We start from the raw sequence: 380574 nt of genomic DNA on the forward strand, positions 1-380574 counted from the left end.
CGTCGCCGCGATCCGCGGTTTCATCGCCGGCTGGAATGACCGCTGCCACCCGTTCACCTGGACCAAGACCGCCGAGGAGATCCTGCCCCACGCCACCCGCCAACGAACTTCAGACGCGCGACACTAGCGTCGTGCGTCTGAGGTTCGTTGACGGGGTCCGGGCGATGCGCCCCAATGTGGCGTTGGGTGCACTGGACGCACCGAACGCCACATTGGGTGCGTTGGACGCACCCAACGCCACATTGGGGCGTTTGGGGCCGGGACGCTCCCCGCAGCCGGACTGTCTGCTGCGATGAGCCGGTTTTCCTTGTCCGGAAAAGGAAAACGGCGGGCCCCGCACCGAAGTGCGGGCCCGCCGTGGTTCCCGGGGCTAGCGGCTCAGAACAGGCCTTCGACGGCGCTGTCCGTCGACTGGTAGCCGTCGGCGATCTGCGGCAGGGCGGCGGCGATCTGCGCCAGAACCTGCTTCAGGTCCTCGAAGCTCTGGTCCCACGCGCGCTGGGCCTGGTCGTACTGCTCCTTGGCGGAACCGGTCCAGGTGGTGATCAGCGGCTTCAGGTCGTCCTTGAGGCGGTCGAACGCCTGCTGCAGCTCGCCCCCGGTCTGCGTGCAGTCGTCCGCAGCAGCGCGGATGGTGGCGTAATTGACGACAATGCCGGCATCGGACATGACGTACTCCTTCAGAAATCAAGAATTTCGGGTGAATGAAAGAAAGACGAGGGTGAAGCTCAGCCGAGCGCGTCGAACCCGCGGTTGACGGCGCCCAGGATCTCCTGCTGCTGCTGCTCGGACTTCTCGTACTTCGAACCGGCCTCGCGGAGGAGCTCCGCGATCTTCTGCAGCGCCTGGTTCATCTTGCGGGCGTCCTCGTCGAAGCGCTGCATGACGTGGTCGAACGCCTTCTGCGCGTCGCCCTGCCAGCCGGCGCGGGTGGCCTCGATGCGGTCGCGCAGCGTGGACAGGTTGCTGTCCATGCCCGCGCGGACCTCGGTGACCTTGCCCTCGGCGTCGGTGAACTGAGCAACTGTCCCTGTGAATCCAGACATGCTGGAAACCCCCTTCATAAGAGTGGTTGGCCGTGCCAGGTCGTTCGTTTGTACGGCCCTACGACGCAGACCCTGCCATGCCCGGTTCCCTCTTGTCGTGCTTCACCGGCAAGTAGTTGCTTGCGGGAACGCTCCCCCTGGGAACTGATCGCCGCCCGTTGCGGCGAATCACCCCGATCCAGCGACCAGTCACCCGAAAATACGTTCTCCACCAGCGGGGTTAGCACACGCACAGCGAACACGCGGTGAACTCACCGGCCGCGATTCATGATTCGCATTTGGGAAAAGTCTTCGTCATCGTCACTCGTTCGAGGAGTCCGAGCGGGAGATTGCGAACGCGAAGGAACCGAATCGGGAACCACGGGAGTCTCGGGGACCTCCGGAACCGCCAGCCCGCGGGCCCGGCGGAACCGTTCGGCGGCCGCCCGCAGGGTGCCGGGCGTCGGATCGCCGGACTTGGCGCCGCGACCCGTTCGCTTCAGCAATTCGACGTTTTCGCTGTGGTGGCGCTGATTGCGCGCCTTCGCGTTCCCGGAGACGCGCCGGGCGTGCGTCACGGCATCCTGGCCGATCCGCTTGAAGGACGCCGCGGCGCTCTCGAATTCTTCGGACGGCACCGCGTGCCCTCCTCTCAGTTGAGGATTTCCACCGTCCGCACGGCCTGCGTGCAGGCGGCGGCGACCCGGTCGCGCAGCTCGGGCTTCACGTACTGGCAGCCGACGTGGACCCGGATCCGGCCCTTCGCCACGACGTACCAGTCGACCTGGATGTCGGGGCGGTCCGGCTTGACCTGGTGGTAGAAGATCACCGTGCGACCCGCGTACGAGGCGCTCGGGTTGTACGCACTGTACTGGTCCGGGTCGTTGTCGGCGCTCTTCTTGAGCTCGTCCGAGAGCTTCTGCGGGTCCGCCGTCGCGTCGTAGTCCATGACGTACTCCTGCGCGACGAGCAGGTCGTTGCCGTCCGCCGACTCCTGCGGGTGGATGACGACCTGGCGGTCGGCGACCCGGTCGTCGGTCTGGACCCAGTCGGTGGGCGAGACGAACTTGAAGTCGTACTGCGAGAGCGTCCGGCCCGTCTCGGCCTGGGTGCTGTCGCGTGTGAAGAAGAGCACCCCGCCGACGACGAGCGCGGCCACGACGACCACCGCGACGGCTACGACCCCCCACAGTTTCTTGCGGTCCTTCGCGGGCGGCTCGGGCGCGGGCGGAGCCGCGGACGCGCCGCCGGGCCGGCCACCAGGGCCACTAGGGCCACCGGGGCCGCTCTGGGCGGGCTGGCCGGCCGCCGGCGTCCACGGGCGGGCCGCCGGCTGGCCGTGGGGCGGTGACGGTGGCGGCCCGGGACGGTTCGCGTTCGGCGGGGTGAACTGAGCCGGTGCGGACCGGGGTGGCGCCGGGCGCGGGGCGACGTCGCCGGGGCGGACGACCTCCGTGCGCTGCGCCGCCGGGTTCAGCGCGCCCCCCGGCACCGCGCCCATCCGGGCCATCGCCTCGCCGGGCAGCGCGCCGGTGCGGTCCGGGTCGACCAGCACCGCGCGCAGCGCGCCGCGCGCGACGACCGTCTCCGGCTGGTCGAGGCTCGTCGGGACGACGCCGGTGCGTTCGTGCACCAGCCGGGAGATCATCGGGATCCGGCTCGACCCGCCGACCAGGAAGATCGCGGTGAGCTGCTTCGGCCGCAGGCCGGCGTCGCCGATCGAGGCGACGGTCAGCTCCACCGCGCGCCCCAGCGGCGCCGCGATCAGCCGTTCGAGGTCCTCGCGGGTGACGTGCGCGTCGGCGAACGGCGGCGGCATCGGGACGTCGGTGTAGGCGTGCCGCGACAGGGTTTCCTTCGCCCCGCGCACGTCTTGGCGCAGGACACGGCGGCGTCGGCGGTCGACGAGCTCCCGGCCTTCGACGAGCTGGCGCCAGGCGTCCTGCTCCCCGCCGGCCACGAGCTCGCCGACGTGCTCCAGCAGCGCCTGGTCGATGTCCGCGCCGCCGAAGGCGGGATCTCCCCGGGTGGCGAGGACCTGGAAGCCGCCACGCTGCGGGCGGCCGGCCCGGTCCCGCGCGGTGTCCGGCGGAAGCCGGCGCACGACGCTGACGTCGACCGTGCCGCCGCCGAGGTCCAGCACCGCGAGCGCGTCGCCCGGGCGGCCGCTGAACTCGACGGTGCGGTCGTTGGTGACGTCCTGCGGTGCGAACGTCGCGGCGTGGTAGACCGCCGCCGCGACCGGCTCCGGCACCAGCGCGACCTCGCGCGCCAGCCCGCCGGCCGCCTGCCGCAGCAGCCGGGTGCGGATGGCGCCCCAGTCCGCCGGGTGGGTCAGCACGAGCAGGTCGACCTCGGCCTCGCCGGCCAGCCGGCGCGCCTCGGCGACCGCGCGGCCGAGCACGGCGTGCACGACGTCGGTGACCCGCAGGACACTGTCGCCGAGCAGCAGCTCGCCCTCGTCGATCCGCCGCTTGGGGTTGGGTTCGTAACGCGACGGGTCGACCGCCGCCTGCCGCTCGGCCTCCTGGCCGACGAACAGCGTGCCGTCGGCCGCCGCGTACACGGCCGAGGACATCAGCGGCTGGCCGTCGATCACCACGACCTGCGGATCGCGCCCGTTCACCGAGGCGACGACACAGGTACTCGATGTCCCGAAGTCCACCGCTACCCGCACTGTCACCCGAAGCTCCCGCAATATTCGCCGCGATCCCCCGCGCCACCGCGATCACGCCGGCGGGGCGCACCCTCGGGGAGGAAACCTACCCCGTCGTCGAAGGTGCGCTCCGCCGCACTGTTCCCGATCCGGCCAAAAGCAGGCCGCCACCCCCGGAGGACGCGACCATTCCACGAAACCCTTCGGCCGTGGCTGTGGCCGGATCGGGGACGAACGGCACAGTTCAGTCCGGCTGGATCCACGACACCTGGATCAACTGCTTGCCGTACTTGCGGGTCAGCATCAGGCCCCGGCCCGGCGGCATCGCACTCGGCTTGATGTTGCCGATCAGCGCACCCTCGTCGCGCGAACCGTTCATCACCATGCCCGGCGCCGCGATCTCCTTCAGCTTGCCGATGATCGGGTCGTACATCGCCTTGCTCGCACCACCGGTACGCCGCACGACCACCAGGTGCAGGCCGACGTCCTTGGCCTGCGGCAGGAAGTCCGAGATCTTCCGCAGCGGGTTGTTGGACGAGGTGGCCACCAGGTCGTAGTCGTCGACCAGGATGAACAGCTCCGGGCCCTTCCACCACGACCGCGTCTTCAGCTGCTCCTGCGTGACGTCCGGGCCGGGCAGGCGCCGCGTCATCGAGTTGAAGACGTCGTTGACCATGCTCTCCAGCTGCGCCGCCGACACCGCGTAGCCGAGCAGCGAATCGCCCTGGACGAACCCGAGCATCGAGCGCCGGTAGTCGACCAGCAGGATCAGCGCTTCCTTCGACGTGAACCGCTCGGAGATGCCCCGGGCGATCTGTCGCAGCAGGTTCGTCTTCCCCGACTCGCCGTCGGCGAACGCGTAGAAGTGCGGCTCGGCGTTGAAGTCCAGGTAGATCGGCTGCAGGTCCTCTTCGTTGACCCCGATCGGGATCAGCTTGGAGTCGCGGGCCTGGTCGAGCTTCAGCACCTCGTCGTAGGTGATCATCTCCGGCAGCAGGCGCACCTGCGGCGCCACCCGGCCCCGCCACGCCGCCTTGATCTTCGCCACCGCGTCGGCCACGCCGGACGCGATCGTCTCCGCGTCACTCGAGCCGTCGATCCGCGGCAGGCCGCCGAGCAGGTGCAGCTTCTCCCGCGTCAGGCCGCGGCCCGGCCGCCCGGCCGGGATGTTGACCGCGATCCGGCGGTCGATGTCCGACTCGGTCGGGTCACCGAGGCGCAGCTCGAACCGGGTGCCGATCATGTCCTTGATGGCCGGGCGGATGTCCGCCCACCGGTTGGCGGAGATGATGACGTGCACGCCGTAGGACAGGCCCTGGGTGGCGATCCGGGTGATCGTGGTTTCGAGCTCTTCGAAGTCGTCGCGCAGGGCCCGCCAGCCGTCGACGACCAGGAACGCGTCGCCGAACGGGTCCTGATCCGGCCGGATCTCGCCGCGGCGCTTCCGGTTGCGGAACTCGGTCATCGAGTCGATGCCCATCGCCCCGAACCGGCCTTCCCGCTCGACGAGCAGGGTGGTCAGCTCGGCCACGATCCGGCGGGCCTTGTCCGGCTCGCGCCGGGCCACGGCCACCCCGCCGACGTGCGGCAGGTCGGCCAGCCCGGCCAGGGTGCCACCACCGAGGTCGAGGCAGTAGAACTGCGCCTCTTCGGGGGTGTGCGTCAGCGCCATCGACATGATCAGCGTCCGGAGCATCGTCGACTTGCCCGACTGCGGGCCGCCGACGATCACGCCGTGGCCGGCCGCGCCGGCGAAGTCCGCCCAGAGCGGGTCACGGCGCTGCTCGTACGGCCGGTCGACGATGCCGAGCGGCACCTGCAGCCGGCCGTTGCCGAAGAAGCCGACCGGGGACAGGCCGCGGTCGTCGGTCGGGTTCAGGTTCGGCAGCAGCGTGTCGAGCGAGTTCGGGTCCTTCAACGGCGGCAGCCACACCTCGTGCGCCGGCGGGCCCTGCCCGATCAGCCGCGAGACGATGACGTCCAGCTCGCTGGGCTCGACCGCCTCTTCGGGCTGCTGCCGCTCTTCGACCTTCGGCGCCGCGTCGAACAGCTCCGGTTCCGGTTCCTTCGGCAGCTCGACGAAGTCCGGGACGAACAGCTGCGGGCGCTTGTCCGCGCGCACCACCGTCGCCGCCGGGCCCGCGGCCTGGATGCCGGCCGGCCGGTACGGGCCGGACACGTAGGACGCCTTGAACCGCACCAGCGTCGAGGTGTCGAACTTCAGGTACCCGCCACCGGGGACCGAGGGCAGCTCGAACGCGTCCGGGACGCCGATCGCGGCGCGGGACTCCGCCGCCGAGAAGGTCTTCAGGCCGATCCGGTAGGACAGGTGCGAGTCGAGACCGCGCAGCTTGCCCTCTTCCAGGCGCTGCGACGCGAGCAGCATGTGCATCTGCAGCGACCGGCCCAGCCGGCCGATCGCCACGAACAGGTCGATGAAGTCCGGCTTCGCCGCGAGCAGTTCGGAGAACTCGTCGCAGACGATGAACAGCGCGGGCAGCGGGTCGAGGTCGGCGCCGTTCTCACGGGCTTTCTCGTACTCCCAGACGTTCTTGAAGTTACCGCCGTTCTTCAGCGCTTCCTGCCGGCGGTTCATCTCGCCGGCCAGCGCGTCCTTCATGCGGTCGACCAGCGTGACCTCGTCCGCGAGGTTGGTGATGACCGCGGAGACGTGCGGCGCCTTGTCCAGACCCAGGAAGGTCGCGCCACCCTTGAAGTCGACGAGGACGAAGTTGAGCGTGCTCGACGAGTGCGTGGCCAGCATGCCCAGCACCAGCGTGCGGAGGAACTCCGACTTGCCGGAACCGGTCGCGCCGATGCACAGGCCGTGCGGGCCCATCCCCTCGGCGGCGGCTTCCTTGATGTCCAGCTCGACCGGCTGGCCGTACTCGCCGACGCCGAACGGGACGCGGTAGCGGTCGCGGATCGGCCGGGGCCGCCACGCCTGCTGGACGTCGAAGGTCATCGGGTCGCCCGGGATGCCGAGCAGCTCCAGCAGCGACGGGTTGGACAGCAGCGGCTCTTCGTCGCTGACGTCCTGCCCGGCCGCGCCGCCGACGCGGTACGGCGAGATGAGCCGCGCCAGCGACTCCGTCTCGACGACGCTCAGGGTGTCCGGGCGGCCGAACCACTCGACGCCGCCGGCACTGCGCGCACCGAGCCTGTCGGCCTCCACGACCAGCCGCAGCCCGCGGCGGGCGGCGAGGTTGCCGATGGAGTCGGACAGGTCGATCAGCGTGACGCCGACCAGGCCCTCTTCGAGGATGATCTGCTCTTCGCGGGTCACCTCGGCGTCGTCGACGATGATCACGACGTGCGGCTGGTCCGGCGCCGGGGTGGCGTTGCGGGAGAACCGCTGGCGGTCACGCAGTTCTTCGTCGAGCCAGTTTTCGATCTGGGCCAGCGAGCCGGCCATCATGCGGAGCTGGCCGATGCCGTCGGACATCGTCGGGTGCTGGGCGTGCGGCAGCCACTTCGCCCACTCCCACTCCTCCTTCGCGCGCCCCGCGGTGGCGACCGCGATCAGCACGTCGTCGGGGCTGTGGAAGGTGACCATCTGCGCGAGCATCGCGCGGGTCAGGCCGCGGGTCAGCGCCCGGTCGCCCTGCATGCTCACCGCGGCGAACCCGCGCAGCGTGATCTGGGTGGGCAGGTCCGGCACGATCGAGTGCGCGCGCACGAACCGGCGCAGCGCGAGGGTGGCGATCGGCTCCAGCTCGTCGACCGGCCCGGTCTGCGGCGGGACCAGCCGCGTCGCGAGGCGGTGCGAGCTGCGCCCGACGCGCAGGTGCAGGAAGTCCTGGTCGTTCTGCCGGCGCTCCCACATCCGGCGGCTGCCGGCCAGCGGCCACAGGGACTGGGGGTCCGGGTGCACCCACTCGAGCGCGGCCCGCTGATCGACCATCGCCTCGCGGGCGCGATCGCGCATCTGGCCCAGGTAACGGAGGTAGTCCTTGCGGTCCTCGTCCATCTCGGCGCGCTTGGCGCCACCGCCCTTGCCGCCACCGCCGGCCATCATCCCGAGCGTCCCGACGACCATCATGCCGCCCATGGCCATCATCATCGGGTTCCGGTTGCTGGCCTGGAACATGAAGACCATCATCCCGAGCGACGCCACGATCATCACGATCGGCAGCGCCTTCATGACGATGTTGCCGGGGATGACGCGGGGCACCTCGGGCGGCGGCTCGAGGTGCACCTCGCCACCCGGCGGGCGCGGTGCCGCCAGCCGCGGCGACTTCTTGAACTGCAGCGTGCTCATCGAAGGACCCCTCATTCAAACTCGACGATGGCGGCCACCGTTTAGTGCGCAGGGTGCGCGGAACAACCTAGCGAACGTCGCGGAGGAATTCCGGCGGATGCCGCAACCGCCTCTGTGACCCACGTCGGGCGTCCCTGCCCTCGTCCGGCGAGTGTACGGCCCACGACCGACAGTCATGATCGCTCGGCGAAATCCGCTTTCACACTCTTGGTTACAGCCGGTTCACCCTTGGCGACAAGCGTGCTGACCATGATCCGGCGATGATCACCGTGCGGAGGGCCTCTTCTCCCGCTTCTCCCGCGACGACGTCATCACCAAGAAGCGAACTCGTACCGACCTGCGGCGGGCAGTGATTTCGGACGTTCGATGATGTCGGCGCCCGGGTCCGGTATAAGTTCCCCCGGGAGCAGTATCAACCGAGCGGGGGCAGTGCAGTGGCTACGGGCACGACAGTTTTCAGCAGGGTGACGGTGGTGGCGCCCTCCACCCGGATCGACGTGGCGCTGCCCGCCGACGTCGCGGTGGCCGATCTCCTCCCGATGCTGCTCGACATGGCCAAGGAGTCGTCGCCCGACGGCGGCGCCCGCCACGGCGGCTGGGCGCTGGCCAAGCTCGGCGACGCCCCGCTCGACCCCAGCCGCACGCTCGCCTCGCTCGGCGTCGTCGACGGCGAGCTGTTGCAGCTGCGCAAGCGCAACGAGAACCCGCCGCCACCGCTGTACGACGACGTCGTCGACGCGATCGCCGAGTCCTCCCCGGACAGCTTCCGGCCGTGGACCAAGGAAACGGCCAACCGCTTCGGGCACGTCGCGGGCGGGCTGGCGCTGGTCGTCGCCGCCGTGGCGCTGTTCTTCAGCGGATCGTTCTACGGCGGCAGCGCGCTCGGCGCGGCCATCGCCGGCGGCATCGGCGCGATCGCGTGCGTCGCGGTCGGCGCGACGCTCGCCAAGGCGTACCAGGCCGAGTCGACCGGCGTGCTGGTCGCCGCGGCCGGCGGGCTGCCACTGGCCTTCGTCAGCGGCTTCTACATCGTGCCGGGGCTGTCGCTGCGCGCGAACCTGCTGCTCGGCGCGGTGCTCGTGATCATCGTCGCCTCGGTCTGCATCATGGTCATCGGCGCCGGCATCACGACGTTCATCGCCGCCGCCACCGCGGGCACCTTCGGGGCGCTGGCGTTCCTGTTCGGCACGCTCATCGCGCACCCGGCCGCCGGCATCGCGGCCGGCACCATCGCGGTCGCGCTCGCCTGCATCTCGATCCTGCCGCGCGCCACGATCTGGCTCGCGAAGCTGCCACTGCCGCACGTCCCGGGCAGCGCGGAGGAGCTCAAGGAAGACTCCGGTTTCCCCGACTACCGGGCGATCGAGCACCGCACGGCGATCGCGCACCACTACATGACCGGCCTGATGATCGGCTGCGGTGCCACGGTCGCGGTGGCCGCGGTCATCGCCTCGTCGGCGCCCGGCGTGTTCGGCATCATCCTCGGCGTCGTCGCGACGCTCGTGCTGCTGCTGCGCGCCCGCGCGTACGCGAACGGCAGCCAGGCCATCGCCCTGCTCACCACGGGCATGGTCTCGGCGACCGGCATCGCGATCGGCTGGCTGACGACGTCGAGCCCGCAGAACCGCCTGCTCATCGTCTTCGGCGTGCTGATCCTGCTGGCCGCGGGCGCGCTCGTGGTCGGCGTGATCTTCCCGAACCAGCGCTTCTCGCCGCCGCTGCGGCGCACGGTGGAGATCATCGAGGCGCTCTGCATCGCGTCGGTGCTCCCGCTCGCCCTGGGTGTGATGGACCTCTACACCACCCTGCGGCACCTGAACTTCAAGTGACCGGATCGGGTGAATCTCGGATGGCAGCAGGACGCCGCTTCGGCGCGACCCGGCGAACGACCACGGCGTTGCTGGCCGGCACCATCGGCGTGCTCGCGCCGCTCGGCGTCGCGTTGCCGGTGTGGGCGCAGACGGCCCCGGCGGACGGCTACTACGCGACCCCGCCGCCGGTGGACGACAGCAAGCTGATCCCGGACGAGCGCAAGCCGGACAAGGCCTACAAGCAGTCGAAGGGCTGCGTCCAGCGCGCCGTCCTCGGCCAGACCGTCGAGATCAAGAACCGGCCCTGGGGCCAGGAGTACCTGCAGATCGCCAAGGCGCAGGACATCGTCAAGGCCGCCACCGGCAGCGCCGGCGGCGGGATCAAGGTCGCGGTGGTCGACACCGGCGTGACCCCTCACCCGTGGCTCAAGGACCGGCTGGTGTCGGGCGGCGAATACGTCTCGACACCGAAGAGCGCCGCGCCGGGGCTGGAGGACTGCGACGGGCACGGCACCGAAGTCGCCGGGATCATCGCGGGCAAGCCGGACAACCCCGAGGTCGGGTTCGTCGGCGTCGCCCCGGACGCGACGATCGTGTCCTACCGCCAGCTGAGCGAGAACTACGAGCCCGACACGACTCCCCCGTCGTCGACCCCGCCGGCCAGCAGCAGCGGAACCCCGTCGTCGAGCACGAACCCGCCGTCCGGCTCCGAAAGCTCACTGCCTCCGAGCGGCAACGGAGGCGGCAGCGGAGGCGGTGACGGGACTTCGCCCGGGCAGACCAACAGCGGCCGCCAGCTGGAGAAGGCCGGCACCGCGGGCACGCTCAAGACGCTGGCCGAAATCATCCACGGCATCGCCCAGCGGGGCGAAGCCAGTGTCATCAACATGTCGGTCGACAACTGCCGCGCCGCGACGGGGTCGATCACCGAGGGCGAGCAGCAGGTTCAGGCAGCCGTGCACTACGCGGCGTCACAGAACATCGTCGTCATCGCCGCCGCGGGCAACGCGACGGACACCTGCCCGCAGAACGACCAGGCGGACGCGCGCAAGCCGAAGACGATCGTGACGCCGCCGTGGTTCGCCGACGACGTCCTGTCCGTGGGCGCGATCGACAGCACCGGCGGGGTGGCGCCGTTCAGCGTGCACGGCCCGTGGGTGGGCGTCGCGGCCCCCGGTACCCAGATCATCTCGCTCGATCCCGCCGTGGGGTCGCCGGGCTTGGCGAACCTGACGTTCGAAAGCGGCGACAAGGCGAGCGAGATCCAGGGCACGAGCTTCGCGGCGCCCTACGTCGCCGGCCTCGCGGCGCTGGTCCGGGCGAAGTACCCCGACCTCGACGCGAAGAAAGTCATCAACCGGATCAAGGAAACGGCCCAGCACCCGGCCGCTCCGGGTGGACGGGACAACTTCGTCGGTTACGGCGTCATCGACCCGGTGGCGGCGCTGACGCAGAGCCTGCCGTCGGAGGTCGGGGTCGTGGCCTCGGACCCCGGCCCGCAGATGGCCCAGCTCCCTCCGGCCAACGACCACAGCTCGACCCCGATGATCGTGGCCCTCGCCGGCACCGGTGGCGGTCTGGTGGCCCTGCTGATCACGCTCTTCGTGATGCGCACGATCCGCCGCAACCGCCCGGAGCCCACGGGCCCGGTCCGCTGACCGCGGGCGCTACTGCTTCGCGGGCGGCTTGGGCTTCGGCGCCGTCTCGTCCTCGCCGATCACCGGCGGGGCGACCAGGTCCGGCTCGCCGAGCAGTTCCGACGACTTGATCATCGGCCGGTTCTTCGACGGCCGGCGGGCCTGGCCGCCGCCTCCGCCGAAGCCGCCGATGCCCATCATCGGCATCATCGGCATGCCCGACGCGCTGTGGTCCGGGGTGCTTTCGACCACCGGTGCGACCGGCTGCTGGACGGCCGCGTCCGCCGGCTGACCGGAGCCGGTGTGCTTGCCCTCCTCCACCGCAGACGCCGTCATGACCTCGTCCGAACCCGAGTCCGCCGAAGTCGTCGAAGTCGTCGAAGAAACCGCCGTCGCACCGGATTCCGTGTCCTGCAACCGAAACCGGTCCTGCGGGTACCGGTGGTTGATCTCGACGCTGCGGGTGACGACGTCGGGGTCGTCGACCCCGTCGCACAGCCGGTCGAACGCCTCCAGGACATCGCGCGCGGTCTCGTACAGCGCCTTCGCCGACTCCTGCGTCTCCCGCAGCTGCGTCCGCGCCCGCCGGGTGCCGCCGCTGGGGAGCGTCATCGACTCCGACACCAGTTCCGCCGCGTCCACCAGCACTTCGACGAGGTCGACGACGACGTGGCGCAAGGTCGTCACCAGGTCGTCGAGGGCGCCGGCCAGGACGGTCAGCGCTTCCTGGAGGTCGCCGCCCGCGGCGCCGATCTCGCGGATGTACCCGACGAACGCGTCCGCGTCCCGGCCTTCCCAGCCGCCGTCCAGGCGGCCGAGCTGGTCGTCGAGCCGGGCGGACACCTCCGCCGCCGCGGCGGCCGCCTGGCGCAACCGGCCGGCTTCGGCGCCGAGGTCGCTCCAGCGGCCGATCAGCGGGCGGAAGTACGTCTCGACGGGGTCGATCAGCCCCAGCTGGCCCGAAAGGTCCGAGAGGTACGCCAGGTACGGCTCGGCCGCGGCGGCGATCTCGTCGCCTTCCGCGTTCGGCCCGAAGGTGACGGCGGGAACCGCCGCGGAGGCGACCGTCCGCTTGGCCAGGGGGTGCGGGATGGAAGCGGTGGACGCTTCCGGTTCGGCGAACGTCATTCGAGCCTCCCGGCGCGCTCGATCAGCTCCGCGGCCTGGGCGTCCTGGTCGCTGTGGCGCACCGTGACGTGCCGCAGCGCCTCCGCGGCCGACCGCAGCGCCTCGGCGCCGTCGGCCAGCTGCTGCCGCAACGCGCCGGCCGCGCGGCCGTACGACGCACCGAGGCCGATCTGCGCCCCCAGCGCGCCGTAGGACTCGTCGGAGACGCCTTCGCCGCCCACCTCGGCCGCCGCCGAATCCAGCTCGGCAGCGGCCTCCTCAGCCGTCTTGGCGTACCCGGCGACGACAACGCCGTCCATCCTCAAGCCGGCCACGGCACCTCCGCTCGCGAAAAGACCATCCGAGCCTGTGACGCGCCGAGCGGCCCGATGGTTCCGCTCAGCTGCCCGGCTGCGGGCCGGGCGTCGGGAACGAGCCGGCGTTCGGGTCGATCGGCACGGAGTCGAACTCCCGCAGGACGTCCTGGGTGTTCAGCGAAGCACCGGTCGGCAGCAGGCCGATGATCGACTCCGGCGCCGGTTGCCGGTTGTTCAGGCCGATCGCGTCCGCGGTCGTGGCGTCCGGGACGCTGTAGCGGATGCCGCGATCGGAGATCAGCTGGATCGAGCCCTTGCCGAAGCTCGCCTGGCCGGTGGCGGACTGGACGACCGCGGCGAACCCGGGCTGCAGGTAGAACCCGTTGACCGGCACGCGGTTCGGGCCCGGCGTGGTGACCTTGATCGTGCTGAACTTGTCGCCGTGGCTGTTCTGGCCCGGCAGCTGGGTGTCGATGTACACCGAGGTGTGGGCGTCGCGGTTGTTGCCGTCGCCGACCACCGACCAGCCGAGGCAGGCGACCGCCGAGTTCTTCGTCGCGTCGAGGATCGTCGGGACCGAGCGCGGGAAGTCGTCGACCTTGATGTAGTCCGGGTCGGTGGGCTGCAGGACGCGCACGCCGGAGAGCTTGTCGAGGCCGAGCGTCTGGAGCTTGCTCGCGCTGCCGTGCTTCGCGACGCGGATGACGTCGGCGACCGCGTTCGACACCTGCTGGATGCCGCCGGTGGTGATGGCCCAGTACTTCGGCTGGTCGCCGGTCGGCTGCGTGGAGAAGACGTCGCCCGCGGTCAGCCCGTCGAAGTCGGCCGGCGCCGCGCCGTCCGCGATGTTCGGCGGCGTCAGGCGCGCGACCTCGGGGATCGCGTTCAGCAGGCCCTGCGTGATCTTCCGCGGCTTCTGCTGCAGCCCGAGCGCCGTGCGGACGGCGTCGTTGGTGTTGTTGACGTCGATCTCGGCGCGCACCGTGTTGGCGTTGGGACGGTTCTGCGTGCTCGGCAGGCGGTAGATCAGGTACGTCTTGCCGTTGTCCGCCGCCGCCAGCAGCGCTTCCTTGTCCCCCAGTTCCGTGCCGAGGGCGCTCGGCGCGATTCCGCCGAAGACGTAGGTGTTGGTCTTGTTCACGCTGTCGGGCTGCGGCAGCGACGGATCGAGCTGAACCTGGTCGCAGACGGCCCAATTCGCGGAAATCCGCTGCGAATCCCCCGGAATCAACTGAGGGCCGTCCGGAATTCCGGTCAGCTTTCCGCGCGGGATGTTCTTCAGCTGTTCATCGGAAACGACCGTGGGATTCTTCACAGCGGCCGGGCTCGCCGCTGCCGCCGGCGCCGCCACGCTGTTGCCGCCGGCCGCACCGGACGACTGCTTCGACTGGGCGAGCAGCAACAACCGCGCGGACGCGAGGTTGAAGGTCGGGACGAGCGTCTTCGGGTTCCCCATCACGACGTAGACCGTGCCGGACTGCTCGCCGATCACGATGCCGCCGGCCTCGGGCACCGACGGCGCCGGGCTGAGCAGGCCCCAGACGACGAACACGATGGCGCCGAGAGCGCCGAGCACAACACCGACGATCGTGGCCCTCGTGTGGGTGCGCATCGGGTCGTGCAGCATCACGGCGTCGCGCCGGACCAGTGCCGACTGCATCCGGCGCAGGACGAACTTGTACGCCTGAACCTGAGACTTAGTCGTGGGTGTTGATGGCATTCTCGACCTACAGCTCTCCCCGTCGCGGTACGGTTCCGCAGGATAGCCGTACGGGGACCGTCTGGTGTGGGGTTTCTACCAACTCAAGCTAGTGTCGGACTCCCCGGGACCCGGCTTCCGGGTACGCAGCAAGCACGAGGGGAAGAGAAAGCGCGGATGTCCGTCACCAACCCTCCACGTCCGCCTGGCCCGCCCGGGCCCCCGCCGCCCGGCCGTCAGCCGGGCCCGCCGCCGCGGCCGGGCAGACCGACCGGCCCCAACGTCCTTCCCGGTGGCCCTGGCGGACCCGGTGGGGTGCCGAGTGGCCCCGGTGGCGGACCCGGCGGACCCCAGGGGCCTGGTGGCGGACCCGGCGGACCCCCTCGCGGCCCCGGCGGACCCGGTCCCGGCCCTGGTGGCCCCGGCGGACCGGGTCGTCCCGGTCCCGGTGGCCCGGGCGGACCTGGCGGACCGGGAGGTCCCGGTGGGCCTGGTGGCCCGGGCGGACCTGGTGGCCCGGGCGGTCCCAGCGGCCCCCAGGGGCCCGGGGCCGGTGACTCCGGCGGCCCGGCCACTTCCCCGGCCGGCGCGACCCGGATGGCCCCGCCCGCGCGGCGCCGGTCCTCGGGTGTGAACCTCGGCCCGCTCCCCGTGGCGAACCTCGTCGTGCTCGAGGTCGGTCTCGCGGTCGGGCTGGTGCTGCTCGCCATCGACATGTCGTTGAAGTACGTGGGGATCGGCATCCTCGCGGCCGCCCTGATCGTCGCGCTGCTGCGCTGGCGCGGCCGCTGGTTCACCCAGTGGGTCGGCCTGACGATGCGGTACTCCTTCCGGTCCCACGACCGCGTCGCCGAGCCGCTGCCGCCGAGCAGCGTCGAGGCGATGGCGGCCGAGGAGACCGCGGTGACCGGCGCGGACGACGCCCGCGTGAACCTGCTCCGCATCGCCGTCCCGGACCTCGTCGTCGCGCACGGCGTCGACCACGAGCGCCAGCAGGTCGGGCTCGCCTGGCACGACGGCTCCTGGACGGCCGTGCTGCTCGTCGAGCCCACCCCGGCGATGATCACCCAGGCCGGTGACGCGCCGAGCCTGCCGCTCGCGGCGCTCGCCCCGTGCCTGGAGGACCGCGGCGTCGTCCTCGACTCCATCCAGATGATCTGGCACTGCTACCCGGGCAGCGCGGCGCTGCCGTCGGACTCGCCCGCGCTGAGCTCCTACATGGAGGTGCTCGGCCCGCTGCCCGCGGCGGCGCGGCGGACGACGTGGGTCGCGATCCGGCTGGACCCGAAGCGCTGCCCGGCGGCGATCCGGGAGCGCGGCGGCGGCGTCGTCGGCGCCCACCGCGCGCTGATCGGCGCGCTTTCCCGCGTGCGCAACGCCTTGGAGTCCCAAGGCGTCCCGACCCGGCCGCTCGACCCGGACGAATTGCTGCGCGCGAGCATTTCCGCCGCGGAGCTGACGTCGGTCGCCGGCTCGCCGGACAAGGTGATGCTGCAGGAGCGGTGGTCCGGCGTGACCGCGGCCGGCATCGGCCACGCGAGCTACGCGATCACCGGCTGGCCGAAGGGCAAGATCACCGGCAGCCTGAACGCGCTGACGAGCGTCCGCGCGCTGTCCGCGACGGTCGCGATGTCCATCTCACCGGCGTCCGACGAGGGCAAGATCGGGCTGCGCGGCGTGGTCCGGCTCAGCGCGCGCAACCCGCGTGAGCTCGACGCCGCCGACCAGCGGCTGCACGGGCTGTCCGAGCGGCTGGGAGTGGTTCTGACGCCGCTGCGCGGGCTGCAGGTCTCCGCGCTCGCCGCGACGTTGCCTATCGGAGGTACGGCATGACTTCCCGTCTCCGCGACGCCGGGCAGAACACCGGTGTGGCGCCGGAGTTCACCGTGGACCCCGCGATGCTCGACGCGATCAGCCCGTCGGGTGACCGCGGTGGCATCGTGCTCGGCTCGGGCCTCAAGGGCGAGCCGCTGACGATCTCGGCGCTGCGCTCGACGCCGACCCGCATCGTGCTGGTGGGCGGGCTGTACCTGGCCCGCCAGGTCGCGATGCGCGCGATGGCCGTCGGCGCGTGGGTCGTGGTGGCCACGGGCCGCCCGACCGAGTGGCAGGTGCTGTCCCGCGCGGCCGGCAGCCGCGACGGCCGGCCGTCCCCGCTGGTCCAGATCCGCCGGCTGTCCCCGGTCGAGCTGCCCCGCCCGTCGGAGGACGCCCCGCTGCTGGTGGTCACCGACGGCGGCCCGACCCCGCAGGACCTGTTCCCGCCGAGGTCACCGTGGCAGACGACGATCTACGTCCTCCCGTACCTGCACCCCCAAGCGGGCGCGACGGCGAACGCGGCGGACCTGGTGCTGATGCAGCGCCTCCCGGCCGGCCAAGCCGAGCTGGCGGCCCGCATCTGGCGCCTGCCGCCGCAGATGATGCGCCAGCTGACGACGTTGAAGGACGACCAGGTGGTAGCCCTGGGCCGCAACCTCTGGCGCCCGCTGCGCCTGGTGACGACGGGCAAGGAGCAGCAGCTCCTGGGCCCCGTCCGCCGCGGCGACTGAGGTCCTCCCCGCTCGCAGGAAAGCCGTGAAGGCCTCCTTACCGGCCATAAGAGCCGGGAAGGAGGCCTTCACGGCTTTCAGGGCGAGGTGCGGACGTTGCGCGTCTGCTCGGCCCGTGCGGCGAGTTCGGTGTCCGGCGGGTAGTCGACCGCGGTCAGGGTCAGGCCGTGGGCCGGGGCCACCGCGCTGTCGCGGACGCCGCTCGCCAGGACCTCCGCGGGCCACGAACCGGCGCGGCGGCCGTCGCCCACCAGGAGCAGGGCTCCGACCAGGCTGCGGACCATCGAGTGGCAGAACGCGTCCGCGGAGACCTCGACCTCCAGCAGGTGCTCGTCCACCCGGCGCCAGACCAGGCGCTGCAGCTCGCGGATCGTCGTGCCCGTGTCGCGTTGCTTGCAGTACGCCGCGAAGTCCTGCAGGCCCAGCAACGCCGAAGCCGCGTCGTTCATCGCGTCCGTCGACAGTGGACGGTTCCAGGCCAGCGTGTCGTTGCGGCGCAACGGGTCCACGCCCCAGGGGGCGTCCGAGACGCGGTAGCGGTAGTGGCGGCGGACCGCCGAGAACCGGGCGTCGAAACCCGCAGGTGCCACGCGGGCGCCCAGGACGCGCACGTCGCCCGGCAGGAGGCGGTTCCAGCGCCCGGCCATCCGGGTCAGGTCCGGAATGCCTTCGGCGGAGATCGGGACCCGGCTCGAAGCCGAAGGGGCCAGCGGCACGACGTCGACGTGCACCACCTGGCCGGCCGCGTGCACCCCGGCGTCCGTGCGGCCCGCCACGACCACCGCCTTCGGCACCGAGGCGCCCGGCGGCTGACGCTGCAGGGCCTCCTCCAGCACCGCCTGGACCGTGCGGCGGCCCGGCTGGCGGGCCCAGCCCGAGAAGTCCGTGCCGTCGTAGGAGACGTCCAGGCGCAGACGAACGAGCCCGCCGTCCCCAGCGGGGATGGCGGGCTCGTTCGGAACGGCTTCCGTCGTCAGGACTCGTCGTCCTGCTGCGACGGCGGCAGCGAGAAGCCCGCGGCTTCCGCGGCCTCGGCGGTGGCGAACCACACCTCGGCCTTGGTCTGCTCGTAGTACGGGCTTTCCTCGGTGTGGTAGTACTTCGACTCGTCGTTGCCCTTGATCGGGAAGCCCTCGGGCTGCGTCCCGTCCTCGAGCGGCGCGTGGCTGCCCTCACCGTAGGGAGCCTCCGAAGCGGCTTCCTCGGCGGCCGGAGCGGCTTCGACAGCGGCGGCCGGCTTCTCGTCCTTGGCGAACTTGGTCTTGCGCGCGCGCTCGGCCTCGCTCGTCACGGTCTTCTCGTTCACCAGCTCGATGACGGCCATCTTGGCGTTGTCGCCCTTGCGGGCCATCGTCTTGGTGATGCGGGTGTAACCACCGGGACGCTCCGCGAAGTGCGGACCGATCTCGGCGAACAGCTTGTGGACAACGTCCTTGTCACGGACGACGCGCTGAACCTGACGGCGGTTGTGCAGGTCGCCCCGCTTCGCCTTCGAGATCAGCTTCTCGGCCAGCGGGCGGACCCGCTTCGCCTTCGCCTCGGTGGTGGTGATCTTGCCGTGCTCGAACAGCTGCGTGGCCAAGTTGGCCAGGATCAGCCGCTCGTGCGCGGCTGATCCGCCGAGCCGGGCTCCCTTGGTAGGGGTGGGCATTGGTTCTCCTACTAGTTCAGCTCGCAGCGTCCAGGCACAGAGCCCTAGAGCTGCTCGGTCTCTGCGTAGTCCTGGCCATCGTCGTGGCCGTCCGAAATCCCGTCGGCGATGCCACCGACACCCTCCGACCAGCCTTCACCGTCGTAGCTGGCGGCTGCCGCGGTCGGGTCGAACCCGGGCGGGCTGTCCTTCAGCGCGAGGCCGAGACCGACGAGCTTCAGCTTGACCTCGTCGATCGACTTGGCGCCGAAGTTGCGGATGTCGAGCAGGTCCGCCTCGCTGCGCGAGACCAGCTCGCCCACCGTGTGGATGCCCTCGCGCTTGAGGCAGTTGTACGACCGGACGGTGAGATCCAGGTCCTCGATCGGCATCGCGTAGGCGGCGATGGTGTCCGCTTCCTGCGGCGACGGGCCGATCTCGATGCCCTCGGCGTCGACGTTCAGCTCGCGGGCGAGACCGAACAGCTCCGTCAGCGTCTTACCGGCCGACGCGACCGCGTCGCGCGGCGTGATCGACGGCTTGCTCTCGACGTCCAGGATCAGCTTGTCGAAGTCGGTGCGCTGCTCGACACGGGTGGCCTCGACCTTGTAGGTCACCTTCAGCACCGGCGAGTAGATCGAGTCGACCGGGATCCGGCCGATCTCCGCGCCCGCCTGCTTGTTCTGCAGGGCCGGAACGTAACCGCGGCCGCGCTCGACGACGAGCTCGATCTCGAGCTTGCCCTTGCCGTTCAGCGACGCGATGTGCAGGTCCGGGTTGTGCACGGTGACACCGGCCGGCGGCACGATGTCGGCCGCGGTGACCTCACCGGGGCCCTGCTTGCGCAGGTACATGGTGACCGGCTCGTCCTCTTCCGAGGACACCACGAGCTCCTTGAGGTTCAGGATGATGTCGGTGACGTCTTCCTTCACCCCGGGAACGGTGGTGAACTCGTGCAGCACGCCGTCGATGCGGATGCTCGTCACGGCCGCGCCCGGGATGGACGACAGCAGCGTGCGCCGCAGCGAGTTGCCGAGGGTGTAACCGAAGCCGGGCTCCAGCGGTTCGATGGTGAACCGGGAACGGGTCTCGTTGACCGTCTCTTCGCCGAGAGCCGGCCGCTGGGAAATCAGCATTCTTCCTTGTTCCTTTCCAGACGACGCCCGCCATATGACGTCGAAGGGATGGCGAGGCGGCGGCGCACTCTGGGCGCCGCCGCCCGTAACCGGCCCGAGAGCCGGATTACTTCGAGTAAAGCTCGACGATCAGCTGTTCCTGAACCGGAACGTCGATCTGCGCACGCTCCGGCAGCTGGTGGACCAGCACGCGGAGGTTCGACGAAACGACCTGCAGCCACGCCGGGATCGGGCGGTCGCCGTAGGACTCCTTGGCCACGACCAGGGGCAGCATCGTGAACGACTTCGGCCGCACGTCGATGATGTCCCACTTCGAGACCTGGTAGGACGGGACGTTGACCTTGACGCCGTTGACCAGGAAGTGGCCGTGGCTCACCAGCTGCCGCGCCTGACGGCGGGTGCGGGCGATGCCGGCGCGGTAGATCACGTTGTCCAGGCGGGACTCGAGGATCTGCAGCAGGTTCTCACCGGTCTTACCCGGGCGCCGGACGGCTTCCTTGTAGTACCGGACGAACTGGCGCTCGAGAACGCCGTAGGTGTAGCGAGCCTTCTGCTTCTCCTGCGACTGCAGGAGGTACTCGGACTCCTTGATGCGCCCGCGGCCGTGCTGGCCCGGCGGGTAGGGGCGACGCTCGAAAGCCTGGTCGCCGCCGATGAGGTCAACCTTGAGGCGACGCGAAATACGCGTCGCGGGGCCGGTGTAACGAGCCATTTCTTCTTACTCCTCCCCGTTCCTCAGACCCGGCGCCGCTTGGGCGGGCGGCAGCCGTTGTGAGGCTGCGGGGTCACGTCCTGGATGGTGCCGACCTCGAGGCCGGCCGCCTGCAGCGAGCGGATCGCCGTCTCGCGGCCCGAACCCGGGCCCTTCACGAAGACGTCGACCTTCTTCATGCCGTGCTCGGCAGCCTTGCGGGCGGCGTTCTCGGCGGCCATCTGCGCGGCGAACGGGGTGGACTTACGCGAGCCCTTGAAGCCCACGTGTCCACTCGACGCCCACGCGATCACGGCACCGGTCGGGTCCGTGATCGAGACGATGGTGTTGTTGAAGGTGCTCTTGATGTGCGCGTGACCGTGCGCGACATTCTTCTTTTCCTTGCGGCGGACCTTCTTGGTCCCCGCCGCGGTACGAGACTTCGGTGGCATGTTCTGAGGGTTCTCCTGTTAGCGCGCGTTCTCTTGGTGAGCGGCGACCGCTTCGGCCTGTCCGCGCCGGATGATCGAACCGGCGTCGGTGTACAGGTTGCGGAGCGCCATCGGGCGGGCGTAGAGCGCCTTGGGCGAGACACAAGCCGAGCCGCGACGCTGAGCGCCGCCCATCTGCACGACCTTCTTGCCCTGGACGCTCACTTCTTGCCAGCCTTCTTCTTGCCGGCGACCGTCTTCTTCGGACCCTTGCGGGTACGGGCGTTGGTCTTCGTGCGCTGACCGCGGACGGGCAGTCCGCGACGCCAGCGAAGGCCCTCGTAGCACCCGATCTCGATCTTCCGACGGATGTCGGCGTTCACCTCGCGGCGAAGGTCACCCTCGACCTTGAAGTTCTCTTCGATGTACGTACGCAGCTTCGCGAGGTCGTCATCGCTGAGGTCCTTGACGCGGGTGTCCGCGTTGAGCTCGGCAGCCTTGATGAGCTGCTTCGAGCGGGTACGGCCGATGCCGTAGATGTAGGTAAGCGCGATCTCCAACCGCTTTTCGCGGGGGAGGTCTACGCCAGCGAGTCGTGCCATTGGCGTTGATGCTCCTTCTTAGAATTCATCCTCAGGTCTGCTCCCCGTCCGGTTCCGGGACCGACTCGCCTGTCGTGCCCTCGGCTTGCGCTTCGGGTGTCCCGGCCCCGGCCTGAAGTCCGGGGGTGAACCGGATCACTCGCGTGACCCGGCAGGTGCGGGGAGGTTGTGTAGCCGTCAATCCACTCTGGTCGAGTGCGGGCGATCAGCCCTGCCGCTGCTTGTGCCGCAGGTTTTCGCAGATCACCATGATCCGGCCGTGACGGCGGATCACCTTGCACTTGTCGCAGATCTTCTTGACGCTCGGCTGGACCTTCACGTCTTCTGCTCTCCTGTTAGCTGCTCTTCGTGATCACTTGTAGCGGTAGACGATGCGACCACGAGAGAGGTCGTAGGGCGAGAGCTCCACGACAACCCTGTCCTCGGGCAGGATGCGGATGTAGTGCTGCCGCATCTTGCCGCTGATGTGTGCCAGGACCTTGTGACCGTTCTCCAACTCGACGCGGAACATCGCGTTGGGGAGCGGCTCGACTACGCGGCCTTCGACCTCGATGGCCCCGTCTTTCTTCGCCATGTCCTCCGCATTTCCTTGTCGGCATTGCCTGTCGCTACACTGAGTGATCAGATGAGCACGAATGCCTGTCTGGTGTGCAACGTCGGCACACTCGTGCCCGAGTCCCAGTACCGTGAATTCACGAACGCGCAGGATCCGGGCGCGATAAGTGCGCCGACTTGGTAGTGTACGCAACCCGTGTCGCGACCCCCAAACCGGGGGTAACCATGCTAGAAGAAGGCGCAGGTCGCCGTGCGGATGATCAACACTGACGAGTGAACGCGCAGGTCAGGCGTCTTCCGGAGCGGTAAGCACCCACGGACCGTCGTCGGTGATCGCCACCGTGTGCTCCCAGTGGGCCGCGCGGGAGCCGTCGGCCGTGACGACCGTCCAGCCGTCGTCCAGCTCGCGGGTCTCGCCGCCACCGCCGGTGAGCATCGGCTCGATCGCCAGGGCCATGCCGGGCTTCAGCCGCGGGCCCTTGCCCGGCTTGCCGACGTTCGGCAGGAACGGGTCCATGTGCATCTGGCGGCCGATGCCGTGACCGCCGTACTCGACGATCATCCCGTAGTCGATGCCGTCGTCCTCGGCCGCGCGCTCGGCGGCCGACTGGACGGCGTAGGAGATGTCGGTGAGCCGGCCGCCGGCGGTGACCGCCTCGATCCCGGCCCACATCGCCGCTTCGGTCGCCGCGGACAGCGCCAGGTCGGCCTTCGCGACTTCCCCGATGGCCAGCGTGACGGCGGAGTCGCCGTGCCAGCCGTCGAGGATCGCGCCGCAGTCGACCGAGATCAGGTCACCGTCGGCGAGGACCTGGGTCTTCGCCGGGATGCCGTGGACGATCTGCTCGTTCACCGACGCGCAGATCGACGCCGGGAAGCCGTGGTAGCCCTTGAACGACGGCACCGCGCCGGCGTCCCGGATGGTCTGCTCGGCGAGCTCGTCGAGCTCGGCGGTGCTGACCCCCGGGACCGCGGCGGCGCGGACGGCCGCGAGCGTACGAGCGACGACGAGCCCCGCGGCGCGCATCGACTGCAGCTCGCCCGGGGTCTTGACCTCGATCATGCGCCCACGCCGGAGCACTTGCAGAACACGCAATCCTCCGAGATTCACGTGCGGTCGCGCAGCGCTTTCAGCACGCGGTCCGAGATCTCCTCGACACTGCCGACGCCGTCGACGGTCACCAGGATGCCGGCGTAGTACTCGAGCAGCGGCGCGGTGTCCGACACGTAGATCTGCTGACGGCGGCGGATGACGTCTTCGGTGTCGTCCGCGCGGCCCCGTGACATGAGGCGGCCGACGACGACGTCCTCCGGCACCTGCAGCTGGATCACCGCGGTGAGGGAAGCGTCCGCCTCGCCGAGGATCTCGCCGAGGACCTCGGCCTGCTTGGTGTTGCGGGGGAAGCCGTCGAGCAGGAAGCCGGCCTTCGCGTCCGGCTCCGCGAGCCGCTCGCGGACCATTTCGTTCGTCACCGAGTCGGGCACGAGCTCGCCCGAGTCCAGGTAGCGCTTGGCTTCCTGGCCGAGCGGGGTCTCCTGGCCGACGTGGGCGCGGAACAGGTCGCCGGTCGAGATGTGCGGGATCCGCAACTGCTCGGACAGCGCCACCGCCTGCGTACCTTTGCCCGCGCCGGGCGGACCCACGAGAACCAGCCGCGTCACTTCAAGAACCCTTCGTAGTTGCGCTGCATCAGCTGGCTTTCGATCTGCTTCACGGTGTCGAGCCCGACACCGACCATGATCAGCACAGCTGTGCCACCGAACGGGAAGTTCTGGTTGTTCCCGCTACCGGTCAACGACAGGAAGAAGTTCGGGAGGATCGCGATGATACCGAGGTACAGGGAGCCCGGCAGGGTGATCCGGCCGAGCACGTAGCTCAGGTACTCCGCGGTCGGCCGGCCCGGGCGGATGCCCGGGATGAACCCGCCGAACTTCTTCATCTCATCCGCACGCTCGTCCACGTTGAACGTGATCGTGATGTAGAAGTACGTGAAGAAGATGATCAGGGCGAAGTACAGCGCGATGTGCACCCAGCTGGACTGGTTCACGATGTAGTTCTTGATGAAGACCTGCCAGCCGGAGTTGGCGTTCTGGTCGCCGACGAGGCGGCTGATCAGGTCCGGCAGGTACAGCAGGGAAGACGCGAAGATGACCGGGATGACGCCGGCCTGGTTCACCTTGATCGGCAGGTAGGTCGACGTGCCGCCGTACATCCGGCGGCCGATCATGCGCTTGGCGTACTGCACCGGGATCCGGCGCTGCCCCTGCTCGACGAAGATGACGCTGGCGATGATCACCAGTCCGAAGACGCAGACGATCGTCAGGCCGAGACCACCCGCGTTGCTGAGGATGTTGCCGCCCTCGACCGGGATGCGCGCGGCGATGTTCAGGAAGATCAGGACGGACATGCCGTTGCCGACACCGCGTTCGGTGATCAGCTCACCCAGCCACATCATGACGGCGGTGCCCGCGGTCATGGTGATGACGATGATCGCCAGCGAGTAGACGCTGTTGTCCGGGATGATCGGCGAGTCGCAGTCCGGGAAGAGCTGCTTGCGGTCCGCGAGCGCGACCACACCCGTGGCCTGCAGGATCGCCAGCGCGACCGTCAGGTACCGGGTGTACTGGGTCAGCTTGCCCTGGCCGGACTGCCCTTCCTTCTTCAGCTCCTCGAACCGCGGGATGACCACGGTCAGCAGCTGGATGATGATGCTCGCCGTGATGTACGGCATGATGCCGGTCGAGAAGAGCGACAACTGCAGCAGCGCACCACCGCTGAACAGGTTCAGCAGCTGGTAGACGCCCTCCTGCTGCGCCTGGGAGCTGCACGCCTGAACGGCTCCGTACGAGATCCCGGGGGCCGGAATGGTCGCACCGATTCGGTAGACCGCGACGATGGCTAGCGTGAACAGGATCTTCTTGCGTAGATCCGGCGTCGCGAGAGCCGAGCGGAAGGCGCTGAGCACGCGGGGGACCTCCTCGGCGTCGTCGGCTGTCCTAACCGACGATCGGCTTGGCCGGCACGGGTGGCCGGCGGGAACACAGCACTACTGGCACGCAAGCCAGGAACGCTTCGGGGCACACTCGTCCCGAAGCGTGTCGCCGACTCTAACAGCTTCACAGGGCGTGTCCGCAGTGCGTGTGCGTTTTCCGTACCAAGGTTGCTCCGGCGGGTTGATCCACTTCGGCGTCTTGGCTGTATTCCTTGACACACCGGGCCGTGATCATGGTGGATCCGGGCCCTTCCGGCTCAGGAATTGGCCGTCGCGAGGACGCCGGCCAGGCCGACCAGGACCACTCCGGTACCGCGGTCCACGTTGCGCCGCGCGCGCGGCGACGGCTTGATCGACTTCACCGCGGCGCCGACGCCGACGTAGGCCGAACCGGCCAGGAACTCGGCCAGCAGGTACACCCCGCCCAGCAGCGCGATCTGCGCCGGAAAGGGCCCGTGAGCTGGATCGATGAACTGCGGGACGAAGGCGGTGAAGACGAGGATGGCCTTCGGGTTCGTGATCGCGACGCCGAACTCCTTGCGCGCGACCCGCCACGCGGACACCGGCGTTGTGGGCTGTTCGGCCGCTTCGGCGGCTTCGCCGGCGTCGTCACGGCGGCGGATCGTGGACCACAGCAGGCGCGATCCGAGCCACAGCAGGTAGGCGGCACCGGCCCACTTGATGATCGTGAGCGCGGTTTCGGACGCGGCGAGCAGCTGCCCGAGCCCGGCCGCCACGGCCGTGATCAACAGCGTGAACGCGACCAGCCGGCCGACCAGCCCGGCGAGCCCGCGGCGAACACCGTGCGTCATGCCGTGGTGCAGACCGAGCAGGTTGTTCGCCCCTGGCGTAAGCGCGACGAGCACCGACGCGCCGAAGAAGACCAGTACCCACACGACGACCACCTCCACGTCCACCGTAACGACGGCGGCGAGCGGTTAACCGCGCTCCGGATCCTCCGGCGGCAGCACGGTGATGGCGATGCCGGACGGCGGGGTGGGCGTGTCCGCGTAGGCGGCGCCGGGGTCCGCCCAGGCCGGGCTCGGCTCGGCGGGCGTCAGGTGGCCCAGTACCGCGGACGCGGCGGCGAGGACGACGCCGAGGATCAGCGACCACAGACCGAGGCCGAGGCTGACGTCCAGGCCTTGGTCACCGAGGCCGGAGGAGAACCCGAAGGCGCTCATCCCGATGGTGGCGGCGACGCCGGCGGCGAAGCTCGCCCCGATCACGGTGAGCCGGACACCGAGCCGGCCGGATCGTCTCGTGAAGCTGAAGACCGCCGCGGCCGCCAGCACCGCGACCGCGACCACGATCGGGATCCCGACGGGCGCGGCGGGCTGGTCGATCGAGTAGTTGCCCTCCGCGGAGACCTGGCTGCTCCACGCGGACTCGGTGAAGACCAGCTTGGGGGTGAAGAAGGTCTGCTGGGGCGTCACGTGCTGCTCGATCCGGAGCAGCGGCAGGAAGCACGCGCCGAGGACCAGCACCGTACCGAGCACCACGAGGATCGGCGCGAGCACCCGCGGCGGTCCGGTGGCCGGTTGCGGGGCCTCCGGAGCGGGTGTCTCGGCCGGTGCCGTCGGTGCGGCCGGCGGCGAGCCGGGCAGGACCGCGACCGGGACCGGTTCGGTGGGCGGGCTTTCGCTGTCGGACAGCGAAAGCGGCGGTTGCGGGGGCCGCGGCGGTTCGACCGGGAAGGAGCCGGCGGGTCCGGGCCGGGGCGCCTCCACGGGGAACGCCAAGGGCGACCCCTTCGCCGCCGGTCGCTCTGCCGGGGGCTTCACCGCCTCGGGGTCGGCCGGGCCGAACAAGTCCCCCGTCGCGGACCCCGACGTCTCCACCGGGAAGGCCAGCGGCGACGCGGGGCCGTCCGGCTCCGCAGGCCGTGGTGCCCCGGGATGCGCAGGTTCCGGCGTTCCGGACGGCTCCGCAGGCCGCGGCCCGTCGGACGGGTCTGGCGGGTTCGGGTCCTGCGGCGATCTGTCCACTCTGCGATCTTCCGCGCCGGATCCGGTATCGGCAAGAAACTCCGGTTCAGCGGCCCGGTCGCTCGGGTGGTGCTTCCGGCGGGAGGACCGTGATCGAGACCCCGTCGAGCGCCTGAACCTCCGGCATCGCGAACCCCGACGGCGGGGTGTCCGTGTCGGCGTAGGCCACCGCCGGGTCGGCCCAGTCCGCACCGCGGTGGCCGGCCGTCCGGTGGGTGACCACCGCCGCGGCCGCGGCCACCAGCGTGCCGCCGATGAGGAGCCACATGCCCGGCTCGGTGGTCAGGTCGATGCTGTCGTAGTCCGCACGCGCCCCCTGGCCGAGGCCGACCATCTCGATGGTGAGGACGACACCGGCGGCGAAGACCACGCCCACCTGGCCCAGCCACGCGCCCAGGCGCCGGCGGGCGAGGAGGAGGCCCGTCGCGGCGGCGAGCAGCACCACCATCACGATGATCGGGAAGCCGAAGGGCGCGCTGGGCCGGGCGAGGGACTCCTGGGCGGTGAACTCGATCCGGGTGCCCCACGCCGACGTCGTGATGACGGCCAGGGCGCCGGCCTGCAGCTGGGAAATCGGGTACACGGCGCGGAAGAGCGGCAAGAAAAGCCCGCCGGCCATGAGCACGGTGGCCAGCGCGTAGAGCCCCGGTGCGAGGAGAGCTCGCTTCCGCCGCGGCGTCGTGGCGGGCGGCGGGGGCTGCTGAGGGGTGTCCACTCGCTGATCTTCCAGGCGAAATGCCCGGTGGGCAAGGCTGCCGCACGAGGGCGCGGGAACGCCGAAGGCCCGCCTGGCTGGGCCAGGCGGGCCTTCGGTCAGTACTGCGAACGAGCTCAGTTGGTGGTGGCGGAGCCACCGGCCGCTTCGAGCTTCTCCTTGGCGGAGCCGGAGAAACCGTCGGCGGTCACGTCGAGCTTGACGCCGTCGACGTCACCGTTGCCGAGCACCTTGACGAGCTTGCCCTTGCGGACGAGACCCTTGGAGACGAGCTCCTCGGCGCCGACCTTGCCACCGTCCGGGAAGACGCGGGCGATGTCGCCCACGTTCACCGGCTGGTACTCGGTGCGGAAGCGGTTCTTGAAGCCGCGAAGCTTCGGGAGCCGCATGTGGATGGGCATCTGCCCACCCTCGAAGCCGGCGGGCACGTTCTTCCGGGCCTTGGTGCCCTTGGTACCGCGACCGGCGGTCTTGCCCTTCGAACCCTCACCACGACCGACGCGCATCTTCTCGCGCTTGGCGCCCGGAGCCGGACGCAGGTGGTGGATCTTGATGGCCGTCATGCCTGGACCTCCTCGACCTCCACCAGGTGGCGGACGGTGTGGATCAGGCCGCGCACCTGGGGGGTGTCATCACGCACGACGCTCTGGCGGATCTTGCGCAGCCCGAGGGTGCGCAGCGACTCGCGGTGAGCGTGCTTCGTGCCGATCTTGCTCTTGATCTGGGTGACTTTGAGCTGAGTCATGTCAGGACCCCTGACCCGCGCGCTGGCGCAGCATCCGGGCCGGAGCGACGTCCTCGAGCGGGAGACCGCGGCGGGCCGCGACCTCTTCGGGACGCTGCAGACCCTTTAGGGCCGCCACAGTCGCGTGCACGATGTTGATCGCGTTGTCGGAGCCGAGCGACTTCGACAGCACGTCGTGGACGCCCGCGCACTCCAGCACCGCGCGCACCGGGCCACCGGCGATGACGCCGGTACCGGCGGAAGCCGGACGGAGCAGCACGACACCGGCGGCTTCCTCACCCGTGATCGGGTGGGGGATGGTGCCACCGACGCGGGGGACGCGGAAGAAGTTCTTCTTCGCTTCCTCGACGCCCTTGGCGATCGCCGCGGGAACTTCCTTGGCCTTGCCGTAGCCGACGCCGACCTGACCGTCACCGTCACCGACGACGACGAGGGCGGTGAAGCTGAAGCGACGACCACCCTTGACGACCTTGGCGACGCGGTTGATCGTCACGACCTTCTCGAGGTGCGGGGTCTTGTCCTGGCCGGCCCCGCCACGGCCGCTGTCGCGCCGGTCCCGGCCGCCACCGCGACGGTCATTGCGGTCGTTGCCGCCCTGCCCGCCGGGTCCGCCCTGTCCGCCGCCGAATTGCCGTGTACGTCCCGGCATCAGGCTGTCCCTTCTTGCTTCTGCAACTGCATGGTCGTCAGAACTCCAACCCCGCCTCACGGGCGGCGTCGGCGAGCGCGGCGATGCGGCCGTGGTAGGCGTTGCCCCCACGGTCGAACACCACAGCCGAGATCCCGGCGTTCTTGGCACGGGCCGCGACGAGTTCCCCGACCTTGGCGGCCTTGGCCTTCTTGTCGCCGTCCAGCGCCCGCACGTCCGCCTCGAGGGTGGACGCCGACGCCAGCGTGTGGCCGGCGAGGTCGTCGATGACCTGCACGGCGATGTGCCGCGAAGACCGCTTGACGACCAGGCGCGGACGCTGTTCGGTGCCCGCGACCTTCTTGCGGAGCCGGAAGTGCCGACGGGTCTTCGCAACGCGTCGGCGGGTCGAGATGTCCTTGCCCACCGGCTTGCGCTTCGTAGTCGTGTCGCTCATGATCACTTACCCGTCTTTCCGACCTTGCGGCGGATCTTCTCACCCTCGTACCGCAGGCCCTTGCCCTTGTACGGGTCCGGGCGCCGCAGCTTGCGGATGACGGCCGAGATCTGGCCGACCTTCTGCTTGTCGATACCGGAGACCGAGAACCGGGTCGGGGTCTCCACCTTGAAGGTGATGCCTTCCGGGGCTTCGATCTTCACCGGGTGCGAGTAGCCCAGGGCGAACTCGAGGTCCGAGCCCTTGGCCTGCACGCGGTAACCGACACCGTGGATCTCGAGCTTCTTCTCGTAGCCGGCGGTGACGCCCACCACGAGGTTGTTCACGAGCGTGCGGGTGAGGCCGTGCATGGCCTTGCTGTAGCGCTCGTCGTCCGGGCGCTTGATCAGCAGGGTGCCTGCCTCGTCGCGCTCGACCGTGATCGGCTCGGCGATGGTGTGTTCCAGGGTCCCCTTGGGGCCCTTGACGCTGATGCGCTGACCGTCGATGGTCACCTCGACCCCGGAGGGGACGGCGACCGGCAGCTTTCCGATGCGTGACATGTCTGTGCCCCCTTCCTTACCAGACGTAGGCGAGGACTTCGCCGCCCACGCTGTTTCGCTTGGCCTGACGGTCCGTCTGCAGCCCCGAAGACGTCGAGAGGATCGCGACGCCGAGGCCACCCAGAACGGACGGCAGTTCGGTCGATTTTGCGTAGACCCGCAGGCCGGGCTTGGACACGCGCCGGAGGCCGGCGATGCTGCGCTCACGGTTGGGGCCGTACTTGAGCTCGACGATCAGGTTCTTGTGCTTCTCGCCCGGCTCGTCGCGGTAGCTCGCGATGTAACCCTCACGCTTGAGGATCTCCGCGATGTTCGCCTTGAGCTTCGAGTGGGGAAGCACGACCTCGTCGTGGTACGCCGAGTTCGCGTTACGCAGACGGGTCAAGAAGTCTGCGATCGGGTCGGTCATCGTCATGGTGACCTGTCAACCTTTCTCGCCTGGTTCCCCGCCACCCGGGAGTTCCGGGCAGCGGGGCCTGTGGCGAAGTGGGAGTTAAAGATAAAGAAACGCTTCTACCAGCTGGACTTGCGGACCCCGGGCAGCTCGCCCGCGTGCGCCATCTCGCGAAGGCAGATCCGGCAGAGCCCGAACTTGCGGAACACCGCGTGCGGGCGGCCGCACCGCTGGCAACGGGTGTAGCCGCGCACGGCGAACTTCGGCTTCTTCGAGGCCTTGTGGACCAGTGCTTTCTTGGCCATCGGCTCAGTTCTCCTTGAACGGGAAGCCGAGCTTGCGCAGCAGCGCCCGGCCCTCGTCGTCGTTCGTGGCGGTCGTGACGACGGTGACGTCCATGCCGCGCGGGCGGTCGATGGAGTCAGGGTCGATCTCGTGGAACATCGACTGCTCGTTGAGACCGAACGTGTAGTTACCGTGGCCGTCGAACTGCTTCGGCGAAAGCCCGCGGAAGTCGCGGATACGCGGCAGCGCGATGGTCAGCAACCGGTCGAGGAACTCCCACATCCGGTCGCCGCGCAGCGTGACGCGCGCACCGATCGGCTGACCCTCGCGCAGCTTGAACTGCGCGATGGACTTGCGAGCCTTCCGGACCTCGGGCTTCTGGCCGGTGATCAGGGCGAGGTCCTTGACCGCGCCATCGATCAGCTTGCTGTCGCGAGCGGCGTCACCGACGCCCATGTTCACGACGACCTTCACGACGCCCGGGATCTGGTGGACGTTGACGAAGGAGAACTCCGCCTGCAGCTGTCCCTTGATCTCTTCGCGGTAGCGCACCTTGAGGCGCGGCGCGACCTTCTCTGCGGTGGTCATCAGATGTCCTTACCGTTCCGGCGCGAGATCCGGACCTTCTTGCCGTCCTCGCCGATGCGGTAACCCACCCGGGTCGGCTTGCCGTCCGCGTCGACCACCATCACGTTCGAGATGTGGATGGGGGCTTCCTGGGTGACGATGCCACCGGACTGCGCGCCGCGCTGGGTCTGGCTGATCCGCGTGTGCTTCTTGATCCGGTTCACGCCCTCGACCAGCACGCGGTCGCGCTCGGGGTAAGCCTGGATAACCTTGCCCTTGGCGCCCTTGTCCTTGCCGGCGATGACGACGACCGTGTCGCCCTTCTTCACCTTCATTACAGCACCTCCGGCGCGAGCGAAATGATCTTCATGAACTTTCGGTCGCGCAGCTCGCGGCCCACCGGGCCGAAGATGCGGGTGCCGCGGGGCTCGTTGTCGTTCTTGATGAGCACGGCGGCGTTCTCGTCGAACCGGATGTAGGAACCGTCCGGACGACGACGCTCCTTGACCGTGCGGACGATGACCGCCTTGACGACGTCGCCCTTCTTCACCCCGGCAGCCGGGATGGCGTCCTTCACGGTGGCGACGATGATGTCGCCGATGCCGGCGTAGCGCCGCCCGGAGCCACCGAGAACCCGGATGCAGAGGATTTCCTTTGCACCCGTGTTGTCGGCTACCCGAAGCCGCGACTCCTGCTGGATCACGTCAACTCCTGTATGTCGCGCCGGTTCTCGCCAGCTCGTGAAAGGTCACAGTGAGCGAGCCTTGCGGAACTAAGGACTCTCGAGAGAGCCCTGCTTACTTGGCCTTCTCCACGATCTGCACCAGGCGCCACCGCTTCGTCGCCGACAGCGGGCGGGTCTCCATCAGGGTGACCCGGTCGCCCACGCCCGCCTCGTTGTTCTCGTCGTGCACCTTGACCTTGGTGGTGCTGCGAACGACCTTCGAGTAACGGGGGTGCTTCTTGCGGTCTTCGAGCTCGACCACGATCGTCTTGTTCATCTTGTCCGAAACCACGTAGCCCTCGCGGACCTTGCGGTCGTTCCGGGCCGGCGTCTCGGTGGTGGGCTCGCTCATGCGGCACCTTCACTCTCGGCGTCGGGGGCCACGGACAAGCCGAGTTCGCGCTCGCGCATGACCGTGTAGATCCGCGCGATGTCCGTGCGGACGGTGCGCAGACGGCGGTTGTTGTCGAGCTGCCCGGTCGCCATCTGGAAGCGGAGGTTGAAGAGCTCCTCCTTGTATTCCTTCAGACGCAGGACGAGCTCTTCCGCGGTGAGCTCACGCAGCTCCGATGCCAGAGCGGCACCTGCCTTCGCCATCAGAACTCACCACCTTCACGGGTCACGATGCGGCATTTCATGGGCAGCTTGTGGATCGCGCGACGGAGCGCCTCGCGGGCGGTCTCCTCGTTCGGGAAGCTGATCTCGAACATCACGCGACCCGGCTTCACGTTGGCGATCCACCACTCGGGCGAACCCTTACCGGAACCCATGCGGGTTTCGGCCGGCTTCTTCGTCAGCGGGCGGTCCGGGTAGATGGTCGTCCACACCTTGCCACCACGCTTGATGTGACGGGTCATGGCGATACGAGCGGACTCGATCTGCCGGTTCGTCACGTAGCTGTGCTCAAGCGCCTGGATGCCGTACTCGCCGAAGCTGACCTTCGTGCCACCCTTGGCGGCGCCGTGGCGCTTCGGGGAGTGCTGCTTCCGGTGCTTGACCCTGCGCGGGATGAGCACGTCTCAGCCCTCCGTCTTTTCTGCGGTCTCGGTGGCCGGGGCCGCCTCGGTCGTGGCGGCAGCGGCAGCGCGACCGGCTTCGGTCGAGGTGGCGGTCGTGCCCGACGCGCCGGAACGACGCGGGCGGGCCGGCCGGTCACTGCGCTCGCGACGCGGCGCGCGCTCGGCGGCGTCACGGGCTTCGCGGGCCTTCAGGCCACCGACGAGCTCACCCTTGTAGATCCACACCTTGACGCCGATGCGACCGAACGTCGTCTTGGCCTCGAAGAAGCCGTAGTCGATGTCGGCGCGCAGCGTGTGCAGCGGGACACGGCCGTCGCGGTAGTGCTCGGAGCGGGACATCTCGGCACCGCCGAGACGACCGCCGCACTGCACGCGAATGCCCTTGACCTGCGGCGAACGCATGGAGGTCTGGATCGCCTTCCGCATCGCGCGGCGGAACGCCACACGGTTGGAGAGCTGCTCCGCGACCGCCTGGGCGACCAGCTGGGCGTCGGCCTCGGGGTTCTTGACCTCGAGGATGTTCAGCTGGACCTGCTTCTTGGTCAGCTTCTCCAGCGCGCCGCGGATCCGGTCGGCCTCCGCGCCGCGGCGGCCGATGACGATGCCCGGCCGGGCGGTGTGGATGTCGACGCGGACGCGGTCACGGGTGCGCTCGATCTCGACCTTGGAGATGCCGGCGCGCTCCATGCCCGTCGCCAGCAGCTTCCGGATCTTGACGTCCTCGGCCACGTACTCGGCGTACTGCTTGTCGGCGTACCAGCGCGACTTCCAGTCCGTGGTGATACCCAGGCGGAAACCGTGCGGGTTGATTTTCTGGCCCACTACCGGCCACCTGCCTTCTTCTTGCTCTGAGCCTTCTGCGCGGCGGCCGGACGCGACTCCACCTCGACGGTGATGTGGCTGGTCCGCTTGCGGATCCGGTACGCGCGCCCCTGGGCCCGCGGACGGATGCGCTTGAGGGTCGGGCCCTCGTCGGCGTACGCGTTCTTGACCCAGAGCGTCTCCGGGTCCAGCTGAAGGTTGTTCTCGGCGTTGGCCACGGCGCTCGCGAGCACCTTCGCGACCGGCTCGCTCGCCGCCTGGGGGGCGAAGCGGAGCACGGCCAAGGCGTCGGCGGCGCTACGTCCCTTGATGAGCTCGATGACCCGGCGCACCTTGGTAGGCGAGTCCCGGACAAAGCGAGCCCGCGCGTATGCCACAGGCAGAGCCTCGGCTACGTCGTTCTGGGCGTTCATCGCTAGTTCCTTGATCTCTCGTGCCCGCTCAGCGGCGGCGCGACTTCCGGTCGTCCTTGATGTGACCCTTGAAGGTCCGAGTCGGGGCGAACTCCCCCAGCTTGTGACCCACCATTGCCTCGGTGACGAACACCGGGACGTGCTTGCGGCCGTCGTGCACCGCGATCGTGTGACCCAGGAAGTCCGGGATGATCGTGGACCGACGCGACCAGGTCTTGATGACGGTCTTCTTGCCCGACTCGTTGAGAACGTCCACCTTCTTGAGCAGGTGGTCGTCCACGAAGGGGCCCTTTTTGAGGCTACGTGGCATGTTCTTCTACCTCCCTGCTCAGCGCTTGTTCTTGCCGGTACGGCGACGGCGGACGATCATCGCGTCGGATGCCTTGCGGCGACGCGTGCGGCCCTCGGGCTTACCGTTCGGGTTGACGGGGTGACGACCACCGGACGTCTTGCCCTCGCCACCACCGTGCGGGTGGTCGACCGGGTTCATGACGACACCACGGACCGTGGGGCGCTTGCCGCGCCAGCGGTTACGGCCGGCCTTGCCCCAGTTGATGTTGGCGTGCTCGGAGTTGCCGACCTCGCCGATGGTGGCGCGGTTGCGCACGTCCACGTTGCGGATCTCACCCGAGGGGAGACGCAGCTGGGCGTACGGACCGTCCTTGGCGACGAGCTGCACCTTCGCGCCCGCGGACCGCGCCATCTTCGCGCCGCCACCGGGGCGGAGCTCGATCGCGTGGATCACGGTACCGACCGGGATGTTGCGCAGCGGCAGGTTGTTGCCCGGCTTGATGTCGGCGCGGGGGCCGTTCTCAACCGTGTCACCCTGGCGAAGCTTCTCCGGTGCGATGATGTAGCGCTTCTCACCGTCGGCGTAGTGCAGCAGCGCGATGCGAGCGGACCGGTTGGGGTCGTACTCGATGTGCGCGACCTTGGCGGGAACGCCGTCCTTGTCGTTCCGGCGGAAGTCGATCAGCCGGTACGCACGCTTGTGGCCACCACCCTTGTGCCGGGTGGTGATCTTGCCGGACGAGTTGCGACCGCCCGTGCCGCTCAGCGGACGCAGCAGCGACTTCTCGGGAGTCGAGCGGGTGATCTCGGCGAAGTCCGAGACGCTCGAACCGCGACGACCCGGGGTCGTCGGCTTGTACTTGCGGATGCCCATGTCAGCTCAGTCCTTTACGCGGTGGGTCCGCCGAAGATCTCGATCGCCTTGCTCTCAGGCGAAAGAGTCACGATGGCGCGCTTCGTGTCCTTGCGCTTGCCGAAGCCTGCGCGAGTCCGCTTCCGCTTGCCCTGGCGGTTGGCCGTGTTGACGCTGACCACCTTGACGCCGAACACCTTTTCGACCGCGATCTTGATCTGGGTCTTGTTGGCGTCCGGACGAACGATGAACGTGTACTTGTGGTCCTCGAGCAGTCCGTAGGACTTCTCGGAGATCACCGGCGCGAGCAAGATGTCGCGGGGATCGGCAATGGCGACCGAACTCACTGCTCGTCACTCCCTTCCGAAACCTCGCTCGACCGCACTGCGTCCGAGCCTCCAGCGCCGGCGGGCGCGCCAGCCTTCGCTTTGTGGCTCTTGCCCCGGGCGGGGCCGGCGACGAAGCCGTCGTAAGCGGCCTTGGTGAACACGACGTCGTCGTTGACCAGCACGTCGTAGGTGTTGAGCTGGTCGAACCAGATCAGGTGAACCTCGGGGAGGTTCCGCAGGGAAACCCAGCTGTACTCGTCGTCCCGGTGCAGCACCACGAGCACGCGCGTCGCCTGCGTCACCGCGGCGAGAACGGCCTTGGCGGCCTTCGTGGACGGCTTCTCACCCGTCACCAGTTCGGTGACGATGTGCAGCTGGCCGGCGCGAGCCCGGTCCGAGAGGGCGCCACGCAGAGCGGCGGCCTTCATCTTCTTCGGGGTGCGCTGGGAGTAGTCACGCGGCGTGGGGCCGTGGACGACGCCACCGCCGACGAACTGCGGCGCACGGGTCGAACCCTGGCGGGCACGGCCGGTGCCCTTCTGGCGGTACGGCTTCTTGCCGCCACCGCGAACCTCGCCACGGGTCTTCGTGTCGTGCGTGCCCTGGCGGCCGGCGGCCTGCTGGGCCACCACCACCTGGTGCATCAGCGCGACATTGGCCTGCACGTCGAAGATCTCCTCGGGGAGGTCCACGGTGCCGTCGGCTTTACCGGCCGGGGTCTTCAGCTCGACGCTTGTCATTCGGAGTTACCACCCTTCGCGGCGCTGCGCACGAACAGCAGGCCGCCCTTGGGACCGGGCACGGCGCCCTTGATCAGCAGCAGGCCATCCTCGGCACGCACCGCGTGCACGGTCAGGTTCTGCGTGGTGACGCGGTCGGAACCCATCCGGCCGGCCATGCGCACGCCCTTGAAGACGCGGCCCGGGGTGGCACAGCCACCGATCGAGCCCGGCCGGCGGTGCACGGCCTGCGCACCGTGGCTCGCGCCCTGGCCCTTGAAACCGTGGCGCTTCATGACGCCCGCGTAGCCCTTGCCCTTGCTGGTACCGGTGACGTCGACCTCGACGCCGGCGGCGAACACCTCGGCGGTGATCTCCTGGCCGACCTCATAGGTCTCGGCGTCGGTGGTGCGCAGCTCGGCAAGGAAGCGGCGCGGCGTCACGCCCGCCTTGTCGTAGTGGCCGGTGCGCGGCTTGTTCACCCTGCGCGGGTCGACCGCGCCGAACGCCAGCTGCACGGCCGTGTAGCCGTCCTTGTCCTGGGTCCGAACCTGGGTCACCACGTTCGGACCGGCCTTGACGACCGTGACCGGGACGACCCGGTTCAGTTCGTCGAAGACCTGGGTCATGCCGAGCTTGGTGCCCAGGATGCCCTTCATTTGCCTGTCAGACATGAGTCTCTTATCTCCGCCGCTCGCCCAACGCTTACTGGATGTTGACGTCGACGCTCGCCGGCAGATCGATGCGCATGAGCGCGTCGACCGTCTTCGGCGTCGGGTCGAGGATGTCGATCAGACGCTTGTGCGTGCGCATCTCGAAGTGCTCGCGCGAGTCCTTGTACTTGTGCGGCGAGCGGATGACGCAGTAAACGTTCTTCTCGGTGGGCAGCGGCACCGGCCCGACAACACGGGCGCCGGTGCGCGTGACCGTCTCCACGATCTTGCGCGCCGAGGTGTCGATCGCCTCGTGGTCGTAGGCCTTGAGCCGGATGCGGATCTTCTGTCCCGCCATGGTGGCTGCTCGTTCCTTGTCGTCTCGTGCCGCTATCTCACAAAACCCGCCCCGGATGTTGCCATCCGGTCCCGAGTTTCCGCAGTTCAACGGCCCTGTCCCCGGTCCACGCGGTCGGGCGTGTCGCGCCCGACGCACAGACGGATCCCGCGGGATCGTCGTCTTGCCTGGTCTTCCTCAACGTGAGGAGGCTATGAGCCGGCACGCTTTCGCAAGCGCTGTCGGCTCACCGCCTTTGCCCGCTCGCCTCACCCGAAGGAAAGTGCTCCGCGGACCGTGACCACTCGCACCGAGGCGGCCGGACCCCCGAAAGGGATCGGCCGCCCCAGGACGAGCAACCTGAATAGTGTCGCACACGTGATTTGACGCCCCGGACCCGGGGGTGTATCAGCCCCGGGCGGGGCGCCGAATCACTTGATGATCTTGGTGACCTGACCCGCACCGACGGTGCGGCCACCCTCGCGGATGGCGAAGCGCAGGTTCACGTCCATGGCGATCGGCTGGATCAGCGCCACCGAGATGTCGGTGTTGTCGCCCGGCATGACCATTTCGGTGCCCTCGGGGAGGGTCACGACGCCGGTCACGTCCGTGGTGCGGAAGTAGAACTGCGGACGGTAGTTGTTGAAGAAGGGGGTGTGACGGCCACCCTCGTCCTTCGACAGGATGTAGACCCGGCCCTCGAAGTCGGTGTGCGGGGTGGTGGTACCCGGCTTCACGACGACCTGGCCGCGCTCGACGTCCTCACGCTTGATACCGCGGACGAGGAGGCCGACGTTGTCGCCCGCCTGGCCCTGGTCCAGCAGCTTGCGGAACATCTCGACACCGGTGACAGTCGTCTTGGTCGACTTCTCCTTGATGCCGACGATCTCGACCTCTTCGTTCACGTTGACCACGCCACGCTCGACGCGGCCGGTGACGACGGTGCCGCGACCGGTGATCGTGAAGACGTCCTCGATCGGCATCAGGAACGGCTTGTCGAGCTCGCGCACCGGGTCCGGCACGTTGTCGTCGACAGCGTTCATCAGCTCGAGAACGGCTTCGCCCCACTTCTCGTCGCCCTCAAGGGCCTTGAGGCCCGAGACGCGCACGACCGGAGCGTCGTCGCCCGGGAACTCCTGCGAGGACAGCAGCTCACGGACCTCAAGCTCGACGAGCTCGAGGATCTCCTCGTCGTCGACCATGTCGGCCTTGTTCAGCGCGACCACGATGTAGGGCACGCCGACCTGACGGGCGAGCAGCACGTGCTCGCGGGTCTGCGGCATCGGGCCGTCGGTCGCCGCGACCACGAGGATCGCGCCGTCCATCTGAGCGGCACCGGTGATCATGTTCTTGATGTAGTCAGCGTGACCGGGGGCATCGACGTGCGCGTAGTGACGCTTCTCGGTCTGGTACTCGACGTGCGAGATGTTGATCGTGATACCACGCTGGCGCTCTTCGGGCGCGTTGTCGATCTGGTCGAACGCACGCGACTCGTTGAGGTTCGGGTACTTGTCGTGCAGAACCTTGGTGATCGCCGCGGTCAGCGTGGTCTTGCCGTGGTCGACGTGACCGATGGTCCCGATGTTGACGTGCGGCTTGCTCCGCTCGAACTTCGCCTTCGCCACTGGAATGTCCTCCTGGACTGATTTCGCTTTGTGCTCGGGGGCCGGCGTGGCTGCCAGCCCCCGAATGTTCCTTCGTGCTGCGGACGTTCAGGAGAGTCCCTTAGTGCCCGCGCGCGGTGGGGGAACTACTCCCCCGTCGCCTTCGCGATGATTTCCTTCGCGACGTTCGCGGGAACCTCGGCGTAGGAGTCGAACAACATGGAGTAGTTCGCCCGGCCCTGGGTGCGGGACCGAAGGTCGCCGACGTAGCCGAACATCTCCGACAGCGGGACCAGCGCCTTCACGACGCGGATGCCCGCCCGCTCCTCCATGGCCTGGATCTGACCACGGCGGGAGTTGAGGTCACCGATGACATCGCCCATGTAGTCCTCGGGCGTGGTCACCTCGACCGCCATCATCGGCTCCAGGATCACCGGGCCGGCCTTCTTCGCGGCTTCCTTCATCGCCATGGAACCGGCGATCTTGAACGCCATCTCCGAAGAGTCGACCTCGTGGTAAGCACCGTCCAGCAAGGTGAACTTCAACCCGACGAGCGGGTAGCCGGCCAGGACGCCGTACTGCATCGCGTCCTGCGCGCCCGCGTCGACCGACGGGATGTACTCCCGCGGCACGCGGCCACCGGACACCTTGTTGACGAACTCGTAGAGCGCGCCATCGGTGCGCTCGAGCGGCTCCAGCTTCACGATGACCTTCGCGAACTGGCCGGAACCACCGGTCTGCTTCTTGTGGACGAAGTCGAGCTTCTCGACCGTCTTCTTGATCGTCTCGCGGTAAGCGACCTGCGGCTTGCCGATGTTCGCCTCGACCTTGTAGTCGGACTTCATCCGGTTCACCAGCACCTCGAGGTGCAGCTCGCCCATACCCGCGATGATCGTCTGGCCGGTGTCCTCGTCCAGCTTGACCTGGAACGTCGGGTCCTCTTCGGCCAGCTTCTGGATCGCCAGGGACAGCTTCTCCTGGTCGGCCTTCGTCTTCGGTTCGATCGCGACCCGGATGACCGGCTCGGGGAACGTCATTGACTCGAGCACGATCGGGTTCTGCGGGTCCGCCAGGGTGTCACCCGTGGTGGTGTCCTTCAGCCCGATGACCGCGTAGATGTGGCCGACCTGGGCGTCATTGACCGGGTTCTCCTTGTTGGAGTGCATCTGGAAGATCTTCCCGATGCGCTCCTTCCGGTCCTTGGTCGCGTTGACGACCTGGGCGCCGGCGGCGACCTTGCCCGAGTACACCCGGATGTAGGTCAGCTTGCCGAAGAACGGGTGCGCGGCGATCTTGAACGCGAGCGCGGCGAACGGCTCGTCGACCGACGCCTTGCGGGACGCGACGGTCTCGCCGTCGGGCAGCAGGCCCTCGACGGCCGGGACGTCCAGCGGGGTCGGCAGGTAGTCGATGACCGCGTCGAGCATGGGCTGCACGCCCTTGTTCTTGAACGCGGAACCGGCCAGCACCGGGAAGACCTGGCTGGTGATGGTGAGCTTGCGGATGCCGGACTTGATCTCGGCCTCCGTCAGCTCCTCACCCTCGAGGAACTTCTCCATCAGCGTGTCGTCCGCCTCGGAGACGGTCTCGATCAGCTTCTCGCGGTACTCCGCGGCCAGCTCGGCCAGCTCGGCCGGGATCTCCTCGACGGAGTAGTCCTCGCCCTTCTGCACCTCGCCACGCCAGGTCAGCGCCTTCATGCGGACCAGGTCGACGACGCCTTCGAAGTCGTTCTCGGCACCGATCGGCAGCTGGATGACCAGCGGCCGGACGCCGAGACGATCGATGATCGTCTTGACCGTGTAGTAGAAGTCCGCGCCGAGCTTGTCCATCTTGTTGACGAAGCAGATGCGCGGGACGTCGTACTTGTCCGCCTGCCGCCAGACCTGCTCGGACTGCGGCTCGACGCCTTCCTTGCCGTCGAAGACGGCGACCGCGCCATCGAGCACCCGGAGGTTGCGCTCCACCTCGACGGTGAAGTCGACGTGGCCCGGGGTGTCGATGATGTTGATCTGGTGGTCGTCCCAGAAGGTGGTGGTGGCAGCCGAGGTGATGGTGATACCCCGCTTCTGCTCCTCCTCCATCCAGTCCATGGTGGCGGCGCCGTCGTGGACTTCACCGATCTTGTAGTTGACCCCGGTGTAGAACAGGATCCGCTCGGTGGTGGTCGTCTTGCCGGCGTCGATGTGGGCCATGATGCCGATGTTGCGGACCTTGTTCAGGTCGGTCAGCACGTCACGTGCCACGAGAGTGTTCCCCTGTTCTCAAGCTTGGGGCCCGGCATGGCTTGATCGACAGCCGGGCGATCATCACCAGCGGTAGTGCGCGAAGGCCCGGTTGGACTCGGCCATCTTGTGCGTGTCCTCGCGGCGCTTCACGCTGGCACCGAGGCCGTTGGAAGCGTCGAGGAGCTCGTTCTGCAGGCGCTCGATCATCGTCTTCTCGCGACGAGCCTGCGAGAAGGAGACCAGCCAGCGCAGCGCCAAGGTCGTGGAGCGACCCGGCTTGACCTCGATCGGCACCTGGTAGGTGGCGCCACCGACGCGGCGGCTCTTCACCTCGATGGTGGGCTTCACGTTGTCGAGAGCGCGCTTCAGCGTGACGACCGGGTCGGTGCCGGACTTCTCGCGAGCGCCTTCGAGCGCGCCGTACACGATGCGCTCGGCGAGGGAGCGCTTCCCGTCCTTCAGCACCTTGTTCACCAGCTGGGTGACCAGCGGGGAGGCGTAGACGGGGTCAGAGATCAGCGGCCGCTTGGGGGCCGGACCCTTGCGGGGCATTAGCTCTTCTCCTTCTTCGCGCCGTAGCGGCTGCGCGCCTGCTTGCGGTTCTTCACACCCTGGGTGTCGAGAGAACCACGGATGATCTTGTAGCGGACACCCGGAAGGTCCTTCACACGACCACCGCGCACGAGCACCATCGAGTGCTCCTGCAGGTTGTGGCCCTCACCGGGGATGTAGGCGGTGACCTCGATGCCGCTGGTCAGCTTCACACGCGCGACCTTGCGCAGCGCCGAGTTCGGCTTCTTGGGGGTCGTGGTGTACACGCGAGTGCACACGCCACGCCGCTGCGGGCTCCCCTTGAGGGCCGCGGTCTTCTGCTTGGCAGCCTTGTCCTGGCGGCCCTTGCGGACCAGCTGCTGGATCGTGGGCAATGGACCAGCTTCCTGTCGTGATCTTGCTTCTACGTGTCTTCACCGGCCCCCGCGGTCGGGCGTGTCGGCCCGCGTCACGGTCTCTCGACCGGTAACTTCCCGTAGGGATTTTCCGTCGCAACCCCGACCTGCCGAAGCCGGTGACCGGGTGCCTGAGCACCCCGCCCATGCCGCACGGCACGCGGAGCGGCCCGACGCCTGCCGGGCACGGTCTCCAAAGATACCCGCCCATCTACCGGACGGGCGAAGCGGGGGGTCTGAAGGTCGACGAACCCTCAGCCTACCTCTCAACACGGGCGGAGCGCCGGACATTCCGCAGGGTGGCGCGGCCGGGCCCGACGGGGCCGGGAACGCCGCCACGGCCCCGTTTCGCGCCCCGCCGCTCAGTCTTCTTCGGGCTTCGCGTGGTCCGGCTTGCCCGGGTTCGGGTCGCGCGAGAGATCGATCAGCGGGTGCACGCCTGCCCCCTCGGGCGCCGCGTGGCTGCCGCTCTGCTTCCGGTCTTCCTCTTCGGACCGTCCGGCCCCTTCGGTGCTGCTCATCACACACTCCTAGCGCTTGTCCCCTGCTTCCCCTTGCGGCCGAAACCTACCCATTTCCCGATCGGGTGACGCAGTGGGATCGGATCCGCCGTTCCCCGCGTCACACCGTCGCCGAGGGGCCACGATGGGTGGACCACGTACCGGGCGTTCGGGAGGAAGAAGGACATGTCGGCGGAGTTCGACCAGCTGGTCGCCGAGTTCCAGCGGTTCGAGGCGGGTATCCGGGACGCCGACGAGCGGTTCGCCGGGCTGGCCGGGATGCGGCAGGAGCTGACCGGGCTCCGGGCGACCGCGGCGTCGCCGGACGGCGGGGTCACGGTGGTCACCGGGCCGGGTGGCGCGGTCCTCGACGTCAAGTTCACCGACGCCGCGCTGGCGAAGGGCCCGCAGGCGCTGTCGACGGCGCTGTCGACGGCGCTGATGGCGACGCTGCGGGAAGCCGTCGGCGCGGCCGCTCGGCGCCAGGCCGTCATCGTCCAGGAGCACGTGGGCGACGACGGGCTGGTCGAGCAGGTCCTCGAAACGCAGGCCGAGGCGTTCGGAACCAGCGTGGAAGAACTGCGGTCGAAGCTGGCGGAAGAGACCGCGCCGCCGATCGCAGCTCCCGAAGACTTCTCCGAGGACCGGGTCCTGCGGAAGGCCGACGCCCCGGACCCGCCGGCGGCCCCGCCCGCGAGCGGCGGGTCCGCGGGCGACAGCTTCCTGCGCAACCTGTTCGACGAGGAGGACTGATGCCCGACGGTGCCGGTGGTTACCAGGTCCGGGTGGACGCGCTGCACAGCTACGCCGGTGTGCTCGGCGAGTACCGCGAGCAGGGCGCGAAGTTCACCGAGAAGGTCGGTCAGGCCGACGTCGGGGATAAGTCCTGGGGCGTGGTGGGCCTGTTCACCAAGCACGGGTACGACGAGACGCTGCGCGAGCTGCGGGACCTGCTGGGGTCGATGGCCGACGGCCTGACCTCGGCGCAGGAGAAGTTCACCGACGCGGCGCGCGTCTACCAGGGCACCGAGGACGACCACAAAGCCTTCTTCGGACAGGTGGAAGTCCTGCTCGACGGGCCGAAGAAGCCGTAGGGGGACGCGGACGATGGCGGAGTTCCAGGACGTCGCGAGCGGCGTCACGGTCAAGCCGGACGACCCGGCCACCGTGCTCGGGGTGAACACCGGCAACGCGGTCAAGGCGACGCCGTTCGTGGGCAGCGCGGTGACCGTCGGCCAAGACGCCGTCTCGGTGGTCAAGGCCGTCGCCGCGCCGCACCCCGACGGCGCGGACATCACGCTCGGGCTCACCTCGATCGCCACCGACACGGCGGGCTTCATCCAGTCGAGCTCCAGCACGATCACCGACATCGCCACCGACCCGCTCGGCTGGCTGGTCGGCCAGGGGCTGAACTTCCTGCTCAGCGCCGTCCAGCCGATCCAGGACGCGATCCACTTCGTCAGCGGTGACGGCCCGGCGCTCGGCGTCGCGGCGGAGAACTTCAGCGCGATCGCCACCGGTCTGGACCAGCTGGCGAAGAACTTCGCCGAGGTCGCCGACTCGTCGCTCGCGCAGTGGAAGGGCGACGCGGGTGACGCGGCCCGCCGGTCGCTCGGCGAGTTCGCGCACGGCATCGGCGGCGTCTCCGCGAAGTCCGGGGACCTGGCGCGGATGCTGCAGCTGAGCAGCATGCTGATGAGCTTCGTCGAGGACCTGATCAAGGCGATCCTGACCGAGCTGATCACCTGGCTGATCATGATCTGGGTGCCGGCGCTGGCCGCCGCGGTGCCGACCTGCGGGGCGTCGGTGGCCACCGCGGGCACGGCGTCCGAGGTCAAGCTCGGCGCCACCACGGCGAAGACGACGCAGAAGGTGTCGAAGGTCCGCGAGCTGCTGCAGAAGATCCTCGCCTGGCTGGAGAAGATGAAGGCCGAGCTGGCCGCGTCGAAGCTCGGCCAGGTGTTCGCCGGCTCGGACACCGGCAAGGCGCTCGCGAAGATCACCAAGGGCAACGAAGGCCAGACGCTGCTCGAGAAGGCCATGGGTGAGAGCGGGATGCTCGGCAAGCGCTGGGCGAAGGCCTGGGAGAACCCGGTCAAGGACGCGGCGGGCAACATCCGGTACACGCCGACGATCCTGAAGACCGGGGCCACCGAGGTCCTGAAGAAGGGCGGCGAGGCCGCGGTCAAGGGTGTGTTCGGGTTCGACCCGGCCAACCCCGGCGACAACCCGGCCAAGACGGTCAACGACCACCTCGGCAAGCTCAACAGCCACGTCAAGAACGCCAAGAAGGCGAGCGACTACGGCGAAACGGGCCGCGACCAGTCGGACGACGAAACCCGTGCGGACCTGGACTTCTGACGATGTATCTGGCCGATGGTGGCAACGCCGGAGCGGTGATCCTCGGGATCGCGCTCGTCGTGGTGGTGATCGCGGCCGTCGTCGGGTTCTGGTGGCGGTCGAGGACGAAGTCGTTGCAGAACCGGAAAGAGCACTGGTTCAAGGCCTTCGCGGCCGAGCGCGGGGGCACGTTCCACAGTGGTGTCCCGGGCGAGGAGAGCGCGGCGCCGACGTTCGGCGTCGTCCACCCGACCGGCCGGCCGCTGGCGGACCAGCCAAGGGAGACCTGGGTCGAGTTCCGCCACCGCGACCGGCAGACGATCGGGATCGACGACCAGGAGCCGTACCGGAACTTCGACGACCACACCTACCTGCGCGACACCCACGTCACCCAGGTGCGGGTGCCGGAGTGCCCGGAGGTGCGGATCGTGGCGGGCCAGGCGATGACCATGCCGACGCTGCCGCCGGACTCGCGCCTCGAGGGCGAGCTCGCCCGCTGGCTGGCCGCGCACCCGCGGTTCGCGCAGCGGGACGTCGTCGTCGAGCACGGGTCGGCGCGGACCTGGGGCCCGGGCTGCGCGACGCGACAGAACCTCGTGGCCGAGGCCGACTACCTGGCCGACCTGGCCGGGAACCTGCCCTCGGCGCTGTGGGAGCACTCGCCGCGGTGAGCCGTCAGCGGCGCCGGGACGTCAGGTGCGTGAGGCCGGCCGACAAGGCGAACACCACGCCCAGGCCGACGACGTAGGGCCCGGCGAGCAGGGCGAACCCGGCGCCGATGTTGGCGTCCGGCTCGTCGGAGGTGGCCCGGAAACCGATCGCGCCCACCGACAGCAGGACCGCGCCCGCCGTGATCAGCAGGACGGCCACGACCGTGAGGCGCTTCGTGACAGGCGTCATGCCTTCATGGTGCCCGGGGTCGGGCGCCGCCGCTGAATTCGGTGGACAGCTTCCCCAAGATGGGGACGTGGAGTGGAACATCACCGAAGTCCCCGTCAGTCACCCGGACGCCGTCGCGATCATGCGCGAGTACATGGCCGAAGTCGCTTCGCGGTACTACGGGCGCCCGGTCACCGACGCGGAGATGGCGATCGCGCTGGCCGACGAGCCGGGCACCGACCTGGTCGCCCCGACCGGGGCGTTCCTGCTGGGCCGGTGGGACGGCGTGCTCGCCGGCTGTGTCGGCACCCGCGTCCTCGAGCCGGGGGTCGGCGAGCTGACGAAGATGTACGTCAAGCCCGCTCACCGCGGCTCGGGAGCGGCCCCGCGGCTGGTCGCGGCGGCCGAGGACGCGGCCCGCCGGCTCGGCGCGCGGCACATGCGGCTCGACACCCGCCACGACCTTGTCGAGGCCCGGGCGCTCTACGCGCGGACCGGGTACGCCGAGGTCGAGCCGTTCAACGACGACCAGTACGCCGAGCACTGGTTCGCGAAAAGCCTGGCCTAGCAACGATCTTCCCGGCTTCGAGCAGCACGTCGCCGACGCCGCGGGGCCACGGCTCCCCCGGGTGGCGACGTCCGGGACGCGGGCTGAGCGGCTGGAGGCGGACCTCCTCGACGTCGACGGCGGCCTGCTGCTCATGGACTTCGCCGCCCGGCGGGATCCGGCTGCGGGGCGCGCGGATCGGCGACGAGCTGCGGCTGTGTGGCGGTCACCGCGGCGATCGCGATCACCGCGATGCCGCGCCTGCCGAGCAGCTGCCGATCCATGGGTCTCCCCGGGGAGAGTGGCGGCCCCGGCCGGAGCGGGGGCCGCCAGGTGGATCAGAAGGAGGGCAGGATCTTGCCCGGCACACCGTTGACCGACTGGAGCAGAACTTACTCGTTATGAATTCCCGGGAACTCGTGCCGGCAACTACTGGCTGCGCAGCTTCTCGGCCAGCTTGTCGATCTCGGCGTCCAAGTCCGACTCGCGCCGGGCCCGGGCGGACCGGTCGGCCTCCTCGATGCTGTCGATCCTCGTCCGAAGGTTGTACTCGGTGCGCTGCAACCAGACGTCGTTGTCGGCTGTGTCCTGCCGCTCCCGCAGCGTGACGTGCTTGTCGTGCAGCCGCCGGGCGACCTCGACCTGCCTCGAGACGAGCACGTCGTAGGCCGTCGACCCGCTCATCAGCTTCGTCAGCACCGGGAGGCAGTCGATCGCGATGAGGAGCAGCCGCACGAGCCACTGGGCCGCGAACACGAACCCGCTGCGGTCGGCCAGCCGCTCGAGCGCGGCGGACTCGTCGAGGATGCCGATCGTGCCCTGGTGTTCGCGCATCGCCGTGACCTTCGCGGTGATGGCCGCGCTGACCTGCTGGCCGGCGGTCTGCTGGGCACTTCCCAGTTTCTTGGTCAGCTCGTCGATCCGGCCGTTCGCGGCGGTCAGGTCGGCCTGGCGCTTGTCCAACTGGTTGTCGGTGCGGAAACGGTCCGCCACCGTCCGGTTCCGGTCGCATTCGGGGCCGTCACCCGCGACGCCCGTGAGCCCGTCACCCCGAGCGCCACTGCATTCCCCACGCGCCAGCTTCTCTAATGCGTCCCACTGCCCGTAAAGGCCGTCGTACTCCTTCTTCGCCGCGTCGCGGTTCTTGACGGCCTTGTCCAGCTCCTCCTTCGCCGCCTCAGGCGAGTCCTTGATCGTCAGCTGGTAGTTGGCGCAGTCGTCCGTCTTCAGCGCCGGCGCGCCTTCGGGGTTGCAACTCCGGTACTGGCTTTCGTAGGCGGACAGCTCGTTCTCCCGGCCGTCCAGGACCTCCTTGTGGATGGCGGGCGAGAAGATCCACAGCACCAACGGTTCCGCGATCACCGCGCCCATGAGCAGCGAGATCACGAGCCGGGGCACGAATACCTTGGCCTTGCCCCCGCCGAGCATCCCGTGCGTGCTGGCGATCAGCCAGCCGTCGAAGCTGATGATGACGTAGGCCCACAACGCCCCGGCCGGCACCAGGAAGATCCACGGCACCGTCGACAGGCTGGAGAGCGCCACCAGCAGCGAAACCCCGGCGAGCAGGCCGGTGTTGAAGACGATGGCACCGAGGCGCGTGTACCGCGGCCGCTCCTCCGGCACCCAGTCCAGGATCTCCTCGCGGATCCCCGCGAGGGCCCGAAGCCGCCGCCCGAGCCCGCGGTGCGGGTCCACCGGCCGGTACGTCCCGAGCGGGACGTCCGGCGGCAAGGCGCCCCGCGCGGGCGCCTCGGTCTCAACTGACATCCTCTTCCCTCACCCCGGTGTCGTCGTCTTCTTCGCCGTCTTCAGCGGCGGGTGCTGCCTCGGCGCGTTCGCCGGTAGCCAGCTCCTCCGGCTTGCGGCCCTGATCGAGCCGCTCGGGGGGCTTGGTCCCGGTGAGCTTGGTGATCAGCACGTTCGGGTCCAGGTTCGTCATGTCGAGGTAGCCGCGCTTGCCGAGCTCCCGGATGACCTCGAGGGTGATCTCCTCCTTGCGCCGGGTTTCGGCCCTGACCAGGCCGTGGTCCTCCCGCCGCCACTTGCGTTCTTCCCGGGACTGGTCTCGTTCCCACCGGCGCTGCTCGTTCCGCCGCTCGATCTCCCAGAGCCGCTCTTCGTGTTCCCGGTCGAACTTGGCCTGCCGGTCGGTGCGCTCGATCTCGGCGCGGTGACGGTTCTCGGTCAGCAGCCGTTCGGCCAGGTCGGCCGCGTCCAGCGAGCCGGTGACGTACGCGTTGGCCAGCGCGCTGTCCGGGTTGTCGCGGATGATCTCGGCCAGCGCCGTGATCTCCGCGCGGTCGTGCCCGCGCTGGTCCCGCTCAAACGCCTTCCGGTCGGCCAGCCGGTCGAGCTCGTATCCCTGCCGTTCGGCCCCGACGGTTCCTTCGTGGTGGACGCGTTCCCGATCCAGCCGCTGCTCGTGGACCAGCCGTTCGCTTCCGAGCAGCTGGTCGTGCCCGGTCTGGTCACGTTCGAGATGGTGGCCGTTGTGCTGGCGCTCGGTGGTCAGCGTGTGGTCCAAGCGCTGCTGCGTCGTGTCCAGCTCGTACTGGTATTCGATGCTCCGGCGGTTGCCCATGAGCTTCTGGTACTCGACCGGCGTCAGCACCTCGACGCTGCGCAACTCCACGGCGATCCCGGAGATCACCGGCGGCTTGAGCGTCGTGAAGGCCTTCACCTGGGCATTGACGTCCCGGCGGACCTCGTTGACCTGGTCGAGCCGGTACTCGAGACCGAGTTCGAAGATCCGGTGGTGGCTCTTGAGGTAGGCGCGTAGGAGCGTCTGCGCGTCACCTCGTCCTTCACGCACGACGCTGATGGGATTGGTCACGGTGCAGACGAACGTGACGCGCATGGTGAAGTCGTCGGCCTCGGCGCACGGGATGGCCAGCTCGACGAGCACCTCGGCGTCGCGAGTCAGGTCCACCAGGCTGACGTGCGTGGCGTTGACGACCTGTTCCTCATCCAGGCGCCGCTGGGCGCTATCGAGGATGTACTCGCCGTCCACGCGGTAGACGAACACGTGGTGCGCGTTCGGCCTGGGCAGCTCGCCGTGGTCGCGGAACTCCTTGCGCCAGAGCCACTTCCCCTTCACCCGCGCGGGGTCCAGGGAGCGCTGCTCGACGATCGGGTAGGGATGGGTCATGGCAGGGCGGTGGCCTCTCGGTGCAGGTGGGCGATCGCGGCGAGCAGGTGCTCGACCAGCGGTGAACTGTCTTTGTGAGTGCGGGCTTCGAGTGCTGCGAAGTCCGTGCGGAGCAAGTCGGCTTCACCGGCTGGCAAGGCGTCCGAAATGGCCGCGCCCAGCGCGGTCGCGACGGCGACCGGGTCCTCACAGAGGTGCTTGAGGTCGTTGAGGGACGCCCGCAACACGGTGAGCGCCCGTTTGCGGGTCGGCCGGTTGCACAGCGCGGCGGCCCACAGCCGGCCTTCGACGGGCGCGGCACGGTCCGGCGCGGCGCAGAGGTGCTCGATTGCGGCGTGCCGGCCGGCGATCCGGTCTCGCGCGGAGAGCACGCTGAGGATCGCCCGCGTGGTCGCACGGATGTACCCGGGCGTGGCGCCCGGCTTCGCCAGCCGTCGCAGCTTCCCGTCGAGCAACGTCAGCACGACCCCGGCGTCCTCGGTGCGCTTGATGAGGGTGACGAACAGGCCGGCGAGCGCAACGTGCGCATCCCCCGTGACGGTGTGGCTCTGCAGGATGAGCTGCCACAGGCGGTTGGCGGCCTCGTGCGGGTACCGGGCGCCGAGCTCCCCGCTCAGCGCGACCGCCCCGGTCCACCGTTCTGCCGGGCTGCCGCGGCCCGCCCAGTGTGCGGCCAGTTGGAGCGCCTCCGGGGCGAGCGCCTCGTCGTAGCTCAGCAACCACAGCACGTGCGTCGCCGTGGTCTGGCCGGGCCAGCCCCGGCGCCCGTCGGCCCAGGGCGCCAGGATGTCGTCGACCTCGTCGAAGGCGGACCTCGCCAGCTCGGCGAGGCCGGCGGCGACGCGCAGCCCTTCCTTCGGCATGACTTCGTCCAGCCACGCGGAGACGCCGTCCCAGAACGGCGCTTCCTCGCGAGCCCACAACTCCGCCAGGACGAACCCGCGGTACCTCGGCTCCTTGAACCGGGGGCAGTGCCGCGCGACGCCGTCCGTGCCGACCCGCTCGATCTTGATCAAGCTGTCGTGCGCGTAGAGCTTCAGGCGGTGCTGCCGGAGCAGCTCGGGTTGCGTGCGTTCGAGGGCGTCCGGCTCCCCACCGGCGACCGTCTCGGCGAGCTTGCCTTCGAGCTGGGCGAGCGCGGACTCGAACGTGCGCTGGCGAGCCCCGTCGAGGAAGGCCAGCGCGGTGACGGCCAGGTAGTCTCGCTCGTCCCGCTCTTCGTCGAACCAGATCCGGACCTGGTCCTGCAGCGACGCGTCCAGTTTCGGGAGCGCCTCGGCGACCGCCGTCCCGTCGGCGATGTCGGCCGCGACGCCGACGAGGTCGTGCAACTGCCCGCCGTCCGGCCAAGCCCGCAGGACCTGCTCGATCACGTCCTCGCGGTCCGCCCGGCCGGCGAGCCGGGCGCGCAGCACCGTCCGCAGGTCGGGCGGCTCCCAGCGCACCTGGGCCACGGAGTCGACTTCGCCCTGCTCGGTCGGCGTGGTCGTCGTGACTACCAGATAGGCCCCCTGGTCGCGAACGCGGTCGCGCACCGTGCGCCAGGTGAAGTCGACGTCGGCGGTTTTCCGCTCCGCGATCCGATCCGCGATGATGTAGCCGCTCCCGGCCGCGTATTCGCGCTCGGCCAAGCTCTTCAGCCGGTTCATCGGGGACAGCACGTACAGCGGGCCGCCGGTGACCTCGCGCAGAAGAGCGGTCGCCCCGGCCCGCTTCCCGGTTCCCCGGCTCCCGTGCAGGCCGACGACGTGGTCCTTGCCCAGCGCGGTGAGCGCGGTGTCGAAGCAGCCGGGAGGTACGTAGCCGCGCAGTTCGGCCACGACGTCGGCGTCGTCGAGCATGCCGGCGGCCGCCTTGACCCGTTCCGGCCGCCGCGGGCCGATGCCGAACTGGGCGCCGTCGGCGTAGATCGGCCCGTTGAACTGGTTCACCGCACGGGTGAGCTGTTCGGTGTAGTCGTCGCCGAGCGCCGGATCCGGCGCCTCGGCCGGCGTCTCCGCCGGTTCTTCCTCGCTCATCAGCCGCGCTTGATCCCGAAGACCGCGTCGCGCGCGTCGACACTCCCGTTGAGCACGGTGATCGCCTCGGCGCGGTACTGCTGACCGGCCGGGGCGACCACCGCGGCGGCCGGCTGCTCCGGCGGATCCGCGGCGAGGGTAGCGCCGTGCACGTCGTAGCCCGGCACCCGGAGCCACGCGACGTCGGTGTATTCCTTCTGGCGCACCACGACTTCCCGGAACTCGGCCGGTTTCAGAGAGGTGTGCCGCTGGGCCACGACGTCGGTGTAGATCTGCCGCGAGACGACCACGGCCAGGTCGGCTTCCGGGAACGCCTTCAGGGCGGCGCGAAGAGGCGCACTGTCGACAAGGCGGCTGACGCCGACGACGCCCTGCCCCGTCCAGCCGTTCGCGCCGGGCATCGCCACCCCGTGGTGGATCGCGATCCGGATCCGCATCCGGGCTTCGGGTGCCAGGTCGTGGTTGTGGTCGGCGAGTCCGGCGACCAGCTCGCGGACGTAGTCGTCCGTGACGTCCGGTTCGGCCACGGCACCGGGCAGGATCGCCAGTTCGCCGTCGCCGGCGCCCTGCCGGTGCCAGGCCGACCGATCCAGGCCACACCGGGTGGCGGCGGTGTTCGCCACGCTGAGCAAGCCGGACTGGATCGCGGCGTGTTGCTGGTCGTCCCGGCTGCCGTAACCCTGCACGTCCATGGAAACGAGAAGATGGCGAGTGAAATCGCTGGCACGAGCCAAGGTCATTGTCCTTTTCGGATCTGGTGGGAGTGAGCGCAGAGTCTGCCTCCACTCCGTGACCAAGACTCCGGAAAATTCCGTGATCTGCACCTGTTCGTTAGTCAGGATCAGCGAAGGTCGCTAGCCCGTTCAGGTCAAGAATGGTTACTGTCCGGTATCTGTACCCGATATAGTCCAGTTCCTTCAATTGGCGGACAGCCAATTGGGTCGAGTCACGGCCGGCTCCGATGAGCTTGCCGAATTCCGACTGGGAAAGCTCGATTCCCAGCCGGATCCCGCCCCCGCCCGGGGTGCCGTGGTGCGCGGCGAGCTCGACCAGCACCCGGGCGAGCCGCACCGCCGTGTCGTACCCGGCGAAGTCGAGGCGACGGCGGTTGGCCCAGTCGAGCCGATCGGCAATCATGTGGCACACCACCCGCCAGGCTTCTTCCCTGCGCCGCAGGAAGACCCGGAAGCTCTCGATCGGGATCCGGTGCACCGTCATCGCCCGGCACGTCGTCACCGTGGCCGACCGCGGCCCCTCTCGCAGCACACCCATCTCGCCGACCAGATCGCCACTGATCCTGATACCCAGCAGGCTCTCGGTGCCGTTCCGGGCGGCCACCGTCACCTTGACGCACGCCAAGCGGGGTTGTTTCCCGTGCCCGAGGAGGAAAACGTGCGTACTGGGCTCACCCTGGTGCAGCAAAACCGTGCCGGCCCGGCACGGTTTCGGCGCCCCCAGCCCCAGCAACTCATCGGTGAGCGCGCCCGGCAAGCGCGACAACACCGTGCCGACCGGCCATTCCGTTTCGTTTCCGCCCGGCCCGTCGGTACTCACGCCGCACCCTCCTCCACGAGTTCCGGAACGGCCGTCCGATCCGGTTCCGTGCCACGAGCCCCCTCGCGCACCCCCGACAAATACTCGCAGCGCGGGCCGTTGTCGATGCTCGAGAAAGCTCACTGCCCGCCGAAGCGGGCCGCACAGTGAGAACCTGACGGATTTCGTGGAAACTCGCGGAGAAACGCCGGTTTCAGTGGGGAATGGTCAGAATCGGTTGCCGCAGTCCGAGCAGAACATCGCGCCGGCCTTGTTGCTCTCGCTGCCGCAGCCGCCGCAGCGCACCTTCAGCGCCAGCGCGGTGCCGCACGACTGGCAGAACTTGCCGCCTTCGGCCTTGAGGCCGCAGCCCGGGCAGGACACCTTCGCGCGGGTGTCGACGTCGAGACCGGACGTCCAGTCCTTTTCGCGGGCCTTGTCCCAGATCTGGTCGCGCTGGGCGGAAGCCTGCGCGCGCGAGATCTCCTCGGCGACGCTCGGCGAGCAGCGCAGGCACTGGCCGATCTCCTCGTTCCAGCACTGGTCCTGGCACATCCAGTCGCTGCAGCCGCGGCACTGCCGGAAGCTCGGGGTGATCTCCTTGACGGCCGCGGCCAGCGCGCGGTCCTTGGCGGGCGAGTTCGTGGCGCGGTCGTAGCGCCACTGGTCGGCCGAGTTGCTCAGGTCCCGCAGTGTCCCGCCGAAGAACGAGCCGACAGTGCGAAGCACGCTTCGCCCGGTTTCCATGTTGTCGCGCTGGAACGCGGAACGGAAACCGTTCCCACAGCGTTCACAACGGAACTCGAACTGGTACCCCTGCGTGTTGGAGAGGTCCGAGAAGTTGTCCGTGAAGGGCACAGAGTCAGCCACAACCCATCTTCCCCAGCCGACCGCGGTCACGGTGACGGAAGATTTGCCGACAACGGCTCGGCTACCGGACGTCACGACCGCGTGCGCGAAAACCGTTACACCGCACGCAAATCGACCAAAAGCCGCCAAGTCTCCCCCTGAGCGGCGGCTGATCGCGAAGCGATTTCCTGCTAGACGTGCGGTATGCCGATTTCCACCCGGATGCGCACCCTCGCCGTCACCCTCGCCGCCCTGACCACCTTCGCCGTCCCCGGCCCGGCCGGGGCGACCACCACGTCGCACGAGTTCGTCGCCCTGTCCGATGTCGCGCCGTCGATCCTGCAGGACATCCGCTACGCCACCCCGCACAACTTCGTCGGCCGGCGCGTCGACGGGTACCTCGAGCCCACCTGCGTCCTGACCCGGCAGGCCGCCGAGGGCCTGCGCACCGCCCAGACGCAGCTGCGGAAGCTGGGCTACACGCTCAAGGTCTACGACTGCTACCGGCCGCAGCGCGCGGTCGACCACTTCGTGCGGTGGGCGAAGGACCTCGCCGACGAGAAGATGAAGGCCGAGTTCTACCCGAACGTCGCCAAGGACCGGCTCTTCGAGGACGGCTACATCGCCGAGAAGTCCGGGCACAGCCGCGGCAGCACCATGGACCTCACGCTCGTCAGGATCCCGCCGCGGCCCCAGCGGCCCTACTTCCCGGGCGAACCGCTGAGGCCGTGCTTCGCGCCGCAGGGCAGCCGCTTCCCCGACAACATGGTCGACATGGGCACGGGTTACGACTGCTTCGACCCGCTCGCCCACACCGACAACCCGGCGATCACGGGCATCGCGCGGCAGCACCGCGACCTGCTCCGGACCACCCTGATCGCGGCGGGCTTCCACAACCTGCCCGAGGAGTGGTGGCACTACACCCTGGACAACGAGCCGTTCCCGGACACGTACTTCGACTTCCCGGTGAGCCGCCACGGCCTTCCGTGAACGACGGTGCCCCGGTCCGGGGCACGCCGGGAACGGGAAGGGCCCCCGCCGGAAACCGGCGGGGGCCCTTCTCGTGGATCAGCTTCGTCAGCGGAAGTCGCGGCCGAAGTCGTAGTCGTCCAGCGGGACCGCGGCACCGGTACCCGTACCGAACACGTCCGGGGTGTAGTAGCCGTCGTCGTAGGACGGGATCGCGTACGCGGCGACCCGGGCCTCTTCCGTCGGCTGCACCTGGATGTTGCGGTACTTGTTGATGCCCGTACCGGCCGGGATCAGCTTACCGATGATCACGTTCTCCTTGAGGCCCACGAGCCGGTCCGAGCGGCCGTTGATGGCCGCGTCGGTCAGGACGCGCGTGGTCTCCTGGAACGACGCCGCCGACAGCCACGAGTCCGTGGTGAGCGACGCCTTCGTGATCCCCATCAGCACCGGACGGCCCGAAGCCGGCTCGCCGCCTTCGGAGACCGTCGAGCGGTTGCGTGCCTCGAACTTGGTCCGCTCGGGCAGCTCGCCCGGCAGGAAGTCCGTGCCACCCGAATCGATGACCGTCACCCGGCGCAGCATCTGCCGGACGATGACCTCGATGTGCTTGTCGTGGATCGACACACCCTGGGCCCGGTACACCTTCTGGACCTCGTCGGTGAGGTGCATCTGCGCCTCACGCGGGCCCATCACGCGCAGGACCTCGTGCGGGTCCGGGGTGCCCTCGAGCAGCTGCTGCCCGACGTTGACGTGGTCACCGTCGCCCAGCGGGCCGTTCGGGGTGTTGGCGAGCCGCTGACGCTTGGACAGCTTGTCGAAGACGATCTCTTCGCCGCCGTCGTCCGGGATCAGCGTGATCTTCCAGAACCGCTCGCTCTCCTCGATGCGCACACGGCCATCGACGTCGGCGATCGGCGCCTTGCCCTTCGGGACCCGGGCCTCGAACAGCTCCTGGACACGGGGCAGACCGGTCGTGATGTCGTCACCGGCGACACCACCCTGGTGGAACGTACGCATCGTCAGCTGCGTACCGGGCTCACCGATCGACTGGGCCGCGACGATACCCACGGCCTCGCCGACGTCGACGAGCAGACCGGTCGCCATCGAGCGGCCGTAGCAGGTCGCGCAGATGCCGACGGCCGACTCGCAGGTCAGCACCGAGCGGACCTTGACCTTCGAGATGCCGCTGGAGATCAGCTTGTCGATGGCCGGGTCGCCGATGTCGTCCGCGGCGTTCAGCACGACGTTGCCCTTGGCGTCCACCGCGTCCGTCGCGAGGTTCCGCGCGTACACGCTGGTTTCGACGTGCTGGTCACGCAGCACCTTGCCGTCGCCGATGTCCTCGCCGAGCGGCATCATGATGCCGCGGGTGGTGCCGCAGTCGGTCTCGCGGACGATGACGTCCTGCGAGACGTCCACCAGACGCCGGGTCAGGTAACCCGAGTCGGCGGTGCGCAGCGCCGTGTCCGCCAGGCCCTTGCGGGCACCGTGCGTCGCGATGAAGTACTCCGCCACCGACAGGCCTTCACGGAAGTTGGCCTTGATCGGACGCGGGATGTACTCACCCTTCGGGTTCGACACCAGGCCACGCATGCCGGCCAGCGACCGGACCTGCGTCATGTTGCCCGCCGCGCCCGACTTCACGATCATGGCGATCGGATTGTCGTCCGGCAGCGCCGTCTCCATGATCTTGTGGACCTCTTCGGTGGCCTGCGTCCACACCTTGACGAGCTCGTTGTTGCGCTCGGTGTGCGACAGCTGACCACGCTGGTAGCGCTTCTCCACCTGGGAGGCCTTGCCCTCGTACTCGTCGAGGATGGCCTTCTTGCCCACGGGCACCAGGACGTCGGAGATCGCCACGGTGACACCCGACCGGGTCGCCCAGTAGAAACCGGCGTCCTTCAGCCGGTCCAGGGTCTGCGCGACCTGGGTCATCGAGTACCGCTCGGCGAGGTCGTTCACGATCGCGGCCTGCCGCTTCTTCGGCATCGGCTCGTTGATGAACGGGTAGTCCGCCGGCAGCAGCTCGTTGAACAGCACGCGGCCCAGGGTCGTCTCGGCCAGCCAGGTCTTGCCCGGCTCCCAGCCCTTTTCCGCGAGCCGGGCCTCGTCGGCCTTCGCCGGCTGACGGTCCTTGACGCGGATCTTGATCGGGGCGTGCAGGCTCAGCGCCTTGCGGTCGTAGGCCATGATGGCCTCGGCCGGCGAGGAGTACGCGCCGCCCGCGCCGTCGGCCTTCTCGTTGAGCCGGGTCAGGTGGAACAGGCCCGTCACCATGTCCAGCCGCGGCATGGCGAGCGGACGGCCCGACGCCGGCGACAGGATGTTGTTCGCCGACAGCATCAGGATCCGGGCCTCGGCCTGCGCCTCGGCCGACAGCGGCAGGTGCACCGCCATCTGGTCACCGTCGAAGTCCGCGTTGAACGCTTCGCAGACCAGCGGGTGCAGCTGGATGGCCTTGCCCTCGACCAGCTGCGGCTCGAAGGCCTGGATGCCGAGGCGGTGCAGGGTCGGCGCGCGGTTCAGCATCACCGGGTGACCGGTGATGACCTCTTCGAGCACGTCCCACACCTGCGGCCGCGAGCGCTCCACCATCCGCTTGGCGGACTTGATGTTCTGCGCGTGGTTCAGGTCGACCAGCCGCTTCATGACGAACGGCTTGAACAGCTCGAGCGCCATGTCCTTCGGCAGACCGCACTGGTGCAGCTTCAGCTGCGGCCCGACGATGATGACCGAACGGCCCGAGTAGTCGACGCGCTTGCCGAGCAGGTTCTGGCGGAACCGGCCCTGCTTGCCCTTGAGCAGGTCGGACAGCGACTTCAGCGGCCGGTTGCCCGGGCCGGTGACCGGACGCCCGCGGCGGCCGTTGTCGAACAGCGCGTCGACGGCCTCCTGCAGCATCCGCTTCTCGTTGTTGACGATGATCTCGGGCGCGCCGAGGTCGATCAGCCGCTTGAGACGGTTGTTGCGGTTGATCACGCGGCGGTACAGGTCGTTCAGGTCCGACGTCGCGAACCGGCCACCGTCGAGCTGCACCATCGGGCGCAGGTCCGGCGGGATGACCGGGACGGCGTCGAGCACCATGCCGCGGGGGTCGTTGCCAGTGGCCTGGAAGGCCGCGACGACCTTGAGCCGCTTCAGCGCGCGGAGCTTCTTCTGCCCCTTGCCGTTGCGGATGGTGTCGCGCAGGTTGTCGGCTTCGGCCGCGACGTCGAACTCGGCGGCCAGCTTCTGGATGGCCTCCGCGCCCATGCCGCCGGTGAAGTACTCGCCGTAGCGGTCGACGAGCTCGCGGTAGAGCAGCTCGTCGGCGATCAGCTGGCGCACGTCGAGCTTCGTGAAGGTCGTCCAGACCTCTTCGAGGCGGTCCAGCTCGCGACCGGCGCGGTCACGCAGCTGGCGCATCTCGCGCTCGCCGCCCTCCTTGACCTTGCGGCGGACGTCGGACTTGGCGCCCTCCGCCTCCAGCTCGGCCAGGTCGGCTTCCAGCTTCTGCGCGCGGATCTCGATGTCCGCGTCACGCTTGGTCTCGAGGTTCTTGCGCTCGACGCCGATCTCGTTCTCGAGGGTCGGCAGGTCGTTGTGGCGCAGCTCCGTGTTCACGCCCGTGATGACGTAAGCAGCGAAGTAGATGATCTTTTCGAGGTCCTTCGGCGCCAGGTCCAGCAGGTAGCCCAGGCGGGACGGAACACCCTTGAAGTACCAGATGTGGGTCACCGGCGCGGCCAGCTCGATGTGGCCCATCCGCTCGCGGCGCACCTTGGCGCGGGTCACCTCGACGCCGCAGCGCTCACAGATGATGCCCTTGAAGCGGACGCGCTTGTACTTGCCGCAGTAGCACTCCCAGTCCCGGGTCGGACCGAAGATCTTCTCGCAGAAGAGGCCGTCCTTCTCGGGCTTGAGCGTGCGGTAGTTGATGGTCTCCGGCTTCTTCACCTCACCGAAGGACCACTGGCGGATGTCGTCAGCGGTGGCAAGGCCGATGCGGAGCTCATCGAAGAAATTGACGTCCAGCACGTCTTTGCATCCCCTTGGGGTATTTCGGGGGTCTGGGGGTCGCTCCCCAGATATCCCAGTCGACTAGAGGGGTTGGCGGGCGAGCTGGGACCCGCGGGAGGCAGGTCCCAGCTCAGCTCGCGATCAGTGCACGACGTCGTCCACCGAGGGCGACTCGTTGCGGGACAGGTTGATGCCGAGGTTCGCCGCCGCGCGCTCAAGGTCCTCGTCGTCGGAGTCGCGCATCTCGATGGCCGCACCGTCGCTGGAGAGCACCTCGACGTTCAGGCACAGCGACTGGAGCTCCTTGAGGAGCACCTTGAACGACTCCGGGATACCCGGCTCGGGGATGTTCTCCCCCTTGACGATGGCCTCGTACACCTTGACGCGGCCGACCACGTCGTCCGACTTGATCGTCAGCAGCTCCTGCAGCGTGTAGGCAGCGCCGTACGCCTGCATCGCCCAGCACTCCATCTCACCGAAGCGCTGGCCACCGAACTGCGCCTTACCACCCAGCGGCTGCTGCGTGATCATCGAGTACGGACCGGTGGAGCGGGCGTGGATCTTGTCGTCGACCAGGTGGTGCAGCTTCAGGATGTACATGTAGCCGACGGCGACCGGGTACGGGTACGGCTCGCCGGACCGGCCGTCGAGCAGCGTGGCCTTGCCGTTCTCCTTGACCATGCGCTCGCCGTCGCGGTTCGGCTTGGTCGCCCCGAGCAGCCCGGTGAGCTCCTCTTCCTTCGCGCCGTCGAACACCGGGGTCGCGGTGTTCGTGCCGGGCGCGACGTCGTAGAGCTCCTCGTTGAGGTTCTTCGCCCAGTCGGGGTTGCCCTTGATCTCCCAGCCCTGCGAGGCCAGCCAGCCCAGGTGCAACTCGAGGATCTGGCCGATGTTCATCCGTCGCGGCACACCGTGCGTGTTCAGGATGATGTCGACGGGCGTGCCGTCCTCCATGAACGGCATGTCCTCGGCCGGCAGGATCTTGCCGATGACGCCCTTGTTGCCGTGGCGCCCGGCGAGCTTGTCGCCCGGCTGGATCTTGCGCTTCTGGGCCACGTAGACGCGGACCAGCTCGTTGACGCCCGGGGGCAGCTCGTCGTCGTCCTCGCGCGAGAACACGCGGATGCCGATGACCTTGCCGGTCTCGCCGTGCGGCACCTTCAGCGAGGTGTCGCGGACTTCGCGGGCCTTCTCGCCGAAGATCGCGCGGAGCAGGCGCTCTTCCGGCGTCAGCTCGGTCTCGCCCTTCGGCGTGACCTTGCCGACGAGGATGTCGCCGTCGCGGACCTCGGCACCGATCCGGATGATGCCGCGCTCGTCGAGGTCGGCCAGGACCTCCTCCGAGACGTTCGGGATGTCCCGGGTGATCTCCTCGGCGCCCAGCTTGGTGTCGCGGGCGTCGATCTCGTGCTCCTCGATGTGGATCGACGTGAGCACGTCGTCCTGCACCAGGCGCTCCGAGAGGATGATCGCGTCCTCGTAGTTGTGGCCCTCCCACGGCATCACCGCGACGAGCAGGTTCTTGCCGAGCGCCATCTCACCGTTCTCGGTGGACGGGCCGTCGGCGATGACCTGACCCTGCTCGACCCGGTCGCCCTCGTTGACGATCGGGCGGTGGTTGAAGCAGGTGCCGTGGTTCGAGCGGCGGAACTTGTACAGTCCGTAGCTCTTCCGCGTGCCGTCGTCGTGCATGATCGTGATCAGGTCCGCCGAGAGCTCCTCGATGACACCCGACTGCTCGGCGACGAGCACGTCACCGGCGTCGACCGCGGCACGCAGCTCCACCCCGGTGCCGACGTACGGCGCCTGGTTGCGGAGCAGCGGCACGGCCTGGCGCTGCATGTTCGCACCCATCAGGGCGCGGTTCGCGTCGTCGTGCTCGAGGAACGGGATCATCGCCGTCGCGACCGAGACCATCTGCCGCGGCGAGACGTCCATGTAGTCGATGTCGAGCGGGTCGATCAGCTCGACCTCGCCGCCCTTGCGGCGCGCCATGACCCGGTCTTCGACGTAGGTGCCGTCGTCGGTGATCGGTGCGTTGGCCTGCGCCTTGACGTACCGGTCCTCCTCGTCCGCGGTCAGGTAGTCGACCTGGTCGGTGACCCGGCCCTCGACGACCTTGCGGTATGGCGTCTCGATGAAGCCGAACGGGTTGACCCGCGCGTAGGAGCAGAGCGAGCCGATCAGGCCGATGTTCGGGCCTTCCGGCGTCTCGATCGGGCACATCCGGCCGTAGTGCGACGGGTGGACGTCCCGGACCTCCATGCCGGCGCGCTCACGGGACAGACCACCCGGGCCGAGGGCCGACAGACGACGCTTGTGCGTCAGGCCCGACAGCGGGTTGTTCTGGTCCATGAACTGCGACAGCTGCGAGGTGCCGAAGAACTCCTTGATCGCCGCGCCGATCGGGCGGATGTTGATCAGGGTCTGCGGGGTGATCGCCTCGACGTCCTGCGTGGTCATGCGCTCACGCACGACTCGCTCGGTGCGCGACAGGCCGACCCGGATCTGGTTCTGGATCAGCTCGCCGACGGTGCGCAGGCGACGGTTGCCGAAGTGGTCGATGTCGTCGGTCTCGACCGGGATCTCGGTGCCGTTGTCGGCGTCCATCCGGTCCTCGCCGGCGTGCAGCCGGACCAGGTACTCGATGGTGGTGACGATGTCCTCTTCGGTCAGCGTCCCCGTGTCGTACGGCGTCGACAGGCCGAGCTTCTTGTTGACCTTGTACCGGCCGACCTTGGCCAGGTCGTAGCGCTTCGCCTTGAAGAACAGGTTCTCCAGCAGGGTCTGCGCGCTCTCCTTCGTGGGCGGCTCGCCCGGGCGCAGCTTGCGGTAGATGTCGAGCAGGGCCTCGTCGGTGCCGGCCGTGTGGTCCTTCTCGAGGGTCGCCAGCAGCGTCTCCGAGAAGGAGAAGCGCTCGCGGATCGCCTCGGTGGTCCAGCCGAGCGCCTTCAGCAGCACGGTGACCGGCTGGCGGCGCTTGCGGTCGATCCGGACGCCGACGGTGTCGCGCTTGTCGACGTCGAACTCGAGCCACGCGCCGCGGCTCGGGATCACGCGGACGCTGAAGACGTCCTTGTCGGTCGTCTTGTCGACGTCCTTCGAGTAGTAGACGCCCGGCGAGCGGACCAGCTGGGACACGACGACACGCTCGGTGCCGTTGATGATGAAGGTGCCCTTGTCGGTCATCACCGGGAAGTCGCCCAGGAAGACCGTCTGGCTCTTGATCTCGCCCGTGTTGTTGTTGACGAACTCCGCCGTGACGAACAGCGGGGCCGCGTACGTCATGTCCTTGTCCTTGCACTCCTCGATCGAGGCCTTGACCTCGTCGAAGCGCGGAGCGGAGAAGGACAGGGACATCGAGCCGGAGAAGTCCTCGATCGGGGAGATCTCGTTGAGGACCTCTTCGAGGCCGCCGACCGGGTTTTCTTCACCTTCTTCGACACGGCGTTCGAACCACGCTACGTCCCCGGTGAACCACTGGAACGACTGGATCTGGACGTCGAGCAGGTTGGGGGTGTTGAGCGGTTCGCGAATCTTTGCGAAGGAAACCCGCTTGGGCGCGCCGGGGATTCCCCAGGCGTGCGCTGACTCCGAGCGAGATTCAGCCGAGGTGGTCGCAGCAGTGGCCTGGTTCGCGGGAGAGACTGCCAAGATGCGTCCTTCCGGGGACATGAGCGGTGACGGCCGCCATAGCAACAGCTATGAGCGACTGTCAAGGGTGCCGTGTGCCCACTATCCTAACTACCGGCTCCGGGCAGCCTGAAAGAGGGCAGCGCAAAGAGGCAGTCTAGCCCGAACGTCACGGTCTGTCCAGGGGGCGCTCCGGATGGGGCCCAGCCTGCTTCGCGACGTCTTCAGGTATGCCTCCAGGCGACCCGGTCGTCCCTCCCGCAAGGGCTGCCGGTTTCGCCGTCGGGAGTAAGCGTGAACCCACCGGGCGCGAGAGTCAAGATGCCACACGGGGGTCCCGCCGGTTGGCGCAGCGTGGAAGTAGGTCTGCGGAGCGTGAGCGGCCGAGTATCCTCCCAGCTACCGGCCAGTAGCGCCACCACTGTCCGCTGGACCTGCGGGTTTGCCGGGTTCTCACGCCGTGCGGCCGGTGTTCCGGACCACTTCGGACGGCCTCGGGTTCCGCCATCGGTGGCGTGTCGCGGCGGTTTGCGTGAGCGGTTGACGCCCTGCGGGGGCGACGTCACACCCGCACCAGGAGTCCCGCGCGCCCCGGCCCGTCCGGGCTCTTCCCGGGGCTTCCCGGCGCCTCCGCGGGGCTCGGTGGTCCGGTCGGCCGCCGTCGTCGGTGGCGGGGGCGCCGAGGGCCGCCGAGACGGGTCCGGCGGGGCGAGCGGAGTGACTCGGTCGGGTCACAGCTCGCCCACCGGTCCTCCGGGGCCGTCGACCGGTCGTGCCGGGCGCTCGGACCCGGCCGGTCAGCCGGACCCGCGTCGGCTCTTCGGGGGCGCCGAGTGCCGTCAGCCGGGGCTAGCCGCTCAGGGCCGGCCGGTGAGGCCGACCCACTCCGGCAGCGGCTCGCACGCCTCGAGCCACTGGTCCGGGATCGGCGTCCCGTCCGCGGCCAGGACGCCGCCCACGATGGCCGACACCGTGTCGACGTCCTCGGCCACCTGGGCCGCCGTCCAGAGGGCGTCGGTGAAGTTGTCGCCGAAGCGGGCCGCGATCCACAGCGCCAGCGGGACCGTGTCGTGCGCGGCCGTCTCGCGGCCCGTGCCCAGCTTGGCGGCCGCCTCGCGGGCGTCGGAAAACTTCAGGGCCCACGTCAGCCCGTCGCGCACCCGGCCGGGCGGGACCAGCGGGATCACCTCGTCCAGCAGGTCCGCGCCGGCCAGTCCGGGCGACGCGGCCCGCAGCGCGGCCGCCGCCGCGACGGCCACCGCGCCCGCGACGCCTTCGAAGTGCGAGTGCGTGACCACCGCGGACAGCTCGGCCTGGCGCAGCGCCTGCGGCAGCTGGTCGCAGAACCACGCGCCCAGCGGGGCCACGCGCATCGCGCCGCCGTTGCCCCAGGAGCCGCGGCCGTCCCGCTCCGCGACCTCCGGCCACGGCTGCCCGGCCTTGATCCGGGTCAGGCGCCACTCCGCGCCGGGGCCGTAGCCGCGGCCGGGGTCGAAGTGCTCGGCGAACGAGGCGGCGAGGGCGTCCTGGTCGAGGTGGCCGTGCCGCGCCAGGACGGCGACGATCGAACACGCCATCTCGGTGTCGTCGGTCCAGGTCCACGGCGCGGCCGGCAGCCGCCGGCCGGCGACGTCCGGGTGGTCGCCGGGCAGGAGGATCTGCGCACCGAAGGCGTCACCGACCGCTAGGCCGACGAGGCTGGCGTGCGCCTGCTCGAATCCCATCGGCCCACCGTAGCGGCGGGACTACCGCCCGCTGCGCACCGCCGGCGCCCCGGGATCGACGAGCGGCAGCGCCCGTCGCCCGGCGGCCTACTTGGTCGGGGACGGCGAAGCGGGCGGCGAAGCCGGGGCCGACGACGACGGCGCCGCGGTCGCGGCCGGGACCTTGGGCGCGTTGTACGTGTCCATGTCCGTGATCTTCCACTTGTCGCCCTGGAGCTGGGCGTTCAGGTGGAGCTGGGCGGTGCCGGCGGTCGTCTTCTTGGTGTCGGTGCGGGTCGAGGTCTGGTCGACGAAGACCATCACCTTCGCCAGGTCGTCGTTGAGCATGATCACCGCGGCCCGGGTGACCTTGCACGTGACGATCATCTTCTGGGCCGGCGCGAGCCGCTTCACCTCGCCCATCAGCGAGTTGTACTTGTTGCGGACGTCGTCGTTGGCGAGCAGGTCGTTCGCCGCGTCCTCGGTCTTCTTGATGTTGTTGAAGTCGTAGGAGAACAGGGACTCGGCCGCCTTCGAGACGGCGTCCTTCACCTGCGCGGTCTTCGCGACGTCCAGCAGCGCGGTGTTGCTGGTCGCGTTCGAGACCTGGACCTCTTCCATCTTGAAGAAGAACGCCAGCCCGCCCAGGATCAGCGCGACGAGCACCAGCGCACCGGCCACGAGGTACGGCCGCTGCGCGCGGGACGTCGCGAGCCCCGCCGGCTGGTCGGCGGACTCCTCGGGGACCTCGTCGACCTCGGTCGGCTTCGCGATCCCGGTGTCGCGCTTCTTCCGCCGCGGCGCCGGCCGGACCGGCTCGGCCTCGACGTCCGTGTCCGCGGGAGCTGCCGGCTCACCCGTGAGCGCGTCGACCTTCGGGTCCTCGTCGGTGCCGATCGCGGCGAACACGGCGGTGTCCTCGGCGGGCGCCGGGTCGATCCGCTCGGCGGGCGCTTCAAACGGCTCCTCGGCGGCCGGCTTCGCCACGGGCCGGGGCACCGGCCGCGGTGCCGGGCGCGGCCGCGGCTTGCGCGTCTCGGCGGGCGGTGAAGCGGACTCGGGCACGGCGGGGAGCTGGCCGGTCCGCTCGGCGGGCGACTCGTCCGTCGAGGGCTTGCGCAGCCCGGCCACGCGGGGCCGGCGCACCGGCGGGGTGCCGCGGGGCGGCTGGCGGCGGGAGGGGGGCACTACAAGCTCCTTCTGGGTGACGCTCTACTGGCCGGCCGCGACGAGGGGGACGCTGTCGATGCCGGACAGCTTCCAGTCGTCGCCCACGCGGGTCATCGACACTTCGAGGCGCAGCGGCTTCGCGCTGCTCTTGTCCCCCTGCGTGACGGTCGTGGCGATCGCGGCGAGGAAGCTGGCCTTGCCTTCGTGGTCGTCGAGCTCCTCGACGGCGATGTCCTGGACGTCCGTGGTGACTTTGGTCTTGGCGTCCGAGAGGGCCTTGCGGAACGTCGGCGCCGACTGGTCGATCTGCTGCGACATCGTGGCGTCCGAGACGGACTTCTGCCGGGCGAAGAAGCCGTCCAGATCCTGGTAGTCGACCTCGGTGTAGGCCTTCAGCGCGTTGGTGCCCGCCTTGACGACGGCTTCGCGCGAGGCGGCCAGCCCGGCGTTGGAGTCGGACGCGGCCGCCCACCACTGGATCCCGAAGAGCGCGGCGGCGATCAGCGCGGCCAGGGCCAGCGCCGCGGCCCCGAGCACCAGGATCCGCGAGGAGGACTCGTTCGGCGACGACGCCGCCGAAGACGCCCCGGCTTCCTCTTCGGGCTCCGCCACCGCGACGGCGGCCCGCTCGTCCGAACTCATAACACTCCAGGGTAGGTAACGGTCATCAAGTCCGCGTCAGGCGAGCCCGAGCAGCGAACCCAGGCTGTTGAGGCTGACGCCGGGGCTGCCGATGATGCCGGGCACGCCCCGCGTGTTCCGCTCCTCGGCCAGCTCGTCGGCCGGCCGGTTCGCGTTCGCCGCGACGTCGCTGTTGCTCGGCGCGACCGGCACCCCGTTGTACGGCGCGTTCTGCGCGCCGCGCACGTTGATCGGGCTGCCCTTCGGTTCGGCACAGTACGCGTCTTCCTTCGCCGGCTTCGCCGAAAGGTCGGCCCCCGTGCGGTACTGCTGGTACGGGATGTAGCCCTTGGTGCAGGCCGGCGGGTTGAAGAGGTTGAGCACCAGCCCGAGGTGCGCGGTGCCGTCACCCGGCGCGACGCTGCTGGCCGCGCCGGCCAGCGCCGGGTACGTCACCAGGCCCTGCTCGATGCCGTCCAGCCGGGTCACGGTCAGGTTGGCCGTGGTGAGCAGGTTCGCCGTCAGCGCGCCCAGGCCCGGGCCGGACTCGGCCAGCACCTGGCTGATCTGCGACGCCACCTGCGGCGTGATGCCGATGAGCTTGCGCAGGTCGCCGTCGGAGTTCTTCAGGGTGCCGGTGAGCTCGTTGAGGCTCTTGCTGAACGACGCGAAGTTCGCCGCCTCGTCGTTCTGCGTGTCGAGCACCTGGCCACCGGCGTCGAGCAGCTGGATCGTCTGCGGCAGGTACTGCTGCGCCGTCGTGGTGAAGCTGCGCGCGGTGTCGAGCAGCTTCTGCAGGTCGCCGCCGGTGCCCTGGAACGCGTCGTAGGACTCGTCGACGACCGTGCGCAGCGAGTCGACCGGGACCGACGCCGCGAGCGAGTCGAGGTCGCCGATCAGCCGGTCGGTGCTGACCGGAGTGGTCGTCTTGCCGGCCGGGATGACCGAGCCGGCCGCGAGGTACGGCCCCTTGTCGCCCTTAGGCCGCAGGTCGACGTACTGCTCACCGACGGCCGAGCGGTTGGCGACGACGGCGTCGAGGTCCGCGGGGACCTGCGGCGCCGACGGGTCGATGTCGAGATCCGCCTCCAGGCCGGTCTGGGTGAGCCGCAGCTCCCCCACTCGCCCGACGTTGAAGCCGCGGTAGGTGACCTCCGCGTTGGTGAAGATGCCGCCCGACTCGTTGAGCTCGAGCTTCACCGTGTAGCCGCTGTTGCCGAACACCGTGCCGAGCCCGGCGAACCGGATCAGCGCGTACACGATCGCGGCGATCGAGATGATCGCGAACGCGACCAGCTGGAACCTCGTCCTGCGCACCAGCATCAGCCGTTACCTCCCGACAGGAGACCGAAGAGCCCGGACAGGCCGGACGACTTCCCGGGTTGACCCGACTGACCGCTTTCGCCGGGGATCGGCAGCGGCGGCGGCTGGTTGGCGGGCGTGCCCTCGACGCCACCGGTCAGGCCCGGGAGCGGAAGCTGCCCGTTCAGGATGTTCTGCCGGCTGTTGCCCAGGTTGCTGACGATGTTCTGCAGGTTCAGGTCCACCTTGGCGTACAGGTTGAAGTAGTCGCCCTTGACGCCGTTGACGGCCTGGTCGCTGAACGGGAACGTCAGCAGGATCTGCAGCGCCTTCGGCAGGTCGTTGCCCGCCTCGCCGAGCTTCTGCAGCGTCGGCGTCAACGCCTTCAGGTCGGCGACGAGGTCCTTCTGCGACGCGTTCACCGTCTCGGTGGCCACGCCGGAGAGGTTGTTCAACGCGTTGAGCATCGTGACGAGCTGGCCGCGCTGCGACTCGAGCACGCCGAGGCCGGGCCCGAGGTTGTCGACCGCGCCGACCAGCTTGTCCTTCTGGTCGTTGAGCGTCGAGGAGAGCCGGTTCAGCCCGTCGAGGGCGCGGGTGATGTTCTTCGACTGGTTGTCCAGGTTGGTGACCAGCAGGTTCGCGTTGTCCAGCAGCGCCTTGATGTCCGGCTCGCGGCCCGACGTGGCGTTGTTGAGCTCCTTGGTGATGGTGTTGAGCTGGTCGACGCCACCGCCGTTGAGCAGCAGGGACAGCGCGCCGAGCAGCTCTTCGACCTCGACGCTGCGGTTCGTCCGGGCCAGCGGGATCGTCGCGTTGTCGGCGAGCTTGCCCTGGGCCTGGTCGTCACCCGGCGAGGCCAGCTCGACGTACTTCTCGCCGAGCAGGCTGGACTGCTTCACGTTGGCCAGCGCGTTGGCCGGCAGCTTGACGTCGCCGTTGACCTTGAGCGTCACCAGCGCGTGCCAGCCGTCCTTGGTGAGGCCGACGTTCTCGACCTGCCCGATCGGCACCTCGTTGACCTTCACGCCCGCCTTCGGCGTCAGGTCGAGGACGTCCCGGAACTCGACGTTCACCGTGTACGGGTGGTCGCCGAGGTCGGCGCCGCCGGGCAGCGGCAGGTCGTAGATGCCCTTGAAGGAGCAGCCGGTGAGCACCAGCGCGGACGCCGTCACCAGCGCTCCGACGGTCAGCAGCTTCTTCACTGGCCACCTCCGAAGAGCTGCCCGGCGATGGGCAGCGGCAAGGGCGGCAGCTGACCGGACTGCAGGGCCTGCAGGGTCTGCGCCAGGGACGGCAGCGGGATCACCTTGTCGACCACGCCGGCGATGTTCTCGCAGGCGTTGCCGAGCACGTCCGGGATGCTGTTGGTGCCGACCTGCTTGAGCAGCCGGCAGATCATCACCAGCGGCGGCTGGGTCAGCTCGTTGAGGTTCGGCCGGGCGTCGAGCGTGCCGGCCGCGCCGTTGTAGGTGTTGACCAGGTTGCTCAGGCCGACCGGCGCGACGTCGAGGATCTCGGCGAGTGAGCTGCGCTGGTCGACGAGCACGTTGGTGATGCCGGCCAGCTTGTCCACATTGGACTTGAGCCGGTCGTGGTTCTGGTCGATGAACGCCTGCACCGAGGTGAGCGTGGTGCCCAGCTGCTGCACGGTCGCGGCCAGGTTGTCCTTTTCGGACGCCAGGTAGCCGCTGACGTCGGCGAGCTGGCCCTCGAAGTTGCGGACCTGGCTGTCGGAGTCGGCCAGCGACTGCGAGAACTTGCCGAGGTTCTCGACCGTGGAGAACAGGTCGTCCTTGTTGCCGGCCAGCGTGCCGGCCGCCTGGCCGAGCTTGGTGATCGTGTCGTGCAGGGCCTGGCCGTTGCCGTCGACGTTGGCCGCCGCGGTGTTCAGCAGGTTCGACAGCGACCCCTGCTTGTTGACGCCGTTGGGGCCGAGGGTCTCGCTGACCTTGGCCAGGCTGGCGGCGAGCTGGTCGACCTCGAGGGGCACCTCGGTGCGGTCGAGGCCGATGACGGCGCCGTCGGAGATCCGCGGGCCGCCGGTGTAGGCCGGGGCCAGCTGGACGTAGCGGTCCGACACCAGCGACGGCGCCACGATCAGCGCCTTGGCGTCGGCCGGGACGGCGACCGAGCGGTCGTACTCGAAGTCGACCTTCACCTGGTTGCCCATGGGCTGGATCTTGGTGACCGTGCCCATGTCGACGCCGAGCATTCGCACGCTGTTGCCCTCGTACAGGCCGACGGTGCCGGCGAAGTACGCGGTCAGGTGGTTGCGGCCGGCGTCCTTGAGCGTCCACCAGATCCCGCCGGCGACGACGAGCGCGAGGACGATCGCGATGGTGAAGGCCCGGGTCAGGGACTGGCCGAAGCGGGTGTCACTCATTTCGTGTAGCACCCCTCTTCGTTGAGCGGACCGAACGACGGCAGCACCAGGCCGCAGATGTAGTTGTCGAACCAGCGGCCGTTGCCGATGGTGTTGGTGAAGACGCGGATGAACGGCGCGAACTTCGCGATGCCCTGGCCCAGCGCGTCCTGGTTGCGCTGCAGCATCGACGTCAGCTGGTCGAGCTGGGTGAGCACCGGGTCCAGCTGCTTGCCGTTGTCGTCGATCAGGCCCTGCAGCTGCGTCGCCAGCTCGCGGGAGCCGTTCAGCAGCGAGGTGATCGCGTCTTCGCGCTTGGCCAGCTCGCCGAGCAGCGCGTTGCCGTCGGTGAGCAGCTTCTGCACCTCGGCGTCGCGGTCGACCAGCGTCTGAGACACCTCGCGGGTGTTGGCCAGCAGGTTCGACAGCTGGCTGTCGCGCGAAGCGATCGTGTCGGACAGCTTCGACAGCCCCGACAGCGCGCCCTTCACGTCCTGCGGCGTGTTGGCGAAGGTCCCCGAGATGGTGTCGAAGCTCTGCGCCAGCTGCTTCGTGTCGATGTCGTCGACGGTCTGCGAGAGCCCGCGGAACGCGTCGAGGACGTCGTAGGGGGCCATCGTGCGGTCCCGCGGGATGGCCGCGCCCGGGTTCAGCGCGCCCTCACCCTGCGGGTCCAGCGACAGGTACTTCTGCCCGAGCAGCGTCTTGATCTTGATCGCGGCGCTCGTCCGGTCGCCCAGCCAGGCGTCCTTGACCTTGAACGAGACCTTCACCGACGCGCCGTCGAGCGCGATGTCGCTGACCTTGCCGACCTTGACGCCGGCGATCCGGACGTCGTTGTCGGTCTGCAGCCCGGAAGCCTCGCTGAACTCGGCGGTGTAGGTCGTGCCGCCGCCGATCACCGGCAGGTCCTCGGAGTTCAGCGCGGCGATGAACGCCAGCGCCAGGACGGCGATGCCGACCAGCGCGATCGGGACGGGGTTGCGCTTCTGGAAGGACTTCATCCCGTGCACCTCGCCCGGTTGAGCGGCACCAGCGGGATCGGGACGTTGTTGATCAGTGGCGGCAAGCTGACGCTCCCGGAGAACTCGCAGGCGTAGAAGTTGAACCAGGAGCCGTAGTCCGCGGTGCGGGTCAGCGTGCTGACCTTCTCCGGCAGGAACTGGATGAAGTGCTCCAGCTCCGGCTCGTTCTTGTTGAGCTTGCCGGTCAGCGTGCCCAGCGCGCTGATGTCGTTCTTCAGCGGTTCGCGGACCTCGCCGAGCAGGCCGGACGTCGTCTGCGCCAGGTTGCCGAGGCTCTCGATCGCGTCGCCGATCGGCTTGCGGTCCGCGGCCAGCCCGGACACCAGCTGCTGCAGCTTCACGATCAGGTCGTTGAGCTGCGGGGTGTGCGCGTTGACCGTGTCGAGCACCGAGTTGAGGTTGTCGATGACCTGGCCGATGACCTGGTCCTTGTCGGCGATCGTGGTGGCCAGCGACGCGGTGTGCGACAGCAGGCTCTCCACGGTGCCGCCCTCGCCCTGCAGGACCTGGATGACCTCGTAGGACAGCTTGTTGACGTCGTCCGGGTTGAGCGCGGTGAACAGCGGCTTGAAGCCGTTGAACAGCTCGGTCAGGTCCAGCGCCGGCTGGGTCCGCTCCAGCGGGATGGTGCCGCCGGGGCCGAGCGCCTTGCCGGAGGTGTCGGCCCCCTCGCCGAGCGAGACGTAGCGCTGGCCGACCAGGTTGCGGAACTTGATCTGCGCGGTCACCCCGGCCGGCAGCTGCCGGCCGGCGTCGACCTCGAACTCGACCTCGGCCTGGCGCTTGTCGACGATCTTGACGTCCTTGACCTGCCCGACCCGGACGCCGGCGATGCGGACGTCGTCGTTGGGCAGCAGGAGCGTCGCGTCGGTGAAGCGCGCCTTGTAGGCGTTGGTGCTGGTCGTGTTGATGTTGGCGATGCTGATCCCGAGGATCGTCGTGAACAGCACGGTGACGACCACGAAGACCCCGAGCTTGATCAGCGGTGCGAGCAGTCCCCTCACTTGACCGTCACCTCCGCGCCCCGGTACAGCGGGCCGACGAGCAGCGCGCTCCAGCTGGGGACGTCCGCGGCGTTCATGCCGAGCTGCGGGCCGAGGAGGTCGGCCAGGAAGCCCTGCTCCGCCGTCGAGTACGCCAGGTCGCCGCCGGAGCCGTTGCTGCCGGTGGCGTCGGCCTTGAAGTTGGCCGGGTTGAGCCCTTCACCGACGGTTTTCGGCGCGGTCTGGTGCTTCGTGCCGTCCTGGAAGGCGCCGTCCGGCGGCTCCGAGGGGAACGGGTTCGGCAGCTTGTCCGAGTCGTAGCAGCGTGGGCCGCGCTTGTCGTCGAACCGCGGCTCTTCCTTGCCCGCTTCGTACGGCGCGCGCGGCACGACGACCTCGATCGTCGCGTGCAGGCCGGGCTGGTCGGTGCCCTTGCCCAGCGCCTGGTCGATCAGCGGGACGTTCTTGGCCATCTGGGAGATCACGCAGGGGTACTCCGGCGCGTACTTCGCCAGCAGCTCGGCCGTCGGCCGGGCGGTCGAGGCGAGGGAGATGATGTTGTCCTTGTTGTTCTGCAGGAACGTCTGCAGGTCCACGGAAGCCTGGGTCAGGGTGCCGTAGAGGTTCGACAGGTTCTGCTGCTGGTCGACCACCGTGCGGGTGGTCGTGCTCAGGTTGTCGAGGCTCTGCACCAGGTCCGGCGCCGAGTCCTTGAGGTGGTCGGAGAACTCCGCGAGCGCCTTGAGGTTGTGCTGCAGCTCCGGCTCGTGCGGGTTCAGCTCGCCGATGTAGCTGCCCAGCTGCGTCAGCGTGTCGCCGAGCTGGTCGCCGCGGCCGGACAGCGCGGTCGAGATCGCGGTGAGCGTCGCCGACAGCTTCTGCGGCTGGACCGCCTGCAGCACCGGCATCAGGTGCGCGAACGCCTGCTCCAGCTCGATCGCGCTCGACGTCCGGTCCTGCGGGATCACGTCGCCGTTCGTCAGCGTCTTCGACGACGGCTTGGCCGGGATCTCCAGCGAGACGAAGCGCTCACCGAAGAGCGTCTTCGGCAGGAACCGCGCCGAGACGTTCTCCGGGATCAGCTTCGCCGACTCCGGGTTCAGCGCGAGCGTCAGCTCCGCGCCATTGCCGGTGGCCGAGATGTCCTTCACCGAGCCGACGATGAGCCCGCGGACCTTGACGTCGGACTGCTGGATCAGCTGGTTGCCGATCTTGTCGGCCTGCAGCTTCACCGTGACGAACGAGGTGAAGGCCTTGTCGTAGAGCGCGATGGAGAGCGCCACGCCGCCGACCATCACGGCGACCAGCAGCAGGCCCAGCAGCCTGCGTCGCAACGTGGTCATCCCGCGATCCTTACCGTGACGTCGGTTCCCCAGATGGCGAAGCCGATGAAGAAGTTCATGATCGAGACCGTGACGATCGAGAGCCGGACCGCCTTGCCCACCGCCACGCCGACACCGGCCGGGCCACCGGTGGCCCGGTACCCGAAGTAGCAGTGCGACAGGATGATCAGGACGCTGAAGAGCAGCACCTTGATGAACGAATAGAGCACGTCCTGCGGTGGCAGGAACAGGTCGAAGTAGTGGTCGTAGGTACCGGCCGACTGGTTGTAGATGTAGATCACGACCAGTCTCGACGCGAGGTACGAGCTCAGCAGGCCGATGATGTAGAGCGGGATGACCGCGACGAACCCGGCGATGATCCGGGTCGTCACCAGGTACGGCAGGCTCGGCACGCCCATCACCTCGAGCGCGTCGATCTCCTCGGAGATCCGCATCGCGCCGAGCTGCGCGGTGAACCCGGCGCCGACCGTCGCGCTCAAGGCGAGGCCGGCGACCAGCGGCGCGATCTCGCGGGTGTTGAAGAACGCCGTCAGGAAGCCGGTGAAGGCCGACGTCCCGATCGAGTTCAGCGCCGAGTAGCCCTGGAGGCCGACGAGGACACCGGTGAACAGCGTCAGGCCGACCATCACCCCGACCGTGCCGCCGATGACCGCCAGCGAGCCGGAACCGAAGCTCACCTCGGCCAGCAGCCGGAGGACTTCCTTGGTGTAGCGGCGCAGGGTCCGCGGCGTCCACAGCAACGCACGGCCGTAGAACGACATCTGGTCACCCAAGGTGTCCAGCGTCTGGAGGGGTCGGTTGGCGACGGTTTTCGCGCGTGCAAGGAACGTCATGGCGCTAGTCCAGCTTTCCGGGCACGATCTGCAGGTAGATCAGGGTGATCACGAAGTTCACGACGAACAGCATGAGGAACGTGATGACCACCGACTGGTTCACCGCGTCCCCGACGCCCTTGGGGCCGCCGGTGGGGTTGAGACCCCGGTAGGACGCGACGACGGCGGCGATGAACCCGAAGATCAGCGCCTTCAGTTCACCGACCCACAGGTCGGGCAGCTGGGCCAGGGCGGAGAAGCTCGCCAGGTACGCACCCGGCGTCCCGCCCTGCAGCACGACGTTGAAGAAGTAGCCGCCCAGCACGCCGATGACGCTGACCATGCCGTTGAGCAGCAGCGCGACGAGCATCATCGCGAGGGTGCGCGGGACGATCAGCCGCTGCACGGCGGAGACGCCCAGCACCTCCATCGCGGCGATCTCTTCGCGGATGGTCCGGGCGCCGATGTCGGCGCAGACGGCCGAGCCGCCCGCGCCCGCCACCAGCAGCGCGGTGACCAGCGGGCTGGCCTGCTGCACGGTGGCGAGCACGGAGCCCGCGCCGGTGTAGGACTGCGCGCCCAGCTGGCGGGCGAGCGAACCGAACTGCAGCGAGATGACCGCGCCGAAGGGGATGGCCACGAGAGCCGTCGGCAGGATCGTCACGCTCGCGATGAACCAGGCCTGCTGGATGAACTCCCGCAGCTGGAACGGGCGCTGGAAGATGCCACGAACGATGTCGAGGCCGAGGGCGAACAGGTTCCCGGTTTCGCGGAGGATGCCGACCCCGGGGATCTTCGCCTGTGAAGCGGGAGAGCTCACCTGCCACCTGGCCCGTTGTTCGGCGGCGGGGGCATCCGGTGCGAGCCACCGGGTCTCGGCTGCTGGCCGCCGGGAATCCGGGCGACCTGGTCGGCGGGCAGCTGGCCGTGGTGCTGGTTCGGGACGCCGTCACCCTGGCGCGCGCCGGCCGGGACCTGCTGCTGTTGCTGCTGCTGGGCCTGCGCCACCTGCCGCGGGCTGACGCGGTAGTGGCGCTGCTCCTCGGGGCTCAGCGAGGCGATGATGCTCTGCTGCGCGGCGTCCGGCAGCCGGTGCATGATCTCCATGACCCGGTCCTTGCGGCGGACCGCGCCCATCCGGGTCGGCACCCCCGGCGTCGTCTGCATCTGCGGCGGCACGCCGGTGACGTCCTCGACGCCGCCCGCGTGGTGCCCGGCGTCGAACATCGCCTGCTCGGCGGCCATCTGCGCGGAGTCCTTCTCCTCGGACATGCCGATCGGACCCTGCATCTTGCCGTTGAGGAACTGCTTGACGACCGGCTCTTCGCTGGTCAGCAGCACCTCGCGCGGGCCGAACATGACCAGTTCCTTGCGGAAGAGCATGCCCAGGTTGTCCGGCACGGTCCGGGCCAGGTTGATGTTGTGCGTGACGATCAGGAACGTCGCGTCGATCTGCGCGTTGACGTCGAGGAACAGCTGCGAGATGTAGGTGGTGCGGACCGGGTCGAGGCCGGAGTCCGGCTCGTCGACGAGAATGATCTCGGGGTCCAGCACGAGCGCGCGGGCCAGGCCGGCGCGCTTGCGCATGCCGCCCGAGATCTCGCCCGGCAGCTTCTTGTCGGCGCCGGCGAGACCGGTCATCTCGAGCTTCTCGCGGACGATCTGCCGGATCTCGGTCTCGGACTTCTTCGTGTGCTCCCGCAGCGGGAACGCGACGTTGTCGTAGAGGTTCATCGAGCCGAACAGCGCGCCGTCCTGGAAGAGGACGCCGAAGAGCTTCCGGATCTCGTAGAGCTTGTGCTCGGAGCAGGTGACGATGTCCACCCCGTTGATCACGCAGCGGCCGCGATCCGGCTTGAGCAGCCCGATCATCGACTTGAGGAACACCGACTTACCGGTTCCCGACGGGCCGAGCATCGCCGACACCTCGCCCGGAGGCAGCGTCAACGTGACGTCCCGCCAGATGGCCTGCTTACCGAAGGACTTCGTCAGACCTTCGATGACCACCTCGGCACCCATCGCACCTCCAGGAGCTGTTCCGCGTCATTGCGCCCGCTGCCACACCCATGCCACCCCACGTCGGCGGCGAGTGTGGGCCTCCGGGCCCCGAGAACCCGCGTCAACCAGGTGCAACGAGCTGAGTGCGAACAGGTTACTCACGAGTTTTCTTTTCTGGCCAGCCCCGACGGCATCGTCACCCCGCCGTGATCGGCAACTAGCGGCAACTTAGTCGACGGAATGCGTGGTCGCAGGGCAACCGAGCCCCGAACCCACGATTTAGGGACCCCGGGGCCGACCGGACACCACTCCTAGGGGATCGCACAGCGAAGGGGCGGGCACCCAGTGGGTGCCCGCCCCTTCACGAGGTGGTGCAAGGCGCTTGCGCGCCCGGGATCACTTGATGGAGATCTTGGCGCCCGCAGCCTCGAGCTTCTCCTTGGCGGCCTCGGCGGCCTCCTTGTCGACCTTCTCCAGGAGGGCCTTGGGAGCGGCCTCGACCAGCTCCTTGGCCTCCTTCAGGCCCAGACCCGAGACGACCTCGCGGACGACCTTGATGACCTGGATCTTCTTGTCGCCCGCGCCCTCGAGGACGACGTCGAACTCGTCCTGCTCCTCGACCGGGGCGGCAGCGGCGGCGACCGGCGCGGCGGCCGCGGCCGGGGCGGCGGCGGTGACGTCGAAGGTCTCCTCGAACTCCTTCACGAACTCGGACAGCTCGAGGAGGGTGAGCTCCTTGAAAGCGTCGATCAGCTCGGCGGTGCTCAGCTTCGCCATGATGGCTTCCTCTCAGAAAAACGAACTAAGAAAACGTTCGGGATGGGGGGTGGATCAGCTCTCGGCGGGTGCTTCGGCTGCTTCGGTACCGGTGGCGTTGCGCTGCTTCTCCTCCAGCGCGGCAGCCAGGCGGGCGACCTGGGACGCCGGCGCCTGGAACAGCGCGGCGGCCTGGGACAGCTTCGCCTTGAACGCGCCCGCCGCCTTGGCGAGCAGGACCTCACGGCTGTCGAGATCGGCGATCTTGTTGATCTCGTCCACGGACAGCGCTTTGCCGTCCATGTAGCCGCCCTTGATCACAAGCGCGTTGTTGTCCTTCGCGAAGTCGCGAAGCGCCTTGGCGGCGTCGACCGCTTCACCCTCGACGAAGGCGATGGCGGTCGCGCCGACGAACAGGTCTTCGAGCCCCGTGACGCCGGCGTCCTCAGCGGCCCGCTTGACGAGGGTGTTCTTCGCGACCCGGTACTTGGCACTGGTGCCGAGAGCGCGGCGCAGCTGAGACAGCTGGGACACGGAGAGGCCGGTGTACTGGGTAACGACGGTGGCCGAGCTGCTGCGGAAGCTCTCCGCGATCTCGGCGACGGCCGCCACCTTGTCGGGCTTCGCCATGGTCGCCTCCTCTCTTGGCTAGTGTTTCCACTGGCCCGAAGAGCCCCCGAAACGACAAAACGCCCTCGCGCAACAGGCGCGGGGCGTTGATGGGCACACGAGTGTGTCCGGCCTCGTTCCTCCTGCGCGGGCCGCCCGGCGATGCGGGGCCTTCGTTCCTCGTGTCCGTGGGGGCACTCGGATAACCAGCGGTCTTCGGTAGAACTATCGGGAACTATACCCTGCGGGTTTGACACCCTTTGTTCGCCCCTCCTCTGACCTGCGTTTAGGGCGGCTGGGGGTTCCTTCGCGTGCTCCGGAGGGCATCATGGTCACGTGGCGGAGCAGCGTGATGACGGAAAGCCGGGCGCGGAAGTCGAACCGGCGGGCTCGAACACGCCCGCTACTCCACCTTCCCCGCCGCCGGTCGATCCGGCGGAGCTGGAGCAGTTCCGCCAGTTCCAGCAGTTCCAGGACTACCTGAGGTTCACCCAGACCCAGCAGGGCAACCAGCCGGCACCGCCTCCCGACGCCGGAGTGGTCCAGGCGCCCCAGGGCTACCCGGCCACGCAGTACTCAGGCGGCGGTCAGCCCCCGCTCCCGCCGGGCCCGTCACACGAGCTCGTCCCGGCCGAACGGCGCCGACGTCCCGCGCCGAAGTGGCTGACGTGGCTGGGCAAGAAGATCATCGCGTGGGTACTGGCGTTCGTGGTGCTGGTGGTAGCGGGAACGTGGCTGTACAACCACTACTTCCCCAGCGACAAAGGCGAGGACACACAGACGTTCGTGCAGCACGGAGGGGGCAAGTACCACACCAACCAGAGCCTGCCCACCGACCCGTTCCAAGCGGTACGCGGGATCTACGACGCGATCGGCAAGCCGGATTCACCGGAAAGCAAGGTCGACCACGTCTGCCTCCTGATGAGCAACGAGGCCCAGCTGCAGTTCGGCCGCGACCTCGGTTACCCGGACTGCGCTTCGGCCGTACCGGCCTTGAGCAGCAAGGTCACGGACATGAACTCCTACATCTACGCCGTGCGGCCCATCTCCAGCATGCTGATCCAAAGCCCGATGACCATTCACTCGTGCTGGTACAGCGTCCAGGGCGGACCGCTTCTGGGAAGCTTCACGCTCACCAAGGTGGAGCTGGGGCAGTGGCTGATCACCGGTCATTCCAACGACCCGGCCACGTGCCCGGCTCCCCCGACAGGGAATCGCTAGCGCGGGTGCGGGGCCGACAGGAACGACACCAAGGCCTCTGAGAACGCCGGTGCCATGACCGCCGTCATGTGGTCGCCCGGGATTCGGACCAGGCGCGCTCCGGCGATCGCCGCCGCCAGACGTTCGGGTTCCGCGGCCAAGATGTCCTGGTCGCCCGCCAGTACCAGTGTCGGGACGCCGATGGCCGACAGGTCCACCACTCCCTCGCGCGACGCCAGTGCCACCGCCGCCAGGGCCTGGCGGTCGCCGCCCACTGCGTCGGCCAGTAGGCGGAAGGGGACTCCGGATGGTGGGACCGTTGCCGGGTCCTCCGCCAGCAGGGCCGAGGCGATGTCGGCCGGCTTGACGACGCGGAGGTCCACGCCGCCGAAGTCGACGATGCCTGAGCCCACTCCGCCCGTCGCGAGGCGGCGGATGCGCTTGTCCGCCGCCGTTGCCGCCAGGGCGATGATCGCGCCCATCGAGTAGCCGACCATCGAGACCTCGTCGAGGGCCAATTCGTCCAGCAGCGCGGAGACGTCGCGGGCCATGGTCTTCTCGGTGTAGCGGGACTCGTCGTGGGGCTTCTCGGAACGGCCGTGGCCGCGGGCGTCGAGGGAGATGACCGTGAGACCGGCCTTGCGCAGGGCGGCGACGACGCCGGTGGAGATCCAGTTCGCGTTCGTGTCGGCGGCGAAACCGTGCTGCAGCAGCACCGGGCGGGCGGTGCCGTCGCCCTCCCACACGGTGTAGTTCAGCTGGAGCCCGTCGAACGACGCGAAAGTCGGCATGACGTCCATGAGACACGAAGAAAGGGCGCCCCCGCAGCAAGCGGGAGCGCCCTTTCCGGTGATGTCCGACTCAGACGTTCGCGTCCTCGGAGAGGAGGTTGCGAGTCCGCAGCGGGTCGACCGGGATGCCCGGGCCCATCGTCGTGGCGAAGGTGACCTTCTTCAGGTAACGGCCCTTGGCCGACGACGGCTTGGCGCGGAGGATCTCGTCCAGTGCCGCCGCGTAGTTCTCGACCAGCTTCTCGGTGTCGAAGGAAGCCTTGCCGATCACCAGGTGCAGGTTGGCCTGCTTGTCGACGCGGAAGTTGATCTTTCCGCCCTTGATGTCCTGGACCGCCTTGGTGACCGCGGGGGTCACGGTGCCGGTCTTCGGGTTCGGCATCAGGCCACGCGGGCCGAGGATGCGGGCGATGCGGCCCACCTTGGCCATCTGGTCCGGCGTCGCGATCGCGGCGTCGAAGTCGAGCCAGCCACCTTGGATGCGCTCGATCAGCTCGTCGGTGCCGACCGCGTCGGCGCCGGCGGCTTCGGCCTCGGCGGCCTTGTCGCCGACCGCGAAGACGATGACGCGGGCGGTCTTACCGGTGCCGTGCGGCAGGTTCACGGTGCCGCGGACCATCTGGTCGGCCTTGCGCGGGTCCACACCGAGACGCATCGCGACCTCGACGGTCGCGTCCATCTTGGTCTTGGAGGTTTCCTTCGCCAGCTTCGCGGCGTCGAGAGGCGCGTACAGCCGCGCCTTGTCGATCAGCTCCGCAGCCTGGCGGTAAGCCTTGCTGTGCTTGGTCATGCTTCTGTCCTCTTACTATTAATTCGTATTATTAAGACAGCGTGGTCCGAGCCAGCACGGGCTCTCCCACTAGAGCTAGCGCGAAATCGCGCCGATTTCTGGACTGAGCGATTCGATCGGCCCCTCGGGCCGAGCGGATCGGGAGGGAAGAAGTCGGCTTAGGGCGATTTCGCCGCCTCGACGAAGTCGAGGCAATTAAACGACCGTGATGCCCATGGAGCGGGCGGTGCCGGCGATGATCTTCGCCGCCTGGTCGATGTCGTGCGCGTTGAGGTCGGACTCCTTGGTCTTGGCGATCTCGCGGACCTGGTCCCAGGTGACCTTGGCGACCTTGGTCTTGTGCGGCTCGCCGGAGCCCTTCTCGACACCAGCGGCCTTGAGCAGCAGGCGTGCGGCCGGCGGCGTCTTCAGCTTGAAGTCGAACGACCGGTCCTCGTACACGGAGATCTCGACCGGGACGACGTCCCCACGCTGCGACTCGGTCGCGGCGTTGTAGGCCTTGCAGAACTCCATGATGTTGACGCCGTGCTGGCCCAGAGCCGGGCCGACCGGCGGAGCGGGGTTGGCCGCGCCCGCCTTGATCTGCAGCTTGATGATCGCCGCAAGCTTCTTCTTCTTGGGTGGCATTTCTTTTCCTGTCCTGTACTACGTTCCCCGCGTACCTGCCGTGGACGTGGGGACTGCGACCGCGCGGCGGCCGTCAGATCTTGGAGACCTGCGTGAACGACAGCTCGACCGGGGTCTCCCGGCCGAAGATCGACACCAGGACCTTCAGCTTCTGCCCGTCGACGTTGACCTCGGAGATCGTCGCCGGCAGGGTCGCGAACGGGCCGTCCATGACCGTGACCGACTCGCCGATCTCGAAGTCGACCTCGACGGCCGGGCCGCCGAGCGGGGCCGAGGCCGAGCCGGACTCGCCCTTGCCGCCCTTCGCCGGGGCTTCGTTCTCGACCTTCGGGGCGAGGAACTTCAGCACCTCGTCCACGGTCAGCGGAGACGGCCGCGAGGTGGCGCCGACGAACCCGGTGACACCCGGCGTGTTGCGCACCGCGCTCCACGAGGCGTCGTTCAGGTCCATCCGGACCAGGATGTAGCCGGGCAGCACCTTGCGCTGCACCTGCTTGCGCTGGCCGTTCTTGATCTCGGTGACCTCTTCGGTCGGGACCTCGATCTGGAAGATGTAGTCCTCGACGTCCAGCGTCGTGGTGCGGGTCTCGAGGTTGGTCTTCACCTTGTTCTCGTACCCGGCGTAGGAGTGCACGACGTACCACTCGCCCGGCGCGGCCACCAGCTCGGCGCGCAGCGTGGCGACCGGGTCGTCGTCCGCCGCGGCGGGCTCGGCTTCGGCGTCATCGCTCTCGGCGGCGTCGTCCGCCACCTCGGCGGTTTCGGCGTCTGTGGAGTCGGCTTCCTCGGAGGCGGCTTCGTCAACCTCTTCGGCTTCGGGCACGTCGACGGGTTCCAGGTGCGCGGACTCCTCGTCACCGAGTGCCGCGTGCACCTGCTCGTCGGAAAGCTCGGTCAGCTCGTGACCGGCTGCTGTGCCGTTGTCGGAGGTCACGTTCCGTCCTCTCAGTTGATCATTGCCGGGGTCAGGCCGGGACCTGAAGCCCCATCGGCGCGCGCCGGGGCGCGTCAGCCGAATACGTGGCCGATGCCCCACTTGAACAGCAGGTCCAGGCCACTCACCAGGGCCACCATGAACACCACGAAGACCAGCACGACCGCGGTGTAGGTGACCATCTGCTTGCGGTTGGGCCAGATGACCTTGCGCAGTTCCGCCCACACCTCGCGGACGAAGCGCACCAGCCGCGCGAACACGGAGGCCTTTTTCGGCTTCTGGTCCCGCTTCGGGGTCGGAGCGCCCTTCGCGTCGGCGGACTTCTCCCCCGACTTCCCGGCCGGCCGCGCCTTGTCGTCCGCACGTGCCGCGGACTTGCCCGCCGGACGAGCGGTCGCGCGGCGTTCACGCCTGGCAGCGGCTGTGACCGGGCGGGACTGGCTCTCGGGCTTCGACCCGGTGCCGTCCTGCTCCTGCTCGCCGCCGCTGGCGTCGCTGTCGCTCACGACCACTCCTTCGCTCCACCAGTTCCGTTACGCAGGGGTGACAGGACTTGAACCTGCAACCTGCGGTTTTGGAGACCGCTGCTCTGCCAATTGAGCTACACCCCTGTGAGGTCCCGATCGCTCGGGGCCCCCGTGGACGCCTTCCAGCATCCCCACCATCCAGGCGGGGATGACCGTAGTGCTTTCCAAGTCCCGAAGTCTACGGCAACCCCCGGGAGAGCCCGCAACCGCGCCCCCCGAGCGACCGCCGAACCCCGGTCGGCCTGCGGAAAACCTCCCGCCGGCCACACGATCATGCCAGGATGTCCGCCATGACGAGCATCCCCTGCTCCCGGGCAACGCCGCCACGTCCGTCCGTCGTGGACCGGTGAGCGGGATGCGGCTCGGGCTGGCGCTCCCGCAGTACGGCAACCTGGCCGACCCGGCCGCCGTCGCCGGCTTCGCGACCGCCGCCGAGGACGTCGGCTTCCGGTCGCTGTGGGTCGGCGACCGGATCCTGGCGCCGCTCGAGCCGTCGGACCTCTACCCGGGCGGCGGGACGCCGGAGCACCCGTACCCGAAGGAGTTCGAGACCTTCGCCGACCCGTTCACGACGCTGGCCACCGCGGCCGCCGTGACGCGGACCGCGCGCCTCGGGATGAGCGCCCTGACCGGCCCGGTCTACTCCCCGGTGCTGCTCGCCCGGGCCCTTACCTCGCTCGATCTCGCCAGTTCGGGCCGGCTGGACGTCGGCCTCGGGCTCGGCTGGCTGCGCGAGGAGTACTTCGCCGCCGGCGTGCCGTGGGAGGGCCGCGGCAAGCGGCTCGACGACGTCCTCGACGCGCTCGAGGCCCTGTGGACCGGCGACCCGGCGGCCCACGAAGGGCCGCAGTGGCGGATCGCGCCCTCGACGGTGGGCCTGCGCCCGGCCCAGGACCCGCGGCCGCCGGTCCTGCTCGGCGGGTTCTCGCCGCCGGCGCTGGCCCGCGTCGGCCGCCGCGCGGACGGCTGGCTGGCCGGCTGGATGCCCCAGCAGTACCTGAAGGGCCTCTGGGCGGTCGCGGTCGAAGCGGCCGAGAAGGCCGGCCGCGACCCGGGCACGCTGCGCCGGGTGCTGCGGATCAACCCCCGGGCGGGCACCGCCGTCGAGACGGTCCAGGACGTCCTGCCCTGCCTGGACGTGGCCGACGACGAGGGCATCACCGAGGTCCTGGTCGACCTGCACTACGTCGCCAAGGACGTCGACCACGCCCTGGACCTCGCCGGAGAGCTGCTCACGGCGGTGGGCTGAGACGCCCCCGGGAGCCGCCGGAACGGCCCCGGGGAACGCGCTCAGGCCTCGCTGTCGGCGAGCGTGGCGAGCGCCTGCGCCTTGGCCGCGAACTTCCAGTTGGCGAGGTCGCGGATCGTCTTGATCTTCAGCTCGGCGAGCAGCTCGTCGTGCTTCGGCGTGAGCCCCTCGAGCGCGGACGGCGGGGCGTCCAGCAGCTCCTTGATCGACTTGTCCTCGTAAGCCTTGTCGACGAGCTTGTTCAGGTTCAGGGCCACAGCGCTTGCCTGCCTTTCTCGGTTCGACTTGTTCAGCGGGGCCCACCCTCGCTGTGATCCTCGTCGCACGCAAGTGTCGATCCCTCGTTCAGGTTCACCCATCCAAAGGCCAGTTAGTTCTAGTACAGTTAGAACTATGCTCGTACGGATCGATCCGAGTTCGACCGTCCCGCTCTTCGAACAGGTGGCGGGTTCCCTCCGCCGCGCCCTCGCCGCGGGCAACCCGGCGCAGGGCGACCAGCTGCCGCCGGCCCGCGAGCTGGCGACGTCGCTCGAGATCAACGTCCACACCGTGCTGCGGGCGTACGCGCTGCTACGCGACGAAGGCCTCATCGACCTGCGAAGACGGCGTGGTGCCGTCGTGCTCGGCGGCGCGCCGTCGCGGGCGCGGCTCACCGAACTGGTCGCGGACGTCGTCGACGAGGCGAAGCGTGCGGGCGTCGGCCTGGACGAGCTCACCGGGGTGATCAAGGAGAAGTACACATGACCAAGCTGATCCGGGTCCTGATCGCGACGGCCGTGCTGCCGGGCGCGGTACTGGCCGTCGTCGCCGTCCTCGCGAACGCGTGGCGGGACCGGCTGCCCGACCCCATCGCGACGCACTGGAACGACGGGCCGGACAACGCCAACTCCCTCGGGCTGTTCGTCACCGTGTGCCTGGCGCTCGGCGCGGTCGTGACCGTGCTCGTGGTCGTCATCGCCGTCGTCGGGCTGCGCAACGGCCGCCCGCTGCCGCGCCTGGCCGTCGGGATGGGCGCCGGGCTCGCCGTGATGCCGTCCGCCGTCCTCCTGTCGACGCTCGCGCTGAACCTCGACGCGCCGGACTGGCACGCGGCACGAGGGGGCGCCCTGGTCCTGCTCTTCCTGCTGGGCGTGGCCGGGCTCGGCGTCGTGGCCGGGTTCGTCGGCGGCCTGCCCACGCCGGCTCGCGAGCACCGGACCGGGGCGAACCGGCCGAGCGTCGGGCTCCGGCCGGGGCAGCGGGCGTTCTGGTCGGGCCGGGCGGCCAACCCGGCGATGCTCTGGGCACTGCTGGCGATCCCCGGCGATCGCGTTCCTGCCCGCCGGGCTCCCGTGGCCGACGGCCGTCTGGATCGGCTTCGTCGGCGCGGTGGTCGCGGCGTTGACGTACCGGCTGCGGGCGAAGGTGGACGGCACGGGCGTGACGATCCGCTTCGGCCTCCTCGGCTTCCCGTGGCGGCACCTCGAACTGAGCGACATCCGCGAGGCTGCCGTGCGCGAGCTGACGACGTTCGGCGACGGCGGGCTCGGCCTGCGCTTCAACGCGGTCACCGGCACGACGGCGTACAAGGTGCGCGGCGGCCCGGCGCTGGAGCTGACCTTGGAGAACGGCCGGACCGTGCTGGTGAGCGTCGACGATCCGGAGACCGGCGCCGGCCTGGTGAACGACCTGATCGCGCAGGGCGTCACCCGGATTGACTAGGTGCACCGGCGACGGCGGCCGGTAGAAACGGACTAGTGGCGAAAAAGAGCGGTGGGGGCGGCTGCCTCGTGGTCGTGCTCGTGGCCGGGTTGCTGATCTTCGGGTACTACAAGTGGCAGCACGGCTCGTCCGCGGCGCCCCCGGACGGCGCGGACACCGGCGGCGGCAGCGGCCGCTACGTGGCCCTGGGGGACTCGTACACGTCTTCGCCGCGCACCGGCGGGCAAGCGGGCCAGCCGGCGGGCTGCGAGCGCACGGACGACAACTACCCGCACCTCGTGACGGCCAAGGTGAAGCCGGCCGAGTTCGCCGACGTCAGCTGCGGCGGCGCGACGACCGCGAGCCTGAGCAGCACGCAGAAGACGTCGAACGGCTCGAACCCGCCCCAGCTGGACGCGGTCGACGGGAAGACCACGCTGGTGACGCTCGGCATCGGCGGCAACGACGTCGGCTTCCTGGGGATCGCGCCGTCCTGCGCGACGGCGCACCCGTCGGCGTCACCCTGCAAGGACAAGCTGACCGCGGGCGGGCACGACCAGATCGCCGAGCGGATCGCGAGCACCGCGCCCAAGGTGGGCGCGGTGCTCGACAAGATCCACGCCAAGGCGCCGCAGGCGAAGGTGATCGTGGTCGGCTACCCCACGGTCCTCCCGGACGGCGACGGCTGCTGGCCCGTGCTGCCGTTCGGCTCGGGCGACGTCGCGTACTTCCGCGACGGGCTCGCCAACCTGAACTCGATGCTCGAGGACCAGGCGAAGTCCCACCGCGCGGGCTTCGCCGACACCGCGACGCCCGGCAAGGGCCACGACGTGTGCGCCGACTCGGGCAAGCGCTGGGTGGAGGGCCTGCTGCCGGCCTCGCCCGCCGCGCCGATGCACCCCAACGCGCGCGGCGAGCAGGGCATGGCCGACGTCGTGGTGACCCTGCTGAAGCTGCCTTAGCGGTCAGACGCGGACGAGGACCTGGGGCTTGCCCAGCACGGTCTTGCCGTCGGACTTCACCACGAGGTCGATGCGGGCGATGCCGTCGTCCTGCAGGGCGCCGACCTTGCCGGTGATCTCGACGAGCGCGCCTTCCGGGGTGTTCGGGACGACCACCGGGCGCGTGAAGCGGGCGCTGAAGTCGACCAGGCGGCCCGGGTCGCCGAGCCAGTCCGTCACCACGCGGCCGGACACGGCCATCGTGAGCATGCCGTGCGCGATGACGTCGGGGAGGCCGACGTCCTTCGCGAACGCCTCGTTCCAGTGGATCGGGTTGAAGTCGAGCGCCGCGCCGGCGTAGCGGACCAGCTGGTCGCGGGTGATCCGGACCTCGAGGGCGGGCAGTTCGTCGCCGACGTTCACGCGGCCTCCCCCCGCACCACGAGCTGCGCGCGCGTGGTGGCGATGTGCGCGCCGGCGCTGTCGGTGATCTCGGCACGCAGGTTGATGAAGTCGTTGCCGGCCCGGGCCATGATCCGGTCGATGTGCGTCGTCAGCAGCAGCGTGTCGCCGGCGTGCGCCGGGCGGCTGTAGGAGAACTGCTGGTCGCCGTGCACCATCCGCGAGTAGTCGAGGCCGAGCTCGGGGTCGGTGACGATCGAGTTGATCGAGGCGAGGTTGATGATCGTGAGGAACGTCGGGGGCGCGATGACGTCCGGGTGACCGGCGGCTTTCGCTGCCTCCGGGTCCCGGTAGACCGGGTTCTGGTCGCCGATCGCGTCGGCGAACTCCCGGATCTTCTCCCGGCTCACTTCGTAGCTGGTCTGCGGCGGGTAAACCCGTCCGGTGAACGACTCGTCCAAGGGCACCGGTGGAGGCTACCAACAGCAAGAAGCCGCCCCGGTGATCCAGGGCGGCTTCTTGAAAGCTGGTGAGAACGCGCTACGTCAGCGGGTTTCCTTGTGCGTCCGGTGCGTACCGCAGTTCGGGCAGAACTTCTTCATCTCCAGGCGATCCGGGTTGTTGCGCCGGTTCTTCTTGGTGATGTAGTTGCGGTGCTTGCACTCTTCGCACGCCAGCGTGATCTTGGGTCGCACGTCGGTGGCAGCCACAGCGTTTCCTTCTCTCTCAGGTCCCGGGGCGAGCCCCAGTCGTTACCGCGTAGCGGTGGCCGGACTTGAACCGGCGACACAGCGATTATGAGCCGCTTGCTCTGCCAGCTGAGCTACACCGCCCTGCATGACCCAAGCCGCGACACGCAGGCGTGACGCGGCTGAGGTCGTGAGCCCCTTTACGGAATCGAACCGTAGACCTTCTCCTTACCATGGAGACGCTCTGCCGACTGAGCTAAAGGGGCCTGGCCTCTCGCGAGGACTTGGAAAGATTACCAAGTCCCGTCACCCGGCTGTGCAACCGGGGTCCCCTTCCCGCAAAACCTCAGGTCAGCAGGGTCAGGACGGTCTCGGAGTGGCGACCGGGAGACCGCGCCGTGCGGGCCTGCAGCCACGCCTCCAGGCGGTCCTCCGGCAGCGGCCGCGAGATGAGGTAGCCCTGGGCGACGTCGCAGCCCATCGCCTCCAGCTGATCGCGCGCGACGTCCTCTTCGACGCCTTCCGCGACCACCGTCAGGCCCAGCGAGTGGCCCAGCTCGACGATCGACCGCACCACGGCCAGGTCGCCGAGGTCGGTGCCCATGCCGAGGACGAAGCTCTTGTCGATCTTGACCTGGTCCACCGGCAGCTGCCGCAGGTAGGCCAGCGACGAGTAGCCGGTGCCGAAGTCGTCCACCGCGAGCGTGATGCCCAGCGAGTGCAGCTCGCGCAGGATCGGCAGCGCCTTCTGCGGGTCGGACATCACGCCGGACTCGGTCAGCTCGAACGTCAGCAGCTCGGGCGGGATGCCGACGCGGTCCAGCTCGCGGGCCACCTTGTTCGGGAAGTCCTCGTCGGCCAGGTTGCGCACCGACAGGTTGACCGCCACCGAGATCCGCAGGCCCTCGTCGAGCCACTTGCGGCAGCGCTTCAGCGCCTCGCCGAGCACGAACGACGTCAGCACGCCGATCAGGCCGGCCGCCTCGATGGCCGGGACGAACTCGTCCGGGCCGAGCCTGCCGAACTCCGGGTGCACCCAGCGCACCAGCGCCTCGACGCCGGCCACCTGCCGGTTCGGCAGGGTGATCTTCGGCTGGTAGTGGACGCTGACCTGGCCGTCTTCGAGGGACTGCCGGAACTGCGTGACCATCTGGAAGCGGCGCAGGAAGATCTGGCCCATGCTCGGCACGTAGCCGCGGACCTCCTCACCGCCCTTGGTAGCGCGAACAGCGACGTCGGCGCGCTGCAGCAGGCCTTCGATGTCGACGGCGTCGCCGGCTTCCTCCGCGGACGTCGTCGCGTAGCCGATCATCGCGTTGGCCTCGACCGAAAGCCGGTCCACCGGGTAAGGCGCGGACAGCTCTTCGCGCAGCCGCTCGGCCGCGTGGTGGGCGTCCTCCGGCGGGGTGCCGACGAGCAGCGCCGCGAACGACGCGCCTTCGAGCCGGGCCAGCGGGACGTCGGGGCCCAGCGCGTCGCGGATGCGGCGGCCGGCGGCGATGACCATCCGGTCGGCCCAGGCGTAGCCCAGCGCGTCGGAGACGGTGGAGAAGACGTCGAGGTCGATCCGCAGCACGACGGCGTTCGCGAAGTCCCGCAACGGTTCCTTCGCCACCTGCCGGAAGCCCGGCCGGTTGAGGTGCCCGGTGAGCGGGTCGTGGTAAGCGTCGTGGCGCAGGGTCGCGAGCAGCCGCCGGTTGTCCAGCGACGTCGCGAGGTGGCTGGCCATCGTGCCGAGCAGCTGGACGTCGTACTTGCCGAAGCCGCGCCAGCGGGACAGCCGGTCGTGCGCCTCGACGACGCCGAGCAGCTGGTTCGCGCTGCGCAGCGGGACGACGAGCGCCTCCTGCGCGCCGCGGTCGAGCAGCGCCGTGCGGACGTCGGGGTTGGCCTCGGTGATCCGGAAATGCCGGACGTGCGCGCCGGGCAGGCGCAGCAGCGGGTCGTCGGCGCCCGGGTCGGCGGCCGGCAGGTCGTCGCCCGCGACGACGACGCGCATGGTGTCCTTCGGCTCCAGCCGCAGCCGCAGCACGACGCGGCCGGCGGCGAGCTGGTCCTTGATGCGCTCGGCGATCGTCGCCCACTCGCGGACGTCGACGCCGCCGACGAGCTCGTCCGCGCGGCTGGCCGGGCGCGCCGCGGCCTGCTGGCCGGACCGGGCGACCATCAGGCTGACGTCCGAGAGCGCCTCCATGTCCCGCTGCTCGCGCAGCAGGTCGGAGTAGGCCCAGTAGAGCGCGGTGAGGCCGAGGAAGACGGCGAGCACCAGCGGCCACGCCTTGGGCGTGTTCGAGATGACGAGGTAACCGGAGAGGCCGACCGACGCGTTGACGAACCCGACGACCAGGATCCGCGCGGTGAGCCGGACGGCGGTGCTGACGCGCATCCGGCGGCGCAGCACGCGCACCGCGGCGAGCGCGAGCAGCGTGCTGACGAGCGGCGCGGTCAGCGTGCCGGCGAGCGCGGCGACCCACGGGATCTCGCTGCCCGCACCGGCGCCGACGGCCACCTTCACCAGACCGGCGACCGCGAAGGCGCCGGTGATCTCGAGCAGGAACGCGCCCGCGTTGTAGAGGACGCGGCCGGCGACCTTCCGCGCGAGCAGCGTGCCGATGCCCGCGACCAGGTGCGCGGCCAGCACGACCTCGAACGGCGCGATGAAGAAGCCGATGACGAGCGGGATCTCGGTGAAGGAGATGGTCCACGAGATGCCGCTGCGGACGTCGACGTTGATGCCGAGCTGCTCGGCGAGCAGGAACGCGACCGCGAGGACCGGGCCGATCCACAGCAGCTTGCTGTCCCAGTGGAACGGCAGCCACGAGCCGACCGCGAACGCGGCGACGAGTCCCAGGCTCAGTACCGCGAAGGTGTAGGCGCGGAACCGGCGTTCGTCGGTCCGGGCCTCGGCGGAGGCCACGGGGAGCGGCGCGGTCTCGGGACCGCCCGGCCCGGGCTGCGCCACGGCGTCCCCGTGCGCGTTGGTCTCCGGCATCCGTTCTTCCCTCCCGGATTGCCCACCGGCCCTGATCCGTGACGTCAGGTGTGGACAAGGGCCATACCGTACCCCGTAGGGCGTACTCATGTCCCTTTCGAGACAGTAGGAGATCACCCCAGGGTTAACAATGCCTCGATAGCGCTGACCTGCGTGGACCAAGGGGTGAAACATCAGGTAGCCCCTATCGCCGAGGCACCCTCTACGCATTCCCGGCCGGTTAGCGCTTCAATGTGCCCCATGCACAGCGATGTGATTGCCACCGAGCACGCGACGCGGCTCGCGGCGGTGGACCCCCTCCTCCCCGGCTCTTCCCCCTTCGAGAGCACCGAAAACGCGGTGGTGCTGGACGTCGACCTCGGCGACTCGGCCGCGACCGGGCGCGCGTCCCGCGTCCAGGTGGACCGCGACGCCCCCAACGCGCCGTGGCGCGCGCTCACCGAGCACCGCCTCGACCTCCAGCTGGCGGGCCCGCGGCCGGCCGCCGCGCTCGACGCCATCCTCACCCGATGGGATGAACATCTGCGCGCGGTCGCCGAACCGGGCGACACCGAGACCGCGGCGGTCCTCCCGCGCGCCAGCCGGGACGCCGCCGGCACGCGCGAAATGCTGCACCACGGCTTCGCGCCGCTGCGCGTGGTCGCGGTCCGCCCGGCCGACCGGATGATCCCCGAGGGCCCGCGCGGCACCCCGGGCGTCAAGATCCGCCGGGCCGAGCCCGGCGACCTCGACACCGCGGTGGCGCTGGGGATGGAGCTGCACTCCTTCGACGCCCAGTACGGCACGGTGAACCTGCGCTCGGGCGTCGAGGACATCCTGGCCAAGGACCTCGCCGAGCAGCTCAACCGGCCGGAACCGCCGTTGTGGATCGCCGAGCTGTACGGCCGCGCGCTCGGCATGGTGAACGTCCAGCACCCGGGCGAGACCGGCTGGATCAGCGACCGCGTCAAGGCCGAGCGCGTCGGTTACCTGTCGTCCTTGGCCGTCGCGGAGGCGGCGCGGTCGTCCGGTGTCGGCACCGCGCTGTCGGCCCACGCCCACCAGGTGCTCGACGGGGAGGGCACCGACGTCGTCCTGCTGCACCACGCCGCGGCGAACCCGCTTTCGACGCCGTTCTGGTACGCCCAGGGCTACCGGCCGCTGTGGACGTATTGGCAGCGTCGCCCAGCCGTTCGGTGAACTACTGGCGGATTACCGGTCGCACTCCGTCCTTATAGGCTGGCGCCAGGACTCGAGGGATGGGGAGCCGAAGTGAACGAGCGGGACGCCGCGCCCAGAGCACCCGAGGGCGTCGACACGGAGAAGCCGTCCGCGGCCCGGATCTACGACTGGTACCTCGGCGGTACCCAGAACTGGGCCGTGGACCGCGAGTTCGGGCGGCGCGTGGAACAGCAGTGGCCGCTCGTGCGCCCCGGCTCCAAGCAGAACCGCGAGTTCATGAACCGCGCCGTGCGCGCGGCGCTCAAGGCCGGGATCCGCCAGTTCATCGACCTCGGCTCCGGTGTCCCGACGGCCGGCAACGTCCACGAGGTCGTCGAGGCCGAGCTGCCGGACGAGCACGACGCGACGGTCGTCTACGTCGACTACGAGCCGGTCGCCGTCGCCCACGCGACGCTCATCCTCGAAGAGGAGGCGGCGACCGACTGGGCCGGCATCGTCCAGGCCGACATGCGCGACGCCAAGGCCGTGCTGCGCGCGGACGAGACGAAACGACTCATCGACTTCTCGAAGCCGGTCTGCGTGATGATGATGGCGGTGCTGCACTTCGTCGGCCCGGACGACGACCCGCACGGCCTGCTCAAGGCGTACCGCGACGCGCTCGCGCCGGGCAGCTGGCTGGCGATCTCGCAGATGAGCGAGGGTGACGGCGAAGGCGAGTCGCTGGCCGGGCTGCGGTGGTTCGTCGAGCAGTACCGGAAGACGAGCAACCCGGTGTGGCTGCGCACCCGCGAGGAGATCGAGCCGCTGTTCGGCGACTGGCCGATCCTGGAGCCGGGCATCGTGCACCTGCCGGACTGGCGGCCCGACCGGAAGCTGAACGTCCTGGAAGCCGAAGCCCGCCCGTACGCGTGGTGCGGTATCGCGGAGAAGCCTTTCGGATGAGCGAAGGAGCGCCGATCGCGCCGGCCGGGGTGGACACCGAGAAGCCGTCCGCCGCGCGCGTCTACGACTGGTACCTCGGCGGCAACCACCACTGGGCGGTCGACCGCGAGTTCGGCCGCCGCGTGGAGAAGGTGTGGCCGCTGATCCGGCCGATCTCGCGGCAGAACCGGGCGTTCATGAACCGCGTCGTCTCGGCCGCGATGGACGCCGGCGTCCGGCAGTTCGTCGACCTCGGCTCCGGCGTGCCGACCGCGGGCAACGTGCACGAGATCGTCCGGGAGCTGCTGCCCGACGGTGAACGCGCGTCGGTGGTCTACGTCGACTACGAACCGGTGGCGGCCGCGCATTCGCGGCTGATCCTGGAGAAGGAAGACGCGACGGACTGGGCGGGCCTGGTCGAGCGGGACATCCGGCGGCCCGCGGAGATCTTCGCGGACGACGTCGTGTCGGACCTGATCGACTGGTCGCGGCCGGTGTGCCTGCTGATGATCACGGTGATGCACTTCGTCGGCCCGTCCGACGACCCCGACGGCCTGATGGCGACGTACCGGGCGAAGCTGGCGCCGGGCAGCTGGCTGGCGCTGACGCACGGCACGTGCCGCGACGACGCCCCACCGGCCCGCGCGGCCGAGGTGAAACGATTCATCGACGCCTACCGCGCCACGACGAACCCCGCGTGGCTGCGCACGGCGGAAGAGCTGCTCCCCTGGTTCGGCGGCTGGCCGCTCTTGCCGCCGGGGATGACATCGTTGCCGGACTGGCGTCCCGACGAGCGTCCGACGGTGCTGGATCTGGAGACGCGGCCCTTCGCCTGGTGCGCCGTCGCCCGCCGCCCAAGCCTCTGACCTGCGCTTTCCGCACCGACCGATCGGGCGTGGCCCCAAACGCCCCAATGTGGCGTTGGGTGCATCTGACGCACCCAATGTGGCGTTCGGTGCGTCCAACGCACCCAACGCCACATTGGGGCGCTCTTGACCTTGCTGACCTGCGCTTTCCCTGATCGCTGTGGGCGAACGCACCATCGGAAACAAACACGCCTATCGGAGAGTTGAGCAAGGCAGACTCAACTACCCGAGGAGTGCACATGTCCGACACCCGCCTCCTGCCCGTGCTCCCGCTCGATGACGACGTCGTGCTGCCGGGCATGGTCGTCCCGCTCGACCTCACCGACACCGAGACGCGGGCCGCGGTGGAGTCCGCCCAGGCCGGCACGCCCAGCCAGGCGTCCTTCCCCGGCATCCGGTCGGCCGGCACCGCCAAGGCCGAGGTCCTGATCGTGCCGCGCGTCCACGGTGAGTACGCCGAGTACGGCACCGTCGCGACCGTCGAGCGCATCGGGCGCGTGCCCGGCGGCAAGGCCGCCGTCCTGCTGCGCGGCACCGCCCGCGCGCTCGTCGGCCGGATGGCCGACGGCCCCGGCGCCGCCCGCTGGGTGCACGCCGAGGACGCCCCCGAAACCACTGATGACCAGACCGCGAAGCTCGCGGCCGAGTACAAGGCCGTCGTCATCTCGATCCTCCAGCAGCGCGGCGGCTGGCAGCTGATGGACGCCGTCCAGCAGGTCGAGGACCCGTCCGCGGTCGCCGACCTGTCCGGCAACGCGCCGTACCTCGACACCGACCAGAAGGTCGAGCTGCTCACCACGCTCGACGTCACCGCGCGCCTGGAGAAGGCGCTCGAGTGGAGCAAGGAGCACCTGGCCGAGCTCGAGGTCACCGACACGATCCGCAAGGACGTCTCCGAAGGCATGGAGAAGCAGCAGAAGGAGTTCCTGCTGCGCCGCCAGCTCGAAGCGATCCGCAAGGAGCTGGGCGAGCTCGACGGCAGCACCGACGACACGGACTACCGCGCCCGCGTCGAAGGCGCGGAGCTGCCCGACGCCGTGAAGAAGGCCGCGCTGGCCGAGGTGGACAAGCTGGACCGGACGTCCGAGCAGTCCCCCGAGGGCGGCTGGATCCGCACCTGGCTGGACACCGTCCTGGAGCTGCCCTGGAACGAACGCACCGAGGACGTCTACGACATTGCGGCCGCACGAGCGGTGCTGGACGCCGACCACGCAGGTCTCGACGACGTCAAGGAACGCATCATCGAGTACTTGGCCGTCCGGAAGCGTCGCGCTGAGTCGGGTCTCGGCCCGGTCGGCGGACGTCGATCCGGCGCGGTGCTCGCCCTCGCGGGCCCTCCCGGGGTCGGCAAGACGTCGCTGGGTGAGTCCGTCGCGAAGGCCATGGGCCGCAAGTTCGTCCGGGTCGCCCTCGGCGGCATCCGCGACGAGGCGGAGATCCGCGGCCACCGCCGCACCTACGTCGGCGCGCTGCCCGGCCGGATCGTCCGCGCCATCAAGGAAGCCGGCTCGATGAACCCGGTCGTGCTGCTCGACGAGATCGACAAGATCGGCGCCGACTACCGCGGCGACCCGACCGCGGCGCTGCTCGAAGTGCTGGACCCGGAGCAGAACCACACGTTCCGCGACCACTACCTCGAGGTCGAGCTGGACCTGTCCGACGTCGTGTTCCTGGCGACGGCCAACGCCCTGGAAACCATCCCCGGCCCGCTGCTGGACCGGATGGAGCTGGTGACGCTGGACGGCTACACCGAGCACGAGAAGGTCACCATCGCCCGCGACCACCTGCTCCCCCGCGAGCTGGAGCGCGCCGGCCTGAGCGTTGCCGACGTCAGCCTGACGGACGCCGCGTTCAGCCGGATCGCCGCCGAGTACACCCGCGAGGCGGGCGTGCGCGCCGCGAACCGCACGATCGCGAAGGTGCTGCGCAAGATCGCGACCAAGGTGGCGCTGGACCAGGCCACCCTGCCGCTCACGATCGACGATTCCGACCTTCCGGACTACCTCGGCCGGCCGCGTCACCTGCCGGAGTCGTCGCTGCCCGCGTCGACCCAGCGGACCGCGACCCCCGGCGTGGCCACGGGCCTGGCGGTGACCGGTGCCGGCGGTGACGTCCTCTACATCGAGGCGTCGCTGGCGGACCAGGAGTCCGGCGCGTCCGGGCTGCAGCTGACCGGCCAGCTCGGCGACGTGATGAAGGAGTCCGTCCAGATCGCGCTGTCCTACCTGCGCTCGCACGGCGCGGAGCTGGAACTGCCGGTCGGTGACCTGAAGAACCGCGGCATCCACGTCCACGTGCCGGCCGGCGCGGTCCCGAAGGACGGGCCGTCGGCGGGCGTCACGATGACGACGGCGCTGGCGTCGCTGCTCTCGGGCCGCGTCGTGAAGGCGGACGTCGCGATGACCGGCGAGGTGTCCCTGACCGGCCGCGTCCTCCCGATCGGCGGCGTCAAGCAGAAGCTGCTGGCCGCCCACCGGGCCGGGATGAAGACGGTGATCATCCCGCAGCGCAACGAGCCGGACCTGGACGACGTCCCGGCCGAGGTGCTGTCCCAGCTGGACGTCCACGCGGTGGCGAACGTCCGCGAGGTCCTCGACCTCGCCCTGACCCCGGCTTCGACGCCGGTTGCCCAGGCGGCGTAACCCCGAACGCCGCCACCGAACGGCCGGTTTCCCTCTCCCCCAGGGAAACCGGCCGTTTCCTATGTCCGGACCGGAGCCGTCGACTCGCGTTCGACGAGGGAGACGTCGATCGTCACCGGGTGCTTCGGGCGTTCGCTCTTCTCGATCGAGTCCATCAGGATGGACACCGCCGTCGACGCCTTGCGCGCGATGTCCTGCGACACCGTCGTCAGCTTCGGCGTGACGTAGTTGCACAGGTCGAGGTCGTCGAAGCCGACCACCGAGATGTCCTCCGGGACGCGTGCGCCCGCCTCGGTCAGGCCGTGGACGATGCCGACCGCGAGGATGTCCGCCGTCGCGAACAACGCCGTCAGGCCCGGGTGGCGATCGGGTAGGGCGAGCCCGAGTTCGTGGCCTTCGGCGTACGTCGTGTTGACCGTCTCCACCAGGTCCGGCCGGGCGACGCCGGCGTCCGCGAACGCCTGGCAGAAGCCCTCGAAGCGTTCGTGGACCACGCCTACGCCGCTGAACGCCGGGCCGGCGAACAGGATGCGGCGGTGGCCGAGGTCCAGGAGGTGCCGGGCCGCGAGGCGGGCGCCCGCGAAGTCGTCCGAGCGCGTGCCCGTCGTCAGGCGGTTCGCCGAGTAGCTGTCGATCGCGACGACGTGGACCGCGCCGATCGTCTTCTTCGTCAGGTTGCCGACCTCCTCGTCGAGGAAACCCAGCAGGATCGCGCCGTCGAGGCTCCACGACCGCAGCGCCTCGGCGACCTCGTCCGGGTGGGCGACGCCGCGTAGCAGCAGGTGGTAGCCGTACTTGCGCAGCTCGCGCTCGATCAGGCCGACGATCGCCATGGTGTGCGGGCTGATCATCAGGCTGTCCTCGTCGGCGGCCGGCACCAGCAGGCCGACCAGCCGGGACGCCTTCGTCGCGAGGCTGCGGGCCGACGCGCTCGGGACGTAGCCGAGCTCGGCCGCGATGCGCTGGACCTTCTCGATGGTCCCGGGTGAGACGCGCGCGCGGTTGCCGTTCATCACGTTCGACACGGTCATCATGCTCACGCCCGCCTGCTCGGCGACCTCCCGCAGCGTGACGCGCACCCTCGGTCTCCTCTCGCTCACCCGGGCCCCAGGTTACGGGACCGGCCGTTGACAAGCGGCCGGGGACGACATTACCGTCTATCAAGGTATAGCGCTAAACCTAATCGCCGCGGACCTGGGTCCGCACCCTTCGCCGCGCTCCGGAAACCGTTGAGCCAGAACGGGAGTCCCGTGACCACAGACCTCTCGACCAGCCCGCTGACCACACCCGCCGAGCAGGCGGCGCCGTGGTGGCGCGGTGCGGTCATCTACCAGATCTACCCACGCAGTTTCGCCGACGGGAACGGCGACGGCACCGGTGACCTCGCCGGCGTCCGCGCCCGCCTGCCCCACCTCAAACGCCTCGGCGTGGACGCCATCTGGTTCACGCCCTGGTACTCCTCGCCGCTGGCCGACGGCGGGTACGACGTCGCCGACTACCGCGTCATCGACCCGGCGTTCGGCACCCTCGACGAGGCCGAACAGCTGATCGCCGAAGCCGCCGGGCTGGGCATCAAGACCATTGTGGACATCGTCCCCAACCACGTCTCGGACCAGCACGAGTGGTTCCGGGCCGCACTGGCCGCCGGGCCGGGATCGCCGGAACGCCAACGGTTCTGGTTCCGCCCGGGCCGCGGCGAGCACGGCGAGCGGCCGCCGACGGACTGGGAGTCCAGCTTCTCCGGCGGCACCTGGACGCGCACCACGAACCCGGACGGCACGCCCGGCGACTGGTACCTGCACCTGTTCGCGCCCGAGCAGCCGGACCTCAACTGGAACCACCCGGACGTCCGCGCCGAGCACGAGCGCGTGCTGCGCTTCTGGTTCGACCGGGGCGTCGCGGGCATCCGCATCGACTCCGCGACCATGCCGGTCAAGGACCCGGCGCTGCCCAACGAGGTGACGCCGGAGGCGCACCCGTTCGTCGACCGCGACGAGATCCACGACATCTACCGCGGCTGGCGGGCCGTCGCCGACTCCTACGCTGAGCCGCGGGTCCTGGTCGGCGAGGTCTGGCTGGCCGACCCGCACCGCTTCGCCCGCTACCTGCGGCCGGACGAGATGCACACGGCGTTCAACTTCGACTTCATGATGCGCCCGTGGGACGCCGGCGAGCTGCGCACCGCCATCGTGTCCACTTTGGACGCCCACGGCCCGGTCGGCGCGCCGCCGACGTGGGTGCTGTCCAACCACGACGTCACCCGCGCGGCCACTCGCTACGGCCGCGAGGACAGCTCGTTCGGCTTCGTGGGCCGGGCCTTCGGCATCCCCACCGACCTGGCGAAGGCTCAACGACGAGCCCGCGCGGCCGCGCTGCTGTCGGCGGCTTTGCCCGGCTCGCTCTACGTCTACCAGGGCGACGAGCTGGGCCTGCCCGAGGTCGAGGACCTGCCGCTGGACGTCCTGCAGGACCCGATGCACTTCCGCTCCGGCGGCACCGACCCCGGCCGTGACGGCTGCCGCGTCCCGCTGCCCTGGACGTCCGACGCGGGCAGCGCGTTCGGCTTCGGCGCCGGAACCCCCTGGCTGCCCCAGCCGGCGAACTGGGGTGACTACTCGGTCGAGCGGCAGGACGGCGATCCCCGGTCGATGCTGACGCTCTACCGCACCATGATCGCGCTGCGCCGGGCCGAACCGGCGTTGCGCGGGGAGGAGTTCGCCTGGGCGGGCGAAGACGGCGACGACATCCTCGCCTTCCGCCGTGGCGACGACCTGCTCTGCCTGGTCAACTTCGGCGAAACCCCGATCGACCTGCCCGCCCACCTCGAAGTCCTGCTCGCCAGCGAAGAGCTGGCCGACTCCCAGTTGCCCACCGACACAGCCGTCTGGCTGCGAGTCCAGTAACCCGCCAGGAGTGACGATGAAGTCCTCGAAGATCGCCGCGGTCTGCCTGTGCGCCGCCGCCGCGCTGACCGCCTGTTCCGGTGGCGACGACACCACCACCGCCGACGGCAAGACCGTCGTCAAGGTGTCCATCGAACCGGGCCTGGACCAGGGCGCGGTCGCCGCGTTCAATACCCGGGTCACGCAGTTCGAAACCGCGAACCCGAAGATCGACCTGGTCCCGCAGGAGTTCAAGTGGGACGCGACGACGTTCACCGCGCAGCTGGCGGGCGGCACGCTCCCCGACGTCCTGACCATGCCGTTCACCGACGGCCGCGGCCTGATCGAACGCCGGCAGCTCGCCGACATCAGCGGGCTGGTCGACCAGCTGCCGTACGCGAAGAAGTTCAACCCCGAAGTCGCGAAGGCCGGCTCGGCCGACGACGGCAAGATGTGGGCCGTCCCGATCGCCGCGCACGGCCAGGCGCTGCACTACAACCGGACGCTGTTCAAGCAGGCCGGCCTCGACCCGGACAAGCCACCGTCCACTTGGGACGAGATCCGCACGGACGCGAAGCAGATCGCCGAGAAGACCGGCCAGGCCGGGTACGCCCAGCTGACCACCGACAACACCGGCGGGTGGATCCTCGCCACGCTCGACTACGCCTTCGGCGGCCGCACCGAGCAGCTGGCCGGCGACAAGGCGACGGCGACGCTGAACACGCCGCAGATGGCCCGCGCGCTGCAGACCATCCACACCATGCGCTGGGACGACAACAGCATGGGCGCCAACTTCCTCTACGACTGGAACGGCATCAACCAGGACTTCGCCGCCGGCCGGATCGGGATGTACGTCTCCGGCGGCGGCAACTACGGCTCGCTGAAGGCGCAGAACGCGATCAAGGCGGACGACTACGGCGTCACGGCCCTGCCGCTGGACGGCCCGAACGCCGGTGTCCTCGGCGGCGGCACGCTCGCCGGCGTCAACGCCAAGGCGAACGACGCCGTGCAGGCCGCGGCGGTGAAGTGGATCGACTTCTACTACCTGAGCAAGCAGGCCGACCAGGCCGCGGCCGTCGCCGACGCGAAGGCGACCGCGGACTCCGGCGAGGCCGTCGGCTCGCCCGAGCTGCCGGTGTTCGACAAGGCGACCTTCGACCAGCGGATGGGCTGGATCGCGCAGTACGTCAACGTGCCGGTGAAGCAGATGACGCCGTACACGGACAAGATGTTCGGCCAGCCGCTGATCCCGGAGCCGACACGCTCCACGCAGCAGGTCTACGGCCTGCTCGACCCGGTGGCGCAGAAGGTCCTGACCGACCGCGGCGCGGACATCCCCGCCCTGCTGGCCGACGCGCAGACGCAGGCCCAGGCGTTGCTGGACAAGCCGTGACGCTCACGGCGGCCCGGCCGGCGGCGGTGACCCCGCCCCCGGCCCGGGCCCGCCGCCGGCGCACCCCGCTGACGTGGGTGCGCGGCGGCCTCGGCACGGTGCTGTTCCTGCTGCCGATGCTGGCCGTGTTCGGGCTGTTCTCGTGGCGGCCGATCGGCCAGGCCGTCGTGATGAGCTTCCAGCAGACGAACCTCGTCTCCGACCCGGTGTTCGTCGGGCTGGACAACTATCGCGCTGTCCTCGGTGATCCGCAGCTGTGGAACGCCGTCGGCAACACGCTGTGGTTCGCCGTGCTCGCGCTGCTGCTCGGCTACCCGATCCCGCTCGCCGCCGCGGTGCTGATGAGCGAGGTCCGCCGGGCGAAGGGCCTCTACAGCGCGCTGGCCTACCTGCCGGTGGTGATCCCGCCGGTGGTGGCCGTGCTGCTGTGGAAGTTCTTCTACGACGCGAGCCCGAACGGCGTGTTCAACACCGTGCTGGGCGCGGTCGGGATCAGCCCGGCGCCGTGGCTGCAGTCGGCGTCGACGGCGATGTTCTCGCTGGTCGCGGAGGCGACGTGGGCCGCGGCCGGCGCCACGATCATCATCTACCTCGCCGCCCTGACCAGCGTCCCGCCCGAGCAGTACGAGGCGGCCGAGATCGACGGCGCGTCGGTCCGGGGCAAGGTCTGGCACGTCACGCTGCCGCACCTGCGCGGCGTCCTGCTGATCACGTTCATCCTGCAGATCGTCGGCACGGCCCAAGTGTTCCTCGAGCCGTTCCTGTTCACCGGCGGCGGCCCGGCGCGGTCGACGACCACGATCCTGCTGCTCGTCTACGACTACGCCTTCGCCGACAGCCTCGGCGGCGACTACGGCGCCGCGACGGCGTTGAGCGTCCTGCTCGCCCTGGTGCTGGGCCTGTTCTCCGCCGTGTACTTCCGCCTCACCCGCGCCTGGAGCAAGTCATGACGCGCGCCCTGCTCTCGCCGTCGGACTGGCGGCGCCCCGTCGTCCGCCGCACCACCCGCACCCTGCACGCTTTGTTGCTCGCGGCCCTGTTCCTGGCCGGCCTGGGCCCGATGCTGTGGCTGGCGAAGGCGGCGGTCACGCCGACCCAGGACACGCTGCGCGACCCGCTGTCCCTGTGGCCGCACGGGATCGACTTGGCCAACCTCTCGACGGCGTGGACGCGCGTGCAGATCGACAAGTACTTCCTCAACACCGTGTGGGTCGCCGCCGGGTCGTGGCTGGTGCAGCTGATCGTCGCGACGACGGCCGGGTTCGCGCTGTCGGTGCTGCGCCCGCGCTACCGGAAGGTGCTCACCGGCGTCGTCCTGACGACGTTGTTCGTGCCGGCCGTCGTGCTGCTGGTGCCGCTGTACCTGTCGATGGTCGACTTCTCGCTGATCAACTCGTTCTGGGCGGTCTGGCTGCCTTCGGGCGCCAGCGCGTTCAACATCCTGCTGGTGCAACGGTTCTTCGACAACCTCCCGCGCGAGGTGTTCGAAGCCGCTCGCGTTGACGGCGCGGGCCCGCTGAGGTTGTTCTGGTCGGTCGTGCTGCCGATGTCACGCCCGATCCTCGGCGTCGTCTCGGTGTTCGCGATCGTGGCCGCCTGGAAGGACTTCCTCTGGCCGATGCTGGTGCTGCCCGACCCGGCGGTCCAGCCCCTCTCGGTCCGGCTGCCGGCGTTGCAGAAGTTCGTCGAGCTGGACGTCTTCCTCGCTGCTTTGGCTATCTCGACGGTCATCCCCGTCGTGCTGTTCCTCGTGTTCCAGCGGATGTTCCTGCGCGGCAACGCGCTGGGCGGAGCCGTCAAAGGCTGACTCTCTTTTTGTTGGGAGAAAACAGATGCGCAGATCCCCTGTTCTGGCCGTCGCGGTGCTCACTTTCACCGCGTTGGTGTCCACGGTCCCGGCACACGCCGCGACCACCCGTCTCGAAGCCGAATCCGCTGCCCTTTCGGGCGGCGCTGTGGTCGAAACCGACCATCCCGGCTACAGCGGTTCCGGTTTCGTCGGCGGTTTCACCGACGGCCATCGCGGCACCGCGCGGACGACGTTCGCCGTCTCCGCCGCGTCAGCCGGTTCGTACACCCTCGCGCTCGGCTACGCCAACGGCACCGGCTCTTCTCGAACCCTCACCCTGACCGTGGATTCCACGGCAGAGCAGATTTCCTTGCCCGCCACGGCTTCCTGGGACAGCTGGGGCTCGGCGAGCGTCGCCGTCACCCTCGGCGCGGGCGCGCACAGCGTGTCGTACACGTTCGGCTCGGGTGACAGCGGCAACGTCAACCTGGACCGCCTCGACGTCACGCCGTCCGCGACCGGGCAGGCAGGTCCGTTGTTCGAGGCCGAGAACGCGACGCTCTCGGGCGGCGCGGTCGTCGCGACCGACCACCCCGGCTACAGCGGGACCGGCTTCGTCGGCGGGTACACCGACGGCAACAAGGGCAACGCCCGGACGTCGTTCGCGGTCAAGGTGACCACCGCCGGACCGCAGTCGCTCGCCCTCCGGTACGCCAACGGCACCGGTACCGCCATGACGCTTTCGCTCTATGTCGACAGCGTCCGCCAGCGCCAGGTGTCGCTGCCCGCGTCGGCGAACTGGGACACCTGGACGTCGGCGACCGAGTCCGTCACGCTCACCGCGGGCGACCACACGGTCGCGTACGCGTTCGACAGCACCGATTCCGGCAACGTGAACCTGGACAGCCTGACCGTGACTGCTTCGGTCCCTGCTGGTCCTGGCGAGGCGGAGGCGGCGTTCCTGTCCGGCGGTGCGACCGTCGGCACGGCCACCACGGGCTTCACCGGGCCCGGTTACGTGACCGGCTTCGGGACCGCGGGCGCGCGTCTGGTGCGCACCTTCGCGATGGCGTCGGCGGGCACGGCGACCGCGACGATCCGGTTCGCCAACGCGGGCACCCTCGCGGTGGCGGCGAACGGCCGCGACGCCGGGGCCGCGTCCCTGCCCGCCGGCACCGGCTGGCGGACGGCGACGGTCTCGGTGCCGGTCCGCGCGGGCGTCAACACACTGCAGCTGGCCGGCACCGGCAGCGACGTCCTGGTCGACAGCGTGGTCGTCGCGAGCGAGACGGCGCTGGCCGCGCGGGGCGCGACGACGCCGTACACCGAGTACGAGGCCGAAGCCGGGTCGACGACCGGCACCGTGCTCGCCGCGGACCGGACGTTCCACACGGTCCAGGCCGAGTCGAGCGGCCGCCGCGCGGTGCGGCTCGGTGCGACCGGGCAGTCGGTGAGCGTCACGCTGACCAAGCCCGCGAACGCCGTCACGCTGCGGTTCTCGATCCCGGACACCGCGGACGGTGCCGGGCAGACCGCGCCGCTGGCGCTCTACGCGAACGGGACGAAGATCCGCGACCTGTCCCTGACGTCGAACTACAGCTGGGTCTACGGCGATTACCCGTACACGAACGTGCCGTCGCAGGGCAGCCCGCACCGGTACTACGACGAGACGCGCGCTTCGATCGGCGACTGGCCCGCGGGCACGGTCCTGAAGCTGCAGAAGGACGCGTCGAGCACGGCCGCGTACTACGACATCGACCTGCTGGACGCCGAGCAGGCGCCCGGTGCGGCGACCGCCCCGGCGGGCGCGTTGTCCATCACGTCCTACGGCGCGGTGCCGGACAACGGCTCGGACGCGACGTCGGCGATCAACGCCGCGATCGCCGCGGGCGCGGCCCAGAACAAGCCGGTGTGGATCCCGGCGGGGACGTTCCGGATCACGTCGAAGATCAACGTCGCGAACGTGCGCGTCTTCGGCGCGGGTCCGTGGTCCTCGGTGATCCAGGGGACCGGTCCGCGCGGTGGCTTCTTCGGCACGGGCAGCAACGTGACGCTGGCGGACTTCGCGATCTTCGGTGACGTCCGGATCCGCGACGACAACGGCTCGGACGGCGCGCTGGACGGCAACTTCGGCACCGGGTCGCTGATCCAGAATCTGTGGATCGAGCACACCAAGGTCGGGCTGTGGGCCGACTCGGGCACGAACGGCCTGTACGTGGTCGGCACGCGGATCCGCGACACGTTCGCGGACGGCGTCAACATCCACGCCAAGGACGCCGGCACGAGCAACGTGCGCGTGGACCAGTCGATGGTCCGCAACACCGGCGACGACGGACTGGCGATGTTCTCCGAAGGCAACACGGTCGCCGGGAGCGCGTACACGTTCAACACGGTCCAGTCGCCGGCGCTGGCCAACGGCATCGGCGTCTTCGGCGGGTCCGGCAACCGCGTCGAGGACAACCTGGTCGCGGACAACGTCACCGCGGGCTCGGGCATCACGGTCGGCACCCGCTTCAACCCGGTCCCGCTGTCGGGCACGACGTCGATCCGGCGCAACACGCTCCTGCGGACGGGCAGCTTCGAGTACAACTGGAACTCGGCGATCGGCGGCCTCTGGATCTACGCCGACTCGGCGCCCATCGCGGCCCCGATCGTCGTCGAGGACCTGACGCTGACCGACAGCAGTTACCAGGGCGTGCTGCTGAGCTTCCAGAAGTCGATCACGCAACTGAGCTTCGACCGCGTCACGATCGCCGGAGCGGGCACGTACGGCATCGAGACGAACGCGACGGGCAGCGCATCGATCGCCCACACCACGGTGACGGGCGCCACGTCGGGCGGCCTGCTCAACGACGGCGGCTACACGCTGGTGAGGGGAGCCGGGAACTCGGGCTTCTGACGGCCGGGCTTCCAACGCAAACGGCCCCGGTGACCTGCGAGGTCACCGGGGCCGTTGGGCGTGGCGGGTGAGGGATTCGAACCCCCGTAGGCGTAAGCCAACTGGTTTACAGCCAGTCCCCTTTGGCCACTCGGGTAACCCGCCCAAGCCGGTCGTACCGGCCGGGGAGAAGCTTACCCATGCACTCCCGGCGGGGGTCAACCGGGATACCCGGGACTAGGCTGGGTGCCCCTGACTAGCGAGTACGAGGTGTGAGGACACGTGGCGGATCCCTCTTTCGACGTCGTGAGCAAGGTCGACCACCAGGAGGTGGACAACGCGCTGAACCAGGCGAGCAAGGAGCTGGGCACGCGCTTCGACTTCCGCGGCACGGGCACGACGATCAACTGGTCCGGCGAGGAGGCGATCGCGATCGAGTCCGAGACCGAGGAGCGCGCCCTGGCCGCGGTCGAGGTCTTCAAGGAGAAGCTGATCAAGCGCAGCATCTCGTTGAAGGCGTTCGAAGCGGACGAGCCGGCCCTGTCGGGCAAGATCTACAAGCTCAGCGGCAAGATCATCCAGGGCATCGCCTCGGACAAGGCGAAGCAGATCGCCAAGTTCATCCGCGACGAGGGCCCGAAGGGCGTCCAGGCCCAGATCCAGGGCGACCAGCTGCGGGTGTCGGGCAAGAAGAAGGACCAGCTGCAGGACGTGATCGCGTTGCTCAAGGGCAAGGACTTCGAGATCGCGCTGCAGTTCACGAACTACCGGTGATGCACCCTCGTTGACCTGCGGGTATCCCCTGTCGGGTGCCCGTGGGTACAACGTCGGCGGGTGCCCTCAGCTCCGGTCCGCGTCGCGCCGGTAGCTGTAGTGGATGAGGCCCGCCCGGAGCTTGCCCACCTTGTCGTACAACGCGCGAGCCGGGGCGTCCTCCAGCGTGTTCCAGTACAGGCCCGGGAAGCCCTGCTCTTCCGCGTCCCGCGCCACCCAGTCGATCATCGCCGTCGCGATACCCCGCCGCCGGGCTTCCGGGTCGACGTACAAGTCCGTCAGGTAGCACTTCGCGGCGTACCAGATACTCGCGTGGAACAGATAGTGCGCGGCGCCGACCACCTCGCCGGCCAGCCTGGCGATGATGCCGCGGATCCGGTCGTCGTCGAGCAGGCGTCGCCAGGTTCGTTCGTAGGCTTGGTCGGCGCGTTCGACCTCGAAGTACGCATCCTTGCCGCGGGCCAGCACTTCCCAGCGGGCGCGGTCGGATTCGGCCAGGAAGCTGATCTCCACCAATGGTGCCTCCGCTCAGGACGGCGTGATCGTCCAGCTCGTCTCGTAGCCGTCCACCCTCAGGTACGCCGGACCTCGAACATCCCGGTCCACCTCGACGTCGCCGATCTCGTTCACCAGCAGGTCGCGGGTCTCGTCGGACTGCACCCACAACGCGATGTTGCCGCGGGTCTTCGCCGTGAGGTGGACGTGCGTGATGCCCGCCGGGACGCGCAAGACCGCGTCGCCCTTGCCGGTTGACGGCTTGGCGGCGCCGGCCTGCGGGAGGCTTCGGTAGTCGGCGATCGTCGCCGTCCAGGGCGCGTCCGCCAGGACCGTCACCTTCCTCGTCGGGCGGTCCGGTTCCGTGTTCAGCCAGGTTGTGCCCTTGTACGCGCCGATCGCGTTGACCAGGCCGAACTCGCCGCCATCGGTGCTGATGATCACGTTGCCCGCGCACTTCGGGCAGTCGAACGTGAAGAAGCCCAGCTGGTCCGCCGGCCACGTCACCGCGAACTGGCCTTCGCCCTTGCCCGTGTGCGTCTCCGGCGGCACGTCCCGCGGCGCGGCCGGCGCAGCCGTAGAAGGAGGCGAAGAAGCAGAAGAACCAGCCGCCACGATCACGCCGTACCCGGTACCCGACGCGCACCCCGACGCCAGCACCACGGCCGCGAGTGCGTACACCACTTTCTTCATCCGATCCCCCTCAGTGATCTTTCGGCCGTCTTTGCCCCGGCGTTACCGTCGCCTTGTGTGATCGATCACCCAATCGGGCACAGCAAACCCCTCTAACGCGCGAACGCCGCGCGACCGTCCACAGCAGACCGCCCGCAGCGTGTTGTAATCGCGCGGTCACCGCGTGGAGAGGGTCAGGATGCGCCGTTTGCTCGTCTTCGTGCTTCCGCTGATCCTCGTCACCGCGCTGCTGACGCCCGCGAGCGCCGCCGCACGGCAGCAGCTCGTTCCCGGCTACGGCTCCTACGCCCGGCTCGTGCGGCTCGACCACTCCCCCTTCGGGCGCGGGCGCATCATCGCCGCGCTCACCAGCGAAGACGCCGGGGGCAAGTTCACCCCCGTCATGGAGAGCACGGACGAAGGCGCGTCCTTCCACGAGATCGCCGAGATCCACGACCCCGACGGCCGCTACGGCATGTGCTGCGGCACCCTTTACGAACTCCCGCAACGCGTCGGCCGGCTCCGCGCGGGCACCCTGCTGTGGGCCGCGTCCTACCGGCAGGACGCCGGGGCGCAACGCCGCGTCGGGATCAAGATCTGGGCCAGCAAGGACGGCGGCCGCTCCTGGGGGTTCCTGGCCGAAGCCGCCCGCTCGCACAACATCGACGGCATCTGGGAGCCGGAGTTCACCGTCGACGCCGGGGGCACGCTCTGGCTGCACTTCGCCGACGAGACGCAGGCCCCGAAGTACGCGCAGGTGCTCAACCGCGTCGCCTCGACCGACGGCGTGAACTGGGGCACCAAGCAGCTCACCCTGGCCATCCCGCCGGATCGGGTCCGTCCGGGCATGCCGATCATCCGGCGGCTGCCCGACGGCCGGTACTACTTCGCCTACGAGATCTGCAACTTCCGCGACCGCTACTGCGACCCGTACTTCAAGATCTCGCCCGACGGCGCCAACTGGGGCAGCCCGACCGATCCCGGCACCCGCGTCAACACCGCGAACGGCAACTACTTCCAGCACGCGCAGACGATCACGTTGTTCCCCGGCGGGCCGAACGGCGTCCGGATCGTCATGGTCGGGCAGATCTACACCGACGCCAAGGGCAAACCGCAGCCCGGCAACGGCCAGGTTCTGCTCGCGAACGACAACTTCGGCAGCGGCAACTGGTACGAGCTGCCCGCGCCGGTGCACATCACCGGCATCTACAACAACTTCTGCCCCAACTACTCCTCGACGCTGCTGCCGGTCGACGACGGCAAGAACGTCCTGGAGATCGCCACCGAGTACAACCTCGGCTGCAAGGCCTACTTCGGCAAGGGGCCGGCCTTCTAGCGCTTCCCCATCACGGCTCCACCCGTTGCCCCCGTAGGGTGGGCCGCGGCGGTGGACCGAGCAGAGGGAGGCAGCGAATGAAGGGCATCGTGCTGGCCGGAGGCAGCGGGACACGCTTGCACCCGATCACCCAGGCGGTGTCGAAGCAGCTGCTCCCCGTCTACGACAAGCCGATGGTCTACTACCCGATCTCGGTGCTGATGCTGGCCGGGATCCGCGAGATCCTCATCATCTCCACCCCCGCTGACCTGCCGATGTTCCGCAAGCTGCTGGGCAACGGCGACCAGTTCGGCCTCGCGTTCACCTACGCCGAGCAGGCCAGTCCGAACGGGCTGGCCGAGGCGTTCGTGATCGGCGCGGACTTCATCGGCGACGACGACGTCGCGCTGGTGCTCGGCGACAACATCTTCTACGGCCAGGGCTTCTCCAGCCGGCTGCAGACCGCGGTCCGGGACCTCGACGGCTGCGTCCTGTTCGGCTACCCGGTCAAGGATCCCGAGCGCTACGGCGTCGGCGAGGTCGGCGCGGACGGCAAGCTGGTCTCCATCGAGGAAAAGCCGGCCAAGCCCCGCTCGAACAAGGCGATCACCGGGCTGTACTTCTACGACAACCAGGTCGTCGAGATCGCGCGGGCGCTCAAGCCGTCACCGCGCGGCGAGCTGGAGATCACCGACGTCAACCTCACCTACGTGCGCCAGGACCGCGCGACGCTCGTCGAGCTCAGCCGCGGGTTCGCCTGGCTCGACACCGGCACGCACGATTCGCTGCTCGAGGCCGGGCAGTTCGTGCAGGTGCTGGAGCACCGGACCGGCGTGCGCATCGCCTGTCTCGAGGAGATCGCGCTGCGGATGGGCTTCATCGACGCCGACGAGTGCTACGCGCTGGGCTCGAAGCTCGCGAAGTCCGGCTACGGCGACTACGTCAAGGCGGTCGCCGTAGCGGCGGGAGCTTCGGCCTAGAACAGCTGGTCGCGCAGCGTCGGTCCGGCGTACCCGGTCCGGAAGACGCCGCGTTCCTGCAGGTGGGGGACGACTTTCTCGACGAACTCGTCGAGCCCGCCCGGGGTCAGGTGCGGGGCGAGGACGAAGCCGTCGGCCGCGTCGGACTGCACGTATTCGTCGATCGCCCCGGCCACGGTCGCGGGCGAGCCGACGAACTGCTGGCGCGCGGTGGCCTCGATCACCAGCTCGCGGATCGACAGCTTCTTCTCCTCCGCGAGAGCCCGCCACTTCGCGGCCAGCGCGGCCGGGTCCTTCTCGTGGCGGACGCGGCCCCAGGTCAGCGGCGCGGCGTCCGGGTCCGGGTCGATGTCGGGCAGCGGCCCGTCGACGTCGTAAGCCGACAGGTCGCGGCTCCACACCTGCTCGAGGAACTGGATCGCGGTGGCCGGGCGGACCTGCTGGTACCGGATCTCCCGCGCGCGCTCCGCGGCCTCGGCGTCGGTGTCGCCGAGGACGAACGCCGCGGCCGGCATGATCAGCAGCTCACCGGGCTCTCGGCCGTAGGCACTCAACCGCCGCTTGACGTCGTGGAAGAACGCCTGGCCGTCTTCGAGCGTGCCGTGCCGGCTGAAGATGACGTCGGCGGCCTTCGCGGCGAACTCGCGCCCTTCGTCGGAGTCGCCGGCCTGGATGACGACCGGCTGCCCCTGGGGCGAGCGCGGCAGGGTGAACTCGCCGTGGATGTCGAACTGCGGTCCACTGTGGACGAACTTGCCGGGGTCGCGCGCGAAGACGCCGTTCTCCTTGTCCCCCACCAGGGTTCCGGGCTGCCAGCTGTCCCACAGCTCGCGCACGGTGGCCAGGAACTCCTCGGCGCGCGCGTACCGGTCCTCGCGCTTGAGGAAGCCGCCGCGCCGGAAGTTCTGACCGGTCCAGGCGTCCGGCGACGTCACGACGTTCCACGCCGCCCGTCCGCCGGAGAGGTGGTCGATGCTCGCGACCTGGCGCGCCACCTCGTAGGGCTCGTTGAACGTCGACGACAGCGTCCCGGCCAGGCCGAGGTGGGTGGTGACGGCCGACAGCGCGGCCAGTACGGCGGTCGTGTTGGGCCGGCCGACGACGTCGGTGTCGAGGATCTTGCCCGCGTGCTCGCGCAGCCGCAGGCCTTCGGCGAGGAACAGGAAGTCGAACTTGCCGCGCTCGGCCGTGCGGGCGAGGTGCTCGAACGACGCGAAATCGATCTGGCTGCCCGCCGCCGGGTCGCTCCACACCGTGGTGTTGTTGACGCCGGGGAAGTACGCGGCGAGCTTGATCTGCTTGGTCATCTCAGGCTCCCGGGGTGACGGCGTACTGGTTGACCGCGCGGCCGAGCCCGAGGTGCTCGCGCAACGTCGAGCCGCGGTAGCCGGGCCGGAACGCGCCGGCCGCGCGCAAGGCCGGGACGACCTCGCCGGTCAGCAGGTCGAGGTCGTCGGGCAACACGGCCGGCCGCAGGTGGAAGCCGGCGACGCCGGACTCGGCGGCCCAGCGCGGCAGCTCGGCGGCCAGCTGCGCGGGCGTGCCGACGAACGACAGGCCGACGGGCTCGAACGGCGTCAGCGCGTCCAGCTCCCGCCGCCGGTCGCGGGCGGTCTGCGCGGTCTCGGCGAGCACGATCGAGACGGTCGCGAGCACCTTCGCGCCGGGGAACCGCGCGACCGCGGCGCGCACGGCGTCGAGGTGATCCGCCCTGGTGATGACCAGGTCGGCGGCGACGGCGTGCGGCGAATCGCCGTAGACGGCGGTCACCGGGTGGCCTTGCGGCGGCCGCGGCGTGATCGACGGGCCCTTCACGCTGAAGAAGCCGCCCTCGAAGTCGACGTAGTGCAGCTTCTCCCGGTCGATGAACCGGCCGGTGGCCGCGTCGCGGATGATCGCGCCGTCCTCCCAGCTGTCCCAGAGCCGGGTGACGACGTCGACGACGTCGGCGTTCTCCGCCTCCGCGGCGGCCTCGGCGGGCGCCGGACGACGGCCGAAGTGCGCGGCCTCGGCGTCGGTGCGCGACGGCACGGCGAGCACGCCGGCGCGGCCGCGGCTGGCGTAGTCCAGCGTCGCGACCGACGTCGAGACGTGGAACGGCTCGGTGTGCGTGGTGGTGACCGTCGGCACCAGGCCGATCCTGCTGGTCACCGGCGCGATCGCGGACAGCGTGAGCAGCGCGTCGAGACGGCCGCGGACGACCTCCTCGCCGCCGGACTGCAGCGCCAGCGAGTCGTCGAGGGTGACGAAGTCGAGCGAAGCCGCTTCCGCGAGCTTCGCGTACTTCAGGTAGTGGCCCGAGGTGAACAGCGCGGCGGGCTCGGCCGCGGACACGCGCCACGCGGCCGGGTGGTACCCGGCCCCGTCGATGGCGACGCCCAGGTGCAGCTCTGCGGAGACCATGCCTGCGCAACTCCGCGCCCCCGATGTGGATTCCCCGTCCCAGCATGTGGAAGAAACGCATCTTTCCCTACGAAAGTGACGCCTGGGGTCAGAGGCCGCCGGGGGCGCGGCGGGCCATCTCCTCCAGCCGCGCGATGCGGTCGGCGATCGGCGGGTGCGTCGAGAACAGCTTGCTCATGCCTTCGCCCGGGCGGAACGGGTTCGCGATCATCAGGTGCGACTGCGACACCAGCTGCGGCTCCGCGACCAGCGGCCGCGCCCGCGTGCCCGCGTCGAGCTTGCGCAGCGCCGAGGCCAGGCCCAGCGGGTCGCCGGTCAGCTCGGCGCCGGACGCGTCGGCCTGGTACTCCCGCGACCGGCTCACGCCCATCCGGATGACGGCGGCCGCGATCGGCCCGATGAAGATCAGCAGCAGGCCGACCAGGGGGTTCCCGTCGCGGTTGTTGCCGCCGAAGAAGAACGCGATGTTCGCGAGGACGCTGATCAGGCTGGCCAGCGCCCCGGCGACGCACGAAATCAGGATGTCGCGGTTGTAGACGTGGGACAGCTCGTGGCCGAGCACGGCCCGCAGCTCGCGCTCGTCGAGGATGTCGAGGATGCCGGTGGTGCAGCAGACCGCCGCGTGACGCGGGCTGCGGCCGGTGGCGAACGCGTTCGGCGCGGCCGTCGGGCTGAGGTACAGCGCCGGCATCGGCTGCCGGGCGACCGTCGCGAGCTCGCGCACGATCCGGTACATCGCGGGCTGCTCGGCCTCGGACACCGGCTGCGCGTGCATCGCGCGCAACGCCAGCTTGTCCGAGTTGAAGTAGGCGAAGGCGTTCATCCCCAGGGCGATGACCAGGCCGATGACCAGGGCACCGCGGCCGAAGAGCCCGCTGATCGCGACGATGATCGCCGACAGCAGGCCGAGCAGCAACGCCGTCTTCAACCCGTTCTGGTGCCCGTGCACGCGCGCTCGCCTCCGTCCGCTCTTTCCCGCTCTTCAGGTGGGTTACCCACTGGAAACAACGCGATCGGGGGACCCGAAGTTCCTTCGCGTGATCATCGCGCGGGTTAGGCTCGGGAGGCGAATCGATCACGAGCGGAGGCGCCGATGCGAGGCCGCCGGATACGCCGGAGGACCCTGTTCGCCCTGGTCACAGCGGGCGCGGGGGCGGTGATCCTGCCCGGGGTCGCGCGCGCGGAGAACGTCCGGTCGATCGAGCTGGGCGGCGCCCCGACCGGGATCGCGGTGAATCCGGTCACCGGCCTCAGTTATGTCACGGATCCCCAGGCCGGGACCGTTTCCGTCGTGGATCCGCAGAGCGCGACGATCGGCGCCGTGGTCCGCGTCGGCGGCGCGCCCGGTGACATCGCGGTCGACTCGGTCGCCAACCGGATCTACGTCGCCAACCCGCCGGCCGGCACCATCGTGGTGCTGGACGGCCGCACCCACGACCTGGTGAGCGTCATCGGCGCGGGCGCCGGCGCGGCCACCCTGGCGGTCGACGAGCAGGCCAACCGCGTCTACGCGGCCAGCGGCGGCACCGGCATGCTCGCCGTGCTCGACGGCGTCAGCTGCTCACTGGCGGCCCTCGTGCCCGGTCCGAAGCCGAGCCTGGGCGGCATCGCCGTCGACCCCGGCCGCAAGCTCGCCTACTGCGCCAGCACCGACACCGACTCGGTGGAGGTGTTCGACATCGACGCCGGGAAGTTCGTCGCGAGCGTGCACGTCGGGGCGAAGCCGACGGCGGTCGCGGTGCACGCCGCGAGCGGCACGGTGTACGTCGCGAACTCCGGCATCCACCACATGTCCATTGTGGACTCATCAACGCGCACCGAGCGCAAGACCGTGTTGCTGCGCAGCGAATCCTCCGCGCTCGCCGTGCACCAGGGCACGAACACGGTCTACACCAACGGCGGCCAGAACGGGATCGGCCGGATCGACGGCGCCACGGGCACGCTGACCGGCGACCTGTCGCTGGGCGTCAACCCCGGCGACGTCGCCGTCGACCAGCGGACGCACACGGTGTTCGTCACCGATCCCTTGCACGGCAGGGTTTCCCTCATCGGGGATTTCTGAGCACACACCTGGGGTAACTCCAGGTATACGGTCGGGAACTATGAAACTCGGACTGCAGATCCCCGACTTCACCTGGCCGAACGGGGCGTCCGCGCTGGGCGCCGACCTGGCCGCCGTCGTCCGCACCGCCGACCAGGCGGGCTTCGACTCCATCGCCGTGATGGACCACTTCTTCCAGATCGGCGGGGTCGGCCCCGTCGAAAACGACATGCTCGAGGCGTACACCACCCTCGGCTTCATCGCGGCGCACACCGAGCGCGCCAAGCTGCTGACCGTCGTCACCGGTGTCCTCTACCGCCACCCGGGCCTGCTGGCCAAGGCGATCACGACGCTGGACGTGCTCTCCGGCGGCCGCGCGATCCTCGGCGTCGGCGCGGGCTGGAACGAGGAGGAGTCGAAGGGCCTCGGCTTCCCCTTCCCGCCCGTGAAGGAGCGCTTCGAGCTGCTGGAGGAGAACCTCCAGTACATCCTGCAGATGTGGGCCGAGGGCGACGCGCCGTTCAAGAGCGCGCACTTCGACGCGGCGCGGCTCCTGAACGTCCCGCAGGTGCTTTCGAGCCCGCGGCCGCCGATCATGATCGGGGGCGGCGGCGAGAAGAAGACGCTGCGTTTCGTCGCGAAGTACGCCGACCAGTGCAACCTCTTCAACAGCCCGGAGCTGGAGCACAAGCTCGACGTCCTCAAGCAGCACTGCGAGACCGAGGGCCGCGACTACGACTCGATCACCAAGACCGTTTACCACATCCTCGACATCGGCGAGGACGGCGAGAAGACCGAAGAGCTGCTGAAGGAGCTGGAGCGGCTGAACGGGCTCGGCATCGAGGTCGCCCTCGGCATGGTCCCGCACGTGCACAACCCGGCGGTGCTCGAGAAGTTCGGCACCGACGTCATCCCGGCCGCCGCGCGGATCGGCTGACCCCGGACAAAAGAACAATCAATTCCCCGCGGATCCCCTGATATCGTTTCTTCGATATTTCGGGATCTGCGGGGGCCACCATGACGGAATCACCGGCTCGGCTGAACTGATCGCCCCGGCCTGTCTCGGCGAGGCGCTTTCGCCGCACGTGTTCCTGCTCGAAAAGCAGGACATCCGGCTGGTGCTGACGGCCGATCTGTCCTGCACCCTGCGGGAACACCGCGGCGCGGTGGCCGCGGTGCCCGCTTTCACCGAAGCCGAGGTATCGGTGATCAGCGCGCTCCGGGCCGCATTTCCCGGGCAAGCGGTGATCGGTGTCGTCGACGATGTCTCCGGAAACCAGACGTACGCCGCGATGCACGCCGGGGCGCACGGCGTGCTCACCATCCAGCTGCCGCCGTCCCGCGCGGTGACCGTGATCCACCGGCAGGCCGCGCGCCTCGCCCTGGCCACCCCGGATCACCCCGGCGCCGCACCGGCGTTGAGCGTGAGCGACTTCGCGGTGCTCGAGATGGTGATCGAAGCCCGGTCGACGCGGGAGATGGCCCGGCGCTTCCACTGCTCCGAGCGGACGATGTACCGGCGGCTGAAGGACATCTACGGCCACATCGGCGTCGACGGCCGCCGCGGGCTCCTCGAACTGCTCGCCACGCGCCGGCGGGCGTTCAGCTGAACAGCAGGACGCGGTCCCACGACGACGGGCCCCGCCCGTCGTACCCCGCGAACGGCAGCAGCGCGCAGGCCACCCCGGCCGCGCCTTCGACGAGCCCGGCCACGTCGACGGGCGCGCCGGATTCGTGGTGCCGGAACAGGAACTCCGCCGTCTCGTCCGCACCCGCGGCCACGCGCCGGGCAACGCGGCCGGCCGCGGCCAGCAGCTCCGGATCGCCGGTGGCCGTGCCGACGCGGTGCAGGGCGCGCAGCAGACCGGCGTAACCGTGGCAGACGGTCGGGCCGTCGAGGTGCCACTCGGCCTCGGGACGCCGGGTGACCGCGCGCAGGGACTCGACCGCGAGCCGCTGCCAGGCCGGTTCGCCCAGCACGGTCCCGGCCCGGTGCAGGGCCACCGCGACGCCGGGAGCGCCGTAGCACCAGGCGCTCTTGGCCGGGACCGGGCGTTCCCCGGCCCAGGCCGGGAAGTACGGTCCGGCGGCGTCTTCGCCGGCGACGTCGCGCAGCCAGCCGGCGATGTGGTGCATCGCGTCCTGCTGGCCGGGCACCACCCGCTCGTGTTCCGCGGCGAGGGCGAGGAACGCGAGGATCCCGGCGACGCCGTGGGCCATCCCGGCGTCGGCGCCGGGCCGGGTTTCCGTGACCGCCGGCCGGACCAGCACGTCCAGGGTCGGTCCGACGTCGGCGCCCGCGTCGAGCAGGACGCGCCCGAGCCCGGTGAGACCGTTGACGACGTCGTAGCCGGAGCCGCCCGGATGGGCGAGCCGGTGCGCCTGCGCGGCCTCGGCGTACGCGGTCAGCCGTGCCCGCAGCCCCCGGTAGCGGCCGCTGCCCGCCGCGCACGTCTGCGCGGCGGCGAGCACCGCGGCCGGGCCCTCGTAGAGCCCGGCGGCCGGCGCGTCGTCCAGCGCGGCCACCGCGGCCACCGCGGCCGCGAGGTGCCGATGGGCCACCGGCAGCCACCGCTCGTCCGCCCGGCCCAGCTCGCCGAACAGCATCGCGACGCCGGGGTGACCGCGGAACAGCGAGGTCGGCCGCGCGGTGATCGGCACGACGGGCTCGAGCCGCCGCGCGGTCTCGGCCACGAGCGCCGCGAAGTCCGCGGTCACGAGTGCTTCCGGCGGCCGAGGTGGTCGAGAACCGCGGCACGCGCGTAGCCGTGCACCTTCCGCTCCCGCTCGACGGGCCCGCCGAACAGCCGGTTGCACGTCATGTGCAGCAGGCTCGCCAAGATCCCCTCGGCGTCGCTCAGCTCGCGGACGACGTCGCCGTAGCGGCGCACCGCCTCGTCACGCGGGCCGAGCGCGTCGACGACCGCGCGTCCCTCGGCCGTCGCGCGCAGGCCGGGCCAGTCGCCGGCCGGGTCCACGAGCGACCGCCACCGGACGCGGTTCCGGGCGTACTCGCGGCCCGGAGCGACGGCCGGCAGCCGGTCCGCCGCCTTGTCCCCGCCGAACGCGTGGGCCAGCGCCGCCAGCGACACCGCGGCCAGCTCGTCCAGCGAAAAGGCCATTCGCCGCTCGAGGTCGAGCAGCCGGAGCGCGAGCTCGCTGTCGGCGTGGAACACCGCCTCGGCCGCCGGCATCGCCGCCGGACCGCCGTAGCGCTCCAGCTCCGGCTCGTGGCTCGCCACCAGCCAATCGCCGATCAACCGCTGGTCCGACCACTCGCCGAGCCGCGCCGCGAGGCGGGGGAACACCGACGGCCACAACGTCGCCGGGTCGCCGTGGAACCGCAGCCGCAGGACCGGGTCCGGCTCCGCGTAGCGGACGAAGTACCAGGGCCCGCCGACATCGGCGGCCAGCGCCGGGAGCCGGTCGCGCACGACGTCCGGTCGCGGCGAGAAAACCTTGACGTACAGCCATTCCCCGCCCGCCTGGTACCGGCGGCGGGCCCGCAGCGGCCGGGGCGGCGGCGCGGGCCGCACCGGCGTCCGGCGGCTGAGCCCGACGACCACCTCGGCGGGCCGGCCGCCCAGCCAGCCGCCCGGGTCGACGGACTCGGTGGCGACCAGGCCGGCGTCCTTCCTCAGCTCGTCGCGCAGGATCGCCCGGTGCCACGGGTCGGCCAGGTCGAGCGTCAGCCGCTGGTCCCGGCTCCGCACCTCGACCCGCTCCTGCACCCGCCACGCCGCCCGCCAGCGCTCGACCGCGCCGGGCCAGGCGTCGTCCGGCACCTCGCGCAGGGCGTCCAGCCGCCACACCGCCGGGCTCAGCACCGTGCGCCGGTAGCGCACGCGCGGCAAGTACGGCCCGGCCAGCGCGCTCCCCCAGTCCCACGGTTCCCACAGCCGCGTCCCGGTCAGCCCGGCGTCGTGCAGGAACCGGACGACGTTCGGCGCCTGGTCCTCGAGCCGCAGCATGTTGTGCACCACCGGCAGCAGCTCGGTGCCGGTCGGGACGTGCACGACGGTCACCAGGCCGCCGGTCACGCCGACGGCGAGATCGGCCGGCTCGAGCGTCGCCCCGGGCAGGCCGACCGCGATCCGCCGGCCGGTGTGGGCGGGCGTGTTGACGACGTTCGCACCGCGCCCCTCGCGCGGCTGGTAGGCCAGGGTCACGGGCACGACCGGGGCCTGCTCGTCCCGCACCACGACGTCCAGGTCGGGGAGCATTCCGGCGAACCGGCTCGCGGTCGCGCCGGGCTGGTACGAGCCGTGGCTTGGTGCGGTGACCAGCCGGAACTCACCGGCGGCGAGGTCCTCGACCGAGGCCGCGCACACCTGGAAGCAGTACTCGCCGAAGCGCGTGACCTCGGCCGGGTCACCGTCGTCGGCCAGGGCGTCGACGGTCTCGTCGTCGAGCACGACCTCGCGCGCGCCGTCCCGGACCGCCTCGGCCACCAGCGCCGCCACCCGGCGGTCCCGGGCGGTCCGTTCCGGCGGCGGCTCCGGCGTCGCCGGCCGCGCGACGGGCCACCGGTAGCCCGCCGGGGCGCCGATCCCGGCGGTCTCGTCGAGGGCCTCCAGGAGCGGGACCAGCCGTCCGGCGCTGTACCGCTCGGTGAACCGGGCCTGCCACTCGCCGAGGACGACCCGGCGCGGCGACATCCGCCACATCGCGGTGACCGCGGCCGCGGCCTCGGCGCGGACGTCCTCGGGCAACCGGACGCGCAGCTCCTGCCGGGTGTCGACGTGCACGGGGTTGTCGTGCGGCCGCACGGCCCGCGCGAGGGCGACGACGCGACGCAGTTCGGCGGTCCCTTCGCCGATCGGCCGCGCGTCGTAGGCGTCACACGCTTCGGCCACGGCGACGAGGGCGTCGCGCAGCGGTACGACCGCACCCCGGCGCTCGGCCGCGGCCAGCACGTCGATGACGTGGGTGAGCGGGTCACCGCCGTCCAGCGGCGGCCGCAGCGACGTCAGCAGCACGCCCTGGCGCACCAGCTCGGCGATCAGCCCGATGGCTTGGGTGTCGGAGACCGGGAACCGGTCCCGCAGCGCGGCGACGACGTCCGCGACGGGACGGGCCGGGCGCGTCTCGGCGAGCACGGCCTCGACCGCCGGGGTGCACCGCACCGAAACGGCCGCGCGGCGCCCCGCCGAGGGCGTGTCGAGGTGCAGCCGGTCACCGCGGCGGACCACCGTCGAGTGCGCCTGGACGTCGAGGTGCGGCAGCAGGCCGGGCTCCGGTTCGGCCGCTTCGACGACCTCCCGCAGCCAGCCGAGGTCGACGCGGGTCCGCGTCCGCGCCGGTCCGTCGTCCTCCACCTTCGGCGCGACGTCGAACCGGCCGGCGGACACCCCGGCGAACAGTCCGAACGGCGTCGGCCGGGTCCGCGACCGGAGGTCGTACTTGAGCACGGCGAGCGCGGCCCGCCGCAGCTGAGCGGGCTTGCGCGCGTCGAGCCGGCCGGTCCGCGCGTCCGCCAGGACCGCGGCGAGGCTCGGGCTGGCGACCTCGATCGCCTCGGCCAGCTCGGCCCGGTCGGCCGCGGCGCACAGGACGTCCCGGCACGCCTCGGGATCCGGGCCGCCGGGGGCGGCCGGAAGCCGCGCGGCGCCCGAGCGCAGCGGGGTGCGTACGACGAAATCGTCGTGCACCCGGAAAATCTCGTCACCCATTTCCGGCCTCCGGGAAACCGGCGGCGGAAAACCGGAACCCGTCCGGTTTTCCGCCCGCCGCGGCGATCAGAAGGCCGAGCAGCAGTCGGTGCCGAGGATCCAGACCACGACGTCCGGGTTGAACTCGGCCTGGACGTCGAGGTCGAACTCGTCCGGCACGACCTGCATCTCACCATTTGCGTTCTGCATGATTCCGCTCCTGTCCGTGGGTACGGGGATTTCGACGTTCACCGGGGCCCTGGTGCTCACCCAGTAAATGGGCGAACCCGCGGCCGGGGCAATCGCCGGCGGACAGGTTGGCAGTGATGGCAGGGCTGGTCAGCCGTCCTTGGCGACGCGGCGGGTCAGGGCCGCGACGCCGACGCCGGCCACCGCCAGCACGACCCCGGCGATCACCCAGCCGACCAGGGCCAGCACCACGCCGGTGGCCGCGAACAGGGCGAACTCCACCAGGAAGCGGGCCGGTTCCGGGAGCCGCCGGGAGGCCTTCGGGGCGATGAACAGCCCCCAGATGGCGGCCGCCGCCACCGGCAGCAGGACGGCGTCGACGATCGCCAGTGCCACGCCGCCGCCGAGCTGGGTGCCGGCCAGGGCCAGGCCGCCCACGAGCGCCAGTTCCGTCAGGAACCGGACCGTCAGCACCACACCCGCGACCCCGCTCAGGCGGGGAGTCGGCTCCGAAGTCATCCGCCCAGCGTAGGGCCCAAGTCCACTGTGGACGTTACGGATCCGGACCGGCACCGTCCGTGATCTGCACCACAGGTCACCTGCTTGGCGTGGTGATGTTGCGGTTCCGAATCGGTCCACCGGCCCGGCACGCGTCGCTGTAACGACCTTCCACCGCCGCTCGACGTGTCTAACGCATATCGCGACCGCGAGTCCAAGGAGCCTGGTAGATGACCACATGTCGACTCTGCGGTTCGACAAACACGGCCAGCGTCGTGGACCTCGGCGCGACTCCCCCGTGTGAGCGATTTCTGACCGCCGAGCAGCTCGACGAGCCGGAAGCCACTTTCCCGCTGCACCTCATCGTGTGCACCGAGTGCTGGCTGGCGCAGATCCCGCCGTTGATCGACCCGGACGACACCTTCACGGAGTACGCGTACTTCTCCTCCTTCTCGACGTCGTGGGTGGAGCACGCGAAGCGCTTCGTCGACGGTTCGGTCGAGCGCCTCGGGCTGGACGAGAAGTCGTTCGTCGTGGAGGTCGCCAGCAACGACGGTTACCTGCTCAAGCACGTCGTCGGGCACGGGATCCGGTGTCTGGGAGTCGAACCTTCGGTGAACGTCGGGCAGGCCGCGCGCGACGCCGGCGTGCCCACCCTGACCGCGTTCCTCTCCGAGGAAACCGGCCGTCAGGTGCGCGAGGACCACGGGCCGGCCGACCTGGTCGCCGCCAACAACGTCTACGCGCACATCCCCGACGTCCTCGGCTTCACCAAGGGCCTGCGCGCCCTGGTCGCGGACGACGGCTGGGTCTCCATCGAGGTCCAGCACCTGCTCACGCTGATCGAGAAGAACCAGTACGACACGATCTACCACGAGCACTTCCAGTACTACACGGTCGAATCGGCCCGCCGCGCGCTGGCGACCGGCGGCCTGACCGTGGTCGACGTCGAACTGGTGCCGACGCACGGCGGCTCGATCCGGCTGTGGGCGCGTCCCACCGAGGCTTTCGGGGGGTCCCGGGTGGCGGAGCCCCCGGCCCGGGGCGGCGCCCCGGTTGTCGCAGCGGTCGCGGGCGAGCCCAGCGAGCGGATGACCGACGTGCTGGAGCAGGAGAAGGCCGCCGGGCTGCACGAGCTGTCCGGGTACACCGAGTTCGCCGAGCGCGTCACCCGCGTGCGGCTGGACCTGCTGAAGTTCCTCATCGAGGCGCGCAACGACGGGAAGACCGTCGTCGGCTACGGCGCCCCGGGCAAGGGCAACACCCTGCTCAACCACTGCGGCATCCGCACTGACCTGCTGCAGTACACGGTCGATCGCAACCCCTACAAGCACGGCCGGTTCACCCCGGGCACGCGCATCCCGGTGCTGCCCCCGGAGCGGATCGAAGCCGATCGGCCCGACTACGTGCTCGTCCTCCCGTGGAACCTCCGGGAGGAACTGACCGAACAGCTGTCGTTCGTGGGTGCCTGGGGCGGAAAACTCGTGTTCCCCATCCCCCGCCTGGAAATCGTCGAGGTGTCTTGAAGTGAAGGTCGTACTCTTCTGCGGTGGTTACGGGATGCGGATGCGCAACGGCGCGGCCGACGACGTCCCGAAGCCGATGGCGATGGTCGGTCCGAGACCGCTCATCTGGCACGTCATGCGGTATTACGCGCACTTCGGGCACACGGAGTTCATCCTGTGCCTCGGCTACGGCGCGGCGCACATCAAGAACTTCTTCCTGAACTACCAGGAAACCATTTCCAACGACTTCGTCCTGCGCAACGGCAAGCCGGAACTGCTCTCGACCGACATCGCCGACTGGACGATCACGTTCGTGCAGACCGGGATCGAGTCGCCGATCGGTGAGCGCCTGCGCCGCGTCCGCGACTACCTCGACGGCGAGGAGATGTTCCTCGCGAACTACGCCGACGTCCTGTCCGACGCGCCGCTGCCCGACATGATCGAGCGGTTCGAGAACACCGACGCCGGCGCGTCGATGATGGTCGTGCCGCCGCAGTCGTCGTTCCACTGCGTGGAGATGAACGAGGGCGGCATGGTCGGCTCGATCACCGCCGTCAGCGAGATGCCGCTGTGGGAGAACGGCGGGTACTTCGTGCTGCGCCAGGAGGTCTTCGACCACATCCCGGAGAACGGCGACCTGGTCGCCGACGGCTGCGGCGAGCTGGCCAAGCGCGGCCGTCTCCTGGCCTACCCGTACCGCGGGTTCTGGAAGCCGACCGACACGGTCAAGGAGCGCGCGGCGCTCGACGACGCCTACACGCACGGCAAGAAGCCCTGGGCGCTCTGGGAGCGGCCCGTCGCGAGCACCGCGTGATCGGGCTCCGGCCGGGACGGCTCGGCGGCGTCGTCGCCCTCGGCGCGCACTGCGACGACATCGCGATCGGCGCCGGCGGCACCCTGCTGACGATGTGCGCGTCGCGGCCGGGCCTGCGGGTCGACGCGCTGGTCCTCTCCGGCGGCGGCACGCCCCGCGAGGACGAGGAGCGTGCGGCGCTGGCGGCGTTCTGCCCCGGCGCGCAGGTCGACGTCACCGTGCTGAAGCTGCCCGACGGCCGGTTCCCGGCGCACTGGGAAGAGGCCAAGAACGCGCTGGAGGAGCTGCGGCGGCGGACCGACCCGGACGTCATCCTGGCGCCGCGCACCGACGACGCGCACCAGGACCACCGCGGGCTGGCGAAGCTGGTGCCGACGGCGTTCCGCGACCACCTGGCGCTGGGCTACGAGATCGTCAAGTGGGACGGCGACCTCGGCGCCCCGTCCGTCTACCAGCCGCTCGACGACGACGTCGCCGAGGAGAAGGTCCGGCTGCTGCAGACGCACTACGCGTCCCAGCGGCACCGCGGCTGGTACGACCGGGAGGCCTTCCTCGGCCTGGCCCGGATCCGGGGGATCGAAGCGGCCGCGAAGTACGCCGAAGCGTTTTTCGTCAAGAAACTCACTCTCGACCTGAAGGGCTGAATTCGATGCGGGTGTTGCTGACGGGGCACAAGGGCTACCTGGGCACGGTGATGGCCCCGGTGCTCGCCGCGGCCGGCCACGAGGTCGTCGGCCTCGACTCCGGGCTGTTCGAGCAGTGCCTGCTCGGGCCCGCGCCGGCCGACCCGGGCGGGTACGCCGTCGACCTGCGCGACGTCACGGCCAAGCACGTCTCCGACGTCGACGCGGTGATCCACCTGGCCGCGCTGTCGAACGACCCGCTGGGTTCGCTCGCGCCCGAGCTGACCTACGACATCAACCACCACGCGTCGGTGAAGCTCGCGAAGCTGGCGAAGGACGCCGGTGTCCAGCGCTACCTGTACGCGTCGACCTGCTCGGTGTACGGCGCGGGCGGCGAGAACCTCGTCAACGAGGACGCGCCGCTGAAGCCGGTGACGCCCTACGCCGAGTCGAAGGTGCGCGTCGAGGCCGACGTCCACGAGCTCGCCGACGACGGCTTCACCCCGGTCTACATGCGCAACGCGACGGCGTTCGGCTACTCGCCCCGGCTGCGCGGCGACATCGTGCTGAACAACCTCACCGCGCACGCCCACCTGTCCGGCGAGGTCCTGGTGCTCTCCGACGGCACGCCGTGGCGGCCGCTGGTGCACGCCCAGGACATCGCGCGCGCGTTCACCGCCGCGCTGACGGCGCCGAAGGAGGCCGTGCACAACAAGGCCTTCAACATCGGCACCGAGGACAACAACGTCACCGTCGCCGAGATCGCCCAGGAGGTCGTCGAGGCCGTGCCGGGCTCGACGCTGAACATCACGGGCGAGGCCGGCGCCGACCCGCGCTCCTACCGCGTCGACTTCTCGCGCTTCCGCGAGGCCATCCCGGGCTTCGCCTGCGAGTGGTCGGTCAAGGACGGCGCCGTCGAGCTGATCGAGGCGTACCGGAAGTTCGGGCTGACCCGGGAGTCGTTCGAGAAGCTGTTCACCAGGCTCGCCTGGCTGCGCAGCGAGGGCGAAGCCGGCCGCGTCGACGACACCCTGCGGCGGCACTAGTGGCGGGCACGCAGCTGCGGACCGGGGCGGAACTGCACGCCCTGGTCGAGCGGCTGTACCCGATCTGCCGCAGCATCACCGGCGACGGCGTGCGGCAGACCCTGGACATCATCGGCGAGCACATCGCGCTGGAGCGGCACGAGGTCCCGACCGGCACCCAGGTGCTGGACTGGACGATCCCGCAGGAGTGGAACATCCGCGACGCCTACGTGGCCGCTCCTTCGGGTGAGCGGGTAATCGACTTCCGGGAGTCGAACCTGCACGTCGTCGGCTACAGCGTCCCGGTGTCGGAGCGGCTGCCGCTGAGCGAGCTGCGGGAGCACCTGCACACGCTGCCGGACCGGCCGTCGTGGGTGCCCTACCGGACCAGCTACTACGCCCCGGCCTGGGGATTCTGCCTCGCGCAGGAGAAGCTCGACGCGCTGCCCGACGGCGAGTACGACGTCGTCATCGACTCGACCCTGGCGGACGGCTCGCTCACCTACGGCGAGCACGTCGTCCCGGGCCGCGTCACCGACGAGGTCATCGTGTCCTGCCACGTGTGCCACCCGTCGCTGGCCAACGACAACCTCGCGGGCATCGCCGTCGCGATCTCGCTGGCCCAGCAGCTGGCCGAGACTCAGCCGCACTACACGTACCGGTTCCTGTTCATGCCGGGCACGATCGGCTCGATCACCTGGCTGGCGCGCAATTCCGACCGGATCGAAAAGATCAAGCACGGGCTGGTCCTGGCGTGCGCCGGCGACCCGGGCCCGCTGACGTACAAGAAGTCCCGCCGCGACGACGCCGAGATCGACCGCGTCGTGCAGCACGTGCTCCGCTCGCGTGAGCACAAGGTCGTCGACTTCTCGCCGTACGGCTACGACGAGCGCCAGTTCTGCTCGCCGGGCTTCAACCTCGGCGTCGGCTCCCTGACGCGGACGCCGTACGCCGGCTACCCCGAGTACCACACCTCCGCCGACAACCCGGGTTTCGTCTCGCCCGCGGCCATGGAGGACACGCTCGGCGCGCTTCGCGACGCTTTCGGTGTCCTGGACCGCAACCGCCGGTACGTCAACCTCAGCCCGTACGGCGAACCACAGCTCGGCAAGCGCGGGCTGTACGACTCGCTCGGCGGCCGCAGTGACGCCAAGGAAGCCCAGATGGCCATGCTCTGGGTGCTCAACCTCTCCGACGGCGACCACAGTCTCCTGGACATCGCCGAGCGGGCCGGCCTGCCGTTCGACATCGTCGACGTCGCGGCGCGTGCCCTGCACGACGCAGGTCTGGTCAAGGAGTGAGCGACGTGGCCAACCACCGCCGGGCCTCCGGCTCGCTGCTCCGGAACGGCGCTGTGCGCGCCATGGCCGGACGGCTGAGCTGGGGCCTCGGCGACCAGGCGGTCTCGAGCCTGACGAACTTCGCGGTCGGCCTGTACGTGGCCCGCTCGCTCGGGACGTTCGCGTTCGGCATCTTCAGCCTCGCCTGGGTCACCTACGGCGTGGTGCTGAACGTCTCGCGCGGCCTGGCCACCGACCCGCTGATGGTGCGCTTCAGTGCCGTCTCGGAGGACCGCTGGCGCCACGGCGTGGCGAGCGCGTCCGGCACCGCCATCGGCGTCGGCTGCGTGACCGGCGTGATCAGCCTGGTCGCCGGACTCGCGGCCGGCGGCCCGCTCGGCAACGCGTTCGTCGCGCTCGCCGTCGTGCTGCCGGGCCTGCTGCTGCAGGACGCCTGGCGCTTCGCCTTCTTCGCCCGCGGTGCGGGCAAGAAGGCGTTCATCAACGACTGCGTGTGGGGCGTCGCGCTGATCCCGGCACTGGTCATCGCCGCCGAGGTCGGCACGGTCGTCGCGTTCGTACTGGCCTGGGGCATCTCCGGCGCGGTCGCGGCGGTCTTCGGCTGGTTCCAGACCGGCGTCCTCCCGCACCCGCGCGCGGTGCTCGGCTGGTTCAAGTCCCAGCGCGACCTGAGCGTCCGCTACCTGGTCGAGAACGTCAGCAACAGCGGCGCGTCGCAGCTGCGGGCGTACGGCCTCGGCGCGATCGCCGGCATCACCGCCGTCGGCGCGGTCCGCGGCGCCGAGCAGCTGCTCGGCCCGTTCCTGGCTCTGCTGATGGGGCTGTCCCTGGTCACCGTCGCCGAGGGCGCGCGGGTACTTCAGCGGGCGCCGCACCGGCTGAAGCACTTCTGCATGATCCTCGGCGGCGGCCAGGCCGCCGCCGCGCTGTGCTGGGGCCTGGCGCTGCTGCTCCTGCTGCCGGACGCGGCGGGCCGCTGGGTGATGGGCTCGGTGTGGGACTCGTCGTCCCCGCTGATCCTCCCGGTGACCCTCGCCGTGGTCGGCGCGAGCTTCTCGACCGGCGCCGCGGCCGGCCTGCGGGCCCTCGGCGCCGCCCCGCGGAGCCTGCGGTCGCAGCTGATCGCGTCCCTGTTCTACGTCACGTTCGGCATCACCGGAGCCTTCCTGGGTGGCGCGGCCGGGTCCGCGTGGGGCGTCGCGGCCGCGACGCTCACCGGGTCCGTCGTCTGGTGGCTGCAGCTGCGCCTCGGGCTGCGCGAGTACGTGCCGCCGGCCCCGGACGACGCCGGGGCCAACGAAGCCACCATCGTCTTCGCGCCGATCAGGGAGACGATCAACGAAACCACCGTGGTCTTCGCCCCGATCAAAGAGCCGATCAAGGAATGAGGACTCCATGACCACCGTCCCGCGGCTGAGCCTCGGCCTCCCGGTGTACAACGGCGAGGAGTACCTCGCCGAGTCACTGGACGCGCTGCTCGGCCAGACCTACGAGGACTACGAGCTGATCATCTCGGACAACGCGTCCACCGACGCGACCGACGAGATCTGCCGCCGCTACGCCGAGAAGGACTCGCGGATCCGCTACGTCCGCCAGCCGAAGAACATCGGCGCGACACCGAACCACAACTTCGTGTTCGACGTTTCCCGCACCGAGCTGTTCAAGTGGGTCTCCCACGACGATCTCTACGCGCGCGACCTCCTCAAGCGCTGTGTCGAAGCGCTCGACGAGCGCCCGGACGTCATCCTCGCCCACTGCGACCAGGCCATCATCGACGGCGACGGCCGCATCGTCCAGCCGCTCGAGTACACCCTGAACACCGGCTCCCGGCACGCCCCGGACCGCTTCCGCAGCATCCTGTTCGAGCCCGGCGGTGACGACTTCTACGGCGTCATCCGCGCCGACGTCCTCCGCCGCGTCAAACCGCTCGACAGCTACCACCACGCCGACCGCACGTACTCGGCCGAGATGGCGCTGCACGGGCCGTTCTACCAGGTGCCCGAGCTGCTCTACTTCCGCCGAGACCACCCAGGCCGCGCGGAGCGGGCCAACCCGACCATCCGGAGCCGGTGCGCCAACCTCGACCCGCGGCGCGCGGACCGGCTCCGGAATCCCACCGTCCGCCTGGTCGGCGAGTACATCGTCGGGTTCGCCGACCTGATCCGGCGCTCCCCGATCTCGGGCGCCGACAAGCGCGAGTGCTTCCGGCACCTCGGCAGCTGGCTGACCGACCGCGCGCGCTCCGGCCACGGCGAGCGCGTCGAGGACCGCGCGCCGACCGCCTCCGACGTCGCCACGGTCAACCAGATCGTGGCCGGCCGGGAAGGCAGGCTCGCGTGAAGCGTGCCCCTCGCGTCGGTGTGTTCGGCCTGCTCGGCTCAGGGAACCTCGGCAACGACGGTTCCCTCGAAGCCGTGCTCGGCTACCTGCGCGCCGAGTACCCGGACGCCGTGCTGGGCGCCCTCGTGGGCGGTCCGGAGATCGTCCGCGAGCGGTACGGGCTCGACACCACGCCCCTGCACTGGAACCAGTCCGAGTACGAGACGGCGTCCGGCCTCCGGTCGATCGTCCTGAAGGGCCTGGGCAAGCTCGTCGACATCGGCCGCACGGCCGCCTGGGTCCGCAAGCAGGACGTCGTCATCGTGCCGGGCATGGGTGTCCTCGAAGCGACGCTTCCGTTGCGTCCTTGGGGTTTTCCGTATTCGCTGTTCCTCCTCTCGGCCACGGGCCGGCTCTTCGGGACGAAGGTGGCGCTGGTCTCGGTCGGCGCCAACGAGATCAGCGCTCGGGCGACGCGGACGCTGGTCCGCTGGGTCGGCCGCCTGGCCACCTACCGCTCCTACCGCGACGACATCTCCCGCGACGCGATGCGCGCCATGGGCGTCGACACCAGCCGTGACCAGGTGTACCCCGACCTCGCGTTCTCCCTCCCCACCCCGGATGACGCCGGCGAGCCGGGCACCGTCGGCGTCGGCGTGATGGCCTACTACGGCGGCAACGACGACCGCGCCGACGCCGACCGGATCTACCGCCACTACGTCGACACGATGAACCGTTTCGTCGGCTGGCTCGTTGACCAGGACAGACCCGTCCGGCTGTTCATCGGCGATCAGATCGACCGGCAGGTCGTCGACGAGATCATCGAGAAGACCGCTTCCCCGCTGGTGACGGCGGCTTCGGCGGAGACCCTGGACGAGCTGATGCACGAGATGGCCGCGGTGGACCGCGTGGTGGCGACGCGCTACCACAACGTGCTCTGCGCCCTGAAGGTCGCGAAACCGACCGTGGCGATCGGGTACGCGCCGAAGAACGACGTCCTCATGGCGGAGATGGGGCTCGGCGGTTTCACCCAGCGGGCGAAGACCGTCGACTTCGACCGGCTCGTCGAGCAGTTCACCGAGCTGGAGAACCGTTCGGCCGAACTGCGCCAGACGCTGCTGGAACGGAACGAGATGAACGCGCAACGGCTCAAGGACCAGTTCGCCGCCCTTTCGGCGGCCCTCTTCGGGGGTGGGCGATGAAGGCCATTCCGGTACCCGAAATCGAGGGCGTGTACCTGTTCGAACCGGCACCCCACGTCGACGAGCGCGGCTTCTTCAGCCGCACCTTCGACCGCGAGGTCGTCGCGTCGGTCGGGATCGATCCGGACGGCTTCGCCCAAGACAGCCTTTCCCGGTCCCGCAAGGGAGTCGTGCGCGGGATGCACCTGCGCGGCGGGGCCGGCGAGTCGAAGCTCGTGCGCTGTTCACACGGCGCGATCTTCGACGTCGTCGTGGATCTCCGACCGGATTCCCCGACATTCCGAAACATCAAGACTTTCGAACTTTCCGGTGAGACGCAGGTTTCGGTGTACATCCCCGCGGGGTGCGCGCACGGATTCCAGTCACTCACCGATCCCTCGGACGTTTCGTACCGTATCGATCGGGCGCACAATCCGAACGAAGACATTACGATTTCGTACAAAGACCCTGAATTGGACATTTCCTGGCCACTGTCAGTCACACTGGCCAGTGACCGAGACGAACGTGCGCCGTCTCTCGGAGAGGCGTTGAAACCAACGAGGTGACCCCCATGGGAACGAACTTGCCCCGCTCCACGACGGCGAACGAGCGGCTGCACCGGGTCATTCCGGGTGGTGCGCACACTTACGCCAAGGGCTCGGACCAGTATCCCTTCGAGATGGCCCCGGTCATCTCCCACGGCCGCGGCGGCCACGTCTGGGACGTCGACGGCAACGAGTACATCGAGTACGGCTCCGGACTGAGAGCGGTCAGCCTGGGTCACGCCCACCCCCGCGTCCTCGACGCCGTCCGCGGCGAACTGGACAAGGGCAGCAACTTCATCCGCCCATCGATCATCGAGGCCGAGGCCGCCGAGCGGTTCCTCGAGAACGTGCCGACGGCCGACATGGTGAAGTTCACCAAGAACGGCTCCGACGCCACCACGGCGGCGGTCCGGCTGGCCCGCGCCGCGACCGGGCGCAAGCTCATCGCGAAGTGCGCAGACCACGCGTTCTTCTCGACCGACGACTGGTTCATCGGCACGACGCCGATGAACGCGGGCATCCCGGACGAGACGACCGAGCAGACGGTGTCCTTCCCGTACGGCGACCTGCAGGCCGCGGAGGAGCTGCTGCAGCGCCACGACGGCGAGATCGCGTGCCTGATCCTGGAGCCGGCCGCGGCGGCCGAACCGCCGCCGGGGTACCTGCAGGGCCTGCGGGAGCTCGCCACGCGCCACGGCGTGGTGCTGATCTTCGACGAGATGATCACCGGCTTCCGCTGGTCCGCCCACGGCGCGCAGGGCCTCTACGGCGTCACCCCGGACCTCTCGACGTTCGGCAAGGCCCTCGGCAACGGCTTCGCCGTCTCCGCTCTCGCCGGCAAGCGGGAGCTGATGGAGATCGGCGGGCTGCGCACCGACCGGGAGCGGGTGTTCCTGCTCTCGACCACCCACGGCGCCGAGACCCACTCCCTCGCCGCCGCGATGGCGGTGATGGACGTCTACCGCGACGAGGACGTCATCGGCCGCATGCACGCCCTCGGCGACCGGCTGGCCGCCGGCGTCCGCGACGTCGCGGCCGGGATCGGCGTCGAGGACCACGTGGTCGTCCGCGGCCGGGCCAGCAACATGGTCTTCGGCACGCTCGACGAAGAAGGCAAGCCGTCGCAGCCGTACCGGACGCTGTTCCTGCGCGAGCTGATCAGCGGCGGGGTGCTCGGCCCGTCCTTCGTGGTCAGTGCCGCGCTCACCGAGGCGGACATCGACAAGACGATCGACGTCGTCGCCCAGGCCTGCACGGTCTACCGCAAGGCCCTCGACGCCAACGACCCCACGCCGTGGATGGGCGGCCGCCCGGTGCAGCCGGTCTTCCGCAAGCACGCCTGACCCGACCCCCGCGCCGCCCGGCGCCCGGTTCCCGCCGGGCACCGGGCGGTCGCGGGTCCGGAGCGCACCGCCGGATCCCCGCTCCGGGGAGCCGGTTTCACTCGTTGGGTCCGATGAGGACACTTGAGGGTGACTGTTTTCCCGCCCGATCGTGCGTAGCGTCCTGCCATGGGCAGATCTCGTGCGTTTCTCGTCGGTGCTTGCTCGCTCTTGATCGCCGTGGCTTGCCCGGCGATCGCGAACGGCGCCGACGGGCCCGGGCCGGTGTGCGATCACCAGCCCGCGGCGTACGAGGAACCGCCGCCCGGGGCGGTCTCCGTCGAACCGGGCGTCGACGGAGACCTCTCGGCCAAGACTGCGGCGCACCCGCCCGGCACCACCTTCTGGCTCCGGACAGGCACCCACACCCTCGGCACCGACGAGTTCGGCCAGGTCGCGCCCAAGGACGGCGACGTCTACCTCGGCGCTCCCGGCGCGGTCGTCGACGGCCGCGGCGTCAACCGCGCGGCGTTCACCCAGCAGGCCCGCGACGTCGAGATCAAGGGCCTCACCATCCGCGGTTTCGCCGCGCTGCAGGACCAGGGCGTGGTCAACCACGACTCCGGCGACGGCTGGCTCATCGAGAACACCACCGTCGAAGACAACGCCGGCGCCGCCCTGATGGCCGGCGCGGGCCAGGTCGTGCGGCACAGCTGCCTGCGGAACAACGGCCAGTACGGGCTCAACGCGTACCAGGCCGGCGACCACATCACCGGCCTCGTGCTGGAGGGCAACGAGATCACCGGCAACAACACCGGCGACTGGGAGACCAAGGTCCCGGGCTGCGGCTGCAGCGGCGGGGCCAAGTTCTGGGCCGTCAACGGCGCCGACGTCCGCGGCAACTGGGTCCACGGCAACCACGGCGCCGGCCTGTGGGCCGACACGAACAACAACGACTTCCTCGTCGAGGACAACCTGTTCGAGGCCAACGACGCCGAGGCGCTGTTCTACGAGACGAGCTACAACCTCGTGCTGCGCGGCAACACCTTCCGCGGCAACAGCCTGGTCCAAGGCCGCGCGTTCGCGTCGCGCGGCGACAACTTCCCGGCCGCGACGGTGTACCTGTCGGAGTCGGGCGGCGAGCCCCGGGCGCCGGCGCGGACGTCGGCCATCGACATCAGCGGGAACACGTTCGTCGACAACTGGTCCGGGATCACGTTGTGGGAGAACGCCGACCGCTTCTGCACCAGCCCGGCCAACACGTCTTCGGGCTACTGCACAAAGGTGACTTCCCCGTCTTCGTGCTCTGCGGGCACCATCACGAAGGCGCCGGCCTACGACGACTGCCGCTGGAAGACCCAGCACGTCGAGATTCACGGGAACACCTTCCGGTTCGATCCTGGACGGGTGGGCTGCACGAGCTTCTGCGGGCGGATGGCGCTGCTGTCGAACTACGGGACGTTCCCGGACTGGTCGCCCTACAAGGGAACCGTGGTCCAGGAAGCGATCACGTTCCAGCAGGACAACCGGTGGCACGACAACTCCTATGCGGGGCCGTGGACCTTCGTCGTACATGACACCTCCAGGACGGTCGACCCCGCGGGCTGGCGGGCGGGCCCGTACTCGCAGGACGCGTGTTCTTCGTTCGACGGTGGGTCCGCCGGCTGCTGATCACGACTATGGCACCGAGTTCCGACACTTTTCTCCGACGGTCACGACTACGGTGACGATTTCCCTTGGCGCACAAGGGAAAAGTCGCAAGTGGCGGATTCCGGACACTGCGATTCACCCGTTCAAGCGATGGTGTTCGCACGAGTGTTCGGTACCTTCGGAGACATGGCCACCTCGAGCCCCTCTCCCGAACCTCTCCGCCGTGACGCGATCGACGTCGTCGTGTTCGACGCGATGGGCGTCCTCTACTCGTGCGCCGACGACGTCGGCGAGCTGCTCGTCCCTTTCCTGCGCGGCAAGGGATGCGTGCTCGATCGGCGTGACATCGACGACCTCCACCGCGCGTGCGTCCTCGGCAAGATGTCCTCCGCGGACTTCTGGGCGGCGGCCGGCATAACCGGCGCGCCGGACGACGAGTACTGCCGCGGCCACCGCCTCACCGAGGGCGTCGTCGCGCTGCTCGCCGAACTCGACACGACGGGCGTGCGGCTCGTCAGTCTCGGCGACGACGTCAGCGAGTGGTCCAAACTGCTGCGCGAGCGGTTCGGGCTCGCCGAGTACATCACCGGCTGGTTCGTCAGCGGAGACACCGGCGTGCGCAAGCCTGATCCCGAAGCGTTCACCGGCCTCTACCGGCTGCTCGACGTCATACCGGATCGCATCCTCCTGATCGACGACCAGGAGGAGAACGTCACCGCCGCGCGCGCCGCGGGGCTGCAGGCGTTGCACTACGGAACACCGCGGCTGTCCACGATGGACAGACTTCGAAGAGAGCTCAGACCGTGGTGAACCGCGAACTCGGCTCTCCTCGCAGCCGCCCTGAGGGCAGCCGCCGGTTGCAGAGCACCAGCAGGAGATCCTGCGCGGCGCCCGTGAGCGGCGAGCCGGTGCCGTACGACCAGTCGAGGTCGTCGGCGCGCAGGGAGACGCCCGCCAGATCGGCGCCGAAGTACCTCACCTGCTTCGGTTTGAGACCGTCGAGAATCACCTCGAGCCGTTCGCGGGGCACACTCCGGTCGACGCCCAAGGCGGTCGTGATGTCCAGGCCGTGGATCACGTCGTGGCTCAGGGCGCCTTCCGCTCCCCCGCCCGGCGGCCGCCAAGGGTGTTCGGCGTTGTCGCGCAGCGAGGCGACGAGCGCCTCGGGTGACAGCTCGGCCGCGTCGCGTCGCGCCATCCGGTCGGCCATGTGGTTGAAGCGCCCGGCGGACTTCAGCAGTTCGCGGACAAACCGGCCGGTCGAGATGCGGAACGGCATCGTCAGGTGGGCGACCACCTCCGGCACGCGCCAGCCCGCGCACAACGTCGGCGTCGCCCATTCGGCCGGCGACAGGCCATCGAGCACCGCCGCCAGCTCACGGCGTTCCGCGGCGATCAGGTCCTGGATCATCGGGGTCTCCTTCGCGAGTCGGTCACCCCACCGACGAACAAGCCCGGCCGAGACCGACAGGTTCGCCCGAAGAACCGCCACGCGACCGGATCGCCGGGCCGGAGCCGGCCTGGGCGACGCGAGTGTCACCCCGCCGGCGACCGCGGGGCCGTCAGAGGCGATCGGCGACGCGGTCCACCACCCACGCCATCGCGGGGACCACCGCCAGCGCGGCGCAGAACCCGCCGATCGCGTCCGTCGGGTAGTGCGCGCCCAGGGACACTTCGGCCCAGCCCATCGCGATCCCGGCGACCACGGCCAGCACCAGCATGAGCAGCACCCCCGCCGTGCGGCCCAGGTGCAGGCGGTCGGCCACCAGCAGGCCGATGACCAGCGCGAGGGCCGTGGCCATGGCCGTGTGACCGCTCGGGTAGGACAGGAACTCGCCGTGGATCGTGCGGCCGACGATCGACTTCAGCACCGTCGTCACCGCGACGGTGGTCAGGACCCCGACCACGGTCAGCACCGCTATCCGGACCCGATGGGCCAGGAAACCCAGCAACGCAACCAGGGCGACCAGGATCGTCGACCCGATAGGTTCGCCGCCGAAGTCGAAGACCAGCGCCACGTACCGCCAGGGTGGCCGGACGCCGTCGAGCGATGGCAGCACGGCCGCGTCGATCCCGGTCAGGCCGGAGTCGTGGAAGTGGAGGATGCCGAGCGCGACGAGCACCGCCGTCGCCAGCGCACCCGACATCGCCAGCGGGGCCCGCAAGGCGACCGGCAGGGCCTCGGGTGCTGTCCGGACGAGCTCCCTCACCCGTGTGCCTCGATCGCGGCCTGGTACCCGGAGATCAGCCGGTCGAGCCCGACCGCCGGGGTGAAGTCCTTCTCGTACCGGACGCGGGCCGCGTCCCCCATCTCCTGGTTCCGGTCGCCGGTCACCTCGCGCAGCCGGTCCGCGAGCGAGGTCGCGTCGTTCGGCTGGTGCAACAGGCCCGTCACGCCGTCCTCGACGAGCTCGGGGAACGCGCCGTGGGCCGCCGCGACCGTCGGCACGCCGGCCGCCATCGCCTCGACGACGACCAGACCGAACGCCTCCAGCCACGTCGACGGCGCCACCACGGCAACAGCGTCGGCGGTCAGGGCACGGCACTCCGCCTTGTTCTGCAGGCCGACGTACGAGACGGCCGGCCGGCTGGCCGCCCAGGTCGCGACCTCGTCCTGCATCGGGCCGGTGCCGGCGATGACCAGCGGCACGCCCAGGGCGCCGCCGAGCTGGTCCCACGCCCGCATAAGCAGGCCGACCCCCTTTTCCTCGGTGACGCGGCCGAGGAACAGCACGTGCTTTCCGTCGCCGGTGCGGCGGACACCGTGGTCGGCGACGAAGTTGTGTTTCACCGCCATCCGCTCGCCGGGCATCCCGGCCGACACCAGGAGGTCACGTTGAGCCGCCGAAATGCAGAAGAACCGGGAAACGCCCGTCCACCACCGGCGGCGGTTCGCGACCATGCTGGCCGCCATCGGCACCGTCGCGGCGCTCGAGCCGCGGTAGCAGCCGTGCTTCACCGCGGGCAGCGGTGAGCCGCCGACGCACTCGGTGCAGATGTGGCCGTCGCGATGCAGGGTGCCCGGTGGGCAGACCATCGTGTAGTTGTGCAGCGTCGCGACGGCGGGCACGCCCGCGTCCGCGCAGGCGGCGACCACCGACGGCGACAGCAGCGGGAACGTGTTGTGGATGTGCACGACATCCGGGCGCGACGCCCGCAGCCGGGCCGCGAGCTCCTTCCGGACCGCCGGGTTCCACGGGATCATCAGCGGAACGGTCGCCTTGCGGGGCAACGGCATCTGCGCGATGTCGTCGCTGCGACGCTCGAACAACGACACCTTGTGCCCGCCCTCGGCGAGCAGGGACACCTCGGCGTCGACGACGTTGTTCTCCCCGCTCGGCTGCTCGGACCGGTACCGGTTGTGGACCACGAGCACCTTCACGCGGCTGCACCTCGCACACTTGCCCCCTTCGCCGGGATGAATGCTTCTTCGTCGGACTGCGGCACCCCGCGGACCAGCAGCGACGCGGCCAGGGCCAGGTGGAGCAGGTACGGCGACGCGTCGCCGAGGCCGGCCTCGGTGTAGGAGGCCGAAATGCAGTAGGTGATCAGGAAGATCGCGCACGCGCGAGCCAGGGACGGCGGCCGCAGCACGGCCACGACGACCAACGTGAGGAGGAAGCCCGCGACCAGCGCGATCCCGACGAACCCCTGCTCGTGGTAGATCGCCAGCCAGCTGTTGTCGATGGGAAGACCGTCGTAGGACTTGTCCGTCAGGCCGACGCCGAAGATGTACTCCGACGTCGTCCGCGGGGCCTCCAGCAACGCGTCCCAGACCTTCGCGCGTCCGGTCAGGCTGGAGAAGTTGTCCGCGCTCTGCCCGCGGAGGAACCACGCCTGCAGCGCGCCGGCCAGCACGAGGCCGCCGACACCGCCGATACCGGCCGTCCACGCGAACACCTTGCGGGCGCGGGCGCTGGTCAGCGCCATCGACAGGAAGGCCACCAGGAGCCCGGCGAGCAGGCCGAGCGTCGCCGTGCGGGTGTGCGTGAGCAGCAACAGCCCGAGGGCCGGCACCACGATGATCAGTGCACTGCGCCAGGTCGTGCGGCGGCCGAACCAGAGCAGGAGCGTCAGGCCGGAGATGACTGCGGCGTACTGGCCGATCTGCGGCGGCGTGAGCGGCCAGATCGCGCCGGACAGCCGGCCGCCGTACTCCTCGGGCATCGCGTTGCCCGGCGAGACGACCAGGCCCACCGCGACCGACGCGAGCACGATCCCGTACGTCCGGATGTGGGACCGGACGAACCCGAACCCGCCATCCCACCAGCGGGTGAGCAGCCAGAGCGTGGAGAGGAAGACCGTGAGCCGGAAGCACCGGAAGAGCGCGCCCGCGCCTTCCTTGAGGTCGGCGCTGGCCAGGATGCTGGACAGCAGCAGCAACGTCAGCAGCAGCAGGTACGCGCTCGGCCGGATCCGCAGGTGCTTGTTCAGGGCCAGCGCGATCACGAAGGCCGTCATCAGCGAGCCCATCGTGACCAGCTGGCTGACCGACCGTGGCAGCGGGATGACCGTCTTCGCGCCGGTCGAGCCGAGCGTGTTGATGATCAGCAGCGCCCACGCCAGGGCCGCCCACTTCGGCGTCGACGACGCGGGCTCGGCTGTGGCTTCGCCGCGGATCCTCGTCGCCATTCCGGTTTGTGTCGCCATCTCAGCCCCCGCCCTGCGCGGTGAAGGTGCTTCCGGAGTCCTGCGAGTACGGCGAGCCCTGCCACTCGCCGATCTCGATGACGCGGTCGGTGGTGTACGGGATGAACGTCCACGGCCCGGCGTAGCTGTTGTCGTGCCAGCGGTTGTCCTGCTTGTACGTGATGGCTTCCTGGACGACGTCGCTCTTGTAGGGCGACCAGTCCGGGTAGGTGCCGAAGTTCGACAGCAGTGCCATCCGGCCGCACGAGGCCTGGCAGCCGACCACGGCCGGGTCCAGGACGAACTTGTTGTCGTGGATGTCGACGTGCTGGGTCTTCCAGCGGCAGTCGCTCAGCAGCGGCTCGGTGGTGATCGCCGGCGCCGCGCACGTCTTCACGTTCGGCACCAGGCGGGTGCAGTCGCCGGACGAGGTGTTGGCCGGGCTGTTGCAGTACCGGTCGGCGTTCTCCCACAACGTGATCCCGGACCAGTTGTTCTCCAGGAAGTTGCGGGAGATCTCGATCTTCGCGGTCCGCGCCTTGATCCGCGGCTCGCCACCGGACTCGGAGATGTAGATCGCCGGCGTCGGGAAGTTGTCGCCCTTGTCGGCGTACCTGCGGCCGTCGACCCAGTTGTTCTTCCGGATCGTGTTGTCGCGGATGATCGCGTTGTAGCTGATCTCGTAGATGATCGCGGCGCTGTCGTTGTTCTCGATGAGGTTGCCCTCGATGAGGAAGTCGTTGTTGTTGGTGTCGGCCCACAGCCCGGTGCCGTGGTTGTCGTGCACCCAGTTGCCGCGGACGTCGGCGCCGTTGACGTCCCAGAACTTGACGCCGCCGGTGCAGCCGCAGCCGTCGATCTTCGTTTCCCAGTCGCCCGTGTTGTTGCCGGCGATCTCGTTGCCTTCAACGACCAGCGCGGTGATCGGGGTGCTGCCGGAAAAGGCGTTGATCCCGTACTGGCCGTTGCGGCGCAGGCAGTTACCGCGCACCTGCTGGCGCGCGCCCGCCATCAGCCCGGCGCCGTCGTTGTCCTGGATCGTGGAGTGCTCGATCTGCCAGCCGTCGCCGGAGTCGTGGTTGACGACGCCTTCGTCGCGGGGCGCGGCGAAGCCCTGCACGGTCAGGTAGGTGAGCTTGACGTTGTTCCCGTGTCCGGTGAACGCGTACTGGTTGATCTTCCGGCCGTCGAGGACCGCGCCGGGCGCGCCGATGTAGACGTCGCCGTCCTTCGGCGAGACCTGGTCGTACTTGTCGTCGCCGAGGATGTGCTTGCCCGGCTTGAGCCAGAACGTCGTGCTGGGGCCGGCCGCGCGGGTTTTCACGGCGAGGTCGTTCGGGACCGCCGGGTCGACGATCACCGCACCGGCCGGCGCCGCCGTCGGGCCGGCCGGCTCCTTGTCGCAGACCGCCGCGACCGACCCGCTGGGAGCCGAGGTCGCCTGGGCCGGGCCGCCGGTGTCGGGGCTGCTGGAGCACGCCGCGAGCGTGAGCAGCACGCCGAGCAGCGGAGCGGCACGGCGGAGTCGGGAGCGGCGGGCTGTCACGGGCGGGTCCTAACTGAAGCGGAGCAGGGTGGTCGAGTGTCCGGGAGTGCCGGAGCCGATCAGGGTGGTCGAGGGTTCCTTGCGGCCGAAGCCCGCCGAGTACCAGCCGAGCGGCGGGTCGAGCTCACCCCGGTGGGCCGTCCACGTCAGCTCGGCCGGCAGTTCCAGCTCCGCGGTGTGGACGGGGGCCAACGTCCGGCCATCACCCTCCCAGCGCAGGTGGGCGACGTTCCCGTCCAGGGTGGCCGTGACGGCCGGGCCCAGGTGGAACACCAGCCGCGCGGCCGGGCCCGTGTCGCCGAGCACCTCGTCGACGATCTTCAGCACGGCGCCGTCGAGCTCGACCGTCCGGCGGTGCACCGCCGGTGCGTAGCCGTCGTGGGCCGCCGACCAGTGGGACGGGCCGTGGTCGGGGGTGTGCACGCCGAGCACCTTCGTCACCGCGTGCCGGGTCCAGAGGAACGGCCCGCCGGACACCGACTGGTCCTGACCGCCCAGTTCGAGGGTGTTGTGGCCGAGCGTGGAACGGAAGTACGACCGCCACTGCGGCTCGCCGTGGTAGCAGAAGGTGCCCGGGTCGGCGAGGATGTCGACGCCGTCGTGGCGGACCTCCACCGCCAGCGCGTCGGCGTGGGCGTGGGCGGCGATCGACAGGAAGCCGTGCGGCCCGCCGTCGCACCGCGCCCAAACCTTTCCCGAGCGCAGGATCGTCATGCCCGCGTCCCGCAGGTGGGCGGGACACCGGCCGGAGCGGACGCCCGTGGCTCGCGGTGTCCGGAGGGCGAGCGCGGTCAGCAGCGGCGTGCGGACGTCGTCACCCGGCACCGGCCACCAGTCGAGGCGGCCGAACAGGACCTCGCCGGTGGCCAGCAGCGACGCCCAGCGGTTGGTCTCGGAGCCGTCGACGATCAGGCCGAAGCCGTCGTCGGCGTCGCCCTGCCGCGGCGGCCGGAACCGATTGTCCACAATGGACGCCAAGGCGTCGGTCATCCGGAGCAGCACGTCCCAGGTGGAGTCCGGCACCGGAGTACCCGCGGCGTCGGCTTCGAGCGCCGCCGCGAGGCCCAGCTCCAGCACCAGGCCGTGGTACTCGGACGCGAGCTCGGCGTTGAGCCCGGAGTCGAAGGTGTTGCGGCCCAGCTGGACGTCCAGCGAGCGGGTCGCCTCGGCCCGCCAGCGCGGCGACTCCGGGAACCAGCCGAACGCGCACGCCGCGGCCAGCAGGCCGGCGTCCTCGGCGATGACGTGGTTGTTCGCCGACGAGCCGTGACTGCGCAGGGTCGCCAGCCAGTTCTGGTGGTGCCACAGCTGCAGGTGGAAGTCCGGGTTGTCCTCGAACAACGCCGTGACGCCCGCCCAGCCGTCGAGCAGGCGGCGGACCCAGACCCACGACAGCAGCCGGATGCCCAGCTCGATGCCGCTCACCCAGTGCGGCCCACGCAACGGCGGGTTCGCCGCCCACCAGGACCGCAGGTGCGCGGCGACGCGCTCGGCGTACGTCTCGGTGCCGGTCAGGGCGTACGCCACGGCCAGCACGGTGAGGTGCTGGTGGCGCGACGGCTCCCAGATCTGCTTGATGTCGCCGACCTCGTCCTCCGACCGGTACGACACGTCGAAGGCGTAGACGTCCAGCGGCGCGCGGCGGCCGGTCTTCGGGTCCAGGGCCCAGTCCGGCGACACCATGTCGTCGCGCAGGACACCGAAGTACTCGGCGCGGCCGGCCATCAGATGATCGGCCGTGGCCAGCAGCCGCGTGACGGCCTCGCCGGAGACCTTGCCGAGGACGCCGTCCGGCAGCTGGGCGGTGAACCGTGGGTGTGACGGCCACGCGGGCGGCTCGGGCAGCGCGGACCGCCACTGCCGCTGGACGACGGCGTGCCGAGCACGGCCGACGACCTCCGCCGGCCCCATCCGGGACAACCGGCGGAGGTACCAGCCGGGACCCATCATGCCGGGGCACCCGCCTTCCGCGGCAGCTCGATCCGGACCGGCGCCGAGTTCGCGACGCTGGTCTGGGCGGCGAGCGTGGCCAAGGTCGTCGCGGCCAGCGAAGCGACCGAGATCGGCATCGGGCCACCCGTGCGGACGGCTTCGAGGAAGGCGTCGACCTCGGCGGCCTGGCCCTTGTCGCGGCCCTTCGGGATCCGCGAGCTCGCCCACTTCTTGCGGGAGAACACCGACGCGCGGACGAAGTCGTCGAACTTCAGGACCTTGCCGTCGGCGGTGACGTCGAGCGTCTCCTTCGGGAAGCCCGACGAACCGCTCTCGGCGTAGGTGATGACCGCGGTGGAACCGTCTCCGTAGCCGAGGGTGATCTGCAGGTCCGTGCCGCCGGTCGCGTAGACCGAGACCGGATCCGCGTCGAGCAGCCAGCTCACGGTGTCGATGAAGTGCCCGCCTTCACCGGCGAACCGGGAGCCCTCGGTGGCGGTCTGGTTGTACCAGCTGCCGTGGTCGAGACGGCCGGCGTTGACCAGGTAGCGGACCGTCGCCGGGCCGACGCGCGGGCCGAACTGGCCGCGGGCTTCGTGCAGCAGCGGCGCGAACCGGCGGTTGAAGCCGACCTGCAACCGGTCGTTGCCGGACTCCTCGATCGCGTCGAGCACCTTCTGCAGCTCGGTTTCCGTCAGCGCCAGGGGCTTCTCGACGAACACCGTCTTGCCCGCGAGCAGCGCCTGGCGGGTCAGCTCGGCGTGCGAACTGTGGCGGGTGACGACGAAGACAGCGTCGATCGAGTCGTCACCGAGCACGTTGTCGATGTCGGTGGACGCCTCGGCGAAGCCGAACTTGCGCCGCGCGTTGGCGCCGGACAGCGCCGACGTCGTCGCGACGTGCTTGAGCTCGACGTCGTCACGCTCGACGAGGTGCGGCAGCAGCATCGACGACGCGTAGTTGCCGGCCCCGACGAAGCCGAGGCGCACCGGCTGCCCGGCGGGCTTCGGCGCGGCCTTGTGCTCGACCAGCCCGATCCGCGCGGACGTCACGACCGGCTCGGTCTTCGCGACCGCGTCCGGGTAGCGGAACAGCACCGCGACGGCCTTGAGCTCACCGTCGTTGAGGGACTTGTACGTCTCGACGGCCTCGGAGAAGTCCGAGACGTGCGTGATCAGCGGCTCGACGTCAAGGCGGTCACGGTGGATCAGGTCGATCACGCACTCGAGGTTGCGGCGCTCGGTCCAGCGGACCTGGCCGATCGGGTAGTCCCGGCCTTCGAGCTCGTACGACGGGTCGTAGCGGCCGGGGCCGTACGAGCGGGAGAACCGGACGTCCAGTTCCTTCTCGTAGTAGGCGTTCCACGGCAGGTCGAGCTTGCACTTGCCGATGTCGATCACGCGGCCGCGGTCGCGCGACAGCTTCGCGGCCAGCTCCACCGGGTCGTTCGTGTTGCCGCCCGCGGCGAGGTACGTCTGGTCGACGCCCGCACCGTGCGTCAGCTCGTCGACGGCGGTGTCCACCACGCCGGAGCCCGGGTGGCTGCACACCAGCGCGCCGAGGCTCTCGGCGAGCTTGCAGCGCTCCGGGTCGGGATCGACGCCGAAGACGCGCACACCGGACGACACCAGCAGCTGCACCACGAGCTGGCCGATCAGGCCGAGCCCGATGACCAGGGCGACGTCGCCGATCTGCGGCTCGCCGCGGCGCACACCCTGCATCGCGATCGAGCCGACGGTGCCGAACGCCGCGTGCCGCGGGTCGACCCCGGCCGGCACGCGCGAGTAGAGGTTCTTCGGCACCCAGTTCAGCTCGGCGTGCAGCGCGTGCTCGTTGCCCGCGCAGGCCACGAGGTCGCCGACCGCGACGTCCGTGATGCCGTCGCCGACCTGCTCGACGATGCCACACAACGAGTAACCGAGGGGCGTGTATGAGTCCAGTTTGGACGTCACCTTGCGGTAGGTCGCCGAGAGACCGTTGGTCGCCACGCTCTGGACGACCTTCGCGACCTGGTCCGGCCGGGCTCTCGCTTTGCCCACCAGGGACAGGCTCGCCTCGGACACCTTCATCATCTCGGTGCCGGTCGAGATCAGGGAGTACACCGTGCGGACGAGCACCCCGCCGGCCTTGCACGCGGGCTCGGGCACTTCCAGCAGTGCCAGTTCACCGCTCTTGTAGTTCTGGACGACCTGCTTCACTTCGCTCCCGCTCCCGACATCGCGTTCCGGTACCAGTACTCAAGGGTCAAGATGTGCCAAAGGTGCTTGCTGCGGTCCTGCTGGCCGGCGGCGTCCTCGGTGACCATCCGCTGCAGTGCTTCGCGCTGCAGGAAACCGGATTCGACGAGCACGCCCTCGTTGACGACCTCACGCACCAGCGGCGCGAGGTCGCGGCTCATCCAGGCCCGCAGCGGCGCGCTGAACAGGCCCTTCGGCCGGTGCACGATCTCGCTGGGCAGGATGTTGAGCGCCGCGTTCTTGAGGGCGACCTTGCCGGCGCGGCCGACGATCTTCTTGTTGCCGGGGGTCCGGAACGCCGCGCGGACGACCTCGACGTCGACGAACGGCGTCCGCACCTCGGTGGACGCCGCCATCGTCGAACGGTCGGTGTAAGTCAGGTTCAGGCCGGGCAGGAACATCCGCGAGTCGGCCAGGCACATCCGGTTGACGAAGTCGTCGAGCGACTGGTCGTTGTACGTGTCGGCGTGCTCGGTGAGGACGTCGTCGACGGTCGGCGCGAGGTCCGGGTTGAGCAACCCGAGCAGCTCGGCCTGGTCGTACATCGTGTAGCTGCGCCGGAACGCCGTCTCCTCGGGCAGGCCCGCGAACGACAGGAACCGCTTCGCGAACCGCACCGAGCGGTAGCCGCGCTTGGCCGAGGCCACCGGCAGCCGGTCCACCAGGGACTCCACCGGACGCCGGACCGCGCCCGGAACCTTGTGGTAGCGCAACGCGATCAGGTTCGCGAGGTGCTTGCGGTAGCCGGCGAACAGCTCGTCGGCGCCCATGCCGGACAGCATCACCTTGACGCCGGCGTCGCGCGCGGCCGAACAGATCAGGAACGAGTTGATCGCCGCCGGGTCGCCGATCGGCTCGTCGAGGTGGTAGGTCATCTTCGGCAGCAGGTCGAGCACCTGCGGCGCGATCTCGATCTCGTGCAAGTCGACGCCGAACTGCTTGGCCACGATCCGGGCGTACTTCAAGTCGTCCGGCATCGCCTCGAACTTGGCGTCCTCGGCGCGGAACCCGATGGTGTAGGCCGAGATCCCCGGCTGCGACCGCGCGGCCAGCGCCGTCAGGTAGCTGGAGTCCAGCCCACCCGAGAGGAACGTCGCGACCGGGACGTCCGAGAGCAGGTGCTTGACGGTCGACTCGGCGATCACCTCGTGCAGGTCGACCTCGTCCTCGAAGGCCGCGCCCTCTTCGGCGACCTCGCGCAGCGACCAGAAGCGGCCGCGGTCGACCCGGCCGTCCGGGCGGCAGCGCAGCCAGGTGCCCGGCTGCAGCTTCTCCGCGCCTTCGTAAGCGCAGCGGCTGTCCGGCACCCAGTAGTAGAGCAGCGACGCGACCAGCGCGGCGTTGTCGATCTGCAGCGACCCGCCCAGCTCGCCGGCCAGCGCCTTCAGCTCGGAGGCGAAGGCGACACCGCCGGCCCGGTGCACGAAGAACAGCGGCTTGATGCCCAGCTGGTCGCGGACCAGGAACAGCTCGCCGGTGCCCTCTTCGAACATCGCGAAGGCGAACATCCCGCGCAGCTTCGGCAGGCAGTCGGTGCCCCAGCGCCGCCACGCCTGCAGCAGCACCTCGGTGTCGGACGTGCCGCGGAAGCGCACGCCGGCGGCCGTCAGCTCGGCGCGCAGCTCGGGCGCGTTGTACAGCTCGCCGTTGTAGCTCAGCGCGAGGCCGTCGAGGACCATCGGCTGGGCGCCGGTCTCGGTCAGGTCGACGATCGAGAGCCGCCGGTGTCCCAAGTGGACTTCACCGGCGCCGGAGCCGCCGACGACGTGGTCGTAGCGGCCGGAGCCGTCCGGCCCGCGGTGGGCCAGCGTCTTCGTCAGCCGGTCGGTCAGCGGTCCGCCGTCCGGCCAGAGGTAGGTGCCTGCGATGCCGCACATCTCGAGTGGGTTCCCCTTCGTCGCGGCGCGCCGAGGTCAGGAGACCTCCGCGCTCTTTTCGGACTCGAGCTCGGCGTTCAGTTCGCCTTGGTGCGTCGGCTCGCCGTGGTCGCGCTTGAACGGCGTCGGCCGCTTCGGCTTGACCGGGGCGAACTTCTTCGTCGGCGCGTCCGCGTGCGGAACGCTGACCTTGCCGGGTTCAGGAAGCTTCGGGTCCGGCTTCGGTGCCTTGGGTGGCAGCGGCCTGGCGACCTGCGGAACCATCGGCCGGACCGGCGCGAACTTGCGCGTCGGCGGGTCCACCAGCGCGACGCGCTCGGCGACCCTGGCGGCCAGCTCGTCGATGCGGTCCTCGCGCTCGACGTCGGCGACCTTCGGTGCCGCGGGCGTCAGCCCGGCGCGGCCGCGCAACGCGGTGTGCAGGCCATCCCACAGCGTCCCGTCGGACTTGTCACGCGGGTCCGGGTCGACCAGCACCACGCCGAGAATCGGGATCTCCTGGTCGGCCAGCTGCCGCGCGACCGTGTGCAGCCACAGTGTGTTCGCGTGCCCGGCCTTGACGACCAGCACGGTCTCCGCGCCGAGGTGCTCCAAGTCGGTCCACGCGGTGCCCGGCGAGATGGTGCCGACGCCGACGCGGCGTTCGCCCGGCTCGGCGTCGGGATCGCCGACGCCCAGGACGACGACGTCGCTCTGGGTCTCGGCCGCCAGCTTCCGGACGTCCTCGCCCGGCAGGTCGTCGACGACGCTCGCGCGACCGCCCTCGCCGAGCTGCTCGGCGACGTCGAGGGCGAGCGCGGCCGTGATGCCCGGCGCGCCGAGCTCCAGCAGCGACACCTCGGTGATGTCCTTCTGGATCGCGCGGACCAGCGTCGTGGCGACACGCCGGCGTTCGGAGACGGCCCGGGAGCGGCGCCACAACCGGGACGGCCCGCGGCGCTTGGACGGCAGCTGCGCGATGACGGATGCGCCGAGTTGCGTCGAGATCTCGCGACGCAGCACCGGCCGGTCGCGCGAGACCGCGCCGACGGCGGCGAACGCGGTCCCGAGCGCCAGGCCCAGGGCGAACCCGATGCCGGCGTTGGTCGCCGTCGTCTTGAGGAACGCCTTGGGCAGCGCGCGGGGCGCGTCGACGATCTGGGTGCCGGCCGCGACCTGTGGGCTGCCGATGCCGGCCTGCTGGGCGCGGGAGTCGAAGTCCGAGACCTGCGACGCGAGCGCGGCGCGGCGGCCGTAGAGGCCTTCGAGGGTGCTGGCGTTGGCGTTGCGGCCTTTGCCGGTCTCGTCGGCGATCTGCGCGTCGACCTTGGTCAGTTCGTCCTGGGCGTTCTTGCGCTGGTCGAGGATGGCCTTCGACTGCGCCTCCGCGGCGGCCTGGCTGCGCTGGACGTGGTCGGCGATGAACGTGTCGGCCAATGCCTGAGCCTGCGCGACGGCCTCGCCGTCGCTCTTGGCCTTGACGGTGATCTGCATGACGTTGTTCGTCACGGGCAGGCCCGAGTAGTTCTTCATGAACTCTTCGGACGATTCGGTGCTGTTGAGCTTCTTCAGCGCGCCTTCGGCGATCTGGGTCGTCGACAGCACCGCGACGTCGGTGCGCATCAGCGTGCCGCTGTCGGTCGGCGAGTCGTCCTGGTGGACCACGATCACCTTGGCGACGGCGGTCGGCGGGGCCGGCAGCAGGATCGCGACCAGGGCCCCGGCGATCAGCCCGAGCAGCGCCGTGGCCAGCCAGAGCCGCTTGCGACGGCGGATGGTGACGAACAGCCGCTGCAGATCGACGAGCGGAGCAGCCGGAGTTTCGCTTGTAGTCGTCACGCCGAACCTGCCAAGGCTTTCTCGGGGGCTTCCGCCACGGGTTCGGCGACCGGCTCACGCGGCCGGACGGGATGGGTGAGAACCGCGCCGACGATCTCCCGCCCGGCTTCCGAGCAGGCCTCGGCGAGCGAGACGAGCTCCCACGCGGTGCGGCTGGCGGTGCTGAGCACGACCAGCACCCCGGAGCTCCCGCCGGCGTCCGGGACGGTCGGGCGGCCAGGGGTGACCTCTTGGATGCGCAGCGGCAGCGACATCCGGTCGGCCAGCGTGGCCAGCTGCGTCGCGGCCAGCCGGGCCGTCTCGTCGTCGTCGGCGATCAGCAGCAGGATGTCGGCGGGGCCGGTGGCCAGCCGGGCGAGCACCCGGCGGTACCGGATGTCGCGGTTGACGTCGTCGGCCGAGGTCGCCACCGGCGGCAGCACCCACGGCCGGTCGCCGCCGAGCAGGCGCCGCACCTTGCCGTACAGGCCGGTCGCCGGGAGGCGGTCGCCCTCCGGCGTCGGGACGTCGACGCCGGCGAGGATCGGCGAGCCGAGCGCGGACGCGATCTCCGGCTCGCCCCGCAGCCGCCGGTCGGCGCGTGCGGTGAAGAGGTGGCCGAAGACGCCGACGAGGAAGAAGAGCACCGCGCCACCGGCGGCCAGCTGCGTCATCGTCGGGGCGGCCGGGCCGGCCGGGCGCTCGGACGGGCCGAGCACCACGGTGTTGCCGACGCCGGTCGCGAGGTCGGCCTGGTTCAGGTCGTTGATCGCCTGCTCCAGCGATGTCCGCAGGCCTTCGAGCTGCGTGCGGACCTGGACGCTTTCCACGGTCAGGTCCCCGCCGACGGTCTTGGCGAGGTCGCTGATCTTCTGCGTGGTCAGCTGGACCTGCTGGCGCAGCGTCTCGCGCTGCTCCTGGGCCAGCTGCACCGAGGCGTCCGCCGAGTTGCTCGCCAGCTGCCCGGAGTACTTGACGAACTGCTGTGCGATCTGGTCGGCGAGCTGCTGGGCGTGCTCGGCGGTGTCCGCCGAGACGGTGATCGTGACGACGTTGCCGTTCGCCACCGACGCCGTGACCTGTTTCTTCAGGTCGGCGCCGGTCGGGTGCCACTGCAGCTGCGCGGCGGCGCGGTCGAGCACGACCGAGCTGGTCGCGACCTCGGCCTGGGTGAGCAGCTCGTCCGCTTGGCGCGGTCCTTGCAGCAGGACGCTGGACGAGGTCTGGTACCCGGGCGAGAAGAGGACGGAGGCGCCGGCTCCCACCGCCGCTCCGAGGACGGCGAGGGCGACCAGCAGCCGCCAGCGCCGGCGGAGAACCTGCCCGATCAGGCTCAGGCGCACCGTGTCGTCAGTCACCGGCGAGGTCTCCATTCCTGGGGCGAGTACGCCGAACGGCTTCAGTGGATCGGCCGGTTACCCGATCCGTCGTCCGGCCGGGACCATTGGTTACACGTCCGGTGACTTCTTGACCGAACGGCGATCAGGAACCGAGTGCGTGCTCGTACGCGGCGAGGAGGGCCTTCGCCGAGTTCTCCCAGGACAGCGGGCCCGCGACCCGGGCCTGGCCGAGCTTACCCATCCTGACCCGCTCCTCGGGGTCGTCGAGCAGCCGCGAAACCAGGACCGCGAACTCCGCTTCGTCGTTCGCCGGGGCGTACACCGCGGCGTCGCCGGCCGATACGCGCGCTTCGCGCAGTTCGAACGAAACGATCGGCTTGCTCATCGCCATGTACTCCATGACCTTGTTCATCGTGGAGACGTCGTTGAGCGGGTTGAGCGGGTCCGGCGACAGGCAGACGTCGGCGGTGGACAGGTACCGGACCAGGTCCTCGTCCGAGATCCGGCCGGTGAACTCGACCTGGTTGGCCAGCCCGAGCTTCGCCGAGAGCGCGACCATGTCGTCGAAGGCGTCACCGGAGCCGACGAACACCGCGTGCCAGTCGGTGCGGCCGACGTCGTCACGCAGTTTCGCGAGCGCGCGCAGGGCGTAGTCGACACCGTCCTGCGGGCCCATCACGCCGAGGTAGGCCAGCAGGTACGGCTTGCCCTGCTTGAGCTCGGGCTCGACGGGGACCTCGTGGAACCGCTCGACGACCGGCGCGCTGCGCACGACGTAGACGTCCTCGGGCCGCTTGCCGCCGCGGATCCGGGCGACCTGCTTGTAGCTCTCGTTCGTCGAGATGACGACGTCGGCGGCCCGGTAGGTGGCGCGTTCCAGCGCGCAGACCCCGCGGTAGAGGAGATCCTGCCCGCGGTCGAAGCGCGACAAGTACAGCTCTGGGCACAGGTCGTGCTGGTCGAAGATGAACCTCGCGCCCTGCCGTTTGAGCACCTTCGCGACCAGGTACAGCAGGTCCGGCGGGTTGCAGGCGTGCACGACGTCGACCGGCCCGACCTTGCGGGCCAGCCGCAGCGTGTGCCATAGCGCGCTGCCGTACTCCTGCAGGTACCCGGCCGGGCCGCCGGTCGCGGCCTTCAGCGGATAGCGGTGGATGTGGACGCCGTCGATGACGGCTTCGGCCTCGGTGTCGCGTTTGGTGCCCTGCGGGCAGATCACGTGCACCTCCCAGCCGGCGTCGCGCAGGGTCGTGGACTCCTGCCAGACGCGCCGGTCGAAGGGCACGGAAAGGTTTTCGACGAGGATGAGCGCTTTACCAGGCAAGGCCGGCGTATCCCTCTTCAAGGCGACGCTTCTCGGCGTCGGGCAGGCGGACGAGGTCGATCAGCACCCGGTCGCCGCCGTGCGGCAGGGCCGCCAGCACGTCCGGGTCCTTGCAGCCGACGATCACGACGTCGGCGTGGTCCATGACTTCTTCGACGGACCCGGCGAGCAGCGAGCCGAGGTGCGGCAGCCGGCCTTCGATGTACTCGCGGTTGGCACCCATCAGCCGCGAAAGGCTGACGTTCGCGTCGTAGATCTTCAGGTCGTAGCCCTTGCCGAGCAGCTTCTCGGCCAGCTCGACCAGCGGCGACTCGCGCAGGTCGTCGGTGCCCGGCTTGAACGACAGCCCGTACAGCCCGACCTTGCGCTTGCCGGTGCGCGCGACCAGGTCGAACGCCCGCTGAAGGTGCTCTTCGTTGGAGCTGAGCACGTGCGACAGGATCGGCACCTTGACGTCGGCGCGGTGCGCGGCGTAGACCAGTCCGCGCAGGTCCTTCGGCAGGCACGAGCCGCCGAACGCGAAACCGGGCTTCAGGTAGGCCGGGCTGATGTTGAGCTTGGTGTCGGCGAGGAAGACGTCGATCACCTGGTGCGAGTCGAGGCCGAGCGCGCGGCAGATCGAGCCGAGCTCGTTCGCGAACCCGATCTTGAGACCGTGGAAGGAGTTGTCGGCGTACTTCGTCATCTCCGCGACCGGGATCGGCACGCGGAAGACGGCGCCGGGCAGGCCTTCGTAGAGCGCCGCGACGGCGTCACCGCTGAGCGCGTCGAACTCGCCGATCACCGTCTTCGGCGGGTCGAAGAAGTCGCGGACGCTGCTGCCCTCGCGCAGGAACTCGGGGTTCACCGCGACACCGAAGTCGACGCCGGCCGTGCGGCCCGAGGCCTTCTCCAAGATCGGGACCAGCAGGTCCAGGCACGTGCCGGGCAGCATCGTGCTGCGGAAGACGACCGTGTGCCGCTCGGTCTTCTTCGCGAGCGCCTCGCCGATCTCCTCGGCGACGCGCTCGAGGTAGACCGTCGAGAGGCTGCCGTTCGGCGCCGACGGCGTACCCACGCAGACCAGCGAAATCTTGCTGTCCGCGACGGCTTCCGCGACGTCGGTCGTGGCTCTCAGCGCCCCGCTCGCGACGACTTCGGCGGTCAGCTCGCCGATCCGCTCCTCGACCACCGGGGCGTTGCCCGCGGTGATGAGGTCGATCTTGACCGGGTTGACGTCCACGCCGACCACCCGGTGCCCCTGCCCCGCCAAGCACGCGGCGGAGACACACCCGACATAACCAAGCCCGAAGACACTGATCTTCACGCCAAAACCTCCGCTTTTCCCACGCGACCCATGAGTTGGTCGGCGAGCCCCCCTGGATCGTTACCGCGAGGGCCGCGAACGGGGTAATGCGTGAGACGGCCGTGAGGCGCAACAGTTTTCCGGTAAGAATCGCGTCTCGATTCGCCCCGCAATTGCATCTTGCAGGTGGACGGGCAACGCGTTCGGCGCAGTTCTCGTCAGCGGCCCCCGGAAAGATCCCCGAGAAGCTGTTTCCGTTCCGGGGTGTACGTCCACCACGGCCGGGGCGGCGCGCCGTCGGCTTGGTCGACCGCCGACATGAAGGTGTCGAGCACGCAGGGGTCGTGCCGGCGGCCATCGGTGGCGCAGAGGCGTTCGTACAGTTCAACCGGGTCGCGCCCGGCGAGCTGGGCGGGTTCGGTGATGCCGAGCCGGGTCAGGTCACGGACCATCGCCGGGCCGATGTTGGCCAGCTTCAGCAGTTCGCTCATGGGCCCAGCACAGCAGCCGGGACCGACCCGTGTCTTGTACGGATCGGCCCCGGCCGCGTGCTGCGTGGTGCTGCGTCAGTTGTTGTTCACGAAAGTCGTGGCGAGGCTTTCGCCCTTGCTGATCGCATTGGCGTGGTTCTCGATCGGGGAGACGGTCGAGTTCTTGAAGCAGATGTACGTCACACCGGAGTCGGTGCCGCCGTTGGACGGGTCCGGGTTGATGCCGAGATCCTTCGCCGTCGCGTAGGAGGCTTCGCCGATGATCTGGGTCGGGCCGGTGTCGCCGATGACCGCGTACTCGATCTTGCCGTTGTAGATCACCGCGCAGGAGCCGCCGCCCTTCAGCTGCGACGAGGTGTACTTCCAGATGCTGCTCGAGCTCGGCACGACGATGTAGGGCAGCTTCGCGGCACTGAGCGGCTTGCCGTCGGACTGGTGGAACGCCGTGTCGTCCTGGTAGCAGCAGTCGGTGTCCTCGTTGCACTGCGTCGTGCGCTGGCCGTCGCAGTCGATGTCCATGTCGGCCTTCCAGAAGACCGCGCCGTTGGCGTCACAGACGGCGACCGTCTTGGCCGAGACGTCCTCGTCCGTCTTGTACTTGCCGTTGGAGATCTGGGTGCAGCTGTTCGTCTTGGCCAGCAGCTGCGCCGCGGTCGGACCGGCTTCGACGGAGGCCGGTGCCGCAGCGGAGGCGGTCTGCGCCGAGATCGCCTGGGCTGGAGCCGGGGCGGCCGACGCGAGAGCCGAGGGCATCACGGCCGCGGCCAGCGCCATGGTCGCGAGCAGGATCAGTTTCCGCATTCCTGGTGCTCCCTTTAGTTAGGAAACTTTCCTTACGGCGGCGAGGGACACAGGATGCACCCGGACGGTGACGGGTTCAAGACCCAGAGGTACGAGAATTTCCCAGCATCCGGCGAGACTTGACGAAAACGCTGCTCACCGGACGCGGCCGCGGAGAACCGGTTCGGGACGTGTTCCGACCACCGGGAAGGCGGGCTGACGGTTATACCGACTGACCGTGTGACCGACTGACAGAGCCACCGCAGCCGAGACATACAGTCCGACCGACAGCCAGACTGACGGTTATACCGGCAGACAAGCCCGCCACGGCCGAGGCGCCCAGTCAGACCGACAGACCGCCTGACGGCTATACCGGCAGACAAGCCCGCCACGGCCGAGCCACGCAGCCGGGCCGACAACCATCCGACGGTTATACCGCCTTACTGACTCGCCGTCAGACCGGCTGACCGCCAGACTCGTAGACGGGCACCAGCCTGACGGGCTGACGGGCTGACGGGCTGACGGGCTGACGGGCTGACCGGCAGACCGGCAGACCGGCAGACCGGCAGACCGGCAGACCGGCAGACCGGCAGACCGGCAGACCGGCAGACCGGCAGACCGGCAGACCGGCAGACCGGCAGACCGGCAGACCGGCAGACGGTCATACCGACTAACTGTCAGCCCGTCGAAACAGCCATCGCATCCACTGCCCCCGGCGGCGGCCGCCGGCCAACACGCCATCCAGCCACTCCTGGTCGAGGTCGTGCCGCAGCTCCGTCCGCGGCTGCAGCCACCCGTCGCGGCTGGCCTCGCCGCCGTCGCTCGCGTACACCCGTGTCGCGCCCGCCTGCCGCAGCCGGTCCAGCACCCGCCGGTCGTAAGCGCCGAACGGCAGTGAGTACCGCCGCACCGGCCGGCCGCACAGGTCGCCGAGCAGCTTCGGGGCATCCGTCAGCTCCCGGCGCGCGTGGCGATCGTCGAGGCGGCGCCAGTCGCGCGGCTCCCAGCCGTGCGAGCCGATCTCCATGCCGGCCCGGGCGAGGTCGCGCAGGGCGTCGCGGTCGAGGTAGCCGCGTTGCCCGAGACGGCCGGCCAGCGGGAAGAACTCCGCCGTCATCCCGCGCTCCACGAGCCGGGGCAGCGCGATCTCGACGTCGGACTCGTTGCCGTCGTCGAAGGTCAGATGGACGTCCGCGCGTTCCTCGATCGCGTCGAGGATGCGGTCGAACTGCTCGACCGTCACCCAGCGTTCGTTCTCCCCCGGCTCGAGCTGGCGAGCCGGCCGGCCGATCCCGTGCATGGCGAAGTTCACCGCCACCGTTTCCACCCCCTGCCACCGCGCGTAGTCGAGCTGTTACCCCGATTAATCGCGGAAGCAAACGGGTGAGTTACACCCTTTTTCCGGCAATCAGCCTTTCCTGATTTCCAGCGTGCAGCACTTCGGCCCACCGCCGGCTTTCCGCAGCTCAGAGATGTCGACGTAGACCGGCTCGTACCCGCGCTCGGCGAGCAGTTCACCCAGTCGAGTGGCCTCGACGGGGAGGACGACGTTCCGGCCGTCGGACACCCCGTTCAGCCCGAAGCACTCGGCGTCGGCGGCGGTCGCGAGCACGGCGTCCGGGAACAGCCGCTCGAGCACGCGGCGTGATCCCGCGGAGAACGCCGCCGGGTAGTAGACGATCTGCGCGCGCGTCGTGTCGGTCGCCTCGGCGAGCACGAACAACGCCGTGTCGAGGTGGTAGTAGCGCGGGTCGACCAGGTTCAGCGAGACGACCGGGACACCGAGGACCTCCTGCGCCTCGGCGTGCGCGGCCGGGTCGGTGCGGAAGCCGGTGCCGGCCAGCAGCAGGCCGCCGGTCCAGGCGAAGTCGCCCTCGGCCTCGTTGATCTTCTCCGGCATGGTGATGTCGCGGTAGCCGTGTTCGACGAACCAGCGGCGGAAGTGCTCGGCCTCGGCGGTGCGCTGCGGCGCGCGGAACCGCGAGCCGAGGACGCGACCGTCGACGACCGTGCCGGAGTTCGCGGCGAAGACCATGTCGGGCAGCCCCGGCTGCGGGTCGATCTCCTCGACGGTGTGGCCGAGGCGGCGGTAGGTGTCACGCAGCTCGGTCCACTGCGCGACGGCGACGTCGGCGCTGACCGGCTGGGTCGGATCCATCCAGGGGTTGATCACGTAGTCCACCGCGAAGAACCGCGGCGGGCACATCAGGTATCGGCGGGTGGTCGGTACGCGAGCGGCCAAGGGCTGTGATCCCTGCATGAAAGTAGGGTAAGCGAGGCCGAAACTCGCAATCAATCGCTGTTCGCTGCGCGTATCTGTGCTAAGTGTTGCGTGTGAACACCATCGACCAGCGAATCGTTTCGTGCCTCGTGGCGAACGCCCGATCGAGCTACGCGGAGATCGGCAAGGTCGTCGGGCTGTCCGCGCCGGCGGTCAAACGACGGGTCGACCGGCTGCTCGAAACCGGCATCCTGCGCGGCTTCACGGCGGTCGTCGACCCGGAGGCGCTGGGGTGGGGCACGGAGGCGTTCGTCGAGGTCACGTGCCAGGGCAACATCACCCCGGCCCGCATCCGCGCGCGGCTGGAACCGCTGCCCGAGGTGGTCGCGGCGTACACGGTCTCGGGCGCGGCGGACGCGATCGTCCACCTGCGGGCCGCCGACATCCACCACCTGGAGACGGCGCTGGAGCGGCTGCGCGGGCTGGAGATCGTGGACCGGACGGTGTCGACGGTCGTGCTGTCCCGGCTGCTCGAACGCCCGCCGACGCCGGAGGAGTGACGCGGCCGGTCGCCAGGCTTGACGGCGGCCCGGAATCGGCCGCCGGTCGTGCTTCGCGGCAGCGCGAAGATCACGGAAGTGAACGGCTCGCGAGCTTCCGCTGACCGAAATCCGCCGGTCGCCGAGCCCGGGATCCGCCGCTGGTCGCGCCTCCCGGCTGCTCGAGGGCCGGTCGCGTGAACGTGTGCGGGGCGGCGCCCCCCGTCTTCCAGCGTAGCGGCGGGTACCGACAGTTTCGGCAGCTCAAGCGCCCAGGGCTCGGAGCACCGCCGGGGCTTCGTCCGGGTGCAGGCGCAGCTCCGTGCGGCCCGCGTGGAACGTGATCGCCTGCTCGTCCACCGCCTGCATCGTCAGTTCTCCCGGCTCGAACGGCGTCGGTGGCCGTCCCGGGGCCAGCCACTGGACACGGCCGGGCCCGACGAGGAGCCTGCCCTGCTGTTCTCGGCCGTCCGTCAGGGATGGGTCGCGTAGTACGCACGGGATCTTCACCTGCTCGCCTCGGCTCAACGCCTTCTGGCGCGCCGAGCGGCGGCGGGCTCCGAAGAACTCGGCCGTGTCGAGCATCGTCAGGATGTGTCCCGCGATCACGATGAACCCCCGGACCAGGGCTCCGACCAGTTCACCCATCCCTCCAGTCATACCCGAGCAAGGCGACGACCGCCTCGTGCCACCCTTACTCCCATGACCGACAGCATCGTCAGCGAGCACGCGGGCGGCGTCGCCCTGCTGACCGTCGACGCGCCCGGCAGCCGCAACGCGCTGACCCTGGCACTGTCTTCGCAGCTCGCGGACGCCGTCGCGGCCGCGGAGCGCGACGAGTCGGTGCACGCCGTCGTGGTCACCGGGACCCCGCCGGCGTTCTGCGCCGGGGCCGACCTCTCCGCGCTGGGCGCGGCCGACGAGGCCGGCCTGCGCGCCATCTACGAGGGCTTCCTCTCCGTCGCGCGCTGCACGCTGCCGACGATCGCGGCGATCGGCGGCGCCGCCGTCGGCGCCGGCCTGAACCTCGCCCTCGCCGCGGACGTCCGGCTGGCCGGGCCGCGCGCGAAGTTCGTCGCGCGGTTCCTGGAGCTGGGCCTGCACCCCGGCGGCGGGATGACGTGGATGACGCAGCGGCTGGCCGGCCCGCAGCAGGCCGCCGCCATGACGTTGTTCGGGCAGTCCCTGGACGCCGAGGCGGCGGTGCGCGCCGGGCTGGCCCTGCGCGTGGTCGACGGCGGGCACGACGACCTGCTCGCCGCCGCGCGGGAGCTCGCGGCTCCGGCCGTCGCCGCGCCGCGCGAGGCCCTGCTGGCGACCAAGCGCAGCCTGCGGACGACCGCCTCGCTGGCCGCGCACGCCGACGCCGTGGACGTCGAGATCGAGCCGCAGCTGGCGTCGCTGGCGTCCCCGGAGTTCGCCGAGCGGCTGGCGGCGATGCGGGCCCGGATCCGGTCCGGCCCGTGAGTTCTCACCACGTGGACGTGACGCGGGAGATGCGCGTCACAACGCCTCGTGACAGTTAACCGTTACCATCGGTTACAGGTATTTGTCGGACCAGCACAGAAGAACCACTAGCGCAGCGAAGAGGTCGTCCGGGACTCGGGACACTGGGAACATCGTGGTCAAGGGCGAGCTAACCTCGTGATAGGGCCTGGTGTCCCGACTGTCATGACACCGGGCAGAGCGACCGAAGGCCGCAACGTCGGGAGAGAGGGAATCCCTGACCCATGAGCACGAGTGCGAACGGCAACGGCGCTGGTCAAGGCTCGCTCGCCGCGACCAGGCCCACCGAGATCAGCAAGCTGGACCGGGTGGTCATCCGGTTCGCGGGCGACTCGGGTGACGGGATGCAGCTGACCGGCGACCGCTTCACGTCCGAAGCGGCCGCGTTCGGCAACGACCTGTCGACGATGCCGAACTTCCCCGCCGAGATCCGCGCCCCGCAGGGCACGATCCCCGGTGTCTCCTCGTTCCAGGTGCACTTCGCCGACTACGACATCCTCACCCCCGGCGACCGGCCGGACGTGCTGGTGGCGATGAACCCCGCCGCGCTCAAGGCGAACCTCGCCGACGTGCCGCGCGGCGGCACGATCATCCTCAACACCGACGACTTCATCAAGCGGAACCTGACGAAGGTCGGCTACGCCACCGACCCGCTGGACGACGACACGCTCGAGCCCTACCAGGTGCACCGGGTCGCCATGTCGACGCTGACCCAGGGCGCGCTCGCCGACACCGGCCTCGGCAAGAAGGACGCCGAGCGCTGCAAGAACATGTTCGCCCTCGGCCTGCTGTCGTGGATGTACCACCGGCCGACCGAAGGCACCGAGCGGTTCCTGCGCGAGAAGTTCGCGAAGAAGCCGGACATCGCCGAGGCCAACATCCTGGCCTTCCGCGCGGGCTGGAACTACGGCGAGACGACCGAGTCGTTCGCGACGACTTTCCAGGTCGCTCCGGCGAAGCTGGCGCTGGGCACCTACCGGCAGATCACCGGCAACACGGCGCTGGCGTACGGGCTCGTGGCCGCCGGGCAGCAGTCCGGCCTGCCGATCCTGCTCGGCACCTACCCGATCACCCCGGCGTCGGACATCCTCCACGAGCTGTCCAAGCACAAGAACTTCGGCATCCTCACCTTCCAGGCCGAGGACGAGATCGCCGGCATCGGCGCCGCGCTCGGCGCGTCCTACGGCGGCGCGCTCGGCGTCACCTCGACGTCCGGCCCGGGTGTCGCGCTGAAGTCCGAGACCATCGGCCTCGGCGTGATGATGGAACTGCCGCTGGTCGTCATCGACGTCCAGCGCGGTGGCCCGTCGACCGGCCTGCCGACCAAGACCGAGCAGGCCGACCTGCTGCAGGCGATGTTCGGCCGCAACGGCGAGTCGCCGGTGCCGATCGTCGCGCCGCTGTCGCCGGCGGACTGCTTCGACGCGGCCGTCGAGGCCACCCGGATCGCGCTCAAGTACCGCACGCCGGTGCTGCTGCTCTCGGACGGCGCGATCGCGAACGGCTCCGAGCCGTGGCTGATCCCCGACGTCGCGACGCTGCCCGACCTGCGTGTCGAGTTCGCGAGCGAACCCAACTCGGACAACGACTCCGGCGAGTTCTGGCCGTACGTCCGCGACCCCGAGACGCTCGCCCGCGCGTGGGCGATCCCGGGCACGCCCGGCCTGCAGCACCGCATCGGCGGGCTGGAGAAGGCCGACCGGACCGGGCACATCTCCTACGACCCGGACAACCACGACAAGATGGTCCGGCTGCGGCAGGCGAAGATCGACGGCATCGACGTCCCCGACGTCGTGGTCGACGACCCGAGCGGCGGCAAGGCCCGGGTGCTCGCGCTCGGCTGGGGCTCCAGCTTCGGCCCGATCGGCGCCGCGTGCCGCCGGGTGCGCAAGCTCGGCATGCCGATCGCCCAGGCCCACCTGCGGCACCTGAACCCGCTGCCGGCCAACCTCGGCGACGTCCTGCGCGCCTACGACAAGGTCGTGGTGCCGGAGATGAACCTCGGTCAGCTTTCCTTGCTGCTGCGCGCGAAGTACCTGGTGGACGTCCATTCGCACACCAAGGTCGCCGGGATGGCGTTCAAGGCCGAAGAGCTGCAGAACCTGTTCTCGGAGATCATCACCGGCATTGCTACGGAGGCGGCGAAGTGACCACCGCCGACGTTCTCTTTACCGCGGAGGCGGCATGACTACTGTCGACATCGGACTGCCCACTCTCGGCGGTCTGGACCTTGTGCCCACCACCGACGAACCGCAGAAGGCCAAGGACTACAAGTCGGACCAGGAGGTCCGCTGGTGCCCCGGCTGCGGCGACTACGTCGTGCTCAACGCGGTCCAGTCCTTCCTGCCGACACTCGGCCTCAAGCGCGAGAACATCGTGTTCGTCTCGGGGATCGGCTGCTCGTCGCGGTTCCCGTACTACCTGAACACCTACGGCATGCACTCGATCCACGGCCGCGCGCCGGCGATCGCGACGGGGCTGGCCACCACGCGGCCGGACCTGTCGGTGTGGGTCGTCACCGGTGACGGCGACGCGCTGTCCATCGGCGGCAACCACCTGATCCACGCGCTGCGCCGCAACGTGAACATCAAGATCCTGCTGTTCAACAACCGGATCTACGGGCTGACCAAGGGCCAGTACTCCCCGACGTCGGGGCCGGGCATGGTCACCAAGTCGTCCCCGATGGGTTCGGTGGACACGCCGTTCAACCCGCTGTCGCTGGCGATCGGCGCCGAGGCGTCGTTCGTGGGCCGCGCGATGGACTCGGACCGCAAGGGCCTCACCGAGGTCCTGCAGGCCGCGGCGGAGCACCGCGGGTCGGCGCTGGTGGAGATCTACCAGAACTGCCCGATCTTCAACGACGGCGCGTTCGACGTCCTCAAGGACGCCGACGAGGCCGCCGCCCGGCTGATCCCGCTGCGCGCCGGCGAGCCGATCCGCTTCGGCCCGAACCAGGAGTTCGGCGTCAAGCGCAGCGACTGGGGCGGCTTGGACGTCGCGAAGGTCGCCGACATCGGCGAGGAAAACATCGTCGTGCACGACCCGGCGATCACCGACACGTCGTACGCGTTCGCGCTGTCCCGGCTCGGTGACCAGAACCTGAACCACGTCCCGACGGGCATCCTCCGCCAGGTCGAGCGCCCGACCTACGACGACGGCGCCCGCGCCCAGGTCGAGGAAGCTCGTGCGGTCCGCAAGCCGGACCTGCGGGGCCTGCTCCACGGCAAGGACACCTGGACGGTCGCGTAACCGCTGCGCCAAGCTCCGTGAAGGCCTCCTTACCGGCTCAAGATGCCGGGAAGGGGGCCTTCACGGCGTCAGGGGGGTTGCCGACGCTAGGACGTGTGTCCTAAGTTTCAGGTCATGCGACCTTTAGTGCGCCGGACGAAGACCGCGCGCCGCAGTGGCTGCCCTGTGCGCCGGTGTCCGATGTGGACGGCGCCGCGCTGGTCCTGTTCCAGGCGGGCTGAAACGCCGTGAAGGCCGCCTCACGGGTTCACGAGGCGGCCTTCACGGAACAGGAACTCAGGTGAGCGGGCGGAACCCGACGCGCTCGGCGTCCTCGGCGGTGCGGAACCAGACCTCGGCCACCATCCGCGGGAACTGCTCGGACTCGTCGGTGCAGTAGCGCAAAGCCGTGACGCTCGCCTTCACCTCGAAGCCGTCGCTGGGCCGGCCGCCGCCGGGCCGCGGCATCGCCGAACCGGGCCCGAACGGGCCGGGCGGGACCGAGTCCTCGGCCGACTCGCGGGCGGGCGGGGGCGGCGGCGCGTCCGGCGAAACGCCGACGGCCGTCTGGTTCGGCTGCACCGACGGCTCGAACAGCGAGCCGCTGTGCGCGCCGGTCAGCTCGGGTTCGCGGCGCTCGACCGTGCGCATCGACGGCTGGATCGGCTGCGGCGAGTCGAAACCGCCCCGCACCACGCCGCGCGGCTGGCGCTTCGGCAGCACCTGTGTCGCCTCGGCCGGCGTCTCCGGCGGCACGTCCAGGTCGCCACCGGCCGCTTCTTCACCGGCGAAGGCGTACTGCGGCGTCTCGTCGTCCTGGAGCTCGTCTTCGAAGTCGTCCTGGAGCTCTTCCTGAAGTTCTTCCTGGGGCTCTTCCTTGCGGACCGATCCCGGGTGCTCGCCGATGTAGCGGGTGCGCTCCATCGGCTCTTCGAACGCCGAGCGCTGCGACTGCGGTTCGCGGTCGAACCAGTCCGGGTCCGCCGCGTGCGCGGCGGCCGGCGGCTGGAACAGCGACCCACCGGTGTCCGGCTCGAGCTGGTGCTCCAGCTGCGAAAGCGCCGGCGCGGGCTCGTACTGCTCGTCGTCTTCCGGGCTGAGGTACTCCGACGCGGCCGCGCGGTACGGGTCGTCCTGCTCCGGCTCCGCGACCGGCGCCATCACCTGGGTCGCGGACGCCGGGTAGCCGTCGCCGGTCTCCGGCTCCGGCCGGTAGTCGTCCACCGGCGGGGTCCGCGGCGGCACCTGCGAATCCAGCTCCGCGAAGTCCGCGTCGATGTCGTCGTGGACGTCGTCGCGGTTCACCGGCGACGCGGCGACCAGCGTCCCCGGGTACGACGTCTCCTGCGGCTGGGCCTCTTCGTACGGACTCGCGTTGTACCGGCTCTCGTCGTAGGACGGCTCCGGTCGCGTGTAGACCTCAGTGCCCGGCGTGGCCAGCCCGGTGGCGTTCGCGGGCGTGCGCGCGGCGTCGGCGTGGGCCTGGGCCAGCGCGCTCTCCAGCTTGCGGACGCTCTTGCGAAGCGGTAGCACCAGCACCAGCCAGGTGAGCAGGGCCCCGACGAAGAAAGCCGCCAGGCTCCACAGCCAAACCTGTCCGAAAATGGACATCTATCCCTGCCCCTAGTTCAGTGCGTGCGCGCTACCAGGTAAGCGGCAACCGACTCGCACGCGTCACGAGCGGGTGACGCGGGCAGCGCGGTGAGCTCGGCACGCGCGCGCTGAGCGTAGTCGGAAAGGGTGACGCGTGCGCGTTCGAGTCCACTACTGACCCGCAGCAGCGCCAGCGCTTCCTCGACCAGGTCGTCGTCGGAGATCGGGCCGGACAGCAGCTCGACCAGCCGGGGATCGGTCCCGGAGTCGGCCAGCGCGTAGAGCATCGGCAACGTGCGGACGCCTTCGCGCAGGTCCGTGCCCTGCGCCTTGCCGAGCTCGTCGGACGGCGACGCGATGTCGATGATGTCGTCGGAGACCTGGAACGCCGTGCCGATGATGTCGCCGAACCGGCGCAGCGCCTCGATGTACTCGTCCGGGGCGCCGGACATCATCCCGCCGAAGCGGCCGGACGTCGCGATCAGCGAGCCGGTCTTCTGGGCGATCACGGTCAGGTAGTGCGCCACCGCGTCGTCACCCGGTCCGGGGCCGACGGTCTCGCGCATCTGGCCGGTGACCAGCTCGCCGAAGGTCTCGGCGATGATCCGCGCCGCGTCCGTGCCGAGGTCGGCGACCAGCCGCGAAGCGTGCGCGAAGAGGAAGTCGCCGGTGAGGATGGCGATCGTGTTGTCCCAGCGCGCGTTGACGCTCTCGGCGCCGCGGCGCATGTCCGCCTCGTCCATCACGTCGTCGTGGTAGAGCGTGGCCAGGTGCACCAGCTCGACCGCGGCGGCGGCGATCACGACGTGGTCGTCCTGCTTCGGCCCGAACTGCGCGGACAGCAGCGTGAACAGCGGACGGAAGCGTTTGCCCCCGGCCTCGACCAGGTGCAGCGCCGCGTCGTGGACGGCCTGGACGTCGCTGCTGACGACGTCGCGGAGCAGCTTCTCGACGTCGGCCAGCCCGGCGGCGATCGCGCGCAGCAGGGCTTCGTCGGCGATCTGCAGGCCGACCGACGCGCGCAGGTCCTCGAGGGCGCCACCCGGCGCAGCGGGGAGGGATCCCGCCCCGGGGGCTGGGGAAGGCACAGACACGTCGGCTCCGCTCTACTCGTGCACCGGTCGGGTTCTCCCTTGAGCGTAGTGGCTACCCCGCGCCACCGTTTACCCGCTGTCCAGCGGAAACGGTGACGAACATGACATCGTCAGCCGGTCGGGGCCGCGTCGCGCACCCGAGCGCGCAACCACCGGTGACCGGGGTCCTTCGCGAAGCGCGGGTGCCACGCCTGCGCCATCGGCCGGAGGGGCAGGTCCGCGGGTACCGGGAGCGGCTGCACGTCGGTCACGCGGGCCGCGAACGCGGCGAAGCCGCTGGTGGTCAGGCAGACCAGGTCCGAGGCCAGGACCAGGTTCAACGCGGCCGTCGGCGTCGGGACGACGGCCACGACGTCGCGGCTCAGCCCGTGCTCGGCGAGCACCGCGTCGAACGGCGCCTCGGTGCGGCCGCGGCGGGAGATCGCGAGGTGCGGCTGCGCGGCGAGCTGCTGCAGCGTCACTTCGCCCGTCACTTCGCCTGTCGTTTCGTCACTGTGGAGGGGGCTCAGCGGGCCGGCGATCGCGGCCGTCCCCTCGCGCCACAGCTGCTCGACGACGATCTCGGAGTCCGGCAGGTCGATCATCCCCAGATCCAGGTCGATCCGGCCGTCACGCAGCGGCTGGACGTCCTCCTCGCCCTCCGCGACGAACCGCAGCCGCACCCCGGGCGCGGTGGCGCGGGCCGCCACGATCAGGCCGGGGCCGAGCTGGCTGACCAGGGAGTCGTTGGCGCGCAGGACGAACGTCCGCTCCAGCGTCGCGAGGTCGAACTCGCCGGAGTTGCGGAGCATGCCGCGAGCGCGTTCGACCAGGCCCCGCACGTCGTCGCGCAAGGCGACGGCGGCCGGGGTCGGCACCAGCACGCGGCCGGCGCGGACCAGCACCTCGTCGTCGAGGGTCCGCCGCAGCCGCCCGAGCGCCCGGGACGTCGCCGGCACCGAGAGGTGCAGCCGCTCGGCGGCGCCAGTGACGCTGCCCTCGGTGAGCAGCGCGTCGAGCACCACCAGCAGGTTGAGGTCCAAATCGGCCATTTCGCCTCCACGTTTGCGTTCGACGCAAAGCTTAGTTGCCGATATTGCACTGGACGCAGTACTTAGCCCTGCTTAGCGTTGACCGGGTGGAACACACCCTCCCCCGCGTCCGTCAAGGCCTGCTCACGACGCTCATGGCGTTGTGCGTCGTCACGGTCGTCGGCATGGTCGCGGCGATCAACCTGGCCGTGCCGCTGCTGTCGGCGAGCCCGCTGCACCCGTCGCCGACGGCGCTGCTGTGGGTCGTCGACAGCTACGTCGTCGTCTTCGCCTGCCTGCTGATCCCGGCCGGCGCGGCCGCGGATCGCTTCGGCCGCAAGGGAATCCTGCTGGCCGGGCTCGGCGTCTTCACCGCCGGCGCGCTGCTGTCCGGGTGCGCGAACGACGTCACACCGGTGCTGGCGGGCCGAGTGCTCAGCGGCGTCGGCGCGGCCGCGGTGATGCCGGCGAGCCTGGCCATCCTGGTCGGCGCCGTCCCGGCGGAGCAGCGGACGAAGGCGGTCGCGACGTGGGCGTCGGCGACCGGGCTGGGTGGCGTACTGGGCAACATCGGCGGCGGCGCGCTGCTGCAGACGGGCTCGTGGCGGGCGTTGTTCTTCGGCGTCGCACCGCTGGCGCTGGCCGTCTTGGTCCTTTGTGGACTGTTCGTGCCCCGCACGCCGGCCCACCCGCGGCCGATCGCGGTACCGAGCGCGCTGCTGTTCACGGCCGGCGTGGTGGCGCTGCTGCTGGGCATCACGTCGGGGCCATCGACGGGCTGGGCGAGCACGCCGGTGCTGGGCGCGTTCGCCGCGGCCGCGGCACTGCTCGGCGCGTGGTGCGTGGTCGAGCTGCGGATCGCGCACCCGATGCTCGACCCGCGGCTGTTCGCGATCCCGGCGTTGCGCGCGCACTGCCTCGCGCTGGTCGCGACGTTCGTCGGGATGTTCGGGCTGTTCTACCTCAACGGCCAGTACCTGCAGCACAGCAAGGGTTTCCCGCCGTTCTTGGCGGGCTTGGCGTTGCTTCCGATGGCGGTAACGCTGTTCTTCGGCCCGCGCGTGACGGTGGCGCTGGCCGGCCGCGTCCGACCCCGCCTGCTCACGGCGTCCGGCTTGGTGATCGTCGCGCTCGGCCTGGCGGCACTGTCCACAGCGGACAGTGCGACGCCGTATCCGTGGTACGCCTCGGCCACGGTGGTCCTCGCGGCGGGCACGAGCCTGATCCTGCCGCTCTCGTCGGCCGGCATCATGGCGGCGCTGCCCCACGAACGCGCCGGCGTCGGCTCGGGTCTGCAGGGCATGACCCGCGAACTCGGCAGCGCGCTGGGCGTCGCCCTGGCGGGCACGGTGCTGAACACGCACGCCGACTTCACCAGCGGAATGCACGTGGCGCTGCTGGTGCTGGCCGGAGTGGTGGCGCTGACCGGGGCCGTCGTGGTGACGACGCGGGTCAGCGGCGCCGGATCTTGACGTCGTCCAGGCAGGTCGAGCTGACGATCAGGTCGCGGTACGGGTAGCCCGCGCGCTCGAACAGCTCCATGACCATCAGCTCGGCCTGGTCGTGGGCGTCGTCACCCGATGCGACGTCGACCTGGACGCGGAAGGTGAAGCCGCCGAGGTGGTGACTGTAGGTGAGCGAGCCTTCTTCACTGAAGACCGGCTCGGCGACGTCGTCCGAGGTCAGGCCGGCGAGCAGCTTTTCGCGCACGGCCTGCGCGGGCCGGTCGAACTTGCCCCGGACGAGGACGCGGTAGGTCGGCATGGGCGTCAATATACAGAGCTGTATCCGGATACCGAAGGGATTATCCACCGGGTGGTTCATGATCCACGAAGGGGTGATCAGCGGTTTCGAGCGCAACGGGCGCGCCGGACAGGCGGATATTCACGACGTGGAAGAACTGCCGAACCCGACAGCTCTCCCGGTCAGCAAGGAGGCAGCGACATGCGCAGCACAATCGCGAGGCGGGCGGGGCTCGCCGGAACGCTGTTGGTGGCCGGACTCGCCGTGGCCGTCCCGGCGCAGGCCGCGCCGCAGCCGGGCGTGGCCCAGATCGGCTCCGCCGAGTTCACGAAGGGTGACGCGACGATCAAGGTGCCGGTGCAGGGCCAGTGTTCGGTGAGCGGCCCGAAGACAGCGACGGCCCAGACGGTGTCGAAGAACGGAATCACGTTCGGCGGCGGCACATCGTCCTGCACGACCACGGTGACGGACCCGCAGACGTCGGCCACGACAACGACGTCCACGGCGACGGGCAAGAACTTCGAGCTGTCGGCACTGGTGAGCGCGGGCGGCCCGCGGATCAAGCTGTCGACGTTCAAGGTGACCTGCACGGCAACGCACACGCAGACGAACGCCGGCTGGACGTACGGCGGCATGTCGGGCATCACGAACCCGCCGAGCCCGGTCCCGGTCGGCTACGTGGTGCCGCTCAAGAAGTCGAACGGAACGGTGCTGGCGAACGCGGTGTTCAACATCCAGAACCTCCCGGGCGACGGCAGCATCGGCCTGACGATGCTGCGCATCAACTTCCTCCCGGCGTCGGGCATCACGGGCGAGGTGATCCTGGGCCACACGTCCTGCTCGCCGACGCCGTAGACCCCTCTGAACTGGGCTTTCTTGCCTGGCGATGCCGATGCGGAACCCTGGTAGGGTTCGAGCCGTCGGATACGCAGGGTGCTCGGGGTGAAGCACCGTGCAAGCTAGGGGAGAGCTGACGTGACTGACGTGGCTTCTGTGGTGATGGGCCGTGGGTGAGGTCTACGACCCGGGCCAGGACTGGCAGCTACCGGGGCCGAACGGGATCCCGCACGCGGGCTCGTACGGCTCCGGTCCCGGTTCCGGCGGGGGTGGGGCGGGGTTCCAATACGACGTCGAGACCCTTCGGGAACTCGCGCGCGAGTGGAACGACCTGGCGAACGAGTTCGCACGGGATTTGAACTACGCAGCCTTACTTCAACGTGCACAGGGCCCAGGTGTCGAATACGCGAGCGGCGGCAACGCAGAACAGGTCAGAGCGTCCGGCGAAGCCTTGCACTCGACCTTGACGGCACGTGAGCAGTACTGCCGCTCGATGGCAGCGAAGTTCCAGATGGCCTTAGGCAAGTATGCGACGACCGAAGACACCCATACGACTGATCTGAACCAGACCGGAGGCAGTCTCTGATGCGCCGCATCGTCCTCTCGTTGAGCGCATCGGCGTTGGTCCTCTGCTCCTGCACGAATACCACAAGCGGCTCCCCATCCCCATCGAATCCAACGGCGGATCAGTCGACGCCAGATTCGGCGACGAGCTTGCCTGGGCCTGGCGTCCCGAAAGTGGATGATCCGATCGATGTCACACACTTCAAGCAGGCGCCGTGTGACGCGTTGACCGTCGATCAGGTCACTGAGCTACTGGGGCCTGGCGTCACCCCCAAACCGGATCTAGACGCGCCAGCCGGCCCGAGCTGTAGCGTCAATCCACCCCGAGTTACGCAGGCTTCAGTTCTACTAATCTTCGGCAATGTCGACCAGCTTGGCCTGACCAGCGTCTATCGTGCTCAGTACAGATTCTTCATGCCACTGAATCCAGTGGACGGCTACCCGATAGCTGCATATGGGCTCGCCGATGATCGAACCAATCATGGCAAGTGTCAGATCGCAATCGGAACGAGCGACAGGCAGACTGTAGATATCGGCATCGCTCAATCCGAGGAAAATATCGGCAAGAAGGATCCGTGCGAAGCAGCACGTGGTGTTGCCTCGTATGTTATCGACAATCTTCGCGGGGTGAAGTGATGGTCGTCGAAGGGCCCTTGACCGCCGCGGAGATCTATGAACAGGTCATCGGTGGTGAGGGCGTTGGTTCGCTGGCCGATGCGCAAGATGGTGCTGGGCAGTTGACCACCAGGATGGTTGAGCGGGCTCAGCGGATCAGTGCTCTGCGGGCCAAGACCATGGCCGGGTGGCAAGGTGGCGCTGGGGACTCTGCCGCTGATGCCACGCTTCCCCTTGTTCAAGCCGCCACTGATGATGCTGTTCATCTCGAGACTGCTCAGACTGCCGTTGGTGCTCAGATGGATGCTTTCGGGACTGCCAAGCATTCCGTGAAACCCGTTGCGCCTCGGCCGCCTGAGATGACTTCTGGTGATCTCTACAATGTTCTCACTGGGGATGGACAGTCTTACAACACCAAGGTTTCCGGGTGGCAGGCTGATAGTCAGGGGAACATCGAGGCCTTTGGGGCCTATCACTCCGCCAGTACCTCCAATGGCGGGCAGATGCCCGCCCAGTACGCGCAGATCAATGACTCCGGCGCTCCGATTTCCTTGGCTACTCCGGGGCAGGACACTCAGGGCAAGACCACCACCGGGCGGACCACTACCGCCACCGATACTGGTGAGTGGGCTCGCAATCCTGGGCAGACCGAGGTTTTCGGGCAGGACCGGGACGTCCAAGCCGGGCGGAATCAGAACGTCTACGGCCAGGACGTCCAGTCTGGGCGTGATCAAGGGCAAGGGTCGTATCAGGTTCCGGGGCAGACTCCTGGGAGTGGTGCCTTCGATACCACTCATGCCAACAGCTACGTTCCGCCTGCTGCTGCTCAGGGTGGGGGGTATCAGTTCGGGCCTACCGGGCAGTCCCTCGGCAATCTCGGCGGTGGGTCGGGGAACCAGCCCTACGGCGGAGACGGCGGCTTCGGACCAGGCACCGGTGGGTTCGGGTCAGGGACCGGAAGCGGACCAGGCAACGTCGGCGGGTATCGCACCGGGACCGGCAGCGGGCCGGGCACCGGTGGCTACCGGACCGGCGGTCCGAATACCGGCAGCCCGAACACCGGCGGGATCACCCAACGCGGTCCCGGCTCCGGCGCCCGGATTCCCGAAGAGCGCCTGCCCGGCCAGGCCGTCGCCCGCGGTGCCGCCGGTGCTCGCGGTGCCAACGGCTTGCCCATGGGCTCCCCGGCCGGCGGGCGTGGGGCGAAAGACGAAGACAAGGAAAAGAAGTCCGCGCCCTACCTGAAGAACCCCGATCCCGACGAGACCTTCGGTGGGTTCACCGAGAAGCCCATGCCGCCCGTGATCGGGGAAAGCCGGCCCAAGTCGTAGGCACCTGGAGGAACGAAGCACCGTGGTGCTCAAGGCCGAACTGTCTCTCGAAAACCTGCTCACGGCCATGCGCACCGCAGGCTGCGGAGATCCGCATCCGGTTTTCGCCGGTGGGTTGCGCTACATTCCGCCGTCCATCAGGAAACACACCGATCGCCGAGCCTTCGAAGAGCTCAGCGAGTACGGCTTCACCCAGGGCGACGGCTTCACGCCCGAGTTCGACGATCTCCTGCACCTGCTCGACCGGCCCACGGTCGAGTTCTTCGCCTACGCGCGGGACCAGCGGGAACAGGTCGGGGTACTCGTCGCCGTGCAAGGGCGGACCGCCGTCACCGCGCTCTGCCAGGGCGAGCGGGTCTGGCTCAGGGGTGTCTCGCCCGATACCCACCCCGTTGACGCGCTCATCGCGAACCTGCCGCCTTGCGTCCCTGCGGACATCAAGCCGTTTTCCCTGTCGCAGCAAGACTTCCGTGACGAGCCCGGCAGCGAGGTCTTCGACGACGCCCCGGGCCGCAGCCGTGCCGCGCAGAAGCTCGATGAGCTCATGAAACAGAAGCACACCGGGATCGGGCAGTTCTACGCCGCCAAACGGGAAGAGGGGCTTCGCATCGAAGCCGACGGCTCTCTCGGCTACCTCGACGTCGATGCCGGGCGGGTCGGGATCGGGGTGGCCGATCAGTACATCAGCGTCATGCCCGGGGATCCCGTGGTGCTGGGGCGGAAGGTCGCGGCGCTTCTGGACAACTGAAAGGGCCGCCACCCTCAACGAGAGAGTGACGGCCCTGGCAGCAGAACAACTCAGGAAGCGAAGCCGCCCGCGCCCGCCCACGACAGGGCGAATGCCGGGACCAGGCCCAGGACCAGCGTCACGGCCGTGCCGAGGAAGATCGCCGTTCCGGTGCCGAAGCCCGGGATCGTCACCGTGGGGCCGTCCGCGGCCGGCTCGGAGAAGTACATCAGGACGATCACGCGCAGGTAGAAGAACGCCGCCACCGCGCTGAACACCAGGGCGATGACCACCAGCGGGGCCATTCCGTCGGACAGCGCCGCCGAGAACACGACGAACTTGCCGACGAAGCCCGACGTCAACGGGATGCCCGCCAAGGCCAGCAACAGGAACGTGAACACCGCGGCCACCAGTGGCGACCGTTTCGCCAGGCCCGCCCACGCCGAGAGGTGGGTCGCCTCGCCCGACGAGTCGCGGACCAGGCTGATCACGCCGAACGCCGCCAGCGTCGTGAAGCCGTACGACAGCAGGTAGAACAGCGTGCTCGACAGGCCGTTCTCGGTGATCGAGATCGCGCCGATGAGCAGGAAGCCCGCGTGCGCGATCGACGAGTACGCGATCATGCGCTTGACGTCGGTCTGGGTCAGGCCGAGCACCGCGCCGATCAGCATCGAGATGATCGCGACGCCCCAGAGCACGCCGCGCCACTCCCAGCTCGTGGAGCCGAACGCCACCGACAGCACGCGCAGGATCCCGCCGAACGCGGCGACCTTCGTGCACGCCGCCATGAACGCCGTCACCGGAGTCGGCGCGCCCTGGTAGACGTCCGGGGTCCAGGTGTGGAACGGGCCGACCGAGCCCTTGAACAGCAGGCCGACGACCAGCAGGCCGAGGCCGGCGAACAGCAGCGTGTCCGAGCGGTCCGAACCGGCCGCCGCGGCCGCGATGTCGCCCAGCTTCACGGAGTTCGCGTAGCCGTACAGCAGCGCGAGGCCGTAGAGGAAGAACGCCGAGGAGAACGCGCCGAGCAGGAAGTACTTGACCGCCGACTCCTGCGACAGCAACCGCCGACGCCGGGCCAGGCCGCACATCAGGTACAGCGGCAGGGACAGCACTTCCAGCGCGATGAACATCGTCAGCAAGTCGTTCGACGCGGTGAACGCCATCATGCCGCCGAGCGCGAACAGCGTCAGCGGGAAGACCTCGGTCTGCATGGTCGTCGCCGTCTGCGCGCGGTCCTGGATCGTGCCCGGGCGGATGCCGGCCTGTGCGACCAGCGCGCCGCCCGGCTCGACGACGCGGTCCGAGATCAGCAGCACCGCGCCGACCGCCAGGGCCAGCAGCGTGCCCCAGAGGAACAGCGCCGGCTTGTCGATCGAGATCGCGCCGCTGAACGTCTTCACGCCGCCCGCGGGCGCGTCGGTGAGCGCGTACTTGATCAGCCAGCCGCCGGCCGCGAGGATCGCCACCAGGCTCAGCCCGACCTGCGTGCCGAACCGCGAGCGCTTCGAGGCGAACGCTTCCACCAGCACGCTGAGGCAGGCCGCGCCGAAGATGATCAGCACCGGCAGCACGGCGTTGTAGTCGACCGACGGCGTCGCGATCGGTGGTTCCGGCGCCTGGGTCAGGAGGATGTCGAGCACGGGTTACTTGCCTCCCTGAACCGCGGACAGCGTCTGCTGCACCGTCGGGGTGACTGTGTCGAGCACCGGCTTCGGGTAGAAGCCGAGGACGATGATCAGCACGACCAGCGGCGCGAGGATCGCGATCTCCCGGCCGCTAAGGTCCTTGATCACCTTGGTCGCGCCCGGCTCGGTCACGGTCGCGGTGGCCACGGCGCCACCCGACTCGACGCCGGCCGGGGTGGCCCCGCCGCCCGTCGCGGGCGGCACCAGGGCGGCACCGCGAAGCGGACCCTGCATGACGCGCTGGTAGAGCCAGAGGACGTAGGCCGCGGCCAGGACCATGCCGACCGTCGCGAGGATCGTGTAGACCGGCTGGTCCACGAACGCCCCGATGAGCACCAGGAACTCGGAGACGAACGAGTTGGTGCCCGGCAGCGACAGCGTGGACAGCCCGGCGAGGAGGAACAGGCCCGCGAGCAGCGGGGTCACCTTCGCCATGCCGCCGTAGTCGGAGATCTTCGTCGAGCCGCCGCGCGCGACGACCAGGCCGATCACCACGATCAGCATGCCGGTCGCGAGGCTGTGGTTCAGCATGTACGTCGCCGAGCCGATCATCGCCTGCTCGTTGAACGCGAAGATGCCGAGCGAGATGAAGCCGAAGTGGGCGATCGAGACGTAGGCGATGAACCGCTTCATGTCCCGCTGCCCCGCGGCGAGGATCGAGCCGTACAGCACGCCGATCACCGACAGCACCAGCACCAGCGGCGCCAGGGTCCGGCTCGCGTCCGGGAACATCGGCAGGCAGTAGCGCAGGAAGCCGAACGTGCCGACCTTGTCCAGCACGCCGACCAGCAGGACGGCGACGCCGATCGGCGCCTCCCCCGCCGCGTCCGGCAGCCAGGTGTGGAACGGCACGAGCGGCGCCTTGATCGCGAACGCCAGGAAGAAGCCGAGGAACAACCAGATCTGCGTGCTCAGCGGGGCGTCCCGGACGACCGTGACGAGCGTGGCCCAGTCGAACGTGCCCTTGCCGAGCTTGTCCTCGGCGAGCGAGTACGCCCCGATCGCCGAGGCCAGCATGATCAGGCCGCCGAGGAACGAGTAGAGGAAGAACTTCACCGCCGCGTACTGCCGGTTCGCGCCGCCGTAACCGCCGATGAGGAAGTACATCGGGATCAGCATGATCTCGAACAGCACGTAGAACAGGAAGACGTCCGTCGCGGCGAAGACGCCGATGGTGAGCGCCTCCTGCAGCAGGATCAGCGACAGGAACCCGCCGGCGCTGCGGCCGGGCGGGAGCTTGTCCATCGTGCCGAGCCCGCCGACGACGATCGGCACCAGCAGCGCGATCACCGCGATCATGATCAGCGAGATGCCGTCGGTGCCGAACGCGATGTGCACCCCGAAGCTCGGGATCCAGTCGAAGCTCGACGTCATCTGCAGCCGCGCGCCGGACGGCGAGTAGCTGAGCCAGAACGGGATGATCAGCAGGAACTCGAGGATCGAGAAGGCGAGCGCGGCCAGCACCGCGGCGCGGTCGTTCCCCTTGAGGAACGCCAGCACCAGGGAGCCGAGCAGCGGCACCAGGATGAGGATCAGCAACCAGGTCATCAGGAGAACCTCACCAGCAGGAGAGCCGCCAGAAGCAGGAACGTGCCGCCGAGCATCGACAGCGCGTAGGACCGGACGAACCCGGTCTGCAGCCGCCTCAGCCGGCCGGAGCCGCCGCCGAGAGCGGCGGCGAGGCCGTTGACCGCGCCGTCGACGCCGCGGTTGTCGACGAAGACCAGCGCCCGCGAGAGCCAGGTGCCCGGACGGGCGACCAGCGTCTCGTTGAGGGTGTTGCCGTACAGGTCGTTGCGGGCGGCGCGGGTGACGAACGAGACGCGCTCCGGCCGCTCGACCGGGACGGGACGGCGGAAGATCAGGTACGCGATCAGCACGCCGAGCGCGGCGAACACGAGGGTCAGGATCGGCACGATCTCCGCCGGGATCGGCGTGTGCTCGGCCTCGTGGAACTCGCCGACGGTCGGGGCGAGCCAGTTCACGAACCGGTCGCCGATCGCGAAGAACGCACCGGCGCCGACCGAGCCGACCGCCAGGATCGCCATCGGGATCCACATGATCGGCTTGGACTCGTGCGGGTGGAACTCGTGGCCGTCGGCCGCCTTGAGGTCCTTCCAGCGTTCCTTGCCGAAGAACGTCATCATCATCAGGCGCGTCATGTAGAACGCGGTGAGCCCGGCGCCGAGGATCGTGGCGAGGCCGAACACCCAGCCGCGCCAGCCTTCCTGGCCGAACGCCGCCTCGATGATGGCGTCCTTGGTGTAGTAGCCGGTGAGGAACGGGAACCCGATCAGCGCGAGGTAGCCGAGGCCGAAGGTGACGAACGTGATCGGCATCTTCTTGCGGAGACCGCCGAACTTGCGCATGTCGACCTCGTCGTTCATGCCGTGCATGACCGAACCGGCCCCGAGGAACAGCCCGGCCTTGAAGAAGCCGTGCGCCACCAGGTGCATGATGCCCAGCGCGTAGATCCCCGGGCCGAGGCCGACCGCCAGCATCATGTAGCCGATCTGGCTGACCGTCGAGTACGCGAGGACCTTCTTGATGTCGTCGTACGCGCAGCCGATGATGCACCCGAGCAGCAGCGTGAACGCCCCGACGAGCGTGACGACCAGCCGGCCGTCCTCGGTGGCGTTGAAGATGTCGTGCGAGCGGGCCACCAGGTAGACGCCGGCGGTGACCATCGTCGCCGCGTGGATCAGGGCCGAGACCGGGGTCGGGCCCTCCATCGCGTCCGGGAGCCAGGCCTGCAGCGGGAACTGGCCGGACTTACCGCAGGCGCCCAGCAGGAGCAGGATCGCCATCGCGGTGATCGCGGCCGGCGGGAACTTGCCCGCGCCCACCGCGTCGAAGACCTGCGCGTAACCGGTGGACCCGGCGTACTTGAACATCAGGAAGATCGCCAGCGCGAGCCCGACGTCACCGACGCGGTTCATCAGGAACGCCTTCTTCGCCGCGGTCGCGGCGGACGGACGGCCCTGGTACCAGCCGATGAGCAGGTAGGACGCGAGACCCACGCCCTCCCAGCCCAGGTAGAGCGTCACGAAGCTGTTGCCCAGCACCAGGATCAGCATCGAAGCGACGAAGAGGTTCAGGTACGCGAAGAATCGGTACCGGGCCTCGTCGTCGACCATGTAGCCGATCGAGTAGAAGTGGATCAGCATGCCGACGCCGGTGATGAGCAGCACGAACGTCAGCGACAGGGCGTCGATCCGGAGCCCGAAGTCGATCTGCAGCGCGCCGGCCGGGATCCACGAGTAGAGCTTGGTGTCCGTCGTGGCCTTGCCGTCGGCCGAGAAGAACGTGATCAGGCCCCAGACGAAGGCGAGCGTGATGGTGGCCGTTCCGAGCAGATGCCCCCATGCCTTCGCGCGCTTGCCCGCCAGCAGCAGGACGAGCGCGCCGAAGGCAGGCAGGGCCACCAGCAGCCACGATGATGCGGTCACTCGGGCAACCTTTCAGTGGCGCGAAGCGCCTCCATTGAGGGTGGGTGGTGGGGATGAGGCGGCACTAGTACTTCAGCAGGTTGGTGTCGTCGACCGAGGCCGAGCGCCGGGTGCGGAAGATCGCCATGATGATCGCCAGCCCGACCACGACCTCGGCGGCGGCCACGACCATCACGAAGAAGGCCATGATCTGGCCGTCGAGGCTGCCGTTGATCCGGGCGAACGTCACGAGCGAGAGGTTCACCGCGTTCAGCATCAGCTCGATGCACATGAACACGACGATCGCGTTGCGGCGCACCAGCACGCCGACCGCGCCGATCGAGAACAGCAGCGCCGACAGCAGCAGGTAGTACGTGGGGGTCATTCCTTCTCCCCTTCCGAAGCACCTTCGGAGCCGACCAGCGCGTGCGCGTCCGGGTGCGGGCGGTCGTCCGCGACGAGCTTGCGTTCCTTCGCCAGCTCGATCGCCGAGGTGGCCTCGATGATCGAGGACAGCGACTCCGGCGCGACCGAGCCGTCCGGCAGCAGCGCCGGGGTGGACACCGAGTTGGCGGTGGCGAAGACACCCGGGCCGGGCAGCGGCGACGGCCGGTCGTGCTCGCCGCGGAAGCGGGCCACGACCAGTTCCTTCTGCGTCCGCTTGCCGCCCTTGGCGTGCCGGTCGGTGAAGGCCAGCACCATCGCGCCGACCGCGGCGGTGATGAGCAGCGCCGACGTCAGCTCGAACGGGAACAGGTAGTCGGTGAAGATCAGCCGGCCCAGCCCCTTGGGCCCGCCGCCGGCGGACGTCGCCGAGTCGAGCGGGACGGCCGGGGTGACGTTGTCCAGCGCCCGGTAGATGCCGGTGGCGAGCAGCGCGGCCAGGCCGATGCCCAGCACGGTCGCCGCGAGCCGCTGACCGCGCAGCACCTCGACGACCGAGTCGGAGCTCTCGCGGCCGACCAGCATCAGCACGAACAGGAACAGCATCATGATCGCGCCGGTGTAGACGATGATCTGCGTGAAGCCGAGGAACGGCGCCGACTGGATCATGTACAGCGCGCCCAGGCTCAGCATGGTCAGCACCAGCCACAGCGCCGAGTGCACGGCATTGCGGGAGAAGATCATGCCGAGCGCGCCGAGCAGGCAGACCGGGCCGAGGATCCAGAACGCGATGGCCTCACCGGTCGTCACGCCCGCGGCGGCGCCGGTGGGCGCCTGGGCCAGGAGTGCGGCGATCACTTGACGCCCTCCCCGCCGCGCGCCAGCTGTGTTGATGAGCTCTCAGCTGAAAAGCGTGCTTCGAGCTGTGGCCCGTTGACGTAGTAGTCCTGCTCGTTCTCGCCGAGCCGCATCGGGTGCGGCGGCTGCTCCATGCCGGACAGCAGCGGCGCGAGGAGGTCTTCCTTCGTGTAGATCAGCCGCTGGCGGTCGTCGTCGGCCAGCTCGTAGAAGTTGATCATCGTCAGCGACCGCGTCGGGCACGCCTCGATGCAGAGGCCGCAGCCGATGCAGCGCAGGTAGTTGATCTGGTAGTCGGCGCCGTACCGCTCGCCCGGGGAGTACCGGGCTTCCTCGGTGTTGTCACCGCCTTCGACGAAGATCGCGTCCGCCGGGCACGCCCAGGCGCACAGCTCGCAGCCGACGCACTTCTCGAGGCCGTCCGGGTGGCGGTTCAGCTGGTGCCGGCCGTGGTAGCGCGGGGCGGCCGGCGCGCCGGCCTCCGGGTACTCCTCGGTGGCGACCTTCTTGAACATCATCCCGAAGGTGACGCCGAAGCCCTTGACGGGATCAAGAAACCCCATCTTGCGCTCCTTCCTTTGCGGTACCGACGGCTGCCGGCTTGCGCCGGGCCGCCTTCGCCTCGGCCTTGGCCAAAGCCTTCTGACGCGGGGTGGTCTGCGGGACCTTGAGGTCGAGCGGCGGCACCGGGAACCCGCCACCGGTCACCGGCACGACTTCGCTCTCTTCTTCGCGGCCCGACGCGCGGACGTAGAAGAACAGGGCGACGACGATGAAGATCGCGACCGCGGCGATGATGATCGACGCGGGGTTCCAGCTGATGACCTTCGCGAAGGTCACCATGACGATCCACACCAGGTTCAGCGGGACCAGGACCTTCCAGCCCAGGCGCATGAACTGGTCGTAGCGCAGGCGGGGCAGCGTGCCGCGAAGCCAGATGAACCCGAAGAGCAGGACGAACATCTTCGCGAAGAACCACAGCACCGGCCACCAGCCGGTGTTGAGCACGTTGTTCCCGATCAGCGACAGCGGCCACGGGGCCATCCAGCCGCCGAGGAACAGCGTGGTGGCGAACGCCGAGACGATCACCATGTTGACGTACTCGGCGAGGAAGAACATCGCGAACTTCATCGAGCTGTACTCGGTGTGGAAGCCGCCGACCAGCTCCGACTCGGCCTCGGGGAGGTCGAACGGGGCGCGGTTGGTCTCGCCGACCATCGAGATCAGGTAGATCACGAAGCTCGGGACCAGGTAGAGGAACCACACCGGCTGCTGCTTGGCGACGATGTCGGCCAGGTCCAGCGAGCCGGCCTGCAGGATCACCGCGACGATCGACAGGCCCATCGCGATCTCGTACGAGATCACCTGGGCGGCCGAGCGCATGCCGCCGAGCAGCGGGTACGGCGAACCGGACGCCCAGCCCGCGAGCACGATGCCGTAGACGCCGATCGAGGAGCAGGCCAGCACGACCAGCAGGCTGACCGGCAGGTCGAGCAGCTGCAGGACGGTCCGCTCGCCGAAGATCGAGACCACCGGGCCGAACGGGATGGCCGCCAGCGCGATCAGCGGCGGCACCACGCAGATGACCGGGGCGAGGAAGTACACCTTGCGGTCGGCGGTGTCCGGGATGATCTGTTCCTTGAACGGCAGCTTGAGCGCGTCCGCCAGGGACTGCAGGTAGCCGTTCGGGCCGACGCGGTTGGGGCCCGGCCGGTTCTGCATCCGGCCGACGGCCTTGCGCTCCCAGACGATCAACAGGATCGTGAAGATCGGGCCGATCAGCAGGATGATCACGGACTTCAGCGCGATCATCCAGAACGGGTCGTCCGCCAGCAGCGCCGCGCGCGTCGCCGCGTCCGGCACACTGCCGACAGCAGCTTCGGTCAGCAACGGTGTCACAGTTCACCCCCAGCGAGGTTCACCACGGCGCCGTGACCGGCACCGAGCGTCTTGGCCACGGCGGAGCCGTCGGAGTTGCCCGGCAGCCACACCACGCCGTCGGGCAGGTCGGCGACCTCGATCGGCAGCGTGATCGCGCCGCGTTCGGTGCTCACCTTCACGGACGCGCCCAGCCCTTCGGCGGTCGTCGCGGACAACCGCGCGACCGGCTTGCGCTGGGTGCCCTTGAGGTGCGGCTCGCCGTCCTGCAGGGACCCGTTGTCGATCAGCTGGCGCCAGGTCGACAGGACCGCCTGGCCGGTACCCGGAGCAACCGTGGCTCCCCCGGTCTCGGCATCGACGTGACCCCAGCGCAGCGCGGAGGCGGGGCCGAGCTTCTGGTAGTCGCCGCGCGCGGCGGCCGGCGTCTGCGTGAACAGGTCCGTGTCCATCTCGACGGCGAGGGTGTCGAGCACCCGGCAGTCCGGCAGCGAGCCGGTGCCCTCGATGGTGATGTCGAACGGGCGGGTGCGGCCCTCCCAGTTGAGGTAGCTGCCCGCCTTCTCGTCCGACGCGGCCACCGGGAGCACGACGTCCGCGCGTTCGGTCACGGCGCTGGGCCGCAGCTCGAGGCTGACGACGAAACCGGCGTTGTCCAGCGCGCGCAGCGCGAGGTCCGGGTCCGGCAGGTCGTACGGGTCGACGCCGCCGACGACCAGGCCGCCGAGCTCACGACCCGCGGCGGCCTTCAGGATCTCCGTCGCGTCGCGGCCCGGAGCGGACGGAAGCGGGACGCCCCAAGCGTTTTCGACGGCGACGCGCGCGGCGTCCTCGCCGACGCGGCGACCGCCCGGCAGCAGGCCCGGCACGCAGCCGGTCTCCAGCGCGCCCCGGTCACCGGCGCGGCGCGGGATCCACGCGAGCCGGACGCCGGTGCGCTCGACCAGGTCGTGCAGCGCGGAGAACAGGCCGGGAACCGAAGCGGCGCGCTCGCCGACGAGGACGACGGCGTTCTCGCCGCTCAGGGCCTCGTCGAGGTCCGGCGCGTGCTTGGCGATGCCTTCGATGGCCGCGGGCTCCTGGCCCGGGACGCAGGCGAGCAGCTCACCGAACGTCTTGCGCACCGACGACGTCGTCCACTGTCCCAAGTGGACGACCCGGGTGCGGTTCTTGCGGGCCGCCTTGCGCAGCCGCAGGAACACGATCGGCGCCTCGTCCTCGGGCTCGAACGCCACGCACAGCACGGTGCGGGCCCGCTCGATCTCGCCGAAGGTGACGCCGTTCTCCGGCGTCACGCCCACGACGTGCGAGGTGAGGAACGCGAGCTCCTCGGCCGAGTGCGCGCGGGCGCGGAAGTCGACGTCGTTGGTCTGCAGGGCGACGCGGGCGAACTTCGAGTACGCGTAGGCGTCCTCGACGGTCAGCCGGCCACCGGGCAGGACACCGACGCCGCCGTTGCCGCGGGCCTCGGTGAGGCCGGCGGCGGCGATGCGCAGCGCGTCGGTCCAGGACGCCTCTTCCAGCTCACCGGTCTCGCGGTTGCGGACCAGCGGCCGCCGGATGCGGTCTTCGGCGCTGGTGTAGCGGAAGGCGAATCGGCCCTTGTCGCAGATCCACTCCTCGTTGACCTCGGGGTCGTCGCCGGCCAGCTTGCGCTGGACCTTGCCGCGGCGGAAGTCGGTCCGCTCGGCGCAGCCGGAGGAGCAGTGCTCGCAGACGCTCGGCGCGGACACCAGGTCGAACGGGCGGGAGCGGAACCGGTAGGCCGCGCTCGTCAAAGCACCGACCGGGCAGATCTGGATGACGTTGCCGGAGAAGTAGCTCTGGAACGGCTGGCCGCTGGTGGTGCGGGAGGCCAGGTCGAGCACGTCCGCCGTCTCCGCGGTACCGATCTGCTGGTGGACGCCGCGTTCGAGGAGCTCGATGAACGGGTCACCGGCGATCTCGCGGGAGAACCGGGTGCAGCGCTGGCAGAGCACGCAGCGTTCCCGGTCCAGGAGCACCTGCGAGGAGATCGGCAGCGGCTTTTGGAAGGTGCGCTTGGTGTCCACGAACCGGGACTCCGTGCGGCCGTGGGCCAGCGCCTGGTTCTGCAGCGGGCACTCGCCGCCCTTGTCGCAGATCGGGCAGTCCAGCGGGTGGTTGATGAGCAGCAGCTCCATCACACCCTGCTGGGCCTTGTCCGCGACCGGCGACGTCAGCTGCGTCTTGACGACCATGCCGTCGGCGACGGTCATCGTGCAGGACGCCTGCGGCTTCGGCATCGGCCGGCCGCCCATCTCGACCTCGACCAGGCACTGGCGGCAGGCGCCCGCCGGGTCGAGGAGCGGGTGGTCGCAGAACCGCGGGATGACCGTGCCGAGGCGTTCGGCCGTGCGGATCAGCAGCTCGCCCTTGGGGGCGATGACCTCTTCGCCGTCGATGACCAGCTTCACGTGGCCTTCGGGGACCGGCGTCGCAGCCGTGTCGGGCTTGTCGGGGGCGATCGTCATGATGCCTGCGCTCCCACCAGTTCGGGCTTGGTCTCTTCGTGCCGGCTCTTCTCGCACAGAGCCAGGAATTCGTCGCGGAAGTACTTGATGCCGCTGGTGATCGGCGACACCGCGCCGTCACCGAGGGCGCAGAACGACCGGCCGAGGATGTTGTCGCAGACGTCGAGGAGGGTGTCGATGTCCTCTTCGGTGCCGTGACCCTCGACCATCCGCTCGAGGATCTGCGCCAGCCAGTACGTGCCCTCGCGGCACGGCGTGCACTTGCCGCAGGACTCGTGCTCGTAGAACTGCGTCCACTTCATCACGGCCCAGGGCACCGACACCGTCTCGTTGAAGACCTGGACGGCCGTCGTGCCCAGCATCGACCCGGCTTCCGCCGCGCCCTCGAAGTCCAGCGGAACGTCGAGGTGCTCGGCGGTGAACATCGGGGTGGAGGAGCCGCCCGGGGTCCAGAACTTGAGCGGGACGCCGTCCTTCATGCCGCCCGCCAGCTCCAGCAGCTCGCGCAGCGTGGTGCCGAGCGGGCACTCGTACTGGCCGGGCTTCTCGACGTGGCCGGAGATCGAGTAGATCTTCGGGCCGGGCGACTTCTCGCGGCCCATCTCGCGGAACCAGCTCGACCCGCCGTTGACGATGAACGGCGCGCTCGCGATGGTCTCGACGTTGTTGACCGTGGTCGGCGCGGCGTAGAGACCCGCCGCGGCCGGGAACGGCGGCTTGAGCCGCGGCTGGCCACGACGGCCCTCCAGCGAGTCGAGCAGCGCCGTCTCCTCACCGCAGATGTACGCGCCGGCGCCGGCGTGCACGGTGATCTTGAGGTCGAAGCCGGAGCCGAGGATGTTCTCGCCCAGGTAGCCCGCGGCTTCGGCTTCGCGCACGGCCGCGTTGAGCCGGCGGATGCAGTGCAGCGCCTCGCCGCGGACGTAGATGAAGCAGTGGTTCGAGCGCATCGCGTACGAGGCGATGATGCAGCCCTCGATGAGCGAGTGCGGGTCCGCCATCATCAGCGGGATGTCCTTGCACGTCCCGGGCTCGCCCTCATCGGCGTTGATCACCAGGTAGTGCGGCTTGTCGAAGTTCGGCGGCATGAACGACCACTTGATGCCGGCCGGGAAGCCCGCGCCGCCGCGGCCGCGCAGGCCCGACTCCTTGACCAGCTGGACAAGCTGCTCCGGCGTGCCGGCGAGCGCCTTGCGGATGGCCGTGTAGCCCTCCAGCGCCTCGTACGTGCCGATCTGCCAGGAGTTCGGTGACAGCCAGCGCTTCGTGAGGACCGGCGTAATGGGATCGGCCATTACTTCTTCTCCCCATCCTTAGCGGGCACAGCAGGCAGCGGGACGTCTTGCGCGACCGGGGCGACCCAGCCGCGCTCCTGCGCGATCTGCGCGCCCCGCAGGGTTTCGACGGCCTGCGAAGGACCGTCGACGTCCGTGCGGTACTGGCGCTCGTCCTCCGGGAAGAACCCGGCGAGCTGCAGCTCGGCGGCCTTGAAGCTCGAGAGCGGGGCACCGCGCGTCGGGGCCGGCTTCTTGCCCGCCTGCAGCGCGTCGACCAGCGCGACGGCCTTGTCCTCGGTCTGGTTGTCGAAGTACTCGTAGTTGACCTGGATCACCGGCGCGAGGTCGCAGGCCGCGAGGCACTCGGCGTGCTCGAGGGTGATCGAGCCCGGCTCGTTCGGCGTGCCCGCGGTCTCGTTGTGCCCCAGCGGTTCCTGCTCGGAACCGAGGTGCGTCTGGAGCCGCTTGTAGATCGCGTCGCCGCCCATGGCCGCGCACAGCGTGTTCGTGCAGACGCTCACCAGGTGCTCGCCGCACGGACGGCGCTTGTACATCGTGTAGAACGTCGCGACCGCGCTGACCTCGGCGTCGGACAGGTCGAGCTGCCGCGCGCAGAACGCGATGCCCTCCTGGCTGACGTAGCCCTGCACCGACTGCACGAGGTGCAGCAGCGGCAGCAGCGCCGAGCGGGACATCGGGTAGCGCGCGATCAGCTCCTGCGCCCGGGAGTACACGCCTTCGTCGAAGATGTCTTCGAGCGGCGTCTCCGCCAGGATCCCCTCGGCGACCGCGGGATCCGGCGCGATGGCGATCACGTCGACGTCGCCACCGGCCGCGGCGTGCGTCCGGTCGGCCGCTTTCGGCCCTGGTTGGGGAACAGCGGTTTCATCAGACTGTGTACTCAACGGTCCACTCCCCCCATGACGGGGTCGATCGAGGCGACCGCGGCGATCACGTCCGCCACCAGCCCGCCTTCGGACATCGCGGGCATCGCCTGCAGGTTCACGAAGCTCGGTTCGCGCACGTGGACCCGCAGCGGCCGCGTGCCGCCGTCGGACACCAGGTGCGCGCTCAGCTCGCCGCGCGGCGACTCGACCGAGGTGTAGACCTGCCCGGCCGGCACCTTGAAGCCCTCGGTGACCAGCTTGAAGTGGTGGATCAGGGACTCCATCGACTGGCCCATGATCTTCTTGACGTGCTCGAGCGAGTTGCCCATGCCGTCGCTGCCGATGGACAGCTGCGCGGGCCAGGCGACCTTCTTGTCCTCGACCATGACCGGGCCCGGCTCGAGCTTCTCCAGGCACTGCTCGATGATCTTGAGGCTCTCGTGCATCTCGTGCACCCGGATCAGGTACCGCGACCAGCAGTCCGCGCCGTTGTCGACCGGCACGTCGAAGTCGAACTCCTCGTAGCAGGAGTACGGCTCGGTCTTGCGCAGGTCCCACGGCAGGCCGGCACTCCGCAGCACCGGACCGGTGACGCCGAGCGCGAGGCACGCGTCGACCGGCAGGTACCCGACACCCTTGAGCCGGTTGCGCCAGATCGGCTGACCGGTGAAGAGCTTGTCGTACAGCGGAAGGCGTTCCTTCATCGTCTTGACGAATTCGGTGACCTTCTCGCGGTAGTCCGCGGGCATGTCCTGCGCGAGGCCGCCGGGGCGGATGAACGCGTGGTTCATCCGCAGGCCGGTGAGGTGCTCCAGCAGGTGCAGCACGATCTCGCGCTCGCGGAAGCCCAGCGTCATCGCGGTGGTGGCGCCGAGCTCCATGCCGCCGGTGGCGATGTAGACCAGGTGCGAGCCGATGCGGTTGATCTCCAGCAGCATCACGCGCAGCAGCTGCGCGCGGCGCGGGGCCTCGATCTGCAGCAGCTTCTCGACGCCGAGGCAGTACGCCATCTCCGTCGAGAGCGGGGCCAGGTAGTCCATGCGCGTCACGAAGGTGACGCCCTGGGTCCAGGTCCGGTACTCGCAGTTCTTCTCGATGCCGGTGTGGAGGTAGCCGATGACCGACCGCAGCTGCGTGACGGTCTCGCCCTCCATCTCCAGCACGAGCCGGAGCACGCCGTGCGTCGACGGGTGCTGCGGGCCCATGTTGATGACCATGCGCTCGTCGTGCTGGGCGTCGGCGACGACGTCGTCCCAGTCACCGCCGGACACCGAGTAGACGCGGCCTTCCGTGGTGTCACGGGAATCGGCTTCCGGGACGTCGGTGGTTTCGTCGTTAATCGTCACGAGTACGACCTCCGCTGGTCCGGCGGCGGGATCTCCGCGCCCTTGTATTCGACCGGGATCCCGCCGAGCGGGTAGTCCTTGCGCTGGGGGTGGCCGTCCCAGTCGTCCGGCATGAGGATGCGGGTGAGCGCGGGGTGGCCGTCGTAGACGATGCCGAACATGTCCCAGGCCTCCCGCTCCTGCCAGTCGGCGGTCGGGTAGATCCCGACCAGCGACGGCACGTGCGCGTCGTCGACGTCGAGGGAGACCTCGAGGCGGATCCGGCGGCGGTAGGTCAGGGACGTGAAGTGGTACACCGAGTGCAGCCGCTGCGGGACGTCGACGCCGTAGTCCACGCCGGACACCGAGCTGAGCAGCTCGAAGCGCAGGCCGCCGTCGTCGCGCAGGACCTTCGCGATCGCGGGCAGCTGCTCGCGGGCGACGTAGAAGGTGATCTCGCCGCGGTCGACCGTCGTCTGCAGGATCGCTTCGGCCGGGACCTTGTTGTCCGACAGGGCCGCGTAGAACTCGTCGGCGAACTGGTCGAACCAGCCGCCGTACGGGCGCTCGGCCGGCGCCGGGTGGTAGGCGGGCAGCCGGACGCCGCCGTAGCCGGAGGTGTCACCGGTGCCGTGCACGCCGAACATGCCCTGGCGTTCGCGGCCGGTGACGACGGGTTCGGCGGGCCGGGTGCCGCGCGGCTCGAGGCCGTCTTCGGTGGGGCGATCGGCGCTGGACTGCTCGCCGCCGGGTTCTGGGGTCTCAGTCATCGCTCTACTTCTTCGCGTACTTGATCGAGGACGCGACGAGCTCGGTGCGGGCGCCGCTGGCGGCGCGGATCGCGGCGCGGCGGGCGTTGATCGGCTCGTCCTGGATCTTGGCGTGCAGCTTGAGGATCGCGTCCAGCAGCATCTCCGGCCGCGGCGGGCAGCCGGGCAGGTACATGTCGACCGGCACGATGTGGTCGACGCCCTGGACCACGGCGTAGTTGTTGAACATGCCGCCGGAGGAGGCGCAGACGCCCATGGCGAGGACCCACTTGGGCTCGGCCATCTGGTCGTAGATCTGGCGCAGGACCGGGGCCATCTTCTGGGTGACGCGGCCGGCGACGATCATCAGGTCGGCCTGGCGCGGCGTCGCGCTGAAGCGCTCCATGCCGAAGCGGGCGATGTCGTAGCGGGAACCGCCGACGGTCATCATCTCGATCGCGCAGCAGGCGAGCCCGAAGGTCGCGGGCCACATCGAGTTCTTCCGCGCCCAGTTGACGAGGCCTTCGAGGCTGGCCAGCAGGATGCCGTTGGGGAGTTTCTCTTCGAGGCCCATGGGTCTAGTTCCAATCCAGGCCGCCGCGCCGCCACACGTAGGCGTACGCGAAGCCGACCGTCGCGATGAACAGCAGGATCTCCACCAGGCCGAAGGTGCCCAGCGCGTCCGCCTGCACGGCGAACGGGTAGAGGAAGACCATCTCGATGTCGAACAGGATGAACAGCATCGCGGTGATGTAGTACGCCACCGGCATCCGGCCGCCGCCGACGAGCGGCTGCGGCGACGGTTCGATGCCGCACTCGTACGCCTCGAGCTTGGCCTTGTTGTAGCGGCTGGGGCCGACCAGCGGGCCCAGCAGCACCGACAACACGGCGAACGCCAGCGCCAGCACGAACAGAAGGACCAGGGGCAGGTAGGGCTTCAGGCTCGGGGCCTGCTGCGCCAGGTTCACTGCGTCCGTTTGGGTCAGCACGGGCAACATCAGCACGGGGTCTTCGCCATCCTTTCCGCGCCGCTGCGGTTTTGCTTGTGGTGGGAACCGCTCAGCCTCGTCGGCACCCTAAGGGACCTGGGTCACACCGCCGAGGGTCAGGGTCTCCTTACGGCCCGTGGCTGTCTTCGGGCCAGCTTGTGAAATAGTTCACAAGCCACTCGTCGTGGATGTGAAGCGATTCACAAAGCATGGGGGGAGTGTAGGACGCGACTCACATTCTTGTCCCTAGGCCCCCGTGTTATCAGGGTGCCCTAACTTCCGCCGCCATCGTTGTCACGGCCGGGCAACGACGCGCGTGCGACCTGCGCGAAGACGTTTCATGATCACGTCACGACCGGACAAACAGGGCGCTGACCTGTGATCTATCCCACTGGCCGCACGGCCAACTTGCTGGGCCGGTCGAGTGTCCGCGCGCGCCCGACACCGAGCTTTCCCTAGGAAAGATGCGTCCGAGGGGCCTCCGGACGCATCTTTCCTAGGGAAAGTGAGACTCAGCGCGGGGAGGGGGTGGCCTTCGCGAGGGCCGAGATGAGGCGGTCGACGCCATCGCCGCCCTTGGCGTCGTAGCAGCCCGACAGGCCCTTGTAGACCAGCGGGAGGATCTTGTTGATCCGCAGGCCGTACTTGGTCGCCGCGTGCATGATCTTCGGCTTGCCGATGATCTTCGCGAAGACGTTGCCCAGCTGGTAGTAGCCGCCCATCAGCTCGCGCACCGCGCGCGGGTACGCCTCCAGCGCCCGCTCGCGCGAAGGCCCTTCGCGCCGGGCCAGGGCCTGGACGACGACCTCCGCCGCGATCTGCGCGGACTCCATCGCGGCCGAGATGCCCTCGCCGTTGAACGGGCTGACCATGCCGCCCGCGTCGCCGAGCAGCAGCAGGCCGTCGCGGTAGTGCGGGGTGCGGTTGAAGCCCATCGGGAGGCCGGCGCCGCCGACCTTGCCGATCGCGTTCTCCTCGCGGTAGCCCCACTCCTCCGGCGTCCCGTCGAGCCACTGGCGCAGCAGCGCGCGGTAGTCGGTGTTCCGGAACGACGCCGACGTCGAGAGCATGCCGAGGCCGACGTTCACCGTGCCGTCGCCGAGCGGGAACGCCCAGCCGTACCCCGGCAGCAGCTTCGGGTCGCGCGGATCCGACTTGTCCCACAGCTCGAGGTGGCCCTCGATGAACGGGTCGTCGTGACGCGGGCTCTTGTAGTACTGGCGCACCGCGACGCCCATCGGGCGCTTCTCGTTCTTCTGGATGCCGACGCTCAGCGCGAGCCGCGCGGACACGCCGTCGCAGGCCAGGACCAGTGGCGCGCGGTAGTTCACCGGCGTCCGCTCCGGGCCGACCTTCGCCTCGACGCCGACCACGCGGCCGGTCGCGTCGGTGATGGCACTGGTGACGGTGGTGCGCTCGTACAGCCGCGCGCCCGCCTTCACCGCGAGCTTCGCGAGGAGGTCGTCGAAGTCGTGACGGGTGCGGGAGACGCCGTACGGCGGGTAGCTGGTGAGGTCCGGCCAGTCGAGCTCCAGCGTCAGGTCGCCGGTGAGGATCCGCAGGCCGCGGCTCTGCACCCAGCCGGCTTCCTCGCTGGTGTCGATGCCGAGGTCGATGAGCTGCTTGACGCCGCGCGGGGTGAGGCCGTCGCCGCAGACCTTCTCGCGCGGGAACTCGGTCTTCTCCAGCAGCAGCACGTCGACGCCCGACCGGGCGAGGTAGGTCGCGACGGTGGACCCGGCCGGTCCGGCGCCGACGACGATGACTTCGGCGTCCTGGTCAGGTGTACGACGGCTCATACCGCGAGTTTAGGCAGGCTTCCGGGCCCGGTGGATCGCGACGACGCCGAATGTGAGGTTCAACCACTCGACGTCGGCCCAGCCCGCGCTCTCGATGATCTCGCCGAGGGTGCGTTGATCCGGCCAGGCCAGCATCGATTCGGCCAGGTAGGAGTAGGCCTCCGGGTTGGACGACGTCCGCTTGCCGACCCACGTGAGCAGCTTCAGCATGAACCGCCGGTGGATGAACCTGATCGGGGGGAACGGCGGCGTCGAGACCTCGCAGATCACCAGCCGGCCGCCCGGCTTGACCACGCGGGCGATCTCGGTGAGCGCGGCCTTCGTATCGACGAAGTTGCGCAGCGCCAGCGAGATCGTCACCGCGTCGAAGCTCTCGTCGGCGAACGGGAGGTTCAGCGCGTCCGCCGCGACCATCGGTACCTTGCGGTGCAGCCCGGCCCGCAGCATGCCGAACGAGAAGTCCGCGGCCAGGCACCAGGCACCACCACGGGCGTACTCGACGGTGGACACCCCGGTGCCGGCGGCGAGGTCCAGGACCTTCTCGCCGCGGCGGGCGTCGAGCACGCGGGCGGTGGTGGTGCGCCAGCGCCGGTCGAAGCCGAAGGTCATGAACGAGTTCGCCCGGTCGTACCCGTCCGCGACACCGTCGAACATGGCGGCGACTTCGTGCGGGTTCTTGTCCAGGCTGGCGCGCGACATGTCTCGAATCTAGTCGCTGGTCTTGCGGAAGCTCACGAGCACCAGCCAGATGAGCCCGCCGAAGCGGCCGACCGGGATCAGCGGGTAGAGCACGGGCGTCAGCATCCCGAACGCCGAGAGTGCGGCGAGCACGGCGATCACGTAGCCGATGATCGCCAGCCAGCGCGGCGTCGTCCGGGCGACGACGGCGATGAGCAGCGCCAGCGGCACCGCGAAGCCGAACGCGCCCGCCGCGAACGCCAGCGACGTGAAGGCTCGGGCGACCTCGGGGTTCTGCGCGGCCGTCCAGGTCGCCAGGCTGCTCAGCACGAGACTCCCCGACGCGAGGAGGCCGCCGGCGAAGCCCAGGCTGGGCGGTCTCGCGGCCGCGGTCCAGGTGGCGAGGGACAACCCGGCGCCGAAAACGGCCAGCGCCAGCAGCTGGATCAGGCCGTGGTGGCCCGCGTTGTAGACGGTGACGTCGGCCGCGGACGAGTCCGGGCGGGTGCCGGTGGCGCCGAGGACGCCCCCGGCGACGGTGAACAAGCCGTAGACGATGATCGCGATTCGTTTCATGACGTAAACCATTACATTGGTGTAATGAATTGTCAACGACTATCGTTCTGGCCATGGAAGCGAAGAGACCCCGGCTGGGCAGCGCGTTTCTGCTCGCCCAAGTCGGCGCGCACGCCGCCCAGCAGTTCACCGAACGGATGACGGAGTTGGACCTGACGCCGGCGCAGGTCGGGCTGCTGCGGCTCGTGGCGTCCCGGCCCGGGCAGAGCCAGCAGTCGCTGGCCAAGCAGCTCGGCACGCCGGCGACCCGGCTGGTCCCGCTGGTCGACGGGCTGGAGAAGCGCGGCCTGATCGAGCGGCGCCGCAACGCCGAGGACCGGCGCCTCTACGCGGTCGAGCTGAGCGAGGACGGGCGGGCGCTGCTGGGCCGCGTCGGCCAGGCCGGCGCGGCGCACGAGCAGGCCGTCACCGCGGCGCTGACCGACGACGAGCGCGACGTCCTGCACGGCCTCCTGGTCAAGATCGCGGACCAGCAGGGCCTCACCCCGGGCGTCCACCCCGGCTACGCGCGTGGTCGCCTGTCCTGAAGGGCACCCTCAGGGACTGTAAGTCCCTGAGGGTGCCCTTCAGGACATTCGGGGTCAGCGTCAACGGAAGGTGGCCAGCATCCCGGCCACCGCGGCGGGCCAGGTGAACTCCTCGGCCCGCGCCCGGGCCGCCGCGCGGCGCAGGTCCTCCGGGCGGTCCAGGAGGTTCGTGACGGCCGAGGCGAACGCGGGCGCGTGGTCGTCGACCGCCGCGCCGCAGCCCGGCCGGACGATCTCCCGCAGCGCCGACGACGCCGAGACCACCACCGGCGTCCCGGACGCGAGGGCTTCCAGCGCGGCCAGGCCGAACGTCTCGTGCGGGCCCGGCGCGAGGGAGACGTCGGCGCTGGCCAGCAGGCGCGCGACGTCGCCGCGGCCGGACAGGAACCCCAGGAACGTCACCGGCAGGCCGCGCGCCCGGCGTTCCAGCGCCCGCCGTCGCGGGCCGTCACCGGCCACGACGAGCCGGACCCGCGCGCCCGCCTCCGTCAGCTCGGCGACGGTGTCCACGCTGCGCTCCACGTGTTTCTCCGGCGAGAGACGTCCACAGTGGACGATCAGGGCGTCCGCTCCCCCGGCCAGGCCGGCGCGCCAGGCGTCGTCGCGCATGGCGGGCCGGAACGTCGTCAGGTCGACGCCGAGCGGCACGCGGTGGACGTTCGGCGCGGCGATCCGGTCGAACTCCGCCCGCGCGAACGCCGTGGTGCAGACGACCGTGTCGTAGCTCGCGGCCATCCGGCGGTTGGCGACGTCGGCGACGCGGCGCGCCACCGGCTCGGGCAGCAGGAACTGCTCCAGCAGCCGGTCGAGGCGCTCGTGGGAGATCACCGTGCTGGGGACGCCGTGGCGCCGCGCCCAGCCGCCCATCCCCCGCAGCGTCAGCCGGTCCGACACCTCCAGCCGGTCCGGTTCGAGCTTCCGCAGCACGGCGCGGACGCGGTGCGGGTCGACGGCGCGGTAGCCGCCGGTGCCCGGGATCTTGGGCGCGGGCAAGGAAAACCGGCGGACGCCGGTGGGCAGCACCTCGTCGGCGTAGCGGGTGCCGGGCACCACCAGCGTCACGACGTGGCCGCTCGCGACGTAGCCGGCGCCGAGGTGGTGCAACGCCGTGCGCAGCCCGCCCGAGCGGGGCCCGTAGAAGTTCGCGAGCTGGACGATGTGCACGGCTCAAGCCGCGCGCGCGGCTCGGCCCTGCACCGCTTCGTAGTGCCCCACCAGCTCGTGGCAGACGGCCGGCCAGGTCCGCCCGAGCACGACCTTGCGCGCCTTCTCGCCGAGCCTCGCCCGCAGCGCGGCGTCCCGCAGGGCGTCGATCTTCTCGAGCAGCGCCGGGCCGAACAGCTCGCGGTCCGCGGGCAGCAGGTAACCGGTCCGGCCGGGCAGCACGAGGTCCTTCGGGCCGCCCGCGTCGGGCGCGAGCACCGGCAGGCCGGACGCCATCGCCTCCTGCACCGCCTGGCAGAACGTCTCGTGCGGTCCGGTGTGGACGAAGACGTCGAAGCTCGCGTACGCGGCCGACAGCTCGTCGCCGTACTTCGCGCCGAGGAAGGCCGCGTCCGGGAGCTGCTCCTTGAGGCTTTCGAGGTCGGGGCCGTCGCCGACGACGACCACGCGGATGCCGGGGATGCCGGCCAGCGCGGCCAGCCGGTCGACCTCCTTCTCGGGCGCCAGCCGGCCGACGAACCCGACGAGCAGCTCGCCGTTCGGCGCCAGCTCGGCCCGCAGCGCGGCGTCGGCGTGCGCCGGGGAGAACCGGTCGATGTCGACGCCCCGCGCCCAGCGGTGCACCCGCGGCACGCCGTGCCGCCGCAGCTGCTCGACGGAGTCGGTGGACGGCGCCAGCGTCCGGTCGGCCCGGGAGTGCAGCCGCCGCACCCAGCGCCAGGCGGCGCGCGCGGCGAGACCGAAGCCGTACGCGGCGGCGAAACCGGCGATGTCGGTCTGGTAGACGGCGATCGAGGGCACCCGCAGCCGTCGCGCGGCGGCGAGCCCGCGGGCGCCGACCACGAACGGCGACGCGAGGTGCACGACGTCCGGGCCGAACGCGGCCAGCGCCGTCAGCACGGTGCGCGTCGGCACGCCGATCGGCAGCGAGTGCACGCCGGGGAAGTCGAGCGCCGGGATCCGGATCACCGGGGCGCCGCGGTAGGAGTCCGGGCCGGGGCCGGGCGCGATGATCAGCACGTCGTGCCGGCGTTCGCGCAGGTGCTCGACCACCCGCAGGACGGAGTTGGTCACGCCGTTCACCTGGGGCAGGAAACTTTCGGTGACTATCGCGACTCGCACGTTCCCGACGATCGCACCCGATCCTGGCGACCGCGTGACACCGCGGCCAACGCTGCCGGAACAGATCGGCCACGACATGTCATCTCAAGGTCGTGTCCCGGAAACCAGCGGGGCCCAGACTAAGCAGGCATGACCCTCTTGTCCTCCAGGCCGCCGCGGCCCGTGGAGCCCGGCCTGCTGTCGAGGGCCCTCGAAGTGGCCGGCCGCCTGGCCAACGACGCGACCGACGTGATCACCGCGACCGCCGGCCGGGGTGCGCACCCGGCCACGCTCGACTCGCCGTTCGACTGGGTCACCGACACCGACCGGATCCTCGAACGGCACACGCGGCGCGTGCTGACCGCCGAGTTCCCGGGCATCCCGGTGGTGGGCCACGAGTTCGGCGCCGACCACGGCGCGGACGTCGCGGAGTACCGCTGGGTCGTCGACTCGGTGGACGGCACCGCGAACTACGTCGCCGGGGTGCCGTGGTGCGCCTACAGCCTGGCGCTGGTGGACGCGGCCGGCCCGGTGGTCGGGGTGGTGGCGGACCCGTACCGGGCCCAGATCTACGCCGCGGCGCGCGGCCGGGGAGCCCGCGCGAACGGCAAACCGGTCCGGCTCACGGACCGCTGCGTCACGGCGGGCGCGCTGGTGTTCACGGAGTTCGCCCGTCGCGGGCCGTGGCCGGGGATGGGCGAGTTCATCGAGCGCGCGGCGGCGGCCCACGCGGGCGTCCGGGTGCTGGGCTCAGCGGCGCTGTCGATCGCCCAGGTGGCGCTGGGCCACGCGGCGGCGGCGGTGCTGCACAGCTACCACGAGTGGGACGTCGCGGGCTCGGTGGCGATGGCCATCGAGGCGGGCGCGGTGGTGCTGGACCGGCACGGCGAAGACACGGCGTTGCCGACGGACGGCCTGCTGGTGGCGGCCCCGGGAGTGGCGGACGAGGTGCTGGGCTGGTGGCAGGAGACGGCCCACGCGGGCTGAAACGAGTTGCGCGCGCTGTGAAGATCGGGACATGCCCACCCTCCACACCGCGCGCCTGACGCTCGTGCCCCTGGCCGACGAGCACCTCGAGCTGGAGATCGAGCTGGACTCCGACCCGGAGGTGATGCGGTACCTGACGGGCCGGGCGGCGACCCGGGCCGAGGTCGAGGCCGCGCACCGGCGTCGGATGGCCGTCTCGCCCGGTTTCGGCTTCTGGATGGGCTTCGCCGGCGAGGACTTCGTCGGCTGGTGGATCCTGCGGCCACCACAGGGACCCGATCAGCCTTTGGTCGAGAGCGAGGGGCAGGCCGAGCTGGGCTACCGGCTGCTGCGCCGGCACTGGCGGCAGGGGTACGCCGGCGAGGGCTCGCGGGAGCTGCTCCGGTACGGCTTCGCGGTACTGGGACTGGGCCGGATCTTCGCCCAGACGATGGCGGTCAACACGCCATCACGGGCGACGATGGCGTCGGTGGGGTTGACGTTCGCCCGCGCGTTCACCTCGGCGGAGGACTTCGACGACGTGCTTCCGGGTACCGAACAGGGCGAGGTCGAGTACGAGATCACGCGGAGCCGGTGGCTGGAGAGGGTCCAGCCGGGCTGAGTTGTCCACATCGGCTGCGGTTGTCCACAGATTCACCGCGTCACCCCTTCGGGGGACCCGGTGCCGATAGACTGGAGCAGGGCACGCCCCCCTGGGTGTGGTGGGGGATGTTTGCTGGTCAGGCCGCGGCTTCGACCGGTGCTCGCTTGTTCTGGCGCCGGATCCACCACAGCAGCGGCCCCGCCACCAGCCACGTGAAGAACACGAAACTGCCCAGCGGCAGCAGCGTCAGCGTCGCCGAGCGGCCGGCTACCCGGGCCAGTTCCGGGTCCGTCGCGTCGTACTCGACGCGGACCAGCTGGCCCGCGGCCAGGCCGTCCGGGTAGAGGACTCCGTTGGCCGGGCTGTGGACGATGCCGTCCGGGGTCTCGAAGTGGATGATCGTGCGGTCGAACGCCACCGAGTCCACCGTGGCCGTCGCCGTGCCGAGCTGGCCGGAGATCGAGCGGTCGTTGCGGATCGCCGCGAACAGCAGGCAGATGCACATCACGGAGAGGAGCGAGGCGACGGCGAGGGTTATCCACCACCCGACGCGCCTCGCCCGCTCACCTCTCGTGCTCACGCCGCGAGCGTAGCGGTACTGCTCAGTGCTTGTGCTCCGCGGCGAGATTCCGGTGGTTGGCCTGAATCTGGTCGAACGACTTCGGCTTGACCGACGCCACCCGGGCCGTGAAAGCCGCGGGCGAAGCGCCGTTCGGGCCGACCGCCGGCTTGCCCGACGTGTACAGCCACGTCTGGAACAGGTCGTACAGCGGCTTGCCCGAGACCTTCTCGGCCAGCGCGATGAACTCCTGGATCCGGCCGTTCGACCCGCCCTTCTGGGCCTGCCACGCCTGCAGGATCTTGAAGAACGACTCGTCGCCGACGGCGGTGCGCAGCGCCTGCAGCGTCAGCGCGCCGCGGTCGTACACCGCGTTGTCGAACTGGTTGTCCGCGCCCGGGTCGGCCGGGATGAGCTTCCACAGGGCACCGTCGGCCGGGTTCGAGTCGTAGGTGTACTGCGCCAGCTCGGCGACCGTGCCCTCGCCCTCGTGCTCCGACCACAGCCACTCGGCGTAGGACGCGAAGCCCTCGTTCAGCCAGATGTCGCTCCAGCGGCCGAGCGAGACGTTGTCGCCGAACCACTGGTGGGCGTTCTCGTGCGCGATCAGCGTCGTGTTGGAGCCCGCGAGGAAGTTGCGCGTGCCGTAGGTCGGCCGGGTCTGGTTCTCCAGCGAGAAGCCGATGCCGCTGGTGACGACGCCGCCCTCGGCCTCGAACGGGTACGGCCCGAACTTCGTCGCCAGGAACGCGTCGATCTCCGGCGTCCGCTCGACACTGGCCTTCGCCGCGTACAGCGAGTCGCCGAGGTCGGAGCCGTACGCCGTGATGAACGGCTTGCCGTCCGGCGTCGTCGACTGGTTCAGCTCGTACTTGCCGACGATGAACGACGTCAGGTACGTGGCCTGCTGCTTCGTGCTGCGCCACTGCCAGCGGGTCCAGCCGGCGCGGCTCTTCGTCTTGCGGACGAGCGTGCCGTTGGTGACGGCAACGTTGTCATCCGGCGCTTCGATGGAGACGTCGTAGGTCGCCTTGTCGGTCGGGTGGTCGTTGGCCGGGAACCACCACGCGGAGCTCTGCGGCTCGTCGACGCCGAGCGCGCCGAAGGGGCCCTTCTTCCAGCCGTTGAGCCCGTCGACCTGCTCGGTGGACGGCGTGTCCGAGTAGGCCACGACGACCGTGGCGGTCTGGCCCTTGAGCAGCGGCTGCGCCGGCGTGACGACGAGCTCGCCGTTGCCGGTCTGGTTCGTGAACTGGGCGGCGCGGTTGTTCACCAGCACGCTCGACGCCTTCAGCGCGAAGTCGAGGTCGAACCGCGAAAGGTCCTGGGTCGCGGTGAGCAGCAGCGTCGTCGTGCCGGCCAGCACGTCGGTCGCGGGCTGGTAGGTCAGGCGGATGTCGTAGTGCAGCACGTCCGTCCCGCCGTTGCCGGCGTTCGGGTAGTACGAGTCACCGACGCCGGGCGCACCGGGCGTCGGGGCCGCACTGGCGGTACCGGCGAGCAGCACCGAGGCGACCCCGGCCGCGAGCACACCGAGGCCGGTGCGAGTTCTTGCACGCATTCGAATCCCTCCAACGGGTGAGGATCAGCGCGCTCGAACGTAGCCAGCCAGGAAGACACCAGGAACAGCCGAAGGGAGGATCTTGCCTGCTGGGATCACACCCGGAAAGCGGTTGACCGGTTGTTTCAGGCCGCCGAGACGGCCACGCTGACCGCGGCGCGCAACCTCGCGTGCAGGTCACGGTGCCGCGAACGGTCCACCCGCGCCTCGACACCCCCGGCCCGACGGGAGCACCGCGCGATCCGACCCTCCAGGCACGCGAGCCGACTTCCCAGGTACGCGATCCGACCCTCTGGGCACGCTGGCCGACCCCGCCACTTGGATCACTCATGACTCGCTGCGGCCCAAGAGGGTCGGCTCGCGTACTCGGAGAGTCGGCTCGCGTGCCTGGAGGGTCGGTTCATCCGGACGCCGCGACGGAACCTCCGGCGTGGGTCAGACGGCGGAGACGGCCGCGCTGACCGCGGCGCGCAACCGAGCGTGCAGGTCACGGTGGCGCGAACGGTCGACCCGGACCTCCACCACCCGCAGCCCCGGCGCGGGGCGGAGCGCGGCCTGGAACTCCGTCAGCGTCTCCGCCACCACGTGCGGCACCCGGTAGCCCGCGCACAGCGCGCCCAGGTCGGCGCCGTGCGGGGTGCCGAACACACGCTCGAAGCTCGCCGAGTGCTCCGGGGCGCCCTGCTCCAGCAGGGAAAATATTCCGCCGCCGTCGTCGTTGCAGACCACGATCGTCAGGTCCGGGCGCTGCTCCGCCGGGCCCGTCAGCAACCCCGACGCGTCGTGCAGGAACGTCAGGTCGCCCAGCAGGGCGTACGACGGGCCGCGGTGGACCGTCGCCGCGCCGATCGCCGTCGAGACCGTGCCGTCGATGCCCGCGACGCCGCGGTTGCGGTGGACCAGGACGTCCGGGCGCAGCCGGCCCGCCAGTGCCACGTCGCGGGTCGGGTTGGACGAGCCGACCACCAGCAGCGAGTCCGGCGGCAGCGCGTCCACCAGCTCCGACGCCAGGCGCAACCCCGAGGGCCACGGCTCCGACGCCAGCACCGCCGTGACCGCCGCCGCGGCCGCCTCGTCCGCGCGGCGCCAGCTCGCCAGCCACTCCGGGTCGGCGGGCTTGGTCGGCTCGTCGAACCACTGCCCGACCTGCCGGACGTTGTGCGCGGGCGCCGGCCAGTCCGAGTCCGGCCGGACCAGCAGCACCTCGACCGAGGCGTCGGAGAGGACGTTCTGGATCTGCCGGAACACCGTCGGCCGGCCGAGGCAGAGCACCTGCTCCGGCTTGTGCCGCTGGATGAAGTCCGTGACGCCCAGCAGCCACGCGCCGGACGAGATCGCCGTGCCGCCGGTCAGCCCGAGGCCCCCGGTCTCCGAGATCACCGGCCAGCCGTGCTGCTCGGCCCATTCGCTCGCCGCCTGGACGCCGGTGTCGCACGCGATGACCAGGCCGTGGCGCGCCGAAGGCACCACGAACGACGGCAGCGCGCCGAAGTCGGGCAGCTCGGTCCACCGGGAACCGTCGGGACGGCCGTCCAGGGACTCGTACCACTCGCCGTCGTCGTCCGGATCCGGCACGAGCGGCTCGCGGAACGGGATGTTCAGGTGCACCGGGCCGCAGCGCCACTCGCCGTACGCGGCGTTCCAGGCCCGGCAGATCTGGCTGCGCCAGTACGAGTTCTGCCCGGCGCGGCGCTCGGCGACGGCCAGCTCGTCGAAGTAGCGGGCGGCGTTGCCGAACAGCCGGTGCTGGTCGATGACCTGCGACGCCCCCGCGGCCCGCAGCTCGGGCGGCCGGTCGGCGGTCATCACGATCAGCGGGACGCCGGCGCGGTCGGCCTCCAGCACGGCGGGGTGGAAGTTCGCGGCCGCGGTCCCGGACGTGCAGAGCACGGCCACCGGACGGCCGGTGCGCGCGGCGATGCCGAGCGCGAGGAACCCGGCGCCGCGCTCGTCGATCCGGACGTGCAGCCGGAGCCTGCCCGCCGCCGCGGCGTCGTACAGCGCGATCGACAGCGGCGCGTTGCGGGAGCCCGGACAGAGCACGACGTGCGAGACGGTGTTGCGGACGAGTTCGTCGACGATGACCCTGGCTTGCGCGGTGGAAGGGTTCACCGGCAGGCTCCGAACTCCGCCGAGGCACTTTTCCCCGCCGAGGCGGCATCAAGCACAGCAAAGGTGTCCACAGGTCCTATTCTCCCAAACGTGGATGACGCCCGAGTTTCCGAGCTGTTCGATCCGGCCGCGTGGACCGAGGTCGAAGGTTTCGCCTTCACCGACATCACCTACCACCGCTCCGCTGAGAGCCGCGGCGGCAAACGCGTCGTGCGCGTCGCGTTCGACCGCCCGGAGGTCCGCAACGCCTTCCGCCCGCACACCGTCGACGAGCTCTACCGGGCTCTCGACCACGCCCGCCTCAGCTCCGACGTCGGCTGTGTCCTGCTCACCGGCAACGGCCCGTCGCCCAAGGACGGCGGGTGGGCGTTCTGCTCCGGTGGTGACCAGCGTATTCGCGGACGCTCCGGGTATCAGTACGCCAGCGGCGAGACCTCCGACACGGTCGACCCCGCCCGCGCCGGCCGGCTGCACATCCTCGAGGTCCAGCGCCTGATCCGGTTCCTGCCGAAACCGGTCATCGCGGTCGTCCCGGGCTGGGCCGCCGGCGGCGGGCACTCCCTGCACGTCGTGTGCGATCTCACCCTCGCCTCGGCCGAGCACGCGAAGTTCAAGCAGACCGACGCCGACGTCGGCTCGTTCGACGGCGGCTACGGCTCGGCCTACCTGGCCAAGATGGTCGGCCAGAAGTTCGCCCGCGAGATCTTCTTCCTCGGCCGCGAGTACTCCGCCGAGCAGATGCACCGGATGGGCGCGGTCAACGCCGTCGTCCCGCACGCCGACCTCGAAAAAGAGGCCCTGGACTGGGCGTGGACGATCACCGCCAAGTCCCCGACGGCCCAGCGGATGCTGAAGTACGCGTTCAACCTCACCGACGACGGCCTGGTCGGCCAGCAGCTGTTCGCCGGCGAGACCACCCGCCTGGCCTACATGCAGGACGAGGCCGTCGAAGGCCGCGACGCGTTCCTGCAGAAACGCGACCCCGACTTCAAGGACGTCCCCTACTACTACTGAGGCCGCACTTTCATAGGGAAAGTGCGAACTCCTCACACGGATTTGACATGGAAGGCGAGATGCGGACGGTCGAACTCGACGGCTCCCCTGAGGCGCTCGACGCGCTGAAGGGAGCCCTCGCGGACGCGCTGAGCGGCGGCCCGGCCGTGCTGCCCTTCACCGACCCCGCGCTGCGGGACGCGATGGCGCCCGGCGAGCCCGCCGAACCGGACACCGCCGTGGTCATCGCCACATCGGGCTCGACCGGCGCACCCAAAGGCGTCCTGCTCTCGGCGCGCACGCTGACCGCGTCGGCCGAGGCCACCCACACCCGCCTCGGGGGCCCAGGCCACTGGCTGCTGGCCACGCCGGCGCACTACATCGGCGGGCTGCAGGTGCTGGTCCGGTCGCTGCTGGCCGGGACGACTCCGGCGTTCCTGACCGGCCACGGCTTCCGGCCGGACGCCTTCGCCGCCGCCGCGGCGACCCTGAAGGGCAGCCCCCGCTACACGGCGCTGGTGCCGACGCAGCTGGTCCGGCTGCTCGACGACGGCGGTGCCGGGCTGGCCGCGGCGACGACGTTCGACGCGATCGTCCTCGGCGCGGCGGCGACGTCGGCCGCGCTGCGCGAGCGCGCCGCCGAAGCCGGGGTGCGGATCGTGCCCGCGTACGGGATGAGCGAGACGGCCGGCGGCTGCGTCTACGACGGCGTCCCGCTCGACGGTGTCCGCGTCGACGTCGCCGGGGACCGGATCCGGATCGCCGGCGATGTCCTCGCGCACGGTTACCGGCTCCGGCCGGACCTGACGGCGGAGTCCTTCGCCGGCGGCTGGTTCACGACGTCCGACCGTGGGGTGCGGCATGCCGACGGCCGGGTCGAGGTGCTCGGCCGGGCCGACGACATGATCAACACAGGTGGTGTGAAGGTGTCCGCGAACGCGATCGAACGGTGCCTGACCGCGCAACCGGGCGTGCGCGACGCGTGTGTCGTCGGCCTGCCGGACGCCGAGTGGGGCGAGGCCGTCGTGGCTCTCGTCGTCCCGGCCGGTGAACCACCCGACGCGAACACGCTGCGTGCCGCCGTGCGGGCCGAGCTGGGGGCGGCGGCCACGCCGAAACGGCTGGAGTACGCCGCTGAGCTGCCTCTTCGCGGCCCAGGCAAGATCGACCGAACGGCCGTCAAGGCGCGACTTCTGGCGGGTTTCGGCGGCTGATCGGCCGCACTTCGTTGACACGCACAGGGTGCACCCGCTTGGCTACTCACCATGACGCGCTGGATTCGCACGGCCCTGATCAGCACCGCCGTCGCACTGGGTGTCCTGATTCCGGTGGGCACAGCGCTGGCCGCCGAGGGCCCGACGGTGGACCCCAACAGCGGCTCCCTCGTCTGGCAGCTGCCGACCTCCGACTGACCTCCCGGGCTCCCGCTCGGGCGTGATCGTCATGGCGTTGAATGACGTCCATGGCGAGCTTGAGCGAGTGGATCGAGGGGGCCCGGCCGCGGACGTTGCCGAACGCGGTGGCTCCGGTGGTGGCGGGTGTCGGCGCGGCGATCGCGCTGGACGCGTTCTCCTGGTGGCGTTCGGTGCTGGCGCTGCTGGTCTCGCTCTCGCTGATCGTCGGCGTCAACTACGCGAACGACTACTCCGACGGCATCCGCGGCACCGACGAGAACCGCGTCGGGCCGCTGCGGCTGGTCGGCTCCGGCGTCGCCGCCCCGAAAGCCGTCCTCACCGCGGCGCTGATCGCGCTGGGTCTGGCCGGGGTGCTGGGTTTGCTGCTCGTCGCGCTCACCGGGTACTGGTGGCTGCTGGCCTTGGGCGGCCTCTGCATCCTCGGCGCCTGGTTCTACACCGGCGGCAAGAAGCCTTACGGCTACTACGGTTTCGGCGAGATCGCGGTGTTCGTCTTCTTCGGCCTGGCTGGCGTGCTGGGCACGGTCTACGTCCAGGCCGGCCGGATCAGCTGGGCCGCGCTGGCGTGCGCGGTCGCCGTCGGCTGCTTCTCCACGGCGGTCCTGACGGCCAACAACCTGCGTGACATCCCGACCGACGTCGAGTCCGGCAAGCTCACCTTGGCCACCCGCCTCGGCGACCGCGGCACCCGGCGGCTCTACCTGACGCTCATCGCGGTGCCGTACGTGCTCGCGCTCGTCCTGGCGTTCACCGGCCACCCGCTCGCCGGGATCCCCGTGCTCAGCGTGTCGCTACTGTTCCAGTCCGTCAGCGCGATCCGGCACAACGCGACCGGCCGCGACCTCATCCCGGCGCTGCGCGACACCGGCCTGGCGATGCTCGCCTGGGCTGTCCTGGCCGCGGTCGGCCTGAACCTCTAGTCCTCGATCTCCTCGACCGGGAACTTCCCGGTGGCCAGGAACTCCTCGAACAACGCCGTATGCGGCGCGAGGTCCAGACCCTGCTGGGTGACCCACTCGTCGTCGTAGTAGGTGTGCGCGTACCGCTCACCGCCGTCGCACAGGAGCGTGACGACGCTGCCCGCCTGGCCGTCCTCGACCATCCGGGCGATGAGCCGGAACGCGCCGTAGAGGTTGGTGCCGGTGGAGCCGCCCGCCCAGTGCCCGGTGCGCTCGCGCAGCAGCCGGACCGCCGCCAGCGAACCGGCGTCGGGGATCCGGAACATCTCGTCGATCACGCCCGGCACGAACGACGGCTCGCACCGCGGCCGGCCGATGCCCTCGATCCGCGACGGCATCCCGGTCGCGTAGTCCAGGGCGCCGGTCTGCCAGGCGCCGTAGAACGACGAGTTCTCCGGGTCGACGACGCAGACCTTCGTGGTGTGCCGCTTGTAGCGGACGTACCGGCCGAACGTCGCGCTGGTGCCGCCGGTGCCCGCGCCGACGACGATCCAGGACGGCACCGGGTGCCGCTCGGAGCGCATCTGCGCGAACACGGACTCGGCGATGTTGTTGTTGCCACGCCAATCCGTCGCGCGCTCGGCGTAGGTGAACTGGTCGAGGTAGTGGCCGCCGCACTCGGCCGCGAGCCGCTCGGCCTCCGGGTACATCGCCGGGGCCTGGTCGACGTAGTGGCACTCACCGCCGTAGAACTCGATGAGCGCGATCTTCTCCTTGCTCGTCCGCCGCGGCACCACGGTGATGAAGCGCAGGCCGAGCATGCGGGCGAAGTACGCCTCGGAGACCGCCGTCGAGCCGCTGGAGGCCTCGACGAGCACCGTGTCGGGCCCGATCTGGCCGTTGACGAGCCCGTAGAGGAACAGCGACCGGGCGAGCCGGTGCTTCAGCGAGCCGGTCGGGTGGACGGACTCGTCCTTGAGGTACAGGTCGATGCCCCACTCCGGCGGCAGCGGGAAGACGTGCAGGTGGGTGTCGGCGCTGCGGTTGGCGTCGGCCTCGATGATCCGGACCGCTTCGCGCACCCAGCTGCGGTTGTGCAGGCGGCTCATTCCGGCTGACCGGCGGCGTCGCCACGCAGCTGCGCGCGCAGCTGGGCCCGGGCGCGGGCGCTGTTCTCGTTGCGCTTCGCCAGGCCGGCCGTGACGCGGGCGTTGAGCGGGCGGAACAGCAGCAGCCCGAGCGGCAGGCCGACGACCAGGCCGATGAGCAGCGCGACCAGCAGGGGCACGCCCACCAGGCTCAGGGCCCAGCCGATCACCCCGACCAGCACGAACCGGGCCAGGAGGTACAGCGTCAGGTCACGGGGCAGGGTGCCGGCCTTCTCGTCGCTCACATCAACGCAGGTTACGCCCCGCCCGGCCGGTCCTTTTCCACGCCCGCGCCGGCCGCGTTGTTCGGCCGGCCCTCGAAGCGGGTCGAGAGCACGACGGTGGTGTTCGTCCGCCCGACGCCGGGGATGCGCCGGAGCCGGCCGAGGGTCCGCTCCAGCTCGTCGACGGTCGGCACGCGCACCTTGACGACGAAGGCTTCGTCACCCGCGACGGCGTAGCAGCTCTCGACCTCGTCGAGCTCGCCGAGCGCGTCGGCGACGTCTTCGTCCGTCGCCGTGTCCGTCGGATGGATCCCGACGAGGGCGGTGACGCCGAGCCCGACCGAGCTCGGATCGACGACCGCGTGGTAGCCGGTGATCACGCCGGCGGCCTCCAGCTTGCCCACGCGCTCGTGCACCGACGAGGCGGACAGCCCGACGGCCCGCCCCAGATCGGCATAGGTGGCCCGTCCGTTGATGCGCAACGCCGCGATGATCTTCCGGTCCAACTGATCCACGGCATCACTCTATGCGGTTGGACAATCCCCCATTGGCACCACGCCTAGCACCCACTGGACAGGGGAAGACTCGTCTCCGCACTTCAAGTGACCGGATCTGATAGTTGCGCACCGTAAGCAACCTGTCCGTTTTGACCTTTAAGGGCTCTTTACTCTTTGACAACCGTTCGAGTACCTGACGGGTGAAGTGCAACGATTGCCGTGTTGGCTACCCCGGCGCGACGGACCAAAATGGCCCGGATTGCCTCCGGTATAGCAGTGAGGGCGTTAAGGAGGCGGAAAATGACCGCGACGATGGGCGGGCGACTGCTCACCCCAGGCGAGGTGGCAGCACTGTTCCGGGTGGACCCGAAGACGGTCACCCGGTGGGCGACGGCAGGTCGCATCGGCTCGATCCGGACCCCCGGCGGGCACCGCCGGTTCCGCGAGTCCGAGGTGAACGAGCTCCTGGCCGAGCTGACCACGGACGCGAGCGAACCGGCTCGCAAGGCCTGAACCATCCAGCAGCCTGGGCCGTGTCGGGTACGGGGTACTCCCCCGCCCCCGCACACGGCCCGGTTTGTTTCCGGGTGCCACACCGCAACGCGGCGTGCCGCCCGCAGCCCGCGCGGACGGGTAACCTCGGGGGACTGGCAAGCCAAGCGGAAGGATCCGGCATGCTCGCTCTGCTCGCGGCCGTCGGCGCGCTGGTCGTCGCTCTGCTCCTGTGGCGGTCGTTCGCCGGCCAGCGGATCGGAGTGCCCTCGACCCCGCGGCGCGCCCCGATCGCTCCGGACGACGACCCCGACTTCCTGCGCCAGCTGGCCGAACAGCAGCGCAAACGCCGGGACGAAGACCTCTAGGCCGCCCTTGACGTTCGGCTGACCCGAGACCCGCAAGCCCGGGCCCGGCTCTCACGCGGATCCCGTGGGCTCCAGCCCGGACCCCGCTTGACTCAGCCCGTAACTCGCGTGATCCCAGCCGTAACTCGCGTGATCCCAGCCGTAACTCGCATGATCCGGGCCGGAACTCGCGAGTCAAGGCCTCAATCACGCGAGTCACGGCTCTGATCACGCGAGTTACGGGCCCGATCACGCGAGTCACGGCTCTGATCACGCCGGTTACGGCGCTGGTCACGTGAGTTGCGGCTAGCGGTACTGCTGGGAGAGCGGGGTCGCGAAGCCGTCGGCGACCGTCGCCGCCAGGTCCAGCAGGGCCAGGCGGGTGTCGCCGCCCAGGCGGTCCAGCTCGATCTCCGCGCCCTCTTCCAGGTGCGGGTCGAACGGGACCTGGCAGACGGCGCGGACCTTGGCGCCGAAGTGGGCCGACAGCTTGTCGAGGTCGACCGAGCCGCCCTTGGGGCGCACCGAGTTGATCACCGCGACCGAGCGTTTCACCAGCTCGCCGTAGCCGTGGGCCTCGAGCCAGTCCAACGTCGCCGAGGCGCTGCGCGCGCCGTCGACCGAGCCCGACGAGACCACGACCAGCGCGTCCGCGACGTCCAGGACGCCCTTCATCGCCGAGTGCATCAAGCCGGTGCCGCAGTCCGTGAGCACGATGTTGTAGAAGTGCTCCAGCAGGTTGACCGTGCGGCGGTAGTCGTCCTCGGAGAACGCCTCGGAGACGGCCGGGTCCTGCTCGCTGGCGAGGATCTCCAGCCGGCTGGCGCCCTGGGACGTGTAGGACCGGACGTCGCTGTAGCGCGTGATGCGAGCCGCGTCGCGCAGCAGGTGGCGGACCGTCGCCGTGGTCTCCAGCGGGATCTTCTGCGAGAGCGTGCCGCGGTCCGGGTTGGCGTCCACCGCGACCACGCGGTCGCCGCGCAGCGAAGCGAACGTCGCGCCCAGCGTCGTCGTGACCGTGGTCTTGCCGACGCCGCCCTTCAGCGACAGCATCGCGATCTTGTAGCACCCGCGCAGCGGCTGGTTGACCCGCGCGATGAGGTCACGGCGCTGGGTGTCGGCCGGGCTCTCCCCCGGGTTGACGAGCTTGCCCGTGCCGACGTAAACGGCCTTGCGCCAGCCCGACTGCGGCGGCCGCTTGACCTGCTTGACCAGGTGCGCGGTGGACAGGTCGTGGCCGTGGCCGCCCTGCGGCGGCGGCGCGGCGTGCCGGCCGCTCTGGGGCTGCGGCAGGCCGGACGGCTGCTGCTGGGGCTGCTGCTGCGGGTACTGGGCCTGCGCCTGGTACTGCTGCGCGGGGTCGCCGTACTGCGGCTGCAGCGGCGGGAGGTTCTGGTCGTAGCCGTACTGCGCCGGCGGGCTCTGGGGCACCTGGTGCGGACCCGAGACGGCCGGGTTCGGCACCTGGTGCGGGCCGGACGCGGCCGGGTTCGGCGGCGGCGCGACGGCCTGCGTCGGCTGCACGTCGAACGCGCCTGACGTCTCCGGATGCGGATGCGAGTCCGTCCGGTCGTCGGCGAACAGGCTCCCCGGCGCCTCCGGCTGCTGCGGGGCAGCGGCCGGTTCGGCGTGGCCAGGAGCCGATTCTTCGCTGGGTCCGGTCACCGGTGTAAACCTCCGCGCACTCCGCCCGACATCACTACCCCTGAAGCTCTCCCCGATGACGACGGTAGTCGGCGTACCCGCAGGTTGCTCAGCCCACCCCGGCGTAGGAGTGCAAGCCCGCGGTGACGAGGTTCACGAAGAACAGGTTGAAGATGATCGCGGCGAACCCGACGATGTTGATGGCCGCCGCCCGGGCGCCGCGCCAGCCGGCCGTCGCGCGTGAGTGCAGGTAGGCCGCGTAGACGACCCACGCGATGAACGCGACGGTCTCCTTGGGGTCCCAGCCCCAGAACCGGCCCCAGGCCGACTCGGCCCAGACCGCGCCGCAGAGCACGCCGAAGGTGAACACCGGGAAGGCGAAGATCGTCGTCCGGTAGGCGATCCGGTCGAGGACGTCGGCCGCGGGCAGCTTCGAGGCGAAGCGCGCGAACTTGGTGTTGTCCTTCTCGTACGCGGCGCGGAACAGGAACAGCACGCTCGACACGCCCGGGACCAGGAAGACGCCGGAGCCGATGATGGCCGCCGAGACGTGGATGACCAGCCAGTAGGACTGCAGCGCGGGCTGGACCGGCGCCGCGGTGGTGTAGAGCAGCGTGCCGTTGATGAACATCAGGATCACGACGGGCAGCAGCAGGAAGCCGGTGAGGTGGCGGACCGGGAACTTCCACATCACGATCAGCCAGGTGAGCACCGTGATGAAGGTGACCGCCATGCCGTACTCGTACATGTTGCCCCACGGCGCGCGGTGCACGGCGAGCCCGCGCAGCACGATCGCCGACAGCTGCAGCAGCGCGCCGAGCACCAGCAGCGCCGCGCCCATCCGGCCGATCCGCTCGGGCCGCCCGACCGCGCGCTGCTCGGCCGAGACCTGCTCGATCGGCGGTCCGCCGGCCCCGACGAGCTCACGCGCCCGCAGCTTGGCCCGCTCGGTGGCGAGCCGGCCCTTGGCGCCGAAGCCCTGCTCGATCAGGGTGAACATCAGCGCGACGACGTAGATCGCCGCGGCGGTGGTGTACAGCCAGTCGCTGTACTGCGACAGCGTCTCGTTGATCGGCATTGCTTCAGCCCTTCTGACCACTGATCAGGCGTTCGCTGATCCGGTGGAACTCTTCGCCGTACCCGGCCTGATCCGTGCGGGCCAGCCCGGCGACCTCGATCACCGTACTCGGCTCGTCCTCGGTCCCCGGCTTCACCCGGACCCACAGCCGACGCCGCTTGACCAGCAAGGACGCGCCGAGGCCGAGGAACATCGAGATGGCGAACCCGAGCACGAAACCCTGCGTCGGGTCGTGGGAGACCTGGAGCGAGACCCAGTGGCCGACGCCGTCGAAGCGGACCTTCGTGCCGTCGTCGAGCTTGATCTCCTGGCCGACCTTCATGTTCTCGCGGGCGACCTTCTTCAGCCGCCCGTCGTCGATCAGCGACTGGTCGACCTCGAACACCGACTGGCCGCGCCCGGCGTCCAGGCCGAGGTCGCCGCGCAGGATGTCGACGGCGACGGCGGGGTCGGTCAGCTGCGGCGCCGACGACGTCAGGACGTTGCCGTGCAGGAACGACGTCGGCGCGAACAGGCCGGTGATGGCCAGCTGGCGGGTCCGCCGCCGCACCTCGTCGGTGACGCCGGGCTGGTCGAACTTCGTCGCGCCCTCGGCGAGCATCGTGGTCGGGTCGACCGTGCGCCACTGCGTGTTCTGGGTGCGCTGGGTGCCGTCCGGGAAGGTCACCGTGAACTTCGGCGAGTAGCCCTGGCCGAGCAGGTAGACGCGGTCGCCGACGGTGCGCAGCGGCGAGTTGACCTCGAGGCCGTACGGGCGCCAGGTGTTCGTGTCGAGGTCGGAGCCGGACTGGTACTCGATGTTCGAGTGGTAGTACTCCGGCTCGCCGGCGTCGGTGTAGCGCGCGGTGAAGTCGTTGATCTTCACGCAGAACGGGTCGAGGTCGGTGCCGTCGACGCGCAGGCCCGCGTTGAAGGAGTCGTAGTTGTAGATGCCGGAGTTGCAGAAGGTGCTGCCGTCGGCCTGGACGATGACCTGGCCTTCGTAGCCGTACAGCTTGCCCAGCGCGAAGAACACGATCAGGCCCAGCATGCTGAAGTGGAAGATCAGGTTGCCGGTCTCGCGCAGGAAGCCGCGTTCGGCGGAGATCGTGCGGACGCCGCCGGCCTCTTCACGCTCGACGCGCCGCCAGCCGGACAGCTGCTTGTGGACGGCGGCGAGCTCGGCGGCGACGTCCTGCTTGCCGCGGCCGAGCCGGTAGTGCGGCATCCGGGCCAGGTTGCGCGGGGTCAGCACCGGCTTGGCGCGCATCGCCTTGACGTACTCGAAGCTGCGCGGCGTCAGGCAGCCGATCAGCGAGATCATCAGCAGCAGGTAGACCGCCGAGAACCAGATGCTGGAGTAGACGTCGTAGAACTCGAGCTTGTCGAGCAGCGTGCCCCACCAGCCGTGCGCGCTGATGTACGCGTCGACCTTGGGCGCGTTGAGCTTCCGCTGCGGCAGGAGCGCGCCGGGCAGCGCGGCCAGCGCCAGCAGGAACAGCAGGACGAGCGCGGTGCGCATCGACGTCAGGCCGCGCCAGGTGTTGCGCACGAAGGCGAAGGTGCGCTTGGCGGGCGTGGGTCCTCGTGGGGCCGCGGGAGGTGCCTCCACTGTGCTCATGCCGCCTCCGCGGGAAAGAGTGCGTCGGCGGGCGTCACAGCGGCAACCTCAAGTCGCCCGCGAGCTCGTTGCGGAGGAAGCCCATCAGATCTCCCCAGACGCCGGTGACCAGCAGGATCCCGACGATCATCAGCAGTGCGCCGCCGAAGACCTGGACCTGGCGGCCGTGGCGGCGCAGCCAGTCGGTGGCGCGCACGGCCCAGCGGGCGCCGAGCGCGATGAGCAGGAACGGCAGCCCGAGGCCGAGGCAGTAGACGGCGATCAGCAGGTAGCCGCGGGCCTCGGCGCCGCCGGTCGCGCTGGCCAGCGTCGTGACGGCGGACAGCGTCGGGCCGATGCACGGCGTCCAGCCGAGGCCGAAGACGGCGCCGAGCAGCGGGGCGCCCCAGATGCCACCGCCGGGCACGCGGTGCGAACGGAACTCGCGCTGCAGGCCCGGGATCCAGCCGAGGAACACCAGCGCCATCGCGATGGTGAGGACGCCGCCGATGCGCTGCAGCAGGTCCTGGTTGAGGGTGAGCGTGTCGGCCAGCCAGACCAGGGTGCCCAGGGTGGCGACGAACACGACGGTGAACCCGAGCACGAACAGCAGCGCGGCGCCCAGCACGGCCCAGCGGCCCTGCTTGCGCTCCTCGCCGGCCCGGACCGCGGGGGCGTCCGCGCCGACGAGCGCGGCGAGGTACGCGAGATACCCCGGCACCAGCGGCACCACGCACGGCGAGGCGAAGGAGATCGTTCCGGCCACCAGCGCGACGCCCGCGGCGAGCAGCAGCGGTCCGGAGATCGCCAGCTCGGTAACGGAGTTCACGGGATTGAGGGTAGGCAGTGAGGTCCCGGTGAGAACTCCGGGGCCGGTTCACAGGACCTACCTCACAGCAGTTCAGGACCTTGGTCCCGCTCGTGGCGCGTTGGTGCTTTCGCGTACTTGAACACCGCTCAAGCGCGACAGGCGTGGTGCACTGGTCTCCGATGGCCCTCAACCAGGCGGTGGTGCTGGACGCCGCGATCGAGCTGCTGGACGAGACCGGGCTGGACGAGCTGACCACGCGCAAGCTCGCCGACCGCCTCGGCGTGCGCGTCGGCGCGCTCTATTGGCACTACGCGAACAAGCAGGCGCTGCTGGACGCCGTCGCGGAGCACATGCTGGCGGTGGCGACGCGCGGGGTGCGCGCGTCCGGGACGTGGCGGGAGCGCGTGACGGCAATCGCGAACGCCCACCGCGAGACGATGCTCGCCCACCCGGACGGCGCCCGCGTCATCGCGACCATGAGTGCCCCGGGACCGGCGGCGACGGAGTTCCTGGGCCACCTGCTGACGACGCTCGCGGACGCGGGCATCCCGGAGCACGAGGCCTGCGCGGACCTGGTGACGGGTTTCGTGAACGGCTTCACGGTCGAAGAACAGGCCCGCCGCACGGCCGTGCCCCGCTCGCTGCGGGACGCGGCGTTCGCGACGGGCCTGTCCGTGGTCCTCGACGGCCTGGCCGCCCGGGTCGGCCGCGCTCAGAGGTAGAGCTGGCCGCCGTACTGGGCGCCCGACAGGTTGCCGTGCACCAGGCCGTTGCCGGTGTTCTGCCAGAGGCGGAGCGTGCGGCCGTTGCCGCTCGTCTGCTTGAGCAGCGTGAATTCCTGGATCGTGACCGGCGCCGCGGAAGCGGCCGGTGCCGCGGAGACGGGCGCCGACGCGGCCGTGGTCACGGCGAAGGCGATCAGTGCCGCGGCCGCCAACTTCTTCATCATGAGAAACCCCCCGGGTTCGGACAAAACGATCACGGGGAACGTACCGGGAACCGCGCGGTCGGTGGAGGGGTTTCAGCCTGGGCCGAATCAGGCCTGTTCCGCCGCCAGGCGCTGGGTGACCGGGAGCAGATCCTGGGCCAGTACCGGGCGCAGGAACACCGCCGCGACGCGGTGTTGGTTGTCCAGCACGATCGTCGACGGGATGATGTTGCGCGGGTAGCCGCTCAGCTTGAGCAGCACCCGGCCGTCCGGGTCGTAGATCGACGGGTACGTCAGCCCGCGGTCGCGGACGAAGTCCTGCGCGGCGTCGCGCGCCGGGTCGCGGACGTCGATGCCGACGACCTGCACCCCCGGCGCCTGCTTCGCGAGGCTCTCCATCTCGGGCGCCTCCGTGCGGCACGGCCCGCACCACTGGCCCCAGAGGTTGAGCACGACGACCTTGCCGGGGAAGTCGGCCAGCGACAGCTGCTTGCCCTCGTTCATCAGGTCGTCGCCGGAGAGGACCGGCGCGGTCTGGCGCTGGGCGACGTCGTAGGTGATGTCGACCTGGCCGCCCGGGGAGACGAACGTGAAGCTGCTCCCCTGGACGACCGCGTCCTTGCCCGCGCTGCACCCCGCGATCAGGCCCAGCGCGGCCAGCGTGACGAGGAGCCGTTTCATGCCCCGGTCACCTTCGGGTCGGTGGACCCCGCGGGCTCGCTGTAGACGATCTCGCGCAGCTCGTCGCCGTCGAAGACCAGGCTGGTCAGGGAGGCCAGCGAGCACTGGCGACGGCGTGGGTCGTGCCACAGCTTCTTGCCCTCGAGGAACCGCCGGAGCGTCCAGATCGGCAGCTGGTGCGACACGCACAGCGCCTCGTGACCCTCCGCCGCGTCGCGCGCGCGGTGGACGGCGCCGAGCATCCGGTGCGCGATCTCCAGGTACGGCTCGCCCCACGACGGCTTGAACGGGTTGGTCAGCTTCGACCAGTGCTTCGGCTCCCGCAGCGCGCCGTCGCCGACCGCGACGTGCAGGCCCTCGAACTGGTTGCCGGCCTCGATCAGCTCCGCGTCGGTCGCGATGTCGAGGCGGTGCGCCGCCGCGATCGGCGCCGCCGTCTCCTGCGCTCGCTGCAGCGGCGACGCGACGACGTGCACGAGGTCGTGCCCCGCGACGGCCTCGGCGACCGTCAGCGCCTGACGCTGGCCGCGCTCGGAGAGCCGGTAGCCGGGCAGCCGGCCGTAGAGGATCTTCTCGGGGTTGTGGACTTCGCCGTGGCGGAGCATGTGGACGACGGTGGTCACTGGACCGCTCCGGCCGCCGCCTGCGCCGCCGCGGGCAGCGCCGCTTCGATCACCGAGAACGCTTCGTCGTCCATGGCCGCATTGACGAACCAGGCCTCGTACGCGCTCGGGGGCGCGTACACGCCGCCGTCGAGCAGCGCGTGGAAGAACGGCGGGAAGCGCCAGGTCTCGGACGCCTGCGCGCCCGCGTAGTCGCGGACCGTCGGCTCGCCGAAGAACACGCTCACCAGGTTGCCCGCGTACTGGACGCTGTTCGCGACGCCGGCTTCGCTCAGCGCGAGGCGGAAGAGGTTGCCGAGGCGCTTCGCGTTGGCGTCGAGCGCCGCGTACACGGCCTGGTCGGCCGCGCGCAGCGTCGCGAGGCCGGTGGCCACCGCGACGGGGTTCCCGGACAGCGTCCCGGCCTGGTAGACCGGCCCGCCCGGGGCGAGCTTGGCCATGATGTCGGCGCGGCCGCCGAACGCCGCCGCCGGCAGGCCGCCGGACATCACCTTGCCGAACGTGTACAGGTCGCCGGCCACGCCTTCGAGGCCGAACCAGCCCGCGCGCGAGACGCGGAACCCGGTCATCACCTCGTCCATGACCAGCAGCGCGCCGTGCTCGTGGGCGATCTCCAGCAGGCCCGCGTTGAAGCCCTCGTCCGGCGCGACGGCACCCATGTTGCCCGCCGCGGCCTCGGTGATCACCGCGGCGATCGCGTCCGGATTGTCCACAAAGGACTGCCGGACGACGTCGAGGTCGTTGTAGGGCAGCACGATCGTGTCGGCGGCCTGGGCGCCGGTGACACCCGGCGACGTCGGCAGCCCGAGCGTCGCGACGCCGGAGCCCGCCTGGGCGAGCAGCGCGTCGACGTGGCCGTGGTAACAGCCGGCGAACTTGACGATCTTCGCGCGGCCGGTGAACCCGCGGGCCAGCCGGATCGCGCTCATCGTGGCCTCGGTGCCCGAGTTGACCAGCCGGACCCGCTCGACGGGCTCGACTCGGCCGATGATCTCCTCGGCCAGCTCGACCTCGCCGATGGTCGGCGTGCCGAACGACAGCCCGGACGTCGCCGCCTCGCGCGCCGCCTCGACGACCGCCGGGTGCGCGTGCCCCAGGATCATCGGCCCCCAGGACGACACCAAGTCGACATAGCGGTTCCCGTCGGCGTCCCACAGGTGCGGGCCCTCGCCGCGGACCATGAACCGCGGGGTGCCGCCGACCGAGTTGAACGCCCGGACCGGCGAGTTCACCCCGCCCGGGATGGCCGCCTTAGCGCGGTCGAACCATGCCTTGGACTGCTCGGTTCCAGTGCTCACCCGTCCAGTCTCGCAAACCCGGGCGGCGCACCGCCGACCCCGTCACCTGCAACTCGGGGTGCGCGCGAGCGTCACCGCCCTAAGATGGCCGCACGCCGCCCGGGAGGGGAACAACCGGTGACCGAACGTGTGCCCCAGCGCAACCCGTGGCTGGTGCTGGCCTGCTTCCTCGGCGTCGTCGCCGTGGTCGCGGCGGTCGGCGCCCTGGCCGCGACGTCGTCGAAGGAGATCTACGAGCGCTTCGACCTGCCGTCGTGGGCGCCGCCGGTGTCCCTCTTCGGTCCGGTGTGGACGGTGCTCTACGTCACGATCGCGCTGTCCGGCTGGTGCTACTGGCGCACCGACGGCGAGAACCGCGGGTTCGCCGCGTACGGCATCGGCCTGCTGGTCAACCTGCTCTGGCCGCCGCTGTTCTTCGAGGGCGGCGCCGCGGTGCTCGCCCTGCTCGACATCCTGGTGCTGGACGTCGTCGTGCTCGTGACGATCGTCCTGTTCGCCCGCCGGTCGAAGCTCGCGGCCGCGCTGCAGGTGCCCTACCTCGCCTGGATCCTGTTCGCGACCGCGCTTAACACCGCCATCATCGTCTTGAACTAGCGACCGGCCTGCTGGGTGATCGCCTGCGCGGCGACCGTGCCGTCGTCGCCGGCCTGGCCCTGGATCGTCACCGTCGAGCCCGGCTTGAGGTCCGCGAGCTTGCCCGGCTGGGTCACGCCGACCGTCGTCGAGTCCGATGTGGACACCTTGACGTCGGTGCCCTGCGCGGTCTTCACGTAGACGGTCGTGCCGTCGACGTGGTCGATCGTGCCCGTGGTGCCACGCCCGCCGGCGCCGCGGAAGCCGCCACCCTGCTGCTGCCCGGTGCCGGTGCCGCCGGTCTGGCCGGTGCCAGCTTGAGTGCCACCCGCCTGCGTGCCACCCAAGCCGCCGCCCTGGCGCCCGGCCGGCGCGCCCGACGAGCCCGACGACGAGCCGAACGCGGCGTGCGTCCAGGCACCGCCGGCGAACACGGCCGCGAGCACCACCAGCCCGGCCAGCACCATCGTGGCCCGGGAGAACGGCTTGGCCGCGCGGCGCATCTCGGCGTTCAGGTCGCCCTCGACCGCCGGGCTGGCGACGATCTGCTCCGCCGTCGGCTCGGCGGGCGCCGCCGGTTCGACGGCCGGGAGCACCGCCGTCGGCTCGTCCCCCGAACCGGGCGGCGGGGTCGTCGTGGAAGACATCGGTGACTCCTTATTCATGACGCAGCGCGTCGATCGGCCGCAGCTTGGCGGCCCGGTTCGCCGGGAAACTGCCGAAGAACAGCCCGATCAGGGCGGATACCGCGAAGGCGAGCAGGATCGACGAAGGCACCACGACCGGCTTGATCCCGGAGATGGTGAACCGGCTGCCGATCAGCCCGATCGCGACGCCGAGCAGCCCGCCGAACAGGCTGAGCATGGTCGCTTCGGCGAGGAACTGGCCGAGGATGGCCGCGCGCGGGGCGCCGATGGCCTTGCGGATGCCGATCTCGCGGATCCGCTCGGTGACCGTGACGAGCATGATGTTCGTGACGCCGATGCCGCCGACCAGCAGCGAGATCGCCGCGACGGCCGCCAGCAGCACGGTGAACGTCTCGGTCGCCGACGTCCGCGTCGCGAGCAGTTGCTCGGAGTTCTGGATCTGGTAGTCGGCGGTGCCGCCGAGCCGGATGCCGTGGCGCGCGTTGAGGATCGCGGTGATCTCGGCCTGCGCCAGCGTGACGGAGTCCGCGCTGGTGGCCTGGACGGCGATCTGGCTGAGGCTGCCGTAGCCGGCCAGCGAGTTCTGCACGGCCGAGATCGGCGCGATCGCGACGTCGTCGGCGTTCTGCAGCCCGGTGCTGCCCTTGGCCTGCAGCACCCCGACCACGGTGAACTGGATGCTGTTGAGCAGCACGTTCTGGCCGACCGCGTCGGTACCGCTGCCGAAGATCGACTCCGCCGTCGTCGGGCCGAGCACGACGACCTTGCGCGCGGCCGTGACGTCCTCGCTGGTGAACAGCGCGCCTTCGGCGATGTCGCGGTTGGTGGTGGTGAAGTACGCGGGCTCGGTGCCCGCGACGGTCGAGATGTCGTACGACGTCTGCCCGTAGGTCGCGGTGGCCGTTGTGTTCACGACCGGCGACGCGGCCTTGACGTCGGGCGCGCCGATCGGGTCGACCAGCGCGTGCGCGTCCTGCACGGTCAGCGGCCGGGCCGAGGCGCCCTGGCCGCCGCCGCGCGCCGGGGAGACGTTGACGACGTTGGTGCCGAGGCCCTGGATGCTCGCCGCGATGGCCGCCGAGGCGCCGTTGCCGACCGCGACGAGCAGGATCACCGCGGCGACGCCGATGGTGATGCCGAGCGTGGTGAGCGACGAGCGCAGCTTGTTCGCCGTGAGCCCGCGCACGGCGAAGCGCAGGACTTCGAAGAGGTTCACGAGACGGCCCCCACGACCCCGGACGCCCGAGTGACGTCGTCGGCCACGATCAGCCCGTCGTCGACCCGGACGACGCGGCGCGCGTGCGCGGCGACCTCGTCCTCGTGCGTGATCACGACGATGGTGCGGCCGAGCTGGTTGAGCCGGTCGAACACCCCGAGGACGTCCTCGGTGCTGCGGCGGTCCAGGTTGCCGGTCGGCTCGTCGGCGAGCAGCATCGCCGGCCCGGTGACCAGCGCCCGCGCCACGGCGACGCGCTGGATCTGGCCGCCGGACAGCTCGCTCGGCAGGTGCTTGGCCCGGTCGGACAGCCCGACCATGTCCAGCGCGGCGAGCGCGCGGCGTCGCCGTTCCGCCCGACGAAGTCCACTGTAGACAAGCGGGAGCTCCACATTGGACAACGCGGACGTCCGGGGCACGAGGTTGAACGACTGGAAGATGAAACCGATCTTCCGGTTGCGCAGCAAGGCCAATTGCCGCTCGTTGAGCTTGCCGACGCCGAAGCCGTCCAGCAGGTACTGGCCGGACGTCGGGACGTCGAGGCAGCCCAGCATGTTCAGCAGCGTCGACTTGCCCGAACCGGACGCGCCCATGATCGCGACGTACTCGCCGGGCCGCACGGTGAGCTCGACGCCGCGCAGGGCGTGCACCGCGGTGTCCCCCGCGCCGTAGGTCTTGCGCAGTCCGGAGACCGCGATCACCGGGTTCATCCGCGTCCGCCGAAGCCGCCGCCGGCGCCCGTACCCGTGCCGCGCTGGCCGCCGCCGGGGACGCCGCCGGTCCCGCCGCCCGGGAACCCACCGGTGCCACCCGTCCCGCCGGTGCCGGTCCGGCCGGTGCCACCGGTGCCGGTCGCGGCCGTCGCGGTGAGCACGACGTTCTCGCCCTCGGTCAGCCCGGACGTGATCTGCACGGTCGACTCGCCGCGGATGCCGATCTGCACCTGGCGGGGCACGTTCCGGCCGTTCTCCTGCACGGTGACGATGTTGGTGTTGCCGGCGGTCGTCACGGCCGCGGCCGGCACGCTCAGCGCGTTCTGCGCCTCGGCGACGGTGATCACGACGCTGGCCGACTGCCCGGGCCGCAGGCCGTCCGGCGGGCTGGTGAGCGCGAGCTGCGCGCCGTAGGAGACCACGCTGCCGCTGGTCGTCGGGGTCAGGTTGATGCTGGAGACGGTGGCCTGGATCGGCTTGTCCGGCAGCGCGTTGAGCGTCACCGTGGCCTTCTGGCCCGCCTTCACCTTGCTGACGTCGATCTCGGCGACCGAGGTGGTCACGACCAGGCCGCTCATGTTCGTGATGGTGATGAACCCGGTGCTGCTACTGCTGGAAGACGACGTCGCGGCGCTGGAGTTCGACGAGCCCTGCCCGCCCTGGCCGCTGCCGCTGGACGTCGACTGGGAGCTACTGCTCGCCGAGCCGCTGGAGGACTGCTGCCCGACCGTGCCGTTGACGGCGGTGACGGTGCCCGCGCCGGGCGCGTAGAGCGAGGTGTTGTCCAGCGCGGTCTGCGCGGTCTGGACGTCCAGCTCGGCCTGGTCCAGCTTCGCCTGCGCCGAGGTGACGCTGTTCGCGGCGGCCTGGGCGCTGTTCTGGCTGTTCTGACCGTTTTGGCCCGTCGCCGGGGTGTCCTCGGCGGTTTCGGCGCTGTCGAGACTGTCTTGCGCCACCGAGCGATTCGCCTTCGCGACCTGAAGCTGCTTCGCCGCCTGCGTGCTGTCGACGGTCGCGAGCTTCTGGCCGGCGCTCACGACGTCGCCGACCTTCACGTCGATCGACGTGACCTTGCCGGCCGTCGTGAAGTTCGCCGCGCCCGTGTAGCTGCTGGCGAGAGTCCCGGCGGCGGAAATCGTCTCGGAGACCGTCGCCCGGCGCACCTGCGTGCTGCGGGTCTGGGCCTGAGCCGTGTTCGAAGCCGGGGTAAAGGCTTGGTATATCCCGAATCCCGCCCCGGCCAGTAGCACGATCAGAGCACCGTTGATCACCCATGCCCTGGAGGCACGCACCCGCGTCATGCGGCAACCTTGCGGCCGCCGCTTAGCAATTGACTGTTCGTTCCCTGTGGAGGAGCTGTGTATCAGTCCTTCTGCTTTTGAGGGCGCGTACGCAGCGCGAGAGAGAGCTGACGGACCGCGTCCACCAGCAGGATCGCGGCCACGACGCCGAGCCCGATGGCCGCGGCGAGGTGGCCGCCGAAGTACCGGTGCGACTCGAGGACGGCGCCGTCATCGGTGCGCGTCACGACGGTGGCCATGCCGCTGTGCCAGAAGGCGTAGACGCCCCAGCCGGCCGCCACGGCGAGCACGACCTCCAAGACGGCGACCAGGATCCGCCACGGCTTGTGCAGCCGCGCGGCGGACCCGGATTCATCCGGCGGCCAGAGCTCGGCCCCGGTGGGCTGCGGAAGGTCGATCACAGAGAGGATTTTCTCACGTCTCGCGCGGCGTCGCCCGGACGAGGCGGTCCAGCGCGTCCTGCAGGGCCTCGACGTCCTTCGCCCACGCCAGCACCACCGTGCCGTCCGCCAGCTTCAGCGGCAGCGAATCGTACTTGCGCGGGACCGACCAGCCGCCGCCGAGCACGCGGGCGCCGACCGGCGTGCCGACGTCCGTCACCGACGCCAGCTCGGCCGCCTGGACCTTCTCGCGGCCCTGGCGCAACTGCTTCGTCGTGACTTCCAGCGAGAGGAACCGGCGCCGCGCGTACACCCACGGGATCGTGATGACGCACAGGCCGAACCCGACCAGCAGCCAGCCTACGAGGTGCACCGGGCCACCCGTCACCAGCTCCGCCAGCGCCCCGACCACGGCGAACACCGGGCCCCACACGATGGCGACCCAGCTCACGCCGGACTCGGCGTAGAGCCGGTCGCTCACGGGCGCTTGCCGGCCTTCGGGAAGTAGCCCGCCACCGACGGCAGGTACAGCAGCACCAGCGCGACGACGAACACCAGCACCGCGGCCAGCGTCAGGAAGTTGATGATCGGCGCGATCACCATGATCAGCACCAGCATCACGATCGGCAGGATGGTGAGCACCGTCCGGGCCGAGCGAGTGCCTTCGCGCGCCTTGTACGCGAACAGCAGGAACAGCAGCACGAACACGACCGAGCCGCCGAGCAGGTACCACAGCAGCGTCGTGACGCCGTCCGCGATCATCTGCGGCGAGTACTTCGAGTCCTTGGTGCCCTCGACGAACTGCGCGATGACCGCGGACTTGCTGCTGAGCAGCTGGACGTAGCTCAGGATCAGCAGCACGCCGCCGGCGAGCCACAGCCAGAACGACCACCACACCGGCCGCGGCGGGGCGGCCTTGGGCGCGGGCTGTCCGGGCAGCACCGGATCCGGCGCGCGGCCCAGTTTGCGGCGTTCGTCGTCGGTGAGACCGCTGAGGTCTTCGGTTTCCTTGTCGGCCACGCGAGGGACTCTAACCGGTCAGTCCAGCCACGCAGCGGCTTCGGCTGCCCAATACGTCAGGATCATGTCGGCGCCGGCCCGGCGGATCGACGTCAGCACCTCGAGGACGGTCCGCTCGCGCTCGAGCCAGCCGTTCGCCGCGGCGGCTTCGACCATCGCGTACTCGCCCGAGATGTTGTAGGCCGCCACCGGCACCGGGGAGATGTCCGCGGCCGCCTTGAGGACGTCCAAATAGGACAGTGCGGGCTTGACCATGATCATGTCCGCGCCCTCGGCGAGGTCCAGCTCGATCTCGCGCAGCGCCTCGCGGGCGTTGCCCGGGTCCTGCTGGTAGGTCTTGCGGTCGCCCTTGAGCTGCGAGTCGACGGCCTCGCGGAACGGGCCGTAGAACGCGCTGGCGTACTTCGCGGCGTACGCGAGGATCGCCTTGTCGCTGTGGCCGACCTCGTCGAGCGCGCGGCGGATGACGCCGATCTGGCCGTCCATCATCCCGGACGGCCCGAGCACGTGCGCCCCGGCTTCGGCCTGCGCGACGGCCATCTCGGCGTAGACGCGCAGCGTGGCGTCGTTGTCGACCCCGCCGTCGGCGTCGAGGACGCCGCAGTGGCCGTGGTCGGTGAACTCGTCGAGGCAGGTGTCGGCCATCAGCACGGTGGCGTCGCCGAGTTCGGCGCGCAGGTCGCGCAGGGCGACGTTGAGGATGCCGCGCTCGTCGACGGCGCCCGAGCCCTCGGCGTCACGGGTCTCGGGAATGCCGAACAGCATCAGCCCGCCGACCCCGGAGTTGACCGCGTCGACGGCGGCCTTCCGCAGGGTGTCCCGGGTGTGCTGCACGACGCCCGGCATGCTCGAAATCGGCCGCGGCTGGTCAAGCCCTTCGGCGACGAACATCGGGAGGATCAGCTGGCGTGGCCGCAGCGTCGTTTCACCGACCAGCCGGCGCATAGCGGGCGTGGTGCGGAGCCTGCGGGGACGATGCTCAGGGAACACCCCTCCAAGTTACTCCGCGCCCTATCGCCGGAGACCCGCAAGGGTGCTCAGCGGCCGCTTTCGTCGGTGACCGGCAGGCGACAGCCGCTCGCTCAGGGCAGCTCGGCCGGATCACGCCAGCGCACGGACCGAGGCGCTCGCCCGCCGTCGGCGAGGAACTCTCGGAGCGCCGTCCGGAACCGGTCCAGCGGGATGCCGCTTCCCGGCGGAAAGCCGACCTCCGACTCGACGGCGGGGGTCCCGGGGTCGCCGACGCTGTAACCGAACGAATCGTTTCCGGCGTAGAGCAGGTAGCCGGCAGCGCCGGCCACATGTGCGTCGAGCGTGGAGCCGTCCTCGGCCTCCAAAGTCGCGGTGTCCGTCTCCGGCCGGCTCAACAGGTCGACCAGGCGATCCACGTCTTCGACAGCCTCCAGCGAGAAGGCCTCGCCGCCTTCAGCGTGCCCGTGAATCGGCACCGAACCGGTGATGGTCACGCGGGCTCCCCTCCCTGGTATTCCCGGATCGTGCCGTCCGGTTGCACAACTCGCAAGACAGCTCCGGGTGGCAACAACGCGGGAAGAAACTTGTCGCAGGTGATCCGGCGATGCGAGTCGAACGGGCGGGTGCCGCACACACCCCGATCCATCACCACCGTCTCCTGGCTCAAGTGCTCTTCGCGCATCCGAACTGCGACTTTCACCTCGACGTGCGTCGCCAGTCTGGCCACCGGTCCGGGGAGATGGCTCCCGATGAACCTCCTGGCAGCTGAGAAGTGATCATCTCCCGGCCCACTGGCCATCCGGACGGTCCATCCGTCCGAGCGAACCCATTCGCCCCGAGCCGGCACTACCCCGTCGTCACGACGGCCGACTCGCCGACGCGCTTGCCGCACCCGCTCGCCGAGAGACAGGGAAGGGCCAGTGACAGCGGGACGAGTGGGCTGAGACGTGGCCGGTCCGAGCCTGTCGAGGTACTCCTGAAGCAAGCGCCGGCTCTCCGCGACCCCTTCGCCCACCACGCGCGCTAGGACCAGGGCCTGCGCCAAAAGGTCGGCTGCAGACCGCAGTCCCGGGTCGGCGGAGCCGCGCGAAACCTCCTCGATGCGGGTATGAGCGTCGCCGAGGTTCTGGCTCGCTTGCTCCAGGGCGTCGGACGGAAGCTGGGCAAGCACCGCGCTCAGCCGGCGCGCGAGGTCACCTACGGAAGCGCCCTGGTCGGCCACTTACCCAGTGGATCACCAAACCACCCGGCCGGAAAGCCGTGAAGGCCCCCTTCCCGGCGGTAAGAGCCGGTAAGGAGGCCTTCACGGACCAACGAACCTCAGGACCTGCGGGCCCGCTTCGCCTTGCGCGGCGGCGGCAGGGCGCCCTCCGCGCGAAGCCGCGCGGCGTGCTCGGCCAGTGCGTCCACCAAGTGCGGGACGTCGGCCTTCTCCGGCTGGACGTCGACCCGGAGGCCGAACTCCACTGCCGTCTCGGCCGTCTTCGGGCCGATGCACGCGACCAGCGTGCGGGTGTGCGGCTTGCCGGCGATGCCGACCAGGTTGCGCACGGTCGAGGACGAGGTGAAGCAGACCGCGTCGAAACCGCCGGTCTTGATCATCTCGCGGGTATCGGCTGGCGGCGGCGCGGCCCGGACGGTCCGGTAGGCCGTGACGTCGTCGATCTCCCAGCCGCGTTCGCGCAGGCCGGCCGACAGGGTCTCGGTGGCGATGTCCGCGCGGGGCAGCAGGACGCGGTCGACCGGGTCGAGGACGTCGTCGTACGGCGGGAACTCGGCCAGCAGACCTTCGCTGGACTGCTCACCCTCGGGCACCAGCTCGGGGATGATGCCGAACGAGCGCACCTTCTCCGCGGTGGCCGCTCCGACGCAGGCGATCTTCACGCCGGAGAACGCGCGGGCGTCCAGGCCGAACTCCTCGAACTTCTCCCACACCGCGCGGACCGCGTTGGTGGAGGTGAAGACGATCCACTGGTAACGGCCGTCGACCAGGCCCTTGACCGAGCGTTCCATCTGCGCCGGGCTGCGGGGCGGCTCGACCGAGATGGTGGGCACCTCGTGCGACGTCGCGCCGTGGCCGCGCAGGCGCTCGGCCATCTCGCCGGCCTGCTCCTTGGTGCGCGGCACCAGGACCTTCCAGCCGTACAGCGCGCGCGACTCCCACCACGACAGCTTCGAGCGCTGCCCGGCGGCCTGGCCGATCGTGACGATCAGCGGCCCGACGAGCTCGCCGGCGTCGTTGGCGACCTTCTCGAGCGTGGTGTCGAGGGTGCGCTGGGTGTTGATGGTGCCGTTCGCCGTCACCGCGACCGGCGTCGACGCGGGCAGGCCGTGCCCGGTCAGCGCCGAAGCGGCCTCGGCGAGGTGCGCCGACGACGCGTGCAGCACCAGCGGGCCCGGGGCCGCGGCCAGGGCCGCCCAGTCGACGTCGCCGCGGACGTCGACCTCGGTGTGCGTGCCGCCGAGCGCGACGCCGGCGTACGCCGGGACGGCCGCGCCCGGGGACACACCCGGGATGACGTCGAACACGGCGCTCGTGCGGGCGACCGCCTGCACCTCGGCCACGACGGCCGGGGTGGTCAGCGGGTCGCCGGCGATCAGGCGCAGCACCAGCCGGCCGGCCTTGGCCTCGTTGGTCAGGTCCTTGGCGACCTCGGTGGCCTCGCCGACGGCGGGGCGGACCTCGGCGCCTTCGGCGGTCATCGCCAGGACGGCCTGGGGCACGTCCGGGTCGGTCACCACGACCTCGGCCTTGGCCAGCAGTTCCTGGGCACGGACCGTGAGCAGGCCGGCGTCGCCGGGCCCGGAGCCCACGAACGCTACGCGCCCGGTGGTCTTTCGCGCGGGGGTCATCTGTGCGTTTCTCCTCTTGCGGCGGCCATGCGTGATCGCATGACCGCAGGTCTCCTACGTCTTGAGAAGCGCTCGTGAAAGCGCTACTGCGCGGGTCCGGAGAGGGCTCCGGCTCCGAGGTCCAGCAGCTCGGCGGCCAGGTCCTTGCCCAGCTGGGCGGCCTGGTGCTTGTCGGCCAGCGCGATGGCCCGGACCATGTCCACCACGCCTTCCTCGCCCTCGATCGCGGCAGTACCGCGCAGCGAGATCCGTTCCACGACCTTGCCGTCGGCGTCGAGATCTTCGACGATCTCGGCGAGCGCGCCCACGGGCGAGCTGCACCCCGCCTCGAGCGCGGCCAGCAAAGCACGCTCGGCCGTCACCGCGGCCCGCGTGCCCTCGTCGTCCAGCGTGGCCGCGAGCAGGTGCTCGAGGTCCACGTCGGCGGTCCGGCACTCCACCGCCAGCGCGCCCTGTGCGGGCGCGGGCAGCATCTGGATCGGGTCGAGGGTCTCGGTGATGACCTCGACCATGCCGACCCTGGCCAGTCCGGCACGCGCGAGCACCACGGCATCCAGCTCGCCGTCGGTGACCTTGCGCATGCGCGTGTCGATATTGCCGCGAATCGGCACGATTTCCAAACCGAGACCCAGCGCGCGCAGCTGCGCGGTGCGCCGCAGCGAGCCGGTGCCCACCGTCGCGCCCGGCGGCAGCTCACCGAGAGTCAGCCCGTCACGCGCGATCAGCGCGTCCCGCGGGTCCGCGCGCGGCGGCACGGCGGCGAGCGAGATGCCCGGCTCCGGCGCGGTCGGCAGATCCTTGTACGAGTGGACGATGACGTCGACCTCGTTGCGCAGCAACGCTTCCCGCAGCGCGGAAGTGAACACGCCGACACCGATCGTCGGGATCGGCGCCATCGACTTGTCCCCGGGCGTGGTCACCGTGACGATCTCGACCTCGGCGCCGGTGGCCCGCAGGGCGTCGGCGACGTGCCCGGTCTGGGCGAGCGCGAGCTTCGATCCACGCGTACCCATGCGAATGACTCTGGTCACTTACTACTTCTTCTCTGGTGGGGGCGTCGGGCTCGCCACCGCGGCGGGTGCCTGCGGGTCGAGGCAGAACAGTTCGCGCAACGCGTTCGCGTAGTCGGTGTCGGCCGTCTCGGCGGCCAGCTGCTTGACCCGCACCGTCGGCGCGTGCAGCAGCTTGTCGACCACCCGGCGGACCGTGCGGCCGACCTCTTCGCGGACGGCGCTGTCCAATTGGGGCAGCCGGTGGTCCAGCCGCAGCAGTTCGGCGTCGACGACCTCGGCCGCGCGCTTGCGCAACGCGGTCACCGTCGGGGTGACCTCGGCGCTGCGCTGGCCGGCGAGGTACTCGCGCACCTCGTCGAGCACGATGCCGGTGGCCTTCGCCGTCTGCCGGTCGGTGGTCGGGGTGCCGGCTTCGCGCATCCGGCGCTGCACGGTCGCCAGGTCGACGACGCGCACGCCGTCGAGCTCGCCGACCGCCGGGTCGACGTCGCGGGGCAGGCCGAGGTCGCAGACGACCAGGGCGCGGCCGCCGCGGGGCAGCACCTGCTCCGGGCCGAAGACGGCGTCCTGCGCGCCGGTGCAGCAGATCACGACGTCGGCGTCACGCACCGCGTCGGCGACCTGGGACAGCGCGATCGCCCGGGCGGGCACGCCCTGCTCGGAGACGTTCGCGGCGAGCCGGCGCGCGCGGGCGTCGGTGCGGTTGGCGACGGTGATCTCGCCGATGCCGGCCTTGCGCAGCTGCGACGCGCTCAGCGCGCCCATCGAGCCGGCGCCGACGATGACGGCGTGCTTGCCGGTGACGTCCCCGGCCGCGGCGAGCGCTTCGGAGACGACCGACGCGCCCAGCTGGTCGAGGCCGGTTTCGGTGTGCACGCGCTTGCCGACGCGCAGCGTGGTCTGGATCAGCTCGTGCAGTGTGCGGCCGACCGTGCCGGCCTCGCGCGCGGTGGCGTAGGACGAGCGGATCTGGCCGAGGATCTGCGTCTCGCCGACGACCATCGAGTCCAGGCCGGAGGTGACCGAGAACAGGTGCTCGACCGCGGCACCGGCGTAGTGCACGTACAGGCTGTCGTACAGCTCGGCGGGCGTCATCCCGGCCTGGCGGGCGAGGACTTCCGAGACGTCGTTCAGGCCGCCGTGGAAGGTCTCGACCACCGCGTAAACCTCGATGCGGTTGCACGTCGAGACGAGCATGACCTCGCTGATGTGCTCGGCCTGCTGCAGCTCGTCGAGCACCTTGCCGATCTCGGGCGCCGGTACCGCGACGCGTTCCAACGTGCTCAGCTCGGCGCTGCGATGGGACAAGCCCACTGCCAAGACGCTCATGCCGTCACCTCGCTGACGCTCGGTGAGCGCCTAAGCGGCTGCGCTGTGCTGAATGATTCACTCGCAGGCTCGCTCATGAGCGCACCACCACTTCCCGTCCGCCGTCCGGACCCGCACCGTTCCGTCCGCTGCCCTTGCCATTGTCGGACGGCAGACCCGCTGCGGGTAATCCGGAATTGCTCTGATTGCTCGCGGCATCATCCGCCCGGCGGGCTACGTGAAATGACAGTATCTGCAGCTCGACGGCCAAATCCACCTTGCGGACCTCGATGTGAGCAGGAACTTGCAGCACGACGGGAGCAAAGTTGAGGATGCACTGGACGCCGCCGGCGACCAGGCGGTCGCACACGGACTGCGCCGCGGTGGGCGGCGTGGCGATCACGCCGATGGAGATGCCGCGCTCGGCGCAGACCCGCGGGATGTCGTCCATGTGGGAGACCGGGAGGCCGCCGACCGGCACGCCGATCAGGTCCGGGTCCAGGTCGAACAGGGCCTCGACCGGGAACCCGCGCCCCGGGAAGCCGCCGTAGTTGGCCAGCGCGTGACCGAGGTTGCCGATCCCGACCACGGCCACTTTGTGCTGCCGGGTCAGGCCGAGGATCCGCTCGATCTGGCTGACCAGGACGCTGACCTCGTAGCCGACGCCGCGGGTGCCGTAGGAGCCAAGGTACGAGAGGTCTTTGCGCAGCTTCGCGGAGTTGACGCCGGCGGCCTGCGACAGCTCTTCGCTCGAAACGGTCGTCGCGCCCTGTTCCGACATCGCGGACAGCACGCGGAGGTAGACGGCCAACCGGGCGACGGCCGCTTCGGGGATCTGCTTCGCCCGGACGGCCTCGGGGGCATCCCCGTTGCCGTTGGCGCGGCCGTTCACGGCGGCGGCGGGCACGGCGGGCATCTCGGCCGTCGGCGCGTTGTCGGCGTCCGGCGTGTCCGGCCGGCGGGACCGCCGTGGCGGCCGGCCGGCGGAGTCCGCTCCGTCACGCCCCCCGCGCTGTGTCACCACGCCGTGTCTCCTGCCCGCTGCGCACCTGCCGGCCATCGCCGCGACCGTTCGGAACTGTGTCTTGACCCAGGGCCCGGCGTCCGGTTCGATGCCGGACCACCGGGAGGCGATGGTCCTACGGTAGTCCACTTGTGAACGCACGCACAAAGTCACTGGTCGGAGGCGGTTCGGCACCCCCCGAGTGTGCGCGCGGGCGGCCGCGGCGGGCTCGAGCGCGGGTCGATCGGGCCGGATCACCGGCCGCACAAGGGTTTCCGGATCGTCAGTGCGCGTCGAGGGTGACGGAGTGCCAGCCGGTCGCGCCGTCGGGCACCGGGTCGGCGGTGTTCTCCGTCTGGGTGTAGCCGTCCTGGTCGGTGGCCCGGACGAACGCCTGGTGCGTGCCGCCCGGCACGTCGAGCTCGAGCCACCAGAGGCGCCAGGTGTCCTTGCTCACCTCCGCCGAAAGGGTGGCTTCGCGCCACTCGCCCTGGTCGAGCCGGACCTCGACCTTCGCGATGCCGGTGTGCTGCGCCCACGCCGTGCCGGCCAGCCGGACCTTGCCCGCGGTGACCTTCGCGAACCCGGTCGGGGTGTCGATCCGGGACTCGGTCTTGATCGGCGCCTGCTCGGCCCAGCCGCGGTTGAGCCAGTACGACTGCCGCGCGTCCCACTTGGTGAATTCCAGGTCCTTGACCCACTTGGTCGCGGACACGTAGCCGTAGAGGCCGGGGATGACGATCCGCGCCGGGAAGCCGTGCTCGACCGGCAGCGGCTCGCCGTTCATCCCGATCGCGAGCATCGCGCCGCGCGCCGGGTCGAGCGCGACGTTCGCCGGGGTGCCGCAGGTCCAGCCGTCGACGCTGGTCGCGAACATCTGCTCGGCGCCGGTCTGCACGCCGGCTTCGTCGAGCAGGTCGACGAGGTCGACGCCGATGAACGACGCGTTCGAGATCAGGTTCCCGCCGACCTCGTTGGACACGCAGGTCAGCGTCACCCGGCGCTCGACGAGCGGCCGGTCGCGGATGTCCTTGTAGGTGAAGTTCACCTCCTGGTCGACCATCCCGTGGATCTTCAGGCCCCAGTCCTCGGTGCGGATCTGCGGCACGACCAGTGCGGTGTCGATCCGGTAGAAGTCCGCGTTGGGCGTGATGAACGGCGGTGAGCCGAGCTTGACGAAGTCGGCGTCGGCGGGCAGCGGCGGCGCGGTGCGCGCCGGCACGAGCGGCCCGACGGCGCCCCGCGAGTCCTCGGCGTTCGTGCTGGTCCCGGCCACTTCGCCGACCACGGCGGCGACGCCGGCCCCGGCCGCGACGCCGACGCCGGTGCGGATGAACTTCCGCCGGTCGAAGCCCCGGTCGTAGCGGGCGAGCTCGGGCGGCAGCGCGAGGCGGTGCAGCATCGTGAACACGGTCAGCCCGGCGACGAGCGCGGCGACCGGCGCGAGCAGCGAAACCTGCCCGAGGTCGGTGCGCACGAACACGGCGGCGATCCCGGCGGCGCCGAGCAGCCCGACGAGCACCTGCCCGGCCAGCGGCTTGCGGCGCGAAAGCTGCCCGGCGGCCACCGCGAACAGGACGAGCACGACGGCGAGGCCGAGCTTGAGGATCGGCTTGTCCCAGGTGCCCAGCGTCCGCTCGGCCCACTTCACGATGCCGGTCGGGCTGTGGTCGATGACGTAGTTCGCGACCGCGATGAACGGCGAAGCCGTGTAACCGACGAAGCCCGCGACCAGGTGCCCGACGCCGAGCGCGGCGGCCAGCGCGAGGAGCCCGATCAGGGTCGAGACGGGCAGCGAAAGACGTCGCGGCGCCTCGGCCGGGGCGGGTGCGTCCTGCAAGGTGCTCACCCCTCCATCTTCGGAGCGGTAGGCCGTTCGGGTGGGGCTGGAGTGCTTACGGACGTGTTACGGCTTCACCAAGCCGGGACGTTCAGGACGAAAGCGCCTTGCGCAGCCGGTCCTCTTCGACGCGCCAGTAGCCGTGCTCGGCGCCGTCGACCAGGATCACCGGGACGCGGTCGCCGTACTCCGCTCGCCACTCCGGGTCCGTGTCGACGTCCTCGGACTTCCACGCGACACCCAGCTCGCCGCAGATGCGGGCGACGTCGGCCTCCGCCACCTCGCAGAGGTGGCAGCCGACCCGGCCCATGACCGTCACTTCCTGTGCCATGCCGCCATTACTACCGCAGCCGCATCCGGCGCAGCTTCCCGGTGGCCGAGTGCGGCAGCGACTCGGCGAACTCCACCGCGTGCGGCACCTTGTACCCGGCCAGGTGGGCGGTGCACTGGTCGACGACCTGCTGCTCGGACAGCGAAGCGCCCGGGACCGGCACCACGAACGCCTTCACGGCCTCGCCGCTGCGCTCGTCGACGACCCCCACGACCGCGGCTTCGGCGACCTCCGGCAGCTGCGCGATGACCGACTCGACCTCGTTCGGGAAGACGTTGAAGCCGTTGACGATGATCAGGTCGTTGGCCCGGTCGACCAGGTGCAGGTCGCCGTCGACGTCGAGGTAGCCGACGTCGCCGGTGCGGAACCAGCCTTCGTCGTCCGGCCCGTGGGAGCCGTCGGGCCAGTAACCGGAGAACAGGTTCGCGCCGCGGATCGACACCAGCCCGGTCTCGCCCTCGGCCTCGAAGACGTCGTCGACGTCGTCCGGGTCCAGCGGCACGGCCTGGTCGGTGCCGTCGCTGTCGACGAGCCGCAGCTCGACGCCGGGCAGCGGGCTGCCGACCGAGCCGGGCTTCGGGTAGCCGGTGACCAGCGTCGACGTCACCACCGGCGCGCACTCGGTGAGGCCATAACCCTCGAAGACATCAAGACCGGTGGCCTCCCGGATCGCGCCGAGCACCTTCGGGTGCAGCGGCGCCGCGCCCGACGTCATCCGCCGGACCGTGGCCAGTCCCCGGCCGAGCTCCTCGGCGTCCAGCGCGGCGAACTCGGCGTACATCGTCGGGACGCCGGTGATCGTGGTGACGCCGTGTTCGGCGCAGTCCGCCAGCGTGCGCTGGGCTTCGAAGCGCTCCGACAGGACCGCGGTCGCGCCGACGGCGACGGCCTGCAGCAGGCCGGGCCCGAGGCCGTAGACGTGGAAGAGCGGGATGGTGATCAGCACGCGGTCGTCGTGCTCGAGCACGCCATCGACGCCGCTCAGCTGCGTCAGGTTCGCCAGCAGCGCGCGGTGCGAAAGCATCACGCCGCGCGGCGGCCCGGTGGTGCCGGAGGTGTACGAAATGACCGCGGTGTCCTCACCGGTTCCCCCGGCGTCCGCGAACCCGGCTGCTCCATCCGGGTCAGCTTCGGGAGTGAAACCGATCACCCCGGCCGGCAGCGCCGTATCCGTGTCGCGATGGATGACAACCTTGGCGCCACTGTGCTCGACCAGCTGCTCGAGCTCGGGTCCCGGCGACTGCGGCGACACCGGGACGGCGATCGCGCCGGCCCGCAGCGCGCCGAAGAACGCGACGGCGAAATCGACCGACGTCGGCAGCCGCAGCGCGACCCGGTCGCCGGGTGTGACACCCGCACCCATGAGTGTCTTGGCCTGGGCTTCGACCGCGGCCGTGAGCTGACGGTAGGTCAGCGTCCGCCCGCCACCGGTCTCCCGCACGGCCGGGTGCTCCGGCCACGTCGCGGCGGCCCGGCCGAGCAGCTCGCCGACCCCCGACAACGTCTCTGCACCGGCACTCACCCGTGGCCCGCCTTCCCGTCGTCCCGCGAAGCGTTGCAAGTCTGTCATCTCGCGCGACGTCATGGGGGAACACCGCGAGCGTCGCCCCTTCACAAGACCGGAACCACTACCTACTTCGCGGTAACTACACGTATGCTGCACTGCGTCGCGGGGGGTGCTGATGATCACCGCCGCGATCGGAGAGAGGGAGTCGCCGTGACGAACTTGCCTGCCCACGACGCCGTGGGGCACGCGAGCCGGCAGGCCCCTGCTCGCCCGCTCATCGGGGGTACCGTGACCCACTGGGTCCGAGCCGCCGCCGGAGGTGCCGCCCGATGACAGTGCCGACCGCCGTGAGCCGCGGGCCCGTTTTCATGGTCGCCGATCGCGTCTTCGGACGATCTTCGGCCGTGCCGCTGAGCCGCCAGGCGCCGGGAGCCTCCGCCTCCGACGAAGAGCGCGCCGAAGCCCTCAAGGCCGAGGCGTGGGACCTGGTGCGCGCCGCGCAGGACGGCGACTCGTCCGCGTTCGGCCGCCTCTACGACCGCTACGTCGACGTCGTCTACCGCTACGTGCTCTTCCGGCTGGGCGACCGCGACCTCGCCGAGGACGTCACCAGCGAGACGTTCCTGCGCGCGCTGCGCCGGATCACGTCGGTGAGCTACCAGGGACGTGACGTCGGGGCCTGGTTCGTCACCATCGCCCGCAACCTCGTGCTCGACCACGTGAAGTCGAGCCGGTACCGCCTCGAAGTCGTCACCGACGAGGTGACCGAACCCGGTTCGGCGCCGTTCAGCGTCGGGGCGACCGCGCAGGCCGGCCCCGAGCAGGAGGCCATCAGCCGCGCGACCCGCACCGAGTTGTTGCGCTGCGTCGCGGAACTGGGCGACGACCAGCGGGAATGCATCATCCTGCGGTTCCTGCAGGGACTCTCCGTGGCCGAGACGGCCCAGATCATGAACCGCAACGAGGGCGCCATCAAGGCGCTGCAGCACCGCGCGGTGCGCAGGCTGGCACAACTCCTGCCCACCGGATTGCGCTGAACCCGCGAACTTTTCGGTTCATCGACCGAATCCGGTAACCATCGCGCCTTCTGGATCGTTACTCCTGCCAGACCGGTGTCAGGACCGGCCACGGCCCGAGATGGAGCTGGCGCAGTGAGGTTTGCGCGTGAGCGAACCGACGCGGATCGGTTCGCGCGTGCTTTGGAGCCGTCCCCGGTACGCCGGGACGGCGAGTTCGCCGACGAGCTGGCCGTCGTCGGCGCCCTGCGCGAACTCGGCGCGGCCGGGGCGCCGGACCTGGAGACGCGGCAGCGGATCCGCGCGGAGATCGCGGGCCGCCTGGAGACGGCGGCGGCCACGCCGGTACGGCGGTGGCGGCCGCGGACCGCCGACCTGGTGGCCGCCGCGCTCTTCCTCGTCCTCGTGCTCTCCGGCCTGACGCTGGTGCTGTCCCGCGGCGCGTTGCCGGGTGACGCGCTGTACGCCGTGAAGCGCGCCGGCGAGACGACGTCGTTGAACCTCACCTTCGGTGACCAGCAGAAGGCCCAGAAGCACCTCGAGTTCGCCACCAACCGCGTCACCGAGCTGGGTGAGCTGGCCGCCGAAGACGCGAGCCCGGCCGACTACCAGACGGCGTACGACGACTTCGCCACCGACCTGCGCGCCGGCGTCACCCAGCTGACCGCCGTCGCGACCAGCGACGGCAGCGGCGCGCAGCAGCTCTCCGACGTCCGGCTGTGGGCCCGGAACCAGGCGGCCCGGCTCGCGGCGCAGCAGGCCGCGTTGCCGGCCGGCGCCGCCTCGGTGTTCGGCGACGCGCGGACCCTGCTCGGCAAGGTCCAGGAGCGCACGAGCGGCCTGGTGGCGCGGCTGAACTGCTACCAGATCACCAACGGCACCGCCGACGACCTGGGCCTGCTCCCGGCGACCGGCGAGTGCACGCAGCGCCCGGCGCCGTCCTCGGGCGGCGAGGTGTCCTCGGCACCGACGTCGTCGTCCTCGGCCGCCGAAAGCACCGCGCCGGCCCAGACCGGCACCCAGCTCCCGCCGGCGGACGCTACGGCGACGGCGGAGACGCCCGCGCCGACCGGCGGGATCACGCCGCCGCCGGTGTTCGGCCAGCCGTCGTCGACCTCCCGGCCGCCGGTGACCTCGACGTCGAAGCCGCCGCCGCTCGTTTCGATCCCGCCGCTGCTGCCGGGCTTGCCGCCGATCGTCATCGGCTGAGGTCCGGGCCACACCTGCGACACTGCCGTGGGCGGATCGCTACGCTGTGCGAAGGACCGGACGTCCGCAGGACGTGGTCAGACGTGGGCAGACGTGGAGGCGGTGTGCGTGTCAGCTTGGCGTGGCAGGGATAAGAGTCAGGAGCTCGAACGGCTCGCCGCGCTCGCGGGCGAAGCCTCGGCCGAAGCCGCCCACGCCCGCGTGGTTTCCGAAGCCGCCGAGCCCCCTTCCCCGCCCGCGCCGCCCGACCTCACCGCGGCCGCCTTCTTCGACGTCGACAACACGATGATGATGGGCGCGTCGATCTTCTACTTCGCCCGCGGGCTCGCGGCGCGCAAGTTCTTCACGTCCTCCGACCTCGCCGGCTTCGTCTGGGGCCAGATCAAGTTCCGCCTCGGCGGTCGCGAGAACAAGGAAGACATCAAGACCCACCGCGAGCGCGCACTGTCCTTTGTGGCCGGCCGCACGGTGGCCGAGCTGACGTCGATCAGCGAAGAGATCTACGACGAGCTGATGGCGGACAAGATCTGGTCCGGCACCCGCGCACTCGCCCAGATGCACCTCGACGCCGGCCAGCGCGTCTGGCTGGTCACGGCGACCCCGATCGAGCTGGCGGCGATCATCTCGCGCCGCCTGGGCCTGACGGGCGCGCTGGGCACGGTCGCGGAGACGCGCGAGGGCGTCTACACCGGTCGCCTGGTCGGCGACCTGCTGCACGGCCGCGCGAAGGCCCACGCGGTCCGCGCGCTGGCGTCGCGTGAGGGCTTGAACCTCAAGCGCTGCACGGCTTATTCCGACTCGGCCAACGACATCCCGATGCTGTCCGCGGTGGGCACGGCGGTCGCGGTCAACCCGGACGGCGGGCTGCGGGACGTCGCCCGCGCGCGTGGCTGGGAGATCCGCGACTTCCGCACCGGCCGTAAAGCGGCGAAGATCGGGGTACCTTCGGTACTGGGGGCCGGGGCGCTGGCGGGGGCGGTGGCCGCGGGGATGGCTTACCGCCGCCGCTGACGCGCCCGGCCCGAGACGTCACTTTCCCTGGGAAAGATGCGTAGCCTCACCCGGATTTTACGCCCGGCGGACGGCTGCGCTCAGCGGCGGAAGACCGACTTGCGCTGCGAAAGCCGCTGGTAGAGCGTCTGCTGGATCGACTCGCGCACCTGGTCCGTCAGCTGGAAGACCAGCATCGGGTCGTCGACGGCGTCCGGCCCGAAGGAGTCGGTCGGAATCGGCTCGCCGAACTCGATGCTCCACTTCGTCGGGAGCGGGATCGCGCCCAGCGGGCCGAGCAGCGGGAAGAACGGCGTCACCGGGAAGTACGGCAGGCCCAGCATCCGGGCCAGCACCTTGATGTCGCCCAGCTTCGGGTAGATCTCCTCGGCGCCGATCACCGACACCGGGATGATCGGGACGCCCGCGCGCAGCGCCGCCGACACGAAGCCGCCGCGGCCGAAGCGCTGCAGCTTGTAGCGCGACGAGAACGGCTTGCCGACGCCCTTGAAGCCCTCCGGCCACACGCCGACCAGCTCACCCTTGCGCAGCAGGCGTTCCGCGTCCGCGTTGCAGGCCAGCGTCTGGCCGGACTTGCGGGCGAACGAGCCCACCAGCGGCACCTGGAACACCAGGTCGGCGCCGAGGCCGCGCAGGTGCCGGCCGCCGGTCTCGTCGTGCACCGCGACCGCCGTCATCAGCGAGTCCAGCGGCAATGTGCCCGAGTGGTTGGACACCAGCAGCGCGCCGCCCTCGGCCGGGAGGTTCTCGACGCCGAACGTGTCGACGCGGAACCAGTTCCGGTACAGGGCGCGCAGCGGCGGGAGGAACACGGCGTCGGTCAGCTCGGCGTCGAAGCCGAACTCGTCGACGGTGTAGTCGCCGGTCAACCGGTCGCGGATGAAGCCGAGCGCGGAGCGCGCCGCGTCCGAGAGCACCTCGGGCGCCGGGGCCGGCGGCTCGGCGCCGGGGAACGCGACGACCGGGGCGTCTTCGCGCGCGGCATCGGCCTCCCGCAGGTCCTCCGCGGCCGCCGAGGCGGCGGGCTGGGCCGCCGGCTTCTCGCGGCCCGGTCCGTGCAGGGGGATGACCTGTGCCTCGGCAGCGCCCACCGTCTCCGCCTCGCCTTCCACGTCGTTCAAGCCGTGCGGCCTGCTGTCACCACCGGAGCTTCGCTCCGGGCCGGGGGCTCCGCCACCCGGGCCCCCGAAAGGCATACTCGACCTGCTCACCGGTTCGCCTGCCCGGTCGCCGCGGCGACCAGCACCTTGCCGGCCAGGCCCGCGAGCCGGCCGCCGTCGAGCACCGGGCGCAGGCCGCGGCCGACGATGTAGTCGTCGAACGCCTCCCGCGTGGTCCACCGCGGGGTGTAGCCGAACTCCTGCTTCAGCTTGGTGATGTCCACCACCCGGCCGAAGTTCAGCAGCCGCACCTGGTCGGCGGAGAAGTCGACGACGCGCGCGCCGCGCAGCACCTTGCCGACCGACGGAACCACGCTCCGCGGCAGCGGCAGCTCGACCCGGCCCGCTCGCCGGATCGCCTGTGAGAGCGTGAGTACCCCTTCGGAGCTCACGTTGAACACGCCGGGCTTGTCTTCGATCGTCGCCCGTTCCAAAACGGACAGCGCGTCCGAGGAGTGCAGCAATTGGATCCGCGCGTCGTAACCGAACACGGTCGGCACCACCGGCAGCGCGAAGTAGCGGGACAGGACCGTGTCGGTCGACGGCCCGATGATGTTGGCGAAGCGGCACAGCGTCACGGTGATGTCGGGACGGCGCCGCGTCAGGCCGCGCACGTACCCCTCCATCTCGACGGCGTCCTTCGCGTACCCGCTGGTCGACGTCGGGATGAGCTCGGAGTCCTCGGTGAACACCGCCTGCGAGCGCGCGCCCGCGCCGTAGACCGCCGCGGTCGACTTGACGACCAGCTTGCGCACCAACGGCGACCGCTGGCAGGCCGCGAGCAGCCGCATGGTGCCGATGACGTTGACTTCCTTGATGGCCGTGCGCCGGCCCGGGCCGGCGGGGTGCGCGGTGCACGACGCGTGCACCACGGTGTCCACTTCGGCCGTGCTGATCACCTTGGCGATCAACGGGTTCCGGATGTCCGCGCGCACGAACTCGGCGTTTCCCATGCGCTGCAGCACCGTCTTGTCCGGCGGTACCGTGTCGACGCCGATGACCCGCTCGAAGTCGGGGTTGTTGCCGAGCCGGGCGAGCAGTTTCCCACCCAGCTCCCCGGCGACCCCGGTGACGAGCACGACGTTCGACGGCATACGACTCCCTGCGGCGTAGGGCGTGTGGGGGGTGGACGATCACCCAAGGTGCGCGAACCTGCACTCACTGGAAGCATCGCGCGGACACCGTTGAGATGTTACCGCTCATCAGTGGTAGCTCCCGGGTGTCTTACATGCTATTAACCGCCAGGGGCCGAAAAGCGACGGACGCCTCACTCGAACAGGGGAGGCGGTCCACCACATGGACGTGGCCCGCCCAGAGACTGGACGGGCCACGGTCACGCTCGGCTGAGCCGGGTTGCTACTTACCGGCCTTCCGACGCTGCACTCGCGTGCGGCGAAGCAGCTTGCGGTGCTTCTTCTTCGACATGCGCTTACGGCGCTTCTTGATCACAGAGCCCATGGGCGCTCCTTAGTTCGTCGTCGGTCACGCTGCCCGGCGCAGCGTCCAACGGGTGGAGCGCACAGGCACGAGCGGTTTTCCAGGTTACCCGCCACGTTGCGCGGGCCGGTCGGCGGGCACGTCCAAGCCCCGCGCGCCGCTGGCGGCGGCGTGCCTGCCGACTGGTTCAACAGGCTTTTCCGGGGGGGTTCCGGGGGCGGAGCCCCCGGCCCGGAGCGAAGCTCCGGTTGTTTCAGCCCACGTCGTAATACGCACCCTGGAGGTACTCGTGCACTGCTTTCTCCGGCACCCGGAAGGACTTCCCGACCCTGACGGCGGGTAGCTCACCCGAGTGCACGAGACGGTAGACGGTCATCTTGGAGACCCGCATCAGCGTGGCCACTTCGGCGACCGTCAGAAACTGGACCTGCCCGACTGCGGGCAACTCTTCCTTCTTGTTCGGCGACATGTTTTACCGCGTCCTTCGACACGTGTCGCGCCACGAGGCTTCCCCACCTGTGGTATCGACACGCACGTGCTCTATCGAGAGTAGCGGGACTGGTGGGACTAATGCGACGCCTGTCACCGAGATGGGCTCCTACCAGCGCTAACGCACACCCACTCGCGCGTGCAAGACCTCCGCAATCGCCCATTACGGCGAATCCGGGCACCATCGAGGCCGAGAGAGGCCTCGTTCGAGCGATGAGAGCCCACTCACCGGCCACCGGCCACGGGCCCGGTCCCGGGCTCGAGCGGCAGCCGCAGCGCCCGCACGGTGAACGAGATCGCGTGGTACCAGCCGCAGACCAGGACCACCTCGAGCGTCGCGTCCTCCCCGACGGCCGTCACGAGGTCCGCCCAGGTCCCGTCGGCGAGGTCGGCCGTCGCGTGGAACTCGTCGACGGCGGTGAGCACGGCGCGGTCCGCCGCGTCCCAGCAGGCGTCGGCGGGACCACCGGTGGCCAGCGAGGCGAGCTGCCCGGCGTCGAGCCCGGCCTTCCCGGCGAAGGTGGCGACGTGCACGCCCCACTCGTAGTCGGCGCCGCACAGCGCGGTCGTCCGGTCGATGACCAGCTCGCGCTGCCGCAGGGTCAACGCGGAGCGGCGGGAGAGGTAGTAGCTCCCCCAGCCCGCGATCCCGCGGGCGAGGTCCGGCCGCCGGGCCCACACGCGGAACAGCCCGATCGGCGGCCCCAGCAGGTCGAGCGCGGCGGCGCTCTCGTCGTCGTACGGCGGCTCCAGCGGGGCGATGCGCGGGCGCTTCGATTTCAGAGGCATCGGGGCAAGCTAACATCGGCGCTTCGGAAAGGAAAGCAGATGACGCCACTCCCCGGCCGGCCCGTCCGCGGCTCGGCGACCGGGCGCCCGATCATGGCGCTGCTCGACCTGCTCGGCCGCCGCTGGGCGCTGCGGATCCTGTGGGAGCTGCGCGGGGACTCGACCCCGACGTTCCGGGAGCTGCAGCAGCGCTGCGACGGCGTCTCGTCGAGCGTCCTGGCCGACCGGCTCCGGGAACTGGGCGAAGCTGCCCTCGTCGAGCACGCCGGCGAGGGCTACGGCCTCACCGGCCAGGGCCGGTCCCTGTCCGGCACCCTCGCCCGGCTCGACGCCTGGGCGGCCGAGTGGCGGCCGCGGCTTTAGCCCTCCGGAGCCCGTGTTGGCCCTTCCGGTCGGTGTGTTGGCCGTTCCGGTCGATGTGTTGGCCGTTCCGGTCGGTGCGTTGACCGTTGGCCGATGGCTCGGCCGTTCCCGAACGGCCACCATGGTGACCGGAGTGGCCAACATGGCGACTTGCACGCCGTGACTGTCGACTGACGGCCGCGGGCTCAGCCCTCGTGGGCCTTGCCCAGCGCCTCCGAGCGGTCCCTGGCCGCCTCGATGGCGTCGAGCAGGGCCGCGCGGACGCCGTGCTTCTCCAGCTCGCGGATGGCGTTGATGGTCGTCCCGGCGGGCGACGTCACGGCCTCGCGCAGCAGCACCGGGTGCTCCTCCGACTCGGCGAGCATCTTCGCCGCGCCGACGGCCGACTGGATGATCAGCTGGCCGGCCAGCGCGCGCGGGAGGCCGAGCAGGATGCCGGCGTCGATCATGGCCTCGACCAGGTAGAAGAAGTACGCCGGACCGGAGCCCGACAGCGCCGTGACGGCGTCCTGCTGGCCCTCCGGCACCTCGACGACCTGGCCGACGTGCGAGAGCAGGTCGCGCACCACCGCGAGGTGCTCGGCCGTGGCCCAGCGACCGGCCGAAATCGCGCTCATGGCCTCACCGACCAGCATCGGGGTGTTCGGCATCACCCGCACCACGGGCACGCCCTCGGCCAGCCGGCGCTCGTACAGCGACGTCGGCAGCCCGGCGCAGAGCGACACCACGAGCGACGACGGGCCCAGCAGCGGCGCCAGCTCGGTCAGCACCGGGTCGATGTCCTGCGGCTTGACGGCCACGACGAGCACGTCGGCCTGCTTGGCGGCGTCCTCGACCTCGACGCCACGAACGCCGTAGCGGGCCGTCAGCTCCTCGACGCGCGCCGGGTACCGCTCGGTGAAGAGCAGGTCGCCCGGCGCGTGACCGCCGTTCAGCAGCCCCGAGAGCAACGCCTCGCCGATCTTTCCCGCACCCAGCACCGCGATGACCGTCATGCCGCCAAGCGTGCCAGATCCGCGCTCAGCCGCCCGGGGCCGGGGCGAGGCCCAGCTGCCGGGCCTGGCACACCAGCCGGCCCTGCGCGTCGATCACCGTGGCGTCCGAGTCGAACCAGGACTCTTGCACCGATCTCGACTCGACGATGACCCGCAGCCAGCCCGGGGCCGGACGGGTGCGCAGCAACGCCGTCAGCTGGACCGTCGGGGCCCAGCCGATGCGGCCCAGGTTCATCACCACCGGCGGGTTGACGTCCGATGCCAGCAACGTGAAGTACGGGTCGACCAGGCTGTGGCGCGGGCGGACCCACAGGCGCATCCGCGGCGGCTCACCCGTGCGGCCGGACAGGTAACCCGCGGTCGCCGGGTCGAGCCGCACGTCGCAGCCCTTGGCCAGGTTGAACGGGCCCTCGGGGCTCTCCGGCATGGTCAGCGCGCCCGGCGACGGCTCGGCGGGCATCGACGGCACGTCCGTCCACTCCGGGCGCCGCATCGGCAGCCGGCCGGTGGTCACCCGGGCCTCGACGCAGCTGCGGCCGCGTTGCTCCAGCCGGACCTCGACCACCGTCGCGCGGCGGCCGACCTTGCGGACGTCGGTGCGCAGCAGCACCGGACCGAGCGCGGGCGCGTGCAGGAACTCCGCGCTGACGACCAATGGCTCGGCGTGCGGCTCCCCGCGCTCGTTCAGCGCGGTGATCGCCGCCTTGGCCAGCAGGGCCAGCAGGAAACCCCCGTGCGGGTGGGACCCGATGGCCCATTCCGCGCGCAGCACCGCGGTGAAGGTGCCGTCGCCCATCGACCGCGTCGCCGTCGCCGTGTCGAAGGACACGGCGGTGCCGTCCGTTGCGCTCACGAACGCGCGGGCCCGTCCGTACCCACTGTCCCGGGCGGGGAAAAGGGGTCCTGACCGGGGATGGCGGAGATCAACGAGCGCAACGGGTTCACAGTCGGAACTTTACGTGTTCACGTGCTCGATTCGGCGGCGGGAGTAGTCGTGTTCTGTCGGAACGTGCTCAGTCACTGCCCCAGGTGGAAGCGTGCGAACAACAGCGCCTCGGCGAGGTCGCGGACGCGCTGGGCCTGGGTGAGGGCGTGCCGGGTGTTGATCTCCAGCACGATCTGCCCGGCGAAACCGTTGCTGACCAGCTTCTCCAGCAGCGACGCGCACGGCTGGCCGCCGCGGCCGGGCACCATGTGCTCGTCCTTCGGGATGCCGGTGCCGTCGGCCAGGTGGACGTGCGTGAGGCCCTCCCCCATCCGCTGCGCCAGCGCCAGCGCGTCCATCCGCGCCGCCGCCGTGTGCGACAGGTCGAGCGTGTAGTGCCGGAACCCGACGTCCGTGGGGTCGATCGACGGCCGGAACGCCGACACACGCGCGTTCTTCGACCCACCCGGCGGCCGGACCTTGAACATGTTCTCGACGGCGATCTCGACGCCGCTGGACTCCTCCAGCTCGTCGACGAGGTCACCGAACGCGTCGCCGTAGCGGCGCTGCCAGCGGAACGGCGGGTGCACGACGACGGTCCGCGCGCCGAGCTCCACCGCGGCGTCGACGGACATCCGCAGCCGCACCACCGGGTCCGGCGACCAGATCCGCTGGGTGATCAGCAATGACGGCGAGTGGATCGACAGCACGGGCATCCCGGTGCGGCGCGACCAGCGGCGCAACGCCGTGACGTCCTGGCTGACCGCGTCGGCCCAGACCATCACCTCGACGCCGTCGTAGCCGAGCTCGGCGGCCAGCTCGAACGCCGAGCCGGCCTTGAGCGGCCACACCGACGCCGAGCTGAGGCCGACGGGCACCGGCTTCTCGTCTGTCACGCCGGACATCCTGCCTCGTCACCGAGGGTGGGCCGCACCGCCGGGCCGGGAAGGGGACCTGGGTCTCATCCCCTACCCGGCGATCAGCGTCCGACCAGCAACAACGCCGCCGGTGAGACGGTCACCACCAAGCCGACCAACACGGCGAGCACGGTGGTCTGCAGGTCCTCGGCGCGGCGGATCTTCCGCACGATCCAGACCAGCGCGACGACCACCAGCAGCGCCGCGATCAGCGCGGCGGCCGGGATGTTCACCCACAGCCAGTTGAACCCCAGCCAGACGGCAGCACCGCCGACGACGCCGAGGGCGAGCTGGCCGGCGAGGCCCAGCCACTGCTTGCCCGGCGAGCCCGCGGGCACCGGCTCGGCGGCCGGTTCGGGGACGTCGTCGTCGTACTCGTCGTCTTCGTAGCCGTCGCCCTGCTCGTAGCCGTACTCGTCCTGCTCGAAGTCCGGGCCGGCGGCCGGGTAGCCGGGCTCGGCGAACTCGCGCTCGTAGGGCTCGAGGTCGTCCGGGATCGGCGTCCGCGCGGCGCGGTCACCGGGCGCGAACGGCATCGGCGGCGGGTAGGTACCCGTCGGCGGGCCCGCGTCGTAGGCGGCCTGGTAGCCGCTGCCTTCGGGGGCGAAGCCGTCGTCGGGCTCGAAGTCGTCGTCCGGGTAGCCGTCATCCGGAGCGCCGGTGGGGATCACCGGCATGACACCGATCTCGGTGTCCTCCATCTGCTCCTTCTGGCGGCGCTTGCGCCAGTTCGCGAGCCCCGCGGGCGTGGAGATGTCCGGGGTCTCGGGCTGCGGCTTGCCCTTCGCCTGCCGAGGCGGGGGCGGCGGCGGTTCTTCGTCGGGGACGGCGGAGAACTGCTCGGTGTAGGCCTCCTGCTTCGGCTGCGGACGCCGCGACGGGGGCCGGCGCGGCGGGCCGGGAGGCGTGGCGAACGTGCCGCTGGGCATCGGCCCGGGCGGGCCGACGGAGCTGTCGACATCGGCGTCCGGGGTGCCGTTGAGCCCGTCGAGCCGCGCCGACAGCGGGCTGCCGGGCGGCGGCGGGGTCGGCAGCTGCTGCGAGGGCTGTGGCGGCGGGGGCGGTCGGCGCCGGACCGGCGGCACGGCGGCCCGCGTCTCCTCGGCCGCCGGCGGGGGCGGCGTCGGGAGCTGCTGCGACGGCTGGGGCAGCTGCTGGGACGGCTGCTGCGGGGGCGGCGGCTGACGGCGCGGCGCCCGCGGCGGCACGGGCAGCTGGGCCGACTCCTGCGGCCGCGGCGGCTGGGCGGGCTCCGGCGGCGCCGGGCGGCCGAACTGCCCGGACTCCTGAGGCGGGGCCGGCCGGTTGAACTGGCCGGACTCCTGCGGGGCCGGGCGCCCGTACTGGCCGGACTCGGCGCCGCCGGGAGCGGGCCGGGCCGGGGGCTGCGGCGGCCGCGCGTCTTGGGGGACGGCGCGGGGCGCGGGCGGCGGCTCGGAACGCCGCCGGCCACCGGCCGGGCGGGCGGGCGGAGCGGGAGGCGGCGGAACCGTGCCCTCGGAGTGGACGCGGTCGATGATCGCCTGCGGGCCGGTGTCGCCGATCCCCGGCCGCCGGTGCGTGCCGGTCGGGCCGGGCGGTTCCGGGGTGGCCGGTTCGTCGTCGTCATCGACGGCGCGACGCCGGCGGCGGCGTCCGCCCTCGGCCTGCGCACCGTGCTGTGCGAGCAGCTCAGCCACGGTCTTCTGCGGCTGGTCGCCTCCGGTCTGGTCCGTCATACCTGGTAATCCCTCGCGCGCTCCGGGGAATCGGCACCTCGGGAAGGTCCCGACGGCACGCCGGCGGCGCAGCGCGCGCTGTACGTCGTCCTCTGCATGTCCGTCACCTCTCCATCGTGCCCGTGCTTCAAGCAAAACACCGTCGTGGGCGAAGTCCAGTCGTCTGCTTTCACCGGTCCTCCTGTGCGCCGAAGCGCGCCACGAGTGCGGCTCCAGTTTCATCCGCGCCGGTGGAATGGTCCAGCCGCCGCAGGATGACACCTTCTCGCAGAGCCCACGGGCAGATCTCGAGTTCCGGCAATCCGAGCGCCCGCATCGTGGCCTGCGCGACGAGCGCGCCCGCCACCAGCTGGTGCGATCGGCTCGAACTGACCCCCTCGAGCTGAGCCAGATCGGCCGAGGGCATCCGCGAGATGAAGGCCAGGAGCTGGCGCAATGCGGTGTCCGAGAGCGTACGTCGCACGCGCGGGCCCGCGGCCGAGGGGGCGGCGCCGGTCAGCCGGGCGAGTGACCGGAACGTCTTCGACGTCGCGACGACGCGATCCGGTTCACCCCATTTGGTGACCTTGCGCGTGAGTTCGGTGAGCTGGTCGTCGAGCCACGCCGACGTCGCGACGAGCTCCGAGCGCGTCGGCGGGTCGTGCCGGAAGCGGGTGCGCGTGGTGCGACCGGCGCCCAGCGGCAGGGACTCGGCCAGCACGGGCTCTTCGTCGCGGCCCATCGCGATCTCCAGCGAGCCGCCGCCGATGTCGAGCACCAGCAGCTGCCCGGCCGACCAGCCGTACCAGCGGCGGACGGCGAGGAAGGTCAGCCGGGCTTCGTCGGTGCCGGAGAGGACCTGCAGCTCGACGCCGGTTTCGTCGGCCACGCGGGCCAGCACCTTCGCCGAGTTCTTGGCTTCGCGGACCGCGGAGGTGGCGAACGCCATGACCTCTTCGCAGCCGAGCCGGACGGCCGCCGCCTTGGCGGATTCGACCGCGGTCACGAGCTCGTCCGCGCCGGTCTTGCTGAGGTCGCCGCTGCGGGTGATCTGCTCGGCCAGCCGGAGCACGGACTTCTCGGAATGCATCGGGGTCGGGTGGGCGCCACGGTGGGCGTCGACCACGAGCAGGTGGACGGTGTTGGAACCGACGTCGAGTACCCCTAGGCGCACGGGGGTCCAGCGTACCGGCCCGAGCGTCAGGTCTCGAACATGTAACCAACAACACTCGGTCCGGCCAAGGCCGCACTTTCATAGGGAAAGTGTTGTGGAGGGGCCGCCTCCGCAACACTTTCCCTATGAAAGTGGCGTTCGGGGGCTTACGTCTCGAACTTGTAGCCCAGGCCGCGCACCGTCACCAGGTGGCGCGGCGAGCCCGGGTCCGGCTCGATCTTCGACCGCAGGCGCTTCACGTGGACGTCGAGGGTCTTGGTGTCGCCGACGTAGTCCGCGCCCCACACCCGGTCGATGAGCTGGCCGCGCGTGAGCACCCGGCCGACGTTGCGCAGCAGGTACTCGAGCAGGTCGAACTCCTTGAGCGGGAGCGAGACCTCCTCGCCGTCCACGGTCACCACGTGCCGTTCGACGTCCATCCGCACCGGGCCCGCCGACAGCACCAGCGGGGCCAGCTCGCCCTCGGCGCCGGGCTCGCCGCCGCGGCGCAGCACCGCGCGGACCCGCGCGATCAGCTCACGCGCCGAGTACGGCTTGGTGACGTAGTCGTCCGCGCCCAGCTCCAGGCCGACAACCTTGTCGATCTCGCTGTCCCGCGCGGTCACCATGATCACCGGCACGGCGGAGCGCTGGCGCAGCTGCTTGCAGACGTCGGTGCCGCTCATGCCCGGCAGCATCAGGTCCAGCAGGACGATGTCGGCACCGTTGCGGTCGAACTCCTCCAGCGCGGCCTGGCCGGTGCCCGCCACCGCCGCGGTGAACCCTTCCTTCCGCAGCAGGAAGGCGAGCGGGTCGGCGAACGACTCCTCGTCTTCGACGATGAGAACCCTGGTCACAGGTTTCCTCCATGATCTGGGCTTTCCTGCCCGGTAACCACGAGCCTCTGGGCGCGCTCGGGGGTCTTCTCCTGCCGTGGTCCCGGCGGGGTCTGCTTGCCGGTCGCCGTCCGCGCGGGCTCGGGCGCGGGTTCGGGCCGGACGTGTGCGGGGATGCGGAGGGTGAACGTCGAGCCGGTGCCGGGCCGGCTCCACAGGCCGACCGAGCCGCCGTGGTTGGCCGCGACGTGCTTGACGATGGCCAGCCCGAGCCCGGTGCCGCCGGTGGCGCGCGAGCGGGCCTTGTCGGCGCGGTAGAAGCGCTCGAACACGCGGGTCTGCTCGTCCTCGGGGATGCCGATGCCGCGGTCGGTGACGGCGATCTCGACCATGCCATCGGCCAGCCGCCGCGAGATCGACACCGGGCTGCCGGCCGGCGAGTACGCGACGGCGTTCTCCAGCAGGTTCGACAGCGCGGTGACCAGCAGCGTGCGGTCGCCCTCGATGAGCAGGCCGCTGGCCGTGTCGGTGGTGATGGTGATCTCGGCCGACTCCGCCGAGAGCGTCGTGCGGCCGAGTGCTTCGCGCACGACCGCGTCGACCTCGACGACGTTGAGGTCCGGCAGCCGTTCGGCGCCCTGCAACCGCGACAGCGCGATCAGCTCGGTGACGAGCTGGCCGAGCCGGGTCGACTCGCGCAGGATCTTGCTGCCGAAGCGGCGGACCTCCTCGACGTCCTCGGCGGCGTCGAGGACGGCCTCGGTGAGCAGCGCGATCGCGCCGACCGGGGTCTTGAGCTCGTGGCTGACGTTGGCGACGAAGTCGCGCCGCACGGCCTCCAGCCGGATGGCCTCGGAGTGGTCGACCGCCTCCACGACGGTGAAGCCGTCGCCGAGGGGCCGGACCTGGCCGAGCACCGCCTCCGGCTGGCGGCCGCGCGCTTCCAGCGGCGAGAGGTCGATCTCCAGCGGCTCGTCGGTTTCGACGACCTGTTCGGCGGCCCTGCGGGCCCGCGGGTCGGCCTGGTTGACCCGGACCAGGCCGAGCTCGTAGGCGCGCGGGTTGTGCAGCACCATGTCGCCGAACTTGTTGAGCACGACGACGCCGTTGTGGGAGGACCGGACCAATCGCTCGAGCAGCTCCGCGACGGTCGGGCCCGGTGGGCGGGCCTCTTCGCGCCGGGTTCGCGCCCGCGCGACGAGGTAGCCGACCACCGCACCGGCCACCAGGGCGCCGATGGCCAGTGCGAGTGAAACAGGCGTGGTCACGGGCCGATCGTAAGCGCTGATGTGGCCCTTCGGCCTAGCGTTGTCCGCCTTGTCGTGAGCACCGCGACACCTGACGTCGACTTGTTCGCCGGGGTGTCAGCCCACGTTCACCCGGCCGATTCCCGACTGAGACATTCCGGGTGAATCAGTTGTCTCGTTCGAGTGTCTTCAGGTCGTCGTCGGTGAGCTCCAGCGCGGCCGCGGCGACGTTCTGCTCGAGGTGCGCGAGATCGCCGGTGCCCGGGATGGCGAGCACGTGCGGGCCCTGGTGCAACGTCCACGCGAGCCGGATCTGCGCCGGCGTGGCGTCGTGGCGCTTCGCGACCTCCGCGACCCGCGCGTCCTCCCCCGTACCGCTGGCGACGGCGAAGAACGGCACGAAGGCGACGCCGTGGTCGGCACACAGCCGGACGATCTCGTCGTCCTCGCGGCGCGCGGTGAGGCCGTACTGGTTCTGCACGCAGACGACCGGCGCGATCGCCAGCGCCTCCGTCAGGTGCTCCGGGCCGACATTGGAGATGCCCAGCTCGCGGATCAGCCCCTTCTCCCGGAGGTCGGCGAGCGCGCCGAAGCCGTCGGCGAGGGAGCCGGCGCCGCGGTCCAGACCTTCGCCGATCCGGTAGTTGGCGACGTCGAGGTGGTCCAGACCCAGTTCGCGCAGGTTCTGCTCGACCTGGGCGCGCAGCTGCTCGGGCCGGGCGGTGTAGAAGGTGCCTTCGAAGTCGCGGCCGGGACCGACCTTGGTGGTGAGCACCAGGTTGTCGTACGGCGCGAGGGCGCTGTTGATGAGCTCGTTCGCCGCGCGCGGGCCGGCGAAGTAGAAGGAAGCGGTGTCGATGTGGTTCACGCCGAGCTCGACGGCGCGGCGGAGCACGGCGATCGACGTCTCGCGGTCGCGGACGCCGCCGTCCGAAGTGGACATCAGGCGCATCGCGCCGAAGCCGAGCCGGTTGACTTCGAAGGAGCCGAGCTTCCAGGTGCCCGCCGCGGCGGCGGGGTGTGTCGTGGTCATGCCTCCAGCTTCGCCACGCGGGGAGATCCGGGCCGGGTTTGGCAGTTTGCTGCCAGGCAGCGGACACTCGATGGTGTGGAAAAGGTGACGGACGTCGTCGTGGTGCGCGGTGAGGCCGAGCTGTTCGAGCGGACGAAGCACTTGTTCGCGGCGGCGACGGAGGTTTCGTGCGCGGCCCGCGACCTGCACACGTGGTCGGTGGCGCACCCGACCGCGCCCGAGCGGGAGCAGGCGGTGCGCGCGACGGCCGTGCGCAAGGTCTACCAGCCCGGCGTGCTGCTCGACCCCGCGCTGGCCGGGCACCTGCGATTCATGGCCGACCACGGCGCCCGGATCCGGATCACCGAGCGCGAGATCAACGAGACGATCCTGCTGGACCGCCGGATCGCGATCGTGGCGGGCGACCGCGTCGGCGACGTCCGCAGCTACACCGTCGTCAGCAGCCCCGAGCTGATCCAGGGCATCCAGTCGCTGTACGAGGCGGTCTGGGCGAGCGCGACCGACCTGGAGTCCTACCAGGCCCGGTTCACCGAGCTCGGCGCGCGGGAGATCCTCGAGCAGCTCGCGGCCGGCTGCAAGGACGAGACGGCGGCCCGCACGCTCGGCGTCAGCTTGCGCACCTACCGGCGCCGGGTAGCCGAGCTGATGGAGATCCTCGGCGCGTCCTCGCGGTTCCAGGCCGGCGCCCGGGCCCGCGAAGCCGGCCTCCTGTGAGGCCTGCCGTCGCCGCGGCCTGAAAGCCGTGAAGGCCTCCTTACCGGCCATAAGAGCCGGTAAGGAGGCCTTCACGGCTTGTGGCCGAAGGTCAGCGGCCCTGGTTCGCGACCGCGGCCGCGGCTTCCTTGGCGGCGTCCGGGTCGAGGTACTCGCCACCCGGCTTCACCGGCTTCAGGTCGTCGGTGAGGTCGTAGCGCAGCGGGATGCCGGTCGGGATGTTCAGGCCCGCGATGTCCGCGTCCGAGATCCCGTCGAGGTGCTTGACGAGCGCGCGCAGCGAGTTGCCGTGCGCGGCGACCAGCACGGTCTTGCCCGCGCGCAGGTCCGGCACGATCGCCGACTCCCAATACGGCAGCAGCCGCGCGACGACGTCCTTCAGGCACTCGGTCAGCGGCGCGCTGTCGCCGAGGTCCGCGTACCGCGCGTCGCCCGCCTGGCTCCACTGGTCCTTCGGGTCGATCGCCGGCGGCGGGGTGTCGTACGAGCGGCGCCAGAGCATGAACTGCTCCTCGCCGAACTCGGCCAGCGTCTGCTTCTTGTCCTTGCCCTGCAGCGCGCCGTAGTGGCGCTCGTTGAGCCGCCAGTCGCGCTTCACCGGGATCCAGTGGCGGTCCGCGGCGTCGAGGGCGATGTTCGCGGTCGAGATCGCGCGTCGCAGCAGCGAGGTGTGCACCACGTCCGGCAGCAGCGCGGCTTCGGCCAGGAGCCGGCCGCCCTTGCGGGCTTCGCCCTCACCCTGCTCCGAAAGGGGTACGTCCACCCAGCCGGTGAACAGGTTTTCCGCGTTCCACGTGCTCTGCCCGTGACGGAGCAGCACCAACGTCCCAAGTTCGGCCATGGTGCCCAGCCTGCCAGAACGGACCACACCGCCTGCTGGTGACCTCCCAGGTCTGGGGTTTTCCCCAGCCGACCTACACAGAGTGCGTTACCCGGAAGTAACACCTTCACCCGATGACAAGTCAGCCTGCCAACAAGGCGCAAATTCAGTGCAACATGCTGCACTGCGTTATCGGTCCGCGCAAAGTTCACTCGAACGGACTAGTGTGTAGTCTTGTGATTACAGGTCGAGTTCTGACAGGTTGACTAAGTCCCGAGCGGCCGGATTCCACGCACTCCCCGGCCGGTTTCGGGCTTTGACCGCGGCTCGTCTCCCCCTGCCGAGCCGCGGCCCGCCGGCCCCGTTGGCACCCCCCTCGTCACCGGGTCCTGATCGGCGGGAACTTCAGCGGGGCGGCTCGAGATCGCGACTCCCCCCTCCCTCGAGCCGTCCCGCCTGCCCGCTTCACACCTCGGGCGTCACGGGTTCCGGGCGCGCCGCGCGGCGACGCCGGTGCAGCCACCAGCCCGCCCAGGCGAGCGGACCGAGGACCAGCAGGAACGGCGCGACCGCGCCCAGCACCGTCAGCAGGCCGCCGCCGAAGACGAGGAACGCGTCCCAGCCGCCGGCCAGGCCACCGAGGAACCCGCTGTGGTCCTCTTCGGCGGGCGGCGGCGCGGCCACGTTCCGGATGGTCATCGCGACGGTCGACATCGCGACGCTGCCCGCGAGCGAATTCCGTTGCTGTTCGAGGGATTCGAGAGTGGCTTCGCGGCTCGTCAGCTCACTTTCCACCGAAGCGATCTCCGACACCGAAGTCGCCTTCGCGAGCAACGCGCGGATCCGCTCCACCGACGCCCGCTGCGTCGCCAGCCGCGCTTCGACGTCGATGGTCTGCTCGGTGACGTCCTGGGTGTTCAGCTCCCGCTTCACCAGGCCGGTACCCAGGTGCGAGAGCTGGTCGAGCACGCCGTCCAGCTTCTCGGCGGGCACGGCGAGGCTGAGCGTCGCCAACCGGTCGCCGGTGCTCTCCTGCCCGGTGTACCCCCCGGCGCCCTGCGCGATCCCCCGGGCCTCCGCGACGACGTCCGTGACCTTCGTGGCGGTCAGCTCGAGCCGCGCGCTGCGCGAAAGCTTGCGATCGGCCGCCCCGGCCTGCGGCGCGGGGACCGGCTGGCCCTTGTCCGGCTCGGCTTTCCCGTTGCCCGCGGTCCCCTGCTGCGGCTGTTGCGGCACCGCCGGGGCCGGGCCGATCCCGGCGCTGTCCGCCGAGGACGACGTGCCGCTCTCGTTCGCCGAGCAGCCGGCCAGCACGAACGCCACGCCCGCGACCGCGAGCAGGGTTCTCCATCGAGTCCGCATCCTGCGTCTCCCTCCAGTTTCGACTGGCGGTGAGACGGATGTCCGGTTCAGCCCCGTTGCACGGGCCGGGTCACGACTCGGTCAAGCCTGGTTCGTGCGGCTTCGCGGGCTCGACGAGGTGCTTGAACGCCTGGAGGTTGGCCAGGGACTCGCCACGGGAGACGCGCCAGTCCCACTCGCGCTTGATCGACGTCGCGAAGCCGATCTCCAGCAGGGTGTTGAAGTCGCCGTCGGCGGCTTCGAGGACCTGGCCGAGCACCTTGTCGAGCTCTTCGGCGCTCAGCGTCTCCTTGCCGAACCGGCCGACCAGGTAGATGTCACCGAGACTGTCCACTGTGTAGTGAACGCCGTAGAGCTTCGCGTTGCGCCGCAACAGGAAGCGGTAAACGTCCTCATGGGACTCGTCGGGTCGCCGGCAGACGAACGCCTCCACGGAGAACGCGTGGTCGCCGTCGACGAGCCACGCGTTCGTCTGCAGCTTCTTGGTTCCCGGCAGCGTGACGAAGTACTTTCCCGGCCCCCGCCGGTCGTAGGTCAGTTCCGCGTCGTCCAAAGTGGACTTGATCAGCTCGTCGAGACTCACACCGCCACCTCCGCGCGCAGCTCCAGGGCGCGGGAGAACGCGCTGGTGGCCTGAGCATAGATGTCGAGCAGCGCGTCCGTCGTGCGACGCCAGGAGAAGTGGCGCGCGTGCAGGACGGCGTTGGCGCCGAGCTCGGCGCACCGGTCCGGGCGCAGCGCGACCGCAGCCAGCGCGTCCGCCCACTCCTCGGCGCCGTGCCCCGGCACCAGCAGCCCGGAGACGCCGTGCGGCACCGCCATCGGCAGCCCGCCGACGTCGGCGGCGACCACCGGCGTCCCGCAGGCCTGCGCCTCCAGCGCGACCAGCCCGAACGACTCGTTGTAGCTGGGCACCGCGACGACGTCGGCGGCGCGGAACACCCGGGCGAGCGCCGGCCCGGGCTGCGGCGGAAGGAACCGGACCTGCCGCTCGATGCCGAGGGAGACGGCGAGCTCGCGCAGCGCCTGCGGCTGCTCCAGCCCGGTGCCGGATGGCCCGCCGACGATCAGCACGATCAGCTGCGAAGCCAGTTCCGGACGTCGTCGCAGCAGCGCCTCGGCGGCGTACAACAGCACGTCCGGCGCCTTCAGCGGCTGGATCCGGCCGGCGAACGCCAGCACGACGGCGTCATCGGGCAGGCCGAGCTCGGCGCGCGCGACGTTCTTCGGGCCCGGGGTGAAGCGTTCGAGGTCGACACCCGGCGGCACGGCGTGCACCGCGTGCGGCTCGGCGCCGTAGAGGTCGATGAGCTGCCGCGCCTCGACCGGGGTGTTGGCGACCAGCCTGTCCGCCTCCGCGACGACCTGCTCCTCGCCGATCACGCGCAGCCGCGGCTCGGGCTTGTCCCCCTCGGCGAGCGCGGCGTTCTTCACCTTCGCCAGGGTGTGCGCGGTGTGCACCAGCGGCACGGACCAGCGGTCGCGGGCGAGCCAGCCCACCTGGCCCGAAAGCCAGTAGTGCGAGTGGATGAGGTCGTAGTAGCCGGGCTCGTGGAAGGCCTCGGTGCGCAGCACACCGGAGGTGAACGCGCACAGCTGCGCGGGCAGCTCGTCGCGGCTCAGCGGCTCGAAGGGGCCCGCCTGCACGTGCCGGACGGTCACGCCGGGCGCCAGCTCGGCCACCGGCGGCTGGTCCGACGCCGTCGCGCGGGTGAACACCTCGACCTCGACGCCGCGGCGGGCCATCTCGGTCGCCGTCTGGCTGACGTAGACGTTCATCCCGCCCGCGTCGCCGGTCCCTGGCTGCTCGAGCGGCGAAGTGTGTACGGACAACACCGCTACCCGTCGCGGCGCAGCACGGAACCCCCGGATGGAGCTGGTCACCTGGTCTCGTCTCCCGCGTTCTACGTCAGCATTCCTCGGCGAACTGCCGGAGCACCGCGTCGAACTCGTCCGCGGTCTCGGCGAAGGGCGCATGCCCCCCGCCAAGGAACCAACGCCCGGTGGCCCCCGGAATCTTCCCGATCGTGTGCTTCGCCGCCGCGGAGTCGATCACGCGGTCCTGGGAGCCGTGCACGACGAGGGCGGGTTTGTCGATCGCGGCCAGGACGTCGTCGCTGCCGACGTCGCGGCGGAACAACGCCGCACGCACCGCGGGCGGCACGCCGAGAGACGCTCCGAGCAGGGCTTGGGCCTGCGTGCCGGGGATCGGGCGGGTCACCATGTCGCGGCTGAACGCCGTGAGCGCCGGGACCGCGATGTCCGGATCGTCCGAAAGCATCGCGCGCATGTGCTCGCGCATCAGCGAGCCGACGCGCCCGCCCGGCCGGTCGCGGCCGATCTCGGTGATCGCGCCGACGAGCACGATCCCGCGCAGCCGTGCGGTGCCGTGCACCCGGATGTGGTCGGTCAGCACCAGGCCGCCGTACGACCAGGCGACGACGATCGCGTCAGGCCCGGCGAAGTCGAGCACCGCGGCGAGGTCGTCGGCCCAGACCACCGGGTCGTCGTACCCGGAGGCCGGGACGTCGGACGCACCGTGCCCGCGCAGGTCCATCGCGACCAGGCGGAACCGCTCGGTCAGCGCCGGGTCGGCCAGCTGCGCGGCCCAGGCGCCGGACGACTGCGCCCAGCCGTGCACGAACACGATCGGCCTGCTGTTCCCGGCCCCCTCGACCCGCAGGCCGAGCCGCGTCCCGCCGTGTCCGACGACCTCGGTGCGCACGGGCTACTTCGCGCCCAGCGCCTGCCAGGCCGACCAGGAGTAGTTCCAGTCCTTGACGTCCGAGGCCATCGGCGCGCCCAGCTTGGAGCCGGTGATCTCGACCGGGTCGCCGACCAGCGCGGAGTCGAAGTAGTCCTTGGCGTCGGCCTCGAGCAGGTTGACGCAGCCGTGGGAGTTGTTGGTCTTCCCGATGTTGGCCGCGTTGTCCTGGTTCTCGTGGATGTACTCGCCGTGGTTGGAGAACCGGCAGGCCCACTTCTTGTTGACGTTCGTGTAGCCGTAGCGGGCGTTGTCGAAGACCGCCGTCGGCTCCTTGCTCATCACGATGTAGGTGCCGTTCGGGGTGTTGCGGTCGACCTCGGCGTCCAGCCCGTTCGCGCACGGGTAGCTCTTCACCTGCGAGCCGCCGCGGTAGACGTGCATCTGGTGCTCCGGGGTGTTGACCTTGACCACCTGGTTGCGGCCGATCTTGAACTTCGTGGTGACGTCGGCCTTGCCGTACGCGCCGCCGCCCAGCTCGACGCCGTACAGCTTCGCCTCGACGCTCACCGTGATGTTCTGCGGCCAGTACTCCTTCGGCCGGTAGTCGACCTGGCTGTCGGACAGCCAGCCCCAGGCGCCCTCGACGTTCTTGTCCGTCTTCACGGACAGGGCCTTCTCGACGGCCGCGCGGTCCTTGACCGGCGACGCGAACTTGACGCTGATCGGCATGGCCACGCCGACCTGGGCGTTGTCGGCCGGGTTGAGCGTGGCGCGGACCTGCTTGGCCGGGCTGACCGTGGTGAAGGTGCCGGTGAAGTCGACCGGCTTGCCGTCGCTGCCGGTGGCCTTGGCCGCGTAGGTGTACTTCTTGCCGTAGCCGAGCGGCTCGGAGCTGGTCCAGGTGAGCCCGTCGGGCGAGGTGTCGCCCTTGACGTCCTTGCCGCCGTCGGCGGTGACCTTGCACTCGGTGAGCTTGCCGTCGGCGACCTTGATCACGACGGGCTTGAGGACCGGGGCGTCCTTGACGTTCGCGGCCGGCTCGGCCGTGATCTTCGCCACCGGCTGCGCGCCGCCGCCCTCGCCGTCGGCGTTCGCGGCCCCGGTGGGCAGCGCGGTGCCGTCGTTCGTGCCCGAACACGCCGCGACGACCACAGCGGCCCCCGCCGCGAGAGCCGCCTTGAAGACCAAGCGCCGTTCGATCACGTATTCCTCCCGAGTTCCCCCGCCGACCAGCAGGTTCAACGCACATTTAGCGCTGGTGACCCGCCTGACGTTACCTGCCGAAAGGTAAAGACCAACCGATCAGGTGCACGTCACCGTTGTCGACAAAGACGTCTGATACACGTCCAGGTTGCCCGTTTCGGCTCAAATGACGCAGTTGATCAAGAGCGGTTCGGGCCGCAGGCGGACACCGAAGCGCTCGTGGACGCCGTCGCGGACCTCGCGGGCCAGCGTGAGCAGGTCCTCCGTCGACGCGTCGCCGCGGTTGGTCAGCGCGAGCGTGTGCTTGGTCGAGAGCGAGACGCGATTCCCCGGCCCGGGGTACCCCTTGCCGAAGCCGGCGCGCTCGATCAGCCAGGCCGCGGACAGCTTGACGCCACCGTCGGCCGGGTACTGCGGGGCGCTGCCCTCGACGCTGTCCGCGATGCGGGCCAGCACCGCCTCGGCGTCGGCCGCCGGGACGATCGGGTTGGTGAAGAACGAGCCCGCGCTCCACGTGTCGTGGTCGGCCGGGTCGAGCACCATCCCCTTGCCGCGACGCAGCCCGAGGACGGCTTCGCGCGCGTCGGCGGCCGGCACGCGCGCGCCGATCTCGACGCCGAGCGTGCGCGCGAGTTCGGCGTAGCGGACCGGCGCGGAGAGGCCGTCTTCGCGGACCTCGAAGCGGACCGAGAGGACGACGCCGGTGTCGGTGCCCTTGAGGATGCTGGTGCGGTAGGCGAAGCCGAGCTCGTCGGCCTTGAGCGTGCGCACTTCGCGCGTCACGCGGTCGTACAGCTCCAGCGAGACGATCGATTCGGCGACCTCGCAGCCGTACGCGCCGACGTTCTGGATCGGCGTCGCGCCGACGCTGCCCGGGATGCCGGAGAGGCATTCGAGCCCGCCCAGCCCGGCCTCGACCAGGCCGGCGACGAAGGCGTCCCAGTTCTGCCCGGCTTCGACCTCGACGATCGCGCCGTCACGCCGCCAGCCGGTGTTCGCCACCTCGACGACCGCGCCGTCGAACCCCGCGTCGCCGACCACCAGGTTGGAGCCGCCGCCGAGCAGCAGCACCGGCTCGCCCGCCGCGTCGGCCTCGCGGACCGCCGCGACGAGATCTTCGCTGGTCGCGGCGCTGACGAACCGGCGAGCCGGGCCGCCGAGGCGCAGCGTGGTGTACGCGGAGAGGGCCGGGAGTGCGGGAGTACGGGCGGAGTTCACGCGCCTGACGGTACTGTCCGGCTCATGGGATCCCGGATCGAGCACCGTGCCGACTTCGCCGCCGACGTCGCGTCCGCGTACGCCGCCGTGGCCGGTGAGGACGCGCTGCGGGCGCGCCTGGAGGAGCTCGGCGGGCACGGCGCGGCGCTGCTGTCGTACGAGGTCTCCGAGAAGGGCCTGCGCTACCAGCTGCGGCAGGGCATCAGCGCGGACAAGCTGCCGCAGGCCGTCCGGACGCTCCACAAAGGCGACCTGATGGTGACGCGCACGCAGATCTGGCAGCCGTCCGGCGCGGAGTATCAGGGCAAGGCGTCGGTCGAGGTCGGCGGCGTCCCGGGTGAGATCAACGCGCGGACCGCGCTGCTGACCGACGGCGGCAAGACGGTGCTGCGGACGAGCGGCGAGGTGATCGTGCGGATCCCGCTGTTCGGCGCGAAGCTGGAGAGCGTGATCGCCGAACAAGTCACCAAACTGCTGGACCGCGAAGCCGAATTCTCCGCGAAGTGGCTGGCCGACGCCGCCTGAGCCCGGTCGGCGCGCCGACCCGAGGAACGACCAACCCCAACCGCCTGCGCCGGGTCGACCGGTGGATCGCCACCGCGCCGCCGACGACCCGCTTGCTGCGCGCGGCCGCGGATCCCCTGGTCGTCGACCTCGGGTACGGCGCGTCCCCGGTGACCACCGTGGAGCTGGCCCGCTGGCTGCGCCGGGTCCGCCCCGACGTCCGGGTGCTGGGCCTGGAACTGGACGCCGCGCGGGTGGCTTTCGCGCAGTCCGCGGCGTCACCACCGTGGCTTTCGTTCCAGCGCGGCGGCTTCGAGCTGGCCGGCACGCGCCCGGTGCTCGTCCGGGCGTTCAACGTGCTGCGCCAGTACGCGGAGCACGAGGTCGCGGGCGCGTGGCAGCTGATGCTGGAGTCGATGCCCCCTGAAGGGCTCTTGGTCGAAGGCACCTGCGACGAGATCGGCCGCCTGTCGACATGGGTCCTGGTGTCCCGCGACGGCCCGGTCTCGCTGACGCTGTCGGTCCGGCTCGCGGGCCTGGACCGGCCCTCGACGGTGGCCGAGCGGCTGCCGAAGGCGCTGATCCACCGGAACGTCCCCGGCGAGCGCGTCCACGAGCTGCTGGCCACGCTGGACGCCTGCTGGGCGGCCGCGGCCCCGCACCAGGCGTTCGGCGCCCGCTCCCGCTGGCTGGAGACGGTGCGGCTGCTGGGTTCCCGCGGCTGGCCGGTGCTGGGCCCGCCGGGGCGCATCCGGCGCGGCGAGCTGACCGTGCCGTGGGCCGCCGTCGCCCCGGTCGCCCCGTAGATCCGCTGTTCACCGGCCGCACCCCGCTCCGTCACCCGTAGGTGACCTGCGGTGATCACCATGAAGCCGTGGAACTCCTGGGGCACGTCACCGAGCTGCTGCGCGGCGCGCTGGGCTCGCCGTGGCTGTGGGTGCTCGTGTTCGCGGTGTCCGGGTTGGACGCGCTGCTGCCGTTCATGCCGAGCGAGACGACCGTCGTCACCGTCGCCGTCCTGTTCGGACCGGATCCGGCGCAGCTGGCGCTGCTCGCCGCGGTCGCCGCCGGCGGAGCGTGGACCGGCGACTGCCTCGGGTACGCCATCGGGCGCACCGCCGGGCCGCGGGCGATCGCGCTGCTGCAGCGCGGGCCGCACGGGCCGCGCCGGTACGAGTGGGCGCGGGACCAGGTGCGCCACCACGGCGGCCTGCTGATCATCGCCGCCCGCTACCTGCCCGGCGGCCGCGTCGCCAGCGCGCTCGCCAACGGCAGCCTCGGCTACCCGCTCCCCCGGTTCGTGCTGATGGACGCGGCCGGCGCGGCGATCTGGGCGGTCTACAGCGTCCTGATCGGCCTCGCCGGCGGGGCCGCGTTCGCCGATGAACCGGTGAAGGGCCTGCTGCTGTCCTTCGGCCTCGGGCTCGCGCTGGTGCTCGCGATCGAAGGCGGGCGGCGGCTACGGTCGGCGCATGCGGGAAGCGATCGACATCCACGCGGACGCGCTGAAACGAGCGGCGCTGGAAGCCGGGCCGACGGCGCCGGTCCGGAACTGTCCGAAGTGGACTGTTCATGACCTGGTGGCGCACATCGGGTTCGTGCACGGCCTCGCCGTCAGCCTGGCGGTGAACCGGCCGGTGAAACCGGTGCCGCCTCCGGGCTGGGACGACCTCCTGGGCAGTGACACGGCTCGGCGCCAACGGCCACCGCCTGGCGCTGCGCGAAGCCCTGGCGCGGAACCCCGGCACCCCGTGGGGCCGCCGGATGGCCCACGAAACGGCGATCCACCGCCTCGACGCCGAATCAGCCCTCGAAGACGTTCCGAAGACGCGCTTCTCCCCCGAGTTCGCAAACGACGGCATCGACGAGTTCCTGACCTTCCTCGTCCCGCAGCGCGGTCTCACCATCGGCGTGCGGATCACGACGCCGGAACGGCCGTGGACCGTCGGCACACCGGAGACCGAGGTGTCGGGCGCCGCCGACGACGTCTACCGGGCGCTGTACGGCCGCCCGAACAACGCCTCGGTCACCGGGGACCGGCTCCTCGCCGTCTGACCAGCGCGAGGGACACTGTCCGGCGTGACCGCTCCCGAACGCCGCTACGTCATCACCTTCGGCTGCCCCGACCGCACCGGCATCATCGCCCGGATCTCCGGGTTCCTCGCCGAGCACGGCGGCTGGATTGTCGAAGCGGCTTACCACACCGATCCGGACACCGGCTGGTTCTTCACCCGCCAGGTCGTCCGCGCGGACTCGCTGCCGTTCGACGCGACCGGGCTGCGGGCCCGGTTCGCCGAGGTGGCCGCGGACCTGTCCGCGGAGTCGAGCTGGCAGGTCAGCGACACCGGTGAGCGCCGCCGCGCGGTCGTGCTGGTGTCGAAGGCCGGGCACTGCCTCTACGACCTGCTCGGCCGCGTCGCGTCCGGCGAGCTCGACGTCAACGTCGCCGCGGTGATCGGCAACCACGAGTCGCTCGCCGGCATCACCCGCGCGCACGGGATCCCGTTCCACCACGTGCCTTTCCCGGCCGGCGGCAAGGCGGAGGCGTTCGAGGAGGTCCGCAAGCTGGTCGACGAGCACGACCCGCACGCGGTGGTGCTGGCCCGGTTCATGCAGATCCTGCCCGCCGACCTGTGCCGCGCGTGGGCCGGCCGGGCGATCAACATCCACCACAGCTTCCTGCCGTCGTTCGTCGGCGCGAAGCCGTACCACCAGGCGCACACGCGCGGTGTGAAGCTCGTCGGCGCGACCTGCCACTACGTCACCGCGGACCTCGACGCGGGCCCGATCATCGACCAGGACGTGATCCGCGTGGACCACGGCGACTCGGTCGAGGACATGGTCCGCAAGGGCCGCGACATCGAGAAGGTCACCCTCGCCCGCGGCCTGCGCTGGCACCTGGAGAACCGGGTCCTGGTGCACGGCAACCGCACCGTGGTGTTCTGACGCGGTTGCCGTGCCGCGTCCTCACGCCTCGATGGTCGAGGTGTCGATGACGAACCGGTAGCGCACGTCGGAGTTCTCGACGCGCTCGTAGGCCTCGTTGACCTTGCCGGCCGGGATGACCTCGATCTCGGCGCCGATGTGGTGCTCGGCGCAGAAGTCGAGCATCTCCTGGGTCTCGGCGATGCCGCCGATCATCGACCCGGCCAGCACCTTGTTGCCGCCCAGCAGCGAGAAGGCGTTGTAGTTCAGCGGCTCGCCGGGCGCGCCGACGTTGACCATCGCGCCGCCGACCTTGAGCAGGCCGAGGTAGGCGTCGATCGGCAGCTTCGCCGACACGGTGTTGAGGATGACGTCGAACTTGCCCTTGAGGACGTCGAACGTCGCCTCGTCACTGGTCGCGTAGTAGTCGGTCGCGCCGAGCTTGAGCCCGTCCTCCTGCTTCTTGAGGCTCTGGCTCAGCACGGTCACCTCGGCGCCCATCGCGGCGGCGATCTTGACACCCATGTGCCCGAGCCCGCCGAGGCCGATCACGGCGACCTTCTTGCCGGGGCCGGCGCCCCAGTGGCGCAGCGGTGAGTAGGTGGTGATGCCCGCGCACAGCAGCGGCGCGGCGACGTCGAGGTCGATGCCCTCCGGGATGCCGCAGACGAAGGCGTCCTTCACGACGATCTGCTGGCTGTAGCCGCCGTAGGTGTTCTCGCCGTCGAAGCCGACGCCGTTGTACGTCTGGACGTTGCCCTTGACGCAGAACTGCTCGGTGCCGGCCTGGCAGTACTCGCACTCGCCGCAGGAGTCGACCATGCAGCCGACGCCGACGCGGTCGCCGACCTGGTACTTGGTGACGTCCGAGCCGACCGCGGCGACCACGCCGGCGATCTCGTGGCCCGGGACCATCGGGAAGATCGCCTGGCCCCAGTCTTCCTTCGCCTGGTGGAGGTCGCTGTGGCAGATGCCGGCGAAGGCGATGTCGATCAGCACGTCGTTCGGACGCAGGTCACGGCGTTCGATCGTGGTCGGCGCGAGCGGCGCGCCCGGCGCCGGTGCGGCGATCGCGTGCGTGGTCGTGCTCATGAAACCCCTCCAAAAGAAGTACCGTGTGAACGAGAGCCTCCGTAAGAGGCCTCTTACATGGATCTACGTAAGAGACCTCTTACATATTCCGATCGGAAGATGTGAGCCACGTCATGGGCGGCAAGTACCACCACGGTGACCTGCGGGGCGAGCTCGTGCGCGTCTCCCTGGACCTGATCGCCGAGCAGGGCCTCGCCGGGTTCTCGGTGGCCCAGGTGGCGAAGCGTGCTCAGGTCAGCCCCGGCGCGCCGTACCGCCACTTCGCGACGCGGGAGAGCCTGCTGGCCGAAGTCGCGTGCCACGTCGCCTGCCAGCTCGCCGAGCGCGTCACCGAAGCGGCCGCCGCCCACGACGACCCGGTGGCCGCCTTGGCCGCGGCGGCCGGCGCCTACACGCGCTACCTGATCGAGCGACGGGCCGGGATGAACGTCATCTACGCCGACGGCCTCCAGGGCCCGGACCACGCGGAGCTGCACGAGCAGACCCGGCGGCTGACCGACCAGTTCCTGATGCTGTGCCTGACGGTCGCCCCGGACCCGGGTACCGCGCTGGAGCTGATGGAGCAGCTGTTCACCCAGGCCCACGGCTACGGCACGTTCCAGCTCGACGGCATCTTCGTGAAGCACGGGTACTCGGTGGACCAGGTCGTGGCGAAGTCCACGGAAGCGGCTCGGATCGCGATCGCGGGCCGTACTCTCGGCTAGCTTGGGGTGATGGGGAGCATCATCGACAGCCACGAGGCCCTGCGGGAGCTGGTCGGGGAGTCGTCGCCGACGACCCAGCAGAAGGTCCTCGACCACATCGACGACCACGCGCGCACCCTGATCGCGCATTCGCCGTTCGTCCTGCTGGCGACATCGGCGCCGGACGGCAGCTGCGACGTCTCACCCCGCGGCGACCCGGCGGGTTCGGTGCTGGTGCTCGACGACCGGACGCTGGTGCTCGCGGACCGGCCCGGCAACAAGCTGGTCGACAGCTTCCGCAACATCGTCGACAACCCGCACGCGGGCCTGTTGTTCCTGGTGCCGGGCATGAACGAGACGCTGCGCGTCAACGGCCGGGCGACACTGGTGTCGGACGCGCCGTACTTCGACGACCTGGTGGTCAAGGGCAAGCGCCCGCGGCTCGCGGTGGTCGTCGAGGTCGAAGAGCTGTTCATGCACTGCGCGAAGGCGTTCCTGCGGTCTTCGCTGTGGCAGCCGGAGACCTGGCCGGAGCGCTCGACGCTGCCGTCCCTGGGCACGATCCTGCGCGACCAGCTGTCCCTGCCGGTTTCGGTGGCGGAGCTGGACGCGAGACTCAACGAAGGGTCCCGGACCAAGCAATACTGAACCCATGCTGTGCGTCTTCGACGTCAACGAGACCCTGCTCGACCTCGCCGCGCTCGACGAGACCATCGGGAGCCCCGAACTCCGGCGCGAGTGGTTCGGGCTGGCCATCCACACGGTGCTGACCGTGACGGCGTCAGGCGGCTACCGCGACTTCGCGGGCATCGCCGGCCAGGCCGCCGTCGAGGTCGCCGCCCGGCACGGCCGCGAGCTGACGTCCGGCCAGCTCACCGCGATCGGCGAAGGCCTGCGGTCGCTCCCGGCCCACCCGGACGTCGCCGAGGGCCTGACGAAGCTGCGCGAAGCGGGCCACGACGTCGTCGCGCTGACGAACTCCCCGCTCGCCACGGCCGAGGCGCAGCTGCAGAACTCCGGGCTGGCGCCGCTGCTCGACCGGATCTTCTCGGCCGAGCAGGCGGGCCGCCTCAAGCCGGCACCGGAGCCGTACCGGCAGGTCCTCGACGCGTATTCGCTTCAGCCGTACGACGCGGTGATGGTCGCCGCGCACGACTGGGACATCGCGGGCGCGCAGGCCGCGGGCCTGCGGACGGCGTTGCTGACCCGCCCCGGCGTCCGCCCGCTGCCCGGCTCGCCCGCGCCCACCTACACGGCGTCGACCCTGCCGGAACTGGCCGCGCTGCTGGGCTAGTTACTCCGCGATCCGGACCAGCATCTTGCCGGTGTTGGCCCCGGACAGCAGGCCCAGGAACGCCTCCGGCGCGTTGCGGATGCCGTCGACGAAGGTCTCCGAGTACTTGATCTGCCCGGACGTCACCAGCGGCGCGATCTCGCTGACGAACTGCTGCTGCAGGCCCCAGTGGTCGATCACCAGCAGGCCGCGGATGGTGAGCCGCTTGGCGATGATCTGCGAGAGGTTCCGCGGTGCCGGCGTCGGCTCGGTGGCGTTGTACTGCGAGATCATCCCGCAGACGGCGATCCGGCCGTGCAACGTGATGGCGTCGATCGCGGCCTCGAGGTGCTCGCCGCCGACGTTGTCGAAGTAGACGTCGATGCCCTCCGGCGCGGCCTGGTGCAGCTGCTCCACGACCGGGCCGTCCTTGTAGTTGAAGGCGGCGTCGAACCCGAGGTCGTCGATCAGGTGGCGGACCTTCTCCGCCGACCCGGCCGAGCCGATGACGCGCTTGGCGCCCTTGAGCTTCGCGAGCTGGCCGACCAGCGAACCTACGGCGCCGGCCGCACCGGACACGAACACGGTGTCGCCCGGCTTGAACTCGGCAGACTCCAGCAGGCCCGCGTACGCGGTCAGGCCCGGCATGCCGAGCACACCGAGGTAGGTCGACAGCGGCGCGGCGGACGCGTCCACCTTCACGAACCGCTTCGCGTCGAGCACGGCGTGGGTGCGCCAGCCGGCCTGGTGCAGCACGTGCTCACCCGGCTTGACGTCGTCGACGTTCGACTCGACGACCTCGCCGACCGCACCGCCGTACATCACTTCGCCGACCGCGAAGGGCGGCGCGTACGACTTCACGTCGCGCATGCGGCCCCGCATCGCCGGGTCGACGCTCATGATCAGGTTGCGCACCAGGATCTGGCCCTCGCCCGGGCTCGGGATCTCGGTGTCCACGATGGCGAAGTTCTCGTCCGTGGGGACGCCGTGCGGGCGGGAAGCGAGCCGGATCTCGGTCGCCTGAGCGGGTGCGTTCACCGTCGAACTCCTAAGGTCGAGACGTCAAGCGGGGCAGGCGCCCCGGATTTCTCCCGGTACAACCACGCAAGCGGGGCGCACATTCCGATGGTGACCGGTCACACCCTGCTCACCGTCACACGATTTCCGCGAGCTTGCCGAGGACGCCGTCGTAGATCTTCTTGAGCCCGCCGGGCGCGAACGTCTTCTCGAAGAACCCGCCGACGCCGCCGGCACCGTCCCAGCTCGTCTCGATCCGGACCAGGCTCTTCTCGCCGGCCTCGCTGACGGTCCAGGTGGTGACCATGCTGGAGTTCGCGTCGGTCTCGACCAGGGTGCCGGGCTTCGGCTCGCTGACGGTGGCCTTGACGTCGCGCACGCGCTTGGAGGTCGCCTGCAGCTTCCAGCCGGCCTTGGTCCCGGCGCCGACGCCGCCCTCGGTCACCTCGTAGTCGCGGTAGTGCTCGGTGAGCAGCTTCGGGCGCGTTTCGGCGTAGTCCGCGACGAGCGCGCGCACCTTGTCGGCCGGGGCGTCGATCGTCCGCTCCGCGGTGGCCGTGACCTTTCCCATCTCACTCCTTCTCCGAGGTACCGGCTCCGAGGCACCGGTTTCGCGTCGACCCTAGACCGCGAGCGCGAGCCCCAGGGCGGCGGCGTTCACCGCGAGAAAGCCGTTCGCCAGGCCGAACTGAGCGGAGTAGTCGTGCACCCGGACGTGCGTGTAGAGCGCGCAGACGAAGAACAGCACCAGCCCGGCCGCCGCGGCCGCCCCGACAGGCGGCCACACCACCACTCCCGCCAGCAGACCGAGCGCGCCGGCCATCTTGAGCGTGCCGATGGGAAAGGTCAGCCACGACTCCGGCACCCCGGCGGCGGCCATGCCCGGCAGGATCGGTTTGAAGTGCACCAGGGCCGCGACACCGGAGAAGCCGTTGAGCGCCACGGCGACCAGCGAGACGACCAGGAATGCAGTGGTCATCGAACTCCCTTCAGCAGGCGACTCAGTAGGCGACCGCGACGGAGTGCCGCACGGTTTCGGGCATCCCGACCGCGCGGAGCGTGAAGTGCGCCGCATCCGCCCGCGCGATCCCGAAGCCACCGCGGACGCTCTGTTCGTACGCGATCCGGTAGTGCCCGGTGGGCGGCTTGTCGGTCAGCAGCGGAAGCTGCACCGACGTCCAGTCGAGGCCGCTCACCCGCAGCTCGTGCTCCATCAGGGCGACGTCCTCGTAGTGCTTCCGCAACCGCAGGTTCGCCAGCGGCGAGAGCACTGCCCGCATGAAGAACCCCATTCCCGGGTCCCGCTTCGGCGGATCCGGCCGGCTCGGCGTCGGGATCGTCGAGATGCCGGCGACACTCACGACGACCAGGCGCCGCACCCCCGCCGCCCCCATCGCCTCGACGATGGCGCGGGTCCCGCTCGACACGACGCCGTACTCGCCGTGGTGTCGCGGTCCCAAAGCCGAGACCACGGCGTCGCGACCGTCCACTGCGGACTTGAGCGCCACCGGATCCGGCGCGGTCAGGTCCGCCTGGACGATGCGGACGGGCGCGGTGACGGCGTCCGGGTTCCGCACCACGGCCGTGACCTCGTGCCCGGCGGCGAGCGCCTGGCCGAGCACGTGCGCACCGGTTCGCCCGGACGCGGCGAAGAGCGTCAGCCTCATCTCGGCGCCCCGAAGTCGGTGGCGTGATCGGCCGCCCACTCGGCGAAGGTGCGCGCCGGGCGGCCCAGGATCTTCTCGACCTCCGGCGTCGGCGGGAACTGCGGCCGCGCGGAGTGGGCGGCGTAGCGAGCCATCATCGCCGTGACGAACGGTTCCGGCAATCCGTTGGCCAGCATGCCTTTCGCCGCGGCGGGAGCCGGAATCTCCTGGAACCGCAACGGTCTTCCGAGTACCACTCCGATCTGCCGGACCATTTCCTCGTGGGACAGCGATTCCGGGCCGGTGAGGTCGACGCGCCGGCCGAGCAGCTCGTCACCCAGGAACACTTGGCCGAGGACGTCGACCAGGTCGCGCTCGTGGAGCGGCGATTCTTCGAAGCCGGCGTAGACGTACCGGACGTCGTCACCGGCGCGGATCTGGCCGCCCCACGCGGTGAGGGCGTTGAGCGCGAAGGAGCTGGGCCGCAGGCTGACCCACTCCAGGCCGCTCGTCGCGGCCGCGTCGTCGACCTCCTTGTTGCGGTCGCCGCGGAACCGCGACGGCTGCGCGTCGGGCCGGTCGTCCACATTGGCCGCGGCGAGCGCGACGACCCGGCGGACACCCAGCTCCCGAGCCAGCGCGACGACGTCGTACGCGGCGTCGCCGACCGCGCGCGAGTGCAGGAAGAGCGCATCGGCGCCGCGCAGTGCGTTCTCGAAGGTCGCCGGCTGTTGCGGGTCGCCTTCGACGACCTCGACGCCCGCGGGGAACCCCGCGTTGTGCGGCGTGCGCGTGACGACGCGGACGCCGTGGTCCTCGAGTTCGGTGGCGAGCAGGCGTCCGACCAGCCCGGTCGCCCCGGTGAGCACGATCATGATGAATCCCTTCCCCCAGGTTACGCTTGTGCCTGAAGTCCAGATGATACGAGGAGCATATCATATGAGTTCCGTACCCGGTGACGGGGTCGACGCCGCCCGCCGTCGGCGGCGGTCGACCGCGGCGGTGAAGGAGGCGCTACGCGAGCTGCGGAACCAGCTTTCGCTGCTGAACCACCAGGTCAGCGGCCGCCTGGCGATCAAGGACGTCGACCTGGACTGCCTCGAGCTGATCTCCCGCCACGGCCCGCTGAGCCCGAGCTCGCTCGCCCGCAGCGCCGGTCTGCACCCGGCGACGATGACCGGCATCCTCGACCGCCTTCAGAAGGGCGGGTGGATCGTCCGGGAACGCGACCCGGAGGCGACCGACCGGCGCGCGATCGCCGTGCGCGCGGTCCGCGGCCGCAACACCGAGCTGTTCCGGCTGTATTCGGGCATGAACGGCGCGCTCGACGAGATCTGCGACGAGTACAGCGAAGCCGAACTGGACCTGATCAGCGACTTCCTCCGCCGCGCGAGAGCGGCGGGCAGCGCCGCGACGGATGATCTGGCCCACAGCTGACCTGGGCTTTTGTGTGTTCTACTCACACTGTGGCGGGAGACATGTGGGTGGCCGGGGACGCGTACGAGGCCTACATCGGGCGCTGGAGCCGGCGGATCGCGGAGACGTTCGTCCGGCGGCTCGACGCCCCGGCGAGCGGCCGCTGGCTCGACGTCGGCTGCGGCACCGGCGCGCTGACGTCGGCCGTGCTGGCCGCGGCCGACCCCGCGGAAGTCGTCGGCGTGGATCCGTCCGATCAGTTCCTGAAGACCGCCCGCGCCGGCCTCACCGACCCGCGCGCGACGTTCCAGGTCGCCGACGCGCGTTCGCTTCCGTTCGAAGACGACCGCTTCGACGTTGTCGTGACCGGACTGGTCCTCAACTTCGTCCCCGAACCGGCGCGGGCCGCCGCGGAGATCGCGCGAGTGACGGCGCCAGGCGGCGTGGCCGCCGCCTACGTCTGGGACCTCGCCGAGGGCATGCAGCTGATCCGGCACTTCTGGGAGGCCGCCGCCGAGCTCGACCCGGCGGTGCCCGACGAGGGCCGCCGCTTCCCGCTGTGCCGCCCGGAACCGCTCGGCCGCCTGTGGACCGAGGCGGGCTTCGACGCGGTGTCCGTCGAGGAGATCAAGGTCCCGACGGTGTTCACGGGCTTCGACGACTACTGGTCGCCGTTCCTGGGCGGCCAGGGCCCGGCGCCGACGTACCTCATGACGTTGCCCGAAGCCCGCCGCTCACAGGTCCGCGAGCTGCTGCGCAGCCGCCTGCCGACGAACCCGGACGGCTCGATCCCGCTGTCGGCCCGGGCCTGGGTCGTCAGCGGAGTCTCCGCATGACGAAGGCCGCCCCTTCCGGGACGGCCTTCGTGCGGTAGGTCAGAGACCGGCCTGCGACAGCCAGTCCTTCGCGACGTCTTCGGCCTTCTCGCCGTCGGAGTCGACGCGCTTGTTCAGGTCCCGCATGACGTCGGTCGTCAGCTTCGCGCTCACCGCGTTGACGGCGGTGGCGAAGTCGGCACCGCGCTCGTCGAGCACCTTCTTGTTCACCGCGGGCACGACGTTCTCGGTCGGCACGATGTTCAGGTCGTCCTTGAGCACGGTGTAGTTCGAGTCACCGGTCAACGGGCTGACCGAGTCGACCGGGATCACCGTGACGGCCCCGGACTTGAGCTGCTCGACCCGCGGGCCGGCTTCCTGGATCGTCTGGAAGGTCGAGTTCGTCAGCTTGTAGACGTCCTTGAAGCCCTGGTAGCAAGGCAAGCGCTTCTCGCACTCGGGCGGGCCCGCCATAACGACCTTGTCCAGCTTCTTCAGGTCGCTGATCGAGGCGATGCCCTTTTCCTTGGCCAGGTCGGACTTGATGATGTAGGTGTTCTTGTCCTCGGCCGGGGCGAAGTTCAGCAGCGAGACGCCGCTGGGCTCGAACAGCTTCGCGAGCTGGTCGTGCTCCTCCTGCGCCGTCTTCCCGGCGTCCTTGCCGAAGCCGGTCGTGATCGCCGCGCCCTGGTACTCCGGGATGAACTGCAGCTCACCGGACTTCAGGGACGGGTAGATCAGCTCACGCGAGCCCAGGTTCAGCTTGCGCGTCACCGGATAGCCCTTGGCCTCCAGCGCCTGCGCGTAGATCTCGGCCAGGATCTGGCTGTCGGTGAAGTTGAAGGACGCCACGACGATCGGCGCCCCACCCTTGCCCGGCGCGGCGGGCTTGTCACTGCTGTCGCTGCCACCCCCACAGGCGGCCAAACCGAGCGTCGCCGCGACGGCCACCGCCATCACGGACGCGTTCCGGAACCAGCGCACGAATCCCCACTCCCTCGTCACTCGAACAGACGAAAGGACCCTAGCCCTGCCCACCGACAAGGATCCACATGTTGGGAGAAAAGCGCCAGAATTCCCAGCCTGCGGAATTTCACTGCCCGATCGGGGTAGGGTCGGCCGGTGCATGTGACCGCGGTGACCCCGTTGGCCGCCGACAGCGGACCGCCGATCTTCCAGTGGCGCTGGGTCGATCGCAACGCCGACGACATCGCCCAGCGCTTCGTCGAGCACATCTCGCTCACGGGAGCCGCGCTCGGCATCGGCCTGGTCGTCTCGATCGGGCTGGCTGTGCTGTCCTTGCGGTTCCGCTGGTCGTACGGCGTCATCCTGAGCACCGCGGGCGCGTTGTACGTGATCCCGAGCTTGGGCGCGTTCGCCGTGCTGGTGCCGTTCTTCGGGCTGACGTTCGTGACCGCGATGATCCCGCTCGCGACGTACACGCTGCTCATCCTGATCAGGAACATCGTCACCGGCGTCGACCAGGTGCCCAACGAGGTCCGCGAGGCCGCGATCGGCATGGGTTACACGCGCGGCCGGCTGTTGTGGCAGATCGAGCTGCCGCTCGCGCTCCCAGTGGTGATCGCCGGCCTGCGCGTCGCCGCCGTGACGACCATCGGCCTGGTCACGGTCACCTCGATGCTCGGGCTGGGTGGTTTGGGCTACTTCATCCGCGCGGGCATCCAGACGGCGACTCCCAACCCGACGGAGATCATCGTCGGCGTCGGGCTGTCGGTGGTCCTCGCGGTGGTCGTGGATCTGCTGCTGTGGTTCAGCGAACGCCTGCTGGCACCCTGGACCCGGAAGGTGCGGGCGCGATGAGCTTCCTCGACCAGGTGAATGCCTGGCTGTCCGACCCGAACCGCTGGAGCTGGACGGACAAGGCGGGCATCCCCTACCGGACGCTCGAGCACCTCAGGTTCTCCCTCCTCGCGCTGGTGATCGCGGCGGTGCTGACGATCCCCGCGGCACTGTGGCTCGCCCACTACCGCCGGGGCGCGTTCCTCGCGAGCAGCGCGGTCAACATCGGCCGCGCGATCCCGAGCTTCGGCTTGATCATCCTGTTCTGGTTCCTGGCCAGCCGCTGGGAGCTGGACACGACGTTCTGGCCGCTGCTGCTGGCCCTGGTCGCCCTGGCGATGCCACCGTTGTTCACCAACACGTACGCGGGCGTGGTGTCCCTGGAACAGGAGACGGTCGACGCGGCCCGCGGCACGGGCTACCGCGAATGGCAGATCATGCTCAAGCTCGAGCTCCCGCTGGCGTCCCCGGTGATCCTGGCGGGCGCCCGGGTGTCGTTCCTCCAGCTGATCGCCACGGTCGCGATCGGCGCCATCGTCAACGACGGCGGCGGCCTGGGCCGCTACATAGTCGACGGCTTCGCGCTGGGCGCCCAGGGCTACGGCGAGATCTTCGCCGGTGGCCTGGCCGCGGTGGTCCTGGCCCTGGTGTGCGACGGCGTGTTCGCATTGCTCACCCGCCTGGCGACCCCGCGAGGCCTGGCCCTGCAGAACGCCCGCCGCGACTAGCACCCGATCCTCCGGGGCACCCATGCGGTCGGGCTGGCCTCTCAGCCGGGTGGGGCCCTCCCCCTCCCCTCCCACCAACGCCTGTGCCGAAGCAGTCTCGCCCTGACGTCGCGTCGGTCAGAACGCGCCGGTCAGGATCAGCACGCCGAGCGCGATCAGCACCACCGGCAGCACCACGTGCCCCCAGCGGGCGAGGGCCCGGGCGACGCCCGGCCGGGTCGCGAGGAAGCGGCCGATCACGCACCACACCGCCACTCCCGCCAGGAACACCACGCCGTAGCCGGCCAGGCCCGCGGGTCCGGTCGCCGCGAACGCGGGCACGTACACGCCGATGTTGTCGCCGCCGTTGGCGAAGCACACCGCCGCGACCCCGAGCACGCCGCTCGCCGGTGCCGGTTCGTCGTCGTCCCGGCGCCACGCCTCCCAGGCCGCGCGGATCCCGAGCAGCACTGGCAGCACGCCCAGCCAGCGGACGGCGCCGTCGGGCAGCAGACCCGCCCCGAGCGCACCCGCGACCGACGCGGCCAAGATCGCCGCGAAGCCGAGGAACTGCCCGGCCACGACCTTGAGCTCGCCGCGGCGTCCGGCCGCCTGGCCGAAGAACACCGCGAGCAGAACCAGGTCGTCGACGTTCGTCACCGCGAACATCGCGGCCGCGCGCCCGATCAGCCCGACGTCCACACCCACCCCTCCGGAAATCCGCTTGGCAGGAGCCGCCGCGGCACAGGACGATTCTGCCCATGCCCGCCGTCACCCGCCGCGACTACACCGGTCCGGAGGACCTGCGGGCCATGCAGGGCCTGGCCCAGCGGATCTGGTCGCGGTCGAGTTCGGTGCACGTCGGGGATCTCGCGTGGCAGCGGTTCCAGCACGTCGGCCGCGAAGCCGAGTGGCCCACTGTGCTGTGGGAAGCGGGTCGCGAAGTCGTCGCCTGGGGCTGGGTTTCGCTACCCGGAGGGCTGGCGCTGCTCGTCGATCCGGCACGCCCCGAACTCGCGTCCGAGGTGCTCGGCTGGTTCGAGGACACCGCCACCGCCGCCGAGCTCACTGTCACGGTGCTCGACGCCGAGAAGCATGTCATCGCCGCGTTGAAGCGAAGCGGTTACGCGCTTCCGGAGAGTTCCGTTCACCAGTCGTATATGTCTTGCCTCCTCGAAGATCTGCCGGAACCGGTGGTGCCCGGCGGGTTCACCGTCCGCCCGGTCGGTGCGGACGATCTGGCTCAGCGCGTGGCCGTGCATCGTGCGGTGTGGCACCCGTCGCGGGTGACCGAACCGAGCTACCGCAACGTGATGCGGGCCTGGCCGTACCGCGACCGGCTGGACTGGGTCGTGGAAGCACCCGACGGCCGGTTCGTCGCCCAGTGCCTGATCTGGCTCGACGACAGCAACGCCGTCGGCGAGTTGGAGCCCGTCGGAACTTTGCCGGAGTTCCGACGTCTGGGCCTGGCCCGCGCGGTGTGCCTCGCCGCGCTGCACTCGGCGCGTGACGCCGGCGCTCGCGAAGCCGTGGTGTACCCCGTGATCGGTGATCCGAAGTTCCCAGCTGCCCTCCCGTTGTATCGCGATCTCGGCTTCCGCCCTTGTGCGCGCACCCTCTCCTTCACCCGGACCCGCCGTCGTATCCCTCCTTCCTCGGGGTCCGCGTCCCCGGAGGGCGCACACCAACGAACGTAGCGGCCGCGATGCGCGGCCCGTCCGATTCGGGGCCGGATTCGGGGCGGTTATCCACATCGGGATCGACCTGTGGACAACTCGGTGGATTTCCCTTGCACGGCCCGGAATCGTCGGTGCCGGCCGATAGAGTTGAGACCGGGGGCGCCCCCACGCGCGGGGAATAGAAGAGGACAAGCCTTGTGTGGCAGGGATGTTCGACGCGCTGGAGCCGAGGCAAGCAGCAAGCCCGGCCTCCAGCCGGATGATCAGCCGGCCCGGCAGGCGGCGATCAGGCGCTCGACCTCGGGGCCGAGCGGACGATCCTCGTCCAGCGGCGGCACCACCGACCGCACCCATTCGTACGACGTGCGGAGCCCGGCTGCGCCCTCGCCTCCAGCCAGATACCGCGCCTGGGAGCCCGTGATCAGCTCGCACGCCGTGATCGCGAACAGGTGCGCCGCGGCCGAACGCAGCTGCTCCCCCGCCGCCCACGCAAACGCTTGCACGTCCTCCTGGCCGGCCGAGGTGTCGATCGAGCCGAGGGTCGCGGGAGTCGCGAGGCGGCGCAGCGCGTGCAGCTCACCCACCGCGCGCTTGTGCAGCGGCACCAGTCCCGCTCGCGGCCCAGGATCGGCGGTCAGCTGCGCCGGGAGACCGCTGAAGCGTTCGTCCAGCAGCCGATGCATCCGCTGCACCGACACTTCGCCGACGTGTACCAGCGCCGCCGTCAGAGCGTCCATCCGCAGTCCGAGGTCCACCGCGTGGTAACCGGTGCCCGGCACGAACTCGCCGTCGACGAACGACGGTGAATCCCCGGGCATCGTCTCCCAGCGCAGCCACGTCTCGCGCAGGTCCGTGGCGACGCGGTCCGCGTGCGCCAGGGCGCGCGGCGCGACCCGCACCGAGAGCGGCGCCTGGACGACGTCCGGACGCACAAAACCGCCGTTGACCAGGTCGTTCAGTTCTTCCAGCAGACGCCGCAGGTGGTCGTCGCCGCCGGCCATGACCGGTGCGAACACCGCACGGGGTGCGCCGAGGACATCGATCGCGAAGGCCGCTGTCAGCGTCTGCAGGCGGATCAGCCGTCGCGCTTCCGCCCAGCCGCGCTGCGCGTGCGTCACGGCCAGTGGAGATCCCTGGATCAGCGACGCGCCTTCCTTCGGGCCGAGGACATAGGGCGTGGCGCCGCGCGCGGCGAGCGCCTCGGCCGCGGGCGTCTCGACGCCGTCCTCGAGGACCGTGCCGATGCCGAGGAATGTCTGGAAAGCGTGTGACAGTAGGATGATCTCGCCCGAACTGCCGAGTCCGGCGCGCGGAATCGCCGGGGTGAAACCGTCGTTCAGGCGGTCGACAAGGAACTGCACCAGGTCCGGGCTCACGCCCGACCACGGGCGCAGGAAGTCGCGCAGCCGCACCACAAGCAGCGCGCGGACGTCTTCCGGCGGCAACCACGGCGGGCCGCCGACGGCGCGGCCGATCAGCAGGTTGCGCTGGTGTTCGGCCTGCTGCCGCGCGTCGAGCGCGACGCCCGCGAGGCGGCCCATCCCGGTGTTGACGCCGTACACCGGGTTTTCACCCTTTCGGAGGGCCGCCAGCACCTCGCCCCGACGCGTTTTCAGCGCTTCTACCAGCGGTTTGGCCAGAACCAACCGTTCACCGTCGGCGAAATCACTTCCGGTGACGATCATCGGTACGGCAGCATGGTGCCGACGCCGGAAGCCTCGGCACGGGCCAGGATCATGTTCGCCACCGCGACGTCCGTTGTGGACAGTCCGCGGTGCCAGAACAAGATCCGCTCGGCGTCGTGCTCGCGGCCGGGCTTCTTGCCCGCCACGATGTCGCCGATCTCGGCGTGGACCCCGTCCGCGGTGAGGAGGCCGGCGTTGAGCTGCGGGCGCAGGGCGCCGAATCGCGGGTTGCCGGACTGCGATTCGCGCCAGTCGTCGACGACGACCTTGTCGACGTCGTCGAGCAGCGTGAGCTCCAGCGCGCTGATCGTGCCGTAGGGCACCAGGAAGGTGCCCGGCCGGAGGTACTCGCGGCGCACCAGCGCCTCGGGTTCGACCAGCCGGGAGGCCTCGACCTGGATGTCCGCGCCGTCCAGGGTCTCCTCGGCCGTGGCGCAGACGCGGACGTCCTTGCCGAGCCGCTCGGACAGCCGGCGGCCGAAGTCCTCACGCGACTCCGGGCGCTTGCTGGTCACGCGGATTTCGGCGAAGTCGAACAACGAGTCGAGGAGCACGACGTTCCACCAAGCGGTACCGCGGGCGCCGATGTGCCCGAGCACCCGCGAGTCCGGGCGGGCGAGGTACTTCGCGCCGACGGCGGTCATCGCGCCGGTGCGGGCTTCGGTGATCATCGTGCCGTCGACGATCGCCCGCGGCATGCCGGTGTCCGGGTCCAGCAGCAGGATCAACGCCATTTCCGAAGGGAGGCCCCGTTCGAAGTTCCCCACGAAGTCACCGACGACCTTGACGCCACTGACCTGCTTCGCCGACAGGTGGCCACGAAGGATGTTGAAGTGGCCCTTGCCGCCGTTGTCCGGCACGAGGTGCGTACGCGGCTCGAAGACGACCTGGCCGCGGCCGTGGTCGCCGAGCACGTCCTCGACCGCGCCGACGATGTCCGCGTCCGTGACACCGAGCGAATCGATGTCGGCGCCGGTCAGGTACCGGAGCCAGACCGACGTCACTGCGCGAGACCCTCGATGACCTCGGCCCCGGGCAGCGCGGCCAGCGCGGCGCCGGAGATCAGCAGCTTGCTGCCGCGGATCCCGCTGCCGATGACCAGCTCGGGTGCGTCGGCGACGGCCTTGTCGATCAGGATCGGCCACTCGGCGGGCAGGCCGACGGGCGTGATGCCGCCGTACTCCATCCCGGTGAGTGAGACGGCTTCGTCCATCGGCGCGAACGACGCCTTGCGGACGTCGAGGCGGCGCTTGATCACGCCGTTGACGTCGGCGCGGCTCGTCGCGAGCACGAGCGCGGCGGCGAAGCGGACTTCGCCGGAGCGCTTGCCGGCGACGACGACGCAGTTGGCGGACGCCGTCAGCGGCGAGCCGTAGGCCTCGCAGAAGGCGGCCGTGTCGGCCAGCGCCGGGTCGATTTCCGTGACGCCGATGGCATCCGGCTCGGCTAGTGCCGCCAGCGCCTTGGCGACGGGCTCGGCGAGGAGGTCAGTACGCGTGGGGGCGGGAACGACAGTCAAGCTCCCGGCGATGGTCCAGGTCACGACCCCATTAAAACAGCGCCCCCGCCGAGTGCGACGGGGGCGGGAAGGAGCTCACCAGTTGGAGCCACCGCGCTGGACCTCGATGAGCTTGGGGCGGACGTCCACGATGTAGACGAGCGCCGCGGCCATCGCGGGCACCCAGAAAATCATCCCCGGGCCCATCACGCTGAACAGCGCCATGGCGAGCGTCGAGCCGCCGGTGATCAGCATCCAGATGGGCTTGGTCTTGCGGTCGGCGGCCGAATAGGCGTCGGCACGCTGCAGCAACGCGTGCACGAAGGCGAAGAGCCCGACCAGCGCGCTGCCCCAGTGGATGACTTCGAGGATCCAGTAGGCAACCAGCACAGCCACAGCTTACGGCAAACCGCCCGAACGACCCCGGCCCCGCCACCGGAGGTCCGATGGCGGGGCCGGGTGTTCACGGCGTTTTTACTTGTCGGTCTTCGGCGCGACCGGCTTCTTCGCGGCGGTGCTGGTGGTCGTCGTGGTGGTCCGGCGGGCCGGGGCGGCGGTCTTCGGGGCCGTCTTGTTCGCGACCTTGCGGGACACCGAGCGGGTCTCGTGGGCGACGTCGTCACCCAGCTCCTCGACGGCCTCGGCGGCTTCGCCGGCGACCTCGGTCACCTTGCGGGCGGTCTTCTCGCCGACCGAGCGGGTGCGCTTGGTGAAGGTCGACAGCACGCCGTCGACGCGCTCGCGGACATCGGTGGTGACGTCCTCGACCTGGCCCTGCGCGGTGGTGAGGGCCTCTTCGAGCTGCTCGATGGCCTTCTTGACCTGCGGCTGCGCGGAGAACTTGTCCCACGCCTGCTCGCCCGACTCGGCCAGCTTGTTGTACAGCTTCAGCGCGGCCTCGGTGTACTCGTCGATGACCTTGCGCAGCTCGGCCGGGTCCAGCTTCTCGCGGAGGCTCTCGACGTCGGTCGGCAGCTCCTGGAGGTTCTTGCGGGCGCTCTCGCTGCTCTTGGCCACGTTCTCGCGGGCCTTGGCCACGGCGTCGGTGACGGCCTGGCCGGCCAGGTTGCCGGCGCCGAGCGCGGCGAGCAGCGGGGTGCGGACCTGGTCGAGGGCGGTGTTGACGGCCTTCTTGACGTCTTCGGTCTTGGGGGTGGTCATGCTGACTCCTTCTTGGTGTCTGCGGCTGGCGAGGTGTCTGTGGTGTCTGCGGTGGGGGATTCGGCGGCCGGCCGTGCCGCGGCGTTCTCCCGTCGGAAGGACTCGAAGACGTCGAGCAGGACCTGCTTCTGCCGCTCGGTCAGCTCGGCGTCGGCGCGAATCGCGTCGCCCACCGGACCGCCCGTCGGCAGATCGAGAATCCCGGCCTGCACATACAGCGCTTCAGCTGAAATGCGCAGTCCCTTGGCGATCTGCTGCAGGATCTCGGCGCTGGGCTTGCGCACCCCGCGCTCGATCTGACTCAGGTACGGGTTGGACACTCCGGCGAGCTTCGACAGCTGGCGCAACGAGATCTTCGCGGTGTTGCGCTGCTGGCGGATGTACTCGCCGATGTCGGAAGCGAGGTCCGCGACCTTCTCCATGGGGCTGCCGGATCCTGGCTGCGTCCCACCGGTTTCTGTCATCCGGTCACCTCCTCGCGACACCAACGACGCTACGCGCGTGTGCTAGCTATTGCAAGCACTCTGCTTGCAACATCGGGTGTGGTGGTGCTCACCGCTAACGTGGTCGCATGACGAGCTCGGGCCGGCTGCGGCGACGGCTCGTCGAGCTGCTGCTCGACGAGGACGTCCTGCACGCCCCGGAATGGATCGCCGCGTTCCGCGCGGTGCCCCGCCACGTCTTCCTGCCGCGGTTCTTCACGCGGGCAGGCGGGCTGTGGGCGGCGGTCGACCGGGGTGACCCGGGGTGGCTGGAGGCCGTCTACTCACGCGACGTCCTGGTCACGCAGCTGGACGACGACCCAGGACGCTGGGAGCTCGCCCGGACCACCGGCCCGGTGACGGGCACGCCCACGAGCTCGTCGAGCATGCCCGCGATCATGGCGATCATGCTCGAGGAGCTGCGGGTGCGGGACGGGCAGCGCGTGCTCGAGATCGGCACCGGCACCGGGTACAACGCCGCGCTGCTCAGCCACCGCTGCGGCGCCGGCCAGGTGTCCACAGTGGACATCGACCCGGTGCTCGCCGCCGACGCGCGCGAGCGGCTGGCCGAGGCGGGCTACCGACCCTCCTGCGCGGTCGGCGACGGCGCGCTCGGTTTCCCGGCGGGGACCGTCTTCGACCGGGTGCTGTGCACGGCGTCGGTGACGTCGATCCCGCCGGCGTGGCTGGAGCAGACGGTGCCGGGCGGGCTGATCGTGACGACGCTGAACCGGCCGATCGGTGCCGGGCTGGTCCGGCTCGTCGTGGGCGAGGACGGCACCGGACGCGGCCCGGTCCTCGCGCGCGATGGCCGCTTCATGCCGCTTCGCGCGCACCGGCTGCCGGAGGCGGATCCGCTGCCGATGCCGTCGCGCGACGACTGGGAGCAGACGCGGCTGCCGATGTCGATGGTGCTCCAGCCGCGCAAGCAGTTCGAGTTCTTCGCCGGGCTGTCGCTGCCGGGCGTCCGGGCGGTGCGCGAGCAGGACGGCCTCGACCCGAACACCGCGGGCGGCCCGGGCGAGGCCGGCCTAGCGCTGGTGCACCCGGACGGCTCCTGGGTTCGCCACCGCAAACGCGCCGGCGCGAACGAAGTGGCCCAGGGCGGCCCGCGAGCGCTGTGGGAGGTCGCCGAAGCGGCGTACGTGGAGTGGTGCGAGCTGGACAAGCCCGACCGTGACCGCTTCGGGGTGACGGTGACCGGCGAGCGCCAGGAGTTCTGGCTCGACGCCCCGGACGGCCGCACCTGGCCGCTGGCCTGACGCGCCACGCCGAAAGCCGCGGCTGACGCAGCCCACCCCGAAGACCGCGGCTCACGCCAACAGCGGTTCGCCGCGACGGGAGCAGCCCCACCGCAAAAGGCCGCGGCTCACGCCGACAGCAGTTCACCTCGGCCGGAGCAGCCCACCCCGAAGGCAGCGGCTCACGCCGACGCAGCCCACGCCTGCAACGGCCGCAGCTCATGCCGCGGCAGTTCGCCCCGACGGGAGTAGCCCACCCCGGCGACCGCGACCCACGCCAACAGCAGTTCGCCCCGACCGGAACAGACCACCGCAAGGCCGCAGCTCACGCCACAGCCCCGACGGCAGCAGCCCGCCATCTGACGTTTCCCGCTCAGGCCGCACCGAGAAAGAGCGACCCGCCGCAGGGCGGCCCCCACCCTTCCCGGGGGGCGTCCCCGATCCCAGCGTATCGGTACTGACCTGCGGAAACGGGGGGCGCGGGAATCTGTGGACAACTTTCGGCCTGTGGATGGCGGACTTGACAGTCGCGCTCAATCCGGCAGGTGGGACCGGATCCACTTCTCCGCGTGGTCCGCCGTCGCTTCCGGTGGGGCGTCCGTGGTGTCGAAGACGTCCACGCCCAGCTCCGGTGCCGACTTCTGGAGCCAGTCGTTGAACTCCAGCATCTCCTCGATCCGCGGCTCGTCCCACTCGCGCCATGCCGGGCGCGCGCGCAGGCGGCGGCGCAGGGACTCCGCCGAACCGACCAGGGCCAGGTAGTGGATCTCGCTGAAGAACACGCGTTCCGGCAGCGGCTCCAGCTCCGGTGGCGCGACCGTGCCGCACAGGACCACCGGGCGGCCGTTCTGGTGCAGCATCGCGGCCATCCGGAGCCAGGCCGCGCGGAACGCGCGGATGTCGCCGCGCAGGGCGTCCGCCCAGAGGACGTCTTGCTCCAGCACCACCACTTCGCCCGCGAAGCGCGACGTCAGCAGGGGCCCCACCGTCGACTTGCCGGCGCCGCTGGGGCCCGTCAGCGCGAACAGCGGCAGCCTGCGAAACGGCCACCGATGTCCGCACCGGACGCACGAAAGTTCCGCGCCGACGGCGACCGGGCGGTCTGCCCGGTCGCCGCACGACGGGCAGATCCGCAGGTCGAGCGCCACTTCAGTCGAAGAGGTTCTCGAGGAAGCCGCGCTTGCGGTGGCCGTGGCCGTGCGGCCTCGGCGAATCCGAATACCCGCCGCGGTGCGGCCGCGGCGAGTCCGAGTAACCGCCGCCGCGGTACCCCTTCGGCGAGTCCGGGTAGCCGCCACCCCGGTACGGACGCGGCGAGTCGGACCGGCTGTACTGCGGGGCCGCCCCGCCGTACGGCGGTGGCTGCTGGCCGCCGTAGAAGGAGGTTTCCGCACCGGCGATGGCTTCGAGCTCACCGCGGTCCAGGAAGATCCCGCGGCAGCCCTCGCACTGGTCGATGTGGACGCCGTTCTTGTCCACGGTTCGCATCTGGTTCTGACACTTCGGACAAATCACTCATCCGAGACTACGCATATTCGGCTCAGCAGGCGCAGAGGCAGAACGGGTGGCCCACCGGATCGGCGTAGACGCGGAACCCCTTCGGCTTGTCGTCCAGGAGCTTCGCGCCCAGGTCCAGCACGCGCGCGTGCGCCGCTTCCATGTCCGTGACCTCGAGATCGAGGTGCATCTGCTGCGGATTTTCGGCGGACGGCCACGCCGGCGGCCGGTAGTCGGGCACCCGCTGGAACGCGATGCCCGCGCCGCCGGCCGGGTTGGGCAGCGTCACCCAGTGCCCGTCGTCGGAGACGTCGGGTGCGCCCCAGTCCAGCACCGCCCGGTAGAACCCGGCCAGGGCCACCGGGTCGGGGCAGTCGATGGCCACCACACCCAGCGTCGGTACCGCACCCATCGTCGCTCCCTTCGATCACGGATAACCAGTGAACAAAGTATGTGGGTTAGCGCACGAGGGTGCAACCACCTTCCGCCGTACACTGGTTCGGTGCACACCGACGCTTCCCTCGTGGTGGAGTTCCTCAACACGGTCAACGTCGAAGAGGGCGCGGACCTGCTCGAACATCCCGGGTCGTGGCGCGAGTGGGCGGCCGGGCACGCGCTGACGGCCAATCCGGCCGCCGAGGCCCGTGCGGCCCGGGACGCGCTGCGGGCCTCGATCGGCGATCCGCGGCTGCCCGGCGGCAGCGTCGACGTGGGCACCCGGATCTCCCTCACCGACGCCGGCCCGGCGCTGATGGCGGACGACGTCGTCGGCGCGGTGTTCGCCGCCTGCACCCGCCTGGTCGTGCGCGGCGACTGGATCCGGCTGAAGATCTGCCCCGCCGACACGTGCCTGTGGGCGTTCTACGACGAGTCGCGCAACCGGTCGCGGACCTGGTGCTCGATGCGCGTCTGCGGCAACCGCGAGAAAGCGCGCGGCTGGCGGGCCCGCGCGGCCACTGGCTGAGACTCTCATCCGAGCGGTGGACCCCCGACCAGCTGTGGACAACTCGCCACACCAGCACCACATATCCACGGCCCGGGCGGGGTTGCCCCCACACGTTGTGGACAGCCGTTAGGCCATCACCGTGAAAAGTTGTGGATAACCCGGGGGATAACTCAGCTTCCTGTGGACAACTGGTTTGAACCTCTCCCGGGTGTGGTATACGGAACGGCCGTCAGAACAGCAGCTCCGCCACGGCGTAGATGACGAGCCCGGCGAGCGCACCCACGACCGTGCCGTTGATGCGGATGAACTGCAGGTCACGGCCCACCTGGAGCTCGATCTTGCGGGACGTCTCCGCCGCGTCCCAGCGCTCCACCGTGTCCGTGATGATCGTGGTGATCTCCGGTGAGTAGTTCTTCACCAGGTACGCCGCGGCGCCCTCGACCCAGCCGTCCACCTTGCCGCGCATCTGGTCGTCCTCGACCAGCCGCGTGCCCAGGGACATCAGGCCGAGGCGGACGCGCCGGCGCAGTTCGCTCGACGGGTCCTCCGCCGCGTTGAGGAGCATCTCCTTGGCCGTGCTCCAGGCCGAGCCGATCAGCCGCTGCACCTCTTCGTGGTGCACGATCTGGCCCTTGACCTGCTCGGCGCGGGCCATCACGTCCGGGTTGGTCTGCAGGTCCTGTGCGAACTCGCCGAGGAACTTGTCCAGCGCCAAGCGCATCGGGTGGTTGACGTCGGTCTTGACCGCCCACGCGAACGAGAGCACCTCGCCGTAGACCTTGTCCGCGAGCATCTCGTCGACGAACTTCGGCGACCAGCTCGGCGCCCGGTCGGACACCACGCGCAGCATCGTCGTGTGGTTCTCGCGCACCCACTCGTAGGCCTGGTCGCACATCAGGTCCACGAGCTTGTGGTGCGCGCCGTCGGCGAAGACGCCCTGCAGGATCTTGCCCAGCGGCGGCCCCCACGGCTTGTCGATGATCCGCCGCGCGACGGCCTGCTCCATGATCGCCTGGACGTCTTCGTCGCGGAGGACCCGGACCGCGGCCCGGACCATCGTGGCCAGCTCGGACGTCACGCGCTCGGCGTTGTCCTCCTGCGCGACCCACGCGCCCAGGCGGCGGGCGATCTCGACGCGCTTGAGCTTGTCGCGGATGACCTCCTCGGAGAGGAAGTTGGACCCGACGAACTCGCCGAGGCTGTTGCCCAGCGCGTCCTTCTTGTTCGGGATGATCGCCGTGTGCGGGATCTTCAGGCCGAGCGGGTGCCTGAAGAGCGCCGTGACGGCGAACCAGTCCGCCAGCGCGCCGACCATGCCGGCTTCGGCCGCGGCCCGCACGTAGCCGACCCAGCCCGCCCAGCCGCTGGACTGCGCCCAGCCGGCCAGCAGGAACACGACGGTCGCGCCGATCAGGAACGACAGCGCGACCAGCTTCATCTTGCGCAGCGCGCGCCGCTTTTCCGCTTCACCGGCTGCGCCGCCCGGCGGATCGGCCGGGGTCACCTTGGCGGGGGTCAGTTGCTCCACACCACCATTGTCCGCGAGGATCGCTGATCGTGCGCGAACCTGCTCTCGTCCCCCGGCTGCGGCCCTTCACGTCGACCATCTTCGCCGAGATGACGGCGCTGGCCGTCAAGCACGACGCGGTCAACCTCGGCCAGGGCTTCCCGGACACCGACGGACCCGCCGGCATGCTCGACGCGGCCAAGAACGCCCTGTTCGGCGGCGCGAACCAGTACCCGCCGGGGCCCGGCCGCCCCGAGCTGCGCGCGGCCATCGCGCGGCACCGGCTGCGCTACGGCACCGAGTACGACCCGGACACCGAGATCCTGGTCACCACGGGGGCCACCGAGGCCATTGCGGCAGCGTTGATGGCGCTGACCGAGGCCGGCGACGAGGTCATCGTCATCGAGCCGTACTACGACTCCTACGCCGCCGCGGTCGCGATGGCCGGCGCCCAGCGCCGGGTCGTCGGGCTGGTCGAGCGCGAGGACGGCCGGTTCGGCCTCGACGTCGACGGGCTGCGGGCCGCCGTCACGCCGCGGACCCGGGCGATCCTGGTCAACTCGCCGCACAACCCGACCGGCACGGTGTTCACCCGCGCCGAGCTCGAGGCGCTGGCCGCGCTCTGCGTCGAGCACGACCTGATCGCGATCACGGACGAGGTCTACGAGCACCTGGTGTTCGATGACGCGGAACACCTCCCGCTGGCCACGCTGCCCGGCATGCGGGAGCGGACCGTGAGCATCTCCAGCGCCGGCAAGACGTTCAACTGCACCGGCTGGAAGATCGGCTGGGTCTGCTCGACCCCCGAGCTGGTCGCCGCGGTCAAGGCGGCGAAGCAGTTCATCACCTTCGTCTCCGGCGGGCCGCTGCAGCCGGCGGTCGCGCACGCGCTCGACCACGAACTGCCGTGGGTCGACGGCCTGCGCGCGAGCCTGCAGGAGAAGCGCGACCGGCTTTCGGCCGGGCTCGCCGACGCCGGGTTCACCGTGCGGCCGACGGCGGGCACCTACTTCGTCTGCGTCGACGTCCGGCCGCTCGGTTTCACGGACGCGGCCGATCTGGCGTGGGAGCTGCCCGGCCGGGTCGGGGTCGCCGCGGTGCCCGTCAAGGTGTTCACCGATCACCCGGACGAGTGGAAACATCTTTTGCGTTTCGCGTTCTGCAAGCGCAACGAAGTCATCGACGAGGCCATCACCCGGTTGCGCAAACTGGTCTGACGTCCGTCGGCGACGCGTCCGCGGCGCCGCGGACGCGAGTCCCTCACATGCCGCATCGCTTCGTGACGCTCTGCCACCGCCGGTAGCGCGCGAACGCCGCCGTCCGACCGCCGATGGTCACGGACCGCAGCCTGCTGTCTCACAATTCGGAAACATGCTGATCGGTTCGTCGAAATCGGCGAACGCGCACCCAGTGCGACCGTTCGGGCACGGTCCGCGACCCGATCCGCGAAAACATCAGGTCAACGCCGGATGGGCCCAACTCCGGCACTGGTCCGAATGGCCGCAGAGAGACGTCCGAACGGCACTGAGAGTGATCAACTCGTCGGCCGTAGATACCTTGCCCGGTAGGGCCGTTCCGCCTTACGGGCTGGATAGAACGCGGGAGAGATGAAAGACTCCCGAGCGGTGCTAGAAAGAGTGCAGCCCCGGGGGATCTGCGACCTGGCCAGAGAAAGACCCCAGCAAGATCAGACTCGAGCGGGCATCGCGAGAGCCTCAGGCGCGGATGGTGGTGGTGGCGGTGAATGGCACGGTATTCGTGCGTCCCGGCGCCCCGGCGCGGCCCGCCCTCACAGCCGGTGAAACCCCTTCGCGGATGCGCGCTCCGCGCCCGTGGACGGCGGCGCTGCCCCGGCCCGCGGCCCGGATCCTGCTCGCCGGCGGGCTGACGCTGGCCGGCTGGCTGCTCGGCGCCGCACTGGCCGGCAACACCGCTTCCGCCGCGGAGACGTCGACGCCGCCGTCTTGCCCGCACTCCTCGGTGTCCCGCTCTTCGGAGTCCACTGTGGAGCACGGCAGGCACGGCCACCACCGCACGAGCCACCGGGACAACGGCGCCGCCACCTGCGCGCAGCAGCCGAAGTCCGACGACGGCACGAAGACCGACGACGCAACGCAGACGGACGAGACGCCGGCCGCGGAGACGAAGCAGTCGGTCCAGCAGCAGTCGGTCCAGCAGCAGTCGGTCGAGAAGCAGAGCCTGGCGAAGGTCAGCGCGAAGCAGCAGTCCACGAAGGACGTCCAGACCAGCGAAGCGCCTTCGGCCAAGAAGACCACGACGGCCACGTCGTCCGGCGGCCTGCTCGGCGGGCTCGTCGGCGGCGTCCTCAACGTCGTCGGCGGGACGCTCACCACCGTCACGGACACCGTCGGCGTGGTCACGCACACCGTCGCGGCCGTCACCGACACGCTCAGCCACACGGTGCTCGCGCCGCTCACCCAGCCGCCCGCGGACAACCCGGACGCGCCGGTGCTGCTTCCGCTCGACGACATCCTGGACCCGGTGCTCAACGGCGGGTCGAACTCGGGTGGCGTCACGGCGACTGTGCCCGACGCCGTGAGCGGCGTCGTCACGCAGGTGACGACCCCCGCCACCGTCGCCACCGAGACCACGCTCGCCGCGACGCCGGCGCCGGTCGCCGCGACGGCGGCAGAAATCCAGACCCGTACGGCCGTGGTGCACCTGGTCGAGGTGCAGAACACGCTTCCCGCCGTCCACCAGGAGCAGCCGCGCGATTCCGGCGTCCACGCGCGCAACGGCGGCGACTCCACCCCCGGTCTTCCCGGCCTCCCCGGCGGGACGTCGACGCCGAGCGCGCCGGCCAGCAGCGCCGCCCCGGGCCACGACGGCCCCGGTGGCGCCCGCCCGCAGTTCGCGGTGCACTCCGACGACGTGACCACCACGCAGCTGAAGCTCATCGGAGCCAGCCGCGACCACGACGTCGACGGCGCGGGGCGCGAAGCCGCCCTGCCCACCACCTCCCCCGACTGACCCGACCGGGTAACCGGGGAGAACTGCGTCCAAAACAAGATCATCTTGCCGGACGTCCGCGCCGATAGTGCGTAGTGTTTTCCCTGCTCAAGTACGTAATCCGTGACTCTTTCACGTCTCGTGACGCTTAACCGCGTCCGACGTACCCCAGGGGCCTTCCATGCGCACCACCCACAGTCTTTCCGACCGGCCGACCGCGCCCGGCCGGGTCGGATCCCGGTCCCGGCGTCGCACTGCCCCTGCGACGCCGGGACCCACACCGGGCGTGCTCCGGGAGTTCCTGCTCACCGCGCCGAGCAGGGAGTCGCTTTACCGAGAGCCCGCCTGAGCCGCCGGCTTCCCGGCACGTCGAGGGGCTGTGCCGGGAAGCCGCGGTACCCGCAGCGGAGTCACGTACCGCTGCGGGTGGTGGAAACAGACCGGTGCGCCGGATGCACACGAACGCCGCCCATCCCTGGGAGCAGGCTCGCATCCGGCGCACCGGTTTGTTCTTTCTAGGAGATCGGGACGTCCAGGGAACGCGGGGTGCCCTGGACCGCGGCCGCCGCGGCGCTCAGCCGCCGGACGGCTTCGTCGATCCGCTCCGGTGGCAGCGAGAACGGCAGGCGGATCCACCGCTCCAGGCCGCCGTGGACGCCGAAGCGCGAGCCCGGCGCGATCTGGATGCCGTGCCCCGCGGCCGCCACCGCCAGCCGGGAGCTCACCGGCTCCGGCATCCGGCACCACAGCGACAGCCCGCCCTTGGGCAGGCTGAACGTCCACTCCGGCAGGTGCGCGTGCACCGCCGAAGCGAGGGCGTCGCGGTTGCCGCGCAACTCCACGCGACGGCGGCCCAGCGCGGCCCAGCCCTCGTCGCCCAGCAGCTCCGTGAACACCACCTGCTCGAACACCGGCGACCCCAGGTCCACCGCGTAGCGCGCCGAAACCAGGCGGCCGAGCAGGTCCTCCGACGCGCGGATCCAGCCGATCCGCAGCCCGCCCCAGTGCGACTTCGACGCCGAGCCGACGCAGATCGCCAGGTCGCCGGCGAACGCGCCCAGCGGCGGCGGGCCGTCCAGCGGATCACCCTCGAGGTCCAGCTCCACCAGCGTCTCGTCCACCACCACCGGCGTCCGCGCGCGGGTGAGGACCGCGCCGAGCCGTTCGCGCCCTTCGGCGTCCAGGCGCAGGCCGGTCGGGTTCTGGAAGTCGACGACGAGGTAGGCGAACCGCGGGGCCGCCTGGCGCAGCGCCGCGTCGACGCCGGCGATGTCCCAGCCGCGCGCGCCGGTCGGGTCGAGCGCCACCGGCACCGGGATCGCGTGCGCGGCGCGGATCGCCTCCAGCGCGTTCGGGTACGTCGGCTGCTCGACCAGCACGCGGTCGCCCGGGCCCGCGAGCATGCGCAGGGCCAGCACGAACGCGTGGTGCGCGCCGTTGGTGACCATGACCTGCGCGGACGTCGTCGGCAGCCCGCGCTCGGTGTAGCGCTGGGCGATCTTCTCGCGCAGGCCGAGCAGGCCGCGCTCCTGGTAGCCGTGGTCCCCTAGGTGGCCGAGGAGCTCGCGGCGGGCGACGTCGACCGCGCCGATCATGCCCGGGATGGCCGGCGAGGACGCGTGGGTGAAGTCGATCAGGTCGTCGCCGACCGCGGCGAGCGGCTCGCGGCGACGCCGCCCCGGCGCGGCGATCCACGACCCCGCGCCCCGGCGGCTGGCGACGAACCCGTTGTCCCGCAACCGGTCCAGCGCGCCGCCGATGAGCGTCCGGCTGGCGCCGAGCGCGTCGGCCAGCTCGCGCTCGGCGGGCAGCCGGGTGCCGAGCGGGAGCTGGCCGTCGAGCACCTGCAGTTCGATGGCCGCGGCGAGGTCGGCCGCGCCCTGCCGGGAGCCTTGCCGCCACGAGCCCAGCATTACGGCCAGTCGCGGACCGGAGATGCGTCCACCCAGTGGGAGCGCGGGTTCCATCAGACCAATATCCTGGAATTGGCTATGGTTTACAAGGCCACTTGAGGTCGATAGTGGTGACGTGGCTCAGATCGATCTCCGGCCCGTCCGGATCTCCCGTGACCCCGCCCGCCGCAGCTTCCAGCTGCTCGCGGGCCTCGCCCTCTACGGCGCCAGCGTCGCCCTGGTCACCCGGGCCCGCCTGGGCCTGGAACCGTGGAGCGTGCTGGCCGAAGGCGTCATGAAACGCACCGGTCTCACGTTCGGCACCGTGACCGGCGTGGTCTCGGTGGCCGTGCTCCTGCTGTGGATCCCGCTGCGCCAGCGGCCCGGGATCGGCACCATCGCGAACGTCGTGGTCATCTCGGTGGTGGTCGACCTGGTCCGGGCGGTGCTCCCGGACCAGCACGACCTCGGCTGGCAGATCGCGCTCCTCGTCGGCGGGGTCCTGCTGAACGCCGTCGCGACCGCCACCTACGTCGGCGCCCGGCTCGGCCCGGGCCCCCGCGACGGCCTGATGACCGGGCTGGCCGGACGCACCGGCTGGTCGGTCCGGCTGGTCCGGACCGGCATCGAGATCACCGTGGTCGGCGCGGGGTTCCTGCTCGGCGGGACCGTCGGAGTCGGCACCGTGCTCTACGCCCTCGCGATCGGTCCGCTGACCCAGATCCTGCTGCCCCTGGTCGTGTGGCGCGAACCGCAGAGCGAAGAGCAGGAGACCGTTCACTAACCCGCTTTGCGCTGCTGCACGATCCGCCGCAGCGTGATGTAGTCGGCGCCGCGGCGGGCGAGGACGTCGTCGGTGCCGCGTTGCTGGGCCAGCGCCAGCAGGATGTGCTCCTGCCCCAGGTGCTTGTCCCCCAGCCGGACGGCTTCCTTGAGACTCAGCTCGAGCGTCTTCTTCGACTGGGCGGTGAACGGGATGTGCCCGCGCTTGGCCTTGCCGAGCCGGCCGGCGAGGGCGCCCGCGCCGTGGGTCTGCTCGACGCGTTCCACGATCTGCTCGACGTCGATGCCGAACTCGGTGAGCGCTTCGGCGTCGGCGTCGCTGACCCCGCCGCGGCGCCGGGTGCGCTCCAGTTCCGCGGTGACGTCTTCGGTGGAGACGCCCAGCTCGGCGAGCAGCCGGACGCCGTCACCGTCGGCGATCTTGACCAGGCCGGCGAGCAGGTGCGGTGGCGCGATCTCCACCGACCCGGACTCCCGCGCCACGATCTGCGCTTCGACCACTGCCAGCCGCGCGTCGGCCGTGAACCTCTCGAACATCAGTGCCTCCCGTACTTCTTGTGCACGGCCTGCCGGCTGACCCCCAGCTCGGCGGCGATCTCCTGCCACGACCAGCCGTGCATCCGCGCACTGCGGACCTGCACGGTCTCCAGTTGTTCCAACAGCCGCCGGAGCGCGGCGACCGCACGCAGTCCCACTCGGGGATCGCGGTCGCCGGCCCGGGCGGCCAGGTCTGTCGCTTCCGTCATGACGTCAACCTACGTTGACGTCTTGGCGTTGTCAACCTGAGTTGACGTCGTCAGCGCGAGGATCCCGCCCGGGAGCCGTACAGTCGGGTGATGCCCGAGATCGTGATCGCCGAGCGGGCCGGGGTGGGCGCCGACGGCCACCCCCGCCCGACCGAAGACCACGTCGTCGTGCTGGACAACGCGGTTCTGCTCCTCGACGGCGCCACCTCGTCGGACCCCTCGCTGCCCCCGGGCGGCTGGTACGCGGAACGGCTGGCCCGGCGGCTCGCCGACGACCTGCGCACCACGCCCGAAGCCGACCTCACCGACGTCCTGACCACCGCGATCGCCGTCGTCACGGCGGAGAACGAGCTGCGCCCCCAGCGCTCGCCGTCGAGCACCGTCGCGGCCGTGCGCTGGCTCGACGACCGCGTCGACGCGCTGGTGCTGGCCGACAGCCCGGTGATCGGCTTCGGCGACTCCAAGGACTTCGGTACCGAGGGCGTCGATGTCGTCTCGGACGACCGGCTCGCGGGCCTGCGGCGACGCGGGATGCTGCAGACCGGCGCCGACGTCCGGCGCCGGCGCAACGCCCACGACGGCTTCTGGGTCGCCGAAGCCGATCCGGGCGCCGCCGCGCACTCGGTCCGGCGCAGCTGGCCGCGGGCCGACGTCGACGCCGTCCTGCTCGCGAGCGACGGCGTGTCCATCGGCGTCGACCAGTACACGCTGTTCGACTGGCGCGAAGTCCTGGCGACGACCCGCGCCAAAGGGCCGGACGCGGTGCTCGACGCCGTCCGCACGGCCGAGAAGCAGGACCCCGACGGCGACCGCTGGCCGCGCCCGAAACGCCACGACGACCAGGCGCTCGTCCTCGTCGACTTCGCCGCCTGTTCCAGGGTCTGATCCGGGGGTAGTTCAGGGTCTTCCCGGATCACCGCCGTCCGGTTCTTCGGGACCCTGGACGGCATGGGGACGGAACAGGGGAAACGCACACGCCCGTGGCGGCTCGTCGCGGTGTGCGCGATCGGCTGGGGGCTGTTCACGGCCGTGGTGCTGCACATCATCAGCTCGCACGACCCGGTGTACGACACGCTGTCGAGCTACACCGTCACGGACCGGGGCGAGGGCATGCTCGCGGCGAGCGTGCTGTCCCTGGCCGTCGGCTCGCTGGCGGTCCTCGGCGCGTTGCACGTCGCGGGTGTGCCGCTGTCGCGGACCACGCGGCTGCTGCTCGCGCTCTGGTCGCTCGGGATGGCCGCCGCGGCGGTGTTCCCGGCGAGCTACCCGGAGGCGCCGAACCCGCTGAGCGGCGAGGTCCACCTCTACGCGTGCCTGGTCGCGTTCTGCAGCCTGCCCGGCGCGGCGTTCACGTTGCTGGAGCCGCTGAAGGGCCGGCCGGAGCGCGTCGCCGTCGTCCGCGCGCTCCGGCTGAGCGCGGTCGCGTTCGGCCTCTTCGCACTGAGCTTCGTGTTCGTGCGGCTGAGCGAAGCCGGCGTCGAACCGTTCCACGCGGTTTCGGACGTGGTGCCGATCGGCGTCACGCAGCGGGCGCTGCTGCTCGCGGACGTCGTGCTGCTGTTCACCTTGCTGCGGGTGGCGACCCGGCTGGAGTCAGCGTTCGACGGCCGCCGCGAATTCGGGCGCGTAGCCGTACAGGCCGGGCATGCCGCCGGTGTGCAGGAACACCACGTGGTCGTCCGGGGCGAAGTGCCCCGCCCACTCGACCAGCGCGGCGGCCACCTTGCCGGTGTAGACCGGGTCGAGCACGACGCCTTCCGTGCGCCCGAACAGCCTTAGCGCGTCCCAGACCGCGTCGGTCGGGATGCCGTAGCCGGGGCCGAGCGTGGCGTCGCCCAGCCGGACGTGGTCGAGCGACGGCGGATCGACGCCGAGCAGCTTCGCCGCGCCGGAGGTGAGTTCGCGCAGGTTCTGCGTGGCCTCGTCGAGCGGGTGGCTGACGCAGGCGACGCCGACGCCGAGGCCACCGAGCAGCCCGGCGGCCAGCGCCACCCCGGCCGCGGTGCCGCCGCTGGCGTGCGGGACGACGAGGTGGGCGCGCTCGATACCGCGTTCGGCGAGCTGGGTCGCGAGCTCGTAGGTGGCGCGGACGTAGCCGAGCGCGCCGAGGTCGTTCGAGCCGCCGACCGGGACCATGGCGATCTTCCGGCCCTCTTGCGCGGCGTCGGCGACGAGCCGGTCGTACGTCCGGCCGGTCTCCTCGCCGTCGGCGCAGACGTGGACGGTCGCGCCGAAGAGCCAGTCGAGCGGGATGTTGCCGGAGTGCTCGTACGCGTCGCCGTCGCGCGGCACCTTCGCGGTGAGGACGAGCTCGCAGCGCAGGCCGAGCTTCGCGCAGGCCGCGGCGGTCTGGCGGCCGTGGTTGGTCTGCAGGGCGCCGAAGGTGATGACGGTGTCCGCGCCGGCCTCGAGGGCCGCGCCGAGGTGGTACTCCAGCTTGCGGAGTTTGTTGCCGCCCGCGCCGAGCGGGTGGACGTCGTCGCGCTTGAGCAGGAGGTTCGGCAGGCCGAGGGCTTCGCCGAGCCGGGGCGCTTCGTGCAGCGGCGTCGGCCAACCGCCCAGGTCGACGCGGGGCGCGGCGTCCAGCGCGGCGGTCGGGAATCGGTCGAAGTCGAACGTCATCGGCCCTCCAGGTCGGTTGTCCGCCCACAGTAAAGCGGGAGTGGCCGGAGACCGTCGGTATCCGGTAACGTTCGTTCGAACGAACGAGAACCCTCGGGGGCAGCCATGACCGCGACACCGAAGACCGGGCTCGACTTCACCGGGCTCGCCGCGCAGGCCGCCCAGCTCGCCGCGGGCGAGGTCACCGCGGCGGAACTCACCGCGGCCGCGCTCGGCCGGGCGCACGCGAGCCAGCCGACGCTCAACGCCTTCCGCTACCTCCGCGACGACGACGCCCGGGCCGACGCCGCCGCGGCCGACCGGCGGCTCGCGGCCGGCGAACGCGGGCCGCTGCTCGGGGTGCCTGTCGCGATCAAGGACGACGTCGACCTCACCGGGCTGCCCACCGCGTTCGGCTGTCCCGGCACCTTCCCCGCCGCCACCCGGGACGCGCCCGCCGTCGCGCTCCTGCGCGAGGCCGGTGCCGTGATCATCGGCAAGACGAACACGCCCGAGCTGGGCCAATGGCCGTTCACCGAAGGGCCGGCCTTCGGGACCACACGCAACCCCTGGGACCTCGGGCACACGCCCGGCGGTTCCTCGGGCGGGAGCGCGGCCGCGGTGGCGTCGGGGGTCATCGCGGCCGCGCTCGGCTCGGACGGCGCCGGCTCGGTCCGGATCCCCGCCGCGTGGACCGGGCTCGTCGGCATCAAGCCCCAGCGCGGCCGCATCCCCACCGACGGCGAGTTGTTCCACGGCCTGACCGTGCTCGGCCCGCTCGCGCGCACCGTCGAAGACGCCGCCCTGCTGCTCGACGTCACCGCGGGCACCGGGCGGACGTTCCAGGCGGCCGCGGCCCGCGAGCCCGGCCGGCTGCGGATCGGCCTGTCGACGCGGATCCCGTTCACCGCCACCAGGACCCGGCTCGACCCGGTCGTCGAAGCCGCCGTGCGCCGCCTCGCCGAGTCGCTCGCCGGGCTGGGCCACGAGATCGTCGAGATCGAGCCGGACTACGGGCTGATCGGCCTGACGTTCCTGCCGCGCTCGCTCACCGGCGTCCGCGACTGGACGCTGTGGGTGCCCGACCGCGCCGGGCTCGACCCGCGCACCCGCAGCAACGCCGGTCAGGGCCGGCTGCTCGCCGGGCCCGCGCTGCGGCTCGCCCGCGCGCTCGAGCCGGGGCTGCACCGCCGGATCGGCTCGGTCTTCGGCCGCGTCGACGTCCTGCTGACGCCGACGACCGCGACCCCGCCGCCGCCGATCGGCACCTTCGACGGCCTCTCCGCCTGGGAGACCGACCAGGCCATGATCGCCGCCTGCCCGTACGCTTGGCCGTGGAACGTGCTGGGCTGGCCGGGGGTCGGCGTCCCGGCCGGGCGCACGGCAGGCGGGCTCCCGCTCGGGGCCCAGCTGCTCGGCCCGTCGCACGCCGAGGAGCGGCTGATTTCGCTTGCCGCGCAACTGGAAGAGGTCGAGCGGTGGCCGGAGCGGCATCCCGAGACAAGCTGGTAAGCACCCGGGAAGCCATCCTGCGCGGCGCGCTGACCGTCGTCGGCGAACACGGCGTCGGCGGCCTCACGAACCGCCGGATCGTCGCCGCCGCCGGGGTTTCGCTCGGCACGCTCACCTACCACTTCCCCAGCCAGACGGCGCTCCTGCGCGAGGCGATGCTGCTGTTCGTCGAGGAGGAGACGACCAAGCTCGGCGCGATCGTCGACGGCCACCGGTCGGACGGCCTCAGCCTCGAGCAGGCGGCGACGATCGTCGAGCACGTGATCGCGCAGCTGCCGTTCGGCGCCGACGAGCTCGGCGCGCACGAGCTGTACCTCCAGTCCGCGCGCGACCCGGAGCTGCGCGAAGCGTCTTCGCGCTGCTTCGCGGCGTACGACGAACTCGCCGTGACGATCCTCGAAGCGCTGTCCGTGCCGGATCCGCGCCGGCTGGCCGGGCCGGTCGTCGCGTTGATCGCCGGGCTGCAGCTGCGCCGGCTGGCCACCGGCGACACCGCGACGCCCATCGCCGAGCCGTTGATGATGCTGATCCGCGGCGCTTGATGGCCCGCCCGATCGTGCGCGGGACAGCCGCGTGGAGGTACTTCGGCGACTTCCGCGACGGGCTGCTGGCCGGGCAGGTCCTGGTGCTGCAGGTGGCGCACCCGGTCGTCGCGGCCGGCGTGCGCGATCACTCGAACTACACGGAAGACCCGTGGACGCGGCTGATGCGCACCGTCGCGTCGCTCGCGATCTACGTCTACGGCGGCGACGCGGGCGCGCGCGTCGAAGCCGAGCGGTTGCGTTCCCTGCACCGCGGCTTCACCGGCGTCTCCGACGGACATCGGTACAGCGCGCTGAACCCGGCCGCTTACGCCTGGGTGCACGCCACACTCGTGAAGGCTCCCGTTGACGCGCAACGGTTCTTCGGCCGTGCACTGTCCACTTCGGAGCTGGACGAGTACTACGCGCAGATGTGCGACGTCGGCCGGATGCTGGGCGTACGCGAGCAGGACCTGCCGCCGGACTGGGCCGCGTTCGAGCGTTACTACGACGGGATGGTCGCGGGCTTCGAATCGAACGCGACGCTCGAGACGCTCTTCGAGACGTTCCGGACGGTCCGGAAGCCGGTCTCGTGGCTGCCGGACTCGTGGTGGCGGCGGCACGTCCAGGGCCAGCTGTTCCTGATCAGCGCGACGCTGCCGCCGACGGTCCGGGCCCGCCTCGGTCTACAGTGGACGGACCGCGACCAGCGGCGGTTCACGCGGTTCGCGGGCCTCGTGCGGCTGGCCTGCACGCCGATCCCGGCCTGGCTGCGGACGGCGCCGATGCGCTGGGTCGGGAAGCTCAACGTCTGGTTCCGCGCCCACCCCCGCGCCTACCGGTTGCTGGTGCGCCACGACGACGGCCCCGGCGCCCGCCCCGAGACGCATCTTTCGTAGGGAAAGTGCCGCTCAGGTCTCCGGTGGAGCTTTCGCAGAGAAAGTTGCGGTTGGGACGTCAGGGGGTGTCGGAGCGGAGCCGGGCGTAGTGGGCGCGGGCTTTCGCGCGGTTGCCGCAGCGGGCCATCGAACACCACTGGCGGTTGCGTCGCGGGGAGGCGTCGCTGAAGCGCAGGCCGCAGTCGTCGGCCGCGCAGATGCGCACCGCGGCGCCGCTTGGTGCGAGGTCGATCGCGTCCGCCGCCAACGCAGCGAACGCCGCCGCCACCGGGTCGGGCGGCGTCGGGACTTCGCGACGCAACCCACCGCCGTCGAACGCCAGCCGCGGGGGTGCGGCCGGGGCCGCGGCGGCCGTGGTGTTCACCAGGTCGACGTCCTTCCACCTGGGCAACCGGGTGAGCAGCACGCGGTCGATCGCCTCGCGCAACGCCTTCGCGGCCAGGACGTTCCCGGCCGTGACCGCGCCCGCCGTGAAGCCGGCCAGGCCGAGCCACTCGGCCAGCGCGTCCGGACCGGTCAGCAGCTCGACGCCCTCGGTGTGCCGGGAGCGTCGGGTGTTGACCAGGTCGAGGCACGCGCGGCCGCCGTCGAAGACCCATTCCATGCCTTCATCCTAACCCTTGAATGCGGTTAGAACCCCGCGTACCGTCTAACCCCATGAACCGGTTAGAGAACATGGCGACGGTGAACGACCTGCGGATGCACTACCTGCGCGCCGGCGACGGTCCGCCGCTGTTCCTGCTGCACGGCTGGCCGCAGACGTCGCACTGCTGGCGCCAGGTCATGGCACCGCTGGCCGAGACGCACACCGTGATCGCCCCCGACCTGCGTGGTTACGGCCGCACCGACAAGCCGAAGTCGGGCTACGACAAGCGCACCATGGCCGCCGACGTCGCCGCGCTGGCCGAGCACCTCGGCTACGAGCGAGTCGCTGTCGCCGGGCACGACCGCGGCGGCCGCGTCGCGCACCGCTGGGCCCTCGACCGCCCGGACCAGGTCGAACGCCTCGCCGTGCTCGACATCGCGCCGACCCGCGCGATGTGGCAGCGCCTCGACACCGGCGTCGCGAAGGCCTACTGGCACTGGCTCTTCCACCTGCAGCCCGACCTGCCCGAGCTGCTGGCCGGCCAGAACATCGCCGGCTACCTCGGCTACTTCTACGAACGCTGGACCTACCAGCGCCACACCCTCGACCCGGACGCCGTCGCCGAGTACGTCCGCGCGTTCTCCCAGCCCGGCGCGCTGCGGGCCGGCTTCGACGACTACCGCGCGTCCTTCCCGGACGACGCCGAAATCGACGACGCCGACTTCGCCGCCGGAAAGCGGCTCACCCAGCCGGTTCTCGCGCTGTGGGGCGCGAACGGCCTGCTCGGCACGCTGCCGACGCTGGAGATCTGGCGGGAGTACGCGACCGACGTCACCGGCGTCGCGCTCGCGGAGTGCGGGCACTTCCTGCCCGAGGAGCAGCCCGGCGAAGTCGTCTCCCACCTGCGGAAATTCCTGAACCCCTGAGATCCCCGGGGGTCCGGGTCCCCCGGGGAGGGGATCGAGGTTCCCTCCCCGCCGTGACGCCCGCCACCCCGCGGCGTCGCTAGGTTCAGACCACGATGGGGACCACACCTAAAGCGACTTTGCTGCTCCTGCTGGCCTTGCTGGGGATCACGCTCGGCACGGGGACCGCGCACGCCGACGGCGCGCCGACCGGCGCCGACGTCCAGGTGGCGCAGACGCTCGGCGCGCGCGAGCTGACCGTGATCATCCGGCGGGTCGACACGACGCCGTCGCCGCTGCGGGTCGACGTCGTGACGCACCAGGGCACCGCGCCCGGCACGCTGCACCTGGCCGTCGCGGCCGACGGCGTCGTGACGTCGCGGGGTGACGTCGTCCTCGGCGCCGAACCGGGCGTGTACCCAGGGACGCTGCAGGTCGGCAAGCCCGGGCCGTGGCTGCTTTCGCTGAGCGACGGCACCGGGCCGGCCGCGACGATCCCGTTCCTCGTGCCCGCGCGCGTCGTGCCGCCGTGGGAGAAGGCGACCTACGGCGGGTTCGTCGCGGCGGGGGTGTTCCTGCTGCTCGCGCTGGTCGTCGGGGTCCGGGCGCGGCGGACGGCGTTCGCGCTGATCCCGGCGGGCGGCATGGTCGCCGCCCTCGCCGTCGCGGTCACCGGCGCGCTGCTGTCGGCGAGCACTCCCCCGCCACCCGCGCCCGGCAGCCAGCTCGACCCGACGTTCGACAACGTCACCGACCCGTACGCGAACGCCCAGTTGTCCACAGTGGACTACTCACGGCCGCCGGTGAACCTCGCGGTGCGCGCCGAAGCCGGTGACCTGCGGCTGGCGCTCACCGACGGCGCCACCGGGCTGCCGGTCGACGACCTGCTCATCCACGACAACGCGCTGGTGCACCTGGTCGTCGTCTCGCCGTCGGGGCGGATGAGCCACCTGCACCCGGTGCGCGTCGGCCCCGGCGACTACCGCGTCCGGCTGGCCGATCCGGAGGCGGGCACGTACGCCGTGGCCGCGGAACTCGTCCGGCGCGGCGGCGGCGTCCAGCTGGCCCGGTCCACAGTGGACCTGCGGGGCACCGCCGCGCCCACGCCCGAACCGCCCGGCGCCGGCCCGCGCACGGTCGACGGCACCCCGGTCGACCTCACGATCTCCCCCGGCACGCCGACCACCGTCACCGCGCACTTCCCTGCCGGCGACCTCCAGCCGTGGCTGGGCATGCTCGGCCACCTCATCGTCGCCGGGCCGATCACCGGGCCGGACGTCGGCGCGGCCGCCGCGAAAGCCCCGACGTGGGCGCACGTCCACGCCATGATCCCGCCGGTCGCGGGCCAGCTCGACCGGCCCGACGAGACGGTCGCGGCGTACGGCCCGGACGTCGGCTTCACCTACACCTTCGCCGCGCCCGGCCGGTACCGGATCTGGCTGCAGGCGGAACGCGGCTACCGCGTGCTCACGATCCCCGCGGTGGTCGACGTCCCGACGACAGGAGCCGCCCGATGAAACGCCCGACGTTGCTGATCACCGTGGTCGCGCTGGTCGTCGCGGCCGGGGCCGCCTGGCTGCTGTGGGGTGGCAGCGGCGCGAAACCCACTACGCAGCAAGCGACTTCCGGCCCGTACACCGTGCAGTTCTCCGCGGACCAGCCGCGCATCGGCGGCAACACGTTCGCGGTGGCGGTGACCGGACCGGCGCCCGAAGCCGTCACCGTCGCGCCGGTCATGGCGCAGATGGGGCACGCGCTCGCGCCCGTGGCCGCCGGGCCGGACGGCCCCGGCCGCTTCCGCGCCGCGGACGTCGGCCTGCCGATGTCCGGGCAGTGGGAGATCACCGTTTCGCTGCGCGGCCCCGGCGGGCCCGCGCAGGTCGTCTTTTCGTTGCTGGTCAAATAAAGAAAGGTCGGGGGAAATGGATCTCACCGCATCCGGCGTGCACACCACGTCGGTGGCGAAACAGGCGCGAACGGGGTTGCTGCCGGCGAACGTCGTGCTCGGCGGTTCGCTGTTGTCGCTGGTCGGGCTGACCTGGGACATCCAGTGGCACAGCGACGTCGGGCCGGACACGTTCTTCACGCTGCCGCACCTGTTCCTGTACGCGGGCAGCGCGGTCGTCGGCCTGGCGAGCCTCGCCGTCGTGCTGCTGACGACGGCGGCGCGGCGCGCGGGCCGTCCGGTCGACCCGCGGGTCGGCGGGCGCGTGGTCAACGTGTTCGGCCAGACCTTCGCGGCCCCGATCGGCTACCTGGTCTCGGGCGTCGGCGCCGCGACGTTCCTGGTGTACGGCCTCTGGGACCAGTGGTGGCACGGCCTCTACGGCTTCGACGCGGTGATCGACTCACCGCCGCACATCGGCCTGCTGCTGTCGATCACGGTGTCGCTGATCGGCACGACCGCGGTGTTCGCCTCGGCTCGCGAACACCGCTGGGGCCGGATCGGCACGCTGGCGTCGCTCACCGTGCTGCTCACCTTCGGGCCGGTGCTGGCGCTCGGGTTGCAGCAGGTGCCGGACGACTACGCCGACGCCGTCTCGATCGGCTGCTCGATGATGGCGGTGCTGCTGGTCGCGGTCGGCGCGGGATTCCTGCGGCGCCCGGGTGGGGCGCTCGGCACCGCGGCGATGGTCGCGGTCGTGCAGGCGCTCTTCTGGTGGTTCTCGCCGTGGGCGGCGCAGTCCTACGCCGATCTCGTCGGCCTGCCGATGCGGGACGCGATCTCCGGCGTGCCGGAGATGCCGGCGCTGACACCGATGGCGTTGCTGCCGGTCGCCGCGCTGATGGAGCTGGGTTACCTGCTCGGCCGTCGTCGCGGCTGGCGCGTGGGCCGCGTTTCGGTGGTCGTCGGCGGGGTCGCCGGGCTGCTGATCGGCCTGAGCCTGCCGTTGCAGCGCGCGATGCTCTACACCGGCGCGCACGTGCCGCCGGTCTGGTACCTGACGACGACCGCCGTGCTCAGCGCGGCACTGGGGCTGCTCGGCGGGTTCGCCGGGTGGCGGTTCGGCGGGATGCTCTGCCTGCTGGCGCCCGCGAAGAAGGGGGAAACCGCTGATGCGTAAGACAGTGTTGTTCGGGGCTACGCCCCGGCCGGGGGCTACGCCACCCGGAACCCCCAAAAGACGAATTGTGCTGGCCCTGGCCGCGGTGATCGGCTTGCTGTTCGCCACCGAGGCACCGGCGAACGCGTACGAGCCCGTCAACATCGTGCACACCGAGCACGTGCAGGCCGGGCCGTACGGGATGACGATCGGCTTCAGCACCTGGCCGCTGCGCGCGGAGCAGTCGCTGGACTTCACCTTCATCCCCGACGGCGGGATCGCGGACAAGTCCGGCACGCTCACGATGATCAACCCGGAGGGCGGGAAGAACCGGATCCAGCAGCTGGTCCGGCACCCGCGCAAGCGCGAGGTCTGGGGGCTCGACGTCCGCTCGATGCCGCGGCCGGGCGACTGGACGTTCCGCTTCGCGGTGAACGGGCCGGCCGGGCCCGGCACCGGCGACCTGCGCGCGCTGCCGGTGCTCGAACAGCCGGGGCCGCCGATGGGACTGAGCTGGGCGATCAGCACGCTCCCGCTGATCGGGCTCGTGGTGATCGTCGTGCTGGCGTGGCGTCGGACCCGTGGCCGGTTGCGGGGAGGGGAACTCCCGGCAATCGGGTGAGATATCGGTCACATACGGCAGTCAGCCGTATCCACGCCGTCGCGAAGGCCTCCTTCTCCGTAGAGGAAGGGGGCCTTCGTCACTTTCTTACACGGTCGGGTGATCATCATCACCCAGTCAAGGGATACGTCAGGCGGGCAGGTCGAACTGCCCCGCCTTCACGGCGACGAGGAACGCTTCCCACTCGGCGGAGTCGAACACGAAGACCGGACTGGTCGAGAGCTTGGTGTCCCGGACCCCGATCAGGCCTTCCCGACCCAGGTTGACCTCGACACAGCTGCCGCCGTTGGGCTCGCTGGCGAACGACTTCTCCCACGCGGCCTCTTCGAACAGGGACACGGCCGTGCTCGGATCGTAATCCGCGAACGACGGATAATCCGCCATGGGTCGTACCTCCGTGGATCGATGGGGGGCGCGGCCGCAACCTGGTCGAAGGTACCCGCTCCCGGCTACTCAGTGTCTCAATGGAGCAGAGTGCAGGGCCAAGCGGGTGATCAACTAGCTCCGGCCTCGACATGAAGATTATTCCAGGAGTAGGATTAATCGCATCGGCCGGGGGCGGCGCTGTCGGTGAACGACAACCCGCATGCGGCGGGCGGCACGATCGCCGCGCCGGCCGCGCACAGCACACCATCCACCAACGCAGTACCTCATGGGGGAGGACCAGCGTGATCGTCGAGGACAGCGCGCCACCAGGCGCCGTCGTCGTGGGCAGGCTCGCCAAGGGAACCGCCGGTGAAGCCCGCCGGGTGGTCCACGTCTTCGGCGTGGAGGCCACCGCGGCCACGAGTGCGTTGGTCCGTACCAAGTGCGGGGAAGCGCTTTCCCGCACCGATGTCGAATGGCTGACCCCCGGGGTCGGCATGCCTTGTGAACCCTGTCTCGGACTGACCACCGGCGAACCCGCCAGGTCACCGCGACGAGAGCTGGGGGTGTAGACGATGGCCGTCCGGTTGAACTCGCTCTTACGACGTGAAGAAGAACACCGCGGCCGCCGCGGGATCGCGACCGAACTGCGGGACCGCTTCGGTTTCAGCCTGATCCAGGCGCCGCTGCGCAAGACCACCACCTGGGCCACGGACCTCGACGTCCCGGCCCGGCACTCCGACGGCGTGCGCACGACGCGCCCGCTGGAGACCGCGATCGACCTGACCCCGCTGCTGCGCGGCCGGATCGGCTCGCGCGCCTGACCGCGTTCCACCCTCACCATCATGAAGGAGCCCCGGTTCACGACGAACCGGGGCTCTCGCCGTTCCCGGGCCTGAAAGCCGTGAAGGCCTACGGTTTCCGCAGCAAGAGCGCGCCGCGGCGGAAACGCTCGCCTTCACCGGGCACGCGGTAGACGCGACCCGTCTCGACGAGGCCCGCGTCCCGGGCCAGCCCGGCCAGGTCGTCGAGCGGCCATCGGTAGGCCGGGGTGACCGCGTGGTCGAACACCGTCAGCGGCTCGCCGTCGGATTCGAAGCAGCCCAACAGAACGTGACCACCCGGCGCCAACGTCCGGGTGAATTCGGCGAAGTACCCCGGCACGTCTTCCGGCGGGGTGTGGATCATCGAGTACCACGTCAGGATCCCGGCGAGCGAGGCGTCCGGGACGTCCAGCGCCGCCATCGAACCGACCTCGAACCGCAGATCGGGCGCGGCCGCCCGGGCCAGCTCGATCATCGCCGGCGACAGGTCGACGCCGAAGACGTCCACGCCGCGGTCCCGGAGGTGCGTCGTGAGGTGGCCGGGCCCGCAGCCGAGGTCGGCGACGAGCCCGGCGCCACGCACGTGGTCGACGAACGCGGCCAAGGCGGCGTTGTCCAACGGCGAAGCGTCCCAGACCTCACGGACGAACTCGGCGTATCGGACGGCCATCGCGTCGTAGGCGGCGGCCGTCACGCTCACGGCTTGCGACCGAGACCGCAGATGTGGCCGCTGAACGCCGGGTCGTTCGCGAGCTTCTTCGTCGCCCGGGACTCGATCTCCTCCGGGTGCCACTCCGGCAGGTAGACGATGCCCGGCTCGACGAGCTCCAAGCCGTCGAAGAACGACGTGAACTCCGCCTTGCTGCGCAGGTACAGCGGGGTGCTCGACTTGTTGTACTGCTCCACGACCGACGCACGGCTGTCGGAGTCGGCCAGCGCGTCGAGGCCTTCGGTGGTCAGGTGCGAGGACAGGAAGTACGAGCCGGACGGCAGCAGCGACAGGTACTTCTGGATGGTCTCGGCCACCGGCTCGTCCTTGCCGAGGAAGTACAGGACGCCGACGATGATCAGCCCGATCGGCCGGTTCGGGTCGAGGACGCCGGTGTCGAGCGCGCGCTTCCAGATGTCGGCCGGGTCGCGCAGGTCGCCCTGCAGCACCGCGTGCCGGCTCGCGACGCCTTCCTTCTCGAGCAGGATCTGCGAGTGGGCGACGGCGACCGGCTCGTTGTCGACGTAGACGCACCGCGCATTGGGGTTCACCTCGGCGGCGACCTCGTGCACGTTGCCGACCGTCGGGACGCCGGAGCCGAGGTCGAGGAACTGGTCGATCCCGTTGCGCGCCAGGTAGCGCACGCCGCGGCCGAGGAAGTCCCGGCCGACGCGGGCGACCGTCTTGATCATCGGGAAGGTCTTGACCGCCTGCTCGCCGAACTGCCGGTCGATGGCCCAGTTGGCGTCGCCGCCGAGGAACCAGTCGTAGATCCGGGCCGCGTTCGGCCGGTCGAGGTCGACGCCTTCGGGGGCTTCGGGATCCTGCGTCGTCATGCGTTCCGTCCTCCAGGCTTGCGGCCGACACCGCCGACCACGCTCGCGAGGGGGACCGTGGCGGCGCCGGGGTCAGGGCGCCACTCTCCCACAGGCACGATTCCCGGCTCGACCACGTCGAAGGTACCGAAGAACGCGGCGATCTCGTCGAGCGAGCGGGAAACCGCGGGCGAGCTCGACCGCTCCGACAGCTTCACGAGCCGCCTGATCTGCTCCAGCTCCGCACCGCCGACGCCGGATTCGGTCGCGTGCGACAGCACGTACGCCGATCCCGGCGCGAGCAGCTTCCGGTAGTCGCGGATCGCCTCGCGCACGCCGCCGGCGTCGGGCAGGAAGTGCAGCACGGCCACGCTGAGCAGGCAGATCGGCTCGTCCGGGTCGAGCACGCCGGTGGCCAGCGCGGCCGCCCAGACGTCCTGCGCGTCCCGCAGGTCGGCGTGCAGGACGGCGTGGCGGCCGGCGTCACCGGCCTCCTCCAGCAGGATCCGGCCGTGCGCGACGGCCACCGGCTCGTTGTCGACGTACACGCACCGGCTGTCGTCGACGTGGTCGTCGGCCACCTCGTGCACGTTGCCCGCGGTCGGGATGCCGGAGCCGAGGTCCAGGAACTGCGTGATGCCCTGGGAAAGGCAGTAGCGGACGGCGCGGCCGAGGAAGTCGCGGTTGCCCCGCGCGAGGGCGCGCGCCAGCGGGAAGGCCTGCAGGGCCAGCTCGCCGTACTGCCGGTCGACCGCCCAGTTCGCGGTGCCGCCGAGCGCCCAGTCGTAGATCCTCGCCACGTTCGGCCGTTCCAGGTCGACGGCGTCGGGGAGGAAGTCGGGGTCCACGATGTCCCCTTCGGATGACGCAGCCGGTGGTGGGTTCGGGCGCAACAGCAGCACTCTACCGAAAGTTGTTCACCACTTGGCCGCCTCGCGGGGCCGTTCGCCCTATTGGCTCTGCTGCATCTGCGCGCGGTAACCCTCAGCGAGCTCCTTGAGGAACTGCCGGGTCTCCTGCCGCTCCAGCGCGGCTCCGCGCAGCCTGTCCCACGAGTCGACGAAGATGTTGAAGTCCTTGACGTCGTCGAGGTACAGCCCGCCCGCGGAGTGCTCGATGTAGACGAAGTCGCGGGTGCGATCCGGGAAGCGCATGATCGTGAAGTCGTTGGGCACCGCGGCCAGCCGCGCGCCGAAGGGCAGCACGTGGACGTAGACCCGCGCGTGCCGCTCGAGCGAGAGCAGGTGCTCGACCTGGTCCAGCATCACCGCGGGCGCGGACCCGCCGGGCGCCCGGCGCAGCGCGCCTTCGCTGATGATGAACCGGTAGTACGGCGGCTGCTGCTGTTCGAACACGGCTTTGCGGTCGAGCCGGTTGCGCACCAGCGACGTCACGTCGGTGGCGCCGAACTCGGTGAACTGCTTGAGCATGTAGTGCTCGGACTGCAGCGGGCCGGGGATGCGCTCGCCGTGCCAGGTGAGGATCTCCGCGGCGGCGGGTTCCAGGTCCGTGAAGGTGCGGAACCAGTGCGGCACCACGGAGCGGTAGCCGGACCAGTGGCCGCGCTGCCCGGCGGCCGCGCGCGCCAGGTTCATCAGCGTGTCGGCCTCTTCGCCGTTGATCCCGAACGCGTTCAGCATCGATCGCACATCCCCGAGCTTGACCCCGACGGCACCGGACTCGATCTTGTTGACCTTGCCCTGGGTGCAGCCGAGAACCTCGGCAACCTGCTGCTGTGTCATCCGCGCCGCGGTGCGGGCGTGCCGGAGCTCGTTTCCGAGCTGCTTCCGGCGCGAGGTGACGGTGCTGGCCATCGCCCTGCTCTCCCGGACCACTATCAAGCGATGACGGCCCGTATCCGGAGCCGTCATCACACGCGAACTATCGAACCCACCCAGGTTAGTGCTTGCCCTGCGGATCTCGATGATGACATCGCGCAGCGTTCCAGGAAATGTCGCGGAACGCCAGCCACCTGGGTTGTCACTCGCCTGGACCAGCGCATTCGTGATCGCTGCGCCAACCGGCGGGCACGCCGTTGGGGCATAGTGGGCCGCGTGACCGATCGCTCGCCCTCCGCCGCCGCCGTCACCCGGCTGGCCGACCAGGTCCACGGGTACGTCCAGCCGGACGGCTCCTGGTACATCAACAACTGCGGGTTCGTCGCAGCCGGTGACCACACCGTGCTGATCGACACCTGCTCGACCGAGCGCCGCACGCGCGCGCTGCTCGCCGCCGTCGAAGGCGCCACCGGCCGCCCGGTGACGACACTGGTGAACACCCATCACCACGGCGACCACACCAACGGCAACTACCTGGTCGAGGGCGCCACGATCATCGGGCACCGCAAGACCCGCGAGCTGATGGTCGCCGAGGGCATCCAGACGTTCGACGGCATCTTCACCGGCAGCGACTGGGGCGAGCTGCGGTCGCGCCCGCCCGAGGTCGTGTTCGACGACCGGCTGACCGTGCACGCCGGCGACGTCACGATCGAGCTGATCCACCCCGGCCACGCGGCCCACACGACCAACGACGTGCTCGTCTGGCTGCCCGAGCAGCGCGTGCTCTACGCCGGTGACCTGGTGTTCAACGGCGGCAGCCCGTTCGCGCTGATGGGCTCGGTGGCCGGCTGGCGGGCCGCGCTGGACGTCATCCGCGAGCTGGAGCCCGAAGTGATCCTGCCCGGCCACGGCCCGGCGTGTGGCCTGGACGTCGTGGACACAGTGGACGGCTACCTGGCCTTCGTCCAGAAGACGGCCGAACGCGGGAAGGCTGCTGGGCTGGGCCCGCTGGAGCTGGCCAAGGACACCGACCTCGGCGAGTTCGCGGGCCTGACCGAGCAGGAGCGGCTGCCTGGCAACCTGCACCGGGCGTACGCCGAGCTGGACGGCGCCGAGTGGGGCGCGCAGATCGACCTGGTCGCGGCCGTGATGGACATGGTCGCGTTCAACGGCGAGCCGATCCGCTGCTTTTCCTGAACTGAGTGAGCCGCGTCTTCGTGCCTTCCTTGAGCGCACGTTCGGACTAGACCACCCATATCCCCACCACCCCCTCAACGGAGCGGCGAAGCCGCACAGTGCTTAGTCTGAATCGAGAGAGTCTTCGGAAGGATGCGGATGAGCAAGAAGGCGAGCATCGGGGTCACCGGCCTGGCGGTCATGGGCCGCAACCTGGCCCGGAACCTGGCGCGGCACGGGCACACGGTGGCCCTGCACAACCGGTCCGAGGAGCGGACCCGCACGCTGGTGGACCAGTTCGGCGACGAGGGCGACTTCATCCCGGCGTACTCCGCGCAGGAGTTCGTCGACGCGCTGGAGCGGCCCCGGCAGGTCGTGATCATGGTCAAGGCGGGCGGCCCGACCGACGCCGTCATCGACGAGTTCGCGCCGCTGCTGGAAGACGGCGACGTGATCATCGACGCCGGCAACGCGCACTTCGCCGACACCCGACGTCGTGAGAAGGCCCTGCGCGAGCGCGGGCTGCACTTCGTCGGCAGCGGCGTCTCCGGCGGCGAGGAAGGCGCGCTGCACGGGCCGAGCATCATGCCCGGCGGCTCGAAGGAGTCCTACGAGTCCCTCGGCCCGCTGTTCGAGGACATCTCGGCGAAGGTCGACGGCGAGCCGTGCTGCACGCACATCGGTGCCGACGGCGCCGGCCACTTCGTGAAGATGGTGCACAACGGCATCGAGTACGCCGACATGCAGCTGATCGCGGAGTCGTTCGACCTGCTGCGCGGCGCGGGCGGCTACTCCCCCGCGGAGATCGCCGACGTGTTCCGGACCTGGAACACCGGCCGGCTCGACTCGTACCTGATCGAGATCACCGCCCAGGTGCTGGCGCACGTCGACAAGTCGTCCGGCAAGCCGTTCGTGGACGTCGTCGCGGACGCCGCCGAGCAGAAGGGCACCGGCCGCTGGACCGTGCAGATCGGCCTCGACCTCGGCGTCCCGATCTCGGGCATCGCCGAAGCCGTCTTCGCGCGTTCGCTGTCCGGCTCGACGTCGCTGCGCTCGGCGGCTCGCGGCCTGGGCGGCCCGGCGCGGACGCCGCTGACCGGCTCGTCGCTGGAGCGCTTCGCGGACGACGTCGAGCAGGCGCTGTACGCCTCGAAGGTCGTCGCGTACGCGCAGGGCTTCAACCAGATCCAGGCCGGCGCGACCGAGTACGGCTGGGACATCGACCTCGGCAAGGTCGCCTCGATCTGGCGCGGCGGCTGCATCATCCGCGCGAAGTTCCTCAACGACATCACCGCGGCCTACGCCGAAGAGCCGGGCCTGCCGACCCTGCTCACCTCGGGCGGCTTCCGCAAGGCCGTCGAGGACGCGCAGGACTCGTGGCGCTCGGTGATCTCGACGGCGGTGCGGCTGGGCATCCCGACGCCGGGCTTCTCGACGGCGCTGGCGTACTACGACGGCCTGCGCGCCGACCGCCTCCCGGCGGCCCTGGTGCAGGGCCAGCGCGACTTCTTCGGGGCGCACACGTACCGCCGCGTCGACCGCGACGGCTCGTTCCACACCGCGTGGGCCGAGGACGGCCGCCCGGAGTCCGACGCCTGACTTCAAAGCCGTGAAGGCCTCCTTACCGGCCATAAGAGCCGGTAAGGAGGCCTTCACGGCTTTCCGGGGTGCCTGAGCGGGAAGACCCCCTGGTCCATCCCGATCAGAGCAGCCTCACTGGCCCCGCGCGGCGAGGATCTCCGTCAGGACCGCGACGATCTTCGCCTCGGCCTTGTCCTTCTTGATCCCCAGGCCGTCGAGCACCTGGAAGCCGACGCCTTCGCCCTGCTCCAGCAGCGCCAGCAGGATGTGTTCGGTGCCGATGTAGTTGTGCCCCAGCCGCAGGCCTTCGCGCAGGGTCAGCTCCAGGGCCTTCTTCCCCCCGGCGCTGAACGGCATCGGGCTGGGCACCTCGCCGGCCGGCTCGGGCAGCTGGGCTTCGGCCGTCTCCTGGACGGTCTCCAGCGTGACGCCCTGGGCGAGGATCGCGCCCGCCGCGAGGGCCGCGGGCTCGGTGAGCAGGCCCAGCACGAGGTGCACGGTGTCGATCGCCGGGCTGCGGTGGTCGATGGCCGCCTTCTGCGCGGCGACGATCACGTGCCGCGCGCGGTCGGTGTAGCGGCCGTAGACGCGCTCGATCGCGCCGGAGGCGTCACCACCCGGGTCCACCTTCGGCACGAACCGCTTCTGCGCGGCCTGCTTGGTGACGCCCATGCTCTTGCCGATCTCGGTCCAGGACGCGCCGGAACGGCGGGCCTGGTCGACGAAGTGGCCGATGAGGTGGTCAGCGACGTCGCCGAGGTGCTCGCCCATGTAGACGGCGTCGGAGAGCTGGGCGAGGGCGTCCTGGTCGTTGTTGCTCTTGATGGCGGTGATGAGGTCGTCGAGCTTGACGGAGTAGTCAGGCAGGTTCATGTCGTCAACTGTAGGTTGACGCACTGGGTGCGTCAACCACGAGTTGACGATCTCAGGCGACGCGCGCCTTCAGGTGCGCCTTCAGGTCGAACCCGCTCGCTTCGAGGTCCGCGTACGCCGGGTGCGGGTCGGCGGCGAACAGCCGCCGCGCGGCGATGTGGTCGGCCGGGCGGTTCACCGACTCGACCGCGATGAGGACGTCGCCCGAGAAGGACAGCACCGAGAACTTGCCCGCCTCGCGATCACCCGCCACCACCGTCCGGTCGGCGCGGTCGAGGATCCCGGCGATCTGCAGCTTCGCGCCCGACTGGTCGGTCCAGAACCACGGCAGGCTCGCGTACGGCTCTTCGGTGCCGGTCAGCGCCGCGGCCACGCACCGGGCCTGGTCGACGGCGTTCTGCACCGACTCCAGCCGGGTCGCCGCGCCCGACTGCACGCACGGGAAGTTCGCGCAGTCGCCGATCGCGAAGATCCGCGGGTCGGACGTGCGCAGGTGCGCGTCGACGACCACGCCGTTCGCGATGTCCAGCCCGGCGGCCTCGGCGAGCGCGGTTTCCGGCACGACGCCGACGGCGATCACCACGAGGTCGGCGGGCAGCCGCGTGCCGTCGGACAGCTCGACCTCGCGCACCCGCGAGTCGCCGTGCAGCGCGGAAACGCCTTGGCCGAGCAGGACCGTGTGTCCGGCCTCGCGGTGCAGCGAAGCGAAGTAGGCGGAGATCTCGGGCGACGCGACGCGGTTGAGCAGCCGGTCCTGCGCCTCGACGACTGTCACCGGACGGCCGGCGTGGGACGCGAACTCGAGCCCGATGAAGCCACCACCGACCACGACGACGTCCCGCGCCTCGGACAGCGACGCGCGGAGCCGGTCGGCGTCATCGCGCGTGCGCAGGGCCAGCACCCCCGGCAGGTCCGCGCCGGGCACCGGCAACGCCCGGTTGCGCGCACCGGTGGCCAGGACGAGGTGGTCGTAGGCCAGCTCCTCGTCGTCGTCGAAGTGAACGCGGTTCGCGGCCCGGTCGATCGACTTGACGCGCGCGTCGACGAGTTCGATGCCCTTCTCGGCGAAGAAGTCCTCGCCGCGCAGGTGCAGCTGTTCGAGCCCGGCGGTCCCGGCCAGGTAGGCCTTCGACAGCGGCGGCCGCTGGTACGGCACGCCGGGTTCGTCCCCGACCAGCACGACCCGGCCGTCGAAGCCCCGGTCGCGCAGCGACGCCGCGGCCTGGAACCCGCTCTGCCCGGCGCCGACGACGAGAACCGTGCTCACTCCCTGCTCACCCATGGTTTCATCTGAGCACACCCCGCTCGGCTCGTCGAGGAGTCGATCAGTGAGGTTCGCCGCTGGTCCGCAGCGCGCGCGGGGCGCCGAGGACCCGCGAGATCCCCCGCGCCGCCGCGCGCACCGCCGGGACCAGCGTCCTCGGGTCGGTGCCCTCCGCCGGCACGACCACCGAAATCGCCGCCGCCACCTCGTCGTCGGCGCCGAAGACCGGCGCCGCCACCGAGAGGGCGATCAGCTCGATCTGGCCGTCGCTGATGGCGTACCCGTTGCGCCGGACGTCCGCGAGCACGCGGCGCAGCTCGCCTTCCGAGCTGATCGTCTTGGGCGTGAACACCTTCAGCGGACTCTCGACGACCTCCGCTCGGACGTCGGCCGGCGCGTGCGCGAGCAGCACCTGGCCGACGCCGGTCGCGTGGGCCGGCAGCCGGCCGCCGACCCGGGTCAGGACGTTGACCGCGCCGCGGCCGGAGATGCGCTCGACGTAGACGACCTCCGGCCCGTCGAGCACCGCGAGCTGCACGTTCTGGTGCGTGGCCTCGTAAAGGTCCTCCAGGAACGGCATCGCGCTCTCCCGGAGTTCGGCCCCGTGCGGCGCGAGCGAAGCGACCTCCCACAGCCAAAGCCCGACGCGGTACGCACCCGCGTCATCGCGGACGAGCGCGCCACGCCGGGTCAGCTCGCCGGCCAGCCGGTGCGTGGTGGACAACGGCAAGCCAACCCGACGGCTCAGCTCCGACAGCGTGAGTTGTGGCCGCTCGGCGGAAAAGGCGCCAAGCAGATCGAGGACACGATCGACCACCGACGGCGGCCGCTGCGCGCTGTGTCGCACGTCAGAGGTCGTCGTCCGGCAGCAGCGGCCGCATGAACGACCGGCGGTACCGGATCACGCAACCGCTTTCCTCGCGGATCTTGTCGGCCTCGATGAAGTCCGGGTCGACGCCGAACAGCGTCCGGTACTGCTCGTACGCGGCCAAGCTCTCGAAGCTGAACAACGCGCGCGCTTCGTCGCTCGCCCCTTCGGAGGGCAGGAAGTAGCCGTGGTGGACGCCGCCTTCTCGCTGTACCAACCGCATCCACGCGGCGGCGAACCGTTCGAAGTCGGGCAGTTTCGCGGGGTCGATGACGTAGTCGACGACGCAGGTGATCATCAGTGGCTGCCCCAGACGCGGTCGGCCGTCTTCACGATCAGCTCCAGCTTCCGCAGCTGGTCGTCCACGGTGAGGTCGTTGCCTTCCTCCGTCGAAGAGAACCCGCACTGCCCCGACAGACAGAGCCGGTCGACGTCGACGTACCGCGACGCCTCCTCGATCCGCCGCACCAGGGCGTCCGGGTCTTCCAGCTCCGGCCGTTTGGTGGTGACCAGGCCGAGCACGACCTTCTTGTCCTTCGGCACGAACCGCAGCGGCTCGAAACCACCGGACCGTTCGTCGTCGTACTCCAGGAAGAACCCGTCGACGGCCAGCTCGCCGAACACGGCTTCCGCGACGAACTCGTAACTCCCGGAAGCGGCCCACGAGGAGCGGAAGTTCCCGCGGCACAAGTGGGTCGTCACCGTCAGGTCGTCCGGCCGGCCTTCCAGCGCCGCGTTGATCGTCGCGATGTTGCGCAGGTGCTGGGTGTCCGGGTCGCCGCCCATCCGCTGGACGAGCTCGCGCTGCGCCGGGTCGTTCAGGTACGCGAGGCTCGTGTCGTCGAGCTGCAGGTAGCGGCAGCCGAGGCCGGCCATCGCGGTGACCTGCGCGGAGTACGCCGCGCTGAGGTCGGTGAAGAACTCTTCCAGCTCCGGGTAGACGGTCTCGCTGACCGCCGCCCGGCCGCCGCGGTAGTAGACCATGCTCGGCGACGGGATGGTCAGCTTCGGCGTCACGCCGGCGTCCACATGGGACTGCAGGAACCGGAAGTGGTCGGCGAAGATCGGCTCCTCGAGCCGGACCTTGCCGTCGACCTGCAGGCCCGGCGGGCTGAACTCGAGGTCGCCCGCCAGGTTGTGGAACTTGACGTGCAGCCGTTCGTCGCTCTTGGAGATGCCGCCGAGTGCGTAGATGAAGTCCATGTGCCACGAGGCCCGGCGGAACTCGCCGTCGGTCGCCGAGCTCAGCCCGGCCGCTCGCTGCATCTTGATCACGTCACGGATCGCGTCGTCTTCGACCGCGCGGAGCTGCTCCGCACCGATCTCACCGCTTTCGTGCCGCCGTCGCGCGTCACGCAGCACCGGGGGCCGCAGGAGGCTCCCGACGTGATCGGCGCGAAACGGCGGGCCCACCTGGGAAATACCGCCCGATGTCATGCACCGATGGTCACACATCGCGGCCCGATCCGCCGCACCCCGGAAACACGATCATCACGGCGGCGTCTTGCTACCGTCATCCGCACGGCGTTGGCTGGCACGGCAAAAGGGGGCTGTTGATGACGAAACCCGAGGTCCACCCGGTAGACCAGGGCCTGCCCGCCGGCCGCTTGGCGCTGCTCGGCCTGCAGCACATGTCGATCATGTACGCCGGCGCCGTCGCGGTGCCGCTGATCGTCGGCAGCGCGCTCAAGCTCGACGCGGCGACGATCGGGCTGCTGGTGAACGCCGACCTGCTGGTCGCGGGCATCGCCACGCTGATCCAGTCGATCGGCATCGGGAAGCTCCTCGGCATCCGCCTGCCGGTGGTGGCGGGCGCGACGTTCAGCGTCGTCAACCCGATGATCCTCATCGCGTCGCAGTACGGCTTGCCCGCGGTCTACGGCGCCATGATGGCGTCCGGCGTGTTCGGGCTGCTCATCGCGAAGCCGTTCGCGAAGCTGATCCGGTTCTTCCCGCCGCTGGTCACTGGCACGCTGCTGCTCGTCATCGGCGTCTCGCTGCTCGGCCCGGGCGCCGGGCTGATCGCGGGCAACGACCCGAGTGCGCCGGACTACGCGGCCCTGTCACACATCCTGCTCGCGTTCGGCGTGCTCGCGCTGCTCGTGCTGTTCACGCGGGTGCTGCGCGGCTTCGCCAACCAGATCGGGCCGCTGCTGGCCCTGGCGATCGGGCTGGTGGTCGCGATCCCGCTGGGCCTGGTGCACTGGGACGGGCTGAGCGCGGCCGGCTGGTTCGGGCTCGCGGCGCCGTTCCACTTCGGCGCGCCGACGTTCCCGGTCGCCGCGGTCCTGTCGATGTGCGTGGTCATACTGGTGACGTTCACCGAGTCGACCGCCGACATGATCGCCGTCGGCGAGATCACCGGGCGCCCGCCGACGGACTCCGACCTCGCGCGCGGCCTGGCCACCGACGGCTTCTCGGCCGTGCTCGGCGGCGTGATGAACTCCTTCCCCGACACGGCTTTCGCGCAGAACGTCGGGCTGGTGCGGATGACCGGCGTGCGCAGCCGCTGGGTGGTCGCGGTGACCGGCGGGATCCTGGTGCTGATGGGCCTGGTCCCGAAGATCGGCGCGTTCATCGCGGCGATCCCGCAGCCGGTGGTCGGCGGGGTCGCGGTGGTGATGTTCGCGATGGTCGCCGCGGTCGGCGCGCAGAACCTCCGCACGGTGGAGTTCTCCGGCAACCACAACACTTTCGTCGTGGCGGTGGCGTTGGGCGTCGGCCTGCTGCCGGCGTTCGCGCCGAAGATCTTCCAGCACTTCCCGGCCTGGCTGCAGACGATCGGCGGCAGCTCGATCACGGTGACGGCGGTGCTGGCCTTCGTCCTGAACCTGCTCTTCAACCACCTCGGCCGGCGCGACGAACCTGGTAACCTCCCCGACGTCGGATAACTCAGAGTGCCTGGTCGGAGACACTGTGAAGTCAGAGGAGCCGGACGCGGCCACGTACGGCGGCTTGCTCGAGGACCTCAACCCGCTCGGCACCGGCGGCGGGTTCGAGTATTCCGCCGAAACCCTGCATGACCTGGCCAACCAGTGGCGGCAGCTGGCCCAGGACTACCGGGACGACCGGCTCGACGCGGAGCGCATCGCGCAGACCGAGGGCCCCGGGCTCGAATACGCGAGCCAGGGCAACGCCGAGCTGATCAGGCTTCCGGTCAGGCTTTGATGCAGTCGCTTTCAGCGCGCGCGGACCACTGCGACGCGATGGCCGACAAGTTCCTCGCGGCTCTGGGCAAATACACCACAACCGAAGAACAACATGCTGCAGAGCTCAAGAAACCGGAAGGCCTCGCCTGATGCGCCGCGTTCTGCCCATCGCCGGTGTCACGGCACTCGTCCTCACCGGGTGCACCGGTACCACTCGCGGCAACCCGCAGCCGACGAGCGAATCACCAGGTCAGACCGCGACTTCGGCCACCACGGATCAGGTGCCCGGCCTCGGAGTACCGAAGGTCGAGACCCCGGTCGACCTCACACGATTCCGCCAGTCTCCCTGCGAAGCACTCTCGGAGAGTCAAGCGGGAGAACTGATCGGACCCGAAGTGCAGACAAGGCCGGACCTCGAATCGCCGGCCGGACCCGCTTGCTCGTGGAATCCGCCCGATGCCAGCCGCCCACTGGTCCGCGTGATTTTCGACAAGGCCGCTACGGCCGGCCTGACCAGCTTCTACAAGGACAAAGGCGCCCGGTACGCACTGTTCACGCCATTGGAACCCATCAACGGCTATCCCGTCGTCGCGTATGGCGTCTACGACGCGAGGGATACCGAAGGCGTTTGTTCCGTCGCCGTCGGAACCAGTGATCAAGAAGTGTTCGACATCGGCTTGACGCTGTCGCAAGCCAACGTCGGCAAGAAAGACCCGTGCGATGTAGCTCGCGAAGGGGCGATCAGAGCACTGACCACCATCCGAGGCACCAGCTGAGACCTGCTCAAAGGGTCTTGAGCAACCGTTCGACGAATTCGGCGCCGACGCCCGGCTCAACCGGGAGCCGGAACAGGACGCGCAAGTAGAGCGGGGCCAGGACGTGGTCGAGGACGTCCTGCACCGACGGCACTGCCTCGCCACGCAACGCGGCCGCGTCGAGGGCCTGCTGCAGGTCGTCGCCGCGGGCCCGGAGGTATTCGACCGGTTCGCGTTCCGGGGCCATGGTCGCGACGAGCGCGCGCAGCAGGATCTGGCCGTGCCGGTCGCGCATCGCGCGTTCGACGCCGTCCGCCCAGCCCGTCAGGTCCCCGCGCAGCGAGCCGGTGTCCGGGATCGGCGACGTCTCGCGCAGGCGCGTCACGGCGGCGTCGAGGAGCAGGTTGTCGAGGTTGCCCCAGCGGCGGTAGATGCTGGTCGGGTTGACGCCCGCCCGCTCGGCGATCTTCGGGACCGTGGCGTCGGTCTCCCCCGCGGCGAGCAGTTCGACGACGGCGTCGTGCACCGCGTCGCGGACGCGGGCGCTGCGGCCGCCGGGTCGGGTCATAAGGCCACCCTAAAGCAAAGGCACTTGCTTTAGGGAGGCGCGTCTGCGTACCTTTAAGGCAAATCGAATTGCCTTAAGGAGCGTCGCCATGTCCCGCAAGATGACCCGTGAAGAGCGCGAAGCGTTCCTCGCCGAGCCGCGTGTCGGCGTGCTGAGCGTCGCCGCCGAACCCGGACGCGCGCCGCTGACCACGCCGATCTGGTACCGCTACGAGCCGGGCGGGGACGTCATGGTGATGACGTCACCCGGGCTGCGCAAGACCCGGCTGATCGAGGAAGCCGGCCGGTTCGCGCTGTGCGTGCAGGAGCAGGACGGCGTCTACAAGTACGTCTCGGTCGAAGGCCCGGTCGTCAAGACGTGGCCGATGACCAAGGCGGAACGGCACGAGGTGGCGGCCCGCTACCTGCCGCCGGGCGTCAGCGAGGCGTACACGGACGCGACCGACGCCAGCCACGGCAGCAACATCGCCATCGTGATGCGCCCGGAACGCTGGAACACGTCCGACTTCAGCGACCTCGGCGAGCGGCTCGCCTGATCACCAGCAGATGATCAGGATGCACGTGACCTGGTGCGGCGGCGAAGTCGACGTCGTGGGCGGTGGCGGTGGCGGCTGACCACCGGCCGGGGTCGTCGTCGTGGTCGGGGCGGTCGTGGAGCCCGGGCCGCCGGCGGTCGGCGCGGTGGTCGCCGTCGAAGACTCGGCGCTGCTCTCGGTGTCCGACGTCCGGCCCGGCACCTCGGTGACGGTGCCCTCGTGCGTGCCGGGGACGACGACGTCGCCGCCGGTACCGCCGCCGACCCCGCCGTCGTTCGGCGAGTCCGTCGCCTGACCCGCGCCGCCGAGGCCGGTGGTGCGCTGCGGCATGGGGACGACCTGGATCTGGTCGACCGGCGCGGCGTCCTGGCGCACCTGACCGCTGCTGAACGCGACCAGCACCGCGGCGGCCCCGCAGCCGATGACGACGGCGAGCATCACCGCGACCACCCGCCACCGAGACTGCACCGGCCGGTCGCCCCAGCCCTCGCGCACGAGCAGCTCGGCGACCGATACCTCGTCGTTCACGGCCGTATTTTTACCGCACAAAGCACCCGAACGGGTGAGGTACCGGCAAAAATTCGTTACGTGCTGTGCGATCTGACGGTCAGTGACTATCCACAGGGCTTTCACAGCTGCGGTTGGGGAGAATCCCAGCATGCCCGGCGAAGCTGAGACCATGCTGCTGAAAGCCGAACCGCGGGTCCTCGACCTCGCGGGTCCGGCACGGCGGAACTGGCGGCAGTTCGTCCGGTTCATCCCGAATCCGCGGGCGACGCCGTTCACCTTCGGCTATCTCGTCCTCCTGCTCGGCACGACGCTGCTGCTGCGGTTCGCCGACGCGGACCTGACCGACCGGCTCCTCCGGCTGTCCAGCACCGATGCCCACAACCTATGGCGGCGGCCGCTGACCTCGCTGCTGACCAGCGCGCTCTGGCTGGCGGACGAAGGCTGGCTCGTCTACGTCCTCATCTTCGCGATCGCCGTCGCGCCGCTGGAACGCCGGTTCGGCATCCGCCGCGTGGCCACCGTGTTCTTCTCCGGCCACGTGCTCGCCACGCTCGTCACCGAGCTGCCGGTGATGGGGTTGATCAGCGCGCACGTCCTGCCGAGCTCGGCCGGGCACTGGCTCGACATCGGCGTCAGCTACGGCTTCTTCACCACGGCCGGCGCCCTGGTGTTCCTGCTCCGCGGCCGCACGCGGCTCCTCGCGCTGGCCGCGATGGAGGCGTTCGTCGCGGTGATCTACCTCAGCGACGACCCCACGACCCTCGACTCGGTCGTCACGCTGCTCGGCCACGCCGTCGCCGCGCACTTCGGGCTGCTGTTCTGGGGCCCGCGGTTGCGCCGCGCATCCGCAGGCCGGACGCGGATTCCGGCGGGTATGCAGGGGCCGGAGTCGGTGGTGTAATCGACGGGCCACAGCCGAGCAGCATGGGGGACGGACGCACATGGAGGCAGACTCCCTCGCCGAGCTGGTCGAGCTGAGTCCGGACGCGATCTGCGTCCACGAGAACGGCGTCGTCACCTACGCCAACCGTGCCGCCCTGGACGCGTTCGCCGCCTGCTCCGCCGATGAGGTCGTCGGCCGCCCGTTCACGGACTTCGTCGCCGAGGACTCCCGGCCCGCGCTGCTGGAGAAACTCGCGCTGCTGACCGGGCCCGGCGCCGCCACCGAGCCCGTCGAAGCCCTGATGTCCCGGCTGGACGGCAGCAAGTTCGCCGTCGAGGCGCAGACCGTGCGCACGGCCGGGACCGGCTACCAGGTCGTCATGCGCGACATCACCGCGAAGAAGGCGGCCGCCGACGCCCTCCGCTACCAGGCCGCGCTCGTGTCGCACGTCAGCGACGCCTTGATCGCGACCACCGGCGAAGGTGTCGTGACCAGCTGGAACCCGGCCGCCGAGACGGTGTACGGGTGGACCGCGACCGAAGCCGTCGGACGCCGTGCGAGCGAGCTGGTCGGCGCGCCGCTGGAGCTGCGCCGCGGTGGCGTCGCCGAAGCCGTGCACCGGCGACGGGACGGAGCGCCGCTGACGGTCCGCGTTTCGGCAGCTGAGATGAACGACGGCTGGGTGCTCGTCTGCGCCGACGAAACCGCGCGGCGGCGGGCCGAGCGGAACTACCGCACGGTCGTCGCCTCGCTCGACGAAGGCGTGCTGCTCATGGGGCCGACCGGGCTCGTCGAAGCGGCGAACCCGGCGGCGTGCCGGATCCTCGGCGTCGCCGAAGCCGACCTCATCGGCGTCCCGTGCCACTCGCTGGTGCTGTTCACCGAATCCGGGCAGTGGATCCCGCCGGACGAGATGCCGTCGGTGCGGACCCGGCGGACCGGGGTCAGCTACAACGGACTCGTCGTGCGCCTGCGCCGGCCGGACGGCCGCGACGTCTGGGTGTCGCTGACCTCCCGGCTGCTCGACCCGGACGACCCGACGGCGGCCGCGGTCGTCACGTCGTTCACCGACATCAGCGAGACCCGCGCGATCAGCGCCCGGCTCGCGCACGACGCCACCCACGACCCGCTGACCCGGCTGGCGAACCGGACGCTGGTGCTCGACCGCCTCGACGTCCGGGGCCGCCGCGGCCCGGCGACCGTGCTGTTCCTCGACCTCGACAAGTTCAAGGTCATCAACGACTCCCTCGGGCACTCGGTCGGCGACCAGGTGCTGCGGATCGTCGGCGAGCGGCTGCGGCGCTCGTCGGGCCGCGCCGACCTGGTCGGGCGGCTCGGCGGCGACGAGTTCGTCATCGTCACCGACGAGGTCACCGAGCCCGGCGAGGTCCGCGCGCTGGCCGAGCACCTGCGGGCCGCGCTGGCCGAGCCGATCGGCGTGCTCGGCCGGCAGCTGCACCTCGACGCCAGCATCGGCGTCGTGCTCGTCGACGGCGCGGACCAGCGCAGCGCCGAGGATCTGCTGCGCGACGCGGATGTCGCGATGTACCAAGCGAAAACGCTCGGGCGGGGACGGCACCACGTCTTCGACGTCGGCCTGCGCGAACGGATGCAACGCCGGCTGCGGATGGAACAGGACCTGCGCGACGCGGTCCACGAAGGCCAGCTCTGGCCCGCTTATCAGCCGGTGGTCGACCTGAAGACCGGCGAGATGGTGGCGGTCGAAGCGTTGCTGCGCTGGACACATCCCCGGCTCGGCCCGATCTCCCCGGCGGAGTTCATCCCGCTGGCCGAAGAGAGCGACCTGATCAACGTGATCGGCAAGGAGATGCTGCGCGCCACCACCCGCGAGCTCGCCTGGCGCCGTGCCAACCAGGGCTTGGACCTGACGCTGAAGGTGAACCTTTCGACGCGGCAGCTCGACGACCCGCACCTGGTGCCCGCGGTCCAGGACGCGCTCGCGAGCACCGGGCTGCCCGCGGGCGCGCTCTGCCTGGAGGTCACCGAAAGCGCGTTGATGCGCGACCAGGAAGCGGCCGGGGAAGTGTTGGCAGCACTGCGATCCCTGGGCGTGCTACTGGCGATCGACGACTTCGGCACCGGTTATTCGTCGCTCGCGCAGCTGCGCCGGCTGACACTGGACACGCTCAAGATCGACCGCTCGTTCATCACCGGCATCGCCGAATCACACGACGCCGAGGCGATCGTCACGAGCATCATCGCGATGGCCCACGCGGTCGACCTGACCGTGATCGCCGAAGGCGTCGAAACCGCGGAGCAGTTGGAGCTGCTTCGCCGGCTCGGCTGCGACCAGGCGCAGGGGTTCCACCTGGGCCGGCCGATCCCGGCGGACGAACTGTTCGGCAGTCGGTAGCCGCTAGAGGTCAACCCTCGTGGATCACCTTGCGCACCTCGACGGCGGTGTACCGCGCGTCCGGGATCTTCCCGGCCAGCTCGACAGCCCGCTCCTCACTCTCGACGTCGACGACGTAGTAGCCGCAGAGGAAGGAGGCGGACTCGACGAAGGTGCCGTTCTCGACACGCGGCACACCGTTCTCGACCCGGACGGTCCTGGTACCGGCGGGATCGACGAGCGCCTTGGTCTCGACCATCTCGCCGGATTCGGTGACGAGCTTGATGAAGTCGCCGTGGCCTGCGTAGACGCCGTTCTTCTGGTCGTCGGTCAGGGTGCCCCAGAGGGCGGGGTTCATGTGCAGCGTGAGCAGGTATCGCATGTCGGCTCCCGTGGTGGGTGGCGGCCCGTTCTCAGGCTGCCTTCGCCGGTAGGTCGACGCCGTTCGCCGGGTCCGGACATGGACGTTCGGGGTTCACTCGTTCGGCCTAACGAGCAGCTGGAGAGGCGGGCGCACCTCCGGCCCCCAGCGGATCCGGCCGGGCACGGTGGTGGTGATCGCCGAAGGACCCAAGCCCGTTGGGTACTTCCACGTCGAGGAGCCGGGTAACGAAAAAACCGCCTCGACTGAGTCGAGACGGTTTTCGTGAGCGGTGGCCAGGGCCGGGGTCGAACCGGCGACCTTCCGCTTTTCAGGCGCAGACGTTTCCGCAGGTCACGGGGGTTGCACTGCCGCCACGTGCAACCCCCGTGCAACATCACGTCCGGGCCGTACCCGCTTGCTCGGCGCCAGGGACAGTCAGCTCCAGCGGCTTCAGTCGGGCCAGGGCCTCGGGTTCCATCTCACGCGCGGCCGCTAACAGCGCGTCCAGTTGGTCGGACGCCCGCTGGCGGATCACGTCCAGGATTTGGCTGGCCAACGCGCCCAGCTGCCACACCGTCTGCTGATCGCCGGAAACGTGCTTCATCATCAAGGGGCCGGCCCCCAGGACATTACGGTCATCATCGAGAAAGAGAGCCACCCGGACCTCTTCGAATGGGTTCACACTATGCGCAATATGCTTATTCCTCATTTGAACTACGAAGCGATGCCACTCGACCACATCGCCCTTGAGGGACAGTGATTGCACATCATCCTCACTGAGGAAGGCGCGCTTGCCGTCAGAGAAGCATCGCTTATACGCGACCAGCGCCGCCGACCACAGACCACGAACCACGACCGAGGCATCCTCATCAAGCTCGCCTGCCTCCATCTCTTTGAGGATCCTGGTCGCGCTCAGCACCACGAAGCTCAGGTCATCAATGATTGAAATCAGACTGGCGTAATCACATGCCTCCGCAGTACGGAGATCGCTCCCCTTAACCCACTTCCCAGCAGCTTCCTCCGGTGGACTATCCACAGCACGCTCCCAGTCTGCGTCTATTCTCAACTCGCGATCTCGCGATTTACACATTTTAGTCAGTGCTTAACCACGATCGACTTCGGGAGCTTCGCCGCGTCACCATGAGCAGCAAGCTTGCTCAACTCGGCAGCCACCTCCTTGTCTCGCCCTTCGACCGCGTGGAGGTACCGCAGCGACGCGGCGGCCGACGCGTGCCCGAGCCGCTTCTTCAGGTCGGCCAGCGTTGCCCCCGCACTGGCGGCGAGCGTCTGGCCGGTGTGCCGCAGGTCGTGGAAGCTCACTCCGATGCCGACCTTCACGCGAGCCCGGACGAACGCCTGGTAGACCGCGTTGCCGTTCATCGGCCGGCCATCCTTGCCGACGAAGAACCGCTCCCGACCGGCCCACTCCTTCGCGTGGTCGCGGAGGTACGGCATGACGTGCGGGGGAACTGACACCGGCCGACGCCCCGCGTCCGTCTTGGGGTCCTTGTCGTACTTCTTGGGGCTCTCCAGAAGCTCCACACGGTTCTTCCGCACCCATACAACGTGATCGGCCAGGTCGACATCCTCCGTCCGCAGCCCACACACTTCCCCGCGCCGAAGACCGCACCAAGCCGCCAAGAGCACGGCCGCCCGGTATCGCGGAGTGATCGCCTCGACGACCTCCACGACCTGTTTGGGCGTGGCGATCCCCCGTTCCTTTGCCTTGTCCGAGCCCGCGCCGGGGATCTGACACGGGTTGACCGCGATCGCTCCGTCACGCTTCGCCGAGTTCATGACGGCTCGCAGGAATCGATACGACTGGGCGATGGACGTCTTACCTCCCGTCCCGTCCAGCGCGTTCGCGTACCAGGTCCGAACCACGAGCGGCGTGATCGCGATCAGCGGCCGGTCCAGCAACTGGACCATGTGAAGACGCATGTTCCGCCGACACGTCTCCTCCCAACGGTCCCCGATCTCCGGGTTGGTGCGCAGGTACTCACTGGCGTAGTTGCCGAACGTCTCCCGGCCGAGCTTGTCGTCCAACCAAGCGCCCTTGGCGAGGTCGGCCTCAACCCCAACCAGCCAACGGTCCGCATCCGTCTTCGTCCGGAAGGTGTTCGGCGCGTACTGCCGCTGGCTGTTCGGCCCGATGAACGACGCCTGGAACTGCCCGGACGGCAGCTTGCGCACCGAGCCGAACCGGCGACGACCTTGCTTCTTCGCCATCACGCCACCGCCCGGCCGGCCGACCAGTTGACCTGGACCGGTTCGACCCGCCCGGCCTGCGCGAACGCGTCCAGGTCCCCGAGGGCGAGCCGGACATGCGCGCCGAGCTTGTGGAACGCGATGCGCCGTTCCGCGATCAGCCGCCGGATGAACCGCTCCGTGGTCCCCAGGTAGGCGGCGGCTTCCTTGACGTTCAGGTACTGCGTTTTCATGTGCTTCTCCCCCGTGTCGATCAAGCTGCGAGCTGAGTTGCCGAAGTTTCCGGACCGTCCCCTGGCGGTCCGGCGGCAGCGAGTAGCGCCCGGTCGTACTCCGCTTTCCACGTGATCCGTTCCGCGATCGCGCGCATCACAAGATGCGGTCGGGGCGGTACTTGCGGGTCTCCGGGCTCGACCTTCCGCCAGACCAGCCGGGCCGGGTCCGGTTGCGGTTTCTCGATCCCGATCGCGGCCAGCGCCTGGGCGACGAAGGCTTTCCGGTCGGCTTTGTGGTCGTCGAGGGTCTTGCCCGACCACTTTCGCGACACCAGCACCCGCCGACCCGGCAGCCCGAGCGTGGTCCGCCTGTGAGCCCGCCCTTTGCAGTGGCCGGGGGTAATCTTGCTGCCCGCACCCTTGGGCTGGACCCCGTACAGGAGCCAGACCGCGCAGCGCGGCGAGCAGGGGGTGACCGACAGTTCGGCGTGGAGCCGGTCGTGGTGATCCCGCAGCCGCGCCGTGTCCGCTTCCACGACTTCGCCGGTGGACTTGGTCAGGTATTTCGTGAGGTAGCCGATGTGGCGGCCGGCCTCTTCGGTGCCGCCGAGGATGCCCTTCGAATGCACCTGCTGCCCGAAGGTCACCACGTGCGCTGGGTCCTCTACCGCCTCTACCGCGTCATCCCACGACGTCAGCGGTTGCCGGGTGTCCGGGTCCAGGAACACACGGGTGTCCGGGTCCCAGACCGGCAGCCGATCGACGTAGACGATCTGGTCGTGCGACGGCCACCAGACCTGGTGATAGGTGGCCTCCGTGACCTGCCGGATGACGTCGTGCGGGATCGCCCCGCGGATCGCTGAGTGCAGGTGCGGCGCGGTCCGCTTCTGCGGCTCGACCGTCGCGAAGTACTGCACGTCCCAGCCGACCACCCGGCGGAGGTTCTGCCACCACCGGTCCACGAGCGCGGAGAAGTGCACGGCATCCCGGGCGGCCCGCCGGTAGTCGTACCGGGCCGGGTCGACCGGAGCCCCGTCACGAACTGGGCCGTAGGTGTCGCAGGTCAACGTGACGAACATCGACGGCCGGAACTTCCCCGCGAACTCCCGCCCCACCGTCGTCTTCGCGACCTTCCGCCGAGGCAGGTTCGGCGCGTCTTGCCGCCGTTTCGTCGACCGCTTGACCGGCTTGCGCTCCGGGAGGTCGAGGGCGGGCAGGCGACCGGTCATTCCCGAGGCCCGCAGCTCAACGTCCACGCCCGCGATCTCGGAACGCAGCTCTTCGGCCTCGGCTTCATCCCCGGCCGTCACAACGTCGCGGTAGTGCGCCGCGAGATCGGCCCGGTAGGTCAGCAGCTCGGTTTGGGTCTCCGAGGGCTTCTCGCGGGCGATCACCGGTTCCTCGGTCATGTGCCAGCCTTCGCGGCATTGGGCCTGCCGCAGCGCCTTCGCCTTCCGCGCACAGGGCAGGCACACCGATTCCACTGTGGAACCGCACGGCACCGGGACGTACCGGAGTTCACCAGTCTCGGTGTCGCCAACCTCCATCGTGAACGGCCGCACGCATACGCCATACTTCTCCGCCGTGGCCTTGACGACCTCCGCCGACATGGCACCACGGATTCGCCCAACCGGGGTGGCCGGCATCGCCTCTGCCTGTGCTTCTTCCGCCTTGGCGTTCACGCCGACCTCCCTTCGCCCGTGCGCCGATCGGCCAGGCTGATCACCTGGGCACCGCCGTTGGTGACGTAGTGCTCCAGTTGCTTGATCGTCTGATCTGGCACCCAACCGGCCCGCACCCGCAGCGGTTCGCGGATGCCTTCACCCCAGACGTAGCCGACCCCGGCCGCCGACTCCGGAATGCGGTTCGCCCACGCCCCGCGCTCATACGCGCCGTCTCCGAGGACCATCGGGACCTGCGTCTTCGAGGTCAGCCGCATCGCGATCCGCCGGGGCAGCAGCTCCCGCACCGGCACCGTGTCCTTCGTCGGTTCCTGCACGTAGCCGCGCACGGTGAAGCCGAGGGCGCGGCCTTGGGTGGTCAGGATCGCGACCTTCTCGACGATGGCGTCGCGGGTCTTGCGGTCGGTGTACTTGGTCAGCGCGCCGATCTCGTCGAACTCCAGCAGCTCCACCGGGTAGTCGGTGGAGATCGGGACCTGCCGGGTGTGCCCGGCGAACTCGCGCTTGCGCGTCTCCAGCTCGTCCAGGAGCGCGTCGAGGACCTGGACCGCTTCCTGGCCGCTCTGGCCGTAGCGGGCGAAGATCCCGCGCCCGTAGGACAGCTCCATCGCCTTCGGATCGATCCCGGACACTCGCACGAGACCGGCCCGGATCGCCGAGGCCGCCGCGACCAGCGGGCACCACATCACCGAGTTCTTGCCTGACCCGGTGGCCCCGGCGACCAACGTGTGAGCGCCGGTGCCGACGAGCGGGAGCCGCCAGGGCTTGCCGTACTCGGTCGACCCGGCGAACACCGCCCGCAAGTCCACCCCGGTGCCGTCAACGGCGACGAGGTCCGGCACTGGCAGGCACGCGACCGGCGACGCGAGGAGATCCCGGCGCATGAAGTCGATCGACACGACGTCGGGCTCGAGTTCCCGGATCTGGCAGCGGGTGACCTTCCGGGCGACCGCCAGCGCGCGGGCCCCGTCGTCGAAGTCCTCCGGCTTCTGCCCCGGCACCAGCCGCACCCGGACCTCATCCCACGAGGCCCCGGACCGGACCGACAACAGCGCAGGCACCGCGACCCCAGACGAGCGGTCCTGACTGCGGGCGATCGTGTTCCGGCCCCGTCGACGCCCGACCAGGGACACCGTGACGTCGACAGGCACCGAGGCGTCCCGGACCACCAGGCCACACGCGGTCAGCCAGCCGGCCAGCTTCCGGCCGTAGAGCGCCCAGCGCAGCCACCACGAGCGCAGCCACCGACCGCACCACTGGTCGTAGCTCACCGCGTCCAGCCGCCACCACACGAGCTGCACCAAGCCGAGCACGACGACGGTGACCAGGAGCGAGAGCCCGCCCAGCCACCGGCACCAGGCCCACGCCGCGACGAGGGTGAGGCAGGTCCGCCAGTGCGTCACGAGTTGCCGAACAACCCAGCCGACCGCGCGCGCCAGGCCCCAGAGCACCATCCCGAAGACCGCGAGCGCGGCCAGCATCTCCGCCAGGCCGGCCAGCGCACGCCCGATCTTCGCCAGCACCCACAGCAGCACCGCCAGGCCGCCGCTGACCGCCATCAGCGTCATCACGCCGTGCGCGTCCATCAGCGACCACCCCGCACATCAGCCGTGCGGAGCACCAGCGGCAGCATCCCCAGGCACGGGGCGCACTTGGTCTCCCCGGGCAGCAGACGCGCGAACTTCTTGCATTCCGCACAGCGCATCCGGGTGACCCCGGTTGACTGACGTTGGTTGTCATCATTTATCGTTCGCATTGTTCACTTCTCCAGTGGACAGACGCAGAACCGGCGAAAAGGTTGGTAGCCAGGGAACCGGTTCTGCGTTCTTAAGGGTCATTTCAAGACACGTGAGGACGCGTTTATCCGCCACACGTCCCCACGTGCGAAATTCTCGATATTCAGTTCTTCCGGAGCTTGCTATCGCCCAGAGGCGTCCGAGTGTCCACGCAGCGCCAGCAGGGCCAACACGACGCGGTCCTCACCCAGTGCGTCAGCGAGTGCGGCAATCACGTGCAGCGACCCCGGGCGACGCGATCCCGTCTCGATCGCCTGCAAGGTCGACTTTCCGATCTTCGCCCGCGCCGCGACGGCCGTAAGGCTCAACGATTCCCGTTCCCGCGCCGCTCGCAGGTACGCGCCGAATTCGACCTCCGGCAGCGGCGGAAGCTGTTCCTCATTCAGGCGCGCCGCCGGAGTGATCGGGGTACCCGTGGGCTCCACCCCCTCCCGTCCGTAATCTGATTTCCACTCAGGCTTCTTGGTCAGGGTTTCCACTTCGCGCCGCTCCCGGTCAGACCAGTAGAGCGCTTCGTGGTGGTGTCCACGGTCGAGATCGGCGACGGCCCGGTACATCCGAGCGTTCGCCCGCCGAAACGCCACCCACGCCGACACGGGCGCGTCACGTCCCGGCATCCGCGCATACGAATTCTCGTGCGCCTCCTGCAGCGTCCGAGGCGTACTGGCCTCAGCCTTCACCGTCGCCGTTCCCATCACGCGCGCCCCGAGCCGCCAGCAGCGCCGCCAGGTCGTCCACCCCGTCGCGGAGCCGGAGAAGGAACGCCACGCAGGCCGGCCACCGGTCCGGGTCCTTCGGCACCGCGAGAGAGACCACGGTTTCGCCGGTCACGACCAGCATCGGCGGACTGGCCGGATGCGGGCCGCTCTCCTCCACCGTCACCGAATCCTGCGGTTCCACTGTCCACGTCACGCCGAACCCGTCGACCCGAATCACCATCACCGTCTGCCTTACTCGCCCAATCCCGCGCCAGCTCAGCGAACCCTTCGGCCGCCGACTCCAGAGCCGCTACGCACCACCACGGCAGACCCCGCGACCGCGCCAGCTCATACCACGCCCGCGACACCCGCCGCGCCGCATTCGACGTGTTGAGCGACGACGTCGGCGACAACACCCGCGAGCCGTGCTCCCACGCCGCCATGTAGTCGCGGTACGCCGATTCCCACGCCCGGACCAGCTCACTGAACGCCGCAGCATCGCGAACCGGCCCGGACGCGTTCATCCCGCTCACGCTGCCTTGGTCGCAGCTTCGCCAGCCGTGGCGGAGCGCGCCGACTTCGAACCACTCCCGGCTGCCTTGAAGCCCGTCGCGCGGAACGCGTAGGACTGGTACTTGAACTCGCCCTGGCCCGCCACCTTCGGCTCAGCCGTCAGCCCGTCCAGCTCGATCGGACGCATACCCGGCAGCGCTTCCGAGGTAGCCGGGACCGGCTGGACGTCGGCCAGCAGCGTGATCTCGAACGAAGCGCGCTTCGCCTTCGTCTCGTCCGGATCGGTCACTGTCGCCTTCCACTGCCGCTTACCGGAGATTTCGTCGACACGCTGTCGCGTGGGTCGGCCGGCGGCCCGGTCTTCCCTGGACTGGTACTCGTTGTCGGGTGTCACCTCTCCTACCAGGACCAAGCCCTGCGGAAACGCGTCATCGAACTCGATCGGGAAGCGGTGTCCCTTAATGATCGCCATGTCAGAGGCCCTTTCTCAGCCGATCGCGGCCTTGTCGCCGCCGCCTTGGTATGCCAAGGTATCTCTAGGTATACCAAGGCTTGGCATGCCAAGTCAACTAAGCTGATCAAGCAACCCCGAAGCAGGTAGGAGAGGGACCGTGCCCGAGCACATGTACGAACGCGTTGCCGACGTGCTGCGCGAGCAGATCGTCAGCGGGGATCTCGCGCCAGGCGATCGGCTGCCGTCGCAGGAGGCACTGAGTGAGCAGTTCGACGTGTCCCGGATCGTCGCCCGCGAAGCGCTGGACCTACTGGAGAGCGAAGGGCTGATCGACCGCGTTCAGCGGCTCGGCGCGTTCGTCCGCCGCTATCAGCCGCTTATCCGCAGGTCGGAGCAGCACTACCAGACCAACCCGGGCGCCCCGTTCGCGGAGGAAGCGCTAGCCGCGGAGCGCATTCCGAGGTACAGCCACAGCACGTACCCAGACCGCGCGAGCGTCGACATCGCCCAGCGTCTTGAGATCCCCGTCGGCGCCGACGTCATGCGGACGGACTACACGTCCTACGCGAACGACGAGCCGATGATGCTCACGCACTCGTACGAGCCGATGGAGATCACCAAAGGCACGGTGATCGAGCGCCCAGAGGAAGGCGTGATGATGACGGCCGGCCTGGTCGACAGGTTCACGGCGATCGACATGCGCCCGACCCGGGTCGTCGAGCGACTTCGGTCCCGAATGCCACGGCCGTCGGAGACCGAAGCGCTGCAGCTCCGCAAGGGCACGCCAGTGGTGATCATCGTGCGGACCACGTACTCGAATGAGAGGCCCGTGGAAACCGCCGACATATTGTTGGACGCACATAGGTTCGAGCTTGAATATGTGCTTCGAGTAGACCCATTGCAATAAGAGCATGAAAATACGAAAGCGCCCGCCGCGATGGTTCCGCGACGGGCGCTTGTCGTATGCCTAGCAGTTGATGAGTTCGGGCTTCTGGTTGAGGATCTGCGCGCGTGGCGAGACGAACTCCTCGTACTCCTTGACCGCCGACGGGGCGAAGAGGCCCGTCTTGCAGCAGTTCTGGAAGGCCAGCCGGACACCGTACTTCCGCTCAACGGCACCGCGCATCGAGTCGCTGGCGGCGAAGCGCAGCAGCTCACCCCACGCCTTGTCGTCCGGCGGCACAGCCCCGTCCTCGGCGGCCGTCACCCCGCTCTCGTACTGCTTGACCAGGCGCTCGACCACCGACCAGGCGTAGGGGAGAGAGTTCTGGACGCAGGCCAGGAATTCGTCATCGGTCATGGCTTCCGCCTGAGCCTTCCTGACCAATTCTTCCGGGACCGTCAACGACATCGCGGCACATCCTCTCAGCGTCAACACTGTCACACCCCATTTAACGCACATTCCAGCTCTCGCGCGACCGCCCGAAAGCGTGAAGGTGGCAACGACTCACGGCACGACAGAACAAGCCTCAGTCAATACTCCGTAAGCATGACCTTAGCGTTCAGACCTGATCGGATACTCTGGGGCGATTTCGCTTATCCAATCAGAAAGAGGACTTTCGCCTCCGACGACGGCCGACCAATTAGCGTGACCAATCGCCATGCCAACACTAGAGATAAACATCCGGGAGATTGAAGTATTTTTCCACAGATCGACAAGCGTAGGCCAAAAATCCCCTTGCGCGATCAGCCATGCCTCTATCTGAGAGTCAGAGAGTTCATACGACGAAAGATAGCCCACATATAGATCCATATGGGCAGCGAGGTCGACGGATGCAATTAACCGCCTTGCCGACCTTTCGTCCATTGCTCGAATTTGCCAGAGAGGAGGGTCATGGAAGCACTTCTCAAACAACTTTTCACGGACCGTTTGACCCCAAAGCGCCTCCGGCACGGCGTTTTCCGAGAATCCACGCTGAAACAAGCCTGGGACTTGACGACGAACGACAGCACCAAGTGGACTTGGGTAATCTAGCGTTGCACAGCCAGAGTACTGAATGTGAAGGTATTCCGAATTATTGCGAGGCAGACTGCCAATGAACGGCTCGAAGTGTTTTTTGGCCTCACCAAGAAAACCTTCGATGGAATTGACGGTCTCCATGACCGTCCCCGTGAGCAACCATGCTAAACTCAGAGCTGAGATCTGGCGATAAGTGAGCTTCCGGACGGTTTCGAGAGACTCCGCAATAACCACTTTCTCAAGCTGCCCATCCGCCAAGCTGCGCTCTACGAGCAGCTCAGCCAGCAGCGTCTTGAGCTCCTCGGAGCCGGACCGAGCAAAGTCACGCTGCGCCGCAAGCAAGGAGTACTGGAAATCAGGGTCAGCTATTGCCGAAAGATTTCCGCCTTTAGATGCGGCCGTACTGACAAATTCACGCACAAGTTCATCAGCCCGCGAAATTGCTAGCTGACTTGCCTTCTCCGCCAGCCTCGGAAAGTTATCCTCAAAGACTTTCTTTGCCAAATCATGGACGTCAGCAGCAGAAACGCCTGCTACAGTCACATAATTTACCGTCCCACCTTGAACGTTGACCGAGCCGTCACCACTAATCTGCTTCTGACTCACGACCTCTCCCCCTCATTCGATCTATGGACAGGTCTTTAACATCAACATCTCCAGTCGACTGAATATTTATAGAATTGTTTCCTGACTTCTGCTTTTGAGACGTCCGAGAGCCGTCCCCACCGCCTGACCCCCCGCGCTTCCTACGCTGGATAATCGCCCAGACTCCGGCAACGATTGCTACCGGAAGGCCAACCAAGGCACCATCAAAAAGCCAGTCCTTGTTTGCATCGATCCAATGCAACTCACAGCCCTCCTGGTCGGAAGATCATTTTGGCTCGCCCTTCCTCACCGAGGGATGCGCTAGACGCCATTCTATCGCCACAAGCCTCCGAGCGATCAGCTGCCGAACTTGGCTCTATGGGATCAAGGCGCCGCCGCCGTCGGCGCACCTCGGGGCCGCACGGCGGCCCCGCCTGATTGCGGCACGGACGGCCTGCCGCTCCGCTTCGGCCGCCGGCCGCCGGGCGGGCCGCCGGAGGTCACCTTGTGCGCAGCGCCGCCGACGACGACGCCCCATGAGCACGGACGCGGCACCCGGTCACATCGCGCGTGGAGTTTGGCCCTGCTCAACGCCGATGCTCTCGGGTGCCGCGTCCTGCACTCTACGGCCGCAGCAGCGAGCCCACGCAAGATCGATGACCGGTTCGGGCGAAGCAGCTAGCCAACGGACTAGGCGTCTAAGGCCGGAACGACGACAGGTAGGCGGAGGCCGATCCCTCGCAGTCGATCCTTTAACACCGGCCCGCCGCCATCAAGGGCGCCTGCGGCGTCGCTGCGCGATGAGCTGCGCTCACCCTTGACGCCGACGCTCCGGCGCTAACTGCGGCAGGGGCGAGGGGACGGGGGCGAACAGCCTCCACGGATCGGCTGCGGATGTGGCGAGGACCACAGCAGGGCAAGCCGGATGACGCCACGAGTTTCGAGAGTGCCAGTCCCGCCGTGCAACATACGTGCAACTAGCGATGGCGAACGGCGGTCAACCAAGGTCAACAGCGGCCACGACCCAGATCGGCCCGAGATACGAGAAAACCGCCCTGACCTGGGTCAGAGCGGTCTCGTGAGCGGTGGCCAGGGCCGGGGTCGAACCGGCGACCTTCCGCTTTTCAGGCGGACGCTCGTACCAACTGAGCTACCTGGCCGGGAACGCCGGCCTGGAGCCGAACGATCTTGCGACCCTGACGGGACTCGAACCCGCGACCTTCGCCGTGACAGGGCGACGCGCTAACCAACTGCGCCACAGGGCCTTGCGTACTGCTTTCGTTCCTTTACTACTGTACTGCGTACTCCCAACGGGATTCGAACCCGCGTTGCCGCCTTGAAAGGGCGGAGTCCTAGGCCGCTGGACGATGGGAGCCCGATCAGTTTCGGCTAACCGACCGACCGCGCTCTCAGGTTGTCCCCCGGGAGCGATTACAAGCATAGGGCACGCCACCACCCCTTTGCACCGGGGGTTCCTTAACCCTTCGACAAAGCCGGGACCTGCGCAAACTCCGCCAGCTCGGCCAGGTGACGGCCGAACTCGGCGCGCTCGGGCTCCGTCAGCGCCGACGTCAGCAGCTCGCCGATGCGCTCGTCGGTCAACGCCTCGGCCCGGCGCCAGCGATCACGCAGGTCCGGCTTGCGCGCCGCGGACGCCACGAGCTCGTCGGCCGCCTCCGCGGGCCACGCCGTGCGCAGCAGGCGCTCGCGGCCGCCCTCGGGGTCGGCCACCACCGCTTCCGGCACCGACAGGCCCACGGCCCGCAGCGCCGCGAAGTGCAGGCCGCCGCGCAGCTCGCGGAAGACCATCAGGGCGAAGCCCAGCCGTTCCGCCTCGCCCTCCGGGCGCGAGGCGTTCTTCCAGCCGGCGAAGAGGGCGAGGCCGCTCGCGTCCGCCGAATCGACCACGCGGAACAACAACTCCGCCAGGCGACCCGGCTCCGGTGCGGCCGAAAGGCTGACGCGGGACCAGCGTGCCGATGACTCCGCGTAGGCGCGGACCGCGGCGGGTGCGTCCAGGGCCGCCGTCGCCGGCGGCAGGACGAAGTCGAACAGCCAGTGCGGGAAGATGCCGAACAGCTCCGCGGCCACCTCCGGCGGGACGTCGCCGAGCACGGCCGAGCGGCCTCGCACGTACAGCGAACGCGGCGGCAGGCCCACCTCGGCTTCGACCGCCGCCAGCTCCGGCGACGTCATGAACCTGCCGCCCAGCACCTGCACCACCGGGCGGATCCGGTTCGCCAACCCGGCCGCTTCCTCGATCGCCCGCATGTCCGGCCCCTTTCGACGCGGCAAACGTAACACTGTTACGAAACCAGCGTCAAGAAACCTTCGAAGACCTGGGAATCATTGCCCGAAAAGGGCGACAACCTGCACGAACATCACCGGAAAGGCCCGGCGGCGACCACGCGGGCCGCCGGACCCGCCGACCACCTCACCGCTGAACCGGCGCCTGCCCGTCCTCATCCAGGTTCAGGCCCAGCATCTCCAGCAGCTGGACGCAGTCGTCGACCCCCAGCGCGCCGTTCGCCACGGCCAGCCGCGCCCGCCGGACCTGGTCGTCCGACACCCGCTGCGTATCAGCGGCACCACTGCGCTGCGCCGGCAAACCCCCGGCGAGCGCGGCACCACCCCCATCGGCACCTTCATACCGAAGGAGGAACTCCCGCACTTCGACAGACCCGCTCATAGCCCCTCCACACGGCTCACAACAACTTGGCCGCGAGGCTAACCAGCGCCGGGCGCCACACACAGCCCCCCGGAGAGTGAACCTGAGGCCACGCTCCGCTCAACGCAGCGCAATCAGCACGCCCGGAGAACAACACCACCCGAACGAACGTCACCCCAGCGCAAAGTGACACCCCACGCGGAAATTTCCCGCTGTCCACTCGCCCAACCACGCAACTCGTGCAACAATCGAGGTGCTGACACACCCCCGGTCAGCGCCTGTGGAGATCCCCTCCGACCCCCGCGTTCCTCCCCCTGGCGCGGGGGTCCTCCATTTCTCGGGGGGCTTCGGGCTTCGCCCTTCGCTCCCGATCATTTCGGCGTATTGCCCGGGGGGCCGAGCCCCCCGGACCCCCCACGGTGCGGTAGGTGGACTTCCAGCGTTACCCGGTCATCTTTGCCGTCTTTGTTGCCGTGTTTCTTTGGGTGATCGACTCGTACTGTTAGTGACTGGTTGCTTTGTGTTTTGTTTGCTTTGGGCTATTCAGGTGGGGGTTGGGCTGATCGGGTAAATAAAGGGGCGTGTCGTGGCTCACAGTGGTTTGTGTGGTGAGACCCAACCGTTATCGTGTGGCTCGTGCCCCTTCCCTCACTCGGCCGCTTAGGCAGCCGCACGAACCTCAAGGCAGTGTCCTCCGGGCGTCACCGCGGTGCCGCCAAGACCGCCGACGACGGTGTTGTCGAGGACAAGGAACTCACGAGCTACCTGGCCGCCCTGGCGCCTGATGCGGACAATGAGAGCACCGGGACCGGTAAGCGCTTCGGCGAGGCGCAGGTGTTCCAGCTGCGCATGAGCCTCATCGCCAGCAAGCAGCTCACCGACGTCGCCGAAGCCCGCGGCATCTCGCCCCAGGCCCTCGCTCAGGAGTGGATCCTCGAGCGGCTCAACTGGGAGGGGCAGGCCGCCTCCCTCCAGGACCAGCGGCAGGTCGAGGCCGAAGAGGTCACCGACCTCACCGACGAGTTCCACTTCCCCGCCGACGCCTTCGACGCGCCGGCCGTCGGACGGCGCTGACCAGCCCCGGAACACATGAGAAAGGGCCCCCGGCGGAAGCCGGGGGCCCTTAACTCAGGCCTTGAGAGACGCAAAGGGCCTGCGAGACTTGTTCAGCCGTCGCCCGCCGCAAGGGCGTGCGCACGAACCAGCGGGTCTGTGTGCGGGGCGCGGTGGGCTGACCGGAACAAGCCTCGGTCTCAGATCGCGCGGACCTTCTGGGCCTGCGGGCCCTTCTGGCCCTGGCCGACCTCGAACTCCACTCGCTGGTTCTCCTCGAGAGTGCGGAAGCCGCGGCCCTCGATCTCCGAGTAGTGCACGAACACGTCGCCTTCTCCGCCGTCCTGCGCGATGAAGCCGAAGCCCTTCTCCGCGTTGAACCACTTCACAGTGCCTTGCGCCACCGCTGTTCTCCTCGTTGCACAAATCCGCTTCGAATGCCACCGAAGCGGCACCCCGGCCGTCCCGGGCGGTTCCAACGAGTCGAGTCAAGAGCGTGTCGGCTCCATGGCTCGCGTCAGAAGTTCCGCGAGTGTGAAGCCACGAACACGCAAAACGACGGCCTGCGAGCAGACTACCGGGATCTGGCCAAAGTTGAACCCCGTGATCGAGGCGAAAAACGCCTGTACGGGCCAAGGTCACCGGAACGTCGTAGGGCTCCGCGCCCGCTTCTGTCGGACCCACCGGTTAGTCTTGCGCGGCACATCGGCTCCGTGATCACCGGATACGGCTCGGAGTCGGCCGTGTCCCCTCTGTTAAAGCCTCTCCAGGCGACTGTGACGCTCGTCACTCGAACACCGCTCAACGTTCGAGGTCCGCGAGGCGTCTCGTAAGAGGGGAAGCACCAAAGGGGCAAAGGGGATTGGCAGTGACGGTGAGGATTTCCACGCGGCGCCGGGGCGCGGCTGTGGTACTGGGCTTGGTCGCCGTGCTGGCGCTGGGGGCGTGCAGCAGTGAACCCACGGTGTCGGCGAGCGGGACGTCGGGCGGGGGCCCGACACCGGCGCCGGCGCCCACCGCGCAGCCCGCGAAGCTGGCGGTGACACCGGCCGCGGGCGCGCAGGACGTCGCGCCCGGCGAGCCGGTCGGCGTCAAGGTCGACAGCGGCACGATCCTGTCGGTCACGCTGACCAACCCGGACGGCAAGCAGGTCCAGGGGCAGACGTCGGCGGACAAGAAGAGCTGGACCACCACCGAGCAGCTCGGCTACGGCAAGACCTACACCTGGTCCGGCCAGGCCGCGGGCGCCGACGGCAAGAACGTGCCCATCGGCGGCACGTTCACCACCGTCAAGCCGAAGCGGCAGACGCAGGCCAGCCTGAACGTCGGTGACGGCCAGACGTACGGCATCGCGATGCCGATCGCCCTGAGCTTCCCGAGCCGCGTCACCGACAAGGCCTCCGTCGAGAAGGCGCTTTCCGTCGAGACGACGCCGAAGACCGAGGGCTCCTGGGCCTGGCTGGATGGCGACACGTCGGTGCACTGGCGGCCGAAGGAGTACTTCAAGCCCAACACGCAGGTGAAGGTCAACGCCAAGATCTACGGCGTCAAGATCAGCGAAGGCGTGTACGGCAAGCAGGACGTGTCGGCCAGCTTCGCGATCGGGCGCTCGCAGATCGTCAAGGGCAACACCACGCAGCACACCATGCAGGTCATCCGGGACGGCCAGCAGATCGCGGACTACCCGGTGAGCTACGGCCTCGACTCCGACCCGGGCCGCGTCACCCACAGCGGCACGCATGTCGTGATGGGCAAGCAGTCCACCTACGCGATGAGCAACCCGAAGTACCACTACGAGAACGTCGTGGTGCCGTGGGCGGTCCGGATCTCCAACAACGGCGAGTTCATCCACGGCCTGGCCGCGTCGGTCTGGGCCCAGGGCAAGAAGAACATCTCGCACGGCTGCCTGAACCTGTCGCCCGCGCGCGCCAAGGAGTACTACGACGGCGTGCTCACCGGCGACCCGGTCGAGATCACCGGCAGCACCCAGACGCTGACCGCCAAGGACGGCGACTACAGCGACTGGACCTACGACTGGGCGAGCTGGCAGAAGCTGTCGGCGCTCGCCGGCTGAGAAAGACCTTCGAGGAACACCGGGCGGCCGGGAAGTCCAGTGCGGACTTCCCGGCCGTTCGTGCTTTCCGCGAAACCCGGGAAATCCGATGCAACCCCGGCGAGCACCCACCGCATGACTACGGGCAGAGGCGCGGCGATCGACAGCCGCGCCCGCGAGAATGAGGAGCTGTCTTGCGTATCCGCATCGCCTTGTCCCTCGGCGCGCTCGTGCTCGCCGGTGGCGCCCTGACCGGTGGCATCGCCATGGCCGCCCCGTCGCCGACGGCACCGCCCCAGGCGACGACGACCCGGCCTGCCGAGCCGCCGACCCAGGCTCCGGCCCCGCCCCAGTCCACCCGCAAGCCCCTGCCGGCGCCGAGCGCCGTCCCGGCGACGACGAAGGCCCCGCGCGCCGAGCAGGCTCCGCGCGTCCCCCGCGCCGTCCCGGCCGGCCCGACCGGCGATCTGCACCTGCCGGCCATCGGGGTGACCCGGTAGTCAGGTGATCTCCCGCTCCCGTCCGTCGACCGGGCCGGGCTCGCCGTGGGACGGCGAGTTCGCCCGGTACTTCGGCGAGCGCGCGCACAGCCTCCGGTCCACGGCGTACCTGCTCTGCGGTGACTGGCACCAAGCCGAAGACCTCACGCAGGCGGCCCTGATCAAGCTGTACCTCGCGTGGCCGAGGCTGTCGCGCCACGACACCCTGGACGCCTACGCCCGCAAGGTCGTGCTGCGCACGTTCCTCGCCGAGCACCGGCGCAGCAGGTGGAAACGGGAGCGGCTCACCGACACCCTGCCGGAGCTCCCGGCGGAAGCCGGGAGCGAGCAGGACACGCTGGTCCGGCAGGCTTTGGCCGTGCTGGGCCCCAAGCAACGCGCCGTGCTGGTGCTGCGGTACTTCGAGGACCTGAGCGTCGAGGAGACGGCGCAGGCGCTCGGCTGCAGCACCGGCACGGTGAAGAGCCAGGCCTCCCGGGGCCTGGCCACCCTGCGCAACCGGCTCGGCCCGCACTACACCGCGCTGACGTTCAGCGCACCCACGGAGGGGAGGTGACGAACATGGACCCCGAAGACGACGTCCGCGTGATCCTGACCGGCGCGACCGGTGACACGCCGCCGATGCGGCTCGAGGCCGCCGACGTGATCGAACGCGGGAGCCGGATCCGGCGGCGGCGCAAGCGGCTGGCGGTCGTGGGCACCTCGACCGCGACGGCGGTGATCCTCGCGGTGGCCGGTTTCCTGGCCGGCCACCGCCTCGGACCGCCGGACCCGGTGCAGCCCGCCGACCCCGGCCTGTCCACGATCGGCACCACCGCTCCCCCGTCACCGCTGCCGATGCCGTCCCAGGAGGAGGTGCCGGCGACGTCGATCGCGCCGCCGGAGGCCCAGCCGGGCCGCTCGGTGCCGAGCACACAGCGGCCGTCGAGCCCGCCGGTCGCCGCGACCACCCGGAAGACGAAGCAGCCCTCGTCGGTCCCGCTGCCGCCGCCGTCCGCGAACCCGACCGAGACGGCGCCGGAAGCACCGCGGACGACGTCTCGCTGACCCGCAACGCACGTGTGCCCCGCCCGGTGATCCGGACGGGGCACACGCATTACGAGGCGCGGGACCGCTCAACGCTGAGCGGACGCGCCGGTCAGGGACTTGCCGCCCCCGCTGTCCTCGGTGTCGATCTGCTCGATCGGCACCTGCGACGTCTCCGGGATCCTGATGATCGGGATGATCGCGATCAGGGCCGCCGCCATCAGGTAGTACGCCGGCCAGTCCGGGTTGCCGGTGCTCTGGATCAGCGCCGTCACGATGACACCGCAGGTACCACCGAACAGTGACGTCGAGATGTTGTAGCCGATCGCGAACGAGCCGTACCGGACGCGGGTCGGGAACATCGCCGGGAACGTCGAACCGATCACGGCGAGCATCAGCACCAGCAGGATCGCCACGATCAGGAACCCGACGAACAGCCACAGGATGCTGCCGGACTGCATCAGCTTGAGCGACGGCCAGCTCAGCACCAGGAACCCGATGGCCGCGGTGAGCAGCAGCGGCTTCCGGCCGATCTTGTCGGACAGCGCGCCGAGCGGCACGATGATCGCCATCTGCAGGACCTCGACCGCGATGATGATCAGCGTCGACGTGTTGTCGTTGATCTTCAGCGTTTCCGTGAAGTACGTCGGCATCGTGGTCAGCAGCAGGTAGTCCGCGACGTTCAGCAGCAGCACGATGCCGATCAGGTTGAGGATCATCCGCCAGTTGCGGGTGAAGATCTCCTTGAGCGGCGCCTTCCGCGGCTTCTCGCCCGAGGCCTCCAGCCGGCGGAACTCGGGGGTGTCCTCGAGCTTGTTCCGCAGGTAGAGCCCGACCAGGCCCAGCGGCAGCGCGACGAAGAACGGGATCCGCCAGCCCCAGGCGTCGACCTGGTCGGCCGACAGCGAGAGCGTCACGGCGAGCACCACGAGGTTGCCGAGCACGTACCCGGCGAGCGTCCCCAGTTCGAGGAAGCTGCCGAAGAAGCCACGGCGTTTCGTCGGCGAGTACTCGGCGATGAACGTCGCCGCGCCGCCGTACTCACCGCCGGTGGAGAAGCCCTGGATGATGCGCAGGAGCAGGATCGCGATCGGGGCCGCGATGCCCATGCTGTAGCCGCCGGAGTACGTCGGCAGGACGCCCACCAGGAACGTGCAGCCCGACATCAGCAGGATCGTGATGGCCAGGACCTTCTGGCGGCCGATCTTGTCCCCGAGCGGGCCGAAGAACGCCCCGCCGAACGGCCGCACGATGAACCCGACCGCGAGCAGCGCCAGTGACTTGAGCACGGCGTTGCCGTCGCCGGGGAAGAACTCCGAGCCGATGCTGACGGCGATCGCGCCCGAGGTGAAGACGCCGTAGTCGTACCACTCGGTGGCGTTGCCCATCGCGGACGCCCACACGGCGCGCTTGACGGTTCTCTCGTCCACTTCCGGTTTGCCCGTCGTAGCTGCTGGTTCGCTCATGCCGGCGACGACCTCCTCCGTAGCGTGCCCGTTGGGCCGTTCGAGCTCATCCAGCCAGTCTCGACCGGTTGCCGCAGGTCGGCAGTCTGAGCCGGGGAATCTCTACGGTGGGGAACTTTCCGGCTACCGAGAGGTATAGGTTGCCCGGTCACGTCGCGGGCCGGACGAAGCGGACGACTACCCGCGAGTTAACGTCAGCGCATGAGTCGTGTTTCTCAACCCTGGCCGCCGGTACCGGTGGAGCCGGCGATCCCGCACCCCAAGGCTCCGGAACCCGGCACCGAGCTGGGCGTGCACTTCGGCGAGTGCTTCGGCTGCGGTGACGAGGCCGACGCCGGGCTGCACCTGCGCTCGACCGTCGGTGAGGGCCAGGTCGTGCACTCGCGGTTCACCGTCACCGCGGCCCACCAGGGCGCGCCCGGGCTCGCCCACGGCGGCCTCCTGGCCTGCGCGTTCGACGAGGCGCTCGGCTCGACGGTGGGCAACCTGATGCGCCGCCCGGCGGTCACCGGGAAGCTGGAGACGGACTTCCGCCGTCCGGTGCCGGTCGGCTCGACGCTGTTCATCACGGCGCACCTCGACGGCATCGCCGGCCGCAAGATCTACGTCAGCGCGGACGGCCGCCTCGACACCGAGGACGGCCCGATCGCGGTGAGCGCCCGCGCGCTGTTCATCGTGGTGGGCTTCGACCACTTCTCCAACCACGGCGACCCGCAGGCGCTGGAGAAGCTGGCCGCGCAGCACGAGAAGAACCAGCGCGAACGCGGCGACTGGGAGATCAACCCCTGACGCGCGTCACTCTCCCAGAGAAAGTGGCCCGTACGTATCTTTCCCTACGAAAGTGACGCCTTCCGGGGCCCGCGGACGCATCTTTCCCTATGAAAGTGACGCGTCAGGTGAGGGTGCGGGGGCGGATGGCGTTCGCCTTGTCCACCAGCTCCACGCGCTGCTCGACCGTCGCCGCCAGGCGGGCCAGGGCCCGGTAGCAGCGCTCCAGGCCGAAGCGCAGCTCACGCTCGTCCAGCGGGCAGCCCAGCACCCGCGCTCCCGGCGTCGGCGGGCCCTGGCGAGGGCCGCGAAGCCACTCGTACGCGGCTTCGAGCACCCCCGCCGACAGGCTCGTGCGGCGCTCGGCGTCCAGGCGGAGACGCTCCAGCCGGGCCGACGCGTCGAGCAGGTCGTGCTCGGCGACCAGGGCCTCCTTGCCCGCCGCCCGGGTCGCGGTCGTCTTGATCTTGATCGCCGCGACCTGCGCGTCGACGTAGTGCGTCGACGACGACGGCACCATCTCGAGCACCTCGACCGCGCTGGTCCGCGCGCCCTGCGCGAGGTAGACCCGGGCCAAGCCGAACGCGGCGCTGACGTAGCTGCGGTCCGTGCGCCAGACCAGCTCGTAGAACCGCGCGGCCGCGAAGTAGTCGCCGACGCCTTCGGCGCTGACGCCCAGCGCCAGCTTCGGCGCGATCTCGCCCGGCAGGTCGTCGTACACGGCTTCGAACGCGACGTGCGCGACGCGCGAGCGGCCGCCCGCCAGCTCGATCAGGCCGCGGTACCAGTCGATCCGCCAGTCGTGCGGGAAGCCGTTCTTGATGGCCAGGTACTGCGCCGCCTGCAGCTGCCGCTGCGCCTCGGACAGCTCGCCCAGCTCGATCCGGGCGCGGACGATCCGCAGCCGCACCTCGATCGACTCCCGCGGCGCACCGGCCAGCGCTTCGATCGCGCCACGCGGTTCGAGCGACGTCGTCGTGGCGAGCACGCCCGCCGCCGGGTCGTCCGTGTCGACCTGCGGGATCGGCAGGCCGGCGACGACCTCGGCCGCGCCGGGCAGCGGCACGCTGCCGCCGGCCTCCGGCACCACCAGCTGCACGCCGAACGTGCGGCTCTCCGGGCCGAACACCGTGGACGCGCCGGGCCGCGGCTTGCCGGTGCCGAGTGCCATGATCTCGCGCAGCACACCGGTGAGCTGGTCGGCCATCTCCTCCGCGGAGAGGAACCGCCGGTCCGGGTCGGCGTGTGTCGCGCGCTTCAGGAACCGGTGGTACGAACCGAACAACGCGAACAGCGGGACCGCGTCCGACCCGGGCAGCGTCGTCTTGAACTTGCTCGTGTAGCCGGTGAACTCGAAGCTCAGCACGGCGAGCGTGCGCCCGACGGTGAACAGGTCCGACGCGATCGACGCGCCCTGCGTCGCCAGTTCCGGCGCGCTGTAACCGGTCGTGAAGAACAGCGGGCTCTCGTAGTCGTCGAGCCGCCGGACCGCGCCCAGGTCGATCAGCTTCAGCTGCTCGTTGGTCTGGATCACGTTGTCCGGCTTGAGGTCGCAGTACAGCAGGCCCTGACTGTGCAGGTATCCCATGGCGGGCAGGATCTCCAGCCCGTACGCGAGCACCTGGCCGATCGGCAGCGGCTCCGGGCGCCGGCTTTCCCGGTGGTGCGCCAGCGCGAGCTGCCGCAGCGACTGGCCGCCGATGTACTCCATCACGATGTAGCCGACGGTCGTGCCGCTCTGGCGGTCCGGGTGCTGCACGAAGTTGTGGATCTTGACGATGTTCGGGTGCTCGACCTCGGCCAGGAAGCGCTGCTCGTTGGCCGCGGCCGCCATCGCCGTCGCGTCGCCGGTGTCGATCAGTCCTTTGAGGACGACCCAGCGGTCGGACACGTTGTGGTCCTGTGCCAGGTAGATCCAGCCCAGGCCGCCGTACGCGATCGCGCCGAGGACCTCGTACTGCCCACCGACCAGCTCGTTCGGCTGCAGCTTCGGCACGAACGAGAACGGTGTGCCGCAGTTCTCGCACTTTCCTTCCGCCGCACCGGGTTTCCCGCCGCTGGTGCCGCGCCCGACCTTCGCGCTGCAGCTGCCGCAGAAGCGCTTTTCCTCCGACACCATCGGGTTCGTCAGCACGGCGGACGCCGGGTCGCGCGCCGGGACCGGCGGGACCTCGACCAGGCCGGCGCCGAGCCGGCCGCGGCGCGAGCGGGACGTCCGCGACGACGTCCGCCGCGAAGTGCCGGGGAACGGTCCGGAGCCGGAAACCGCGCCGCTGCCACTGCCGGTTCCGGTACCAGTGCCCGTTCCGGTGCCTGTGTGCCGGCCGTCGCTGCTGCGCTCGGGCAGCACGCTCTCGGTGCCCGGGTCCGGCAACGCGCCCGGCCCGGACTCCGGCCGCGGGGCCGGCGGCATGATGCTCTGGGTCTCCGGGGTCGGCACCGCGAGCACGCTCGTCGGCTGCGGCGCGTTCGGATCCACCCGGACGGCCTGCGTCGGCTCCACCGAAGGCGCGACGGGCGGCGCGACCTGCGGCGTGCCGGGAGACGGGGTCACCGGGCTCATCCGGCCCGGCGGCCGGGTCGGGTCGTCCGCGCCCGGGATCTGCCCGCGCACGAAGGAGGACGACTGGCCACGCGGCGGTGTCGGCGCTGTCGGCGGACGCCGGACCGGCGCGTGGAAGACGGTGCGCTCGGCGGCGGGCGGTTCGGTGTCGTCGAGGCGGCCGGAGATCGACGGCTCCGGCGTCTCCCACCGCACCGGTGGCGGCGGCTGCCAGCTCGGCGCGGCCACCTGCGGCTCGTCGTCCGGCGCGGCGTGCCGAGGACGGCGCGGCTCCTCCGACACTGCTACCTCCCAGATCCCCGACGACGTACGAGGACCGATCCTAGCCGCGAGCGGCTCACTGGTACTGCGGCGACGGCGGCGACGCCGGCCCCAGCGAGGGCTCCACCCATTTGCGGTAGCTGTCCTGCCAGGCGCCGCTGTTGCGGATGTTGTCGAGCACGGCGTTGACGTACTTGACCATGTCCGTGTTGTCCTTCGGCACGCCGATGCCGTAGTCCTCTTCGGTGAACTGGTCGCCCACGACCTGCAGCGTCGGGTCCTGCGCGGCCATCCCGGCGAGGATGGTGTCGTCGGTCGAGACGGCTTCGACCTGGCCCTGCTGGAGCATCACCAGGCAGTCCGACCAGTTGTCCACCGACACCGGCACCGGCTTCGCGGGGTCCGTCGCGATCTTCGCCAGCGACGTCGACTTCTTCGTCGCGCACACCCGCTTGCCGCTCAGGTCGGCCAGCTTGGTCACCTTCGACTCCTTGGTGACGAGGATCCGCTGACCGGCCTTGTAGTACACGGAGGAGAACTGCACCTTCGCCTTGCGCGCGCAGGTGATGCTGTAGGTCCGGACCACGATGTCGACCTGGCCCTGCGTCAGGACGTCTTCGCGCTGCGACGACGGGATCGCGCGGAACTGCACGCGCCCTTCCGGCGCGCCGAAGATCGCCCGGGCGATCTCGTTGACCATGTCGATGTCGAAGCCCTCGATGTTGCCCGTGGTGGGGTTACGGAACCCGAACAGGTACGTGGTCTGGTCGACGCCGGCGATCAGCTTCCCGCGTTCCTTGATGTTCGCCATGGTCGAGCCGTCGGCGATGGACGTCCCGCTCGGCGCGAGGCTGGCCTGCGGGTTGCAGCTGGTGTCGGTGCCGCCGCCGGCCGTCGAGTCCGGGCCGCCGACGTGCGCGGGCTGCGGCCAGGCCGCGTTGCTCACCGGCGCCGGGTCGACCGATTTCCCGGGGCTCCCGCAGGCCGCCGTCAGCATCGCGACGACCGCGAGCACGCCGATCCGGACCGTGTAACCCCGCCTGCTCACCGGTACTCCCTCAGTCGCTCCCGGATTCCCATGGTGGCCCCCGCCGCGGCGACGATCGCCAGCACGGCCAGGCCCGGCGCGAGGAACGTCAGCGCGCTGCCGCCGCCGTGGGTGCTGTCGAGGAACTCCTGCCGCCCGACGTCGATCGCGTCCTGGAGGGCGTCGTCGAGCCGCCGGAACGCCGGGGCCGAGCCGTCGGTCTTGTCCTCCAGCACGGCGAAGTCGACGGCTTCCTGGTACTGCCCGGAGTCGTCCTGGGACCGGACCGTCTTGTGCGCCTTGAACCAGTCGTTCGCGGCCTTCGTCGCGTCGACGACCTTCGCGGCGCCGTCGCCGTCGGAAATCAGGCTGCGGGCTTCGCCGAGCAGGCCACCCTGGCCGTCGGTCCCGGCCAGCTGGACGGCGTTGGTGCCGAAGTCCTTTTCGTAGGCCGCGCCGTCGCCGCGGGCGACCAGCGTCAGCGTCTCGTCCGCGCGGGCCTGCAGCGCGGCGATCCGCGCACGCACCAGGACGTCGACGCGGTGCGAGCCGTCGTCCTGCCCGGCGCCGACCAGGCTGCCCTGCACGACCAGCGCGACCGCGCCCCACAGCAGCGACAGCACGACCGCGACCGTCGCGACGACGAGCCCGACGTTCAGCAGCCGGTTCGTCCGCCGCGTCAGGTAGATCTGGGCGACGACGAGCGCGGCGAGCAGCGCGACCACCAGGATCGTGGCGAGCCACGGGAAGCCGGTGGCGCTGTCCTGCTCCTCGATCAGCTTCTCGGTGTCGACGCGGTAGAGGTCCTGGGCGGCGGGCAGGATCTTCGCCCGCATCAGCTCGGACGCCTCGCGCAGGTAGGACGCGCCGACCGGGTAGCCGAGCCGGTTGTTCGACCGCGCCGTCTCGACCAGGCCGGTGTACACGGGCAGCTGCTGGTTGAGGACGTCGACCGGGCCGGCGGCGTCGGCGACGTCACCGGAGTCCGAAGCGGCCTTCGCGAGCGCCGCCCCGGCCTCGGCGATGTCACGCTCGTAGCGCTGGCGGAGTTCGGGCGGCTCGGTGCCGATGGAGAGGAACGCGCTCGCCGCGGTCGCGTCCGCGTCGGACAGCGAGCGGTAGACCTGCTGGGACGCGGCGGCGAGGGGTTCGCGGTGGTCGATGACGCCGGTGATCGTGTCGTCGCGGTTCTGCACCGAGAGCGTCGCGACGAGCCCGGCGACCAGGGCCAGCAGCACCAGCCCGACGGCGATGACGGTGAGCCGGCCGGGGGTGGTCGCGGCGGACCGGATGATCGCGCGTATCCCCTGGCCAGGCAGGTCCAGCAGGCCCAGGAAGCCGCTGCGGCCCCCGGCCCGGTCGCGGCCCTCCGGCGCCGGCGGTGGCTTCGGCGGCGCGGGTCCGGACGCGGGCGCCGGGGGACCCGGCGCCGTCGCAGTGCTGGTCATCCCCGATTCCTCCCCATGAGCCGTACCCGCAGAAAGGTAGCCGAGTCGCCGTGCGCGCAGTCACCGGCACCGCCCGCTGTCATCAGCACGTGATCTCAGAGTCGGTGAGCGAGCGCATAGCGGACGGCCTCCGCGCGGTGCCGGGCGCCGATCTTCGCGAAGGCGTTGTTGATGTGGGTTTTCACGGTCGCTTCGCCGATGAACAGCTCGCGCGCGATCTCCGCGTTGGTCAGGCCCCGCGCGATCAGCCCGAGGACTTCGGCTTCGCGGGCGGTCAGGCCGTCCGGCAGCTCGGCTTTGGCACGCGTCGCGGGCCGGCCGTCGAGCGCGGCGACGAGCCGGTCGGAGACCGCGGCGGTGAAGATCGCCTGCCCGGCGGCCGCGGATCGCAGCGCGGCGGCGATCTCGGTGCGGCCGGCGTCCTTGGTCAGATAGCCGCGGGCCCCGGCGCGCAACGCGTCCGCGATCGACGTGTCGTCGGCGTACGTCGTCAGCACGACGACGGCGGTGCCGGGGTGGTCGCGCCGGATCAGCCGGGTCGCGGCGACGCCGTCCAGCTCCGGCATCCGCAGGTCCATCAGCACGACGTCGGCGGGGTGCGTGACCAGCGTTTCGACGGCTTCGCGGCCGTTGCCCGCCGAGGCCACGACCGTGATGTCGTCGAGCAGGCCGAGCAGCGCGACCAGGCCTTCGCGGACGGCCTGCTGGTCGTCCGCCACGACCACCCTGATCAACTCCGCACCTCCGCGAGCACGCGCCACCGGCCGTCTTCCGGGCCCGACGCCAGGGTGCCACCGGCGAGCGCGAGCCGCTCGCGCATCCCGGCCAGCCCGAAACCTTCACCTGTTCGAGTGAAGTCCCTCGTCTTGTTGACGACGTCGAGCCGCACGACGCCTGGTTCGTACGTCAACCGCATCCGGACGTCCGCACCGGGCGCGTGCTTGCCCGCGTTCGTCAGCGCTTCGCGCGCGGTGCCGACCAGCGCGACGACGGCCGCCGACGGCAACGGCCGGGACGCGCCTTCAGCGGCGAAAGCCACGGAAACCCCGTGGTCACGGGCGTGCGCGGCCGCCACCGCGGCGAGCGCGTCGGCCAGCGGCAGGACGTCCCGGCGGAGCGCGGCGACGGCGTCGCGGGCTTCAGCCAGGCCGTCGTTGGCGAGCCGCCGGGACCGCCGGACGGTCGTGAGCGCACCGTCCACATCGGACTTCTCGGCCAGCAGCACCTCGGCCAGTTCGAGCTGGACGCCCAGCGCCCCCAGCGAATGCGCCAGGACGTCGTGCAGCTCGCGCGCGATCCGGGTGCGTTCGTCGAGCGCGGCGGCGCGGGAGTGCTCGGCCTGCGCGAGCCGCGTCTGCTCCAGCAGCGCTTCCGCCTGTTTCGCCTGCACTTCGTACTGCCGCCGGTTGAGCCCCAGCAGCACGAGCAGGAGCATCACGCCCAGGTCGACGAGCCCGAGGCCCCTCCCGGCGACGGCGTACGACGTCACCGCCAGCAGGACGTCGGCCACACCGACGGCGACGATCGCGGCGACGCCCACCGTGACCAGCGTGGCGAGCCGGCCCAGCGCCACGACGGACAGGACGATCGCGGACGAGTCCCCGGCCCACCCGAGCACGGCCGCCGGCACCGCACTGGCCACCGCGAGCAGCACCGCCGCCGTCCGCGGCAACCGGTACGCCAGGACGACGAACCCGAGCCAGCACGCGGCGGAGACGCCGTAACAGGCCCAGATCCGCGCGTCCGGCTCGCGCGCCGTCAGCAGCGTCGCCGCGATGAAGAGCGTGCCGAGCGCCTGCACCACCAGCCAGCTGGGCGCGATGGTGTCCGGCAGCAACGGCCGCTTCGGCAACGCTCCCCCTCTACTTGTGGGACAGGCTGGTGATCAGCTCGACGAGGATCAGCCGGTAGGCGATGAACGCCACCAGCACGACGACGCCGATCACGGCCAGTCCGAGCACGGTCTTCCCGGTCATCTTTCCCCCACGGTTGTGTTCCGTCGCCTTGGCGATGGCCAGGCGGATGAGATCCGACTTGTTCATGGCGCTGACGCTACGAACGAACCGGGGTGGACCGGGACCGTCGGCGGGTGGAGCCGGGGTGGAGTTCAGCCGCGGATGGCCGGGGCGAGCGAGTGCGGCAGCACGGCTTCGGCGTTGTCCGGCCGCCGGACCAGCACCTCGACGTCGTCGGCGAAGCGGTAGGGCTTCGCGCCGAGGATGCCGCCGAAGTGCCGGCGCAACCGGGACATCTCGGCGCGGACGGTGACCGTGCGGCCGGCGTCGCCGAACAGGTCCAGCGACAGCTCGGACGCCGAGCGGCCGTCGCGGCGGCTGGCCAGCACGTACAGCATCTCGGCGTGGCGCGGGCTGAGCCGGTGCGTCCAGGTCCCGGCGCCGCCCGAGACGGTCAGCTCGGGCTCGCGCGCCGACCGGACGTCCAGGACGACGCGGGTGGCCGGCGCGGTCTCGGCGTCGGACTCGGTGAGCCGGATCAGCCAGCCGCCCGGCACCGGTTCGACCGCGACGGTGCCGTACGCGGGGAGCCACGCCCGGCCCGGCGCGAGGCCGGCCGGCAGGGCGATCCGGTCGACCGGCGCGAGCCCGGCGGCCGCGGCGACCCAGCCGTGCTCGTCGGCCACGACGGCCGGCTCGCCGACCTTCGCGAGCACCGGGACGGCGAAGCCGCGAAGCCGTTCCAGCTCGGTGAGGTGGGTGGTGCGCAGCTGCGTCTCCGCCAACCGTGTCACGGCGTCGACCAGCGCCAACGTCGACGCGTGGACGGTCGGGGCCGGGCCGGAGAGGTCGACGACGCCGAGCAGCCGGCCGTCGCGCGGGTCGTGCAGCGGCGCGGCGGCGCACGTCCAGAAGTGCTGGGACCGGACGTAGTGCTCGGCGGAATACACCTGCATCGCGCGGCGCGCGACCAGTGCGGTGCCGATCGCGTTGGTGCCGACGGCCTCTTCCCGCCAGTCGGCGCCTTCGACGAACCCGAGCCGGTCGGCGTGACGGCTGACCGCGGTGCTGCCGTCGCGCCAGAGCACCGCGCCGTCCGCGTCGACGATGACCATGATGTGCGCGGCCTGCTCGGCGAGGCTGATCAGCCCGCCCCGCAGCGTCGGCATGGCCTGGACCAGGCCACTCGTGCGGCGACGGGCTTCCAGCTGCTCGAAAGTCAGCACGGGCGCCGTGGCCCGGCCCTCCGGATCGACGCCGAGCTTGCGCATCCGTTGCCAGGACGCGTGGATCACCGGCCGCAGCCGCGCGGGCAGCGCCCGGCCGGCCACCGCCGCTTCGTGCACCTGGGCGAGGGCGCGTGCATGCTGCCGGGGGTCGGCCCCGGCCGGCAACGCTGCCTCGAGGTCCCGTTGACCCAAACCGCCGCTCCTCGCGCTCGACCGGCCCCAGTGTGCCGTTTCGATCCCGTGATCGGTAGGTGGGGACGATCTCGCCGTTCAGGTCTTGCCCTCGGCGGCCGCGGTCTCCCGGCTACCCCGCGCCCCCGCCGTCGAGTCCACTGTGGACGGCAGGCGAGCTGCGGCGGTACTCCACAACCGCCTTCGCGGCGTTGAGGACCTTCTGCGCGTCCGGGATGTAGAGGTCTTCGAGCGCGTCGGAGAACGGCACCGGCGTGTGCGGCGGCGTCACCATCTCGATCGGCGCCCGCAGCGCGCCGAACGCCTCCTTCGCGACCAGCGCGGAGATGTCCGTCGCGAGGTTGCAGCGCGGCGAGGCCTCGTCGACGACGACCAGCCGGCCGGTGCGCCCGACGCTCGCCAGGATCGTTCCGGTGTCGAGCGGGCTGGTGGTGCGCGGGTCGATGACCTCGGCTTCCACGCCGGTCGCGGCCAGCTCGCCCGCGGCCTGCCGGGCCATCGCGACCATCCGGCCGATCGCCACGATCGTCACGTCGCCGCCTTCGCGGACGACGTTCGCCTGGCCGAACGGGATCGTGTAGCTGTCCTCCGGCACCTCGCCGCTGGTCTCGTAGAGCGCCCGGTGCTCGCAGAAGACCACCGGGTCGTCGTCCCGGATCGACCGGATGAGCAGGCCTTTCGCCTCGTACGGGCTCGACGGCACGACGACCTTGAGGCCGGGGATGTGCGTGAAGATCGGGTACAGGCACTGGGAATGCTGAGCCGCGGCCCGCAGCCCGGCGCCGTACACCGTGCGGATCACCACCGGCGTGCGCGCGTTGCCGCCGAACATGTACCGGAACTTCGCCGCCTGGTTGAAGATCTGGTCGATGCAGGCGCCCATGAAGTCGATGGACACCAGCTCCGCGACCGGCCGCTGCCCGCGCGTCGCGGCACCGATGGCCGCGCCGACGAACGCCGACTCGGAGGCCGGCGTGTCCAGGACACGCCCCGGGAAGAGCCCCTGCGCGGCGCCGGGAGCGCCACCGAGCACGATGACCGACTCGTCGCGGGCCATCTCCTGCGCGAGCGCCTCGTCGATCGCCTCGCGGTAGCTGATCGTGCGGGTCACGGCGGTCAGTACGACGCGTAGACGTCGGTTTCGAGGTCCGCCCGGGTCGGTTTGGGCGCGGCCTTCGCCTCGGCGACGGCGTCTTCGACGAGCTTCGCGACTTCGGCGTCGATGTCGTCCAGGACGGTTCCGAGCAGCTCGCCGCTCTCGGTGACGCGGGCGCGGAACCACGCGAGGCAGTCGAGTCCCTGCTGGTAGCGGGTGAACTTGACCTCGATCAGCGTCGGCCCGCCGCCTTCGCGAGCGCGCTCGATCGCCTCGCCGGCGGCTTCGTGCACGGCGAAGAAGTCGAAGCCGTCGACGATCACGCCCGGCACGCCGAAGCCGGCGGCCCGGTCGGCGATGTTGTCCGACGCGACGGACCAGCTGCTCGACGTCGCCTCGGCGTACCCGTTGTTCTCCGCGACGAAGATCGCCGGCAGGTTCCAGGCCGCCGCGAGGTTCAGCGCCTCCAGCGTCGTCACCTGGTTGCTTTCACTCGAGAAGGCCACCCCGACACCGCCGGTGTCCTGCTGTTTCGCGGCGAGCGCGGTGCCGCAGATGAGGGGCGGGCCGGCGCCGAGCACCCCCTTCGAGAGGTCGGCGATGTGCGTCGAACCGCCCTTGCCGTGGCAGGAACCGGTCCGGCGGCCGTAGATCTCGGCCATCATGCCCTTGACGTCGACGCCCTTGGCGATGCCGTGCCCGCGGTGGCTGCCGGCGATCGCGTCGCGGTCCCCGAGGTGGGCGCAGACCCCGGCGACCGAGGCCTCCTCACCGGCGTGGAGCTGCATGGACCCGGGGATCTCGCCGGTCGCGAACTCCGCGCGCACCCGCTCTTCGAAGGCCCGGATGGTGCGCATCGTGCGATACGCCGCCCGCAGGGTGTCCGTCATCGTCGGAGCTCCTTCGCTAGTTCGGTTCGCTGCGCAACAGCCCTTTTCGTGCCGCTTCGGCCATCGCGGCCCGGACGTCGACGCACCACGGCCCGTCCGGCTTGAGCTCGACGAACGCGCTCTCCCCGAGCTTCAGTTCGAGTTCGCGCTCGCCGTCGAGCGCGATCACCCCACCCGCCGCGGCCAGCTCGACCCGCATGCCCGGCTGCAGAACGCCCCAGCCCCGCACCCCGACCGGCCGCACCAGCCCGGGCGCGATCGGCGCGTGCACGACGTACGGCGTCTCCCCGACCGGCCCGAGCTGCAGCGCGACGCCGTCCGGGCTCGAGCGCGGGCTCGGGCAGAGCTGGCCGGCCACGCTGGAGAGGCCGATGCCGTCGGGTTCGGCGAAGGTGCAGTACAGCTCGGTGAGCGACGCCGGATCCCACAGCGCCCGCGCGCCGATGTGCCTGCTCAGGGACACGCAGACGTCCACGAGCGCGATCTCGCGGCGTGCCTTGGTGACGACTTCGAGCACGCTGACCCGGTGCGTGACCAGGTCGGGGTCGATCTGCCCGGTGGCGATCAGCCCGGCGGCGAGCCCCGCGACGGTCGCCTCCCGCGTCTGCGGGAAGGCGTTGTTGGTCCCGGTCGAGAGGGCGAGCAGCGGGACGTCTTCGCAGGCCGCGGCCGCGACGCGCGCGGTCCCGTCACCCCCGAGCACGACGATGACCCCGGCGCCGGCTTCGACCATCCGGCGCACGGCGTTGCTGGTGTCCTTCGCGGTGCCGCTGAGCGGATCCTCGTCGAGGAAGTCGACGTTCGGCCAGGTCCCACCCCGCCCGAGCGCCCGCAGCACCGCGGCGGAGATGCCCCCGAGATCGGTCGAGACCATGGCGCGATCGACCCCGGCCACGGCGAACGCGGCCAGCAGCCGCTGGACCATGTTCGCCTTCTCCGCGGTGGGGAACACGGAAGCCTGCGCGACCAGCCGGCGGATGTCCCGCCCCGACGCCGGGTTCGCGACGATCCCCGCCACCGACTCGCCCAACCTGACCTCCCGATTCCCGCGTCGGGTACCAGGAGACTCCTTCAAGCGTGCCGGAGGGAAGGGTTGCAGGGCGTTGCATGTTGCGGGCTGCGTGTAACAAGGCGCGGCGAAGATCACAAAGTGGGCCGCGGGCCCGGGCGTGGCGGGGCGTGCCGTGGTCATGCTTGATCGGCCGCGTGCCGGTCAGCGGGCCTGGGCTGTGGGCCGCCGCCGTCCTCAGGCTCGACAGATCAGTGGATGCGGCCGATCGGCCCAACGGCCGCCTGAAGTAAGCAGAGTGGACAGTCCAACCTGGAACACACCGCCGGAGAAGAACCAACCAGCCCTCGGCGTCGTGCTTACGACACCAGGCTGGCCACACCGACGTAGGTGAATCCCGCTTCTTCGACCGCGGTGCGGACCTCGTCCTCCGCCAGCGCGGCGTCGGCGCGCACCACGACCCGGCCGGTCGGGACGTCGACGTCCACTTCGGTCACTCCGGCCAGAGCGGTGATTTCCTCGGTGACCGACTGCGCGCAGTGCCCGCAGCTCATCCCGGAGACGGTGTACCCGTGCTCGATCATGGGGCGGAGCATACGAAAAGGGCCGCCACCCCGAACGGGTGACGGCCCTTTCCCAAGATCAAAGTCAGATCAGGTTGACCGACGTGGCCTGCGGGCCCTTCTGGCCCTGGCCGATCTCGAACTCGACGCGAGCGTTCTCTTCAAGGGTCTTGAAGCCGTTACCCTGGATCTCGCTGTAGTGAACGAAGACGTCGCCGCCACCGTTGTCGGGGGTGATGAAGCCGAACCCCTTCTCGGAGTTGAACCACTTCACAGTGCCCTGAGTCATAAAAAAGTCTCCATGTGTAACACAAAACAGGAAGCCACTTCGGCAACCCGGGTCAGTACCCGGACGGTTTGCTTCCTCGGCGAGGAGACACTACGCCCGCGGAATTCTGCGAGCGTGAGCTAACACGAACACAAAAATCGACCATCTGAAGTAAAGCACAAGTCGACCTGCGCGGACAACCCGTCTTCACCCGGGAGAGGTGAGCTATTCGCCACTCGCCGGGCGCAGGCCCTCGGCCGAGAACGGCGAACGCCAGGCCGTCTCGTGCTCGGCGACGACGACCGCGTCGTCGTGCGCCTCCGCGCTGGCGCTGAACAGCACCGGTACGACGCCGGACTTCCGCGCTGCTTCGGTCGCGTGCTGCTGATCGGCCACGTCGAAACTCCCCTCGTTCCCTGCCCGCTGCAATGCGGGTCATGACCGTGATGGTGCCATGCGGCACCGACAGAAACCGGTTGTCTCCCGCCGGGACCCGGCCGGGAAGGTTCAGCGGCGAACCACCACCGGAACACCGCCAGATTACCTCAGCCAACGGCCTGCTACCACTGAACATTCCCGGCGTTTCCCGGAATGAAACAGTCCGAAACCGTTACTGGGCGGGAGGTTGCGGGCGCGCTTGACCCAGGAGCGCCGACAACCGCACGTCGGGCGTCACCACATCGGGGTCCGTCCGCACGTCGATGACGCACGGACGCTGCCGCACCAGCGCGCTGGCGATGATCGGCTCGAGCTCCTCACGATCGTCCACCGTGTACCCGGCCGCGCCCAGTCCACGCGCCCACGAAGCGAAGTCCGTCAACGGGATCGACACCCCGGACAACCGGCCGTGGGTACGGGCCTGGTGCATGGCGAGCCCGCCGTGCAGGCCGTTCTGGAACACCACCACCATCACCGGCGCCCGGTAGCGGACGGCCGTCTCGATCTCCTGGCCGGTCATCAGGGTCCCGGCGTCCCCCACCATGGCTACCACGGTCCGCCGCGGTTCGGCCAGTTTCGCCGCCACGGCCGCCGGCACGGCGTAGCCCATCGCGGCGTTGGACGGCCCGAGCTGGCTGCGCGGCGCCGTGAAGCACCAGTACCGGTGCATGAACTGGGCGAAGTTGCCCGCGTCGCTGGTCACGATGGTGTCTTCCGGTGCCAGCTTACGCAGGGCCCGCACGACGTCCACTGGGTGGACGCGGGTGTTGCCGCTGGTATCGGGCGGGGTCATGAAGGTGTGCACCGCGGCGTTGGCCGCCGAGGCCCGCCGCGTCCGGGGTGACGCCACGGCCCGCAGCTCCCGCAAGAACGGCTCGACCTCGGAGTCCACCCGGAACGTCAGCCCTCGCCGCCGCATGCTGACCTCGATGCCGGTGCCGACCATGACCAGCGTCTGCTGGGCCGTCGGGTAGCGGTAGGCCTGCGTCGTCACCTCGTCGAGCTGGGTGCCGAGCGCGAGCACCAAGTCAGCACGTTCCAAGGCGTCGAGCTGCCGGGCCGGGATGCCGAGCCCGAGGTGCCCGGCGTAGCGCGCGTGGTTCTCGGGGAAGGCGTCCTGGCGCCGGAAGGCGTTGTAGACGGGCAGCGCGAGCTCGTCGGCGACCGCGATCAGCTCGTCGCGCGCCGACCGCGCCCGCCCGCCGACGATGACGACCGGGTACTTCGCCTCGTCCACCAGCTGCGCCACGGCGTCCGCCGAACGGCCCAGCGTGCCGGACGCCGGCGGCCGCACCCGCGCCATCGGCTTCGCCGCGTCGTAGGGCATGCCCCAGATGTCGCAGGGCACGCCGAGCACGACCGGCCCCGGCCGCCCTTCCTGCGACGTCGTCAGCGCGTGCGCCAGCAGGCTGGGCAGGCTGTCCGGGTCGGTCACGCTCAGGGTCGACTTGGCGATCGACTCGAACATGGCCGTCAGGTCCGATGTCGGCAGCTCACCGGAGCTCCACACCGTCGGGTCGGTCGCCGGCGTCTCCAGCAGCACGACCATCGGCGTCTCGTCCTGGTAGGCCGTCTGGACACCGATCGCCAGGCTCGCCGCGCTCGGCCCCCGGCTCGCGAGGAGCACGGCGGGCCGTTCGGTGAGCTTGCCCTCCGCTTCCGCCATGAACGCCGCGCCCGCGTCGTGACGCGCCGAGACGAGCGTGATCTCCCGCTCGCGTTGCAGCGCGTCGAGCAGTTCCAGGAAGGACTCACCGACCACCGCGTAGACACGGCGGACACGCGCCTCGGTCAGGATCCGTACGGCCGTCTGGGCGACGGTCGCTCCCAGTTGGTATCTAATGAGGAGAGCTTATGCGGGCACCGTTCAGTGCAGTCAAGTGATCTTCGCCGAAACCCGGCAAGGTTGGACCTGAATGTCCGCTTTGACCGACTGGATCCGATCAAGGGAGCGAGGACCCCAGCCTTGGCCGCGACCGAACATGAAACCGTTTTTACTTACGGCGCACCGGCATTGAAGTACGGAACCGGCGCCAGCGACGAGATCGGCTACGACCTGACGCAGTACGGCGCCCGCCGGGTCCTGGTCGTGACCGACCCGCAGGTCGCCGCGACCGGCTGGCCGCGCCGCATCGCCGACGGCATCACCGGTTACGGCATCGAGACCGAGATCTTCGACGGCGTACACGTCGAACCCACCGATGTCAGCATGCAGAAGGCGGTTGACTTCGCCCGCGGAACCGGTCCGTACGACGCCTTCGTGGCCGTCGGCGGCGGCTCCTCGATCGACACCGCGAAGGCCGCGAACCTGCTGACCAGCAACGACGGCGACCTGATGGACTACGTCAACGCGCCGGTCGGCGGCGGCCGCGCGCCGGACCGCCCGCTGAAGCCGCTCGTCGCCGTGCCGACGACCACCGGCACCGGTTCGGAGAGCACCACCGTCTGCGTCCTGGACGTGCTGTCCCTGCGGGTCAAGAGCGGGATCAGCCACCTGCGGCTGCGCCCCACCCTCGCCGTCGTCGACCCGCGGCTCACCGTCAGCCAGCCCGCCGGCGTGACCGCCGCGAGTGGCATGGACATCCTGTGCCACGCCGCGGAGAGCTACACCGCCAAGCCGTACACCGAGTTCGACCGCAAGCGCCCGGAGCAGCGCGTGCCGTACTGCGGCGCCAACCCGCTGGCCGACATGTTCGCCGAGCAGTCACTGCGGTTGCTGTCGTGGGCCCTCCCCGCCGCGGTGCGCGACGGCTCCGACCTCAAGGCACGCGAAGCCATGGCACTCGCCGCGACGTTCGCGGGCCTCGGGTTCGGCAACGCCGGCGTGCACATCCCGCACGCGAACGCGTACCCGATCGCCGGGCAGGTCAGGGATTTCCACCCGGACGGCTACCCGGGTGACGAACCCATGGTGCCGCACGGGATGGCCGTCTCGCTGACCGCGCCCGCCGCGTTCCGCTTCACCTTCGACGCGGCGCCGGACCGCCACCGGCAGGTCGCCCGCCTGCTGGCGCCCGATTTCGAGTGGTCCGGCGACGCCGCCGGCCACCTGCCCGCGGTGCTGATCGACCTGATGCGGAAGATCGGCATCCCGGACGGCATCGGTGCCGTCGGCTACACGGAGTCCGATGTGGACTCCCTGGTCGAGGGAACCCTGAAGCAGCAGCGGTTGCTGGCCACCGCACCCCGCGAGGCGTCCGAGGAGGACCTCGCCGGCGTCCTGCGCGACTCGGTGTCCCTGTGGTGAACGGCTACCCGCACTGGCAGACGATTCCGTTGCGCTGGAAGGACAACGACGTCTACGGGCACGTCAACAACGTGGTGCACTACTCGCTGATGGACACGGTGATCAACACGTGGCTGATCGAGCAGGGTGGTCTCGACATCGAAACCGGGGAGGTGATCGGGCTGTGCGTCGAGTCGCACTGCGGGTATCACTCATCGGTGTCCTTTCCTGGTTCGCTGCGGGTCGGTCTGCGCGTCGCACACCTGGGGAAGTCGAGCGTGCGCTACGAGATCGGGATGTACGCCGCGGATGAATCACTGGTCGCGGAGGGCCACTTCGTGCACGTGTTCGTGCACCGCGAGTCCCGCCGGCCGGTTCCGGTGTCCGGCAAGCTGCGTGGAGCGTTGGAAGCACTGCAACCCGAATGACGTGCCCCGCCGGCTGATCACCTCCTTTCTGGCGACGCGGTAGTCGGAGTCGCGTTTCTTCCGTGCTTCCGATCATGCACGACAGCGCCGACAAGAGCCGGCGATCGGCGCGAGTTATCCACATGTGGTGACAAGACGGCGAAGTTATCCACAGATTCGCGGCGACGGGTTCCGCGGCGCTTCGACGGCGGTAGCGTGGACGGCATTGAAATGTCCACTGTGGACGAGCGAGCAGGTGGTCAGCCGGCCCGGGCGGTACGCGGAACCGGCGACGGCCGCCACGGCGTTTCGGAGCCGGCGGTTGCTTCGGAAGGTGCGCTCGCGGCAACTGTCGCGCTACCACCGGCGAGTTCTCCGGCGGTTGTCGTGGCGCCAACCACGGCGGCAGCGGCAGTCGCGGCAACACGGACCGGGCCATCCGCAGCAGCTAGGGCGGCACCACAGGCGGGGCCATCCGCGGCAGCTGGCGCGGCACTATCGGCGAGGTCACCCGTGAAAGCACCGGAAGTCGCGGAGCTACCGGCCAAACCACGGGCGGAAGCGGCAACCGCGCCGCCACCTGCGGCAGCTGGCGCGGCACCACGGGTGACAGCAGCCGTCGCGACACCACCAGCAGCACCGGCGGCGGTCGCGGTAGCACCGGCCGGACCACCCGCGGCTGCCGCCGCGGGATCCGTGCCGGCGACCCGAGTTGCCGCAGGCCCAGCGCCTCCGATGGCTGCTCCCCCGGCCACCGGCGTCGCCCAGGCCTGCATCAGTTCCGCGTAGCGCGGCGACCTCGCCAGCAGGTCGGCGTGCTTGCCCACCGCGGTCTCGCGGCCGTCCATGACCAGGACACGGTTCGCGCGCAGCGCGGACGACAACCGGTGCGCGATCACCACCAGCACACCACCCCGCGCGGCGAAGGCCCGCTCCGCGCGGGCTTCCGACACCGGGTCGAGATGGGAGGTCGCTTCATCAAGGATCACGAACCGCGCCGAACCGGCGTACACCCTGGCCAGCGCGAGCAACTGCGCTTCGCCCGCGGAGATGCCTTCGCCACCGTGGCCGATCTCGGCGTCGAGACCGCCCAGTCGCTTCAGCAGCGCGCCCGCGCCCACCGCGGTCGCGGCGGCGGCGAGCGCGGCGTCCGAGGCTGACGGTGCGAACAGGGCGATGTTGTCGCGGACCGTTCCCGCGAAGACGTACGCCTCCTGCGGGATCAGCGCCACCAGCTCGTGGCGCAGCGCCCTGGGCACGTCCCGGACCGGGACGCCACCGAGCAGGACCCGGCCTTCCTGCGGCGTGAGCATGCCGGTCAGCAGGCCGGCCAGTGTCGACTTGCCGATCCCGCTCGGACCGACCACGGCGAGGTGCTCCCCCGGCCGCAGCCCCAGGTCCAGCCCTCGGACCACGGGTTCGGCCGTCGCGCCCCAGCCGAACGTCAGGGCGCGGACACGGACCTCGATGCTGCGTGGGGTCGCCGTGCCGTCCGGACGTTCCGGCAGCTCGGCCGTCTCCGCGAGCCGGCGGAGTGCGACCAGCAGGCGAAGCACGACGGTGCCGGCCGTGGCCGCCAGGCCGCGCAGGGCCGGCTGCATCGTCGTGGCCAGGTAGACGAGCGCGCCCAGGGCCGCGCCCGCGGTCAGCTCGCCGGTGGCCACCAACCCCGGGGCCAACCACAGCGCGAGCAGCAGCGGCGCGAACCCGCCGAGCGAGATCACCAGCGACCGGAGGGCACTCGACCGAGCGACCCGCACCGCGGCCGTGGCCTGGGCGTCGACCGCGTCGTACATCGCCAGCGCGGCGATCGGCTCGGCGCCGCAGGCGACGACGTCGCGCATCCCGGCCAGGGATGCGCCGGCCGTCGCGGCCGTGTGCTCGTCGGCCAAGGCCAGCGCGCGCTGACGACGAGCCAGCGAAGGAAGGAGACACCCGAACACGACCAGGGAGGCGACCACCGGCACCGCGACCGGGAGCACCAGCGCACCGGCGACGGTCACCAGGCCGGCGAGCGCCGAGGCCGTCGTCACCAGCATGGCCCGGGCCTGCACCAACAGGCCCGCGGTCGCGTCGCGGACCACCTCGACGTGCTGCGTGATCCGGGCGACGCCGCTCGAGTCGGGCTGGTTGCGCGGCGGGGACTCGTCGTGCAGCACGCCTCGCACGACGGCCGTCACGAGCGCGTCGCGCAGGGGTTCGACGACCTTGCCGAGCTGGTGCCAGACCATCCGCGAGCCGAACGCGCCCAGCACCGCGGCCAGGCCGAACAGCGCCAGCCAGCCGAGGCCGGTGCGCGGGTCGCCGACGGCGAAGCCGCGGTCCACGGACAGCTCGACCAACCGACCCGAAAAGAAAGCAGGGAGTCCTTCGAGCACCGAACACACGAGCAGCACGACGCCGCCACGCCACTGCCCGGTGAGCGCGGACCAGTACAACCGGCGCAGGCTCACTCGTCGTCCTCCGTGAAGACGCCGCGGTACCCCGGCTCCTGCCAGAGGGCCGCGTGCGGGGCGACCGCGCGGACCCGGCCCTCTTCCAGCCAGACCACGAGGTCGGCGCGGGCGGCGGTGCCGGCCCGGTGGGTCACGACGACGCGCGTCCGGCCGGGCAGCGCGCTCGCGAGCGCACGCTCGACCGCGGCCTCGGTGACCGTGTCGAGGCTGGCCGTCGCGTCGTCGAAGATCAGCACGCGCGGCTGGTGCACGATGGCCCGGGCCAGCCCGAGGCGCTGGGCTTCGCCGCCCGACAACGGCGTCTCGGCCAGCGGGGTGCGGTAGCCGTCGGGCAGGCGGACGACGACCTCGTCGACCTGCGCGGTCTGGCAGGCGTCGCGGATCGCGGACTCGCCGGCCCACGTGCCGTAGCCGACGGCGTCGGCGACCGTCGCGCCGAGCAGCGCGGGGCGTTCGAACGCGTAGCCGATCACCGCGCGCAGCTCCTCGCGGCGAACGCGCGAGAGAGGACGTCCGTCGAGCAGGACCTGGCCCTCGTCGGGCGTGACCAGCCCGCCGAGCACGCCGGCGAGCACGGACTTCCCCGCGCCCGAACGGCCGACGACGGCGAGGCACGTCCCGCCGGCGATGGTCAGGTCGACCTCGGCCAGTGCACCTGTGACGCCGACGTGGCGCAGGTCCAGGGTGCCGTCGCCGGGCAGCAGCGGGAGCTTGCCGTGCGCGGATTCGGGCTCGTCGAGGACTTCGGCGAGCCGTTCGGCGCAGCCGCGCGCCCGCGACAGCATCGTGAGCAGCGGGATCTGGGTGACCAGGCCGAGGGCGAGCGCGACGTAGCCGAGCACCGCGACGACGTCGCCGACACTGAGCCGGCCGGCGAGCACGCCGAACCCGGCGGCGGCCAGCACGGCCAGCTCGACCGCCGGCGTGAGCAGCCCGGCGCGCCAGACCATGCGGGCCTGCGTGCGCCAGATGCCCATCCCGGCCAGGGTCAGCTTCGGCAGCGGGCGCAGCACGCGTTCGGCTTCGCGGTCGGCGGTGCCGGACGCGGCGATCGTGCGCAGGCCGGCGACGGCGTCGACCATCCGGGCCGCGAGCTCGCCGGAAACCTGTTGGTAGGCAAGAACATCGTCGGCGGTGTGCTTGAGGTGACTACGAGCGAGCAGCAATGCGAACGGGATGCTGCCGAGGAACACGAGCGCGAGCCGCCAGTCCAGGAAGGCGAGCAACACCACCGCGCCGGACGAGATGACCAGCATCGAGCCGCACTGGACGACGATCGTGACGATGCCGCCGGCGCCGACGCTGTCGCCGGTGAGCCTGCTGATCGCGTCGCCCTCGGCGAACTTCGACCGCGTGCCGAGCGCGAAGAGCTTGTCCGACAGCGTGCGGCGCAGCCACGCGGACGCGGTCGCCGTCACGCGAGTGGTCAGGATTCCGCCGACGACGTCCGCGGCGATTTCCGCGCCGCCGACCAGCAGCAGCCACGAGACTTCAGGCCAGCTGGGACGGCCCGCGACGACGGCGTCCACCGCGGCCGCGAGCGCGCTGGGCAAGAGCAGCCCGGCCGCGGTGGCGACCAGGGCCGTGACGACGATGGCGGCGAGTCTCGGTCGATCGAGGCCGGCCACCCGGGCCAGCAGCCGATCGGCGGAGCCGCGCATCTCACTCCTTCGGACGAGGTTCCGCGAAGGCGGAACCGGGGCCACAATGAACGTGCGGGAGCGGCGCACTTGGCCTGTGCCGCTCCCGCACTGTTCACCTAGGCACTACTTGCGTGCGATCCGCCAGGTCAGTGGCAGGTCAGCAGCGAGAGCGTGCTGTTGGTGCAGGAGGCCAGCAGGCTCAGGTTCGACGGCGCGCCGCCGCCGCCACCGTGACCACCGTTGAGCACCTCGGGGGTCTCCAGGGCCTGCAGCTCCAGAACGAGTTCCATGGTGTTCCTTTCGATTGTTCTTCGATTCCGCCGGTCCTCAGCGACCGGAGGTGTGGGGGGACGGCGTGCTGCCCAGGAAAGGCAGCACCTCCTTGCCGTCCAGGAGGCCGGCGAGCGAGAGGAGGATCCCCGCGCCGCCGGTGGTGACGTCCATCGACAACCGCAGCAGCTGGTTGCCGGGGAAGGCGAGCCCGCCGCGGAACGGCACCGCGTACCAGGCCAGCCGGGCCAGGTGCAGGTCGATCGCGTCGCGAACGCGCTGCTCGGGTTCGGCGCCCATGCCGAGCGCGACCGCGAGCCCGGACCGGCCGTAGAGCAGGCCGGGGTGGATGACGAACTCGCCGCGGCACGACTGACGCAGCTCGGGCAGGCTCTCGCAGGCGTCGGCTTCGGGCCGGTGCCGCGCCAGCTGCTCGGCGACCATCAGGATCCCCGCGCTGCCGATGCCGGCGTACGGGAGTGTGCGCGTGGCGCCGTCACGGACCTGCAGTGACGCGTCGTCGGCGAGCACGCATTCTTCGAGGTCACGGCTGAGTGCCTGGTCCGCGAACGCCAGCCAGGCGGGCTCGCCGGTGCGTTCGAACAGCCGGATGAACAGCAACGCCGGCCCGGACCAGCCGGACAGCAGGCCCGCACGGGCGAACTTCCCGGGCGGCGCCGCGGTTTCGAGCGCCTCGGCCAGCCGGACGGCGGTGGTGAGCGCCTGCCGGCCGAACTCGTTGTCCTGCCGGGCCGCGGCGAAGTGCAGCAGGGTCAGCCCGATGCCGGCCAGCCCGCCCTCGAGCGCGTGGTCGGTGGTCTGCTCGACGAGCCGCGCCGAGGACGCCAGCAGCCGGCTCGCCTCGTCGTGGTGCCCGAGGTTCTCCAGCACGTAGGCGATGCCGTAACTGCCGTCGTAGAACCCGGGCCGGGTCGGCGGGTCACGGCGGACCGACTCGATCAGCCAGTGCTCGTGCTCGGGGAACCGTCCGACGCCGGTGACGTCGAGGGCGTGCAGCACACCCGCGGCGCCGACGCCGAAGCAGGCGCCGCCGACCCGGAACTGCTCGATGTCGCCGGGGAACAGCCGGTCCTGGCGCTGCGGTGTCGCGCTCGCGAGGATCGCCTCGGCGATCTGCTTGCGGACCAGCGGCCAGTCGGGTTTCTCCTGGTCGAGCTCGGTGTGGACCGGTGCCGGCTCCGTGGACTTCGCACGCGGAGCCAGCACCGCGACTGCGGCGTCGGCATAGCCCTCGGGCAGGCCGAACCGGCGTTCGACGAAGTCGGCGATGCCGCGCAGCTTCGCCGGCGCCAGCTCCAGCAGCGCGGACAGCGGCAGGAAGAGCCACAGCCGCAGCGCCGCGAGGGCGTGCTCGTCGATCTCGAAGCCGACCCGGTCGGCCGGCGCGCGGAAGCCCGGCGCGCCGAGCGCGGGCCGTTCGCCGGACTCGACGTCGGCGGCCATCTCGAAGTCGATCAGCGAGACGCGGCTTTCGTCGTCTTCGTCGATCAGGATGTTCAGCGCGTGGAGGTCACCGAAGACGAAGCCGCGGGCGTGGATCGCCTCGACCGTCTCCTCGACCTTCGCCAGCACGGCCAGCGCGCGCTCGGCGTAGGCGGTGAGGTCGGCTTCGGTGGTGTCCCGCCTGGTCAGCGGGTAGTTGCGGGCCAGCCAGTTGCCGAGCGAGGTGCCGGGCATGTACTCCATGGCGAGGTAGTGGTGCTCCCAGACGGTGAACTGCTCGATGGTGCGGGGCACCCCGGGGATGCCGGTGAGCTTGTCGAGCACGTCGTGCTCGCGCCGCAGCCGTTCGACGGCGTCGATCTGGGCCCGGTCCAGCCCGGCGTGGGGCCGCGCCTCCTTGAGGACGACCTGGTCGCCGCCCGCTTTCGGGTCCGCCAGGTAGACGCCGCCACCGTTGGAGAAGTGCAGGGAACTCGTCACCTTGTAGGGGAACTGGGCCGGGTCGCCGGCCTTGCGCGCCGCGATGCTGCGCTGCAGACAGGCCGGAATCTTCACCCAGTCAGGGACGGAGAACGTGGGTTCCCGTTTGTCCGGGACCAGCCTGCCGTCCGGCTTGCGGATCGCCAGGACGCGGTTGCCGTCGTGTTCGACCCACTGCTCGGCGAATCCACCGTAGCGGACATACAGGGGGCCCGCACCGTAACGCAAGTCGCTCAGGATATAGGCCCCGTGCTCGCCTTCAAGGCGCACCGACAGATCGTCGAGCACCCGCTTGAGCTCGTCTTCATTCGCCGGATAAATCGTGATCAGTTTCCCGCTGCCGTCGCGGGGTGCGTATTTCGAGTTCCGGGCCAGCAGGATCAACGGGGAGCGCAAGTGCTTGTAGGCGACCCGGTACTCCAGACAGTACTCGTGCACCTGCACGAGCACACGCCGAGCGTTCCCCAAGCCGGCCGAGACGTGGATTTTCCAGCCCTGAGCGGGAAGTTCGCGACCCTCGGGGTGCAGGACCCGCCACACCCCGCGCTGGGCCTCGACCCAGCCGGCGTCCGGTGCGGGCAGCGCCGTGGCGTACTCGTCGACCGACGCACCGATTTCCTGTTGTTCGTCGTAGAACAACGGATCGGCGAAGCAAAATGCTTCGTAGCGCAGGTCCATCGAGATTGCCCCTCTGTGCGTTCCCTGGTTCGGCGTGACCCGGGACGAGGAATATTCCCCCATGCCGAGCGGTCCCGCGCCAATCCGCCAACCCGGGGGTTCAACTGGGCTATCCGAGGTAGGCAAAAGAGACACTTACCAGGCAATAGCTGAACACTGCGTGATTTCCACGAGGCAACCAACCACCCTGTCGTGGTGTAACACGAAGGTTTTTACGTCATTCCTGCAGGTCCGAACAAGACCCCGCCGGAATAACCACCGAATTGGCAGAATGCCATCAAGGACGCCTGGTGATCAATTTTCCCGGTATCGCGAGGTCGGGTTGGTTGTCCGGTCCACTGTGGATCACCCGGACGTGGCCCGCGCCACGCCCGCGGCCCTCGCTCGGCGGGCCGTCCGGCGCCCCGGAGTAAGTTGACGCCGGCGGACCGGAAGGAGGAACTGGTGATCTTCGGATTCGCCGTGGCGGTCGCCGTGGCCGCCACGCTCGTCGCGCTCTGGAGCTTCGTCCAGTCGGCCCGCGACCGGGAGCCGGACAACGCGCTCCTGATCGCGCTCGCGGTCATCGAGGTGCTGCTGGTCGTCCAGCTGGTGATCGGGATCGTGCTGCTCGCCGGCGGTGAGCGCCCCGGCAGCCTGGCGACGTTCCTCGCCTACCTGATCGGCTGCCTGGTCGTGCTGCCCGCCGGCGCCGCCTGGGCACTGGCCGAGCGGAGCCGGTCGAGCACGGCCGTGCTCGGCATCGCCTGCCTGGCCATTCCGGTGATGGTGCTGCGACTGAACGAGGTGTGGAGTGGAGCGACAGCGTAGGACGGCCACCGGCCCCGGACGGGTGCTCGTCGCCGTGTACGCGATCTTCGCGCTGGCGGCGACGTCGCGAGCGGGCGTCCAGATCAGCACGAAGTTCCACGAAGCGCCGCTCGCCTACATCCTCTCGGCGTTCGCCGCGGTCGTCTACATCGTCGCGACGATCGCCCTGGCCCGCCGCGGCGACGGCTGGTGGCGCGTGGCCCTGACGGCCTGCTCGATCGAGCTGCTGGGCGTCCTGACCATCGGCACGCTGAGCATTGTCGACGCGGCCGCGTTCCGGCACCCGACCGTCTGGTCGGTCTACGGCGAGGGTTACCTCTTCATCCCGCTGGTCCTGCCGGTCATCGGCCTGTACTGGCTGCGGAAGACGGCGCCGACGCGCGTCACGGCCTGACGGCGCGGTCGAGCAGCACCCCGGCCGTCGCCGCGTCCGACCCGGGATCCCTGCCCTCGGGGTTGAGCACGGGAACAGTAGGTAGGCCTCCTCCCGGAAATAAATGAGGGTTCGCCGGACGACTTTCGTCGGTTCCGGAAATTACCCGAACAATCGGACAATCCTCACGTTCGGTCCCCACCGGCCTTTCCGTGCGGGTCTCCCGCACCCATGAGGAGTGAGCGTGAAAGTACGCTTCGGCAAATTGGTCCTGCTGGCCGCCAGTACGGCATTGGCGGTGGTCGGTCTCGCCGGCCCCGCGACGGCCCAGACGTCGATCATCGGCGGCGGCAACGCGTCGAGCGGCCCCTGGGCGGCGCGACTGTTCGTGAACGGCCAGCAGAACTGCACCGCGACGATCATCGCGCCGCAGTACATCCTGACGGCGAAGCACTGCGTCAGCAGCGCCGGCACGTACACGTTCCGGATCGGCAGCCTGGACCAGTCCAGCGGCGGCACGACGGCCACCGGGTCGACGATCACCCGCTACAACGGCCCCGCTGACCTGGCGATCGTCCGCCTGACGACGTCGGTGAGCGCGACGTACTCGCCACTGGGCAACGTCGGCGACGTCTCGGTCGGCCAGAACGTCTCGGTCTACGGCTGGGGCGCGACGAGCCAGTGCGGCTCCGAGATCAACTGCCAGTCGCGGTACCTGAAGGTCGCGACGGTCCGGGTGAACTCCATCGGCTGCAGCGACTACACGGGCGGCGTGGCGGTGTGCGCCAACCGCGTCAACGGCATCACAGCGGGCGGCGATTCGGGCGGCCCGATGTTCGCCTCGGGCCGCCAGGTCGGCGTCGCCTCGACCAGTGACAGGTCGAACAACACGGCGTACACGAACATCACGCGTTACCGCAGCTGGATTTCCCAGGTGGCCGGAGTTTAGTTTCCCGGCAAATCCCGCGGCCGGAAGAATGCGGTCAGCTGGGCCCGGTCGAGCCGGGCCCAGCTTTCCGCCACTTCGAATACCGCGACGGCGCCGGTCGGGAACGCGTCGATCGCAGTTCTTCCGGCGAGCTGAAAAGTCACTTCGCTGACACTGGGCTCGTGCCCGACGAGCGCAAGCCTGGTCACGTCGTCCGATGTTCGACGCGCGATGTCCAGGTAGTCGCCGCCGTAGAGCTCAGCGTCGTACTCGACCGGCGGCTGCTGTTCGAGCTCCCCGGAGACGAGCTGCCAGGTCTCCCGCGCCCGGCGGGCGGTGGAGCAGCGGACGCGCTCGGGCAGGTAGCCGTGTTCCCTCAGCCAGCGCCCGGCCTTGGGAGCGTCTTTGACCCCCCGCGGCCCGAGAGGGCGTTCGTGGTCGTCGACACCTTCCGGCCAGGCCGACTTGGCGTGCCGAAGGACGAGAAGCAACCGGGTCTGATCCACGTCACGACCCTCTCACAGGTCCCGGCCGGATTCGACGACGCGCGTAGAGACACCAGTGACGGGCGGCGGAGACACCGAGCAACCCGGCCCACAGCCATGAAGTCCACACGCTGGAGAGCAGGCCGAGGGCGAGGAACATGACGGTCCCGGCCGTGGTCACGATCGCGGTGGCGAGAATCCACCCGCGCCGCCGCGAAGCCAGCTGAGCAGGCCAGTCGGCCACCAATCGGTTCCGGTCCACGCGCGAAGCCTCCCACGCAACCGTGCCCGCCGGCGACGGGATAGCCGCCGAGCAGGGAACTTCAGTGGGCCGCCTGGGGCTCGAACCCAGAACCTACGGATTAAAAGATTACAGGAAACCAATGTCGGCAAGTGTCACCAAAGGCCACCTTCTGCCATTAAATTCAGGTCAGCCGATATTACTGCGACCCTTCAGTGTCGAGACGTGTTGCACGGTATCGGGCACTAGTCCGGCAACGGAGCCCCATCGGAGACGCATACACTGCAATCCTGGTCCATTGTGGACCAACGTGAACCACGACAAAGACGACTTGATCGCCGCCACCAAACGACTCCGTGAATACGAGTGAACCAACTCGACGAAAGACCGCCAGCCACCCCTCGTTCCGGCAGCCCAGGCTCGATTGGCCCTGCAACATCGACCGCCGCCGAGCCACCCTCCCACGACACGGCGATCCGCCCTGAGGCAGACCTGCCGCTCCACCCCGACCAGCTGATCGACGCCGACGCCAGCTGACCCGGCTCCAAGATGACGAAAGGCGGGATACGCAACTCCAACGTGATCCACTGACCCACACCAAGCGGTTGCCCGTCCAACCCCAACGGCTGCAGTCCCGGCTTCCCGCCCAACCGACAGACCAGCCCGCTGACATTCTCCGCAACAACCTCGCCACACAGCCCACCACCCGCAGCCCGGAACCACCGGACCGACACCGCAAGATCACCCGAGCCGCACGGAGGAACCCGCGCCCCCTCCTGCCATCGCGGTGATCGGACAGCAAGCTCACTCACCGGCGGACCCGAACCCAGCTCAGCCGACGTGACGCGCCAGGGCACCCGACCACGATCGTCCGGGCTCTGATCACCGGGGTCCACGGCCACCACCTCCGACCAGCATTCCTTCCGGCAAGTGTCCCAGCCAAATTCCGGCCTGCGCTGCCGTCACGACGCCTGATGGAACCCGACCTCCGCTGTCGGCGTCCCGACTGCTGGACGGACCTGGTGTCCGGGACTACGGCGTCGAGGAGGTACGAACTACCATGATCGGATGTGACGGCGACAGCGAACGAGGCGAGGTGGAAGACCTTCGCCCCAAAACGGCGCGTGCTCGCCGTGACACACAACGTTACCGCCGCGACCCGCCTGCTCGACGTCGTCCACCTCATCGCCGAAGATCCCCGGCTTGAGGTGATCTTCACCGACCCCGGATCCTCTGCGTTTCCGGCCGGAACGGACGACTTCCTCCGCGCATGCGGCGTGCGGCAACTGCCCTGGCGCGAAGCCGTTGAAGAACAGTTCACGTTGGCCATCTCCGCCAGCCATGGCCCGACGCTGCATGAGCTCAATTGCCCGATTCTGATCATTCCCCACGGAATGGGGTACAATAAATACTTGGAAACCGGAAACCGGAAACCGGAAACCGGAAACCGGAAACCGGAAACGGTTTTCGGTTTGTCCGGCGACTGGTTGTTGCACGACGGCCGCATGATCGCCTCGGTCCTCGGCCTGTCCCACGACGAACAGCTTCACCGGTTGGCGCGGGACTGCCCCCCAGCCGTCAGCAACGCCAAAGTCGTCGGCGATCTGGCGTTCGACCAGCTGACGGCGTCCCAGGTCAGACGCGCCGCGTACCGGAAGGCTCTGGGAGTTTCGGACGACGAAACGCTGGTCCTCGTCTCCTCGACGTGGGGTTCTGACTCCCTGCTCGGCCGCATCGCCGACCTCCCCGCTGCCTTGGGGACACAGCTGCCGGCCGACGAGTTCCGGATCGCCGTGGCCGTCCACCCGAACGTGTGGTGGGGCCATTCTCCGTGGCAGGTCCGCCAGTGGCTGGCCGGATGTACCCGGGCCGGGGTGACCGTGTTCGAAGATCCCGATGACTGGCGGGCGAGCCTGGTGGCCGCCGACGTGGTCGTGGGCGATCACGGCTCGGTGACCTTCTACGCGGCCGCCCTGGGTACACCAGTAATCCTGGCAGTCGCGCCAGAGCACGCCGTTGCCCCCGATTCGCCGATCGGCATGTTTCTCCGCCGGGCTCCTCGACTGACCGATCTTGACGATCTCGCCGGGCAGGTACGCAAGATCGTCGCGAACCACGATCCGAGCCGGCTGGCGGACGTCACCTCCCTCACGACCTCGCTGCCGGGCAGCTCGGCCGCGATACTGCGTGCGGTGCTGTACGACCTGCTCGCTCTGCCGGAGCCCGCTCTGGCCGCGGACACCCCGCTTCTGCCGGCTCCCGCCCAGGTGCTCAGCCGGTGTGCCTCACACCTGGTCCAGGTCATTCCGGACGGACCGGCCGCGGCTCAGGTGACCCGGTTCCCGGCCGAACGGCTTCGCAGTAGCGGGGACGTGGGGGCGCTGCTGCTCGTCGTCGGCCCGGGCGAGACCTCCCGCCGGTGGCACGAGCTGGCGGACGTCATCGTCGGTGCTCTAGGCGACGGCACGCCACGCTGGGTCGCTGCCACCCTCGGCCAGGCCCTCGGAGCGGTGCTGGCCACTGCTCCGGGGGATGACGGCCAATGGCTTCTGGGCGACCGGCACGGTGGGTTGCGACGGGTCAGCGCCGCCGGCGATCTGTTCGCCGCGGTCGCGTTGCGCGAGCTGGCCGCCGGACGAGGGCTCAACGACTTGACCGGCACCTGGCGACTCACCGTCAACAGCAACGTCATTGACGTCACGATCAGTAGCGCCGACGACGTCGACTAGTGAGGAAGGCTGCCGAGCCGCCTCCGCACTTCCTCGGCCCGGCCCGTGAACCCGAGATCCTCATAGCAGCTCAGCGCCTCGCGCCAGCTCTCGCGTGCGCCGGCCACGTCGTCCGTCGCCAACCGGACGTCGCCGAGCGCCACCAGCGCCTCGGCCTGGTCGAACCGGCGTCCATGGCCGGCCATCCGCTCGACCACTCCGTCGAGTACCGGCGCGGCCTCCTCGATACGCCCGAGGTCCAGCAGGTGCTTCCCCTGCCAGATCGCGCACTTGGCCCGGTTGACCGGGTCGGCGACGGACTCGAAGTAGGCAGCCGCCGTGTCGAGCAGACGAAGCCCAAGCGCGGCTTCCTCCGCTTTCGCGAGGTGAAGCTCGGACAAGGCGATACGCCGTGCGTCGCCGATCTTCTCGGCCAGCTCCCGGTTCCGCCGCAACGTCTCCAGTGCTTCGGGGGCACGCTGTTCGATCCGGGTCAGCCCCAGCCCCTCCAGGGCCGTCGCTTCCAGCTCAGGGCTGCCTGCCACGCGGGCCCGGTCGGCTGCCACGCCGAACAAGGACGCGGCCACGCCCAGTTCGCCCAGCCAGTAGTGCCCATACGCCTTCTGCGTCCGGATCAGGCTCTCGAGATCCAGCCTGCGCAACGCTTCAGCAGCGGCGATTCCCGGCTCGTGTGTCGCGAAAAGGTCACCGAAGTGCTTGCCGGATTCGAAGAACGGCCACAGCAACACACACCAGGAGCACACCCGTTCGAGATCGCCGAGAGCGTCGGCACAGCCGACGAGCTTCGTCAGCGTGACCCGCTCCTGCTCCAGCCAGGCCGACGCGGCTGAGGCGTCGGCGAACGCGCCCCGGGACCGCAGCTCGGGCAGCAGCGTGCGCCGCCACGGCCGGGCCGGCATCACCATCGCGTCGGCGTCGTAGCTGCGCTGGTGGTAGAACTCCAGCAGTCGCGCGCTTTCGGCCGCCTTCTCCTCGACCGCACGATCGTCTACATAGGACGCATGGAGTGCGACAAGGTCGTTGACCGCGTAGCGGTCTGCGCCGATCTCTTCGATGAAGCTGTGCTCGAACAGCTCGGCGAGGCTTTCGGCGACCTCGTAGAACGGCTCGGCCAGCGCGTGGCTCAGCGCCTCGGCACTGACCTGGCTGAGGCGGGGCGCCAGCCCCAAGGCGCGGTAACACCGTTGCGCGGAATCGCCGAGCTGCCGGTAGGCGGTGGTGAACGCGCTGTCGAGCGACAGGTCGGTGGGCGGTGACAGCGCGGCGAGCCGGCGTCGTTCATCGCGAAGCCGTTCGACGGTGCTGGCGATCGTCCGGTTGCGCGGACGGCCCAGGATGCTCGCGACGACGCACAATGCGAGCGGCAGATTGCCACACAGTCCGATCAGCTCGTTCGCCGCGTCGCGTTCGGCGACCACCTGGTCGGCACCGAGCAACCGTTGCAGCAGTTCCAGAGCCGCGTCATCCGTCAAGGGCGAAAGCTCGAAGACCTTCGTCCACGTGTCGACCGCCAGGTCGGCCAGCGACTGCCCGGACGTCACCAAAACGAGCGAGCGGCCGTCTCCGGGCAGCAAGGTCCGCACCTGGCCGGACCGGGCGGCACCGTCGGCCAGCAAGAGCAGCTTGCGGCCGGCGGTGGCCGCCTGGTAGCGCGCCCGCAACGCGTCGACCCGGTCGGGCAGGTTCGCCGCGTCCACGCCGAGCTCGACGAGGAAGGTCCGCAGGATCTCCGTCTCGGCACCGTCCCGGTCGAGAGCGCCGCGCAAGTCGGCGAACAGCACTCCGTCCGGGAACAACGGCTTCACCCGGAAGGCGAGTTCCCGGGCCGTTGCGGTCTTGCCGCTGCCCGGCGGTCCCGAAAAGACGATCACCAGATTGGCCTCGGCGGCCGTGATCGCCGCGACGGCCTCGGCGAGCTCCTCGTCGTGGTTCACGTAGTGCGGGTTCCGGTTCTGGATGTGGTCCGGAACGAGCGACGTCGTCAACAGGCCCCTCCCCTCCGACCCCGCCACCCTACCCACCGAAGGCACCCTCCGTCATCGCGTCGTCCGACCCCGTAGTGCAATGTCGGCATGAACCGTGTCGTGCTCCGGACCGTGCTCGCTGTCGCGGCCCTGGCGATCGCCGGCGGCGTCCTGTGGTTCCTGTTCGACCCGGTGGTCGGCTGGCTCGGCGGCGCCGACCTCGACCGATTGGACGTCAAGGACCGCATCGCGGCCGTCGGCACGATCCGTGGCCAGGTCGCCACCGTCCTCAGCGCCGCCTTCGTCGCCGGGGGCCTCTACTACACCGGCCGCAAGTTCGTGCTCGACCGCGACAAGCAGTACACGGACCGGTTCACCAATGCTGTGGACCAGCTCGGCTCCACCGACGTCACGGTCCGCGCCGGCGGCCTCCGCGCGCTGGACCGCATCCTGCACGACTCACCCCGAGATCGCGACCGCGTGCTGCGGACCGTCACCGGCTACCTGCGAGCGCACCCCGTCACCGACGCCATCCCCGACGACGTGGTCGCGGCGCTGGCGACGCTACGCGACCGGGCAAAGCCACCGCGCGGTCAGCGCGACGTGCTCGACCTGCGCGGCATCACCCTCCCGCGCGCGGACCTCACGGGATTCGACCTCCGCGACGCCGACCTCACCGGCGGCGATCTCACCGGCACCGTGCTGCGCGACGCCGACCTGCGTGGCGCCCGGATGAACCGGACCACCGTGCGCGAGGCCGACCTGACCGGAGCGAAACTGGCCGGCGTGTTCGCTGTGAAGGCTGTTCTCGCTCACTCGACGATCCACGAGGCCGACCTCGAAGGCTCCGACCTCACCGACGCCGACCTCAGCGAATGCGACCTCTCCGACGCCCGGCTCGACGGCGCTGTCCTGGTCAACACCGCCCTGGACGGAGCCGACCTCCGCACCGCCCGCGGCCTCACCGAAGACCAGCTCCGCCGAACCCGCCGAAGCGCGGCGACGTCGCTGCCGCCGGACCTCGGCTGAGCACGGGGTACCGTTCTCGAAGATCGCCCGCACGCAGGAGCGCCGACCGTGTCAGCCAGTCAGTGGACCAAGGTTCCCGTCGGACCGCAGAGCCGGCGCTGGAACACCGCGTCGACCGAGCGGACGGTCCTGGTGGTCGTCCACACGGTCACCGCGCTGAACCGGCTGCACGACCTGGTGACGGTGTTCGATTCCGACCGCCGGGTTCAACTGGTCTACACGATGCCCGGGGCCTCGGCCGTCGAGTCCGGTGTCGAACGCGAACTCGCCGATCTCGGTGTCGCATTGCTTCCCTGGCACCAAGCTCTCGCCACCGAATTCGACCTCGCGATTTCGGTACACAATAGTGGGAACCTGCACGACATCGCCGCGCCGCTCGCAGTGCTGTCCCACGGAATTGGCTACACTAAATACTCGAGCCGGAAACCGGAAACCGGAAACCGGAAACCGGAAACCGGCGACGTCTACGGACTCTCCGCCCAGTGGCTCGTTCAGGGTGGCGCGGTCGTTCCCAGCGCGATCATCCTGGCCCATGACGAAGAAATCGCGCGCCTCGCTTCCGCAGTACCGGCGGCGGTCGCCAACGCGGTCGTTGCCGGAGACCCCTGCTTCGACCGGCTCGTCGTCAGTTCCGTATCGCGCAGCGCCTACCGCGACCGCCTCGATGCCGGCCCGCAGCACACCGTCGTGTTCGTGTCCTCGACCTGGGGTCCTCGCTCGCTGTTCGGCCGGTTCCCGGAACTGATCGCCCGGGTGCTCGCCGAACTCGATCTCGACCGCCACGTCGTTTGCGTGGCCTTGCACCCCAACGTCTGGTACGCCCACGGCCCCGCGCAGATCGAACTCTGGCTCGGCGACTGCCTGCGCGCCGGGCTCCGCATCATCCCGCCAGTGCGAGGGTGGCAGCAGGCGCTGCTCGCGGCCGACGTCGTCATCGGCGACCACGGCGCCGTCACCGGCTACGCCGCGGCACTGGGCAAGCCCACCATCCTCGCGACCTTCCCGGAGCAAGACGTCGTAGCCGACTCCGCCATCGGCGCCCTCGGCCGGGTCGCCCCACGGCTGGACCAGCAGCGCCCATTGGCTTCCCAGCTTCGTGAAGCCATGTCGGCCAAGCGAAACCAGCGGGAGGTCCGCCGTCTCGCGACCTCCCGGCCCGGTGAGTCGGCAGCGCTCCTGCGTCGCACGTTCTACACGTTGATGGACCTGCCGGAACCGGCGACCGCCGCGCTGCTCCCGAGCTATCGCGCCGAGGACCTGGCACCGCTGAGCGACGACGTCCGGGCCTGGTGGGCCGTCGCCGACGTGATCGGCCCCGACACCCTCCGGCTGAACCGCCGGCCGGCCGACGTCACCCCGCCCCAGGGTGGCCCTCCGGAGCCGTTGGACGGGCATCTCGTCGTCACCGTCGACCATCCCCGGCGGGACCTCTACAGCCTCGCCGCCGTCGTGCTCACGACCGTGAACGGCCCCGCGCCGGCCGAGGTATTTGCGAAACAACCCGTCTGCCGCCTCGTGGTGCAACGCCTCGATCCGGCCCACTACCGGGTCACTACGCGCTACGGCGACACCGTGATCGCCCGAGCCGCCCGCCCCAACCTGGCCGAAGCGGCCGCAGCCGCTCTGCTTTCCCGGCTGGACGCGGGCCAACGGCTCGACACCGCGATCACCGTTCAGCTCGGTTCGCAGGCGGTCGAACTCACTGTGACGCGTCAAGATCCGCCCTGACGTCGTCCTCCCGGCGATCTCCCAATTCGGCATAGAGCGCACGGGCTCGTTCAAGCGACGCCTTCGCCGCATTGGAGTCGGCATCGCGCCGGCCAACCCGGTGCCATGCTTCAGCTTCCATTCGGCCGAGCCCGTCGGCGGCGAACAGCTCGGCCGCCTCGCGATGGGCGTCAACACCGGCCGCCCGGTCTTCCAGCACGTCCCCGAGGACCAGCAGGCACTTGGCCCGGTTCTCCCGCTCCCCCGACGCCGCACCGAAATACGCCAGGGCACGAGCCACCTCCGCACGGGCTGACGGCGCGTCGCCGGCTTGACGGTGTCCTCGCGCACGCTGCAGATCCAGCAAGGCGCGCATCCGAAGAGCCTGGTCACCGGAGATCGCCGTACCGGCCGTGTCGATCACGCGCTCGGACTCGTCGTAGCGGGCGAACGCCTGCGTGAGGTCACCTTGCCGCGCCGCCACCTTGCCGAGCCACTCCAGGTTCGACTGTTTCCCCAGCGCGTGCCCCACGGACTCCGCCGCGTCGAGGGAGGCCGTAAAGTCGGCCCGCGCCGACTCGAGGTCACCGACCGCGATCCACGCCGAACCTCGCTGGTTGGTGAGCTGCATGATCGCCGCCTGGTCACCGGTCCGCTCCGCGGCGGCGACACCCACCCGGTGGCTTTCCAGCCAGGCCGCCGTGTGTCCGTGCATGTGCAGGAACTTGAACAGCGCGACGCACAACTGCCAGGCAACATCGTGGCGCTCGACGCGTTCGGCGGCGGCGACGCAGGCCACGACGGTGCGCCACTCCGCCTCGAACCACACGATCGCGGCGTCCCTCGTCGGCACGGGCCGCCCGGAACTCGCGTAGGCGGCGAAGACCGCGCCGACCCGCCACCGCCCCGACAACACCGCATCCCGAGGCACCGCCTCGTGCAAGTACCACTCCACGATGTCGGCGACGATCACATCCCGGACTTCGCTGTCCTCGTCGTCGAACGCCCGCAACCTGGCGTGCTCGCGAACCACGGCGTGAAACGCGTAGCGCCCGGAGGACTCCTCGTAAGTCAGCAAGCACGCGTCGACCAGCTCGTCGAGCAACTCCGTCGCAGCCAGGACGTCGGCATGGCAGGCGATGGCAGCCGCAGCCGCCGTGAAACTGGGCCCGGGAATCAGCGCCACCCGCCGGTACGCCTGGCGATACGGCTCCGCCAGCCCGTCGTAGGCCAGCTTCAGGGACGACGCGACCGGCTGCGTCACGTCCAGTTCCAGCAGTGCGGCCCGGGACCGCCGGACCCTGGCCACCAACGGCTCGGCCGCCCTCGCCCGCCCCAGCAGGTGGGCCGCCACCAACCGGATGAGCAGCGGGTGCCCGTCACACAGGGCACACAGCTCGTCGATCACGCCGGGCTCGAGCTCGCGACCGGTCACGCCCAAGCTGGCGAGCATCAGCTCCCGCGCGTCCCGCGACGGCAGGCCATCCAGCGCAACCGCGAGGAAACCGTGCGGATAAAGCCTGCGCAGCGCGCGGCGGCTGGTCACCAGCACCACCGCGTCGGGCGCCGCGTGCGGGATGAGCAGCTCGACCTGCTCGGCGGCGACCACGTCCTTGACCAGCAGAACGAACCGACGACCGGCCGATTTCCGCTGGTAGGCGTGGGCCCGCTCGGCATCCGAGCCGGGCAGATCCGACTCGGCCAGCCCGAGGCCGCAGAGCGCCTGCCCCAGCAGTTCCCCCGGCGGCACGGCCTGACCGTCCGCCGCGGTCGCCTGCACCTCGACATACGCGCCGTCGCTGCCCAGCTGGTCCTCGCACACTTCGGCGACGAGGCTGTAGCTGCCCAGCCCTGCCCTCGCGTGCACGCAGACCAACCCAGGGTTCCCCGGCGTCCGGCGGCTCTCGAGGTGATCACGGATCAACTGCCGCGGAACCGCTCGATCCAGGAACGGCACCGCCCGGCGCGGCCTGCGCCCACCTCCCACGACGAGCCCCCTCAGCTGCCCGATCGACTACCCGGCCCCACCGTAGCGATCGGCGTACCGGCTGTCACCGCCGGTCGCCACCACGAACCCTTCGAAACCGATGCCGGCACACGGGACAGCCGCCCTAACCGTCCTGTGCGAGTTGCCTCAACCACGTGTCGAACTTGACCGACTTCCGAGGTGGCGGTTCGAGCTGCCCCGGGAGAGCGGTCCAACGCTCCGGGTCACCGCCGCTTGCTTCCGCGATCAACCCGGCCACCAAGCCGGCTTGGTTTTCACTCTCGAGGACCCGGTGGGCCGGCAGCGCACGCAGGATGTCGGCGGTGGCGAAGCGCGACCCGAGCAGCCCGTCGCAGGTCAAGTCGCGTTGCTCAGCGCGTGCTTTCAAGTGCTTGAGATGACCGCGCAGCTCGTCCTCGGGGTTCGCCGAGCACGCGAGTTCGTCGTCTGACGGCACCGCGACGAGTATCGGACGGCGCGCAACCACCGCGCGCCTGATGTCGTCCAGCCTGCCGCGCACCGCGGTCTCGAGGTCATCGTCGCTGTGCGGCAGCATCGCCAGCAACGCCTGTTCATCCAGGGCGGGAACCAGGCCTGCCAGGTCGCTGCGAGGTGTGGCCGGGTTGGCGGTGAGCGCGACGACGGCGCGAGCGCGTTTGTCCTCCCAAGTGGGCTCGGCTGCTCCGGACCGCGAGGAGTATCCGGGCTTGTCTGCTGTTGCGGCGGCGACCGCGTCGACCAGCAAGTTCGTGTCGTCACTGAGTTCCGCAAGCGCGGTTATCTCGTCCCAGCTGGTGTGGAAACGGCCAGCGGGCGTCCAGCCGTCTTCCTTGGCTTCCCGAACTACTCGGCTCAGGTCGTCCCGGGCGATCTGCGCAGGCGTGGCCAGCGCCGCACCAGGTCTGACGCGAGCGTGAGGCGCACCCCCGCCATCAGATCGTCGTCGTCGCGGAGTCTGTCGCCGGTCACTGCGGGCAGGCACGCCATGAGGACCGCATCGGTGAGCTGCTCCGCCGAATCGAGCAAGATCCGGCGGACGTGCGGCGCGTCATCCCCGTCACGGGCGAGCGGCTCCCAGAGCTCTGGCGCTGGTTCGAGAACGCGCCACGCTGCCCGCGCGCGCCTGCGTTCTTCGCCTGCGAGCTGCTTGATCAGCTCCTGTCGCTCCCAATTCGACAACTCGGTCACGTTGGGTCGGGGCGTCCTGTCGGCCAGGGCGGCATGCACGAGCGCGATCCGGAGGTTACCGGGACGGTGCCATGATCACGGGCCCACTGTTCCGTGAGGTAGTCGACCTCGCCCGCTTCGAGCTGCGATGCGAGGTTAATGGCGCAGTCTCGCCAGCCCTGTCCTTCGCAATACAGAACCAGTTCGACAAAGGCGCCGTGCGCCACCCTCGCCGCCTCCACCAGCGCGAGATCAGGGCGCCATCGCTCCAGAATTCGGACGACGAGATACCGCGGCGCCCGTTGCAGGATCAATACTCGAGTGTCGTCGTCAAGCCCATCGCGCTCGGCGATATCGGTCAAGCGCTCAGGCACGAGCTGCGCCAAGACCTCGATCACGCCGTGGACCTGCGCACCCGATAGTCCCGTCGCATCGACGAGTGCCGCGATCGCCGGAGTCTTCACCACTCCAGACTGGCACACGCTCCTCTTATGCATGGAAGGGCGCACCGGGCCGATCGTAACGCGAGCGACCCGCAACGCGACGGATTCGACGTGGGAATACCGGAGCCGGTGATCGGGGAGTGGCACTCGCTTGGTCGGTCGAAACTGTCATACCTCGTGGTTATGGTCTGAGAATGGTGGAGGAGACAGAGCCGGACCCGGACGGGCCGGTGGTGGACGCGGCATTGGCGCGTCGGTTGAAGGCGCTGGCCTGCACCGCCCCGGTGCACGACTTGGACGCGAGGAAGGGGCGGCTCGACTGGGCCGAAGCCGATGTCTACCAGATGTCGGAAATCGCGCTGACGATCATCGACCAGGTCACCATCCGGATGGACTTCGACCGCGGGGCCGATCACGAAGAGGTCCTGCGCCGGACGTTGCCCTTCGTGGCTGCCCAGGCGCCGAACCGGCCCCTGGACGAGCATCGGAAGATCGCCCGGTGGGTCCTGGACAACCTGATCAACGTCGGCACCCAGGACCGCGGCTTCTCCGCCACTTACGGCACCTTCGACGCGCAGGGCCAATACCAGCGCCGTACCTGGCCTTTCAAGCTGCTGATCGAGTCGTTCTCGGCGGACGGCGAGGTCTACCTCCGTTCGACGGACGAGGCGATCAACGTCCTGGTCGGCGCGCTCGACACCGATGTCGAGTCCGCCCAGGAGGCGGCGGAGACGAAACTGGCCAACCTGGTCCGGCGCGGCCGGCTCTCCGACGCACAGCTGGCGGCCGAAGCCGCACGTTGGCGCACGGTCCAGTACGCCGACCAGCTCCGCAGGCTGCTCGATGCGACCCGCCGTGACGTCCGCGCCGTCGACTGGCTGGAGGAGGTACCGAGCCTGATCAAGGAGGCGTTGGACCACATCGCGGCCCGGCACCGCGCCGAAACCGCGATCCTCACGAACATCACGCAGGCCCGGGACGAATCGGAGTCTCCGGTCCGCAAGCGGCAGGCGGCGACGCTGATCACGATTGTCCGCGACTGCATGCAGCGGCACGGACAACTCCAGGCCAGGCTGATTCTTGCCGGAAAGACGTTCCGCTCCGAGCAGGATCGACAGGAATTTTCGGCACCCGCGAGGCGGCCCACCATCGATTTGTTCGGCCAGTTGCTGACGCCGACGCTCGGCCTGAGTATCGCCGAGGCGACCAGGGTGACGACGGCGTTCTTCGCCAAGAGCACGGGCCTGTCGGTGAAGGGTGTCCCGAGGCTGGTCGACGTCGTGTACAAGCTGCTCGCACCTCCTGCGGACCGGGGCGACCTCGGCGATCCGATTCCGGAACCGGATCTGGTACCTGCCGCCGACCCGGCGATGTTCGACGACGAGCAGTGGGCGGCGGCCGATCGGCTACTCACGCTCGGATCCGTCCCGCGCCGATTGTCGGGGCTGCTGGCCGAAGCCCGCGCCCTCGACCCCGACCTGCCGCACCTCATCGGGCTCCGGGTCTTTCACCTGCTGGATCCGGGAGTGACCACGGCACTGCGCCAAGGTGACGATTCGATCCTGCTGGCGATCGATGACGGAACCGAGCTGTCCGACGACGAGTTCGGGGGCGCCGACCTCCTGGTCGGCCTGGTCTCGCTGGAGATCGGGCGTCATTCCGCTGATCGGGTCGCAGCCGGGGAGAACCGGGGAGAGGTGGTCGCGTGAGCTCGCCGACCGAGGATGCCACGGACGCCGGGCGGCTGCTCGCGCTCGGAATGCGGCCCAAGCATCTTCCCGCGCGGGATGCCGTGTACGCGGACCTGGTGCGGCGTTACCACGAGGACGATGAGTTCGCCGAACTCGTCAAGGCGTTCGCCGAAGGCCTCGGGATGACCATGCTGGCGGTGACCCAGCAGTCCGGTGCCGTCCCGGTCCCGCGGGAAGAATCACCCTTCGAGCTGAAGATCGACGAATACGCCAAGCGCACAGCGCTGGGCAACCGCGGGGTCGACAAGATGCTGCACGGTCTGGCGCACCTCGCGGTCGCTGCGCTCGCCTTCCCTCGTCCGGATGATCTCGGGAACCCGGCCTATGTGGGATACGTGGCCGTGGCCGAGGTCGATGCGGTGGTGCGAGACGCCTGCCGGGTGCTGGAGCAGCATGCTGTCGAGGCGGAAGAGAACGAAGATCCGCTCGACACGGCCCCCGACCTGGAGCGGGCGTGGCGCGCGTACACGCGCCGCCCGGCCGCGGCGGCGACCAAGGATGGCCGGCTGGCCCCGGACACCACCCGCGCGATCATCACCAAGGCCGTCCGGTTTCTGGCCGACCAGGGCTTCCTGGTCCTCCGCAATACCGACGACGGCGGCTCCTACCGCACGACTCCGCGTTACCAGGAGCAGGTCCGCGAAGTAGCCGCGAGCGCGGCCTTCCGGGAACTGCTGGATCTCGGCGTCATCTCCATCACGGGCCCGTCCGGCAGTCTTGCCGTGACGAGCGATCCCGGGTCAGGCGGCGCTGATGTATGAACTGTCCCGGGTCCGGCTGCATTCGGTCGGGCCCAAAGGTGCCCGTTACCAGGACGTGGTTCTCGACCTGCGCCATGTCGGCCCGCCGGTTCCCGCCCCGGCGCAGCGGGCGTTGTTCGATACCGGACCTGCGGGTGTGTTGCGGCGGCCGTCGCCGGCGTCGGTGCTGTTCGCGGAGAACGGCAACGGCAAGTCCGTCCTGATCAAGCTGATCTTCTCGGTGATGCTTCCCGGACGCCGGCAGATCGTCGGCACCACGAGCACGAGAGCGCTGGACGACTTCGTGCTCGCCGATGACGTCGCCCACGTGATCCTGGAATGGCAGCACACCCGCACCGGGCAACGGGTGATCACGGGCAAGACGTCGGCCTGGCGCGGTCACGTCGTGTCCAGTGACCCGAACAAGCTGCTCGAAGGATGGTGGTCCCTCCGGCCGACCGATCAGCTGGATCTGGACACGTTGCCACTGACGCACCAGGGCCGGCAGGTCGAGCTGAGCGGGTTCAAGGACCGGCTCACCGAAGCCCATCGGCAGGAACCCCATCTACAGTTCGAATGGCTGACGTCACCGGGGGCCTGGACCGAGCACCTGGGGACACTGGACCTCGATTCGAAGCTCTTCGGATACCAGCGGAGGATGAACGCCGGCGAGGGAGAGGCAGCCGACGCGTTCTCCTTCAAGAGCGATGAGGCGTTCGTCGACTGGCTGCTTCGCGCCGTGACCGACGAGGAGGAGCCGCGGTTGCTGGCCGAACTCATCGACGGCTACGCCGGCCAGCTCGCTGATCGCACCTCGATGGTCGCCGAGCGGGACTTCGTCGACGGCGCCCTCGAGCTGCTCGGCCCGCTCGCGGCCGCGGCGAAGGAAGCCGACGCAGCGGCTGAGGTCTCCGCCGACGTGGCGCGGGAAGCTGCGCAGTTCATCGGGGCCGTCAAGGCTCGGTGCGGCGAAGAGACCGGTCGGCTCGAGGTGCTGGGCGTGCACCGGGGCACAGCTGCCGAGCAGGCCGAGGCCACCGAGCGGGAGAACCGCCGGATGAACCGCATCGTGCTGGAGCTGCGCCGGGACCGGGCACGCATCGAGTGGCAGCTCGCCGAAGCGTCACTCAAGGAGCTGACAGATCGACTGGCTGCACAGCAGGCGGATCTGGCTGCCTGGACAGCGACAGACACCCTCATCGCGTTCCAGCGCGCGCAGGGAGCAGCGCAGGCCGTCGGTGACCTGGTGGCAGCCAAGGAGGCGGAGGCCGCGGAGCCGCTGCGGGCACGGGATGCTGCCGCGCGACGGCTCGTCCAAGGCTTGCTCGCCCTGATCGACCAGGCCCAGGCAGAAGTCCAGCGCCTGACAGCTCAGGCGAAGGTCCTCGACCGGGAGATAGCCGAGCTGACAGAGGAAGAAAACGCGCAACGGGAGGCGATCGGGCAGGAAAAGGGCCGAGCCCAGGCGGCTCGGGAGAAAATACTCGCAGCTCGGGAGCAGGTGGCCAGAGCGGTGGCCAGGGGTCTCCTGGACGACGGGCGCGCTCCAGCCGATGCGGCCGAGGAAGCCGAGGCGATCGCAGGCGATGCCGAGACCGCCGTCTCCGCAGCCGAAACCGAGCACAGCCGGCTCGGCGGCGAGCGCAGACTGCTCGATCCGGCGGCACGCGCCGCAGAACGGGAAGCGGACGGCCGCCGATCAGAGCTGGCTGGCAAGACCCGTGCCTTGGAAGAAGCGTTGACTGCGACCGCCGCATTGGCCGAGGAGGAACGGCTGGCAGCCGTGCTCGGGACTGCGTCGGTCACGCTGGAGAACGACTACCCGTCCCTGCTTACCCGGTTGGGCGAAGTCATCGCCGAGAACGGCGAAGAACTGGTCACCCGGCAACTCGCGGACGCCGCCGACCGGCGGGTGCTGGAAGCGCTGCAGACCGGAGAGCTTCTCCCGCCCCGTCCGGAGATCACCTCGGCGCTCCAGGCCCTCGACGAAGCCGGTATCCGGGCCTACGCCGGCTGGGACTATCTCGCCAAAGTGCCGGACAATCGACGTGAGCACCTCATGGCAGCGCACCCTCAGCTGGTCGACGGGGTCGTCCTCAACAATCCGCAGCATCTCGATCGCGCAGAAGAGGTCCTGACGGCTGCGCGTTTGCTGCCTCGATCGATCGTCGTGGTCGGCACCACCGAGACTCTCGGCGGCACGGCGCTGGCCGAGGCGCCCGAAACGGAATATGTGGTGCCGCCGAATCCGGCGATGTACGACGTCGACCTGGCCGCGGCCGAACGGCAACGGCTGGTGGAGGCCACGCGGGAACGACGGACACAGATGGATGCGCTGACCGCGCAGATCGAACACGACCAGGCATTGGTCAGACGCCTGAAGGAATGGGAGAGGGCGTGGCCACCCGGCACCATCGAGCAGTTGACCGCGGAACGCGACACCGCTCAGGAGACGCTGGAGAAGGCTGAGAGCCACGCGGAGGACTTGCTCGCCCGGCTCGCCACGATCAACGAGGCCGAAGAAGCCATCACCACCTCCCTGCCCGATCTGCGTGCAGTGGCCCGGACAGCGCGGAATCGCTCGAACGAGCTTGCCGCACTCGCTCAGGTCATCGCCCAGGAGCCGACATGGTCCCACGCGCTGAAGGAAGCGCAGGCAGCGGCAACCGCCGCTCAACTCGCGGCCGATGACGCCTACAACCGAGCAGAAGCGCGGCGCCAGGACAAATCCGAACTCCACCGCAAGACCGACGACCAGCAACGGACCATCGCCACCACCCGCGACGAAGTCGGCCGGATTCCCGGTGGCGGATCGGCGGATCGCACGGCGACGCCTCCAAAGGAGTCCGCCGAAACTTTACGAGCGACCTATCAGGCAGCGAAGGAAGCGTACGAGCAGGTCGAAGTCGGCGCTGATCTGCGGGCTGAGCTGGAGGCAAAACTCAACGCCGAAGCACAGGCCCGCGCCGTACTGGAAAAGGTGCCGGAGACCGTCCGAACGCGCGCGACCGAACTCTTGAGCACCCCGGACGGAGCAGACGCAGCGTCCAGATCCGCCGCCACAGCCAGGACCGAACGAGCGGTCGCCGGCCTGACGAACCAGGCCGGCGCCGCCCAAGGACAGGCCGGCCGCCGTCAACAGGCCTACGAAGCTTTTCAACCGCAGGAAGTCTCGATGGAGCCTTACGGCCATCCTCGCGACCTCGCGCACGCGGACGAGTTGCTGGACGTTGCCTCCAGCGACTACGAGCGCGCCCGCCAAGCCGACGAAGAGGCGCAGCGGCACCTTGAGGATCTCGGCAAGACGATCGAGGCGACCAAGAAGACAGCCGACGACTTCGAGTCGCTCTACGACTCGATCAGCGCACTGGCCGCCGCCAGCGACGCCGAGCCGCCGTTCACCGGCGACGCCGCCGCCGCACGTGACCGGCGGACCAGGATCCGAACTTCGGTGTCTGAAGCCGAGGACATGCTGGCCAACGCCCAGGGAGAGGTTCGCCGCCTCTCCTCGAAGCTCGGCCAGTACGCCGTCGGCCAAGCCTTCGAGAAGGTCGACAGCCCGGTCAGGCAGCAGATGATCGCGGTCGATCGAGAGCGGCTTGCCGAGTATGCCGCGGACTGGGAGCACGCGCTCAAGCCGCGGCTGCGCAGCCTCGCCGACGATCTGGCCCACATCGAGCGCCACCGCACCGAGATCGTGGTCCGGTTGCGCGGCATGGTGGAGATCGCGCTCAAGACCTTGCGCACCGCGGAAAAGGTCAGCGCGCTGCCGGAAGCCCTCGGCGACTGGGCGGGCCTGCGCTTCCTGCACATCCGGTTCACCGAACTCGAACCGCCGGTGCTCGATGCACGGCTCGGTGAGGTAGTGGACGAGGCCGCCACGGGCACTACGAAGGCGACGGGCGGGAAACGCGACGGTCTGACGCTCCTGCTCAAAGGTGTCCGAGCCGCGATGCCGAAAGGTGTGCGGGTCGACATCCTCAAGCCCGATGCCGCGCTGCGCGCCGAGCGGGTCCGTGTGTCGTCGGTCGCGGAGATCTTCTCGGGTGGCCAGCTGCTGACCGCGGCGATCATCCTCTACTGCACGATGGCCGCGTTGCGCTCCAACGAGCGAGGCCAGCTCCGCCGCCCGCACGCCGGTGTCCTCTTCCTGGACAATCCGATTGGCCGTGCCTCGGCGGGTTACCTGCTGGACCTGCAGCTCGGGGTGGCCGACGCGCTCGGTGTCCAGCTGATCTACACGACCGGGCTCTTCGACGTCAACGCACTGTCGTTGTTTCCGTTGATCATCCGGCTGCGCAACGACCGCGATCTACGCAGCGGCATGGCCTATCTGACAGTCGAGGACGAGATCCGGGCCGGGCTGCCGACGGACGGGGACCCCGAGCACGGGCAGATCACCGCAGCACGGTTCTTCCGCGGGCCGGTGCACATCGAGGAGACAGACTGAGTGGCAGAAGACCTCGACACTGCCGGTCCCACCGTCAGCATGCGAGCCCGTCGAATGGCGGACCTGCTCGCCGAGTGGCCACGACAGCGAGTTCAGCTCGAGGAGTTGTGGCAACTGCTCGACACAGCGGACCCGTCCGGCCGCTCGACCCCCGGTCGGCGGTCGGTGCTCGCCGACGTGATCGCCGAGCTTGATCACGCCGGATTGGTGCGACCTGCCGGTGCACGATCCTGGGATCGCAGTCAGAAGCCCCATTTGCCACGCTTTGTCAGCCGACTGGCATCCAGGTCGCCGAAACCGGGCGCCCGGATGGTGTGGCACCACCGACTGGCCTGGGTCGAGGAAGCACGGCCCAGCCCAGCCCAGCGGGCACACCTGGAGTCCCTCAACACGTGGTTGTACGAACACGACCGCGAAGACCTGCCGGTCGTTCCGCACCGGGAGCGGTCAGTCAAGATCTTCGGCAACGAGAAGGTCCTGGACAAATTGATGGGGACGGCGTTGTTCGGTGACAGCCGACTCAGCTTGGACCTCCTGCGGGCACGGCGGGTCGCACCAGGCTTCATCATGGAGTCCGTCAGTGATGGACCGATACTGCTGATGGTCGAGAACAGCGACACGTTTGACTCCCTCGTGTCCGCGCTCCGGCGGAAGCCCGGGAACGTCGGCCTGGTCGGCTGGGGAGCAGGCGGCGCCTTCGAGCAGTCAGTGCTGTCGATCAGCCGGCTGACGCCCACCGCCCGCGAGGTGCGGTACTTCGGTGATCTCGACGCCAAAGGACTGCAGATCCCGGCCAACGCTGCAGCCGTCGCAACGCGCGAGCAACTCCCGGCCGTCAGGCCCGCGGTCGGCCTCTACGAGGCGATGTTCCGCTACGCGCGACCCCAACCAGGCCAAGCACGCCTCGCCGCGGCCACCGCGCACGCCGTAGCCGCCTGGCTACCTCTGGATTTGCAGAATCGGGCAGCCGAGCACCTGATACGCGGCACGCGTCTTGCCCAGGAAGAGGTCGGGATCACCGAGCTGATCGCTGACCACGGGTGGCGCTGCGACCTCGGCTGAACCTGCTTGGGGCGCACAGTTGGCCGTGAGGTTCACCGCATACCCGGTGGAGCAAGCTCACTGCGGCTGCCCACAATCAGAACCATTCGATGCCCGCCGACCGGTGGGCACCCACTCGCAGACCGTCCGCCGCTCAGCTCCATATCGCTGGACCGTCAGGCGGTGGCCTGAGATCGTCCAGTGGCTCGTGAGGTGGCGGCAATCGTGTCGATGCAGGATTGTCGCGACAGGGCGGACCGTGAAATCGTGATCATTGTCTGGGCAGGGCGGGATCGTCTCCAACTGCTGGTGTGGCACGGTTGCGCGGTCTGTGAGCTCCTGCCGTTCCCGGACTCGGGCGCAGTCGCGTTCGGACAGGGGTGACAATAGCGACGGCCAGGAGCGGTTCCTTCGAGGAGAGCGTAACGATGACCAGTCGCAAAATGCCCATCAATGCGGCTCAGCGGGAAGTCCTCGCGTGGGTGCGCGCAGGTTGCGCGGCGGGAGTCTACGAAGATTGGTCGCACCGTTTGGTCGCACGCGCGCTGCACAACCGAGGCTTGCTCGTCGTGAAGGGCCACGGCCCATCATGGGGTGCCTCGATCACTGAGGAAGGCGTCTATTACCTCGAGAACGACGCATACCTGCCCCGGGAAGACAACCGCCATCGTTTATCGCCTTCTGACAGCAAGAAACCTGAACAACGCCCCAAAGCTCCAGCGCCGGGCACACGGAAGCGGCCCGACCCAAGCACGAGCGGACCTACTGTCACGCCGTCTACGAAGCCGGTTGTGCAAAAACGAGGACCGGTCGACCAGCTCATGCAGAAACTCCAGGATGCAGTCGATCATCGCGTCCTGGTATCGACTGACCAGGCACCGAAACAACGCCAGCTCGCGGCTTTAGCACGGCGGTTCGGGCGGATCCCGGAGGGAATGCGGCTGTCGTTCGAATACTGTCGACAAGACACCGGATACCGGCTGGCGATCAAGCTGGAAGCGCCGCCCGGGTGGCAAACCAGACTGCTGGCTCAAGCCGTGTCTACGACGCCGCCGGACCCGACCGATATCGTGCAGGCGTGCATGGAGCTGGAGGGATTCCCCGTCCAGAGAGCACAGCGCGATCGGGCGTTTCGCCTGATCGACGCCCTGGTACTGGGTGCACGCGAGATCGGGATGACCGTGTCGCTCCAGACGGAACGGCACACACGTGGATACGCGACACGGGGTGATCATCAGAACGAGATCCGGTTCGCCCTCGACCGGGATGAGGTCTGGCTCCGATTCACCCAGGCCACGCTCCGGCGTCCCCACGAGCCCACAGAACGCGAACTCAAGCGCGCGCGACAGGGCTACTTGTTCCCCGACTTCGACGAGGTCCCGGATGAACACCTGGGCATCATCGCGGCCGGTGCCGGGCGTTTTTGGGCCGACAGCTGGAAAGACACCGACGAACATCGCCTGGAAGACGATCTCGTGGAGATTCTGGAGGAAGTCCGGCTCCGGCTCGGACACCTGGCGGTGCAGCGCGCAGCGGCCGAGGAGCGGCAGCGCCAAGCGGAGCTGGAAAGAGCCGAACGGGCGAAGCGTCAGGCCGCGGCTGAGGAACGCGCCGCGATCGCACAGCGGGAGCACCTGATCGATGAAGAGGCACGGGACCAGGCGAGACGCTGGTCCGAAGCAGGCCAGCTCCGTGCCTATGCGGCGGAGGTGCGCCGGCACGCGTCATCGCTGACTGACGAGCATCGCGCAGATGCACTGTCCTGATGGCGCTCTGCGAAGTGGGCCAGAGGCGCTTCCTGAAAATCCCCAGCCGAGGTCTGCAGCTTAACCGGTGTCAGCGACGGAGTGGGATCACTCCGTCGGGTGCGGCGACCGGCATCTGTGGCCG

General features: G+C 70.1%; 383 protein-coding genes, 7 tRNA genes and 3 pseudogenes. 127 read left to right on the forward strand and 266 right to left on the reverse strand.

Translation table 11 applies throughout. The features are described 5' to 3' along the window. Nucleotides 1-127, forward strand: a pseudogene (locus ACLJQZ_RS20190) (IS630 family transposase); the annotation flags it as partial. Nucleotides 128-378: 251 nt separating this feature from the next. Here the strand turns inward: ACLJQZ_RS20190 and ACLJQZ_RS20195 are convergent. The 5 genes from ACLJQZ_RS20195 to eccCa all read right to left on the reverse strand — a co-directional run bounded on the left by ACLJQZ_RS20195 (nucleotide 379) and on the right by eccCa (nucleotide 7942). Next, nucleotides 379-669, reverse strand: a complete 291-nt coding sequence (locus tag ACLJQZ_RS20195; protein WP_247060571.1) for a WXG100 family type VII secretion target — start codon at nucleotides 667-669, stop codon at nucleotides 379-381. A 59-nt stretch (nucleotides 670-728) separates the two neighbouring features. Further along, complete coding sequence (locus tag ACLJQZ_RS20200) at nucleotides 729-1046, reverse strand: WXG100 family type VII secretion target (protein WP_326946032.1); 318 nt, start codon at nucleotides 1044-1046, stop codon at nucleotides 729-731. A 251-nt stretch (nucleotides 1047-1297) separates the two neighbouring features. Further along, a complete protein-coding gene (locus ACLJQZ_RS20205) occupies nucleotides 1298-1663 on the reverse strand; it encodes a hypothetical protein (protein WP_410621524.1) in 366 nt (121 codons plus the stop codon). A gap of 14 nt (nucleotides 1664-1677) precedes the next feature. After that, entirely contained in the window at nucleotides 1678-3708 is a 2031-nt protein-coding gene (locus ACLJQZ_RS20210) for a type VII secretion-associated protein (protein ID WP_410621525.1), read from the reverse strand. Nucleotides 3709-3925: 217 nt separating this feature from the next. Further along, nucleotides 3926-7942, reverse strand: a complete 4017-nt coding sequence (gene eccCa / locus ACLJQZ_RS20215; RefSeq protein ID WP_410621526.1) for a type VII secretion protein EccCa — start codon at nucleotides 7940-7942, stop codon at nucleotides 3926-3928. Between the two features lie 464 nt (nucleotides 7943-8406). On the opposite strand from eccCa, the gene eccD reads away from it, so the two are divergent. Both eccD and ACLJQZ_RS20225 read left to right on the forward strand, forming a co-directional pair. Beyond that, the gene (gene eccD / locus ACLJQZ_RS20220; RefSeq protein WP_410621527.1) at nucleotides 8407-9771 is read left to right on the forward strand and encodes a type VII secretion integral membrane protein EccD; all 1365 of its coding nucleotides are present in this window, start codon (nucleotides 8407-8409) and stop codon (nucleotides 9769-9771) included. Between the two features lie 20 nt (nucleotides 9772-9791). Next, entirely contained in the window at nucleotides 9792-11411 is a 1620-nt protein-coding gene (locus tag ACLJQZ_RS20225) for a S8 family serine peptidase (RefSeq protein ID WP_410621528.1), read from the forward strand. Nucleotides 11412-11420: 9 nt separating this feature from the next. Here the strand turns inward: ACLJQZ_RS20225 and ACLJQZ_RS20230 are convergent, their stop codons facing one another. The 3 genes from ACLJQZ_RS20230 to eccB all read right to left on the reverse strand — a co-directional run bounded on the left by ACLJQZ_RS20230 (nucleotide 11421) and on the right by eccB (nucleotide 14534). After that, complete coding sequence (locus ACLJQZ_RS20230) at nucleotides 11421-12518, reverse strand: WXG100 family type VII secretion target (protein WP_410621529.1); 1098 nt, start codon at nucleotides 12516-12518, stop codon at nucleotides 11421-11423. After that, nucleotides 12515-12832: a hypothetical protein gene (locus ACLJQZ_RS20235; protein WP_410621530.1), complete on the reverse strand. Its 318-nt coding sequence runs from the start codon at nucleotides 12830-12832 to the stop codon at nucleotides 12515-12517. Before ACLJQZ_RS20235 ends, ACLJQZ_RS20230 begins: the two co-directional genes overlap by 4 nt. Before the next feature lie 64 nt (nucleotides 12833-12896). Further along, complete coding sequence (eccB, locus tag ACLJQZ_RS20240; protein WP_410621531.1) at nucleotides 12897-14534, reverse strand: type VII secretion protein EccB; 1638 nt, start codon at nucleotides 14532-14534, stop codon at nucleotides 12897-12899. A 576-nt stretch (nucleotides 14535-15110) separates the two neighbouring features. Here eccB and eccE point away from each other — a divergent pair. Together eccE and ACLJQZ_RS20250 are read left to right on the forward strand one after the other, a co-directional pair. After that, nucleotides 15111-16346 carry a type VII secretion protein EccE gene (eccE, locus tag ACLJQZ_RS20245; RefSeq protein ID WP_326946024.1) on the forward strand — a complete coding sequence of 412 codons (1236 nt, stop codon included), beginning with the start codon at nucleotides 15111-15113 and terminating at the stop codon, nucleotides 16344-16346. Continuing rightward, nucleotides 16343-17062 carry a hypothetical protein gene (locus tag ACLJQZ_RS20250; RefSeq protein ID WP_247060552.1) on the forward strand — a complete coding sequence of 240 codons (720 nt, stop codon included), beginning with the start codon at nucleotides 16343-16345 and terminating at the stop codon, nucleotides 17060-17062. Before eccE ends, ACLJQZ_RS20250 begins: the two co-directional genes overlap by 4 nt. A gap of 77 nt (nucleotides 17063-17139) precedes the next feature. Here the strand turns inward: ACLJQZ_RS20250 and truA are convergent, their stop codons facing one another. The 41 genes and pseudogenes from truA to ACLJQZ_RS20455 all read right to left on the reverse strand — a co-directional run bounded on the left by truA (nucleotide 17140) and on the right by ACLJQZ_RS20455 (nucleotide 42881). Next, on the reverse strand, nucleotides 17140-17970 hold the full coding sequence (truA, locus tag ACLJQZ_RS20255) for a tRNA pseudouridine(38-40) synthase TruA (protein WP_410621811.1): 831 nt from the start codon (nucleotides 17968-17970) through the stop codon (nucleotides 17140-17142). A gap of 319 nt (nucleotides 17971-18289) precedes the next feature. Next, nucleotides 18290-18713, reverse strand: a pseudogene (gene rplQ / locus ACLJQZ_RS20260) (50S ribosomal protein L17); the annotation flags it as partial. A gap of 44 nt (nucleotides 18714-18757) precedes the next feature. Beyond that, nucleotides 18758-19828 carry a DNA-directed RNA polymerase subunit alpha gene (locus ACLJQZ_RS20265; RefSeq protein ID WP_328445489.1) on the reverse strand — a complete coding sequence of 357 codons (1071 nt, stop codon included), beginning with the start codon at nucleotides 19826-19828 and terminating at the stop codon, nucleotides 18758-18760. A gap of 106 nt (nucleotides 19829-19934) precedes the next feature. Then, nucleotides 19935-20540, reverse strand: coding sequence for a 30S ribosomal protein S4 (gene rpsD, locus ACLJQZ_RS20270; protein ID WP_247060548.1), 606 nt, complete (start codon nucleotides 20538-20540; stop codon nucleotides 19935-19937). 23 nt (nucleotides 20541-20563) lie between these two features. Next, nucleotides 20564-20971 (reverse strand): 30S ribosomal protein S11, encoded by a 408-nt coding sequence (rpsK, locus tag ACLJQZ_RS20275; protein ID WP_247060546.1) that lies wholly within the window; start codon nucleotides 20969-20971, stop codon nucleotides 20564-20566. An 18-nt stretch (nucleotides 20972-20989) separates the two neighbouring features. Further along, nucleotides 20990-21175 carry a hypothetical protein gene (locus ACLJQZ_RS20280; protein ID WP_020643221.1) on the reverse strand — a complete coding sequence of 62 codons (186 nt, stop codon included), beginning with the start codon at nucleotides 21173-21175 and terminating at the stop codon, nucleotides 20990-20992. Beyond that, a complete protein-coding gene (rpsM, locus tag ACLJQZ_RS20285; RefSeq protein ID WP_004558883.1) occupies nucleotides 21172-21552 on the reverse strand; it encodes a 30S ribosomal protein S13 in 381 nt (126 codons plus the stop codon). The genes ACLJQZ_RS20280 and rpsM overlap by 4 nt, the downstream gene beginning before the upstream one ends. Before the next feature lie 205 nt (nucleotides 21553-21757). Further along, nucleotides 21758-21871, reverse strand: a complete 114-nt coding sequence (gene rpmJ / locus ACLJQZ_RS20290; RefSeq protein ID WP_004558882.1) for a 50S ribosomal protein L36 — start codon at nucleotides 21869-21871, stop codon at nucleotides 21758-21760. A 33-nt stretch (nucleotides 21872-21904) separates the two neighbouring features. Further along, nucleotides 21905-22126 carry a translation initiation factor IF-1 gene (gene infA, locus ACLJQZ_RS20295; protein WP_004558881.1) on the reverse strand — a complete coding sequence of 74 codons (222 nt, stop codon included), beginning with the start codon at nucleotides 22124-22126 and terminating at the stop codon, nucleotides 21905-21907. A gap of 267 nt (nucleotides 22127-22393) precedes the next feature. After that, the gene (gene map, locus ACLJQZ_RS20300; protein ID WP_410621532.1) at nucleotides 22394-23170 is read right to left on the reverse strand and encodes a type I methionyl aminopeptidase; all 777 of its coding nucleotides are present in this window, start codon (nucleotides 23168-23170) and stop codon (nucleotides 22394-22396) included. Between the two features lie 44 nt (nucleotides 23171-23214). Beyond that, a complete protein-coding gene (locus ACLJQZ_RS20305; protein ID WP_247060543.1) occupies nucleotides 23215-23769 on the reverse strand; it encodes an adenylate kinase in 555 nt (184 codons plus the stop codon). Continuing rightward, nucleotides 23766-25073 (reverse strand): preprotein translocase subunit SecY, encoded by a 1308-nt coding sequence (gene secY, locus ACLJQZ_RS20310; RefSeq protein WP_247060542.1) that lies wholly within the window; start codon nucleotides 25071-25073, stop codon nucleotides 23766-23768. The genes ACLJQZ_RS20305 and secY overlap by 4 nt, the downstream gene beginning before the upstream one ends. A 284-nt stretch (nucleotides 25074-25357) precedes the next feature. Continuing rightward, nucleotides 25358-26017, reverse strand: a complete 660-nt coding sequence (locus ACLJQZ_RS20315; RefSeq protein ID WP_410621533.1) for a LysE family translocator — start codon at nucleotides 26015-26017, stop codon at nucleotides 25358-25360. 21 nt (nucleotides 26018-26038) lie between these two features. Then, nucleotides 26039-26842, reverse strand: a complete 804-nt coding sequence (locus ACLJQZ_RS20320; RefSeq protein WP_410621534.1) for a hypothetical protein — start codon at nucleotides 26840-26842, stop codon at nucleotides 26039-26041. Nucleotides 26843-27134: 292 nt separating this feature from the next. Further along, the gene (locus ACLJQZ_RS20325) at nucleotides 27135-27803 is read right to left on the reverse strand and encodes a hypothetical protein (protein WP_410621535.1); all 669 of its coding nucleotides are present in this window, start codon (nucleotides 27801-27803) and stop codon (nucleotides 27135-27137) included. 116 nt (nucleotides 27804-27919) lie between these two features. Beyond that, nucleotides 27920-28366 carry a 50S ribosomal protein L15 gene (rplO, locus tag ACLJQZ_RS20330; RefSeq protein ID WP_326946019.1) on the reverse strand — a complete coding sequence of 149 codons (447 nt, stop codon included), beginning with the start codon at nucleotides 28364-28366 and terminating at the stop codon, nucleotides 27920-27922. Beyond that, nucleotides 28363-28548, reverse strand: coding sequence for a 50S ribosomal protein L30 (gene rpmD / locus ACLJQZ_RS20335; RefSeq protein WP_247060536.1), 186 nt, complete (start codon nucleotides 28546-28548; stop codon nucleotides 28363-28365). The genes rplO and rpmD overlap by 4 nt, the downstream gene beginning before the upstream one ends. A gap of 1 nt (nucleotide 28549) precedes the next feature. Next, a complete protein-coding gene (gene rpsE / locus ACLJQZ_RS20340) occupies nucleotides 28550-29197 on the reverse strand; it encodes a 30S ribosomal protein S5 (protein WP_247060534.1) in 648 nt (215 codons plus the stop codon). 37 nt (nucleotides 29198-29234) lie between these two features. Beyond that, a complete protein-coding gene (gene rplR / locus ACLJQZ_RS20345) occupies nucleotides 29235-29633 on the reverse strand; it encodes a 50S ribosomal protein L18 (RefSeq protein ID WP_247060532.1) in 399 nt (132 codons plus the stop codon). A 2-nt stretch (nucleotides 29634-29635) separates the two neighbouring features. After that, complete coding sequence (gene rplF / locus ACLJQZ_RS20350) at nucleotides 29636-30175, reverse strand: 50S ribosomal protein L6 (RefSeq protein ID WP_326946018.1); 540 nt, start codon at nucleotides 30173-30175, stop codon at nucleotides 29636-29638. Between the two features lie 16 nt (nucleotides 30176-30191). After that, a complete protein-coding gene (rpsH, locus tag ACLJQZ_RS20355; protein WP_247060528.1) occupies nucleotides 30192-30590 on the reverse strand; it encodes a 30S ribosomal protein S8 in 399 nt (132 codons plus the stop codon). Between the two features lie 98 nt (nucleotides 30591-30688). Then, nucleotides 30689-30874 (reverse strand): type Z 30S ribosomal protein S14, encoded by a 186-nt coding sequence (locus ACLJQZ_RS20360; protein ID WP_020643210.1) that lies wholly within the window; start codon nucleotides 30872-30874, stop codon nucleotides 30689-30691. Nucleotides 30875-30878: 4 nt separating this feature from the next. Beyond that, nucleotides 30879-31442, reverse strand: coding sequence for a 50S ribosomal protein L5 (gene rplE, locus ACLJQZ_RS20365; protein ID WP_247060525.1), 564 nt, complete (start codon nucleotides 31440-31442; stop codon nucleotides 30879-30881). Then, on the reverse strand, nucleotides 31442-31756 hold the full coding sequence (gene rplX / locus ACLJQZ_RS20370; protein WP_328445526.1) for a 50S ribosomal protein L24: 315 nt from the start codon (nucleotides 31754-31756) through the stop codon (nucleotides 31442-31444). Before rplX ends, rplE begins: the two co-directional genes overlap by 1 nt. Next, nucleotides 31756-32124 carry a 50S ribosomal protein L14 gene (gene rplN, locus ACLJQZ_RS20375; protein ID WP_004558867.1) on the reverse strand — a complete coding sequence of 123 codons (369 nt, stop codon included), beginning with the start codon at nucleotides 32122-32124 and terminating at the stop codon, nucleotides 31756-31758. Before rplN ends, rplX begins: the two co-directional genes overlap by 1 nt. Before the next feature lie 94 nt (nucleotides 32125-32218). Further along, nucleotides 32219-32497 (reverse strand): 30S ribosomal protein S17, encoded by a 279-nt coding sequence (rpsQ, locus tag ACLJQZ_RS20380; protein ID WP_013222609.1) that lies wholly within the window; start codon nucleotides 32495-32497, stop codon nucleotides 32219-32221. After that, nucleotides 32494-32742, reverse strand: a complete 249-nt coding sequence (rpmC, locus tag ACLJQZ_RS20385; protein WP_247060522.1) for a 50S ribosomal protein L29 — start codon at nucleotides 32740-32742, stop codon at nucleotides 32494-32496. The genes rpsQ and rpmC overlap by 4 nt, the downstream gene beginning before the upstream one ends. Further along, on the reverse strand, nucleotides 32742-33161 hold the full coding sequence (gene rplP, locus ACLJQZ_RS20390) for a 50S ribosomal protein L16 (RefSeq protein ID WP_004558864.1): 420 nt from the start codon (nucleotides 33159-33161) through the stop codon (nucleotides 32742-32744). The genes rpmC and rplP overlap by 1 nt, the downstream gene beginning before the upstream one ends. A 3-nt stretch (nucleotides 33162-33164) precedes the next feature. Beyond that, complete coding sequence (gene rpsC, locus ACLJQZ_RS20395) at nucleotides 33165-33986, reverse strand: 30S ribosomal protein S3 (RefSeq protein ID WP_247060521.1); 822 nt, start codon at nucleotides 33984-33986, stop codon at nucleotides 33165-33167. Beyond that, nucleotides 33986-34399 carry a 50S ribosomal protein L22 gene (gene rplV, locus ACLJQZ_RS20400; RefSeq protein ID WP_247060520.1) on the reverse strand — a complete coding sequence of 138 codons (414 nt, stop codon included), beginning with the start codon at nucleotides 34397-34399 and terminating at the stop codon, nucleotides 33986-33988. The genes rpsC and rplV overlap by 1 nt, the downstream gene beginning before the upstream one ends. 28 nt (nucleotides 34400-34427) lie before the next feature. Beyond that, nucleotides 34428-34709 carry a 30S ribosomal protein S19 gene (gene rpsS / locus ACLJQZ_RS20405; protein WP_026468892.1) on the reverse strand — a complete coding sequence of 94 codons (282 nt, stop codon included), beginning with the start codon at nucleotides 34707-34709 and terminating at the stop codon, nucleotides 34428-34430. An 18-nt stretch (nucleotides 34710-34727) separates the two neighbouring features. After that, complete coding sequence (gene rplB / locus ACLJQZ_RS20410; RefSeq protein WP_247060519.1) at nucleotides 34728-35564, reverse strand: 50S ribosomal protein L2; 837 nt, start codon at nucleotides 35562-35564, stop codon at nucleotides 34728-34730. A gap of 14 nt (nucleotides 35565-35578) precedes the next feature. Beyond that, entirely contained in the window at nucleotides 35579-35890 is a 312-nt protein-coding gene (gene rplW, locus ACLJQZ_RS20415) for a 50S ribosomal protein L23 (protein ID WP_091618496.1), read from the reverse strand. After that, entirely contained in the window at nucleotides 35887-36612 is a 726-nt protein-coding gene (gene rplD, locus ACLJQZ_RS20420) for a 50S ribosomal protein L4 (protein ID WP_410621536.1), read from the reverse strand. Before rplD ends, rplW begins: the two co-directional genes overlap by 4 nt. Then, entirely contained in the window at nucleotides 36609-37265 is a 657-nt protein-coding gene (gene rplC, locus ACLJQZ_RS20425) for a 50S ribosomal protein L3 (protein WP_247060517.1), read from the reverse strand. The genes rplD and rplC overlap by 4 nt, the downstream gene beginning before the upstream one ends. Nucleotides 37266-37296: 31 nt before the next feature. Beyond that, nucleotides 37297-37602 carry a 30S ribosomal protein S10 gene (gene rpsJ, locus ACLJQZ_RS20430; protein WP_003102098.1) on the reverse strand — a complete coding sequence of 102 codons (306 nt, stop codon included), beginning with the start codon at nucleotides 37600-37602 and terminating at the stop codon, nucleotides 37297-37299. 410 nt (nucleotides 37603-38012) lie between these two features. Continuing rightward, nucleotides 38013-39206 (reverse strand): elongation factor Tu, encoded by a 1194-nt coding sequence (tuf, locus tag ACLJQZ_RS20435; RefSeq protein WP_247060516.1) that lies wholly within the window; start codon nucleotides 39204-39206, stop codon nucleotides 38013-38015. 125 nt (nucleotides 39207-39331) lie between these two features. Further along, nucleotides 39332-41431 (reverse strand): elongation factor G, encoded by a 2100-nt coding sequence (gene fusA, locus ACLJQZ_RS20440; protein WP_247060515.1) that lies wholly within the window; start codon nucleotides 41429-41431, stop codon nucleotides 39332-39334. 63 nt (nucleotides 41432-41494) lie between these two features. After that, nucleotides 41495-41965, reverse strand: coding sequence for a 30S ribosomal protein S7 (gene rpsG, locus ACLJQZ_RS20445; protein ID WP_247060514.1), 471 nt, complete (start codon nucleotides 41963-41965; stop codon nucleotides 41495-41497). Then, the gene (gene rpsL / locus ACLJQZ_RS20450; protein ID WP_003102113.1) at nucleotides 41965-42339 is read right to left on the reverse strand and encodes a 30S ribosomal protein S12; all 375 of its coding nucleotides are present in this window, start codon (nucleotides 42337-42339) and stop codon (nucleotides 41965-41967) included. The genes rpsG and rpsL overlap by 1 nt, the downstream gene beginning before the upstream one ends. A 383-nt stretch (nucleotides 42340-42722) precedes the next feature. Then, nucleotides 42723-42881: a hypothetical protein gene (locus tag ACLJQZ_RS20455; protein ID WP_247060512.1), complete on the reverse strand. Its 159-nt coding sequence runs from the start codon at nucleotides 42879-42881 to the stop codon at nucleotides 42723-42725. A gap of 165 nt (nucleotides 42882-43046) precedes the next feature. On the opposite strand from ACLJQZ_RS20455, the gene ACLJQZ_RS20460 reads away from it, so the two are divergent. From ACLJQZ_RS20460 to ACLJQZ_RS20475, 4 genes are read left to right on the forward strand one after another with little or no spacing between them, the layout of a single operon-like run. After that, complete coding sequence (locus ACLJQZ_RS20460) at nucleotides 43047-43613, forward strand: YbaB/EbfC family nucleoid-associated protein (RefSeq protein WP_410621537.1); 567 nt, start codon at nucleotides 43047-43049, stop codon at nucleotides 43611-43613. Then, nucleotides 43613-43954 carry an ESX-1 secretion-associated protein gene (locus ACLJQZ_RS20465; protein WP_410621538.1) on the forward strand — a complete coding sequence of 114 codons (342 nt, stop codon included), beginning with the start codon at nucleotides 43613-43615 and terminating at the stop codon, nucleotides 43952-43954. Before ACLJQZ_RS20460 ends, ACLJQZ_RS20465 begins: the two co-directional genes overlap by 1 nt. A gap of 13 nt (nucleotides 43955-43967) precedes the next feature. Beyond that, nucleotides 43968-45221, forward strand: a complete 1254-nt coding sequence (locus ACLJQZ_RS20470; RefSeq protein ID WP_410621539.1) for a hypothetical protein — start codon at nucleotides 43968-43970, stop codon at nucleotides 45219-45221. Nucleotides 45222-45223: 2 nt separating this feature from the next. After that, nucleotides 45224-45871, forward strand: coding sequence for a hypothetical protein (locus tag ACLJQZ_RS20475; RefSeq protein ID WP_410621540.1), 648 nt, complete (start codon nucleotides 45224-45226; stop codon nucleotides 45869-45871). 4 nt (nucleotides 45872-45875) lie between these two features. Here the strand turns inward: ACLJQZ_RS20475 and ACLJQZ_RS20480 are convergent, their stop codons facing one another. Continuing rightward, nucleotides 45876-46100 (reverse strand): hypothetical protein, encoded by a 225-nt coding sequence (locus tag ACLJQZ_RS20480; protein WP_410621541.1) that lies wholly within the window; start codon nucleotides 46098-46100, stop codon nucleotides 45876-45878. Nucleotides 46101-46167: 67 nt separating this feature from the next. On the opposite strand from ACLJQZ_RS20480, the gene ACLJQZ_RS20485 reads away from it, so the two are divergent. Continuing rightward, a complete protein-coding gene (locus tag ACLJQZ_RS20485) occupies nucleotides 46168-46647 on the forward strand; it encodes a GNAT family N-acetyltransferase (protein WP_410621542.1) in 480 nt (159 codons plus the stop codon). A gap of 131 nt (nucleotides 46648-46778) precedes the next feature. Here ACLJQZ_RS20485 and ACLJQZ_RS20490 read toward each other — a convergent pair whose 3' ends face one another. From ACLJQZ_RS20490 to ACLJQZ_RS20520, 7 genes are all read right to left on the reverse strand, one after another. Further along, nucleotides 46779-46910, reverse strand: a complete 132-nt coding sequence (locus tag ACLJQZ_RS20490; RefSeq protein ID WP_410621543.1) for a hypothetical protein — start codon at nucleotides 46908-46910, stop codon at nucleotides 46779-46781. A 145-nt stretch (nucleotides 46911-47055) separates the two neighbouring features. Then, the gene (locus ACLJQZ_RS20495; RefSeq protein WP_410621544.1) at nucleotides 47056-48393 is read right to left on the reverse strand and encodes a DUF4407 domain-containing protein; all 1338 of its coding nucleotides are present in this window, start codon (nucleotides 48391-48393) and stop codon (nucleotides 47056-47058) included. Continuing rightward, a complete protein-coding gene (locus ACLJQZ_RS20500) occupies nucleotides 48383-49774 on the reverse strand; it encodes a hypothetical protein (RefSeq protein WP_410621545.1) in 1392 nt (463 codons plus the stop codon). The genes ACLJQZ_RS20495 and ACLJQZ_RS20500 overlap by 11 nt, the downstream gene beginning before the upstream one ends. Next, a complete protein-coding gene (locus ACLJQZ_RS20505; RefSeq protein ID WP_410621546.1) occupies nucleotides 49771-51792 on the reverse strand; it encodes a hypothetical protein in 2022 nt (673 codons plus the stop codon). Before ACLJQZ_RS20505 ends, ACLJQZ_RS20500 begins: the two co-directional genes overlap by 4 nt. Then, a complete protein-coding gene (locus tag ACLJQZ_RS20510; protein ID WP_410621547.1) occupies nucleotides 51792-52484 on the reverse strand; it encodes a hypothetical protein in 693 nt (230 codons plus the stop codon). The genes ACLJQZ_RS20505 and ACLJQZ_RS20510 overlap by 1 nt, the downstream gene beginning before the upstream one ends. Nucleotides 52485-52623: 139 nt before the next feature. After that, nucleotides 52624-53346, reverse strand: coding sequence for a Crp/Fnr family transcriptional regulator (locus ACLJQZ_RS20515; RefSeq protein WP_410621548.1), 723 nt, complete (start codon nucleotides 53344-53346; stop codon nucleotides 52624-52626). 207 nt (nucleotides 53347-53553) lie between these two features. Beyond that, a complete protein-coding gene (locus tag ACLJQZ_RS20520) occupies nucleotides 53554-54054 on the reverse strand; it encodes a zinc ribbon domain-containing protein (RefSeq protein ID WP_410621549.1) in 501 nt (166 codons plus the stop codon). A gap of 324 nt (nucleotides 54055-54378) precedes the next feature. Here ACLJQZ_RS20520 and ACLJQZ_RS20525 point away from each other — a divergent pair, with 324 nt between their 5' ends. Next, nucleotides 54379-55164, forward strand: coding sequence for a M15 family metallopeptidase (locus ACLJQZ_RS20525; protein ID WP_410621550.1), 786 nt, complete (start codon nucleotides 54379-54381; stop codon nucleotides 55162-55164). Nucleotides 55165-55251: 87 nt separating this feature from the next. On the opposite strand, the gene ACLJQZ_RS20530 is transcribed toward ACLJQZ_RS20525, so the two are convergent. The 16 genes from ACLJQZ_RS20530 to rplJ all read right to left on the reverse strand — a co-directional run bounded on the left by ACLJQZ_RS20530 (nucleotide 55252) and on the right by rplJ (nucleotide 77486). After that, nucleotides 55252-59163, reverse strand: coding sequence for a DNA-directed RNA polymerase subunit beta' (locus tag ACLJQZ_RS20530; RefSeq protein WP_410621551.1), 3912 nt, complete (start codon nucleotides 59161-59163; stop codon nucleotides 55252-55254). 123 nt (nucleotides 59164-59286) lie between these two features. Then, nucleotides 59287-62799: a DNA-directed RNA polymerase subunit beta gene (locus ACLJQZ_RS20535; protein WP_410621552.1), complete on the reverse strand. Its 3513-nt coding sequence runs from the start codon at nucleotides 62797-62799 to the stop codon at nucleotides 59287-59289. 836 nt (nucleotides 62800-63635) lie between these two features. Beyond that, nucleotides 63636-64502: an ADP-ribosylglycohydrolase family protein gene (locus ACLJQZ_RS20540; RefSeq protein WP_410621553.1), complete on the reverse strand. Its 867-nt coding sequence runs from the start codon at nucleotides 64500-64502 to the stop codon at nucleotides 63636-63638. Nucleotides 64503-64589: 87 nt separating this feature from the next. Further along, nucleotides 64590-65612, reverse strand: coding sequence for a hypothetical protein (locus tag ACLJQZ_RS20545; RefSeq protein ID WP_410621812.1), 1023 nt, complete (start codon nucleotides 65610-65612; stop codon nucleotides 64590-64592). Nucleotides 65613-65693: 81 nt separating this feature from the next. Next, complete coding sequence (locus ACLJQZ_RS20550; RefSeq protein ID WP_247060493.1) at nucleotides 65694-66293, reverse strand: hypothetical protein; 600 nt, start codon at nucleotides 66291-66293, stop codon at nucleotides 65694-65696. A gap of 36 nt (nucleotides 66294-66329) precedes the next feature. Continuing rightward, nucleotides 66330-67595, reverse strand: a complete 1266-nt coding sequence (locus tag ACLJQZ_RS20555) for an MCE family protein (protein WP_410621554.1) — start codon at nucleotides 67593-67595, stop codon at nucleotides 66330-66332. Further along, a complete protein-coding gene (locus ACLJQZ_RS20560) occupies nucleotides 67595-68779 on the reverse strand; it encodes an MCE family protein (protein ID WP_410621555.1) in 1185 nt (394 codons plus the stop codon). Before ACLJQZ_RS20560 ends, ACLJQZ_RS20555 begins: the two co-directional genes overlap by 1 nt. Further along, complete coding sequence (locus ACLJQZ_RS20565) at nucleotides 68776-69960, reverse strand: MCE family protein (RefSeq protein WP_410621556.1); 1185 nt, start codon at nucleotides 69958-69960, stop codon at nucleotides 68776-68778. The genes ACLJQZ_RS20560 and ACLJQZ_RS20565 overlap by 4 nt, the downstream gene beginning before the upstream one ends. Then, the gene (locus tag ACLJQZ_RS20570) at nucleotides 69957-70943 is read right to left on the reverse strand and encodes an MCE family protein (protein WP_410621557.1); all 987 of its coding nucleotides are present in this window, start codon (nucleotides 70941-70943) and stop codon (nucleotides 69957-69959) included. The genes ACLJQZ_RS20565 and ACLJQZ_RS20570 overlap by 4 nt, the downstream gene beginning before the upstream one ends. Further along, complete coding sequence (locus ACLJQZ_RS20575; protein WP_410621558.1) at nucleotides 70940-71968, reverse strand: MCE family protein; 1029 nt, start codon at nucleotides 71966-71968, stop codon at nucleotides 70940-70942. The genes ACLJQZ_RS20570 and ACLJQZ_RS20575 overlap by 4 nt, the downstream gene beginning before the upstream one ends. Beyond that, the gene (locus tag ACLJQZ_RS20580) at nucleotides 71965-73290 is read right to left on the reverse strand and encodes an MCE family protein (protein ID WP_410621559.1); all 1326 of its coding nucleotides are present in this window, start codon (nucleotides 73288-73290) and stop codon (nucleotides 71965-71967) included. The genes ACLJQZ_RS20575 and ACLJQZ_RS20580 overlap by 4 nt, the downstream gene beginning before the upstream one ends. Next, a complete protein-coding gene (locus ACLJQZ_RS20585) occupies nucleotides 73287-74123 on the reverse strand; it encodes an MlaE family ABC transporter permease (RefSeq protein ID WP_410621560.1) in 837 nt (278 codons plus the stop codon). Before ACLJQZ_RS20585 ends, ACLJQZ_RS20580 begins: the two co-directional genes overlap by 4 nt. 4 nt (nucleotides 74124-74127) lie before the next feature. Then, entirely contained in the window at nucleotides 74128-74922 is a 795-nt protein-coding gene (locus ACLJQZ_RS20590) for an MlaE family ABC transporter permease (RefSeq protein WP_410621561.1), read from the reverse strand. After that, the gene (locus ACLJQZ_RS20595) at nucleotides 74919-76121 is read right to left on the reverse strand and encodes an ABC transporter ATP-binding protein (RefSeq protein WP_410621562.1); all 1203 of its coding nucleotides are present in this window, start codon (nucleotides 76119-76121) and stop codon (nucleotides 74919-74921) included. The genes ACLJQZ_RS20590 and ACLJQZ_RS20595 overlap by 4 nt, the downstream gene beginning before the upstream one ends. A gap of 375 nt (nucleotides 76122-76496) precedes the next feature. Then, nucleotides 76497-76877, reverse strand: a complete 381-nt coding sequence (rplL, locus tag ACLJQZ_RS20600; protein ID WP_326945998.1) for a 50S ribosomal protein L7/L12 — start codon at nucleotides 76875-76877, stop codon at nucleotides 76497-76499. A gap of 54 nt (nucleotides 76878-76931) precedes the next feature. Beyond that, entirely contained in the window at nucleotides 76932-77486 is a 555-nt protein-coding gene (rplJ, locus tag ACLJQZ_RS20605; protein ID WP_247060478.1) for a 50S ribosomal protein L10, read from the reverse strand. Between the two features lie 315 nt (nucleotides 77487-77801). Between rplJ and ACLJQZ_RS20610 the strand changes: the two genes are divergently transcribed. Continuing rightward, nucleotides 77802-78686, forward strand: a complete 885-nt coding sequence (locus ACLJQZ_RS20610; RefSeq protein WP_410621563.1) for a hypothetical protein — start codon at nucleotides 77802-77804, stop codon at nucleotides 78684-78686. On the opposite strand, the gene ACLJQZ_RS20615 is transcribed toward ACLJQZ_RS20610, so the two are convergent. The 6 genes from ACLJQZ_RS20615 to ACLJQZ_RS20640 form a co-directional block, all read right to left on the reverse strand. After that, entirely contained in the window at nucleotides 78683-79456 is a 774-nt protein-coding gene (locus ACLJQZ_RS20615) for an alpha/beta fold hydrolase (protein ID WP_410621564.1), read from the reverse strand. The two genes, ACLJQZ_RS20610 and ACLJQZ_RS20615, sit on opposite strands and share 4 nt — an antisense overlap. A gap of 70 nt (nucleotides 79457-79526) precedes the next feature. Next, nucleotides 79527-80246 carry a 50S ribosomal protein L1 gene (gene rplA / locus ACLJQZ_RS20620; protein WP_326945995.1) on the reverse strand — a complete coding sequence of 240 codons (720 nt, stop codon included), beginning with the start codon at nucleotides 80244-80246 and terminating at the stop codon, nucleotides 79527-79529. A 195-nt stretch (nucleotides 80247-80441) separates the two neighbouring features. Next, on the reverse strand, nucleotides 80442-80873 hold the full coding sequence (gene rplK / locus ACLJQZ_RS20625; RefSeq protein WP_155548843.1) for a 50S ribosomal protein L11: 432 nt from the start codon (nucleotides 80871-80873) through the stop codon (nucleotides 80442-80444). A 73-nt stretch (nucleotides 80874-80946) separates the two neighbouring features. After that, the gene (gene nusG / locus ACLJQZ_RS20630; protein ID WP_410621565.1) at nucleotides 80947-81807 is read right to left on the reverse strand and encodes a transcription termination/antitermination protein NusG; all 861 of its coding nucleotides are present in this window, start codon (nucleotides 81805-81807) and stop codon (nucleotides 80947-80949) included. Between the two features lie 74 nt (nucleotides 81808-81881). Then, the gene (secE, locus tag ACLJQZ_RS20635; RefSeq protein WP_247060469.1) at nucleotides 81882-82319 is read right to left on the reverse strand and encodes a preprotein translocase subunit SecE; all 438 of its coding nucleotides are present in this window, start codon (nucleotides 82317-82319) and stop codon (nucleotides 81882-81884) included. 26 nt (nucleotides 82320-82345) lie between these two features. After that, nucleotides 82346-82418 (reverse strand) — tRNA-Trp (locus ACLJQZ_RS20640). A 271-nt stretch (nucleotides 82419-82689) separates the two neighbouring features. Here ACLJQZ_RS20640 and ACLJQZ_RS20645 point away from each other — a divergent pair. After that, the gene (locus ACLJQZ_RS20645; protein WP_410621813.1) at nucleotides 82690-83583 is read left to right on the forward strand and encodes a TIGR03619 family F420-dependent LLM class oxidoreductase; all 894 of its coding nucleotides are present in this window, start codon (nucleotides 82690-82692) and stop codon (nucleotides 83581-83583) included. Nucleotides 83584-83624: 41 nt separating this feature from the next. Here the strand turns inward: ACLJQZ_RS20645 and ACLJQZ_RS20650 are convergent, their stop codons facing one another. Further along, nucleotides 83625-83840 (reverse strand): hypothetical protein, encoded by a 216-nt coding sequence (locus ACLJQZ_RS20650; protein WP_326945992.1) that lies wholly within the window; start codon nucleotides 83838-83840, stop codon nucleotides 83625-83627. A 136-nt stretch (nucleotides 83841-83976) separates the two neighbouring features. Here ACLJQZ_RS20650 and ACLJQZ_RS20655 point away from each other — a divergent pair, with 136 nt between their 5' ends. The 3 genes from ACLJQZ_RS20655 (at nucleotide 83977) to ACLJQZ_RS20665 (ending at nucleotide 86225) form a co-directional block, all read left to right on the forward strand. Next, on the forward strand, nucleotides 83977-84327 hold the full coding sequence (locus ACLJQZ_RS20655; protein ID WP_410621566.1) for a GntR family transcriptional regulator: 351 nt from the start codon (nucleotides 83977-83979) through the stop codon (nucleotides 84325-84327). A gap of 624 nt (nucleotides 84328-84951) precedes the next feature. Then, nucleotides 84952-85284, forward strand: a complete 333-nt coding sequence (locus ACLJQZ_RS20660) for a hypothetical protein (RefSeq protein WP_410621567.1) — start codon at nucleotides 84952-84954, stop codon at nucleotides 85282-85284. A 35-nt stretch (nucleotides 85285-85319) separates the two neighbouring features. Further along, entirely contained in the window at nucleotides 85320-86225 is a 906-nt protein-coding gene (locus ACLJQZ_RS20665) for an SGNH/GDSL hydrolase family protein (protein WP_410621568.1), read from the forward strand. Between the two features lie 3 nt (nucleotides 86226-86228). Here the strand turns inward: ACLJQZ_RS20665 and ACLJQZ_RS20670 are convergent, their stop codons facing one another. From ACLJQZ_RS20670 to ACLJQZ_RS20695, 6 genes are all read right to left on the reverse strand, one after another. Next, nucleotides 86229-86627 (reverse strand): MaoC family dehydratase, encoded by a 399-nt coding sequence (locus ACLJQZ_RS20670; protein ID WP_247060461.1) that lies wholly within the window; start codon nucleotides 86625-86627, stop codon nucleotides 86229-86231. After that, nucleotides 86624-87073: a MaoC family dehydratase N-terminal domain-containing protein gene (locus tag ACLJQZ_RS20675; protein WP_410621569.1), complete on the reverse strand. Its 450-nt coding sequence runs from the start codon at nucleotides 87071-87073 to the stop codon at nucleotides 86624-86626. Before ACLJQZ_RS20675 ends, ACLJQZ_RS20670 begins: the two co-directional genes overlap by 4 nt. Before the next feature lie 78 nt (nucleotides 87074-87151). Continuing rightward, nucleotides 87152-87316 carry a 50S ribosomal protein L33 gene (rpmG, locus tag ACLJQZ_RS20680; protein WP_005152047.1) on the reverse strand — a complete coding sequence of 55 codons (165 nt, stop codon included), beginning with the start codon at nucleotides 87314-87316 and terminating at the stop codon, nucleotides 87152-87154. Nucleotides 87317-87366: 50 nt separating this feature from the next. After that, a tRNA-Met gene (locus ACLJQZ_RS20685) sits at nucleotides 87367-87439 on the reverse strand. A gap of 49 nt (nucleotides 87440-87488) precedes the next feature. Continuing rightward, nucleotides 87489-87561: transfer RNA gene (locus ACLJQZ_RS20690), tRNA-Thr, on the reverse strand. An 80-nt stretch (nucleotides 87562-87641) separates the two neighbouring features. Further along, nucleotides 87642-90287, reverse strand: a complete 2646-nt coding sequence (locus ACLJQZ_RS20695) for a putative bifunctional diguanylate cyclase/phosphodiesterase (RefSeq protein WP_410621570.1) — start codon at nucleotides 90285-90287, stop codon at nucleotides 87642-87644. Nucleotides 90288-90527: 240 nt separating this feature from the next. Between ACLJQZ_RS20695 and ACLJQZ_RS20700 the strand changes: the two genes are divergently transcribed. The 4 genes from ACLJQZ_RS20700 (at nucleotide 90528) to lon (ending at nucleotide 95877) form a co-directional block, all read left to right on the forward strand. Next, nucleotides 90528-91466 carry a GNAT family N-acetyltransferase gene (locus ACLJQZ_RS20700; RefSeq protein WP_410621571.1) on the forward strand — a complete coding sequence of 313 codons (939 nt, stop codon included), beginning with the start codon at nucleotides 90528-90530 and terminating at the stop codon, nucleotides 91464-91466. Nucleotides 91467-91538: 72 nt separating this feature from the next. Further along, nucleotides 91539-92390 carry an SAM-dependent methyltransferase gene (locus ACLJQZ_RS20705; protein ID WP_410621572.1) on the forward strand — a complete coding sequence of 284 codons (852 nt, stop codon included), beginning with the start codon at nucleotides 91539-91541 and terminating at the stop codon, nucleotides 92388-92390. After that, nucleotides 92387-93235 (forward strand): SAM-dependent methyltransferase, encoded by an 849-nt coding sequence (locus tag ACLJQZ_RS20710; RefSeq protein WP_410621573.1) that lies wholly within the window; start codon nucleotides 92387-92389, stop codon nucleotides 93233-93235. Before ACLJQZ_RS20705 ends, ACLJQZ_RS20710 begins: the two co-directional genes overlap by 4 nt. A gap of 239 nt (nucleotides 93236-93474) precedes the next feature. Beyond that, complete coding sequence (gene lon, locus ACLJQZ_RS20715; RefSeq protein WP_410621574.1) at nucleotides 93475-95877, forward strand: endopeptidase La; 2403 nt, start codon at nucleotides 93475-93477, stop codon at nucleotides 95875-95877. 59 nt (nucleotides 95878-95936) lie between these two features. Here the strand turns inward: lon and ACLJQZ_RS20720 are convergent, their stop codons facing one another. Continuing rightward, complete coding sequence (locus tag ACLJQZ_RS20720; RefSeq protein WP_410621575.1) at nucleotides 95937-96956, reverse strand: LacI family DNA-binding transcriptional regulator; 1020 nt, start codon at nucleotides 96954-96956, stop codon at nucleotides 95937-95939. 171 nt (nucleotides 96957-97127) lie between these two features. Between ACLJQZ_RS20720 and ACLJQZ_RS20725 the strand changes: the two genes are divergently transcribed. The 5 genes from ACLJQZ_RS20725 to ACLJQZ_RS20745 are packed head-to-tail and all read left to right on the forward strand — an operon-like array spanning nucleotide 97128 to nucleotide 104840. Continuing rightward, on the forward strand, nucleotides 97128-98780 hold the full coding sequence (locus tag ACLJQZ_RS20725) for a glycoside hydrolase family 13 protein (RefSeq protein WP_410621576.1): 1653 nt from the start codon (nucleotides 97128-97130) through the stop codon (nucleotides 98778-98780). A 16-nt stretch (nucleotides 98781-98796) separates the two neighbouring features. After that, entirely contained in the window at nucleotides 98797-100152 is a 1356-nt protein-coding gene (locus ACLJQZ_RS20730; RefSeq protein ID WP_410621577.1) for an ABC transporter substrate-binding protein, read from the forward strand. Then, nucleotides 100149-101102 (forward strand): carbohydrate ABC transporter permease, encoded by a 954-nt coding sequence (locus ACLJQZ_RS20735; protein ID WP_410621578.1) that lies wholly within the window; start codon nucleotides 100149-100151, stop codon nucleotides 101100-101102. The genes ACLJQZ_RS20730 and ACLJQZ_RS20735 overlap by 4 nt, the downstream gene beginning before the upstream one ends. Then, nucleotides 101099-101959 (forward strand): carbohydrate ABC transporter permease, encoded by an 861-nt coding sequence (locus ACLJQZ_RS20740; RefSeq protein WP_410621579.1) that lies wholly within the window; start codon nucleotides 101099-101101, stop codon nucleotides 101957-101959. The genes ACLJQZ_RS20735 and ACLJQZ_RS20740 overlap by 4 nt, the downstream gene beginning before the upstream one ends. Nucleotides 101960-101984: 25 nt before the next feature. Beyond that, nucleotides 101985-104840 carry a carbohydrate-binding protein gene (locus ACLJQZ_RS20745; protein WP_410621580.1) on the forward strand — a complete coding sequence of 952 codons (2856 nt, stop codon included), beginning with the start codon at nucleotides 101985-101987 and terminating at the stop codon, nucleotides 104838-104840. Between the two features lie 61 nt (nucleotides 104841-104901). On the opposite strand, the gene ACLJQZ_RS20750 is transcribed toward ACLJQZ_RS20745, so the two are convergent. Next, nucleotides 104902-104984: transfer RNA gene (locus tag ACLJQZ_RS20750), tRNA-Tyr, on the reverse strand. A gap of 117 nt (nucleotides 104985-105101) precedes the next feature. Here ACLJQZ_RS20750 and ACLJQZ_RS20755 point away from each other — a divergent pair. After that, nucleotides 105102-105593 carry a YajQ family cyclic di-GMP-binding protein gene (locus tag ACLJQZ_RS20755; protein ID WP_247060445.1) on the forward strand — a complete coding sequence of 164 codons (492 nt, stop codon included), beginning with the start codon at nucleotides 105102-105104 and terminating at the stop codon, nucleotides 105591-105593. Nucleotides 105594-105659: 66 nt separating this feature from the next. Here ACLJQZ_RS20755 and ACLJQZ_RS20760 read toward each other — a convergent pair whose 3' ends face one another. Continuing rightward, on the reverse strand, nucleotides 105660-106106 hold the full coding sequence (locus ACLJQZ_RS20760; protein ID WP_410621581.1) for a GNAT family N-acetyltransferase: 447 nt from the start codon (nucleotides 106104-106106) through the stop codon (nucleotides 105660-105662). A gap of 15 nt (nucleotides 106107-106121) precedes the next feature. After that, nucleotides 106122-106781, reverse strand: coding sequence for a hypothetical protein (locus ACLJQZ_RS20765; protein ID WP_410621582.1), 660 nt, complete (start codon nucleotides 106779-106781; stop codon nucleotides 106122-106124). Nucleotides 106782-106959: 178 nt separating this feature from the next. Here ACLJQZ_RS20765 and ACLJQZ_RS20770 point away from each other — a divergent pair, with 178 nt between their 5' ends. Then, the gene (locus ACLJQZ_RS20770) at nucleotides 106960-108096 is read left to right on the forward strand and encodes an exo-alpha-sialidase (protein WP_410621583.1); all 1137 of its coding nucleotides are present in this window, start codon (nucleotides 106960-106962) and stop codon (nucleotides 108094-108096) included. 77 nt (nucleotides 108097-108173) lie between these two features. Then, entirely contained in the window at nucleotides 108174-109055 is an 882-nt protein-coding gene (rfbA, locus tag ACLJQZ_RS20775) for a glucose-1-phosphate thymidylyltransferase RfbA (protein WP_410621584.1), read from the forward strand. Here the strand turns inward: rfbA and ACLJQZ_RS20780 are convergent. The 3 genes from ACLJQZ_RS20780 to htpX form a co-directional block, all read right to left on the reverse strand. After that, nucleotides 109052-110362: an NtaA/DmoA family FMN-dependent monooxygenase gene (locus tag ACLJQZ_RS20780; protein ID WP_410621585.1), complete on the reverse strand. Its 1311-nt coding sequence runs from the start codon at nucleotides 110360-110362 to the stop codon at nucleotides 109052-109054. The genes rfbA and ACLJQZ_RS20780 overlap by 4 nt on opposite strands. A 1-nt stretch (nucleotide 110363) precedes the next feature. Further along, a complete protein-coding gene (locus ACLJQZ_RS20785) occupies nucleotides 110364-111458 on the reverse strand; it encodes an LLM class flavin-dependent oxidoreductase (protein WP_410621586.1) in 1095 nt (364 codons plus the stop codon). A gap of 88 nt (nucleotides 111459-111546) precedes the next feature. Then, nucleotides 111547-112407, reverse strand: coding sequence for a zinc metalloprotease HtpX (gene htpX, locus ACLJQZ_RS20790; protein ID WP_410621587.1), 861 nt, complete (start codon nucleotides 112405-112407; stop codon nucleotides 111547-111549). A gap of 144 nt (nucleotides 112408-112551) precedes the next feature. On the opposite strand from htpX, the gene ACLJQZ_RS20795 reads away from it, so the two are divergent. The 3 genes from ACLJQZ_RS20795 to ACLJQZ_RS20805 all read left to right on the forward strand — a co-directional run bounded on the left by ACLJQZ_RS20795 (nucleotide 112552) and on the right by ACLJQZ_RS20805 (nucleotide 115109). Then, a complete protein-coding gene (locus ACLJQZ_RS20795; protein ID WP_410621588.1) occupies nucleotides 112552-113520 on the forward strand; it encodes a hypothetical protein in 969 nt (322 codons plus the stop codon). Between the two features lie 40 nt (nucleotides 113521-113560). After that, entirely contained in the window at nucleotides 113561-114436 is an 876-nt protein-coding gene (locus tag ACLJQZ_RS20800; protein ID WP_410621589.1) for an LLM class F420-dependent oxidoreductase, read from the forward strand. 148 nt (nucleotides 114437-114584) lie between these two features. After that, nucleotides 114585-115109: a helix-turn-helix transcriptional regulator gene (locus tag ACLJQZ_RS20805; RefSeq protein ID WP_410621590.1), complete on the forward strand. Its 525-nt coding sequence runs from the start codon at nucleotides 114585-114587 to the stop codon at nucleotides 115107-115109. Here the strand turns inward: ACLJQZ_RS20805 and ACLJQZ_RS20810 are convergent. The 4 genes from ACLJQZ_RS20810 to ACLJQZ_RS20825 form a co-directional block, all read right to left on the reverse strand. Then, complete coding sequence (locus ACLJQZ_RS20810) at nucleotides 115102-116217, reverse strand: lanthionine synthetase C family protein (protein ID WP_410621591.1); 1116 nt, start codon at nucleotides 116215-116217, stop codon at nucleotides 115102-115104. The genes ACLJQZ_RS20805 and ACLJQZ_RS20810 overlap by 8 nt on opposite strands. Further along, on the reverse strand, nucleotides 116214-119171 hold the full coding sequence (locus ACLJQZ_RS20815; RefSeq protein WP_410621592.1) for a lantibiotic dehydratase: 2958 nt from the start codon (nucleotides 119169-119171) through the stop codon (nucleotides 116214-116216). The genes ACLJQZ_RS20810 and ACLJQZ_RS20815 overlap by 4 nt, the downstream gene beginning before the upstream one ends. 66 nt (nucleotides 119172-119237) lie before the next feature. Next, entirely contained in the window at nucleotides 119238-119360 is a 123-nt protein-coding gene (locus ACLJQZ_RS20820; protein WP_410621593.1) for a hypothetical protein, read from the reverse strand. 129 nt (nucleotides 119361-119489) lie between these two features. After that, complete coding sequence (locus ACLJQZ_RS20825; protein ID WP_410621594.1) at nucleotides 119490-119858, reverse strand: YrdB family protein; 369 nt, start codon at nucleotides 119856-119858, stop codon at nucleotides 119490-119492. Between the two features lie 209 nt (nucleotides 119859-120067). Between ACLJQZ_RS20825 and ACLJQZ_RS20830 the strand changes: the two genes are divergently transcribed. From ACLJQZ_RS20830 to ACLJQZ_RS20885, 12 genes are all read left to right on the forward strand, one after another. Beyond that, nucleotides 120068-121363 (forward strand): class I SAM-dependent methyltransferase, encoded by a 1296-nt coding sequence (locus ACLJQZ_RS20830; RefSeq protein WP_410621595.1) that lies wholly within the window; start codon nucleotides 120068-120070, stop codon nucleotides 121361-121363. Between the two features lies 1 nt (nucleotide 121364). Next, the gene (locus ACLJQZ_RS20835; RefSeq protein ID WP_410621596.1) at nucleotides 121365-122156 is read left to right on the forward strand and encodes a glucose-1-phosphate cytidylyltransferase; all 792 of its coding nucleotides are present in this window, start codon (nucleotides 121365-121367) and stop codon (nucleotides 122154-122156) included. Further along, the gene (locus ACLJQZ_RS20840; protein ID WP_410621597.1) at nucleotides 122153-122800 is read left to right on the forward strand and encodes a PIG-L deacetylase family protein; all 648 of its coding nucleotides are present in this window, start codon (nucleotides 122153-122155) and stop codon (nucleotides 122798-122800) included. The genes ACLJQZ_RS20835 and ACLJQZ_RS20840 overlap by 4 nt, the downstream gene beginning before the upstream one ends. A 5-nt stretch (nucleotides 122801-122805) precedes the next feature. Continuing rightward, the gene (locus ACLJQZ_RS20845) at nucleotides 122806-123825 is read left to right on the forward strand and encodes an NAD-dependent epimerase/dehydratase family protein (protein ID WP_410621598.1); all 1020 of its coding nucleotides are present in this window, start codon (nucleotides 122806-122808) and stop codon (nucleotides 123823-123825) included. Next, the gene (locus ACLJQZ_RS20850; RefSeq protein WP_410621599.1) at nucleotides 123825-125105 is read left to right on the forward strand and encodes a DUF4910 domain-containing protein; all 1281 of its coding nucleotides are present in this window, start codon (nucleotides 123825-123827) and stop codon (nucleotides 125103-125105) included. Before ACLJQZ_RS20845 ends, ACLJQZ_RS20850 begins: the two co-directional genes overlap by 1 nt. A 5-nt stretch (nucleotides 125106-125110) precedes the next feature. Then, the gene (locus tag ACLJQZ_RS20855) at nucleotides 125111-126493 is read left to right on the forward strand and encodes a hypothetical protein (protein WP_410621600.1); all 1383 of its coding nucleotides are present in this window, start codon (nucleotides 125111-125113) and stop codon (nucleotides 126491-126493) included. Nucleotides 126494-126500: 7 nt separating this feature from the next. Continuing rightward, nucleotides 126501-127445: a glycosyltransferase family 2 protein gene (locus ACLJQZ_RS20860; protein WP_410621601.1), complete on the forward strand. Its 945-nt coding sequence runs from the start codon at nucleotides 126501-126503 to the stop codon at nucleotides 127443-127445. Beyond that, nucleotides 127442-128626, forward strand: coding sequence for a polysaccharide pyruvyl transferase family protein (locus ACLJQZ_RS20865; RefSeq protein ID WP_326956124.1), 1185 nt, complete (start codon nucleotides 127442-127444; stop codon nucleotides 128624-128626). The genes ACLJQZ_RS20860 and ACLJQZ_RS20865 overlap by 4 nt, the downstream gene beginning before the upstream one ends. Next, on the forward strand, nucleotides 128623-129171 hold the full coding sequence (locus ACLJQZ_RS20870; RefSeq protein ID WP_410621602.1) for a dTDP-4-dehydrorhamnose 3,5-epimerase family protein: 549 nt from the start codon (nucleotides 128623-128625) through the stop codon (nucleotides 129169-129171). Before ACLJQZ_RS20865 ends, ACLJQZ_RS20870 begins: the two co-directional genes overlap by 4 nt. 5 nt (nucleotides 129172-129176) lie before the next feature. Continuing rightward, nucleotides 129177-130493, forward strand: a complete 1317-nt coding sequence (locus ACLJQZ_RS20875; RefSeq protein WP_410621603.1) for a glutamate-1-semialdehyde 2,1-aminomutase — start codon at nucleotides 129177-129179, stop codon at nucleotides 130491-130493. Between the two features lie 168 nt (nucleotides 130494-130661). Then, a complete protein-coding gene (locus ACLJQZ_RS20880; protein ID WP_410621604.1) occupies nucleotides 130662-132143 on the forward strand; it encodes a right-handed parallel beta-helix repeat-containing protein in 1482 nt (493 codons plus the stop codon). A 165-nt stretch (nucleotides 132144-132308) separates the two neighbouring features. Further along, a complete protein-coding gene (locus tag ACLJQZ_RS20885; RefSeq protein ID WP_410621605.1) occupies nucleotides 132309-132932 on the forward strand; it encodes an HAD family hydrolase in 624 nt (207 codons plus the stop codon). Here the strand turns inward: ACLJQZ_RS20885 and ACLJQZ_RS20890 are convergent. From ACLJQZ_RS20890 to ddaH, 16 genes are all read right to left on the reverse strand, one after another. After that, nucleotides 132919-133533: a maleylpyruvate isomerase family mycothiol-dependent enzyme gene (locus ACLJQZ_RS20890; RefSeq protein WP_410621606.1), complete on the reverse strand. Its 615-nt coding sequence runs from the start codon at nucleotides 133531-133533 to the stop codon at nucleotides 132919-132921. The genes ACLJQZ_RS20885 and ACLJQZ_RS20890 overlap by 14 nt on opposite strands. 151 nt (nucleotides 133534-133684) lie before the next feature. Continuing rightward, a complete protein-coding gene (locus tag ACLJQZ_RS20895) occupies nucleotides 133685-134332 on the reverse strand; it encodes a phosphatase PAP2 family protein (protein WP_410621607.1) in 648 nt (215 codons plus the stop codon). After that, on the reverse strand, nucleotides 134329-135504 hold the full coding sequence (locus ACLJQZ_RS20900; protein ID WP_410621608.1) for a glycosyltransferase: 1176 nt from the start codon (nucleotides 135502-135504) through the stop codon (nucleotides 134329-134331). Before ACLJQZ_RS20900 ends, ACLJQZ_RS20895 begins: the two co-directional genes overlap by 4 nt. Then, the gene (locus tag ACLJQZ_RS20905; protein ID WP_410621609.1) at nucleotides 135501-136754 is read right to left on the reverse strand and encodes an O-antigen ligase domain-containing protein; all 1254 of its coding nucleotides are present in this window, start codon (nucleotides 136752-136754) and stop codon (nucleotides 135501-135503) included. The genes ACLJQZ_RS20900 and ACLJQZ_RS20905 overlap by 4 nt, the downstream gene beginning before the upstream one ends. Nucleotides 136755-136773: 19 nt before the next feature. Then, on the reverse strand, nucleotides 136774-138297 hold the full coding sequence (locus ACLJQZ_RS20910) for a right-handed parallel beta-helix repeat-containing protein (protein WP_410621610.1): 1524 nt from the start codon (nucleotides 138295-138297) through the stop codon (nucleotides 136774-136776). 9 nt (nucleotides 138298-138306) lie between these two features. Beyond that, on the reverse strand, nucleotides 138307-140247 hold the full coding sequence (locus ACLJQZ_RS20915) for an alginate lyase family protein (protein ID WP_410621611.1): 1941 nt from the start codon (nucleotides 140245-140247) through the stop codon (nucleotides 138307-138309). Next, nucleotides 140244-142427 (reverse strand): bi-domain-containing oxidoreductase, encoded by a 2184-nt coding sequence (locus tag ACLJQZ_RS20920; protein WP_410621612.1) that lies wholly within the window; start codon nucleotides 142425-142427, stop codon nucleotides 140244-140246. The genes ACLJQZ_RS20915 and ACLJQZ_RS20920 overlap by 4 nt, the downstream gene beginning before the upstream one ends. Next, nucleotides 142424-144343: an asparagine synthase (glutamine-hydrolyzing) gene (asnB, locus tag ACLJQZ_RS20925; protein ID WP_410621613.1), complete on the reverse strand. Its 1920-nt coding sequence runs from the start codon at nucleotides 144341-144343 to the stop codon at nucleotides 142424-142426. Before asnB ends, ACLJQZ_RS20920 begins: the two co-directional genes overlap by 4 nt. Nucleotides 144344-144379: 36 nt before the next feature. Beyond that, entirely contained in the window at nucleotides 144380-146161 is a 1782-nt protein-coding gene (locus ACLJQZ_RS20930; protein WP_410621614.1) for a Wzz/FepE/Etk N-terminal domain-containing protein, read from the reverse strand. Next, nucleotides 146158-147513, reverse strand: coding sequence for an exopolysaccharide biosynthesis protein (locus tag ACLJQZ_RS20935; RefSeq protein WP_410621615.1), 1356 nt, complete (start codon nucleotides 147511-147513; stop codon nucleotides 146158-146160). The genes ACLJQZ_RS20930 and ACLJQZ_RS20935 overlap by 4 nt, the downstream gene beginning before the upstream one ends. Nucleotides 147514-147622: 109 nt before the next feature. After that, nucleotides 147623-148804 (reverse strand): glycosyltransferase family 4 protein, encoded by a 1182-nt coding sequence (locus tag ACLJQZ_RS20940; RefSeq protein ID WP_410621616.1) that lies wholly within the window; start codon nucleotides 148802-148804, stop codon nucleotides 147623-147625. Next, entirely contained in the window at nucleotides 148794-150110 is a 1317-nt protein-coding gene (locus ACLJQZ_RS20945) for a nucleotide sugar dehydrogenase (protein WP_410621617.1), read from the reverse strand. Before ACLJQZ_RS20945 ends, ACLJQZ_RS20940 begins: the two co-directional genes overlap by 11 nt. A gap of 197 nt (nucleotides 150111-150307) precedes the next feature. Beyond that, nucleotides 150308-150580, reverse strand: a complete 273-nt coding sequence (locus tag ACLJQZ_RS20950) for a helix-hairpin-helix domain-containing protein (protein WP_410621618.1) — start codon at nucleotides 150578-150580, stop codon at nucleotides 150308-150310. A 75-nt stretch (nucleotides 150581-150655) separates the two neighbouring features. Beyond that, nucleotides 150656-151381: a glycoside hydrolase family 75 protein gene (locus ACLJQZ_RS20955; RefSeq protein WP_410621619.1), complete on the reverse strand. Its 726-nt coding sequence runs from the start codon at nucleotides 151379-151381 to the stop codon at nucleotides 150656-150658. 649 nt (nucleotides 151382-152030) lie between these two features. Next, nucleotides 152031-152660 carry a polysaccharide deacetylase family protein gene (locus ACLJQZ_RS20960; protein ID WP_410621814.1) on the reverse strand — a complete coding sequence of 210 codons (630 nt, stop codon included), beginning with the start codon at nucleotides 152658-152660 and terminating at the stop codon, nucleotides 152031-152033. Between the two features lie 108 nt (nucleotides 152661-152768). Then, nucleotides 152769-153620, reverse strand: a complete 852-nt coding sequence (ddaH, locus tag ACLJQZ_RS20965) for a dimethylargininase (RefSeq protein ID WP_247060380.1) — start codon at nucleotides 153618-153620, stop codon at nucleotides 152769-152771. 74 nt (nucleotides 153621-153694) lie between these two features. On the opposite strand from ddaH, the gene ACLJQZ_RS20970 reads away from it, so the two are divergent. Next, entirely contained in the window at nucleotides 153695-154141 is a 447-nt protein-coding gene (locus tag ACLJQZ_RS20970) for an Lrp/AsnC family transcriptional regulator (protein ID WP_026468878.1), read from the forward strand. A 243-nt stretch (nucleotides 154142-154384) separates the two neighbouring features. Here ACLJQZ_RS20970 and ACLJQZ_RS20975 read toward each other — a convergent pair whose 3' ends face one another. After that, nucleotides 154385-154768 carry a hypothetical protein gene (locus ACLJQZ_RS20975; RefSeq protein ID WP_410621620.1) on the reverse strand — a complete coding sequence of 128 codons (384 nt, stop codon included), beginning with the start codon at nucleotides 154766-154768 and terminating at the stop codon, nucleotides 154385-154387. Nucleotides 154769-154822: 54 nt separating this feature from the next. On the opposite strand from ACLJQZ_RS20975, the gene ACLJQZ_RS20980 reads away from it, so the two are divergent. The 3 genes from ACLJQZ_RS20980 to ACLJQZ_RS20990 all read left to right on the forward strand — a co-directional run bounded on the left by ACLJQZ_RS20980 (nucleotide 154823) and on the right by ACLJQZ_RS20990 (nucleotide 158875). Continuing rightward, nucleotides 154823-155587 (forward strand): enoyl-CoA hydratase, encoded by a 765-nt coding sequence (locus ACLJQZ_RS20980; protein ID WP_410621621.1) that lies wholly within the window; start codon nucleotides 154823-154825, stop codon nucleotides 155585-155587. 263 nt (nucleotides 155588-155850) lie between these two features. Then, a complete protein-coding gene (locus ACLJQZ_RS20985) occupies nucleotides 155851-157776 on the forward strand; it encodes a 2-oxoacid:acceptor oxidoreductase subunit alpha (protein ID WP_410621622.1) in 1926 nt (641 codons plus the stop codon). A 34-nt stretch (nucleotides 157777-157810) separates the two neighbouring features. Next, complete coding sequence (locus tag ACLJQZ_RS20990) at nucleotides 157811-158875, forward strand: 2-oxoacid:ferredoxin oxidoreductase subunit beta (protein ID WP_410621623.1); 1065 nt, start codon at nucleotides 157811-157813, stop codon at nucleotides 158873-158875. A 276-nt stretch (nucleotides 158876-159151) separates the two neighbouring features. Here ACLJQZ_RS20990 and ACLJQZ_RS20995 read toward each other — a convergent pair whose 3' ends face one another. From ACLJQZ_RS20995 to ACLJQZ_RS21005, 3 genes are all read right to left on the reverse strand, one after another. After that, on the reverse strand, nucleotides 159152-160465 hold the full coding sequence (locus tag ACLJQZ_RS20995) for a hypothetical protein (protein WP_410621624.1): 1314 nt from the start codon (nucleotides 160463-160465) through the stop codon (nucleotides 159152-159154). A 17-nt stretch (nucleotides 160466-160482) separates the two neighbouring features. Further along, on the reverse strand, nucleotides 160483-161535 hold the full coding sequence (locus tag ACLJQZ_RS21000) for a polyprenyl synthetase family protein (protein WP_410621815.1): 1053 nt from the start codon (nucleotides 161533-161535) through the stop codon (nucleotides 160483-160485). A gap of 116 nt (nucleotides 161536-161651) precedes the next feature. After that, nucleotides 161652-162572 carry a LysR family transcriptional regulator gene (locus ACLJQZ_RS21005; RefSeq protein WP_410621625.1) on the reverse strand — a complete coding sequence of 307 codons (921 nt, stop codon included), beginning with the start codon at nucleotides 162570-162572 and terminating at the stop codon, nucleotides 161652-161654. Between the two features lie 86 nt (nucleotides 162573-162658). Between ACLJQZ_RS21005 and ACLJQZ_RS21010 the strand changes: the two genes are divergently transcribed. After that, on the forward strand, nucleotides 162659-164023 hold the full coding sequence (locus tag ACLJQZ_RS21010) for an MFS transporter (RefSeq protein ID WP_410621626.1): 1365 nt from the start codon (nucleotides 162659-162661) through the stop codon (nucleotides 164021-164023). Here the strand turns inward: ACLJQZ_RS21010 and ACLJQZ_RS21015 are convergent. Beyond that, nucleotides 164004-164315, reverse strand: coding sequence for a DUF6204 family protein (locus tag ACLJQZ_RS21015; protein ID WP_410621627.1), 312 nt, complete (start codon nucleotides 164313-164315; stop codon nucleotides 164004-164006). The genes ACLJQZ_RS21010 and ACLJQZ_RS21015 overlap by 20 nt on opposite strands. Before the next feature lie 180 nt (nucleotides 164316-164495). On the opposite strand from ACLJQZ_RS21015, the gene ACLJQZ_RS21020 reads away from it, so the two are divergent. From ACLJQZ_RS21020 to ACLJQZ_RS21040, 5 genes are all read left to right on the forward strand, one after another. Beyond that, on the forward strand, nucleotides 164496-165149 hold the full coding sequence (locus ACLJQZ_RS21020) for a hypothetical protein (RefSeq protein ID WP_410621628.1): 654 nt from the start codon (nucleotides 164496-164498) through the stop codon (nucleotides 165147-165149). Nucleotides 165150-165300: 151 nt separating this feature from the next. Then, nucleotides 165301-165717: a hypothetical protein gene (locus ACLJQZ_RS21025; RefSeq protein WP_410621629.1), complete on the forward strand. Its 417-nt coding sequence runs from the start codon at nucleotides 165301-165303 to the stop codon at nucleotides 165715-165717. Then, complete coding sequence (locus ACLJQZ_RS21030; protein WP_410621630.1) at nucleotides 165717-166331, forward strand: DUF3558 domain-containing protein; 615 nt, start codon at nucleotides 165717-165719, stop codon at nucleotides 166329-166331. The genes ACLJQZ_RS21025 and ACLJQZ_RS21030 overlap by 1 nt, the downstream gene beginning before the upstream one ends. Continuing rightward, nucleotides 166331-167641 carry a PPE domain-containing protein gene (locus tag ACLJQZ_RS21035; RefSeq protein WP_410621631.1) on the forward strand — a complete coding sequence of 437 codons (1311 nt, stop codon included), beginning with the start codon at nucleotides 166331-166333 and terminating at the stop codon, nucleotides 167639-167641. Before ACLJQZ_RS21030 ends, ACLJQZ_RS21035 begins: the two co-directional genes overlap by 1 nt. A 22-nt stretch (nucleotides 167642-167663) precedes the next feature. Then, complete coding sequence (locus ACLJQZ_RS21040; RefSeq protein WP_410621632.1) at nucleotides 167664-168389, forward strand: ESX secretion-associated protein EspG; 726 nt, start codon at nucleotides 167664-167666, stop codon at nucleotides 168387-168389. A 50-nt stretch (nucleotides 168390-168439) separates the two neighbouring features. Here ACLJQZ_RS21040 and nuoN read toward each other — a convergent pair whose 3' ends face one another. The 17 genes from nuoN to ACLJQZ_RS21125 form a co-directional block, all read right to left on the reverse strand. Beyond that, nucleotides 168440-170011, reverse strand: coding sequence for an NADH-quinone oxidoreductase subunit NuoN (nuoN, locus tag ACLJQZ_RS21045; RefSeq protein ID WP_410621633.1), 1572 nt, complete (start codon nucleotides 170009-170011; stop codon nucleotides 168440-168442). A gap of 3 nt (nucleotides 170012-170014) precedes the next feature. After that, nucleotides 170015-171604, reverse strand: a complete 1590-nt coding sequence (locus ACLJQZ_RS21050) for an NADH-quinone oxidoreductase subunit M (protein ID WP_410621634.1) — start codon at nucleotides 171602-171604, stop codon at nucleotides 170015-170017. Beyond that, the gene (gene nuoL / locus ACLJQZ_RS21055) at nucleotides 171604-173505 is read right to left on the reverse strand and encodes an NADH-quinone oxidoreductase subunit L (protein WP_410621635.1); all 1902 of its coding nucleotides are present in this window, start codon (nucleotides 173503-173505) and stop codon (nucleotides 171604-171606) included. The genes ACLJQZ_RS21050 and nuoL overlap by 1 nt, the downstream gene beginning before the upstream one ends. 64 nt (nucleotides 173506-173569) lie before the next feature. Next, nucleotides 173570-173869 (reverse strand): NADH-quinone oxidoreductase subunit NuoK, encoded by a 300-nt coding sequence (nuoK, locus tag ACLJQZ_RS21060; protein WP_247060354.1) that lies wholly within the window; start codon nucleotides 173867-173869, stop codon nucleotides 173570-173572. Continuing rightward, on the reverse strand, nucleotides 173866-174726 hold the full coding sequence (locus ACLJQZ_RS21065) for an NADH-quinone oxidoreductase subunit J (RefSeq protein ID WP_410621636.1): 861 nt from the start codon (nucleotides 174724-174726) through the stop codon (nucleotides 173866-173868). The genes nuoK and ACLJQZ_RS21065 overlap by 4 nt, the downstream gene beginning before the upstream one ends. Then, complete coding sequence (nuoI, locus tag ACLJQZ_RS21070) at nucleotides 174723-175289, reverse strand: NADH-quinone oxidoreductase subunit NuoI (protein WP_410621637.1); 567 nt, start codon at nucleotides 175287-175289, stop codon at nucleotides 174723-174725. Before nuoI ends, ACLJQZ_RS21065 begins: the two co-directional genes overlap by 4 nt. Next, on the reverse strand, nucleotides 175276-176625 hold the full coding sequence (nuoH, locus tag ACLJQZ_RS21075; protein ID WP_410621638.1) for an NADH-quinone oxidoreductase subunit NuoH: 1350 nt from the start codon (nucleotides 176623-176625) through the stop codon (nucleotides 175276-175278). The genes nuoI and nuoH overlap by 14 nt, the downstream gene beginning before the upstream one ends. After that, on the reverse strand, nucleotides 176622-179096 hold the full coding sequence (locus tag ACLJQZ_RS21080; protein WP_410621639.1) for an NADH-quinone oxidoreductase subunit G: 2475 nt from the start codon (nucleotides 179094-179096) through the stop codon (nucleotides 176622-176624). The genes nuoH and ACLJQZ_RS21080 overlap by 4 nt, the downstream gene beginning before the upstream one ends. Further along, complete coding sequence (nuoF, locus tag ACLJQZ_RS21085) at nucleotides 179093-180391, reverse strand: NADH-quinone oxidoreductase subunit NuoF (protein WP_410621640.1); 1299 nt, start codon at nucleotides 180389-180391, stop codon at nucleotides 179093-179095. Before nuoF ends, ACLJQZ_RS21080 begins: the two co-directional genes overlap by 4 nt. After that, a complete protein-coding gene (gene nuoE / locus ACLJQZ_RS21090) occupies nucleotides 180391-181278 on the reverse strand; it encodes an NADH-quinone oxidoreductase subunit NuoE (protein ID WP_410621641.1) in 888 nt (295 codons plus the stop codon). Before nuoE ends, nuoF begins: the two co-directional genes overlap by 1 nt. Further along, complete coding sequence (locus ACLJQZ_RS21095) at nucleotides 181275-182606, reverse strand: NADH-quinone oxidoreductase subunit D (protein ID WP_410621642.1); 1332 nt, start codon at nucleotides 182604-182606, stop codon at nucleotides 181275-181277. Before ACLJQZ_RS21095 ends, nuoE begins: the two co-directional genes overlap by 4 nt. Then, entirely contained in the window at nucleotides 182603-183355 is a 753-nt protein-coding gene (locus tag ACLJQZ_RS21100) for an NADH-quinone oxidoreductase subunit C (protein ID WP_410621643.1), read from the reverse strand. Before ACLJQZ_RS21100 ends, ACLJQZ_RS21095 begins: the two co-directional genes overlap by 4 nt. A gap of 4 nt (nucleotides 183356-183359) precedes the next feature. Next, a complete protein-coding gene (locus ACLJQZ_RS21105) occupies nucleotides 183360-183908 on the reverse strand; it encodes a NuoB/complex I 20 kDa subunit family protein (protein ID WP_086863694.1) in 549 nt (182 codons plus the stop codon). 4 nt (nucleotides 183909-183912) lie between these two features. Further along, nucleotides 183913-184332 (reverse strand): NADH-quinone oxidoreductase subunit A, encoded by a 420-nt coding sequence (locus ACLJQZ_RS21110; protein WP_247063898.1) that lies wholly within the window; start codon nucleotides 184330-184332, stop codon nucleotides 183913-183915. 503 nt (nucleotides 184333-184835) lie between these two features. After that, entirely contained in the window at nucleotides 184836-186122 is a 1287-nt protein-coding gene (locus ACLJQZ_RS21115; protein WP_410621644.1) for a geranylgeranyl reductase family protein, read from the reverse strand. Between the two features lie 9 nt (nucleotides 186123-186131). Further along, nucleotides 186132-186821 (reverse strand): demethylmenaquinone methyltransferase, encoded by a 690-nt coding sequence (locus tag ACLJQZ_RS21120; protein ID WP_247060336.1) that lies wholly within the window; start codon nucleotides 186819-186821, stop codon nucleotides 186132-186134. Nucleotides 186822-186830: 9 nt separating this feature from the next. After that, the gene (locus ACLJQZ_RS21125; protein ID WP_410621645.1) at nucleotides 186831-187376 is read right to left on the reverse strand and encodes a DUF4386 domain-containing protein; all 546 of its coding nucleotides are present in this window, start codon (nucleotides 187374-187376) and stop codon (nucleotides 186831-186833) included. A gap of 53 nt (nucleotides 187377-187429) precedes the next feature. On the opposite strand from ACLJQZ_RS21125, the gene ACLJQZ_RS21130 reads away from it, so the two are divergent. Next, nucleotides 187430-187903, forward strand: coding sequence for a MarR family winged helix-turn-helix transcriptional regulator (locus ACLJQZ_RS21130; protein WP_410621646.1), 474 nt, complete (start codon nucleotides 187430-187432; stop codon nucleotides 187901-187903). A 60-nt stretch (nucleotides 187904-187963) separates the two neighbouring features. Here the strand turns inward: ACLJQZ_RS21130 and ACLJQZ_RS21135 are convergent, their stop codons facing one another. Next, the gene (locus tag ACLJQZ_RS21135; protein ID WP_410621647.1) at nucleotides 187964-189067 is read right to left on the reverse strand and encodes a glycosyltransferase family 4 protein; all 1104 of its coding nucleotides are present in this window, start codon (nucleotides 189065-189067) and stop codon (nucleotides 187964-187966) included. Nucleotides 189068-189070: 3 nt separating this feature from the next. Further along, nucleotides 189071-190141, reverse strand: coding sequence for a glycosyltransferase family 4 protein (locus tag ACLJQZ_RS21140; RefSeq protein ID WP_410621648.1), 1071 nt, complete (start codon nucleotides 190139-190141; stop codon nucleotides 189071-189073). A 177-nt stretch (nucleotides 190142-190318) separates the two neighbouring features. Between ACLJQZ_RS21140 and ACLJQZ_RS21145 the strand changes: the two genes are divergently transcribed. Further along, on the forward strand, nucleotides 190319-191155 hold the full coding sequence (locus ACLJQZ_RS21145) for an inositol monophosphatase (protein WP_328445775.1): 837 nt from the start codon (nucleotides 190319-190321) through the stop codon (nucleotides 191153-191155). Between the two features lie 31 nt (nucleotides 191156-191186). After that, nucleotides 191187-191756 carry a GNAT family N-acetyltransferase gene (locus ACLJQZ_RS21150; protein WP_410621649.1) on the forward strand — a complete coding sequence of 190 codons (570 nt, stop codon included), beginning with the start codon at nucleotides 191187-191189 and terminating at the stop codon, nucleotides 191754-191756. A 118-nt stretch (nucleotides 191757-191874) separates the two neighbouring features. Here ACLJQZ_RS21150 and ACLJQZ_RS21155 read toward each other — a convergent pair whose 3' ends face one another. The 3 genes from ACLJQZ_RS21155 to menD all read right to left on the reverse strand — a co-directional run bounded on the left by ACLJQZ_RS21155 (nucleotide 191875) and on the right by menD (nucleotide 195970). Then, nucleotides 191875-192318 (reverse strand): DUF3592 domain-containing protein, encoded by a 444-nt coding sequence (locus ACLJQZ_RS21155; protein ID WP_410621650.1) that lies wholly within the window; start codon nucleotides 192316-192318, stop codon nucleotides 191875-191877. Nucleotides 192319-192340: 22 nt separating this feature from the next. Continuing rightward, nucleotides 192341-193858, reverse strand: a complete 1518-nt coding sequence (locus tag ACLJQZ_RS21160; RefSeq protein ID WP_410621651.1) for a M1 family metallopeptidase — start codon at nucleotides 193856-193858, stop codon at nucleotides 192341-192343. A 435-nt stretch (nucleotides 193859-194293) separates the two neighbouring features. Further along, nucleotides 194294-195970: a 2-succinyl-5-enolpyruvyl-6-hydroxy-3-cyclohexene-1-carboxylic-acid synthase gene (menD, locus tag ACLJQZ_RS21165; protein WP_410621652.1), complete on the reverse strand. Its 1677-nt coding sequence runs from the start codon at nucleotides 195968-195970 to the stop codon at nucleotides 194294-194296. Nucleotides 195971-196060: 90 nt separating this feature from the next. Between menD and ACLJQZ_RS21170 the strand changes: the two genes are divergently transcribed. From ACLJQZ_RS21170 to ACLJQZ_RS21185, 4 genes are read left to right on the forward strand one after another with little or no spacing between them, the layout of a single operon-like run. Further along, nucleotides 196061-196984: a 1,4-dihydroxy-2-naphthoyl-CoA synthase gene (locus tag ACLJQZ_RS21170; protein WP_410621653.1), complete on the forward strand. Its 924-nt coding sequence runs from the start codon at nucleotides 196061-196063 to the stop codon at nucleotides 196982-196984. Nucleotides 196985-197043: 59 nt separating this feature from the next. Beyond that, on the forward strand, nucleotides 197044-198177 hold the full coding sequence (gene menE, locus ACLJQZ_RS21175) for an o-succinylbenzoate--CoA ligase (RefSeq protein ID WP_410621654.1): 1134 nt from the start codon (nucleotides 197044-197046) through the stop codon (nucleotides 198175-198177). 51 nt (nucleotides 198178-198228) lie between these two features. Beyond that, nucleotides 198229-198375 carry a hypothetical protein gene (locus ACLJQZ_RS21180; RefSeq protein WP_326945906.1) on the forward strand — a complete coding sequence of 49 codons (147 nt, stop codon included), beginning with the start codon at nucleotides 198229-198231 and terminating at the stop codon, nucleotides 198373-198375. Between the two features lie 50 nt (nucleotides 198376-198425). Continuing rightward, nucleotides 198426-199298: a 1,4-dihydroxy-2-naphthoate polyprenyltransferase gene (locus tag ACLJQZ_RS21185; protein ID WP_410621655.1), complete on the forward strand. Its 873-nt coding sequence runs from the start codon at nucleotides 198426-198428 to the stop codon at nucleotides 199296-199298. Here ACLJQZ_RS21185 and ACLJQZ_RS21190 read toward each other — a convergent pair. From ACLJQZ_RS21190 to ACLJQZ_RS21200, 3 genes are read right to left on the reverse strand one after another with little or no spacing between them, the layout of a single operon-like run. Further along, complete coding sequence (locus ACLJQZ_RS21190; RefSeq protein ID WP_410621656.1) at nucleotides 199295-200386, reverse strand: PLP-dependent cysteine synthase family protein; 1092 nt, start codon at nucleotides 200384-200386, stop codon at nucleotides 199295-199297. The two genes, ACLJQZ_RS21185 and ACLJQZ_RS21190, sit on opposite strands and share 4 nt — an antisense overlap. Next, the gene (locus tag ACLJQZ_RS21195; protein WP_410621657.1) at nucleotides 200383-200670 is read right to left on the reverse strand and encodes a DUF4229 domain-containing protein; all 288 of its coding nucleotides are present in this window, start codon (nucleotides 200668-200670) and stop codon (nucleotides 200383-200385) included. The genes ACLJQZ_RS21190 and ACLJQZ_RS21195 overlap by 4 nt, the downstream gene beginning before the upstream one ends. 11 nt (nucleotides 200671-200681) lie before the next feature. Further along, nucleotides 200682-201164 (reverse strand): Lrp/AsnC family transcriptional regulator, encoded by a 483-nt coding sequence (locus ACLJQZ_RS21200; protein WP_328445795.1) that lies wholly within the window; start codon nucleotides 201162-201164, stop codon nucleotides 200682-200684. 282 nt (nucleotides 201165-201446) lie between these two features. On the opposite strand from ACLJQZ_RS21200, the gene ACLJQZ_RS21205 reads away from it, so the two are divergent. Then, nucleotides 201447-201659: a BldC family transcriptional regulator gene (locus ACLJQZ_RS21205; protein ID WP_072474890.1), complete on the forward strand. Its 213-nt coding sequence runs from the start codon at nucleotides 201447-201449 to the stop codon at nucleotides 201657-201659. A 161-nt stretch (nucleotides 201660-201820) separates the two neighbouring features. Next, nucleotides 201821-202006 carry a hypothetical protein gene (locus ACLJQZ_RS21210; protein ID WP_323329386.1) on the forward strand — a complete coding sequence of 62 codons (186 nt, stop codon included), beginning with the start codon at nucleotides 201821-201823 and terminating at the stop codon, nucleotides 202004-202006. Between the two features lie 285 nt (nucleotides 202007-202291). Here the strand turns inward: ACLJQZ_RS21210 and ACLJQZ_RS21215 are convergent, their stop codons facing one another. The 4 genes from ACLJQZ_RS21215 to ACLJQZ_RS21230 all read right to left on the reverse strand — a co-directional run bounded on the left by ACLJQZ_RS21215 (nucleotide 202292) and on the right by ACLJQZ_RS21230 (nucleotide 207115). Then, a complete protein-coding gene (locus ACLJQZ_RS21215) occupies nucleotides 202292-203650 on the reverse strand; it encodes a MinD/ParA family protein (protein WP_410621658.1) in 1359 nt (452 codons plus the stop codon). Between the two features lie 88 nt (nucleotides 203651-203738). Continuing rightward, nucleotides 203739-204707, reverse strand: a complete 969-nt coding sequence (ccsB, locus tag ACLJQZ_RS21220; protein WP_410621659.1) for a c-type cytochrome biogenesis protein CcsB — start codon at nucleotides 204705-204707, stop codon at nucleotides 203739-203741. Nucleotides 204708-204711: 4 nt separating this feature from the next. Next, nucleotides 204712-206307, reverse strand: coding sequence for a cytochrome c biogenesis protein ResB (locus ACLJQZ_RS21225; RefSeq protein WP_410621660.1), 1596 nt, complete (start codon nucleotides 206305-206307; stop codon nucleotides 204712-204714). A gap of 34 nt (nucleotides 206308-206341) precedes the next feature. Further along, nucleotides 206342-207115 (reverse strand): cytochrome c biogenesis CcdA family protein, encoded by a 774-nt coding sequence (locus ACLJQZ_RS21230; RefSeq protein WP_410621661.1) that lies wholly within the window; start codon nucleotides 207113-207115, stop codon nucleotides 206342-206344. Between the two features lie 161 nt (nucleotides 207116-207276). Between ACLJQZ_RS21230 and ACLJQZ_RS21235 the strand changes: the two genes are divergently transcribed. Further along, a complete protein-coding gene (locus tag ACLJQZ_RS21235) occupies nucleotides 207277-207819 on the forward strand; it encodes a TetR/AcrR family transcriptional regulator C-terminal domain-containing protein (protein ID WP_410621662.1) in 543 nt (180 codons plus the stop codon). Here ACLJQZ_RS21235 and ACLJQZ_RS21240 read toward each other — a convergent pair. From ACLJQZ_RS21240 to hemL, 4 genes are all read right to left on the reverse strand, one after another. After that, nucleotides 207810-208046, reverse strand: coding sequence for a hypothetical protein (locus ACLJQZ_RS21240; RefSeq protein ID WP_410621663.1), 237 nt, complete (start codon nucleotides 208044-208046; stop codon nucleotides 207810-207812). The two genes, ACLJQZ_RS21235 and ACLJQZ_RS21240, sit on opposite strands and share 10 nt — an antisense overlap. 87 nt (nucleotides 208047-208133) lie before the next feature. Continuing rightward, nucleotides 208134-208706: a TlpA family protein disulfide reductase gene (locus ACLJQZ_RS21245; protein ID WP_410621664.1), complete on the reverse strand. Its 573-nt coding sequence runs from the start codon at nucleotides 208704-208706 to the stop codon at nucleotides 208134-208136. Further along, complete coding sequence (locus ACLJQZ_RS21250) at nucleotides 208703-209329, reverse strand: histidine phosphatase family protein (protein WP_247060305.1); 627 nt, start codon at nucleotides 209327-209329, stop codon at nucleotides 208703-208705. The genes ACLJQZ_RS21245 and ACLJQZ_RS21250 overlap by 4 nt, the downstream gene beginning before the upstream one ends. Next, nucleotides 209326-210627, reverse strand: a complete 1302-nt coding sequence (hemL, locus tag ACLJQZ_RS21255; protein WP_410621665.1) for a glutamate-1-semialdehyde 2,1-aminomutase — start codon at nucleotides 210625-210627, stop codon at nucleotides 209326-209328. The genes ACLJQZ_RS21250 and hemL overlap by 4 nt, the downstream gene beginning before the upstream one ends. 117 nt (nucleotides 210628-210744) lie before the next feature. Between hemL and ACLJQZ_RS21260 the strand changes: the two genes are divergently transcribed. Beyond that, the gene (locus ACLJQZ_RS21260; RefSeq protein WP_410621666.1) at nucleotides 210745-211221 is read left to right on the forward strand and encodes a TspO/MBR family protein; all 477 of its coding nucleotides are present in this window, start codon (nucleotides 210745-210747) and stop codon (nucleotides 211219-211221) included. Here ACLJQZ_RS21260 and ACLJQZ_RS21265 read toward each other — a convergent pair. The 17 genes from ACLJQZ_RS21265 to ACLJQZ_RS21345 form a co-directional block, all read right to left on the reverse strand. Next, on the reverse strand, nucleotides 211218-211847 hold the full coding sequence (locus ACLJQZ_RS21265) for a hypothetical protein (RefSeq protein WP_410621667.1): 630 nt from the start codon (nucleotides 211845-211847) through the stop codon (nucleotides 211218-211220). The genes ACLJQZ_RS21260 and ACLJQZ_RS21265 overlap by 4 nt on opposite strands. A 10-nt stretch (nucleotides 211848-211857) precedes the next feature. After that, nucleotides 211858-213063 carry an ABC transporter permease gene (locus ACLJQZ_RS21270; RefSeq protein ID WP_410621668.1) on the reverse strand — a complete coding sequence of 402 codons (1206 nt, stop codon included), beginning with the start codon at nucleotides 213061-213063 and terminating at the stop codon, nucleotides 211858-211860. Beyond that, on the reverse strand, nucleotides 213060-213773 hold the full coding sequence (locus tag ACLJQZ_RS21275) for an ABC transporter ATP-binding protein (protein WP_410621669.1): 714 nt from the start codon (nucleotides 213771-213773) through the stop codon (nucleotides 213060-213062). Before ACLJQZ_RS21275 ends, ACLJQZ_RS21270 begins: the two co-directional genes overlap by 4 nt. Next, nucleotides 213770-215077 (reverse strand): efflux RND transporter periplasmic adaptor subunit, encoded by a 1308-nt coding sequence (locus ACLJQZ_RS21280; protein WP_410621670.1) that lies wholly within the window; start codon nucleotides 215075-215077, stop codon nucleotides 213770-213772. The genes ACLJQZ_RS21275 and ACLJQZ_RS21280 overlap by 4 nt, the downstream gene beginning before the upstream one ends. Nucleotides 215078-215139: 62 nt before the next feature. Then, nucleotides 215140-215478, reverse strand: a complete 339-nt coding sequence (locus ACLJQZ_RS21285; protein WP_410621671.1) for a hypothetical protein — start codon at nucleotides 215476-215478, stop codon at nucleotides 215140-215142. A gap of 13 nt (nucleotides 215479-215491) precedes the next feature. Then, entirely contained in the window at nucleotides 215492-215938 is a 447-nt protein-coding gene (locus tag ACLJQZ_RS21290) for a hypothetical protein (protein WP_410621672.1), read from the reverse strand. Continuing rightward, nucleotides 215935-216477, reverse strand: a complete 543-nt coding sequence (locus ACLJQZ_RS21295) for a hypothetical protein (RefSeq protein WP_410621673.1) — start codon at nucleotides 216475-216477, stop codon at nucleotides 215935-215937. The genes ACLJQZ_RS21290 and ACLJQZ_RS21295 overlap by 4 nt, the downstream gene beginning before the upstream one ends. Nucleotides 216478-216495: 18 nt before the next feature. Next, on the reverse strand, nucleotides 216496-217467 hold the full coding sequence (hemB, locus tag ACLJQZ_RS21300; protein WP_410621674.1) for a porphobilinogen synthase: 972 nt from the start codon (nucleotides 217465-217467) through the stop codon (nucleotides 216496-216498). 92 nt (nucleotides 217468-217559) lie between these two features. Beyond that, the gene (locus ACLJQZ_RS21305) at nucleotides 217560-217943 is read right to left on the reverse strand and encodes an Imm1 family immunity protein (protein ID WP_410621675.1); all 384 of its coding nucleotides are present in this window, start codon (nucleotides 217941-217943) and stop codon (nucleotides 217560-217562) included. Beyond that, nucleotides 217940-218671, reverse strand: coding sequence for a DddA-like double-stranded DNA deaminase toxin (locus ACLJQZ_RS21310; protein ID WP_410621676.1), 732 nt, complete (start codon nucleotides 218669-218671; stop codon nucleotides 217940-217942). The genes ACLJQZ_RS21305 and ACLJQZ_RS21310 overlap by 4 nt, the downstream gene beginning before the upstream one ends. Nucleotides 218672-218769: 98 nt before the next feature. Beyond that, nucleotides 218770-220302: a uroporphyrinogen-III synthase gene (locus ACLJQZ_RS21315; RefSeq protein WP_247060288.1), complete on the reverse strand. Its 1533-nt coding sequence runs from the start codon at nucleotides 220300-220302 to the stop codon at nucleotides 218770-218772. Nucleotides 220303-220385: 83 nt separating this feature from the next. After that, nucleotides 220386-221315: a hydroxymethylbilane synthase gene (hemC, locus tag ACLJQZ_RS21320; protein ID WP_410621677.1), complete on the reverse strand. Its 930-nt coding sequence runs from the start codon at nucleotides 221313-221315 to the stop codon at nucleotides 220386-220388. A gap of 21 nt (nucleotides 221316-221336) precedes the next feature. Next, the gene (locus ACLJQZ_RS21325) at nucleotides 221337-222644 is read right to left on the reverse strand and encodes a glutamyl-tRNA reductase (RefSeq protein WP_410621678.1); all 1308 of its coding nucleotides are present in this window, start codon (nucleotides 222642-222644) and stop codon (nucleotides 221337-221339) included. Nucleotides 222645-222717: 73 nt separating this feature from the next. Beyond that, nucleotides 222718-223647, reverse strand: a complete 930-nt coding sequence (locus ACLJQZ_RS21330) for a redox-sensing transcriptional repressor Rex (protein ID WP_410621679.1) — start codon at nucleotides 223645-223647, stop codon at nucleotides 222718-222720. A 262-nt stretch (nucleotides 223648-223909) separates the two neighbouring features. Continuing rightward, nucleotides 223910-225475 carry a molybdopterin-dependent oxidoreductase gene (locus ACLJQZ_RS21335; RefSeq protein ID WP_410621680.1) on the reverse strand — a complete coding sequence of 522 codons (1566 nt, stop codon included), beginning with the start codon at nucleotides 225473-225475 and terminating at the stop codon, nucleotides 223910-223912. Nucleotides 225476-225557: 82 nt separating this feature from the next. After that, nucleotides 225558-225797, reverse strand: coding sequence for a glutaredoxin family protein (locus ACLJQZ_RS21340; protein ID WP_247060279.1), 240 nt, complete (start codon nucleotides 225795-225797; stop codon nucleotides 225558-225560). Nucleotides 225798-225807: 10 nt separating this feature from the next. Beyond that, nucleotides 225808-227382 carry an AMP-binding protein gene (locus tag ACLJQZ_RS21345; protein ID WP_410621681.1) on the reverse strand — a complete coding sequence of 525 codons (1575 nt, stop codon included), beginning with the start codon at nucleotides 227380-227382 and terminating at the stop codon, nucleotides 225808-225810. Between the two features lie 251 nt (nucleotides 227383-227633). Here ACLJQZ_RS21345 and ACLJQZ_RS21350 point away from each other — a divergent pair, with 251 nt between their 5' ends. From ACLJQZ_RS21350 to ACLJQZ_RS21360, 3 genes are all read left to right on the forward strand, one after another. Continuing rightward, the gene (locus tag ACLJQZ_RS21350) at nucleotides 227634-228341 is read left to right on the forward strand and encodes a sigma-70 family RNA polymerase sigma factor (RefSeq protein ID WP_247060275.1); all 708 of its coding nucleotides are present in this window, start codon (nucleotides 227634-227636) and stop codon (nucleotides 228339-228341) included. A 114-nt stretch (nucleotides 228342-228455) separates the two neighbouring features. Then, nucleotides 228456-229529 carry a DUF5667 domain-containing protein gene (locus tag ACLJQZ_RS21355; RefSeq protein WP_410621682.1) on the forward strand — a complete coding sequence of 358 codons (1074 nt, stop codon included), beginning with the start codon at nucleotides 228456-228458 and terminating at the stop codon, nucleotides 229527-229529. A gap of 108 nt (nucleotides 229530-229637) precedes the next feature. Further along, the gene (locus tag ACLJQZ_RS21360) at nucleotides 229638-230540 is read left to right on the forward strand and encodes an HAD family hydrolase (protein ID WP_410621683.1); all 903 of its coding nucleotides are present in this window, start codon (nucleotides 229638-229640) and stop codon (nucleotides 230538-230540) included. 80 nt (nucleotides 230541-230620) lie between these two features. Here the strand turns inward: ACLJQZ_RS21360 and ACLJQZ_RS21365 are convergent, their stop codons facing one another. The 5 genes from ACLJQZ_RS21365 to ACLJQZ_RS21385 all read right to left on the reverse strand — a co-directional run bounded on the left by ACLJQZ_RS21365 (nucleotide 230621) and on the right by ACLJQZ_RS21385 (nucleotide 234415). Further along, nucleotides 230621-231661 (reverse strand): lysophospholipid acyltransferase family protein, encoded by a 1041-nt coding sequence (locus ACLJQZ_RS21365; RefSeq protein WP_410621684.1) that lies wholly within the window; start codon nucleotides 231659-231661, stop codon nucleotides 230621-230623. A gap of 86 nt (nucleotides 231662-231747) precedes the next feature. Then, the gene (locus ACLJQZ_RS21370; protein WP_410621685.1) at nucleotides 231748-232794 is read right to left on the reverse strand and encodes an NAD-dependent epimerase/dehydratase family protein; all 1047 of its coding nucleotides are present in this window, start codon (nucleotides 232792-232794) and stop codon (nucleotides 231748-231750) included. A 262-nt stretch (nucleotides 232795-233056) separates the two neighbouring features. After that, a complete protein-coding gene (locus ACLJQZ_RS21375) occupies nucleotides 233057-233158 on the reverse strand; it encodes a 30S ribosomal protein bS22 (protein WP_007030867.1) in 102 nt (33 codons plus the stop codon). A gap of 232 nt (nucleotides 233159-233390) precedes the next feature. Next, a complete protein-coding gene (locus ACLJQZ_RS21380; RefSeq protein WP_285456379.1) occupies nucleotides 233391-233606 on the reverse strand; it encodes a helix-turn-helix domain-containing protein in 216 nt (71 codons plus the stop codon). A 245-nt stretch (nucleotides 233607-233851) separates the two neighbouring features. Next, nucleotides 233852-234415 (reverse strand): carboxymuconolactone decarboxylase family protein, encoded by a 564-nt coding sequence (locus tag ACLJQZ_RS21385; protein WP_410621686.1) that lies wholly within the window; start codon nucleotides 234413-234415, stop codon nucleotides 233852-233854. A 39-nt stretch (nucleotides 234416-234454) separates the two neighbouring features. On the opposite strand from ACLJQZ_RS21385, the gene ACLJQZ_RS21390 reads away from it, so the two are divergent. Then, complete coding sequence (locus tag ACLJQZ_RS21390) at nucleotides 234455-234778, forward strand: winged helix-turn-helix transcriptional regulator (protein WP_410621687.1); 324 nt, start codon at nucleotides 234455-234457, stop codon at nucleotides 234776-234778. A gap of 185 nt (nucleotides 234779-234963) precedes the next feature. Here the strand turns inward: ACLJQZ_RS21390 and proC are convergent, their stop codons facing one another. From proC to ACLJQZ_RS21430, 8 genes are all read right to left on the reverse strand, one after another. Then, entirely contained in the window at nucleotides 234964-235773 is an 810-nt protein-coding gene (proC, locus tag ACLJQZ_RS21395; protein WP_410621688.1) for a pyrroline-5-carboxylate reductase, read from the reverse strand. A gap of 25 nt (nucleotides 235774-235798) precedes the next feature. Continuing rightward, nucleotides 235799-236569 (reverse strand): thioesterase family protein, encoded by a 771-nt coding sequence (locus ACLJQZ_RS21400; protein ID WP_410621816.1) that lies wholly within the window; start codon nucleotides 236567-236569, stop codon nucleotides 235799-235801. 221 nt (nucleotides 236570-236790) lie between these two features. Beyond that, nucleotides 236791-237603: a sugar phosphate isomerase/epimerase family protein gene (locus ACLJQZ_RS21405; RefSeq protein ID WP_410621689.1), complete on the reverse strand. Its 813-nt coding sequence runs from the start codon at nucleotides 237601-237603 to the stop codon at nucleotides 236791-236793. A gap of 74 nt (nucleotides 237604-237677) precedes the next feature. After that, complete coding sequence (locus ACLJQZ_RS21410; RefSeq protein ID WP_410621690.1) at nucleotides 237678-239333, reverse strand: hypothetical protein; 1656 nt, start codon at nucleotides 239331-239333, stop codon at nucleotides 237678-237680. 169 nt (nucleotides 239334-239502) lie between these two features. Continuing rightward, a complete protein-coding gene (locus tag ACLJQZ_RS21415) occupies nucleotides 239503-240486 on the reverse strand; it encodes a hypothetical protein (protein ID WP_410621691.1) in 984 nt (327 codons plus the stop codon). A gap of 146 nt (nucleotides 240487-240632) precedes the next feature. After that, nucleotides 240633-241322, reverse strand: coding sequence for a response regulator transcription factor (locus ACLJQZ_RS21420; protein WP_247060263.1), 690 nt, complete (start codon nucleotides 241320-241322; stop codon nucleotides 240633-240635). Continuing rightward, entirely contained in the window at nucleotides 241319-242569 is a 1251-nt protein-coding gene (locus tag ACLJQZ_RS21425; RefSeq protein WP_410621692.1) for a sensor histidine kinase, read from the reverse strand. Before ACLJQZ_RS21425 ends, ACLJQZ_RS21420 begins: the two co-directional genes overlap by 4 nt. Nucleotides 242570-242714: 145 nt before the next feature. After that, entirely contained in the window at nucleotides 242715-243581 is an 867-nt protein-coding gene (locus ACLJQZ_RS21430; protein WP_326945872.1) for an oxidoreductase, read from the reverse strand. Nucleotides 243582-243656: 75 nt separating this feature from the next. On the opposite strand from ACLJQZ_RS21430, the gene ACLJQZ_RS21435 reads away from it, so the two are divergent. Further along, complete coding sequence (locus tag ACLJQZ_RS21435; protein ID WP_410621693.1) at nucleotides 243657-244295, forward strand: DNA-binding response regulator; 639 nt, start codon at nucleotides 243657-243659, stop codon at nucleotides 244293-244295. 91 nt (nucleotides 244296-244386) lie between these two features. On the opposite strand, the gene ACLJQZ_RS21440 is transcribed toward ACLJQZ_RS21435, so the two are convergent. The 7 genes from ACLJQZ_RS21440 to ACLJQZ_RS21470 form a co-directional block, all read right to left on the reverse strand. Continuing rightward, nucleotides 244387-245136: a phosphoglyceromutase gene (locus tag ACLJQZ_RS21440; protein ID WP_247060258.1), complete on the reverse strand. Its 750-nt coding sequence runs from the start codon at nucleotides 245134-245136 to the stop codon at nucleotides 244387-244389. Nucleotides 245137-245580: 444 nt separating this feature from the next. Continuing rightward, nucleotides 245581-246477, reverse strand: coding sequence for a DUF4349 domain-containing protein (locus tag ACLJQZ_RS21445; protein WP_410621694.1), 897 nt, complete (start codon nucleotides 246475-246477; stop codon nucleotides 245581-245583). Between the two features lie 70 nt (nucleotides 246478-246547). Continuing rightward, nucleotides 246548-247060, reverse strand: coding sequence for a YbjN domain-containing protein (locus tag ACLJQZ_RS21450; RefSeq protein ID WP_410621695.1), 513 nt, complete (start codon nucleotides 247058-247060; stop codon nucleotides 246548-246550). Beyond that, nucleotides 247057-248361, reverse strand: coding sequence for a D-inositol-3-phosphate glycosyltransferase (mshA, locus tag ACLJQZ_RS21455; RefSeq protein WP_410621696.1), 1305 nt, complete (start codon nucleotides 248359-248361; stop codon nucleotides 247057-247059). The genes ACLJQZ_RS21450 and mshA overlap by 4 nt, the downstream gene beginning before the upstream one ends. Nucleotides 248362-248386: 25 nt before the next feature. Continuing rightward, entirely contained in the window at nucleotides 248387-249202 is an 816-nt protein-coding gene (locus ACLJQZ_RS21460) for an alpha/beta fold hydrolase (protein ID WP_410621697.1), read from the reverse strand. A gap of 3 nt (nucleotides 249203-249205) precedes the next feature. Beyond that, complete coding sequence (locus ACLJQZ_RS21465; RefSeq protein ID WP_410621698.1) at nucleotides 249206-250387, reverse strand: L,D-transpeptidase; 1182 nt, start codon at nucleotides 250385-250387, stop codon at nucleotides 249206-249208. Nucleotides 250388-250549: 162 nt separating this feature from the next. Continuing rightward, the gene (locus tag ACLJQZ_RS21470; protein ID WP_410621699.1) at nucleotides 250550-251605 is read right to left on the reverse strand and encodes a UDP-N-acetylmuramate dehydrogenase; all 1056 of its coding nucleotides are present in this window, start codon (nucleotides 251603-251605) and stop codon (nucleotides 250550-250552) included. Nucleotides 251606-251629: 24 nt separating this feature from the next. Here ACLJQZ_RS21470 and ACLJQZ_RS21475 point away from each other — a divergent pair, with 24 nt between their 5' ends. From ACLJQZ_RS21475 to purU, 5 genes are all read left to right on the forward strand, one after another. Further along, the gene (locus tag ACLJQZ_RS21475) at nucleotides 251630-252130 is read left to right on the forward strand and encodes a DUF2505 domain-containing protein (RefSeq protein ID WP_410621700.1); all 501 of its coding nucleotides are present in this window, start codon (nucleotides 251630-251632) and stop codon (nucleotides 252128-252130) included. After that, on the forward strand, nucleotides 252109-252915 hold the full coding sequence (locus ACLJQZ_RS21480) for a class I SAM-dependent methyltransferase (RefSeq protein WP_410621701.1): 807 nt from the start codon (nucleotides 252109-252111) through the stop codon (nucleotides 252913-252915). The genes ACLJQZ_RS21475 and ACLJQZ_RS21480 overlap by 22 nt, the downstream gene beginning before the upstream one ends. 68 nt (nucleotides 252916-252983) lie before the next feature. After that, nucleotides 252984-253685: a DedA family protein gene (locus ACLJQZ_RS21485; RefSeq protein WP_410621702.1), complete on the forward strand. Its 702-nt coding sequence runs from the start codon at nucleotides 252984-252986 to the stop codon at nucleotides 253683-253685. Nucleotides 253686-253789: 104 nt separating this feature from the next. Next, nucleotides 253790-254164: a hypothetical protein gene (locus tag ACLJQZ_RS21490; RefSeq protein WP_410621703.1), complete on the forward strand. Its 375-nt coding sequence runs from the start codon at nucleotides 253790-253792 to the stop codon at nucleotides 254162-254164. Nucleotides 254165-254188: 24 nt separating this feature from the next. Next, entirely contained in the window at nucleotides 254189-255055 is an 867-nt protein-coding gene (purU, locus tag ACLJQZ_RS21495) for a formyltetrahydrofolate deformylase (protein WP_410621704.1), read from the forward strand. Between the two features lie 21 nt (nucleotides 255056-255076). On the opposite strand, the gene ACLJQZ_RS21500 is transcribed toward purU, so the two are convergent. Beyond that, a complete protein-coding gene (locus tag ACLJQZ_RS21500) occupies nucleotides 255077-256126 on the reverse strand; it encodes an NAD(P)-dependent alcohol dehydrogenase (protein ID WP_410621705.1) in 1050 nt (349 codons plus the stop codon). A gap of 101 nt (nucleotides 256127-256227) precedes the next feature. Between ACLJQZ_RS21500 and ACLJQZ_RS21505 the strand changes: the two genes are divergently transcribed. From ACLJQZ_RS21505 to ACLJQZ_RS21515, 3 genes are read left to right on the forward strand one after another with little or no spacing between them, the layout of a single operon-like run. Then, complete coding sequence (locus tag ACLJQZ_RS21505; RefSeq protein WP_410621706.1) at nucleotides 256228-256830, forward strand: TetR/AcrR family transcriptional regulator; 603 nt, start codon at nucleotides 256228-256230, stop codon at nucleotides 256828-256830. 9 nt (nucleotides 256831-256839) lie between these two features. Then, complete coding sequence (locus tag ACLJQZ_RS21510) at nucleotides 256840-257457, forward strand: pyridoxamine 5'-phosphate oxidase family protein (protein WP_410621707.1); 618 nt, start codon at nucleotides 256840-256842, stop codon at nucleotides 257455-257457. 4 nt (nucleotides 257458-257461) lie between these two features. Then, nucleotides 257462-258103: a haloacid dehalogenase type II gene (locus ACLJQZ_RS21515; protein ID WP_410621708.1), complete on the forward strand. Its 642-nt coding sequence runs from the start codon at nucleotides 257462-257464 to the stop codon at nucleotides 258101-258103. Here the strand turns inward: ACLJQZ_RS21515 and ACLJQZ_RS21520 are convergent, their stop codons facing one another. The 5 genes from ACLJQZ_RS21520 to ACLJQZ_RS21540 form a co-directional block, all read right to left on the reverse strand. Then, nucleotides 258104-259120: an NADP-dependent oxidoreductase gene (locus ACLJQZ_RS21520; protein WP_326945854.1), complete on the reverse strand. Its 1017-nt coding sequence runs from the start codon at nucleotides 259118-259120 to the stop codon at nucleotides 258104-258106. Between the two features lie 115 nt (nucleotides 259121-259235). Next, on the reverse strand, nucleotides 259236-259670 hold the full coding sequence (locus ACLJQZ_RS21525) for an SRPBCC family protein (protein ID WP_247060238.1): 435 nt from the start codon (nucleotides 259668-259670) through the stop codon (nucleotides 259236-259238). A 51-nt stretch (nucleotides 259671-259721) separates the two neighbouring features. Then, nucleotides 259722-260078, reverse strand: coding sequence for a DoxX family protein (locus ACLJQZ_RS21530; RefSeq protein ID WP_410621709.1), 357 nt, complete (start codon nucleotides 260076-260078; stop codon nucleotides 259722-259724). Nucleotides 260079-260100: 22 nt separating this feature from the next. Further along, a complete protein-coding gene (locus tag ACLJQZ_RS21535; protein ID WP_410621710.1) occupies nucleotides 260101-260766 on the reverse strand; it encodes an NAD(P)-dependent oxidoreductase in 666 nt (221 codons plus the stop codon). Further along, nucleotides 260763-261620: an NAD(P)H-binding protein gene (locus ACLJQZ_RS21540; protein ID WP_410621711.1), complete on the reverse strand. Its 858-nt coding sequence runs from the start codon at nucleotides 261618-261620 to the stop codon at nucleotides 260763-260765. Before ACLJQZ_RS21540 ends, ACLJQZ_RS21535 begins: the two co-directional genes overlap by 4 nt. Before the next feature lie 64 nt (nucleotides 261621-261684). On the opposite strand from ACLJQZ_RS21540, the gene ACLJQZ_RS21545 reads away from it, so the two are divergent. Beyond that, nucleotides 261685-262182 carry a MarR family transcriptional regulator gene (locus ACLJQZ_RS21545; RefSeq protein WP_410621712.1) on the forward strand — a complete coding sequence of 166 codons (498 nt, stop codon included), beginning with the start codon at nucleotides 261685-261687 and terminating at the stop codon, nucleotides 262180-262182. A gap of 29 nt (nucleotides 262183-262211) precedes the next feature. Next, on the forward strand, nucleotides 262212-262997 hold the full coding sequence (locus tag ACLJQZ_RS21550) for a class I SAM-dependent methyltransferase (protein ID WP_410621713.1): 786 nt from the start codon (nucleotides 262212-262214) through the stop codon (nucleotides 262995-262997). 39 nt (nucleotides 262998-263036) lie between these two features. On the opposite strand, the gene ACLJQZ_RS21555 is transcribed toward ACLJQZ_RS21550, so the two are convergent. Beyond that, nucleotides 263037-263960 (reverse strand): ABC transporter substrate-binding protein, encoded by a 924-nt coding sequence (locus ACLJQZ_RS21555; protein WP_326956193.1) that lies wholly within the window; start codon nucleotides 263958-263960, stop codon nucleotides 263037-263039. 138 nt (nucleotides 263961-264098) lie between these two features. Between ACLJQZ_RS21555 and ACLJQZ_RS21560 the strand changes: the two genes are divergently transcribed. After that, entirely contained in the window at nucleotides 264099-264797 is a 699-nt protein-coding gene (locus tag ACLJQZ_RS21560) for an ABC transporter permease (protein WP_326956194.1), read from the forward strand. Beyond that, nucleotides 264794-265504, forward strand: coding sequence for an ABC transporter permease (locus ACLJQZ_RS21565; protein ID WP_247060229.1), 711 nt, complete (start codon nucleotides 264794-264796; stop codon nucleotides 265502-265504). Before ACLJQZ_RS21560 ends, ACLJQZ_RS21565 begins: the two co-directional genes overlap by 4 nt. Before the next feature lie 117 nt (nucleotides 265505-265621). Here the strand turns inward: ACLJQZ_RS21565 and ACLJQZ_RS21570 are convergent, their stop codons facing one another. Further along, nucleotides 265622-266185, reverse strand: coding sequence for a cadmium resistance transporter (locus ACLJQZ_RS21570; RefSeq protein WP_410621714.1), 564 nt, complete (start codon nucleotides 266183-266185; stop codon nucleotides 265622-265624). A gap of 59 nt (nucleotides 266186-266244) precedes the next feature. Between ACLJQZ_RS21570 and ACLJQZ_RS21575 the strand changes: the two genes are divergently transcribed. Beyond that, nucleotides 266245-267180: a GNAT family N-acetyltransferase gene (locus ACLJQZ_RS21575; RefSeq protein WP_410621715.1), complete on the forward strand. Its 936-nt coding sequence runs from the start codon at nucleotides 266245-266247 to the stop codon at nucleotides 267178-267180. Between the two features lie 245 nt (nucleotides 267181-267425). Here the strand turns inward: ACLJQZ_RS21575 and ACLJQZ_RS21580 are convergent, their stop codons facing one another. The 6 genes from ACLJQZ_RS21580 to ACLJQZ_RS21605 all read right to left on the reverse strand — a co-directional run bounded on the left by ACLJQZ_RS21580 (nucleotide 267426) and on the right by ACLJQZ_RS21605 (nucleotide 271928). Further along, entirely contained in the window at nucleotides 267426-268847 is a 1422-nt protein-coding gene (locus tag ACLJQZ_RS21580) for an aromatic amino acid lyase (RefSeq protein ID WP_410621716.1), read from the reverse strand. After that, nucleotides 268844-269851 (reverse strand): ornithine cyclodeaminase family protein, encoded by a 1008-nt coding sequence (locus ACLJQZ_RS21585; RefSeq protein ID WP_410621717.1) that lies wholly within the window; start codon nucleotides 269849-269851, stop codon nucleotides 268844-268846. Before ACLJQZ_RS21585 ends, ACLJQZ_RS21580 begins: the two co-directional genes overlap by 4 nt. Further along, nucleotides 269848-270390 carry a YbaK/EbsC family protein gene (locus tag ACLJQZ_RS21590; protein ID WP_410621718.1) on the reverse strand — a complete coding sequence of 181 codons (543 nt, stop codon included), beginning with the start codon at nucleotides 270388-270390 and terminating at the stop codon, nucleotides 269848-269850. The genes ACLJQZ_RS21585 and ACLJQZ_RS21590 overlap by 4 nt, the downstream gene beginning before the upstream one ends. A 51-nt stretch (nucleotides 270391-270441) precedes the next feature. Further along, nucleotides 270442-270735, reverse strand: coding sequence for a DUF2516 family protein (locus ACLJQZ_RS21595; RefSeq protein WP_247060222.1), 294 nt, complete (start codon nucleotides 270733-270735; stop codon nucleotides 270442-270444). Nucleotides 270736-270819: 84 nt separating this feature from the next. After that, nucleotides 270820-271506 carry a hypothetical protein gene (locus ACLJQZ_RS21600; RefSeq protein WP_247060221.1) on the reverse strand — a complete coding sequence of 229 codons (687 nt, stop codon included), beginning with the start codon at nucleotides 271504-271506 and terminating at the stop codon, nucleotides 270820-270822. Beyond that, nucleotides 271503-271928: a helix-turn-helix domain-containing protein gene (locus ACLJQZ_RS21605; RefSeq protein ID WP_247060220.1), complete on the reverse strand. Its 426-nt coding sequence runs from the start codon at nucleotides 271926-271928 to the stop codon at nucleotides 271503-271505. The genes ACLJQZ_RS21600 and ACLJQZ_RS21605 overlap by 4 nt, the downstream gene beginning before the upstream one ends. 149 nt (nucleotides 271929-272077) lie before the next feature. Between ACLJQZ_RS21605 and ACLJQZ_RS21610 the strand changes: the two genes are divergently transcribed. Then, nucleotides 272078-273250, forward strand: a complete 1173-nt coding sequence (locus tag ACLJQZ_RS21610; protein WP_410621719.1) for a methyltransferase domain-containing protein — start codon at nucleotides 272078-272080, stop codon at nucleotides 273248-273250. 512 nt (nucleotides 273251-273762) lie between these two features. On the opposite strand, the gene ACLJQZ_RS21615 is transcribed toward ACLJQZ_RS21610, so the two are convergent. Genes ACLJQZ_RS21615 through ACLJQZ_RS21625 form a run of 3 tightly spaced genes read right to left on the reverse strand, consistent with a single transcriptional unit; the run spans nucleotide 273763 to nucleotide 275138 of the window. After that, on the reverse strand, nucleotides 273763-274377 hold the full coding sequence (locus tag ACLJQZ_RS21615) for a nucleoside kinase (RefSeq protein WP_410621720.1): 615 nt from the start codon (nucleotides 274375-274377) through the stop codon (nucleotides 273763-273765). 1 nt (nucleotide 274378) lies between these two features. Continuing rightward, a complete protein-coding gene (locus ACLJQZ_RS21620; protein ID WP_410621721.1) occupies nucleotides 274379-274744 on the reverse strand; it encodes a zf-TFIIB domain-containing protein in 366 nt (121 codons plus the stop codon). A gap of 25 nt (nucleotides 274745-274769) precedes the next feature. Continuing rightward, a complete protein-coding gene (locus ACLJQZ_RS21625) occupies nucleotides 274770-275138 on the reverse strand; it encodes a VOC family protein (protein ID WP_410621722.1) in 369 nt (122 codons plus the stop codon). A gap of 90 nt (nucleotides 275139-275228) precedes the next feature. Between ACLJQZ_RS21625 and ACLJQZ_RS21630 the strand changes: the two genes are divergently transcribed. Then, nucleotides 275229-275690 (forward strand): CGNR zinc finger domain-containing protein, encoded by a 462-nt coding sequence (locus ACLJQZ_RS21630; protein ID WP_410621723.1) that lies wholly within the window; start codon nucleotides 275229-275231, stop codon nucleotides 275688-275690. 211 nt (nucleotides 275691-275901) lie between these two features. Here the strand turns inward: ACLJQZ_RS21630 and ACLJQZ_RS21635 are convergent, their stop codons facing one another. Continuing rightward, entirely contained in the window at nucleotides 275902-277200 is a 1299-nt protein-coding gene (locus ACLJQZ_RS21635; RefSeq protein ID WP_410621724.1) for a DUF445 domain-containing protein, read from the reverse strand. 29 nt (nucleotides 277201-277229) lie between these two features. On the opposite strand from ACLJQZ_RS21635, the gene ACLJQZ_RS21640 reads away from it, so the two are divergent. Both ACLJQZ_RS21640 and ACLJQZ_RS21645 read left to right on the forward strand, forming a co-directional pair. Continuing rightward, nucleotides 277230-278396 (forward strand): pyridoxal phosphate-dependent aminotransferase, encoded by a 1167-nt coding sequence (locus ACLJQZ_RS21640; RefSeq protein ID WP_410621725.1) that lies wholly within the window; start codon nucleotides 277230-277232, stop codon nucleotides 278394-278396. 598 nt (nucleotides 278397-278994) lie between these two features. Next, nucleotides 278995-280170: a hypothetical protein gene (locus ACLJQZ_RS21645; RefSeq protein ID WP_410621726.1), complete on the forward strand. Its 1176-nt coding sequence runs from the start codon at nucleotides 278995-278997 to the stop codon at nucleotides 280168-280170. A 494-nt stretch (nucleotides 280171-280664) separates the two neighbouring features. On the opposite strand, the gene ACLJQZ_RS21650 is transcribed toward ACLJQZ_RS21645, so the two are convergent. Beyond that, the gene (locus tag ACLJQZ_RS21650) at nucleotides 280665-282116 is read right to left on the reverse strand and encodes a PLP-dependent aminotransferase family protein (RefSeq protein ID WP_410621727.1); all 1452 of its coding nucleotides are present in this window, start codon (nucleotides 282114-282116) and stop codon (nucleotides 280665-280667) included. Nucleotides 282117-282177: 61 nt separating this feature from the next. Here ACLJQZ_RS21650 and ACLJQZ_RS21655 point away from each other — a divergent pair, with 61 nt between their 5' ends. Next, on the forward strand, nucleotides 282178-282825 hold the full coding sequence (locus ACLJQZ_RS21655; RefSeq protein ID WP_410621728.1) for a YczE/YyaS/YitT family protein: 648 nt from the start codon (nucleotides 282178-282180) through the stop codon (nucleotides 282823-282825). Here the strand turns inward: ACLJQZ_RS21655 and ACLJQZ_RS21660 are convergent. Continuing rightward, nucleotides 282822-283361 (reverse strand): Clp protease N-terminal domain-containing protein, encoded by a 540-nt coding sequence (locus ACLJQZ_RS21660; protein WP_410621729.1) that lies wholly within the window; start codon nucleotides 283359-283361, stop codon nucleotides 282822-282824. The two genes, ACLJQZ_RS21655 and ACLJQZ_RS21660, sit on opposite strands and share 4 nt — an antisense overlap. Continuing rightward, entirely contained in the window at nucleotides 283361-283570 is a 210-nt protein-coding gene (locus ACLJQZ_RS21665) for an ECF-type sigma factor (protein WP_410621730.1), read from the reverse strand. Before ACLJQZ_RS21665 ends, ACLJQZ_RS21660 begins: the two co-directional genes overlap by 1 nt. Nucleotides 283571-283660: 90 nt before the next feature. Between ACLJQZ_RS21665 and ACLJQZ_RS21670 the strand changes: the two genes are divergently transcribed. Together ACLJQZ_RS21670 and ACLJQZ_RS21675 are read left to right on the forward strand one after the other, a co-directional pair. Then, a complete protein-coding gene (locus ACLJQZ_RS21670) occupies nucleotides 283661-284455 on the forward strand; it encodes a hypothetical protein (RefSeq protein WP_410621731.1) in 795 nt (264 codons plus the stop codon). 63 nt (nucleotides 284456-284518) lie between these two features. Beyond that, nucleotides 284519-285082, forward strand: a pseudogene (locus ACLJQZ_RS21675) (DUF998 domain-containing protein); the annotation flags it as partial. A gap of 81 nt (nucleotides 285083-285163) precedes the next feature. Here ACLJQZ_RS21675 and ACLJQZ_RS21680 read toward each other — a convergent pair. Further along, a complete protein-coding gene (locus tag ACLJQZ_RS21680) occupies nucleotides 285164-286192 on the reverse strand; it encodes a D-cysteine desulfhydrase family protein (protein WP_410621732.1) in 1029 nt (342 codons plus the stop codon). 105 nt (nucleotides 286193-286297) lie between these two features. Between ACLJQZ_RS21680 and ACLJQZ_RS21685 the strand changes: the two genes are divergently transcribed. The 3 genes from ACLJQZ_RS21685 to ACLJQZ_RS21695 are packed head-to-tail and all read left to right on the forward strand — an operon-like array spanning nucleotide 286298 to nucleotide 289103. Then, nucleotides 286298-287683, forward strand: a complete 1386-nt coding sequence (locus ACLJQZ_RS21685; RefSeq protein ID WP_410621733.1) for an amidase — start codon at nucleotides 286298-286300, stop codon at nucleotides 287681-287683. After that, nucleotides 287650-288225, forward strand: a complete 576-nt coding sequence (locus tag ACLJQZ_RS21690) for a TetR/AcrR family transcriptional regulator (protein ID WP_410621734.1) — start codon at nucleotides 287650-287652, stop codon at nucleotides 288223-288225. The genes ACLJQZ_RS21685 and ACLJQZ_RS21690 overlap by 34 nt, the downstream gene beginning before the upstream one ends. Beyond that, nucleotides 288225-289103 (forward strand): oxygenase MpaB family protein, encoded by an 879-nt coding sequence (locus ACLJQZ_RS21695; RefSeq protein ID WP_410621735.1) that lies wholly within the window; start codon nucleotides 288225-288227, stop codon nucleotides 289101-289103. The genes ACLJQZ_RS21690 and ACLJQZ_RS21695 overlap by 1 nt, the downstream gene beginning before the upstream one ends. A 58-nt stretch (nucleotides 289104-289161) precedes the next feature. On the opposite strand, the gene ACLJQZ_RS21700 is transcribed toward ACLJQZ_RS21695, so the two are convergent. Next, nucleotides 289162-289707, reverse strand: a complete 546-nt coding sequence (locus ACLJQZ_RS21700; protein WP_410621736.1) for a CGNR zinc finger domain-containing protein — start codon at nucleotides 289705-289707, stop codon at nucleotides 289162-289164. 53 nt (nucleotides 289708-289760) lie between these two features. Between ACLJQZ_RS21700 and ACLJQZ_RS21705 the strand changes: the two genes are divergently transcribed. From ACLJQZ_RS21705 to ACLJQZ_RS21725, 5 genes are all read left to right on the forward strand, one after another. After that, a complete protein-coding gene (locus tag ACLJQZ_RS21705; RefSeq protein WP_410621737.1) occupies nucleotides 289761-290615 on the forward strand; it encodes an alpha/beta fold hydrolase in 855 nt (284 codons plus the stop codon). Between the two features lie 95 nt (nucleotides 290616-290710). Next, complete coding sequence (locus ACLJQZ_RS21710) at nucleotides 290711-292111, forward strand: hypothetical protein (protein WP_410621738.1); 1401 nt, start codon at nucleotides 290711-290713, stop codon at nucleotides 292109-292111. Further along, nucleotides 292108-292500, forward strand: a complete 393-nt coding sequence (locus ACLJQZ_RS21715; RefSeq protein WP_410621739.1) for a FixH family protein — start codon at nucleotides 292108-292110, stop codon at nucleotides 292498-292500. Before ACLJQZ_RS21710 ends, ACLJQZ_RS21715 begins: the two co-directional genes overlap by 4 nt. Before the next feature lie 16 nt (nucleotides 292501-292516). Further along, nucleotides 292517-293659 carry a hypothetical protein gene (locus tag ACLJQZ_RS21720; protein ID WP_410621740.1) on the forward strand — a complete coding sequence of 381 codons (1143 nt, stop codon included), beginning with the start codon at nucleotides 292517-292519 and terminating at the stop codon, nucleotides 293657-293659. A 67-nt stretch (nucleotides 293660-293726) separates the two neighbouring features. Continuing rightward, the gene (locus ACLJQZ_RS21725) at nucleotides 293727-294260 is read left to right on the forward strand and encodes a hypothetical protein (RefSeq protein WP_410621741.1); all 534 of its coding nucleotides are present in this window, start codon (nucleotides 293727-293729) and stop codon (nucleotides 294258-294260) included. 129 nt (nucleotides 294261-294389) lie between these two features. On the opposite strand, the gene ACLJQZ_RS21730 is transcribed toward ACLJQZ_RS21725, so the two are convergent. After that, nucleotides 294390-294644, reverse strand: coding sequence for a DUF397 domain-containing protein (locus tag ACLJQZ_RS21730; RefSeq protein ID WP_247060194.1), 255 nt, complete (start codon nucleotides 294642-294644; stop codon nucleotides 294390-294392). Between the two features lie 284 nt (nucleotides 294645-294928). On the opposite strand from ACLJQZ_RS21730, the gene ACLJQZ_RS21735 reads away from it, so the two are divergent. Beyond that, nucleotides 294929-295198, forward strand: a complete 270-nt coding sequence (locus tag ACLJQZ_RS21735; RefSeq protein WP_410621742.1) for a hypothetical protein — start codon at nucleotides 294929-294931, stop codon at nucleotides 295196-295198. A 3-nt stretch (nucleotides 295199-295201) separates the two neighbouring features. Continuing rightward, nucleotides 295202-295450: a hypothetical protein gene (locus tag ACLJQZ_RS21740; RefSeq protein WP_410621743.1), complete on the forward strand. Its 249-nt coding sequence runs from the start codon at nucleotides 295202-295204 to the stop codon at nucleotides 295448-295450. A gap of 88 nt (nucleotides 295451-295538) precedes the next feature. Here the strand turns inward: ACLJQZ_RS21740 and ACLJQZ_RS21745 are convergent, their stop codons facing one another. The 4 genes from ACLJQZ_RS21745 to ACLJQZ_RS21760 form a co-directional block, all read right to left on the reverse strand. Further along, a complete protein-coding gene (locus ACLJQZ_RS21745) occupies nucleotides 295539-296144 on the reverse strand; it encodes a class I SAM-dependent DNA methyltransferase (protein WP_410621817.1) in 606 nt (201 codons plus the stop codon). 2 nt (nucleotides 296145-296146) lie between these two features. Continuing rightward, a complete protein-coding gene (locus tag ACLJQZ_RS21750; RefSeq protein ID WP_410621744.1) occupies nucleotides 296147-296995 on the reverse strand; it encodes an SAM-dependent methyltransferase in 849 nt (282 codons plus the stop codon). Next, nucleotides 296992-297822, reverse strand: a complete 831-nt coding sequence (locus tag ACLJQZ_RS21755) for an SAM-dependent methyltransferase (RefSeq protein ID WP_410621745.1) — start codon at nucleotides 297820-297822, stop codon at nucleotides 296992-296994. The genes ACLJQZ_RS21750 and ACLJQZ_RS21755 overlap by 4 nt, the downstream gene beginning before the upstream one ends. A 102-nt stretch (nucleotides 297823-297924) precedes the next feature. Beyond that, nucleotides 297925-298788, reverse strand: a complete 864-nt coding sequence (locus ACLJQZ_RS21760; RefSeq protein WP_410621746.1) for a helix-turn-helix domain-containing protein — start codon at nucleotides 298786-298788, stop codon at nucleotides 297925-297927. A gap of 240 nt (nucleotides 298789-299028) precedes the next feature. Between ACLJQZ_RS21760 and ACLJQZ_RS21765 the strand changes: the two genes are divergently transcribed. After that, nucleotides 299029-299949 (forward strand): MBL fold metallo-hydrolase, encoded by a 921-nt coding sequence (locus ACLJQZ_RS21765; RefSeq protein WP_410621747.1) that lies wholly within the window; start codon nucleotides 299029-299031, stop codon nucleotides 299947-299949. Between the two features lie 138 nt (nucleotides 299950-300087). Further along, the gene (gene gndA / locus ACLJQZ_RS21770) at nucleotides 300088-301527 is read left to right on the forward strand and encodes an NADP-dependent phosphogluconate dehydrogenase (RefSeq protein WP_410621748.1); all 1440 of its coding nucleotides are present in this window, start codon (nucleotides 300088-300090) and stop codon (nucleotides 301525-301527) included. Nucleotides 301528-301641: 114 nt separating this feature from the next. Here the strand turns inward: gndA and ACLJQZ_RS21775 are convergent, their stop codons facing one another. From ACLJQZ_RS21775 to ACLJQZ_RS21795, 5 genes are read right to left on the reverse strand one after another with little or no spacing between them, the layout of a single operon-like run. Then, nucleotides 301642-302382, reverse strand: a complete 741-nt coding sequence (locus ACLJQZ_RS21775; RefSeq protein ID WP_410621749.1) for a Clp protease N-terminal domain-containing protein — start codon at nucleotides 302380-302382, stop codon at nucleotides 301642-301644. Nucleotides 302383-302434: 52 nt separating this feature from the next. After that, nucleotides 302435-303649: an NAD(P)/FAD-dependent oxidoreductase gene (locus tag ACLJQZ_RS21780; RefSeq protein ID WP_410621818.1), complete on the reverse strand. Its 1215-nt coding sequence runs from the start codon at nucleotides 303647-303649 to the stop codon at nucleotides 302435-302437. Between the two features lie 58 nt (nucleotides 303650-303707). After that, nucleotides 303708-304493, reverse strand: coding sequence for an IclR family transcriptional regulator (locus ACLJQZ_RS21785; RefSeq protein WP_410621750.1), 786 nt, complete (start codon nucleotides 304491-304493; stop codon nucleotides 303708-303710). A 1-nt stretch (nucleotide 304494) separates the two neighbouring features. Continuing rightward, the gene (locus tag ACLJQZ_RS21790) at nucleotides 304495-304812 is read right to left on the reverse strand and encodes an NIPSNAP family protein (RefSeq protein WP_410621751.1); all 318 of its coding nucleotides are present in this window, start codon (nucleotides 304810-304812) and stop codon (nucleotides 304495-304497) included. Beyond that, nucleotides 304812-305951 carry a 5-methyltetrahydropteroyltriglutamate--homocysteine S-methyltransferase gene (locus ACLJQZ_RS21795; protein WP_410621752.1) on the reverse strand — a complete coding sequence of 380 codons (1140 nt, stop codon included), beginning with the start codon at nucleotides 305949-305951 and terminating at the stop codon, nucleotides 304812-304814. The genes ACLJQZ_RS21790 and ACLJQZ_RS21795 overlap by 1 nt, the downstream gene beginning before the upstream one ends. A 119-nt stretch (nucleotides 305952-306070) precedes the next feature. Between ACLJQZ_RS21795 and ACLJQZ_RS21800 the strand changes: the two genes are divergently transcribed. From ACLJQZ_RS21800 to ACLJQZ_RS21810, 3 genes are all read left to right on the forward strand, one after another. Further along, the gene (locus ACLJQZ_RS21800; protein WP_410621753.1) at nucleotides 306071-307405 is read left to right on the forward strand and encodes a nucleobase:cation symporter-2 family protein; all 1335 of its coding nucleotides are present in this window, start codon (nucleotides 306071-306073) and stop codon (nucleotides 307403-307405) included. A gap of 25 nt (nucleotides 307406-307430) precedes the next feature. Next, a complete protein-coding gene (locus ACLJQZ_RS21805; RefSeq protein ID WP_410621754.1) occupies nucleotides 307431-307682 on the forward strand; it encodes a hypothetical protein in 252 nt (83 codons plus the stop codon). A 130-nt stretch (nucleotides 307683-307812) separates the two neighbouring features. Continuing rightward, nucleotides 307813-308439, forward strand: coding sequence for a DUF3558 domain-containing protein (locus ACLJQZ_RS21810; RefSeq protein ID WP_410621755.1), 627 nt, complete (start codon nucleotides 307813-307815; stop codon nucleotides 308437-308439). 7 nt (nucleotides 308440-308446) lie between these two features. Here ACLJQZ_RS21810 and ACLJQZ_RS21815 read toward each other — a convergent pair whose 3' ends face one another. Then, nucleotides 308447-308986, reverse strand: coding sequence for a TetR/AcrR family transcriptional regulator (locus ACLJQZ_RS21815; RefSeq protein ID WP_410621756.1), 540 nt, complete (start codon nucleotides 308984-308986; stop codon nucleotides 308447-308449). An 88-nt stretch (nucleotides 308987-309074) separates the two neighbouring features. Here ACLJQZ_RS21815 and ACLJQZ_RS21820 point away from each other — a divergent pair, with 88 nt between their 5' ends. Further along, complete coding sequence (locus ACLJQZ_RS21820; protein ID WP_410621757.1) at nucleotides 309075-309521, forward strand: pyridoxamine 5'-phosphate oxidase family protein; 447 nt, start codon at nucleotides 309075-309077, stop codon at nucleotides 309519-309521. On the opposite strand, the gene ACLJQZ_RS21825 is transcribed toward ACLJQZ_RS21820, so the two are convergent. Next, on the reverse strand, nucleotides 309522-310049 hold the full coding sequence (locus ACLJQZ_RS21825) for a hypothetical protein (protein WP_410621758.1): 528 nt from the start codon (nucleotides 310047-310049) through the stop codon (nucleotides 309522-309524). A gap of 130 nt (nucleotides 310050-310179) precedes the next feature. Between ACLJQZ_RS21825 and ACLJQZ_RS21830 the strand changes: the two genes are divergently transcribed. Continuing rightward, entirely contained in the window at nucleotides 310180-310932 is a 753-nt protein-coding gene (locus ACLJQZ_RS21830; RefSeq protein WP_410621759.1) for a rhomboid-like protein, read from the forward strand. Nucleotides 310933-310972: 40 nt separating this feature from the next. Beyond that, a complete protein-coding gene (locus tag ACLJQZ_RS21835; RefSeq protein WP_410621760.1) occupies nucleotides 310973-313288 on the forward strand; it encodes an EAL domain-containing protein in 2316 nt (771 codons plus the stop codon). Nucleotides 313289-313298: 10 nt separating this feature from the next. Here the strand turns inward: ACLJQZ_RS21835 and ACLJQZ_RS21840 are convergent, their stop codons facing one another. From ACLJQZ_RS21840 to ACLJQZ_RS21880, 9 genes are all read right to left on the reverse strand, one after another. Continuing rightward, nucleotides 313299-313649, reverse strand: a complete 351-nt coding sequence (locus tag ACLJQZ_RS21840; RefSeq protein WP_410621761.1) for a YciI family protein — start codon at nucleotides 313647-313649, stop codon at nucleotides 313299-313301. A gap of 376 nt (nucleotides 313650-314025) precedes the next feature. Further along, complete coding sequence (locus ACLJQZ_RS21845; protein WP_410621762.1) at nucleotides 314026-314667, reverse strand: hypothetical protein; 642 nt, start codon at nucleotides 314665-314667, stop codon at nucleotides 314026-314028. Nucleotides 314668-314726: 59 nt separating this feature from the next. Continuing rightward, nucleotides 314727-315860 carry a tyrosine-type recombinase/integrase gene (locus tag ACLJQZ_RS21850; RefSeq protein WP_410621763.1) on the reverse strand — a complete coding sequence of 378 codons (1134 nt, stop codon included), beginning with the start codon at nucleotides 315858-315860 and terminating at the stop codon, nucleotides 314727-314729. After that, the gene (locus ACLJQZ_RS21855; RefSeq protein WP_410621764.1) at nucleotides 315860-316072 is read right to left on the reverse strand and encodes an excisionase family DNA-binding protein; all 213 of its coding nucleotides are present in this window, start codon (nucleotides 316070-316072) and stop codon (nucleotides 315860-315862) included. Before ACLJQZ_RS21855 ends, ACLJQZ_RS21850 begins: the two co-directional genes overlap by 1 nt. A gap of 20 nt (nucleotides 316073-316092) precedes the next feature. Continuing rightward, a complete protein-coding gene (locus ACLJQZ_RS21860) occupies nucleotides 316093-317700 on the reverse strand; it encodes a replication initiator (RefSeq protein ID WP_410621819.1) in 1608 nt (535 codons plus the stop codon). 32 nt (nucleotides 317701-317732) lie between these two features. Then, nucleotides 317733-319322 carry an FtsK/SpoIIIE domain-containing protein gene (locus ACLJQZ_RS21865; RefSeq protein ID WP_410621765.1) on the reverse strand — a complete coding sequence of 530 codons (1590 nt, stop codon included), beginning with the start codon at nucleotides 319320-319322 and terminating at the stop codon, nucleotides 317733-317735. Nucleotides 319323-319654: 332 nt separating this feature from the next. Then, nucleotides 319655-320212, reverse strand: coding sequence for an AMED_5909 family protein (locus ACLJQZ_RS21870; protein WP_410621766.1), 558 nt, complete (start codon nucleotides 320210-320212; stop codon nucleotides 319655-319657). Further along, the gene (locus ACLJQZ_RS21875) at nucleotides 320202-320471 is read right to left on the reverse strand and encodes a hypothetical protein (protein ID WP_410621767.1); all 270 of its coding nucleotides are present in this window, start codon (nucleotides 320469-320471) and stop codon (nucleotides 320202-320204) included. Before ACLJQZ_RS21875 ends, ACLJQZ_RS21870 begins: the two co-directional genes overlap by 11 nt. 288 nt (nucleotides 320472-320759) lie before the next feature. Then, entirely contained in the window at nucleotides 320760-321215 is a 456-nt protein-coding gene (locus tag ACLJQZ_RS21880; protein ID WP_410621768.1) for a hypothetical protein, read from the reverse strand. A 139-nt stretch (nucleotides 321216-321354) separates the two neighbouring features. Here ACLJQZ_RS21880 and ACLJQZ_RS21885 point away from each other — a divergent pair, with 139 nt between their 5' ends. Next, the gene (locus tag ACLJQZ_RS21885) at nucleotides 321355-322104 is read left to right on the forward strand and encodes a GntR family transcriptional regulator (protein ID WP_410621769.1); all 750 of its coding nucleotides are present in this window, start codon (nucleotides 321355-321357) and stop codon (nucleotides 322102-322104) included. A gap of 60 nt (nucleotides 322105-322164) precedes the next feature. Here the strand turns inward: ACLJQZ_RS21885 and ACLJQZ_RS21890 are convergent, their stop codons facing one another. The 7 genes from ACLJQZ_RS21890 to ACLJQZ_RS21920 form a co-directional block, all read right to left on the reverse strand. After that, complete coding sequence (locus tag ACLJQZ_RS21890; protein ID WP_410621770.1) at nucleotides 322165-322599, reverse strand: SCO5389 family protein; 435 nt, start codon at nucleotides 322597-322599, stop codon at nucleotides 322165-322167. A gap of 93 nt (nucleotides 322600-322692) precedes the next feature. Next, the gene (locus ACLJQZ_RS21895) at nucleotides 322693-323763 is read right to left on the reverse strand and encodes an LPO_1073/Vpar_1526 family protein (protein ID WP_410621771.1); all 1071 of its coding nucleotides are present in this window, start codon (nucleotides 323761-323763) and stop codon (nucleotides 322693-322695) included. A gap of 1065 nt (nucleotides 323764-324828) precedes the next feature. Further along, nucleotides 324829-324902 (reverse strand) — tRNA-Phe (locus ACLJQZ_RS21900). A 31-nt stretch (nucleotides 324903-324933) separates the two neighbouring features. Next, nucleotides 324934-325007, reverse strand: a tRNA-Asp gene (locus ACLJQZ_RS21905). Between the two features lie 37 nt (nucleotides 325008-325044). Next, a tRNA-Glu gene (locus ACLJQZ_RS21910) sits at nucleotides 325045-325117 on the reverse strand. 101 nt (nucleotides 325118-325218) lie between these two features. Further along, nucleotides 325219-326013 carry an SCO6745 family protein gene (locus ACLJQZ_RS21915; RefSeq protein WP_410621772.1) on the reverse strand — a complete coding sequence of 265 codons (795 nt, stop codon included), beginning with the start codon at nucleotides 326011-326013 and terminating at the stop codon, nucleotides 325219-325221. Between the two features lie 163 nt (nucleotides 326014-326176). Further along, nucleotides 326177-326431 carry a hypothetical protein gene (locus ACLJQZ_RS21920; RefSeq protein ID WP_247060133.1) on the reverse strand — a complete coding sequence of 85 codons (255 nt, stop codon included), beginning with the start codon at nucleotides 326429-326431 and terminating at the stop codon, nucleotides 326177-326179. Between the two features lie 615 nt (nucleotides 326432-327046). On the opposite strand from ACLJQZ_RS21920, the gene ACLJQZ_RS21925 reads away from it, so the two are divergent. Further along, complete coding sequence (locus ACLJQZ_RS21925; protein WP_410621773.1) at nucleotides 327047-327484, forward strand: hypothetical protein; 438 nt, start codon at nucleotides 327047-327049, stop codon at nucleotides 327482-327484. A 179-nt stretch (nucleotides 327485-327663) separates the two neighbouring features. On the opposite strand, the gene ACLJQZ_RS21930 is transcribed toward ACLJQZ_RS21925, so the two are convergent. Then, the gene (locus tag ACLJQZ_RS21930; RefSeq protein WP_003097368.1) at nucleotides 327664-327867 is read right to left on the reverse strand and encodes a cold-shock protein; all 204 of its coding nucleotides are present in this window, start codon (nucleotides 327865-327867) and stop codon (nucleotides 327664-327666) included. A gap of 470 nt (nucleotides 327868-328337) precedes the next feature. On the opposite strand from ACLJQZ_RS21930, the gene ACLJQZ_RS21935 reads away from it, so the two are divergent. The 4 genes from ACLJQZ_RS21935 (at nucleotide 328338) to ACLJQZ_RS21950 (ending at nucleotide 331063) form a co-directional block, all read left to right on the forward strand. Further along, nucleotides 328338-329537 carry a L,D-transpeptidase gene (locus ACLJQZ_RS21935; RefSeq protein ID WP_410621774.1) on the forward strand — a complete coding sequence of 400 codons (1200 nt, stop codon included), beginning with the start codon at nucleotides 328338-328340 and terminating at the stop codon, nucleotides 329535-329537. A gap of 173 nt (nucleotides 329538-329710) precedes the next feature. Then, nucleotides 329711-330016: a hypothetical protein gene (locus tag ACLJQZ_RS21940; protein ID WP_410621775.1), complete on the forward strand. Its 306-nt coding sequence runs from the start codon at nucleotides 329711-329713 to the stop codon at nucleotides 330014-330016. Nucleotides 330017-330020: 4 nt separating this feature from the next. Beyond that, complete coding sequence (locus tag ACLJQZ_RS21945) at nucleotides 330021-330572, forward strand: SigE family RNA polymerase sigma factor (protein WP_410621776.1); 552 nt, start codon at nucleotides 330021-330023, stop codon at nucleotides 330570-330572. A gap of 5 nt (nucleotides 330573-330577) precedes the next feature. Beyond that, on the forward strand, nucleotides 330578-331063 hold the full coding sequence (locus ACLJQZ_RS21950; RefSeq protein ID WP_410621777.1) for a hypothetical protein: 486 nt from the start codon (nucleotides 330578-330580) through the stop codon (nucleotides 331061-331063). 68 nt (nucleotides 331064-331131) lie between these two features. Here ACLJQZ_RS21950 and ACLJQZ_RS21955 read toward each other — a convergent pair whose 3' ends face one another. Next, the gene (locus ACLJQZ_RS21955; protein ID WP_410621778.1) at nucleotides 331132-332508 is read right to left on the reverse strand and encodes an MFS transporter; all 1377 of its coding nucleotides are present in this window, start codon (nucleotides 332506-332508) and stop codon (nucleotides 331132-331134) included. A gap of 201 nt (nucleotides 332509-332709) precedes the next feature. Here ACLJQZ_RS21955 and ACLJQZ_RS21960 point away from each other — a divergent pair, with 201 nt between their 5' ends. Then, on the forward strand, nucleotides 332710-333297 hold the full coding sequence (locus ACLJQZ_RS21960; RefSeq protein WP_410621779.1) for a PaaI family thioesterase: 588 nt from the start codon (nucleotides 332710-332712) through the stop codon (nucleotides 333295-333297). Nucleotides 333298-333400: 103 nt separating this feature from the next. Here the strand turns inward: ACLJQZ_RS21960 and ACLJQZ_RS21965 are convergent, their stop codons facing one another. The 14 genes from ACLJQZ_RS21965 to ACLJQZ_RS22030 all read right to left on the reverse strand — a co-directional run bounded on the left by ACLJQZ_RS21965 (nucleotide 333401) and on the right by ACLJQZ_RS22030 (nucleotide 348046). Continuing rightward, nucleotides 333401-336121: a tetratricopeptide repeat protein gene (locus ACLJQZ_RS21965; RefSeq protein WP_410621780.1), complete on the reverse strand. Its 2721-nt coding sequence runs from the start codon at nucleotides 336119-336121 to the stop codon at nucleotides 333401-333403. Nucleotides 336122-336176: 55 nt separating this feature from the next. Further along, nucleotides 336177-337097 carry a glutamate ABC transporter substrate-binding protein gene (locus ACLJQZ_RS21970; protein ID WP_410621820.1) on the reverse strand — a complete coding sequence of 307 codons (921 nt, stop codon included), beginning with the start codon at nucleotides 337095-337097 and terminating at the stop codon, nucleotides 336177-336179. Between the two features lie 47 nt (nucleotides 337098-337144). Then, the gene (locus ACLJQZ_RS21975) at nucleotides 337145-338575 is read right to left on the reverse strand and encodes a hypothetical protein (protein ID WP_410621781.1); all 1431 of its coding nucleotides are present in this window, start codon (nucleotides 338573-338575) and stop codon (nucleotides 337145-337147) included. A gap of 95 nt (nucleotides 338576-338670) precedes the next feature. Further along, nucleotides 338671-339309, reverse strand: coding sequence for a response regulator (locus ACLJQZ_RS21980; RefSeq protein WP_410621782.1), 639 nt, complete (start codon nucleotides 339307-339309; stop codon nucleotides 338671-338673). Continuing rightward, the gene (locus ACLJQZ_RS21985; RefSeq protein WP_410621783.1) at nucleotides 339306-340427 is read right to left on the reverse strand and encodes a sensor histidine kinase; all 1122 of its coding nucleotides are present in this window, start codon (nucleotides 340425-340427) and stop codon (nucleotides 339306-339308) included. The genes ACLJQZ_RS21980 and ACLJQZ_RS21985 overlap by 4 nt, the downstream gene beginning before the upstream one ends. Nucleotides 340428-340437: 10 nt before the next feature. After that, complete coding sequence (locus ACLJQZ_RS21990; RefSeq protein WP_410621784.1) at nucleotides 340438-340617, reverse strand: hypothetical protein; 180 nt, start codon at nucleotides 340615-340617, stop codon at nucleotides 340438-340440. 65 nt (nucleotides 340618-340682) lie between these two features. Beyond that, the gene (locus ACLJQZ_RS21995) at nucleotides 340683-341951 is read right to left on the reverse strand and encodes a GAF domain-containing protein (RefSeq protein ID WP_410621785.1); all 1269 of its coding nucleotides are present in this window, start codon (nucleotides 341949-341951) and stop codon (nucleotides 340683-340685) included. Between the two features lie 112 nt (nucleotides 341952-342063). After that, nucleotides 342064-343062 carry an alpha-ketoacid dehydrogenase subunit beta gene (locus tag ACLJQZ_RS22000; protein WP_410621786.1) on the reverse strand — a complete coding sequence of 333 codons (999 nt, stop codon included), beginning with the start codon at nucleotides 343060-343062 and terminating at the stop codon, nucleotides 342064-342066. A gap of 5 nt (nucleotides 343063-343067) precedes the next feature. Then, complete coding sequence (locus ACLJQZ_RS22005; RefSeq protein ID WP_410621787.1) at nucleotides 343068-343937, reverse strand: thiamine pyrophosphate-dependent dehydrogenase E1 component subunit alpha; 870 nt, start codon at nucleotides 343935-343937, stop codon at nucleotides 343068-343070. 16 nt (nucleotides 343938-343953) lie between these two features. Then, nucleotides 343954-344967, reverse strand: a complete 1014-nt coding sequence (locus ACLJQZ_RS22010; protein ID WP_410621788.1) for an ATP-NAD kinase family protein — start codon at nucleotides 344965-344967, stop codon at nucleotides 343954-343956. Nucleotides 344968-345305: 338 nt separating this feature from the next. Beyond that, complete coding sequence (locus ACLJQZ_RS22015; protein ID WP_410621789.1) at nucleotides 345306-345530, reverse strand: heavy-metal-associated domain-containing protein; 225 nt, start codon at nucleotides 345528-345530, stop codon at nucleotides 345306-345308. 64 nt (nucleotides 345531-345594) lie between these two features. After that, nucleotides 345595-345798 (reverse strand): cold-shock protein, encoded by a 204-nt coding sequence (locus ACLJQZ_RS22020; RefSeq protein WP_247060113.1) that lies wholly within the window; start codon nucleotides 345796-345798, stop codon nucleotides 345595-345597. 204 nt (nucleotides 345799-346002) lie between these two features. Further along, a complete protein-coding gene (locus ACLJQZ_RS22025) occupies nucleotides 346003-346173 on the reverse strand; it encodes a hypothetical protein (RefSeq protein WP_247060111.1) in 171 nt (56 codons plus the stop codon). Nucleotides 346174-346387: 214 nt separating this feature from the next. Beyond that, on the reverse strand, nucleotides 346388-348046 hold the full coding sequence (locus tag ACLJQZ_RS22030) for a thiamine pyrophosphate-dependent enzyme (protein WP_247063879.1): 1659 nt from the start codon (nucleotides 348044-348046) through the stop codon (nucleotides 346388-346390). Nucleotides 348047-348181: 135 nt separating this feature from the next. Here ACLJQZ_RS22030 and ACLJQZ_RS22035 point away from each other — a divergent pair, with 135 nt between their 5' ends. Next, entirely contained in the window at nucleotides 348182-349462 is a 1281-nt protein-coding gene (locus ACLJQZ_RS22035; protein WP_410621790.1) for a hydroxyacid-oxoacid transhydrogenase, read from the forward strand. Then, nucleotides 349456-349869 (forward strand): acyl-CoA thioesterase, encoded by a 414-nt coding sequence (locus tag ACLJQZ_RS22040; protein ID WP_410621791.1) that lies wholly within the window; start codon nucleotides 349456-349458, stop codon nucleotides 349867-349869. The genes ACLJQZ_RS22035 and ACLJQZ_RS22040 overlap by 7 nt, the downstream gene beginning before the upstream one ends. A gap of 239 nt (nucleotides 349870-350108) precedes the next feature. Here ACLJQZ_RS22040 and ACLJQZ_RS22045 read toward each other — a convergent pair whose 3' ends face one another. The 4 genes from ACLJQZ_RS22045 to lanKC all read right to left on the reverse strand — a co-directional run bounded on the left by ACLJQZ_RS22045 (nucleotide 350109) and on the right by lanKC (nucleotide 356839). Next, nucleotides 350109-352301 carry an ATP-binding cassette domain-containing protein gene (locus ACLJQZ_RS22045; RefSeq protein WP_410621792.1) on the reverse strand — a complete coding sequence of 731 codons (2193 nt, stop codon included), beginning with the start codon at nucleotides 352299-352301 and terminating at the stop codon, nucleotides 350109-350111. Next, the gene (locus ACLJQZ_RS22050) at nucleotides 352298-353965 is read right to left on the reverse strand and encodes an ABC transporter ATP-binding protein (RefSeq protein ID WP_410621793.1); all 1668 of its coding nucleotides are present in this window, start codon (nucleotides 353963-353965) and stop codon (nucleotides 352298-352300) included. Before ACLJQZ_RS22050 ends, ACLJQZ_RS22045 begins: the two co-directional genes overlap by 4 nt. A 128-nt stretch (nucleotides 353966-354093) precedes the next feature. Next, nucleotides 354094-354237 (reverse strand): SapB/AmfS family lanthipeptide, encoded by a 144-nt coding sequence (locus tag ACLJQZ_RS22055; protein WP_155548626.1) that lies wholly within the window; start codon nucleotides 354235-354237, stop codon nucleotides 354094-354096. Nucleotides 354238-354274: 37 nt separating this feature from the next. Then, nucleotides 354275-356839 (reverse strand): class III lanthionine synthetase LanKC, encoded by a 2565-nt coding sequence (gene lanKC, locus ACLJQZ_RS22060; protein ID WP_410621794.1) that lies wholly within the window; start codon nucleotides 356837-356839, stop codon nucleotides 354275-354277. A 444-nt stretch (nucleotides 356840-357283) separates the two neighbouring features. On the opposite strand from lanKC, the gene ACLJQZ_RS22065 reads away from it, so the two are divergent. From ACLJQZ_RS22065 to ACLJQZ_RS22075, 3 genes are all read left to right on the forward strand, one after another. Further along, entirely contained in the window at nucleotides 357284-357649 is a 366-nt protein-coding gene (locus ACLJQZ_RS22065; RefSeq protein WP_410621795.1) for a hypothetical protein, read from the forward strand. A 22-nt stretch (nucleotides 357650-357671) separates the two neighbouring features. After that, nucleotides 357672-358043 (forward strand): hypothetical protein, encoded by a 372-nt coding sequence (locus ACLJQZ_RS22070; protein ID WP_247063877.1) that lies wholly within the window; start codon nucleotides 357672-357674, stop codon nucleotides 358041-358043. Between the two features lie 223 nt (nucleotides 358044-358266). Beyond that, the gene (locus ACLJQZ_RS22075; protein WP_410621796.1) at nucleotides 358267-358971 is read left to right on the forward strand and encodes a S1 family peptidase; all 705 of its coding nucleotides are present in this window, start codon (nucleotides 358267-358269) and stop codon (nucleotides 358969-358971) included. Here the strand turns inward: ACLJQZ_RS22075 and ACLJQZ_RS22080 are convergent. Both ACLJQZ_RS22080 and ACLJQZ_RS22085 read right to left on the reverse strand, forming a co-directional pair. Continuing rightward, on the reverse strand, nucleotides 358968-359456 hold the full coding sequence (locus ACLJQZ_RS22080; protein WP_410621797.1) for a SixA phosphatase family protein: 489 nt from the start codon (nucleotides 359454-359456) through the stop codon (nucleotides 358968-358970). The genes ACLJQZ_RS22075 and ACLJQZ_RS22080 overlap by 4 nt on opposite strands. Before the next feature lie 465 nt (nucleotides 359457-359921). Then, nucleotides 359922-360581 (reverse strand): DUF4232 domain-containing protein, encoded by a 660-nt coding sequence (locus ACLJQZ_RS22085; RefSeq protein ID WP_410621798.1) that lies wholly within the window; start codon nucleotides 360579-360581, stop codon nucleotides 359922-359924. A 165-nt stretch (nucleotides 360582-360746) separates the two neighbouring features. Here ACLJQZ_RS22085 and ACLJQZ_RS22090 point away from each other — a divergent pair, with 165 nt between their 5' ends. Then, nucleotides 360747-362405, forward strand: a complete 1659-nt coding sequence (locus ACLJQZ_RS22090) for a hypothetical protein (RefSeq protein ID WP_410621799.1) — start codon at nucleotides 360747-360749, stop codon at nucleotides 362403-362405. Here ACLJQZ_RS22090 and ACLJQZ_RS22095 read toward each other — a convergent pair. Next, on the reverse strand, nucleotides 362402-364339 hold the full coding sequence (locus ACLJQZ_RS22095; protein ID WP_410621800.1) for an NB-ARC domain-containing protein: 1938 nt from the start codon (nucleotides 364337-364339) through the stop codon (nucleotides 362402-362404). The two genes, ACLJQZ_RS22090 and ACLJQZ_RS22095, sit on opposite strands and share 4 nt — an antisense overlap. 138 nt (nucleotides 364340-364477) lie before the next feature. Between ACLJQZ_RS22095 and ACLJQZ_RS22100 the strand changes: the two genes are divergently transcribed. Continuing rightward, nucleotides 364478-365398, forward strand: a complete 921-nt coding sequence (locus tag ACLJQZ_RS22100) for a pentapeptide repeat-containing protein (RefSeq protein ID WP_410621801.1) — start codon at nucleotides 364478-364480, stop codon at nucleotides 365396-365398. Between the two features lie 132 nt (nucleotides 365399-365530). After that, nucleotides 365531-367126 (forward strand): hypothetical protein, encoded by a 1596-nt coding sequence (locus ACLJQZ_RS22105; protein WP_410621802.1) that lies wholly within the window; start codon nucleotides 365531-365533, stop codon nucleotides 367124-367126. Here ACLJQZ_RS22105 and ACLJQZ_RS22110 read toward each other — a convergent pair. The 4 genes from ACLJQZ_RS22110 to ACLJQZ_RS22125 all read right to left on the reverse strand — a co-directional run bounded on the left by ACLJQZ_RS22110 (nucleotide 367098) and on the right by ACLJQZ_RS22125 (nucleotide 370723). Further along, on the reverse strand, nucleotides 367098-368972 hold the full coding sequence (locus tag ACLJQZ_RS22110) for a hypothetical protein (RefSeq protein WP_410621803.1): 1875 nt from the start codon (nucleotides 368970-368972) through the stop codon (nucleotides 367098-367100). The two genes, ACLJQZ_RS22105 and ACLJQZ_RS22110, sit on opposite strands and share 29 nt — an antisense overlap. A 244-nt stretch (nucleotides 368973-369216) precedes the next feature. Continuing rightward, entirely contained in the window at nucleotides 369217-369837 is a 621-nt protein-coding gene (locus ACLJQZ_RS22115; protein WP_410621804.1) for a hypothetical protein, read from the reverse strand. A 107-nt stretch (nucleotides 369838-369944) separates the two neighbouring features. Then, the gene (locus ACLJQZ_RS22120; protein WP_410621805.1) at nucleotides 369945-370280 is read right to left on the reverse strand and encodes a hypothetical protein; all 336 of its coding nucleotides are present in this window, start codon (nucleotides 370278-370280) and stop codon (nucleotides 369945-369947) included. After that, nucleotides 370277-370723 carry a hypothetical protein gene (locus ACLJQZ_RS22125; protein ID WP_410621806.1) on the reverse strand — a complete coding sequence of 149 codons (447 nt, stop codon included), beginning with the start codon at nucleotides 370721-370723 and terminating at the stop codon, nucleotides 370277-370279. Before ACLJQZ_RS22125 ends, ACLJQZ_RS22120 begins: the two co-directional genes overlap by 4 nt. A 173-nt stretch (nucleotides 370724-370896) precedes the next feature. Between ACLJQZ_RS22125 and ACLJQZ_RS22130 the strand changes: the two genes are divergently transcribed. From ACLJQZ_RS22130 to ACLJQZ_RS22150, 5 genes are all read left to right on the forward strand, one after another. Then, entirely contained in the window at nucleotides 370897-372411 is a 1515-nt protein-coding gene (locus ACLJQZ_RS22130; protein WP_410621807.1) for a hypothetical protein, read from the forward strand. A 50-nt stretch (nucleotides 372412-372461) separates the two neighbouring features. Next, nucleotides 372462-373214 (forward strand): hypothetical protein, encoded by a 753-nt coding sequence (locus ACLJQZ_RS22135; RefSeq protein ID WP_410621821.1) that lies wholly within the window; start codon nucleotides 372462-372464, stop codon nucleotides 373212-373214. Beyond that, a complete protein-coding gene (locus ACLJQZ_RS22140; RefSeq protein WP_410621808.1) occupies nucleotides 373207-377643 on the forward strand; it encodes a hypothetical protein in 4437 nt (1478 codons plus the stop codon). The genes ACLJQZ_RS22135 and ACLJQZ_RS22140 overlap by 8 nt, the downstream gene beginning before the upstream one ends. Continuing rightward, complete coding sequence (locus ACLJQZ_RS22145; RefSeq protein ID WP_410621809.1) at nucleotides 377644-378705, forward strand: Wadjet anti-phage system protein JetD domain-containing protein; 1062 nt, start codon at nucleotides 377644-377646, stop codon at nucleotides 378703-378705. Nucleotides 378706-379112: 407 nt separating this feature from the next. Continuing rightward, nucleotides 379113-380450, forward strand: a complete 1338-nt coding sequence (locus tag ACLJQZ_RS22150) for a hypothetical protein (RefSeq protein ID WP_410621810.1) — start codon at nucleotides 379113-379115, stop codon at nucleotides 380448-380450. Nucleotides 380451-380574: the final 124 nt, after the last annotated feature.

Source organism: Amycolatopsis sp. cmx-8-4, assembly GCF_046548675.1.
Lineage (GTDB): Bacteria > Actinomycetota > Actinomycetes > Mycobacteriales > Pseudonocardiaceae > Amycolatopsis.

Excerpts from the sequence above, each read along its gene's own strand:
- ACLJQZ_RS22005 (WP_410621787.1), bottom strand. The coding sequence starts at position 343,937 with ATGACGGACACCCTGCGGGCGGCGTATCGCACGATGCGCACCATCCGG.
- ACLJQZ_RS21515 (WP_410621708.1), top strand. The coding sequence starts at position 257,462 with ATGCTGTGCGTCTTCGACGTCAACGAGACCCTGCTCGACCTCGCCGCG.
- gndA (WP_410621748.1), top strand. The coding sequence starts at position 300,088 with ATGAGCAAGAAGGCGAGCATCGGGGTCACCGGCCTGGCGGTCATGGGC.
- ACLJQZ_RS20825 (WP_410621594.1), bottom strand. The coding sequence starts at position 119,858 with ATGACTTCGGAGCCGACTCCCCGCCTGAGCGGGGTCGCGGGTGTGGTG.
- ACLJQZ_RS21795 (WP_410621752.1), bottom strand. The coding sequence starts at position 305,951 with ATGACATCGGGCGGTATTTCCCAGGTGGGCCCGCCGTTTCGCGCCGAT.
- ACLJQZ_RS21730 (WP_247060194.1), bottom strand. The coding sequence starts at position 294,644 with ATGGCGGATTATCCGTCGTTCGCGGATTACGATCCGAGCACGGCCGTG.
- rplA (WP_326945995.1), bottom strand. The coding sequence starts at position 80,246 with ATGACCAAGCACAGCAAGGCTTACCGCCAGGCTGCGGAGCTGATCGAC.
- ACLJQZ_RS21205 (WP_072474890.1), top strand. The coding sequence starts at position 201,447 with ATGACCGCGACGATGGGCGGGCGACTGCTCACCCCAGGCGAGGTGGCA.
- ACLJQZ_RS21915 (WP_410621772.1), bottom strand. The coding sequence starts at position 326,013 with ATGCGGGCGATCGAGGAAGCGGCCGGGTTGGCGAACCGGATCCGCCCG.
- rpsS (WP_026468892.1), bottom strand. The coding sequence starts at position 34,709 with ATGCCACGTAGCCTCAAAAAGGGCCCCTTCGTGGACGACCACCTGCTC.
- rfbA (WP_410621584.1), top strand. The coding sequence starts at position 108,174 with ATGAAGGGCATCGTGCTGGCCGGAGGCAGCGGGACACGCTTGCACCCG.
- rpsG (WP_247060514.1), bottom strand. The coding sequence starts at position 41,965 with ATGCCCCGCAAGGGTCCGGCCCCCAAGCGGCCGCTGATCTCTGACCCC.
- ACLJQZ_RS20510 (WP_410621547.1), bottom strand. The coding sequence starts at position 52,484 with ATGGACGTGCAGGGTTACGGCAGCCGGGACGACCAGCAACACGCCGCG.
- ACLJQZ_RS21445 (WP_410621694.1), bottom strand. The coding sequence starts at position 246,477 with ATGCGGACTCGATGGAGAACCCTGCTCGCGGTCGCGGGCGTGGCGTTC.
- ACLJQZ_RS20555 (WP_410621554.1), bottom strand. The coding sequence starts at position 67,595 with ATGCTGGTGCGCAGGACGAGGTTCCAGCTGGTCGCGTTCGCGATCATC.
- ACLJQZ_RS20470 (WP_410621539.1), top strand. The coding sequence starts at position 43,968 with ATGGCGGAGTTCCAGGACGTCGCGAGCGGCGTCACGGTCAAGCCGGAC.
- ACLJQZ_RS21265 (WP_410621667.1), bottom strand. The coding sequence starts at position 211,847 with ATGTCTTCCACGACGACCCCGCCGCCCGGTTCGGGGGACGAGCCGACG.
- ACLJQZ_RS20495 (WP_410621544.1), bottom strand. The coding sequence starts at position 48,393 with ATGTCAGTTGAGACCGAGGCGCCCGCGCGGGGCGCCTTGCCGCCGGAC.
- rpmC (WP_247060522.1), bottom strand. The coding sequence starts at position 32,742 with ATGGCGAAGGCAGGTGCCGCTCTGGCATCGGAGCTGCGTGAGCTCACC.
- ACLJQZ_RS20585 (WP_410621560.1), bottom strand. The coding sequence starts at position 74,123 with ATGACGTTCCTTGCACGCGCGAAAACCGTCGCCAACCGACCCCTCCAG.
- eccCa (WP_410621526.1), bottom strand. The coding sequence starts at position 7,942 with ATGAGCACGCTGCAGTTCAAGAAGTCGCCGCGGCTGGCGGCACCGCGC.
- ACLJQZ_RS20550 (WP_247060493.1), bottom strand. The coding sequence starts at position 66,293 with ATGAGTTCGGACGAGCGGGCCGCCGTCGCGGTGGCGGAGCCCGAAGAG.
- ACLJQZ_RS21385 (WP_410621686.1), bottom strand. The coding sequence starts at position 234,415 with ATGCCTCTGAAATCGAAGCGCCCGCGCATCGCCCCGCTGGAGCCGCCG.
- rplD (WP_410621536.1), bottom strand. The coding sequence starts at position 36,612 with ATGACAAGCGTCGAGCTGAAGACCCCGGCCGGTAAAGCCGACGGCACC.
- nuoF (WP_410621640.1), bottom strand. The coding sequence starts at position 180,391 with ATGGCCGATCCCATTACGCCGGTCCTCACGAAGCGCTGGCTGTCACCG.
- ACLJQZ_RS20905 (WP_410621609.1), bottom strand. The coding sequence starts at position 136,754 with ATGGCGACGAGGATCCGCGGCGAAGCCACAGCCGAGCCCGCGTCGTCG.
- ACLJQZ_RS21800 (WP_410621753.1), top strand. The coding sequence starts at position 306,071 with ATGACGAAACCCGAGGTCCACCCGGTAGACCAGGGCCTGCCCGCCGGC.
- ACLJQZ_RS21315 (WP_247060288.1), bottom strand. The coding sequence starts at position 220,302 with ATGACCCCCGCGCGAAAGACCACCGGGCGCGTAGCGTTCGTGGGCTCC.
- ACLJQZ_RS21665 (WP_410621730.1), bottom strand. The coding sequence starts at position 283,570 with ATGACGGAAGCGACAGACCTGGCCGCCCGGGCCGGCGACCGCGATCCC.
- ACLJQZ_RS21820 (WP_410621757.1), top strand. The coding sequence starts at position 309,075 with ATGTCCCGCAAGATGACCCGTGAAGAGCGCGAAGCGTTCCTCGCCGAG.
- ACLJQZ_RS21400 (WP_410621816.1), bottom strand. The coding sequence starts at position 236,569 with ATGGGCGACGGCACCTTCACCGCGGTGCTGCGCGCGGAATGGGCCATC.
- rpsK (WP_247060546.1), bottom strand. The coding sequence starts at position 20,971 with ATGCCACCGAAGTCTCGTACCGCGGCGGGGACCAAGAAGGTCCGCCGC.
- ACLJQZ_RS20955 (WP_410621619.1), bottom strand. The coding sequence starts at position 151,381 with ATGCGGAAACTGATCCTGCTCGCGACCATGGCGCTGGCCGCGGCCGTG.
- ACLJQZ_RS21100 (WP_410621643.1), bottom strand. The coding sequence starts at position 183,355 with ATGACTGAGACCCCAGAACCCGGCGGCGAGCAGTCCAGCGCCGATCGC.
- ACLJQZ_RS21240 (WP_410621663.1), bottom strand. The coding sequence starts at position 208,046 with ATGATGAAGAAGTTGGCGGCCGCGGCACTGATCGCCTTCGCCGTGACC.
- ACLJQZ_RS20730 (WP_410621577.1), top strand. The coding sequence starts at position 98,797 with ATGAAGTCCTCGAAGATCGCCGCGGTCTGCCTGTGCGCCGCCGCCGCG.
- ACLJQZ_RS21810 (WP_410621755.1), top strand. The coding sequence starts at position 307,813 with ATGCGCCGCGTTCTGCCCATCGCCGGTGTCACGGCACTCGTCCTCACC.
- ACLJQZ_RS21245 (WP_410621664.1), bottom strand. The coding sequence starts at position 208,706 with ATGAAACGGCTCCTCGTCACGCTGGCCGCGCTGGGCCTGATCGCGGGG.
- ACLJQZ_RS21210 (WP_323329386.1), top strand. The coding sequence starts at position 201,821 with ATGCTCGCTCTGCTCGCGGCCGTCGGCGCGCTGGTCGTCGCTCTGCTC.
- ACLJQZ_RS20785 (WP_410621586.1), bottom strand. The coding sequence starts at position 111,458 with ATGGTCTCCGCAGAGCTGCACCTGGGCGTCGCCATCGACGGGGCCGGG.
- ACLJQZ_RS21110 (WP_247063898.1), bottom strand. The coding sequence starts at position 184,332 with ATGTTGCCCGTGCTGACCCAAACGGACGCAGTGAACCTGGCGCAGCAG.
- ACLJQZ_RS21865 (WP_410621765.1), bottom strand. The coding sequence starts at position 319,322 with ATGGACGCGCACGGCGTGATGACGCTGATGGCGGTCAGCGGCGGCCTG.
- rplV (WP_247060520.1), bottom strand. The coding sequence starts at position 34,399 with ATGAACGCCCAGAACGACGTAGCCGAGGCTCTGCCTGTGGCATACGCG.
- ACLJQZ_RS20200 (WP_326946032.1), bottom strand. The coding sequence starts at position 1,046 with ATGTCTGGATTCACAGGGACAGTTGCTCAGTTCACCGACGCCGAGGGC.
- ACLJQZ_RS21835 (WP_410621760.1), top strand. The coding sequence starts at position 310,973 with ATGGAGGCAGACTCCCTCGCCGAGCTGGTCGAGCTGAGTCCGGACGCG.
- rplB (WP_247060519.1), bottom strand. The coding sequence starts at position 35,564 with ATGGGCATCCGCAAGTACAAGCCGACGACCCCGGGTCGTCGCGGTTCG.
- ACLJQZ_RS21565 (WP_247060229.1), top strand. The coding sequence starts at position 264,794 with ATGAGCTTCCTCGACCAGGTGAATGCCTGGCTGTCCGACCCGAACCGC.
- ACLJQZ_RS21535 (WP_410621710.1), bottom strand. The coding sequence starts at position 260,766 with ATGAGGCTGACGCTCTTCGCCGCGTCCGGGCGAACCGGTGCGCACGTG.
- ACLJQZ_RS20465 (WP_410621538.1), top strand. The coding sequence starts at position 43,613 with ATGCCCGACGGTGCCGGTGGTTACCAGGTCCGGGTGGACGCGCTGCAC.
- ACLJQZ_RS20740 (WP_410621579.1), top strand. The coding sequence starts at position 101,099 with ATGACGCGCGCCCTGCTCTCGCCGTCGGACTGGCGGCGCCCCGTCGTC.
- ACLJQZ_RS20455 (WP_247060512.1), bottom strand. The coding sequence starts at position 42,881 with ATGAGCAGCACCGAAGGGGCCGGACGGTCCGAAGAGGAAGACCGGAAG.
- ACLJQZ_RS21695 (WP_410621735.1), top strand. The coding sequence starts at position 288,225 with ATGGCCCGCCCGATCGTGCGCGGGACAGCCGCGTGGAGGTACTTCGGC.
- ACLJQZ_RS20540 (WP_410621553.1), bottom strand. The coding sequence starts at position 64,502 with ATGGGATTCGAGCAGGCGCACGCCAGCCTCGTCGGCCTAGCGGTCGGT.
- ACLJQZ_RS21500 (WP_410621705.1), bottom strand. The coding sequence starts at position 256,126 with ATGAGCACGACCACGCACGCGATCGCCGCACCGGCGCCGGGCGCGCCG.
- ACLJQZ_RS22135 (WP_410621821.1), top strand. The coding sequence starts at position 372,462 with ATGCGGCCCAAGCATCTTCCCGCGCGGGATGCCGTGTACGCGGACCTG.
- ACLJQZ_RS21050 (WP_410621634.1), bottom strand. The coding sequence starts at position 171,604 with ATGACCTGGTTGCTGATCCTCATCCTGGTGCCGCTGCTCGGCTCCCTG.
- ACLJQZ_RS21815 (WP_410621756.1), bottom strand. The coding sequence starts at position 308,986 with ATGACCCGACCCGGCGGCCGCAGCGCCCGCGTCCGCGACGCGGTGCAC.
- infA (WP_004558881.1), bottom strand. The coding sequence starts at position 22,126 with ATGGCGAAGAAAGACGGGGCCATCGAGGTCGAAGGCCGCGTAGTCGAG.
- asnB (WP_410621613.1), bottom strand. The coding sequence starts at position 144,343 with ATGTGCGGCATCGCAGGCACCTACCTCTGGCCGGACGGCGGACCGCTG.
- ACLJQZ_RS20815 (WP_410621592.1), bottom strand. The coding sequence starts at position 119,171 with ATGGGTGACGAGATTTTCCGGGTGCACGACGATTTCGTCGTACGCACC.
- ACLJQZ_RS22020 (WP_247060113.1), bottom strand. The coding sequence starts at position 345,798 with ATGACTCAGGGCACTGTGAAGTGGTTCAACTCCGAGAAGGGGTTCGGC.
- ACLJQZ_RS20710 (WP_410621573.1), top strand. The coding sequence starts at position 92,387 with ATGAGCGAAGGAGCGCCGATCGCGCCGGCCGGGGTGGACACCGAGAAG.
- ACLJQZ_RS21880 (WP_410621768.1), bottom strand. The coding sequence starts at position 321,215 with ATGGCGATCATTAAGGGACACCGCTTCCCGATCGAGTTCGATGACGCG.
- rplC (WP_247060517.1), bottom strand. The coding sequence starts at position 37,265 with ATGTCTGACAGGCAAATGAAGGGCATCCTGGGCACCAAGCTCGGCATG.
- ACLJQZ_RS20700 (WP_410621571.1), top strand. The coding sequence starts at position 90,528 with ATGCACAGCGATGTGATTGCCACCGAGCACGCGACGCGGCTCGCGGCG.
- ACLJQZ_RS21080 (WP_410621639.1), bottom strand. The coding sequence starts at position 179,096 with ATGACGATCGCCCCCGACAAGCCCGACACGGCTGCGACGCCGGTCCCC.
- rpsD (WP_247060548.1), bottom strand. The coding sequence starts at position 20,540 with ATGGCTCGTTACACCGGCCCCGCGACGCGTATTTCGCGTCGCCTCAAG.
- ACLJQZ_RS21150 (WP_410621649.1), top strand. The coding sequence starts at position 191,187 with ATGCCCACCCTCCACACCGCGCGCCTGACGCTCGTGCCCCTGGCCGAC.
- ACLJQZ_RS21670 (WP_410621731.1), top strand. The coding sequence starts at position 283,661 with ATGCCCGAGATCGTGATCGCCGAGCGGGCCGGGGTGGGCGCCGACGGC.
- ACLJQZ_RS20695 (WP_410621570.1), bottom strand. The coding sequence starts at position 90,287 with ATGCCGGAGACCAACGCGCACGGGGACGCCGTGGCGCAGCCCGGGCCG.
- ACLJQZ_RS20975 (WP_410621620.1), bottom strand. The coding sequence starts at position 154,768 with ATGGGTGAACTGGTCGGAGCCCTGGTCCGGGGGTTCATCGTGATCGCG.
- ACLJQZ_RS20985 (WP_410621622.1), top strand. The coding sequence starts at position 155,851 with ATGAGCACGAGTGCGAACGGCAACGGCGCTGGTCAAGGCTCGCTCGCC.
- ACLJQZ_RS21610 (WP_410621719.1), top strand. The coding sequence starts at position 272,078 with ATGACGAGCTCGGGCCGGCTGCGGCGACGGCTCGTCGAGCTGCTGCTC.
- ACLJQZ_RS21575 (WP_410621715.1), top strand. The coding sequence starts at position 266,245 with ATGCCCGCCGTCACCCGCCGCGACTACACCGGTCCGGAGGACCTGCGG.
- rplF (WP_326946018.1), bottom strand. The coding sequence starts at position 30,175 with ATGTCACGCATCGGAAAGCTGCCGGTCGCCGTCCCCTCCGGGGTCGAG.
- ACLJQZ_RS21405 (WP_410621689.1), bottom strand. The coding sequence starts at position 237,603 with ATGTCCGGCGTGACAGACGAGAAGCCGGTGCCCGTCGGCCTCAGCTCG.
- rpsQ (WP_013222609.1), bottom strand. The coding sequence starts at position 32,497 with ATGAGCGAGCCCACCACCGAGACGCCGGCCCGGAACGACCGCAAGGTC.
- ACLJQZ_RS22015 (WP_410621789.1), bottom strand. The coding sequence starts at position 345,530 with ATGATCGAGCACGGGTACACCGTCTCCGGGATGAGCTGCGGGCACTGC.
- ACLJQZ_RS21430 (WP_326945872.1), bottom strand. The coding sequence starts at position 243,581 with ATGACCACGACACACCCCGCCGCCGCGGCGGGCACCTGGAAGCTCGGC.
- ACLJQZ_RS21475 (WP_410621700.1), top strand. The coding sequence starts at position 251,630 with ATGGGATCCCGGATCGAGCACCGTGCCGACTTCGCCGCCGACGTCGCG.
- ACLJQZ_RS20950 (WP_410621618.1), bottom strand. The coding sequence starts at position 150,580 with ATGAGCGAACTGCTGAAGCTGGCCAACATCGGCCCGGCGATGGTCCGT.
- ACLJQZ_RS21600 (WP_247060221.1), bottom strand. The coding sequence starts at position 271,506 with ATGACCACCCCCAAGACCGAAGACGTCAAGAAGGCCGTCAACACCGCC.
- ACLJQZ_RS21750 (WP_410621744.1), bottom strand. The coding sequence starts at position 296,995 with ATGACGACGCAGGATCCCGAAGCCCCCGAAGGCGTCGACCTCGACCGG.
- ACLJQZ_RS20505 (WP_410621546.1), bottom strand. The coding sequence starts at position 51,792 with ATGAGCGAGGAAGAACCGGCGGAGACGCCGGCCGAGGCGCCGGATCCG.
- map (WP_410621532.1), bottom strand. The coding sequence starts at position 23,170 with ATGATCGAGGTCAAGACCCCGGGCGAGCTGCAGTCGATGCGCGCCGCG.
- ACLJQZ_RS21020 (WP_410621628.1), top strand. The coding sequence starts at position 164,496 with ATGCGCAGCACAATCGCGAGGCGGGCGGGGCTCGCCGGAACGCTGTTG.
- ACLJQZ_RS21325 (WP_410621678.1), bottom strand. The coding sequence starts at position 222,644 with ATGAGCGTCTTGGCAGTGGGCTTGTCCCATCGCAGCGCCGAGCTGAGC.
- ACLJQZ_RS21130 (WP_410621646.1), top strand. The coding sequence starts at position 187,430 with ATGGAAGCGAAGAGACCCCGGCTGGGCAGCGCGTTTCTGCTCGCCCAA.
- ACLJQZ_RS22130 (WP_410621807.1), top strand. The coding sequence starts at position 370,897 with ATGGTGGAGGAGACAGAGCCGGACCCGGACGGGCCGGTGGTGGACGCG.
- ACLJQZ_RS21790 (WP_410621751.1), bottom strand. The coding sequence starts at position 304,812 with ATGATCACCTGCGTCGTCGACTACGTCATCGACCCCGCGAAACTGCCC.
- lon (WP_410621574.1), top strand. The coding sequence starts at position 93,475 with ATGTCCGACACCCGCCTCCTGCCCGTGCTCCCGCTCGATGACGACGTC.
- ACLJQZ_RS21775 (WP_410621749.1), bottom strand. The coding sequence starts at position 302,382 with ATGAACCTGCCTGACTACTCCGTCAAGCTCGACGACCTCATCACCGCC.
- eccE (WP_326946024.1), top strand. The coding sequence starts at position 15,111 with ATGGCCCCGCCCGCGCGGCGCCGGTCCTCGGGTGTGAACCTCGGCCCG.
- rpsE (WP_247060534.1), bottom strand. The coding sequence starts at position 29,197 with ATGCCGGGACGTACACGGCAATTCGGCGGCGGACAGGGCGGACCCGGC.
- rplK (WP_155548843.1), bottom strand. The coding sequence starts at position 80,873 with ATGCCACCCAAGAAGAAGAAGCTTGCGGCGATCATCAAGCTGCAGATC.
- ACLJQZ_RS20780 (WP_410621585.1), bottom strand. The coding sequence starts at position 110,362 with ATGACCAAGCAGATCAAGCTCGCCGCGTACTTCCCCGGCGTCAACAAC.
- ddaH (WP_247060380.1), bottom strand. The coding sequence starts at position 153,620 with ATGCAGGGATCACAGCCCTTGGCCGCTCGCGTACCGACCACCCGCCGA.
- rplR (WP_247060532.1), bottom strand. The coding sequence starts at position 29,633 with ATGAGCGACACGACTACGAAGCGCAAGCCGGTGGGCAAGGACATCTCG.
- ACLJQZ_RS21180 (WP_326945906.1), top strand. The coding sequence starts at position 198,229 with ATGACGCGCTGGATTCGCACGGCCCTGATCAGCACCGCCGTCGCACTG.
- ACLJQZ_RS20980 (WP_410621621.1), top strand. The coding sequence starts at position 154,823 with ATGACCGACAGCATCGTCAGCGAGCACGCGGGCGGCGTCGCCCTGCTG.
- ACLJQZ_RS21125 (WP_410621645.1), bottom strand. The coding sequence starts at position 187,376 with ATGAAACGAATCGCGATCATCGTCTACGGCTTGTTCACCGTCGCCGGG.
- ACLJQZ_RS20770 (WP_410621583.1), top strand. The coding sequence starts at position 106,960 with ATGCGCCGTTTGCTCGTCTTCGTGCTTCCGCTGATCCTCGTCACCGCG.
- ACLJQZ_RS20935 (WP_410621615.1), bottom strand. The coding sequence starts at position 147,513 with ATGGAGACCTCGCCGGTGACTGACGACACGGTGCGCCTGAGCCTGATC.
- ACLJQZ_RS20885 (WP_410621605.1), top strand. The coding sequence starts at position 132,309 with ATGGCCACCTCGAGCCCCTCTCCCGAACCTCTCCGCCGTGACGCGATC.
- ACLJQZ_RS21955 (WP_410621778.1), bottom strand. The coding sequence starts at position 332,508 with ATGAGCGAACCAGCAGCTACGACGGGCAAACCGGAAGTGGACGAGAGA.
- ACLJQZ_RS20645 (WP_410621813.1), top strand. The coding sequence starts at position 82,690 with ATGCGGCTCGGGCTGGCGCTCCCGCAGTACGGCAACCTGGCCGACCCG.
- ACLJQZ_RS21605 (WP_247060220.1), bottom strand. The coding sequence starts at position 271,928 with ATGGAGAAGGTCGCGGACCTCGCTTCCGACATCGGCGAGTACATCCGC.
- rplX (WP_328445526.1), bottom strand. The coding sequence starts at position 31,756 with ATGAAGGTGAAGAAGGGCGACACGGTCGTCGTCATCGCCGGCAAGGAC.
- ACLJQZ_RS21990 (WP_410621784.1), bottom strand. The coding sequence starts at position 340,617 with ATGAACAAGTCGGATCTCATCCGCCTGGCCATCGCCAAGGCGACGGAA.
- ACLJQZ_RS20490 (WP_410621543.1), bottom strand. The coding sequence starts at position 46,910 with ATGGATCGGCAGCTGCTCGGCAGGCGCGGCATCGCGGTGATCGCGATC.
- ACLJQZ_RS21685 (WP_410621733.1), top strand. The coding sequence starts at position 286,298 with ATGACCGCGACACCGAAGACCGGGCTCGACTTCACCGGGCTCGCCGCG.
- ACLJQZ_RS20800 (WP_410621589.1), top strand. The coding sequence starts at position 113,561 with ATGAAACTCGGACTGCAGATCCCCGACTTCACCTGGCCGAACGGGGCG.
- ACLJQZ_RS21660 (WP_410621729.1), bottom strand. The coding sequence starts at position 283,361 with ATGTTCGAGAGGTTCACGGCCGACGCGCGGCTGGCAGTGGTCGAAGCG.
- ACLJQZ_RS21530 (WP_410621709.1), bottom strand. The coding sequence starts at position 260,078 with ATGACCACTGCATTCCTGGTCGTCTCGCTGGTCGCCGTGGCGCTCAAC.
- ACLJQZ_RS21030 (WP_410621630.1), top strand. The coding sequence starts at position 165,717 with ATGCGCCGCATCGTCCTCTCGTTGAGCGCATCGGCGTTGGTCCTCTGC.
- ACLJQZ_RS21710 (WP_410621738.1), top strand. The coding sequence starts at position 290,711 with ATGGGGACCACACCTAAAGCGACTTTGCTGCTCCTGCTGGCCTTGCTG.
- ACLJQZ_RS20960 (WP_410621814.1), bottom strand. The coding sequence starts at position 152,660 with ATGCACGGGATCGGCCGGCCGGCTCGCCAGCTCGAGCCGGGGGAGAAC.
- rplJ (WP_247060478.1), bottom strand. The coding sequence starts at position 77,486 with ATGGCGAAGCCCGACAAGGTGGCGGCCGTCGCCGAGATCGCGGAGAGC.
- ACLJQZ_RS21950 (WP_410621777.1), top strand. The coding sequence starts at position 330,578 with ATGGACCCCGAAGACGACGTCCGCGTGATCCTGACCGGCGCGACCGGT.
- ACLJQZ_RS21855 (WP_410621764.1), bottom strand. The coding sequence starts at position 316,072 with ATGAAAACGCAGTACCTGAACGTCAAGGAAGCCGCCGCCTACCTGGGG.
- ACLJQZ_RS21625 (WP_410621722.1), bottom strand. The coding sequence starts at position 275,138 with ATGGGTGCGGTACCGACGCTGGGTGTGGTGGCCATCGACTGCCCCGAC.
- ACLJQZ_RS21185 (WP_410621655.1), top strand. The coding sequence starts at position 198,426 with ATGGCGAGCTTGAGCGAGTGGATCGAGGGGGCCCGGCCGCGGACGTTG.
- ACLJQZ_RS20250 (WP_247060552.1), top strand. The coding sequence starts at position 16,343 with ATGACTTCCCGTCTCCGCGACGCCGGGCAGAACACCGGTGTGGCGCCG.
- ACLJQZ_RS21740 (WP_410621743.1), top strand. The coding sequence starts at position 295,202 with ATGGCCGTCCGGTTGAACTCGCTCTTACGACGTGAAGAAGAACACCGC.
- ACLJQZ_RS21680 (WP_410621732.1), bottom strand. The coding sequence starts at position 286,192 with ATGACGTTCGACTTCGACCGATTCCCGACCGCCGCGCTGGACGCCGCG.
- rpsJ (WP_003102098.1), bottom strand. The coding sequence starts at position 37,602 with ATGGCGGGACAGAAGATCCGCATCCGGCTCAAGGCCTACGACCACGAG.
- ACLJQZ_RS20595 (WP_410621562.1), bottom strand. The coding sequence starts at position 76,121 with ATGGGTGCCGAGGTGGTCATCGAAGGTCTGACGAAGTCCTTCGGTAAG.
- ACLJQZ_RS21035 (WP_410621631.1), top strand. The coding sequence starts at position 166,331 with ATGGTCGTCGAAGGGCCCTTGACCGCCGCGGAGATCTATGAACAGGTC.
- ACLJQZ_RS21225 (WP_410621660.1), bottom strand. The coding sequence starts at position 206,307 with ATGAGCACAGTGGAGGCACCTCCCGCGGCCCCACGAGGACCCACGCCC.
- ACLJQZ_RS20615 (WP_410621564.1), bottom strand. The coding sequence starts at position 79,456 with ATGCCGACTTTCGCGTCGTTCGACGGGCTCCAGCTGAACTACACCGTG.
- ACLJQZ_RS20230 (WP_410621529.1), bottom strand. The coding sequence starts at position 12,518 with ATGACGTTCGCCGAACCGGAAGCGTCCACCGCTTCCATCCCGCACCCC.
- ACLJQZ_RS21235 (WP_410621662.1), top strand. The coding sequence starts at position 207,277 with ATGGCCCTCAACCAGGCGGTGGTGCTGGACGCCGCGATCGAGCTGCTG.
- rplE (WP_247060525.1), bottom strand. The coding sequence starts at position 31,442 with ATGACCACCGCAGAGAAGGTCGCGCCGCGCCTCAAGGTGCGCTACCGC.
- ACLJQZ_RS20860 (WP_410621601.1), top strand. The coding sequence starts at position 126,501 with ATGACCACCGTCCCGCGGCTGAGCCTCGGCCTCCCGGTGTACAACGGC.
- ACLJQZ_RS21160 (WP_410621651.1), bottom strand. The coding sequence starts at position 193,858 with ATGCGTGCAAGAACTCGCACCGGCCTCGGTGTGCTCGCGGCCGGGGTC.
- ACLJQZ_RS21350 (WP_247060275.1), top strand. The coding sequence starts at position 227,634 with ATGACAGTGCCGACCGCCGTGAGCCGCGGGCCCGTTTTCATGGTCGCC.
- ACLJQZ_RS20830 (WP_410621595.1), top strand. The coding sequence starts at position 120,068 with ATGACCACATGTCGACTCTGCGGTTCGACAAACACGGCCAGCGTCGTG.
- rplL (WP_326945998.1), bottom strand. The coding sequence starts at position 76,877 with ATGGCGAAGCTGAGCACCGCCGAGCTGATCGACGCTTTCAAGGAGCTC.
- nuoK (WP_247060354.1), bottom strand. The coding sequence starts at position 173,869 with ATGACCCCCACGTACTACCTGCTGCTGTCGGCGCTGCTGTTCTCGATC.
- ACLJQZ_RS21275 (WP_410621669.1), bottom strand. The coding sequence starts at position 213,773 with ATGAACCCGGTGATCGCGGTCTCCGGACTGCGCAAGACCTACGGCGCG.
- ACLJQZ_RS20990 (WP_410621623.1), top strand. The coding sequence starts at position 157,811 with ATGACTACTGTCGACATCGGACTGCCCACTCTCGGCGGTCTGGACCTT.
- ACLJQZ_RS21920 (WP_247060133.1), bottom strand. The coding sequence starts at position 326,431 with ATGAGCGGGTCTGTCGAAGTGCGGGAGTTCCTCCTTCGGTATGAAGGT.
- rplO (WP_326946019.1), bottom strand. The coding sequence starts at position 28,366 with ATGACGGCCATCAAGATCCACCACCTGCGTCCGGCTCCGGGCGCCAAG.
- ACLJQZ_RS20480 (WP_410621541.1), bottom strand. The coding sequence starts at position 46,100 with ATGACGCCTGTCACGAAGCGCCTCACGGTCGTGGCCGTCCTGCTGATC.
- ACLJQZ_RS21840 (WP_410621761.1), bottom strand. The coding sequence starts at position 313,649 with ATGCGATACCTGCTCACGCTGCACATGAACCCCGCCCTCTGGGGCACC.
- ACLJQZ_RS21370 (WP_410621685.1), bottom strand. The coding sequence starts at position 232,794 with ATGCCGTCGAACGTCGTGCTCGTCACCGGGGTCGCCGGGGAGCTGGGT.
- ACLJQZ_RS20765 (WP_410621582.1), bottom strand. The coding sequence starts at position 106,781 with ATGAAGAAAGTGGTGTACGCACTCGCGGCCGTGGTGCTGGCGTCGGGG.
- ACLJQZ_RS21850 (WP_410621763.1), bottom strand. The coding sequence starts at position 315,860 with ATGGCGAAGAAGCAAGGTCGTCGCCGGTTCGGCTCGGTGCGCAAGCTG.
- ACLJQZ_RS21580 (WP_410621716.1), bottom strand. The coding sequence starts at position 268,847 with ATGATCGTCACCGGAAGTGATTTCGCCGACGGTGAACGGTTGGTTCTG.
- ACLJQZ_RS22055 (WP_155548626.1), bottom strand. The coding sequence starts at position 354,237 with ATGGAACTCGTTCTGGAGCTGCAGGCCCTGGAGACCCCCGAGGTGCTC.
- ACLJQZ_RS21645 (WP_410621726.1), top strand. The coding sequence starts at position 278,995 with ATGCGCGCTCCGCGCCCGTGGACGGCGGCGCTGCCCCGGCCCGCGGCC.
- ACLJQZ_RS21700 (WP_410621736.1), bottom strand. The coding sequence starts at position 289,707 with ATGGAATGGGTCTTCGACGGCGGCCGCGCGTGCCTCGACCTGGTCAAC.
- ACLJQZ_RS21545 (WP_410621712.1), top strand. The coding sequence starts at position 261,685 with ATGAGTTCCGTACCCGGTGACGGGGTCGACGCCGCCCGCCGTCGGCGG.
- menE (WP_410621654.1), top strand. The coding sequence starts at position 197,044 with ATGCGGACGGTCGAACTCGACGGCTCCCCTGAGGCGCTCGACGCGCTG.
- ACLJQZ_RS22150 (WP_410621810.1), top strand. The coding sequence starts at position 379,113 with ATGACCAGTCGCAAAATGCCCATCAATGCGGCTCAGCGGGAAGTCCTC.
- ACLJQZ_RS20195 (WP_247060571.1), bottom strand. The coding sequence starts at position 669 with ATGTCCGATGCCGGCATTGTCGTCAATTACGCCACCATCCGCGCTGCT.
- ACLJQZ_RS21440 (WP_247060258.1), bottom strand. The coding sequence starts at position 245,136 with ATGGCCGAACTTGGGACGTTGGTGCTGCTCCGTCACGGGCAGAGCACG.
- ACLJQZ_RS20890 (WP_410621606.1), bottom strand. The coding sequence starts at position 133,533 with ATGATCCAGGACCTGATCGCCGCGGAACGCCGTGAGCTGGCGGCGGTG.
- ACLJQZ_RS21705 (WP_410621737.1), top strand. The coding sequence starts at position 289,761 with ATGAACCGGTTAGAGAACATGGCGACGGTGAACGACCTGCGGATGCAC.
- ACLJQZ_RS21890 (WP_410621770.1), bottom strand. The coding sequence starts at position 322,599 with ATGTGCGTTAAATGGGGTGTGACAGTGTTGACGCTGAGAGGATGTGCC.
- ACLJQZ_RS21830 (WP_410621759.1), top strand. The coding sequence starts at position 310,180 with ATGCCCGGCGAAGCTGAGACCATGCTGCTGAAAGCCGAACCGCGGGTC.
- ACLJQZ_RS21120 (WP_247060336.1), bottom strand. The coding sequence starts at position 186,821 with ATGTCGCGCGCCAGCCTGGACAAGAACCCGCACGAAGTCGCCGCCATG.
- ACLJQZ_RS21510 (WP_410621707.1), top strand. The coding sequence starts at position 256,840 with ATGGGGAGCATCATCGACAGCCACGAGGCCCTGCGGGAGCTGGTCGGG.
- ACLJQZ_RS20565 (WP_410621556.1), bottom strand. The coding sequence starts at position 69,960 with ATGAGTGACACCCGCTTCGGCCAGTCCCTGACCCGGGCCTTCACCATC.
- ACLJQZ_RS21650 (WP_410621727.1), bottom strand. The coding sequence starts at position 282,116 with ATGGAACCCGCGCTCCCACTGGGTGGACGCATCTCCGGTCCGCGACTG.
- rpmD (WP_247060536.1), bottom strand. The coding sequence starts at position 28,548 with ATGACTCAGCTCAAAGTCACCCAGATCAAGAGCAAGATCGGCACGAAG.
- ACLJQZ_RS20875 (WP_410621603.1), top strand. The coding sequence starts at position 129,177 with ATGGGAACGAACTTGCCCCGCTCCACGACGGCGAACGAGCGGCTGCAC.
- ACLJQZ_RS21105 (WP_086863694.1), bottom strand. The coding sequence starts at position 183,908 with ATGGGCCTCGAAGAGAAACTCCCCAACGGCATCCTGCTGGCCAGCCTC.
- ACLJQZ_RS20460 (WP_410621537.1), top strand. The coding sequence starts at position 43,047 with ATGTCGGCGGAGTTCGACCAGCTGGTCGCCGAGTTCCAGCGGTTCGAG.
- ACLJQZ_RS21145 (WP_328445775.1), top strand. The coding sequence starts at position 190,319 with ATGACCCTCTTGTCCTCCAGGCCGCCGCGGCCCGTGGAGCCCGGCCTG.
- ACLJQZ_RS20820 (WP_410621593.1), bottom strand. The coding sequence starts at position 119,360 with ATGCAGAACGCAAATGGTGAGATGCAGGTCGTGCCGGACGAGTTCGAC.
- eccB (WP_410621531.1), bottom strand. The coding sequence starts at position 14,534 with ATGCCATCAACACCCACGACTAAGTCTCAGGTTCAGGCGTACAAGTTC.
- ACLJQZ_RS20360 (WP_020643210.1), bottom strand. The coding sequence starts at position 30,874 with ATGGCCAAGAAAGCACTGGTCCACAAGGCCTCGAAGAAGCCGAAGTTC.
- ACLJQZ_RS21875 (WP_410621767.1), bottom strand. The coding sequence starts at position 320,471 with ATGGTGATTCGGGTCGACGGGTTCGGCGTGACGTGGACAGTGGAACCG.
- ACLJQZ_RS21975 (WP_410621781.1), bottom strand. The coding sequence starts at position 338,575 with ATGACCAGCACTGCGACGGCGCCGGGTCCCCCGGCGCCCGCGTCCGGA.
- hemC (WP_410621677.1), bottom strand. The coding sequence starts at position 221,315 with ATGGGTACGCGTGGATCGAAGCTCGCGCTCGCCCAGACCGGGCACGTC.
- ACLJQZ_RS21345 (WP_410621681.1), bottom strand. The coding sequence starts at position 227,382 with ATGACGTCGCGCGAGATGACAGACTTGCAACGCTTCGCGGGACGACGG.
- ACLJQZ_RS21860 (WP_410621819.1), bottom strand. The coding sequence starts at position 317,700 with ATGCCGGCCACCCCGGTTGGGCGAATCCGTGGTGCCATGTCGGCGGAG.
- ACLJQZ_RS20795 (WP_410621588.1), top strand. The coding sequence starts at position 112,552 with ATGCGAGGCCGCCGGATACGCCGGAGGACCCTGTTCGCCCTGGTCACA.
- ACLJQZ_RS20995 (WP_410621624.1), bottom strand. The coding sequence starts at position 160,465 with ATGTCCATTTTCGGACAGGTTTGGCTGTGGAGCCTGGCGGCTTTCTTC.
- ACLJQZ_RS21375 (WP_007030867.1), bottom strand. The coding sequence starts at position 233,158 with ATGGGCTCTGTGATCAAGAAGCGCCGTAAGCGCATGTCGAAGAAGAAG.
- rpsH (WP_247060528.1), bottom strand. The coding sequence starts at position 30,590 with ATGACGATGACCGACCCGATCGCAGACTTCTTGACCCGTCTGCGTAAC.
- ACLJQZ_RS20570 (WP_410621557.1), bottom strand. The coding sequence starts at position 70,943 with ATGAAGTCCTTCCAGAAGCGCAACCCCGTCCCGATCGCGCTGGTCGGC.
- ACLJQZ_RS20525 (WP_410621550.1), top strand. The coding sequence starts at position 54,379 with ATGCCGATTTCCACCCGGATGCGCACCCTCGCCGTCACCCTCGCCGCC.
- rpsM (WP_004558883.1), bottom strand. The coding sequence starts at position 21,552 with ATGGCACGACTCGCTGGCGTAGACCTCCCCCGCGAAAAGCGGTTGGAG.
- ACLJQZ_RS21280 (WP_410621670.1), bottom strand. The coding sequence starts at position 215,077 with ATGACGCGGGTGCGTGCCTCCAGGGCATGGGTGATCAACGGTGCTCTG.
- ACLJQZ_RS22140 (WP_410621808.1), top strand. The coding sequence starts at position 373,207 with ATGTATGAACTGTCCCGGGTCCGGCTGCATTCGGTCGGGCCCAAAGGT.
- ACLJQZ_RS20580 (WP_410621559.1), bottom strand. The coding sequence starts at position 73,290 with ATGACCACGTTGCGACGCAGGCTGCTGGGCCTGCTGCTGGTCGCCGTG.
- ACLJQZ_RS20845 (WP_410621598.1), top strand. The coding sequence starts at position 122,806 with ATGCGGGTGTTGCTGACGGGGCACAAGGGCTACCTGGGCACGGTGATG.
- ccsB (WP_410621659.1), bottom strand. The coding sequence starts at position 204,707 with ATGCCGATCAACGAGACGCTGTCGCAGTACAGCGACTGGCTGTACACC.
- ACLJQZ_RS22050 (WP_410621793.1), bottom strand. The coding sequence starts at position 353,965 with ATGCGCGGCTCCGCCGATCGGCTGCTGGCCCGGGTGGCCGGCCTCGAT.
- ACLJQZ_RS20745 (WP_410621580.1), top strand. The coding sequence starts at position 101,985 with ATGCGCAGATCCCCTGTTCTGGCCGTCGCGGTGCTCACTTTCACCGCG.
- ACLJQZ_RS20880 (WP_410621604.1), top strand. The coding sequence starts at position 130,662 with ATGGGCAGATCTCGTGCGTTTCTCGTCGGTGCTTGCTCGCTCTTGATC.
- ACLJQZ_RS21760 (WP_410621746.1), bottom strand. The coding sequence starts at position 298,788 with ATGGCCAGCACCGTCACCTCGCGCCGGAAGCAGCTCGGAAACGAGCTC.
- ACLJQZ_RS21340 (WP_247060279.1), bottom strand. The coding sequence starts at position 225,797 with ATGGCACAGGAAGTGACGGTCATGGGCCGGGTCGGCTGCCACCTCTGC.
- ACLJQZ_RS21015 (WP_410621627.1), bottom strand. The coding sequence starts at position 164,315 with ATGCCGACCTACCGCGTCCTCGTCCGGGGCAAGTTCGACCGGCCCGCG.
- ACLJQZ_RS21390 (WP_410621687.1), top strand. The coding sequence starts at position 234,455 with ATGACGCCACTCCCCGGCCGGCCCGTCCGCGGCTCGGCGACCGGGCGC.
- lanKC (WP_410621794.1), bottom strand. The coding sequence starts at position 356,839 with ATGGACCTGCGCTACGAAGCATTTTGCTTCGCCGATCCGTTGTTCTAC.
- ACLJQZ_RS21380 (WP_285456379.1), bottom strand. The coding sequence starts at position 233,606 with ATGTCGCCGAACAAGAAGGAAGAGTTGCCCGCAGTCGGGCAGGTCCAG.
- ACLJQZ_RS20500 (WP_410621545.1), bottom strand. The coding sequence starts at position 49,774 with ATGACCCATCCCTACCCGATCGTCGAGCAGCGCTCCCTGGACCCCGCG.
- ACLJQZ_RS20915 (WP_410621611.1), bottom strand. The coding sequence starts at position 140,247 with ATGATGGGTCCCGGCTGGTACCTCCGCCGGTTGTCCCGGATGGGGCCG.
- ACLJQZ_RS21190 (WP_410621656.1), bottom strand. The coding sequence starts at position 200,386 with ATGAGCCGCCTGCACAACCGCAGCTGGGTGCGCGAAGCGGTCCGGATC.
- ACLJQZ_RS20475 (WP_410621540.1), top strand. The coding sequence starts at position 45,224 with ATGTATCTGGCCGATGGTGGCAACGCCGGAGCGGTGATCCTCGGGATC.
- ACLJQZ_RS21720 (WP_410621740.1), top strand. The coding sequence starts at position 292,517 with ATGGATCTCACCGCATCCGGCGTGCACACCACGTCGGTGGCGAAACAG.
- proC (WP_410621688.1), bottom strand. The coding sequence starts at position 235,773 with ATGACGGTCATCGCGGTGCTGGGTGCGGGAAAGATCGGCGAGGCGTTG.
- ACLJQZ_RS21960 (WP_410621779.1), top strand. The coding sequence starts at position 332,710 with ATGAGTCGTGTTTCTCAACCCTGGCCGCCGGTACCGGTGGAGCCGGCG.
- ACLJQZ_RS20655 (WP_410621566.1), top strand. The coding sequence starts at position 83,977 with ATGCTCGTACGGATCGATCCGAGTTCGACCGTCCCGCTCTTCGAACAG.
- ACLJQZ_RS21715 (WP_410621739.1), top strand. The coding sequence starts at position 292,108 with ATGAAACGCCCGACGTTGCTGATCACCGTGGTCGCGCTGGTCGTCGCG.
- ACLJQZ_RS21970 (WP_410621820.1), bottom strand. The coding sequence starts at position 337,097 with ATGCTGACGGCGGCCTGCGGGAGCCCCGGGAAATCGGTCGACCCGGCG.
- ACLJQZ_RS21525 (WP_247060238.1), bottom strand. The coding sequence starts at position 259,670 with ATGGGAAAGGTCACGGCCACCGCGGAGCGGACGATCGACGCCCCGGCC.
- ACLJQZ_RS21540 (WP_410621711.1), bottom strand. The coding sequence starts at position 261,620 with ATGATCGTGCTCACCGGGGCGACCGGGCTGGTCGGACGCCTGCTCGCC.
- ACLJQZ_RS21410 (WP_410621690.1), bottom strand. The coding sequence starts at position 239,333 with ATGACGGACCAGACCGGAGGCGACCAGCCGCAGAAGACCGTGGCTGAG.
- ACLJQZ_RS20265 (WP_328445489.1), bottom strand. The coding sequence starts at position 19,828 with ATGCTGATTTCCCAGCGGCCGGCTCTCGGCGAAGAGACGGTCAACGAG.
- ACLJQZ_RS21115 (WP_410621644.1), bottom strand. The coding sequence starts at position 186,122 with ATGAGCCGTCGTACACCTGACCAGGACGCCGAAGTCATCGTCGTCGGC.
- ACLJQZ_RS20870 (WP_410621602.1), top strand. The coding sequence starts at position 128,623 with ATGAAGGCCATTCCGGTACCCGAAATCGAGGGCGTGTACCTGTTCGAA.
- ACLJQZ_RS20225 (WP_410621528.1), top strand. The coding sequence starts at position 9,792 with ATGGCAGCAGGACGCCGCTTCGGCGCGACCCGGCGAACGACCACGGCG.
- nuoI (WP_410621637.1), bottom strand. The coding sequence starts at position 175,289 with ATGGGGTTTCTTGATCCCGTCAAGGGCTTCGGCGTCACCTTCGGGATG.
- ACLJQZ_RS21005 (WP_410621625.1), bottom strand. The coding sequence starts at position 162,572 with ATGGCCGATTTGGACCTCAACCTGCTGGTGGTGCTCGACGCGCTGCTC.
- ACLJQZ_RS22100 (WP_410621801.1), top strand. The coding sequence starts at position 364,478 with ATGAACCGTGTCGTGCTCCGGACCGTGCTCGCTGTCGCGGCCCTGGCG.